The following is a 461373-nucleotide window of genomic DNA, read 5'->3' as shown; positions in this document are numbered from 1 at the left end:
ACCATCGGTCATAGGGCGGGTGGTGACCAGGTTTCGGGGCGCCTCGGCGCGTCCCGCACCGCTCGGGCGGAGCGAGGTGACAGATGAAGAAGGCGGACAGGCGACGCCGCTCCTCGGCGTCGGAAGCCGGGACGCATGATCCGGTCGCGCCACTGGGTACCCGCCGTACCGGTGGGGGGTTCGCGGTGTTGCCGTTCATCGGGGAACCGACGCCGAGGTTCCCGGCTACCGACGCGACCTGGGCATGGTCGATCCGTCGGCTGGCCCGCGCGGCGGTGTGGCTGCTACCCGCGTACGCGATTCTGTACGGGATCGTCGCGATGGCGAGCGACCGGGGCATCGGCAACGCGCCGTACCCGACGGATGGCCGCCCGCTCTTCCTGGTCAGCTGGCTGCTGGCGACCTGGTTGGGGCTGCTCGCGGTACTCGCGCTGACTGGTCTGCTGGCAGCGACCCGGAGTCGACGGGCCGCTGTTACCGGGCTCTTGTTCAGTATCGCGGGCCTGGTGTTGATGTTGCCGTTCGCCGGCTTGGCCGCGCAGACGCCGGTCTTCGGCACCACCGCCCGGGTCCTGGTTCTGGTCGGCTCCGGCTGCTACAGCCTGGGTTGGCTGGCTACCGGATGGGCGGTCGCCCGTTCCGGCATGTTCAGCATGGGCGACGGCGTGATGTTGATGATCGCGGCGCCGCTGCTCGGCCTGGCGGGTTCGTTGTTTGGTTCGTTGCAGACCTTCGGCGCGATCTTCGCACTGATCGCCGGCATCGGTATCGGCTACCGCTCCGGCCGCCTGCTGCCACGGGACATCATTCGCGACGTCACCAATGCCAGCCTTCCGACGACGGCGCCGGCGGCGCAGCCGGCGCCGTCCGCCGGTGGCCCGGCCGGGACCGGCGGACCGTTGGCCGCGGGCTGACCGGGCTCCGCCCGGATCACCGTGGGGCGGGCAGGTCCATCGTCGGGCTAGTTTCAGACACGTCGGTACCCTCCCCGGTTCTGCTCCCGCATGGTTGGTGACAGTCCCCTGGGTCCGAAGGGACCCACGTCACTGTTGACAGCGATGAGGGAGCACACCGATGGAAGCGCGCATGCCAAGTCTGACCGGTCCCGACGTGATGACAGCGGTCCAGCATCTCGGTAAGGCGATCCACGCCGGGGGCGTCGCCCCGGGCCTGCTGTCCCTGATTCACCTGCGGATCAGCCAAATCAATAGTTGCAGCCCGTGTGTCTTCGGCGCGGTTCGGTCGGCGAAGGAGGCGGGGGAGGCCGAGGAGCGGCTGCACAACCTGACCACCTGGCGGGACACGCCCTTCTACACCGAGGCGGAGCGGGCGGCCTTCGCCCTAGCGGAGGCGGCCACCCGTATCCAGGACGGGGCGCCGGGCGTGACCGACCAGATTTGGGACGACGCCGCCGAACACTTCACCGAGGAGCAACTGGGTGCGATAACCCTCCAGATCGCCCTGGCCAACTTCTTTAATCGCATTAACCACACTATTCGGGAGCAAGCCGGTAAAACGTGGTGAACAGGGTGAGGTATTGCCCGCCTGCCCGGTTTGTCCATCGGAGCGGCCTCGCGGGCGGTTAAATCGGGGAAATAGCTGGCAGTAGCCGGTGAATTGGCTGACAGTCGTCGTCCAGGCTGGCCGTTCTGCGCATTTCCTGGCAATCCTGGACGCCATGGCCCTGCCCCGTTCGCCGTTGTCTCGGCTGTTCACCGTGCTGCTCGCCGGCCTGCTCGCTGGCCTTGTCCTGGCGGTCGCCGTGCTGCCGGGCAACCTGGTGCTCGGGTTCGCGGCCCGGTCGGCGCTCGGGAGCTACTCGTCGCTGCCGGACGTGCTGCGGACCCCCGCCACCCCGCAGCGCTCCTACCTCTACGCCAACGACGGCACGACGCTGATCGCGAGCTTCTACGACGTCAACCGCACCGACGTGGGGCTGGACGAGATCGCGCCGTCGCTGCAGGCGGCGATCGTGGCGGCCGAGGACCGCCGCTTCTACGACCACGGTGGCGTGGACCTGCGAGGGATGCTCCGGGCCCTGGTCGCCAACGTGACCGGCGGCGAGACCTCGCAGGGCGGCTCGACCCTGACCATGCAGTACGTCCGCAACGTACTCAAGACCGATCCCGGGCTGACGGCCGAGGAGCGCGCCGCGGCCACCGAGCAGACCGTCGAGCGCAAGCTCCAGGAGATCCGGTACGCCAACGCGCTCGAGCAGCAGCTCAGCAAGGACGAGATCCTCAACCGCTACCTGAACATCGCCTACTTCGGCTCCGGCGCGTACGGCGTCTCGGCGGCCAGCCAGCGGTACTTCGCCAAGACCCCGGCGGAGCTGACCCTCAGCGAGTCGGCGTTGCTCGCCGGCCTGGTGCAGTCGCCCGAGGCGTACAACCCGATCGACGGCGACCAGGAGGCGGCGCTGGACCGGCGGTCGTACGTGCTCGACGCGATGGTCGCCACCGGCGAGATCACCGCTGCCGAGGCCGACACCGCGAAGGTGGAGCCGCTGACGTTGCGCCCCACCTCCCAGCCCAACGGCTGCACCGCCGCGTCCGGCGGCGAGGACGACTGGGGTTTCTTCTGCGACTACGTACGCCAGTGGTGGCTCACCCAGCCCGCCTTCGGGGAGACCGTCGAGGAGCGGGAGCAGGCGCTGCGCCGGGGCGGCTACACGGTGGTCACCTCGCTGGACCCGGAGCTGCAGGCGACGGCGCAGCAGCAGGTCACCAGCGTCTACGGGTACGACAACGAGCGCGCGCTGCCGCTCGCGGCGGTGGAGCCCGGCACCGGCCGGGTGCTCGCCATGGTGGTGAACCGGCACTACAGCCTGGCGGAGAACCCGGCCGGGCAGCCGAACTACCCGAACACGGTGAACCCGCTCATCTCCGGCGGTGACAGCATCGCCGGCTACCAGGCCGGTTCGACCTTCAAGCTGTTCACCATGCTCGCCGCCCTAGAGGCGGGGATGCCCCTCGCCACCGGCTTCGACGCGCCCAGCCAGCTGCCCACCCGGTACCCGGCCGAGGGCGACGCGAGCTGCGACGGGAGCTGGTGCCCGGGCAACGCCAACCCGGAGTGGATGGACGGCTACCGGACGATGTGGGACGGCTTCGGCCGTTCGGTGAACACGTACTTTGTCTGGCTCTCCGAGCAGGTCGGCCCGGAGAAGGTGGTGGAGATGGCGCAGCGCCTCGGCATCACCTTCCGGTCCGAGGCGGACGCGGCGTTCGCCGAGAACGACGCCGAGAACTGGGGTTCGTTCACCCTCGGTGTGGCCGCTACCACCCCGCTGGACCTGGCCAACGCGTACGCCACGGTCGCGGCCGAGGGGACGCACTGCGAGCCGCTGCCGGTGGTCTCGGTGACCGCGCCGGACGGCTCGGTGGTGCCGGTCGCACCCTCCTGCGAGCGGGTGCTCGACGCGGAGGTGGCGCGGGCCGCCACCGATGCCGCCCGCTGCCCGGTCGGCCAGCAGTCCTCGACCAACCAGTGCAACGGCGGCACCGCCACCGCGGTGGACCGGATCCTGGATGGCCGGCCGGTCGCCGGCAAGACCGGCAGCTCAGAGGGGAACGCCACGGAGAGCTTCGTCGGCTTCACCCCGCAGGTCGCGGTCGCCGGCATCGCCGCGAACCCCGACGACACCACCGACGCGGTCGGCAGTGCGGTGCAGGTGCAGGTGATCGACGCGGTCGCCGAGGTGATCTCCACCGCGGTGCAGGGGCAGCCGGAGCAGGCATTCGTCGCGCCCAGCCCGGAGCTGGTCGGCGATCCGCGCCGCCCGGTCGAACGGCCTGAGCCGGACCGTGGGCAGCCGGAGCCCGGCGATGACCGTGGTCCCTTCGCCGACCTGCGTCGTTGGCTTGAGAGTCGTGGCTGAGATAGCGCGCTCGGGAAGAAGTTCCGTGGTGATGACGGCTCGACGTAGCGGTTCTACCGGCCGACCGTGGCGTTGATCTCGGCGATGGCTTCGCGCCAATGCATCGACTGGCGTTCCTGGCCGAGATGGACGTGGTCGGCGCAGAACCAAAAGGCGTTGTGCGGATGTCCGACCCATCCTCGGTCTCGGGCTACCGCGCGTCCTACTTCTTCCTGTTCGCGGGGGCCGAAGTAGATGAGGGTGAAATGGTCAACTGGGCCGGTCTCTGAGCGACAGACGAAGCAGTCTGGGGGCTTCATGGGGCGAGTGTCCCACGCTTGATTCGGATGATCCACCCCGCGCGGAGGTCAAGCGCTCGTAACCCGTCATCTACGAAGCACGGCGTAGAACCAGGCTCCTTCAGAATTGTTGACGGTGAGGAGCTTCCAGCCGAACGCCTCGAGCACCTCCGCGGCTGCTAGGAGGCGCGTGATCTTGTCAGTACCCATCCCGCGTGTAGACGAGATGGATATTAGCCGGTAGGGGTATCCACGAAGATCGACTTGGCCATTCAAAATCGCCTCGGCAGCGACTATGCGCTTGCGTATTATGTGGTCAGGTGTCTGCCAGGTCATGCCCCACCCTAGCCGTTGACGTGTTAGGCCGTTCACGTTAGACCCCCTGTTGGGACGGCCCGTTCGGTGCGGTTGCGCGTGGTCGCACGAGCCGTCCTCCGAATGACGAGGTCGGCGGCGAGGCTACGCGACGATGTCGGTGTCAGCGGTCCCACCTGCGGTGGTGGCGGCCAGGTCGGTCGCCTCAGCGCTGGGGTTGAGAGCCGACGAAGCGGTCGTGCTGCAGGCTTCGAACCGGCTCACGCTGCGCCTGCTGCCCTGCGATGTCCTGGCCCGAGTGGGTCCTGGGGGGCACCAGGAGGCGCGGCGCGAAATCGAGCTCGCGCAACGGCTCGCGGATTTCGGGAGCCCGGTGGCTTTTCCTGACCCTCGGGTCGAGCCGCGCGTCTACCCGCAGAATGGCTACGCGGTGACGTTCTGGACCTACTACGAGCCGGTGGCATCCGCAGTGGTCTCCCCGGTGGACTATGCGAGTGCGCTGCACCGGCTGCACGCCGGCATGCGTACGCTCGAGGTCCCCACGCCGCACTTCACGGACCGCGTCCGGCAGGCCCAGGAACTCGTGGCGAGCCGCCATCGCACGCCGATGCTCACCGACGCGGACCGGGAACTTCTCGGCAGCGCATTACGCGGCTTGAGCCGGGCCGTCCGCGAGCATGGCAGCGCCGAGCAGTTACTGCACGGCGAGCCGCACCCGGGTAACGTGCTGGCGACAAAGGGTGGGGTGCTGTTTATTGACTTGGAGACGTGCTGCCGGGGGCCGGTCGAATTCGACCTCGCCCATGCGCCCGAGGAAGTCGGCAAGCATTATCCCGGTGTCGACAAAGGTTTGCTCCGCGAGTGCCGGATCCTGGTGCTGGCGATGATCACAGCATGGCGTTGGGATCGAGCGGATCGACTTCCCAATGGACGCCAGCTTGGCGCGAATTGGCTTCGCCAGCTGCGCGCAGCGCTCGACAGTCTCGACAGTCTCGGCTGACCGGCCGACGGTTCTGCTCTCATCGGTCATCCTCGCCTTCGCGTTCTAGATCGAACTGTCAACACTCATTCCCGGTACGGATGCCCCGCCCGTGCCTCCGCCGAAATTTAGGTCTTCCCCCAACGCGCCTCCATGACGCACACTCTGTCAACACCCCATGGGATGAAGACACAGCATTTGTGCACGTTGTTGGGACGTCCGAGAACATCCTTGAATGGAGGCAGGATGAACTATGCATTGCAGCGGGCCATGGTGGAGGCGGGGGAGACCGCGGAGAGCCTGGCTGCCCAGACCGGTGTCGACCCGAAAACTGCGGCGCGTTGGATTACGCCGGGGCGGATTCCGCGGCCCCGTCGCCGCCTGCAGGTGGCCACTATCCTCGGTCGGGAGGTTGAGGAGCTCTGGCCCGATGTCGTCAAACGTCGCGAGCCGGAGTGGTTGCGGGAATGGGTTGACTGGGAGCGTGAAGCGGTCGCACTACGTTGGTTCGAGCACACCTGGATTCCCGGCCTGCTCCAGACGGAGGACTACGCCCGCGCGACCCTCGCCGGCGAGGCGCTGACCCCGGGCGAGGTCGACGAGCTCGTCGCCTCCCGGATCAGTCGACAGGCCATCCTCCGCACCGACCGCCCCCCGCTGCTGACCGCCGTCATCTTCGAGGGGGTGCTCTACCAGTCGGCCTACGGCGACCGTCGGCTGATGCGCGAACAGCTTGAGTTTCTCGCCGAGCGCGCCACCGACGACACGGTGCAGGTCCACCTGGTGCCCAAGGACATCGGGATGTATCCGGGGCTCGGCGGCGGCTTCATCCTCGCCGAACTGCCCGAGGTCGAGCACGTCGCCCACGTCGACAGTCAGGCGCCCGCGCAGATCCTCCGACAGGCCGCCGACGTTGCTACCCTGAGCCGAAGGTGGGAGCGCATCAGGGGCGAATCCCTCCCCCGAGCTTCCTCCTTGGAGCTGATCAGAGAAGCGGCGGGATCATGGACTTGACCGGTGCGCGATGGCGCAAAAGCAGCAAGAGCGGCAACAACGGTGGCTCGTGCGTTGAGGTCGCCGACAATCTCCCCGGCGTCGTCGGCGTCCGGGACTCCAAGGACCCGGCCGGGCCGGCGCTGGCCTTCGGCCCGGCGGCGTGGCGGGCCTTCGTCACCCGACTCCCCGACGGCAGCTGACCAATCCGACGCCGACGCGCCCGCCCCTCGGGGCGGGCGCGTCGTTTCTGGAACCGGTGTCACCGGTCGATGGGGGTCACGGGTTGCGGGTCACCTCGAAGCCCGCACCGTAGATGTCAGCGGGGTCGGCGGCGTCTCGCGCGCGAAGGTCGGCGAGGATGTTGGCGGAGCTGGTGTATTGGTACGGCGGAAGTTGCAGACCAATCCCCTTGGTGATGCCAGCCCACGGCCCTTCGGCCTGGAATCCGTTCTCCTCGGACGGGTAGGCGCTGCCCGGCACGTGCCAGATCGTCGGACCCCCCGAGTCGCCTGGCCAGTGTTGGGCCCAGGACCGGTAGATACCATTCGTGTTGTGAGTTATGCCGGCATACCAGATGCCAAGCTGGCCCATGACGATGATTTCATTGCTGCTGAGCCACCCGGCGCCGAGGAGCCGTTCGTTATCCAGCGCGGGACTCAACGCGTTCGGGCTCGGCGTGCCGCCCGGGACCTCCACTTCACCGGTCTGTTTCAGGTACGGGCCCTGCGCGGAGAGGGTCACCTCCGGGATTAGTTCGATGATCATGTAGTCCTTGGTCAGGTGGCCCGTACCCGACCCCTCTGGGTCTTTGAAGTAGCGAATGTGGCCAATCGGGCCGAATTCCGGATCCTGTCGATGGTAGACGGGAGCGATGTTCTCGTGGATCTCCCGATCGGCGTAATCCGGGTCGTTAATGCAGTGACCGGCCGAGATTGCGATCTTTCGGCCGTAGTCGTCGGTGCCCACCGCGCCGATCGTGCAAAAGTCGTCGGGCGCAGTTGGGCTGAAGATGATCTGCATCGCATTGTGGACGCGCTTTTCTGGTACCGCACTGGCGGTGCCAACACCGAGAGTGCTGCCGAGTAGCAGTCCCACGGAAACTGCACCCAGCAATCGAACTCGCATTCGGTGGCGGAATGGTTTGGCTCTCATGTGGACCTCCTTGTGTCGAGTGCCATTCCACCGTACGACAAATGCTGTTTGTGGAAATTAATTGCAAGATTGCTGACGATTGGCTGGCCAGTTATGCCGGCGCGGTGTAGGGCGCGGGTGAATGTGGATGGTAGTGCCTACCGCTTGCGGTAGGAGTGGTTGAGGTGCTCCTGAAGCCGGAAATGGCGGAACTGATAGACCGCACCGCTCTGCCGGAGTACGCCTCGGTGGTAAGCGTGTTCCAGAAAGGCAATCGTGTTCCACGGCAGCCGGCCGGTCAGCGGCAGCCACACCCGGCACAGGATCACCCACTGCCCCCAGGCGGTGAAGCAGAACGCGTACGACAAAGCGCTGCCCAGGCCACCGGCGGCACCGATGAGCAGCGCGTCGGGCAGCTCCCAGTTCAGTGGCCCGAGAGGCCCCTGGAGCAGGTTGACGACCAGCCGTCCACCGAAGGCGATGGTCAGCGCGAGCGCGGGGGCGAGGATGAGAGCCTGTTGGCCCACGGTCGCCCGGTTCGCGGACAGGAAGTGGACCGGAGTGGCGACGAAGGACACGTCCACCGGCACCTCCAGCGCGGCCAGGAGCCCGAACACCAGCCCGACCGCCAAGCCGAAGATCAGCCCGAAGACGGCCATGTTGATGAGGGTGGCCCGGATCGCTTCGGGACTCGTGAGCGGGGTTTCCCAGTACCGCGCCCGTACGACGGCTACGGCGCAGGCACAGCCGACGCCCATCACGAATCCACCCAGCAGGACAACCGCGAACCGGAGTGTGAACGCCCGGGCTGGCGGGCGCGCGCTGCCGCTGCGGCCCCGACGCAACCGGAGCCGCACGTGGGCCGGTTGGAAGGTGCCGCCGAAGGCGATGATCGCCGCGTAGACAGTCCCGAACGCGAGGCCGGCCGACAGCCCCAGCATGGCCCCTTCCATCAGGATCTGCCCACGGCTGGCCTGGGCCGCGACCAGTCCGACAGTCCAGGTTGATCCGGCGACACACAGCGCGGAGACGACGGTGGCGACTCCGATCCGCGTCGAACGACGAAGGGAGTCACCGAGCTGCCACCACGCGAGGTCTCGCCGGAGTTGGTGGGGCCGCACCAACTGGTGGGCGAGGTAGCCGAGCCAGTGCGCGGCGCGCTGCGGGTCCCAGCTCTGTCGCCAGCGGCCACCGGCGTTGCGCCCAGGCAACGACGGTCGGTACACCGTCGAGACGAAGCCGGTCAGCAGGTGCTTCTCGACGGACTCCGCGCTGGGGAAACGGGCGCTGTCCAGCAGTTCGACCGGATCGCGGTGCGGTGCCTCGCTGTACATCGCCCGGGCCAGGGCGACCATCAGGGGGGTGGTCAGTACCGTCGTGAGGACGGTGGCCGCCGCGGACTGCCGGGTCTGCAGCTGTTCCAGTACGGGATCCCACCCCGCCCCGGTCTCGTCGCGGCCCGCCGGCCGAGCGGTTCGGGGTAGGTAGGCCGTGAGATCGTCGAGGGTGAGGTCAACAAGTTCGATGCCCGCTGCCCAGTTCAGCGGCGCCCCGGCTCCCCGCACCGCGTCGGCGTACTCGTCCCGGCGGCTGGTCAGCACCAGCGGCAGTGAGGTCGCGTTGAGGGCTTCCAGCGCGTCCCGCCGTAGGCCTTCGGCGATTTCGTCAAACCCGTCCAGGACGGGCAGGATGAGGTCCGCGTCGACCAGTGCGGCGGCCAGCGTCGGCCCGCCCGGAGTCCGGCGGGCCAGATGTGGGTGGTCCCGCAACAGCTGACCGATCAGCCAGTCCCGCAAGGTGGTGGCCGTCGCGTCCCAGGTGCCGATGTTGAAGATCAGCGGCACTCGATCGGGCAGGGTGAGGGTCGCAAGGGAATCCAGGACAAGCCGGATCAACAGGATCGACTTTCCCGAACCCGCCCGGCCCAGGATCACCAACCGTCCGGACCGGATCCTCCGGTAGACCTCGGCGATACTGCGCAGCTCACCATCGAGGTCCAGCCGTGCCGTAGCTCCCGGTGGCAGGCGCTGGACGTTCGCCGCGTAGTCCATCAGCGGTGCGGGGGCCGACCGCCAGCGCAACGGCAACGGAAACGGGTCGTGGACCTGGCGCTGCTCCTCCTCACGTTGCCACCCCCGCCGGGCTTCCCTCGCCAACGCGCCCGCAGCCGCCAGCACGGCGGCCGGCGGTGCCGACACGGGAACCCGATCCGACGGTGCCCGGGACGGCTCGCTCGCCGACCCGGTTGGGCCAAGAGCCGCGGGGGCGGCCTGAGTCATGGCCGCGGACGGGGTGCCGGCTCTCGCCAACATCGTCGCCAGGTGCTCGCGGTCCGCGGACCCGAGCTCAAGGGCGTCAGCCAACAGGTTCAGCGTTCCCAAGCGGTGATCAATGCTTGTCGCCGACTCCAGGCGGCGAATCGTGCGGACACTCACGCCGGACCGTTCCGCCACCGCCTCCTGCGTCAACCCGGCCTGATTCCGCAGTTGGCGCAAGAGCGGTCCGAGTTGATCCGTCACCTCGCAGCTCCTCCCCAGGCGCGGCTATCGATCAGCGTAACGGGAACTCCGGTCACCGATGGCCGGTGCGATGGCCTGTCGCGGAACCCAGGCGGATGTCACCATCCGCGACGCCCGATCCGCGCGACGCCCGATCCGCGCGACGGCATCCGGCGAGGTCGGCACCGCCGGGGCGGGTGGACGGGGCGTCGTCCGCGGCGTCCGGCAGAATCGTCCGGTGCCCGTCCACCAGATCACCGACCCCGACGACGACCGGATCGCCGACTACCGCGCCCTCACCGACGTAGAGCTGCGGACCCGCTGGGAACCACCGCACGGACTCTTCATCGCCGAGGGCGAGCTGGTGCTGCGGCGTGCGCTGCGCGCCGGATATCCGGCGCGGTCCTACCTGGTGGACGCCAAGCGGGTGGAGCAGATCGCCGACCTGGACAACGGGGACGCCCCGGTCTACGCCGCCACCCCGGACGTGCTGCGCCAGGTGACCGGCTTCCACGTACACCGGGGAGTGCTGGCGTCGTTTCGTCGCCGGCCGCAGCCGACGGCGGCCGACGTGCTCGCCACCGCCCGCCGGGTGGTGATCCTCGAAGACGTGAACAACCACACCAACCTCGGGTCGATCTTTCGGGCCGTCGCCGGGCTCGGCGTGGACGCGGTGCTGCTCTCCCCGACCTGCGCCGACCCCCTCTACCGCCGCAGCGTCCGGGTCAGCATGGGGGAGGTCTTCGCCGTGCCCTACGCGACGCTCGGCCCCTGGCCCGACGCGCTCGCCGAGGTCCGCGCCGCCGGCTTCTCCGTGCTCGCCCTGACCCCCGCCCCCGACGCGGTGCCGATCCAGCACCTCGAACCGGACCAGCGGGCCCGGGCGGCGCTGCTGCTCGGCGCGGAGGGCGCCGGCCTGACCCGGGAGGCGATGGACGGCAGCGACGTCCGCGTGGTGATCCCGATGCGCCGCGGTGTCGACTCCCTCAACGTCGCCGCAGCCACCGCCGTCGCCTGCTGGGAACTCGGCCGGGACGATCCGCTCTGACGGGAGCTGAGTGACCAACGTCATACGAGGTAGCGTGTCGCCCGTGTTCCCCACCATTCGGGAAGTGCTCGCGCTGGAGCCGGTGCGCTCCGGCGCGCCCCGCCTCGTCGCCGGCGAAGCCGCGTTGGACCGACGGGTCCGCTGGGTGCACGTGGCCGAGGTGCCCGACATCGCCTCCCTGCTCGGCGGCTCGGAACTGGTCCTCACCACCGGGATCGGGCTGCCCGCCGACAACGCCGGGCTGCGGGCGTTCATCGCCGACCTGGCGGCCGTCGGCGTCGCCGGCCTCGTCGTCGAGCTGGGCCGCCGCTACTTCGGCGGGGTGCCCCGGGCGATGGTCGCCGCCGCCGCCCGGCACGGGCTGCCCCTGGTCGAGCTGCGCCGGGCCACCCCGTTCGTGCGGGTCACCGAGGCGGTGCACGCGCTGATCGTGGACGCCCAGCTGACCGAGCTACGTGCCACCGAGGAGATCCATCAGCGCTTCACCGAGCTCTCGATGGAGGGCGCGGGACCGGGGGAGGTGGTCCAGCAGGCGGCCGAACTCTCCGGCTGCGCGGTGGTGCTGGAGAACCTGTCCCGGCAGGTGCTCGCGTACGACCCGGCGGGGGGCAGCGCCGCCCTGCTGCTCGACGGCTGGGAGCAGCTCTCCCGGCGGATAGCGCCAGCGGGCCGGACCGCGTACGACGGGGACAACGGCTGGCTGGTGACCATGGTCGGTGCCCGGGGGCAGGACTGGGGGCGGCTGCTGGTGCGGTGGCTCGGTGCCGGCGCGGCGCCCCCCGGGGACCGGCCGGACACCCCGCCCACCCGACTGACGATCCTGGTGGAACGGGCGGCGTCCAGCCTCGCCCTGGGCCGGCTGATCCGGCGCGACGCCGAGGGCCTGGAACGGCAGTTGCACCGCACCCTGCTGGCGGCCCTGCTCGACCACTCCCGGCCGGTGGACGAGGTGGCGCTACGGGCCCGCGCCCTCGGCGTGCCGCTGGCGGGGCGGCACCTGGTGGGCGTGATGGTCCGGTACCGCGCCGACGACCCGGCGCCGGCCCGGTCCGACGAGGGCGGTCACCGCACCGGGGGAGGCCCGCGGGCTGGCTCGGCCCGGCTGCGGGAGCTCGCCGAGGCGGTCGGCCACGCCGTACACGAGGCGCAGCTGACCGCGTTGACCAGCGCACTCGACGACCAGACGGTCGGCGTGCTGCTCGCGTTGCCGGACCGCTCCGGCGAGGAACGGGCGCTCACGGCCTTCGTCACCGCCCTGGCCCGGGCCCACCCGGACGTATTCCCCACCGACGTCAACGGGCGACGGGGCAGCGGGCGGAGCCCGGGCCGCCCCGACCCGGCCGGCACCGCCGTGATCGGCGCCGGCTCCGGCGTGGGCAGTCTGCGGGAGGCACGCCGCTCCCTGGTCGAGGCGCGGCAGGTGGCCGAGGCGGCCCGCCGGGACCGGCGGGACCTGCCGATCTACCGGCTGCCGCACGTCGGGCTCGCCGGCCTGCTCCACCTGCTGCGCGACGAGCCGTCCCTACAGACCTTCGTCGAGCGGGAGTTGGGCGCCCTGCTCTCCTACGACGCGCAGCACCCCCGGGAGCAGCTACTCGGCACCCTGCGCGCGTACCTGGAACAGGGCCGCAACAAGTCGGCCGGCGCCGTCGCCGCGCACCTGTCCCGCCCGGCGTTCTACGAACGCCTGGCCCGGATCGGTCGAATCCTCGACGTGGACCTCGACTCGGTTGACGCCTGCCTTGGGCTGCACGTGGCCCTGCTGGCGCTGGACGCGATCCGCCGGCCCGTGGCAGCCAACGTCACCCGGGCAGGTGCCGAACCCGTTCGGTAAGGGATTCGAGGGCCTCGGCGTACCGGGCGGGGATGAAGCTGGGACCCCCCGGGGTGAACACGGCCGAGCTGGCCGCCGTCTTCCAGGCCGACTCCGGGACCGCCTCGACCAGCGCGCGTACCACCGGTGCCTCGCGCCACTCCGGCTGCTCCGCGAGCAGGCTCAGCGCGACCACCGACTCCTCGACCTCGCCGACACACTCGAACGGCTTGTGCCCGTCCACGCCCAGCAGCTCCCGGTAGCCGGGTAGCTGCGCCGGGTCGGCCAGCAGGTCACCGCCGAAGACCCCGGTGATCCGCTCGCGCGGCATGAACGGCGCCAGGGCGAGGAAGACGAACCGGCACTTAGGGCAGTCCCGGCACCAGCGGTCACTCGCACCGCGCAGCTTGAACGCGGCGTTGCAGCTGGTCACCACGGCGTCGTAGCCGTCGATCTGGGCGAAGGTCCGGGCGATGTGCAGCTCCGAGAGCTGGCGCAGCAGGGAGAAGTACGGGTCGGTGAGACCGGCGTGCTCCGCCAGCGCCCCGCGCAGCAGCCCCTCCGCCTCGACGCCCTTGGACCACTGGTGATTGATCTGGTGCCCCTCCCAGACCAGGTTCGGGTCCGAGGCCGAGCGCTCATTGGACATCACCACCGGGCCCAGCCCGTTCAGCACCGAGGTGGCCACCGCGATCAGCGAGTTGATCGCGGTCACCGGGATGTGGCCGTTCAACGCGCCAGCGGCGTTCAGGTCGAACAGCACCGGGTCGATGCGCCGCCGGGCGGCCAGCGCCGGCAACCCGGAGGCGACGTTCACCGCCTCGATCACCCGGTTGGGGTTGACCGAGAACGGCAACGGGTCCAGCCCGTCCCGGCGCAGCGCCTCCAGGCTGACGATCGAGTCCTTGCCGCCCCCCACCGCCGACAGTGGTCGCCGGTCGCCGGTGTCGTACCCGACCGGTGGGGTGAGCTCACCGGCGGGCACCTCGGGGCGCAGCCGCAGCACGTGCGGCAGCGCGTTGCGGTACGCGTACTCCGCGAGGCCCTTGGTGTAGACGGCGGTGACCAGCGCGACGGCGGCCGGCCCCAGCGGAGCCGGCAGCACCAGCCGGTGCGGGGCAGCGGTCTTGTAGTAGCTGACCCCGGCGATCACGTGCAGCAGCTCCAGGACCCGTCCCAGGGTGGCTACCCGCTCATCCGAGGGAGGTGACGCGGGCAGCGGGAGGGTGATCACCTCCGTGAAACGTTGCTCGCCGTCCGGCCCGGTGAGGGCGTAGTCGAACAACGCCTCCCCGGTGGACAGGTCGAAGGAGTAGGACGGGAAGGTGAAGGCGTCCATCCGCCGCAGCTGCTCGTTGGGCACACGCCATACTAGGCCCTGGTTCGTCCGCCGTGCCCGAGTGCGCCCGGACCGCCCACCGACGTCGTCGATATTCCGAGGGAGAGCCAGTGCGCCTGTCTGACCTGCGCGGACGCAAAGTCGCGGTCTGGGGGACCGGCCGGGAGGGACGAGCGGCGGTGACCGCGATCGCCGCGCACGGCCCGGCGGACCTAGTCGCCGTGGACGACGGCGGCTCGACGGTCAGCCCGCCCTGGGACGGATTCCTGGCGACGGCGGCACCGTTGGTCACTGGCGACGCGGGGGCGCAACGGCTGGCCGCCGCCGACGTGGTGGTCCGCTCGCCGGGCGTGCCGAACACCCACCCGTGGCTGGCCGAGCTGCGGCGGCGCCAGGTGCCGGTCACCCAGGGCACCGCGCTCTGGATGGCCGACCACGCCGCCCGCACCGTCGGCGTCACCGGCAGCAAGGGCAAGAGCACCACCTCCAGCCTGATCAGCCACCTGCTCGCCGCGGTGGACCAGCCCAACGTCTTCGGCGGCAACATCGGGGTGCCGACGCTGGACCTGCCCGCGGCCGACCTCTACGTCCTGGAGCTCTCCAGCTACCAGTGCAGCGACCTGACCGACTCACCCCGCGTCGCCGTGGTGACCGCGCTCTTCCCCGAACACCTGGACGCCCACGGCGGCGAACGGGAGTACTACCGCGACAAGCTCAACCTGCTGGCCCACGGCCCGGAAACCGTCGTGGTCAACGGCGCCGACCCCCGGCTCGCCGCCGAACTCGGTGACCGGCCCGTGGTGCGAGCCGGCACCCCCGACACCACCCAGGTGGCGGGCGGCCCCGACGGTACGCCCTGGTTCCACCTCGGTGACCAGCCGCTCTTCCCCCGGGCGGTACTGCCGCTGGTCGGACGGCACAACGAGGGCAACCTCTGCGTGGCGCTGGCCGTACTCGACGTGCTCGGCGTCGACCTGCTCGCCCGCCGGGACACCCTGGCGGCGGCCGTCGCCGGGTTCCAGGGGCTCGCCCACCGGCTCACCGAGATCGTTGACCCGTCCGGTCTCACCTTCGTCGACGACACCCTCGCCACCAGCCCGTACGCGGCCATGCACGCGATCGACGCGTACGACGGGCGGGCGCTCACCGTGATCGTCGGCGGTGCCGACCGGGGCCTGGACTACACGCCGCTGCGCGATCACCTCGCCGAGCGGGAGATCACCGTGATCGGCGTACCGGACAGCGGGGCGCGGATCGTCGCCGCGCTGGACGGGTTGCCGAAGGTCCGGTGCGAGGTCACCGGCGATCTGGTCGAGGCGGTTCGGCGGGCCCGCCGGGTCACACCGGCCGGCGGGGTGGTGCTGCTGTCACCGGCGGCGCCGAGCTACGGGCGGTTCCGGAACTTCGAGCACCGCTCCGAGGTCTTCGCCCAGGCGGTCCGCGACACCGCCGACTGAGGCCGAGGAGCTCTACCGTCGTGGCTCGGCCCGGTGCTGCCGGACCACCCGCTGTCGAGGAACGGGGTCGAGTTCGACACCTCAGGTGATGTAGGGCTCCGATGTTGGCAGGGGTGGCTGTGCGTCTGGTGGGATCGAAAGGATCGGAATGGGTTTGCCGCTGGGCCAGCCCAGCCCTTCCGGGCTGAAGCTCAGGGTCCCGCCAGCCGCTGGAACCTCGCCGAGGATGTTGAGTTTCCACAGTGCCGACGCGACATGCTTGTGGGTGGGGACGGATTCCTTCCGTTCTCGAGCTGCCTGCCGGGTCGCGAGGACAGCCGTGGCGACCGCATCATGGTGCATCGCCGCGTAGCCGTCGACGAGCGCGTCGTCGGCCTCCTGGATGGAAAACAGTGCGTGCAGCTTCTGGTAGAAGCTCGGGTACCCGACCGGCATACCAGTAAGCACATCTGGTAACCCATCCTCCTGCTCGTTTCCCAACACTTCGTCGGCGCGTCCGTTCCAGCCGTCAGAGTCGATTGATGATGCGTAGACAACTCGAATTCGGTGCCGCTTGAGCAGGTCCACGGTCTCTTCGTCCCGGAGTGAGGACAGGCCGGTGCTGCCGAGCATGATGGTTAGTTGTTCATTATTTTCCTCACGGTCGGCGCAGTGTTTCCTGGCGAGGCTGGGAATAAAGTGATTCTTTAGTTCCTTCGCTCGACCGGCGTAGAAGATCCGGACTGCTTTCGCTGCACAGACCTGCGTGCTGACGTGGTCGAATAGTGGAACGGGCTCCTCCTCGTTCAGAATTCCGTTGAACTGCTGTGCGGGACCTTCGACCATGAAGTCTTCCAGGTGTTGCTCGTACGCCTCCCGGAGCGTCCGGGTGTACATGTCGGAGTTCTGGTCGTAGACCACGATTCCTCGGCGACGATCGCTGTGACCCTCGGGGTACTCCTGGTCGAGATAATTTCTCAACGCCAGTGCGTATTGGCCGTTAGGCGGCGAAACCTGAACAAAGCTGTCCGCCCGCAACGTGTCCGCGGTGAGTACCGCACCGACCGTGGCCACCTGATGTCTCGACAGCTCCTCGGCCGCGAGTTGCGTCGCGGGAACGCTCACTCCCAGACCGACCACCGCAACCAGCGGGTGCGCCCCCGTGGTCATGCTGATCAACCGGCTGACCGGCGGACGCCACTGTTGCTGGTTGCTGCCCTCGTTGGCTAGCAACAACTGGATCAGCGGTGTCGGGTCGCCGAACCCGTCGTCCGCCCCGCCGTTGGCCCGCCGCTGCGCCGCGTACGCCCCCTGCAGGCTGTACCGAATCCGGGCCATTGTCAGCGCGCTGCGGTCGTCCGACGTCATGGGCATCAGTACGGCAATTCGCACGTAGGGCAGATTGCCGTACCCGCCATTGCGTACCTTCTCGTTTTCCTTCCTGATTTTCTGTTGTATCTGTTCGATGTACGGATGGAAGACAAAGGATCCGTCGGTTACTCCGACGCACTGCCCGTCGACTCGGGAAATCCCATTACCGATTGGTCCGCAGGACAGATCCCGGTACGCGAGGGTTCCGCCCCACAGCAGACTCGGCGCGACGATCACCAGGGCCAGGACAGCGGCGATACGCCTGCGACTGCGCCGCCTTCTCTCCAGCGGCGTGGTGGGTGGCTCGAAGATGTCCGGCCGGACACGCGCGATGGGCGACCTGGTCACGGTGTCTCCTTCTGGTGCAGCCCGGCGCTCCAGACCCGAGCCAACTGCTGGTGGCAGTTTTTCTGCGCGTACAGCTCGTCGTCCCATTCCGGGTGATAGAGCGCTAACTCGTCATAGTCCCGGGCTATCTGCCGGTGTAATCCGCGGCGGCCGGTGTCGCGGAACGGGTCGGCGGCGATCCACAACCGGGCCACCAGCCCGGCGATGCAGGCCACCTGCCGTTCGTCGCCGGACCCGAGCCAGCTGGTCAAGCCACGCGCCTGCACGGTGTGCTCGACGTACGGGTCCAACCGACCGGGTACCGACGTCACGGCCTCCACCATTGCCAGCCAGGTCGTGGCACGACCCACCGCGTGTTGATCGAGTTTGCGAGTCACGAATTCGATGTCGCCGTCCGCGAGGGCGTAGGCGAGCTCGGCTGTGAGAGCGGTACGGGTGTCCCGCTCGTCCCGGTGCTCGAGCGGGCTTGCCTCTCGTAGCCAGCGGTGGACCACCGACCAGGTCGCTGCCCCATCCCGCCGCCCGGCCAGCCGGCGCAGCAGCAGCCGGCGCAGTACGGTGGGACCCCACTCGTCCCGAAGGAGCCACATCGGTGACTCCCGCAACTCGCCGATGACCAGATCCGGCGCGGTGAAAAGGTCCCGCCGTCTGACCGCCAGTTCGATGGCGTGGTGCCGGCTGCGCGCCGCCGAGCAGGTGATGAGATCCTCTCTCGCCTCGTCGGGGACCCCGTCCAGGAAGAGCTGTAGTAGCCGTTCCTCCACTGTTACCCCGCCGGAATCGCCGTCGAGTACCTCGGCCAGCGACCGCCACCGGGTAGTGATGGCGGTGATCGCCTCAAGCATGATCCGGGTCGCCCCTGGGTGACCCCCGGTGAACTGGTGGATCAGGGCCGCGAGTTGATGATCATCGTCGCGGTCCAGCGACAGATCCGTCACCATGAGGTTGACCTCGTCGACGGTGAGATCGTCTAGCCGGCACCGCAGCCACCACGGCTGTACCCGCCGGTCGAGGGCCTTGTAGCTATCGACCAATGGTATGGACAGCGCTACCTGGTCGGCGCGGTTGACCTTGGCGAGGAGGCGTCCCCTACTCGTGGCGACGACCGTGAGTGGGTCGGGAACGGCGTAGCCGTGATCGAGGTCGTCGCTGCGTACCCGAACCAGTGTTTCGAGAAGGTCGCGGGCCAGGTCAGAGTCGGCATTGTCCAGCAGGGCGACACAGTTGAGCGACCACCCCACACTTCGCCGGCTACTGGCGAACCCATGTCGAAGGTCGGCGAGAAAGGCCGCTGACATCAGGTTGTCGATGCGCTGTTGAGCACCCCCAATGGCGTGGGAGTGAGCCCAGCGATTCAGCCCAACCAGTGTGCTGATCGGGTCATCCTGGAGCCCACGGTCACGGTGGCCGTACCAGTCCTGGAAGCGGCCGAGGGTGAGCCGGGGGAGCCATCGGGTCATGCCGTCCACCAGCAGTGAAAGGGTTCCACGCACCATGCTGCTCGGTATTTGGGGCTGAATCGGTGTGAGGCCGGTTGCCGTGCCAGCCGCCTCCTCCAAAATATCGAGCATCTGGTCGAGGCGGCGGTGCGCCTTCAGCGCGTCGGTTGCCTGCTTACGGGCCAAGCCAGGATCGTCGCGGGACAGGTCGAGTCTCATCACGAGTTGACCGACAACGAACCGAGGAAAGCGAAGTGTTCCGTATTTGTTGCACCTGCGTGACAGTTCGAAGGCGAGCGCGGACAGGAGATTGGTGACAGTGGCGTCGCGGTCGGCTCGGGTGGTAACCGTGGCCAGATCAACAAAAGCGTAGGGTACGCGCTGATGAAGTAGTTCAGCCATCGCCTCCAGTAGGGCTGTTTTGCCGCCACCGGCCGGGGCTTCGAGGACAATTACCGGAGACCTTGTGGTGGTGGGGCGACCGCCTTCGTTGAGAGGTCGTTCCATCAGGGCCCGAACCAATGTCACAGCATCTAGGCGGCCGTAGACCTGCTTCGCAACCAAATCGCCTACACCCTTCTGAGGATGTAACGTCCGAATGCTCCGGCTAGCCACGTCTTTAGATGACAAAGACCAGCGAACTATCTCTGGTGGACGCCCGACGTCTTATGTCAGGCGTCACACTCTACTTGATAGTGTTACCCCCGGTTTCAGTTGTCAAAAATCTGACAAAGGAATCACGTAACCGGCTGCCCCGCCAGGCGGCGGACCTCTTGACCCAGCCTGGGTTCAGGTCGGGTCGACCAGTGCGTACGGCTGGACTGAGGAGGTTCATATGCCCGCCACGGCGACCGGAGCGGCGGCGATGCGGAAGCCCTCAGGGGGTTGGACGGGGTTGCGTGGCGAATTCGAGCTGAGTGCTGGTTGGTCAGACGGTGGGCCGGTCCGGTCGGGGTGTCCAGGTGATGCGGTCGGTCCACGCGCTGGCACCGACCTCGGTGGCCGGGAACGGCGTCGCATCGTGGCTGCGGGTGCCGAGGTTTGGGCGTTCCTTGCGTTCCTGCTCCTCAACCCGGATGAGGTTGGCCATGGCGTCTGCATGCCGGGCTTCCGCGTTGATTAGAAAGTCGGTGAAGCCCCGCACGACATTGAGAAATGCCTCCTCCGGGTTGGTGCAGGCGGAGAAGGGACTGTTGACGGCATCGAGGTAGCTGTCCAGGGCAGTGATGAGGGTGCTGATGTGTTCGTAGCCGAGGGCGGCGTAGGCGTTGCGGAGGCCCTCGAGCATGGTGGCGGCGCGTGTGCCTTCGTCGGCCAGCCAGCGGGCCTGCGCCTCGAGTTGGGTGAGGTAGGTCGTCGCGCGGCCGGCGTACTGGGTGAAGGCTTGGGAAGCGCTGCCTTCCCAGTAGAGCTTGAGGTTGGCCGCCTCGCCGGCCATCTCGGCGGACAGTTCGCTGTAGGTGTTGGCGACAGAGTGGATCAGGTCGGCACGGTTGTGAATGATCGGAGGCACCGATCGCCAGGCATGGATCATGAGATCGGTCAGCGGAAGTAGGTCACCGGTGCCCAGCCGGATCAGGAGACCCTCGAGTTGCAGCAGCGTGCTCCGATGTTCCTTGATGAAGGTGTCGAGTTGGTCGCCACTGCCGTTCTCGTAGTAGGTGGTGCGCCCGCCCTCGAAGCTGAAGTCGCTATAGATCGTCAGCGGTTCTTCGACGACCCGGGTGTGGGGCAGCGTCTCGGCGCGGGTGGCGGCAAGCCGTTCGTTGTCGTCGGGGATCGCCAGGATGGGGGTGTCGCCCGGCTGCGGCCGACTTGGTGGCGGTGCGATGATCCCGGCTCCGCCGGCGCGGACACGGATCGGGTTGCCGTAGCCGGCACCGAGGGGCAGGTAGGGCTGCAGGTCCCGGTTGACTACGTCGAAAGTGGTTGCCACCTGTAGGTCGGTGCCTTCGTAGTCCGCCGCGATCTGGAGTAGCCCGTCGGCCATTCGTTCCATCTCGTCACGGGCCTGATCAGCCTCGGCGGTCCGGTAGCTGAGTGCGTCAGCCCAGTCTCGGTGGAGCCGGTCGGAGATGCCCTCGAGAGTGCCCCACGCCGAGCGGGGCACGGATCCGATGTCGGTGAGATAGCGGCGGATGGCGCTGTAGGTGGTGCCATCCTCGTAGCGTTCCCGACCGAAGGCCACCAGGGCCTGCGTCTCAACGGTAAGGGCGGAGATGTCGGTATTCACCGCGTCTGCTCCTGGCTATCCGAGGGCTGGGGCGGCGTGAACTCCTCGACGCCCAGCGACGAGCCGAAGTAGTCGATCCGGAGTTGTTGGTACTGCCGTCGATGGTCGGCGACCGCAGCTATCAGCGCGGTGCGGATCTCGGCGGCGACCTCCTCTTCGGTGCAGCGGCGCAGCAGGCCGGGGCGGATGCGCACGTCAAGATCTCCATCGTGATGGCGGACAACTTCCACCCATTGGTTGGTGGAGAGACCGACGGCCCGGATGCGACCCACATCAGCGAAGTATCGGGTCAGACTGTTCACCGGGTTCCCTCGTCCGTAGTCGTCAGGGTCATCGTGAGGTTGGCGATCCGCTGCACGGTGGCGTTGGTGTAGGAGACGGTCTGTTCTTCCGGCCGGTCAGGGCCGGCAAACGAGGCGCTGACGTGGGTGTAGCGCCACTCCGAGACTGCGTAGACAGTGGCGAACACCTTGTCGTTAATCAGATCCAAGCAGGATCTCGCTATCCGGTACCGCTCGGCACCCGGAAAAGGGATCTCTCTGCCATAGCAGGGGCTGCCCATGACCATTTTTTGTAGCGTTGCGGCATCGCCACCATCAATAATGCTTATCCGAACCTCGCCGGTGTACGCCTGGTCGGCGGAGGCTAAGTCGAACTCGCAAACCAGGAGATGGCTCGGGTCCGGCTGGGTGTGCGTCACCGTCCACGATCCGGGTACCGTGTCCGGCAGCATCGCGGCCACTTCGTCGCAGGACGGCAACGCGGCTCGCTCGCTCCACGGTGCCCACTGCCACAATCCGATGACTCCCAGACCCAGGGCAGCGACCGTGGTAACTGCTATCAGCCGCTTTCTTCCCACCGGCTACTCACCTCCAGCCAGGGCGGCGCAGGTCCTGACCAGACTGGTCATCCTGGGCCGGCTGTTGCAGGTGGGCCAAGGCCAACCGGGCCGCTGCCCGTACCTGCCGGGCCAGCGACTCCTCGGTGTGGCGGTGCAGACTCCGTACCCGCACATCCACCTGCCCGTCGGGCGAGGCGATGATCCGAATTGTGTGATCCGGTGAGTGCACGTCTGTGCCAGGCTCGACGTGCACTCGGGAGTCGGTCGTCATCGGACCGATGTCTTTCCGGTAGTGCCTGCCGGCTGGTTTCCGGATCGGAACCTGGGGGTTTCGAGTCGTACGGGGCTCATCCAGATGATCATACCAAGGTTGATCAGCGTCTGCTCATTCCATAAAGGAGTAAGCGGTGAGCCATCCCTTTATCGCATCCGCCCGACGTCAGGGGTGCTGGGCCCAGGGCCAGTGGGCGGGCTCTCCGGTGCCACCGGCGGCGGCGAATCCGGCGGCGATGATGTCGTGGTCGGCGCCGGCGGCGAGCAGGGTGTGCAGCAGGATACGGGCCTTGTAGCTGTCGAGGAAGCCCGCGCCGATCAGTCCCCGCTGCCGCAGGTCGCTCTCCGAGCCGGGGAAGGCGTAGGTGGCTTCCAGGACCGGGCCGGCGCCGATGCGGGAGGTGAGCACGACCGGGATCGTCGCCGCGAGGGCGGTGAGCTGGTTGATGAGCAGTTGGGGTACGTGGCCGACACCGAAGCCGGCCACGACGAGACCGTCCAGGCGCTCGGCGCCGGCCAGCAGGGCTCCGTCGTCGCCGACGGTGACGGTGTGCAGCCCGACCCGGGGTGTTCGGGTGACCGCAGCCAGCGGCACGGTCAGCCGGTGGGGCGGGTAGGCGAGCAGCCGAACCGCGCCTTCGACGACGCGGCCGAGCGGGCCGGCGTTCGGCGAGCGGAAGGTGCCGCCGCTGGTGGAGTGCGTCTTGCGGACGTACCGCGCGGCGTGGATCTCGTCGACGAAGACCACCAGCGCGCCGAGGCCGCGGGCGGTGGGGCTGGCGGCGGTGTGGATCGCGGCGAGGACGTTGGCCGGCCCGTCGGCACCGGCCTGGGTCGGGTTGCGCATCGCCCCGGTCACCACGATGGGCGCGTCGCCACCGTGCAGCAGGTCGAGCAGGTAGGCGGTCTCCTCGATGGTGTCGGTGCCCTGGGTGACCACGACGCCGTCCACGTCGCCGGTGGTGGTGCGTTCGGCGATCAGGGCGGCGAGCGCGGTGAGTTCGTCGAGGCGCAGGGAGGCGCTCGGCAGCTGGCAGAAGGTCTGGACCTGTACGTCGATGTCGGTGTCGGCGGCACCGGGGACGGCGGCGATGAGGTCTTCGGCGGTGAGGGTCGGCACGACGCCGCCAGCGCCGCCGGTCATGGCGATCGTGCCGCCGAGGGAGAGCATCAGCACCGATCTCGGCTGCTTCGTCACCGCACCTCCTCGTCCGGGTGTGCCGGCGGCAGCCTGTCACAGTTTCCAGGTGAAGCCGAGGCGGCTCGACCGATCCGTTTGACCTTGACACCGTGACAAGGTCTTGACTGTGCCGGGAGGTGGTACTACCCATGAACCCGGTCCAGAACACCCGCCGCGCGGTGGCGGCCCTGAGCGCCGAGGCGTCGTCAACCCGGCTGCGGGCGGCCATGCTGCTCGGCAGGCACCCCGACCCGAGTGTTGTCACCGCGCTGGTGCGGCGGTGCGCGGTCGAGCCGGACTTCTATGTGCGGGACATGCTCACCTGGGCACTCACCCGCCTGCCGGAGGCGTTCACGCTACCCAGGCTCCGCGCCGAGCTGACGTCTGAGCAGGCCCAGGCTCGTAGTCAGGCCCTGCACTCACTATCCAAGATCAACAACTCGAGCGTGTACCCCTTGATCACCGGGACCCTGCTGCGCGACCCCGACGACGAGGTCGCGCGGACCGCCTGGCGGGCCGCTGTCGCTCTCGTCCCCGAAGAGCAGGAGGAGGCGTTGGCCGCGGAGCTGGTCAGCCAGCTTGGTCGCGGGGGCCGGGACGTGCGGCTGAGCCTCAGTCAGGCACTGGTCGGCCTCGGTACGGCGGCCCTGTCGGCCCTCGCCGCCAGCGTCGACAGCCCGGAGCCGACGACGCGGGAACACGCCCACGCCACGCTGCTGCTGCTACGCGACCCGGAGGCCGACTACGACGAACTCGCCGAGGAGGCGCGACGGCTCGCCGCCGACAAGCTGGACCCGGTGGGGAGGGAGAAGGCACCGCCATGCTGATCGGCGACGTGGCCCGCCGCTCCGGAGTGAGCACCCGCATGCTTCGGCACTACGACTCGCTGGGGCTGGTACGACCGACCGGTCGCACCTCGGGTGGCTACCGCGAATACTCCGACGAGGACGTACGGCGGCTGTTCCACGTGGAGGGCCTGCGATCACTGGGGCTGTCGCTGCGCCAGATCGCCCGGGCGCTCCAGGACCCCGCCTGCACGCCCGCCGGTCTGGTCCACGACCTCATCCGCCGGACCGAAGAACGGCTGGACCGGGAACGGGAGCTACTCGACCGGCTGCGTATGGTCGCCGACACGTCGCCCACCGGATGGGCGGACGTCCTGCGTATCACCGAACTCATCACCGGGCTCGACTCACCCAGCGCCGCTCTGCGCCAGCGGAGCGCGCTGGCCCCCGCCGCGGAGGTGCGGGTCCCCGCCGAGCTGCTGGCCGGCGCGGTCCTCGCCGAAGCCGACCCGAATGTGGCCGGCGCGCTGCGCTGGGCGCTCGGACGGGCGGACGGCGACGCCCTGGCAACCCTGACATCCGGCGCCCGCTCCGAGAACGTGGACATCCGCCGCCGCGCGATTCAGGCGATCGCCGAGTTGACCGGTGACGAGGCGACCGCGGTGCTCGTGGACGCCCTCGACGACCCGGACCCGACGGTCCGCCGACACGCGGCCCTGGCACTGGGCGCCCACGGCGAGGTGGCGGCCGTGCCCGCCCTCGTTGACCTGGTGGTCGAGGGCGGGCACGACGTCGAGGCGGCCGAGCACCTGGGTGCCCTGGCCACGGAACCAGCCCGCGCTGACCGGATCGTGAGTGCGCTCGTCGACCAACTCGCCGCCCCCACCGCGGACTCCGCCGCCCGCAGCCGCCTCACCCAGGCCATCTTGGAGCTGCCCCGCACCGTCGCGCAGCCCGTGCTACGACGGTTGTCCCGCGACGGCGACCCGGTGGTGGCATGGACCGCCGCGGCCTATCTGGAAGACGAAGACGCCACGTCGCGTTAAGGGGTGGTGCTCGGCACTTCTCGGCCGAAACGCGACGTCGGATTGCCGCCAGACTCCCTGCCCGCAGCATGTGAACCTAACTTTGTTCACGAACACGACAGGAGAGATGAGCGAACATGAGTGCGGTACTTGGCGGCAAGGTGGCATTCGTGACCGGCGGCAGCCGTGGCATCGGCGAGGCCGTGGCGCTGAGGCTGGCAGCGGATGGCGCCGACGTCGCGTTGACCTACCGGGACAGTGCGGAGCGCGCGGCGGATGTCGTCGACCGGATCAAGGCGCTGGGGCGCCGGGCCTGGGCGGTCCAGGCTGACAGTGCAGACCCGACTGCTGTGCGCACGGCCGTGGATCAGGCCGTCGCGGAGTTCGGGCGGCTCGACATCGTGGTCAACAACGCGGGGATTCTGGTGCGTGGTCTGGTCGAAGACATGTCACTGGAGGACATCGACCGCGTGTTGAGCGTCAATGTTCGGGCACCCTTCGTGGCGTCCCAGGCGGCGGTACGGCACATGACCGAAGGCGGAAGGATCATCAATATCGGCAGTTGCCTGGCCGAGCGGGTGCCGCTCCCCGGTGTCTCGCTTTATTCGACGAGTAAGACCGCGTTGATCGGCCTGACCAGGTCGTTGGCCCGCGAGCTGGGTGCCAGGGGGATAACCGCCAACCTGGTCCATCCCGGGCCGACGGAGACCGACATGAACCCCGCCGACGCCGAGGGCGCCGATGTGCAGCAGAGCTTCACCGCACTCGGTCGTTTCGGCCAGTCGTCGGACGTCGCCGCGACCGTCGCCCACCTCGCGGGTGACGCTGGTCGCTATGTCACTGGTGCCGCCATCGCTGTGGACGGTGGCTTCGCCGCTTGACCCTGGCGGCGACTCCGCCGCTGGATCCACGCGGATCGACTCAGGGCCGCTGTCCTCAGCGGCGTGGCCCGAGTCGATCCGCATGGCACCGCAGGTTACGCCCCGCCCCAGACGCCGGTGGCCGCGGTGCTCGTGGCGTAGTCGGTGAAGTCGCGGGGCGGCCGGCCGAGGGCCCGCGTAACACCGTCGCTCAGCCGGGCATTGCGCCCGTCCAGCAGGGTCGTGAAGAGGTACGTCAACAACTCGATCGTGCCGGCCGGGACGCCGGCGGCGGCGAGGCCGTCCGCGTACTCCTCCGGGGAGACCTGCACGAGGTTGATCGTCCGACCCGTGCTGGCGGCGATGTCGGCGACCGCCGCGCCGAAGGTGAGCAGCCGGGGCCCGGTCAGCTCGTAGAGCTGCCCGGCGTGCCCGTGGCCGGTGAGTGCCGCCACGGCCACCTCGGCGATGTCATCGGCGTCCACGAACGGCTCGGGTACGGCCCCGACCGGGAGAACGACCTCACCGCCGCGGACCGGCTCCAGGAGGTAGTCCTCGCTGAAGTTCTGGTTGAACCAGCTCGACCGCAGGACCGTCCACTCCACCCCGGCGGCCTGGACGTGCTCCTCGGCGGACCGGGCAATCTCCTCCCCGCGCCCGGAGAGCAGCACCAGCCGGGAGACCCCGGCCGACACCGCGAGATCGGTGAACGCGGCGACCGTCTTCAGCGCGCCCGGCTCGGCGAGGTCCGGGTGGTAGGAGAGGTAGACGGCGTTCACGTCCCGCAGGGTCGGTGCCCAGGTCGCCGGGTCGGTCCAGTCGAAGGGCTGTCGGGCGGTGCGGGAACCAACCCGCACCGGTACGCCCTGACCCCGCAGCCGGGCCACGATGCGTCGACCGGTCTTGCCGGTACCGCCGAGGACCAGGGTGCGCTGCTGCTTTCGTTGGTCTGTCATACGCCCAGTGAAGTGCGCCAGCCCGAGACGGGACATAGCTATTCCGCGCACGCTTGTGTTCAATCGTCTACGTGGATGCGGTGGTATCTCTCCTTGATGGGCCCCGAGCCCAGGGGGCCTTCCTGTTGCGCTCGGTCCTGACCCCGCCGTGGTCCCTGGCGATCCGGGACGAGGCGCCCCTCACCCTGGTGGCCCTGGTCCGAGGTGGCGCTTGGGTCGCGCCGGAGGAGGGTACGGCGGTCCGGCTGAACCCGGGGGACACCGCGATCGTCCGCGGCCCCGCCCCGTACCGGGTCGCCGACGACCTCTCCACGGCACCGCAGGCCGTCATCCATCCCGGTCAACGCTGCACCGGCCCGGATGGCGGGGAACTCTGCGGAATGAGCGAGTGGGGGGTGCGGACCTGGGGCAACAGCGCGGACGGCCCGACGATGCTGCTGACCGGTGCGTACCCGATGCGGGGTGAGGTCGGCCAACGGCTGCTGACCGCACTACCGCCGCTGCTCGTCGTGCCCGGCGACTCCTGGGACTCTCCATTGATCCCACTGCTGGCCGCCGAGATCGTCAAGGACGACCCCGGTCAGGAGGCGGTCCTGGACCGGCTGCTCGACCTGCTGCTCATCGCGGTGCTGCGGGAGTGGTTCACCCGTCCTGGTGCCGAGGCCCCCGGCTGGTACCAGGCGAACAGCGACCCGGTCGTCGGCCCCGCCCTGCGAATGCTGCACCACGACCCGGCCCGGCCGTGGACCGTGGCGTCCCTGGCCGCCGAAACCGGAGTCTCCCGGGCGGCGTTTGCCCGGCGGTTCACCGCACTGGTTGGTGAACCGCCCATGTCCTATCTGACCGGCTGGCGGTTGAGCCTCGCCGCCGACCTGCTTCGCGAGCCGAACGCCACCGTCGGCGCGGTCGCCCGTCGGGTCGGCTACGGCAGTTCCTTCGCGCTCAGCACCGCCTTCAAGCGTCGCCGTGGCGTGAGCCCCCGTGCACACCGCTCGGCATTGCCCCGGGTCTAAACTCCGCATACTTCTATTGAGGGTAGTCCGCACGACCGAAGAGGAGCGTGTAATGGGACGACTGAACCACGTTGCCAGGACCCTCGCATTGGCCGGGGGTGCCTTCGGGACCGTCCATCTGGTTTTAAATGGAGGTGGGATAACCTGGCTTTTCGTTGCTTCGAGTGGAGTAGTCGTAATCGGTGGGGTTCTCATGGTTGTCGATGGAGAACTGAAAAAGCGGCGGGAGCGATAAAAATCTCCCATCAGGAGGTCCCTACCTCCGGGTTGACCAGGCAGGTAGGGGCCTCCATCATTGCGGGGTTTACCTTGCGATTCGTGGTGCTCCGAGTAGGTCGTGGGTGAGCAGCCCGGCGTATGGCTGGTTGTGCAGCTGAGTAGGCGCCGGCCCGCGTCGCGTTACCGGGCAGCAGGACCGACGGCGTCCAACCGTGCGGGCCGGCGGCGGCGGAGTCGGCGGAATAGCCGGATCATGCGCGTGTTCCCTCACCCTCGACGGTGGGTGAGGCCTCCGCCCTTTCGGCTGCAACCGCCCCTACCCGATCTGCCGTGTCGGCGGTCGCGAGCTCACGGAGCTTGTCCGCTACAGTCCTGGCTGCTGCCTGGTCGTGGCTTGCGCGTGGCCTGTGGTCGGGATCGGCGAGGATTGCCTGCGCTAGAGCGGTGAGCTCGGACGCGGGTAACGATATGTGGCTATCCTGAATCAGGAGATCAAGGCTTTTGCTCGACTGTTGGTCGATGGCCACCAAAAAGAGCTGGTTTTGGTTCTCGGTCCTGGGGCGCAACTCCACCTTGGCGCTACGTAGATCGATACGGCGGCGTAACAGGATGCGTCGCTCGATGAGGATCGTGCCCCTGAGCCAGATCTTGTATCTGCCTACGCGGAGGAATAACCAGGTCATGGCACCCGTCATGTAGAGCAGGGCGCCCAGGATGATGATGTAAACGACGTGGAGGAGGATGTTTCCCAGGCTGAAGTCGCCATTGGTGAAAAACTCCCGTACCCCATTGACCATACCCACCATCACCATTGCGGTGATCGGTGCCATGACGATTCCTCCGGGTAGGGCGAGGCTGCATCCCGGTGACGTGCCCGCCGACAGGTGTACCCGCTTCCTGCTCACGGCATTTCGCTCCGCATGATCATCGGCACAGGCTAGCAGGTGCTCTAAAGGGGAGCGGTCGGAAGCGTGGGCCGGGCAGCGGCCAGGGCGGCGGGTGCCAATGCTGCTGGCCGCCAGTGGAACCAGGGTTAGTTTCGCTGTCGAGCTGCCCCGCCAGCGGGACCGGCACCAAGGCTCGACCCGGGCGGTCGCCCGCCCGGGTGCCCCGGCGAGCCCGTTCAACGCTGAGCGGGTCGGCCAGGTACCGCACGGCCTCTCTCGCGTACCCACGGCACCACGGTGTTTGTGGAACTAATGGTGACGCAGGTCCTCGATGAAGCTGCTTGATCAATCCATCGGAGCATCTCGTTGACGTGGTGTCAGGTGGACGGTGCGGTGACGCTACACGGTGCCAGTTGTTCGCGGTGCACGGTGGTGAGAGCGTGCCGTCATCACCCGCTTCGTTGAGAGGTGTCACTATGATCACCGACGATCTGCTGGCCCGGCACCGGGCGGTGCTCCCGTCCTGGATGCCGCTCTACTACGACGAACCGCTCGAACTCGTCGCCGGGCAGGGGCGCCGGGTCACCGACGCGCAGGGCCGCACGTACCTGGATTTCTTCGGCGGCGTGCTGACCAACAGCATCGGCTACGACATTCCGGAGATCCGCGCGGCGGTGGAGGGCCAGCTGGCTACCGGGATCGTGCACACCTCGACGCTCTACCTGATCCGGCAGCAGGTGGAGCTGGCCGAGAAGGTGGCCCGGCTGTCCGGCATCCCGGACGCGCGGGTCTTCTTCACCAACTCCGGCACCGAGGCCAACGAGGCCGCGCTGCTGATGGCCACCAACTATCGGCGCTCGCACCAGATCCTCGCCGTACGCAACAGCTATCACGGCCGGTCGTACGCGACCATCGGGGTCACCGGCAACCGGGGCTGGTCGGCGAGCCCGCTGAACCCGTTGCAGGTGGCCTGGCTGCACTCGGGGGAGCGGCTGCGGGGCCTGCTGGCCCGGCTGCCCGAGGCGGACCGGATCGACGCGGCGGTGGAGGATCTGCGGGAGGTGTTGGCTACCCAGACCTCGGGTGATGTCGCCTGCCTGATCGCCGAGCCGATTCAGGGCGTCGGCGGATTCGTGCACGGCCCGGACGGGCTGCTCGCCGGCTGGCGCAAGGTGCTCGACGAGCACGGCATCCTGCTCATCTCGGACGAGGTGCAGACCGGTTGGGGGCGGACCGGCACGCACTTCTGGGGCTACCAGGCCCACGGCGTGACCCCAGACATGATCACTTTTGCCAAGGGCGTCGGCAACGGGTTCGCGCTCGCCGGCGTGGTCGGGCGGGCCGAGGTGGTCGAGTCGGTGCCGGCGATCAGCTTCTCCACCTATGGCGGCAACCCGATCTCCGCCGCCGCCGGCAACGCCGTGCTCGACTACGTGCTCGACAACGATCTGCAGGCCAACGCGGACCGGGTCGGCACGATCCTCAACGAGGGGCTGCGCGCAGCGGTCGGCGGGCTCCCCGGGGTCGCCGAGGTACGCGGCAAGGGGCTGATGCTCGGTGTCGAGTTCGTCCTTCCGGGCACCGCCGACCCGGACCCCGGGCGCGCGATCCAGGTGTTCGAGGCGTGCCGGGCCGGTGGCCTGCTCGTCGGCAAGGGCGGCCTGTACGGGAACGTGGTGCGGATGGGCCCGCCGTTGACCCTGACCGAGGAGGAGGCCCGGGAGGGCCTGGCAATTCTGGTGGACGCGATCCGGGTCGGCGGGACCGCGGCGGAGGTGGCGGCATGAATCTCATCGGGCACTTCGTGGACGGCAAGCTGCTCACCGGCACGGCGGTGCGTCGCGGCGACGTCTTCGACCCGGCCACCGGCGCGCGTACCGCGGAGGTCGAGCTGGCCTCCGCCGCGGAGGTGGCGGCAGCGGTCGAGGCCGCCGACCGGGCCGCGCGGAGCTGGCGGGACGCCTCCCTGTCGCGGCGCACGGCGGTGCTCTTCGCCTTCCGGGAGCTGGTCCACGCCCGGCGCGAGCGGCTCGCCGAGGTGATCACCGCGGAGCACGGCAAGGTGCTCGCCGACGCCGCCGGTGAGGTGCAGCGCGGGCTGGAGGTGATCGAGTACGCCTGCGGCATCCCCGCGGCGATGCGCGGCGGGTTCAGCGAGAACGTCTCGACCGAGGTGGACTCCTACAACCTGCGCCAGCCCCTCGGGGTGGTGGCGGTGATCAGCCCGTTCAACTTCCCGGTGATGGTGCCGCTCTGGTTCGTGCCGGTCGCGGTGGCCACTGGCAACGCGGTGGTGCTCAAGCCCAGCGAGAAGGACCCGAGCGCGGCGCTGCTGCTGGCGGAGTGGTTCGCCGAGGCGGGCCTGCCGCCGGGGGTGCTCAACGTGGTTAACGGGGACAAGGAGGCCGTGGACGCCCTGTTGGATCATCCGGCGGTGCGGGCGGTGTCGTTCGTCGGCTCCACGCCGGTCGCCCGGCACGTGCACCAGCGGGCGTCGCTGGCAGGCAAGCGGGTGCAGGCCCTCGGCGGGGCGAAGAACCACATGGTGGTGCTCCCCGACGCGGATCTGGACCTGGCCGCCGACGCCGCCGTGAACGCGGGGTTCGGGTCGGCGGGGGAGCGCTGTATGGCGATCTCGGCCCTGGTCGCGGTGGAGCCGGTCGCGGACGCGCTGGTCGCGAAGATCGCCGAGCGGATGGCGGGGCTGCGCACCGGCGACGGCCGGCGCGGCTGCGACATGGGCCCGCTGGTCACCGCCGCGCACGCCGAGCGGGTGCGCTCGTACGTCGAGGCGGGCGTGGCGGCGGGCGCGGTGCCGGTGGTGGACGGGCGGGACGTGCGTCCGGACGGGGACCCGAACGGCTACTGGTTGGGGCCGACCCTGTTCGACCGGGTCACCCCGGAGATGTCGGTCTACACCGACGAGATCTTCGGCCCGGTGCTGTCGGTGGTCCGGGTCGGTTCGTACGAGGAGGCCGTCCACCTGGTCAACACCAACCCGTACGGCAACGGGACGGCCATCTTCACCAACGACGGCGGCGCCGCCCGGCGCTACCAGCACGAGGTGGAGGTGGGCATGGTGGGGATCAACGTGCCGATCCCGGTGCCGATGGCGTACTACTCCTTCGGCGGCTGGAAGGCCTCGCTCTTCGGCGACCTGCACGCGCACGGGGAGGACGGGGTGCGTTTCTTCACCCGGGGCAAGGTGGTCACCAGCCGTTGGCTGGACCCCCGACATGGTGGGGTCAACCTGGGGTTCCCCACCCAGACCTGAGTAGCCGCAGGGTGCCCGCCCCGGCCAGGTAGGCCACCAGCGCCGGGACGGGCAGCCCGAGCAGCAGCGGGGCGTCCCGTGGGGCGGTCGCGTTGATGACGAGCGCGGCGACGACGGCGACGAAGGCGGCGACGGCGAGCACGCCGCGGCCCGTGACCCGCCAGTGGTGCTCCGCCCGGTCGTCCGATGGCGCGGCGGGCCCCCGGGCGGCCGGGGGGCGGCCGGTGCGTGCCTCGATCGGACCGAAGATGGCGACTAGGACGGCCAGGAACACACCGAGGATCAGGACCCAGGGGATCCGCCAGGCCAGCCAGGCGGCCGTGCCGGCGGTCGGGGTCGGCAGCAGTCCCACCGCGTCCAGGGCGCCGATCGCCAGGATCGCCGCGCTCAGGTGCCACAGGAAGACCGTCAGGACGACGCTGTTCACCGCGATCACCGCCATCCAGGGGCGGTCGCGGCGTAGCCAGCGCTGCGCCGGCCGGTGCAGCAGCAGGAGGAGCCCGAGCTGTGCGGTGCTCACCGCCAGTAGCGCGAGGCTGGGCGGGGCGGCGTTGTTCAGCCGCTCACCCGGAATGTTGATCATGCTGACCGGGTACGGGCCGGGGCCGGTCAGCAGCACCGCCACCGCCAGCCCGCCGAGCAGCGCCGTCCAACCGGCCCGCCGGGACAGCGGTAGCCGCCGGGTGCGGAGCCCCGTCGAGCGACCGCGCGGTGCCGCGGTGTCAGCGTCTTTCTTGTCCGCGTCGTACCAGGCGAAGCCGAGCTGGTGGATGGCCAGCCAGCCGAAGAGGTAGTTCGGCAGGGCGGCGTCGTGCAGACCGAGCTCGCGGGTCAGGTCCCCCGCCGCGACCAGGGCGGCCAGCGCCACCGGTACGAGGAGCCCGTATCGCCGGTGCAGCGCGTACATCACCGGGGTCAGCGGCACCACGAGGAGGTACGCGGCGAGGAACCACAGCGGGATGGTGGCGAAGTAGACCACGGTCCGGACCAACGACGGGTCGGCCCCGGCGAGCCGGGCGGTGAGGCCGGCGGCGGCGAGGATGAGGATCAGCATGCTGGTGGGTCGGAGCAGGCGGGCGCTGCGGCCGAGCAGCCAGCCGGTGGCGTCCCCGCCGCGACGGCGGTGCGAGGCCAGGGACGCGGCGTTGGCGTACCCGCCGACCAGGAAGAAGATCGGCATGACCTGGACCGCCCAGGTCAGTGGGTAGGCCCAGGGCAGGTCGGGCAGCGCGGAGCGCGCGGTGGGCTGCCCGGAGGCGTCGTGCCCGATGTCCACGACGCTCCAGTGACCGAGAACGACCATGATGATGGCGAGGGCCCGGAGCAGGTCGAGGTAGCGGTTCCGGCTCGCCGGTGTCGCCTCGGCGAGTCGGCGCAGGCGGCCCATGAGCGCAAGCGTAGGGGACGGTGCTGGTCACCGGTCGCTGTTCGCCCAGAGACGGCTGTTGGCCGGCACCCTGGTTCGGGTGCCGGCCAACAGTTTCTTTCCCCCTTGGTGTGGATCAGGTCTTCGGGTGGGGGTTTGTGGTGTGCGGTGGGGTCAGCTGGTCCAGTGCTCGGCCACCAGGTCGGCGGCCTGGGTTTCCCACTGGGCGTAGTGGAACGGGTACGCCGACACCTGGACCTTCTGGGCGGCTTCGGTCAGGGGCAGTTCCTGCCAGCCCTCGACCTGCTTCAAACCCTTGAGGAAGGCGGTGGTGGAGTACTCGGGGTCGGTGATCTGCTCCACGCTGCCCCAACCGGAGGAGGGGCGCTGCTGGAACAGGCCCTGCGAGTCGTGGTCGTTACGGTCACCCAGGTGTCCCAGGTTCTCCAGCTTCGACTCCTGCAAGCTGGTACCGATGGCCACGACGGCGGCGCGCTCGTCCATGCCGGCCTTCTTGGTGGCCTCGATGATGGCCTTCACGTTGCCGGTCTGCTCGTCACCCAGGTCGATGCGCGACTGCTCACCCTGGGTGCCGTGCGGGATCAGCGTGTCCATGTCGGGCTTGTCGGCCCGCACCGCAGCGGCAGCCGCTGCGGGGGTGGTGTCGGTCAGGGTGGCCAGGGGGCCGGCGACGACACCGGTGGACAGGGCCAGACCAGCGATACCAAGGACACTACGACGCAGAATCGTGTTCATGGGGGTTGCTCCATTCGGGGGTCGACACCCCACACGCCCGAAAAAGGGGGGATCAGGCGGCAAAAGAGGGGTGCAAGCACCGTCCGGCGCTCAAAGAAAGAAAGAAGAGGGGGTCGGCGACCGCAGGGCCTCACAGGGGGCACACACGGCGCCGGGTCCAGATGTAACGACCGCCCGGCCACCACCATTCCCGGCGACCCGCACCCGGCGTCACCCGCCCGAGCGGGACACCTCCACGGCCGTACGCAAGGTGTAACGCCGCGACGCCCGCCGGGATTCCGCCACCACCGTGACCCCGGTCACCCCCCAAACGGGAATGAATCACGTGTACCGTCTGTCGGGCCCGGAACGGGTCGAATCCCCACGGAGGCCGGCCGAGTTGTCCGGAAGTGATCACGCCCGGTCGGTGCGGTCCGGGGAGAGTGCAGGCCGGTCTGCCGGGTCGGTGCCAAAGATAACGTTTTGAAAACTTCATCCATGGTCTTGACATGAAGCGGGCTCCAGTAAGAAATTTTACCAACAGTAAAGTTTCCTTGCGGAAAGAGTCTCGGATGGTTGATCACGAGGTGGGCACCAGCGCGGAGACCGCGGTGGCCGACGCCGACGGGTTCGACCGCCGTGGCGTCCGTGCTGATGCGGCCGACGGCGTGCTGGCCCGGGTCCGGGCCGGGGTGGGCGACCTGACCGGGGCCCTGCGCCGGGTCGCCGAACACGTGCTCAGCGACCCGGAGGCCGTCACCCGCGCCACCATCGTCGAGCTGGCCGAGGGCAGTGGCACCTCCCCGGCCACCATCACGCGCTTCTGTCGGGCAATGGGCTTCGAGGGCTACGCGGACCTTCGGCTCGGCATCGCCGCCGAGAGCGGTCGGGCCCGCCTGGCCGGTTGGGCCGTCGACATCGGCCGCGAGATTCAGCCCGGCGATCCGCCGCGCCGGGTGCTCGAACAGATCATCGCCGCGGACACCCGGGCGATGCACGACACCGCTGCCCTGCTCGACCTCGCCGAGGTGGAGCGGGCCGCCGCGGCGATCGCCGCGGCGGGCCGGGTGAACATCTTCGGCGCCAGCGGTAGCGGCCTAGTCGGCGAGGAGATGCAGTTCATGCTGCACCGCATCGGAATCGCCGCCTGGGCCTGGAACGACGTGCACGAAGGGCTGGCCTCGGCGGCCCTGTTGGGGGCCGGCGACGTCGCCCTCGGCGTCTCGCACGGCGGCCGGACCCGGGAAACCATCGAGATGCTGGCGGAGGCCGGCAGCCGGGGCGCGACCACCGTCGCGGTGACCGGCTTCGCCCGCTCGCCGCTCGCCGAGCTGGCGGAGATCGTGCTGCTCACCGCCAGCGGTGCCACCACCTTCCGCCCCGACGCGCTGTCCGCCCGGCACCCCCAACTGGTCGTGCTCGACCTGCTCTACATCGCCGTCGCCCAGCGCACCCACGACCGAGCCCACGCGGCCCTGCGGCGTACCGCCCAGGCCGTTGAGGGGCACAAGGCGGCGAAAGCGGCCAGCTCATGACCGTACCCCCGATCTACCGCTAAGGAGAGTCGCATGTCCGTTACCCCCGACCTCAACCGTCGGACCCTGCTGCGGCGCGCCGCCGCCGCGGGTCTGCTGACCGTCCCGGCTGCCGGCCTGCTCAGCGCCTGCGCCGGCAGCGAGCCGGCCCAGGACGACAACTCCGGTGCCGCGAAGAGCAAGGACAACCCGTTCGGCGTCCAGGACGGCAGCTCCGTGAAGGTGGTCATCTTCAACGGTGGGCTGGGCGACCAGTGGGCCAAGGAGGACGAGGCCGTCTTCAAGGCCAAGCGCCCGAACGTCACGGTCAACCTCTCTTCGACCCAAAAGATCAAGACCGAAGAGCAGCCGAAGATGGCGACCCAGCCCAGCGACGTCGTCATGAACTCCGGTGCCGACATTATGGACATCAGCACCCTGGTCAACGAGGGCGCGATCGAGCCGCTGGAGGATCTGCTCGCCGCCCCGGCGTGGGACAGCGAGGGCGCGGTGGCGGACACCCTGCTGCCGGGGACCATCGAGAAGGGCACCTTCCAGGGCAAGTTCTACGTGGTCCACGTCGCGTACACGGTCTGGGGCAACTGGTACAACGCCGCCCTCTTCGAGAAGGAGGGTTGGCAGCCGCCGAAGACCTTCGACGAGTTCTTCGCCCTCGCGCCGAAGATCAAGGCGAAGGGCATGGCCCCGTACGTCTACGACGCGGTGCACGGCTACTACCCGCGTTGGGCGCTGATGGCGACGATCTGGAAGTCCGCCGGCAAGCAGGCGGTGATCGACATCGACAACCTCAAGGAGAACGCCTGGAAGGCCGATGGGGTGCTGCCGGCCCTGGAGGCGTGGGAGAAGCTGGTCAAGGACAAGCTGCTGCTCCCCGGCCAGCTCGACCACACCCAGTCGCAGCAGGCGTGGCTCGACGGCAAGGCCGCCTTCGTCCAGGTCGGCACCTGGCTCAAGAACGAGATGGCGGAGACCATTCCCCCCGGCTTCGAGATGAAGCTGTCGGACTACTGGAGCCTGGGGGCGGGCGACAAGGCGCCGAACGACGTCTACGCCGGCGCGGGCGAGGGCATCGTCGTGCCGTCGAGGGCACCGAACAAGGCCGCCGCCAAGGAGTTCCTGCGGGCGGTGCTCTCCAAGGAGGGCTCGGCGAAGTTCGCCGAGTTGACCAAATCCCTCGCCTCCACCAAGGGCTCCGGGGACAACGTCCAGGACTCGGCGTTGACCAGCGCCAACGAGCTGATGAGCAACGCTCCGGAGGACCTCATTTTGGTCAAGTTCTGGGACTTCTACGCCGACCTGGACAAGGAGAGCCAGAACCTCTCCGCGGAGCTGATGGCCGGCCGGCTGACCGCCCAGCAGTTCGTTGACGGGATGCAGGGCGCCGCTGACAAGGTCGCCAGCGACTCGTCGATCAAGAAGCAGACCCGCTCCGCCTGAGCCGAACGGAAAGAGTGAGTCCCATGCGGCATGGTGTCGCGCGTTTCGTCATGGGCTTCCTGGCCCTGCCGGTCGCGCTCTACCTCTTCTACGTGGTCTGGCCCTTCGCCCAGGCGGCCGGCTATTCGCTGACCGACTGGGGTGGCTACTCCGACCGGCAGCAGTTCGTCGGGCTGGACAACTACGTCCGGCTCTTCTCCGACGAGCTGATCAGGAAGGCCTTCTGGCACAACGTCTTCTTCCTGATCACCGTGCCGCTGTTCACGATCGCGCTGGCCCTGTTCCTCGCGTTCCTGCTCAACGTGGGCGGGCGCGAGGACAGGGCGGGCATCCGGGGTGTCTTCGGTTCCGGCCTTTACAAGGTCATTTTCTTCTTCCCGCAGGTGCTGTCCCTGGTCGTCGTCGCCGTCATGTGGCAGCAGATCTACCGGGCCGACGGGCAGGGCCTGATCAACGGCGTGTTGATGAAGGTCGGGCTGGTCGACCCGGAGGACCCGATCCTGTTCACGTTCGACCCGGAGCCCTTTCTCGGCGTCCCCGCGGTGCTCTGGTGGCTGCTGCTGATCGCGGTCTGGAGCGGCGCCGGGTTCTACATGGTGCTCTTCTCGGCAGCGATGCAGTCGATTCCGAAGGACGTCTACGAGGCGGCCATCCTCGATGGTGCCGGTCGGTTCCACACCTTCTTCCGGATCACGCTGCCGCTGCTGCGGGACACCGTATCGGTCGCCTGGATCTATCTGGGCTTCATCGCCCTGGACATGTACGCCCTGGTCTTCGTGATGACACCCAGCCAGGGCGGCCCGAACCACGCCAGCGAGATTTTCGCGTCGGTGCTCAACTTCACCGCCTTCCAGAAGGGCCAGTTCGGCTACGCCTGCGCGATGGGTGTGGCTTTGGCGATCTTCACGATCCTGCTGGCCGCGGCGCAGCTGAAAATCACCCGCCGCGAGCGGATTGAGTACTGAGGAGAGTCGACGATGAGTACGGTGACCCACGACCCCGGTCCCGCCGGGCCGGATCTCGCTCCGCCGGCCCGCCCCACGTCGGCACGCCACTTCGGGTCCGGCGGCCGGCGGCCCGGCGCGCAGTTCTTCAACGGCTTCTCCCACCTGTTCCTGCTGGTCTGGGCGATCATGGTCGTCTACCCGCTGATCTGGGTAGTCATGTCGGCGCTGAAGAGCGACGCGGAGGTTATCCGGCAGCCGCTGTCGCTGATCCCGGAGACGCTGCGTTGGGAGAACTTCGGCCGAGCCTGGACTGAGGGGCAGCTCGGCGACTTCTTCCTCAACACCGTGCTCGTGCTGGCCGGCAGCGTCACGCTGACCATGCTGCTCGGCTCGATGGCCGCGTACGTGTTGGCGCGCTACGAGTTCCGCGGTAACCGACTGATCTACTACATGTTCCTGTCCGGCCTCACGCTGCCGATCTACCTCGCTGCCGTACCGCTGTTCAAGGGTGTCTACAACACCGGGGTGCTCTTCCCGCCGCTCGGGCCGAACAAGCACCTGATGCTGATCCTGGTGTACGCGGCATGGTCATTGGCCTTCACGGTCTTCTTCATGCACTCCTTCTTCCGGACGCTGCCGAACGCGATCGCCGAGGCGGGCCTGGTGGACGGGGCCTCACACACCCGGCTCTTCTTCAGCGTGATGCTGCCGATGGCGAAGCCCGGCCTGATCAGCATCGGTATCTTCAACGTGCTCGGGCAGTGGAACCAGTGGTATCTGCCGACGCTGCTGATGCAGTCCGCAGACGGTGAGCCGAAGAACCAGGTCATCGCCCAGGGCCTGATCGAGCTGTCCGTCAATCAGGGGTACCGGTCCGACTGGTCCGGCCTCTTCGCCGGGGTCACCATGGCGATGTTGCCGGTGTTGATCGTGTACATCGTCTTCCAGCGTCAGGTGCAGTCGGGCTTGACCGCGGGCATCAGCAAGTAGCCCGCCGCCGGGCGCTGTCGTACCGGGCGGGCAGAATCGCGATCGTGGCGGCGGTGGTGGCGGTGGTGGCGGGTGCGGACCATCGACTCCCCGCTGCTCCGGGGGTGGGCTCCGGGGTCGGCGGGGGAGTGCTGCAACCGCTCGACGCTGCCGGAGCGCCGATCGGGCCCCCGGAGCAGGTCGCCGACCTGGCTGTCGCGGTGGCCGACCGCGAGCGAAGGGAGCGCCCCCGCTGGGTCTGGGCGTCCGGCGCGGCGCTCTACCCCGTGTTGCTGCGGGCCGGGGTGCGGGTTGACCGTTGCCACGACATCGAGCTGACCGAGGCGTTGCTCCTCGGTCACGCGGGCCGGTGGGGTGAGCCACGCTCCTTCGCCGCCGCCTGGGCGCGCCTGACCGGCGCGCCGGTGCCGCCCGATCCGCCGCCGCGATTGGCCGAGCCCCCGGGCCACGGCCAGGGTGCGCTCTTCGAGTCGCCGCCGGCTCCGCCGGGCCCCGGCATCACGGCCCTGACCCGGGTCTACGCCGACCAGCTCGCCCGGATCGCCGCCACCGCGCACCCGGGCCGATTCCGGCTGCTGGTGGCGGCCGAGTCAGCGGGGGCGCTGATCGCCGTCGAGTTGGGGGCGACGGGGCTGCCATGGCGGGTGGATGTGCACGACGCCCTTCTCGACGAGCTGCTCGGTGCCCCCTCCCCGGTGGGTGGGCCGCCACGTCGGCTGGCGGAGCTGGCCGCCCGGATCGCGGCCGCCTTCAACGTGCCGCAGCTGCACGTCGATTCGCCGCTGGAGCTGGTGCGGGCGTTCGCTCGGGCGGGGGTGGAGGTGCCGAACACCCGGTCCTGGGTGCTGCGTGGCGTTGACCACCCGGCGGCGCCGCTGGTCCTGGCGTACAAGGAGCTTTATCGAATCTGGACGGCGCATGGTTGGGCCTGGCAGGACGCCTGGGTGCGGGAGGGTCGGTTCCGTCCGGAGTACGTACCCGGCGGCGTGGTCTCCGGCCGGTGGGCGACCCGGGGTGGTGGGGCGCTACAGATCCCGAAGGTGATCCGGCGGGCGGTGGTGGCGGAGCCGGGGTGGACGTTCGTGGTCGCCGACGCGGGGCAGCTCGAGCCGCGGATCCTGGCGGCGGTCTCCGGCGACGCGCGGCTCGCCGCCGCAGCCCGCGCGGGCGACCTGTACGCCGCTCTGGCCGCCGATGCATTCGGCGGGGACCGGGCGCGGGCCAAGGTGGCCCTGCTCGGCGCCATGTACGGGCAGACCGGCGGTTCGGCGGCACCCGCGTTGGAGGTGCTGCGGCGTAACTATCCGGCGGCCTTCGGCTATGTGGAGACGGCGGCGCGCAGCGGGGAGTCCGGCGAGTTGGTGCGCTCCTGGCTTGGCCGTACCTGCCCACCCGGCTCGGTCGAGCTTGCCGAGGTGGATCCGGCCTCGGCCGGGGGAGCGGGGGGCCGATCGGCGCGGGCGCGGGCACGGGGCCGGTTTACCCGGAACTTCGTCATCCAGGCCACCGCCGCCGAGTGGGCCGCAACGCTGCTGGCCACGCTCCGCGGGGAGCTGGCCGGCGGCGACGCCAGGCTGGCCGGTGACGACGTGGAGTTGACCGGCGGCGACGCCGAGCTGGTCTTCTTCCAGCACGACGAGGTGATCGTGCACTGTCGCGCCGAGAGGGCCGCGGCGGTGGCCGCGGCGGTGACCCGGTGCGGGGAGCGGGCGAGCGCGTTGCTCTTCGGGCGGACGCCGGTGCGTTTCCCGCTCGATCTCGCCACCGTTGCGTGCTACGCCGACGCCTACTGACACCGGTCCTCGCCGATGTGTGCGCGGGCTGGCGGCCGGAGCTGCTGTTTCGACCCGCACCCGGGGGACGGACGCCGTTAGTCCCGGGGGCGCCGTCAGTCCTGGCTACCCGTCTGACTATTTCCTTTTGTCGCTGATGGTCGGAATATCCGATTCGTGCCCGGAACCTGAACGCTGACTGCTCGTTGGGTCCGTTGTGCGTCCCGGACCGGGCAGGTGGCCTGCCCGGTCCGTAACCAAGACGGAGGTGGCACCGCTGAACCGGACCGCAGGAATGATCATCGCCGCGGGTGGCGGACGCCGGATCGGTGGCCCCGAGGCGCTGCTGTGCCAGGGCGAGAAGCCGCTGGTGAGCACGATGGTCGACACGATGACGGCGGCAGGCTGCGAGCAGATCGTGGTCGTCCTCGGCGCCGCCGCCGACCAGGTACAGGAAACCGCTGACCTCACCCAGGCCACCGTCGTGGTGAACCGGGCCTGGGGCACCGGGGTGGGCTCCTCAATCAAGGCCGGCCTCGCGGCTATCGACGACGACACCATAGAGGCGGTGGTCGTCGTTCCGGTGGACATGCCGGGCCTGACCGCCGCGGCGGTCCAGCGGGTCGCCGCACTGCCGTACCCGGACGTGCTGGTCTGCGCCACCTACGGCGGGCTGCGCGGCTACCCGATGTTGTTCGGCCGCCGGCACTGGTCCGGCATCGCCACGCTGGCCAGCGCGGACGTCGGCGCCCGTCCATACCTGCTGGCGCACAAGGACCAGATCGTCGACATCTCCTGTGACACCGTCGCCGACGGAAGTCGGGTCGACAGCCCGGAGTTGATGGCCCTGTACGGGTTGACCGTCCCACCGCAGCGGGTCGGCGCGTAGTCAGCCCGGCAGATCGAACAGGTCGGCGGCGTTGGTCCAGCACACCGCCCGCAACCAGGCGTCGCCGAGGTCGAGTCGGGCCAGCGCGGTGAGCTGCGCGGCGTACGCGTAGGGCAGGTTGGGAAAGTCACTGCCGTGCAGCACCTTGCCGGCCAGGCCCAGCTCGCGTAGCCGGGGCAGCTCCACGGCGGGGAAGGGCACGGCCTGGTCGAAGAACGGGGTGAAGGCCATGGTGGTGTCCAGCCGCACGTTCTCGTACCGGTCGGTGAGGTCGAGGAAGGCCGAATAGTCCGGTGCGCCGAGGTGCGCCACCACCGCGGCGAGTCGCGGGTGCCGGGCGAGTAGGGCGGCGAAGGGACCGGGGCCGGTGTGTGCGGTACCAGCCGGCGCGTGTCCGGCGTGCACCACCACCGGCACCCCGGCGTCGGCGAGCAGCCCCCACACCGGATCGAGCAGCGGATCGGTCGGGGCGAACCCGCCGACCTGCACGTGCACCTTGAACACCCGGGCACCGGCGGTGAGCGCCTCGGTGACGTACCGGGGCGCCGCCGGCTCGGGGAAGAACGTGGCCGAGGGGAGACAGTCCGGGTTCGCGCGGGCGAAGTCGAGGGTCCAGGAGTTCAGGTCGGCGGCCATCGCGGGGCGGTGCGCGTACGCCAGGGCACTGAATGCCCGTACGCCCATCCGGCGCAGGTGCGCCAGCCGCTCCGCGTCGCTCCACCGGTAGCGGATGGGCCAGGTGGTACCGAGGAGCGGACCGGCCGCGTCGAAGTACGCCCACACCCGACGCAGCAGCCGGGGCGGGAGGAAGTGCACGTGTACGTCGGCGAGGCCGGGTAGGCCAAGCCCCTGCCAGAACGCCGGGACGTCGGCGTCGTCGGCGTCGTCGGTGGCCACCGGCATGGCCGTCAGGCCCCGATGTTGAAGCGATCGAGTAGGTGCGGGGCGATCAGCCCGATCGCGGAGAGCACCGCGACGATGGTGAGCGCGGTCCGGACGAAGACCACCTCGGTCTTGCCGCCCGCCCGGAGTGCGATCGAGTCCGGCAGACTGATCATCCGCCACATTCGACGTTTGATCGGGATTGGCCAGAGGATGGGTACCCCGGCCCGGGTGATCATGTCGCCGAGGATATGGACGAAGCAGCCGACGCCGACAGCCAGCCCGATCATCGGATAGCCGCGGTCCCCGGGCAGGGTGACGAAGGTGAACCACGCCGCGGCGAGCGAGGCGAGGGTCACCACAAGCCAGCCGGCGCGTTCGGCCCAATCGTCGAAGAGGCCGCGCAGGGCGAGACCGAACATGAAGAAGAGGATGCCGATCACCGCCCACTTGCCGTACGCGGCGCAGAGCGCGGTGGTGCCCCAGCCGACCAGCACGGTGAAGGGGATGGTGTGGGTCAGGGTGCGGTGCCCGTTGGTGCGGCGCGGGTCCCGACTCAACTTCGTCGCATAGTAGACGCCGAGCGACACCTTCTCGGTCACCTCGGCGACGAAGAGGGAGAAGACGCCGAAGGTGCGGGCGACCGTGGCGCCGCCCTGGTTTCGGGTGACCTTGCCGGAGAGGTCGAGGTCGGGAAAGAGCGCACCCCCCGCGCAGACCGCGGTGCCGACGGCGAGTGCGAGCGGCGACTGCTCGTAGCCGGCGAAGTGGTCCAGCGCCAAGGAGCCGGCCAGCCACACCGTCGCGCCAGACAGCGCGTGCGACGGTCCCATCATGCCCGCTCACCCTCCCCGGATCCCGGACGCCCAGAAGCTACGTCACTGTAGTGCAGTGCGGGTACCACTCGGGAGCGCACCCGGCCTCCGAACGGGACGGTACGGCCCGGAGGAGCTCGGATCCGGCCGCTACCCGCCCGGCGCTGGGTGCGAAACCAGGTGACCAGGTCGGTGGGGGCCGTTACGGTGGCGCCAGCTGTTGACGGGAGGGCGACATGGCAGGTGCACGCCGACACGGGCAGGTGCTCATCTTTGATGCCGACGACACGCTCTGGGAGAACAACATCGTCTTCGAGCGGGTCATCGAGGACTTTCTGACCTGGGTGGCTCACCCGACCCTGGAGCGCACCGAGATCCGTACGATCCTCGACGACATCGAGCGGGCCAACGCGGTCGTGCACGGCTATGGCAGCAAGGTCTTCCTGCGCAGTCTCGGTGAGTGTTTCGAGCGGCTGCGGGAGCGGCCTTCCACGGCCGCCGAGCGGCGGGCAATCGAGGAGCTGGCCGTCGCCCTGGTCGAGCACCGGGTGGAGCTGATGCCGGGGGTGGCGGCGGCGCTGGATGAGTTGGCCGGCCGGCACGAGCTGTTTCTGCTGACCAAGGGAGACCAGGAGGAGCAGCAGCGGAAGCTGGACGCCTCGGACCTGCTGCACCACTTCCGGGCCGCGCACATCGTGCCGGAGAAGGACGTCACCACCTACCGGTGGCTGGCCAATGAGCACGACTTCGCACCGTCTCGTGCCTGGATGATCGGGAACTCGCCGAAGTCGGACATTCTGCCGGCCCGCGCGGCGGGGATGAACGCGGTTTACCTCCCGAACGAGAACACCTGGGTGTTGGAGCACGACGCCCTGGACCACGACGACGCGGCGGTGCTACACCTCGCCGCCTTCCCCGACCTGCTACACCACTTCTGACGCCTGAGCGCTCCGCCGCTTCTGGTCGGCGGAGCGCTCACACGTCCGTGCCGCGGACGATCGCCACCGCCACCCGACAGAACTCGTCCATGTCGGGCTGGAACCCGGCCGCGATGTCCGGGTGCAGACCGGAGCGGGTCTCGTCCAGCAGCCGTTGGCAGACCTGCTCGACCGGCTCGCCGGCGTAGCTTTCCCGGACCCCGTCGGTAGCGGCCTGCAGCGCCGAGGTCAGCTGCTCCTCCAGCGGGCCACGCAGTTTCTTCTGTACCGGGTCCCGGGGCTCCAGCGTGACGTGTGGCTCGGACATCGGCGCTCCCTTCCTCGGCGACCGGGTACCCCGCCGTCGGCGTCGGTTACACCGCGGTCGGCACGGCGGCGACCCGCACCTCGTACGAGTAGTCTTCCGCCGGCTCCTCCCGGTACGTCATCGTTCTGATCTGCCGGTCATCGTCGTAGAGTGCGACGTCCACCAGGACGCCGAGGTGGGCCAGACCGATGCTGGCCACCCGCTTCTTGTCCTGGAGCACCGCACATACCCCGCCGAGTAGCGTGCTGGCGTCGGATGTGCGGTGCCCCGGCGGGCAGCGCAGCACGAGGTCCACTTCGATCGGCCCGGACAACGGGGTCCAGCCGGTGCGCTGGGCCGCCGCACAGGTCGCTTGAAGTAGGGCGCGTACCCTCGTCGCCTGTCGATGCCCGGCGGCGAAGATGGACAGCGCTTCAGTTTTGACCGGTGGCAGGCCGTTCACCTTGACGGTCAGGGCGACAGCGCGGGTGTCCTGCACAACGGCACCTCCTTGTTGCGGATGATCCTGCCCAATCAGCGACGTAGCGGTGTGGGTTCGCTGGAAAACCGGCCGATCGGGCGGGCAGGGTTGGCCGAGGCGTGTCGACGTCGCTGGCGAACGCGCAGGTAAGGCTAGTCCACCTGGTGCGCTCTGGGTAACTGTTCGCTCACTCGATGAGATAGCGCCCGGCTAGGATTCGGTCGCGGCGGACCGAACGAACTCCGCGATCACCTGGCCGAGCTGCTCTCCCGCGTCCTCCTGGAGGAAGTGCCCGGCTCCCTTGATCACCGGGTGGTCGGGCCCGGCAGCACCCGGCACGGTGCGGCGCAGCACGGGCGCCATCCCCCCGGTGATCGGATCCTGGTCGCTGAACGCCACCAGGAACGGGCGCTCCCAACGGGAGAGTTCGGTCCAGGCGGCGCGGTTGGCGGTGCTGGCCGGATCGTCCGGTGCGGTCGGCACCAGGGTGGGCATGGTGCGGGCGCCGGCGAGGTAGGACTCGTCCGGGAACGGCGCGTCGTAGGCCGCCAGCTCCGCCTCGGTTAGCTCGCTCTGGCAGCCCGACTGCACCAACCGGGACACCGTCAGCTCAGGGGCCGTCTCGACCATTCGCCGGAACTGCCACCAGAGCTCCGGCATCGGCTGGTCACCGGTGGGCAGCCCGGTGTTGGCGGCCACCACCCGGGCGAAGCGGTCCGGGTGCTCGGCGACTAGGCGGAGCCCGATCAGGCCGCCCCAGTCCTGCCCGACCAGCGTCACCCCGGTCAGGTCCAACTTGTCGAAGGCGAAGCTGCGGATCCACTCGACGTGTCGGGCGTAGCTGTGCTCGCTGCGCTCGGCCGGCTTGTCGGACCGGCCGAATCCGATGAGATCCGGTGCGATGGCCCGCAATCCGGCCTCGGCGAGCACCGGGATGACCTTCCGGTACAGGAATGACCAGCTGGGTTCCCCGTGCAGCAGCAGCACCGGTTCCCCGTCGGCCGGGCCGGCCGTGACGTAGGCCATCCGTAGGCCGTCCAGGTCGACGTAGTGGGGCTCGTAGGGAAAATCGGGCAGGTTGGTGAACCGGCTGTCCGGAGTGCGCAGTGCAGACATGCCAGTCAATATCGCACAGTGCGCCGGTGTGCGGTTAGCGCGCTCAGCAGACCCGGGCCGACTGGGAGACGGCGTCCGCTCCCTCCCGCTCGATGGTGGTGAGGCTGTTGATCGTGGTGGCGGCGATGTTGCGCATCGCGTCCTCGGTAAAGAAGGCCTGGTGACCGGTGATCAGCACGTTGGGGAAGGTGTTGAGCCGGGAGAAGTCGTCGTCATCGAGGACCCGGTCGGAGAGGTCCTCAAAGAACAGGTCGGTCTCCTCCTCGTACACGTCGAGACCGAGATAGCCGATCTGGCCGTTCTTGAGCCCGTCGATCACCGCCCGGGTGTCCACCAGCGCCCCACGGCTGGTATTGATCAACATTGCCCCGCGGCGCATCTGGGCGATCCGTTCGGGGTTGATCAGGTGTTCGGTGTCCGGGGTCAACGGGCAGTGCAGGGTGATCACGTCCGAGTCGCTCAGCAGGCGCGGCAGCGGCACGTACTCGATCCCGGCCGCCGCCACCGCGTCGTCCGGGTACGGGTCGCTGGCGATGACCCGGCAGCCGAAGCCGGACAGGATGCGGGCCACGCAGAACCCGATCTTCCCGGTGCCGACGACGCCGACGGTCCGGCCGTGCAGGTCGAAGCCGAGCAGTCCGGTGAGCGCGAAGTTGTGCTCCCGGACCCGGTTGTAGGCCCGGTAGACCTTGCGATTGAGGGCGAGGATCAGGGCGACCGTGTGCTCGGCTACGGCGTACGGGGAGTACTCCGGCACCCGGACCACGGTGAGGCCGAGCCGGCGGGCGGTGGCCAGATCCACGTGGTTGAAGCCGGCGGAGCGGAGTGCGATCAGGCGGACGCCGTCCGCGGCCAGCCGCTCCAGTACCTCGGTGCCGAGGTCGTCGTTGACGAACGCGCAGACCGCTGCTGCGCCGCTGGCGAGCTTGGCGGTTTGCGGGGTCAGCCGGGGCTCGAGGAATTCCAGTTCGTGGTCGCCGGCCGGGTTAGCCGCCGACAGGAATTCCCGATCGTATGGTTTCGTGCTAAATACCGATACGCGCATGTGGAACCTCCGGTGACCACCGTACGACTTGCCTGGTTCGCCGCTTACAGCGGGTAGTCGACTGGGATTTGCGGCACTATACGGAATAAAGAAGACTTATTCGTACAAAGGTGGGTTGTCGGTAGCGTGACCTGCCGCTCCGGTGACCGCGTAGGCGGCAAGTCGGTCGGTAACTGGCAGGACAGGTGCTACAACGACTTACGTGACAGCCAGCGGCGAGCGAACACCCTCCGTCGAGCACGGTAACCACACCGGACCGGAGTCTGCTCACGGTGCGCCCGGTGCCGCTGGCTCGCTGCTGGTGCTCTGGGACATCGACGGCACCCTGATCGACAACGGTGGGGTGAGTAGGGAGGCGTACGCGTTGACCTTCACCCGGCTGACCGGCCGGCCCCCGGAGCACCCGATTGTTCCCGCGGGCAGGACCGATCCCGCGGTCCTGCGGCTCGTGCTGCGACAGCACGGCATCGACGCCACGCCGGACGTGATGGAACAGGCGGTTGACGTCATGAACAGGGTCTTCGAATCGTTCACGTCGCGGCTGGCCGAACGGGGACACGCCAAGATGGGGGCACAGGCGGCCATCGCGGCGTTGGCCGGGCGGGGTGACGTCGTCCAGTCCGTGCTGACGGGAAACACGCGGCACAACGCCCAGATCAAGGTTTCCGTATTCGGGTTGGCCGGCGCCCTCGACTACGAGGTGGGCGCGTACGGCTCGGACACCGAGGTGCGTGCCGACCTGGTGCCGGTCGCGCGAAGGAAGGCCACGGCGAAGTACGGGATCCCGTTCCCGCCGGCCCCCACGGTGCTGATCGGGGACACCCCACGTGACGTCAGGGCTGGCCGCTCCAGCGGCGCATTCACGGTGGCGGTGGCCACCGGCGAGTACGGTGTCGAAGCACTGGCCGCCAGCGGAGCCGACGCGGTTCTTCCCGACCTCCGAGATACCAGCGCCGTGGTCGATGCGGTGCTCGGGGCGTGGCGCGACCGGCCCGGGAGGCCCACCGATGAGACCGGTTGAGGGCGCCGAGGACCGCCCGGACGAGTACGAGTACATCCGGTCGGATTGGCACCGCTATCGACGGCTGGACCGGCTCGTCAACCACTGGGAGCGGCCCGGCTGGGAGGCGGGCCGCCGCTCCTACCACTGGATTGTTCGGTTTGACGAGCGCCCGGCGGTCCAGCGGCTCGCCGAGCGCTGTCAGGCCCGGCTGGGGCACCTGGAAACCCTGGATCTGGTTCCCGTCGCGAGTCTGCACCTGACCGTGCAACGGGTCTCCTTCACCGACGAGATCACCAGCTCGCAGGCGCTCGCGGTGGCCGCCGCGGCCAGCGAGCGGTGTGCGTCCATCCGGCCTTTCGCCGCGACTGTCGGCCCCCTCACCGGATCGGCGAACTCAGTCTTCCTGAGCGTGGGCCCGCACCGGCCCTTCCACCTCCTCCGGCACGCCGTGGTCGCCGCGACCGCGCACGTGCGAGGAGCCGAGGCCGTACCTGCCCAACCCACGAGCTTCGATCCACACGTCAGCATCGCCTACAACCGTCGACCCACCGTCGCGAAACCGGTCATCGAGCAGGTGGCGACCATGCGGTCGATCCCGCCGGTAACGGTCCAGGTCGAGACCGTCAGCCTGGTCGAGCTGCGGCGGGACGGGCACACCTACCTCTGGCGGCAGATCGCGGCCGTTCCGCTGGCGGCGCGGGGATAGCGCGCCGAGGCTACTGCGCGCAGCGGGCTTTACGTCGAGGCAGGGGATCGATGTAGTAACGCGCTGGCTTCGGTGCCGTCGCCGGTCCCGCCCGACAGGCGCCGGGCCGGCAGGGTCAGGACCAGCACGACCGCGAGCACCGGAATCGCCGCAGCGATGAGAAAGGCCGTGCCGGCGTTGGTGTGGCTGACCAGCACGCCGCCGAGAGCGTAGCCGCCGGCGCCGCCGAGACCGGTCGCGGAAGCGAGCCACGTGAACGCCTCGGTCCGGGAGCGCGCGGGCGCGAGAAGACCGCAGATCGTGGCCAGCGTGGTCGCTGCCGGGGAGATCGCGAGTCCGGCCAGGAACATCAGAGGATAGAGGACCGCGAGGTTCTGACCGGTCAACAGGGTGCAGAATCCGAGGCCGGTCAGGCCCAGTAGGACTGCGCACTGGCGCCGGATACCTCCGGGCCAGTCCCGCGCGCCGAACGCGAGCCCTCCCACCACGCTCCCGGCCGCCCAGACCGCCAACAGCACTCCCGCTGCGGACGCCGACCCGACTTCGGTTGCCCGGGCGATGACCCCGACCTCGATGAACCCGATCGCCGCCATCTGCATCGCCACGATGGGCAGGAGGGGAGCGAGTGCCAACAACCCGCGGTCCAACAACCCGTGGCTTCGGGTGGTCGCCCGATTGTGCTCACCCTTCGACCAACCCGCCTTGGCGGTGAAGAGCCCGGTGCCGACCAGACTCACGACGGCAGCGATAAGCAGCGCGGTCCCGGGCGAAGCCACTACCACCAGTGCGGCGACGAGCGCGGGACCCCCGATGAACATGACCTCCGCGCCGATCGTGTCCAGGCTCAGGGCGCTGGTCCGCTCGCTCGGCTTGCCGAAGCTGCGGATGAACACGGAGCGGATAGCCGCGCCCAGCGGCGGGGTCGACCCGCCAGCGACCGCTGCGAGCAGCCAGATGAACGGCGCGGGCAGCACGACGAGGGCGATGATGCCCGCCGCATTGATCGCCGCCGCGATGACCAGCACGGACGGCCCCCGGCGGTCGACCATCCGGCCGATGACGACGAAGCCGAAACTCGCGGCAACCGCATAGCTGGCCACCACCGCGCCCGCTGCCCCCAATCCGCCGAGGTGGTGTTGGGCGAACAGGAGCAACGCGAGCGGGACCATGGTCTGGGTGAGGCGTGCGATCAGCGAGCCGAGGAACGCCCACCGAACCGTGCGGTGCGAGACCACCACGAGGTACCGACGCATTCCGACGGGGCCGGCCACCGGCGGCGCGACGGTCTGGTCCGGCGCGCCGGTCTGGTCCGGGGCGGCGGTCTGGTCCGGGGCGGGACTCACGCCTGCCTTCCTCCGGGCATGGTTTGCGGGAACCCGTAGAGGATCAGTCGGACGGGCTCCTGCGCCTCCGAGGACGCGAGTTCGGCGCGGCGCACATGCTCCCGGGTGATCGACTCCACTGCCAGCCCCCAGGCGTGCAGTTCGGCGGGCGACATCAGCGCGGTGCGGCTGTGCATCGTCACCGACGAGTTCCACCCGGCGTGACGCTCGTCGTGCCCGGCCACGAACTCCTGTAACAGGGCCTGGTCCCGGTGCAGCCGGACGCGCATGAACTGCTCCTGCGCCGTCTCCATTTCCGGGTCATCCGTCGGCACGTCCGCCAAGGGCACGTCGGTCTCCCCGGTTGCCCGTCGCCAGGGGCGCTCCCGAAGGCTGGCGCCCTCCACCACGGCCGGCTCGACCAGGCCCTGCGCGGCGAGGATGCGCAGGTGGTAGGAGCAGGTCTTCGGGGTGAGGCCGAGCAGCGTGGCACTTTCACTCGCCGTCAGCGTGTCCCGTACCCGAAGCAGGTCGAGGAGAGCCAGACGGGTCGGATGTGCCAACGCCCGCAATCCCTCGAGCGTGGCCACCGATCGTGTTGTGGAAGACATGTTCCGGAACACTACTTCCGATCTCGAGAGGCGACAAGTTCGCTACGAAGAGTCGCCGCCGACCGGTCTGCAGCAGGTCCGGGACTACTCACCATTTCGTGGCGGGGCCTGGCCTAGCCCGGTCAACGGTCACGTGCTACGTGGCGTACCGCCCCGGCGACCCCTGGGGATGTCATGAGAGTCCGCCGTTCCCGACCATCTGGAGGACTGTTCCCAGGCCGTGAACCGGGCCTTTGGTCTGCGGCAGGATCAACGTGCGAATGTTCAGGGAAACTCCGCCGACGTCGTCCCTGGGGCTGTCGCCGACCATCAAGGTTTGGCTGCCTGGAACGTTGAGCAGTTCCAGCGCGCGGGCAAAGATCGCCGGGTCGGGCTTCACCAGGCCCACCTCGAAGGACAGCACCACGCCGTCGAGTAGGCCACTCACGCCAGCCCGGTCGAGGAACGAATGAATGTCCAGCCCAATGTTGGATAGCACCACGGTTCTGATGCCGCGCGACCTAAGTTCTTGAAGTACGGGGAGGGTGTCGGCGAACGGCACCCACTGATCCGTCATCACTGCGTACAGTGCGGCGATCAGATCGGGCTTAATGCCGGGATACAGCGAGACCGTCCGGTTGAAGACGTCCCAATGGCGCTCCCGGCTGAGATCGCGTTCGCTTCCCGGGTCGATCGTGTGGGCATGCTGCCAAAGCTGGTCAAGATGCGCACACAGGCCCGTGATCTGGCTGGCGCTCAGATCCGGCGCCGCGTTTCCCTCCTCCGCCAGATGGCGGAGAGCGGCCTCGACCCAACGACTGGCGTCGCCGCCCTGGACCAGCGTGGAGTGGAAGTCAAAGATGACCCCCTTGATCGGTTCGGGCGCCTTGTTGATAAGCATGCCGCAGCCTATCCGCCGCGCGCCCTCGGCTCCGCGTCAGACTTGGTCCATCTTGGCTGAGGTGTGACGGGCGGGCGAGGGGCGCGGCGAGCGGCGGGGCGGGAGCACATACCGCGCGGTCGGCGCACCGCAGGTTCGACAGCGGGACAGCCACGACGCAATCGCCCGCTGAACGTACTTGTTAAGGGCTGTCTGTTGCACTCCCTTGGCATTAGCGGCATTGTCGCATTCAACTTTCGCCGGTAATCTCCTCGGCGGCGGAAATTCCGGAAGGGGATCGATTAATCGTGCGTGCGCTGCTGGGTAATCGCGCCTATCGGAGGCTTTTCGCTGCCCAGATAGTCGCGCTCCTCGGCAGTGGTTTGGCGACAGTGGCGCTCGGGCTGCTCGCCTATGACCTTGCGGGCGCGCGGGCCGGAGCGGTCCTCGGGACCGCATTGACGATCAAGATGGTCGCGTACGTGTGCGTGTCGCCGCTGGTGGGAGCGGTTCTGGACCGGGTGCCGCGGGGCGTGGTGATGGTGGGCGCAGACCTGGTCCGGTGCGGAGCCGTCCTGCTGCTGCCGTGGGTCGACGCGGTCTGGCAGATCTATCTGATCATCGCGGTGCTGCAGGCCGCGTCGGCCACTTTCACGCCCACCTTCCAGTCCGTGCTCCCGGATATCATTCCGGATGAGGAGCACTACACGAAGGCGCTCGCCGCGTCGCAGCTTGCCGTCTCCCTGGAGAATATCGCCAGCCCGGTTGTCGCCGTCGCGTTGCTGCTCGTTCTGAAGTTCAATCTTCTGTTTGTGGGGACGGCCGTGGGATTCCTCGTCTCCGCGCTGTTTGTCGGCGCGGCAACGGTGCCCAGGGCGCAACGTAGCAGCCGGGTCCGGTTCTCCGAGCGCCTCTTCGCCGGGGTGCGGATGTTCGCGGCCGCGCCGCGATTGCGGGCGGTGCTGGCGCTGAACATGGTCGTCGCCGGCTCTGGTGCCATCACCCTGGTCAGTACGGTCAACGTGGTGCGCGACCTGCTGAACGCCACCGAGGCGCAGGTTCCACTCCTGCTCACCGTCTCCGGCCTCGGCAGCATCGCGGCGGCGCTCGGCGCGCCGCTGCTGTTGCGCCGACGCGAGGATCGAGGTGTGCTGCTCATCGGCACTGGCACGGCTCTGCTCGCCCTCTCCGGGGCGCTGCTGCTGCCGACGGTGCCGTCCTGGCCGTTGGCGATGGGTGTCTGGCTACTCATCGGTTTCGCCGGTGGCCTGATTGTCGTCACGGTCAACCGGGTGTTGCGTGCCTCCTCGGCTGCCGCCGACCGGCCAGCGTTGTTCGCCGCCCAGTTCTCCCTGTCTCACCTCTGCTGGCTGCTCACCTACCCGCTCGTCGGCTGGGTCGGCGCGGGGGCCGGCTTGCCCACGGCGTGGGCGCTCCTGGCGGGCTTGGTGCTAGTGGCGGGACTCGCCGCCGGCCGGCTCTGGCCCGCTGGCCTTCCCGACGTTCTCCGGCACCAGCATGGCGTGAACGCTGATCGCGCGCACCTGGTCGACGCCGAGTGGAATGGAGTGGCGTGGGTGCACACCCACCGGGTGACGATCGACGTCAATCACACACGCTGGCCGCAGCCGGTGTGAGTAGTTAATACGAGCATGGTGATCATCGCGATAGCTGGACATTAATCGAACGTTCGTTTAGTCTGGGTAGCGTGTCCGATGAATCGCCGCCGAGAGGCGACAAGTCCGCCACGAAGAGCCGTATCCTTGCTGCCGCAATCACGCTCTTCGCCGATCAGGGTGTAGCGGGCACCGGGGTCCGTGCCATTGCGGCGGCAGCCGACGTCCACCCCTCACTGATCATTCATTACTTTGGTACGAAGGACGGGCTGCGGGTGGCCTGCGACAAGCATGTCGCGGCCTTCGTGCGGGAGCACAAGCAGCAGGTGATGCGGGCCGGCAGAATCGACCCGGCGGAGCTGCGGGATCTGAGTGACGGGCCGCCGCTACTGCGATACCTGGCCCGGGCGCTGGCCGACGGCTCCCCGCACACGGCCGCGCTGGTAGACGAGATGGTCAAGGACGCGGTCGACTACCTCGCCGAAGGAGTCGCGTCGGGCTTGATCCGACCGACGGATTATCCCTACGAGCGGGCGGCGCTCCTCGCGATCTGGTCCCTGGGGGCACTCGCACTCCACGAACATGTGCAGCGGCTGCTCGGGGTCGACCTGACCAACCTCGATGGTGGGGCGGCGGTGGAGTCAGCCTACGGGCAGATGGCGTCGGAGCTACTCGGTAAAGGAATCTTTCGCACCTGATCAATCGATGCTCACACCCCTGAGGCGGCGAACATGGACCTGACCCAGACGCTCGGCAAAATCCTCTCGCTGTATCTGTTGACCTCCGGAGTCGCGTTTATCGTGGCCACCCAGTTCTATCTGCGACTCACCCAACGGGCCGACCGGTCGGATCTGATGGCGGTGAACATCTCCGGCATGATGCACCTCTTCGTCGGCTTCGGCGTACTGGTCACCCACTTCGAGTGGGGTGGCGTGCCGGAGGTGCTGGTGACCCTGCTGGGAGTCTTCTTCACCCTGCGCGGTATCAGCTACTACTGGATCCCTCAGCTGGTGCTGCGGTCGGCGGAACAAGGGCGCGGGTCAGCCCAGGGGCTTCGGGTGATGGGGGTCGGCTTCATCGGCTACGGCGCGCTCCTGGGCTACCTCAGTTTCTTCGGCTGAACCAGTACGGGAAGCGTGTTGGGTCGGTGCCGCCCAATCTGGCGGCACCACTCCGTACGTCAGGGCAGGGTGTCCAGGTGCGGGCCAACCGTCTGCGCGAAGCTGTCGCCGTTGGTCACGTCCCAGTTCACCGACCAGGTCATCGCGCCCCGCAGCCCCGGGTAGGTGCGGGGCGGCTGGAAGCTGCCGCAACTCGTACCCCTGGTCAGGCAATCCAACGCGGCGTTGACCACACTGGGTGCGACGATCCCCCCACCGGCCGCGCCCGGGCCGGCGGGCAGGCCCAGCCCGACCTGGTCCGGCCGCAGCCCCGCCTCCAACTGGATGCAGGCCAACGCGACGATGAAGTTCACCGTTCCCTGGCTGTAGGCGAACCGCTGGTCGCAGCCGAGCATTGCGCCGGAGTTGTAGAACTGGGTATTTACCACCGTCAGGATGTCCTGGATGTCGAGCGCCAGTTTGAAGTAGCTGCTGGCTGGGTTCTGCATGTCGATGGTTTGGGGCGCCATCGCGATGATCAACCCAGCCCCGACTTGGGCCCGCAGGGACCGGAGGGCCTGCGCCATGTAGGTGGGATTGAGGCCGTTCTCCAGATCGATGTCCACCCCGTCGAAGCCGTACTGCTGGATGAGGGCGTACACGGAGTCGGCGAAGGCGACCGCGGAGGCCGCGTCGTTGACGGTAACCCGTCCGGTCTCGCCGCCGACCGAGATGATGACCTTCCTGCCCTGGCTCCTGAGGTCTGTACGTCGGCCGAGAAGTCCGCGTCGGTGTAGCCGCCAAGGGCGGCGGAGAGGCCCGGATCAACGGCGAAGGTCACCTCGCCGGGGGTGGCGGTCGCCTCGGCGAAGGCGACGGCGACCACGTCGTACTCGGCGGGGACCTCCCGCAGGCGCAGCTCGACCGCCGGGTTGTCGAAGTTGTGCCAGTAGCCGGTGAGGATGTGCGCGGGCAGGTCGTCATCCGGGGGAGTGGTGGTGGGCGGCGGGCTGGTCGGTGGGCTGGTGGTGGGCGGCGCGGTCGTTGGTGGTGGTGGCGTGGTGGGCGGCGGTGCACCGCCGCACTCCGCGCCGTTGAGCTGGCAGTTGGTCGGCGAGCCGGGTCCGCTGCCGATGAAGCCGAAGGAGACCGAAGCGCCCGGCGCGATGGTGCCGTTCCAGGACCGGTTGCTGAAGGTGTACCGCTGGCCGGCGGAGTGCAGCAGCGCTTCCCAGTAGGTGCCGACCGTCGTGCCGGCGGGCAGGTCGAAGGCGACGCTCCAGCCGGTCACGCTGCTGCTGCCGCCGTTGGTGATCGTGTATCTGCCCTCCCACCCGGTGCCCCAGTCGGAGACCTTGGCGAAGGAAGCGGTGGGGCCGGCGGCGTACGCCGGTTTCGCCAGCCAGGCCGCGCCGAGCGCGACGGTCAGGACGGTGACCAGGATCAGGGAACTGGGACGCTTCATGGGAGCCTCCACGCCTGGACAGGCAGCTGCCGGTAGCTACGTCGTCACACCGTCCTATTATTAAGACTGTTAACTATTTATGTCTAGGGGTGGCCGTGTCGCGCTAGCTGCAGGTGAGGTGCGCCGCCGCGGAACAAGGAAGACATTTCGTATAAATGGTACGGTTCGGTGTGTCGTTCCGTCCGCGTCTGCCCTGGTCCCGCAGCCAGGGTGACGCATCGGCGGGGGAGGCGGACCGGCCGCGGCGCGAGCTGACCATGATCGCGGCCGCTGCCTGCATCTTCCTCGTGCAGCTGGACTTCTACGCGTTGAATCTCGCCCTGCCGACCATGGCGGCGGAGTTGGGGACGACCACCACCGATCTGCACTGGGTGGTCAGCGGCTACATCCTGGCCCAGGCGGCGTTCCTCCTCCCCGGTGGCAAGCTCGGCGACATCCTCGGGCGCCGCCGCATGCTGCTGGTCGGCCTGATGATCTTCGGGGCCGCTTCGCTCGGTGCCGGTCTGGGCTCCGACCCGGCGATCGTGATCGCTTTCCGGGCCGTGCAGGGGATGGGATCGGGCATCGTGTTCCCCCTCGCCTTCGCGGTGATCACCGAGGCATACCCGGGGAAGCGGGCGAAGCGGGCGATCGGCAACGCCTACGGCATCGGGGCGGTGGCGCTGGCGCTGGGGCCGCTGCTCGGCGGCGGGGTCACCGAGTGGCTCAGCTGGCGCAGCGTGCTCCTGGTTAACGTGCCGCTCTGCGTTGTCGCCATCGTCGCCAGCGTCGCCTGGCTGCCGGAGTCGCGGGACCCCACGGTGTCGCGGGCGATTGACCTGGCTGGTCTGGTCGTGGTGGTGCTCGGGATCCTCGCGGTCACCGTCGCGGCAGACCGGATGAACGCCTGGCGACCGGTGGTGGCCACCGCCCTCGCCGTCGGTGGGCTGGTGCTGCTGGCCGCGTTCGTGCTCCGGGAACGGGCCGCCAAAAGTCCACTGGTCCGGCTGGATCTCTTCCACGACGTCAGGTTCGTGGCCGTGACCCTGATGGGGCTGGTCGCCAACATCGCCTTCGTGGTCACGATCTTCGCCACCACGATCCATCTACAACAGGTCCAGGGCTACTCGCCGTTCGTCGCGGGCCTGGCGGTCCTCGCCGCCTCGATCAGCGGTGGCCTCGCCGGTCCGTTCGCGGGTCGGCTCAGCCAACGGGTCGCGGTGCGTCGGTTGATCGCCGCGGCCACCCTGGTCGGCGCGGTCGGCCTGGTCGTGGTGGCCTTCGGCGGTGAGATCGTGCCGTACCTGATCGGTCTGGCCATCGCCGGGTTCGGCTACCGGACCGGGCTCACCCTGACCAACCTGGGCACGCAGGCCATGGTCCCGGCCGAGCGGGCCGGCGAGGCATCCGGGACCACGCTCTCGATCCTCTCCGCCGGCTCGGGCATCGCGATCGCGACGGTCGGCACGCTGATCGAGCAGGGCGACCTCGCTGCCGGCATCATGCGAGTTCTCCTGGTAGTCGCGGCCGGTAGCGCCGTGGCCGCGCTGCTGCTGGTCCGGATCCCCTGACCCGCCCGACCGGGCTACGCCGCTGCCCGGGTGGCCAAGGGTGACTCCGCGGCTGCCCCGCCGACAGCACCCGAGCACTCTGAATCCAGACGCCAGCAGAACATCCCCACCCCCAAACCAGCAAGATCAACGCATTCGGGCCAAAGACGACGCCGATCACTCATTGACGGATTCAGGTTAAGGTCCTCTCGTGCCGCACCGGAGGGGAGATCCGATGATCGAGAAGACCGTTATCCGGCCCGTGCCCGAGGGCTACCACGCCGTCATGCCCTGGCTTATCTCAAGCGACACCGCCCGCCTCATCGACTTCCTCGTCGGGGCGTTCGACGGCCAGGAGCTGGCGCGGCTGCACAACGAGGACGGCAGCGTCTCGCACGCCGAGGTACGCGTCGAGGGCTCCGTCCTGCTCATGTTCGACGCCCGGCCGCACTGGCCCGAAACCCCCGCCTTTCTGCGGCTCTACGTTGCCGATGCGGACGCGGCTTTCGCCCGGGCGCTGCACGCCGGCGCCACTCCCGTCACGGACATCACCTACCTCGCGTTCGGGGACCGGATCGGGCGGGTCCGGGACCCCCTCGGCAACGTGTGGTGGATCCAGGAACGGATGGAGGAGCTGGACCTCGAGGAGATGAATCGGCGTGCTCAGCAGCCCGAGTACGCCGACGCGATGCGCTACGTGCAGAGCGCCGAACTGGTGCAGCCGCGCCCGTCCTGACCGCTCCGCCGCCGATCAGGTGAGGTTCGAGGCGGACTGACTCGCTGAAGGCGGGGTGCGCCTCGGGGCTAGCCGTTCCGGCTGACCAGCGGTTGTGGCAGCTGGTAGCCGCCACACGATCAACGGCCGGTGGCGCCGTCGATGAGTTCGCGAAGGACGTCGGCGTGCCCGGCGTGCCGGGTGGTTTCGCTGGTCATGTGAGCCATTACCCAGCGAAGCGTACGGGGCTCCTCGTTCACGGACTGGGCCGTACGGACGTCGAGGTCACCAGCCGCGCGGATGTGCACGTCGCTGTCGGCCACCGCGGCGCGGTAGTCGGCAATGACCTGTTCGGCAGGCTGATCATCCGCGACAACCATGTCCATGTTGGCTTCGGCGTACCGGGGGTCGCCGGCCACTGTGTATCCGAACCAGTACCGCTCGGCGCCGGTCAGGTGCTGGACCAGCCCGAGCAACGTCGTATCGGACACCACCAAGCGGCGTCGCAACTTCTCCTCGTCCAGCCCTTCCAGCTTTTTCAGGACGCAGGACCGGCTGAAGGACAGAAACGCCAGTGCCGTATCCGTTTCGCTGTCGTCGTTGAACGGCACAGGTTCGCGCTGTGACTCGAGCACGGGCACGACCCTACCGTCACCCGCGCCGGCAAGCACTCCCACATCGTCAGCGGCACCCGCTCATCGGCAGATCCGGACGCCGCCGGGTCGACCAACACGGCCCGCCGCGGGCAGCAGGTCGTCCAACAGGTCGGCGAGAACATCCACGCCGTCCGGGCTGAGCACCGACTCGGGGTGGAACTGCACCCCGGCCACGCTGGCGCCGCGCAGCGCGTGTACCGCACCGCTCGTGTCGTCCCGGGCCACCTCCACCGGGCCGTACGGGGTGGGCAGGCGATCGGTGTCCGCTCGGGCGGTGAAGGTCGAGTAGAAGCCGACCCGCCGCTGGACGCCGAAGATCTCCACCTCCCGCTGCAGCCCCTGGTACGGGGCGTCCCGGCGGTGCAGGGGCAGCCCGAGTAGCCCGCAGAGCAGCTGGTGGCCGAGGCAGACCGCGAGGGTCGGCTGGCCGGTGGCGAGGAGTTCGGTGAGCAGCCGGCGTAGCGCCGCCATCTTCGGCTGGGTCAGCGCTGCCGGGTCGCCGGGCCCCGGTCCGACCACCACCAGGTCGTATCCGTCCCGCGGGCCGGGCGCGTCCCACGGCCGCACGGTAACGCTGAGGCCGAGTGCCCGTAGCTGATGGGCAAGCATGCCGGTGAAGGTGTCCTCCCCGTCCACGATCAACGCCCGGCGGCCGGTGAGCCCGGGACGGCCGGGGGCGTCCGCCGGCCGCTGATCCAGCCAGAACCGGGCCAGCGGCGCGTTGCGGGCGGCCAATGCCGCGCGTACCTCCGGGTCGTCGGCGAGCCGGGGCACCGCCCCCGCGGCTGCCGCGGGCGCCTGCGGGCCGAGGCCCAGCGCGGCGAGCACCCCGGCGGCCTTGGCGTGGGTCTCCGCGACCTCGCCGGCGGCGACCGAGTGCCGGACCAGGGTCGCCCCGACCGACACCCGCAGCTCACCGGTGGGGGAGAGCTCGGCGGTACGGATCAGGATCGGGGCGTCGAGGGTCTGCCGGCCGCTCTCGTCCCGACCGAGCAGCGCCAGCACCCCCGCGTAGTAGCCGCGCCCGGTGCGCTCGTGCCGCGCGATGACCCGGCACGCGTTCTCCATCGGGCTGCCGGTCACCGTGGGGGCGAACATCGTCTCCCGCAGCACGTCGCGGACGTCCTTGGAGCCCCGCCCCGCCAGCAGGTACTCGGTGTGGGCGAGGTGGGACATCTCCTTCAGGTACGGGCCGACCACCTGGCCTCCCCGCTCGGCGACCGAGGCCATCATCTTCAGCTCCTCGTCGAGGACCATGTACAGCTCCTCGGTCTCCTTCGGGTCGGCGAGGAAGCGCAGCAGGTCAGCCCGGTCGGCAGCGGCGCCGGTGTGGCGGAAGGTGCCGCTGATCGGGTTCATCAGGACCAGCCCGTCGGTCACGCTGACGTGCCGCTCCGGGCTCGCCCCCACCAGCGTCCGGGTGCCGGTGTGCACGACGAACGTCCAGTAGGCGCCGCGTTCGCGCAGCAACAGCGAGCGCAGCGCCGCCAGCGCCGCCCGCAGCGGCGCACCCTGCACGGTGGCGTGCAGGGTGCGGTGGATGACGAAGTTGGCACCTGCTCCCTGGCCGATCTCGTCGGCCAGCACCCGGTCAACGGTGGCCGCGTACTCCTCGTCGGAGCTGTCGAAGCCCGCGTTCTGGGTGACCACCGCGCCGTCCGGCAGTGCCGCCAGCGCCGCCGGGAGGTCAATCTCCTCGTGCCGGTCGATCACCAGGCACTCCAGCGGGGCGCCGTCGTCAACGCAGTCGAAGCCCCGTTCGATCACCTGCCGGTAGGGCACCAGCGCGAGGGTGGCGGGCCCCGCTGCTCCGGTCGGCAGCGGGATGTCGGCGAGTCGTTCCACCACCCGTACCGACCCGGTGTAGAGGTCGAGGTGGTCGGCGCCTTCGCGGCGGACGAGCGCGAACGGGCCGGGGTCGGTGCCGGCTGCGACGGCGGCGAGTAGCGGGGGAAGGTGGGTCATCGGGTCTCCTCGGTCCGGTGCCACCCGATGGGCGGTCCGGTGCCGGTCCGAGACCGACGGCCGCCTCGACGGGCGGCCGCGTGAAGCTACGCGCGAAGAGTGGCCGCCGGGTCGGCGGGCCACCAGCGGTGCAGGTGCGCGAGCATGTGCACCACCCTACGCGGTCGTCGCCGAGGGCGGTAGCGAGAGCTCCACCGCGCCGGGCGGAGAAAGCGTGACCGACGATGACGACAGCGCGGAAGCGGGAGCCTCACCCCGCCCGGGCCGGATAGCGTGACCGACGATGACCACACTCGCGTTGGACCTGGGCACCTCATCGGTACGGGGCATGGTGCTCGACGAGGCCGTCCGGCTGCTGCCCGGGGCGTTGGCCCGGCGGCGGGTGAGCCCTGTCATCGGCGGGGACGGCGCCGGCACGCTGGACGCGCAGAGCTACCTGGCCTGCCTGGGGCAGTGCCTGGACGAGTTGGCCGCCGGCGGGCACCTGGACGGTGTCAACCTGGTGGCTACGTCCGCGCAGTGGCACTCGGTGGTCGCGCTCGACGCCGACGGCAATCCGATCGGCCCGGCGCTCACCTGGCTGGACACCCGACCGGTGCCGCCGCCCGGGCAACCCGGCCCGCGTGACCCGGAGGCTTTCCACCAGCGCACCGGCACCTGGTGGCATCGCTGTTACTGGTCGGTCCGGCTGCCCTGGCTGCGGGCAAGAGCCGGTGGTCCCGCCACCCGCTTCGCCGGGCTGGCCGAGTACGCCCTCGGCGTGCTGCTGGACCCGGTCCCGATGTCGGTGTCGCAGGCCTCCGGCACCGGCCTGCTCGACCTCGGCACGATGGACTGGGACCCGGAGGCGTGTGCGCTGGCCGGCACCGGCCCGGGGGAGTTGCCGGAGTTGGCGCCGGTGGACTGGCATGGTCGGCTGCGCGCGGAGTACGCGCGCCGCTGGCCGTCGTTGGCCGGGGCGCGGTGGACGGCCCCGATCGGGGACGGGGCCGCCTCGAATATCGGCTCGGGCTGCGTTGATCCGGGACGGGCGGCGGTGACGGTGGGCACCTCGGCGGCGGTCCGGGTGGTGCGGGCAGTCGCACCGGGGGAGCCGTTGCCCCGGCTGGCACCGAGCCTCTGGCGGTATCGGGTTGATCAGCGGCACATCGTGACCGGGAACGCGTACTCCGCGGGCGGCAACCTCTTCGCCTGGGCCAACCGGGAGCTGCGGCTCCCCGCCGGGGCCGCGCTGAGCGCGGCCCTGGCCCGGGTGCCGGTCGTCGGCGGTGGGCCGGCGGTGAACGTCCGTTTCGGGGGCGACCGGCCGCCCGGGCTGGCTCCGGCGGGTTCCGGGGTGTTGGCCGGGCTCGGCTTCGGCACCACTGCCGTGGAGATCCTGGCTGGCCTGATGCGGGGTCTGTGTGAGCTGGTCGCGGTGGACCTGGCCGCCCTGGAGTCGGAGCTGGGCCCGCGGCCGGTCGAGGTGGTCCTGGGCGGCGGAGCGATGGCGGCGTCCGAGTGGTGGCGTCGGGCCTTCGCCGTGGCCCTCGCTCCCCGGCCGGTCTGGCACCAGCGGAACCCGGAGATCGGCGCGGCCGGCGCGGCGCTGGTGGCACTCGGCCGGATCGGCGACGCGGCCGGGGTTGCCGATCTGGACCGGACCGGCGAGTTGACCGCTCCTTCCTGACCTCCGCGCCACCGGACTTCCGCGCCACCGTCGCTGTTGCACCGCTCCCGTGTGGGGTGTGGGTTGCGCTTCGCGGTCAGAACCCGCCCGCCGCGATCACCTCGCGGTACCAGTGTGCGCTGCGCTTGGGCACTCGGCGTTGGGTGGGGTAGTCCACGTAGACCAGCCCCCAGCGCTGGTCGTAGCCCTCGGCCCACTCGAAGTTGTCCAGCAGGGACCAGACGTGGAAGCTCTCCAGTGGTACGCCGGCGGCGATGGCGCGGTGTGCGGCGGCCAGGTGATCGTGGAGGAACTGGATCCGCCGGCCGTCGTCAACCGTCCCGTCAGCGCCGAGGGTGTCGGGGGTGGGTAGGCCGTTCTCGGTCACGGTCAGCGGGATCGGGCCGTAGTCCCGGGTGATCCGGGTGAGGATGTCGTACATGCCTTCGGGGTAGATCTGCTGCCAGGACGCCTCGGAGGTGGGCCAGCGTCGCACGGTGGTGCCGGCGGCCGTGACGTAGTACGGGGTGTAGTACTGCACGGCCAGTAGGTCCACGGGAGCGCAGATGATGCCGAGGTCGCCGTCGTGGATGCCGCGGATCATCCGGTGGCCCGGGCCGAGGTCGTCGAGCACGTCCTGGGGGTATTGGCCGGTGAGCGTCGAGTCGAGGTAGAGCCGGTTCTCGTAGCCGTCGTAGCGCCACGCCGCCTCGGTCGCGTCGGGGGAGGAGTCGGCCGGGTAGCACGGGTGCAGGTTGAACGCCGGGCCGATGCGCCCGATGCCATCGACGGCCCGGTACGCCCGGACGGCGAGTCCGTGCGCGAGCTGCAGGTGGTGCGCGACCAGATATGCGGCCTGCTGGTCCTGGTGACCGGGGGCGTGATGGCCGGAGAGGTAGCCGTTCTGCACCACGGTCTTCGGTTCGTTGATGGTGAGCCAGGTCGGCACCCGGTCTCCGAGGGCCTGGAAGACGTGTTCGGCGTAGTCGGCGAAGCGGTAGGCGACTTCCCGGGATTCCCAGCCGCCCCGGTCCTGGAGGGCCTGGGGGAGGTCCCAGTGGAACAACGTCGCCACCGGCTGGATGCCGCGGTCGTGTAGTCCGTCGAGCAGCCGCCGGTAGAAGTCCAGCCCGCGCTGGTTGGGCGCACCGGTGCCATCGGGCTGGATGCGGGGCCAGGCGATGGAGAACCGGTAGCTGCGCAGGCCCAGCTCGGCCATGAGGTCGAGGTCCGCGTCGTAGCGGTGGTAGTGGTTGGCGGCGATGTCACCGGTGTCGCCGTTCCGGATTCGTCCCGGGGTGTGGCTGAAGGTGTCCCAGATCGACTCGCCCCGGCCGTCCTCCTTGGCCGCGCCCTCGATCTGGTAGGCGGAGGTGGCGGCTCCCCAGCCAAAGTTCGGTGGGAAGCGCAGCGTGCCCGCCGGCCGGGACTCCGAGCTGTCGGGCTGCGCGGGGTGGGGGAGGGTAGACATCGGGGGAGTCTCCTCTGCTAGTTCTGAATCGGACCGGGAGCGCTCCCAAGGACAGAGTACGCCTTCGGTCCTCCCGGCGGGAGCCCGGAGGTGCGGGGATTCTAGGCAGGGCGGGGGGCGGTGCGCCCCGGTCGCACTGTCGCCGGGGTGCGAGATGGGGGCGGGGGAGGGCAGCCCCCGCCCCCATCGGTGCTGGACACGCCGGGTCGGACGGTGGCGTCTGGCCCGTGCGTGTCACCTGGGAGCCGGGTCACGCGAGTGGCTTGTGGATTCACCTCCTTCCACTATGGAAGTGGGAGGCGAGGTGGAAGCGCTCCCAATGTTCTGGTGCGACTGTAACGTCTCGTAACTGCTTTGTGAAAGCGTCGTAACAAAATTGAAACATCCAACTGCATTGATTCAATCTCTCCTTGTGGGAGCGTTTCCAGGCGTGGCAAGCTGATGGGTGAGCCGCCGTCGCGGGAGCGCGGGGCCGAGGGCAGCCGGGGACGTCCGGTGCGGCACCCGAGGTGGACGGGTGCCCGTCCACGCCACGTCACCGGCCCCGGCCTTGGCCGGAGGTCCTTCACCCCGGGTGCCTCGCCCGCCGCAGGAAGAACGGCCAGGCGCCCCGCCGGAGTCTCGGCTCCGGCCTGGCCCGAGGAGGCACCGCGCATGAGACCCATGAACCGACGCCGCGGCTGGGCGATAGTCACCGCGGCGGTACTGGTGGTAGCCGGCGGGGCGGCCCTACCCGCGCCGGCCGCGTCGGCCGCGCCGACGTGCGACGTCAGCTACACCACCAACGACTGGGGCAGCGGCTTCACCGCGAACATCACCCTCACCAATCTCGGCGACCCGATCACGGGCTGGACCCTGCGGTTTGCCTTCGCCGGCAACCAGACCATCACCCACGGCTGGTCGGCGCGGTGGAGCCAGAGCGGCAGCGACGTCACCGCCACCAACGAGTCGTGGAACGGCGGTCTCGGCACCGGCGGCACCGCGCAGATCGGCTTCAACGCCGCGTACAGCGGTACCAACGCCGACCCGACCTCGTTCTCCGTCAACGGCGTTCCCTGCGGCGGTGCGCAGCAGCCGCCGACGGTGACGCTGAACGTGCCGGCGGGGCCCTTCGAGGCGCCGGCCGACGTGCCGCTGACGGCCACCGCCAGCGACCCGGACGGGAGCATCAGCAAGGTCGAGTTCTACCGCAACGGTCTGCTGGTCAACACCGACACCACCGCGCCGTACGGGTACACCCTGCCGGGGCTGCCGGCCGGCTCCTACACCGTGCAGGCCCGGGCGTACGACGACACCGGGCTCAGCGCGATCGCGGAGCAGTCCTTCACCGTCGCGCCCGCCACCGGTCCGCAACTGGTCGCCACTCCTGCCACGGTGGGCGTACCGGAGGGCGGCAGCGCCACCGTGACCCTGACGTTGAGTGCGGCGCCGGCCGCGAACGTCCCGGTGAGCCTCGGCCGTACCGGTGACTCCGACCTCACCGTCGCCCCCACCTCGCTGACGCTGACCACCGGGAACTGGAACACCGGTGTCGACGTGACCGTGTCGGCGGCCGAGGACGCCGACACCGCCGGGGGGAGTGCGACGATCACCGCGTCCGCCGCCGGCCTCGCCACCCTGACGATTACCGCGACGGAGATTGACAACGACGTTCCCGGCGGCGACAACGAGTACATCGCACGGTTCCTCACCCAGTACGGCAAGATCAAGAATTCGGGGTACTTCAGCCCCGAGGGGGTGCCGTACCACTCCATCGAGACCCTGATCGTCGAGGCGCCGGACCACGGCCACGAGACCACGAGTGAGGCGTTCAGCTTCTGGCTCTGGTTGGAGGCGCAGTACGGCCGGGTGACCGAGGACTGGGCGCCGTTCAACAACGCCTGGACGGTGCTGGAGAACTACATCATCCCCTCCTCCGCCGATCAGCCGACCGCGGGCGCTCCCGGCACCGCGCAGTACGCCGCCGAGTACGACCTGCCCAGCCAGTACCCGGCGCAGCTGCAACCGAATGTCCCGGTCGGCCAGGACCCGTTGCGGGCCGAACTCCAGTCCACCTACGGCACCGGTGACATCTACGGCATGCACTGGTTGCTCGACGTGGACAACACCTACGGCTTCGGCCGGTGCGGCGACGGCACCACCCGGCCGGCGTACATCAACACGTTCCAGCGCGGGCAGCAGGAGTCGGTCTGGGAGACCGTCCCGCAGCCGTCCTGCGAGACCTTCACCCACGGCGGGCAGTACGGCTTCCTGGACATCGCCGTCCAGGAGCAGAACGCACCGGCGAAGCAGTGGAAGTACACGAACGCGCCGGACGCCGACGCGCGGGCGGTGCAGGCCGCCTACTGGGCGCTGACCTGGGCCACCCAGCAGGGCCGGGCCGCGGAGGTGGCGGACACGGTGGCCAAGGCCGCCAAAATGGGTGACTACCTGCGGTACGCGATGTTCGACAAGTACTTCAAGCAGATCGGCAACTGTGTCGGGGCGTCCACCTGCCCTGCCGGCAGTGGCCGGGAGTCCGCGCACTACCTCCTGTCCTGGTACTACGCCTGGGGTGGCGCGTACGAGCAGGGTCAGAACTGGTCGTGGCGGATCGGCTCCAGCCACAACCACTTCGGCTACCAGAACCCCTTCGCGGCCTGGGCCCTGACCACCGTGCCGGAGCTGGAGCCGAGGTCGCCGAGCGCGACCACCGACTGGGCCCAGAGTCTGGAGCGGCAGCTGGAGCTGTATACCTGGCTCCAGTCCGCCGAGGGTGCGATCGCCGGTGGTGCGACCAACAGCTGGGGCGGCCGGTACGGCCAGCCACCCGCGGGAACGCCGACCTTCTACGGCATGTTCTACGACGAGAAGCCGGTCTACCACGACCCGCCGTCGAACCAGTGGTTCGGCATGCAGGTCTGGTCGATGCACCGGATCGCCGAGTTGTACCTGGAGACCGGTGATGCCCGGGCCGAGGCGTTGCTGGACCGGTGGGTGCCCTGGGCGATCGCCAACACCACGCTGGGCGCCGACTGGTCGATCCCGGCCGAGCTCACCTGGACGGGCCAGCCGAACACCTGGAACCCGACCAACCCGGAGCCGAACACCGACCTGCACGTCGAGGTGACCGACACCGGCCAGGACGTCGGTGCCGCCGCGGCCTACGCCCGGACCCTGACCGCGTACGCGGCGCGGTCGGGGAACGTGGCCGCGAAGAACACGGCCAAGGGGCTGCTGGACGCGCTACACGCCGCCAGCGACGCCCTGGGTGTGTCGACGGTGGAGGCGCGGGGCGACTACGAGCGCTTCGACGATGTCTACGACGCCAGCACCGGGCAGGGTCTCTACCTGCCGCCGGGCTGGACGGGCGCGATGCCCAACGGCGACGTGATCGAGGAGGGTAGGAGCTTCGTCGAGATCCGGTCGTTCTATCTCAACGATCCGGACTGGCCGAAGGTCCAGGCTTATCTGGACGGCGGCGCGGAGCCGACGTTCCGCTACCACCGGTTCTGGGCCCAGGCCGATGTCGCGATGGCGTACGCCGACTTTGGGCGGCTCTTTCCGAACGACTGAGTCCCCGGCTTAGCGACGTAAATGGACATTTCCCCTAGGGTTGCTGGACGGTTACGAGCGGAGGCGGGGCGATTCGAGGCCCCGCCTCGGCCCGGTTCCGGTACGCCCGATTGGCCGGAGTGTGCGCAATATGCAAACTGGCCAAAAATCGTGTGCCCCGGGAGCGCGGAGCTGATCCCGACGGGGTAATGTACGTCACCGGAGAGGCCGCTCCCCCCGTGGCGGCCTCTCCCTTTCTATCTAGCCCGGGCTGCCCGCCGACTCGCGCTTTGGCGCCTGTTCGTCCTGCGTCGATGCCTCGCCCGGGAGTGTCGGATGCCGTAGCCCCGGATGACCGGCCGGCAGTGAGCGGCGCACCACCACCCAACTCACCCCGAGGACGGCAGCCACCAACGGCCAGCTCAGCGCTACTCGGGCCACGCTCAACGCGACCACCTGGCCGCCGAGCCACAACGGCAGGAAGACCGAAACCCGCAGCAGGAAGCTGGCGGTCCAGACCCAACTGCCGCGCCCGTAGGCGCGCAGGAGCGCCGGGTCCCGGCGCCAGCGGGTCCGCTGTCGCAACACACCGCCGACGACCACTCCCAGAAGTGGCCAGCGGATCACGATGCTGACCATCCAGGCGAGTGCGCTCGCCGCATTCGCGAGAAGCTGTATCAGGAAGAAGTCCTCGGCCCGTCCGGTCCGGAGCGCGACCAGCGCGCCGACGCAGACGGCGAGCAGACCCACCAGCACGGACCTGGGTCGATGCCCGCGGCGCCAGCGCCAGCCCGCCACGGCCGCGCCGGTCACCAGTGCCGCGCCGACCCCGATCTGCAGCGACTCGCCGCCGAGGAGCCAGCCGGCCGCGAACGCCACCGGCGGCACGGTGGCGTCGATCGCGCCACGTCGCCCGCCGAGTAGGTCGGTGAGGGACTCCGGCTCTGGCGTCGGCGTCTGGTGCTCCGCAGTGCTGCCCACTTACTTCCCTCCCGTCGCGGGACCAGCGCGGTCGACCGGGTTTCGGTGGCGAATCGGTGGACCGACCTCCAACTTAGTACGGCTCCAGCATTGGGCGACCAGGTGGTGACTGCTCTCTTGTCACCTATTACCCACACTGGGGTGGAGTTCCGTTTTCAGGCCACAAGCGGGTGTCGGTGCAACGGTGTGCATCGTGGTGATTTTGGCCACACGTCAGCTAGCAATCGGACAAAAAGGAGCTTTAGGTCGAGCAAGTCAAGCCCCGTGCGCCTTGCCAAACAATCGAAACATGTGAATACTTCGTTACACCCTGGCCGTTTCCCCCGTTCGGCCCGGGTGTGTTCCACCGGCCCCGCCGCCATCGGCGCGGGCCCTTCCTCCCAACCCCCAACGGAGGTGTCACATGCGACCCACGAGATTTACGTTACGTCGTGCCGCTGCGGTGGCCGCGGCCGGGACCCTGGTCGTCGGAGTACTCGTCGGCAGCCCGGCGCAGGCGGCAGCCCCCGACGCGTCTCCGGAAACCGCCGCCAACCTGGCCGAGCAGCTTGGCGACCGGGCCGCTGGCGTCTACGCCGAGGCCGACGGCACCGTCGTCGTCGCGGTGACCGACGCTGCTGCCGCCCGGCAGGTCAGCACCGCCGGCGCCACCCCGAAGATCGTCGAGCGTGGTGCCGCCGAGCTGCAGCGTGCCACCGCGGAGCTGGAACGCTCAGCCAACATCCCCGGCACCGCCTGGTGGACGGACCCCGCGACCAACCAGGTCGTCGTCTCCGTCGACAGCACGGTGACCGGTGCCAAGCTGGCGCAGGTCGAGGACGTGGTGGCCCGCAGCGGCGGCGCGGTGCGCATCGAGCAGGAGGCGGGTGTCTACAGCACCCAGATCACCGGAGGCGAGGCGATCTACGGCGGCGGCGGTGTGTGCTCGCTCGGCTTCAACGTCCGCAGCGGCAACAACTACTACTTCCTGACCGCCGGGCACTGCACCGACGTCATCTCGAACTGGTACTCCAACAGCTCGCAGACCAACTACCTCGGCTCCACCGCCGGGTCCAGCTTCCCCGGCAACGACTACGGCATCGTGAGCCTCAGCGGCTACGAGCCGGGCTACGTCTACCTCTACAACGGCAACTACCAGGACATCACCTCCGCCGGTAACGCCTTCGTCGGCCAGTCCGTGCAGCGTTCCGGCCGGACCACCGGTCTGCACAGCGGCTCGGTCACCGGCCTCAACGCCACCGTGAACTACGCCGAGGGCACGGTTCGTGGCCTGATCCGCACCAACGTCTGCGCGGAGCGGGGCGACAGCGGCGGCTCGTTGTTCAGCGGCTCGACCGCGCTGGGCCTCACCTCCGGCGGTAGCGGCAACTGCTTCTTCGGTGGCACGACCTTCTTCCAGCCGGTCGTTGAAGCCCTGAACGTCTACGGGGTCAACGTCTACTGATCCAACCGACTGCGGCGGGTCACCGGACGCCATCCGGTGAACCGCTGCAGCCGACGATCAGCAGCTCAGAACAGGTAATGCGGCAGAAGGCCCGGTTTCCCCAGGGGAGACCGGGCCTTCTCTTTGGCTGCTGGTCAGTGCTGTTTGGTGTAGGTGACGAACCGGCGCCATGCCGCCGGACCGAAGTTAGGTCCATTGATCCGCCGCTTCCTTGATCATTTTTAGGGGTCGTAGACGCCATCGGGGTCGGCCAGCAGTGCACCGGACAGCGAGCACAATTCGATCAACTGGTGCCAGTCGCGGCCGGTGCGGGCCAGCCGGGACATCTCCACCCCCAGCACCAGCCCGACCCGGCCCATGGTCACCTCGGTCACCAGGCCCGACCCCACGGCGGCAGGAGTGTCGCGGTCATCGTGGCTGCTCAGCTCAGGACGTGCTGGAGGTAGTGTGCTGTCTTGGTGTCGGCAGTGACCAGGTCTGCTGGTGTGCCGGTGGCGACCACTCGGCCACCGGCAGGGCCGGCTCCCGGGCCCAGGTCGATGATCCAATCGGCGCGTGCAGCGAGGTGGAGGTCGTGCTCCGCCACAACCACGGTGTTGCCGGCGTCGATGAGGACGTCGAGGGCTTCGACGAGGCGCTGGACATCGGCGGGGTGTAGGCCCGTCACCGGCTCGTCCAGGACGACCAGGCCGCGTTTGTGGCCCCGGTTGCCTCGTTGGATCGTGGTAGCTAGTTTGAGGCGCTGTGCTTCGCCGCCGGAGAGGTCGGTCGCGCTCTGGCCGAGGGTGACGTAGCCGAGGTCCACCTGGCGCAGGGCGTGGAGTGTGGCGACCAGGGAGTCGGGGTCGGTGAAGAACTCCGCGGCTTCGTCGACGGTCAGGTCGAGTACCGCGTCGATGGAGAGGCCTTGGTACTCGACGTCCAGGACCTGCTGGGTGAAGCGGCGGCCCGCGCAGGTGGTGCAGGTGACCCAGACGTCTGGCAGGAAGTGCATGTCGACGAGTTTGCGGCCGTGGCCGGAGCAGTCCACGCAGCGGCCACCGGCGGTGTTGAAGGAGAATGTGGAAGCATTCAGCTCGGCTTTGCGGGCGTGGTCTGTGGAGGCGAACAAGGTGCGGATCGCGTCGAAGGCCTTGCTGTAGGTGGCGGGGTTCGACCTCGGGGTGCGGCCGATGGGGTCCTGGTCGACGACGGCCACCCAGGCGACGGGTGCTGTGTCGTCGGCTTCGACGGCGGAGGCGAACGCGTGCAGCAGGCTGCTCTTGCCGCTGCCGCTCGGGCCTGTCAGGCAGGTGAGTCTGCCCTGGGGCACCCGTACTTCCGCGACGTCGACGTTGTGGTTGCTGATGTCGCGGACGGTGAGCCAACGGGCTGGATCGGCGTCTCGGGTCTTGCGTTCGACGCGTTGTTTGCGGCCGGAGAGGTAGGCCGCGGTCGGTGAGGTCTCGTGGTGGGCCGCTTCGGCCGGTGGTGCGGAGATGAGGAGGTGACCACCGTCGCGGCCGGCTCCCGGTCCGATGTCGACGACCCAGTCGCAGGCCTTGACGATCTCCGGGTCGTGTTCGACGAGCAGCACGCTATTGCCGTTGTCCCGCAGCGCCTTCAGCATGTCGAGGACATCTGCCTTGTCTGCGGGGTGCAGGCCGGAGGTGGGTTCGTCCAGGACGAACGTGATGCCTTCAAGCGGAGTGCTGAGCTGGGCTGCGAGGCGTGAGCGTTGCAGCTCGCCGCCGGAGAGGGTCGAGGCCTCGCGGCTCAGTTGCAGGTGGGACAGGCCGGTGCGGTGCAGGACGGTCAGGCGGGCGCCCAGTTCGCGCAGCAGCGGGAGGCCGACCGCGCGATCCTGGTCGCCGAGTTCGGCTTCGGCCTGGTGCACCCAGTCGATGAGGTCGGTGCCGGTGAGTGTGATCAGTTCCGGATAGGTGCGACCGCCGACGGTGACGGTGCGGGCCGCCTCGCCGAACCCACTGCCAGCGCATTCCTGGCAGGGCGTCATGCGCATGTACCGCTGGTAGCGCTGCTTGCTCGTTTCGCTGCCCGCGTTGGCGAACACGCGCTCCACCTCGGCGAGGGCGCCGCGCATCGGCTGGCTGCTGCTGTAGGTCCACTCGGTGCCGGTGGCCCGGCTCGGAATGGTGACGCTGGCGTCGATGGCCTGCTCACCGGTGCCGTGCAGGACCGCGTGCTGGAAAGTCGCTGGCAGGTCGCGCCAAGGCACGGACAGATCCACGCGGTGCAACTCGGCGAGGGCGGGAATGAACGAGTGCTCGCCGGAGCGCCACTTCGCGAACCAATGCGAACCCCCTGAGAACAGGGGAAGTTCAGGATTGTCGATGATCCGCTCCGCGTCGGCGCGCACGGTACCGCCCGCTCCGTGGCACCCCGGGCAGGCTCCCTCGGGGCTGAACCTGTCGAAGCTGGTCGTCGCGAGCTCGGCGCCGGTGCGGAGCGCGGGCAGGCGTGAGTAGATCAGGCCCAGGTACGCCTCCATGCCGGTGACGGTGGCCATGGTGGAACGAGGATTGTTGTTGAGTCGGCGCTGGTCCACCGCGAGCGTCGCGCCGAGGCCGGTGATGCGGTCGACCTCGGGCCGGTCGCGCTGGCCGAGGTAGCGCCGCACGAACGGCGAGATGCCCTCGAGGTAGCGCAGTTGTGCCTCGGCGTGCACTGTGTCGACCGCCAGCGAGGTCTTCCCGCTGCCGCTGACGCCGGTGAACGCCACCAACTTTCCGCGCGGGATTCGCACGCTGATGTCGCGCAGGTTGTGGGTCCGGGCACCGGTGACTTCGATCCAGCCGTGGTCGTCGTGACGCCGCACGTCGTTCGCTCTGTTCACTTCGCTACCAAGAAAGGGTTGAGCAGGAACGCGACATCGCGCCGCACCCACTCCGAGAGCTCGCCGTCACCGAGGATCGCCCACATGATCAGTGCGCCGTTGTACGTCGTCTGCACCGCCCTGGCAAGACCGTCCACATCGCACTCAACGAGCTCACCCTGCTCAACGGCCCGCTTCAGCAGCGATGCGATGCCCGTGCGCATCGATTGGGCGAACCTCACGGCGTGGTAGTGCAGTGCGTCGTCGCTGAGGTCTAGGTGCAGGAACGCCACGTGGTTGGCCATCTCCGCGGGGCTGTCCACGTCGCTGCTGAGCGCCGCGATGAATGCGTAGAGGGCTTCGAGCGGCGACTCGTACTTGGCGACGATCTCGGTGAAGAACTCGTCGACCTTGGACGCCTCGTACTCGTTGATCGCGACCAGCAGGTTGTGCTTGGACCCGAACCGCTTGACCAGCGTGGCCGCCGAGATTCCGAGGTCGGATGCCACGTCGTTGAGCGTGACGCGGAGCGGGCCGATGCGGGCCAGCGTGCGGGACGCGCTGACGAAGATCTGCTCGTTGGTGACGGACATCGGTCGCGGGCTCATGGCACGGATAGTACCCGATAAGTGAATTGGCGTTTACTAACGCCGCGTCGCGTGATCATCTGACCTCCCTCGGTGCGCGGCGGAGTGCTGCTCCGGCTCGCCGCGGTGACGTGGGCGGGCAGCTCGTTGCGATCGATCTTGCCGTTGACTGCGTGTGGCAAGTGGTCGAGGAACACGAGAAACCACGGCACGAACTGCCTGGGCAACGATGCCGACAGATGGGCCTGGATCTCCTCCTCGGCGAGCACCGGGTTCACGTGGGCCCCGAGGTCCTTGCCGCGCAACGTCACCGCCGCTTCGGCCACCTTGAGCCGATCCGATGTAGCTGCGCCGCGGTACGAGGAACGTGGCAAGGCCTGCCAGCACGTACATGAGCACCGCGGCGACGAAGGCGACATGGTAGTGGTCGAGCAGCCGCACGGGTGTGTCGTCGGCGGTCACCGGAACGATCGCCGCTGCCATGGTGACCGCCACCGTGAGACCCAGCACCGGGCCCACCTGTTCGGAGGTATTGATCAGGCCGGCCGCGAGGCCCTGCTTTCGTTCCGGCAGCCCGCGCGTCGCCACGATGATCGCGGGAGCCTCGATGAACGCCGCGCCGACGCCGATCAGCAGCAGGGGTGGGAAGATCCACGCCAGGTAGGACCCGTCGCTGGGCGCGAACACGAACCACAGCGAACCGGCCGCGCCACCTGCTGTGCCCATCAGAAGCAGTGCTCGCGTACCCACCTTCTCCATCAACCACGCCACCCTGGTCGCGATCACCGCCATCACCAGCGTGATCGGCAGGTAGGCCAGGCCGGCGTCCGTGGCTGAGTAGCCGAGCACACGCATCATGTAGAAGGTCACGTAGAACATGACGCCGAGGTTGGCGGCGGTGGACAGCAGGTTGATCACGTTGCCCGCCCGAACCCCAGGTTCGGCGAATACCGCCAACGGCACGAGCGGGTCGCTGTGCCTGCGCTCCACGGCCACGAAGGCTGCCAGCAACACCACCGTCGCGGCCGCGCTCATCGTCATCACCAGGGCGCTTGACCCGTGCTCGACCCTCGTCAGCGTGAACACGAGCATCCCGAGCCAGCCGGTGAGCGTGAGCGCACCGAGCACGTCCGGCGACACCCGCTGCTCCGGCCGGGTGCGCGGCAAAAGCGATGCCACGGCGAGTCCGGCCACGAGCCCGATCGGCAGGTTGAGTAAGAAGATCCAGCGCCACCCGAATGCATCGGTCACGAGTCCGCCCACGACCTGGCCGAGCGCCGCCCCCGCGAGACCGGTGAAGCTCCACCACGCGACCGCCCGGTTGCGCCCGGAGCCGGTGGTGCTGACGAGGTTGAGCAGGGCCAGGGCGGTGGGGGAGACCATCGCCGCGCCCACGCCCTGAACAGCCCTGGCCGCGAACAACTCGGTACCGCTCGTCGCAAAGCCGCACCACACCGACGCGGCCACGAACACCCCGAGGCCGACCAGCAGCAACCGCCGCGGTCCGAACAGGTCGCCGAGTCGCCCGGACAGGGCGAGCAGACTGCCGAATGTCAGCATGTAGGCGCTGGCCACCCACTGCGTGTCCGCAGCGTCTATCTTCAGGTCCACCTGGATGACGGGCACTGCGACGCCGAGCACCGTCATATCGAGGATCAGCAGCATCTGGACCAGGCACAACGTTGCGATGGCAGCGAAAGGTGGCTGGCTTGTCGCCTCTGGCTTCTGGTTCAGTTCGGTCACGTTCGGTCTACTCCATGGGGTGCGTCGCAGTCCCTACCGAGGGTAAATGAACGTGCATTTACTTATCAACCCCGCTCCACGTGCTCGACAGTCCGCTCCCTTCCGCCAGACCCACCGAACAGCGACATCATGTAGAGATCCATCGAAGCCGCAGCCCGAGCCGCGCGTCCGGTCTCACCGGGTGCGGGTGCGGGTGCGGTGAGGTCGAGCACTGCCAGTTCGGCCCCGCCCGCCAGTGCACGTCGGCCCGCCCGCAGGATCGCCACCGCCTGGTCGTCACTCCAGTCGTGCAGCACATGGCACAACACGTACAACGTTCCGCCGACAGGCCGCTCCGCGAAGAAGCCGCCCGCGACGACCTCTCCGCCTAGTCGGCGACGCCCGCCTTCTCCAGGTTGGCCAGTGCCCGATCCGCGGTGGCGGGCACGTCGAGCAGCACGCCGCGCCGCCCAGGTTGACGGGTGAGGAACTCCGCCAGGAGCGAGTCAATTCCTCGACCGACTGCCGCAGCGCGCCCGCCGAACCGCGCCGCCTGACTCGATCAGTGGCGATCAGCTCGCGGTCGTGACCAGAGTCAATTCGGAGCAGCGGCTACTCGCCGGCAGAGGTGTCGGCTGCGCTGGTGTCGGCTGTGTGCGTCTGGTCGACGACGTGCTTGCGGCCGTGCTGGCGGGGCTACGGAGGCTGTGATGGCCGACGACAACAAGCTGCCGAGGTGCGGGCCAACCATGATCCGCACGGGGCGCCGCCGTTGCCCGATGGTGATCGAGTACGGCGAGCCGCCCCAACGGTGCCCACCCTGCCACCGACGACCAGGCAGAAGGCGGTGGCGATCCTGATCGTGGTGATCGTCGTCGCCGCCATCGTGATCGGGGCGCTGCGGTGACCGCGCTGGCGCGGATTCGGGCCTCCTGTATCGCCGGTTCCTGGCGTGGGTGTAGCCGTGCGGGTGGCTCAGCGCGTCTCTTCCGACGGAGCGGCCTCGATCTTGGTGTGCAAGATCTCGCGTGCCTGTTCGGCGGCGCGGGTGATGCTCTCCGAGACGAAGTCGACGAAGCGGGCGATGTTCTCCAGCCGGACGGCGGCCGGGCTGCCCGGGCCCAGGATGCTCGCCCCCTGCCGGGCGATCTGGCCCAGGTGGGCGGTGGCCCTCGCGCTGGCCATCGTGGACTCGTACATCACGTCGTTGTCGACCACGTAGCGTTCCCGCCGCCGCTCGTCGCGCTCCCGCCGGACCAGCCCCTGGCTCTCCAGGAACGCGATTGCCTTGGAGACCGAAGCTGGGCTGACCTGCAGCCGTCCGGCGATCTCGGCGGCGGTGAGGCTGCCGGCATCGGTGGTGAAGAGGCAGGCCAGCGTCCGCGCGGTCATCGTCGGCAGCCCGGACGCTATGAACACGCCGGCGAAGGTCTCCTCGTACTCCCGTACCGCCTCGGTGTCGCGCCCGTGCGCTGCCGGCGGTGTGCCCGGGCGAATCGGTGCGGCCGTCCGGCGTCGGCGCGCGCGACGCTCGGTGGCGTGGTGGGCGAGGTCGCCTCGGTAGGCCGTCGCGCCGCCGTTACGCATGACCTCCCGGGTGATGGTCGAGGTCGGCCGGTCGAGACGCCGGGCGATCTCCGCGTAGGTGAGGCCGTCGGCCAAACCGGCGGCGATCTGCTGGCGGTCCTGCTGCGTGAGCCTGCCCCCCGGCATCGTGGCCCCCTTCGTCGTCGATGCCGCCACGATAGCGTTCACTCCACACTCATTGCAACGATGATCGCTCGGGTGTTGCGTTGCCTCCAGCCCTCATTGCAATCTTTTCATGGCTCTGACCTGTGGTTATTTCCTACTGTTGCAACTTTCTTGTTGCTACATCCGTAAAGGCAACGTAGCGTTTCTGGTGTCAGAAACAAGCGCTTAAGGAGCTGGTCATGCCGAAGTTCGACACCCCCACCCCCGTCTCGGCGACGTTCGCGATCCCCGCCGGACGCATTCAGATCATCGCCGCCGACCGGGCCGACACCACGGTCGAGGTTCGGCCCACGGACGCCGCCAAGAACCGCGACGTGACGGCGGCCGAACGGGTCCAGGTCAGCTACGTCGACGGCGTGCTGCGCATCGAGGCCGCGAAGCCCAGCAACCCGCTCCGCGGTTCGTCCGGCTCGGTGGAGGTGACCGTCCAGCTACCGGCCGGGTCGGACATCGAGGGCAAGACGGCCAGCGCCGACCTCCGCGGCGTCGGCCGCCTCGGCGACGTCACCTTCGAGGGCGCGGCCGGCTCGATCAAGGTCGACGAGACCGCGACCGCCCGGCTGACCCTCGCCAGCGGTGACATCACGGTTGGGCGGCTGAACGGCTCGGCGCAGATCAGCACCCACAAGGGTGACCTTCGGATCGCCGAGGCCACCGACGGCACCGTCACGCTGCGCACCGACCGGGGCGACATCACCGTCGCAGCCGCCCGCGACTCATCCGCGACCCTTGACGCCGGCACCAACTCAGGCCGAGTCCACAACGCGCTGCGCAACACCGACGGCGCTGCCGCCAGCCTCAAGATCCACGCCACCACCGCTCACGGCGACATCACCGCCACCAGCCGCTGAGGAGCATCCACCATGCCTAGCCCAACTACCACCGGGCCGTACCGGCCAGACCTGCGACCGGCGGGCTGACCACCGGAGTGCCGCGACCAACCCGGCCGAAGCCCTTTCCCCCGGCCCCTTGGACAACCTGGTCAGGACAGTTTCGCCGAACCCACCTGAAGCCCCCCGGGCGGCGCGCTCCGGCAACACGCCGGAGTGCGCCGCCCTTCCGCGTCTGACCTGCTCACGGCGCGCACGTGCTGCGGTCCCTATTTCTGCTGTCCCCGTCGACCTACCTCGTTTTGTCCACAAACGAGACGATCTCCGGGAGGGACGGTTGGTAGCCGTCCGTGGTGTCGACCTCCAGGAGTGGGGCGTCCAGCGCGACCCGATCAAAACTCGCGTGCCGAAGCGGGTGGTCAGTGGGGTTCTGCAGGTCGGCGTGGGCGCGGCGGAGCGGATTCGACTCCCATCGCCGTTGAATCCGGGTCCACGCCGTGTTCGCGTCAACAACGCAGTGCACGACCCGAAGCTCCGCAACCTCCCCCAACGGTTGCAGGCCCGGCCGCCAGAGCCGGTCCTGGAACGCGGCCTCCGCAACGGTCGTCACCCCGGCGCGAAGCAGCAACTCCAACACGCCGAAGAACGTCGGTAGGGTCCGCAAAGCCAACTCGTCGGCCGCTCCAGCCGTAAACAGGCCGGAGGTGGACGTCGACGCGTGCACCATTCCTTCCTTGATCTCGTCCCGGCAGATCGCCGGAGCGCCGATCGTGCGGGCAAGTGTGTGCGCGAGGGCGGTCTTCCCCGAGCCGGGAGGTCCGCTCACGACGACCAGGGTGGGGCGGGAAGTCACCGTACGGTTATAGCGGTCTCCTGGGCGGCGACAGCGGGTGGGCTTCCCAACGGGCCGGGTTCCTGCTAGACCTTCGTTCCGGGTGGAAGTTTGCGGGGAGGGGTGGTCGTGCGACGACTCAGCTACTGCCCGGAGACCAGCGCCGGTGACTGGTTCACGCACTCGGGTGCCTCCCCGGGGCAATTGATCACATTCGGCCCGGCCGGCTTTCCGGCATACGCCCGGCTTCGCTTCATCCGGGACCCCGTGGGCCCGGGCGAGTCGGAGGCGGGTGTTGCTGTTCCGGATGGCCACCCGTCGGAACTTGAGCAGACCCGGCGCGCCCTACGTCTCCTCGGGGCGTTCACGTCCACTCCGCAGGAGTGCTATTTCTGTCTGTGGGATGGATACTCGGACGCCCCGTTGCCGCCGCCGGCGCGGCACGGCCCACTGCTTGAGTTGCCCCACCGTGCTTACGCCCTGTTTCGCGGTTCCCTCGACGATATCGATGTCTGGGCAGCCGAGCTTGGGAGTGGGGGCAACATCGCACCGCCGGCGTTTGTCTGGCCCGCGGATCGCCGCTGGTGTCTAGCCAGTGATGTTGACCCGCATTGGGCGGGAATCGGGGCTGAGCAGGCCGCTGTCGAGGCGTTGGTCGGCGATCAGGGGCTCGATGTCGTACCGGCTCACCCCGCAGATGATCAACCTAATTACTATTGAGGACCAATCGGAGGAAAGTCTCATGGTCGATGGTTCCGTCGCTCCGACAATTGCTCCCTACCTCGCCTACGAGGATCCGGCGAAGGCCATCGAGTGGCTGATCAACACGTTCGGTTTTACCGAGTTGGCCGTCTTCGACGACGGGCAGGGCAACGTCTACCATGCCGAGCTCCAGGTCGGCCACCAGGCGCTGATCATGATTAACGGCGCCAATTCGGCCCTGCGGATCGGCGAGCCGTCGACGCTCGGTGCCGCTTCGGCCGGCACCTTCGTCCGTCGGGAGACTGACACGGAGGTGAACGAGCTGCACCGCAGGGCGGTGGCCGCCGGTGCGGAGATCCTGCTTGAACCGGAGGTGAAGCCGCACGATTCCTACGAGTTCACCTGTCGTGACCCGCAGGGGCAGGTGTGGACCTTCGCGACTTATCGCACCAGCCTCGGCTGAGTGGCCTGGGCCGGCAGCTACTGGGGAGACTGCCCGGTGTTGGCGAGTAGCGCCGCGAGCTGGCTGAGGACGGCCTTCCGGGCCCGGTAGTACACCCAGGTGCCCCGCCGTTCGGCGTCCACGAGCCCCGCTTCGCGCAGGGTCCGGAGGTGGTGCGAGATCGTCGGCCCGCTCAGATCGAACGCGGGGGTCAGGTCGCACACGCACGCCTCGCCGTTCTCCGCCGAAGCGATCATCGACATAAGCTGTAGCCGCACCGGATCCCCGAGTGCCTTGAACGCCGGAGCGAGTGCGGTGGCGACGTCCGCGGGAAGGCGCTGCTGCGCCAGGGGTGGGCAGCAGGGAGTGTCGCCGCCGAGGACGGTGTGGGGGAGTGGTGTCGCTTGCTTCGGCATCCGTCTAGTTTGACACTTTTCGAATCAGCCTGCAAGTGGGTCAGCTGGGACGATCCGTAATTCGAGGCGTGATCCGGGCCTTCGGGCGGACCAAACCGAGGAGTGTGCTGATGGACGATACCGCTGTCCGGCCCATGCGCCGCGATGACGCGGAGGCCATCCTGGCGATCTACCAGGCGGGCCTCGACTCCGGCGACGCCAGCTTCGAAACCACGGCCCCGGCCTGGACGGAATTTGATGCCGGCCGGCTGCCCGAGCACCGCTACGTCGCAGTTGACGACAGCGGCACGGTCCTCGGCTGGATCGCCGTCTCGGCGGTCTCCACCCGCCGCGTGTATGCCGGAGTGGTGGAACATTCCGTCTACGTCGACCCGGCGCGACAGGGGCGCGGTATCGCCCGGCTACTGCTCACCACGCTGATTGCCGCCACCGAGGCGGCCGGGATCTGGACCATCCAGTCCGGCGTCTTCCCGGAGAACGTCGCCAGCCTGGCCCTGCACACCGGAATGGGTTTCCGGGTCGTCGGCACCCGGGAGCGAGTCGGCCGTCAGCACGGCCGGTGGCGCGACGTGGTGCTGTTGGAGCGCCGCAGCCTGGCTATCATCTGACCAGCCGAGGGGGGTTATGGCCAGGCACATCGTCCTGCTGCGGGGCATCAATGTCGGTAGGCACAACCGGATCGTGATGGCCGAGTTCACGGCACTGTTGATCGACCTCGGCTACACGGAGGTGCGGACCTTGCTCAACAGCGGGAACGCCGTGGTTACGACGCCGGACGCGGACTCGGCCGCAGTGGCGCACCGGATCCAGAAGGCGATCAGCGACTCGTTCGGTCTGTCGATCGCCGTCATGGTGCGTAGTCGCGCTCAGGTCGAGTCGGTCATCGAGCGCAATCCCATGCCCGAGGAGGCGGAGCGCGCGCCGAGCTATTTCCACGTGGGATTCTGTGATCCCGCCCCACCGCAGGAACGCCTGGAATCGATCGACGCCACGAAGCTCGGCGCGGATCGCATCATGGTCCGCGGCGGTACGTGTTACCTGTGGTTCGCTGACGGGCCCCAGAACTCCCCCCTCGGCAAGGCGATCCGCGCCCACAAGCTCGGCGCGAACATGACGATGCGCAGTTGGAACACGGTGCGGAAGCTGGTCTCCCTCGCCGGCCCGGTCGGCGCCGCTCCCGATCCCGGTCAGCCGAGCTGCGCGACGGCGTTAAAGACCAGGTCGGTCCTGCCGTCCAGCGGGCCGTTGAGCTCCAGCACCGGCGTGTCCGGCCAGGCGTCGAGCGGGTCGGCATAGACGAGCTCCAGCAGCGCGTCGTTCATTCGTGCCCGGAGGCCCGGCCATTCCGTTCCGGGGAGCAGTCGTTCCGTCTCGGGTGTGATCACCGTGATGACCAGCAGGTCGAGGTGGGCGAAGGCGGCCCGGAGGGGCGTACGACCGGCCTCCTCCGACGGGTCCGCCCCGGTCGCCACCAGGTACGCCAGGTAGTCCAACGGGGTGCGGTCGAAGATCGTGGCGGACGGCGACGGCGGCGAGCAGAGACTTCGGGCCGAGCGTGCCATCAGCATCCGGTGGTCCGCTGGCGACGGTGGATTCTGGAACTCGTACCCCTCCTCCTCGAGCAGGTAGTACGGCTCGTCCACCGCCACATGGCCCGGCAACCGGGCGCACAGCGCCTCGACCAGTGTCGTCTTTCCGGTCCCGTGCGTCCCGGAGACCCCGATCCTCATGCGTACGTGCTCCTCGGTTCTGGGCCGGACGGTGGGCGAGGGGTGAAGCGGGCCGGTGTGGGGGGCGAGAGGTCAGGGGTTCGGTGCGTCGCTGAACAGGTCGATCAGTTCGCCGATGTGGTGGTCGGCCTCGGCCGGGTGCCGGAACCGTCCGGCCGGGTTGACGGTGTACGCATTGCGCCGGCCAACCCGCTGTCGGTGCAGGTAGCCGGCGGCTTCCAGGTCGGCGACGATGGCCTGGGCGGCGCGTTCGGTGATGCCGACAGCGGTGGCCACATCGCGCAGTCGCGTCGTCGGTTCTCGGGCGATGGCCAGCAGCACATGCGCGTGATTGGTCAGGAAGGTCCACCCCTTCACCCCGTCCGCCGCCCTGGGCTGGGCCACCTGCGCCATGATCACCATCCCGTCGTTGTCCGGTGCGTTGCTGGCCAATATAGGCACCGAAAGACACGAATGCAGCATCGTGTAGGGCCTGACGGGCGGAGCGGCGGTCTCAACCGATCGAGGCCAGGCTGGCGGTCCGGTCGTTCAGGGGTGGACGCGCAGCCCGGCGATGAGGAGCTCAATCAGGTGGCGTGCGTCGTAGCGGGGGTCCCGACCGGCGCCGATGCACAGGTTGCCCACGCCGCGCAGGAGTTCGTAGGCCGCCACGTCGGGGCGTACCTCACCCGCGGTGGCCGCGGCGTCGAGTAACCGGGTGCAGACGGGGACGAGGCGGTCGAGAAAGTAGGCGTGCAGCGCCTCGAAGGTGGTGTCGTCGGACTGGAGCGCTTCGGCGAGGCCGTGTTTGGTGACTAGGAAGTCGACGAAGAGGTCGATCCACTGCGCGAGGGCGGCGGATGGGGTGTCGCTCGACGCCAGCAGCGTCGGGCCGGCCTCGGCGGCGGCGTCGACCTGGTGTCGGTAGACGGCGATGACGAGGTCGGCGCGCGTCGGGAAGTGGCGGTAGATCGTGCCGACACCCACCCCCGCCCGGGCGGCGATGTCGCGTACCGGCGCGTCCACGCCGGCGGTGAGAAAGGCGGCGGCGGCCGCGTCGAGCAGGCTCTGCTCGTTGCGTCGGGCATCGGCCCGCTTCCGCGCGGGCGGCTGCGGCCCGTGGTCGGATGCGCCCACGATGCTGTTACCTCCATCACAATCAATGGCATGCGGAGCCACGTTCCGTATTGTGGGTCAAGCGGAACGGTGTTCCGCTTGTTTTGGCGTCGGACCGGCCGCTCAGGTCCACGTATGCGCCTCACCCAGCACTTTCAAGGAGCTTCCATCCATGTTCAACAGCGACGTAGCGGCAGGTGCGCCCACCCCGATCGTCTCGGTCAGCCCGGTGACCCTGCCGGCCGCGGACCGTGGCGAGGACCTGCGGATCCGGATCTCAGCCCCCGTGGCGGGACGCGAACTACCAATCCTCATCTTCTCGCACGGCTTCGGCAAGTCGATGCGGGCATACGCCCCGCTGGTCGACTACTGGGCAGCCCACGGTTTTGTGGTGGCCCAGCCCACCCATCTTGACTCCCGCACGCTGAACATCGCGCCCGACGACCCCCGGCACCCGGAGATCTGGCGCTTCCGCGTCGCCGACCTGAAGCGCACGCTCGACCACCTCGACCTCATCGAAGCCGCCGTTCCCGGTCTCGCCGGACGACTCGACCGCGGCAGGGTCGCCGCGGCTGGACACTCCTGGGGTGGCCAGACGGTGGGCATGCTGCTGGGCGCGCGGGTCCTCGGCGCTGATGGCCTTCCCGGCGAGAACATGTCCGACCCGCGAGTCACCGCCGGTGTGCTGCTCGCCACGACCGGCACCGGCGGGGCCGAGCTGACTCCTTTCGCGGCCGAGCACTTCCCCTTCATGAGCCCGAGCTTCGCGGAGATGACAACACCGGCGCTCGTGGTCGCGGGGGACAAGGACCAGTCGCCGCTCTCCGTACGCGGACCGGACTGGTTCACCGATCCGTACCACCTGAGCCCGGGCCCCAAGAGCCTGCTCACCCTGTACGGGGCGGAGCACTCCCTGGGTGGAATCGCCGGTTACACCGTCACGGAAACGACCGACGAAAGCCCTGAGCGAGTCGCCCTAGTCCAGCGGCTCACCACGGCCTACCTGCGCAGCGCGCTCTATCCCGGCGACGACACGTGGGCGACGGTACGTGCCGCGCTGCGGGGCGACATCGATCGACTGGGACAGATCTCGGCCAAGTAGCCGGGGCATCACCGTGGTGATTTCCCCATGCGGAACTGCGGTGAACGTGTCCGCGTTCACCGCAGTTCCGCGCTCCTATCGCCAACCGGTCGCCATCTCGGCGAGCCGGACTGCGGATTTGCTCACCCGAGGCGCCACCGTTGATTGGCGCCGCCATGGCACTGGTAGGTCTGCAGCCGCGCACCGTCGGCGCTGTTTCCGTTCTCGACATCAAGGCACTTGTTCGCCTGGGGGTTGACGAGCTCTCCCGCGCCGGTGAGCACCCACTGTTGGGCCGGGTTGCCGCTGCAGTAGGCCAGTTGCACCACTGCGCCGTTCTGGACCGACCCCCAGGCCACGTCCATGCAGAGGCCGAACGCCCGGATCGTGCCATCGCCCGGGAAGGTCCAGTCCTGGGCGTTGGTGCCGTTGCAGCGCCACAGGTTCAGGTACTGGCCGTCGGCCCCGTTGGCGCCCGGCACGTCAACGCACTTGTTGGCGAGCCCGATGATTCGGTGTGTTGATCCGCCGCCCGACGTTGTCAGTGACAGTCCGTAGCGGGACAGGATCTCGTTGACCGGCTGGTAGACGGTGCTGCCACCGGTGGTGCAGTTGCCCGAGCCACCCGAGGTAACGCCCTGTGCCTGCGAGCCGGCGACGAAGGACCCGCCGGAGTCGCCGGGTTGGGCGCAGGCGGTGCTGCGGACCATCCCGTAGACGGGCCCGGCGGCGTAGTTGACGGTGACGTTCTTGGCGGTGATGGTGCCGCACTGCCAACCGGTGGTCCGGCCGGACCGACAGACCGCGGCACCGACGGCGGCTTCCTGCGATCCGGTCACCGTGACCACATTGCCGTTGTAGGTGGACACCCACGGCCGGGGGGTCCAGTTGGCGTTGGTTTCGACCCAGCCGAGGTCGTCACCGGGGAACGAGGAGCCCCGGATGACCCCCTGCGCGGCCCCGGAGCCGGTGGTGGGCTCGCCGGCGTTGCCGCAGTGTCCGGCGGTGACGAACCCGCCAGCGACCGCGAAGCCGATCGAGCAGATGAGGCGGCTGTTGATGACGTACTGGTCGCCGCCGCGGATGTCGTAGAGCGGGCGGTACGCCTCGGTGCTGGCCACCACCGACAGCGCGTCGTCGGGCAGCCCGGCCGCGCGGGCGAACGTGGTGGCCGCCGCGGCGCTGCTGGCCTCGATCGACACCGTGTTGCTGGGCAGAGCGATGTGCCAGGCATGTACCGCGGAACCGGCGGCCGCCGCCCGCCGGTCCAGCTTGGTGGTGAGCCCTCGCAGCTCGGCGAGGCTGCGGGTGACGATCCGGGGCTCCGCCCCGGCCGCGCGTACCTTGTCGGCGAGCGCGGGGTCGGTCAACCCGACCACCGTGGTGCGCCCGTCGGGGGCGACCCAGGTTCCGGCGTACGCCTCGGACAACTCGGCCCGGATCCGCGGCTCGATCGAAGACGCGGTGGCATCAACGGCGAGTCGGGTGGCCAGTTCCTCGGCGGTCAGGCCGAGGTCTCGGCGCAGTGCGTCGAGTTGGCTGGCCGGCAGCATCGCCGGTGTGCCCGCGGCCGTCGTGGCGGGTGCCGTCGCGGTGGCGGACGCGACCGCGGGTGGGACGGCGGCCGGGCTGACAGCGGCCTGGCTGGCAGCGGCGGGGGTGGCAGTGACCGCGAGACAGGTGCCGAGGGTGAGACCCATCAGTGCGCTCAGCTTGTGGCTCATTCGCGTGACCTCCAGGGGGTGGTGGCGGTCGGATCACGAGAGCGCTCTCACAGTTAAGTTAACTTATTGTTAAGATACGTGTCAATTTTATTTATCTCCCCAAGGTTAGGGATCTTAATTGTCGGGTGCCGGACCTGGGCGGCGTCCAGGGCGGTTTCCGCACCCCCGGCCAGATCCAATTCCACGGCCCCACGGGCGCGGCCGGTCACTCCGTGGTCAGGCGAGACTTCTGCACTTTGCCCAGGGCGTTGCGGGGTAGGGCCTCGACCCGCCGTACCTGCCGCGGGCGCTTGTGTACCGACAACTGCCGGGCCACGAAGTCGATCAACTCCGACTCCGCTACCCCGTCGCTCACCACGAACGCCGTCACCTGCTGGCCGAGGTCAGAGTCGGGGGTGCCGACCACGGCAGCCTCCCGGACCCCCGGATGGGCCAGCAGCGCGTCCTCCACCTCGCCAGCGCCGATCCGATAGCCGCCACTCTTGATCAGGTCGGTGGCGGCCCGACCGACGATCCGATGCCAACCGTCCGGACCGATCGTGGCCACGTCGCCGGTGCGGAACCACCCGTCGGACGTGCGGCTGGCCGCATCGGCCTCCGGTCGGCGCAGGTACCCGTCGAAGAGGGTGGGACCGCGCACCTGCAACTCACCCATGGTCTCCCCATCGGCGGGCAACGGAGCGTCGCCGTCGCCAACCAGGCGGGTACGCACCCCCGGCAGCGGCAGCCCCACCGCGTCCGGCCGGTGCGGACCGTCGGCGCGGGCGCTGACCGTGATCAACGTTTCGGTCATGCCGTACCGCTGCACGACTCGGCGGCCGGTCAGCGCGGCGAGACCGGTGGCGACCGCCGTGGGCAGGGCGGCGCTGCCCGAAACCAGCAGCCGGGCCGAGCGCAGAGCCCGGGCGGCCGTCGGCGCGGCGGCGATCCGGGACCAGATGGTCGGCACCCCGAAGTAGAGCGAGCCGGCCGCGCCCGCGTACCGCTCCGGGGTGGGCCGGCCCACGTGATGCAGTCGGCTGCCCAGCCGCAGTGGACCGAGCACACCGAGGACCAGGCCGTGCACGTGGAACAGGGGCAGCCCGTGCACCAGCAGATCGTCCGGGGTCCAGCCCCAGGCGTCGGCGAGCCCGTCCAGGCAGGCGGCGACGGCTCGGCGGGAGAGCACCACCCCCTTCGGTGCCCCCGTGGTGCCGCTGGTGTAGAGGATCAGCGCCGGGCCGGCGGGGTCGGGCTCCGGACGGATGCTGTCCGCCCGGCGGGTGAGGTCGACCGGGATGAGGGGTCGCCCGGGTTGGTCGCCCCGACGTTTCCCGTGCGCCGGTACGAGTACCGCTTCGGCGCCCGAGTCGCGCAGGATGTGGTCCCGCTCCCGCGGCCCGGCATCGGGTGGCACCGGCACGACTGCCGTGCCGGCCAGCAGCGCCCCGGCGACACCGACGACCGTCGCCAGATCCGTGCTGGCCTCGACGGCCACCCGGTCCAGGCCGTGCAGGTCGTCGGCGACGGCCGTGGCGAGCCGCCGTAGCTCTCCCCAGGACACGCCCCGGTCGTTGATCTGGACCGCGTCCGACCGCTCGTCAACGGACTCGGACAACCAGCTGAGTAGCCGCACCGGCCCACCTCTCCGCGCGTCGGATTCTCCGACCGTAGCCGCGGCCCGCCGCTCCGGCCCACCCGGCCCTGCCCCCGGCCCACCCGGCCCTGCCCCCGGCCCACCCGGATCCGCCTCGCCCTACCCGGCTCCGGCCCACCGGGCCGACCCCACCCCGGTCCGGCCCGAACATCCCGGTGCGGCCGCCCTCGGCCAGGTCGGTGCAGCGCAGCGGGGGTGCGGTGGAATCCGAGGCGGATTCACCTCCGGGTTTTGACGGTGTTTGACGTTGTAACATTGTCAAGCGTGACAACCGTGAACATCGGGCCGACCGGGCAGTCCATCGACACCACCCGGCATCGGGCGCTCGGCACCCTCAGCCGGGCGTCAATCCTGGAACTGGCCCGCACTGCACAGGGTGGCCTCACCATCGCCGAGATCAGTGCGCAGACCGGCCTGCACCCCTCCACCGCCCGCAGCCATCTCGACCGGCTCGTAAACGCCGGGCTGCTGGTCAAGGCCCGCGCCAGCGGGGGCCAGCCGGGCCGGCCGGCCTGGCGCTACCGGACGGTGCCCGAGGAGGCCCCGGCGCCGGCGCCGTACCGTGCCCTCACCGCGGCTCTGCTCGATCACCTGGCCCGGCAGAGCCGGGGCGACGCGCGGGCCGAGGCCGCCCGCGCCGGCCACGACTGGGGGCGGCATCTCGCGGCGGCGACCCCCCGAGGGGAGAAACCGGTCGACACCGCGGTAGCGGTCCTGCGCGGCCTGGGCTTCGCCCCGGAGCTGAAACAGACGGCGGACGGGCACACCGAGATCCACCTGCACACCTGCCCCTTCCTCGAACTGGTGAGTCAGAATCCGGACGCCATCTGCGGGCTGCACGTCGGCGTCGTCCGGGGCGCGCTGGAGCAGGCGGGCGCCCCGGCGAGCGACGCCGTGCTGGAGCCGTTCGGCGCGCCCACCGCCTGTGTGGTGCGGATCTCTCTCCCGCCGGACGCCACCCGACCGGTATGAGCACCCGGTCGCCGGCGGTACCCAAGACCACCGGCCCCGAGACCGCCCGCCGGCCCGCCAACCGCCAGCGGCTGCTCCGCCGCTATCTGCCGCCGCAGCACGGCGCCTGGGCGATGCTGCTCCTGCCGTACCTGGTCGGGGTCGCCGTGGTCGGGCCGGGGTGGCCGCAGCTGCCACTGCTCGGTGCCTGGCTGGCCGGTTACCTGCTGTCCTACTACGTCTTCCAGGCCGTCAAGAGTCGTCGACCGCGCCGTTTCCTTGCCCAGCTCCGGCTCTACGCCCTGGTCGCGGCGCCGTTGGCGCTGGCGGTGGTGGTCGTCCGGCCGGCTGTGCTCTGGTACGCCCCGGCCTTTGCGGCACTGCTGGCGGTCAACGCCGGGTACGCCTGGCGCCGGCGCGAGCGGGCCCTGCTCAACGACCTCGCCTCGGTGGTGCAGAGCTGCCTACTGATCTTTGTCGTGGCCACGGTCGCGGGGGTGCCGCCGGAGCGGGTCGTCCCGGCCTTCGTGGTGCTGTTGCTCTACCTGACCGGCACCGTCTGCTACGTCAAGACCATGATCCGGGAGCGCGGCAGCACCTCCTACCGGCGCCTGTCCATCGGTTTCCACCTGGCGGCGCTGGTGGTGGCGACCCTGCTCGACGTCGGGCTCGCCCCGATCTTCCTGGTGCTGTTGGTCCGGGCGTGGCTGCTGCCCGGCCGGGCGCTGCGCCCCGCCCCGGTCGGCATGATCGAGATCGCCTGCTCGGTCCTGGTGCTCGGCACGCTGGTGCTGATCTCCTGACGGGCTGACCCCACGGCCACCCGGCCGTGGGGTCAGTCGAAGGACCCAACCATGGGGTCAGCCGAAGGATTCAGTCGCGCAGCATTCCCGGGCCGAACACGTCGTAGCCGATCCGGTCCTTCGACACGCCTCGGCGGAGGAGTTCGGCGCGGACCTGGTACATGAACGGCACCGGCCCGCAGAGGTGGAAGTCGGCTCCGGCCGGTAGCGGGATCCGGTTCGGGTCCAGCCGGCCGGCGTTGACCGCCGCCTTCATCCGGTCCAACTCCCCGTCGGCGGCGTCCTCGTACCACAGCAGCACCGACAGGTTCGGCAACTGCTCCGCCAGCTCCGGCAGTTCGTGGCGGCGGGCGTGCGCGGCGGCGCTGCGGTCGGCGTGCGCCAGCACCACCTCCCGGTCGCTCTTGGTAGCGGCCAGGTGGTGCAGGGCCGACATCGCCGGGGTGAGGCCGATCCCGGCGCTGACCAGCACCAGCGGACCCGTGTCCCCGACCGCGCTGACCTCGCCGAACGGCGGGCTGAGGCGGAGCGTGTCACCGGCGGTCACCCGCTCGTGCAGGAGGGTCGAGATCACGCCTTCGGGGGCGTCGCCGGTGGCGCGTACCCGCTTGACGGTGATCTGCCAGTGGGTTGCGCCGGGCCGGCCGGAGAGGCTGTACTGCCGGATCTGCTGCCCCCCGCCGTCCAGGTCGACCGCGACGGAGACGTACTGCCCGGGCGTGAAGGTGGGAAGCGGGCCGCCGTCGGCCGGGACAAGGCGGAAGGAGACGACATCCGCGGTCTCCTGGATGCACTCCACGACCTGCCAGTGCCGCCACACCGACCCGTCCTCGCCGACCCCGGCCTGGGTGTAGAGCCGCGCCTCCCGGGCGATCAGCTCGCAGGCGAGCAGCCAGTACACCTCGTCCCAGGCCGCTGCTACCTTGTCGGTCACGGCCTCGCCGAGCACCTCGCCGACCGCGGCGAGCAGGTGGCGGCCGACGATCGTGTACTGGGTGGCGGTGATGCCGAGCGAGGCGTGTTTGTGGGCGATCCGGCTCAGGATCAGCTCCCACGAATTCTCGTCACCGCCGTTGATCAGGTGCTCGGCGTAGGCGACCACGGAGGCGGCGAGCGCGGCCGGCTGCTCCCCGGTGGCCTGGTGGCCCTTGTTGAAGATGTTCAGTAGCTCCGGGTGGGCCTCGAACATTCGCTGGTAGAACCGGCTGGTGATCGCTTCGCCGTGCGCCTGCACAGCGGGCAGGGTCGCCGTTACCACTGCTGCTGAGGATTGCGATAGCAAGACCACTCCTTTGAGCATCGATCGGCGTGAAGGTCGTGGTTTCCGCGGCTCGCCCCCGAGTGAGTCTGTGGAAACGTAACCTGGTTCCATCGAACAGGCAGACAACAGCCCAGGTCAGGGCCGAAGGTCCCGGAAAGCCCGGCCCGGAGGAACGGCGGCCCGGCTCGGGGATCCGGCCGGCTTGGACATCCGGGCGGCACGGGCCGGGCCTCCGGCGGGATGTCCGTGCTGACCTACCGGGGCGGGGACCCGTCCTGTCTGGGCTGTCCACCCATCCGCACCGCGGTGTAGACGGCAGCGGCGAGGGCGATGTTGGACAGCAGCATCAGGCCGATGGCGTAGGAGCCCTCAAGGTCGAAGACCCATCCCATGATGAGTGGGGGGACGAAGCCGCCGAGTCCACCGGCGGCGCCGACGACGCCGGTGACGGTACCGACCTTGTCCCCGGGCGCCACCTTGCCCACCAGGGCGAAAACGCCACCACTGGCGGCGCCGAGCAGAGCCGCCATGCCGAGGAAGGTGATGGTGGCTACCGGCATCAGCGGCGGCTGGAACGCCTGCACGAGAGCGAACCCGGCGGTCCCGGCAAAACACCAGACCAGCACGGAGACCGGCTGGAAGCGGTCGGACAGCCAGCCCCCGACCGGTCGGGCGATGACGGCGAGTACGACGAAGCCGGCGGTGCGTAACGCGGCGTCGTGCTCGGGTAGTTCGTAGGCGATGCGCAGGTAGGCCGGCAGGTAGACGCTGAACGCCACGAAGCCGCCGAAGCTGACCGCGTAGAGGAAACACAGCTGCCAGGTCACGGCGAGCCGGCTGACATCGGCGGTACGCGTCCACGCGGAGACGGTGGCCCGCGGTCGATTCGGCTCGTCGCGGAGAAGTAGGAACGCCACGACCGCATAACCGGCGAGGACGGCGGCGACGAGCAGGAACGGGGTGGCCTCGCCGTAGGTGTCGCCTAGGCGGATGGTGGTGAAGTTGGCGATCGCGGTGCCGCCCATGCCGACGCCGAACACGCCGATGGCGAAACCCCGGCGGGCGGGCGGGTACCAGGCCGAGACGAGCGGTACGCCGACGGCGAAGGCGGTACCGCCGATGCCGAGGAAGAAGCCGGTGATGATCAGGGCGGGGTAGGACGACACCACCGACAAGGCCAGCACGGGCACCACGGTGGCCAGCGAGACCAGCGGGAACATGGTCCGTGCGCCGAACCGGTCGGTGAGCGCGCCGACCGGGATCCGGCCGATCGAGCCGACCACGACGGGCACCGCCACCAGCAGTGACTGGGCGGTGAAGCTCAACCCGAGGCGCTCCTTGATGCCCGGAGCGAGCGGGCCCAGCAGCGCCCAGGCCCAGAAGTTCAGCGCGAACCCGACCGTGGCCAGTACCAGGTTGCGCGTCGCGCCGGCAGCCGACGGGCTCGCCTGCGAGCCCGTCACTTCCTACCTCGGGACGAGGAACGGGTTGGCAGCGTCGGCGGTCCTTCCCAACCCGGCCGGGACGGGCGCGGTCGGGTCCCGTAGCTGCGGTAGACGACGTACGGCCGGGTGACGTAGCCGATCGGCGCGCTGAAGGCGTGCACCAGCCGGGTGAACGGCCAGAACGCGAAGAGGGCGAAGGCGGCCACGACGTGGAGTTGGAAACCGATCGGCACGCTGGTCATGAGCTCGGGATCGGGCCTGAAATAGAACAGCGACCGAAACCAGGGCGAGAGGTCCGCGCGGTAGTCGTAACCCCCTTCGGTGATGTTGCCCCGCACCGTGTTCCAGAGTCCCAGTACGATGACGGCCGCGAGAAACACGTACATCGCTTTGTCGTTGCGGGTGGTGGCGGCGAAGACGGGTCCGGTGAAGCGGCGGCGGGCGATCAGGATGACCATTCCGGCGAGGGTGCAAAAGCCGGCGACGGTGCCGATGAATACGGCCATGAAGTGGTAGTTGTGCTCGGTGATGCCGACCGCCTCGGTCCAGGACTTGGGGATGAGGAGGCCGACCACATGCCCGATCAACACCATGAGTACGCCGAAGTGGAACAGGGGGCTGCCCCAGCGCAACAGGGCGGTCTCGTACAGCTGGGTGGAGCGGGTGGTCCAGCCGAACTTGTCGTAGCGATAACGCCAGATCAGCCCTCCGATCAGGATCGTGATGGCCAGGTACGGGTAGACCACCCAGAGCAGCACGTGCACCGTGTTCATCTGCGCCCCCCGGTGGTGTCGACGAGTCCGTACGGTTCGAGGCCAACCTCTTCGGCCGGCGGGCCGGTGCGGGCCAGCCGGAGCGCGGCGGCGACGTCGGCGGGGCGCGGGGCGGGCAGCATGGCCCGGATCGCCTCGACCGCCTGCCGGTACGGGGACTCCTCCTTGCCCAGCGACTCGGCGAGTAGGTCGAGCCCGACCCGGTTGTCGTGCAGCAGCCGCCAGCCAATGTCGTCCTCGGCGGCGAGGTCGAGCAGCGCCGGCAGGTAGTCGGGCAACTCGCCGTCAACCACCACCAGGCCGGCGGCCTTGTACGCGGCGGCGAAGCCGACGAGCGCCTCGCCGCGGCGGCGGGTGTCGCCGCAGGTGTAGTAGCTCAGGTGCAGGCAGCACCGGCGGCGGAAGTCGAACAGCTGCACGTACGCGGCGCGCAGCTCGCCGGGGGCGGTTGCTTCCCGATGGGTCAGCACCTGCCGGAGCGGCTTCGCCACGGCGTCGGGGAGCGCCTCGAGGGCGGCCCGGATGATCGGCAGCGCGGCGAGAACCTCCTCGTCGGGGTAGCGCAGCAGCAGTGAGGCGGCGCGGGCGGCGACGGGCCGCCAGCTCGTCGTTTCGGTCGTCATGGCTGGTCCCGGTTGATGTCGAGGACGCCGGGGCCGGTCACGTCGCCGCCCTCGCCGGCCGGGTCCTTCTGCGGCCGGGCGCCGGTCCGGCTGCCCGCACCACCGGCGTCGATCAGGTTGGCCCGCTGGGCGGGGTCGCCGGCCTCGGTCAGGGAGTCGGCTCGCTGCCGGCTGCGTTGCGCGTCGAAGGTCTCCACCTGGATCGGTACGGGGGTGCCGGAGGCTTCCCCGAAGGGGCCCTGTCCGTAGGGTCCGCCGCCGCCCATCCCGGGGCCGCCCTCGTAGTCCAGGGAGCACTCGGTGGCGATCTTTTCCAGCCGGTGGGCGTCCTCGGCGTGGGCGGCGGGGATGACGTAGCGCTGTTCGTACTTGGCGACCGCCAGGAGGCGGTACATGTCGTCCATCTCGTCGCTGGTCATGCCGACGCTGGCCGGGATGTCGTCGTCCGGTGTCTCGCCGAGGTTGCCGCGGCGTTGGTAGGCGCGCATGGCGGCGAGCCGGTCGAGCGCCGCGCGTACGGGTGCGGGGTCGCCGGCGGTGAAGAGCTCCGCGAGGTAGTCGATGGGGATGCGGAGGGCGTCGATCGCGCCGAAGAGGTTGCCGGCCTCCTCCCCGTCGTGGCCGGTGTCGCGCAGCACGTCCACGACGGGGGACAGGGGTGGGATGTACCAGACCATCGGCATGGTCCGGTACTCCGGGTGCAGCGGCAGCGCCACCTCGTACTTCATGATCAGGTCCCAGATCGGGGACTGCTGGGCGGCCTCGATCCAGTCGTCGGGGATCCCACCCGCCCGCGCGGCGGCCACGACGGTGGGGTCATGGGGGTCGAGGAAGACCGAGCGTTGCGCCGCGTAGAGATCCTGTTCGGATTCGGTGGCGGCGGCCTCGGCCACCCGGTCGCTGTCGTAGAGCAGGAGGCCGAGGTACCGCAGCCGGCCGACGCAGGTCTCGGAGCAGATGGTCGGCTGGCCGATCTCGATGCGGGGAAAACAGAACGTGCACTTCTCCGCCTTGCCGGTGCGGTGGTTGAAGTACACCTTCTTGTACGGGCAGCCGGTGATGCACATCCGCCAGCCGCGGCAGCGGTCCTGATCGACCAGCACGATGCCGTCCTCGCTGCGCTTGTAGATCGCCCCGGAGGGGCAGGACGCGGCGCAGGACGGGTTGAGGCAGTGTTCGCAGATTCGGGGCAGGAAGAACATGAAGGTCTTCTCGTACTCCTGTCGTACCTGCTCGGACACCTTCGCCAGCACCGGGTCGCCCGCCGTGATCTCGTTCCCGCCGGCCAGGGAGTCGTCCCAGTTCGCACTCCAGGTGATCTTCATGTCCTCGCCGGTGAGCAGGGACTTCGGCCGGGCGACCGGGATGTCGTCGCTGGACGGCGCGGTGATCAGGTGCTCGTAGTCGTAGGTCCAGGGCTCGTAGTAGTCCTGCATGGAGGGCAGCTTCGGGTTAGCGAAGATGGTGAACATCCGCTTCAGCCGCCCGCCCGATCGGGGCTTGAGCCGCCCGGAGCGGGTCCGCACCCAGCCGCCCTGCCAACGCTGCTGGTTTTCGTAGGTGCGCGGGTAGCCCTGGCCGGGGCGGGTCTCCACGTTGTTGAACCAGACGTACTCCACCCCGGAGCGGTTGGTCCATGCCTGTTTGCAGGTCACCGAGCAGGTGTGACACCCGATGCACTTGTCCAGGTTCATCACCATCGCCATCTGCGCCATCACCCGCATCAGTACCGCACCTCCTGCGAACGGCGGCGGACCACCGTCACCTCGTCGCGCTGGTTGCCGGTCGGCCCGAGATAGTTGAACGCGAAGGCGAACTGCGCGTACCCGCCGATCAGGTGGGTGGGTTTGACCAGCAGCCGGGTCAGCGAGTTGTGTATCCCGCCACGGCGGCCGTTGAGCTCTGCCTTCGGCACGTCTATCACCCGTTCCTGCGCGTGATAGACGTAGACGGTGCCCTCGGGCATCTTGTAGCTGACCACCGCCCGGCAGACCAGCACACCGTTGCGGTTGACCGCCTCGATCCACTCGTTGTCCCGCACCCCGATCTTCGCCGCGTCCGCCTCACTCATCCACATCGTCGGCCCACCGCGGGACAGCGTCAGCATGAGCAGGTTGTCCTGGTACTCCGAGTGGATAGCCCACTTTGAGTGCGGGGTCAGATACCGTACGGTGATCTCCAACTCTCCGTTGGCGCCGAGCCGCGGCTCGCCGAAGAGCCGGTGGATGTCCAGCGGCGGTCGGAAGATCGGCAGCGCCTCGCCCGTCTCGTGGATCCAGTCGTGGTCCAGGAAGAAGTGCTGCCGCCCGGTCAACGTGTGCCACGGCTTCAGCCGCTCCGTGTTGATCGTGAACGCCGAGTACCGGCGACCACCGTGCTCACTGCCCGACCACTCCGGACTCGTGATCACCGGAACCGGGCGAGCCTGGGTGTCCGCGAAGGTGATCTGTTTCCCCTCCGCCTCGGCGGCGAGGTCCGCCAGGCGTTGACCGGTCCGTCGCTCCAGGAACCGGAAGCCCTCGGTGGCGATACGGCCGTTCGTGGTGCCCGAGAGCGCCAGGATGGCCTCACACGCCCGGATGTCGGTGTCCAGCCGGGGCCGGCCGTCGGCTGCGCCACCCCGCACCACGCCGTTGACCCCCCGCAGGTAGTCGATCTCGCGGTTCACATCGACGGTGACCGCCTTGTTCGTGGTGCCCAGCCGGTCCAGGAGGGGGCCGAGAGCGGCCATCTGGTCGGCGACCGCGCCGTAGTCCCGCTCCACGACCACGAACTTCGGCATCGTCCGGCCCGGCACCGCGGGCGCGTCGCCGGTTTTCCAGTCGCGCACCACCCCGCCCGGGGTAGCCATCGCATCCGGGGTGTCGTGCAGCAGGGACGTCGCCACCAGATCCCGGCGCACCCCGAGATGCCGGCGGGCCAGGGCGGAGAAGGCCTTGGCGATCCCGTGGAAGGCGGTGAAGTCGGTGCGGGTCTGCCACGGTGGGTTGATCGCCGGGGTGAAGGCGTTCACGAACGGGTGCATGTCGGTGGTGCTGAGATCATGCTTCTCGTACCAGGTGGCCGCCGGTAGCACCACGTCGGAGAAGAGCGTGGTCGAGGTCATCCGGAAGTCCAAGCTCAGCAGCAGGTCGAGCTTGCCCTCCGGGGCCTCGTCGCGCCACACGACATCGGCCGGGCGATTGTCGGCCGGAGCCTGTTCCGCCCGCAGGTTCGACTCGGTGCCGAGCAGGTGACGCAGGAAGTACTCGTTGCCCTTGCTGGAGGAGCCGAGCAGGTTCGCCCGCCACACCGTCAATACCCGGGGCCAGTTCTGCGGGGCGTCCGGGTCGGTGCCGGCGAAGCCGAGTCGGCCGTCGACCAGTGCGTCGGCGACGTAGCGCGCCGGGTCGTCCGGGTTCGCGGCCAGCGCCTCGTCGGCCAGATCAAGCGGGTTACGGTCGAAGGTGGGCATCGACGGCATCCAGCCCAGCCGGGTCGACTGCGCCAACAGGTCGATGGTGTGCTTGCCGGCGAAGGCGCCGGCGCCGGTGGGGGCGGCGAGGGCGTCGGCGGCGTACGTGTCGTAGCGCCACTGGTCGGTGTGGACGTACCAGAAGGCGGTGCCGATCATCTGCCGGGGCGGGCGGACCCAGTCCAGCGCGAACGCTAGCTGCTGCCAGCCGGTCACCGGTCGGCACTTCTCCTGCCCCACGTAGTGCGCCCACCCGCCGCCGTTGACCCCCTGGCAGCCGGTCAGCGTGGTCAGCGCCAGCATCGCCCGGTAGGTGGTGTCGGAGTGGAACCAGTGGTTCGTGCCGGCCCCCATCACGATCATCGAGCGGCCACCGGAGCGTTCGGCGTTGTCCGCGAACTCCCGGGCCACCCGGGCCACCTGCGCCGCCGGTACGCCCGTGATCGGCTCCTGCCACGCTGGCGTGTACGGCTCGGCCGCGTCGTCGAACCCGGTCGGCCAGCTACCGGGTAGGCCGGGACGGGCGACGCCGTACTGGGCGAGCATCAGGTCGAACACGGTGGTGACCAGCCGTTCGCCAACCCGGGCGGTGGGCACGCCGCGTCGCAGCACCGCCGGTTGGTCGGTGTCGAACCGGGGCAGCAGCACCTCCACCGCCTCGCCGCCGGCACAGCTCAGCCGGGGCACGATCTCGCCCAGCTCCAGGTTCCACCGGCCGACGCCGGCCTCGCGGTAGCGGTCCCCGAGCGACCCGTTCGGCACCGCCGGCCGGTCCGCGACGGAATCCCACAGCACCGGGCGGAAGGCCGCCTCCTTGTCGTCTTCCCCCAGGTCGGCGGCGGTGACGAACTTCCCCGGGCGGTAGCCGCCGTCGGCGGCCGGCTCCAGGCTGACCAGGTACGGCAGGTCGGTGAAGCGGCGCACGTAGTCGAAGAACCGGGGCGTGTTCCAGTCGACGAAGAACTCCTTGAGGATGACGTGCCCCATCGCCATGGCCAGCGCCCCGTCGGTGCCGGGCTGGGCGGGCATCCACTCGTCGGCGAACTTGACGTTGTCGGCGAAGTCCGGGCTGACCACCACGACCTTCTGGCCCCGGTACCGCGCCTCGGCCATCCAGTGCGCATCCGGGGTGCGGGTCACCGGCACGTTGGAGCCCCACATGATGAAGTAGGAGGCGTCCCACCAGTCCCCGGACTCCGGCACGTCGGTCTGGTCGCCGAACATCTGCGGGGACGCCACCGGCAGGTCCGCGTACCAGTCGTAGAACGACAGCATCGATCCGCCGATCAGCGACAGGAACCGCGCCCCCACCGCGTGCGACACCATCGACATCGCCGGGATGGGGGAGAAGCCGGCGACCCGATCCGGTCCGTACTCGGCGATGGTGTGCACATGGGCCGCGGCGACCAGCTCCAGCGCCTCGTCCCAGGAGACCCGGACCAGGCCGCCCTTGCCCCGTGCCTGCTGGTAGCGGCGTCGCCGCTGCGGGTCGGCCTGAATCTCGGCCCACGCGGCCAGTGGATCACCCAGCCGCTGCCGGGCCTCGCGGTACATCTCCATCAGCACACCCCGGGCGTACGGGTAGCGCACCCGGGTCGGCGAGTAGGTGTACCAGGAGAACGCCGCCCCTCGGGGGCAGCCCCGCGGCTCGTACTCCGGCCGATCCGGCCCGACACTCGGATAGTCGGTCTGCTGCTGTTCCCAGGTGATGATGCCGTCGCGGACGTACACCTTCCAGGAACAGGATCCGGTGCAGTTCACGCCGTGGGTGGAGCGCACCACCTTGTCGTAGGACCATCGGTCTCGGTAGAAGGCATCCGCTTGGCGCCCGCCGACCTGGTAGAGCGCCCGGCCGTCGGGGGCGACCTCGGCTCGGCGTACCAGGCCGCCCACGGCCAGCAACGCCCGGCTCGCGTGCTCCGTTGTGCCCGTCATACGCCTCATTCCTCACCGGTGACCGCGAGAACACCCGATGGGATGACTCGTCCCCCAGCTTGGCGCAGATAGCCGGACAAAGCAGGCTTAAATCGGCGCGGTCGCCTATCTCGGTGGCGCTGGTGGATTCGCCCGCCCGGTGTCACCGTGCTCCCGCCAGCTGATCGGGTAATCACCGAGTTGTTGCGCTTTGGGTGGTTTAGGGTTTGGGTGTGGTGCACGAGGCGCTGAGCTCCCCGGCGACGACCCGTCCGGGGTCGGAGATGGTCTGGATCCCGGGCGGCCGGTTCCGGATGGGATCAACTAATTTCTATCCCGAAGAGGGGCCCGTGCGATGGGCCGAGGTCGACGGGTTCTGGATCGATCAGTACCCGGTGACGGTCCGGGATTTCGAGCGATTCGTCCGGGAGACCGGCCACGTGACGATGGCCGAGGTGGCGCCGACCGCGGCGGACTACCCCGACGCCGACCCGGAGCTGCTCGTCCCCGGCTCCCTCGTGTTTCGCCAGGCCTCCGGGCCGGTCAGCCTCGCCGACTACCGCAACTGGTGGTCGTGGACCCCCGGCGCGACTTGGCGGCACCCCGAGGGACCGGGCAGCACCATCGACGGCAGAGACCTGCACCCGGTCACCCACGTCGCGTACGCCGACGCGGTGGCCTTCGCGACCTGGGCCGGCAAGGAACTCCCGACCGAGTCCGAGTGGGAGCTCGCCGCCCGTGGCGGGCTCGACGGTGCCGCCTTCACCTGGGGCAACGAGTTCGCCCCCGAGGGCGAGATGATGGCCAACACCTGGCAGGGGGAGTTTCCCTGGCAGAACCTCCTCCTGGACGGGTACGCGGGAACCTCGCCGGTGGGAGCCTTCCCGCCCAACGGTCACCGCCTCTACGACATGGCCGGCAACGTCTGGGAGTGGACCCGGGACGTCTTCACGTACCCCAGCGACCAGTCGGCGAAGCCCTGCTGTACGACGCCGGTCACCGCCGACGGGCCGGGCGCGGGCATTCCTCGCCACGTCATCAAGGGCGGATCCCACCTGTGCGCCCCCAACTACTGCATGCGGTACCGGCCGGCGGCCCGGCAGGGCGAAGCGATCGACACCTCCACCTGCCACCTCGGCTTCCGGTGCGTCACCCGGTAGGACCGGAGTCGCTGCCGGTCCGGCTGCGGCCGATCGGCACGAGCACCCAGAGCAGCAGCAGCCAGAGCAGGGTCAGGCCGGTCAGCCCGAGCGCGATCGGCCGCTCGAGGACGAAGTCCGTGACCAGGAGCACCGCGACGATCACGGCCAGGACCATCAGCAACAAGCCGGTGGTGGTCATCCAGTGGGTGAAGCGCGCCAGTTCCGGATCACGCCCCTGCCGGAACAGCGCCCGGTGGAACGCCACCGGGGCGATGGTCGCCACCGCCGCGGCGGCGGTGGCGAGGAACGAGATGATGTAGAGCGTCCGTTGGAAGGTGTTGGTCTCGCCGAACGCGGAGCTGAACGGGAGGGCGAGCAGGAACGCGAAGAGGATCTGCACCCCAGTCTGTGCGATCCGCAGCTCCTGCAACAGCTCGGCGTACCGGCGCCGCCAGCGGGTCTCCGTCTCCTCCGCCACCCTGCCTCCGCAATCGGTGTGGTCCGGGCCGGGAGGGAGGGACCCTCCTTCCCCTCCGTGCTTCACAGTCTGGCACCGATGCGTTACCTCGCCGCGGGAATCGCCCAACGCACCGACACCGGTGGTACGGGGCCCTACTCGGGGGGTGATCTCGGATGGGGCACGATCGTGACCATGAATGGCTCAGCATCGGCCGGCGGCGTCGCGATCCGGCCGGCCACCGCCGAGGACGCGGCGGCGATCGCGGCGGTCTACGTGCGGAGTTGGCGTGCCGCCTACGCGGAACTCCTGCCCACCGAGGTACTGGCGTCCCTGGACGAGGCGGACTGGGCTCGGCGCTTCCGCAGCCGGCGGGACCGGGCCCCGACCATGCTGCTGGCGTTCACCCCGGGCCGCGTCGTCGGCGTGGTGATGGCCGGACCGGACCGGCAGGATCCGCTACTCGCCGAGATCTACGCGATCTACGTGCTGCCGGACGTTCAGGGGCAGGGGATCGGCGCGGTCCTGCTGGACGCCGCCATCGCCCAACTCGACGCAGCGGTTGTCCGGCTCTGGTGCGCCGCGGCGAACCACGGCTCCCGAAGGTTCTACGAGCGCCGGGGATTCGTCCTAGACGGGTCGACCGGCAGCTACGAGATCAGCGGCCACCGGCTGGACACCGTCCGCTACGCCTGCGTGCGGTAGCGCGGGGACGAGCGGTCCGCCGCAGCCGAAATGCTGGTTCCACCCAAGCTCAGTCGATACGTGTGGAAGGCTCACAGTTAGCCGCTTGGCCCCAGGGCGGTGCCGGCCCGCTGCGGGCCGCCGTGGCTGCCCGGAGGCAACGCGGCGGCGGGTCGTCAGCACGCTCCGGTCGGGTCCCTACCCGAAGCGGTGAGGAGTTCGATGATGCTGTGGGCGAAGTTCTTCCGAATCCGCCAGAACCTGGTGGGGAGCATGTGGTTCTTCCCGCTGCTGGGGCTGGTGGTGGGAGGGCTGCTCGCCCTCGTGGTCCGCGAGGTCGACGCCGTCATCACCCTGCCGTCGGCGTGGGAGTTCGAGCCGTCCGCGGCGCAGGAACTCCTCACGATCGTGGTCGAGGTCGCCGGGGTGTTGGCCGGATTTGTGGTGGCCGTGAGCGTGGTCGTACTCGAACTCCACGCCGACAGTTTTCCGCGCTACCTGCGGTTGTTGTACCGGGACCGATTCCACCTAGCCGTCGTGACGTTTATCCTCGGGACCGTCTCCTTCGCTTTCACGCTCCTGGCTCTTGGTGGGTCAGCGGAGATTCCGCCGCTCGGTGTCGGCATTTCGGGGATTTTCCTCATCGTTAGCTTCGTGCTCTTCGTGGTCTTCCTCAACCATCTGGTGCATCAACTACGACCGGTGGCGGTCGCCGCCGACGTGACCAAAACCGCCCGGAAGCTGATGGCGGCGCGCGACCAGTCGGGCGGGTCGGTGGTGACCCAGGAGGAGTCGGCCGGGGAACCAACCGTGGTGCTCGGGGCCCAACGATCCGGGTCGGTGCAGGCGCTGAATGAGGCGGCCCTGGTTCGTTGGGCCAGCCAGCACGGCTGTCAGCTTCGGTCAAAGGTGGCGGCCGGGGACTACATCATCGCCGGACAACCCGTGATGGAGATATTCGGAGCGAAGCCGTCGGGCGACTCCACCAAGCAGATCCACGCCATGGTGGCCCTGGGGATCGAGCGGACCATCGAGCGTGATCCGGCCTTTCCGGTACGGATTCTGGTGGACAGCGCGGCGCGGGCGCTCTCCTCGGCCATCAACGATCCGACAACAGCGGTGCAGATGATGGACTACTTGGAGGAGCTGCTCCGGATGATCGGGGCGCAGCCCCTCGGCACGATGCGGTATTGCGACGAATCCGGCCAGCCACGGCTGACTGTGCCCGGCCGGACGTGGGAGGACTACCTCACTCTCGCGGTCACCGAGATCCGCGAGTACGGGGCCAGCTCCGTCCAGGTGATGCGGCGGCTCCGCGCCATGCTCGAAGACCTTCGCGAGGTGCTTCCGGCCGACCGGCGACCGGCGGTGGACGCCGAGCTTGACCGGCTTGATCAGACCCTGGCCGCGAGCTTCGGGGGCAAGGTCGACCACGACCGGGCCGTGGTGCCGGACCGGCAGGGAATCGGCGGTCCGGGTCGGGGCTGAGGCTGCGGTCCCGAGCCCAGCTCGGGGCCGGACGCATTCCGGCCACTGGGTGCCCCGTTCTCTGGTAGAACGAGAAAAGGAGGGGTGTGCATTCCATAGGACCGTTGAAACGGCTGGTGAAGGGTGTCGCCGATGGGCAAGAGTTCTGATCAAGAAACGTTTCGGGCGCTCCGAAATCCGCGCGGGGTCGCGATCGCGGGCATACTTTTCGCTGTGGTCTTCGCCATCAGTATCATCCTCCTTCGGTCGGCGCTCCCGAAGGAGCCTTTCGCCGATGTGGAGTGGGTGCGGCAAGAAGCTGGCCGGATGCGGGTGGCGTTGTTCCTGATCCCGTTCGCCGGAATCTTCTTTCTCTGGTTCATGGGCGTGGTGCGCGAGTACATGGGCAACTTGGGGGACTGGTTCTTCTCCACCCTGCTCATCGGTAGCGGGGTTCTCTTCCTGGCCATGATATTCGTCGCCGTCGTGGTAGCGGGCGCCATTGTGGATGGAGTTCCCGAAGGTGGGTCCCAGTCTTTGGGTGCCGAGACGGTCGGGTTTGGTCGCTCGATCATGCTCGAGGCGAGTGGGATCTACGCGGTACGCATGGCGGCGGTGTTCATGATCGCGCTCGGAACGGTGGGGATGAAGACCCGCCTGATGCCGAAGTGGCTCTGGATCCTGACCTACATTCTGGCCGTGCTGCTCTTGATCTTTACCAACCAGAACCTCTGGTTCACGCTCATCTTCCCGGCCTGGGTTCTCCTGGTGAGCATCCGAATGTTGGTCACCGGCCAGGTGGCGCCATCCGACACCGCGAAGAGTTGATCGGGAAAGTACGGACAGGTCGCGTTTCCCGCCCCTGACGCGGGAGAAGGAGAAGCCGTTCATGAGTAAAACGTTCAAGGGTGTTATCAACCTGGGCGCCAAAGACTCGACGCCGGACTGGGACCCCTACGCCCAACCCCAGGCCCCGAAAGGCGCGCCGAACGTGTTGTTCCTGGTCTGGGACGACACGGGCTTCGGCTCCTGGGACTTCTTCGGTGGGCCCATCGAGATGCCGAACATGAGCAAGCTCGCCAACAACGGACTGAAGTACACCCAGTTCCACACCACCGCGCTCTGCTCACCCACCCGGGCCGCGCTGCTGAGCGGACGCAACCACACCACCGTCGGCATGTCCTGCGTCGCAGAGGCGACCCAGGGATTCCCGGGGATGAACGGGCATATCCCCGGGGAGGCGGCGCTCATCGGGGAGATCCTCAGCGACCGGGGCTACAACACCTACGCGCTGGGCAAGTGGCACTGTGTCGCCGAGGATGAGACCAACATGGCCTCCTCCAAGCGGAACTGGCCCACCCACCGGGGCTTCGAACGCTTCTACGGCTTCCTCGGCGGAGAGGCCAACCAGTACTACCCGAACCTCGTTCAGGACCAGCAGTTCATCGACCAGCCCGCCGACCCGGTCAGCGTGGACGACTGGAAGGAGGGCAAGGACGGATACCTGCTCACCGCCGACCTCGTCGACCGGGCGATCGGCATGATCGGTGACGCCAAGCAGGTCGCACCGGAGCGCCCCTTCTTCATGTACTTCTGCCCCGGGGCGAACCACGCCCCGCACCACGTACCGAAGGCCTGGGCCGACAAGTACAAGGGCAAGTTCGACATGGGGTACGAGGCGATCCGCGAGAAGATCCTGGCGAAGCAGATCAAGCTGGGGATCCTCCCGAAGGGCACCGAGCTCTCACCGATCAACCCGCTCAGCGACGTACGCAGCGCGGATGGCAAACCCTCGCCCGCCCAGAGCGACGTACGGCCGTGGGATTCGCTCAGTGCCGACGAGAAGAAGCTGCAGATCCGGATGGCGGAGGTCTTCGCCGGCTTCTCCAGCTACGCCGACCACGAGATCGGCCGACTGATCGCCTACCTCGAGGAGACCGGAGAGCTGGACAACACCCTCATCTTCGTGATCTCCGACAACGGAGCGTCAGGTGAGGGAGGGGCAGACGGTGCCGTCAATGAGAACACGTTCTTCAACGGTGTCCCGAGCAATATCGACGAGAATATCAAGATGCTCGATATTCTTGGCTCGCCCGGCACCTACAACCACTATTCGACCGGTTGGGCCTTCGCGTTCAACACCCCGTTCAAGCTGTTCAAGCAGGACGCGTGGGAGGGTGGAATCTGCGACCCGATGATCGTGCACTGGCCGGCGGGGATCAAGGCAAAAGGCGAGCTCCGCGACCAGTACGCGCACGTCACCGACATCGTGCCCACGGTGTACGACTGCCTCGGCATCGAGTTGCCGGAGACGGTCAAGGGCTTCAACCAGTGGCCACTGGAGGGCTCCAGCTTCAAACACACCTTCGAAAAGCCGAAGGCCAAGACCGCGAAGCAAAGCCAGTTCTATCAGATGCTGGGTACCCGGGCGCTGTGGCGGGACGGCTGGAAGGTCGATGCCCTGCACCCGAGCTCACCGGCGGACTGGGGTCATTTCGGTCTGGACCAGTGGGCGCTCTACCACACCGATGTCGACCGTGCCGAGATCCATAACGTGGCCGACCAACACCCCGAGCTGGCCGCGGAGTTGGCGGCGCTCTGGTATCACCAGGCCGGCATGTTCTTTGGTCTCCCGGTGGACGACCGGCCCATCGCCGAGTTGCTCAGCACGCCGCGACCGCAGGTGGCGCCACCGCGAGATCACTACGTCTACTATCCGAACACGCTGGAGGTTCCCGAGGCGGTAGCGGTCAACATCCGGGGGCGGTCCTACATCCTGGCAGCCGACGTGGTCATCGATGGTCCCGACGCGGAAGGCGTTCTCTTCGCGCAGGGCTCCAACTTCGGCGGGCACGCCCTCTACCTCAAGGACGGCAGACTGAAGTACGTCTACAACTACCTGGGGGAGAAGGAGCAGGTCATCTCCTCGAACATCGATGTGCCGAAGGGAAAGGTGGTGCTCGGTGTCGCCTTCGAGAAGGAGAAGTTGATCTCTCCACCTGGCTCCGACCAGCCCAGTGCCTGCGTCGGCAACGCCTCGCTGTTCATCGGCAAGAAGAAGGTGGGTGAGTGCAAGGGAATGCAGACCCAACTCGGCAAGTTCGCACTCGCCGGGGAAGGCTTCAACGTCGGCCAGGACCGCGGCGCACCCGTCACCTATGACTACTCCGGCGCCCGTCCCTGGAAGCTGACCGGCGCCACGATCAAGCAGGTCATCGCGGATGTCTCCGGTGAGGCCTACGTTGACGTCGAGCGGGAGGCGGCCGCCATGATGGCCCGGGACTGAGCGTCGCCGCCAGCGCCGAGGGGCCGGGTGGGTAGCTGTGGCTCGGGCGTGGCGTCGACCCTGACCAGCGCGGCCCGTGGGGGCATCCGCCGTCCGGCGGATGCCCCCACGGGCCTATCCGAGGAGGTGGGCGAGTTCCGGCAACACGCTGACCGCGGCGAATCGAAACGTGCGGCCGACGAAACACGTGACCGCGAACATGCCCACCGACATCCGGGTCGAGCTGATGCAGAAGACGACCAGCAGGAGTGGGGGCAGGCCGACCGCCGCGCTCAGCAACACCACCGGTACCGCCACGAACGGCCGGTCGAGCAGGGTGATGAGGCGGCTGTTCCAGCGGCGGGTCACCGCGACGACGGCGGCGATCGACCGGCGGAGGACCGTCCGGACGGTCGCCCGGGGCGGCACGGCCGTCGGCGCCGCAGCGCCGGGACCCGGACCGTGCGATGCCGACCCGCTCGGCACTGCCCCGCTCGGCGCCGTCCCGCTCGGCGTTACCGCCACGGTTTCCACCGCCGGCTCCGGCGCGAAGCGGACGGTGTGCCGCTCCAACCAGCGGCGCAGCCGGGTGGAGCGGAGGGTGCCGCGTAGGCCCAGTAGCATCAGCGCCTTGCCGGCGGTCTGCCCGGCGCCAGCGGTGACCCCCAGCAGGAGGGCACCCTGCCCCGTTACGGTGGCCGCACCGATGAGGTACGGCTCCACCGGCACCACCGGGATGAAGGCCGAGGCGAACGCCATCAGGAAGGTCGCGATCCCCGCCTCGATCATGACGCGGCCCGGTTCATGCGGACGGGGGCCAGCCGCGCTCGGGCGCTTGGCCGCGCTGCGGTGGACTGCTGGGTAGTCGCCGTACCACCACCAGGGAGACCACCTTGATCACGGTCACCGCCAGGGCCAGCGCGAGCGCTGGCCAGGGGCTCGGCACGAAGAGTACGAGCAGCACCAGCGCGCTGGTGTTGGCAGCCTTGGCCGGCGGGGACCAGTTCCACCGGAAGACACCATGGTGCACGTGGAAGAAATAGTTTGGACTGAGCAGCCCGAAACGGAGAAACGACAGGCTGAGCACCAGATCGACGACGACGAACTGCAGCAGAAAGACCGCGATAGGCGCCACCATCTGTGGTCGTGCCTGAAGCAGCGGGATGATGCAGAGGACGCAGCAGAGTCGGTCGGCCAGGATGTCGAAGACCGCACCGAAGCGGGTCTCCTGGTTCAGCCGGCGGGCTGTCCAACCATCCAGGATGTCGCCGACCCAGTAGATTAGATAGGCGGTTACCGCCAGGATCGGATCCCGGGTGATGATCGCGCCGATCGCGACCGCGACCGCGCCGATCGTGCGTACCGCTGTCACGATATTCGCGGCCTGCACGATCTGCGGCGGCGCGGCGGTGGTCGTCGTACGCTCCTGAAGGGTCGTTCTCGGCATACCGCTTCCTCCAGGAGGTGAAGCCTACTGCCGAATGTGGCAGGTGGCGAAACCACATTACAACCCGAACAGCGAAAAAGATCCCGCCGAGAGGGCTTGACATCACCTGGAAGTGACCCGGATGCACTGGTGCAATGTCCCGCAGCTGGGTCCCGGAGTGTCTGGATTGTCGTTAGCGAATCTCCGTCATCGGGTGCCGGGGTTGACGTCGAGGTGGGTGGGGGCGAGGCGGCCGGGGAGGGGCGCGCCGGTCGGCTTGGCACTCTCGGTTCGCCGCCGCGCAGCCACCGGTCGGGCCGCTATGCTCAGGAGATCTTGATCTCGGCACGAGGCGAAAATGAACATTTTGATTCACACCTCCAAGGCGATGCGACCGGCGCCCCAGGGTGGCGCGACCCTCACCGTGCCCGCCCTTCGGGACCGGGCCGAGGAGTTGGCGGCGTACCTCAAGACCCTCTCGGTGGAGCAGCTCGGCACCGTCATGAAGCTCTCTCCGGAGCTGGCCGCCCGAACGCACGGGCTCTTCGCCGATTGGGGCACCGATCCGGAGCGGCAGTCACCGGCGATCGACAGCTTTGCCGGTGACATCTACAGCGGGCTCCGCGCCGGCGACCTCACCCCCGCCGACCGGGCGTACGCCGATGGTCGGTTGCGGATCCTCTCCGGGCTGTACGGCATTCTGCGTCCGGATGATGGCATCCAGCCGTACCGGCTGGAGCTGGGGTATCGCCTGCCGGACCCACCGTATGCCAACCTCTACCAGTTCTGGGGTGATGCCGTTGCCCGGTGCCTGCCGCCGACCGGCGTCATCATTGATCTGGCCGCCATCGAGTACAACCGGATCGTCACCCGGTTTCTGGCCCGCGACCGGTTCGTCAGCCCCCGCTTTCTGACGATCAATCCGAAGACGGGTGAGCCGCGGTTCGTTGTCGTACACGCCAAGATCGCCCGTGGTGCGTTCGCCCGATGGCTACTGACCGCTCAGGTCGAGGACCCGGCGGATATCGTCGACTTCGCCGAGATCGGCTACCGCTACGAGCCGGCTCTCAGCAAACCCCGCCAGCCCGCTTTCGTCTGTACGGAGTTCGGGGGCAAGGGGCTCAGCGTCCGACGACACGACCTGGGCTGACACACGACGACACGACCTGGGCTGGGCGGTCAGGTCTGCGGGGGTTGTTGCGGGCTACGGCCCTTTCGCTGGCGGGGCCAGATCCAGGCGGCCAGCACCGCGCCGACCACCGCGATTACCCCACCGAGCACGAGGGCTGTCGACACTCCGTCCGAGAATGCCTGATGATAGGCCGCCATCACGAGGCTCCGCTCGCCCGGCGGCAGCTTGTCGAGGACGGCGAGGGCCGTCTGGGAGTTGGTCAGCGCGTTGACGACCTGGTTGGATTCGGCTTCGGTGAGCCCGGCCGCGGTGCTCACCGGGGCGGCGTCGGCCCGACCGAAGCGGGTGGTCGCGGCGGTCAGCAGGACGACGCCGAGCGCGCCCCCCAGCATGCTGCTGGTCTTGTAGAGCCCGGACGCGGCGCCGGCGAGGGCGACCGGTGGGCCGCCGACGATGGTGTCGGCCACCGGCACGGAGAGCACGCCCAGCCCGACACCGATGATGAGCAGGCCCAGGATCACCGCGAGCACCGACAGGGAGGGCAGCAGGGCGCTGATGGCGAAGCAGCCGACGCCGACCAGGAACAGGCCCCAGACCGAGGGGGAGCGGGCGTCGTGTCGGGTGACGATCCGTGCGCCGACGGCGTTGAAAATCAGGATCGTTCCGGCGGCCGGAACCAGGAGTAGACCGGCCGCGAACGCGCTGTAGCCCCGGGCGTCCTGCAGGTAGAGGGAGAGTACGAAGAGGGTGCCGGCGAAGGACATGTTCATCGTCAGGTTGACGAGAAGAGCGCCGTCAAAGCCGCGGGCGCGGAACAGCCGTAGATCCACCAGTGGGTCGGTGACCCTCAACTCGACGAACACGAACGCCAGGGTGAGCACCACGGCGGCGACGAAGAGCGCGATGATCAGCGGATTGTTGAAGCCGACCTGTTGTCCCTCGGTCAGTGCGAAGAGCAGGCACAGTGCGGCCCCGGCCCCGGTCAACAGACCGATCAGGTCGACCCTGCCCCGGCCCTTCTGTGCGGCGGGTGCGTTTCTGGTGGTCAGGACGTACAAGACGAGTACCACCGGCGCGGTTAACCAGAAGAGTGACCGCCAGCCCAGCAGAGTGGTCAGGGTTCCGCCGATTGCTGGCCCGACCGCCTGGCCGGCCCAGGTCGCCGCCGCCCAAGCGGCGAAGGCCGGCGGCTGCTCGGTCCGTTTGAAGAGCGCCGGGATCATCGCCAGTGTGGCGGGCAGGATGAGTGCGCTACCGGCGCCCATTAAGGCGCGGCCGGCGATGAGGCCGGCTAGGTTGGGCGTGAAGGCGGTCGCCAGGGCGGCGACACCGAAGATCAGCAGGCCGAGTAGCAGCATCTTTCGATGGCCGTGCAGGTCGGTGAGCCGACCGCCGGCCAGCAGGAGGGTTCCGCAGGCGATGCTCAGGGCGTTGTTCGCCCACTGCATATCGGTCAGGTTGACGTTCAGCTCGTTGGCGATGGTCGGCAACGCCACCCCGAGGTTGGAGAACGCGAGCCACACCAGCATGGCTGCGGTGCAGAGGCTGATCAGGGCGACCCGTCGGGACGGAGGCGACCCGCGGGACCGGGAGTGCATGAACGGACGATATAGGAAATTTCGGCGATATGTGGTCTGAAGCTACGTAAGGCCGGATCGGTCCGGACGGGTGGGGGTCGCGTCGGTGGCCGGTGCGGATGGCGCTTCTGGACGCCGAACCGCTGCGCTCGGGATCCTGCGGCGGCGGCGCGGCCGGCGGGAATGCGAGCTCAGCCGCCTCGATGACAAGAGCGGTCGCGGCTCGCAATTGGGGCCGGAGGAACAGCCACGGCGGGTGTGGTAACCGCTACCCATGAGGGAGGTTTGGTGGTGGAGCGAAACCCGACTGTGGGTCCTTAAGCAACCACCCTGTCTAGATGCTAATGTCCTCCTCTTCGCACTCGTGAAATGGAGTTAACCCGAGCATGGCGCGACAGGTAATCACCCAACTGATTGATGACCTAACCGGTGGTGAGGCCGACCAGACGATTGAGTTCGGTCTCGACGGCAGGGCCTACACCATCGAACTCTCGGACGAGAACGCATCCACGCTCCGGCAGGCGCTCGCCCCCTATATCGCCGTCGGTCAGCGGGTTGGCAGGGCCAGCGGCCACGGTGGGATCACGAGGGCGGTGCGGGGGGCAGCCGCGACCGCGCAGCGTTCCACCCGCGCCCGCAACGAGGAGATCCGGGAGTGGGCGCGGGCCAACGGATATCAGGTGTCGGACCGCGGACGCATCCCGGTTGGCGTGATGGAGGCGTACGACAAGCGGTGAATGGCTGGCGGCCGGTCCGCCAGCAATGGCCACGGTCGAGCTAACCGACGCAGCACGAAGGGCCCCGGGCGGGGCCCTTCGCTGTGTCCCGCCCCGCCTTGGCCCGGGATGCGAAGCTGGTTCCCGCCGGGAGCGGCTCCCCCGGCGGTCGGCGTCTCCGGCTGGGACATGCTGGCCGTCGGTGCGGGAGGTGTGGTCCGAGCCCAGCCCTGGGCTTCCTTAGCGCAGAGAGGAAAAGGCCATGGGAAGTGAATTGGCCGAGCTCCTGGAAGCGGCGGCCGCCGGGCGCTTCCCGTCGCCGGATGGCGGGACGACCGTGCTGCCGCAGCCCGGCGACCGCGACGCCGGGGTGATCGCCTTCACCGCTCACTCCGTGGTCTTCACCGACGAGGATCCGCGTTGGGTCCGGGGAATTCTGGCCACTCTCGATTGTGACGGACTGGCAGCCACAATGCATCCACGCTTCCTGGGTGCGTTACTCGAGCGCACCGGACGTTCCATGGACACGATCGACCTACTGACGGTCGCGAGCCCGCTGGCTGGGGCACCCCCGTTGCGGCTCACCGAGCTCACCGACTTCGTCCATCCCCGGGAAGCCCGGGCGCGGCAGCGCCGCGACGACGTCCGGGTCTGGGCGGCCGATGGGGGAGTGGTCATCCTCGGCCGGGGCGTGGCCGGCCGGTGGGAAGCGGCGATCGAGGTTGACGAGGGGCGGCGCGAGGCGGGCCTCGGCCGGGCGTTGGCGAGGGCCGCTCGGCACCTGGTGCCGACCGGACAGCCGGTCTGGGCGCAGCAGGCCGCGGGCAACGCCCGCAGTGTGCGTGCATTCCAGGCGGCGGGGTTCCGGCCGGTCGGCGCCGAAGCGCTGCTCCTGAATCCGTAGCGGCTCCGGTCACAGGTCGGCAGCGTGGCCGGAGGGCTGTCAACCCCGACCGGACGGTGACGTAAACGACAGCGTCGCGGCCACGGATGCCGCGACACAGGTGTTGACAGGGACACCGAACGTGAGCGTAAGATCGACTCTGCGCTGAGAAACGTGTGTTTAGCGGCAGCACCGCACACCGAACGCACGTTTCCGAGGATTCAGGCGGCGGGTCGCTGACCCGGGCGGCGATTGCCAGCGGGATGGATCAGCTCCATTCGGAGCGCAACGGGGGGATGCATCCCGCGGCGACCGCCGCACCAACGACGACCAGCAGCGTTCCGGCGGCGATGATCGCCGTTGTCGGGTTCCAGGCCGCCCCGAGGCTCGCAGATCAGCCAGTAAATGCGAGCTCACCACACCCCTGCGGGCCAGGGGGTTTGGGTAGGGACGCCGACTGCAGGTCACCCACATTCACCGGGATCGGGGCAGATGGCTGACGACGCAGACCAACCGGAGCGACAGCATCGGGCCGGCCTCCTGTGGACGTACTGGACCTGCCACTTTCTTCGGTGGCTGCGGGTTGGCCTAGCCCTGCCCGTGCTGGCCCTGCTCCCCTTCGACCGCGGGCTCAGCCTCGGTCAGATCGGTGTGCCGGAGCGGGCTGGCGGAGCTGAAGTACCTTCCCGGGGTCGTCCGCGAGAGTGTGCTGCGCTTGGTGCGCCCCGGAAATCTCCGTCTGATCCTCGTCACCGGCCTTGCGATCGGCGTCGGAATCGGTGCTGTGGAGGCGTTCTGGCAGCCCGCCCTGGCCGCGCTCCTGCCCGATCCGTCGGCCGCCACCACCTTCGCAGTCGCCGTCGGGGGCTTTCTCTTCATCTACCTCTGCCTGGAGTTGCGCGCACCCCTGAGCCAGACTCTCTTGCACTCCGCAAGTCCCACCGGTCGCCGGGCCAGCATTCTCTCGACGTACTCGATGAGCACCAGCACCGGCGCGGTAATCGCCTCGGTCGGCCTCGGTGCGGTAGTTGACCGGATCGGCGTGACCGCCGTCTGGCTCTGCGCCGCCGCAGTGGTCGCCGGCGCAAGCGTGGCCTACCTGCGCCTGACCCCCACCCTCGGAAGACCAGACGATCGCGGCGCGTCCGCCGTCGAGCCCGCGGTTTCTCGGTGACGGTGACATCGGAGGGGTCCCGTCGATGCACCGAGGCCACGACGAGTTGGAGTCCAGGCGAACTCGGTTGCCTACCGACTCCGGGACGAGTACGGCGTTGGCGTGCTCACATCGCGGCTGTCTGCGGCTCCGGTCATGCTGAGGCCCGACCCCGAGTGGCTGCGCCCGCACCGGGAGCTGCACCCGCACCGGTGGCGCCGAGTGGGGCGAGGGAAACCGCGGCGCCGCTCACCGCGATCCCAGTTCCGGACTGGGCCGGGATGTCGAGGGTGAGCAGGCTCGGGCGGCCCATCTCCTGACCCTGGTGCACGGTAACCGTCGTGGGCGGCGCGACCAGGCCGAGCTCACGTAGGTAGCCACCGAGCGCCGCGGCGGCCGCACCAGTGGCGGGGTCCTCCACGACGCCGCCGGGGGGAAACGGGTTCCGGGCATGAAAGACCTGTGCGGACTCTCGGTACACCAGGTTGATGGTGGTCCAGTCGCGCTCGGCCATCAGGCTGGTCAGCGCGGCCATGTCGTAGTCCAGCTCAGCCAGGCGGGCTCGGCTTCCAGCGGCGATGATCGGGTGCCATGCCCCGGCGAAGGCGACCCGTGGTGGCAGTGCCGTCGCCAGATCCGCCGACTTCCAGCGCAACGCATCGAGTAGGCCCGCGAAGTCCTCCGCGGCGATCGGCTGGGTGCGTGGTTCGACGCTGACCAGCGTCGCGGTGATGGCGCCGTCCGCCCGTACGGTGGTGGAGACCTCGACCGGGCCGGCAGGGGTGCTCAGATACAACACCCCAGGGCCGTGTCGCTCGGCGTACGCCGCGGCCGACGCGATGGTCGCGTGGCCACAGAACGGGACCTCCGCTTTCGGACTGAAGTAGCGAACCGTGAAGTGCCCCGCGTCGCCGGGCACGAGAAACGCCGTTTCGGAATACCCGACCTCGGCCGCGACCCGCTGCATCTCCGCATCGTCCGCGCCGGTGGCGTCCAACACCACCCCAGCCGGATTGCCACCGGCGGGATCGGTGGTGAACGCGGCGAACCGTAGGATCTCCATGATCGTGATTCTAGGGTGGAGTCCGTCCATAGCCGAGTGCCAATTGACCAGCCGTGGTCACCGCCGGTGGGTGCATCGATGCCCGCTATCTGGACGGTGAGAGAGATAGCCCGGTCTTACCCCCACTTCGTCGGGCTGCAGTCAGATTTTGTTGAATCCGGGCGACTCGATGGCCCCGTTCGGAGTGCGGGATCAGGAGGAGGCAGTCCCGTTCGGCGGGTACGCCGACCGCTGCGACGAGGACACCCTCGTGGGTGTCGGTCAACCGGTGCCCGGCGGACTACCGTCGCTTCGCTCAAGCCGGCTCGGCCACCAGATTCGGCGACCAAGGTCGTGGGTGAGGGCCGGCACCAGCAGGGAGCGCACGACGATGGTGTCGATGAGAAGCCCGACGGGAAGGGCGATGCCCAGCTCCACCAGGATTCGAACCGGGAGCACGGTCAGTGCCGCGAAGGTCGCCGCGAGCACGACACCGGCAGAGGTGATCACCCCACCGGTTACGGTGAGTGCGGACAGCACGCCGCGTCGGGTGCCCAGCCGCTCTGACTCCTGCCGGACCCGGCTCATTAGAAAGACGTTGTAGTCCACCCCTAGAGCGACCAGAAAGACGAACGCGAACAGGAGGAACTCCGGATCCACCTTGGGGACGTTGAGCAGGTACCGGAAGATCAGCACGCAGATTCCGACGGTGGCGGTAAAGGAGAGCACCACGGTCAGGACCAGGAGTATCGGCGCCAGCAGGGCGCGCAACAACACCGCCAGGCAGAGCAGGATCACGGCCAGGACGACCGGAAAGATGACCTGCTGATCCCGGTCGGCGGCGTTGGCCGTGTCCACATTTGTTGCCGTGAAGCCACCGACCACGGAGTCGGAGCCGGGCACCGCGTGAACGGCGGTGCGGAGCCGCCGCAGGGTCTGCTCGGCGCTGTCACCGTCCGGTGCGTCGCTCATGGTCGCGTTCAGCTGCGCCCGCCCGTTCACGACCTTCGGTGCGGCCCCTGGTTGCTCAGCCGTGGTCGAGGCCCCACCCGCCGCGGTGACCGGTGCCACGGAGGCGACTCCCGACACCTGACGGGCCGCGGCGGCTACCTGGTCAACGGTCTCCGCGTTGGTCACGATGATGGCCGGACTGCCGGTGCCGCCGGGATAGTGCTGATCAAGCAGGCGCTGACCGCTGACCGATGACCGGTTCCCGGAGAAGAGCAGGTCATCCTGGTTGATTGCCTGCTTTCCGAGCTGGGTGACCCCGATCGCGGCCACGCCGAGGCAGACGGCGGCGATCACCCACACGAGTCGGTCTCGCCGGCCGACGAGGCGGGCGACCGGCGTCCAGAAGCGGTGCGAGGTGGTTGCGGCCCGCTGCTCCGGGCGCGGAGTCCGCGGCCAGAACACCCGCCGCCCACCCAGGACGAGCAGGGCGGGGAGGAAGGTGAGCATCACCAGCAGCGTGCAGGCGATGCCGATGGCGGAGACCGGTCCGAGGGAGCGGGTGGAGCTGAGCACCGACAACAGCAGCGCGAGTAAACCGAGGATCACCGTCGAGCCGGAGGCGATGATCGCCGGAGCGGCGCCGCGCCACGCCACCTTCATCGCGTCAACAGGGCGTTCCCTCCGGGTAAGCTCCTCCCGATAGCGCGCAATGAGCAGCAGCGCGTAGTCGGTGCCCGCACCGAAGACGAGCACGGTGAGGATCCCCCGCGACTCCCCACTCAGCTTGATCACATTCGCATCGGCCAGCCAGTACACGAAGACCGTGGCCAACACGTACGAGAGCCCGGCGGCGATCAGCGGAAGCGCCCACAAGACCGGACTACGGTAGATGATCAGCAGGACCACCAGCACCGCGCCCAGGGTGACGACCAGCAGCTCGCCGCCCACCCCGGCCAATACCGTGATCAGATCGCCCCGTAAGGCGGCCGGGCCGGTGACCTCGATGGTCAGTCCGCCCTGGTCGCCGCCGGTGATCGCGCGCAGCTGATCGATGACGTCGTTCTCCGCCTGCCCCACGGCGTTGTCGATCGGGACAACCACCAGCAGGGCCTGCCCGTCCTGGCTCTGGACGGGGGGCGCGACGGGCCCGACAACCCACCGCACCTGGCCGAAGCGGGTCAGGTCTGAGTCCGCCCGTTCCTGGTCGGCAACGGTTATCCCCGCCGAACGCTCGTAGACCACCAGGGCGGGCGTGGTGTCCGCACCGGTGATGTCCCGGCTGTCCTGCTGCGCCTGCTGCGACTCCGCATCAGCGGGAAGAAACGTTTGGAAGTTGTCGATCTCGACCTGGTCCAGGCGTCCTGGGAACGAGTGGGCCACCCCGCCGATCACGAGCCACCCGACGGTCACCACCACCGCGATCAGGGTGCCGACGTGGCGCGCACGCATCGCGGCCCCCGTCAACGTTCGGCTTGCTGGTACCGGTGGCCCGACCTGCCGTGCGGCCCCGCGACCAGCAGCGGGCCTGGCCCCGACAGCAGTGCCCTCCGTTCACTCGGGCGCGAGCGCACGGCCGGATCTGACATGGGTCAACTATCTGGGGTAGCGGCTGCTGACACTCCGACTTCCCGCCGTTCTCCGCTGAACAGGTGAAAGTCGGAACGGTGTGGTTCAAGCGGACAGTCGATGTCACCTGCCGTTAGGTTGTGCGGGTGCGTGACACGGCAAGGCGTGGGACGGCGGTCTGGCTGGCCGTGCTGGCGCTGGCACAGACCGTCGCCCTCATCGTGGTGTGGCGCACCGCGGTGCACACCGAGCTCGGCCAGTGGCTCGACACGGTCGCCCTCACCGGTAACCGGATCGGCCAGGACCGCATCGACGGACCGGTCAACCACATCCTCAACGCCATGTCACTGGTGGCGCTGCTGGCCGCCACCGCCGTCATCGGGTTCATCGCGCTGATCCGGGGCCGGGTCGCGCTCGCGGTCACCGCAACCCTGCTCGTCGTCGGCGCCAACCTCACCACCCAGGCGCTCAAGTACGGCCTCGCCCGGCCTGACCTCGGCATCGACCCGCAACGGATCTTCGCCGGCAACAGCCTGCCGAGTGGCCACGCCACCGTCGCCGCCTCGTTCGCGGTGGCGCTGGTCCTCGTCCTGCCACCGACGGTCCGAGTCCTGGGCGCGTTGCTCGGCACCGGCTACGCCGCCGCCGTCGGGGTGGCCACCCTCTCCGCCGGATGGCACCGACCCAGCGACGCCATCGCCGCGTACCTGGTGGTCGGGGTCTGGGCGGCGCTCGGCGGACTGGCGTTGTTGACCATGCAGCGCGAGCGGGCGAAGGTCGACCCCGGCGACGCGCACCGGCTCGCCGCCGTGCTACTCGGCACGGGCGGCCTGCTCGCGGTCGTCGCCGGCGGTCTCGCCCTGGCCTGGCTCGCCGACGGCCCCCGGATCGCCCCGAGCGCGTTGGGCCGTCGGCCTCTCCTCGCCGGCTACGCGGGCGGTGCCGCCGGAATCGCCGGTACGATGGCAATCGTGATGGCCCTGGTTCTGGTCAGTGCGCACCGCCTCATCCCCCGAAACGCGGGCTGAGCCATGCTGGAACCGGCCATGATGGAACCAGCCGTTGGTAGCCCACCGGAGCTCACACCGGTGCGGGGGGCGTTTCGGGACGAATGCGTCCGGCTCACTGCTGAGCTGCGGGACCTGACCGAGACCGACCTGGACCGGGCCACCAACTGCCCGCCGTGGACCGTCCGCGAGCTGCTTGCCCACGTGCACACCGGTGTCGGCCGGCTCGCCGGGATGCTCGCCGCCCCCGCCCCGCCCCGGGCGCAGGTGGACGCCGCCGGCTACTTCGGCGCCGCCAAATTCGCCCCGCCGGTGGACGCCGACCGCATCGAAGGTGGCCACCGAGCGGGACGGTTCCTGGACGCCGCGACGCTCGCCGCCGACCTGGAGCGGGTCCGGCGGGCCACCCTCGACGCGGTCGACGCGCAGCCCCCCGGCCGGCTGGTCCGCACCCGGCACGGCGATGCGATGACAATGCTGGAGTTCCTGCGTACCCGGGTGGTCGAGGTCGGGGTGCACGGCCTGGACCTAGCCGCGGCGCTCGACCGGAGGCCGTGGCTGACCCCGGCCGCCGCCACCGTGCTGGCCGACCTGCTCACCGGTGGCCATCCGGTGCCGGCCGCCCTGGGCTGGGACCGGCTGACCTTGATCCGTAAGACGACCGGCCGGTTGCCGCTGACCTCCGCCGAGCAGGCGACCGTTGCCGCCGTCGACTTCCGCTGGCTGAGCTTCGCGCCCTGAGCGCTTCCGGTGCGGCGCCGAGACCTCCCCCGGTGGAGCTGAACGCGGGCCCGCCCCGAGGCCGCCGTGCCGCCCGGCTCGGCGTCAGCTCGCTCAGGACGCGCGCCGGGCGCGGACAGCGCGGGGCGCGGGAACCTGCGGGGCGGTCCGGCGTAGCTGCTCCAGCACGACCGGGTCGATCCGGCCCGGCACCAGCCGCCGCTCCAGGTTCTCCAGCCCCGCCCAGGCGACCAGGGCCTCCTGCGGAGCCCCCGGATCGGCGGGGTGCCCGAGCGCGGTGAGCAGGCCGGCCACCTCGACCGCGAGCGCCCCGGTGAGATCCAGCAAGGTGCCCGGGTCCGGACGGCTGAACAGTCGAGTGTGCGCGGCGAGCAGCCGGCCCAGCTCGGCTACCGGATCCGGGTGGTCATCAACTCGCAGGTCGACCAGGACGTCGCCGGTGCCGGCGTACCCGGCGCCGCGCTCGACGACCAGCAGCCCGGCGCTCTGCCGCCCGCGCCGGTCCCCACCCGCCTCGTCCCCGGCGCGCAACGCGGCCAGCAGGCGCTGCGGGAACGGCAGCCCTCCGCCACCGAGCCAGCCGTCGCGGACCTCGTCGATCACCTGCGGACCGGCGAGGATGTTGCCCTGTGCAGCCCAGCCATCCCCGGACTGCCCGCCCGCCCAGGGGCGGCATGCCGGCCCGGTCCAACCGGCACCCGCGCCGGTCGCACCCACCACACCGAGCTGGCGGTGGTCGCGCTCGTCGTCGGCGGCGACCAGCCCGGCGACCACGCCCGCCGCCCCAACCCCGGTCCGCAGCAACGCCAGGCCCTGCGGCCGGTAGGCCAGGTTCACGTGCCCCTGGGTGGCGATCGCGCCCACCTCGGCCTCCGCGGCCGGCACCAGCGCCCCGGCGGCGAGGAACCTGCTGGCCACGACCACTCCGTGCAGCCGGCCGTCGGCGGAGCGGGCGACGAGGGAGAAAGTCACGAGCCGCAGCGTAGCGCGGTGACCCGGCCGGGCGGCCAGACCAGATCTTGCCGACCGCCCGCCGGCCCGACATCATCGACCGATGACGACGCGATGGGGCATGACGGTACCGTTGAGCGGCATCCCGCTGGCCGACCACGCCACGGTCTACCGCACACTCGACCAGGTCGGATTCACCGACGTCTGGTCGGCCGAGGTGACCGGGGCGGACGCCTTCACACCGCTGGCGCTGGCCGCCGCCTGGGCGCCGCGGCTGCGGCTGGGCACCGCGGTAACACCGGTCTTCACCCGCGGGCCGGGGCTACTCGCGATGAGCGCCGCCGCCCTCGCCGAGACCGCCCCCGATCGGTTCGCCCTCGGCATCGGCGCCTCGTCGCCGGTGATCGTCCGGGACTGGAACGCCGGCGAGTTCAGCGAGCCGTACCGGCGCACCCGCGATGTGCTCCGCTTCCTGCGCGCCGCCCTAGCCGGAGAGACAGTCGACGGAGCGTACGACACCTTCGCCGTCCGGCGCTTCACGCTGGAACGCCCGCCGGCCGTACCCCCGTCACTGCTGCTCGCCGCGCTGCGCCCCGGCATGCTGCGGCTCGCCGCCGCCGAAGCCGACGGCGTGATCCTCAACTGGCTCGCCGCCACCGACCTACCGCAGGTGCTGGGCGCGCTCGGCCGGGCTCGCCCCGGCTTCGAGGTCGTCGCGCGGATCTTCGTCTGCCCCACCACGGACGCCGGGTACGCCCGCGCGCTGGGCCGCCGGCTCATCACCAGCTACCTGACCGTCCCGGCGTACGCGGAGTTCCACCGCTGGCTGGGGCGCTCCGAGGTCTTCGACCCGATGTGGACGGCCTGGGCCGCGGGAGACCGCCGGGGCGCCGGGGCGGTGGTGCCGGACGAGGTGGTGGACGCGCTCGTCCTGCACGGCAGCCCCCAGGAGTGCCGGGCCCAGGTGCAGCGGTACGCCGCGGCTGGGGTGGACGTTCCGGTACTGGCGCTGCTGCCAACGCCCGAGCTGGCAGCCGGCGCCGCAGCGGCACTCCTCGACGTGCTCGCCGGGCTGGGCGGGGGTGAGCCCCGATGAACCTCACCGACCGGGTCGCGGTGATCACCGGCGGGGCCGGGGGGATCGGGTCCGCGCTGGCCCGGCGGTTCGCGGCGGAGGGAGCGGCGGCCGTGGTGGTCGCGGATCTGGACCCCACGGCCGCCCGCGCGGTCGCCGCCGCGGTCGGGCCCGTCGCCCGGCCCGTCGAGGTGGACGTCACCGACGAGGAGCAGGTCCACGCGCTGGTCACCGAGACCGAGCGACGCTACGGGCGGATCGACCTGTTCTGCGCCAACGCTGGCGTGGCTACCGGCGGGGGAGTGGCCGCCCCGGACGCCGACTGGGATCGGGCCTGGCGGGTCAACGTGCTCTCCCACGTCTACACCGCCCGGGCGGTGCTGCCGGCGATGCTCGCCCGCGGCGGTGGGCACCTGCTCATGACCTGTTCGGCCGCGGGTGTGCTGACCGCGGTGGGGGACGCGCCCTACGCGGCCACGAAGCATGCCGCGGTCGCCTTCGCCGAGTGGCTGGCCATCACCTACCGAGACCAGGGCATCCGGGTCAGTGCGCTGTGCCCGCAGGGCGTCGCCACCCCGATGCTCACCGAGGGACTGGCCGCGGGGCACCTGGCCGCGCGGGTCGTCGCCGCCTCCGGCACGGTACTCACCCCGGACCAGGTGGCCGACGTGGTGATCACCGGGCTCGCCGAGGAACGGTTCCTGATCCTGCCGCACCCTCAGGTCGCCGAGTACGCCCGCCGCCGCGCGGAGGATCCCGACGGCTGGCAGGCCGGGCTGCGTAAACTCGTTCGCCGGCTGACCGGGTCGACAATCAGGTCCGGTCGCTCCGCCGACGCCGATCCGCCCGGTCCCGAACCAGCGGACCAGGGTGGACCGGCCACAGCAGACGGCGCCACCAGGGACGGGCCACCCGCAGCGCCGTGACATACGCCCGGGCGATCACCGCGGCCCGCTCCGCCTGCTGCTCGGTGAGCGTGCCCGGGGCGAAGGCCACCCGGTTGAGCAGGTCCGCCAACTCGGTGACCCCCACCGCCGCGACCGGTGGCGGCTCACCGTCGGCCCCGCGGGCCTGCGCCAACACCTCGCGCGCCGCCACGGCGACCTCGGTGGCGGCCAGATCACCGGTTGCCGGCTGCCCGGCGAGTCGCAGCGCGTCGGTCACCTCCCGCCAGGCACCGCCCACCCGCTCGCCGGGAGAGCCGCGCTCCAGCCGGCCCCGGCTCAGCGCCCGGCGTAGCCACAGCAGCGTCAGCAGCAGCAGTGCCGCCAGGGCCAGCCCACCCCCGACCGCAACACCCCCGACCAGCAGCACCGACGGTGACCCGCGGGGGGCGTCTACCGGCCCCACCGGTGCGCCGGAGGCCTGCGGGGTGACCGGCGACTCCGTGCTCGGCTCCGGCGTCGGCGTCGGCGGCTCCTCCGGCGGGGGACGCAGCCCCTCCTCGACCGGCCGCGGCTCGGTGTCCGGCTGGGGCAGCGGGTCGAACGGTACCCAGCCCAGCCCGTCGAACAACACCTCCGGCCAGGCGTACGCGTCCCCGGCCCGCACCGGCCCGTCGCCCGACGGCCGGAACCCGACCACCACCCGGGTCGGCAGCCCCACCAGTCGGCCCAGCACCGCGAACGCCGCCGCGAACTGCTCCGACGTTCCCCGCTGCCCGCCCGCGTTGCTCGGGCCGAAGAGGAAGAACTCCAGATTCGGGTACGCGTGCCCACTCGGGGCGTCCGGAACCAGTCGGTAGTGCTCGGCGAGGAACTGCTCCACCGCGGCAGCCCGTTGGTACGGGGCGCCGGCCGACTCGCCGAGCTGCTCCGCCAGCTGGCGCAGCGACTCCGGCACCCCGTCGGCGACCCGCAGCACCCGCGCCACCTCCGCCCCGGCCGGCACCTCCGCCGTGGCCAGCAGGTTGACCTCCGGCCGTTCCCGGGCGGACGTCACGGTGTACCGCAGCCCGGGGGCCAGCCCTTCCGGGTGAATCAGGGTCCCGGTCGCCGGGTCGTACGCCACCCGCGCCCCGGTCACCTCCCGCGGGGTGGCGACCGCCGGCAACAACCGCCCGGTCAACCCGGCGACCGTGAGCTCCTGGCGGACCGTCTCGACGATGCTCCCCGGTGCGGTATCCGTCGCCGGGAGGACCCGGCCGGCGTTGCGGTACGTCGCGCCGACCTGCCAGGTAACCCCGTCGTAGTCACTGAGTACCGCCAGCCGGATCCGCGCCTTGACACCGTCCGGGTCTGCCCCGACACCGTCCGGGTCTGCCCCGACACCGTCCGGGTCGGCCTCGTCGGTGGCGAGGGTCGTCACGTCCAGCAGCTTCTGCTCCGGTTGCAGCGCCCAACCCGAGATGCGGATCAACGGATTCTCGTCCAGCGAGTCCACGCGGGGCGGCTCCACGTACCGGCGCGGGTCAACCGGCCGGCCGCCGATCACGCCGACGAGCGCGGGACCGAGCAGGACCGCCAGTGCCACCACGACCGCCGTACCGGCCGTGGACGCCCCGACGAGCCGGATCCGTGTCGCCGCGCGGGCCTTCGGCGGCAGCCCCGCCATCCGGTCCGCGGCGGCCGGCCGGCCCCGCCCCGGCAACGCGAGCCCGAGCACCGCCACCGCCACGAAGACCAGCGTCGGCCCGACCGCCGGCGCGGCGTTCGGCCCGACCAAGTAGACGGCGCCCGCGAAGAGCAGCACCGGCGGCAGGTACCCGAGCAGCACCCGACCCGCCCGCAACGTCACCTCACTGGCGGCCAGCCCGGCCAACCAGGCGGCCACCACCGGAACGAGGACCGTGTCCGGCGTCGGCTCCACCGGAATCATGGCGGTCAACAGTCGGGGAATGCCGTTGCGGGCGGCCTCACCGGCGATCTCCACGAGCGGGCCGGGCAGGTCGGCACGATCGGCGGTGAGCCGCAACGACCACAGTGTCCACGCCGCCAGCCCGAGAACCGACAGCGGCGCCACCAGCCACGAGGGCAGCCGCCGACACAGCACCCCCACCAGCACCGAGCCGACAGCGGCACCGGCAACCAGCAGCGGGAGCAGAGCACCGGAGTACATCCGCCCGAGGACGACCCCGGGCAGCGCCACCAGCACGACCAACACCACCGCCAACGGCAGCTCCGAGGTCAGGAGCGACCTCCTCCCCGCGGGGCGGCCGGTACCACGTTCGGTAGTCCTCACCACCGTCGCACCCGATCCCACTCGGCGGCGAAGGCAGCCCCGTCCACCGCGTCGATCACCACCAGGCCGGTCGTCGGCGACTGCGCCGGCTCCGCCGCCCCGAAAACCCCGACAACCACCGACGGGTACGCGCCGCGGAGCGCACCGAACCGGCCGAGCGTCTCCCGCCCGCCCGGGCCGGTGAGCGCGATCAGGGTGTCGCCGAGTCGATCCCCCCGCAGCCGCGTCAGCGTGGCGTCCAGGGTGTCGGCACCGAGTCCCGCCGCCGCCAGCCGATCCAGCGGGCCCAGCACCCCGGCATCCGGCGTACCCGCCGCGCCGACCTCCTGCTCCGGGCCGATTCCCCCGGCAGCCGGCGCGCTGACCTCCTCCGCCGGGGCCACCAGCACCAGCACCACCGGCAGGTCGGCCCGGTAGGCGGCGGTCAGCACCGACGCCGCCGCCTCACACGCCGACTCGAACGACTCCGCCACCCCAGCCGACCGCTGCGGATGAGCCACCGCCCGGTTGTCCAGCAACACCACCAGGCGAGGCAGGCTGGTGTCCACGTTCTCCCGGACCATCAGTTCACCCACCCGCGCGCTGGTCCGCCAGTGCACCCGACGCAGCTCGTCCCCGACCACGTACTCCCGCAACGAGTCGAAGGTAATCGAACCGTGCGGGACGGAATCCACCCGGCCGTCCAGGCTACGGCCCGCACCGGTGGGCATCACGTTCAGCGGATGGACCCGCGGGTGCACCCACACCGGCACCGTCTCGCCGTACGGGCGCGACAACGACACCAGACCCAGCGGGTCCCGCCGGGTCACCCGCAGCGGCCCCACCGGCACCACGCCCCGGCGGGTCGTCGGCACGTCGTACCGGGCCGTGGTGTCCTTCCCCGGCCGCAGCCGCAACACCGGCACCGGCACCGGCACCCCACCACAGCGGTCCTCGGCGACCAGGTTCGCCGACCGGAGCCGGCCGCTGTTCTGGACGGTCACCGTCATCGTCGCCGGCTCACCGCGCCCCACCCGGTCCGGCTCGGCCCGGCGGACCACCGCCAACCGGGGCCGCCACGCGGCCACGGCCAACGCGTAGCCGCCCGCGGTCGCCCCCGCCACGCCCAGCAACGCCAACTCCGGGTACGCGAACCGGAAGCCCGCCACCAGCAGGGCGGCGGCAGCGACAAACAACCCGATCCCCCGGGCAGTAACCCCCACAACTCAACCGCGGACCGTGGCGGCCTGCCCGGACGGCAGCGGCACCGGCACCGAGGCGATGGCCTGACGCAGCACCTCCGTCGGGGTCACTCCCCGCACCTGCGCCTCCGGGGTGAGGAGCAGTCGATGCGCGAACACGGGCTCAGCGAGCAGCTTCAGATCCTCCGGCATGATCCAACCCCGGCCGTCGATCAACGCGTACGCGCAGGCCGCCCGGGTCAACGCGATCACCCCACGCGGGCTCACCCCCACCCGGACCTGCCGATGGTTCCGGGTCGCCGCGGCGATCCGCACCGCGTACGCGTACAACGGCTCGGCGATGTGCACCCGGCGCGCCATCCGTACCATCTCCTCGACCGTCGCGGTGTCGGTGACCGGGGTCAGCGCCTCCGGAGAACGCGCCGTCGCACCCCGCAGCACCTCCACCTCAACCGCCTCGTCCGGATAGCCGACCGACAACTTCACCAGGAACCGGTCCAGCTGCGCCTCCGGCAGCCGGTACGTGCCATCCATCTCCACCGGGTTCTGCGTCGCCACCACCAGGAACGGCTGCGGAACCGGATGGCGCACCCCGTCCACCGTCACCGTGCGCTCCTCCATCACCTCCAGCAGCGCCGACTGGGTCTTCGGCGACGCCCGGTTGATCTCGTCGGCGATGACGATGTTGGCGAAGACCGGCCCCGGATGAAACTCGAACTCCCGGCTGGCCTGGTTGTAGATCGTCACCCCGGACACATCCGACGGCAGCAGGTCCGGGGTGAACTGGATCCGCCGCCACTGCCCCTGCACCGTGGCGGCGACCGCCCGGGCCAGCGTCGTCTTGCCGACCCCCGGCACATCCTCCAGCAGCACGTGACCCTGCGCGAAGAGCGCGGTCAGGGCCAACCGGACCACCCCCGGTTTGCCCAGGACGACCGCGTTGATGTTCTCGGCCAGCCGGGCGGCGAGGGCGGCGAAGCCCTGCACCTCCGACTGATTGAGTAACTCGGGGGAACTCACGCTGGTGCTCCTTGCGTGGCGTCGGTCAGCAGGTTGGCAGAGCGTTGATGTCGTCACCGCCGTCGAGGTTCAGCCAGGCCCACGGAATGTAGTTGCGCCCCTGGTAGTCGACCTGCACCCACCAGGTGCTCTTCTTGTGCCCGTTGTAGACGTAGGCATACACTTCCTCGCCCGCCTGCCGGCAGTACGCCTTCAACCGCGTGCCCGGCTTGGCCCACCCGACCTGCCGGGGGTCATCCTGCCGCGGCACCGAGAAGATCTCGTTACCGTTGCGGCCGTCCACGTCGGCGTCACAGTAGGTCGCCTGGTCCCCGGAGTCGCCGTTCTCGCAGGTCGCCGTCCCGTACAGCACCGCGGTCGACTGCGCCCGGGTCGCGCTGCCCGGGCCGGCCGCGTTCGTCGCCGTCACCGTGAACGTGTACGCCGTGCTGGCAGTTAGCCCGGACAACGTGATCCGGGAACACGGCCCGGACTTCGCCGGCTTGCCGCTGGTGCCCAACGTGCAGGTCGCCTTACCGCCGCCCGCGTCCACAGTAAAATTCACCGTCACCGACGTGGCCGTCGCCGAGGAACCGGTCACCGTCACCTTCGGCGCGGCCACGGTCCGCGCGGTCACCGTAGCCTCCGGCCCCGGCCCGGCCTCGTTGACCGCCCGCACCTTGACCGTGACCTGCTTCCCGTCGCCCAGCCCGCTGACCGTCGTCCGAGTGTCGGTCACCTGGCTCTGCTGACCACCCGCGTCCACCCGGTACGCCGTTACCGGCCGGCCGTTCGCCGCCGCCGGCCCCCACTGCACCGCGACCGTCCCCGGCTGCTCCGCCACCGTCGTGGCCTGTAGCTCCACCGGCTCCCCCGGCGGCGCGTACGGCACCACCGTGTTACTCACCGGCGAGGCCGCTGAACCCGCACCCTTGTCATTGACCGCGACGACCGAGAACGCGTACTGCCGGCCGAACTCCAACTCGCCCGCCGGCACCACCAGCTCCGTCCCGGTCGCCTCCCCGGCCAGGGAGTTTGTGCCGGCCGAGGTGGCCGTCACCACGTACCGGTCGATCGTGTTGCCCTGCCCGTTCGCCGCCGGCCAGCGCACCGCGACCGTCCCGTCCGGGCGCGCCTCGGCGGTCGCGCTCGCCGGCGGATCCGGCACCTCCGCCGTCGGCGTCACCGGGTTACTGGTCCGGGCCGGGCCGTCCCCCTTGGCGTTGACCGCGAACACCGAGAAGGCGTACGTCTCCCCGTTGGTCAGCCCCTTGATCTCCACCGCCCGCTGGTTGGTGCCGACCTCGACGCGCTGCCCACCGCCAGACACCACGTACTTGATGATCTCTGCGCCATTGGCGGCGGCGGCCCGCCAGCTCACCCGGGCCTGGGCGTCCCCGGCCGCCGCGGTGACCGCCTGCGGTGGACCCGGTCGGCTCTCCTTCGGCTTCGGCGGCGGGGGCGGCGGTGGGGGAGCGGGCGGCGGGTCCCCACCCAGCACGTCGTTGGCGTACTTGTCGACCTCCCGCATCCGGTGCCGGTCGTCCACCACCCGGGCGATCGACGCTTCCGGGGCGTTAATGAACAGGTGGTTCTCCCGAACCTCCAGTTCGAGCGGACCAGCCGGTGCCCCGGACATCGAATCAACCAGCCGGCCGGCCTCGTCGAGCACGTACACGGTGCCGGTGGCCTCGTCGGCGCAGTAGAAACGGCCCGCCCACGACACCGCCGGGCTGAGGTCGCCCCCGTCACCGGGCACCGTGAAGTTCGTGACCACCCCGTCGGCGACCACGTGCACCTGCCGCTGCGACGGCACCGTCACCGGCACCGCCGACCCGTTGGTCCGGGCGGGCAGCGCCGCCGGCGCGGTGGTCGCCAGGGGGGTCCGCGTGACATCCCCCGCACGCACCATGATCAGTGAGCCGGCCGTCCGGTCGAGCACCGCCACCCCCTCATCGAGAGTGGACACCATCAGCTCGTGATGGGGCTCGGTCACGTCGTACGTCTCAATCAGCTCCGGACTCAGACCCTCCTCGGTGCCGGCCGACGCTGACGGCAGCGGCGCGGCGCTGATCGCCGAGACGGTCCCCTCGCTCGGCACGGCGATCCACAATTGGCCCTTACCGTCAAAAGAACCACCGGTGATGCCCGGCGGAAAGCGGACCGACTCGCCGACCGGCGACAGCGAACGCGGATCGAGCTGCCGGACGATGCCCTGCACCGCGTCCACCACGAACGCCGCGTCCTCGTGCAGCACGACATTCACCCCGAGACCAGGCGTGGTGGGGGAGGTCGCGAGGATCCGCAACGTGGCCAGGTCCAGCGAGCTGACCTGGCCCGTGCTCAGATCCCGCAGGACGAGTAGCCGGTCGGTCTGAGTGACCTGCACCGGATGCTGCTGCGCACCCGGAACCTCCAGCCGGGTGTCCACCCGCGCCGTCACCCCGTTGACCCGAGCCAACTCACCCCGAGCACTGCTCCACAACCAGGAACTGGCGTCGAAGGTGGCCACCGCGTTGTCGGCGGCGCCCACCCCGAGCACAGTCAGCCCCATCGCGGCCAGTAGCGCCGTCACAGTGGCGATGGTGACCAGCCCACCACGAAATCGGCGACGCGGAGTCACGCCATCATCGACGGTGGCCACAACTAATTGCCTCCCCGTATCGTTTGAGCAGGTGGCGGGTCCGAAGACGGCGGCCCTCCCAGAAGTCGGCCGTCATCATATTTGGCTCTGCACCGGCAAGGGAACCCGTACCGTCCACCGACGTACACGCAGCGTACTGCCCGACAAGCTATCGCTCGCGATTGGTGCACACCTGCCCGGACGTGGTGAACGTCTCCGTCGAATACACCGCTAGCACCGTGAAACAGTAGTCCACCCCGGCACTCAAACCGTTGATCGTGTAGCTGGTCCGCCCCGGCTCCACCCGGCCGTTCATCCCCAGCTGCTGCCCCGCCTGGCCGGCCGCCACCACGAACGGAACGGTGCCATCGGACGGATCCGTCCACGTAAGCGTGACCGAGCTCCGATCGTCCCGCAAACTCAGGTCCGTCGGCGGCGGCGCACTCGGTACCCCGCTCGGCGTCTCCGCCGCCGACGCCCGCGGTGTCTCCGGCAGTGGAGCGGCCGTCGGATCGCTCCGAAGAAGCACCACCAGGCCCGTGCCGACGATCGCCACCGCGGCCACCCCCGCCGCGGCGAGCACCGTGGCCACCACGGTCCAGTTCCGGTCGCGCCGCTGCGGCTCCCGGGCCGGGTGCGCGGCCGGCACCAGACCGACAACGGTGTCGTCCACCATCCGGGATGGGCCCGGCGCGGGGTCAGTGGCTGGAACCCCAGGTGCGGGGCGGGCGCCGAAAGAGCCGTACGTGGACTGCGGCCCCCAGGACTGCTCTAGCCGTCGCCTGTCGCCGTCCCCGTCCGGTCTCGGTCCGACCGCTGGCGGATGTGGTGCCGGACGGTCGGCATGGCCGGGAGACGGATTCGATGGAGCCGGCGCGGCCTGCGGCGGAACCGGCGGCTGGGCCCGTCGAACGTTCGAGGACGGCGCCGCGACCGCCCCGGTCCCCGGGCGGCCCGGATTGGGCTGCTCTGGGCTCGGTGGGCTCGGCGTGCCGGACGAGCTGTCAGCCAGACCCTCGTTGAAGTAGGCCCGCGCCGCGCGGACCGACGAATGGTCGGCCCCGAGCGCGTCCGGACCGGCGTTCAGGATCCGATGGAAGTTGCGGCGGGCCTCGTGTCGGTTGCCGAGTTCGTCCGCCACGCTCGCCAGCTCGAAGACGAGCGCCAGTAACAGGGGATCGGCGTCCGACCGGAGGCGCTCACCCGCCGCGAGCGCCTCCTCCAACACCCGGCGGGCGGCGCTTGGGTCGCCAGCCTCCCGATGCAGCCGCGCCAGGAGGTGCGCGGTGTCCAGCACCTCGGGATGATCCGGGCCGTACGGTGGCGGATGGGCTGACTCCACGGCGTCGGTGAGGAGTTGGCGGGCGCCGGCCAGGTCGCCGGCGTGACGCAGAGCGAGAGCCCGATGCTGCACCGCGGCCAAGGGAGAGGGCGAGGGATACGACACGTGGTCATGCTGCCGGCCCGACGTGCCCCGACGCTACTGCAACAGCACTCCTGTCCGGTATTGCCACTCGCCGAGAGCCGATGTGCATGATCCATCCGGGCGGTGTACAGTAACTCCTCGTGCGGCCCGCCGGGTAGCCGACAGGTGAGAAGATCACTTCGGTCATCGCGGTAGGCTGAACAGAGCAAGTCCGGGTGGCGGAATGGCAGACGCGCTAGCTTGAGGTGCTAGTGCCCGTATAGGGCGTGGGGGTTCAAGTCCCCCCTCGGACACGTACAGTTACCCCACAGTAATCAGCGTCGGGCTTGGCCTCGACGCTGATTTTGTTTTGGCCGGGGTTGTAGGTGAGGGTGAGCCGTAGCTCGCGGTAGACCGTGCGTTTGTCCTCGCTGCGGGCGTCGCGCAGGGTGTTGCGGATGTTGTCGAAGCTGCCAACGAGGCGTCGGATGTCGTTCTCGGTGAGGCGGTCAGGCGCCTGTTTCTGTGCGGTTGCGGTGTCGCGTTGGGCGAGGGCAGCGGCGCGCTGGGCGTTGACCTCGGCGATCCAGGTGGCGATGGTGGTGGCGTCGCCTCCGGCGTCTGCGATGGCTCGGTACTGGAGGAGTTTGGCGTCGCACGCAGCGATGATCTTGTTGGCGGCGGTGATGTTCGGGGTGGCGGTGTTGGGTTCGGTGTGGGGTTGGGCGGCGTGGAGTCGGCGGATCGTGTCGGTGAGTCGGTGCGGGGCGAAGACGGTGAGGAGCCAGTTGTCGAGTGCGGGGACGATGTCTCGTTCTGCGACGTAGATGTTGCGGGGGTGCTGGATGTGGTTGGCCAGGGCGTACTCGTTGGGGTAGCGGCATCGGTAGTAGGCGGTCTCGTGTGCCTGGTGGCTCTGCATCTTGCGTCCGCACAGCCCGCAGAGCATGAGTCCGCGAAGGATGTAGGGGTAGCGCGCTTTACGCGGTTGGGCGCTGATGCGGCCGCTGCCGCTGGCGTTCATGATCGTTTGGGCTAGTTCGAAGTCGTTGACGGTGACGAGTGGTGGGTGGGCGATCGTGTCGGACCATACCCACGAGTTTTTGTCGTTCCAGCGCATGCGGGTTTCGTAGCCGAGGGCGACGTCGTTGACGTCGAGGAGTACCTCGTCCTTGCGTTGTTTGTTCCATACCTGGCGGCCGGTGTAGCGGGGGTTGGACAGGATGTTTTTGACGGCGCTTTTGGCCCAGCCTTCGCCGGTGCGGTGGGGGTTGCGGGCGGGGTCGGCGGCTGATGGTGAGGCGATGCCGTCGCGGGTGAGTGCCTCGGCGATGGCGAAGTAGCCGTTGTTGGCGAGGTACATGGCGAAGATTCGCCGTACGACGGGTGCGGTTGTCGGGTCGGGTTCGAGCTTGTGTAGGCGGCGGCCGTCGGCGGCTTTGCTTGGGTTGGGCTGTGGTCCGGCGTCGGCGAGGCGGTATCCGTAGGGTGGGCGTCCGCCGAGGAACCTGCCTTCGATTTTTGCCTGGGAGGTCATTGCGGTGCGGACGCGGACTTTCACCCGAGTTCGTTCGCCTTTGGACATACCGCCGAAGACGCTCATGATCAGGTAGTGGGCTTCGGACTCGGGGTCGATCGCGCCGCCGACTTCCGGCATCCAGAGGCCGACGCCGTAGTGCGAGAAGACGGGCATGGTCAGGCTGTACTGGTTGCCGTAGAAGGCGCGTTGGGGCTCAACAACGCGTACGAGTTCAAGGTGGTGGCGACCAATGCAGCTGGTGCAGGCCCTGCCAGTGCTGTGGTCAGGGCGACCGCCCGCTACAGCCCGCCGGCGGCGCCGAAGAACCTGCGCGGCAAGAGCGGCGGTGACGGCACCATCCACCTCGACTGGGACGCCCCGGGGCCGGGTAGTTTCCTCTACTGGATCTACTTCCGGGACGTCACGGCGGGGGAGACGAGCTTCACCAAGGGGTCGCTACCGACCGAGCGGACGGAGGCCGACCTTGGGTTCCTCCGGCACAACCACGTCTACGAGTACAAGGTCGCGGCGTCGAACCAGGGCGGGGAGGGCCCAGCATCGTCAGCAATTCAGGTGACGTCGAAGGGTGGGCTCCCAGCGGCGCCGACCGGCCTTACTGCGACCGCCGGCGACGGGCAGGCGACCCTGCGGTGTACCGCCAGCACGACGCCCAACGTGACCTACAACGTGTACCAGCGGAACGCGACCAGGGGCCAGTCGTGGCAGAAGCTGTCGCTACCGGTCTCGGGTACATCCATGACTGCGGCTTACCTCACCAACGGCGACACGTTCGAGTTCAAGGTGACCGCCTCTAACGCCTCCGGCGACAGCGCCGCGTCCAATGTCGCCTCGGCGCGGCCCATGCCTCCGTTCCCGCAGGCGGCGACGAACCTGACGGCCACTGCGGGCGATGGAAAGGTCACGCTGAAGTGGACCGCTAGTCCCACCAGCGGCGTGTCGTACTGGATTGAGAATCGCGCCAGCGGCGGAAGCTGGCAGCGTCTGCCCTATGCCGTCGGATGCTGCAGCTTCGAGGTGAAGCTGTTGAACAACGGCACCACCTACTACTTCCGGGTGTTGGCTACAAACCTGTCGGGCACGGCAACTGCTACCAATACGGCTAGCGCAAGGCCACTGCCGCCCAAGCCAGCGGCACCCACTAACCTGCAGGCCACAGCCGGCAATAGCCAGGTCACCCTGCGCTGGACGCCGAGTGCAACCCCAAACGTCTACTACTGGGTGTGGAAGCGAGAAGGGCTGGGTTCCTGGACGCGGTTCGCCTTTCCAGTATCTGGAACTTCAACCGTCCTTCGACTCCCCGCAGATCGCACATACTCGTTCAGAGTGCAAGCAAACAACCTGGCGGGTGACAGCGATTTCTCCAACATTGCCACGGCGACACCATGGGAGCCGACTTTCGAATGGGCTAGGTACTCACCGAGGAAAACGTTCCTATGGGAGCGGACGTCCAAATGGCTTATTATGCGACAGACGTACAACTGTGGCGGGCTGCCAGGTAACGACCTCTGCGTGGAAGAGATGCAATTCAGGTCGACGGGTGGCGAGTACTATTGGCAGGTAGGCACCGACGGCGCGAGGTACCAAACATTCGTAGCTGGCGCGAATTATTACAGAGCAAGAAAATGCGCTTCACCCGGACTCATTTGCACGCTACCCGGAAATTGGGAATGGAATTCCAGTCCAGCATGCCAGGGGCAGCCGTTGATCTACCGGATAGTTGTGATGTGTGATCCATCGACCGGCATCCGGATGCCAATGAACACACCGCCGCCTCCTGTCGCCCATCCTGTTTAAGAAGAAAACGGGTCTGCCGCTGCCGTGTTCGAGCAGCGGCAGAACCCTACATAGGCTTGTCACCTCGTTGGCCGGTTGTGCGTGGCATCTTTGGGAGGAAATACTGTGACGATGGCAAGTTCAGATCCGGACAAACCCAACAGGCCAGACACCGGACCACCCACCGACCCACTGAAGTTCAGGACCGCCGACAGTCCCAGCCCGTACCTGTTTGAGTCGAAGGTCGAGATGCTTGGCCGGCTAGCCGAGGCCCGTACACCTCGTGCACGACTCGCGACCAAAGCCTTGGTCTGGATGATTTTGCTGGCGATGCTTGTGAGCATTCTTTGGTCGATCATATCTGCACATTAGCCCGGGTTTTTACGAAGTGACGCGCCCCGGTTGGCTGCCTCGCCAGGGTTCCGGCAAGGTGACGATATGGCCGTTTCAGTCGAGTCCGAGTAGTTGGAGTGGCCGGTATGGGTTTCGGCTGTTGTGGCGTAGGGCTGCAGCGATGGTGGTGATGCCGGTTAGCCGGAGCAGGTTGATCGCCGTGTTGCGCAGAGTGGCCATGGCGCGGGGTGCGTTGCCGGTGCGTAGGCGGCTGGCGTCCTCGGCGTAGGTGGTGTCGCGGATGTGGTGCAGAGTTTCGATGGCCCAGTGCCCGCGCAGCCAGTCGGCCAGTTCGGCAGGGCCGGCCTGGGCTGCGCTCAGGTTGGTGATCGCGTAGACGGTGACGGTGGACCAGCGGCCAGTGGCCAGGTTCAGCCGTCGGCGGCGGATCCGTAGTGCTTGTACGGCGTGGGGAAAGTCCAGGGCGAGTGGCCCGGTGCAGGTGACTGCTTGCAGGCGGCGGATGTCGTAGCGGCCGTGCCCGCGGGTGCTGGTCTCGTCCTGGATCGGGATCTTCGTCCAGGGCAGGGTCTTGAGCTGCCGATACAGACGCGGCTGGTTCTTCTTCACGGTGAAGACGTAGGCGGCCTTCTTGGTGTCGACCAGCCAGCGGGCATGCTCGCGCTGGGTGTGTAACGCGTCGGAGGTGACGACCACCGCGGTCAGGTCGAGAGGGCCCAGCAGCGGCTGGAAGCGGGTCAGCTCGTTGGTCTTGCCGTCGACGTCGACCTGGCCCAGGACCGTCCCGGTGTGCTGGTCGAGCACTGCGAGGAGATGCACCTGTTCACCGGCCGGGCCGCTGCCCCGCAAGGTTTTGCCGTCCACGCTGTACACCCGTCGCCCGGTGGTCGCCGCCGGCTGGCACGCGAGGACCCACCGACCGACCGTGTCGTCCAGGGCGTCGGCGTCGACACCGGCCAGGATTCGCCGGAACGTGGACTCGTCTGGAGCTCGATGCACCCCGGTGAACGGATCCCGGAACACGCCCAGTTCAGCGAGGACCTGCTGCGGCGCATCAGCGGCCCATTCCGCGACCGCCGCCGCGGAGCGGGCACCGGTCAGCACCGTCGCGACGGCAGTGGCCAGGACCGCGGGCAGCGCATGGACGACACCGCGGGGGTCTCGCCGGTCCGGCACTGCCGCCAACGCCGTGACCAGGCTCGACCGGCGTTGGACCGGCAACGACTCATCCAGGTGGTCCGCGTGCACGGCCAACACATCAATCAGCGATGTTGATCCCAACGGGCGTGGTCCTCTTTGATCTTCCCAGACTCGACACTTGGATGATCATCGAAAGGCCGCGCCCGTCTCTATACCACCATGATCCGGAGCGTCCCCATCCAACCGGCCACAACGGTCATATCGCTACCTTGCCGGAGCCCTGGGTGTGGGGTGGTTGGTATACCAGGGGCATGGGCGCTTGCGCGTCCCCCTTCGCATGCTCCGGCTATAGGCGCATTACAGGGCCGGTGTCGTTGGAGCGGGGGTCGTGGCGCCAAGGCGATGAGGGTGCACGAATGTAGCGCAGGCTGTGTATGTTGATGGACATCAGGTCACCGGGCCCCTGCCTGAAGTGGATCCCACAAGTGGGTAGCGGGGTGCCTCCCCTTCGGCGATGAACGAAACCTGTCTCGGTGCGCCGAGGTGTCGGCAGGAATTAGACGATCACGATGAGGAAGTAGGAACACAAGTGTGCTCCGTTCCCGTCGGCCCGGATGGCAACCGATCGATGTCTCTCACCGTGACGGTCCAGTAGCTACCCCGGTACTCTGGCCGCGGCCTTGCCAGGGGCGGTGTCGTGTCGCAGCACTCGGCAAAGCTCGCTGTTGGCAGGCTGTTACCATCGACATTCAATTGTTATGTCATCGCCGACGCATCGCGATGGTGGGGTTGTGGTATCGATCCCCCCTCGGACACGAACCGAATCCCAACGGTGCGTGGCAAGATCGACATTTGCCCGCACCGTTTGTGATTCCGGGTCGTAGGTCAGGTGCAACCCGAGGCTGCGGTAGACCTCCAGCTTGTGTTCCGGCTCGGCGTCCCGCAGGGCGTCCACGAGGTCTCCGAGCTCCTCGACAATGGCGATGATCTGATCCTCGTTGAGGCGAGCGGGTATGCGGGGTTCTTCTTCGGCTGGCGCTTGGTGGCGTTGCTCGGCGCGTTGCCGTTCTGCCTGGGTTTCGGCGATCCAGCCGGCGACCACGGCCGGGTCAGCACCAGCGTCGAGTGCCGCGCGGTAGCGAGAGAGCTTTGCGTCGCATTCGGCAAGGGTGGGTCCTTCCGGTACGACTGCGGCCTGGGCTGGCATGTCGGTGTGGGCCTGGTCGAGGAGCGGACATTGACGGTGCGCGGAGAGCCGTGCCCGGTGAGGGCGTCGGTGATGACCAGGTCGTCGTTGGAGACGAAGTCGGCGCCTCCGTTGAGGAGGGCGCTCAGGATGCTCGAGGTCTTGCCGGACCGCTTGTGCCCGAGGAACGCGATCCCGGTGCCCTGCGCCCGGACCAGTCCGCCGTGCAGGAAGAGGTCTCCGCGTTCGTACGCCTGCCAGCGCAGCAGGTACCGCACCGAGCGGAGGAGCTGCTGGACGGCCCAGCTGTCGTCCTCGTTCACCAGCGCCAGTCGTCGCCGCGCGTCGTTGACCCACACGACGCGGTCCGGCTCGTACTCCGACTCCAGCACGACGCGTCGCCAGGCGTCCCCCGACGGCGGGGTAGCCCGGACCAGGACGTGCGGGGCGGTCCGTGGCGCCTCGGCGGACGTCACCTCGATGTACGGCGAGGCGAGCCCCGTGAGGCCGGCGAGGACGCCGGCGGGCGCACTCACGCGCACGGAGGCGCCGTAGGCGGAGGCAACCACCTGTCCGTCGCCGGCCATCGCGGAGTTCCCTTCCTGTGAACCGCGGTGCGAGGTGGTCATCCGACGGGAAACAGGGACTGCCAGAACGGATCCTGGGAGATCATCGACTTTCGCGGACCCCTGGAGCCCTGGTACTTCCCGCGGTACAGGACGATGTCGCCCTGCGGTTTCCAGAAGGTCATCTGGGCGAGCCGCATCCCCGGGAAGATCCTGAGTGGCAGCGTGGAGAAGAGCTGGAACGTCACGTTGCCGATCGACCTGATGTCGATGAGGTCGGCGGTGACGTGAACGAAGAGACCGGCGCGCGCCGTGCTGGACTTCGCGTGCACCACCGGCACGAACTGGGTGCTGCCGACGATCTCGCGCGAGGACCCGAGGCAGAAGCCGAGCGGTTCGAGCAGCAGGCCGGTGCGGGGAATGGTGATCTCTTCGACGTCCTGCTCCTGCCTCGGATCGATGATCTCGTCGCGGTAACGCAGGATGGTGTCACCGAGGGTGAGATCGATGCTGTTCGGGTTGAGGTGCTCGGGATCGAACGGGGTGACGGTGATGCCGTCTCGTTCGACCTGCCGTCTGATCTCTGGGCCGCTGAGGATCACTGGAACTCCTGCATCGCCGACGGGACCTCGTGGAGTTTGGACGGCATGGGGCGGTTGTGCCGCCCGTACCAGCCGAGGTAGGGGGCAGGAGTGCCCTGGGTGTTCCAGAACGACACCTGTCCGATGATCTGACCGGGGTAGACGTATATGTCGAGCGCCGCCAGCAGTTCCAACGTCCAGCGGTGGACCGCCCCCTGGTGGCCCAGATCCGCCGACAGTTGGACGAACAGGCCCAGCCGGCCCACGGAGCTGCGGCCGATCAACGAGGTGACGTAGCGGCCGCTGCCGATCCGCTCGACCGTGTGCCCCAGGTAGAGCTGGCCCTTGCGCAGCAGCACCCGACCGTCGACCGGCGCCACCAGATCGTGTCGGAACCCGTCGCGGCCGGGGGTCGCGCTGACTTGATAGATCTCTTCGCCCAGCCGGTAGTTGTAGCTGTTGGGGTTGATTCGCGCCTTGTCGAAGGGATCGATGACGATCTCGCCCCGGGAGACGGCTTCCGCGATGGCCTGTCCGGTAAGGATCATTACATGACCGCGGGCATGATCTCGGACTCGACCAGGTGCCTGAAGTCCGCGTCGAGCAGGACGTCCGACCCCCACTTCTCCCATCGGTCCTGCCGGTCGGGCTCGCGGACCGCGTAGAAGGAGAGGATGCCGAGGAGTCCCCACAGCTCGAAGTGCGGGACCATCTCGGCATCGCCCTCGCACAGCGTCGCGGACGCGGCGTCGAGGAACTTCTTGTGCAGCTCACCGCCGCGCAGGTGCAGGCTGACCGCACCGACCGCGTGGGCCGGGGTGGACATCCCGGCGATCGGCACATTCAGTACGCGGAGCCGGCCGTTCGGCTCCACGACCCAGTTCTTCAGGTTGGCGTCGGCGGAGATCACCCTGGCGGGTGCGGGGTTGCGCTCGGCCGCCGCCGCGAATCCACCGTCCAGCCAGCGGTCCACCGCAACCGCCACGTCGGTGTCCCGGTAGAACGGACGCGCCCGGTCCCAGTACCTACGACCGTAGTACTCGACGAACTCGCGGTGAGTGGGCCAGGGGGTGGCGGACCGCTTGTAGAGACCGAAGCCCTCGTACATCCGGGGCAGGTGGGCGCAGGCGCCGACGTAGCGACAGAGGTTGTCGACGATCTCGTCGTCGGGCGGCGCGTCGCCGGCTTTGATCAGGTCGGCCAGGTTCTGCCCCTCGACGAACTCGGAGAACGTCGCGTCGAACGGGTCTCCCCGCTCGGTCTCCAGGACCCTCAGGATCCGCTGCACCGGGACGTGGTCCACGAGCGCCCTGTTCGCCCGGGCCAGATAGCTCAGCGGGATGTCCGTGTCGGTCACGTACTTCGCGACGACACGGCCGGCCCCCGGGGAGGACACCTGGAAGACGACGTTGTTCGTGTCGCTGAGCTGCGTGATCTGCGCGTCAGGGTATGCGTTCCTGAGGAACGTCCGAAATGCAGTCACCTGAACCCCCGTTCTTGCCTCAATGTCTCGCTGCGGCCCTGACGGCGGAGCCCTCCGACCGACGACGCTCGGCGTCGGCACTCCACAAGGTAGTGGCGGAGGGTCAGGCCGCGCCGCCCGACGATCTCGCCTCCGGGTGGCGCCAGCGAACGGCCAGCACCTCACCGAGGGCGACCACCTGCCGGGTGAGGTCCGTCAGACTGCCCTCATTGACCAGTTCGAAATCGGGGACCACCGACTCGCCGCCGAGTTCGGTGGGGTGGTCGTCCCGGCCCGCCGACTGGTCGCCGCGCTGCGCCTTCCGCGAGCGGCGCAGCGCGTCGGGGGCGGAGACCTTCACCAGCCTGAACCCCGACGCGGCCAGCGGACCGAGATCCACCGGCCGGGCGTCGTCGCACAGCAGGACATCCGCTCCCGAACGAGCCGCGCTCTCGCACCTGCGGGCAAAATCCGCCACCAGGAAGTCGGGGGAGACGCGTCGGAAGTGGGAACCCAGGAAATTCAACAGGGCACCGTCCTGCTGACCGGGGGTGAGACTCTCGCCGAGCCGCTCGTAGAAGGCGTGCTGGACATCGTAGAGCGGCTGGGCGAGCTTCACGACCGAGACGCGCAGGCCGGCCGCCTCCAGTTCGGGAGTGAGGAGGGAGACGGTTGTCGACTTCCCCGCACCCGGCAGCCCGAACAGCGCGACCCGTGATGGGGCGCCCTCAATGAGTGTCACGGTCGTCTCGCTTACTTTTCGCAGACGAAGACCGAAACCTGCTTGCTGATCTCGAAGTATCCGACATTCGAGATCTGCTTCGCAACCGCCTCTTCCACGGCTGTGTAGAGATCGTCAATCATCGACTGGGAGATGGTGTCGCCGGCGTGGGCCTTCACGCCGAGCAGTCTGTGCCCATTGCCGTAGAAGTTCATGAACTGTTCCGACCTGTCGAACCGCAGCGAGTCGACGTACGGCTTCTCCTCGACGGAGCCGAAGGTCCGCCTCAGGATTTCCTCGGCATTGTCGAGCACCATCACGCCCCGCCGGCCGCGCGGCAGCCGGTCGATGAAGTCGCTCGGGAAACCGACGCGCTCCATCGTCTCGAAATGCAGGACCGCCCAGGCCGGTGATGACGACGGGATGTGCGACGTCCTGTCGCCGCGCGAGTTCACGTTTGAGGTGACCGAGTTGCTGATCGAGCGGGTGCCGACGTTGACCGCGGCACAGGTTTCCACGATCCGGCAGTCGCTGGTCGACCACGCCCGATCGCACGGCTGGGTCGAGAGCTGAGCCTGCGGCCGTTCTACGGGCCACCTCGTCGCGTCCTCCGGGCGCGATGAGGTGGCCCTTTCCGGCGATGGGCGCCGTGCCGTCGTCATCGGCGTTCAGGTGCGAACGGCACCCGCTTGGCGATGCCCTGGCGGGTCACGGCCAGGGCCTCGCCGATGAAGCTGATGCCGATGGAGAGTTGGATCGGGCGGGCGGCTGCCTGCATGCCGAACTTGTCGGCGAGCAGGCTGTAGCCGAACATCACGACCAGGGTGCCGACGATGGCCGCGAAGGTCCGACCGCGGTAGCGCTGCCACAGGAAGCCGCGCTTCTCGTAGACCACGACGAGCGAGCCGCGCAGATAGCCGAGGGCGAGACCCAGGGCGGAGCCGCCGACCAGCCAGGCGTAGTCGTCGGCGTGGAGGCCGTCGGTCTTGAGCAGGGTGTAGAGGCCGATGGCGGTGAGGATCACCGGTGGCGCCCACAGGTCGCGCCTGTTCAGTGGCTCGCCGATCAGCCGCTTTACCACGACGACGATCAGTGCGATGGCGATGATCGCCGCCAGGACCCAGCCGTTCACTGCGGTACCTCCCCCGTTTTGGCATTGCGGTGTCAAATTATCATGGCACCGTCGTGCTATAAAGGCGTGATGCCAAAGATCGTCGATCCCCAGCAACGCCGCCGTGCGGTGGCCGATGCCGTGTACGCCGTCGTCGCACGCTGCGGCCTGGAAGGGGCCACGCTGCGCAACGTGGCCAGCGAGGCGGGGCTGGCCGTCGGATCGGTTCGGCACTACTTCACCGACCACGACGAGCTGATGATCTTCGCGGTGCAGGAGTTGGGGCGCCGCGTCGGCGAGCGGGTCTGGGCGCACGCCGAGCGCCTGCTCAGCGGGTCCACCGGCAGCCGCGAGGACCGACGCCGCCGCACCGAGGAACTCCTCGCCGAGTTCCTGCCGCTCGACGACGTACGACGCGACGAGGTGGTCCTCCGGCTCACGTTCAGCACGGCGGCCCGGACTCGTCCTTCGCTGCTCAAACACACCGAGGCGATGCAGCAGACCCTGCACGAACTGGTTCTTCGCACACTGCAGGGTGCGCAGGCGTCCGGCGGCCTGCCTGCTGACCTCGGCGTGGAGGTGGAGACCATCCGCCTGCGGGCCCTGCTCGACGGACTGGGCCTGCAGGCCGCGTTGTTCCCGCGACGCTTCACGTCGGATCTGCTGCGTGAGGTCCTGCACCATCACCTGGACGAGCTGGTCGCGGCCTCGGAACGCGGTCCAGAGTAAAGATCTTGACGCAGGCCAGCCAGGTAAGTGGTGTCGCGGCGAGCCGCCGCGATGACCGCCGGATCGATCTCGCCGGTCAGCAACGTCTCCCGATCGGGCGCCGCAACCACCGAGGTGCCGTCCGGCGCGGCGATCGTGGTCATTCCGCAGAAGCGCAACGGCGACCGCTCGCCGGTCCAGTTGGTGTAGGCGATGTACAGCTGGCTCTCGAAGGCACGTGCTGGCACGAGCGTGCGGGCGACGATCTGCCAGGGTTCCATGAGCGCGGTGGGCACCACCAGCAACTCGGTCCCGGCCAACGCGTGTGCCCGGACGAGCTCGGGGAACTCGACGTCGTAGCAGACGAGCAGGCCCACGGTCAGACCGTCCAGGGACGTCTGCACGACCGGAACCGAACCGGCGGCGAACCAGACTCTGTCCATCTCGCCAAACAGGTGTGTCTTGCGGTAGACCGCCGCTGTGCGACCCTGAGCGGTGACGAGGGCGACGGAGTTGTAGACCGTCGTGCCGTCCCGCTCCGGCCAGCCGTAGACGATGGCGACGCCGGTTGTGCGGGCTATGGCGCGCACGGCCTCCCGCCACGGACCGTCGACCGGCTCTGCCGCCTCGGCGAGAGTGGCCGGCCGCAACGGATAGCCGGCGAGCGACATCTCCGGCGCCACCAGCAGCCGAGCCCTGTCGGCCGCTGCCTGCCGGGCCGCGACCTCAAGTCGGCGCAGGAAGTCCGCAACCCCGCCGGGCCTGCATCCGGCCTGCCAACAGGCGATTCTGGTCATGGTTCCGCGTCTGCCCGGGCGAGCTGAGCCATCTGCTGCTTGTCCGGCTTGCCATTGCGGTTGAGCGGGAACTCGCCGACGACCAGCACCCGGTTCGGGCGCTCGAACTGCGGCAGCGCTTCGGTCAGTCGACCCCACCAGTAGGACGGGTCACGCTTCTGCTCGTCCTCGACGACGAAGACCAGCCGGGCGTCGAGGCGTTCGTCCTCCAGCGCCACCACCCGCACCGAACACCCGACGGCGGCGGCCTTGCGCTCGATCAATTCGGGATACAGCGTGTAGCCCATCCGGTGGACGGCAAACTTGCGGCCGAGGACGGTGAGGTTGCCGTGCTGGTCGAGGTGACCGAGGTCGCCGGTCGACTGCCAGCCGCCCGGGAGCGGGACCAGGGCACCGTCCTCGCTCAGGTGCCCCTCCATCGCGTCCGGGGTGTCGACCTCGATCTCCCCGGCCTCGCCCGGAGCGACCTCCCGCCCATCGTCGTCGGTCACCCGCAGCCGAATGCCCTCCATCGCCTTACCGCAGGCCACCGGGTTGTTCAGGGTGGCAAACGAGATGTTGCCCAGCTCGGTGCTGCCGTAGCTGTCCAGCAGCGGCAGGTTGAACTCGGCCACGTATCGATCGACGAGGTTGCTGTCGAGCGGGGCGGCGCCGACGCAGAACATCCGCACCGAGTCGAGACAGGAGCGCAGCTTCGGGTTGCGGTGCACGATGTTCAGCATGCTGCGGTAGCTCGCCGGTGTGGCGTCGATGACGGTGCTGCCGGAGATGCCGGCCAACAGCAGAGAGCGATCCAGTCGCCGATACGGCGCCACCACCAGGGAACACCTGCGCAACCAGGCGATCAGGACCATGGACAGGCCGTACTGGTGGGAGAACGGCAGGAGGGGCAGCAGGACGTCGTCGGAGTGGTGACCCACCTGGTCGGCGTTACGCTCCAAGGGTGAGCGCCGCCGAGGTCCGGGCTACCGGGCCGTCGGCGGCTGACGGGTCCATCCCGAGCCGTGCACGTCGGTCGTACGCACCGACCAGCTGCTGTGGCGCGCCGCCGCGCCGCCTCCGTCCCTCGGCGAGCGGGGCGGTGGGCGCCTCCCCGGCCGCCACGGCCGCCTGGCTCGGCCGGCCCGAGCCGGGTCCCAGCTCGATGGCAGAAAGACCCTCCATGCCGATCCTCCGTGCCGCCCCGCCTCGACCCTCGCGGTCGTCGCCGCGCTGGCCGCCGTGACCGCGACCGGAACAGCCCTGCTCACCGGTCCGGCTGCGGCCGCCCAGGGCTGCCGGGTGACTACACGCCCCCCGGCCACGGTGAGCCGATGCCCGACATGTCGGCCAACCCGGGAATGAGCATGAGCCCGGCGTCGTGACCGGTCCCTCCGTCCGGCCGGTGAGCAGGCGCGGCCTGCTCACCGGCGGGGCCCTGGCCGCCGGGGGCGCGCTCGCCGGCGCCGCCGCCGTCACCGCCGCCCGTTCCGACACCCCGGCGGTACGCGCGGGCGACCCGGTGCCGGTGGCGCAGGTCGGCACCGCGATCGAACCGTTCCACGGGCACCGGCAGGCCGGCGTCACCACCGAACCGCAGGCCCACGCGTCCTTCGTCGCGTTCACCCTCAAGCCCGGCACCGACCGGGCCGCGCTCGGCCGGATGCTACGGCTGCTCTCCGACGACGCCGCCCGCCTCACCCAGGGCCGGCCCGCCCTGGCCGACACCGAACCCGAACTGGGTGTATTGCCCGCCCGGCTGACCGTCACCTTCGGCTTCGGCCCCGGCCTCTACCGCACCGCCGGACGCGACGACCGGCGACCGCCGTCGGTGGCCGACCTGCCGTCATTCCGCATCGACCGGCTGCAACCGCGCTGGTCGGGCGGGGACCTGCTGCTGCAGATCTGCGCCGACGACCCGCTCACCGTCGCCCACGCTCAACGCGTGCTGGTCAAGGACAGCCGCCCGTTCGCCACCATCGCCTGGGTGCAGCAGGGATTCCGCCGGGCCGCCGGCACCGAACCCGGACGCACCCAACGCAACCTGTTCGGCCAACTCGACGGCACCGCCAACCCCAAACCTGGCCGCCCGCTGGAGGCCGCCGTGTGGGTAACCGACGGCCCCGCCTGGCTGCGCGACAGCACCACCCTCGTCGTCCGGCGGATCAGCATGAACCTGGAGACCTGGGACCTGCTCGGCCGCACCGACCGGGAATTGTCCATCGGCCGCCGCCTCGACACCGGCGCCCCGCTGACCGGCACCGCCGAACACGACGAACCCGACTTCGCCGCCCTCGGCCCCGACGGACTCACCGTCATCCCCGACTTCAGCCACCTCACCCGCGCCCACGTCACCGACGACCGGCTCAAGATCCTCCGCCGCCCCTACAACTACGACGGCGTACCGGCCGCCGACGGCACCGCCGACAGCGGCCTGATCTTCGCCTCCTACCAGGCCGACACGGCCGCTGTCGATCCTGCTGACCCCGGGCCAGGCCGGCGACAACCCCCAGCTTCTCGCGCTGCTCGACGCGATCCGCGTCAACGGGCCCGGACCCGGACGACCCCGCAAGCGCCCCGACGTGCTGATCGCGGACAAGGGCTACGCCCACGACTCCACCAGACGCGCCCTACGGCAACGCGGGATCCGACACGTCATCCCCGAACGGTCGGACCAGATCGCCCGCCGTGCCGCCAAGGGCAGCGCCGGCGGGAGACCACCCGCCTTCGACAAGCAGGTCTACCGCAAGCGCAACGTCGTGGAACGCTGCTTCAACCGCCTCAAGCAATGGCGCGATCTGGCCACCCGCTACGCGAAACGGGCGTCGCTCTACCAGGCAAGCCTCGTCCTCATCGCCGCCATCATCTGGCTTCCATGATCGACAGGACAGGCCCTAGGCGGCTGCCACGGCGTGGACAGCGGGGACGCCGCTGACGCGGCGGGCGGTGACGAGGGTCGTGGTCGCGGTTGCCGCGGTGCAGAGGGCGACGACGCCGAGCCAGATCCACGGACCCTGCCCGGGGTCGGGATCGTCTGTGCGGACCGCGGCGAAGGCGACGACGCCGGCTGCCCCGGCGAGGGTGCCGAACACGACGCCGGTGACGGTGACGAGCACGGTCTCACAGCCGACCATGCTCAGCACCTGTGCGGGGGTGGCGCCGGCGAGTCGTTGCTGACCGAACTCGCGACGCCGGTAGGTGGTCGCGGAGTAGAGACTGTTGATGAGCATCAGGCAGGCGAAGCCGGCGATGATGCCGACCACGGTGAAATTCAGGGTCTCCAGGTTCGTGTCCTCGACAGAACGGCGGATCCCTGCGGCGCGGATGGCGTCGCTCTCCACGGCCTGCAGGTAGAGCGTGGCCGTCGCCAAACCGGTGAACAGCACCAGCGGCATCAGCACCGCGGACAGCTCGGCGGCGCGTTCGCGGGTGTTCAGGACGGCGAGGTGCCCGCCGCCCCCGAAGACGCGGATCAGCACCGGCCCCATCGGGCGCAGCAGGGCGCGTAACAGGTAGGGCGAGAAGACGGCCAAACCGGCAGCGAGCAGGATGGAGCCGTACGCGGGGGCCGCCATCAGGGCGCTGTCGGTGGCCTGCATACCGAACGTGGCACCCACCCCCGCGATGCCGGCGGCGAGCGAGAGAGCACCTGCGGCTAGCCGGCCGCGCTGACGGGGTCGGCGACCGGGGGCACGGCCGGCCCGGCGTACCGCCACGGCAGCGGCACCGGTGCAGGCGAGCAGCATGACGGCGGACCCTGCGCCGGCCACGATCGGCCCGAAGGTGTGGTCGACCCCGTCCGCGACCTGCCCGGTCTCTTGGAAGCGGTCGAGCAGGAGCCGACCGCCGAGGATGGCGGGCCAGACGGCGAGCAGCGTGCCGGCCAGCCCGATTAGGCTGGCCTCGCCGATCACCATGGTGCGGATTTGACCGGGGGTGGCCCCGATGTGCCGCAGCAGACTCAGCTCCTCGCCGCGCTGCCGGACGGTGACAGTCAGTGTGGAGGCGATCGCGAGGAACACCAGCAGGGTGCCGTAGCCGCCGACCACCCCGCCGGTCAGGTGCAGCGATTCGGCGCTGGCGGCATCCACCCCGGCGCTGGCGGCGGTGTCGTGCAGCGAGTTGAAGAGCATGATGATGACGGCGCCGAGCCAGGCGGCGAGCAGGGTGGCAGTGAACTGTCCGGGGCGCTGCCGTACCGAGCGCCAAGCCAGGATGAGCACCTCACACCTCCAGCGTGACGTCGTCGCGGGCGGCGTTCCCGAGGTGGGTGAGTCGTTCGGCGACGGCCTCCGGCGTCGGCCTCGCGAGGTGCCCGGCCAGCCGTCCGTCGGCCAGGAACAGCACCGTGTCGGCGGCGGCGGCGGCCACCGGGTCGTGGGTCACCATGACCACGGTACGGCCGTGCACCTGCACCACCTCCCGCACCAGTGCCAGGATCTCGCGGGCCGTCCGGGAGTCCAGGGCGCCGGTCGGCTCGTCGGCGAACACCACCCGCGGCTCGACCAGCAGCGCCCGGGCGATCGCCACGCGTTGCCGCTGCCCACCGGACAGCTCGTCCGGCCGGTGCCGGAGGCGGTCGGCGAGACCCATCTGTGCCAGGATCCGCCCAGCCCGTTCCGTGTCGACACGCCGGCCGGCGAGTTTGAGCGGCAGCACGACATTCTCCAGCACGGTCAGCGTGGGCAGGAGGTTGTACTGCTGGAACACGAACCCGATCCGTTCACGCCGGAACCGGGTCAGCTGCGCCTCTCCCCGCCCGACCAGCGGTTGGCCGTCCACCACAACCGTCCCGCTGTCGAGGGGCTCCAATCCCGCCGCGCACTGCAGCAGCGTCGACTTCCCTGAACCCGACGGTCCCATCACCGCGGTGAACGAACCGGTCGCGAGGCTCAGCGACACCCCGTCCAACGCCGTCACGACGTTGCCCGCCGTCCCGTACGTCTTCCGCACCTCCACCAGTCGCAACGCCTCCGCACTCAGCACGGCCTCACCGACACGCCGACGACCGAACATGGCACCCTCCGTCTTCTCGGGATCGGGTCTTGCTCCGATGCTCCGAGTCAAGGTCATGCGGGCGGGCGGGTCAGGAGTGCAGGGTCCCGAACCGGGGTGGTGCTACCACCACTGTCCGCGCGGCGGGGCCGGACAACCTGCCGGTCAGGCCCGCAGGTAGGCGAGGACCGCCATCACCCGGCGGTTGTCGTCGTCCGACGGCGGCAGGCCCAGCTTGGCGAAGACGCTGTTGATGTGCTTGCTGACCGCCTTCTCGGTGACGACGATGCGGCTCGCGATCGCGGCGTTGGACCGGCCCTCCGCCATGAGGCCGAGCACCTCGCGTTCCCGTGGGGTGAGCGCGGCGAGCGGCTGGTCGCTGCCGCGGCGGGCCAGCAGCTGCGCGATGACGTCGGGGTCCATCACAGTGCCGCCGCCGGCCACCTGGCGTACCGCGTCGACGAACTGCCCGACGTGCGCCACGCGGTCCTTGAGCAGGTAGCCGACGCCACCGCTGCGGTCGGACAGCAGCTCCCGCGCGTACATCTGCTCGACGTGTTGCGACAGCACCAGGATGGGCAGGCCGGGGATCTGGGCGCGGGCGGCGATGGCGGCCTGCAACCCCTCGTCGGTGAACGTGGGCGGGAGCCGGACGTCCGCGATGGCGACGTCCGGCTTGTGCTTCAGCAACGCAGGCAGCAGCGCGGGCCCGTTGTCGACCGCGTCCACGACCTCGAGGTCGAACGCGGTCAAGAGTCGGGTCAGGCCGTCCCGGAGGAGGGCGAGGTCCTCGGCGATGACAACACGCACGGCAGCTCCATGGTCACGATGGTTGGTCCGCCCACCGGGCTGGACAGCATCATTCTCCCATCGAACGCCGCCAACCTCCGCTCGATCCCGCGCAGTCCGCTGCCTCCGGTCGGGTCCGCACCGCCGACGCCGTCGTCGGTCACGCGCATCGTCAACAGGCCGGCGTGGTGCATGACATCGATCGCCGCCGACGTGGCGCGACTGTGCTTGACCACGTTGGCCAGTGCCTCGGCGATCGCGAAGTACGCCGCGGATTCCACGGGCGCTTCCACCTTCCCCGCAAGGGCCACCTCGGCGCGCACCGGGATGGGCAGGGTCAGCGCCAGTGCCACGACGGCCCCCTCGAGACCCCGCTCGGCGAGCACCGGCGGATGGATGCCACGCACGACCTCGCGGAGTTCGCCCAGCGCCTGGCCGCTCGCCTCGCGGGCTTCGACGAGCAGTTGCTGTGCCTTCTGCGGGTTGCGGTGCAGCAGTTCCTCCGCGAGGCCGATGTTGATGCCGAGCGACACGAGCCGCGCCTGGGTACCGTCGTGCAGGTCGCGCTCGATGCGGCGCAGCTCTGCGGCCTGTGCGTCAACGGTCGCCTCCCGGGTGGTGGTGAGCCGTTCGACCCGTTGCTGCAGCAGGGCGCTCGCGGTCGGGGCCAGCAGGAGCCGGGAGAACCGGAACGTGGTGCGTACCAGCGCCGGGGCGACCACCAGGCCGAGGACGAGGAGGAAGACGCCCTGCGGAGCCGTCAGCAGGGCCTCGGTCAGGTTGTCCAGCGGCCAGGTGACGCCGTAGCCGTACCAGTCTAGGACGTGGTAGAGGAGCACCGGAACGAACAGGGTGCCTTCCAGGCCGTACACGGTCAGGCTGATCGCCACGATGCCGAGCAACCCGCTGACGATCGCGCCGGGCAGCAGCCAGGCGAAGTCCCGCCACGTCGCCGGATCCGCCGCCACGTGACGGAAGCGCTGCCAGGAACCGAGCGGGGCGGCGGCCGGGACGGGCCGGTAGGGCGACGGGATGTCGACGCCGTACCAGCGGGCCAGCCGTCGCTCCAGATCGGCGCGCCAACGGACGGCCTCAGCGGCGAGGGGTACGAGAACGACGCCGATGCCGAGCACCGGCACGAGCGCGACCGCGGTGGCCATGAGAGCGAAGAGGGTCGTGTTGACGGTGAGCGAGAGCGCGGCCGTGGCCAGGCCGTGGCCCGCGGCGAGGAGCCGGGGTGCGACCTGCCGCGCTGCTGCCCGCAACCGGGACGTGGAGGCTCTGTTCACTCCTCCATTCTGGGGCCGCGACCCGCTCCGGTCGGTGGTGCTAGGACCCCGGTGCGGCGTCGTCCCACCCCTACCGGCGGTGGCTGGCCCTCGCGTCGGGCGGCCGGAGTCGCAGCCAGGGCAGGACCGGAGGACGGTTCAGTATGCTGCCGGTATCCGAGGATGATGGCCTTCTTGTCGCCGAGGGTGGTGGCCAGCCGGTTTCCCTCGTCGAGGTCGACCACGACGCCGGTGTAGTCGTCGAAGGACGCCTGGTCGTGGTAGAAGACCGCGGCGTCCTGCGTGAGCGGCTCGATGAACTGGTCCGTCGCGGAAAGCGCCTTGCCGTAGATGGAGTGCGCGTGCGCTGCCCCGACGACGTCCGGTCGGTGCTTGTGGATGCAGGCGTGGATGACGAAGGCGGCCCGGGCGATCGGGTACTTGCCCTTGAGCACGTTGCCGTCCTCGTCCATCAGCGAGAGGTCACTGACCTTGACGTGGGCGAACGGGATGAGAAAAGGGTTGACCCAGAACAGGTGCGGGAACTCCGGGTCGCGGGCGCTGATGTGGCCGGCCACCCCCTCGTCGAAGCCGTACTCGGCGAACAGGCGCAGGGCGCCGACGAGCCGTTCCTTGCGGTAGCGGCGCTCCTCGGCGGGATCCTCGTAGCCGGACGGCATCTCCGGCGAGTAGTTGGCGACCAAGACCTCGTCCGGGATGGGCTTGAGGTCGTCGATGGAGAGTTCTTCGCGGCGCGGGCTCATGAGCGCGACGCCTCGGTGACCTCGGCGGGCACCTCGTCGGCCTCGGCCGCCGAGGGCTGCGCCGGCACGCTGAGACCGGGGATGGAGATGTCGGGGATGCTCTTGACCGCCTCGAAGCCCGCCTCGATGGCCTCGGCGAGGGTCGGCGTGACGTCGTCCTCGAAGGTGACCCGGGTGACGGAGACGGTGGCATCGGTGGGGAGGGCGGCGCTGGCGAAGGAGACGTTCGCGGCGCTCTTCTCCTTCAGCGTGACGCTTTCCTGCTCGGTGATAACCCTTTGCAGGATCAGTGAGAAGTGGTGTCCCATGGCAGGCTGCTCTTTGTCGGGCCGACGACCGTTCCGTATAGATTGAGATCGTCGCGCCGGGGTGCCGGGTGAGGCACCCCCTACTCGCCCTACTCTTTCCAGTGCACCGGTAGCCGGGTGGAGATCGCTGTGCCGTAGCCGGGCTCGGATTCGACGGTGAGGGTGCCGGAGTTGCGCTCGGCGCGCGCCCGCATCCCGCCCAGCCCGAAGCCGCCGTTCCTGTCGCGCCGGGGCAGCCGGTGCGGGTCGAAACCCGGGCCGTCGTCCCGGATATCGAGGGTGACCTCGTCGTCCATGTAGCTCAGGGTGACTCCGACCCGGCAGGCACCGGCGTGCTTGGCCGCATTCGTCAACGCCTCCTCGGTGATCCGCAGAATGGCGGCGGCGGTCTCGTCGTGCAGGTCCACGACCGTGCCGGTAAGGGTGAACTCGGCGCGAGTGTGATGCCGCTCGGCCCACTGGACGACCGTGTTGCGCAGCGCCTGCGGGAGTGTGTCGTGGGCCAGGCTCAGCGGGGCCAGATTGTGCACCGACCGGCGGGCCTCGCCGAGGCTGTGCCGGGCCAGATCGGCGGCGCGGTCAAGGTGTTCCCGTGCCGCGGGCGGGTCGCTCGTCCCAGACACCGCCTGCAGCTGGGTGATGATGCCGATCAGGTCCTGGGCGATGGTGTCGTGGATCTCCGCCGCCAGCCGCCGGCGTTCCTCGACGACGCCCACCTCCCGGGCCTGCAGCAACAGTTGGGCGTGCAGGCTGGCGTTCTCCTCGATCGCCGCCTCCAGAGCGGTGTTGGTGCGTTCCAGCGCGGCGATGGTGGCGGCGCGGGCCTCGGAGCGCTCCTCCTCTTTGCGGACGAAGTGGCCGATCATTCCCAGCAGCACGTTGTTGGCCAGCAGCAACCCGAAGAAGATGATCCACTGCCCCGCGTCCTCGAAGGGCAGCCCGCCGGCTTGCGCCGCCGCCATCGGCAGCGAGTGCGCGAAGGTGCCGACCGCCTGCCAGCGCCGGCTGCGGATCAGCACGGTGTTGTCGACGTAGCCGGTGGCCACGTAGAACGCGAAGAACGGGTTCAGCCCGACGAGCACCGCGCTGACCAGCCAGCGCAGCGCGAAATACGTGGCCGAGGTGGCGTCCGGGCCCGTCCGCGAGCGACGGGCCCGGTCCCACCACAGTTGCAGGACGACGGCCGCGACGATCACCGCAACGGTGATTAGGCGCTGGTCCGTGCCGGGGGTCAGGTCAAGCTGTGACGACACCAGCAGGACGCTGGTGGCCAGCAGGTAGTAGGGGTGCCACCTGAGGACGAGCTCCCACCGGCGGTCGAGCGTGGTGCCTGCGATCGTCACGCCCTCAGTCTGCATCACGGTCGTCCTACTCCCATCGAAACCAGCGGATGGCGGCGGCCGAGGTGACCACGGCCCACGCTGCCAGCACGACCAGAAACCTCCAGTCCGGCCAGTCGCCCGCCGCGGCCTGACCGAGCGCGTTGGCCGCGGCACCGAACGGGGTGAACTCGACCACGTCGCCGAGCGCCTCCGGCATGGACCGGACCGGGATCCACAGGCCGGTGCAGAACAGAGCCGGGAAGTACACCGCCACGCCGATGCCGGTCGCGTGCCGGGCGGCCTTGGCCACGGCGGCTACCAGGGCACCGATGGCGAGACTGGCCGCGCCGGCCAGCAGCAGCGCCAGCACGTAGCCGAAGACCTGGCGGGGCAGGGCCACGTCGAACGCGAGCCAGCCCACGAACAGGCACAGCGCCGCGGAGACCAGGGCCATCACGCCATTCAGCCACATCTGCGTGAACAGCAGGGTGGACGGCCGGACCGGGGTGGTCGACATGCGTCGCAGGATGCCGAGCTCGCGGTAGCTGGTCAGGATCGGCGGAAAGATCAGCAGTGCCGCCGTGATCAGCGAGATCAGCACCACCACGGGCACGTACAGGTCGATCACTCGCAGGCCGTCGAGGTCCGGGTTGACCTCGCGGAACGACGGCACCAGGCCGAGGATCACCAGCAGCAGCGGCGGAAAGACGATGGACAGCAGCACATTGGAGATGTCCCGGCCGTAGAGGCGGATCTCCGAGCGCAGGACAGCGGAGCGGGCGGACGGGCCGCCGGCCGGGGCGGGCGGCGCGATGGTGGTCACCTGGTCAGTCATGTCATTCTCCAGCGGGTGGTCAGGACGCCTCGGTCAGATCCAGGAAGGCGTCGTCCAACGTGGCGTCGGTGACCCGGAACTGGTGGGTCAGGATGTGGGCCTGGGCGAGCAGCGAGATGACCGCGTTGACGGTCTCCTCGGTGCCGCGCAGCGTGATCCGGGCGTCCTGGCGTTCGATCGTCGCCAAGCCGGGCAGCGCGGCCAGGATCTCCTGGTCGATCGGCTGGGACGGCGTGAACGAGATGACCGTGGAGGTCGACGACTTGCCGATCAGGCCGGCCGGGGTGTCCAGCGCGCTGATCTTCCCCTTGTCGATCAGGGCGATCCGGTTGCACAGCCGTTGCGCCTCCTCCATGAAGTGGGTGACCAGGAGGACGGCGACGCCGCTGTCGCGGACGTCTTCGATCAGCGACCAGGTGTCGCGCCGGGCCCGCGGGTCGAGCCCGGTGGTCAGCTCGTCCAGCACCACGACGCGCGGCGAGCCGATCAGCGCGAGCGCGATGAACAGCCGCTGCTTCTGCCCGCCGGAGAGCTTGCCGAACCGGGTGGTGAGCTTGGCGGTGAGGCCGAGCCGCTCGGCCAGCGGCCGCCAGTCGAGCGGGCGGGTGTAGAAGGAGGAGTACAGCTCCAGCGCCTCGCGTACGGTGAGCTTGGCCTGCAGGGCACTCTCCTGCAGCTGGACGCCCAGCACGTGGGTGACCTCGGTCTGGTCGGCGACCGGGTCGAGCCCGGCGACCCGGATCCGGCCGGAGTCGGGGACCCGCAGGCCCTCGATGCACTCGACGGTGGTGGTCTTACCGGCGCCGTTGGGGCCGAGAATCCCGAAGACCTCGCCCTCCTCGACAGTGAAGGAGACGTCGTCGACCACGGTCCGGCCGCCGTACGCCTTGTGGAGCTCGCTGACTTCGATGACCGGCCCGCGGGTGGTTCGGGGGATTCTCGTTGTGGTCATGGGAGAAGCTTCCTGTTCGTACCACCCGTCCCGCATCGCCCATCGCGCTCGACGCAGAATCAATCAATCGGATGATCGCGGTACGACCCCTTACCCGTTGCGAGCGGCGTCGCCGGCCAGTTTGCGGCGGTCGATCTTGTGGTTCGCGTTCAGCGGGAACTCGGCCAGATGCCGGTACGCCTTCGGCAGCATCGCCTCCGGCAACCTGTGGGGTTTCATAACCCTGTCACCGACTCTGAGCAGGGCCGTCTACGCGGCTCGTTCGTACTCGTTGATTAGCCCGCCGAGGACTGGGCGACGTCTGACCCGCTCGTGGGTCAGGTCGACGACGGGCCGGTCGGGTCGTGGAGGCTGCCACTGCTGCGACCTGTGTGGTCGTCGGCCGTTGTAGTGACTGGCATATTCGGCGAGCGTCAGGCGTAGATGTCGTTCGTTGATGATGAGTATGCGGTCGGTGAGCTCGCTGCGGACGGTGAGGACGAGCCGTTGCGCGTGGGCATTTGCTCGCGGGCTTCGCGGCGGGATCTTGTATACGGTGACGCCGGCATGGGCCGGCACCGCGTCGAAGGCTGCGGTGGACTGCCCGGCCCGGTCCTGGATAAGGAATCTGAATTGGTCGGCGCGGTCACCGAGGTTCATGAGCAGGTTGCGGGCCTGCTGGGTGGTCCATGCTCCGTCCGGGTTGGCAGTGATGCCGAGGATGTGCATGTAGCGGCTGCCAACCTCGATCACGAAGAACACGTACCGGCGCTTGAGGGTGAGCGTGCAGTCCAGGTGGATGAAATCGCAGGCCAACATGGTCGATGACTGGGCGCGGAGGAACCGTCGCCAGGTGGTGTGGTCACGGTGCACGGGCGCCGGTGGGATGCCCAATCGTTTGAGGGTCCGCTGGATCGTGGACGCGCTGACACGGTGGCCGAGGCCGAGCAGTTCGCCGTGGATGCGTTGGTAGCCCCAGTCGGGGTTGTCCCGGGACGTCCGCTCGACCAGGGCGGTGATGGCTGGGTCGGTCGGCGGCCGGTCGGACCGGTTGGGATATGTCCAGTGGCGGGCGACCAGCCGCCGATGCCAGCGCATGACCGTGGTCGGAGTGACGAGCCGGTGCGCCGCCAATGCCCGGGGCAGGAATTTGATCAGGGCGGCGAGCACCGCTCGGTTTGCCCAGTCCAGGTGCGGTGTCGGATTCTGCCGGCGTAAGACCGCGTTCTCGTGACGGAGCACCAAGATCTCCACGTCTTTGGCCGTACCGGTGCTGGCCAGGAGGGCGAGCCATCCGGCGATGCGGCAGAACACGAGGTAGAGCAGGCGCAGCGACACAGGTCATGACGATGCCTAACAGCATGGCCGAGCGCTACATCTGCCCACGTCAACCACGGTTACCGGGCTTTGGAATCCCACAGGGTCGGCCGTAGCTGACTCCGGCCTGTCGGGCGGGACGTGGCGGAACGCATGCGGCGCGCGCGCCAGGTCAGGCCGCGAGTGCTACCTGCGGCACCACATCCGGCACGACCAGCCGGGCCGCGTCGGCGGCCTGGTCCTCGATCTGGTCGTGCGCCATCCGTTCGGCGTCCACCTGTGCGACGTAGTGCGCCACCTCGCGGTCCACACGCTCGGCGTCCCAGCCGAGCACCGACGCCATCAACTGCGCCGCCGGTCGGGCGGCTGCCAGGCCCCGGTCGAACGTCTCGATCGATATGTGTGTACGCCGGGTAAGCACGTCCTCCAGGTGCAGGGCACCCTCGGCTGACGCCGCGTGGACGACCTCCACACGCAGATAGTCGTCGGCGCCGTCGAGCGGCTCAACGAGGGTCGGATCCTCTCCCAGCAGGTCCAACACCTCGTCGACGGCGGCGCCGTAGCGGCGCAACAGATGCTCAACCCGCTCCACGGTCAGGTTGTACTGTCGCGCGATGCGACGGCGCTGGTTCCATCGGGCGACATAGCCCTCGGCGCCGAGCAGGGGAACCCGGTCGGTGCAGGACCGCGGCACCCCACCGCCGAGTCCCCGCACGGCCTCGTCGACAGCGTCGCGGGCCATCACCCGGTACGTTGTGTACTTCCCGCCGGCGACCATCACCAGACCCGGCGCCGGGTTCGCCACGGTGTGCTCACGGGACAGCTTGGCGGTCGCATCCGAATGCCCGGACAGCAGCGGCCGCAGGCCCGCGTATACGCCCTCGACGTCGTCGCGGGTCAGCGGACTGGCCAGTACCTCGTTGACCCGTTCCAGCAGGTAGTCGATGTCGCGGCTGGTCGCTGCCGGGTGCGCCTTGTCCAGATCCCAGTCGGTGTCGGTGGTGCCGATCAGCCAGTGCCGACCCCACGGGATCACGAACAGCACGCTGGATTCGGTTCGCAGGATCAGGCCGGTGGTGGAGCGGATCCGGTCGCGAGGCACGACGAGGTGGATACCTTTCGACGCGCGAACCTGCACCGGCCCACGCTCCCCAACGAGAGACTGGATTTCGTCGGTCCAGACGCCGGTGGCGTTGATGACCTGCCGGGCGCGGACCTCGAGGACCTGGTCGGTCTCCAGGTCGTGGACCCGCGCCCCGGTGATGCGGTCTCCGTCGCGCAGGAGGCCCACGACCCGGGCTCGGGAAACGGGGTACGCGCCGTGGGCTGCGGCGGTACGGACGAGACACGTCACCAGCCGGGCGTCATCGACCTGAGCGTCGTAGTACTGCAACGCGCCCACCAGCGACTCCGGACGCAGGGACGGGCAAGCGCGGACCGCGCCACGTCGGGTCAGGTGCCGGTGGGCCGGTACCCCGCGGGAGTTGCTGCCGGAAAGGCTCATCGTGTCGTAGAGCAGGACACCGGCGCCCGCGTACAGCCGTTCCCAGCCGCGGTGCCGCAGCGGGTAGAGAAACGGCACCGGCCGGACCAGGTGCGGGGCGAGTCGCTGCAGTAGTAGGCCCCGCTCGCGCAGCGCCTCGCGGACCAGCCCGAAGTCGAGCATCTCCAGGTAGCGCAGACCACCGTGGATGAGTTTACTGGAGCGGCTCGACGTGCCGCTGGCCCAGTCGCGGGCCTCGACGAGACCGACCGACAGGCCCCGGGTGACGACGTCCAGGGCGCAGCCGGCGCCGGTGACGCCGCCACCGACCACCAGGACGTCCAGTTCCGGGCCGCTGCTTAGCGCGGCCAGCGACCGCTCGCGGGCGGCCAGTGACAGTGTCGAGGAGTGCATGCGTTCTCTCTCCTGTGTCTGGGAGGCCAGCGGGGACGCCGGCCTCCCGGGTTTCTCGGATCCGGTGGTGGTCAGTCGACGTCGACCCAGTTGAGGGTGCGTTGGACGGCCTGCTTCCAGCGTTCGTACTCGGCTTGGCGTTGTTCTGGTGGCCAGGTGGGCTGCCAGCGGTGGCTTTCGTTCCAGTTCTCGCGTAGTTCGTCGGTGCTGCGCCAGAATCCGACGGCGAGGCCGGCGGCGTACGCGGCGCCGAGCGCGGTGGTCTCGGTGACCACGGGCCGGCTTACCGGTACGCCGAGGATGTCGGCTTGCAGTTGCATGCACAGGTCGTTGTCGGTGACGCCGCCGTCGACCTTGAGACATTCCAGCGGTACGCCGGAGTCTTTGGCCATGGCCTCGGCGACGTCTCGGCTCTGGTAGCAGATCGACTCGAGGGTGGCCCGGGCGATGTGGGCGTCGGTGTTGAACCGGGACAGGCCGACGATCGCGCCGCGGGCGTCGGAGCGCCAGTACGGGGCGAACAGGCCGGAGAAGGCGGGTACGAAGTACACTCCGCCGTTGTCGGGCACCTGGCGGGCCAGGATCTCGCTCTGCCCTGCGGTGTTGATGATTTTCAACTGGTCGCGTAGCCACTGCACGGCTGATCCGGTGACCGCGATGGAGCCTTCCAGGGCGTATACCGGCGCCTGGCCGCTGAACTGGTAGCAGACGGTGGTGAGTAGGCCGGCCTGGGAGCGGACGATCTCCGTGCCGGTGTTGAGGAGCATGAAGTTGCCCGTACCGTAGGTGTTCTTGGCCTCGCCCGGGGCGAAGCAGACCTGACCGACGGTGGCTGCCTGCTGGTCGCCGAGGTCCGCGGTGAGCGGGACTGATCCGGTGAACGGACCACGCGCCGTGGTGGCACCGTAGGAGTCCGGGTCGGACGATGGTCGGATCCGGGGCAACATGGCGCGCGGGATGTCGAAGAACGACAGTAGTTCGTCGTCCCAGTCCAGCGTGTCCAGGTTCATCAGCATGGTGCGGCTGGCGTTGGTCGGATCGGTGACGTGCACGCCGCCGTCGGTGCCGCCGGTCAGGTTCCACAGCAGCCAGGTGTCGGTGTTGCCGAAGACGGCCTCTCCACGCTCGGCTGCTTCCCGGACCCCATCGACGTTGTCGAGGATCCACTGGATCTTGCCGGCGGAGAAGTATGTGGCCGGTGGTAGGCCGGCCTTACGGCGGATGATGTCGCCCCGCCCCGAGCGCTCCAGTGCCGAGGCGATCCGGTCGGTGCGGGTGTCCTGCCACACGATGGCGTTGTGGTAGGGCCGACCGGTGCGCCTGTTCCATACCACGGTGGTCTCACGCTGGTTGGTGATCCCGAGCGCGGCGAGGTCGGTGACGGTCAGGCGGTGCTCGTAGAGCACGGTCTGGATGACGGTCTGGGTCCGCTCCCAGATCTCCACCGGATTGTGTTCGACCCAACCGGGCCGCGGCAGGATCTGCTGATGCTCGAGCTGGTGGCGACCGACGTCGTTACCACCGTGATCAAAAACCATGAAACGGGTACTGGTGGTGCCCTGGTCCACCGCACCAACGAAGTCAGCCATGCGGGATGTCACCTCTACGGGTCGTCGGGATATGTCGATCAGACGCGGGCGCGCTCGGACATCGCAGCCGTTTCGGTCGCAGTCTCGGCGCTGTTCGCGCCCGGCTGCGGCTCATCGCTCGGCAGGAATCGGCCGACGAACAATTGATAGAGGCCGGCGCCGATGACACCACCGACCAGCGGTCCGACGATGGGCACCCAAAAATACGGATATCCGCTCGGGTCCAGGAAGGCCGTCTCGTACCCGGTGAGGAAGGACGCGAGGCGGGGGCCGAAGTCACGGGCCGGGTTGATCGCGTAGCCGGCGTTGACGGCGAACGCCATGCCAATCGCGACCACGATCAGGCCGACGATCAGTGGGGCAAGGTTGGCACCGGGCAGAGAGTTGCGGGCGTCGGTTACGGCAAGGATCAGAAACAGCAGGATCGCCGTGCCGATGATCTGGTCACGCAGGGCGCCCCACTCGGTGATGCCAGCACCCGGCAGGGTCGAGAAGACGCCCTGGCTCTTGCTGGTCAAGCCCGGGTCAAACCGCTGCAGCACCTCGCTGTAGTTCCAGCGAATGATCAGGGCCGCGACGAACGCCCCGGCGGTCTGTGCGAGGGCATAGGGCATCACCTTGCGCCACGAGAAGCCCTTGAACACCGCGAGGGCGAGCGTTACCGCCGGATTGAGGTGGGCGCCACTGATCCGGCCAGCGACGTAGATGCCCAGCGCGACGCCAAGGCCCCAGGCCCAGGCAATGCTGTCGAACTCACCGGTGCCACCGGCAGTGACCTGGGCGACGACGCCCACGCCGAAGAGAATCAGGATCGCGGTGCCGGCGAACTCGGCGGCCAACTCGCCAAGGAGTCCGGGCGCTCTCACACGCTGTGTCATGGTGTCTCCAGGTGGGGGTGGCGGACCTCCGCGACCGGGGGACGGAGGGCCGTGCGATGTCGGCGAGGTGTCGGACGTCGCCGTGCGGTGAACCGTAGGAAACATGAGGAGGCAGGTCAACGAACCCCGGTCGACAATGCCGAACACTGTTGCGTTGGCCCCGAACGCTCTAGCATCCGCCCCATGCCGGGTCAGGTGCAGTCCATCGCGCGTGCCGCGGCGATCCTCCGCCTGCTGGCCAGCAGTTCCGGCCGGCTCGGCATCGGGGAGATCGCTCGTTCTCTCAATCTGCCCAAGGGCACGGCGCACGGCATCATACGTACCCTGCAAGACGTCGGATTCGTGGAACAAGACAAGACCTCCGGCAAGTACCAACTCGGTGCCACGCTGCTGCACCTCGGCACGAGCTACCTCGACGTCAACGAGCTCCGTTCCCGTTCCATCAACTGGGCGGACCCACTCGCCGCGCGCAGCGGCGAGGCGGTCCGTATCGGCACTCTGCTGGACGGCAAGGTACTTGTGGTCCACCACGTGTTCCGGCCCGACGACATCCTTCAGACGCTGGACGTCGGGTCCCTTCTTCCCCCGCACGCCACCGCGCTCGGCAAAGTCCTGCTCGCCTACGACGTGGGCGCCGCCAACGCGGTTACGCAACGCGAACCCGAGCCCTACACCCGACGCACCCTGGTCAAAGCACGAGCACTCACCCGGGCCCTCAGCGAAATCCGGGACAATGGCTGGGGGGCCGAAATCGGTGAGATGACCCCTGGCGAGGCCGGCATCGCCGCGCCGATCCGTGGCTATGGCGGCCTGGTCGTGGGCGCGATCGGGCTCTCCGGTCCGGTGGACCGCACCTGCGACGGGTCCGGCAACCCCCGCCCAGCCCTCGTCACGTACGTCCGCGACGCCGCCCGCGCGGTGTCCCGCGATCTCGGCGCCACGCGCTGGTGATCCGTCACCCACCACCCGGCTTCACGAAGGACGAGTAATGACCGAGCGCTTTGTCGTCGCCATCGATCAGGGAACCACGTCCACCCGATGCATCGTCTTCGACCGCCGTGGCAATCTCGTCTCAGTTGCCCAGCGGGAACACCGGCAGCACTTTCCCCGGCCGGGCTGGGTAGAGCACGACGCTATGGAGATCTGGCGCAACGTCGGCAAGGTCGTTCCCCGCGCCCTCAACCAGGCCGGCCTCAGCATCGACCAGATCGCCGCGATCGGGATCGCCAACCAGCGCGAAACCACGGTCGTCTGGGACCGGCGCACCGGTGTCCCGGTGGCTCCCGCGCTCATCTGGCAGGACACCCGCACCGACCTGGTGGTGGAAGCCCTTTCCCGCGCCAGCGGCGCCGAGCACATCCAGGAGCTGTGCGGGCTGCCGCTGACCACGTACTTCTCCGGCCCGAAGCTGCGCTGGCTGCTCGACCACATCCCCGGCCTCGCCGAACGCGCCGAACGCGGCGAGGTGCTCTTCGGGACCATGGATAGCTGGCTGATCTGGAACCTCACCGGCGGCCCGGACGGCGGCCTACACCTGACCGACGTCACCAACGCCAGCCGTACCATGTTGATGGATCTGCGCACTCTCGACTGGCATCCCAGACTGCTGAGCTTCTTCGGCGTGCCGGCGGCCATGCTGCCGCAGATCCGCTCCTCGTCGGAGGTGTACGGCACCGCCACAGCCGTCCTGCCCGGCGTCCGGATCGCGGCGGCCCTGGGTGACCAGCAGGCCGCCCTGTTCGGTCAGACCTGCTTCGACCCAGGCGACGCCAAGTGCACCTATGGCACCGGCAGCTTCCTGCTGCTGAACACCGGTACCGAGCCGGTGCCTTCGCGGCACGGCCTGCTCACCACCGTCGGCTACCGGATCGGCGACAAGCCCGCCCTGTACGCCCTGGAGGGGTCCATCGCGATCACAGGATCCCTGGTGCAGTGGTTCCGCGACCGGCTGGAGTTGATCAGCACCGCACCGGAAATCGAGACCCTCGCCCGAACGGTCGACGACAACGGCGGCTGCTACATTGTGCCCGCCTTCTCCGGGCTTTTCGCCCCACACTGGCGCAGCGAGGCGCGCGGCACGATCGTCGGACTCACCTCATACATCACCAAGGGGCACCTGGCCCGGGCCGTGCTGGAGGCGACCGGGTGGCAGACCCGTGAGGTGGTCGACGCCATGAACGCCGACTCCGGGCTGGAGCTGACCGCCTTGCGGGTGGACGGCGGGATGACCGCGAACAATTTGCTGATGCAGTTCGTCGCGGACGTACTTGCAGTGCCGGTGGTGCGCCCGATGGCGGCCGAGACGGTCTCCCTCGGGGCCGCATACGCAGCCGGGCTTGCGGTCGAGTACTGGCCAGACCTGGAGGGCCTGCGCAGCAACTGGCATCCGGCTGCCCGATGGGTGCCGGAGATGGATGCCGCAGTCCGGACACGGGAACGGGAAAACTGGCGACGGGCGGTGGAGCGCACCTTCGATTGGATCCGGCCCGAGGAGGACCCTGCTCGCCGCTGAGCCACAACCAAGATCAAGCGTTGAGGGAAGCCGAGCCCTGTCTGGCGCACATTCGTCGTCGCGGTGCAGGCAGCAGCAGACGCCAACCCGGTGCCGGGCAACGGCCTTCACCGTCACGAGACAGCCCTTAGCATCTGACCGGGCTGGCCTGTTCGACAAGAAGGTCGTCGAGAGTGTTGCCGATCGTGGCGAGGGCCTGCCGCTGGTCGAGGATCATGGATCCGTTCGGGATGGGGGCGAAGGTGGCGAGTTTGTCCCTGGCGTCGGCGACCATGGCCGCCCAGGCTGCGTTGTCGAGCGTGCCGGTGGTGTCGAGGAAGGCCAGGATCCGGGCCCCGTCGGCGAAGCGTGCCACTGCCGTCATCATCGCGACGAAGCTGATCATGACCACGCAGGCGGCGTGCATGTTGTCGGCCTCGAGCAGTTCTTCGACGTGGGCACGGAGGAGCTGATAGGCGGCTCTGCGGTCGCCGCGCCGGAACAACGCCTGGGCGCGCACCGACTGGTTCGGCGAGTGGGTGCGTGCCGGCAGCGGCACGTCGAGCGCCTGGTCGAACAGCTGGTCCGCGGCAGCCCGTCGCCCCTGGAAGGCGGCGGAGAATCCGAGCAGCATCAGCGTCCAGTGCAGCAGGGTCGGCGGGCCGTGGCTGCGGAACCGGTCGATGAGCGGGGTGAGCTGGGCTTCGCCGCGTGCGTACTGCCCCTGAAAAACCAACGCTACGCCGAGGTCGACCTCGACCTGCGCGGCGAGATCCTCGGCGCCGAGCCGGCGCAGCTCGGCCAGCGCCGGGGGCGCCGTGTGGATCTGCGCGGCGTAGTCGTCGTGGACGTTGGCCCGTAGGTGCCGGGCTACCGGGTCGTCCGGATCGCAGTGCTGCCGGACCAGGGTGTCGAACCCGGCCGGCTCCTGACGGACGTGATAGCGGGACGCGGCGGCGATCAGGCCGGCCACAACCCGCGGCCGGTCCTCGACCCGCAGCCGGTCCTCGGCCGGCGTCCGGTCCTCGGCCGGCGTCCGTTCCTCGGCCGGTGCCTGTTCGAGGAGGCGTTGCGCCCACTGCCCGATCTCGTGCCGGTGCCGCCGGGCGGCCTCGGTGCAGACCGGCCGGAACAGGTCATGGGCGAGGCGGTAGTCGCCGCAGGCAAAAGCCCGGTCAACCGCTACGCGCAGGTTGGGCCAGAGCTCGTCCAGCCGGGCGACCCCCTGGGCTTCCGCCAGGCCGGTGAGCTGGTCGTGCAGCGAGACCACCCGTTCCCGTACGTATCGGGTGTGTGCGGCCCGGGCGGATGCGGCCGTCGGTCCGGCGGCGAGGTGCTCGGCGGCGAACTGGCGTACTGGCTCCAGCAACCGGAACCGCTGGCCGAACGGGCCGGGTTCGGCGGCCACCATCGAGCGCTGTACGAGGCGGTGCAGCACATCGTTGACCTTCAGGCCGCTGCCGGCGGCAACGGCCGCGGCTCCGGCCCGGTCGACTGGGCCGGTGCACACCGACAGCCGTTGCAGCAGGTCCTGTTCGGCCGCGGTGAGCAGCCGGTAGGACCATTCGATCGTGGCGCGCATGGTGCGGTGCCGGTCCGCACCGGTCCGCCGCCCGCCGACCAGCAGCCCGAGCTGATCGTCGAGACGCTCCCGGATCTCCTGCGGGGTGTGACTGACGGTTTGGGCGGCGGCCAGCTCGATGGCGAGGGGAAGCCCGTCGAGGCAGCGGCAGATCTCCTCGATCACCTCCCGTACGGCGTCCGTCGTGCCCGCCGCGCCGGTCAGCGCGTTCGCACGTTCGGCGAACAGGTCGGCGCCGGCCCCGGCCGCGGGTAAGGGTGGCACGGCGACCAGCCGTTCGTGACCGTGGTTGAGGCCGAGCGGTTCCCGGGCGGTGGCCAGCACCCGCACCTGCGGGCAGCCGTCCGCGACGGCCTGGGCTAGGCGGGCTGCGCCGTCCACGACGTGTTCGCAGTTGTCGAGCACCAGCAGCGCCCGGAGGGAACTCAAGGCCAACACAATGGACTCACTCAGCGACCGGCCTGGGCCCTCCTCGACGCGTACCGCCGCGGCGACAGCTTGGGGAACGTCCTGGTCCGTCGTGATCTCGGTCAGGTCGACCAGCCAGGCGCCGTGCTCCAGCCGGGCCCGTTGGGCGGCCGCGACGGCGAGCGCGGTCTTGCCGATACCGCCCGGCCCGACCAGGGTGACCACCGGGCTCTCGACCAACGACCGGCCGACGAGGTCGAGGGCAGCGTCACGGCCAAGCAGTCGTACGGTGCGCCGGGGCAGCCGGTCGACCCGCTCGGGCCGCCGCGCGCCGCCGATACGGTGGTCCTGGCCGAGAATCGCCAACTCCAGGCGGCGCAGTCGCGGCCCGGGCTCCACACCCAAGGTGGTCCTGGCTACCCAGGGCCACCTCCGTACCGTGTGGTCGTGGCTGCGTCGGTTCCTCGCCGCGGTGCCGGTGGTAGAGGGTTGGGCCGTGGGCGGTTGCCCACCATCGGGTGAGTTGGCAGGCACTGGCGTCCACACGCCCTGCGCATCAGATCGTTACAGTTCGTGGATGATTGTGTGGGTCGCGTCGTTCCCCCGCTCGGGCAACACGTTCCTGCGGATCGTCCTGCGCCGCTTGTACGGCCTCCGTACGTCAACGATTTACCATGTTGATGGCGTGGCCGCCCGTCTGGGGCCGGATCTGATCGGCTTCACCGAGCGCTCTGCACCTCTCGACGAGCTGCGGGCGGCGCCCGATGCGTACTTCATCAAGACCCACCGGCAGCGTGACGCGGACGTTCATGACGATGACCGCGCCATCTGTCTGATCCGTGACGGTCGCGATGCTCTGGTCTCCTGGGCGCGCCAGGCTAGTGAAGACGATTCGAGCCGTTACGAGGTTGAACTCCGCGCAAAGATCCTTCGCCAGAGCCCGGCTGGTACCGGTAGTTGGGGCAGCAACGTCCTTAGCTGGCTCCAGCCACCGGTCGCGCACCGACGCGTTCTGCGCTACGAGGACCTGACCCGTGCACCAGCCGCGACCGTGCAAGCCGTCGTTGCCGCTATGGCCCCCGAACTCACACCGCTAGCGGGCGCTTCGATCCCGTCCCTCGCCGAACTGCGCCGAACCGACCACCAGTTCTTTCGCCGTGGCCATACCGGCAGCCACCGCGACGAACTGCCTGAGGACCTCCATGAGCTGTTCTGGTCCCGCGCCGACAACCGCGCTGCCATGCAACTGCTCGGCTACGCCGCCCCGACAGCATCGGGCGCCGACTAACCGCACAAACAAAGTGCAGAGAATCGTCGTACCCCGTCCGCACCCTTCTGCGGGAGTGTGGATCTCTAGATCCACACTCCCTGACGTGGTGCGAATCGCTCATGACCGGGAGCCTGGCGTCACGGTCGAGCAGATCGCCAAGGACTTCGGGGTCCACCCGATGACGTTGTTCACGTGGCTGCGCCAAGCCGACATCGACGCCGGGACCAAGCCTGGCGTCAGTGGCAGCGAGTCGGTCGAGTTGCGGGAGGCCCGCAAGCGGATCAGGCTGCTCGAGCAGGAGAACGAGGTCCTGCGCCGGGCCGCGGCGTATCTGTCGCAGGCGCATCTGCCGGGAAAGGGCTCTACCCGCTCGTGAGCGAGCTGTCCGCCGACGGGATCCCTGTGGCGGTGACGTGTCGGGTACTGAACATCGCTCGTCAGCCTTACTACCGGTGGCGTGTCCGCCGTGTTACTGACGCCGAACTGGCGTGGGCGTATCGGGCGGACGCGTTGTTCGACGCCCATCGCGACGACCCGGAGTTCGGCTACCGGTTCCTGGCCGATGAGGCCCGCGCTGCCGGCCAGTCGATGGTCGAGCGCACCGCCTGGAAGAAATGCTCCGGCATGGGCTGGTGGAGTGCGTTCAGCAAGCGCAAGCGTCGGGGCAAGGGCGGCAAGATCGGTCCGCCGGTGCACGACGATCTGGTGTGCCGCGACTTCACCGCGAACGGCCCGAATCGGTTGTGGCTGGCCGACATCACCGAACACCGCACCGGTGAGGGCAAGCTGTATCTGTGCGCGATCAAGGACGTGTGGTCCCACCGGATCGTCGGCTACTCCATCGACTCACACATGACATCGAGGCTGGCCGTCAACGCCCTGCACAACGCCGTAGCCCGCCGTGGTGAGGTGGCCGGCTGCGTGCTGCACACCGACCGCGGGTCGCAATTCCGCAGCCGGAAATTCGTCCGTGCCCTGCACCAGCACCACGTGACCGGGTCGATGGGCAGAGTCGGCGCCGCCGGCGACAACGCCGCCATGGAGTCCTTCTTCGGCCTGCTGCAGAACAACGTCCTCGACCGGCGGACCTGGACCACCCGCCAGCAGCTGAGGACCGCGATCGTGACCTGGATCGAACGGACCTACCACCGTCGCCGACGGCAACGATCCCTGTCCCGGTTGACCCCTATCGAGTACGAGACCATCATGACCCGACCGGCCAGTCAGGCCGCGTAACTGGAACTGTCACCCATCGGTGCAGCAGGCCCTTCGTCCTGCACGTTCATCGCGTGGTGCAGCGACATCCACGCGGTCACTTCCATGCTCATGCCGTACCTCCGGAAGCAGGCTAGAACCTCGCGTGAGGTTGAGGTCAAGCCAGCGCGCGGACGGCACAAGCGGCGCAGTACCGGGTAGCTGCCGTTTCTGGCGTCGAGGTGGCCTTCTACGACGGGGCCGCCGCGGCCGTTGCCGTCGACCACCGGTTCGTGCTGCTCGCGAAGCTCCCCGGCGCTGAACCGCCGGGGGCAGCTCACGTTTTCCTAAGCAGTCCGCGTTCGGCCAGGTAGGCGCGCAGCGTCTCGGCGTCCTCGGCAGACAGCAACCGACGGGGGATTACGGTCGCCGGCATCTGACCGACGTACAGGATCCAGAACTCGGGGGTGGCCTTAACCTGATCGACCCCGTCCCAGGCGATGCCGCTGGTCTGCGAGCCGCTGCGCATCAGAATGTTGTCGTCAGTGATCTCATAGGCGCCCTCGACAACGTAGTCACTGGACCGACGCCGGGCGCGCAGCCGGACCCATGGCCAGTACAGCATCGCCAGCAGGCCGCCCATGAGCATCGTCAGCCACAGCGGTTGGATCTGGTCGCCCCACCCGAGGCTGCGCGATACGGCGAGGCCGACCGTCCCCGCCGCTGCCAGCGCCGCGCCGAGGTATAAATATTTGCGTAGCTGATCAATGGTGAGCGCAGCGGCCACGCGGCTCGGGTAGGCGGGATCGGCCGGGACCTCAAACGGATGTGCACGCCAGAACGATAGTGCCTCATCGGCCCGCGACTGGTTCGTCCTCAGCAAGGGCGCGCGAACTCCGCCCTTGTACGCCGTCCTCGCGGAGTCCGGGTTCATCGCGCCCGAGGAGACCGCCGAGTACGGCAAGACGGGTTGAGGCCGAGCGGGGCGCTACCCTGCGGACTCGTCTGCCGACCGGCACCCGTGCCGAGAACTGACCCCATGGCCACGTAGGGCACCCCGCTCGGCTGAGCGAGCGCTATGACCGATCGGTGTGATGGCGCTTCGGCAAAGCCGTTGAGAAGCCGGTGCAGTACCGCCGCTGGCGTCGGGCCCAGGTCCACCTCGGGCAGTTCCCTGACCGGTGGCAGCCCAGAGCACCGACCGGATCTGTGGCGGCAGCGTGAGGGCTTCTCAACAACGGTAACCAGAAGTATGTTTACGCCCTTGGAACGCGTCTGGTGTGGGCCTGGGGCAAGGTGGATGAGTTACGACAAGCACAACCATCAGGGTTATTTCGGCGAGAGCTTCGTGCGTGTCCTGGCCAGCGCCGCCGGCCTGATCGCCGGTCAACAGGACGTCGACCACACCGGAGTGGACTTTTCCATCGACTTTCCCGGTACGCGGGGCACAGTCCGCTTTCCGAAGATCGAGGCGCAGGTCAAGTCCTGGTCCTGCCCCACAGGGACCGACCTTGACTGGCTCTACCCCATGAACGTGCGTCATTACAACAACCTCGCCGGTGAGGGGTTCGCGGTGTCGCGCTATCTCTTCTTGATCATCATTCCTCCGGACGCCGGTCAGTACGCGCAGGCGGACGAGACATCCCTGCGACTCAGTCACTGCGGATACTGGGCGTCGCTGCGGGAGCGGCCGTTGATCGACCAAGCCGCGCAGCGCAAAGTCACGGTTTCCGTGCCGAAGCGGAACCTGCTGACCGTCGATGGCCTGCGGGCGCTTCTCGAACCCCTTCCTACGCAACGGGTGTCGGCGTCGTGATGCCGTATGCCGCCATGAGTCCTGACGAGCTGAACACCGTGTCGGGACTGGCCCCCGAGACATTGAGCCGCTATCTGTCGTCGACCGGCTGGACACCGGAACAGCATCTCGAGCGGGCGACCCTCTGGTCACGGCACGAGGCCGACGGAGACTTCCAGGTGCTCGTTCCCGGCGATCGGGACCTGCGCGACTACGCGAGTCGCGTTTCCGACTTCCTCACCACCGTGGCCGCCGTCGAGGAGCGCCCGATCCGGCTGCTCCTCGATGATCTGGAGACCACCGGCGCGGACACGCTCTCCTTCCGGCTACTGCCCGGCGGCCCATCCGGGACGATTCCCCTGTTCAACGCGGTGGATGCGTTGGCGGGTGTGCGGGAGTTGGTCGTCTCCTCCACCTACTCCCTGCTGAGCGAGCAGCCGATGCTGGTGCAGGGGCGCAGGCCGGAGAGTGCGCTCGACTTCGCCCGCACCGTGCGGCTGGGAACGCCACGTGCCGGGAGCTGGGCGATCGCGGCGCAGCTCGCCGTTCCACGGGCCGACGCAACTTCCGATCCGCCGCTCGCCCGACGGGTGTCGTTGCAGATGCACCGCGCGGTAAGGGCGTGCTTCGCCGCCTCGGGTGAGGCGCAGCGTGACTTCGATCTCGGGCTCTTCCTGCGTCGTACCGGTGAGGGCGTGTCGGCGAACGTCTGCGACGCACTGGCCAAACTCGGCCGCGACGGTGTCCCCTACGACGTCAGGTTCAACTGGGCTGCTCAGCTCCCCTCCTCGGTGCCGGCTCGTTCGTTCCGCTTCAGTACCCGCCGGATCGAGGTGCTGCACACGGCGGCAGAGCAGCTCAAGGTGGCCGTTCCGGACGGCGAGGTCACGGTCGAGGGTCAGGTCAGCAAGCTCCGGCGGGACCTCGGCGAGGGCGGTCAGGCGACTGTGCGGGGCCCGATCCGCACCGTGTACGGCTCCTCGGAGCGGTCCGTCCGGGTACTTCTGCCGGATGTGCTCTATCAGCGGCTCGTCGAGGCGCACGGGCGCCGGCTACAGGTGCGAGTCACGGGGATCGCGATACGTGGGCGTATCGAGCGGGCTTCCCGGGTCGAGGTTCTCGGGGGTATCACCGTGCCTTGACCGGCTCAGCCTGCGGTGATTCCACCACTCGTACCACCGGGAGCGCTCTTGATCCGGTCAGCAGGCCCGGACGACGGGTCTCCAGTTGACCACTTTCTACATAGGATTACCGGCGCCGGCGGCTCGATGGGGGAGGAATTACTGTGGACGATGCCCGTTCCGGGGCGGCACTCGACGTGGCGCCGGGGTCGGTGGTGGTCATTCGCGACGAGGAATGGCTGGTGCGGACAGCGGAGGAAACGGCCGACGGGCTTCTCGTGCACGTCCGGGGACTGAGCGAACTGGTTCGGGACGTCACGGCCAGCTTCTATGCTTCCCTCGACCGGATCGCGCCACTCGACCCGGCAGCCGCGACCGTCGTGGCGGACGACAGCCCCCGTTACCGCAAGGCCCGTCTCTGGTTGGAATCCACCTACCGCAAGACCGCCGTTCCGCTCGCCGATCGTTCGCTCACCGTTGCCACGCAGGCCCTCGCCACTCCGTTGAGCTACCAGCAGACCGCCGTGCGCAAGGCGCTCGACCCGGACAACCTGCGCCCCCGGATCCTTTTGGCCGATGCGGTCGGGCTCGGTAAGACCCTGGAAATCGGCATGATCCTGTCGGAGCTGGTGCGCCGGGGCCGTGGTGAGCGGATCCTTGTCGTGACGCCCCGGCATGTACTCGAACAGATGCAGCAGGAGCTGTGGTCGCGTTTCGCGCTGCCGTTCGTCCGGCTGGACACGGCCGGCATTCAACGGGTTCGGCAGAAGCTTCCGGCCAACCGGAACCCGTTCACCTACTTCCGGCGCGCGATCATCTCGATCGACACGCTGAAGTCGGAGCGGTACGCGGCCAGCCTGAAGAAGCAGCGCTGGGATGCTGTCGTCATTGACGAGTCGCACAACCTCGCCAATTCGGCCACGCAGAACAACAGGCTGGCCCGCACGTTGTCCCGCAATGCCGAGACGCTGGTTTTGGCGTCGGCGACTCCGCACAACGGACGCAAGGAGTCTTTCGCCGAGTTGGTCCGGTTGCTCGACCCGTCCGCCACCCCGCCGGGCGGCGAGCTGGTGGCCGCCGAGATCGAGCGGTTGGTGATCCGTCGCCACCGGCACAGCGATGAGGTGGCCAGCGTCGTCGGCGCCGATTGGGCGGAACGCCAGGAGCCGGAGAACGTGCTGGTGACCGCGAGCCCGGCGGAGAACGCAGTCGCTCACGAGCTGGAGGACGTGTGGCTGTGGCCACCGGACCGGCGGACTCCGTACTCCGGGCAGAACGCGTCGCTGTTCCCGTGGACGCTGGCCAAGGCGTTCCTGTCGTCGCCGGCCGCGCTGGCGGAAACGATCCGGCAGCGGCTGGGTCGCCTCGGGCACGACGTCGCCGCAGACCGGGAGCGCACGGCCTTGGAGAGGCTGGCCGGCCTCAACACGGCGGCGCTGGTGGCGGGATCGGCCAAGTACGCCGAGCTGGTCCAGCGGCTTCGAGAGATCGGCGTCGCGCCGGGTTCGCCGGCGCGGGCGGTGGTGTTCGCCGAACGGGTAGCCACGCTCACCTGGCTGCACGAGCATCTGCCGGCCGAACTCGGCCTGCCCGCCGGGGCCGTCGGGATCATGCACGGTGGCCTGCCCGACGACGAGCAGCAGCAGATCGTGGACGCCTTCAAGCAGGAGCATGCCGCAGTGCGTGTCCTGGTCACCGGTGACGTCGCGTCCGAAGGAGTCAACCTGCACGCCCAGTGCCACGAGCTGATCCACTATGACATCCCGTGGAGCCTGATCCGCATCGAGCAGCGTAACGGCCGCATCGACCGATACGGGCAGCAACACTCACCCCGGATCACCGCTCTGCTGTTGGAGCCGGACGGCGGCCGGTTCGCCGGCGACGTCCGCATCCTGGCGAAGTTGGTCGACAAGGAGAACGAGGCACACCGGGCGCTCGGCGACGTCGCCTCGTTGATGGGCCAGTACGACGTGAAGGGCGAGGAGGACGCCATCCGTGCCGTTCTGGCCGGGCAGCGTGACTTAGACGACGTGGTACGCACGCCGGACGAGGTGCTTGGCGGTGACGACCTGTCGGCGGTGTTCTTCGGCATCGTGGACGCCGATGACGCCGATACGGTGCCGCTGCCCGAGACGACCGGGGCCACAGGCTCCGGGCTCTATCCCGACGAGGTCTCATACCTGGAAGAGGCCTTGCAAGCCGCCTTTGTCGACCCGGCCGGGCCGCCGAGCAACAACGGTGTCGCCTGGCGCCGCGATCCCGCCTTCGGCACCGCCGAGCTGACCCCGCCACCTGACCTGGTGCAACGCCTCGACGTCCTGCCGCAGAGCTACCTGGCCGACCGGCGGGTCACCGATCGGCTCGTCCTGGCCACCACCCTCGCCCGGGGCAAGGATCGGCTGGAACAGGCGCTTCGCGACGACACGGGTTCCAGCTGGCCAGACGCGCATTACCTGAGTCCGCTGCATCCGGTGCTGGACTGGGCTTCGGACCGCGCTCTGGCGGGATTGGGCCGCAACCAGGTGTTCGCCGTTCGTGGCGACGTCGACGACCCTACCGTGCTGCTGCTGGGCACGCTTACCAACCGCCGGGGGCAGGTCGTCTCGGCAGCCTGGCTGACCGTCGGGTTCCCGGCACCCGACACTCTGTCGTTCGCCCCGGTGACCCCGCATTCGTCAGCCGCTGTGGCACTGGCCGCGTTGGGCTTTGACACCGTACGAGTCAACCCCGGTCCGGTGCCGGGCGCGGAGGCCCTGGACCGGTTCATCGCCCCGGCCGTGCACCACGCCCGCGCGCAGATGCGCGACCTGTTCGCGGCGGCCGAAAAGGACGTCGCGCACCGGGTCGAACAGTGGTCCCACCGGCTCGCCCAGTGGCAGGACGAGGCGGATGCGTTGGTCCAGCGCCGCGATCTGAAGCAACGCCGGGTGAGTATCGCTCAGGAACAGAGGCTGGTCGCCGACATGAACCCGGACCGGCAACTGGTCCGCCCGCTGCTGGTCGTCGTGCCGCAGACGGGAGACACCGCATGAGCGAGCGGACCGAGGGCCGAGAAGGCAGGCGAAAGGTAGGCAACGCGTGAGCGGGTCGGACGCGATCCTGGTCGGTGAGGGCTGGATCTCCGAGCACTACTTCACCACCGACGCGACAAAGGAGTCGTTCCGCGCCCGGGTGCTGGAACGCCGTAAGGAATGGGATTCAGAGGCCGACGGGTGCCGGTCCACCCCGCGCAGCCGCTTTGTCGAGGCCCGGCCGGAGCTGGAAGCCGACCTCGCCAAGCTCGCCGAGCTGACCGACGTGGAGGCCGCCTTCGGGGCCACCGATCCGCAGACCGTTGCCGCCGCGGTCGCGTCGATCCAGCAACGCATCGTCGGAATCCTGGAGCTGCGTGGGCACGGCCTCGTGGTCGCCGGCGGGGCTGGGCCGATCCTTCGCATCTCGGCGCGGGGCATCACCGAGCGGGCGCCACTGGTCGTCGTGCTCGCCCAGCCGGCGGCCACGGTCGAGGACGTCCTCGCCAAGGATGGCCCGACGCTGGCCGCGCCGGTTCGCCTGCACGACGACGGTGACGAGCTCACCTCGGCCGCGCGGCTTACCTCCGCCCTGTTCGGCGAGGACGACGCCCCCGACCTGGTCCTCATCCTGGCCGGCCGCTGGGCGGTGTTGGCCGAACGGGACCGCTGGGCCGAGGGCCGCTACCTCGCCGTTGACCTGCAACTGATCTGCGAACGCAACGACACGAGGCGCGGTGGCGAGATCGACCGCGCCCTCACCTGCCTGTCTGCCGCGTCGATCGCTCCGGATGCGGACGGCAACCTGTGGTGGAGCGGTGTCCTCGACGAGTCGATCAAACACACCGCGGGCGTGTCCAAGGACCTCCGCGAGGGCGTACGTCTCTCCATCGAGATCATCGCCAACGAGGTGGTGGCCCGTCGCCGCGCCCGGGGCCTTGACCCGCTGCCCGCCGCCGAGGCACAACCGCTGGCCAAGCAGGCGCTGCGTTTTCTATACCGCATCCTCTTCCTGTTGTACGCGGAGGCCTCGCCCGAGGTGGGCGTCCTGCCGGTCGGCGCACCCGAGTACGACCGGGGCTACAGCCTGGACCGGTTGCGGGAACTCGTGCAGGTTGAGCTGGCCACCCCGCGTGCCCGTACGGGCACCCACCTCTACGAGTCGCTGGGCGTGTTGTTCCGCCTGGTTGACGGTGGTCACCCGGCCCCTGGACCGGACGACGACGAGGCGGTCTCCGCGCTCGGGCTCACCTTCAACCCGCTGCGCGCCGACCTGTTCCGGGCCAGCGCCACCGCGCACATCGACGCGGTCGGCCTCGGTAACGCCGCACTGCAGGAGGTCCTCACCCACCTGCTGCTGAGCAAGGAAAGGCGCGGTCGGGACCGTGGCTTCATCTCGTACGCCGAACTGGGTATCAATCAGCTCGGTGCGGTTTACGAGGGGCTGATGTCGTACACCGGTTTCTTCGCGGAGAAGGACCTGTACGAGGTCGCCAAGGGCGGCGATAGCAGCAAGGGCTCCTGGGTGGTGCCGGTGGACCGAGCCGCCGGCATCGCTGCCGGGGACTTCGTCAAGCAGGCTCACCAGACGACCGGCGAGCTGCAACCGATGGTGCACCGGCAGGGCTCGTTCGTGTTCCGGCTGGCTGGTCGGGAACGCCAACAGTCGGCGTCCTACTACACCCCCGAGGTGCTGACGAGGTTCACCGTCGGGCAGGCGCTGGAGGAACTGCTCGACCAGAACGGCGTACGCACCCCGGCGGTCGACATCCTCGGCATGACCATCTGCGAACCGGCGCTCGGCTCGGGTGCGTTCGCCATCGAGGCGGTGCGGCAGCTCGCCGAGCAGTATCTCAAGCGCCGAAAGGAGGAACTGGCCGACGAGGGCAAAACCATCGACCCGGATGACTATCCGAAACGCCTGCAAGAGGTGAAGGCGTACCTCGCCCTGCACAACGTCTACGGCGTCGACCTGAACGCCACCGCCGTCGAGCTCGCCGAGATCACCCTGTGGCTGGACACGATGGTCCCGGGCCTGCCGGCACCCTGGTTCGGCCTGCACCTGAAGCGCGGCAACTCGCTGATCGGCGCCCGCCGAGCCGTCTACCGCCGTAACCAGGTCGTCGACAAGTCGTGGTTAGGCGCCGTGCCTGAGGAGGTGCCGCTGACCTCGCTGGTTGACGACGTGGCCGCCGGACGGATCGGTGCCGACGGCATCCATCACTTTCTGCTGCCGGCCGACGGCTGGGGTTCGGCCGCCGACGCCAAGGAGGCCGCCGCGCTCGCCCCCACCGCCGCGAAGAAACTCAAGGCATGGCGGGGAAGCGCCAAGACCAAACCCACCAAACAAACCATCGACGCGTACGCCGAACTGGCGCACCGTGTCGAGTCGTTGTGGCAGATCGCCTACCGCCGGCTGGACCTCGCGGAGCAGCAGATCCGCCGACGCATTCCGGTGTGGGAGGCGGGCGACCTGCCGGCCGGCGGGGCGGTGCAGCGCGAGGAGATCGAGGCGGCGCTCGCCGACGAGGAGGGCGCCTACCGGCGGCTGCGTCGGGCGATGGACGCGTGGACGGCGCTCTGGTTCTGGCCGCTCACCGAGGAGTCCGTCACGGTCGACGGCGAGGTGATCGCCCCGCCGAGCGTCGCGCAGTGGGTGGCCGGGTTGCAGGCGCTGCTGGGCCGTAACCCGGAGCTGCGCAAGCGCAAGGCGTCCGGACCGACCCTGAGCGCCGGAATGAGCTGGGACGAACTCAATCAGGCCGAGCAAGTAGAAGTCGGCTTCGCCAACGCTAAGCCGATCGAGGAAGTACGCCGGGAGCACCCGTGGCTGGTGGTGTGCGAGCGCATCGCCGCGCGGCAGGGCTTCTTCCACTGGCAGCTGGACTTCGCCACGGTGTTCGCCCGCGGCGGCTTCGACCTCCAGATCGGCAACCCGCCGTGGGTGCGGCCCCGCTCGGACGTGGACGCCCTGCTGGCCGAGGGCGATCCGTGGTGGCAGTTGGCGCTTAAGCCGACCCAGGCGCAGGTCGCTGCCCGACGGGAGACGACCCTGGCGCTGCCAGGCATGACCGTCCTGGTCGTCGACGGCACGGCGGAGGTGTTGTCGATCGCGGCGTTCGTCGGCTCGGCGGGGCAGTACCCACACCTGCAAGGCCTCCAACCCGACCTCTACCGCTGCTTCATGCAGGTGATGTGGCGGCACGGATCAGCCCGCGGCACAATCGGCATGATCCACTCGAACTCGCACTTTACCGACGAGAAGGCCGGCCTTCTTCGTGCCGAATTGTATCTGCGCCTTCGGCGACACTGGCATTTTGTCAATGAGCTCGCGCTTTTCGAAATTCTCCACAAAATTCACTTCGGTGTGACGGTCCACGGGTCGCGGCGGTCTGAACCGACTTTTATGCAGGCGAGTTGGCTCTACCACCCTGACACTGCGGAGCGTTCCTCGGTGCACGATGACTCAGGCCCAGAACCCGGGCTCAAGGACGATGAGGGTCATTGGGACCTGCGCCCGCACGCCTCAAGGATCACGTTGGTGAACGAGGAGACGCTGCGCGCGTGGCACGCCACAATTGAGACCGACGAGATTCCGGTTCGGCAGACCCGCATGGTGTATGCGGTCAATCAGTCCAGCGCCGCGGTCCTGGAAAAGCTCTCCCATGCAGGACGAATCGGCGATCTCGGCCTGCGCTTCTCACCTGGTTGGCACGAGAAAAACGACCGCACCAAGGGGCATTTCGAGCTGGAGTGGGGTGTACCAGGCTCCTGGGATGACGTGATCCTGCAGGGGCCGCACCTGTTCGTCTCGACGCCGCTCTACAAGGTGCCGAACGAGTCGCTACGTAACAACCAGGACTGGTCGGTAACGGACTTCGAGGTGTTGGCGGCCGACGCCATACCGGCCACCGCCTACCAGCCCCGGGGCGACCGCTACGACTACGACTGCGCCTACACCGACTGGGGCGACGAGGACGCCCCCGACCCCGCCCGTGACCACTTCCGCATCGCCTGGCGACGCATGGCCGCCAACCAGGGAGAGCGCACTCTGGTCCCCGCGATCATCCCACCTGGCGCCGCCCACGTTGACGGAGTCTTCTCCGCCGCTGATCCTGGTGCACCCGCACTGACGTGTGCCGTTCTACAAGCTGCTCTCGGTTCGCTTCTGTGTGACTTCTTGACCAGGGTCGCGCCAAAGGGCGACATCCGAGCGCCCGCGATCATCCGGCTGCCCTGGGTTGCCGACGACGGGATGACTCACCATGCGCTGGCCCTTCGTGCTCTGAGGCTGAACTGCGTCACGGGTGCATACGCCACGTTGTGGTCGAACGCCTTTGCCTCCTCATTCAGCCATGACGAGTGGACAGGCGGGTTCAACCACAAGCGACGTACGCCACTTGGGCAGGTCGGGCCGGAGTGGACTCCGGAGACGCCGTTGCGGATCGCGGCCGACCGACGGCAGGCGCTTGTGGAGATCGACGCGCTGGTCGCGCTGGCCCTCGGGCTGACCGCCGATGAGCTCTGTTCGATCTACCGGACCCAGTTCGCGGTGCTGCGCGGCTACGACCGCAACGTCTACCGCTATGACGCGAACGGCCGGCTGGTGCCCAACTCGGTGCTCACCGCCTGGCGCAGGAAGGGTGATCGGATCACCGTCGAAGAGCGTACCGCCACCAACCAGGCCGGCAATACGTACACCTATGAGCTGCGGTTCGAAACCCTGGACCGGGAGGCGGACATGCGCCAGGCGTACCGGGTCTTCGCACAGCGCCTGCGGGAGCGTTCATGACCGAGCTGCTACCCACCGTCCAGGCGGCCAACGTCCGGGACAGTCTCGTCGACTATCTGACCACGACGTTCGCGTTGACCGACGCTGATGCCCGCGACGGCCTCGACACGTTCTTGTCCGACCCGGTAACCGGCGTGTTCAAGGGCCCGTACGTGCGCCTGCGGTTGCCGTTCCGAACGGCCGAGGAGGGCTGGCGGCAGCACCTCGACTGGTATGCGGGCCCCGAGCCGTACGGCCATCAGGCCGCCGCCTTCGCCCGGCTGACCTCCCTGGGCGGGCGATGTCCACAGCCGACTCTGGTCACCACCGGCACCGGTTCGGGCAAGACCGAGGCATTCCTGTACCCGATCCTGGATCATGTGCGCCGGGCTCGGTTGGAGGGCGTCGCCGGGACCAAGGCGCTGATCCTGTATCCGATGAACGCGCTCGCCAACGACCAGGCCGGCCGCCTCGCCGGGTTGCTGGCAGGTCACCCGGAGCTGGCGTCGATCACCGCGGCGCTCTACACCGGGGAGAAGAGCAGACCGCGCACGACGGTCACCGCCGACGGGCTGATCACCGATCGGGGAGTCATCCGGGACACCGCGCCCGACATCCTGCTCACCAACTACAAGATGCTTGACCAGTTGCTGTTGCGCCACGAGGACCAGAGCCTGTGGTGGCAGTCCGCGACCAGCCTGCGCTACCTGGTGCTCGACGAGTTCCACACCTACGACGGCGCGCAGGGTACCGACGTGGCCATGCTGCTGCGCCGTCTCGGCCTCGCGCTGAAGAGCCATTGGCGGGCCGACGACCCGGCCCTCACCGAGGTCGCCCGCGCCCGCCCGTTGGGGCTGATCACTCCGGTGGCGACGTCGGCGACCCTGGGGGACAAGGGCGATCCTGCCGCCATGCTCGGCTTCGCCGAGACCGTGTTCGGTGAGCCGTTCCCCGCCGACGCGGTGGTCACCGAGTCCCGCAAGGACCTCGCCGAATGGGTCGGTGACGCGGATACCGTCGTCGCCGAGGCCGGTTTCACCGTCGCCGACGGGTTCCGTGCCCATGAAGTACGCGCGGACGTCGAAGCGCTCGGCGCCGACCCGGATGGCGCGGCGCTCGCCCGTACCGTCCTCGGTCTGCTCTGGTCCGGTGACCGCGACCGGCTCGCGGCGGCCGGGCCGGACCTGCTGCTCGCCCTGGCGAAGGCGCACCCGTTGGTGCAGGAACTCACCTATGAGACCGTTGCCGCGGTCAGCGTGGACGACCTGGTACGCACCATCGCGGGCCAGGCCGACCGGCGTACCTCCCGCCTCGCGGCGGGCGGCTACGACACCGACTGGTCGCACGCGATATCGGCCGTAGTGGCCGCCCTCGGACACATTCGCGCGGTGGCCGGACGGGACGCGCTCGCCGTCGACGTGCACCTGTGGGTACGCGAACTCACCCGCATCGACCGAGCTGCCGACACGACCGCCCGGTTCCGCTGGGGCGACGACGGGCCGCCCGTGGCTGGCGGCGACACCGAGGACATCCGGCCGTCGTTCCCGGCCGTCTACTGCCGCTTCTGCGGCCGGTCCGGTTGGGGCGTCGCGCTCGCCCCGGTCGGCACCGGCCTCGCCGCGGACGACGAGACCATCCGACGGAACCACGCCACTCGGGAAGGGCGGTTCCGGGCCCTGCTGTACGCGCCGGCCGAAGCCAACGCCGCCTACGACGGGGCCGAACGGCCAGACGGGCTTGCCTGGTTCTCGGTACGCGGCCGGGAACTACTTGCCGTCACCCCGTCCGACGACGACCCCGAGCTACGCGACGGTTGGATCCTGCCGGTGCTCACCACCGCCGGCCGCGACGCCGACGAGCATGCGCGCGACGACACCTGCCCCTCCTGCTCCCAGCCGAACGGCATCCGGTTTCTCGGCAGCGCCATCGCCACCCTGCTGTCGGTGTCCCTGTCCACCCTGTTCGGCTCGGCGGCTCTGGACGTACGGGAGAAAAAGGCCCTGGTCTTCACCGACTCGGTGCAGGACGCCGCGCACCGGGCAGGCTTCGTGGAGGCACGCTCGCACACCTTGACCCTGCGCGGCGCGCTCAACGCGGCGATCATCCCCGGCGCCCTCACCCTGGACGCACTGGTCGAGGACATGATCCGGCGCACCGGCGAGGACCACTTCCAGCGTTACCGTCTGCTCGGTCCAGACTGTGTCGACCGAGAGTCGTTCGCCCCGTTCTGGAAGTCCAAGACGGTGCGGGGAGTGCCCAACCGGGTGATGTCCCGGGTCCGGAAGCGGCTCGCGCTCGACGTGGCCCTGGAGTTCGGACTCAACTCCCGCACCGGCCGGACCCTCGAGCTGACCGGCGCTGCCACCGTCGAGGTGGAGGCCGGGCCACCGACCCGGATGGCCGCCGCCGCCCGGACCGTGCTGACCGGGTTCGCGGTACAGAGCCCACTCGGTACGGGCGACGCCGAGCCGGCCGACGAGACACTCGTGCGGTGGGTGCGGGGCGTACTGGACCGGATGCGGGTGCAAGGCGCCATCGACCATCCCTGGTTCACAATCTTCCGCCAGGAGGACGGCAACCGCTGGTCCATCTGGGGCGGCCGGCCTCGGGGCCAGGGCATGCCCGCCTTTCCCAACACCCGACCGGCCCCCAGCTACCCGCGTGTCGGCGGCTCCGCCAATCCGGTCCGCGACAGCGACCTGGACGCCGTCACCTCGGCCCAGTCCTGGTACGCGCGCTGGACCTCGCGGGCGCTGTCGGTCAGCCCGGCCGACGGCGGGCGACTCACCCGCCTGCTGCTCGACCGGCTCGCCCGCGACGGTGTCCTCACTACCGTCACCAGCCAGAGTGGCGCCACTGTCTACGCGATTCCACCGTCTGGTGTCGTGGTCGCCCCGGCCCGACTCGACGACCTCACCGCCGGACGTCACCTGCTGGCCTGTGACACCTGCCGAGCACTCGTGCCGGGCAGCCGCACCATGGTCGACCAGCTCGAAGGGGCGCCGTGCATGCTGGTGCGCTGCCATGGCCGGTTGACCCGGGAAGCCCTGGCCGACAACTTCTATCGCCGGCTGTACGCATCCGCGGACATGCGCCGGATTGTCGCGCGCGAGCACACCAGCCTGCTGGACGACGCCATCCGACTGAGTTATGAGGACGGCTTCAAGCGGTCCTCAACCCAGCCGAACGCGCCCAACGTGCTGGTCGCCACGCCTACCCTGGAAATGGGCATCGACATCGGGGACCTGTCCGCGGTCCTGCTCTCGTCGCTGCCCCGTACTGTCGCGTCCTATCTGCAACGGGTCGGGCGGGCCGGGCGTCTCACCGGCAACGCCCTCAACCTGGCCTACCTGACCGGGCGTGGCGAGCAGCTCCCCAAGCTCGGTGATCCGTTGTCGGTCATCAACGGCGAAGTCCGTCCGCCCGCCACCTACCTCAGCGCCGAGGAGATCCTGCGCCGACAGTTCACCGCCTGCCTCGTCGACGACATGGCCCGCGCCGGCCGGCACACCCACCCGAGAAACGCACAGCAGGCCATCGGATCCAGCGATTCAGATTCGTTTCTCGGCCAACTCATCGCGGTGGCTGAGGCGGGCGGTGCCGACGCGGTGCGCCGATTCACCAACACTGTCGGGTCGTTGCGGAAGCCCACGATTGACGCGCTCGTCGCGTGGGTCGCCCCGGTAGCCGGAGCTGGCACCAGTCTGTTCGCCGGGCACGTCCACGCGGCCAGCCGGCGCTGGCAACAGACCGTCGAGACGCTCAAACGTCGCCAGACCGACATCAATAGGGTGCTGCCTGAGCTGGAGGAAGGGGCTGCCTCCCCGGCCGCCACCGACGACGACAAGCGAGCCCTACGGTCTGCCAGGACCACCCGCAAGCTGATCGGTGGGCAACTCGGGCGCCTGCGCGGCGAATACTGGATCAGTGTCCTGGAGGAACACGGTCTGCTGCCCAACTACACGCTGCTCGACGACACGGTCACCCTCGCCGTCGGCATCAGCTGGACCAACCCCGACTCCGGCGAGTTCGAGAGTGACAGCGCCCAGTTTCGGCGCGGATCGGCACAGGCCATTCGCGAGTTCGCACCCGGCGCCACCTTCTACGCCCGGGGCTGGGAGATCGCCGTTGACGCGATCGACCTCGGCATCGATGGAGAGTCCGTTCGCCCCTGGGTGTTCTGCCCCGCCTGTGGCTATGCCGTCGACATCGCCGTAAGCGGGCCGGAACAGCAGATCGCGAAGTGTCCGAGGTGTGGCAGCACCGGCATCGCCGACACCGGCCAACGCCTCGACGTGGTCGAACTGTCCCACGTCTCCGCCGAGGTACGCCGAGACGAAGTGAAGATCTCCGACCGGCGCGACCAGCGTGACCAGATTCCTTTTCAGCTCATCACGGCCGCCGACATCGACCCGGCCGGCATCGAGTCGAAGTGGTTCGCCGAGAACACCGGGCTGGGCTGCACCTACCTGCGCAGCATGGACCTGCGCTGGCTCAACGTCGGCGTGCCCGGCCACGGCAAGCCGCGGATCATCTCGGCCGACGAACGTACCGGGGCGTTGTTCCGGGTGTGCAGCGGATGCGGCAAGCTCGACACCGACTCCGGTCGCAACCGCCCGCACGAACACCGCGCCTGGTGCCCGTACCGGCGGTCGGCTGTGGAGAACACGGTCGCCGTCGCCCTTTCCCGTACTTTGCGTACCCAGGGGTTACTGCTGCGCCTGCCGTACGCGGTCACCCTCGGCGACGACTTCGCCGTGCCGAGCCTGGCCGCCGCGGTCCTGCTTGGGCTGCGTGAGCAGATCGGCGGGCACCCCGACCACCTACGGGTCGAGCATGTCATCGACCCCACCGCCAGCGACGGCACCGACAACCACGACGCGCTGCTGCTCCACGACGTGGTTCCCGGCGGCACCGGATACCTGGCCGACCTGGCCAAGGCGGAAGAGCTGCGCGACCTGCTGGCACTGGCCTGGCGGCGAGTGCACGACTGCGAATGCCGTCACGAGGAACGCCTCGCCTGCCACCGCTGTCTGTTGCCCTTCACCCCGCCCTCCGCGCTGCGTCGTACGTCCCGTGCCTCCGCCGAGCGGCACCTCGCCCACCTGTTGGGCCTGCCCGAGGATGCCGACATCGCCGACAGCCCACCATGGATTATCGTGCGGATTCCGCCGCAGGAGAGCCCCGAATCGCACCTGGAACAGCGCTTCCGCAAGCTGGTCACCCGGCGGTTGAGAGCGATCGGGGCGGCCATCGCCGAGGTGCCGAAGCCGTGGGGCAATGCCCTTCGTTTCACCTTGCCCGGTGGCCAGCGTCATTGGACTCTCACCCCGCAGGTCAACGTCGAGAACTCCCGCCCCGACTTCCTGCTGGAGTCCAACGATCCCTCCGTGCCGGCAGTCGCTGTCTTTACCGACGGCCATGCCTTCCATGCCGTAGCGTCCCACAACCGGCTCGCAGCGGACGCGGAGAAACGAAAGATCCTGCGCGATACCGGCCGCGTCGTCCTGGCCGTCACCGCAGCCGACCTGGCCGCAGCCGAGCAGGAGACCAGCGCCACCCCGGCCTGGTTCGCCGATGCGACGGTGGCGAAACTGATCAAGGAGGCCCCGTTCCAGGCCGCGCCGAGCGCGTACGAAGGGCTGCGCTCCGGCCCGATCTCCTGGCTGCTGGCCTGGGTGTCCGCGCCCAAGCCCGTCGACCTGGGGATCGTCGCGCGGGCCGTGCCGATGTTCCTCGTCGACGGCCGGTCCCGGCGTACCTGCGGCGACGGGGTCAGCCTCGCCTCGATCGGGCGGGCCGCACTACTCGCCGAGGACCTGCCACCCGGCGAGCGGACCGTCCTCGTGCGGCAGTTCGGCGCCCTGGCAGTCGTCGTCGAACCGATGAAGACGATGGTGCACGCCGCGTTGGTGCTCGACGACCGGGAAGAGGCCCTCGACGCGGCACACGCCGACGCGTGGCGGCTGTGGTTGCAGCTTTCCAACGCGATGTCGCTGCGTGACTGGCCCACCGTCATCACGACCTCCAGCCGTGTCGACAGCCCGGTCCGGGCACTTGGCACGCCGGCGCCGGCAGGTTCGGATGGGCTTCCCGACGGCGTGGACGGGAACTGGGCATCCGCCTACGAGTCAGCCGCACCGGGCGCCGAGCGCGACCTGATTCGGCAACTAGCCGTCCATGGTGGGCTCGAAGCGCCATTGATCGGCGTGGAGGGCCCACAGGGCATTCCGATCGACATCTGTTGGCCACAACTGCACATCGCCGTAGACCTCTACGACATGCCCGACGAGGACCGCGTCGACCTCAGTTCTGCCGGCTGGCGCGTGGTGCAGCCGGACCCGGAGGTCATCGTCGCGGCACTGACCGGCACCACCGACCGCGGGGAGCGCTAATGCCGACGATCATCATGACCAAGTGGCCCGTCAAGATTGACGGCTCGGTCAAGGCCAAAGCGATGACCTTCCTGCAGAAGCTCTCCGCTGACGACACCGTTCCCGGCCTGCACGTCGAACCGATTATTGGCGCTGCGGACTCCCGCGTACGCACCGGCCGCGTGGATCAGTTCTGGCGCGCCGTGATGTTCCGGCTCGACGGGGCGGGGGAGAGCCACTACGTCATCCACGGCGTATGGCCCCACGACGATGCCATCGCTGTGGCCGAGCGGGTCAGCCTCAAGGTCAACCCGATCAACGGACTGCCCCAGATCGAGGAGGCCGAACCCGTCGCGCCGCCACCCGCCGGCTCCCTCGCTCCGTCCCGGCCGGCGGAATCTCACGCTGCCCCAGTGGAGCCGCTCCTGGTGCAGCTCGGGCGCACCCGCGAGGACCTCGTAGACCGGCTCGGCGTCCCCTCCGACGTCGCCGACCGCGCGCTGGCCGCATCTCACGAGGACGCCATCCTGGAGCTCGCTCAACGCCATGAAGGTTGGCTGGGCATGCTCCTGGTGGACCTGGCCACCCAGGACTCGATCGACGCCATCGCCGAGCGGTTGCACCTCGAAGCACCCGACCAAACCGGTGACGACGACGCCGATTTGCTGCGCTCACTCCAGCAACCCGCCGCGAAGGCTCAATTCGCCTTCATCGACGGCCAGGAGGAACTCCGCCGGGTCATCGAGAACGGCGACTTCGGTTCGTGGCGAGTGTTCCTGCACCCCGAGCAGCGCCACTACGCCGTGCGTCGCTACCGGGGTCCCTTCCGGCTCTCCGGGGGCGCCGGCACCGGCAAGACGGTCGTTCTCCTCCATCGGGCCCGAGCGCTGGCCCGCGAACGGCCCGACGCGCGGATCGTGCTGACGACCTTCACCAAGAACCTGGCAGAAGCGCTGCGTGACGGTCTCGGGCAACTCGACCCGACGGTTCCGCAGGCTACCGCGCTCGAGGTGCCCGGTGTGTACGTCACGGGCGTCGACGCGCTGGCCGCCACGGTCATTCGCTCCGCCGGCGCCGGCATCGCCGACGCCGTCCAGGCCGTCCTGGGCGACGCCCGATCCACTCCGACCGGCCGGACCCCGACCGGCCGCTGGCGGGAAGTCATCGAAGCATCGGCGACCGCACTGCCACCGGAGATCGTCAACGAGACGTTCCTCAGCGCCGAGTATGCGCTCGTCGTCCTGCCCAACAAGGTCAAAAGCGGGAGCGAGTACCGCCGAGTACGCCGGCCCGGCCGCGGGGTAGCCCTCGACCGTGCCAAGCGGGACAGCGTGTGGGCGCTGATCGCCGCCTACCGGGCGCAGTGTCGCATCGACGGCACACTCGACTTCGCCGAGGCAGCCGCCATTGCCGCCGCCCACCTGACGGCCACTGGTGGCCAGGCCGACCACGTGCTCGTCGACGAAGGTCAGGACCTGTCGCCGACGCACTGGCAGATGCTGCGTGCCCTGGTCGCCGAGGGCGAGGACGACCTGTTCATCGCGGAGGACTCCCACCAACGCATCTACGGTAGCCGGACTGTTCTCGGTCGGTACGGCATCAGGATCGTCGGCCGGTCGCAGCGGCTCAGCCTCAACTACCGCACCACGGCCCAGAACCTGCGCTACGCGATGTCCATGCTCGACGGCGGCGACTACGTCGACCTCGAAGATCAGGAGGAGGTCACCGGCTATCGTTCGGCGCGATCGGGGCCGGCACCAGCGGTGGAGACGGTGGAATCCCTCGTCGCCGAACTCGACATGATCGCCGACCGGATCCGCTCCTGGCGTGACGCCGGGGCTTCTCTGGAGACAATCGCCGTCCTCGTACCCGACAAGTTTCAGCGGGAACGGGTCGTCAACGCACTCAACGAGCGCAGCGTGCCCGCACGGGCAGTCGACCGCGACCGTCTGGGTGCGGGCCGGGTGCTTGTGATGACCATGCACAGGGCGAAGGGCATGGAGTTCGCCAAGGTCGTACTCGCCGATATCGGGTTTCAGTCGGCTGCCGAGAAGGCCAGACTCGACGACCTGGATGCTATCGAGCGGCACGATGCTGAGCTGCGGGCTCGGTCATTGATGTACGTGGCTGCTACCCGTGCTCGCGATGAGCTTTTGGTGGTCCAGCGCCGATAGCTCCGCCCAGGCCCTTATCCTTCAGAGGAGTTGGACCTCAAGCGCGCCTCCGGCTGGACGGCGTGGCCGCCGCGGTTGCCCGACCAGCCGATTTTCTATCCGGTCCTTAACGAGCAGTACGTTTGGCGACCCGTGGGAGCCGTCGCTGTGCGTGTTCGGCGGCGACCTGCTGGACCTGGTAGAAGCCGATCTGCATGAGGTTCTCGGCCAAGTTATGCGCCGCGACGGTCGGCAGGTGCCCGCATGATCCAACTCCTCGCCCACGAGCTGGTGACGCTCGGTACCGTAGCCGGGGCGCACCAGCGCCTGCTTTAAGCGTTCGCCCGGACGGCACCGTCCTCGGCGTCGATGGCACCGGCGGCCGCCGATCCACCCGTAGACTGGACCGACTCGCCCGCCATGGGCCCACCCGGGAGGACGACTTGGCGCTTTCCTTCGGACTCGACGACGCGGTGCTGGCGGACTTTCCCGAGAGCCAGGTGCGACTGGTCCTAGCCGACGGCGTCCGTAACGACGGGTCGTGGCCGCTCACCGATCGACTGATTGACGAGTTGACGGCAGACCTGGCAGCGGGCAGGTGGCAGCCGCACGACGAGTCCCAGCCCACGATCGCCTCGTGGCACGAGGCGTACCGACGGTTCGGCACCAACCCCCGACGGACGCGGCCCAGCGTGGACGCGTTGAGCCGCCGCCTGGCCAAGGTGGGACGGCTACCCAGGGTGAATCCCGTGGTCGACGCGTACAACCTGGTGTCGGTGCGGCACGGGATTCCGGCCGGCGCCTTCGACGTCGCCAGCATCGACGAGCCGGTGGTCGTGCGCCCGGCCCAACCGGGCGATGGATTCACCCCGCTCAACGAGACGGACCGGCGGGAGGAGCCGGCCCCCGGTGAGGTGGTGTATACGGCCGGTTCGGAGGTGCTGACCCGGCACTGGAACCACCGCGACTGTGACCGCTGCAAGGTTACGCCCGCCACCCGACGGGTCGTCTTCATCCTGGAGCGGGTCAGCGCGTCGGCGGTCCCCGACGAGGCCATGACCGCCGCGCAGGACCTGCTTGTGGAACTGGTCAACCCACACGCGGAACGGATCACCGTGCTGGCCCTCTCCGCCGACCTACCCCGGACGGAGACCGTCTCGGTGTGAGCTGCCCGGGACGCCCGGCCCCGGATAGCTCAGCCCTGCGTCACCGCCCAGCCGAAGAAGGCCGCCACCGTGAGGATCAGCAGCCACTCCGCTGTGAGCAGGAAGCTTTCCGACGCAGGTTGATCGGCATGGAGACCTTCGCGGGCGGAACGTTGCTGAAGATGCGGTCCTCGAAGACGTACCGCACGTACTGCGGGGTCCGGAACCCGAGCACGGCCAGCAGGACGCTCTTGCCGAAAAAGCCGAGGTCGGACCCTGCACGAGGGCAGCCGCTGGCTGCTGCGCCGCAAGGCCGTGTGACTCCGGTGGCCGGTTGGCGCGGCCGCCGTCCCGATCTAACATCGCCGACGGCCCCGCCTGGCTCCTTTTCGGCGTGGTCCTGATCGGCGCGCTGGCCTCCGCCGTACTCACCGCGGAGTCCACCCACGGCGACGCCTCGAACTCGGCGATGTTGCGGCTATTCGGCGCCCTGGGCCGCCGGGCGACCGCTCAGCGGCTCGGGTCCCCACCGTTGCCGCCGGCGTGTGGCTCGTCATTACCCTGGTCGCGCTGCAGGCCACCGGCTCGCTCGCCGGACCGTGGTGGGCGCTTGGCTTGCTGGCGGGACTGGCCGGCGCGGAGGGCGCCCTCCAGCGGGCGAAGCCGAGCACCGCCTCGATCGGCACCATATCGACGTACGCTTCTGCCGTGATCCGGGTGGCGTCGGTTTGGTCACGGGAATGCGGCCGTTGTTGAAGGTGATCTCGCCGAAGCTGAAACCGTGCAGGCCCATGGCGGGTTGGTGTGGGATGAGGTGGACGCTGGATCGGTCGGTTCAACCAGGACGGCGGATAGTCCGCCGGAGCCGGAGCCGGAGCCGGAGCCGGTGTGTGCGAGGCCGCCGTGCAGGTCAGCGGGGTTCCTAGGCTTAGGTTGGCTTCAAGGTCTTGACGATTGTCATCGGTGGTGGGGTAACGGTTCGTGTGGCCCCTCGGACACAAACCATTTCCCCACGGTGCGCGCTGAGATCCACTTCAGCGCGCACCGTTTGCGTTTCGGGCTGGTAGTTCAGCCGGAGGCCGAGTTGCCGGTAGACCTTGGCCTTGTCGGCTGGGTCGGCGTCGCGGAGCACGGCGGTGATGTCCCCGAGTGCGGTCACCAGGGCGGTGATTTCTGCTCGGGTCAGCCGGTGTGGGGTGGTGCCCGCGAGTGCGTGTAGTTCTGCTTCGGCGCGGGCGCGGTCGGCCTGGGTCTGGGTGATCCAGGCGGTAACTACCGTCGGGTCTGCGCCAGCGTCGAGGGCGGCGCGGTAGCGCTCTAGCTTGGCGTCGCACTCGGTGATGATGGTCTGGGCTGGTGTGCCGGTTGCGGGCGTATGGGCTACTGGTTGGGCGTCGGCGAGCGTGGTGATGGTGTGTTCGAGGCGTTGGGGGGCGAAGGCGGAGGCGAGCCAGGTGTCGAGTGGGTCGGTGAGGGCGTCCTCGCGCAGGTACACGTGCATTCGCAGCGCCGCGCCGTCGGCCCGCTCCACCAGCTCCCGGTAGGTCAGCCGGACGTCGCCGCCGACCAGCGCCTCGGCGTCGGGCAGGGCATCGGCCACGGCCAGGATGCGCGCGCCCAGCGGCCGCCCCTCCCAGTATCCCGCGGCGACGTACCGGGCCACGGACTCCGGCGGCCAGGGCACCAGGCCCGTCCGGCTCGGCTCCGGTTCGCCCGTTCCACCTGTCACTGTGGCCTCCTCCCGCCGGCTGGCCGTCCCACCGCCGCGCCCGGGTCCGGGCGGGGGTGCGTGGCGGCGGGTGGCCCGGAGCCAGGAGGCCGGGCGTCGGGCCGCAGGCTGGTGGGACTCCCTTCGGTCATCCCGCCGCGGTCGACGAGGGTCAGTTCGCTTGCTCGGGCAGCTCCGAGTAGTGCTTCACGAGGTCGTCGAAGGACAGCGGCCCGCCGTGCGGCGCCGGGCGGCCGGCCTCCCGGTCGAGCAGCTCGCCCATCTTGTCTAGGGCCAGGTGGAAGCCGGCGGCGCTCTGCGGCAGGTGCCGCGGGTCGCCGACCACGTTCTCCAGCACCAGCCGGCAGCCGTCCCCGTGCGGGCTCAGCAGCCAGCGGTAGGCGTCGCCGTCGCCGGCGTACACGAACCGGAGCGGCTCGTCGACCTCGACGACCCGGGCCCGCTCCACCATCTCCGGGGAGAACGTCACGGTGACGTTCCCGCCCTCGACCGGCTCCACGACGACCGGGAAGCCGAACCAGGAGGAGTGCTCCTCGCTGTCGGTGATCGCCCGCCAGACGCGCTCGGGCGGGTCCGGGTAGTCGTGCGTGAAGCGCAGCAGCGGCTTTCCGCCGGGGCCGGGGTGCCGGGTGGTCCGCGTACGGAAGGTTTCGGGATCCATCAGATCCGGTCTCCTCTGGGTCGCTGACCCGGCCCACGGGACGTGGGCCGGTCGTAGCAGACTGTCAATATTGGACGGAACAGGTCAAGCGCACACGCCCGACGGCCACGCCGGTCGATCCGGCGTGGCCGTGGGCGGGAGCGACGGTCAGCCGTGGCAGGAGCCCGCCGTGGCGTCGCCGTAGCGGTCGTGGTGGCGGAACCACCCCATGGTGTCCGCCATGCCCTTCTCCTGCCGGCCCAGCGGGGTCAGGTCGAGGTAGTTGTAGGTGTTGTTCAGGATGTCGCTGCCGCGCCCGTGCGTGGAGTACGCGTAGAGCACCCGGCCGTCGTCGTCGCGCAGGAACGCGCTGACCCCGGGCAGCTCCGGCTCGTCCGTGCCGACGTCGAGGGTGAAGTCCTGGTAGAAGTCGTCGCCCCGGGTGGTGTACCAGGGGATGTCCCAGCCCATCCGGCGCTTGAACGGCACGATGTCCGACTGCGGCGCGGCGCAGACGATGGCCAGCGAGGTGTCCCGGGCGTGCAGGTGCGCCAGGTGACCGATGTTGTCGATGAACAGCGAGCAGACCGGGCACCAGTCGTGCCCCTCCAGCGGCCACATGAAGTGGTAGGTGAGCAGCTGCCGCCGGCCCTCGAACAGCTCCGGCAGTGTCCGCTCGCCGTCCGGGCCCTCGAAGACGTACCCCTTGTCCACTACCATCATTGGCAGCTCGCGCCGTTCCGCGTTGAGCGCGTCCCGCGCCCGGGTCACCTCCTTTTCGCGCTCCAGGAAGGCCCGCCGCGCCGCGTACCAGTCCGCCCGGTCGACGATCTTGGCGTCCGTCATTACTTTCTCCTCCCGTCGCGGCCTCGGCCGGTCACCGCAGGCTCTCGCCGTGGTCGGGCAGGGCGTCGACGAACTCGCCCCGGGCCAGCGCGGCCGCGATCGTCTCGATGTCGTCGCTCATATAGCGGTCCCGGTCCAGGGTGGGCACCAGGGACCGGATCCGGTCGTAGGTGGCCCGCCCGGCCGGCCCGAGCCGGTCCACGACGCCCCGCAGGTCCACTGCCTGGGCGGCGGACAGGTACTCCACGGCCTGTGGGGTTTCATAACCCTGTCACCGACTCTGAGCAGGGCCGTCTACGCGGCTCGTTCGTACTCGTTGATTAGCCCGCCGAGGACTGGGCGACGTCTGACCCGCTCGTGGGTCAGGTCGACGACGGGCCGGTCGGGTCGTGGAGGCTGCCACTGCTGCGACCTGTGTGGTCGTCGGCCGTTGTAGTGACTGGCATATTCGGCGAGCGTCAGGCGTAGATGTCGTTCGTTGATGATGAGTATGCGGTCGGTGAGCTCGCTGCGGACGGTGAGGACGAGCCGTTGCGCGTGGGCATTTGCTCGCGGGCTTCGCGGCGGGATCTTGTATACGGTGACGCCGGCATGGGCCGGCACCGCGTCGAAGGCTGCGGTGGACTGCCCGGCCCGGTCCTGGATAAGGAATCTGAATTGGTCGGCGCGGTCACCGAGGTTCATGAGCAGGTTGCGGGCCTGCTGGGTGGTCCATGCTCCGTCCGGGTTGGCAGTGATGCCGAGGATGTGCATGTAGCGGCTGCCAACCTCGATCACGAAGAACACGTACCGGCGCTTGAGGGTGAGCGTGCAGTCCAGGTGGATGAAATCGCAGGCCAACATGGTCGATGACTGGGCGCGGAGGAACCGTCGCCAGGTGGTGTGGTCACGGCGCACGGGCGCCGGTGGGATGCCCAATCGTTTGAGGGTCCGCTGGATCGTGGACGCGCTGACACGGTGGCCGAGGCCGAGCAGTTCGCCGTGGATGCGTTGGTAGCCCCAGTCGGGGTTGTCCCGGGACGTCCGCTCGACCAGGGCGGTGATGGCTGGGTCGGTCGGCGGCCGGTCGGACCGGTTGGGATATGTCCAGTGGCGGGCGACCAGCCGCCGATGCCAGCGCATGACCGTGGTCGGAGTGACGAGCCGGTGCGCCGCCAATGCCCGGGGCAGGAATTTGATCAGGGCGGCGAGCACCGCTCGGTCTGCCCAGTCCAGGTGCGGTGTCGGATTCTGCCGGCGTAAGACCGCGTTCTCGTGACGGAGCACCAAGATCTCCACGTCTTTGGCCGTACCGGTGCTGGCCAGGAGGGCGAGCCATCCGGCGATGCGGCAGAACACGAGGTAGAGCAGGCGCAGCGACACAGGTCATGACGATGCCTAACAGCATGGCCGAGCGCTACATCTGCCCACGTCAACCACGGTTACCGGGTTCTGGAATCCCACAGGGCCCGGGCGGCGCACCTGCGTGCCGAGGTGCTGCGGGTGGCGCCGGCCGGTCCCCGCTACGTGGTCAACACCCACTTCACGGCGACCACGTGTTCGGCAACGCCGACTTCGCCCCGGCGACGGTGGTGGCTCATCACCAGACCGGCAGCGACATGATGGAGGCGGGGCTGAGCCTGTGCCGGCTGTGGCCCGACGTGCAGTGGGGCGATATCCGGCTGGCCCCGCCGGAGGTGACCTTCACCGACCGGATGACGCTGACGGCGGGCCGGTTGACTGCGGAGCTGATCCACGTCGGCCCGGCGCACACGGCGAGCGACGTGGTGGTCTGGGTGCCCCAGCGGCGGGTGCTGTTCACCGGTGACGTCGCCTGGTCCGCAGTGACGCCCTATGTGCTGATGGGCTCGGTCGACGGATCGCTTCAGGCGCTGGAACTGATGCGACGGCTGCGCCCGGCAGTGGTCGTCGCCGGCCACGGCCGCGTCGGCGGCAGCGAGGTGCTCGACTTCACCGAGGCCTACTTGCGCCGGGTGCAGGATCTGGCACGAACAGGCCTGCGCGAGGGCCTCAGCGTGCCGCAGGTGGCTCAGGCCGCGGACCCGGGCCCGTTCGGCGCGCTGCCCGAGTGTGAGCGCCTGGTCAGCAACCTGCACCGGTCGTACGCCGAGCTGCAGGGCCTGCCGCCGGGCGGCCGCATCGACGTTGCCGGGTCCTTCCGCGAAATGGTGGCGTTCCACGGCGCCGCACCGCACTGCGCTGCCTGAGCCCGGTGCCGGACACCGACCGGCCGCCCCGGGAAACCCCGGGGCGGCCGGTTCGCTGCTACGATGCTCAGCCGCCGAAGGCTGCGGCGTTCTCGGTCACCCACTGCTTGAAGGTGCGCGCCGGCTTACCGGTGACCTCCTGGACGGTGGGCAGCACGGTGTAGCCCGCTTCCGGCGGGTTGGTCCGCATCGTCAGGAAGAACTCGACGTCTTCGTCGCCGAAGCCCTGCTCGCGCCACTGACTGACGATCTCGTCCCGGGACAGCTCGATGAACTTAATGTCGCGGCCCAGGACCTCGCTGATCACCTTGACCTTCTCCGGCGGGGTGAGCGCCTCGGGCCCGGTGATCCAGTACTCCTTGCCGTTGTGGCCGTCGGCGGTGAGCGCGGCCGCGGCGACAGCGGCGATGTCAGCGTCGTGGACCATCGCGCTCTTGGAGGTGGCGAAGCCCTCCCGGATCACGCCCTCGTCCTTGACCGAGTCGGCCCACTCCAGCACGTTGGACATGAACTCCACAGGGGACAGATAGGTCCAAGCCAGACCGCCGGCCTCGACAGCCTCCTCCAGCGGGCTCTTGGTGACATCACCCTTGAGGACGGTCACCTTCCGCACGCCGGCCTTCTTGGCCAACGCTACGATCTCCTCGGCGTTGGTCAGCGGCGCGAAATCGTCGCCGAAGGTGATTAGGTGGGCAGCGGTCACCCCCTCGAAGGCTTTGGCGAGACTGTCAGTGTCGGACAGATTGCCGGCGACAACCTCGGTGCCTTCCGGCAGATTCGCCTTAGCAGGATTACGCGTCAGTCCTCGGACCTGGTGCCCCGCGGCGAGCAGCTGAGCGACCAGGGGCCGGCCGACGTTGCCGGTGGCACCGGCAACAAGAATGGTCATGGGGTTCCCTTCCGTCATGAAACAACCGTATCGGCGATCGCGGCCAGGTTCTGTCCGCGATCGGTGGGAGAATGAGAACCGTGCTCGACACCTCCGCGCGTCTGCTCCGTCTGCTGGGACTCCTGCAGGCGCACCGGGAATGGTCCGGCACGGGACTGGCCGACGAACTCGGCTGTCAGCTGCCGCACCGTGCGCCGCGACGTGGACAAGCTCCGGCTGCTCGGCTACCCCATCACCGCCATCGGCGGGGTCGGCGGCGGCTATCAACTGGCCGCCGGCGCATCGTTACCGCCGCTGCTGCTGGACGACGACGAGGCGGTGGCGGTTGCGGTCGAATTGCGCACCGCGACCTCCGGAACAATCACCGGCATCGCCGAGACGTCCGTGCGCGCCCTGGCCAAACTCGACCAGGTCCTGCCCTCACGGCTGCGCTACCAGGTCAACACCATCAGCTCCGCGGTTCTGAGCATGCCCCACGCGGGGCCCACCCTGGACTCGAGCACCCTCACCGAGATAGCCACGGCGATCCGCGACAGCCGCCGGCTGCGCTTCGACTACGTCGCCGGCGACGGCCGCGACAGCGCACGGGAGGCCGAACCGTACCGGCTGGTCAACAACGGCCGCCGCTGGTACCTGTTCTGCTGGGACGTACACCGCGAGGACTGGCGCACCTTCCGGGTCGACCGGCTGAGGCTGCGGACCCCCGGCGGCCCGCGCTTCACCGCACGGGAGATGCCCGCCGACGATCTCGCCGCCTACCTGGTCCAGAACCTGAGCCGCAGCCCGTACCGCTATCAGGCCCGGCTGACCATGCACGGCTCCGCAGCGCAGGTCAGCGCCGAGGTGCCGCCCAGTATCGGCGTCGTGGAACCCGTCGACGAGCGCACCTGCACCCTGCGGATCGGCTCCGACGACCTCGATCACCTCGCGGTGTGGATCGCCGCCTTCGGCTTTGACTTCGACATCCATGAGCCACCCGAGCTGGCCGAGCACATGCGGACCCTCGCCGCCCGCATGCAGCGGGCGGCGGGGTCCGCGACGAACTCCTGATCAGGCCCGCACGAAGCTACCGGCCACCTCGCGGGCTCGGTCCCCGGCGGCCCGGACGGCCTGTTGCAGCGAGTCCGCCGCCTTGGCCAGCTCGGCCGGATCCTGCGAGGTGTACGGCATGACTGTGTGCTCGGCCACGATGAACCGTGTGTCATAGCCGAGCACCTTCTCCACCACCGTGCGTAGATACGGCGTGCAGTGGTTCATGTCCGCGTCCGGCGATTCGGTGCCGTACGCCACCAACATCGTCGAGAGCCTCAACGCCCGGTTCCGGCAGGCCGCCCGCCGGCGGGGGCACTTCCCGACCGAGCAGGCCGCGATGAAGGTGCTCTACCTCGTCGTCCAGCAGAAACGTAAGGGCGGCGGCAGTATCACCGGCCGGGTCTACGGTTGGGCCAAGGCCCTCAACGCCCTGATCCTCGCCTACGGCGACCGGATCACCATCTAACAACCTCGATCACACCCAATGGCCAAACACGGAAAACGCCACACTCCCTTCCAGTCCCGCAACTTGCGCCAGCAGGTCATCCCCGACCCGAACCTGAGTTCTTGGGGCAGGTACTCCCGCGGGATCGCGGTGTAGGGCGCGAAAAGGATCCCGCACCACACCTCGCTCAGCTCCAACGGAACAAACGCGTGCCGATGGCGCCGAAGACGGTCGTGTAGCCGACCATCAGCAGCAGGTGTATTGGCTCCGGGGCGCCCCCGCCCACGTGGCACGGATGGCCGCCAGGCCGGCACCCAGCGGGGTGGCCGCGCCGATGGTGGACAGGGTGCCGGGCAGCATATCCACCGGTGACCACACGCCGGCGAGGAACAGCAGCGGAAACAGCACAGCCAGTCCGATGGCGGTGGCTGACTTGCTGTTCGAGGCGAGCGAGCCGATGAGCGTACCGATGGCCAGCGCGGTCGACGTCGCCAGCAGGAATGCCAGGGCGAACCCGCCGGGGTTGCCCGGCGGCGACACGTCCAAGAAGAGCGCGGCGAACAGGGTCATCAGCGCCACTCCCGCGATCGCAAGCATGGCGTTGACCAGCAGTTGCGCCGCGAGCAGCAGCCACGGCGACGCGGGGCTGACCGCTAGACGGCGCAGCACGCCCCGCTCGCGGTAGGTCGCCAGGTAAACTGGCATTACGCTCAGGCCCAGCACGGACAGCACGACCACGGTAGTCACGCCGGGGATGAAGGTGTCCACCACGGACTCGCCGCCGAAGCCGTCGAAGGGCTCGTTGAACCCCGGCATCAGCGAGAAGATTGTCATCAGGAACAGCGGCAGTGCGACCACCATGATCGCGGTTGCCGGGTCGCGCAGCAGCAGCTTCGTCTCAATCTGTGTCATCTTCAGCAGTGCGCCCACGGGGCTGCCTCCTCGTCCTCGCTGCTTCGTCGTCGGGTGGCCGGTGTCCTCCTCAACGCTCACCGGCTCCGCTCCTCGCCGGTCAGCGCGAGAAAGGCTTCCTCAAGCCCGGTGTTCTCCACGCTCAAACCGACGGGAACGATTTCCCGCCGGGCCAAGCTCGTCGTCACGGCCTGCAACAGGTCACTCGAACCGTGCAAAGTCACCTGGTCGCCGTCGCGCACGACCGCCTCCACGCCCAGCAGCCCGTTCAGGTCCTCGTCGCTGATCGGTAGCGACGGCACGAACGACACTCGCTGCCTGGGACCGGCGCGGCCCATCAGCTCGTCGGGCGAGCCGACGGCGGCGACGGTGCCCTTGTCGAACACGGCGATCCGGTCGCAGAGCCGCTCGGCCTCGTCCATGAAATGCGTGATGAGCAGGACGGTGACCCCGCGGTCCCGGATCCGCTCCACCAGCGACCAGGTGTCGCGCCGCGCCTGCGGGTCGAGTCCCGTGGTCAGCTCGTCGAGGATCGCGACCCGCGGGTCGCCCACCAGTGCGAGCGCGATGAACAGCCGCTGCTTCTGGCCGCCCGACAGCTTGCCGAACCGCGCGTTCCGCTTCTCCGCCAGACCCCACTCCTCAAGGAGCTCGCGCCAGTTCAAAGGGGTGGGATACAGCGAGCTGTACAGGTCCAGCGCCTCCCAGACCTTCATGTTGTCCGGCAGCGCCCCGTCCTGCAGCTGCACTCCGAGGGTAGAACTCAGCTCGGCCGAGTGGCGGGTCGGGTCCAGCCCGTTTACTGAGATGCGGCCCGAGTCGGCCCGGCGCAGCCCTTCAATACACTCGACTGTGGTGGTTTTGCCCGCCCCGTTACGTCCCAGGACACCAAAGATCTGGCCTTCCTCCACGGAGAAGCTGACATCTCTCAGCGCTGTGTGGTCTCCGTAGCGCTTGGTTAGGCCCTCGACTTCGATGATCGGCATGTTTCCTCCCTTTTCGGCCGGCCGGTTGTTAGTCCACATCGAACCTAGGCTCGGCACTCACTGCGGAGATATTCCCCAAGGCCCCGTCTTTGGTGGGGCTTCCCCCACCTCTGACGCTCAGCTGAGTGCGGCCTGGAGCTTCGCAATCACGAACGCGGCATGATCGGTGAGGAAGAAGTGGCCCCCGGGCAGCACGTGGCACGCGAACGGGCCCGTCGTGTGCCGTTCCCATGCCCTCACCTCATCGGGAGTGACCTTCGGGTCTGCGGCGCCGGTGAGGGCCGTCACCGGGCAGCTGATCGGCTCGTCGGGTACCCACTTGTAGGTTTCCGCCGCCGTGTAGTCGCCCCGGATCGCGGGAAGGGCCATCCGCATGACTTCGTCGTCCTGCAGCAGCTTCTGATTCGTGCCGGCCAGGGCACGCACCTCAGCGAGCAGACCCGCGTCATCACGACGATGCACGGTCTCGTTTCGCGTCACCGAGGGGGCCCGCCGGCCAGAGACGAACAGGTGCGTCGCCGGGGCAACGGGCTCCATCAGTTGAGCAATCTCGAACGCGAGGCTGGCGCCCATGCTCCACTTACCAGGCCGCCAACTACCCCGAGACGATCACCCTTGCCGTGCTGATCGCCCGCCCCTGCTGGCGTGAACTCGCCGTTTCCGACGACGACACCGACCGAGACGGGTTCCACGCCGAGCTGTGGCGGCGCCTTCCGCCCGGCTACCCCCTCGACCAGCCCCGTCTGCACAACCTACGCAGCGTGCTTCGCCACACCGCGCAACAGGCCGGCTGGCTGCCACCAATCCTCAACACGGAGCCCGACCACCCATGACCATCAACACGAAGTCGGCAGATCCCACCATCACCGCACCGCCGCAGCCCGCCGGCACACGGCACCGCCGGCACGTCTTTCCCGGCCGCGTTACCCGGATCAGTGTCCGACAAACTGACGACGAGTACGCCGAAGTGGTCGCCGCCGCGCGGCGCTTCAAACCGCATCCTAGACAGATAACCCCCTGGGGGTTACACAAGGGTTATGCTCTTCCTGAGGGCGTGCGCGAGAGGGGTTCCAGTAATGCCGAAGATCAACGTTTACCTGCCCGACGAGCTGGCCGAAGCGGTGAAGGAAGCCGGGGTGCCCGTCTCCGCCGTCTGCCAACGGGCGCTGGAACAGGCCGTGCGACGGGTCACCGCGATTCGGGAAACGGCTCTGAGTGATCTGGACGACGCGGACCTGGCCGTGAGGCTGCCGCACTTCACGGCGCGGACCCGTGCGGCACTCAAACTCGGCATCGAGCAAGCGCAAGCGGCCGAGGCGCCGGCGGTGGGCAGTGGGCATCTGCTCGGTGGCCTGCTGACCGAAGGCGGCAACCTGGCCCTACACGTCCTACGGGCGGTGGAGATCGAACCCGACCGAGTCGGCCGCGAGCTTGCCCGCCAGCCGTTGACAGAAGCCGGCGTCGCCGCGGACGCATCGCAGCGCTTCAGCGGTCCGGCGTCCAACGCGCTGGAGTTGGCCGTCACGGAAGCGACCGCGTTCGGACACAACTACGTCGGTTGCGAACACCTGCTGCTGGGGCTGATCGCCGAGCCCGACGGCACCGCCGGGCAGGTCCTGCGCTCGTTGGGTGCGGAACTGCGATTGACCCGCCGCGCGGTGGCGGCAGCCCTCGCCGGCTACGTGCACCTGCGGGCCCAGACACCGCAAGCCGCCGACAGCGGGACGACGGAGACGGCGGCGGCGTTGGCCGCCGCGGTCCGTCAGGAACTGCAGCCCATCGTGCGCCGAATCGAACGGCTGGAGGAGCGGGCAGGTGTGGTCACCGAGAGCTGAAACCGGCCTCGACCACTCACCCGGCTCGTCGCAGCAGTGGCCCGGTAACCCGCCGGACGCCGGTCCGACCCGCACGCGGGGACCGCGCCCAAACGCGCGTGCTGTCCTGGCCGCAATCGCCGCGACGGCAATGTTCCTGCTGCTTCTGCTGCCATTGCTGGCCGAAACCCCGTAACGCCCCGACCGGACAGGTGAAGGAACCGTACGTGACCAAACGTGTGCTGCTCCTGGCGACCAAGGACACCATCGCCTACTCCCGCCGACCCGGTCACGAGGCCATCGCATCCGGTGCGGATCTCCTCAAGACCATCCCCGCGGACCTGCTGACCGCCGACGTGACCGTCGAGGACGTACTCGCCGAACCGAGCTGGGACATGTCACCAGCCACGATGCTGACACTGGCCCGCCGGGCCCGCGCCGCCATCCTTGACGACAGCTTCGACGGCGTCGTGATCATCCACGGCACCGACACTCTGGAGGACACGGCCTTCCTCATCGACCTACAAGCCGGACCGGCCGCCCTGCACGGCGGGATCGTTCTGACCGGGGCGATGCGCCACCTGGACGACCTGTCCACCGACGGCCCACGCAACCTCGCCTCAGCCATCACCGCCGCGGCAGACCCCGCCCTCGCCGGGGTCGGCGTCGTGGCCTGCCTCAACGACGAACTGCACGCCGCCCGCTGGGTCGCCAAGGTCGACGCCACCAGCGTGACCGCATTCTCCTCGGCGCCACACCCGCCGGTCGGCCGTGTGATCGGCACCGGGGTCGAGATGCTGGCACCCCCGCCACCGCGGCCACCCGAGCCGCGGGGCGAGCCAGAATCCGACGTCGCCCTCATCAAGACCTACCCCGGCATCGATCCAGTCCTACTCACCGCAGTAGTGGACGCGGGTGCGCGCGGGATCGTGCTGGAGGGCACCGGCATGTTCAACGTCCCGGTCAGTCTCCTCGCAGCCATCAGCGACCTGACCGAATGGGACGTCCCCGTGGTCATCGCCTCCCGATGCCGCACCCGCGACATCGACCTGGCGGAGCTGCCCCTGGGCAGCGGCCTTGCCGCCAAAGTCGGTGCGATCGGAGCCCGCAGCCTCGCCCCCGGAAAGGCACGCAGCGCCCTGATGGTCGCCCTCGGCCCAAACGGCGGAGTCAAAGCCGCACGTGACTGGTTCCAAAGACTCTGATCCGACAGGGACACTTCCGCAACTACTAGACCAGATTCAGCGAGACAACCTGGCGCAAACCGTTTTCACAGACCAGATTCGACGAGACCCAGCCGGATAGCAGCGTCTCACTGGATCTGGTCTCGCCCTGCTCAGCGGCCCGCAGGGGAGTGTGGATCTAACGGTGTTTCCGGCCTGACCTGCCAGGCGTTGTGCCTGGTGAGGAGGGTGCCGTGATGACCGCGACGCTGAACGATCAGACCGGACGTAAGAAGCGGCCCGAGTCGACAGCGGAGGCGAAAGCCGCCGTCGAGTTGGTCCGAGCCGCCAAGGAACAAGGGCTGTCGTTGACGGGCCCGGACGGGCTGCTCAAGCAGCTGACCAAGACGGTCCTGGAGACCGCGTTGAACGAGGAGATGACTGAGCACCTCGGCTACGAAAAGCACGACCAGGCCGGTGCCGGGTCGGGCAACATCCGTAACGGCACTCGGTCGAAGACCGTCTTGACCGACGGCAACGGCCCGGTGCAGATCGATGTGCCGCGGGACCGGGCGGGCACGTTCGAGCCGCAGATCGTCCGTAAGCGGCAGCGGCGCTTGTCGGGGGTCGACGAGGTCGTGTTGTCGCTGTATGCCAAAGGCCTCACAACCGGGGAGATCAGCGCGCACTTCGCCGAGATTTACGGGGCTTCGGTGTCGAAGGAGACGATCTCCCGGATCACCGACAAGGTGCTCGAGGAGATGGCGGATTGGTCGCACCGGCCCTTGGACGAGATGTACGCCGCGGTGTTCATCGACGCCATCGTGGTCAAGGTCCGTGACGGGCAGGTCGCCAACCGGCCGTTCTATGCCGCGATCGGCGTCACCCTCGACGGCGACAAGGACATCCTCGGTCTGTGGGCCGGCACAGGTGGTGAGGGCGCGAAGTTCTGGATGAGCGTGCTCACCGACCTACGCAACCGCGGCGTCAAGGACGTGTTCTTCCTCGTCTGCGACGGGTTGAAGGGCCTGCCCGAGGTCGTGACGAACGTGTGGCCCCGCACGGTGGTGCAGACCTGCGTGATCCATCTGATCCGCAACACCTTCCGGCTCACCTCCCGCAAGTACTGGGACGAGATCAAACGCGACATCAAGCCGATCTACACCGCCGTCAACGCCGACGCCGCCCGAGCGGCGTTCGACGACCTGGCCGACAAGTGGCGCGGCCGGTATCCGGCGGTGATCCGCTTGTGGGACAACGCCTGGGCGGAGTTCATCCCGTTCCTCGACTACGACCTGGAGATCCGCAAGGTCATCTGCTCGACCAACGCGATCGAGTCGCTCAACGCCCGCTACCGGCGGGCGGTCAAGGCCCGCGGCCACTTCCCCAACGAGCAGGCCGCGTTGAAGTGTCTGTACCTGGTGACTCGCTCCCTGGACCCCACCGGAGCAGGCAGAACCCGATGGACGATGCGCTGGAAACCCGCGTTGAACGCCTTCGCCATCACCTTCAGCGACCGCTTCCCAGCCGCTGAAACCTACTAACCAAGATCGCCGGAAACACCGCTAGCGAGACAGCCCCGCCCGCAGCCCCCGGACCACATTCATTGAGACAGGACAGGTAGGTCGTGAGGCGTTCATGCGGGTGAGTAGCGGGCGACGGAGTCGAGGATCTGGTCGGCGGCGGCCTTGGTGCCTACGTACGGCATGGGGCCGTCGTTCCAGGTCCTGATCCAGTCGCGGATGTCTTTGCTGCGTGCACGGACATTGCGACCTCGGCGGCCAGAGACTGGGTCGACAGTGGGTGGCGTTCTTCGACGTGGATTCCAGCTCATCCGAGTGGCGGGAGTCCGCTGGAGCGTGGAGGTGCGCCGCCGGTGGTGCACTCCACGTCGTGTTGGCCTTTCATCACGGGTATCTCCTTCCTCGTCGGTGGCTGTCGAGACGAGCGCCCGCCCGCACATGTATGTCATCGAGCAACCCCTATCCTTCCCGAATGGTCAAGATCGAGTGTGATCGAGTCTCGTCGCCACGAATAGGGGTTCGGTGACGGGCGGGGGAGCTGGCTAGCCTGAAGACGCGGGACGCCGTCGTCGCCCTGGCACTCCCCCCACTCGCTGCCGGAACTGCACAGCCAGAGAACCCGGATCGGCCGTTCGTCGCGGTCGAGTCGATCTTCATAGTCATTCGTGCAGTCCGTGAATCTCCCGGAGATTCCGTCTTTTCGACAAGCTCAATGGAGGTGGCTCATGGCCGAGACCAAGTCAACCACGGAAGAGCCCTCGGATTTCGTCGACGTCATCCTGGAAGGTGGCCCCGACCTTCCCGGCGAATGGCGAGAGCAGCGTGTGGCGCCCGGTGACTACAAGGTAAAAATCGCCCACAACGGTGGCTACGAACACTTCGAGCGGACAGAAGCCTACGGGCGGACGCCGGTAGTGTTCCGCTGGACCCAGCGCACCCGCATTGCGGAATGAGCGGCACCGCCGTGCGCCTCGGCCGCAACAGCGTGTACGGGTAGAGGCCCCGCTCTGCGGCGGCGACGGCTCGTCCGTGCGTTGCAGGTCTGTCTGTATCGCTGTGACGAGGCGGCACTTCCCATCTGCCCTTCTGGGAAGGAGGACCTGGTGGCGAACGCGGTCGAGAGCCGTCGCCGAGAGTTCATCACCGGGCGGCGCTGCACGCGTGATGCCCTGGCCAAGCTCGGCTGTCCACCCGCGCTGAGTCGACCCGGTCCCAAGCAGGAACCGCAGTGGCCGCCCGGCGTAGCCGGCGCGATCACCCACTGCGCCGGTCACCGTGCCGCCGCGGTCGTCCCGGCGACCGTGTTGGCCTCCGTGGGCATCGACGCCGAACCCAACGGTCCGCTCCCCGCCGGCGTGGAGGAATCGGTTACCGTCCCTGCCGAGCGTGAGATGCGCGCCTCACTTGCCCGAGCCCACCCGGGGGTCCACTGGGACCGCCTGCTGTTTCGCGCCAAGGAGTCGGTGTAGATGGCGTGGTTCCGCTGACCCGCCGGCGGCTCGACTTCGACGAAGCGCGGCTGGCGGTGAGCCCGTCAACCGGCAGCTTCAGGGCCACCGTGCTGCTACCGGACACGCCGATCCGCACGTTCGGCGGCCGGTTCACCACTGGGCACGGCTGATCGTCACCGCCGTGACGGTGAACCGTGACGGCTCACGGTAACGCTGGACTGTCGTCCTTTCGAGGAGATCGTCGGCGACGGCACGAGGATCTCGGCGGCGCCGGAAAGTACGGGTTCAGCCACCGGCCAGGCAATGCCGAGCTCCGGGTCGAGTGGACAGAACCCGTGTTCGTGCCCCGGCCGACAGGCGGAGGAACACAGATAGGCCACCGAAGCGCCAGCGGTGTCGGTGCACCGGATGACAGTGCTTCGGCGATCCGGCGATCCGGCGATCCGGCGATCCGCGATCCGGCGATCCGGCGATCAGGCGAAAGGCCGGTCGGAGCGCCTCAAGACCTTCGGGAATGGTCGAGGTAAGCAAGGACGGCCAGCACGCGGCGGTTGTCCTCCACCGACTCCGTGATGCCGAGCTTGGCGAAGATACTGGTGGTGTACTTGCTGATCGCGCCCTCACTCAAGTGAAGCCGCTGAGCGATCCCGCCGTTGGAACGACCCTCGGTCATCAGTTCCAGCACCTCGCGCTCCCGAGGCGTGAGGGAGGCGAGGGGACCTCGCCTCCTGCTTGCCGCGAACAACGACGAGATCACGTCCGGGTCGAGCGCCGTGCCGCCTTCGGACACCCGCCGCAGGGCATCGACGAACTGGTCGCCGCCCAGGACTCGGTCCTTCAACAGATAGCCGACACCACCCGCACCGTCAGCGAGCAGCTCCCGGGCGTAAAGCTGCTCGACGTGCTGGGAGAGCACAAGCACCGGAAACCCCGGGTGCTCCTGGCGCACCGCCAGGGCGGCGCGCACACCCTCGTCGGTGAACGTGGGGGGAAGCCGGACGTCGACGACGGCGAGGTCGGGACGGTGCTCCCGGACTGCTTCCTGCAGCAGCGGCCCGGTGTCCACGGCGGAGACGACTGTGATGCCGCGCGCGGCCAGCATGTGCGTGAGGCCCTCGCGGAGCAGGGCGAGATCCTCCGCCAAGACGATACGCACAAGCACTCCGGGGGTGAGGGGCCGGACACCAATCCTAGTGCCGCCGCCGATTACCCGTTCCGGCAGTACGGATCCTGCTCCCAGCTCTCGCACGGCACGCGCAGCGTCACCTCGGTGGGGCCGCCCAGAGGGCTGATCACGGTCAGCTCGCCGTCGAACGCCGCGAGCCTCCGGCGCAGCCCCTGCATGCCCGTACCGCGCGCCGGGTCGGCACCGCCCGCGCCATCGTCGCGAACCGAGCCCTCAAGATGTCCACCCTTGAACCGCAGCGTGAGCCGCACCTGGTCGGTTGCGGCGTGTTTGGCGACATTGGTCAGCAGCTCCCGCAGTGCGAAGTAGACCGCTGACTCCACCGCTGCCTCGGCGCGGCCCGGCACGTCGACGTCGACGTCGACATCGAGCGGGGTGTCCAGCGCCAGCGCTCGAACCGCCTCGCCGAGCCCGCGCTCGGCCAGTACCGGCGGCAGGATGTCGCGGACGACGGCACGGAGGTCCGACAGGGTTCGGCGCAGCCCGCGACGGGCGTCGCCGATCACCTCGCGAGCCCGAACGGGGTCGGTGTCGAGCAGCAGCTCGACGGTGTCGAGCTGCATGCCGATCGACACGAGGCCTGCCTGCACGCCGTCGTGCAGGTCCTGCTCGATGCGGCGCAGTTCGGCCACCTGCGAACGGTTGACGGTCGATCGGGAGTGGGAGAGCTCCTGCACCCGCCGAGCGAGGACCGCGGAGGCGGTGGGGGAGAGCAGCTTGACGCCGACCCACCCGATATTCCGCAGCACAGCGGGTGCAACCAGCAACCCGGCCGCGACCACGGCCAGCCCGACGACGAGACCGATGACCGCGGAAGTGCCCGCCGGCAGACCCACGGCCCTGAGGAGCCCGTTCCACGCTTCGGCGGGGTCGTAATCCAGCCACGGGCGGGTCGGGAGGTACCACACCCACGGCCACACCAGCGCCACTGCTGCGTAGCCGGTGGCGGCGACGATCGTGCCGGTGACCACGGCGGTGAGTGGTTGCACGGCGGTCCAGGCCAGGTCACGCCACGTCGCCGGATCCCGCATCACCCACGCGTAGCGTGCCAACCGCTCGACCGGGTGCGGCGAGTCATAGAGGGTACGACCGCCCTCGTAGAGCCCGTCGCGGCGTGGCGTCGGGGGGGCGGGCGCGGGGAGGTAGGGATCGACGACTGGGTGACCCGCCCACCGACTCAGCAGCCGCCTCTGCGCAGAGACCGCGGGCCGGGCGACCCGCTGGGCCGCCGGTAGCAGCCAGCCCCCGCCGAGCGGCAGAGTCGCCGTGACGAGCACGGCGAGAAGGAGGTTGGGACCGGCGAGCAGCGTCGCGACTGTGACCCCGCCCAGCGCCGTGAGTCCCCGCAGCACCGCGGTCATCGCCCGGTGCGCCCCCGACCGCGCCTGGGTCCGCCCCGTCGGCCCCAGCAGGCGAGCGGCGAAGTGCCCGTACGCCGCCGTCGCACCGGGGGCGATCGCGACGCCGAGCACGGCTAGCGTCGCTCCCGCCGAAACAGCCGCCCACCCGGACGACCCCGGGACGCGGACCGCGGCCAGCAGGGCGCCACCGCCGACGAGCGCGGTGGGGAGCAACGCGGTGACGGCGGCGACGACGGGAGCGAGCAGTAGGAAGGCGTTGTCGCGGTGGGTGGCGGAATCGGTCGCGAGCCACCGGCTCCGGTGTTGGTAGGAGGGCAGGGCGGGCGAGCGGAACAGCTGGTTGCCCAGCCGGTAGCGGCCGCGCGCATCCGGTTGTGGCGGCGGGGGAGCTGGCCGGTACGGACTTTCGATCGTGGGCCCGCACCAGCGTCGCACCAGCCGCCGTATCAGGCCGGTGAAGCGCCGAGCCGCCGTGGTCGCAGACAGCACGCCGAGCAGAGTCAGGGTCCAGGACAGGATCAACACGACGACACCCACGACCGCCAGCGCGGTGAGCGCAAGCCCGCGCACCAATGCCATCAGCCGTTGCCGCACGCTTACCTCCGCATCGCACCCTGCATCGGTGTCAGTTTCAGTGTCGCAGCATCCGCCATCGCTACATCCGCCATGACCGGACGGAGCGTGGGGCCCCTAGTGCCCCCTAGAGATCGGATTCGCTTCCCCAGAGCGGCTCGATGGGCCTTAGGCCGTGTCTTCAAAGGTTCATAACCATTGGAGTAGCGCGGCGATGGTGACGGTGGCCCGGTATGAGGTCGCTGTCTTGTCGTAGCGCGTCGCGAGGCTGCGGCACTGCTTGAGCCGGTTGAAGCAGCGTTCGACGACGTTGCGCCGTTTGTAAAGCTGCTTGTCGAACGCTGGTGGCCGGCCGCCTCGGCTGCCTCGTCGGCGGCGGTTGGCCTGCTGGTCAGCGCGTTCTGGGATGGTGTGCCCGATGCCGCGTCGGCGTAGGTCGACGCGGATGGCTTTGGAGCTGTAGCCCTAATGAGCATGCAAGGGCTGGTCTTGCCCGGGGCTCGTTCGGAGATCTCGCGTTGTAGCCCGCGCGGTGAGCGCTTCGACAAGACCGATCCGACACGGCGGGTCCTGGCAGGACCGGCCCTTGCGCAGTGGTAGTCACTGGCTTGAGCCGTTCGCGTGGGCCACCTCTGGACAGGCCTGGATCATCGAATCCTTCGACAACGATGGAGGGCCACGCGGGCGTCCACGGTTACTTCAACGCTGGTGGGATGGTGGACCGAGAGTCCTTTCATTAGGTCGCGGCGTGATCGTGGCAGGCCCGCCCGAATCTCAGATATCACCTACGAGGGGTTGATGCCTATGACTGTTTATTGCGGAATTGACTGGGCCGAGGAACACCACGACGTCGCGATCGTCAACGACAGCGGCGGGTTGATCGCACGGCTGAAAATCGGTGATGACGCGGCCGGTTACCGGCAGCTGATCGACCTGCTCGCCGACGCCGGTGACAACCCGCAACAGCCGATCCCCGTGGCGATCGAGACCTCCCGGGGTTTGCTGGTGGCTTGCCTGCGGGCAACCGGCCGGCAGATCTACGCGATCAACCCGGTCGCGGTCGCTCGTTACTGAGACCGATACACCGTCTCACGCACCAAGTCCGACCATGTCGACGCGGTGGTCCTGGCCAACATTCTGCGCACCGACATGGCCGTGCACCGGCCGCTGCCCAACGACTCCGAACTCGTCCAGGCGATCGCAGTTCTCGCCCGTGCGCAACAAGACGCCGTATGGGATCGAACCCAAGCCCACAACAAACTGCGCTCACTGCTGCGCGAGTACTACCCGACGTTCCTGCTGGCCTTCCGCGACGCCCGCGGCGGGATCACCCGCCCCGAAGCGCGCGCCGTACTCGCCGCAGCGCCCACCCCCACCCAGGCAGCGACACTGACCCCAGACGACCTCGCCGACGCCCTACGACGAGCCGGCCGGCAACGAGGCGTCACCGCCGAAGCTGACCGACTGCACCAAGCCCTGGCCACCGCAACCCTGCACCAGCCACCCCTGGTCGAACAGGCCATGGGACGACAAGCCCTAGCCCTACTGCGCGCGTTGGACACCGCCTGCCTCAACGCCGAAGACCTGGCCACGGCCGCAGAACAGTCTTTTGATCAACACCCGGACGCCGAGATCATCACCAGCTTCGCAGGCCTCGGTCGACTCATCGGCGCCCGGGTACTCGCCGAAATCGGAGACGACCGATCCCGCTTCGCTGATACACGAGCACTGAAATCGTATGCCGGTTCCGCCCCGATCACCCGCGCCTCCGGCAAGAGCCTGATCGTCATGCACCGACGAGTGAAAAACCAGCGCCTCGCCCACGCCAGCCATCTCTGGGCCTTCTCCGCCCTCACCGCCTCCCCCGGCGCCCACGCTCACTACCAACGCCGACGAACCGCCGGCGACGGCCACACCGCCGCCCTGCGCCACCTGTCCAACCGGCTCCTTGGCTGCCTTCACCACTGCCTGCAAACCCGACAGCTCTACCAGGAGACAACCGCCTTCACCCCACCCCAACCACAACAGCTACCCACCGCAGCTTGACACCAAATTGCGTGGGATGTCTTGTCGGCGATGACGTGGTCCGGGCGCACGCGAGGCCGGCCGGGACCCGACCGCTCGACACGGATGTCGGCGAGGACCTGAGTGAAGCGGGTGCAGTCGTTGACGTTGCCGCCGGAGAGCACGAACGCCAGGGTTCGGCCCAGGCCGTCGCAGGCGAGGTGAATCTTGGTGGTCAGTCCACCTCGAGATCGACCGAGGGCGTGATCTTGTGGTTCGTCCGTTTCTCGCCGCCCCCTTTAGCGCCGGCGGCGTGCTGGTGGGCTCGCACGATGGTCGAGTCGACCGAGACCAGCCAGTCGATGTCACCGGCAGCGTCCGCGTCGACCTGGACCCCGGACAGCATCCGCTCGAATGTCCCGTCCAGGGCCCACCTGCGGAAACGGGTGTAGATCGATTGCCAGGATCCGTAGCGGGCGGGCACGTCCCGCCACGCCGCCCCGGCTCGGATCTTCCACACGATCCCGTTGAGCACTCTCCGGTCATCGACCCGAGGCCGACCACCCGTCACCGCCGACGGCAGGTACCTCGACAGCGCTTCCCACTCGACGTCAGACAACTCGTAGCGACGACCCACGCGCTACATCATCCGACACCAAGATCCTTTGAAGACACCGCCTAGGCCAACCGCGTCGGCGCCCCAACCTGGGCGCGTGACCGAAGTCGTGACTGTCGATGAGCTGCGCAAACCAGATCGTGTGATCGGCGGTTGGCTTGGCGGGTGGCGCGGGCGATGTTGGTCGCGCCGGCGGTGCGGTGCCGGCCGATCGCGGTGTTACGCAGGATCGCGATGACGGCGGGTCCGGTGCCTGTCCGGGCTTGGGGGAGGTCTTAACGGAACGTCACGTCGCGGACGTGGTGGATCTTGTTCTCGATGTGCCAGTGGCGGCGGATCCAGCTCTGCAGGCCGCGGGGTAGGGCTTGGCCTGCGGGGAGTGACACGGTCAGGTAGGCGGTATCGCGGCTGGTCTTACCAGCGGCGATACGGGTGCGGGTGATCCGGACGGCCTGTTGGGCGTGTGGGAAGGTGATGCCGCCGGGGGTGGCGACGGTGACGGCTTTGACGGTGCGGGTCTCACGGCGGCCGTGACCGCGGTCGTGGGTGCGGTCACCGGCCGGGATCTGCGCCCAAGGCAGTCGTTTGAGCTGCTTGAACAGAGTCGGCTGGTTGGCCTTTACCTGCACGAGCAGGTGCGCTCGGCGGGCGGTGACCTCGTCGGCGTGTCCGGTCTGGGTGTGCAGGGCGTCGGCGATGAACAGCACCCCGGCCAGGGAGCCGAGAACCTGTTCGACGGCGTTGAGCAGCGGGGCGAACGACGTGATCTCATCGCTCTTCGTGTCCACGGTGACCTGGGCGAGCACGATCCCGGTGGTGGTGTCCAGGGCGGACAGCAGATGCACCTGACGGCCGCCGCCGGTGCGGGCGCCGCGTAGCGTCTTGCCGTCGATGGCGACCACCGTGCGGTACCGCCGCGGTGTGGTCACCTCGACGGGAGTGCGGGTACGCAGCCAGCTGACCAGGACGGTGCCGAGCAGCACGTCGTCCAGGCGCGTCAGCAGCCGCCAGACAGTGCTGCCGACCGGCACTCCTGCAGTGAACCCGAGCCGACGCTGGGCCTGTTCGTCCAGGTCGTGCAGCCAGTCCGTGACTGCGGCGAACGACGACGCCCCGGCCATGACGGCGCAGACCGCCACCGCCAACATCGCCCGCGCCACCCGCCAAGCCAACCGCCGATCACAGAACCGGATCACCGTCGTGACCAGCAGCTACCCGACAACGCAATGACCCTGGTCTGTCGCCTACCCGGCCCACCAATAGAATTTTCGGACGGCAACCGGGAGAAGGGGCGAGGGTGGCGTCCAAGGGCGGGGCGAAGAAGGCGGTTGCGGCGGCCAACCCAGAAGTTCTGTGTCGCGACCTCCCGTGCAGGCCTGACGCGGTGTCGGGGCTATGGATTCAGCGTCCGTTCCTTGCTGGGATCAGTTCAATGGCAGCTCGTGAATCACAATCGGTCTGGCCCGGGGCTCGAACCTTGACAACTTCACAAAACGCGCGCTCGCTTTCTGTAAGTACCTTGCAGTTGATCTAGGAACCTGAAGTGGGTGCTCCATGCGCCGTAGGTTCCGAGCTTCAGAATGGGGGCCAAAGTAGCAATTCGGGCAGGCGGTCAGTGTCTAGCCAATGATGGGTGGCTATCCTCGCTGCTCCCGAGCCCCTTCACCGGCCCGTAGCGGTCGGTCTCCATTGCGGCCGCTGTGACGCTCCCTGCCACGTGCACCACCACCGTTCCTTCACCGGCCCGTAGCGGTCGGTCTCCATTGCGGCCAGTCCAGGTCGATGGTGGTTTCGGCGTCGAACAGCCTTCACCGGCCCGTAGCGGTCGGTCTCCATTGCGGCCCGACCTCCGGCTCAACGGCCGGATCCGACCAGGTCGTCCTTCACCGGCCCGTAGCGGTCGGTCTCCATTGCGGCAGTTTCCGGCTCGCCGACAACCCGACGCTGCCGACCGCCCTTCACCGGCCCGTAGCGGTCGGTCTCCATTGCGGCTGCGGCAAGAGCTATGTGCACGACCTCGAAACGGGCCTTCACCGGCCCGTAGCGGTCGGTCTCCATTGCGGCGAGACGGTGTCCTGCCACGGGGTAGCCAGCCGTGGCACCTTCACCGGCCCGTAGCGGTCGGTTTCCATTGCGGCGTTACCGGCGCCACGGTTCCGGGCTCGCCGAGTACGCCTTCACCGCCCGTAGCGGTCGGTCTCCATTGCGGCTGCGAAGACCCCAACGGGGACGAGGATGCTGCCCTGCCCTTCACTGGCCCGTAGCGGTCGGTCTCCATTGCGGCAAGCCCAACGGTACGGCCTCCGTGACCGCGGTCGGCTTCGGCCTTCACTGGCTCGTAGCGGCCGGTCTCCATTGCGGCCTTGTGGTGTTCCAGCCGGTGGGTGTGGGCGTCCAGGTCTCTCCATCGGCCCATAGTGGTTGCTCTCCATTGCGGCGACGAGCGATGTGGTCTGCGTCCTCCCCGGCATGCCATGCCTTTACCGGTCGGTAGCGGTCGGTGTCCATTGCGGCTGGTCCTTTCGGGGAGTGGATGGGTAGCTGTTGGTCTGTGTGTCGCCGCCGCTCGTACTCGCGGGGGAGGTGTGGGCGAGTAGAGTCGCGCGTCAAGCGAAGGTCGGTCCAGTGCTGCTACCTTCTTCCGGTGTCGCTCAGTCCCGGCTCTGTTTGTGACGGTGCCGTGCTCCGTTGGGGCGATGCAGGTCGTGCGACCTCTTGTGGATCGGATGCATGTCCCTGGCCCTAGGTCAGGGCTCCGATCTTTCTGTCGGCAATCGGACGTAGATTAGATGCAGGTCGCGCGACAGGTATGCAGGAAATTCAGAGTAGATTGACCGTTCGTCAAGGTCCTCGGGTAAGTAGCGATGCGGGTGACCTCCACCGAACTCCGCCCCCTTGCAGGGAGTGTCGATGCCCTCTTTTGAGGCCTTTTTCGAGCAAGCGACCGGTGTGCCTCCGTACGGTTATCAGGCTCGGCTAGCGCGCGATGGTCTACCGGCGGTGGTTCAGGCGCCGACCGGTTCGGGTAAGACGGCTGTCATTTTGGCGTGGTTGTGGCGGCGGCTGCACGGCCCTGTGCGGGAAGGCACGCCGCGACGGCTGGTCTTCGCTCTGCCGCAGCGCACGTTGGTCGAGCAGGTGGCTGCTGAGGTTCGCAGATGGTTAACCAGTCTCGGCCTTTCCGATGAAGTTGCCCTGCATGTGGTGATGGGGGGTGAAGGGCGCACCCAGCGTCAGTGGCGGTTGGACATGCACCGTCCCGCGATTGTGGTGGGTACGGTCGACTCGTTGGTCAGTAAGGCGCTCAACCGGGGCTATGGCATCAGTCGGGCCGTGTATCCGATCGACTTCGCGTTGGTGACCAACGGTGCGCAGTGGATCATCGATGAGGTTCAGCTTTGCCGGGAGTCGACGACGACGTTGCGTCAGCTCGCTGGGTTTGTGGCGGCAGCGGGGAGTGGATGGCCGACGGCGGAGCCGTTGGCGTTGACGTGCATGTCGGCCACAGTTTCCGAATCGCTGTTGGACACGGTGGACAATCCGCTGCCCGGCATCGGCGATGTTTTGCGTATCGTTCCGGAGGAACGGGTTGGTGAGCTGGCGACGAGGCTGAACGCTAAGCGGACGATCCGCCGGTTGCCGGCCGAGCCAGGTGATCACAAGGCGATTGCTGGGGCGGTGCGGGATCGACACCGGCCGGGCACGTTGACCCTCGTCGTGGTCAACACGGTGGCCACCGCCAGAGGCGTTTACACCGCGCTTCGCGATAGCGCAGCGCCCCGTACGTTACTGCATTCCCGGTTCCGTGGTGTCGAGCGTGAGCGGCTGGTTGGGCAGGTAGTCGCCGAGCCTGGCGAGCTCGGCCGAATCGTCGTCTCCACGCAGGTTGTCGAAGCGGGTGTGGACATCAGCGCGGCGGTGCTGGTCACCGAGGCGGCGCCGTGGCCGTCTGTGGTGCAGCGCGCTGGGCGGTGTAACCGGACGGGGCGGGTGGCTTACGCCGAGCTGTGGTGGCTGCCGCCGGCGAAGCATAGCCCGTATGAACGGGCTGACATTGAGGCGGCGGTCGACGAGTTGGCCGGGCTGGAGGGGGTCGGTGTCACGGGGGAGGAGCTGCTGGCCCGACAGGTGGCGGTCACTGAACCGGAGATCTCGGTCATCCGCCGAGGGGACCTGCTCAGTTTATTCGACACGGCCCCCGACCTCGCCGGTGCCGATCTGGACGTCGCACCTTACGTGCGTGACGCCGACGACCTGGATGTGCAGCTCGCCTGGGGGGACTGGACGCCGACCGACACCACCGGCCGGCCGCCGGCTGAGGCGAAAGCGCCACCGGCCGAGTGGCGTTGCCGGGTGCCGCTCGGCGAGCTGAAGGCGCTGCGTAACCGGGGCGCGGTCGTGTGGCGCTTCGACCAGGCTGCCGGCCAGTGGGCGCAGGTCACCGAAGGCCAGCCGGCCAGGCCAGGCGAGGTGCTGGTCGTGTCGGCCAAGTACGGCGGGTACGACCCGCAGGTCGGCCTCGACTCGTCGGTCAAGAAGCCCGTGGCCGACTGCCCGTCGCTGGACGCCAGGCCGAATCCCGCCGCCGGCACCGATCCGGCCTCGGGCGGCGAGGATGCCTACCAGCAGGACGACGCGAGTGTCGCCCAGCGGGAGTGGCTGCCGCTGGATCAGCACAGCGACGACGTGCGTGGGCAGTGCGAGGCGCTGCTCGCCGCGCTCCAGCCGTCACTGCCGGCCGCGGTGAAGCGGGCGGTGGTAGCCGCCGGGTACGCGCACGATGCCGGCAAGTGCCACGATGCCTGGCAGGAGGCGTTGTGCGCGCTCGCGCCGAGGGAGGAGCGGGAACGGGTCGAGTTGGGCCGGCCGTGGGCGAAATCGGCCGTCAACGGACGGCTGAACTTTCCCCGGGACGGCAGTTTTCGACACGAACTGGTCTCCCTTCTCCTGCTGGACGGGCCGCTGCGCGCTCTGCTGGAGAGCGCCGACGTCCCGGACCTGGTTCGCTACCTCGTGCTTGCGCACCACGGCAAGCTGCGACTTCAGGTACGTGGACCCGATGACACCGACGCCGAGACGCTGCTCGGTCTCAAGAACGGCGAAACCGTACAGGTCCCCGACCTGCTCGGCCAGCCGGCCGGGGAGTTGACCGTCGACCTCGACCAGTTCAGCTTCGGCGGCGACAGTTCCTGGACCCGCACGGCCCTCGAGCTGCGCGACCGGTACGGCCCGTTCGTCCTCGCGTATTTGGAGACTCTGGTAAGGGTCGCTGACTGGCGGGCCAGCGCCGGTATGGGGGAGGCAGCTTGATGGCCCGCCATGTCCTACCCGGGTTGCGTCCGGCTCCGCTGGCCTCCTACCTCGCCGGGCTGGGCCTGATCCGCATGCTTGGTGAGCAGGCCGACCCGAATCTCACCGCCCGGTGGACCGACGGCGGGCTGGTCCTGACCACGACGGTGGAGGACACCGCGGCGTGGTTGGTTGACCAGTATGTGCCCACGCCGGTGCTCAGCCCTTGGAACGAGGGCAGCGGATTCGGTGCCAAAGACAGAACCCCGAAGCAGACCCTCGCCGCGTTAGCCGCGCATCCCTCTCCGCGGCTGGACGTGTTTCGCCGCGCGCTGCCGGCGGCCACCTCTGTCGGCGAGAAGTACCGATCGTCGGCGGGCTGGACGAAAGAACGGGCCGTCCGCGAGTTCCGCAACCGCTGCCCCGACGAGTTGCTGCCGTGGATCGATGCCGCCGTGGTACTCGCCGCTGACCAGGTGCACTTCCCGCCGCTGCTCGGCACGGGGGGCAACGACGGCCGGTTGGACTTCTCCACCACCTTCCACCAACGCCTGCTGGACGTGCTCGATCCGGCGATCAGGGATCGTGCGCGTTCCCTCGGCCAGGCCCGTGACCTTGTCGCCGGGACACAGACGCAACGGTTGCACCCCGCACCGGTGGGACAGTTCGACCCGGCGGCGGCGGGCGGCCGCAGCTCCTCGCCGTTCGGCGGAGCCGATTCGGTCGTGAACCCGTGGCAGTTCATCCTGCTGGTCGAGGGTGCCTTGCTCTTCGCCTCCAGCGCCACTCGTCGCCACCAGCACGCGGCCGGGCGGGCGGCGATGCCGTTCACGGTATTCGCGGCGCCGGACGGCTCGGCCAGCGGCGCCGCAGGGGAGACATCTCGCGGCGAGGTGTGGGCGCCGGTGTGGGAGGAACCATTCACCCTTGCGGAGGTCCGCCAGCTCTTCGCCGAGGCGAGGGCGTCCTGGCGCGGACGGCCAGCCCGGCAGGCCGTCGAGTTCTACGCGGCCACCCGAACCCTGGGCGTCGCCCGAGGGGTGACCGGCTTCGTCCGATACGGCCTGCACCAGCGCAACGGCCTGGCCTACGTGGCCGTACCGGTCGAGCATCTCACCGTGCGTAGCAGTCCCGAGGTGCGGCTCGCCGCGCGGCTGGAGGACTGGGCGTCCTGGTTACGCCGGGGTGCGGCATCCACGGCGGTCGGCCGGGCCGTGCGCGGCTTCGACGCTGCGCACCTGGCCTTCGCCCGCGACGGCGGTCCGCTGTCGCTGGCTCGCCTGCTGGCGGCAGTGACCAACCTGGAACTGGCCGTTGGGCGCAGCGGACGGGCACGGGACAACGCCAGGGTACGCAAGCCGCCGTGGGCACACGATTTCCTTCCTGTGCTCGGCGAGGCCGAATGCCCGGAACTGCGGGTCGCCGTCGGTATCGCCTCCTGCACCACCCGTCCCGGCCCGGACGCGGATCGCCAGCCGGCCCGGAGCATGCGACAGATCCTGTTGCCCATCGACCCGGATCTGCGGTGGCGGGACACCCCGGTCATCGCCGGCTACGGCCTGCGGCCGCTGCGCACGGTGTTGGCCGACGTGCTGACCTGGCGCAGCCGTACCGCCACCCAGGAGAGGCACCACAGTGACGCGTTTCGGGGCACGCCGACCTTCCGCACCGGGATCGCGGTCCCCGACGCGGATCTGCACGCCTTCGCCACGCCGGGTCAACTCAACGATGACCTGCTCGACCTGTGGCTGCGCGCCTGCCTCGCCCTGCGCTGGGACGGTGTCCGCCACGAATGGGCAGACCCCGGTCGGCCCCCGGTGCCCATGCCCACCCTCGGCCTGTTACACCCGTTCGCCGCCGGTCTCGCCCCCAAGCTGGACCGAGAACGGGACACACCTCGATTGGGGCTTGGCCCCGACTGGGCGGCGCGGCTGGCCGCCGGTCAGCTCACCACCGTGCACGACGACGCGGTCCGCCGGCTACGGCAGGCCGGTTGGCGGGCCGTACCCCGACCGGAGCAGATCCACGCCGACGGCGTCGCCATCGCCGCCGCGCTCGTACCCCGGTGCCGGCAGCCGCAACGGGTGCTGGCATGCCACCTCGCCACACCGATCCGCGCCGAAGAAGCCGCCGACACCCATATGCCCGACAACCCGGACGACAGCGTCCCGCAACTGGTAGAGGAGAGTTCGTGACCACCAACGCCCGTACGGTGCTCAAGGTCGAACTGCGCCCGCTGGTCGGCTCCCGATTCCAGCCGACCGGCTTTCCCGACCTCGGGGCCGCCGAGTTCGACTCGGGCGACGGCCGCGCGCTGCTCGTCGAGTCGGCCCAGTCAATGGCCAACCGGCTGGAAGCCGCCACCTGGGACGACGCCCGCGCGGACCAAGCCGAGGCGCTGGCCGGCCTGCCATACGTCAAGGTCGTCGACGGATCCGGCGCGTTTCTGTCGTCGAGTCGTCTGGAAGCCCACCGGCTCGCCTCCGCGTACGTCATGTCCGGCACGATCGACGGTGTCAAGGGCGAGGACTGGATGCGTGGCCGCCTGGGCCTGCAGGCCGGACGGCCACTGGACCACCGCGCGGTGGCGCGTGCCTGCTTCGCGCTCGACCCGGTATCGCTGGTGCACGGTGTCTTCTTCGCCCGCAAGGCGTGGCCCTGGCAGCCGAAGATCGCCCGCGCGGTGACCAGTTTCATCGAGGCGTACGACGTGCGCCCAGCCGTCAGCGGCGGCGTCAAACGCGACGTCGTCATCAACGAGGCCAAGGACGGTGCGACCGCCGAGGGCTACGGAACGGTGCCGCACCACCGGGTAGAGTACACCGCGGGCCGGATCACCGCCTACTTCGCCATCGACCACTCCCAGGTGCGCTCGTACGGGTTGTCGAAGGCGGGCACCGCCCTGCTGACGGCGTTGATCGACTACGAGATCGGCAGCCTGCTGGACGGCGGGTTGCGGCTGCGCACCGCCTGCGACCTTGACATCGTCGCGGTGTTGGGCGAGCGCCCGGACACCGCTGACGCCGCCGGTCGGGTCGCCAAGCTCCTCGGGGAGTGCGGTGACGAACTTGCCCCGGTCACCACGGTCACCTGGACCGGACGGGCCAAGGGATGAGCATCACCCTCGCGGTCCGCTTCCCGCTGGGCCGATACCACGCCACACCATGGGACCGGAGCGTCAACGAAGGTGCAGTGGAGTGGCCGCCGTCCCCGTGGCGGCTCATGCGCGCCCTGGTCGCGACCTGGTACACACGCTGGCCGGACCTACCGGCTCCGGTACTGGACGGGCTGCTCGAAGCCCTCGGTGACTCTCCGTCGTACTGGACGCCACCCACGCGCGCCGCACACACCCGCCACTACCTGCCTGACCTTGACCACAAGAAGGGCGAGACAGGCGGGACGGACCTGACACTCGATCCGTACCTGTCAGTGTCGCCAGACGAGGACCTGCTGGTGCACTGGGATACGGACCTGACCGGCGAGCAGCGCCAAGTGCTGGCCAAGCTGGCCGAACTGCTGCCATACCTCGGCCGGGCCGACTCGGTTTGCGAGGCCCGGCTGCTCGAAAGCGCCCCGACGCCAGACGACACGTGGTGGCGCCCGGCAGCCAACGGCCTGCAACGGATACGCCTGCTCGCCCCCGCTCGTCCGATCCGCCGGCCGATCCTCGAACTGACCACCGTAGGCATCCGCAAACAGCGGCGTACCATGCCACCGGAGACGACGTGGCTGAGCTACGCCCGTACCTCCACCCACACGGCAACGGCCCCACCACGACAGCCGATCGGCGGCGTGCACGCGCTTCGGTTCGCCGTACTGCCACGGGCCCCGTTCAAGGCCACCCACGCAGTGCTGCTCGCCGACGAAGTGCACCGTCAGGTCACACGCAGACTGGACGGTGGCCGTGAGGCCGTGCTCGGCCACGGCGGAGCCGCCACCGATCACCAGCATGCCCACTGGCTGCCCATCCCTGATGGCCATCACCGGGGCGCCACCGTCGGCGCCCTGCTCGTGTGGGTACCCGCGGGGCTGACACCGACCGAGGTAGCGACAATCCTCGGGGTGCGCAGCGTCTCCGGGCGGCGCAGCCGCCGCACCGAGAACGAGTACGAGGTCAAGGGCTTCCCCGCCACGGATCTGCTGCTGCAAGCCGCCGGACCGGTCGCCCAGGTCGCGCCAGAGCTGTGCGGGCCGGCGCGACGGTGGCGCAGCCTCACCCCATACCTGCCAGTGCGGTACCGCAAACGGGAGGCACTCGACACGTACCTCACCACCGATGTGCATCGTGAGCTGGGCTACCGAGGACTCGGCGCGGCCGAGGTCACCCAGACCGAACCGGACGAGGGACTGTCCAACCGATGGGCGCTGGAGTTCCGCCGCTACCGCATGACCGAGAATCTCGGCAAAGCACGCAGGGGGCTCGGCCTGCGGCTGGAGTTCCCCGACGAGGTCGCCGGGCCGCTGCTGCTCGGACAACTCAGCCACTTCGGATACGGAATCTTCGTCCCCGACGATCGCAACGACCAACCATGACAGTCCGCCCTGCCGCGTTCCGCGCCAGCGCACATCCTCAACGGCTACGGGCTACGGGCTACGGCGACTGCCCGCAGCTACTCGTCCGGACACCTGCCATTGGCTGTCCTACGAATTCCTGGGGAGCTGGCGGGGCCCAACCATATTCTGCGGTCAACCATCGGGACGAAGATCGGATACGTCAGGCCCACGAGCCAGGCGGGGCATAGTCTGTCGCCTACCCGGCCCACCAATAGAATTTTCGGACGGCAACCGGGGGAAGGGGCGAGGGTGGCGTCCAAGGGCGGGGCGAAGAAGGCGGTTGCGTCGGCCAACCCAGAAGTTCTGTGCCGCGACCTCCCGCGCAGGCCTGACGCGGTGTCGGGGCTATGGACTCAGCGTCCGTTCCTTGCTGAGATCAGTTCAATGGCAGCTCGTGAATCACAATCGGTCTGGCCCGGGGCTCGAACCTTGAGAACTTCACAAACGTGCGCTCGCTTTCTGTGAGCACCTTGCAGTTGATCTAGGAACCTGAAGTGGGTGCTCCATGCGCCGTAGGTTCCGAGCTTCAGAATGGGGGCCAAAGGAGCATTTCAGGCAGGCGGTCAGTGTTTAGCCAATGATGGGTGGCTATCCTCGCTGCTCGCGAGCCCCTTCACCGGCCCGTAGCGGTCGGTCTCCATTGCGGCGTTGACCGGCGCCAGGCCGACCAGGTCGCCGAGCTCGACCCTTCACCGGCCCGTAGCGGTCGGTCTCCATTGCGGCCCGGGTAGTGGCCGGGTCACTCACAGTAGATCGCCCCTTCACCGGCCCGTAGCGGTCGGTCTCCATTGCGGCATGGCCGCCCAGGGCGCACCACTAGGGCAGGGCACGTGCCTTCACCGGCCCGTAGCGGTCGGTCTCCATTGCGGCCGGTCTCGGTCGCGGATCCGTTCGGCGCTGCGGCACCTCCTTCACCGGCCCGTAGCGGTCGGTCTCCATTGCGGCCGCGACTTGCTGGAAGATCTCTGCCGCCTGCTGTCCCCTTCACCGGCCCGTAGCGGTCGGTCTCCATTGCGGCAGGCGCGAAGGCCCGGTAGGTGCGTGTATCCGCGGCGACCTTCACCGGCCCGTAGCGGTCGGTCTCCATTGCGGCGGCGGCAGTATCGGGCTGGTTGTCGCGAGCGTAGGCGCCTTCACCGGCCCGTAGCGGTCGGTCTCCATTGCGGCAGGCTGGCAACCCCACAACACGATGTCAAGCACTGCCCTTCACCGGCCCGTAGCGGTCGGTCTCCATTGCGGCGGTCCGTGCTGGACGGGCTGAGGAGGTTGTGATGGCACCTTCACCGGCCCGTAGCGGTCGGTCTCCATTGCGGCCGCGTAACCGGGAATGCCCTTCCCCTCGTAGCGTGGAGGCCAGAGCTTGAGGGATAGAGGTTCATGGCTGAGACGAGACGCCAGTTCGATCCGGAGTTCCGCGCGGGCGCGGTGCGCATCGTGCGGGAGACGGGTAAGTCGATCGCACAGGTCGCCCGTGATCTGGGGATTAACAGCGGGACCCTGGCCAACTGGGTGAAGAGGGACCGTGAGACGCGCGGTGAGGCCGCTGCCGGGCAGCTTACTGAGGACGAGCGGGCGGAGCTGGCCCGGTTGCGGCGGGAGAACGCCGAGCTGGCGATGGAGCGTGATGTTCTCAAGCGATCCGTGGTCCTGTGGGTCAAAGAGGCGACGGGCCGGTGAGCGTGGCCGCCTTCATCGCTTCCCAGAGGACCGAGCATTCCGTGCCGCACGTGATCGCCTGCCGAGCGTTGGGGGTGTCCGAGTCATGGTTCTACAAGTGGCGTGACCGGCCGTCAACGCGCCGCGATGGCCGGTGTGCTCGGTTGTCGGCTGCGGTCAGGAAGGTGTTCGACGACTCAGGCGGCACCTACGGCAGCCCTCGCGTCGGGATCGAGTTGCGCGAGCAGGGCTGGCAGGTGTCGGACAACACGATCGCGCAGCTTATGGCCGCCTCCGGCCTGACCGCCCGGGTCAGACGCCGCCGGCGGAACCTGACCCGCCAGGGCAAAGGTCCAGCCGCCCCAGACCTGGTAAGCGGGCGTTCAGCGCGCCGGCACCCGATGTCGCCTCGACGTCGTCCGAGACGGGCACAATGTACGCACCGGTGGTGTCGAGTGTGGCGGTGTGCGCGCCGGGCTGGATGGTGATGTCGTCGCCGGGGCCCTGTAGGGGGATGGCCCGGGTCAGCCGGATCGTGCCAGAAGCGGGGGCGCCGTCGGCGGTGAGGATGACACCGGTGATGGTGCGGATGCTGAGACTAGCCGGATACGTCACGACCGCCCCCTGTGCTGGTATGTGGTGTGCGGGCAGGCCGTCCCAGCCTGTGACCTGCCCGCCTCCACGTGCCGATGTCGTAGCGGCGTTACAACCACTGCTCGTCGATGTTGCCGGCGTACAGGTAGGCGGTGCGGTAGTCCGGCCTCGCGAACAGCGCTGACTCGCCCGAGTACACGGCAGCGAGCAGACCCGGCCGATACCACCAGCCGTTGGTGATGCCACCAACCTCTGCGACCGGTTGCATGGTGTTCAGGTCGAGCTGGTCGACGGCCGAACCGGTCAGCCTGGTGACCGTGTCCGCGATGTCCATGGCCGCCCATGCCAGAGCCAGGGCCTCAACCCACCCGTCGATGCTGTAATACAACGGGATCCACTGCCCATCGTCGCCACCGGCGATTCCGAATGTGCCGTCCGGTCCGATCAGGAATGAATACGGCACAGCGGTGCGTTGTGGACCGGCCTCGAAAAACCACCCCTTGGGAGCAAAGGTGTCTTCCCACTCCGGCGTGTCCACGCTGAGCATCCGTGGGCCCGCCGCATCTTCGGGCATGCCCGGCGCGGACGGCAGGACAAGACCACCCCACCGGGCCCGATACGCCTCGGCGCGGTCGATGACCTCGTCAGGAACCTGCGCCTTCTGCCATGCGCCTCGAAACTGGCTCACCGGCGGCGCATCGAGCCACACTCCGTGAACGCCGACGAACGAGCGAGCACGTCTACTCAAACCGGTCGGCGGCCGACGAAAGTTCCACACAAGTGCATGGTATCGGGGCTTTGGGCGCACTCCGCCTATGCGATGGATGTGTGAAAACACGATTGCTCGGTCAGGCGGCTGCCGTCAACTCGACACGCGCCCGGCCGCGGCCGGCGACGCGGGTGAGCATCTCCACGTGGGCGCCCTAGTCGTAGCGGTACCAGGTGGTGCCGCGCCCCTGCCCGGGTAGGTGGCGGGCGGGCAGGAGGCCGTGCAGCTTGTCGCCGGTGCGGCGGGAGCGGCGGGCCCAGTCACGGACGCGTGCGGCGGTGATGTCGGGGCCGAGGGCGTGGGCGATCTGCGCGGCGGTGCCGTAGCGGTGACCGACAAGAGTGACCATGATTCGAGCGTATGTCCCCGTGCATAGGGCGGCTCGGTGAGGACGGGTAGGAGCCTCTCCTCTAGCAGTGGAGGTGGCCCCGGGTTCAGCCGGCGAGTGCGGCGGGCTGAACCCGGGGCCGCTCTAGGTTGTCGTTGCCGTGGGCTGTGCTGGTCTGGTTGCGGCCCGTGGCCGCTAGGACGAGGATCGTGAGTCCGATGACCAGTGCTACGCCGACATATTCAGCGGCAGGACTAATCAATATCCATCGATATGCTGGAGCGAAGGGGTAGATGCCAGGGGGATCAGTGAATACGGGCTCGGCCAGCGTCCCGTACAGGCTGACGGTGGATGTGGCGGCGAAGTTGAGTGCGGTGATGCCGAGCGCGAAAGCGGCCAGCCGGCGCGGTAGCGACCGGCGTCGGAGGTGGTACATCGTCCAGCCGGTGAGGACCCAGCCGGTGCCCGCTCCGACGGACCAGCCCAGCAAGATAGCTCCCGGTTCCCACTTCGGCTGCGCTGGGAAGATCTCTCCGGTTGACAGGACCGTACCGGAAGGGGTGGTGTCCGTGGTGACGGTGAGCACAAGGCCGTCCCGGGTTGCCTGAAACCTTTGGACGATCTTTTCCAGTCGCGCGTCTCCTTGGCTCGAGGCGGAAATGGTTTCGGCGGGCCTGCTCGTCCAGCCGTCGGCCCGCAGCCGTGCCTGCGCTTCATCGACCGACCAACCCGGTACTGAGATCCCTTGCGCGGCAGACACGGTCACCTTGCGCCAGACCGTCCGTGGACGGTCATACCGGCGGACTTCCGGTGTGGTCAGTGGGGCTCCGCTGGCGATTTCGACGGTCTGCACGGCTGCCGTATCCGACGGGAGATCGGCGTTCATGTGCCACGCCAGCCAGGAGGCCGAGGCTGCCCCCACGGCGCCGAGGGTCATGGCCGTTAGTACGGCTGCTATGACGGCCGACTTGCCGGTTGGTAGTCGGAACCACTGCCGTAGTGCTCCGCGTAGCAGGTCCGCTACGTCGGCCCGGTGGGGCTTTCGTTGGCCCGGTTCGGCGGAGTCCATCAGCGTAGTGAGGATTTCCTGGCCGTGGGTCCGGCGGTAGCCGATCGGGTATGCCCACAAGAGTCGCCGGTGCCAGCGTTCTAATTCGATGTGTGCCCGCTGTTCTGGCATGACCTCCCCCGAGGCGGTCATGCGGGAGCACCGAAGGCGTTGGGGAGTCCGAGTGCCGAGTCGGGTCGGTTTTGTAGTCGGCTTTCGGCTGCCGCGGCGTGTGTGCGGAGTCGGCGGGCTTGTTCGGCGAGTCGGGCGGCGCCGGTGTCAGTGAGGCGGTAGTAGCGGCGTAGCCGCCCGTCGACGACCTCTTGCCGGTCGACTGCGACGAGTTCTTGTTCGACGAGACGGTCGAGGGCTCCGTAGAGGGTGCCGGCTCGTAGGGTGACTGTTCCTTCGGAGAGTTCGGTGACTTCCCGGGTGATTCCGTAGCCGTGTTTGGGTCCTGTCGCGAGTGCGGTGAGGATCAGGAACGTTGGTTCCTGCATTGATGCCATGTAGAGCAGATTACGTTGGACGGTATATAACGTCAAGCTGTGTCAGAGGGTAGTCGCCGCCTAGGCTGCGGTCACGGTGGTGCAGTGACGACAGCATGTCGGGGCCAGATGTGCCGTACACCGTCCACGCCGCCGGGGCACCGGCAGTCGGGGGTGTGTCGGCAGTCGGCGGGGCATACGACGGTGCGGGCGGCGGCGGGCCCGACGGTCACCTCGAGGGAACAGCGCTGGCATCCGGGGCAGTCGCCCGGTATCCGCGTGCGGTAGGGCGGCTGGTTGAGCCAGCCGCGGACCAGTTCGTCCTCATCAGCGAGATGCAGGACAAGAAGGGCGAGGGCGCGGGGCGGCAGGGTGAGGGCGGGTAGGGCGTGGAGGATGCGCCGGATCGGGTCGCGCCCGGCCGGGAGTCGGTACATGCCGGCGAGCCACGTCAGCCGGCCGTCTAGGCGTTGGATGCGCTCCGCCCACGTCTGGGTGCGCGGTGGGGGCCGGTCGGCGGTCAGCGTGGCCACCGGGTCGGCGTGTCCGCCGATGGTGTGGATGGTGCCGTGAATGGGGCTACGCAGGATCGCGGCGGCGGTGAGGGCGTCGCCTCGCCGCTCGGCCTCGGCGGAGGCGAGCACGTCTAGGCGCTGCCGGCGGTGTGGATGGACCAGGCGGCGGCGGTGGCGTGCAGGTGGTGCGATGGCCCGGCTGCGACCATCCAGTGTGGCTAGCATCGCCACGCCCACCCCGGTCAGCGGCCGGCCGGCGTTGGCGGTGCCGAAGGCGTTCTCCTCGCGCGGCACTACATCGCAGAGCAGCCAGTCGTAGGAGAACCCGAGGTCGGTGACGGAGGCGCCGATCGCCGTACGGACGAAGCTGTTGGCGCCGTCGCAGCCGATCAGCCGCGAGCCGGCCAGTGTCCGGGCGCCGCCGTCCGGTCTCTGCGCGGTCAGACTGACGGCGTCAGCGTTCTGTTCGATCCCGGCCGCCGTGTGCCCGCGCAGGACCGTGATGAGGTCGCGGATCCCGGGCTCGGCGGCCCGCTCGGCCAGCGCCGCTTCCAGGGCGGGCTGGTCGAACGCGGTGGCGTCCGGCCACCCGTACGCCCCGGGGGACGCAAAGGCCACCCGCATCAACGGCTTGCCGTCGGCGTTGCGCCAGTCGTACGCGTCCACCGCCACCCCGATCGCGTCGAACGCCGGGCCGAGGCCGAGCGCCGCCAGGGTCCGAGCCGTCTCGCCGTCGAAGACGGTGGCCCGGGGCATCGGGTACGGCTCGGCCCAGCGTTCGACCACCGTGACCGGATGCCCATGCCGGGCCAGCAGCAGCGCCCGCACCTGACCGACCGGCCCGTATCCGACGACGAGGACCGGCGGCGGTGGGGCGGTCATGCGGCCGTGGGGTTGTCCTCAGACATACATGATCACCAGGGCGGCTGCACCCACCTCACCCACCCCGCCCGCAGACGTCCCTCCTGGTTAGACAGTGACGAATCTGATTTCATCACTCGATTCGTATAGGTAACCGAGCGGAACCGACAACGGCGCGCTGCCACCGACGCCGGCAACCGTCAGCACACCGATGTGCACCGCGGCCAGGAACTGCTCCCGGTCCTCCTTGGTCATTTTGGTCATGTCAGCGATTCCTTTCTCCGCGTGGCGAGTCGGCGTGATCGGTCCGCTCGGACCCATTGCGCAGCAGCACCTTCACGGTGATCGCCGCGCCGACCGCCACCACCGCGCTGATGACACCTACGGCGTTGAATCCGGTTACGAACGCTTCCCTGGCCACGGTCAACAGCTCGCCACTGGCCGGATCGGGCAGCGCACCAGCGACGTTGCTCGCCCGGGCGAGGCTTTCGCGGGCCGCGGCGGCGTCTGCCTCCGGCACGCCCGCTGGCATGGGACTCAGCACTCTGGTGTACACGGCGGTGAGGACACTGCCGAGCGCGGCGACGCCGAGTGCGATACCGAACTCCGTGCTGGTAGTGGACATCGCGGCGGCGGCCCCGGCCCGCTCCGGCGGAGCGCTGGACACCGCCAGGTCGGTGACCAGGAGCACCAGCGGCGCCATCCCGGCGAGGACGACCACCATGCCGATCACCAGCCTCCAGTGGCCCGACCCGGGGCCCACCAGGGCGAGTTGGACGTATCCCGCGGCCGCGACGAACAGGGTGCCCGCGAGCAGCCGGTCGCGCCGAACCTTGGCCGCGATGGTGGGGATGAGCATGGCCGTCAGCGCGAAGACCACGGTGCCCGGAAGCAGCCACAAGCCCGCCCGCAGCGGGGTTTCGCCAAGCACCAGCTGGAAGTACTGGGGCAGTAGGAGCAGCATGCCGCCGATCGCGAACTGCCCGAGCAGCAGCGCGCCCAGTGACACGCTGAACGCGCGGTTGCGGAACAGGCGCAGGTCCAGCAGGGGGCTCTCGAGGCGGTACTGCCTCCGGAGGAACAGTACGGTGAAGCCGGTGCCGGCAACGGTGCCGACCACGACCGGCCACGACAGGCCGTCGCTGGCCAGTTCCTTGAAGCCGAAGGTGATCGGCAGAATGGAGACCAGGGAAAGGCCGACGCTGGGCAGGTCGAGCTTGCCGGGCAGGGTTGTCGTAGGGCCGTCGAGCAGCAGCGGCGTGACCAGCAGCACCAATGCCATCATCGGCACGGCGATGATGAATACCGCACCCCACCAGTAGTTCTCGAGCAAGGCGCCGCCCACGAGCGGCCCGATCGCGCCGCCGAGGGTGAAGCAGGTCATCAGCACCGCGATGGCCCGGGTGCGCTCCTTCGGATTGACGAAGAGGCCGCTTACCAGGCCCAGGATCGTCGGCACCAGCGCGGCGCCGGCGATGCCGAGGATGCCGCGGGCGGCGATCAGTATCTCGGCGCTTGTGGAGTACGCGGCCATCAATGACGCCGCGCCGAACGCCGCGGCACCGATCATCAGCAGCCGTTTGCGTCCGATCCGGTCGCCGACGGTACCCATGGTGATCAGCAGCCCAGCGACGAGGAAGCCGTAGATGTCCTGGATCCAGAGCATCTGTGGCCCACTGGCATTGAGGTCGGCGGTGATCTGCGGCAGGCTGAGGAACAACACGGTGTTGTCCATTGCGATCAGCATGCTGGCCGCGGTCATCACGGCGAGTCCGATCCACGCCCGCGGGTCGGCGCGTGCCTCATCCTCCGTCGCGGACGAGTCGCCCCGGCCGATTTCAGGCTCGGGCTTTGTCATGGTGTTCTCCTCGGCGGATTGTGCTCCTGGCGCTACCTGTCACGGGGTCCGCCACTGGTGTCGAACCCCCTCGGCCTGCATCCGTGAGGCTGGCAAGTTCCGCTCTCGCCTCGCTTTCGTCGCGCACTCGTGCCGTCTCGCGCGGTCTGGTGTCCAACTCGCGGATGTACCGCGCGGGGGCCCGGGTTCGGCATAGCAGAGGCGCCGCGACCGGCGGGGCAGGTCAGGTACGCAATAATTTGCGGGGAGAAAGTAACCCGGTTCTGGAGGACCGTGCCGGGCATGCCCAGGATGCTTGTCACTGGTGGTGCTTGATTCATCGGAGCAAATTTCACTGGATGTACGATCAGAAATCATCCGGAATGTGACGTCGTCGTTCTCAACGCATTGACCTATGCCGGCAACCGCGCAGGCCTCGCACCGGTCGCCGAGGCGGTCACGTTCCACCAGGGGGACATCTGTGACTCCGCCCTCGTCGACCGACTGGTGGCCGACGTCGACGTCCTCGTCGGCTTCGCAGCCGAGTCATATGTAGACAGTTTCCTACAGGACCCCTGGCCGTTCGTTCGTAGTAACGTGATCGGTACGTACACCCTGCTGGAGGCCGCTCGCCGGCACGACCGTCGGTTCCACCATCTCGACGGACGAGGTCTGCGGAGACCTGCCGATGGAGGCCGGGAAATTCACGGAGACCACACCGTATGGCCCCTCCAGCCCGTATTCGGCCACGAAGGCCGGCTCGGACCTGCTGGTGCGGGCCTGGGTGAGGTCGTACGGTCTGGCGGCCACCCAATCCAACTGCGCCAACAACTACGGGCCCTACCAACACGTCGAAAAGTTCATTTCCCGACAGGTCACCAACATTATCTGCGGCGATCGCCCGAAATCGTACGGCTCCGGCGGGCACGTGCGGGAGTGGACACACGTCGACGATCACAGCTCGGCGGTACACGCGATCTTACGGGCGGGGCGCATCGGCGAGACGTACCTGATCGGGTCGGGGGAGGGGAGCTGCGCTACGCCAATGACACCACCAAGCTCCGCACCGAGCTGGGCTGGCGGCCACGCTGCGACGACCTCCGCGCCGGGTTGGCTACGACCATCGAGTGGTATCGGGAGAACGAGTGGTGGTGGAAGCCGTTGAAGGGCGTTGCACCAACCCAATGATCTTCCCGCGCCGCCTCAATTCAGGACTCCAGCCGAGATCTTGAATGGCGGCTGCCGTACTACTGTTGGATCATGCGTTTCGGGGTCCTTGGTCCAGTGGCGGTCTGGTCGTCTGCGGGCGTTCCGGTGTCGGTGTCCGGGACGAAGCTGCGGGCCCTCCTGGTCGCGCTCCTGGTGCGGGAGGGCAGGATCGTGTCCACCGATCGACTGATCGAGGACCTGTGGGGTGGTGACCTGCCCGCCAAACCACTCGCGACGCTGCAGAATAAGATCTGGCAGCTCCGCCGGTCGCTTGAGGCCGCCGAACCGGGCGCCGGGAACGCTGTCGTGCACCAGCAGAGCGGCTACCTCCTGCGCACCGAGCCCGGCGCGGTGGACGCCGAGCGATTCACCAGGATAGTCGGGCAGGCGAGGGCCACCGAGGACCCGCGGGCACGTGCGGCCCTGTTCGCCGAGGCGATGACGTTGTGGCGGGGCGAGCCGTACGCCGATGTCGCCGACCTGGAGTTCGCCCGTCCGGCGATCGCGGTGCTGGACAACCAGCGCGTGCGGGTGATCGAGGACCACGCACGGGCCCGCCTGGAACTGGGCGAGCAAGCGCAGCTGGTGGCAGAGCTGGCCGAGGTCGTCGCCCAGTACCCGCTCCGGGAACGCCTGCAGGCCACCTACCTGCTCACGCTCTACCGGGCCGGACGGCAGGGAGAGGCACTGCACGGATACGCCGAACTGCGTGAACGGCTGCGCAGCGAACTGGGAACCGACCCGGGCCGCGAACTGGTCGAGCTGCACCGCGCGATGCTCGACCAGAGTCCCGCGCTCGACCCCGTCCCTGCGGATGTCGGTCCGCCGACCAACCTGCCCGCGCCGCTCACCGACCTGATCGGCCGGGACGGAGACCTCGAGACGGTCTGCTCGCTGTTGTTGACCGGGCGTGTCGTCACCCTCACCGGGATCGGTGGCGTGGGCAAGACAAGGCTCGCGCTCGCCACGGCCGAGCGCCTGCGGGACTCTTTTCCGGGCGGCACATTCCTCATTCCGTTGGTGAACCTGCCACCTGGCGCTGATACCGCCACCGTGGCTGCGCTCGTGGCCAGGATTCTGGACGTCCGGGACGGGATCGCCTCCAGTCGGTCGCGTGCCACGTGGTTCGCATCGCCTACCAACCGGCTGGTCGAGATGCTGCGCGCCAACCGCGCGCTGCTGGTCTTCGACAACTGTGAGCACGTCATCGATGCCACCGCCGAACTGATCGACGCACTGCTCCGCGCGGCCCCCGGCCTGCACGTGCTGCCGACCAGCCAGGAGCCCCTACGGCTCACCGGTGAGCAGGTGCACGTCGTAGCGCCGCTCGGGGTGCCCGACACTGATACCGACACCGATCCGGCCCGGTCGAGCGCGGTGAAACTCTTCGCCGCCCGTGCTGCGGCCGCCTCGCCGGGGTTCGCCATCACCCCCGATGACGCCGCCGCGGTGGTGAGCATCTGTCGTCGCCTGGAGGGCATCCCGCTGGCGCTGGAACTGGCTGCCACGCAGGTGCGTGGCATGGGGGTGCACGAGCAGGCCCGCGCGCTTGACAACCGGTTTCACCTGCTCGCCGCGGGTAAACGCGGTGAGCCGAAACGCCACCAGACCCTACGGGCAACGATCGACTGGAGCTGGGAGCTGTTGTCCGTCGCGGAGCGTGCGGTTCTACGCAGGCTGGCAGTGCATGTCAGTGGGTGCACCCTCGACGGCGCGGTGGCGACCTGCGCGGGCGAGGACGTGGCGCCCGCCGTGGTGGTCCACTTCCTGGCCAGCCTGGTCGACCGGTCGTTGGTGACCGTCACCGACGACCGCCGTTACCGGCTGCTCGCCCCCGTCATGGCCTACTGCGTCGAGCGGTTGCGCGAGGCGGGCGAGTTCGACGAGGTCCGCCGCAGGCACAGTCGGCACTATCTCGCGTTCGCGGAAGAGGCCGAGCCGCAGCTGCGCAGTCACGGGCAACGAAGCTGGCTGTCCATCCTCGACCGGGAGAACGCCAACCTCCGCGTCGCGCTGGATACCTTTCTGCGAGAAAATCGGCCTGAGGAGGCGTTACGACTGGTTACCGCGTTGGGGTGGTATTGGGTGCTCCGCGGCAGGCTGCGAGAGGGTCAGGACTGGCTGGCCGCCGCGCACGCGCACCCCGGCCCGGCTCCGGACAACCTGAGGGCTGCAGCGTTGGCCTGGTCGGCGGGCATCCGCCTGATGCTGGGCGAGCGGCCCGACGTCGGCGACGATGAGATCGTGGGAGCCGGCGCTGATGTGGGCCTGGCCAGAGCGCGGTGGTTCCGGGGGGCCGCGCTGTACAGCTTCGGTGACCTCGCTGCCAGCGAGGCCGAAGTGCGCTGGGCACTGACGACCTTCCGCGCGCTCGAGGACCAGTGGGGGATCGCCGCCGCGCTGTGGACGCGGGGGTTCTTCACCATGCTGCGCGACGACCTCACCACCCTGCGCCGGGACTGCGAGCGCAGCGTCGAGCTGTTCAACGAGCTCGGCGACCGCTGGGGCCAGTTGCAGGCCACCGGAAGCCTCGCCGAACTCGCCGAGTTGGCCGGCGACTACGCGCAGGCGGAGCGCTGGCACCGGGAGGGGCTTCGCACCGCAGAGGACCTCGGCCTCTGGGCCGACGTCCCGGTGAAGCTGGTCGGCCTGGGCCGGGTCGCCATGTTCACCGGGGACTACTCGGGCGCCAGGAAGCCCTTGGAACGAGCGGCGCGGCTCGCGGCCGAACAGTCGAACCGTTTCTGGGAGATCGTGGCGGACGCGAACCTCGGCGGCTGTTCGCGTCGCGCGGGCGACCTCGACACGGCGGAAGCCCACCTCCGCAACGCCCTGAAGTCCTATCAGCGGATCGGGCACGAGCCCGGTGTTGTCAACACGCTGGCCGAGTTGGGGTTCGTCGCGGAACTCCGGTGCGACGCCTCCGAGGCGTTCGCCTGTCACATCGCGAGCTACACGCGCGCCCGAAAGCTCGGCGATCAGCGGAGCGCGGCACTCGCGCTCGAAGGGCTCGCCGGCACGCAGGTCGTCGCGGGCCGCCCGGTCCGTGCGGCCCGGCTACTCGGGACGGCCGCCGCGCTGCGGGAACGGCTCGGCGCGCCGGTACCGGCACCGGCGCGTCCCGACGTCGAGCGGATCACCGCGGCGGTGCGTGACAGTCTCGGTACGGAAGAATTCGCCGCGCAACTCCAGACTGGCCGGGGACAGGAGCCGCAGGAGCACCTGCCCTGCCGGTGACACTGTGGCCGCCGCTCGTAGCCGGAGAAAGGCTCAGCTGGCTTCTGCGCCCTCGCGTGTGCCCTGCTCCTGTTGCCTGATCCACCCGGCGACCTGCACCCGGGGAGGAGCGACCCAACTTGCGCATGATCTTGCGTAGGTGGTTCACGGGAGTTGCCCCCTGGTCCTGGACACTTGAGCCTTGGATCGTGATGGTCCGGGGAGATCAGGCGTCCCTGACAGATTGTGATGAAGCACTACCCCGCCGAGTTCAAGGCCGACGCGGTGGCGTTGTAGCGGTCTCGGCCGGGGGCGACGATCGCGCAGATCGCTGACGATCTCGGGGGCAACCGGGAGACGTTGCGCAGTTGGGTCCGCGCCGATGATCAGCGTCGGGGAGCGTCGGGCGGGCCGGCGGCGCCGCCGGCGGCTGGCTCGGTGGAGGACGAGAACGCCGCGTTGCGACGCAGGGTCCGCGAACTGGAGGAAGAACGGGACATTCTGCGGAAGGCGGCCCGGTATTTCGCCGGGACGCGCTGGTGAACCGCTCCCCGGTTCGTCGCCGACCATCAGCAGCGCTACGGCGTGAAGCGGTTGTGCAAGGTTATCGGGGTGTCTCGCTCGAGCTTCTACTACTAGGGCTCGGCCGCCAAGACGCGGGCCGCGAGGGAACCTGTTGCTGTTCTCGTTCGTGCCGCGCTGCCAGGGCTGTGCGGGGTCACAGAAGTAGATAGCGAGGCGAGTGCCGTGACCACGAACGTTCACGGTGTTGGTTGACACGCCGTCTGGCCTGCCGGCCGGGCGGCGTCGTGGCGGTCAGGCTGTGGCGGTGGCAGATCATCGACTACGTCACCGTTGAGATCCTCGCCGACGGTGGACCGTCGGGGCTGGCGTCCGGCAGCGCGCACAAATCCAGGCGGGGGCCGACCAGTTGAGATCCTCGCCGACGGTGGACCGGTCGGGCAAGGCAGCTCGCGGTAGTCACCGGATCGTGTTCCTCGGCCACCAACACCTATCCGACCGAGGCTGGCCGCCTGAAGTGGCACTCAAATCGCCTTTTGCGCCGGGCAGCCGACGGCAAGTGCGCTGATCACAGAGGTTTGCCGAGTTGGTGACACGCCGGTCCGGCGCCGGACCGGGGTCCGATGCGGGTCGGCGAGCTGTGACCAGAACCCCGGCGGCTACTTGGCGCCCGTCATCGATTGAGTCGCGCGATGGCTGCCTCGACGCCGTCGAGGATCAGGTCGAGGCCGAAAACGAAGTCTTGGTCCTCTGGGTTTTCGCCTGGTTCCGTCTCGAAGGCGCCTGCTTTGAACAGCAGTGCGGCCTCCGGGAAGCGCTCGGGGTGGACGAGCGCGGCGAGGGCCCGGCCGTAGTTCTGTTCAGCATCCGCCTGGCTAAGCCCGGTGCCGCGGCGGCCCTCCGCCATCTGCCGGCCTTGCTGGATCGCGTTGCGCACGTATCCGCTGACGACGACGAGGACGCCTGCCTTCGTCCCCGGATCCAGGCCGGTGTCGCGCAGGACCCGCAGGAACGCGTCCATCCAGCCGATGGCGTTCGGCCCTCGGGGCGGGCCCACGACCGGAACCTCCACGAGCCACGGGTGCTCGGCGTACCGGGCGCGGATCGCCGCCGCCCACCAGTGCACGCCGTCGCGCCAGCTGTCCGCGTCGAGCCCGGGGGCGGACCCGGTGGCGTGGTCGGCCATCAGCTCGACGAGTTCTTCTTTCGAGCCCACGTGCCGGTACAGCGACATCTTGGTGAAGCCGAGCGCCTGCGCGACCTTCTGGAGGGTCACCCCGTCCAGGCCCTCCCGGTCGGCTAGGTCGACAGCGGCGCCGACGACCCGGTCGACGTCGAGTTCGGCGGGCCGGCCGCGTCGTGCGGACGCCGAGAGCCGCCAGAGCCGCGCCAAGTCGGCGGGCACCTCTCCGGCGGTGGACGGTTTATTGTGTCCCATGGATAGTATCTCCGGTACACTAACTGTGCGGTTGGGGCGAGTGGAAGAAGAAGCATATGGACGGATCAGCGAGCGCGTTAGGCGCCACGGCGAACCGGGCGCCCGCCGGGCAGCGCCTCCACGACGTCGATGCCGTGCGAGGCTTCGCGCTGCTCGGCATCTTCGTCGTGAACATCACCTTCATGGCCTCCGGTTACCCCGGCAACCTCGTTCCGGACCCGGCGTTCTCCTCGCTCTTCGACGACCTAGCGCGGGACGTGTCCGCGGTGTTCGTCGACATGAAGTTCTACATCCTCTTCTCGTTCCTGTTCGGGTACAGCTTCACCCTGCAGATGGAGTCGGCGGAGCGCGCGGGCGCGGCGTTCGGGCCGCGGATGCTGCGCCGGATCGCCGGCCTGTTCATCCTCGGCGCCCTGCACACGGTGCTCCTGTACGGCGGCGACATCCTGATGACCTACGCGGTGGTCTGCCTGATCCTCCTCGGGATGCGGCGGGTCCGCGACCGGACGGCGCTGCGCGTCGCCGGCTTGCTCTACGGGATCGTGCTGCTGAGCCTGCTGACCAGCGGGCTCCTCGTGGACTCCTCCGCGTTCCTGCCGACCGAAGCTGAGGCACTGGCCAACGCCGAGAACGCAACGGCCGCGATGCTCGGCGGATGGGGCGACGTCATCGGCCACAACCTCTCCGGGCTCCCCCTCCTGATGCTCCAGTCCGCGACGTTCCAGGGGCCAACGGCGCTGGCGATGTTCCTGCTCGGCATGGTCGCCGGCCGGCGACGGCTCCTCGCGGGCGTGCGCGGTCACGAGCCGGTGCTGCGGCGGATCCAGCGGATCGGCTTCCCCGTAGGGATCGCGGGCGGTGTGGTGTACACGCTGGGTGGCGGCAACGGCGAGACGCTGGCCGTGGCGGTGAGCGCGGTGACCGCGCCGCTGCTGACGGCCGCGTACGTGGCCACGCTGCTGCGGATGATGCACAGCCCGCGGCTGGCGTTCGTGCAGCCGGCCCTGGCACCGGCGGGGCGGATCGCGCTCACCAACTACCTGGGGCAATCGCTTCTTGGGCTGCTCATCTTCAGCGGTGTCGGGCTTGGCTTGGCCGGGAGTGTGTCGCCAATGGGGACGACCGGGCTGGCATTGCTGATCTTCGCGGTGCAACTCGCGGTGAGCGCGTGGTGGCTGCGACGGCAGCGGTACGGGCCGGCGGAGTGGGCGCTGCGGTGGGTGACCAACGGAGAACGGCCGGGGATGGCGCGCTGCGGTCGGCGTGCACGGCGAGTATGTCGAACCGGGTCGCGACGGCGCGGTGGCCTTTGAGTCGGTTGATGCCTTGGACGGGATTGTGGCCCGGATACCGCGTCGGCGTAGGTAGCGGCGGTTCGCCCGGGGACGTGTACGCCTTGTCGGCCAGGACCGCAGCGCTTGTTACCACCACACGAACGGCTTGCCAAGCCCGCGCCGCCGATCTTTTTGGAGACCTCAAGAGCCAGGTAACGGGCAGGCATCCCGCGGACCCCGGCAGGCCGTTCGGGACTCATTAGGTACGGGGTGGCCCCAGGTCAACGGGTCGCCCGCCGTCCCGCGGCTGCCTTCGGTCGGGGCGCGGTGCAGGTTCGTGCGACGTCGGCGGACTCCTGTCCGGCGCGACCGCGGTGCCGTTTCGTGCTCAGCAACGGCTCGCTCAGCAGGAGGGCCACGGTGGCGAGGGTCAGCAATGCGCCAACGAGGAACGCACCGCGGACCTCGAATGCCGACAGCACGGCACCGCCGACGAATGCGCCGGCTGCGACGCCGACGTTGAAGGCGGCCGAATTCGCGGCGAACCCGATCTCCGTACGCCCGGGACTCACGTGCAGGATGCGCGCCTGGGTGGCCGTGAAGATGGGTGCGGCGGAAAGCCCGAGCAGAGCGAGGGCGGCGATGACCACGGCCTGGTTGCCCGCGTACTGGAACAGCACCAGCATCGCGGCTGTCTGCACGCCGACCGCGATCACCAGGCAATTGCGCGGGTGTCGGTCGAGCAGGTGGCCCAATAGCGCGACGCCGATGATTCCCGCGCCGCCGTAGACGAACAGGAGTGGACCCACCATGCTTTCCGGGAAGCCGGCGTTCTGGGTGATGAACTCGCCGATGTAGGTGAAGCCGGTGTACAGACCGGTCATCGCCACCGCCGTGGTGAATAGCACCACGAAGAAGTGTCGGCGGTCCGGGGCCGAGCCGTACGCGGCGTGGCTCTCCTCCGGTCGGGTGGTCGGCAGCAGCGCGGCGATGAGGGCGGCGATGATGAGCGCGAGGACGCTGAGAATGATGAAGGGCAGCTGCCACCGGGTGTGCTGACCCAGCCAGGTGCCGGCGGGAACACCAAGCAGGGTGGCCAGTGAGCCGCACACTGATGTCACGGCGAGGACCCGGCCGCGTATCTCCGGCGAGAACAGTCCGACCGCGACCGAACCCATGACGGCCCAGAACACGGCCTGCGCCACGGCTACGACGATGCGAGTGCCCAACAGGACGCCGTACGAGGTGGTCAGCACCGATCCGATGGTCGCCACGGCCAGCACGACCATGACACCGGAGAGCACGAAACGGCGGGGCATGCGCCGGGTGAGCTGCGCCATCGGCAGCGACACGGCAGCGACGGCGAGGCCGTATCCGGTGACCAGGAAACCGGCGGCCGGCAGGGATACGCCAAGGTCGGACGACATCAGATTGAGCAGGCCGATCGGCAGATTCTCCGTGGTGTTGAAGATGAAGGCGGAGAGGGCGATGGCCAGCAGGACGCTCACGCGGCGTCCGACGTCAAACGACATCCGTCGGTCGTTCCCTTCGGGTTGGTCAGGTGTTCGCCAGAGTGTGCCGGACCGCGCGACTCAACGCCACCAGTCCGTCGCCCCTCCACATCGGATAATGGTCACCGGGTATGATCTCCTCCCGGACGTCGGTGGCGAGTCCCTCCCATGACATCAGGTGGGGATCGGAATCCCGAGCTCTCAGAACCGACACCGGACCGTCGTAACCACTGGCGGCGCTGGGCGACGACCCGACCCGGTGGCCGGCCGCCGACGAGCGCCCGCTGCCCGGAAACCCCTTGATGGGCCGCTCCTGATCCGCCGGCAGCGGGCCGTCAGGCGGCGCCGACGGTGGCCTTGAGCTTGAAGACGCCGTCGCGGTGCTCGGTGTGCAGCACGCCCCCGGTCTCCCGCAGTCGGTCCGCCAGGCCATCCAGTCCACCGCTGTGCGGATCGGCGGTGGCCGCTCCGGCGTCGCGTGCCCCGTCGTTGATCACGGTCAGTCGGGCGCCCGGCCCGGCGCGGGCGACGGTGATTGAGCAGGTCTGCGCTCGGCTGTGCCGCATCACGTTGGTGACCGCCTCGCGCAGCACCGGCAGCAGGGCGCCGGCCAGGGCGGGCGGCAGGTCGTCGGCAGGCTGGCGCACGTCGCACCGTACGCCGGACGAGGTCAGCACCTGGGCCACCGCGAGGACCTGCTCGCGCAGGTCGACCCGGCGATAGCCGTGCACGACCGCGCGCATCTCGGTGAGCGCGGCGGCGGCCAGCGCCCGGGCATCCTCGGCCTCCCGGCCGGCACGGTCCGGGTCGGTATGCACCAGGCGCGAGGCCAGCTCGGTCTTCAGCGCGATCACCGACAGGCTGTGCCCGAGCGAGTCGTGCACCTCGCGGGCGAGCCGCAGCCGCTCCTCTCCGGCGGCGACCCGGCTCGCCGCGTCACGGGCCTGCTGGGCCTGCACCAGGAAGGTCCAGAACCACTGGTGCACCAGGTTCCACACCGCGATCGAGAGACCGAGCACCCCGGTGATGGTGAGCGTGCCGCGCGGTGACGAGCCGGTCCAGGCCGCGGCCAGCGCCGCCGTCACCGGCGCGGCGACGGCCGCAGCCCAGGCGAACCGCCGGGGCAGCAGGGGCGCGGTGCCGCCGATGGTGGCACCGACGAACGCCCACGTCGGCCACTGCGGCGCGCCCAGCGGGGCGGACATCGGTACGGACAGCGCCGAGGTGACGGTGAATCCGGCCAGCAGCAGACGGGTCGTGCGGGCCGGCAGACCGGGCGTCACGGCGAGGTAGGCCACGCCGGCCACCCCGGCCGCGAACACCAGCAGGCCGACGGCACCGAGGGCGATGACAACCGGGTCGTCCTCCCAGCGGACGCCCGACATGGCGAGGACCACGCATGCCGCGCCGGCGCTGGCGATGCCGGCGAAGGTGACCCACCGGGCTCGGACGGTGCGCGGATCCGGGCGTGCGACGAGCATCGATCCGATCACCGATACAGATTACGCGACAGAATGCGGGCCGGGCTGCCAGGTTTGCGGGAACTGCCGCGAACTTGCTTTGCCAATAGACCGGTAATTGTGCGGAATGAATCGGTCGAATCGGCGCCGGGCGCGATTGCCCAAGTGTGCGCGGCCGGGCTAATTTCGCTGGAAGAAGTCTCCCTGGCTGGAGGGAATGGTGGCCGCACCCGTCGGAATCCCGCGGCGACGTGGATCCGGAGCAACGTGTGATGGGGGTGGTGCCGGCCTTCGAAGCCGACATGCTCGGCACCCTGGAGCGCACCTTCGCGCCGAGTACGGCGACTGCGTCGCTTACCGCTTTGGTCCGCGCCGGCCGCGGAGAGTCGGGTTCACCGCGGTCGGCGCCTTCCACCCCGACGACGTCGCCCGCACCATGCTGGACACCACGGTGTTCGCAACGGCCTGCTGCGCGATGTCCGCCGACGCCTGTTCGCCATCGCCGACCGGCCGGGCCGGTCCTGGCCCGAATGACCGCGTGGGAAAGGATCACGTCCGGGGCGGGTTCAGTGCAGGGGTCAACCGTGCAAACGACACGGTCGAGTCATGACAACACGGGGATTGGCATTGTGTTCCCGGATGGACAGGCTGATGTCATGAAGGACGTTGTCATTGAGGTGAACCAGCTGCGTCGCAGCTATGGGAAGTTCGAGGCGGTCCGGGGGGTGTCTTTGGCCATCCGTCGCGGCGAGCTGTTCACGCTGCTGGGCACCAACGGCGCCGGCAAGACGACCACGATCGAGGCGCTCGAGGGGTTGCAGCGGCCGACCTCCGGCGAGGTGCGGGTGCTCGGCCTGGACCCGATCGCCGACCGCTCCGCGGTGCGTCCGCGGACCGGCGTGCTGCTCCAGCACGGCGGTTTCACCGGCGCCCTGACCGTACGCGAGACCATCGAGTCCTGGCGTGCGCTCACCGTCCGTCCGCGCACCACCCGCGACATGCTCGAGACGATGGAGCTGGCCGACCGGGCCGACGTCGCCGTCGAGCAGCTCTCCGGCGGCGAGGGCCGGCGGCTGGAGCTGGCGCTGGCCGTGATGGGCCGTCCGGAGGTGCTCTTCCTCGACGAGCCGACCGCCGGCATGGACCCGGCCTCGCGGCGCCGCACGTGGGATGTCATCCGCGAGCTGCAGGCGGGCGGGACCACCATCCTGCTCACCACGCACTACCTCGAAGAGGCGGAGGTGCTCGCCGACCGAGTGGCGATCATGCAGGGCGGGCACATCGTGTCTCACGGAACGCCCGAGGAGGTGGTGCACACGCTGCCGGCGCGGATCACGTTCCGCTTACCGGAGCGGTCCGACCTGCCCGACCTGCCGCACGGCACGCTCTCGGTAGACGGCGACCGCGTCGCCTACGAGACCCGCGACCTGCAGGGCGACCTCTGTCGGCTGCTGGACTGGGCCAAAGCCGCCGGAGTGCGGCTGTACGGGCTCTCCGCGCGCCCGGCCACCCTCGAGGACGTCTTCCTGGACATCGCCGGCGAGCACGCTCACGCCGGTCACCGACTGGAACGTGAGGAAGTTCGATGACCACCGTCACGACAGATCGGGCGGCGCGGCCGTCCTGGCAGATGCTCGCCTTGCTGCGCATGGAGCTGCTGGCGCTGCGGCGCAACTGGACCGCCACTGCCCTCTCCGTGGTCACTCCGCTGCTCATCGGGCTGCTATTGACCAGCGGATACGGCGGCCAAGCGGTCTCCGGGGTGCGCCGGGTGGTCAGCGTGACCGCGCTGATCGTGGTCTTCGTGGTGCACCATCACTTGACCACCGTTTACGCCTCGCGCCGGCAGGAGAACGTGCTCAAGCGGATGCGTGTGGGTCTGCCGTCCGACAGCACCATCCTACTCGGCACCGCCAGCAGCACCGTGCTCACCTTCTTGGCGCAGACCGCCGTACTGGTGCTCTATGCCATCCTGGTGCTCGACCTGCCGGTGCCGCGGCACCCGCTGGTGATCCTGCTTGCACTGCTGCTGGGAGCCGCCGTGATGGCCGCCTTCGCCGCGGTACTGTCCGCGGTCACCCGCAGCTCCGAGGCCGCGATGCTGACCACCCTGCCGTCCATGGTGACTTTCCTGGCCGCCCCGGGTGCCCTGCTTCCGCTGGGCGCGCTGCCGGCGCCGATTGAGCGGGTGCTGTGGTTCCTGCCGACCGGCCCGTTCACCGAAATGCTGCGCGTCGGGTGGCTGGGACAGACCGACGGGGGCCGGGCGCTCGGCTTCTGGGACAGTCACCTGATCGCGCTGCCCTCGGCCGGTGTGCTGCTGGTGTGGCTGGTCATCAGCGCCTGGCTGACCCGCCGGTTCTTCCGGTGGGAGCCCCGGCAGGTCTGATCCGCCGCCGACCCATGGTGCACCATGGGAGTTCCAGACGAGGTGAAGGTGCGGATGGTCATGAGTGGCGACGGCGCCGGGCCGATGATCCGGGCGCTGCTGGCCGACGACGAGGATCTGATCCGGGCGGGGCTCGCCGCCCTGCTCGGTTTGGAGCCCGACATCGAGGTGGTGGCTGAGGCATTCGATGGGCGTGGCGCGCTGACCGCCGCCCGCGCCCACCGGCCCGACGTCGCCGTGATCGACCTGCAGATGCCGGCCCTGAACGGCATGGAGGTGTGCGCCGAGCTGGCCCGCGTCCTGCCGGGTTGCAAGGCGGTGATCCTCACCGGACACGGCCGTCCGCCGCATCTGCATCGGGCGCTGACCGCGGGTGCCAAGGGCTTCCTGCCCAAGGGTGCTCCGGGCGGCACACTGGCGGAGGTGATCCGCCGCGTGCACGGCGGTGGGCGCTACGTCGATCCGGCGCTCGCGGCCGACGCGCTGACCGCCCCCGAGTGCCCGCTGACCCCTCGCGAGCTGGACGTCCTGCGGCTGGCTGAGTTGGCCACGCCGGTCTCCGAGGTGTCGCGCCGCACCAATCTGTCGATCGGCTCAGTCCGCAACCACCTCTCCGCGGCAGTCAGCAAGCTCAAGGTGGCCAACCGGGCGGAGGCTTTCCGTACGGCGCGAGACAACGGGTGGCTTTGATCCTGGGCCGGCAACCCGGAGACCCGACCGCACCGCCACCAGGTCATACCGTCGACCGGCGGGGGAAAACCACACAGGTTAAAGATCAAGTTCGTAGTCCGCCCCCTCAAACTGTCGGGAGTGGCCGATATGATGGCGGGACTGTCACCCGAGAGGGGGCTCGTTGCGGGTAGCGGTCACTGGTGCCAGCGGTATGGTCGGCACGGCACTCGTTCAGCACCTCCGCGCCGAAGGCCACGAGGTCCGGCGCGTCTCGCGGCGGCTGCCGACGCATCCCAGCGACATCCAGTGGGATCCGGCCGAGGGACGGCTGGCCCGGGCCGACCTCGCCGACCTCGACGCGGTGGTGCATCTGGCCGGAGCGAATATCGGTACGCTGTGGACCGCCAAGAACCGGGACCGGATCTATCGCTCCCGCATCGACGGCACCAACCTGTTGGTGGCGGCTCTCGCCGGGGCGCGGTCGGCACCGGTCCTGGTCACCGCGTCGGCGATCGGCTACTACGGCGATCGCGGGGACGAAGAGTTGACCGAGGAGAGTCGGCCGGGGGACGGATTCCTGGCCCGGCTCTGCCAAGACTGGGAGGCCGCTGCGGCGCGGGCCACCGAGCACGGTTGTCGGGTGGTGCAGGCCCGGCTCGGGGTCATCCAGGCCCGCGACGCCGGCATGTTGGTGGCCATGCGGCGCTCCGCGCTCGTCGGACCGGTGGTCCGCTTCGGGCACGGGCGGCGTCACCAAAGCTGGGTGGCACTCGAGGACGTCACGCGCGCCATCACGTTCGCGCTCGCTACTCCAGCGCTGGCCGGCCCGCTCAACGTCACCAGCCCCAACCCGATCACGAATGCGGCGTACGCGGCGACGTTGGGGCGGATCATGCGGCGCCCGGTCATTCCCGTACCCCCGCTGTTGCCGCGGATCGCGCTGCCCGGTGTGGCCGACGAGCTGCTGCTGCAGAGCGCGAAGGTCCTGCCACGGCGATTGCTGTCGGCGGGGTTTCAATTCCGCTACCCGACCCTCGACGGCTGCCTGCGAGCGCTGCTGTGACTAGGCCACGACACCCCTTCCGGCTGAGAGGCTACCGGCGGTCGCGACCGTACGGGGACCGAGGTTAAGGACTTCGATACGCGAAACCCCAGCGCGGTGCTGACGCGCCGCGGCCCTTCGGCCGGCGGGTCCTTCACGGCGTGGCGCCGCGCGCCGTAGGTCGCAGCAGGTGATATCGGCCCGCGCGCGCCAGCGCTCAACGAGGTTGGTGAAGGGAAGAGTCCGATAGCGCCGACCTGATGGCTCAGGCGCGCTGTCGAATCGCACCAACCACCAACAAGATCGCGCTGGGCAGATAGAAAAGGCCCACCGAGGCCGCACCGAGGATGACGCTGATGCCGAGCACCGAGGCCGAGGCGATCGCCATCGGCCGCCGCGCGCGCCTTGGCGTGACCAGCGGGGCGGCGGCCACCGCCACCGGGATCAGGAGCAGGGCGGCCGCATCCCAATCGGCGACCTCTAGCAAGCTCTCTCGGTCCGTAGTTTCCACCGTCCCGGCCTGCTGGCCTGCCTCCATGGGCGTGCCGACGACGGTGCTCTCGGCGCTCGCGACCAGCGGTAGGAACAGCAGCGCGGCGCTCACCGTCATCGTGAGTAGGAAGGCTGCGAACAACCAGCGATTGTCCGAGACGGTGGGCGACCATCTGCGGTTGCGCGTAACGGCTTGCTGAGGCATCCCCGTTCCTCCGCTGTCGTTGTCGTCCTGGCTCCGACGGTGCCGTCGTGTAACGTGCTGCCGACTTCCCGATGCTATCGATGTTTGCTTCTCTTGGGCAGATTCCCGCTCACCGTCCGGTTCCTTCACGGCCGACGCCACCCCGGCCGCGGTGGGCGAGTCGGTCGATCAGTCGCCGCAACCGGGCCGCAAAATGTCCGATATTGATCGGAGAACGTGGATTTGCGGTAGGTACTCTTCCGGTAGCCGCCAGTCGCTGGACGCCGGCCGCCTGCGCGGCGTCGCGAGGGCCGCCGCGGCGACGGGTGTCGCGTTGTCCCGCAGATGTCGGACATCATATGCTGCCGATGGCTCGACGGCCGATGTGATACGCGCTGGCTGGTGCGGGGCTCGATATTCGCGGGAACTTCACGTAAGACCTGGAAGGTGGCGAGGATGAGAACGCTGGCCGCACTCGCTTACAGCAAGAGGAAGGCCATTCTCTACATATCGGCCGCTTTGTTCGTAGTTGCTGGTGCCGTCGGTGGCGGAGTAATTCCGATGCTTTCCGCCGGCGGCTTCACCGACTCCCGGACGGAGTCTGCGCGCGCGAGCGAGTTCATCCAGCGGGAGTTCGGCACCGGCGCACCCAACCTGATCCTGCTCGTTGTTGCCGACCAGGGCGTGGACGATTCCGCTGCGACGCGGGCCGGCACGGAGCTGACCAGCCGGTTGGCGGCTGAGCCGGGCGTCGCCGAGGCGACGTCCTACTGGACGCAGCAACGCCCCGCCGCCCTGCGCAGTAAGGACGGCGACCAAGCCCTCGTTCTGGCCCGGATCGAGGGCGACGAGGACGAGGTTGACAGTCGGATGGAGGCGCTGGGCGAGCGCTACAGCGGCGAGGTGGACGGGCTTCGGGTGCAACTCGGCGGCGCCGCCGAGGCGAACCGTGAGATCATCGAGAACACCGAGCGCGACCTGATCAAGATTGAAGCAATCACCTTCCCGATCGTCTTTGTCATTCTCATCTTCGTGTTCCGGGGCCTCGTGGCGGCTTTCCTTCCACTGCTGGTGAGTGGCCTGACCATCGTGTCGGTGCTTCTGGTGATCCGACTGTTGACCACGTTCACCGATGTCTCGGTGCTGGCCACCAACGTCGCGACCGGCCTGGGCCTGGGGCTAGCGATCGACTACAGCCTGTTCATCCTCACCCGCTACCGCGAGGAGCTACGTCAGGGTGCGGCGATGGACCGGGCCATTTCGGCGACGCTGGCCAGTGCGGGACGCACCGTGGTGTTCTCCGCCATCACCGTCGCCCTTTCGCTGAGCGCACTGCTGATCTTCCCGTTCGCCTTCCTACGCTCCTTCGCCTACGCCGGCATCCCGACGGCATTGATCGCAGCGCTGATCACCATCACGACTCTGCCGGCGTTGCTGGCCGTGCTGGGCCCCCGCGTGGACAAGTTCCAGATCTTCCCGCGTCGCAGCGAACCGGATCCCGAGCAGGGCTTCTGGCATCGACTGGCTACGTCGGTAATGCGGTTTCCCATCCCGGTGGCCGCCGTTGTCATCGTCGTGATGCTCTTCCTCGGTGCCCCGTTCCTCGGGCTGCGGATGGGATTGGCCGACGAGCGGGTTCTGCCCCAGGACGCCAGCGCGAGCCAGGTCGGGGCAACCCTGCGCGAGGACTTCTCGTCGATGGATTCACAGCCACTCAACGTGGTGCTGCCCGACGCCCCCGCGAGTGCCAATCGCGCCTCCGCAGTGACCAGCTATGCCACGAGCGTGTCGCAGCTGCCCGACGTGGCCCGTGTCGACACGGTGACCGGGAGCTTCGTGGACGGTACGCGGATGACCGAGGCGACCGTCCAGGCGACGCGCTTCGCGACCGACAGCAGCGTCTACCTGGCCGTCACGCCGTCGGTGGACAGCAGGTCGACCGAGGGTGAGCAACTGGTCAAACAAATCCGGTCACTGTCCGCGCCATACGACGCGCAAGTGAGCGGACCAGCGGCCGAACTGGTCGACTCGCTCGACTCCCTGTATTCCCGGATGCCGCTGGCACTGGCGCTCATCGCGGCCAGCTCGCTCGTGGTGCTTTACCTCTTCACCGGCAGCGTGTTGATTCCGCTCAAGGCCATTGTGCTCAACTGCCTGAGTCTCAGTGCTACCTTCGGCGCACTCGTCTGGGGTTTTCAGGACGGTCACCTCGAGGGGATCGTCGGCGAGTTCGAGGCCACGGGCGCCATCACCTGGACGGTGCCGATCCTGCTCTTCTGCATCGCGTTCGGTCTGTCCATGGACTACGAGGTATTCATTCTTTCCAGGATCAAGGAGGAGTACGACCGCACCGGCGACAACACTCTCGCGGTGGCCCGTGGACTGGAACGGACTGGCCGTCTGGTGACCGCAGCCGCGATCCTCATGGCCGTGGTCTTCCTCGGGTTCATTATCTCCGGCATCGTCTATCTGAAGGCTATCGGTGTCGGTCTGGCGTTGGCGATCCTCATGGATGCGTTCCTGGTCCGGGGGGCACTCGTGCCCGCCTTCATGCGACTGGCCGGTCGGTTCAACTGGTGGGCCCCCGGACCCTTGCGTGCTCTGCACCGCAGGATCGGCATCAGTGACTCCGATGGTGACGGCCACACACGGCAAGTCGCCCGCAGGGTCCAGCCAGGCAGGTCCGTCCCTGTTGCCGGTGAGTCCGAATAGCTGTCGTGGTCGATCGGGGTCGCGGCCGATCGGTCTCTAGGGCCTGGCGGTGGTGTCGGTCCGGTGCAGCACGCTGATCACGGTGTGAAGACCCCTGATTTGACCACTCAGGATCTGGGCTGATGACGTCGGAAACCGTGCTGGATGAACCACAGCGGGCGGTAATAATCGCTGCGTTGGACGAGTTTTACTGCCCCGTACAGGTGGACGATATCGGCGCCTTCGCTTCCAATTTACTGCCGCTTCCCAGTCCCGGTTCCGTCGTAGCGGCCGAGGCCTCTGCCTGGAATCTGGGCAGGTCAGGCCCGAACTGGATATGTCCTGCCCTTACGAACGGGAACGGCGCAGCGGATCACCGGTACTTGACTCGATCGGACTGGAGTCTCGAAAATCGACTAATAACTGAAAGCGACAGCAAGGCGCGGCACCTCTGGCTTGTCCGGGTCTTCTGTGACCAGTACATGATTGCCGAAGAGCAAGGGCTGGATGACTTAGAGTCAATCATCGCAAGGATTCGATTCCACAGTGAATTGTCGGCTTCTAGCCTGTCAACAGAATTGGTGTCCAACATTCTCGGTGGCGCGGATGAAGTTGAGGGTGAAATGATAGAGGAATTGCGTGAAGTCGCCGAAGACGCGCATGCATTTCTAGCGGTGCAAGATCGCTCCATGCAGCGTCAGCTAGCTCGGGACCTGGAGCGGCTCGGCGATTACTGTCGGCTATTTGGTAACACCTTGGCGGACTGAAATCCGATAGCGCGGCCCGGCTTCGGCCGGGCCGCTTTATTATGTAGAGCAAATTTGGACCAGCTCATTCCCGTGACCGCTGTCCGCGGTGCTCTGGCAGGGCCTCGGCAAAGTCGTGGACGTGTCCGGGATGAGGCATTCGGCTGAGGAGCGCCGGAGTTGCGGGGAGCAAGGCGGGCATGGCCGGTTCAGATGATCATCAGGGTGTCGAAGCCTCGATCGTCCGAAGGACCGCAGTGGTGGCGTCGGCTACCTGCTCAAGGACCGCGTGGCGCACGTCGGACAGTTCGTCGACGCGGTACGCCAGGTGGCCAGCGGCGGCACTGTGATGGACCCCGACGTCATCGCCCAGCTGCTGGCCCGCCGACGCGCCGACCAGCCGCTCGCCGCGCTCACCCCACGGGAACGCGAAGTGCTCGGCCTCATGGCGGAGGGCCGGTCCAACGCCGCGATCGCGAGCCGCATCGTCGTCACCGAGAAGGCGGTCAGCAAGCACATCAACAGCGTCTTCGCCAAGCTCGGCCTGCCGCCGTCGAACGACGACAACCGCCGGGTGATGGCGGTCCTCGCCTACCTGCGGGCCTGACCGGCAGGTTGTCCGGCCCCGCCGCGCGAACGTGGTGGTAGCACCACCCCGGTTCGGGCCCCTGCACTCCTGACCCGCCCGCCCGCATGACCTTGACTCGGAGCATCGGAGCAAGACCCGATCCCGAGAAGACGGAGGGTGCCATGTTCGGTCGTCGGCGTGCCGGTGAGGCCGTGCCGAGTGCGGAGGCTTTGCGACTGGTGGAGGAACGGATCGGGTTCGTGTTCCAGCAGTACAACCTCCTGCCCACGCTGACCGTGCTGGAGAACGTCGTGCTGCCGCTCAAACTCGCCGGCCGGCGGTTCGACACGGAACGAGCGGGGCGGATCCTGGAACAGATTCTTTTTTAAGATATCTTGAAAAGATGGCGGACATTCCCGATCACCTGGATCTGACCGATCCACGCGTCATGCGGGGGCTGGCGCATCCGCTGCGCCTGGCCCTGCTCCGCCTGCTGGCGCAGCAGGGCGCCGCCACCGCGACCGAACTCGCCGGGCAGCTCGGAGTCTCCGCACCCTCGGCCAGCTACCACCTGAGCCAGCTCGCCAAGTTCGGCTTCGTCGTCGACGCGCCCCGACCGGGCGGAGGACGCGACCGGCCCTGGCAGGCAGTCGCGCGTGGCTTCCGCTGGGCATCGGGTGCCAATTCCGCCCCTAAGACCGCCGCGGCGGCAGCGGCCCTGCGGCGCCAACTGACCGCGCACGGTCTGGCCGCGCTCTCCGAATACGAGACAGCGCAGGAGCGGTACCCCGGCTCCTGGCGGGAGGCGGCCTTCGTCATCACGGACACCGTTCTGCTCACCTCCGAGGAATTGACCGAGGTCGCGGAGGAAGTCAGGCAGGTGGTGGCCCGGGCACAGCGACGTCACGGCGGTGAGCGGGCGGGCGCCGCGGTCCGACCGGTGCGACTCTTCGCCTTCGGGGTGCCGGACGAGCCGCCACCCGTCGCCGACGAGGAGCAGCCGACCGTCACGCCCCGAGGCGAACCGTCCGATGACTGACCGTATCCCTCGCACCCGAGTTGGCGGCGACATCGCCGGCCTGCGATGGACGTACTGGACCTGCCATTTCCTCCGCTGGCTGCCCCTCGGTTTGGCCCTGCCCGTGCTGGCCCTGCTGCCGCTGGACCGGGGCCTGGGCCTCGGTCAGATCGGCGTGCTGTTCGGGGTCTACAACGCCACGTCGGCGCTCCTCGAGCTGCCGACCGGCACGTTGGCGGACGTGTTGGGCAACCGGCCGGTGCTGATCATCGCCGCGCTCCTCGAGACGGCCTTCTATCTGGGGTTCGCGCTGGCTCCGACGATGGTGGCCCTCACGGTCGCGATGATCCTGGGCGGCATCGGCCGTGCGCTCGCCTCCGGCGCGCTCGAGGCGTGGTACGTCGACCGTGTCTACGCCCGGGAGCCGGCCGCCGACGTCCGTCCCGCCATCGGTGGCGCCATGTTCCTCACCAACGTGGCCGTGCTCATCGGATCCGGTGCCGCCGTCGGCGTGTCCCTCCTGCCGAAGGAGCAACTCCCCGTCGACCTCCCGACCTCGGCGTTGCCGTTCGCCCTGGCGGTGCTCTGCGGTCTGCTCCAGATCGTCGCACTGCTCGCGCTGGTGCGCGGTGGCGAGGGCAGCAAGAGTGCCCGGGCCGGACTGGCCGAGCTGAGGAACGTTCCCGGCGTCATCCGCGAGAGCGTGACCTTCTCGGTCCAGCGGGGGAGCCTGCGCCTGATCCTCATCACGGGCCTCGCGGTCGGTGTCGGTATCGGTGCGGTGGAAGCGTTCTGGCAGCCAGCCCTTGCCGATCTCCTGGCCGATCCGTCGGCCACCACCACCATGGCCGGCCTGCTCGTCGCCGGCTCCACACTGGTCGGCGCCATCGGCTCGCTCATCGCCGCCCGGCTACCGGCCGCCGCCGCCCGCCACGCGCGGATCGTCTGCGGGGCGCTCTTCACGCTCCTCGCCGCCGCGATCGTCGCGCTGGCCGTCGCTCCCACCTTCGCCGTCGCCGCGACCGCCTTCCTGTTCGTGTACCTTCTGCTGGAGTTGCGCGCCCCCCTCAACCAGACACTGCTGCATCGCGCCAGTCCCGCCGGCCGGCGGGCCAGCGTCCTGTCGGCGTACTCGATGAGCACCAACGCCGGTGCGGTCATCGCCTCCTTCGGGTTCGGCGCGATCGTGGACAGCGTCGGCGTCGCCACGGTCTGGCTGTGCGCCGCCGCGGTCGTCGCGCTCGCGAGCGTGGCCTACCTACGGCTGACGCCCACTCCCCGGGTGCCCGACGCCCGGGGCGCGACCGTCGCCGAGTCCGCCCTTCCGCACTGACCAGGCGCGTCGGGCGTGCCCGACGAGCGCGGTATCGGCAGCACGATGTCGCCGTGAATGCGCCCCGATAGCGCACCGAGCGGAATTCTCACGGGCCGCACCGGGTCCGTGCGCCGGGCTTCGAGGACGAACCAGGGGCATCTCCACCTGGCGGTACGGACCCGCAACGCGTGGGTCCTTCTTTCGGACGTGATGGCGGGCGTTCCGCTGGGCGGAACCGGAGGAGTACGAGGCCCAGGAGGTCGACTGGGCCGCGGCAGAACGGGCGGCGCTCCAGGCGATGCTCTATGACACCGACCGTGCATGCGGCCAAGCCCTTGGCCGCCACATTCCTATCCACCACGAACGCTGCCAGTGAGCCGAGCGGATCAGCGAGCCGCTCACGCGGCGTCTGTTTACGGGCCGGGTCGGTGGCCGTCACACACCACTGGCGTACGTGAGTAGGCGCGGTGCCCACACGTCGAGACCGGGAACCTGATGCCCGACGATCTTGGCTGCTTCGTCGGCGCGACGCAACGTCACCGCGTCGGCCGCTGCCGGATGGGCGAGAGTCTGGGTCGCCGTGGGACGAGCGTCCAAGGTGCCGGCGATGACGGCGAAACCGGGTCGTGCGGCCTGCCTTACCCGGCCGGCTTCCAGGGTGGGCGGTGCGCCTCTGCGGGGTTAGGGTCAGCCGGTGTTTGTCGAGGCGGTTCGTGAGGGAGTGCCCGAGCATGGTCGGGTTCCCAAGTATTTCGTGGTCAAAAACCGACTGGTTGATCTCCTGGCCGAACTGGGGGAGGGTGCCCTGCTGCCGCCGGAACGCCAGCTCGCTGCGACATACGGGGTGGCTCGCTCCACGTTACGGCAGGCGATCTCCGAGCTGACCATGGAGGGACGCCTGCGCGCGTACCGTGGACGCGGCACGTTCGTCGCCGCTCCCAAGCTGTTCCAGCCGCTTGGCCTGCACAGCTACACCGAGGCGCTACACACGATGGGCCACCAGCCGAGCCGTCGTGTGGTCATGATCGACCGTCAGCCCGCCGGTGACTCGCTCGCGGCGGATCTGGGCGTAGCTGCCACTGACGAGGTGGTGCACCTGGAGCGGGTACTGCTTGCTGATGGCGAGCCGTTGGGGCTGGAGAGCACCTACCTGCCGGTGCGCCGGTTCGCCGACCTGATGACTGATTTCGACGGGACCGGCTCGCTCTACCAGCACATGATCGACCGGTACGGCATTCGCTATGCCGAGGCTACCGAGCGCATCGAGACCGTGCTGGCCAACCCGCGAGAGGCGATGCTGCTGGGCACGAACCCGGCCCAGCCGATGCTGCTCATGCAGCGGGTCTCGGCGGACCAGGACCGGGTGCCGATTGAGCGAGTTCGTTCCCTGTATCGCGGTGACCGGATCGGGTTCGCCACCCGACTTCTCGGCTGACCTGGGTTTCGTTCGACCGACCGGGCACGCGCATCGATTGCTGCTAAAGGTACGAACCTTTCGGGCTCATTCACCGGCGCGTCATCCTTCCTGCACCTGGAGGTCAAGGCTCTCCCCAAAGCTGCTCGCTGAGCAAGGGAGAGAACATGCGAATGATCATCGTGGGCGGCGGAGTGCTCGGCACCATGCACGCCTGGCAGGCCATCCGACGCGGCCACGAGGTGCTGCATCTGGAACGGGAACAGGAAGCGCGCGGCGCGACCGTCCGCAACTTCGGCCTGGTCTGGGTTTCTGGACGCGCCAGCGGTGCCGAGTTGGAGACCGCCCTGCGGGCTCGCGAACTCTGGGAGGAGATCGGCACCGAGGTGGCCGGCATTGGCTTCCGAGCCAACGGGTCACTCGCCGTCTGTCGAACCCCCGAGGAAGTCGCCGTCGCCGAAGCCGCCGCGGCGGCTCCCGACGCCCCGGCCCGTGGCTTCAAGCTGCTCGACCGGGACGAGACGCGGGTGGTCAACCCGGCCCTTGGCGGCGACTTCGCCGCCGCCCTCTGGTGCGAGCGCGACGCCGCCGTGGAATCCCGGGTGGCGTTGCCGGCACTGCGTGCGGCGCTCGCCGCCAGCCACCGCTACCAGTGGTTGCCGGGCCGGGAGGTGCGTGACCTCAACGATCGCGGAGTCCGGGACGACCACGGCGACGTGCACGTTGGTGACCAGGTCATCCTGGCCACCGGCGCGGTACTCACCGGCCTGGTCCGCGAACTCGCCCCCAACCTGCCGGTGCGCCGAGTCTGGTTGCAGATGGCCCAGACCGCGCCGCTCGATGTGCCGCTAACCACCTCGGTCGCCGACGGGGACACCTTCCGCTACTACCCCGGTTACCGGGGGCCGCAGCTCGACGAGATGAACTCCGTCCAGCCGCAACCGCCGGTCGCCGCCGAACATGCCATGCAGCTGTTGATGGTGCAACGCCTAGACGGTGGCCTGACCATCGGCGACACCCACGCCTACGCCGAGCCGTTCGCCTTCGACCAGGTCGAGGAGCCCTACGAACACCTCGTCGAGGTCGCCTCGGCATTGCTTGGCCGGCCGCTGCCGGCGATCCGGCGCCGTTGGCACGGCGTCTACGCCCAGTGCCTCGACCCGAACGAGATCGTGCAACGCCAGCGGGTCGGCGCCAACGGCGTCGTGGTCACCGGGCCGGGCGGACGGGGTATGACCTGCGCGCCGGCGATTGCCGAGCAGACCGCGGAAGAGCTGAACTGGTGAGCGCCCTGATGGGTACGACGCGACTCGTCTGTTTCGACATGGCCGGCACCACGGTCGCCGACGACGGCCTCGTCGAGCAGGCATTCACTCGTGCACTTGATGAGGTCGACTCGATCGCCATCGGCCGGGACACTGCGCTGCGCTACGTGCGCGACACCATGGGCGAATCAAAAATCACTGTATTCCGGCACCTCAGCGGGGGCGATGAGGCGGCGGCCCGGAGTCTCAATGGTGCGTTTGAGCGGGCATACGAGCTTCTCGTGGACGCCGGACTCTGCGCACCGATCGCCGGGGCCGAGCAATTGATCACCAAGCTCCGTGCTGCTGGGGTGCGTACCGCGCTCACCACCGGCTTCTCCCGGGCTACCGCCGACCGCATCCTCTCCGCCCTGGGCTGGCAGGACCTAACTGATCTGACCCTGGTGCCCGCCGAGGCCGGCCGAGGGCGTCCCTATCCCGACTTGGTGCTCACCGCTCTGTTGCGGCTGGGGGTCGACGACGTCCGACAGGTTGCCACCGTCGGTGACACCGCCTCGGACGTGCTCGCCGGCCGTCGCGCCGGTGCCGCCATCGTCGCCGGAGTACGCACCGGCGCGCACGATGCCGCCACACTGCGTGCTGCCGGAGCTACCCACGTTCTCCACTCCGTCGGCGATCTCGAGACCCTGCTTCTTCCCACCGACACCCCTGAGGAGTAATGGCCATGCGACGCCTCCCGCTAGCCCTCGCTACCGCCGCGGCGGCCTCACTCGCCCTCGCCGCATGTGGATCAGGCACCTCCGCCTCCGGTGGGGCCGACAGTGACACAACCGTAACCGTCTACTCCGCTGATGGCCTCGGCGACTGGTACAGCAAGCAGTTCGTCGAGTTCGAAAAGCAGACCGGCATCACGGTGCAGATGATCGAGGCCGGCTCCGGTGAGGTCGTCTCCCGGCTGCAGAAGGAGAAGGCGAACGTCCAGGCGGACCTCGTCGTCACGTTGCCGCCGTACATCCAGAAGGCCGACGCCGACGGTCTGCTGCAGCCCTACACGCCGGCCGGCGCCGACCAGGTGACCGGCGCGACCGACACCTACGTGCCGTTGGTAAACAACTACCTTTGCTTCATTTACAACCCGGACAAGCTTGACGCCGCCCCGAAGACGTTCGACGAGCTACTCAGCCCCACCTTCGCCCAAAAGTTGCAGTACTCGACGCCCGGCCAGGCCGGCGACGGTACCGCCGTGCTGCTGCACCTGCAGCACCTCCTCGGCAAGGACAAGGCCCTAGAGTTCCTGGCGAAGCTCGAGGCCAACAACGTCGGGCCGTCGTCGTCCACGGGCAAGTTGCAGCCCAAAGTCAGCAAGGGCGAGATCTACGTGGCCAACGGTGACGTCCAGATGAATCTCGCGTCGATCAACAACGACAGGTCCAACTTCGAGATCTTCTTTCCGACCGGTCCGGACGGCAAAGCCTCTACCTTGTCCATCCCCTACACCATGGGCCTAGCGGCCGATGCCCCACACGCCGATGCTGGTCGCGAGCTGGCCGACTTCCTGCTCTCCGCGTCCGCCCAGGAGCAGGTGTCCCAGCAGGCGTACGGGGTTCCGGTGCGCGCCGATGTCAAGCCCACCGACGCCCAATTCCAGCAGGTTGAGCAGGTGCTGCAGGGCGTGGAGGTTTGGCCAGCCGACTGGGCCAAGATCCTGACGGAAATGGACGCGGACATCGCTGCCTACAACACGGCCCTCGGTCTGGCCTGATCGACCGCACCCAGTCCCACCGCTGTCTCCGGTCCTCGCCAGTGCGGGCCGGAAAGCGGATCCAAGGAGGATCACGGTATGACCGAGTCGTCGGCGGTCCAGTTTGACCGCGTCAGCGTCCGCTACGGGCAGGTCACGGCGCTGCGGGATTTCTCGCTCGACGTAGCCACCGGCGAGACGGTGGCCTTGCTCGGCCCCTCCGGGTCGGGCAAGTCAACCGCCCTGAAAGCGCTGGCCGGATTCGTCCGGCCGACGTCCGGTCGGGTCCTGCTCGCCGGCCAAGACGTCACCGGGGTGCCACCACACAAGCGTGGCCTCGGCGTCGTGGTGCAGCAGTATGCCCTCTTTCCGCACCTCACCGTCGCCGACAACATCGGGTTCGGCTTGCGTGCTCGGCGGATGCGGCGCGCTGAGTCAGCCCGACGGGTCGAGGAGATGCTGGAGCTCGTCGGTATGGAGCGCTATGGCCGCCGCTACCCGCGAGAGCTTTCCGGCGGACAGCAGCAGCGGGTGGCGATCGCCCGCGCGTTGGCGATCCGGCCGCCGGTGCTACTGCTCGACGAACCGCTCTCCGCCCTCGACGCGCAGCTGCGCGCCGACATGCTCGACGAGCTGCGTCAGCTTCGGGACGAACTCCCGGACATCGCGATCCTCTATGTCACCCACGATCAGACCGAGGCGCTCACTCTGGCACACCGGATCGCCGTCATGCGCGAGGCCGAACTACTCGATCTGGATACCGCCCAGGGTCTCTACCGACAGCCACCCAGCGAGTTCACGGCTGCCTTCCTGGGCGGGGCTAACCTCTTGCCAGCCACGGTTCGCGATGCCAACGGCACAGTCGACGTGGGCGCGGTCACCGTCAACGCTATGGCGCCTGGACCGCTCGTTCCCGGTGCCCACGTGCGGCTTGCGGTAAGGCCACACACTATCGGGGTACGTCGTGATGGGCCTGGCCTGGCAGCTGTCCTCACCGGCTTGCAGTGGCGGGGTGCAAACTATCGCCTGACCTGTCTTATCGCCGGGCTCGACGAGCCGGGCGGAGTCAGCGTGCATGCCGATGTGCCCAGCGTCGACGGGCTACCGCGGGTCGGCTCCCCGGTACGGGTTCGGTTGCCGGAACATGGTGCCGCAGTGGTAGCCAGGGCGGGTGCCGCGTCAACCGCCGGAGACGCCGGCGAGAGCTCTCCGCAGAATTTGGCAGGTGTGGCGTGACCACCGCGGCCCTCGCCGTCGAAAGGCCCGCTCGCGCCACCCGGGTCTCGCCGCTGCTCTGGGCGCTTCCCCCATTGGTGGTGCTGGCCGGCTTCCTGATCTACCCGCTCGTGCTCGTCGGCGTCCAATCGGTGACCAACGAGGACGGTGTAAGAACATTGGAGACATGGCGCTCCGTGCTGGCTGCAGGTGAGTTTCACCGGGCGATCGGCAACACCGTGCTTATCGCGGGCGCCGCTACCGCTGGTTGCATCGTGCTCGGCACCTTCTTCGCTGTGGTACTGGCGCTGGTCCCGTTCCCTGGTTCCGGTGCGGCTGCCCGGGCGATCGACACCGTACTCGCTTTCCCCTCCTTCTTGATCGCGCTCAGTTTCACGTTTCTCTACGGTGCCGCCGGTGTGCTTCAACTCGGCGACTTCCTCTACTCACGGTGGTGCGTCATCCTCGCGGAGATCACCTTCTACACGCCGTTCGTGATGCGGCCGGCCCTCGCCGCCCTCACCCACCTGCCGGCGGAACGCCTCGCGGTCGCCGCCTCCCTCGGTGCTCGGCCAGGCCAGGTCCTGCGCCGCGTCGTGCTGCCGGAAATAGCCCCGGCGGTTGCCGCCGGTGGTGCGCTGACCCTGCTGTTGACCCTCAACGAGTTTGGCATTGTGCTTTTCATCGGCGCCAAGGACGTCATCACGTTGCCGATGTTGGTGCACTCCAAGGGGGTGGTCACGTTCGACTATCCGAGCGCCTGCGTGGTTGCCGTCGTCGAGGTCGCCCTGTCCGTCCTGCTCTACCTGCTCTATCGCCGGATCTTCAGACGTAAGGGGGCCCGTGGTGCTGATCTGGTCCCGTAGCGCCCGCTGGCCCATCTGGGCGCTGTTCGCCGCCGTCTTCCTGGTGATCGTGGCAGCGCCGCTGGCGGTGTTGGTGGCTGCCGCACTGGCTACGGAGTGGAACGACGTCCTGCCCGGCGGCTTTACCGTCGCCCACCTGGGTTCCGCCCTGACCGGCGAGAACCAGGCTAGCCTCCTCGTCAGCCTGCAGACCGCGGCCGTCGCCGGGCTGGCCGCGGTGGCCGTCGGCACCTGGGCGGCGCTCGCGCTCGCCGCGGCACCCCGCTGGCTGCGCAAAGGCGCCGACGGGCTCCTACACCTACCGGTTGCCATTCCATCGGTGGTGGTTGGGCTCGGGCTCCTGGTCGCGTACAGTCGACCGCCGCTGCTGCTCAACGGCACGCGCTGGATCGTGTTGATCGCCCACCTGGTGCTCGTCCTGTCCTTTTCCTACGCCACCGTGTCCAGCGCGCTGACCCGCATCGACGACTCGTACGCCCAGGTCGCCGCGTCGCTGGGGGCGCGGCCCGCGCTGGTGCTTTGGCGGGTCCGCCTGCCGATGCTGCTGCCGGCAATGTCGGCGGCTGCCGCACTCGCGGTCGCGTTGTCGATGGGCGAGGTCGGTGCCACGATCATGGTGTATCCGCCAGATTGGCGCACGTTGCCGGTCACCGTTTTTACATTGACAGACCGGGGTCGGACGTTCGACGCAGCGGCGGCCACGCTCATCCTGCTCGGCGCGACCCTGGTGGCGTTGCTGATTCTCGGCCGGGTGTCCCGCGGCCGGACGACCACCGGTGTCTCGCCGTGATCGTCCGCATTCGCTGAAACCTGGTCAAGGATCAACTGTCCGGGGGAGCAGGTTCCGGTGCTCCGGACGGGGTGGCAACAGCCGTTCGGTCTCGGATCTGAGGCGGTCCGGTTTCCGGCGCCAGCCATACGACTCGGCGCCTCGATGACGATGGCGTAATCGGCGAACTGTACCGACCGGGTGGAGAGAGTCGAGGTGGAGTGCTGCTGGTTGGGTGAGGCCGGCGACGACGGCGTCGCGGTCGCCGACAAGACCGGTGGCGAAGCCGCGGATCTCGGGGTTTCCGGTGTGGCGGGCGTGGTCGATCCAGGCGTCGAGGTGCTGCCCGATGCCTTGGTGGCGGACCAGGGCGGCGAACCCGCGGGTGAGGTCGGGCGGCGGTGTCGAGGTCCGGGCAGCGGCGGCGGGCGTCGGCGAGATCGGTGTGTTCGTCGTCGGTGGGTTTGTGGCCGGGTCCCGTCGCTCCGGGCGTGGCGATGAGGTTGGCGTACCAGTCGGGGTTGCGGGGTTTGGCGCCGTTCGAGGCGGGTTCCACGCCGTGCGACATGTGGGCCCGATCGCCATCTCGAACCGGTACTGAGTGATACCACGTACTGGTACTCGGTGTTACCATGTACCAGTACTAAGTGACATGAGGTAGCGGGGGGCGGGAGGTCGCGATGGAGGACCTGACGGAGATGTTGAAGGGAACGCTGGAGGGCTGTGTGCTCGAAGTTATCGGCGGCGAGGAGACCTACGGCTACGCCATCACGCGCCGGCTGAACGAGCTCGGCTTCGTCGACGTCATCGAGGGGACGGTCTACACCATTTTGTTGCGCCTGGAACGGAACGGGTTGGTCGAAGTGACGAAACGACCGTCCGAGGTGGGTCCGCCCCGCAAGTTCTACTCACTGAACAAAGCGGGTCGCGAGGAACTCGCGAGATTCTGGGCGAAATGGCAGTACATCTCAGCCCGCATCAACAAGCTCAAGGAGGAGGCGGCGTGAACTTCTGGGAGAGGATCACCGGCAGCGATCTCACCAGGGAGGCCAAGGAGTACGAGGCTCGGGCCGGGAGGTTGCCGGCGGACTACCGGGCCGCGTGGGAACAGATCAAGATCAATCTGTTTCCGTACGCGGGCTTCAGCGGCCGCAATCTGACGCCTATCCTCGACGCCGCCTTGGGGCTGCTCGAGGAGGCCTCGGCCGAGGGGCAGAACGTCCGGGAGGTGCTCGGCGACGACATTCCCGGTTTCTGCGCGGCGCTGGCCGGTGGTCAGGGTGCTTGGACGTACCGCGATCGGTGGCGTCAGCAACTGAACGAGAACGTGGCGAGGAAACTAAGCCAGCTGGGAGGCTGACGTGGGTATCCAGGACATCATTGAGGGTAAAAAGCAGTGGCGGGCACACGTGGCCCGGGTGAAGGCGCTCCCGCCGGACTACCGGATTGTCTACAAGGAGATGCAGAAGTACCTGTTCAAGGTCGGCCCGATCGGCCTGCCGGACGGGCTGCTGCTCCCCGGGATCGTCGACTTCTTCGAGCAGGGCGCGGCGTCCGGTAAGGGAGTGCTGGAACTCATCGGAACCGACGTCGCCGCGTTCTGCGACGGCCTGCTCCAGGACTCGCGTACCTATGCGGACGTCTTCCAGGCGTCCCTCGGCGACGGAGCTGGTTCTGCCCAGAAGTGACATCCGCTCGGCTGCGACCTCCCGTTAGACGCAGCCGGGTGCCCCCGATCCAGGTGGCGATGGCGGTGGCCTCGCCTCCGGCGTCTGCGATGGCGCGGTCCTGGAGGAGTTTCGCGTCGCACGCAGCGATGATCTTGTTGGGCGGCGGTGATGTTCGGGGTGGCGGAGTCGGGTTCGGTGTGGGGCTGGGCGGCGTGGAGCCGGCGGATCGTGTCGGAGAACCGTTGCGGGGCGAACACGGTGCGGAGCCAGTTGTCGAGTGCGGGGGACGATGTCTCGTTCTGCGACGTAGACGTTGCGGGGGCGCTGGATGTGATTGGCCAGGGCCGTACGCCGTCCTTGACGGCACGCTGATCCCGATCGACCGGGACGCCGATCAGCGGCCCTACTACTCTGGCAAGCACAAGCCGCGATCCTGAACGAGGAGACCCTGCTGAGCTGGTACGGCCGCGAGGTGACGCGCAGCCGCGGGGTGACGGGCGCGCGGGGTGCTCCAGGTGGCCGACGGTAGTGGTGCGGCCGGCGAGGCGCTGGCCGCCGGAACCGACCCGGTGTCGGCACTCTACGACGATCTACGGGACGCGGGCCTGCTGCCCGAGGGAGCGGTGCCGGAGTGGCTGCGGCACCGGTTCGACACCTTCCGCACCAACATCCGGGCCTCCGTCACGTACCGGCCGTGGCCGTAGTCCGGACCGGTGACGCTGTTGCTCGCCGCCGGCCACCACAGCCTGGTCACCGACCCGGCCGTGCGCCTCGTGGCCCGCCTCGCCAGCGAGCCCGCATGAGGTTCCCGATGCTGACCGTGCTGCGCCATCGGGAGTTCCGCCTCCTGATCTTGGCCCGGTTCGCCTCCCGGCTGGGCAACCAGGCGACCACCGTGGCGCTGGGTTTCGCGGTGCTCGCACTCACCGGGCGTGCCGGTGACGTCGGCCTCGTCCTGGCAGTGGAAGGGTTCGCGATCGGCGGCTTCCTGCTGCTCGGTGGCATGCTGGGTGACCGGTTCTCCCGCCGGCGATTGATGATCTCCGCTGACCTGGTCCGTTTGGTCTCGCAGGGCATCATGGCGGTGCTGCTGATCTCCGGCGTGGCTCGCCGATGGCGGTTCTCGGCCCGGTCATCGCCGAGAATTTCCTCGACGGGCCGCAGACCTGGGCCATCACGATGGGGGCTGTGGGTGTGCGCCCTCGTCGGCGGGCTGGCCGTCTCGTTGTTGCACCCGTCGCGGCCGCTGGTCTGGTCGTCGCCGGGGCGGCGTTGTTCGTGCCACTACTGCTCGCCCTCGCAGGCCGGGCCCCGTTGATCGTGCTGATCGTCACCGGCTTCCTCGTCGGCCCTGGAGCAGTCGGTGTACTGGACCTTCTGGCAGACCGCGGTGCAGGAGAACGTGCCGTCCTCGGTGCTCTCCCGGGTGTCGTCCTACGACTGGCTCGCCACCTATGCCGTGGGTCCCGTCGGATACCTGGTCGCCGGGTGGCTCGCCGTCCTGTTCGGCGCTCCGGCGGCCCTGGTCGCTTCCGCCACCGTCCTGCTGGCCGGCACCGCGGCCGTAGCTAGTACCGCGACCTCCCGCGCAGGCCCGACGCGGTGCCGGGGCTATGGACTCAGCGTCCGTTCCTTGCTGAGATTAGCTCAATGGCAGCTCGTGAATCACAATCGGCCTGGCCCGGGGCTCGAACCTTGACAACTTCACAAACGCGCGCTCGCTTTCTGTGAGCACCTCGCAGTTGATCGAGGAACCTGAAGTGAGCGCCCATGCGCCGTCGGTTCCGAGCTTCAGATGGGGGCCAAGTAGCAATTCAGGCAGGCCGTCAATGTCGGAGCAGCGCGGCAGTCATGGCCACCAGGCTCTTCACCTCATTTTAACAATTGGCTGGGCCGGAGGCCGAGGATCAGAGGGCTCAGCTTGCGGCACGCCCCCCGAGCAACACGCGATATCGGTAAGGTCGAGCGCCGGCGGAGCCGGACTGGCGGGCGGAAGGGAGCGAGGTCGTGGTGCAGGGGAGTGCCGAGGTCGTCGACGAGATTTTGAGGAACCTTGACCGAGAACTACCGGACATCGCAGCGCAGATCCGGGAGGAGATCGCCCGAGGGCGCATGGTGAAGGGATCGAAGCTGCCCGAGCGTGTCCGGCAGGATCGGCAAGGTGCCCTCACGGCGCAGCGCCTCGGGCGCATCGGCGAGAACGAGCTTGCAGAAGTGCCGTACACCGACGACGAGAGCCTTGCCATACTTTGCGACACACTCCTTACGCTGGCGCGCAGCTTGGCAGCGAACCGGCGGGCGTTGCTCAACTTGCTTGTCGATCACGGCATCCAGAGCGGTCACGTCACGTTCGCTCAACCGGATGAGACGCAAACTGCTGAACCAACCAGTCTGCAAGTCGAGGGGGAAACCGGACGAGCAGAGGTGATGTTCGGCCGAGTAAAGGGCCTCCTCGGACCGGCTCGTGAGGAGGTCGGTTCATGGCACTGACCAAAGGGGAGCTGATCGCCGCAATCGAGGAGGCGATAGGCGCGCTGCGTACGGTATACACGGACGCGGCGAGGGAAGCTGACCTGTATGAGGCAGCTCTGCTCACCGTCGCAACGGAGGCCGCTGAGGCTGCTGGAGGTGACTGCCTGATCACCAACGACGGCGTCTCGGCGGCCAGCAGCGCCGTCTTCCGTACGCAGCCCGGCAACCTGTATGTCGGAAATTTCACGTACGTCCTGGCGTCGTTCTTCGGAGGACGGCAGGTGGAAATTCACCTGGGCGTCTATGTCGCCGGGAAATCCGGCGTCCTGCATGAGTGCGACGTGGCGGTTCTGGATCAGAAAGAAGCTGAACGTAGCCGCGTCGGATCTGTGCACCCGCGAAGTAGTAACCTCGTTGCGGCGGTGGAGGCAAAACACTACTCGGCATCGCCGAGGCTGCGAGTTGGCAGGGAATTCATCGGCCTTGCCTCCGAGATGGGACCGAGTAAGTGCACACTCGCCTTCCCCGCACCCGGAGGTAGCAACATCATGCCGCTGCTCGCCAAGCACCCGGGCGAATGTTTCGACGAGCTGATTCCAGGTACTCCCCCAGCTGATCTGATGTGCGGCCATATCACCCAGAAGATCAAGAACTGGATCAATCGTACGTAGGACGGCGAATCACGGGAGCTCGTTACCGTAGTCGTCGCAACAACGAAGCCGCCGGAGATTAATCGACTCCGTGCCGTCGGTTCCATGTCGATGCTGCCCGCTGGCGAACGTCGTGCCTGCAGGGAACGAGGATGTCGCCGTAGACGTGGTCGGCCACGGCTGCTCGACCGTGACGGCCGCTACCTCGACGCCGACATCCGGCTGCTTGAAGACGCTGGCGCGCTACGGCTGGAGGCGCTGATGGAACGCGATCCCGCCGCGGCGGTCGGGCCGGCATGGATGGTCCTCAGGTCCGGTGTGTTGGTCGGCGTCGGTGGGTGGCAAGGGTCAGGGCCGCGCCGGTGAGGGTGAGCAGGATTCCGGCGGTGAGGATGGTGGGCAGACTGGTGCCGGTTACTGGGATGGTGGGCTCTGCGGCGGTGGGCGCTGGGACGGTGACTGTCGTGGAGTTGGATGTTGAGGCTGGGCAGTTGCTGTCGCCGTTGTAGCGCGCCTGGATGGGGTGGGTGCCGGCGGTCAGGTGGGTGACCGTGAGGGTTGCGGTGGCGGTGGGGTTGCCGGACAGGGGTTTCGTGTCCAGGGTCGTTGTGCCGTCGAGGAAGGTCACGGTCCCGGTGGGGGCGCTGCTGGTGCAGGTCACGGTAGCGGTGAGTGTGACGGGTTGATCCGGTGTCGGGTTCGGTGCGGACACCTGCAGGGTCGTGGTTGATTCCGACGGGACGATAGCCAGACTGTGGAAGCTGCCGCCGGTGATGGCGGTGATTGTGGTGTCGGCTGGCAGGTTCACCGCTATGGGGGTGTTGCTGTTGGTGGTGGTCCCGTCGCCCAGCTGGCCCGAGGCGTTGAAGCCCCAGGCCAGCATGGTGCCGGTGGAGGTCACCGCCAGGCTATGGCCGGCCCCGGCGGCGACGGCAGTGATCGTGGTGTCGGCCGGCAGGCTCACCGCAACAGGGGTGCTGCTGGTAGTGGTGCTCCCGTCGCCCAGCTGGCCGGAACCGTTGCCGCCCCAGGCCAGCATGGTGCCGGTGGAGGTCACCGCCAGACTGTGGCCGGCCCCGGCGGCGACGGCGGTGATCGTGGTGTTGGCCGGCAGGTCCACGGCAACAGGGATGCTGCTGTTGGTGGTGGTCCCGTCGCCCAATTGGCCGGTGAAATTAGCGCCCCAGGCCAGCATGGTGCCGGTGGAGGTCACTGCCAGACTGTGGCCGCTACTGCTGGCGGCGACGGCGGTGATCGTGGTGTTGGCCGGCAAGTCCACGGCAACAGGGGTGCTGCTGTTGGTGGTGGTCCCGTCGCCCAGCTGGCCGGTGAGATTGGCGCCCCAGGCCAGCATGGTGCCGGTGGAGGTCAGCGCCAGACTGTGGACGTTGCCGGCGGCGACGGCGGTGATTGTGGTGCTGGCCGGCAGGTTCACCGAAACGGGGGTGTTGCTGCTGGTGGTGGTCCCGTCGCCCAGCTGGCCGGTGAGGTTGAGGCCCCAGGCCAGTACGGTGCCGGTGGAGGTCAGCGCCAGACTGTGGCGGTCGCCGGCGGCGACCGCGGTGATTGTGGTGTCGGCCGGCAGGTCTACCGCCACGGGGGTGTTGCTGGTGGTGGTGGTGCCGTCGCCCAGCTGGCCGGAACTGTTGGCGCCCCAGGCCAGCATGGTGCCGGTGGAGGTCACTGCCAGACTGTGGCCCTGGCCGGCGGCGACGGCGGTGATCGTGGTGCCGGCTGGCAGGTCCACTGGCACGGGGGTGCTGCTGTTGGTGGTGGTCCCGTCGCCTAACTGGTCGTCGGCGTTGTCGCCCCAGGCCAGGCCGGTACCGGGAGGGCTTGCTGCCGCCGACGGTGCGCTCTGCGCGAGTACGGGTGCCGCGCCTACTGAGGTTATGCCCAGCACGATCGCCACCATCAGCGGCACCGCGAACAGCCCCCGCAGACTCGCGGGCCGGACCCAGCTTCCTCTCACGTCCGCGACCGCGCCGGTCCAGAAACTCTCCACCTACCCCTACCCCTCTGTCTCCCCCGCCACCGGCCGTGTCCGACCACGGCCTGTACAACGACTCCAGCCGGCCGCAGGTCTCGACTGCGTCGGTGAGGTCGGCGCGGGTGGGTTGGCACGGTAGAGGCCAGCGGCGTAGAGGCCGCTCAGAACGGGGCTGACACGGGCGTGCGGTCGGCGCTTCGGCGACGCGTATCGCACTGCATTCGGTCGATCTCGACCTGTACAGGCTGGAGTTCTACCGGTAACAACTTCCCCACGGTGCGCGTTGAGATCCACTTCAGCGCGCACCGTTTGCGTTCGGGCTGGTAGTTCAGCCGGAGGCCGAGTTGCCGGTAGACCTTGCTTGTCGGTTGGGTCGGCGTCGCGGAGCACGGCGGCGATATCCCGAGTGCGGTCACCAGGGCGGTGATTTCTGCTCGGGGGTGTGGGAGATGGTTGGCGAGGGCGTACTCCGGTGGGAATCGGCAGCGGTAGTAGGCGTCGCCGTGGTCGTACTGGCCCTGCATGCGTCGGTTGCAGGCGGCGCAGTAGATGATGCCGGTGACCTACGCCGGCAACACCGACGATCTCCCGCTGGAACATCCGCGGCTCACCTTCGTCCGCGGCGACGGCCGCAACGTGGGGGAGTGGATGTACGTCGATGGCCACTGCTGTGCGATCCAGCTCGTGTTGAGCCGGGGACAGGCCGGCGAGATCTACAACGTCGGTGCGCGCATGCGCTCGGCAATCGGGAGATAGTCGACCGGTTGCTCACCCTCTGCGACGCCGATTGGTCGCGGGTGCAGCACGTGACCGACCGTAAGGGCCACGACCTGAGGTAGGCGATCGACGACAGCAAGATCCGCGTGGAGCTCGGTCACGCCCCGCGCTGGGTGACTTGACGACGGACTTTGGCGAGGTGGTCGCTTGGTACCGGAACAACCCACAGTGGTGGAAGCTGCTGGTGGACCAGGGCCGATCCGGGCGTATCCGCGCCGGAGGTGGCCTTGACCTCAACCACGGTTGAGGTGGAACGGTGCATCTCATGGCAGGGGCGGAGGTCTGGGCAGACCTGAAGGGTCCGGGGAACCGCGTGGACGGGCGCTCGTCCGCGCAGCGGTTCCGCGTACTGGCGATCGGCATGGTCGCCTTGACGTCGTTGGTCGCGTTCGAGTCCTTCGCGGTCACGACCGCCATGCCCACGGTGGCGCAGGCACTCGATGGCCTTTCCCTGTACCCCCTGGCCTTCGGTGGCACGTTGGCCGCGGGCGTGGTGAGCATGGTTCTGTCCGGGCGGTGGTGCGACCTCGCGGGTCCATCCGCGCCACTGCGCGCGGGGGTGGCGGTGTTCGTCGCGGGGCTGCTCGTCGCCGGTGCGGCGCCCACCATGTGGCTCTTGGTGCTGGGCCGGATCACCCAGGGGCTCGGTGGTGGCCTGATGTCGGTGGCCCTCTACGTGGTCGTCGGCAGGGAGATTTCCGCGGCGCTCCGGCCGCGGGTGTTCGCCCTTCTCGCCGGCGCCTGGTTGGTGCCTTCCATCGTCGGCCCGGCATTCGCCGGCGGCATCGTGCAGCACGCCGGCTGGCGCTGGGTCTTCTTCGGCGTGGCACTGCTGGCGGTGCCGGCCGCCGCGCTGGTCCTGCCACGGGTACGGCGACGCGGCGAGCCAGCCCGGAACGACCGTCCGGTGCCCACGTGGAGCCGTTTGTGGTGGGCGATCGGCGTCGCCGCTGCCGCGGTCCTAGTGCAGTACGGCGGCCAGCGCGAGGGACTCGTCGCGGTGCTGCTGATCGTCACCGGGACGGTCTGCCTCGTCGGATTCACGCCGCGCCTGCTGCCGCCGGGTACCTTCGCCGCTCGACCCGGCCTGCCCAGCGTCATCGCCCTACGCGGAGTTGCCGGCGCGGCGATGGCCGCCACCGAGATCTTCGTGCCGTTGCTGTTGGTGCGTGAGCGCGGTTTGACCCCCTCGGTGGTGGGCCTCATCCTGGCCACCGGTGCGATCGGCTGGTTCACCGGGTCGTGGGTGCAGGGCCGCACCGCGGACCGATGGCCGCCCACCCGATGGCTGATCACCGGAATGACGATCATGGTGCTGGGGGTCGCGGCGACCACGACGACCGTAGCGTCCGCCACCCCGATCGCCGTCTGTGTGATGGGCCTGGTGCTGCTCGGTGTCGGTATGGGCGTGATCTACCCGGTTCTGCCGGTGGTGACCCTGTCCCTGTCGGCTCCGCACGAGCAGGGCACCAACACTTCGGCACTCCAGCTCAGCGAGTCGCTGTTCGTCACCGCGACACTCGCCTTCACCGGCGTGCTCTTCGCCGCCTGGCTGTCCCGTTCCGCGGGCACCGCCTATCTGGCTGGCTTCGTGCCGGCTCAGGCACTGGCGCTGCTCGGTGTGCTGGTTGCACGACGGACCCGGCTGCCGGCCGGCGTGCTTCGGCACGGCACCGGTGATCGGACTCGCCGTTCTCGGGGCATTGACCTCAACCGCACTTGAGGTTGAAGGATCGAGGATCGGCAGATTCGCCGGCCGTAACTCGCAGTCGGAGAAGGGACTCTCATGAAGACAGCGGCTTTCCACTCCTTCGGTGGGCCGGAGGTGCTGAAGATGGTGGAGGTGGCCACGCCCGAGGCGGGGCCCGGACAGGTGCGGGTGCGTGTCGCCGCCGCCGGTGTGCAGGCGTACGACTGCGCGGTGCGCGCCGGGTGGACGCCGCCCGGCGCGGCACTCACCTTCCCGCAGACCGTGGGAAATGACTTCGCCGGGGTCGTCGACCAGGTCGGCGCCGAAGTCACGGGCATCGCAGTGGGGGATGAGGTGTTGGGCTGGGCGCTGCTGTCCTGCTACGCCGAGCAGCTCGTGGTCGCCGTAGACCAGATCGTGGCCAAGCCCACGGCGATGTCGTGGGAAGCGGCCGGTGCGTTCTCGGCGTCCGCCCAGACCGCACACACGGCGTTGCAGGCGCTGAGGGTGGGTGCAGGCGACACGGTGCTGATCCACGCGGCGGCCGGCGGAGTCGGTACGGTGGCGGTCCAGCTCGCCCGGCTGTGGGGTGCCACGGTGGTCGGCACGGCCAGCCTGCGCAACCACGACTATCTGCGGTCCCTGGGCGCCGTACCCGCCGAGTATGGCGACGGGCTGGTCGAGCGGGTGCAGGCACTGGCTCCCGGCGGGGTCACGGCCGCTCTGGACGCCATCGGCGGTGCGGCCCTCGACGCCTCGGTGAAGCTGGTCGCCGACCCTGACCGGATCGGCACGCTCGTGGACTTCGACCGGGTGGAGCAGTTCGGCGTCCGGGCCATCTTCAGTCAACGCAGGCGTGACCGGCTCGCGGAGCTCGTGGAATTGTACGACCGGGGTGAGCTTCGCATCGAGGTCTCCGGCCGCTATCCGCTGCACCGGGCGGCCGACGCCCACCGCGAGATGGAGGGCGGCCATGTCCGCGGCAAGATCGTCATCAATCCGAACTGAACTCCCAACCGCGACCCGGAGGCCGCCCCGTGCAGCTGGAGATTTTCTTCGACATCCTGTGTCCTTGGTGCTACATCGGCAAGCGACGCCTCGATGCCGCCCTCGAGGGCTTCACGCATCGGGAGGGGACGCACATTGTCTGGCGGAGTCTGGAGCTGGCTCCCGACGAGGGGCGTGAACCCGGGCCCACCGCGGCGGAGGCGATGACCGAGTGGATGGACTCCGCCGCGGTGCAGGCTCGGATCGCGCTGATCCAGCGGGAAGGCGCCGCGGTCGGCCTCCCGCTGAACCTCACGAAGGTGCGCCCGGTGAACACCTTCGACGCGCACCGATTGATCCACCTCGCTGATCGCGGGGGCCGTGCAGACGCACTGCTGGAGCATTTGTACCGGGCCTACCACGTCGAGGGTCGTAACATCGCCGATCCTGGGACGCTCACCGAGTTGGCCGCTGCGGCCGGGCTGGAACAGACGGAGGTAGGCACAGCGCTGGAGACGGATGCGTACGCCGGCCGGGTGGCCGGTGACCGGCAGCGGGCCGCGGCACTGGGCGTCCGGGGCGTGCCGTCGTTGAGCATCGATGGCCGCCCCGCGTTCTCCGGGGTACGACCGGTCGCGGCGCTACGCGCGGAGCTCGACGGGGCCCACCCGCCGACGGCGGAAGGGACGCCCCGCGCGGTTGTGGAGGGCTGACCGTCCCGGCACCACGCCGGTTGGCCGCGGAGCTGCGCGGTCAGCGCGAGGTGTCGGTCCTCCGTGCGCTCGGCACCTCTCACGGCGACAGCCTGCCCACCTCGATGGAAGCCGCGGTTGAGGTGTTCGCCGACGGTGTGCTCGGTGCTGCGCAAGGACGCCCGGTCGCGCTCATCGGCCTGTCCTCCGGCGGCATTCTCGCCCACGCCACCGCGCGCAGGCTGGAGGAGCTCGGCTGCGGTCCGAGTGCGGTGATCATGCTGGACACCTACCTGGTCCGTCACGAGTCCAACAGGAAGATCTGGGACCAGATGCTCTACGGCCTGCTCGAGCGCGAGCCGGAGATCGGTCCGTTCACCACCGCTCGCCTGTCCTCCATGGGCCGCTACATCCGGCTGATCAGTGAGGGCGACCTGAAGGACGTCGAGGCGCCCGTCCTGTTCCTGCGGGCACAGGCGTCGATCGCCGAAGCCGAACCCGCGTCCGACGACTGGCGGGCGGTGTTTCCCACGGCGCACACGACAGCGGACGTGCCGGGTGACCACTTCACCATGATGGAGGAGCACATCGCCACGACGGCACGCGCCGTCGACGACTGGCTGCGTGCGACGGTGCCGGCGGCCGGCTGAAAGGCGGAGCCGCGGACAGCGGACGTGCGACGGCGGCGCCAGCGCTTGCTCATCTCGAGGGGGTGCTGGCGCTTCTGTCCATGCCCGCGAACGCAGCCAACCGGTCGGGTCAGGAAATCGCCGCGCGCCGGGCCCGTCGTCAGCCTGCGGCCGTCCGGCGCCTCGAACGCTGATCGCTACGCGCGCTGCCATCGGTGTCCGGCTGACCTTTGCGGATCATGCGCGGACCTCGGCAGGCAAAAGCCTTACTGACTTCGGCACCACATGGAGTACGCCGGCAGGCAGAGTGAAACAGAGGTAGGCAGGTGAGGGGCCGCCTGCCTACCTCTGCGCTCGGGGGTGTGCACAGCTCAGGGTCGGTGTTCCTTGACGATCTCCGCCGGACGGTCCTGAGGATGAACGCCGGCGTCAGCGCTGGTCGCAGTGCTGGTGTCAGCGCCGGTTGCGGTGCTCGTGTCCGCGTCGGTGTCCGTGCCGGTGTCCGGGCGCAGGTGCCGCAACATGATCGCGGCCAGCACGGCCATGATCACCATGATCACCGCTCCCGCCCCGGCGGCCAGGCGCATGCCCTCGGTGAACGCCTCCCGCGCTTCCTGCAGGAGCGGGCCGCTGAGCTGTGCCGGCAGGTGCATCGCCACTTCCATGGCGCCACCGAGGGTGTCCCGGGCGGCTTCCGCGGCGTCGGAGGGAAGGCCCGTGGGGACGGCTGTGTCCATGCGGGAGTGGTACACGGCCGCGCCGATGCTGCCCAGCACGGCGATGCCCATGGCGCCACCGAACTCGGAGCCAGTCTCCGACAACGCCGATGCCGCGCCCGCCGACTCGGGCGGGGCCGCTGCGACGATCATGTCCACGGCCAGCGCGCCGACCGCGCCCGACCCGCCCACCAGCAGGATGAAGCCCACGCCGAGGGCGAGGAGGGAGTCCTCCACGTACACCTGGGTCAGGACGGCGAAGCCCGCCGCCATCACCCCGATCGCGCCCGCGACCACGTACCCGGGGCGCACTCGGCGGACCAGCAGCGTGCCCGTCGTCACGGACAGGACCATCGCGGGGGCGATCAGCAACGTCCACAGCGCGGCAGTCAGCGGACGCATGCCCACCACCAGCTGCATGTACTGGGTGCCGAAGAAGCCGAAGCCCACCAGGGCGAAGATGCTGAACACGTTCGCCAGGACCGACATGCTGAACGCGCGCCCGGCGAACAGCCGTACGTCGATCAGCGGATCGGTCAGGCGGCGCTGGCGGCGTACGAAGATCGTGCCCACCACGAGGCCGAACAACGCCGTCAGCACCGGCAGCGGCGCGAAACCGTCCTCGGCGAGGATCTTCACGCCGTAGACGACCGGCAGGACGGCGGCGAGTGACAGCGCCGCGCTGAGCAGGTCGAACCGGCCCGGATTCGGCGCCTTGAACTCCGGCAGCAGCAGGGGGCCGAGGATCAGCAGCACCAGCATCACCGGCACGTTGATGAGGAAGACGGAGCCCCACCAGAAGTATTCCAGCAGCAGGCCGCCGAGCAGCGGGCCCAAGCCGGCGCCGCCCGAGAAACCGGCGGTCCACACGGCGATCGCCGTGCGACGCTGCCGGTCGTTGTGGAACATGTTGCGAATCAACGACAGAGTAGATGGTGCCAGCGTGGCGCCGGCGAGGCCGAGCACGGCGCGGCTCGCGATCAGCATCTCCGCGCTGTCCGAGTACGCCGCGAGCGCCGAGGCGACACCGAACGCCCCGGCACCGAAGAGGAGAATCTTTCGCCTGCCGAGCCGATCGCCCAGGCTACCCATCGTGATCATGGAGCCGGCCAGCAGGAAAGCGTAGATGTCCATGATCCACAGGAGCTGCGCACTGCTCGGTGCAAGGTCCGCGCTCAGGTTGGGCAGCGCGAAGAACAGCGCTGTCATGTCCATGGAGATCAGCAGCGTGGGTATGACCAGCACTGCGAGGCCGATCCATTCGCGCTTGCCTGCCATCGTCGTGTCAGCCATGGCGGCTACTATACATTTGTATTATATGTTTGTATAGATTCTCGAACCGTAAGATGGCGACCATGGGACACCGGGAAGCCCTGCTGGTAGGCGCCAAGATCTGCCTCTACGAGCGTGGCTACGGGCGCACGACCGCCCGCGACATCGTTGCCGCCTCCGGCGCCAACCTCGCCTCCATCGGGTACCACTTCGGCTCGAAGGAAGCGCTGCTCACGACGGCGATCATCGAGTCGTTCGCGGAGTGGGGTGTCGAGCTGGACGCCGTCATGCAGTCGCTGTCGTGGAACACCACGGCGGAACCGATCGAGAAGTTCGAGATGGCCTGGACCCGGCTGATCGACTCGTTCGTCACCCACCGTCCGCTGTGGGTGTCGAGTGTCGAGGCGTTCGCCCAGGCGGAGCACATCCCCGAGCTCCGCGAGCAACTCTCGGCGAGCTTCGAGGAGACCCGGGTCGGCATGGCCGCGATGATCATGAGCGTCGCCGAGAATATCGACGAGAGGTCCGCGCGCAACATCGGCTCGCTCGTGCTCGGACTCCTGCCCGGGCTCGCGCTGCAGTGGCTGCTGGACCCCGACCGTGCGCCGACCGGTGCGGACCTCGGCGATGCGATCCGGACCATTCTGCAAGGCCTCGACAGCGGCACCACGGACGTCGGGGTGGGCATCGCCGCTCAGGGGAGCTAGGGGGCCCGTAGGGGTTTTCGCTGCCGTCCCGGCCGCCATAGTGTCGCGGCACAAACGCTGTTGAAGACGCGGCGGGCCGATCGGGAATCGCGTGCATCTCGTCTTCCAACGCATTTCCGGTCTACTGTGCTGCGCAGATGTTGACTCTTCGCAATGTTTGTCGCCGGATGGTCGGGGCTGGACGCCGAATGGAGCGAGAATGCGATTCCTGCCGGAAAGCGAAGACGTCAGCGCGGCCGTAATCGGGCTCGGAAACGTGGGTTCGTGTGTCGCCGGGGCGCTCGCCGAGCGCGGCGTACGCGTGGTCGGTGTGGACACCGACGCGAGACTCACCCGCGAGCTCGCCGAGCGGCACTGCCGATTCAGTGAGCCGGGCATGAACCGCGAGCTGGTCGTTCCGCTGCTCGAACGCAGCGGCCTGACGTGCGGCGTCGACTTCGGGCTCGCGTTCTGCCCGGAGCGGTTGTCCGAGGGAGCGGCGCTGCGGGAACTGCGCAGTTTCCCCATTGTCGTCGGTGGCTGGTGCGCCGACAGCGCTGCCGCTGCCGAGGCGTTCTGGCGCCGCGGTGTCGGAGTCGACATCATCCAGTGCAGTTCGATGGAAGCCGCCGAGATGGTCAAGCTCGCCGACAACTGGTGGATCGATCACAACATCGCGCTCGCGAACGACCTGGCAAAGGTCTGCGGGGCGATCGGAGTGGACGTGCTGGACGTCATCTCCGCGGCGAACTCGATTCCCAAGGGCAACGGAAACGTGAACATCCTGACCCCCAGCGTCGGTGTCGGCGGTTCCTGCCTCACCAAGGACCCGTGGATGGTGTGGCGATCCGCCCGTAACCGTGGAATCGACCTGCCGACAATTCCGGCCGCGAGTGGCGTCAATGACGACATGCCCCGATACACCACCGACCTGATCCGCGCCGAGCTCGATGCGAGCGGCAAGCAGCTCGACGGTGCGCGGGTGGCGGTGCTCGGCTGGCCGTGCTGGCCAAGCATCGAGTGTTCGACGCGATCGACTTCGCAGCGCGGGAGTATGAGGCGATCTGGACGCCGATACGGGACTTCTACCTGGACGGTCGCGGCGATCGAATGATTCGGCTGTTCTGCAGTTACCTCACCCCGAGCGGACCGAGCTCGGGATCGGCAAGCTCGCGCGGTTCATCCGAAACGCCGCTGGTTGATCCACTTACGCCCCCGTTCGGGTCCTGCGCGGATCAGTCCTCGTTGTCGACCAACCCCGCCTCGTAGGCGAGAATCGCCACCTGCACGCGGTTCTTGACGTTCAGGCGGAGCAGGATCGTGCTGACGTAGGTCTTGACCGTGCCCTCGGCGAGCCGGATCCGGTCGGCAATCTCGCTGTTGGACAACCCCTTGACAAGCAGGGTGAGGATCTGAGCCTCGCGCTGGGTGAGGCTGCCGATCCGCTCGCGGGCGGCGATCCCGCGGGCCATCCGCCCGCCCGCGACCTCGCTGATCAGCCGTTCCACCACCTTCGGGGCGAGGTGCGTCTGACCCTTGGCCAGCGCGCGGACCCCGGCGATGAGGTCACGGGGGTCGGCGGCTTTGAGCAGGAAGCCCGGGACATCCTCGTCCAACGCCCGGGCGACGAGGTCGTCCTCGGAGAACGTGGTCAGCAGGCCCACCCTGGTCTCCGGCACTTCGTCACGCAGCAGGGCAGCCGCGGCCAGCCCGTCGAGATAGGGCATCTGGATGTCCGGCAGGGCCACTGTGGAGCGGTGGAGACGGGTGAGCTCGACGGCGTCCTGCCCGTTCTGCGCCTCGGCCACGACCTGGATGTCGTCCTGCGTGGACAGGATCGCCTTGACGCCGGACCGGAGCATCAACTCGTCGTCGGCCAGCAGGACGGTGATCACAGCGGCGCCTCGCTCGTCTCCCGAGGATCCACCACCGGAGTCACGGCCGGGTGAGCCGGTCCAGGGTCACCAGGGTGTCGCCCGCGTAGCAGAGCCGGAACATGTCAGTGGAGATGACTAGGGGATTGCGGTTGGTCAGATAGTACTCACAGTGCGCGTCGGCCGGCGCCGGTGGCTCGATCAGCACCGGTGGGGCGCTGCTGATGCTGCGCCGGGGGAGTGATCCGGCGAAATCGTCGCGGTGCTGCCCCACCCGTAGTCGGTCGAAGTCCGCTGGGTTGAGCGCGGTGTTGACGACCGTGAGCAGGTGGTAGCCGAGCAGGACGGCCCCGAGCGCACCGAACGCGGCGACGGGCAGCCCGGCGGTGGCCATCAGCCTCCGCCGCATCCGCCGCTCCGCCTGGGGCAGCCCGAGCGGGGGTCCGGCGGGCGGGTCCGCCTGGTCCGGAAGTATCCCGTCGCCGGTCGGCTCGGGTGCGATCCGGCGGGCCGGCGCGGGCCGCGCTCCGATCGGCAGCTGGGCGCTGACCTCGAAGACGCCGTCGCGGGGCCCGGCGCTCACCGTACCGCCAGCCAGGCGGAGCCGCTCGTGCAGGCCGAGCAGGCCCTGGCCGGACTGCGGACCGGCGACCCGCGCCGAGGTCGCCGGCAGTGGATTGGTAACCGTCACCGTCAACTCGTCGGCCGTGCGGTGGAGCCGGACGGACACCGGGAGCCCGGCTGCGTGGCGGGTAGCGTTCGTGACCGCCTCCTGCACGACGCGGTGCAGCGCGTGCGCAGCCATCGGCGTGAGGCCGGAGGCTCTCGGGTCGCTCGCGATGGGGGTGGTGGCATCGCCGACCGCCTCCGCGGTCTCGTCGAATTCGCTGAGCGAGATCGGGACTCCGAGGTCACGCGCTCGGCCGACGAGGTCCGCGACGGCGCCGTCGATGGCCACCCCGTCCCCGTCACGAAGCATGGTGGTGATCTCCTGCAGGTGCTCGGTGGCGGCCACGGCTGTTGCCCGCAGCTCGCTGGCGGCACGGCGTTGCCTCTCGTCCAAGCCGTCGTCGAGTTCGAACGCGCCCGCTCGCAGCGCGATGAGACTCAGCTCGTGGCCGAGCGAGTCGTGCATCTCCCGGGCGATCCGGGCCCGCTCGCGGTACGCGCCTCGGACGTGCGGATCCGCTGCTCACGGCGCAGCTGGCGGGCGCGTTCCCAACCGGCGTACCCGAGGTCGGCCCGCAACCGCCGGTAGCGCCCAGCCAGCCACGGCCCGGCGGCGGCGCCGAGCACGGTGAGCGCCATGCTCAGCCAGCGGCTGGGCGTCCCGGTCAGGAGAGCGATCAGCAGACCGACGGCCAGTGCGCCGCTCAGCCCGACCAGGGCGCTGCGATGGTCGGCCGACCGCCGTCCGGCCAAGTAGCCGATGATGATCATGAGGGCGATCGGCCACTCCGGCGAGCCGCCGACGTTCACGAGGTACGACGTACCGGACAGGGCGGCGAGGGTAAGCGAGCAGGCCGGCCGGACCCGGGAGAGGGTGACCGCACCGACGATGAGGACCGGCGCCGTCACGTACTCCCAGGGGCGGGAGGCCAGGCTCTCCGCGTCGGCGGCCAGCACACCGAGCAGGCAGACGTAGAGCACGGCGTCGACGAGCCGTGGACTGCTGCGGAGACGGTGCGCGACAGCGCGGATCCGGCTCGGCGCTTGGGTGCGGCGCGGGCGTGGCTCGTCCACGGCCGCGATGCTACAGAAGTCGATCGAACGTGGTCAAAGCGCACGTCCGGTTGCGATGGACAGATGCCGTCGTGACCTGCGGATTGAGCCGACCCGACGGGCGCATCCCCCGGCGGAACTCGGGGTTGACGATCGACGTTCGGCAGGCCCCTCGCGGTTGCGGGCGCCCCTATCCTCGCTGTGCCACAGCTGGGCGGACGTGCCAGGCGGGGAAGGGAACGCGTGATGATAGTCCTGCGTGAGGTGACGAAGAGATTCGGCGCGCGGGTCGCGGTCGAGCGGGTGTCGTTCGAGGCTCGGCTTCGGGTAGCGGGACGAGCAGGGTCGGGATGTGTTGGTGGTAGAGCAGCCCGGCGGTGCGGGCGGCGGCGATGACCGTCGAGCGGTGCCCGGAGGCGTTCGGTTCGGTTGTGACCAAGACGAGGAGCAAGCCCGCCGGGGCACAGCAGTCTTGCCAGGCGCCGATGGCCTGGCTTTCGTACGGGTCGCGGCTGTCGATGCTCAGGCGTGGCAGCGTTGCCAGGACGAGTCCGGCTCCGTGTCGGGCATTACGGGCCGGGTGTCCGTCGGGGCTTTCGGGCCGCACGTGCGGGTGCTCACCGTTGGTGACGGCGAGGGTCGGGTCGGCGGTGTAGGTGTTCGGCGGCGGCGGTAACGGTTGGGTGGCCGTCGGTGTCGAGGATGGTGTCGCCGTGGCGGGTGTAGCGGGCGAGCAGGTGGGCGACGTGGTCGGGGTGGATGCCGTACCAGTCGGGTAGCGGACGCCCGCCGGGTTTGGTGGGTCGGCTGGTGTGGGTGGGGGTGAGCAATAAGGCGACGGGTGCCGGAGGGCGGGTGTGGGGGGTGTGGTGTGTGTGGGTTGGGTTTGCGGCATGGGGCGTGTGGGCCGTGTCCGCCGATGAGCGCTGACATATAGAGATACAGATTCCGGGGTCGCTTTCGAGGTCGGCCCGGCCCGACACCGCCGCTGGGTCGGCGTGCTGGGCCCAGGCGACCTCCCGAGCTTGGGCCCGCGCGGCACGCAGCTCGGCCAGCAGCGTCTCGTCGAGTCGCGACAACAGTCGCCAGGCCGTGGGGTCGGAGGCGACCGTCCCGAACAGGGGGCCGTCTGGTCACGCAGCACGGACAAATCGGCGATGGCCTCACCGCCGTCGGCGAGCATCACCGCCAAATCAACCGCGACACGGACCGGATCATGGCGGGTCTGCGGCGCTGCCGCAGACCCGCCATGGCCTCACTGAACGCGTTGGTCGACCCGGTGGCAACGGCGAGATCAGCGAGCAGCCGGGCACCGGCATGACCGACCACGCTCCGCCCGTTCCCGGTCACGATGATCATCGGAGGTGTTGCGGTAACTTGCACCCTGCAAGTGCGTTCCGTGAACGGGACTAGGGGACCTTCGACAAGCCCTATTTTCCCTGATCAAAGGCACTTCTTCATTCTCGGTACGCTCTATGGATAGCTCGTAGCGAAGGCCCGAGGCTAACTGAAGCATGGGGCAGGAACCAAATCGAGTCACGCCAACGCTTCCATCTTTCTCTGACGTAACGTAGGGTGGCACGTGGCCAGTCGACTGGTTGTCAGAGTGTCCAGTTGGGTCTAGTTGGACCCCGTCCGGATGAAGGGGAAACGAGTGAAGGTATTCCGCGACATCGGTGACCGAATGCTGCAGCGTCTAGTGCCACAGGGTACGGCTGAAGCTGCCCCCTGCCCTTGTTCACCTCCATGTTGGTTCTGTTCGGGTGGCATGTGGTGCTACACGGCCAGCCCTTCCTGTACTTCTTGGACGTGCTATCGGGACTCTCCCTGCCCATAACATCCGGGACCTGGCCGAGGTCGCCTAGACCCTGCGCTCCAGGTCGCCCATCCTCGGTTTAGTAATTAAATGCTAGCCGACCAGTGGGGCGAAGTGGCCCGAGGTCCGAGGTGGCTGGGCCTAGGACCTCGGGTCCGGCCATTTAGCCGAGTGGGATGCTTCACCTGCGTTTTAGATAGATTGGAAACAAATGGCTCGCGTCATTTGGGCTCAGATTGTGAGGCGTTGGGCCAGGTCAGTCGCGCTGGGGGCAGGATTAGTGGTCGCGGTGACGAGCTTCATCGTACTCACCGGGACGGCTGAAACTTCCCGCCTTGACGTGACGAACACAGTGGCCGCAAATGCGCGTGCCGCCTTCGACATCCTTGTTCGGCCAGCGGATGCGGGTACTGATATCGAAAGTTCGGCCGGCCTCGTGCGTCCGAACTTCATTTCGGAAACCGAACCGGGTATAAGTCTGGCTGAGGTTGATGCTATACGACAGATTCCCGGTGTCGAAGTCGCCGCACCTGTCGCAGTGCTTGGGATCGGTATGCCTGATCTGCGAGTCCCCATCGACCTTAGTCAGGTGGTTCCTGATGATGAGCGGTCGGCTTATCGGATTACGCTGAACTGGCGTACCGACAGGGAGATGAGTCAATTCAGTCAGGGCGAACCGTCGTACGTCTACTTCACGCCTAATCCCGTGGCGCACAAGGACGTAATCACCTTCTCCAGGGGTGACGGTCCCAAAAGTGCTCTGGATGAGATTACGTCCTCGGGTGCGCGGATGGGGCTTTGTGGCCAACAGGTCGGGAAGGTCCCCCCGTTACCGCGGACGTCGCCAATGCAGTTGGTGGAACGGGCACAGTGCTATTCACTGACAGACGACAGCAGGGGCTACGTGGCCGGGAAGAAGGCGTTCTTTCTTGAATGGCGGGTTCCGTATGTCATGGCGGCAATCGACCCCCAGGCAGAAGCCGACCTCGTTGGACTGGACCAGGCGATGGTGTCCGGTGACTACCTGTCCTCGATTGATGTGGGAGATCAGGGCGAACAACTCGGTCACCCGGTCCCGGTGATTGCCGCAAATCAACCTTTTGTTGATCAAGAGGTCATGGCGACGGTCGAGCGACTACCGGACGCAACGGCCGAGCAGTTTCCCGGCAGCCTCGAGAATCCGGCCGCCCGCGGCAGCTTTGCGGACGCGGCGCCGGGAGAGACAGTTGCGACCGTGAACCTGACCAGCGCGGATGCCACGAACTATCTACTACGGGATTTGGGCAGTACCGGAGGCAATACTCAACTCCTCTCATACTGGACGGCAAGTCCGACCGAATACTCCATCTCATCGGGCGGTGCCCTCGTACCGCAGGAACAGGATGTACCACTCGACGTATGGCGGACCTCCCAAATCGGTGATCTCGGTAAGGCGCCCGCCACTGCGGGTGATGTGAGTTTCCGGTCCGTGGAAAGTCATCGCCTTCAACCAGGTAAGGGCCCATCTGACGCGGCGAATCTTGTCCTTATGGGACGATTCGATCCGACCAAAATCGACTCGTTCTCGGCTTTGTCGGAGGTGCCACTCGCCGCCTATCAGGTCCCGAGTCTCCTCGGGGCCGACGAACAAACACAACAGCTACTTCAGAATCAGGTGCTGCTTCCGTCCGGTAATCCGGCCGGCTATCTACAACAACCACCCCTACTGCTGACCACGCTTGATGCGGCTACCGCATTCCAGGGAGCTTACGGGAGTACGCCAGAAAACGGACCCGTCTCCGCTATCCGTATCAAAGTGGCAGGCGTCAACGGAATTGACGACGTCTCGCGTGAACGAGTAAGGGTCGTGGCGGAAAGAATTTTCGAGACTACCGGGTTGACAGTCGACGTGACCCTAGGCTCGTCACCGTCTGGACAAACAGTTCTTCTCCCCGCAGGCGAGCTTGGTCGCCCGGAGTTGAAGCTAAAGGAGTGGTGGACGAAGAAGGGTGTTGCTGTAGTCATCAAGGACGCCGTTGAACGGAAGTCGCTGATCATCTTTGTGCTCGTACTCGCGGTCTGTGGGCTGTTCATCTGGAATGCGTCGGCGGCGGCGGTCCGAGCGCGACGAGCCGAGTTGGGCGTACTCGCTTGCGTGGGGTGGAGCCGAAGGGCGCTCTTCGGGGTAGTACTGGGCGAACTCGCCGTCTTGGGACTTCTCGCAGGCTCGATTGGAGCAGTGGCATCTCGGCTCGCGGGTGTCGCGCTTGATCTCGATGTCTCTTGGTCTAGGGCGCTCTTGGCGGTCCCGGTCGCGGTGACTGTGTCAGTGCTCTCCGGCCTCATACCGGCTAGGGCCGCAGCCCGTGCCGACCCGTTGGCGGCGCTACGCCCCCCGGTGTCCGATGGCCCGCGTGGCCATCTCCGCTTTGGGATCCTCGGCCTTGTAGTTACCAACATTCGACGCGTTCCTGGGCGTACGTTCCTTGGTGCCGGCGCACTCGCTGTGGCGATCGCGTCTCTCGTTCTCCTGCTGTCCATAACCTGGGCTTTTGAGGGTGCACTGGTGGGTAGCTTGTTAGGGGAAGCTGTTGCTGTTCAGGTTCGAACGCCGGACATTGTCGCAGTCGCCGCCATGCTGACCCTCGCCGCGGTAGCAGTTATGGATGTCACATATTTAAATGTGCAGGACCGGGTGTCCGAGTTCGCGGTCCTAGAGGCGACGGGCTGGAGTAGACGTTCTCTGACTACGCTTGTTATTTCGGAAGGGGCAATACTAGGCCTCATTGGGGCAGTGGTAGGTGTTGTAGTCGGGATGACGCTTTCAATGGGCTTGGCCGGCGGCGAGGCTATCGGGCGCCTAGCTGGTGTAAGCGTTGCAGTCGGAGCAATCGGCATCGCTCTTTCTGCTGCGGCATCGCTTCTACCCGCCCAGGCTATCCGGAGGAATACGATTGCCACTTTCTTGAGCGGAGACTGAGGGTGCTCGGTGCTGTACGTTGAGCTGGCATGTCGACTTAGCCTCGCCGGCGTCTTGTTGCTGGCTAGCTTCGCGAAAGCGCGGACCCTGTCCGAGTCCAGGTACATGGTGGCAGTCGTCCTGAAGGATGTACTTCGCTTCCAGTCGCAATACTTGGCTCGTTCCGGCATATTCCTCGTGATTGTGGCTGAGGGGGGCTCTGGAATATTGCTCGTCATTCCCGGCCCGTTGATTCCGTTTGGATATCTAGCCGCTATAGTGATGCTAGGGATCTTCACTGGGCTGGCTGTCGTTTCAGTTCGGAAGGGCGACAAGATCCCGTGCGCATGCTTTGGTGGGAATGTAACGGCGCTTAGTCTACGCCACGTCTCCCGCAATACTTCACTACTGGCACTTGGCATTGCAGGGCTTCTGATGCATTTCCAACTGGCCTATCAGTCGCTAGCCCTGGCTGGTATTGTTATCAGTGTAGGTGTCGCTTGCTTAATTACGCTTCTTGCGGTTCACTTTGATGACATTGTAGAAATATTTGTGGACGGTTAGGCGAAGGATGTGCAGGCGTTGTCCAATCTAGTTAGGATAAATTGATGCCTTTTGTGGTGGCCGCATTGGTTCTCGTCGGTTCAGTAACCGTACTGAACCTGGCACTAACGATGGCTGTGATTCGTCGACTGCGGAAGCAGGGGTCGGTCCAGATTGTGCAAGGATTTGGTGACCTGCCTAGTGTTGGGTCGACCATCCCTTCCTTCGAAGCGGAGACTGTTGACAGCGATTGGGTAAGCAGGGACACAATGTCAGGTGCACCTGGCGTGTTAGCGTTCTTTTCGACGGACTGCTCGGCCTGTAAGCCATCAATACCCTATTTGCGGGACTATGTCGCCGAAGTCGGCCTGAATCGGGCGCAGGTGATAGCTGTCGTCAGCGGTGAAACCGGTAAGGCCCAGGACTTCCGCGCGGATCTTGGCGGGATCGCCATGGTTGTTTCCGAACCTAAGGATGGTCCGATCACCAAGGAATTCGGGATTCCCGCATTTCCAACCTTCGTTATGGTGGACCAGGACGGCAAGGTCGTGCGGACAAGTGCTGGAGCGCGGTCGTTGCTGGAGAACGTCTAATCGTGGACTCGACAGGTCCTATCACCCGTGTGGGTGGGATGTGGGGTGGTCTGAGACGATCCGCGCATGCTATCGCCATCGCATGGTGTGCCGGACGGCTACTCTTTTTTTTATGCTGCCTGTTTACGCTTATGCAGGGAACGATCCCAGTAGCGATTGCATGGCTCACCAAAATTTTAATCGATGGCTTCCAATTTCCTGAGGAGTCATTAAATGCATTCGTAGTGGTCGGTGCTATAACGGGTTTTGGAGTCGCTGCTGCTCTGCTTCCTTATGCAGTGGACTACGCCCGAGGCAAGCTTCGGCGAAGTATCGGTGTTCAGGTTCAAGAGCGACTATTTCTGGCAGTTAATCGTTTCAAAGGGCTTCAGCGGTTTGAAGACCCGGCGTTCCTTGATCGGCTCCGGCTTGCGGATCGGGCTGCATCGACTGCCCCCGACCAGGTGTTCACGCAGCTATTGGCAGGTGTACAAGCAGTCATAACCCTGGTAGGCTTCCTGGCTATTCTTTACGTGGTAAGCCCCATCGTCATGCTGATCACCTTAGTAGCGGCTATCCCGGCGCTCTTCGTGCAGATGTCGGTTAGCCGCAGGCAGGCTTCGATGATGTGGCGGCTCAGTCGACGTAATCGCCGTGAGATGTTTTATCATACCCTAATGCTTGATCTTGCCGCAGTCAAAGAGGTGCGGCTGTTCGGGCTGGGGCCGTTCCTGCTCGAACGAATGCAGCAGGAGACACGGTCAATCAACTTTGAGGAGAATTTGCATGACCGGCGAGTTTTGGTAGCGCAGGCACCTCTGGCCCTCTTGAGCGCAGTTACGGCTGGGGTGGGTTTGGTCTGGATGGTGGGGCTGGTTAGAGATGGTACTGCCAGGATCGGCGATCTGACGGCCTTCATTGCGGCAGTCGCAGGCACGCAAGCCGCTGTGACTGCACTGGTCTCCTCAATCTCCAGTGGATACGCATCGCTTCTTGCGTTTGGTCACTATCTGGGTGTTCTGAACCTAAAGTCGGACTTACCGTCACCGCAGACTCCTTCTCTTCTGCCGAAGCTGTCCAATGGAATTCGAGTCGAGGACGTTTGGTTTAGATACACGGCAGAGGGTCCGTGGATCCTACGCGGAGTTAATTTATATATCCCGCATGGGCAGTCGCTAGCCGTGGTAGGGCTTAATGGTGCTGGCAAAAGCACTTTGGTTAAACTGCTCTGTCGGTTGTACGATCCGACGAAGGGTCGCATCACCTGGGATGGTGTAGATATCGCGGATGTTGATATTTCAGTCCTGCGAGAACGAATTGGAGCAATTTTTCAAGACTACATGGCATATGATCTGTCGGCGTCGGAGAATATTGGAATTGGTGATGTCAAGGATCGCCATGATCGTTCCCGCGTTGTTTTAGCCTCAACTAGGGCTGGAGCCGACGAATTTATTAGTCAGCTGCCGGAGGGCTATGACTCGATGCTATCGAGAGTCTTTTTTCAGGGTGATGGCGAGGATTCTCAACATGGCAAAGCGCTATCTGGTGGTCAGTGGCAACGAGTGGCTCTAGCGCGAGGGCTGATGCGCTCGAGTAGGGATCTACTGATCCTGGACGAGCCAAGTGCTGGCTTGGACCCGGCAGCTGAACAAGCGGTTCACGAGAAGCTGCGGCATCACCGTTTAGGGTCGACCAGTATCCTTATCTCGCATCGGCTGGGTGCCGTGCGGCACGCGCAGCACATTGCTGTATTGCAGGATGGGCGCATCCTTGAGGAGGGCTCGCACGAGAAGCTGATAGCACACGCCGGTGAATACGCTAGACTTTTTGCGGCTCAAGCATCCGGCTATTTGCAAACTGATAGTGGTATTCCTCGAGTCGAAGGCGCCTCCTTCCATGGCTGATCTAGACGACAACATTCTCGACGGCGAGAACCCAAGGGGGGATGGCGAGCCGAGCTCCCGTCTCTTGGTGAAAAAAGACGGACCAATGGTTTCGGTCAAAGGGCTTTGCAAGAGTTTTCACTCCGGTAAGGCGAATTCGATCTCTGCATGTGATCACGTTGGCATTCGAGTAGATCGAGGTGAGATGGTTGCAATATCCGGACCGTCGGGATCCGGGAAATCGACGTTGCTTCACTTGATTGGGGCCCTGGATGTGGCCGACGCTGGCAGTATTGAGGTGAACGGGCTTTCCCTTTCTGGTTTAAGGCGACGAGAGCTTGTTTCTTACCGTCGCACGGTCGGCTTCGTGTTCCAACGTTTTCATTTGCTGCCGACGTTAACAGCGACGGACAACGTGATAGCGCCGGTCTTGCCATACAAGACGCCCTTTGATAAACGTGCTCGAGGTCGCGAGTTGTTGAAGTTGGTCGGGCTTGAGGGTAGAGAGGACGCGTTGCCCTCGAAGTTGTCCGGCGGGCAACAGCAGCGAGTAGCGATCGCGCGCGCCCTTATTAATGATCCAACGCTCATACTAGCTGATGAACCAACTGGGAATCTAGATACCCAAACTGGTCGAGAAATTGTCGACCTGCTGATTAGGTTACGGGAAGAGTCCGGGACGACGTTGCTCATCGCTACCCACGATTCCAGCCTTGCTAGTCGTTGTGACCGAATCATCTACATCCGAGACGGTAGGTTGGTCGAAAGGTCTCGCGAGGTGCCGGCCTGATGCCGGGGTTGCCGCCTTTGTATCGTCCTTGGCTTGATTCCTGCGGGCGCTGAGCTCCCGCACCTTCGTTGAACTTGAGTCGGAAGGCTGCCGATGTTCTGGATCGGTGCACCCGTAGCGATAGCATTGCTCTACTTCCTGCATCGTTGGATCGGCAGGACGTTCGTTCTGATCACAGTAAAAGGTGAAAGCATGAAGCCAGCTCTTCTTCCTGGTGATCGTGTTCTTGTGCGACGAGGAGCTCGTGGTATCCGACGTGGTTGTATCGTGGTGGTCGCTCGTCCCAATCCCGTCACTGGCTGGCGCGGCGCACCGCCTGTAAGCCCCGATGTCGGAGCATCTGATTGGTACATTAAGAGACTTGCGGCAATGGCAGGTGACCTGATGCCGCCACCGATGAGTGGACGTTCGGTCGTTCCGGCGAACCATGTGGTCGTCTTTGGAGACAACTTGCCCAGCGCGGACTCAAGGCAGTTCGGGGCATGCCCGATTGACCAAGTTCTTGGGGTTGTTGTTCACGAATTCTGACTAGTAGTGCCTCGTCATGCAGCCTTGAACGGGTAATCCGGGTGGCGATCTTGGAGCCGGTGGCGAATGAGGTTTTCGGTTTCGCGTGGTGGTTGCGCCAGCGGATGTAGGCGCCGATCGCGGTGTCCTGCTCGGTGTGGGTGCGGTGGTCGGTGCCGCGCAGGGCGAAGTAACGCACGGCGGCGAACTCGGCTTCGTCGGGTAGCCCCGGCGCATTGCTGTGCCGGGGCCCCCTCAGAACCGGCCGTGCCCGATTTCCAGGCAACCGGCTCAGCCTCGATCCACCGATGAAGGCCGGGTCGGCGGGAGTCCGAAGATAGAAGGTGCCCTCTGAGCTGGAAGGATAGGAGTTGCGACGCTTCTATCGTTCGGCTCGAAAGGGCACCTCGCAGGTGAGATTACGCCATGACGCGCCGGTGGTGCGCGCGACGTTTGACGACCCGAATCTGGTGTCGTGTGCCGGCTTGGTGCCGGTGATGCGCCTGGCCGAGCAGGCCGGTCTGCACGACGCGGTCACCGACCGGGTGCGGCTGCCCACGGACACGGGCGCGAACCCTGCCGGGAAGGTCGCCACGATCGTGGCGGGGATGCTCGCGGGCGCGGACAGTATCGACGACCTCGACGTGGCCCGCCACGGCGGCATGCGGTCGCTGTTCACCAGCGTGTATGCGCCGTCGACACTCGGCTCGTTCCTGCGCACCTTCACCCACGGACACGTGCGCCAGTTGCAGGCCGCCGCCCGCGACGCCCTGATCGGCCTGGCTCGGCGGACGCCGCTGCTGGCCGGCGCCGACACGCTGTGCTTTGTGGACATCGACTCGATGTTGCGTCGGGTCTACGGCAAGCAGAAGCAGGGTATTGGGTTCGGCCACGCCAAGGTCGGCGGCTACAACGTCTGGCTGCGCGGCTACAACCCCCTGGTTGCCACGTTGTCCACGCCGTTGTCGGCGCCGGTGATCGCCGCCACGAGGTTGCGCGCCGGCAACGCCGGCTCCGCCCGCGGCGCCGCGAGCATGATCACTGAAGCGATCACCACTGCCCGCACGTGCGGCGCGACGGGCGAGATCGTGGTGCGCGCGGACTCGGCGTTCTACGCCAAGACCGTCATCGCCGCGTGCCGCCGCCGCGGCGTGCGGTTCTCGCTCACCGCCCGGATCGACGCAAAGATCCGCGCCGCGTGCGAGGGCATCGGCGACGAGCAGTGGGTCGACATCAAGTACCCGCAGGCCGTGTGGGACGACGACGCCGGGCGGTGGATCTCCGACGCCCAGATCGCCGAAACCACCTACACCGCGTTCGCCGGCACCCGCCACCAGGTGACCGCCCGGCTGATCGTGCGCCGCATCCGCCGCGACGACCCCGCCCAGGCCCCCGGCCAGGAAGAACTCATGCCGGCCTACCGCTACCACGCGGTATTCACCGACAGCCCCTACACCCTGGTGCAGGCCGAGGCCCAACACCGCGGCCACGCGATCATCGAGCAGATCAACGCCGACCTGATCGCCGGACCCCTGGCGCACCTGCCCTCCGGACGGTTCGCCGCCAACGACGCCTGGCTCGCGTGCGCCGGCATCGCGCACAACCTCACCCGCGCCGCCGGACACCTGGCCGCCGGGGCCTGAAAGACCGCCCGGCCCGCCACCATCCGCACCCGGATCATCAACGTCGCCGCCCGCCTCGCGCACCGGGCCCGCACCATCCGCCTGCACCTACCCGAGCACTGGCCCTGGCAAGCGGCGTTCGACAACCTCTACACCGCCGTGCAGCCGGCACCCGGCTGACCACGGCCCACCAGCCGAAAACCAGGCGGCCCGACCACAGGCCACAACCCCGTTCCAGCCCGAACCACGCAACCGGAGCAAGCCGATCACGTAATCGGCCGCCCCACGCACCCGCCGAATCAGCAACAACCAAAACGATCAACTACCGTTCAGCGGCAACCGCGTCGGTGGATCGAGGCTAAGGAGCGACACATGAGCATCGTCAAAATTAATGCGATAGACATCGTGGAGGGTCACGGTGACGAATTCATCAAACGGTTCTCGGCACGCCCAGGCAAGATCGAAGATGCGGACGGTTTCGAGGGCTTTCAGGTGCTGCGTCCCACCGACGACCGCACGACCTGGTTGGTGGTCACCCAGTGGCGTGACACCGAGGCGTACGACGCCTGGTACGCCACCCGCCCGCATCGCGCCCCCGAATCGGTGACCTACGCCAACAAGTGGGAGCTGTGGTCCTTCGACGTCCTCACCGCGGCGAACCCCGCCTGAGGCCGCGCCTGCCTGGCCGGGGTCAGAACTACCCCGGCCAGGCGGGATCAGTCGGCGGATGTGCCCGAAACCGGTCCAGACCCGGTAGCACCGAGCAGCAGGAAGCCGCCGATCGCGAACCCTTCCACTGCCAGGACGAGGCCGACGTCACCGGCACGCCCGGTGAGTGCGAGCACCGCGAAACCCAGCGCCACGGTGGTCGCCTGGTTGCCCAGCTGGGAGGCGAACCGGGCCGAGATCAGGAGGCGGAGCTCCCGATGGCGCAGCACGGTCAGCATGGGGAACCTCATGCGGGCTCGCCGGCGAGGCGGGCCACGAGACGCACGGCCGGACCGGTGACCATGCGGTAGTGGTCGGCCTCGACGGTGTGCACCGTCAAGCCGTCGCCGGCCACCTGCTGCCAGGTCGCGGGGTCGAAGCCGCCCTCGTGCCCGAAGCCGGTGTCCAGCGCGAGGACCGGCCCGGTGGTGTCGCCACCCCGTAGCCGATACAGCTCGTCGTCGTGCTCGAGCCGGCCGCCGCGGACGATGCCGGCCAGCCGGTTCACCGTGGAGGTTGGGCAGAGGGCTGCGACCGGCTCCGAGCGGCCGAACTCCGACTCGATGCGGTTGACCAGTTGGACGGCGAGCAGCGAGTGACCGCCGAGCGCGAAGAAGTCGTCGTGCACACCGACGTCGGGCACGCCGAGGAGCAGGCGCCAGATCTCCAGCAGCCCCAGCTCGATCGCGTCCCGGGGCGCTTCACCGGCGCCGGGCGTGGCGGGCAGCGCCGGCTGGTACAACTGGCCCGCCACCCCGGGCCCCACCGGAGCGCCGGCCCCGTCCAGCACGTACACGCGGCGCTGGGACAAGGGGAGCGGGACGACGGTGCCCTCCGGTCGCGGAGCGAGTTCGCCGCTGCGCTGGCGACGCGTGGCCTTCAGCAGCAGTTCTGTCTCGAGGGCCCGGCGTTCGGCTGCGCTGAGCGCAGCGATTTTCGTTTCGGTGGTCATCGGTTACCGCGTGGCCTCGCTGTCGCGCATCGCCTCGCGCAGCGACCGTGGTCGCATGTCCATCCAGACCTCGGCGATGTGGGCCAGGCACTCCGTCTCGGCGCCGCGGAATCCGGCACTGCCCAGCCGGCTGGTGCAGTCCTGCCGATCGGCCAGATTGAATACTGTTCCTCGCCGTTGGCGACGGCGTCATGAATGTCGTCCACCGGACGCGGCTTGACCGGGGCACCATTTCTGCGCATCCTTGCCACCCTCCCCCGTAACTTGCTCCTGCTGGCCGGGAGGCCGGGCTGAGCGTATTCCCCGTGGTGCCACCCTCCACTGGCATGCTCGCTCGCATGGCAGCTGGAGAACCGGGGGCCTTCCTGCGCAGCCGACGGGAGGCCGTGACCCCGGCTCAGGTCGGGCTACCGTTCCGTTCCGGTCGGTGCACCCCCGGGCTACGCCGGGCCGAGCTTGCCACCCTCGCCGGGGTCAGTGTCGAGTATCTGGCCCGGCTGGAGCAGGGGCCGGACACCCACCCGTCGGCCAAGGTACTCAGCGCGCTGGCTCGATCCCTGCAACCACCACAGCCTGACGGCGACACCGTGGAGAGCCATACGCGGGGCAACTCGCACCTACGGTTCGGCGAGCGGCCTGGGGAACGGACCGGGAGCAATTCCGGCACCACGCCTCAGGCCGACTCGACCGGCATGGCTACGGCACCGCGTTGGTGCGGTGCCGTACTCATGCCCGGGTTCACCGCTAGGAGCGGCGCCGGAGCCAGAAGAATCCGAATGCGGTCAGCAGAAGAGACAGCCCGAAGAACATTGACAGTTCGATCCACTGGAACGTCCAGTATCGGTAGCCCGGCTGGTAGGTGTAGTCGAAGTGCAGGTTCTGCGCGGCCGTGCAGGCGTCGCTGGCTTCCCGGTCGTCCGGTATGAGGCAGGGCTTCGCGTCCTCGCCGCGGTACGGCGTACCGTCCGCCTTGTACAGCGGTGACGAGAACTGGAGAGCCCAACTCCCGTTGGCCGTGTATCCCTGGATGTCGAAGGTGTTGTCCTCCTTCAGATTCATCCCGACGCCGCTGTTGAGCACGTTGGTGTCGACGGCCACGGTGTCGGTGATCGGGGGCATCAAGTTCTGCCGGATGGCCGTCGGGATCAGCAGCTGGAGCCCGGCGAAGATGATCAGGGTGATCGCCATGGCCGGCAGCGTGCGCTTGACGATCATGCCGACCACGGTGCCGAGTACGAAGGCGAACAGCGCGTAGCCGATCGGTACGATGTTGCGGGAGCCGAAGCTCAGCGCCGCGAACCGTTCACCGATCACCTGGTCGTACCGGCTTGCGCTCCACGTCAGCAGTAGGCTGAACAGGCCGGCCACCGCCATGCTGGCCAGTCCGATGACGGTGAGCTTGACTGCCAACCACTTGGTGCGGGTAACGCTCTGATTCCACACCAGCCGATCGGTGCGCTGCTCCAGTTCCTGGGTCACCAGCGGGGCGCCCCAGAAGACCCCGATCAGGCCGGGTACGGCGATGAGCAGCACCACCATGATTGAGATCGCGTCGTCGTAGGTGGCCCGCAGGTCCAGCCGGGCGAGGTAGCACGCCTGCTCCGCGCAGTTGGCGATCCTCGTGTCGTAGAAGCTGCGGATCTCGCTGCCCAGGTAGATCAGGTAGATCGCGAGGAGCGCGAGCGCCCCCGCGGCCACCAGTGTCTGGGCGCGGAACTGCCTCCAGGTCAGCCAGATCATCGGTCTGCTTCCGTCATTGCTCGGGTCGGTCCGACCGGTCCGGTGGTGGTGGCCCGGGTCAGATAGGCGAGGGTCATGTCCTCGAGGTCCACGGCCTCCGCCCCGGGAACCGGCGAGGTGGACCGTACGATCACCGACGACTCGCCACGGCTGTTCTCGGCGTGAATCAGCTCGGCGTCGGCCGGCAGCCGGTTGGGGTCGCCCGCACGGCTGGTGATCCGGTGGTGGACGGCGAGCAGGTCCGACACGTCGCCGGAGATGAGTACCCGGCCGTTGGCCAGCACGATCAGGTGATCGCAGACCTGCTCTAGGTCGCCGAGCAGGTGCGATGAGAGAGTCACGCTCACCTCGAGTTCGTCGACGAAGTCGAGCAGGTCCCGCATGAACCCGCGCCGGGCCAGTGGGTCGAGCGCCGCCACCGGCTCGTCGAGGACGAGCAGTTGACCCCGCTTGGCCGCGGCGACGGTCAGCGCGAGCTGGGCCCGCTGACCGCCGGAGAGCGAACCGGCCTTCTGCTTGAGGTCGAGGCCACGCTCGCGGATTCGCCGCTCGGCGAACGCTTGATCCCACTTCGGGTTCAGCCGGGCGCCGAGCTTGAGGTGGTCGGCGACGGTCAGCCGGCTGTAGACCGGCGCGTCCTGAGCGACGAATCCGACCCGGGCCAACTGTTCCGGGCTGACTGCCGGCCGGTGACCGAGCACCTCGATGCTTCCGCTGGTCGGCGCGATCATGCCGGACACCAACCCGAGAAGGGTCGATTTGCCGGCGCCGTTGGGACCGACCAGACCGACGATCCGTCCGTCCGGGATCGCCAGCGTGCAGTCGTCGAGCGCGAGGTGCCGGCGGTAGCGCTTACTGAGAGAGTCAGTATGGATGGCCAGGGTCATCACGTCCTCCTGCCGTCTTTCCGGGATTCTTGCTGTCAGTAAGAATTTGTAGACAGCGGACGGTCACAGCACGGTCCGTGCCGTTGTGACCGGCTTGTGACAGGAGTCTTATTAGCGTCAGTCCGGAACCGTCGTCGACAGTTAAGTCACACAGACAGGAAGGCGTGTGATGCGGGTACTCGTGGTTGAAGATCAGCCGGACCTGGCCGACTCGGTCGCTCGGGTGCTGCGGCGCGAGGGCATGGCCGTCGATGTCGCATCCGACGGCGGGTCGGCGTTGGAGCGGGCGACGGTGGTCCCGTACGACGTGATCGTCCTCGACCGCGACCTGCCCGTGGTGCACGGCGACGACGTGTGCCGCACGCTGGTCAGCCAGGGATCGCTGAGCCGGGTGCTGATGCTGACCGCCTCGGGCACCATCGCGAACCGGGTGGAGGGGCTGGGCATCGGCGCCGACGACTATCTTCCCAAACCTTTCGCATACGCGGAACTGGTGGCCCGGATCCGGGCGGTGGCCCGGCGCTCGCAGCCCGCGACGCCGCCTGTGCTGGAGCACGGTGACCTGCGCCTCGACCCGGCGCAGCGCACCGCAACCCGGGCCGGGGCCCGGCTCAACTTGAGCCCCAAGGAGTTTGCTGTGCTGGAATATCTGCTGACCTGTGGCAGCCGGGTGGTGTCCGCCGAGGAACTGCTCGACCGCGTCTGGGACGAGGCGACCGACCCCTTCACCACCACGGTGAAGGCCACCGTGAACCGGCTGCGGTCCAAGCTCGGCGACCCGCCGCTGATCGAGACGGTGCCCTGCGCCGGATACCGGATCTGATCATGAGACTCGGACAACACCCTCTCCGCCTGCGGCTGACGCTGCTTTACGTCCTGGTCTCCGTGTTGTCGAGCACGGTCCTGCTGCTGATCATGTGGGCGCTGGCCAAGAGCCTCAATCCCGTGACGCCACCACCGCTTTCGTCCGGCCCGATGTCCGGCCCGCCGTCGCCCGGCCCCGCCGACGACGACACACTGCCTGCTATCGACGCCACCGACACGGCCGGAAGCGGGCTGCTCCAGCCGCTGATCGCGCTGGCCATCATGGCTTTGATCTCGCTGTTCCTCGGCTGGCTGATCGCCGGCCGCGTGCTGCGCCCGGTGCTGACGATGACCGAGCGCCTGCGCCAGATCTCCGATCGCAACGTGTACGAGCGGCTGGCCCTGCCCGGCCGCCGCAACGAGCTGAAGGATCTGGCCGACACCGTCGACGGCCTGCTCGGCCGGTTGGAGACCGCGCTCGACGCCCATCGGGGATTCGTCGCCAACGCCGCCCATGAGATGCGCACCCCGCTGACCGCGGAGCGGGCGCTGCTCGAGGAGCCGCTGATCGATCCGGGCGCCAGCCTGGAATCGTTCCGGCACAACTTCGAGCGGCTCCTGGTGATCAGCGAACAGCGCAGCCAGCTCCTGGAGTCGCTGCTCACCCTCTCCAGCAGCGAGCAGTGCCGGGCCGCGGACGAGATGGTCGACCTGACCGGGCTGGTCGAGCTGGCGCTGCGCGAGCGGGCGCCGGAGGCCGAACGGCGCGGGGTGCAGGTGGTGACCTCGCTGCGGCCGGCGTCGGTGCCGGGCGATCCGGTGCTGCTCGGCCGGTTGCTGGTCAACCTCTGCGACAACGCCATCCACCACAACGTGCCCGGCGGCACGGTCGAGGTCAGCGTGCACCGGAAGATCGGCCGGGTGGTGCTCACCGTGGCCAACACCGGCGAGGTCATTTCCGCGGATCAGGTGGACCGTCTCTTCGAGCCGTTCCAGCGGCTGCACCGCACGACTGACGACGGGCATCACGGCCTCGGGCTGTCCATCGTCCGTGCGATCGCCCGAGCGCACGGCGCGGAGCTCACCGCGCACCCGCAGCCGCACGGCGGCCTCGTCGTCGAGGTGGTGTTCTCGATGGTGGGCGACCGCGAGCTGGCGAAGGCCGAACAGCATGCCCTCGCTCCGCCGCTGGCGTGAATAGCGTAAACCTTGGGACCGGAGATGTTCGACCGGCAGCTCGTAGGTCAGGCCGGGCGCGTCGACCAGCTCGGGAAGGGTGTAATCCGGCATGTTCTGCGCCGCTTCCAGTTCGGCGCGCTGGGTGAAGATTGGGCGCCCCGGCAACGCGGGGTTTCCGCCGCAGTGGTCATAGTGAAGGTGGCAGTTGACGACATGTCAACGTCGTTGATGGACCGTCCGACGTCGGCAAGCGCGGCGCGGATGTCGCGCCGACGCGGCTGGTACCGCCGCTCGACCGACGGATGAACGCCCCATACCGGTGCCGAATAGAATCCGGCGGCCGGATAACGTAGCCAAATCAATTCGAATCACAGAGAAGTTGTGCATCGTTCGATCGTCACACGGCCGGCGCCTCGCCGTCGCACCGAGAACGCCAATGCTCGCTGATGGGAGAACGGGTAGCGATGAGGCAGGCAGCGCGAGCCCTTGTAGTTGACGCCACAGGTCGGATCCTGTTGCTGTGGACGCGAGACCCGGCTCGGCCCGGCACCGACCCCTGGTGGGAAATGCCTGGCGGCGGCCTCGAACCCGGCGAGGACGCCCCCACCGCACTCGTCCGCGAACTCGCCGAGGAAACGGGCATCGAGGTGTCCACCGACCGGGTCGGTCCGCCGCTGTGGCACCGGGAGACGCACTTCTCCTGGTGTGGCCGGGACTATCATCAGCGCGAGACGCTGCACGTCGTGCTCTGTGGCGAAGCCAGCGCGGGCGAGGGCTCACACCGGCGCACCGTGGCCGAATGGAACGCGATCCTCGGCATGCGATGGTGGACCGTCGACGACCTGGTGGCCAGCGGCGACCGGTTCTTCCCCGGTTCCCTCCCCGCTTCCGCGCCGGTGATGCTCGCCGGCCGGCTGGTCGACGACCCGTACGAGAACTGGGAGCCATTCACCGGCGGTCGCCTGCCCGAGCCGATGCCAGTCAGCGAGTCGCCGAACGCGGTCCGCCGAATCAGTCGGGCGCTGTTCGCGGATGGTGGTTCCGGGGCTATGCGAGTACAAGATCCAGGTCCACCACCGTTGGACATGGGGTAATAGTTCGTGTTGTCGGGTGTGACACGATCGGCCCGACGGCTTCGTCCCCGAAGGCGATCTCATCGGACCTGAAGCAGTCCGCGTTCGGCCAGGTAGGCGCGCAGCGTCTCGGCGTCCTCGGCAGACAGCAACCGACGGGGGATTACGGTCGCCGGCATCTGACCGACGTACAGGATCCAGAACTCGGGGGTGGCCTTAACCTGATCGACCCCGTCCCAGGCGATGCCGCTGGACTGTGAGCCGCTGCGCATCAGAATATTGTCGTCAGTAATCTCATAGGCGCCCTCGACAGCGTAGTCACTGGATCGACGCCGGGCTCGCAGCCGGACCCATGGCCAGTAAAGCATCGCCAGCAGACCACCCATGAGCATCGTCAGCCACAGCGGTTGGATCTGGTCGCCCCACCCGAGGCTCCGCGATACGGTGAGGCCCGCCGCCCCCGCCGCTGCCAGCGCCGCGCCGACGTATAAGTATTTGCGTAGCTGATCAGTGGTGAGCGCAGCGGCCACGCGGCTCGGGTAGGCGGGATCGGCCGGGACGTCAAAACGGATGTGCACGCCAGAACGATAGTGCCTCCAAAGGCCCGACGGGCAGCTGCTTGTCAGGTGCCGTCCTGCATGCCGCTGCGGTGGCACCAGCGCGCCGCGGGCGTTTGCCGGTGTCGTGTACGTGCCGAACGTCACCTCGGCGGTGCATCTTCCTAGGATGCTGTAGGAGTTGTGCTAAGCACGACGATCACCGCGCAGTGCGTGGTTGCCGCACCGCGAGCCCTGCCTCGCAACTGGCCGCTTGCGCAGGCGATCGGCTGCCACACTCCGGCCATGGAGGCGATTTCCACGACCGACGGGTTCTCCAAGACCGTCAGGGTTTGCGGCGCGAGAATGGGCGGATGGGGTACGAGGTCGAGCCGGGTGAGCGCCACCGGCGCAGGTCAGTCGCCCAGTCGCCGGTCGATCGTTCCGTCGCAGCCATCCTCGACGTTGAAGAGCAGGACGGTCGCGTAAGCCGATCCGCCATGGCGGTTGAACTCGGCTCCTACCTCATGGGTGCCGTCCCGACCGGTGCAGCAGACCCCAGCTGTTGAGATGGCTTTGACCAGCACGGATGTGGTCTCGGCACGCGTAGGCTAACGGCGGCTGCCGCACTAGTTTTCGACGGTAGCTCTCTGGCTTGAGGCGATGGTGGCGCCGCGGGTGGTGGCTTGGATCGCCGCGGCGGCGAGCGCGAGGGCGATGGCGAGGTGCAGGCGGTCAGCTGTGGTGGAGCGTGGGTCGGCGAGTGGCCACCAGGCGGACATCTGGTGACCCCAGTACTGTTGGGCGCCGATCGTCGCGAGGTAGAGGGCGAGTGGTGGTAGCCAGCTCGCGGTCGGGGACAGATGCACGCCAGCGAGTAGCCCGACCGCGGCGAGGATGAGGACGTTTTGCGTGTAGGCGGGCCAGTGTCCGAATTGTGGGTAGCGGGGTGCGGCGAGGAGTACGGCGAGAGTAGGGATCGCCATGAGGATGACCGCGACCCCGGCGGTCAGCCAGGAAAGGTGACGAACGGAGATCCGTTCGTGTTGCCATAGGGTGGGGCGGCATGCCCATCCGGCGAGGCTGGCTGATATGGCGGGAATGGCTTCGGCAGCGGGTACGGGGCGGGCTGGGCTGCCGGACACGATCTGGAGTGGAATTACTTGATCGGCGGCGAGCTGGGTCACCACGAGCACGGCCAGCGCGAGCGGTAGTGCGGCGTGTAGCTGTCTGGCGCGGGCGAATAGTAGAAGTTGCCTCACGGCACCTCGCTGATCGGGAGATCGCAATGTGCGACCCGTTCACGATTGGTTCGGAGCCAGTCGGTGACCGTAGCTTCGGGTAGTGAGTTGAGGCGTTCGAGTAGGGTGTGGGCTCGTTCGCCGACGATGTTGGCGTGGTCGTACTCGTAGCCGGTGTGGTGGTTGAGCCAGCCTGAGATTGCTTGTGCCAGGTCGGCTTGCTCGGACCGCAGTGGGTTGCCAAAATCGTCGACACGTTTTGGGAACTTCGCCTCGCATTCTGCCCAGCCGGCGAGCTGCTGGGTGAGGCTGATGGTTACGTAGAACCGCAGCGGTGCGCTCGGAGCCACGGTGATGTGAAGGTCACCTGGTTGCTGTAGGCGCCGGTCGCCGGTCGCGACGATGCGTTGTGTGCCGGTGGGAGGCTGGCCACCGTAGAGAGCGATAACGCGGCTGGCAGCCAGGGCGGCCTGTGGCAGGTCCCGGCGTAGCGCTGGGTGACTGCACACCGGCACTGACACATCGGGCGCCTGCGTGCAGACGGGCGCGGGAGACGAACTGCCCCGTTCGAACAACGGCGGTCGTGTCGCGAGTCCAACCGGAATGAGCAGTAGTGGCGCCACGAGGACCAGGGTGGGAACGCCTTGCCGCACGAGCAATGATCTGTGCGCCCAGTACCCGAGTAGCACGACGGCGGTGACTGCCGCGGCGGCGAGTAGTCCGTAGAGCAGGACCTGGAGCCCCATCGCTTCAAGGTTGTTGTGGCTGCCCAGCCGGTACTGACGAAAGCGCACGGGGGTGAGCATGTTCCAGCCGTCGCCGTCGGCGGCCGCGGCACCGCCGAGGATCCAGAAGGCGGCCACCGCGAGGATCGGCGGCAGCGCCGGTGACGGAACCAGCCGACACACGCCGTAGCCGATGCACAGGCAAGCGATCGAGCTGACCGCCGCATTGATCAAGGGCAGGACCAGTGGATGTCCTGAAGTGGCCGTGGCCATCGTCCAGACGAACAGGGGAGCCAGCCCCAACGCGTAGGCACCACCCAACGCGAGCACGCCCGCCGCGAGGTGCAGGCCGATCATGCCGCGTCCGTGCCGCACCGCCGACGACTGCCCCAGCAGGCCGGTGTTGCGGGTCAGCCGCAGTGCCGCGTATCCGCCCGCTCCGACCATGACCGGCCCGGCCAACTGTAGGGCGCTGTGCGCGACCTCCGAGGTGTGGATCCACAGCGCGTACCTGAAGCCGAGAAGGTCGACCTGGTAGGCGAGAGTGACCACCAGGACCACCAGCGCCGGCCACAGGTAGACCCTCCGCGCCAGGGTCCAGAGCAGGCGAGTCACGTGGACCTCCCGGCCGGTACGTCGTCCACCAGACTGGTGTAACCACGTTCCAAAGCTGTCCCCGGCGCGTGCCCGGCCGCCCCACGTTCAGCCAGCGCGGCCGGGGTTCCGTTGAACACCACCCGGCGGTCCAGGACAACAACCCGTCCGCATGCCTGCTCGACGTCATCCACCATGTGCGTACTCACCACGACCGACCGCGCCTGGCCGATCTGGCGCAGTAGCTCTCGCAGTCGCAGCCGTTGACCAGGGTCCAGGCCGACCGTTGGCTCGTCGAGCAACAACAGCTCAGGTTCGTGGGCCAGCGCCTGCGCGATCCCCAGTCGCTGACGCATCCCGCCGGAGAGCTTTCTCACCTTCCGGTCGGCCTGTGAGGTGAGGTCAACCTGCTCAATAACCTTCCGAGCGGCCGTGTCACACCGCGGGCTAGGCACCCCGTGCAGCCACGCGGCGTAGGAGACGCTCTCCAGGACCGTAAACGACCCAACAACGCCGAACCGTTGCGGCACGAACCCGATCCGGGCGCGTAACTGTCGCCGCTGCCCGCGGTCAGCGACATCCAGGCCCAACACGTTGATCCTGCCGACCCGAACGGGCGCGAGTGTCGCTAGCACCGACAACAGCGTTGTCTTACCCGCCCCGTTCGGGCCCAGCAGCCCGGTCACACCCGGAGGTATCCGTAAGTCGACGGAATCGAAGACGCAGTGTCGCCCGTAGGCGAAACCGAACCCTTCGACAGTAACAACGTTCATGATTTTTACCCCGAAATGCGGCTCTTGGCGTGACTCACGGCAGTCTACGAGCAGGCCATCGAAGATCTGCTCGACTTCGAGCTTGTGTCGTCGGTGGCGCTAGCCTGGGTGGAGGCGTCAAAGTTGGGGTCCCGAGATCTTCAACTCCGATCTACGCGCGTCTCACCGTCCCTGTTCCGTTACCTCGCTGCCAAGTAGAGTCCAACGCCAAAGTGGACTCACTCTTTCGGGGCGGGGTCGAGCGCATGGGGGTCGAGCAGGGTGCCAGTGTCTTCTGGAGATGGTGGGCCGCTGGCACGCTCAGCGCAGTCGGCTCGGCGGTCACAGCAGTAGCCCTGCCGCTGACCGCTCTGCTCGTGCTCGACGCGAGTGCTTTCGAGGTGAGCCTGATCGCCGCCGCCGGCTATGTCGCATGGCTGGTGATCGGCCTTCCCGCTGGGGTGATCGTGCAGCGGCTACCGCTTCGTGGCATGCAGGTGGGTACAGACCTCGCCCGGGCCCTCGCGGTGGCCTCCATCCCACTCGCCTGGTGGTGGGGGGTACTGAGCACCGCCCAGCTCGTGGTCGTCGCACTGGTGATCAGTTTCAGCAACGTGCTCTTCGACGTCGCGAATGCCACGTTCCTGCCCAGGATCGTTCCGCGCGAACGGTTACAGTCCCGCAACAGCCTCAATTCCGGCACTCACGCGGTCACCCAGGTCGGCGGGCCACCAATCGGCGGTCTGATCGTGCAGCTGCTCGGTGCGGTGCCGACCCTGCTGGTTGACGCGGCGAGCTACTTGATCTCGGCGTTGCTGCTCCGGTCCCTGCCGGCACGAGCCACGGAAGCACCCGACCGGTGGCCACCGGTTCGCGCCATGATCCAGGAAGGCTGGCATTTCGTCTCTCGGCATCCTGTGATGGCCCCTTGCACCTGGGCCGCCACAGCCTTGTGTGTCGCCTGCGGTGCCCAGATAGCGCTCTACCCGCTACACCTGGTTCGTACCCTGCACGCTCCGCCTGGCCTCGTAGGCTTGCTGCTCGCTGTCGAGGGCGTTGGTTCGCTGGTCGGCGCAGCTCTGACGCCCCGGCTCACGGCGTGGCTCGGTTCGGCCCGGGCGCTCCTGCTGTCCGGTGCGGTTTCGGTGGCCGGCGCGATCCTGGTTCCATTGGGCAGCGGTCTGACGGGCTATCTCTGCTTCGCCATCGGTAGCGCGGTCTTCGCTGCCGGGGTAGTGCTGCTCAGCGTTATCACCCGGACATACCGACAGATGGCCAGCCCGCCCGACCTGCTCTCCCGGGTAATGGCGACGGTTCGCTTCGTCACCTGGGGGGCCATCCCGGTCGGTGGCCTGGCGGCCGGCGCCCTCGCCGGGTTCTACGGCAGCCGGGTCGCCCTGCTGGTCTCGGTCGTCGCCGTGGTCTGCGCCCCACTGGTGTTGCTGCGCTCACCGATCCGCCACCTGCGTGACCTCACTGACCATCCGGCGTCCGACCAACAGGTCGGCCAAGAGGATGTCGCGAGCGTCGGCCGTTGACCCGTTGCACCTGCACGTCGTCCAGCTCCGGCTGGAAGATCACGTCTGGGAGTACATCTAGCTTTTTCAACCTGGCTGAGCACGACGGCTGGAGCTGCATGATCATAAATCGGACGTGTGGCGGGCTCAGCTCGACCCGCCGCTTTCTGGCGCTCAGCCTGTCGGCGGACCAGCGGGCCGTCGGCCCGGGAAGCGCCGTACCTGCCGGAAACTATCGTCGGTACCGGATGGCAGTCGATCGATGTCCCTTCACCGGGAGGGTCCAGTAGCTACTCCGGTACTCTGGCCGCGCCCGATCCCGACGACTCCGCGAGGTCGAGATGAAGATCGCTGTGGCCGGCTCCATCGCCACGGACCAGCTGATGACCTTCGACGGACACTTCGGCGAGCTGTTTCGTGAGGCACTGCCGCAGGTGTTCGTATCGTTCCTCGCGGACGAGTTGGTGATCCGGCGCGGCGGCGTCGCGGCCAACATCGCCTTTGGCCTGGCGCAGTTGGGCATGCGACCGGTGCTCCTGGGTGCGGTCGGGAAGGACTTCGAGGAGCACCGGGCCTCTCTGCGTGGACTCGGCGTCGAGTGCGACTTCATCCACGTCAGCGACAAGGCGCACACTGCGCGCTTCATCTGCGCCACCGATCGTGATGACAACCAGATAGCCAGCTTCTACGCTGGCGCGATGGCCGAGACCGGAGCCATCCGGCTGGTCCCGGTGGCCGAGCAGATCGGCGGTCTGGACCTGGTCGTCATCGGTGCCAGCGACCCCGGCGCGATGCTCGCGCAGGCCGCCGAGTGCCGGGCGAATGGCTACCCCTTCGCCGCTGACCCCTCGCAGCAGCTGCCGCGGATGAACGGCGAGCAGGTCCTGGAACTGATCACCGGAGCCGACTACCTGCTGACCAACGAGTACGAGAAGTCGCTGCTGCAGAGCAAGGCGGGCCTGACGGACGAGCAACTATTGGACCTGGTCCGAGTTCGCGTTACCACTCTGGGCAAGGACGGCGTGGAGATCGCCGAACGAGACGGTGCCACCTTTCATGTTGCGGTGCCGGCCACTTTCGAGACCCCGGATCCGACCGGTGGCGGTGACGCATTCCGTACGGGCTTCTTCGCCGCAATCTCCTGGGATCTGTCGTTGGTCCGGGCCGGCCAGCTGGGCTCGCTGGTCGCCGGCCTTTGCTTGGAGAGAATCGGCGCCCAGGAGTACCAGGTCGACCCGACCGTGCTTCTCGATCGCATGCGCCAGGGATACGGCGAGGAGGCTGCGCGGGACCTGGCTCGACACCTCTCCTGAGCCGTACGTGAAGCGGTCCACCCAACCGGGATGCTCCGGCGGGAGGCCGGCCACCGATCAGTCAAGAGCCACCCATGCCAACTCGCCGGGTCTTTCCCAAGCCTCGGGGTAGATCTCGGCCCGGTTCAACTCCTGCGGGTCGACGCCGCGGACAAGGTCGTCTTCCGTGAGCGCGGCCAGTCCCGCTGCCGCAGCCCCTACCTGGAACGGTGTCAGATAGGAAGGTGCCCCGTAGCCCCAGTCGTCCTCGCAGTTCTCCAGGAAAACGAACATCTCCTCGCTGTCGGGTTCTACGTCTGGCAACTCCACGAACGCCTCCGCCCCGAGGGCCAGTGGAACCTCGTGCCAAGGCATGGGAATCCGTTACAGCCGGTAGGGTGACTGGTCGGGAGCTTCACCGGGCTTCCGCTACTACCGCAGTCCAGGATTGGTTACGGGGACGGATGAGTCATCGTCCTGCAGGACAAGTTGGACGATTCTAGACTGGCGCATCGCGGTGGAGACTCGGACAAGCCACCGTGCTTCCATAGACATGTCGTCGGCCCCGCGGGGGAGTTCGCCCTGATTTACGGGGCGCCGATCGGCTGCCTTGTCCCGCAGGGCGCAGGCGACTGTGGTGGCTTCGATGGTCGCGTCGACATCGTCTCCGTGCAGTTGGGTTTGTTCGGCAGCGAGCCGGCGGGCCGCCTCTGCGACATCTGCGTCGACCCAGGGTCGCATTTCCAAATAGCCGTCTCGAATATCGATAACCATCCGGTGAACGGGCTCATCATTCTTCGCCGTGAGCCCGGCCATAATCGCTTGAGCGGTACTGTCGGGTCCATCTCGATCTACACTTCGCGGAGTCGGGAACCCATCGCGGACCGCGGACCATAGTGGTTGCAGCCGGGCGGTGAGTAGCGCCCGGCGGGACCTGGCAGCGGCGGCGCCAATGCCAGGGACTACTGCAGCAGCTGCGATGAACAGCAGGCAGAAATTCTGGGCGCCATTGACTAGTGTAAGGAATATTGCTGTTGGGATCGGCTTTTCGGTAGCGATGGCAATGACGTTTGCAATGTGAGTTGCCGAGTAGATCAAACCGATGAAGGCGCCGATGGAGAACAGCCGAAGGCTGAGCCGAACGCGAGGGCGGTCACGAATATGCGAGGAGTAGCGCCAAGACGCACGCCGCACGTCATGCAACATCCACCCGATGGCAATGTTAAACAAAACAATATAGGCGGCGATTTGGGGGATGTGACCGTGTCGTTCCTGCCATCGCTCTGTTTCCTGCCCGGTTTCGACACTGAAGAACAGAACGGTCATCGCAAGGGCAATGGTCGCCGAAACCGCTGTCCTACGCAGGGCCTGCTGGCGGGCCTGCGTAGTGGGGTAAACCCAGTAGGCGACCATGCACTGGGCCGCGTAGGCGGCCGCAACGCCCCCGAACAAGTGGTACATCAGCCGTGCGACGTTCGGGATTCCGGTGAGGCGAGTCAGCTCGTGGTAGTACAGGTCCCCGATCAACACACTGCCGCCTACGAGAACCAATGCGGTGGCCAGCCAAGCCCTCCCCGGTGTGCGGCCTTCACGGCGTGTAACCAAGCCGTAGAAGATGTAGAGGCCAGCGGCGGCCACAAGGAAGAGAACGATCCGCATCAGCATGAGTACCTCCGGGGTCGAGCGCGGTCAGGACACGATCCACCGCAGGGTCATAGGATGCGACGGGGTCATGCTTGAGGCGCAGCATCATCTCGACCGCGAACGCCTCAGCTTGTTGCTCATGCCAGTCGTTGGACGATGTACGCCCCTCCGCCCAGGAATCAACGAGGTCGCCGGTGTGGCCACAGAGGATGTGGCCAAGCTCGTGCAGCACAATGTGGTCTTGGTGCGCGGGGCTCGTCTGCCGCTCAAAGGCGATGTAATCCTTGGTGGCGGTGGTGACCCAGAGCCCACAGACGCCGGTAGCAGTGGTGTCGATGGGCAACAAGATGATCGGTCGCTGCCGAGACTCCGCAATGGTTGCCACATAGCGGCGTACATCCCACGGGACGGGCGGAGGGTGCGCGGCTATCAGGGACGCGATGTCACGTCGCAGACGCTCGATTGAGTTACCAACCGGTAGGGCGGCATCGACCGTCGACCTTTGGGTTTGTCGGCGTCGCCAAAAAGGGCGGGCGAGGCTCACCTACCATCACCTGCCTCGCGGTGCACCGTCGTCCACGATGGCACCATACGGCACCCTAACCAGGAAACGGCCTGTGCATTGCCGCGGGATAGCTGACTGTCGGAAACCTCCATGCCGGACAGTGATCTTGAACATTCAGGTAAGCAAGTCGAAAGCGCCGCTAGTTCTATCAACTTCCCTTTGCCCCTGGCGTCCGGATGGATTCCCGACAGGCTTCGACAGCCATCCCCATCCTCGATCGCGTCCACTCGAGTGGGCGCGATCGAGGATAAGGGGTGTGCACGCGGTGTTGTCAACCGATAACAACCAAGTATGTCCCATTGCATACCTCAAGGCCCTCATGGTCAACCGCGCCCCCAGGGTATTACGCGCCCCCGAACACTGTCTGGGCCGACAATTCGCCTACCCGTACCGCAACAACCTGACGACAGAGCGCGCTGGGTTATTTACCAAGGGTGAGGTGGTTAGGCTGTTCGGCGTGCTGGCGGAGACAGCTCCGTCAGCTAACTCCATGCGTTCCACCCGGAGAACGAACGAAACCGACCAACTAGTGTGTGGAGGCTCTCGCTGCCCTTCGAGGCACTAGAGAGTCCCATCCAGCCGGACGCGCTCCACGCACCCGTCCGCACATCGACAGCACGCCGGAGCACACACGAGAGCTGGAGCGTCGAAAGGCATCCGGCCACCCAAACCCCTGGCCCCGGCGCGGTCAACACCCTTACGGACACCGCCAGCGCGCCAATAACAACGCTGCCTTGGGAGCAAACCGAATGCCTGCCGCCGCCCCGACCATCCGACTCGCCAGGCTCATCACTGACGGGCTCTCCCCTGCCGTCCTCGTCGCCACCCTCACACTCGTGGTGGCCTGGCACTCGGCGGCAAACACTGCCCAAGCCCTTGCCGTCGGACTGGTCGCCGCCGCGGCCGGAAGCTTCATCCCGATCACCTACATCCTGCGCGGCGTGCGACACGGCAGATGGACAGACCACCACGTCGGTGTCCGCGAACAACGCAAACTCCCGATTCTTATCTGTGTACTCTCCACCGCTGTCGGTGCTGCTGTGCTCATCACCATCGGGGCGCCTCGACAACTCATCGCCCTGGTCGTCGCCATGGTTGCCGCTCTCCTGGTCGCCTGGCCAGTGACCCTGCTGCTGCGCTGGAAGATCTCCATCCACGCACTTGTCGCCGCTGGCACGACCGCCGCCCTCGCTGTGACCTTCGGCCCTCTCGCACTCGCCACCGCCCCCGTCGCCGCAGCGGTTTGCTGGTCCCGGGTCGTCCTTCGCGACCACACCCTCGGCCAAGTCATCGCCGGTGCCACCGTCGGCGCTGCCGCCATGGCGTTCCTTTTCCCCTGCCTGTTCTGAGCACCTTCCTCGTGGGTCTTGATCTCGTCGTTGAGATGCTGCCACCGGCGGGCGATCGAGCGCAGGGTGTCGGGTCGAGTTCCGATGCGAAACAGCCGAGGCGGAGATACCCGGTCAACAATCGCCCCACGTGCGTCTTTACGGTGGCCAGGCTGAGACCGAGGTGCCCGGCCAACTCCGCGTTGGACAGGCCCCGGCCGATCAGCGTGAGCACTTCCCGTTCCCGCTCGGTCACCCCCTCCAGCCGTCGCGGCAGTGGCGGGGTCGCCACAGATCCGTCGGGTCGCCTCGATACCGTCCAGCTCTGGCGTCCGTACGTCCATCAGCACCACGTCCGGCCGGTGCTCGGCGGTCAGCGCCTTAGCCTCCATCCCGGTGCCCGCCTCACCGACCCTGGTGAAGTCTGGGTCCGAATCGACCAGTAGCCGGAAACTGCCACGCAGCAGCGCCTGGTCGTCGGCGATCAGTACCCGGATCACGGGGCTACCCGGCAGGGCAGGCTGGCCGTCACCGCCTCATCGTGGTGAAGGCGGCCGTCGCCAATCACGTCGTCGCCGGAGCCGTCGTCGGTCACCTCGACCCTGACCCCGCGAGGCGGGGCCGCCCTGCGGGGTGATCGAGGAGACCGGCCGCAACGCCGAGCAGGCCGGCGTACCGGTCGACCTGGTGGTGCCGTGGTCGGTGGTCGGCGCGGTGGTGGGGTTCTGCCTGCTCCTGGCGGTGCTGGCGAGCGCACTGCCGACCTGGCGCTCTCTGCGCCACCGTGGCTGAGCTTCGGTGCCGCGGTTCTGAGGAGCGCAGCCGGTAGCCCAGCCTACGAGGACCGTGGGACGAGTCGATCTCTGGCAGGATCGCGGCGATGGAACCGAGGTTCTACTGACCGCAATGGACGACTTCGTCGGCGATGTCGGCAAGGACCCGGGCGCTCCCAGGCCCGGGCACCTCGAAGTTCATCGCTACCCTGACGGCATGACTGTCGAGGAGCGCCTGCGGCGAACTCGCGGCTGGTTGTGGGTCGTGGTGGTGGGACTCTTCCTGAGCGGGGTCACCGCGTTCCCGCTCGAGATTGAGGTGCGTTGGCTGCTGCGGGCGGTGGACCCGTTCGCCGACCAGTTGCCGGCCCTGGTCAGTTGGATTGAGCGGGTGCACGTCGGGCTGGTGGAAACCGGGGACCACCACCCGTTCATGCGGTACGGGACGGATTGGCTCGCGTTCGCCCATCTGGTGCTCGCGGTGGCGTTCTGGGGGCCGCTACGCGACCCGGTGCGAAACGTCTGGGTGGTCCAACTCGGCATGATCGCCTGCGCCGGGATTATTCCGCTGGCGCTGATCTGCGGCCCGCTCCGGCAGATCCCGTGGTTCTGGACCTTGGTGGACCTGTCCTTTGCTGTCGGAGCGTTCCCACCGTTGTGGTTCGCGTACCGGCACATCCGGGCGATCGAGGCACAGCAGGCCAGGTTGGCGGGCCCGACTCGCTCGTCGACGTCCGAGGTTTCCGGATCGACGCGGCCGTAGCGGCCGTTGACCGCGGGGGAGCTGTCCGGCTCGGTGATGGTTCGGGCAGCGGCACGAGTGGCCGGACCTGGGCGATGCCTGATGAGGGCAATGCCCGACCAGCTCAAAGAACACCAGCCGACGCGTACGCGGTAACGACGACTGTCTCCTCGCGTGGGTCGCCGCGGTCCAGGCCACGGACCTGCCCCACCTGCACACCGTCATTCCGCGGTAGATCGTTGGCACGTCTCTTCCTCGCTAGACCAGGTCTAGCGGGTGCTGGTTGCGATCTCGCGCCTGGTAAATGACGGCGGGAGCCGGCGCTGTTCAAGAACACGCTCCGCTCAACCGGGGCGGGCGGCTTGCCCGGCGGCGGCATCACTTGTGGAAGGGGTATTGGTGGACGAGGCAAGCCAAGGGCTGGCGATAGAGACGTCCGGCTTGGTAAAGACATTCGGCAACACTCGCGCCGTGGACGGGCTCGATCTCAGAATCCCGAAAGGGGCGGTGTACGGCATTCTCGGGCCCAATGGTGCGGGGAAGACGACAGCGGTACGCATGTTGGCGACGCTGCTTCGCCCGGACGCCGGCCAGGCAACGGTGCTGGGATACGACATCGTGCGCGAGGCACAGCAGGTCCGAGGCAAGTTGAGTCTGACCGGACAGTACGCCTCGGTCGACGAAACGCTGACCGGGATGGAGAATCTCGTCCTCCTCGGCCGGCTGTTGGGGCATCGGCGAGCGGAGGCCCGCAAGCGCGCCGACCAGCTTCTCGCGGCGTTCGGACTCACCGAAGCAGCAGGACGGCAGGTCAAAAAGTACTCCGGCGGGATGCGGCGGCGCCTCGACATTGCCGCGAGCATCCTCAACACCCCCGAGGTGCTGTTCCTCGACGAACCGACCACCGGACTCGACCCTCGCAGCCGCAGCCAGGTGTGGGAGATTGTGCGGGCGGTGGTCGCGTACGGCACCACGGTCCTGCTGACGACGCAGTACCTGGATGAAGCGGACAGGCTGGCGGCACGGATCGCGGTGATCGACCACGGTCGGGTCATTGCGGAAGGAACCCCGGGCGAACTGAAATCCGCTGTCGGCGGTGGCACCGTGCACCTGCGCCTGCGTGACCCCGGGCAGCGTGCACAGGCCGAGACCGTCGTCTCACGCGTCCTAGGCGACGTCATCGAAGACGACGGCGACAAGGCCGCGCTGAGGGCCCGGGTCGGTGCCGATGCCGACGTCGGTGCCGATGCCGGCTGCGACCCGGCCGCCGTCGAAGAGGCGGGCAGCCAGGCGGCTGCCGAGCGCGCCGCGCACACCCTCAGCGAGTTGGCCCGCGCCGGTATCGCCGTTGACGCCTTTTCGCTGGGACAGCCCAGCCTCGACGAGGTGTTCCTCGCGCTCACCGACCGACCGGTCACCCGCGCGACAGATGCGCGCAGCCACCAGGAGGTGCCAGCATGACCACCACCGTGTCGACCTCGTCGGACGTCTTGGCGGCTCCGTCCCGGGAAGCCATCGGGGCGGTGTTGGACCCGACGTCACGCCCACCCGCCCCCGGGGCGCTCGCGGCGTCCGTCGCCTTCGGCTGGCGTGCGCTACTCCGGTTCAAGCACATGCCCGAGCAACTGTTCGACGTGACAGCGTTTCCCCTGGTGATGACGCTGATGTTCACGTACCTGTTCGGCGGGGCGCTGGCGGGCTCACCGCGGGAGTACCTGCAGTTCCTGCTGCCCGGCATCCTGGTCACCAGTGTCGTTATGATCACGATGTACACCGGTGTGGGGCTTAACGCCGACATCGGGAAGGGCATCTTCGACCGGTTCCGCACGCTACCGATCTGGCGGCCTGCCGCCCTGGTGGGCGCACTGTACGGCGACATTCTGCGGTACCTCATGGCGAGCCTGGTGATCGTTGCGGCGGGACTCGCGCTGGGCTACCGGCCGGGTGGCGGCGTGGCGGGTGTCGTGGCCGGGATCGGGCTGCTGGTGCTCTTCGCTTTCGCGTTCTCCTGGGTGTGGAATCTGCTGGGGCTGGTGATGCGTGATGAGAAGGGCGTCACCAACGTCAGCATGCTGCTGCTGTTCCCGCTAACCTTCGTCAGCAACGTATATGTCAATCCCGATACTATGCCGGGTTGGCTACAAGCCGTCATTAACGTCAATCCGATAACGCATCTGGTCGCGGCGGTCCGGTCGGTGATGTCCGGCGAGTCGAACCCTGGGGAGATCTGGCGGGTCCTGATCGCAAGTGCGGTGTTGACGATCGTCTTCGGGTCCCTCACGATGCGGCGCTACGATCGCCGTTGATGCTGGCGTCGGCCCCCGTGCCGACGCCGGTTCCCGGTGCCCTGGTGGCTCACAGCCGCCAAGGCACCGGACTTCGAGGGCGGTAGCAGCAGGTCACGCCGGTCGAGACGGCGCCGCGGAAGTGCGCCGCCAGCGGCGGATGCTGGTGCTCCATCCGGCGAAGGGCGTCTCGAATACGGGCACCGACGGTCTTGCGGGCGCGTTCGGTGCCGACACCAAGCCGACGCGTACGCCCGGCCAGCCCTCCCGCGGTCCGAAGCTCCTCGAGCAACGCCGCGCGTTCCTTCTCCAACCCGGCCACCCGAGCGCGGTGGTCATCGAGTATCGCCTGGTCGATGAGGTCGTCGAGGTCGCCGAGGCGTTTGCGGTACGCCCGCGCGGCCGCGGCATCGAGGACCAGGTCGCCGCCCAGCTCGACCGCAGCGACCACCTCAGGCCCGCCAGCCGGGTTCAGCATGGTGGCAACCGGCACGGCCGTATGGGGCCGGCTGAGGAGTAGATGCAGGTCTCGTAGGCCCTTCGCGTCGGGAAGATGCACGGTGTGGGAATCGTAGGTCAGGCACCAGGTGGTGCCGTTCCACCGGAACTCGTACGGCGTCCGCTCGCCGCCGTCGATGCTGACGGTCGGTGCGGCCGGAAGCAATCGCTGAATGCGGCGCAGGACATGGATCATCCCCAGGCCGGTCGCATCGCGACGCACCTGCTCCACAACCGCGGCCGCATCCACCTCGGAGCCTCTGCCGAGGTGCGCCTTTACCAGGCCGACGCCCGCCAACGTCGACCATGGTCGCGCACGCAACCGCTGCGCCTGCTCACGGGCTTCGCGGAAACGATCGATGGCGTCGTCCCACCGCCGTTGGGCGAGATCGATCGTCGCGAGCCACAGGTCGGCCGGACCGCTGACGTCGCAGCCGAAGAGCGAAACGAGCCAGGAGCCCCGCAACGGAACAAGCGCAGCCCACGCCTGCTCCATCAACGACGCGTCGGTGCGAGCCGCGCCGGCCTGGGCCTGCAGCCGGAGAACCAAAGGTGCCAAGTACCGTGGGTGGGACTCGGGTCCGCCTGCCTGTGCGAGGTACTGCACCGCGTGATCGGGATCGCCCTGCTCCAAGGCGGTGACAGCCGCCAGAACCTGACGGTATGGGTCGTCACCGCCGCCAAGTTCCCGCAGCACCTTCTCCGCCTCGGGAAATCGGCCCTGCAGCAGACACGACGCCCAGCGGAGGTGATAACCCATCATGTCCCAGTCGGAGCGGACCGCCTTGCCGGTGGGTTCCAGATGCGCCACATGCTCTTCCGCCTCGCCGAAGTGTCCGGTCAAGGTAGCCACAATCGCCCGGTCGACATGGACGGTAAGACGGTCACGTGGCGTGTCGGAGCCCGCAGCCGCAGCCAGGTGCGCCTCGAAATGCGCCACGTAGTCGGCGTCACCCTGCTCGATCAACGCCACCCACCGCAGGGATGCCGCTGCCGATTGGCTGTCCGGGTCCGCAGAACGTTGCGACAAGGTGGTGATCTCTCGCATCAACGCCGCCCGCTCGTGGACGTTGCCGACACCGAGCCCACTCTCGTAACGGACCCAGAGGCAAAAGGTCAGCGACTCGTCGTCGTTCCGGGCCCGGGCGCGGGTCTCGAGGTAGTCAACCAGGACCGCTGCCTGCCGGTGTGGGTCCTGATCGGCGTCGTTCCCCGGCCCGCCGACCCGGCGGTAGGCCGCACGCAGCACCGTCGAGCGGGCCGCCGCGCCACCAGCGAACGGCTCGCCGGTGCGATATGCGGTCAACGCGACACGGGCCAGCGACTCAGCGTCGGCGGCGACCCGGGCGAGGGTGCAGGCGTTGTCGAAGGACCGCGCCGACGCCGACCGGTCACCGTCGTAGTACAGCGCCGTCGCTAGGTCGAGGGCGATGCAGACCTCGAGCCGGGGGTCGGCGGCGATCGTGAGCGCCTGCCGCTGACATTCGGCGGCCTCAGCGAAGGCCAGCCTGCTCGCGGCATCACGTGCCGCCGCGCGCAGGTAGCGGACGGTCGTGTCCGCCGCCAGGTGTGGCAGGCCCAGGAAGGCGTGTCGGGCCAGGTCACTCGGCGAGATCATTGCTGTCAGGGAGGGGTTCTGGTCAACGGTGCCAATGACCGCCGCGTGCCGCTCGGCGCGGGCGTCATCCTCCCACGCCAGGTACAGGGTCTCTCTGATCAGGTCGTGGACAAACCTCATCCGGCTCGGCCCGGCGCCGACGATCAGACGCGCGGAAACGGCCTGCTGCAGAGTGCCGTCCAGATCTGCTGTTGTCAGACCGCACACGGCCGCCAGCAACGTGCGGTTGAAGCTGGGTCCGAAGATGGCGGCGGTGGCCAGGGTTCGCTGCGTGGTGCTCGGAAGCTTGTCCAGCCGGGCACGGATGGCGTACCGGACACCGAGCGGCACCTCGAGGATGTCGTCGCCGCTCCACAGACGCGCGGCCTGTTCAATAAAGAACGGATTGCCGCCGGTCTGCCGGGATACTCGGTCGGCCACGTCCGCGGTTACGTCGACCCCGGTCAGGCGACTGATGAGCTCGCCGACCTGCGGCGGTGGTAATCCGGTGAGGGCGATCACCTTGGATCGGCCGGTCAACTGCCCGACGAGGTGCTGCGCCGGTGCCGTCCGAGCATCCACCTCGTCGTCACGGTAGGTGCCGATCGTCAGGATCCGCTCGTGCCAGGTGTGTCGAGCCACGAAATCGAGCAGCCGCAGGGATGCCACGTCACACCAGTGAAGATCGTCGATTACGATGATGACAGGACGCGTCTGGGCGGCGGCCACCAATGCGGTAGCGACCGCGTCGTAGACGGCGAAGTCGCCGTCGGCCGCCGGTCGCGCCCGCGTCTCACCGAGCAGGGCATTGATGGACGCGGTGCTCGGCTGGTCGATCGCAGCCCACACCTCGGCGGCGAGGCGGCGGCGCAGTTGGCGCAGAACCTGGGTCCAGGGCCAGTATCCCGGGGCGGTCTCGGATTCCCAGCAAGACGCGATCAGCACCAGCAGGTCGGTGTCTCGTGCCTCCTGCACGGCCTGGGTGACCAGCGCCGTCTTACCCACGCCCGGTTCGCCGGTCACCAGGATCAGGCCGCCGCGGCCACCGCAAACGCCGTCGATCATGCCGCGGAGCGAACGCAGCTGGCGCTCCCGCCCGATAAGGCCTGCGGTCATGTCCATCTCACGGCCCCCATTGTGCCTGCCGGCGCCGCATGCGACGCCCAGGTACCAGCAAGACCGGCGCGATCGGCCCGGTGTCTTTCCTAGCCGCGCAAGGTGCCCCGCTGGGCCGAGCGAGCGCTATGACCGATCGGTATTTGATGTCGCTTCGGCAAGGCACTTGAGAAGCCGGTGCAGTACGGCTGCTGCCGTCGGGCTCAGGTCCACGTCGGGCAACTCCCCGGTCGGTACGAACCGCGCTGCACGGCCCTCGCCGAGCCCAATCGTCGTCTCGGTGGTCGCGCCAGCGAAGGCATGCAGTTCAACCGCCGTAGCCGAGCCGGTCAGGTCCGGGCGCAGGCCCTGCCACACTGAGCGAAGGCTCGCTGTCCGGGCGGTTTCCTCGGCCAGCTCACGGATCGCGGCCTGCGCCGGACTTTCGCCGGCCTCGACGTGCCCGCCGGGGAGCGCCCACTGACCGGGCTCGGCCGCCGCGTGCGGGTCGCGGAGTTGAAGCAGTACCGCACCGGTCGGGTCAGTCAGCGCGACGACGGCGATCCGGGTCGGCGGTCCGTCCGGCCAAGTGGGCGAATCATCGGCGGGTGGGTGGCTGCGTGCCGGGCCTGCGAGATCGGGATGGTCGACACTCAGCCTCGGGTCTTTGTCGGCCAGGGTGCTGAGCACTCGGTGCCGGAGTAGCTCGTATTGGCCGCGGCAGCGCGTGAGCGGTGCTCCAGGTGGGCGGTGGCGGACCGTACCGCCGGTGACGATCTCACCGGGGTGGAACTGCTCGGCGGTCAGGTCGATGTCTGTGCCGTCGGGAAGCCTGTTCCACCAGTGGTAGCCGGTCTTCACACCCTCGACGTGGACCTCGCCGAGGATCAGCTCGCCACCCAGCAACTCCTGGGCTACCAGGGTGGTTGTTCCGCACTGGCCCCGGGCTGGGTTTCCGGGACACCACTCCGCCAGGTCATGCGGGTCGCATGTGTCGGGTCCCCAAGCAGTCTGGAACACGGGCCGCAGCAGCTCTACATTCACCACGCCGGGATCCTGACGCAGGGGTACGACAGTCGGTTTCCTCGCCGATCCGCCAAAGCCGCGCATCGTGCGGCCGCTCGGCAGGCAGCACACCCGTACACCGCTGGCAACGCTCCGGTTCTGGTAGAAACCGGATGCGGGCGTCGGCGAGAGGACTCAACAATCTTCGTGAATTCCGATACGGTCCGGTGTGACTTCTCTCCGGGCGCACAGCCCTGGCCATGCCGGCGGCCAGTGGCATTCTCTTGGCGATCACCTTCGTGGCACGGCGGAGTTGGCGCGGGAGTTCAGCGCTCCGTTCGGCGGGGGTGAGGTGGCGTACTGGCTGGGGGCGTTGCATGACGTGGGCAAGGCGTCCTGCACCTGGCAGGACAGACTCGCGGTCGTCGCCTCCACCGGTGGCCGGGTGGGCATCGATCACAAGTCGTTCGGCACCCGAATTGCGTACGAGCGCGGACTCGCTGGGTTCGCCAGTGCGATCTTCGGCCATCACGGGGGGCTGATCGACACGCCCAACTTGCGCGACAAATATCGGAGTCGACTCGCCGAAGCACCCGGCAACGCGGCGTCTGCTGAGCTCGAGTTGCCGGGCCTGCTGCCGGACCTGCCCGAGCGGCTCGATCATCTGGTGCCGGTTCCGTGGCGGGATCTGCTAGTCGGGGAGATGGCGTTGCGATTGTGCTACAGCGCGTTGGTTGACGCGGACAGCCTGGACACCAGCGCGCACTTTCAGGGATTGTCCGGTCCGCGGGTGCGTCCCGGTGCCGACTTCGAGCACCTCTACAAGGTGTTCGAGCAACGGAGGGGCGACGAGCTCGCGGGCCGCGGTGGTACTCCGGTCGGGAGTCTGCGGGAGCGGGTCTACGCCGACTGCCTGGCGGCAGCGGAGCGAGAGCGTGGTGTATTCCGTCTCGGTGCGCCGACCGGTGCTGGGAAGACGATCGCGAGCGGCGGGTTCGCACTGCGACACGCGGAGAAGCACGGCCTGCGTCGGGTGATCGTAGCGGTTCCGTTCCTCACCATCACCGAGCAGAACGCGGCTGTCTACCGTCGGCTGCTCGACCAGGACGGCGCCGACCCGGTCGTTCTCGAACATCACAGCCAGGTTGACCTCGATGCCCCGGGAGCCGGCCGGTGGGCGCGGCTGGCGGCCGAGAACTGGGACGCGCCGTTTGTGGTCACCACCTTCGTCCGGCTCTTCGAGTCGCTGTTTGCCCGCAAGGCGTCAGCCATGCGTCGAGTGCACCGGCTGGCCAACTCGGTGATCGTGCTGGACGAGGTGCAGGCACTACCGCACGCGATGCTCGCCCCGATCCTCGACGGACTTCGGCTGCTCGTGCGCCACTTCGGCGTGACAGTGTTGCTGTCCTCGGCGACCCAGCCGAGCTTCTGGGCGCTGGACGAGTTCAAGGACGTGCCCTGCACCGACCTGATCCACGACACGTCGAAGCTGGTCAGTGATCTGCGGAGAGTGCGGTACGAATGGCAGCTCGACCCGAAGCCCGCGCTGGCCGGTATCGCCGACCAGGCTGCGTCTGAGCAGGCCGCGCTGGTGGTGGTCAACACCACCGCGGACGCGAAGACGGTGCATGACCGGTGGCGTGAGGCCGGTGCGCACAGTGGGGCGTGGCACCTGTCCACCCGGATGTGCCCGGACCACCGGCGGCGAGTGCTGGAAACCGTACGGGCGCGCCTGTGCCGACGTGAGCGCGTGCTGCTTGTGGCCACCCAGCTGATCGAGGCCGGCGTGGACATCGACTTCCCGGTGGTATTCCGTGCGATGGCGCCGGCCGACTCGCTACTTCAGGCAGCCGGGCGGGCCAACCGTGAGGGGCGGATGACCGATGGCGGACGGGTGGTCGTGTTCGCTCCGGCGGACGGCGGGCAGCCGCCCACATACAAGACACTGGTCGGATGCACCGGACGCCAGTTCGGACCAGAAAAGGCCGACCCGGATGACCTGATGGCGCTGGAACGCTACTACCGCAACGTGTACGAACTGCTCAATCTTCAGGATGATCAGCACGTCGGGCAGCTCATTCAGCAGGCCCGGCGGCGGTGGGAGTTCGAGACCGTGTCCGATGGGCCGATCAACGCGAGCGACAAACGGCGGGATCGGACGCTGGCGTTCCGGATGATCAGCGACGACGGGATCAGCGTGGTCACGCCACAAGGGGCCGAAACACCCGAACTGCGGCGCGAGTTGCAGCAACTGATCGAGGAACTGCGCCAGGCGCCGGTCCCGGGCCTGACGAAGCTTCGCCGGTTGCAGGCGTACACGACGAACCTGCACCCCAGCGCCCTGCACCAGCCCGGCGTGACGGCGCTACTGCGGCCGATCCTGGGTGGAAACGAGGTGCGGAAGGGCGTTCTCGTCGAATGGGTCGGCGAGTACGACGACGCCACCGGCATCACCCTCGACCCACGTCTAGAGCAGTTTGTTCTCTGAAGCGTGGCCGAGAGACTAGGTGGACGAAAGGTGTAGTGCGTTCACCTGGTGGACCCGATCTCAGCTCATGATCTTGTGTAGCCCGCCGGCCGCAACGGCGGACTTTGTCATACCCATCATGGATCGTCGCACCTGTCATACGAGGGATTCGCTGATCCGCTGCTTCGGTGAGTCCTAGATCGTGTGTTCGACTAGATCTGATCTTGGGAGGGCTTGTGCTGTGACGAGGGATGTGGTCAATGGGCTGACGCTGCGGCGGAGCGCGGAGGGTGACCTTCCGGTGGTGGTGCAGGTCAGTGGTGAAGCGGCGTTGTTTTCGCGGCCGGAGTTAAAGGTGGAGCGGGTCAGCTATCCGGTGATGACCCCGTCGGCTGCGGTGGGAGTACTCGAATCGATCTTTTGGAAGCCGGAGATGCGGTACCGGATCGTGGCGATCGAGGTACTCAAGCCGGTGAAGCAGTTTTCGGTCCGGCGTAACGAGACGTCCGATGTTGCGCCGCTGTCCGAGGCGATCAAGGGCACCCGCAGGGTGGACACCGCGGCTCATCGCGATCAGCGCAACGCCGTCTGCCTGCGTGATGTGGCGTATCGGATTCATGCTCACGTCGAGGTGGCAGGGCATGCGGACAAGCCGGTCGCGGCGTACCGGGATCAGCTTCGGCGCCGTGTCCGTAAGGGAGCTTGTTTCCAGCGGCCGTACCTTGGCACCCGGGAGTTCAGCGCCGAGTTCGGTTGGCCGGATGACACCCCGCGGGCCGACGTCAACGAGGAGATCGGCATCATGCTGCACTCCATCCACCGTGACGGCAAGCCGGGTCAGCCTCGGATGGAATGGTTCGCCGCCCGGGTCGTCGCCGGTGTGCTCTACGTGCCCGAGTGTGGCATCGAGCTGGCGTTGCCGGTGGAAGGCCCGGTGACGTAGTGCTCCTGCAACGGCTGGTGGAGTACGCCGACACCAGCAAAGACGCCATCCCGGCGTTCTATGCCCGCAAGCCCGTCCGGTGGAGCCTGGCGATCGACGGCAGGGGCGTCCCCCTTGGGGACCTTGTCAGCACGGCCGACAAGGACGACCCGCATCGGCGCTTCGGCGTGCCCCGGTTGGTGCCGGCGGTGACCCGAACCGTCGGGATCTCGCCCGCGCTGGCGGTCGACAACGGCGAGTACGTCTTCGGCTGGCTGTCGGAGGGGGCCAAGCCGGAGCGGGTGGTGAAGCAGCACGACGCTTTCCGTGCTCTGATCACCGAGTGGGCCGCTGCTGAGCCGGAGGGTCTGGGGCCGGCCATCGTCGCCTTCTACCGGAACGGGCATGCTGGCAGGCTTCAGGCGCCCGTGGATTGGAGCAGGGGTGACCTGATCAGTTTCCAGGTCGACGGAGCCTATGCGGCGGACACCGACCCGGCGAAGCGGTTCTGGGCCGGGGTAGCCGGTGACCGGAAGGGATCGGGGCGGTCCGGCCTGTGTCTGGTCTGCGGGCAGGTGCAGCCGTTGCTCAAGACGGTGCCACAGCAGATCCCTCGGCGGTGGTTGCCCGGCGCTACCCAGAGTGCGTCGCTGGTCAGCATGAACGAGGCTGTGCACGGCTACGAGTTGCAGAAGTTTCTCACCAACACCCCGATCTGTGCCGACTGCGGCCTCAAGTTCATGACCGCGCTGACCGATCTGCTCTCCGACCCGCTGCACAGCACCGCCGTGTCCGGGCAGAACGCTCGGCTCGCCTGGTGGGTGCTGGGTGGGTCGACCTTCGACCCGTGGGCGACGGTTGAACAGCTGGACCCGACCCAGATTCGGAACCTGATCGCGGCTCCCGCCGACCGCAGGGAGGCGACGGTCGAGGACGTGTCTCGGTACTGCTCGGTGACGGTGGGTGGCAACGTCGCCCGGGTGGTCGTCCGGGACTGGGTGGACCAGCCCGTCCGCCAGGTGAAGAACAACATCCGGGCCTGGTTCGACGACCACCGGATCGTCGACGCCTGGACCGGTGAGGTGGTGACGGCCAAGGTTTCTCAGTTGGCGCGAGTGGCCGGACGGTTCGAGGCCGGGCGCAACGGCGGCCCCGGGACCTGGACGAAGTTCGGTGCGTCCGGCGAGCATCGACCGCCTGACGTGTTTCACCGCCTGCTCGGCGCCGCGCTGCTCAAGCGGCCGTTGCCGCCGAAGCTGCTCAACCATGTCATCCACCGGATCCGGATCGATGGCCGGCTCGACGCGGCTCGAGCAGCACTGATCCGGCTCGCCCTGCGCCGTCATCCGAGCTTGCCCGAGCATGACCGAGAGAGGCTGACCCCAACCTTGAATGTGGAGTACAAGCAGCCGGCGTACGTGTCTGGCCGCATCTTTGCTGTCATGGACGACCTGCAACGGACCGTGTTCCGGGTCGCCGACCAGAAGCTGAACACCACCTTCGCCGAGCGCTATTTCGGCCGGGCAATCGACAACCCGCAGGTCGTCATCGTCGCCGGCCGCCGCAGCGTGCAGGCGTGGCTCAAACGGCTCCGTGGCCCCCTGCACCGGCCGAACTGGTCCGAGGCGTACGAACGTCGATTCGACGACCTGTTCGTCCAGCTCGACGCGATCCCGCACGGTGCCGTGCTGACCGACAAGGCCCAGTTCATTCTCGGCTACCACCAGCAGCGCGCCGAGATGCGGGCCGAACGAATGGCGGCAGCGGCGAACAAGAAGAAGACCGACCTGCCCCCGGGCAGCAACGACGCGGCGCCGACCGCCGACGAAGGAGATGACGCATGACCGCCGCACACCTCGACCCGACCCGCCGCCACGACGCCGTCCTGCTGTTCGACGTCAGCGACGGCAACCCCAACGGTGACCCGGACGCCGGTAACCAGCCGCGTACCGACGACGAGAGCGGGCAGGGCCTGATCACCGACGTCGCGATCAAGCGCAAGATCCGTGACACGGTGTCGCTGGTACGGGGCGACGACCCGCGCTACGGCATCTTCGTCGAGGCCGGCTTCGCCCTGAACACCCGGATCGAGGCGGCGTTGAAGGCCAACCCGGGCAAGGCCAACGAGGCGCAACGGTGGATGTGCGACCACTACTTCGACATCCGGATGTTCGGTGGTGTGCTCAGCACCGGCAAGGGTGGCGGCGCCGGCCAGGTGCGCGGCCCGCTCCAGCTCACCTTCGCCCGCAGCATCGACCCGATCCTGCCCACCGACCACACCATCACCCGGGTTACCCAGACCCGACAGGAGGACATCGACAAGGGAGAACGCACTGAGATCGGCTCCAAGTGGACCGTCCCGTACGGCCTATATCGGGCGCACGCGTTCTACTCCGCGCCCCGCGCCGCGAAGACCGGCGTGACCAGTGACGACCTAGCCGCGTTGTGGCAGGCCATCACGGTCATGTTCGATCATGACCGGGCTGCCACCCGGGGCGAGATGAAGCTGTGCGGGCTCTACGTGTTCAGCCATCCAGACGGCCTTGGGGCCGCGCCCGCGGCGGCGCTCACCCAGCGCATCACGCTTGAGCGGCACAACGTTGACAAGGCACCGCGCGCCCACAGCGACTACACCCGAGTCGTTGACGGGTCGGGCCTACCTGACGGTGTTGAGCTGACCAAGCTGGTTGACCTCTGGCCGTGACCGGCGGCCACCAGGTGGACAGCGACACCGACCAGCGGGAGGTGCCGCTGTCCGCGCTGGAGCACTACGCCTACTGCCACCGGCAAACCGCGCTGATTCACGTCGAGGGCGTCTGGTCGGAAAACGTCGAGACGGTACGCGGCGACCTCAGCCACACCACCGTCGACCTGCCCGGCCTCCAACGCCGCCGGGGTCTCACCGTAATCCGTTCGCTACCCGTATGGAGCCACACCTACGGCCTGCGCGGCATATGCGACATCGTCGAGTTCGAGAAGGGCGCGGCCACCCCCGTCGAGTACAAGGTCGGACGATACAAGGCCGACGGGCCGGCCGAACTGCAGCTTGGGGGGCAGGCACTCTGCCTCCTCGAATCCGGCTTCGACGTGCCCACCGGCTACATCTATTCGGTCGCTGAACGGCGCCGACACGCCGTATCCATCGATGTCGACCTGCTCGACCGGGTCATGGCCGCGGCCGACGCGGTGCGCCGGCTGCTGGACACCCCGGCCTTGCCGATAGCGCGCAACGATGCCCGCTGCCGACGATGCTCGCTCCGGGAGGACTGTCTACCCGAGTTGACCGACGGCCGGCAGCAAACAACACCCGACTTGTTGGCCCCACGACCATTGGGACAGTGGCGTGACTGAGTTGCTCAATACCCTCTACGTGCAGACCCCTGGCACCAGCCTGCACCTCGACGGCGATACCGTCCGGGTGTACCACCCCGACCAGCCCGGACGTCGGCTGCTACCACTCGTCCGCCTCGACCACCTAGTCCTGTTCACCGGCGTCACACCCAGCGACGACCTGCTGCTGCGGTGCGCTGACGACGGCCGCCCCGTCAGCTGGCTCACCGGAAGCGGACGGTTTCGGGCCAGCCTCGTCGGCCCCACCCACGGCAACCCACTACTCCGCCAAGCCCAACACCGGGCTGCCGACACACCGGAACAACAACTGTCAATCGCAATCGCCACCGTCGTCGGCAAAATACACAACGCGCGACAAGTGCTGCTCCGCGCCGCCCGGGACACCAGCGGCCACCGCCAGACCGCGCTGCGGGCAAGCGCCGAACTGCTGGCCACACGACTCGCACTGCTCGCCACGGCAGCCAACACCAACGAGGTACTCGGCGTCGAAGGCATCGCCGCCCGTGACTACTTCGCCGCCATGCCCTACCTACTCACCGAAAGCAAGGACTGGAAAGCCTCCGGGCGAAACAAACGACCACCCACCGACCCGCTGAACTGCCTGCTCTCCTTCCTGTACGGCATGCTTCGCGTTGCCGTACAGGGCGCACTCGACCAAGTCGGACTCGACCCCTACATCGGCTTCCTACACGCCGTCCGGCCAGGCAAACCAGCTCTTGCCCTCGACCTGATGGAAGAGTTCCGGCCCCTCCTGGCAGACCGGCTCGCACTCACCATGCTCAACCGGCGAGAGCTGACCCCGAACGACTTCGAAGAGCTACCAAACAAGGCCTATCGTCTCACCGACCGCGGACGAAAAACCGTACTGACCGCGTGGCAGCAAAGCAGACAGCGCAACTGGCCCCACGCGCAACTCCGCCGGGAGGTGCCCGCCGCGCTGCTGCCACTCGTGCAGGCCCGACTGCTCGCACGCCACCTTCGTGGAGACCTGCCCTCGTACCAGCCATGGACGGTGAACTGACCCATGGACCTTCTCGTCACCTACGACGTCGAAACAGCCACCCCGAAGGGCAACGCCGACTACGCAAGGTCGCCAAAATCTGCGAAGCATACGGTCATCGCGTACAGAAATCTGTATTCGAGGTTGTCTGCCGCGAAACCGACAAAGTGCGCCTCGTTGGAGCCCTCCAGGAAGCCATCAACCCAGCCCAGGACAGCATCCGCATCTACCGGCTACCAGCCCACGCCCTCGACGACGTCGAACACCTCGGCAGGCCGCGCCAGACCGATCCACGGGGGGCGTTGGTGATCTAGGAACCCCAAGCTGACGCGAGAAGCCTAGGAGGTTCCGAACCCAAAAAAATGACGAATTGGACAAATCGGACTGCGGTCAATCAACTTTACATCACTAAACTTCTATTCTTGCTGCTCACGAACCGCTGCGCCCGGCCTCCGCGCTGGGCGAGGATCGCAACCTCGACCACTCCACGGCGGAGTGGCGGACCGCGCGCGCTGCGCCCGGCCTCCGCGCTGGGCGAGGATCGCAACCACACCGACGCCGGCACCACCGCAACCCGCGTCGTGCGCTGCGCCCGGCCTCCGCGCTGGGCGAGGATCGCAACTTGCGCAGCCAGTGACTGGGGGCGTCTGGGTTGGTGCTGCGCCCGGCCTCCGCGCTGGGCGAGGATCGCAACGACGAGGTCCGCGAAACCCGGCGCCTGCTCGCCGGGCTGCGCCCGGCCTCCGCGCTGGGCGAGGATCGCAACAACACCGCGCGCCGGGAGGACATGCCCGAAGAGGTTCGGGCTGCGCCCGGCCTCCGCGCTGGGCGAGGATCGCAACCGGATCGGGGCCCTGATCGGGTCACCCCGCGCCGACCCCAGCTGCGCCCGGCCTCCGCGCTGGGCGAGGATCGCAACTGCAGGTCGCCGGAGTGCTGCTCGGCGCCGGCCTGGCGCTGCGCCCGGCCTCCGCGCTGGGCGAGGATCGCAACAGCGCCATCTCCCAGATGACGCCCCCCTCGCCCTTGCTGCGCCCGGCCTCCGCGCTGGGCGAGGATCGCAACGGGTCATCTCGCTGAGAGGGTCGCCGAAACACCCCAACGTGCTGCGCCCGGCCTCCGCGCTGGGCGAGGATCGCAACAGCGCCATCTCCCAGATGACGCCCCCCTCGCCCTTGCTGCGCCCGGCCTCCGCGCTGGGCGAGGATCGCAACGGGTCATCTCGCTGAGAGGGTCGCCGAAACACCCCAACGTGCTGCGCCCGGCCTCCGCGCTGGGCGAGGATCGCAACTAGGAGAACCACTCCAACCCACTACAGGCTCACTCTCGCTGCGCCCGGCCTCCGCGCTGGGCGAGGATCGCAACTTATCCGCTGAGTTTTCGGCGGCCTATGGCACCGGGTGCTGCGCCCGGCCTCCGCGCTGGGCGAGGATCGCAACAAGTGGCTGGTCGCCGCGGACCTGGCGGTGCCGGCCGCTGCGCCCGGCCTCCGCGCTGGGCGAGGATCGCAACCGGAGGTCAGAGTCGATGTAGCCCAGCAGGGTCAGCAGCTGCGCCCGGCCTCCGCGCTGGGCGAGGATCGCAACCGTGTCGCCTGGCATCGGATTACTAGACGACTCCGCCGCTGCGCCCGGCCTCCGCGCTGGGCGAGGATCGCAACCCGGCGCGTTGCGGGGGTGCCCAGTTGCCCTGCCCGGCTGCGCCCGGCCTCCGCGCTGGGCGAGGATCGCAACGTCTTAGGCGGCCGGTGTGACAACCGGCGTTACGCAACAGCTGCGCCCGGCCTCCGCGCTGGGCGAGGATCGCAACGGGTAGGGCCCTGGGGCGAGTAGCCGGGCGAGGACGTGCTGCGCCCGGCCTCCGCGCTGGGCGAGGATCGCAACACATCGCCTGGGTGATGGAGAGAGACGGTACGGCGCGGCGCTGCGCCCGGCCTCCGCGCTGGGCGAGGATCGCAACGCGGACAAGCGCGGCGGCGCGGGCCTTGAGCGTGCCAGCTGCGCCCGGCCTCCGCGCTGGGCGAGGATCGCAACTGCGCCGGCGGTGTCCCGTCGGTGTCGTACAACGCAGGCTGCGCCCGGCCTCCGCGCTGGGCGAGGATCGCAACAATGTCGGCCGTGGGGGGTGGGACCGGGCTGCGCGGCGGCTGCGCCCGGCCTCCGCGCTGGGCGAGGATCGCAACCTGCGGGGCTTCGGCGTGGTTGCGGCGATGGTGCGGGCGCTGCGCCCGGCCTCCGCGCTGGGCGAGGATCGCAACGACAATGGAGCGGGCTTGGGCCAGGGTTTCCGCGAAGCTGCGCCCGGCCTCCGCGCTGGGCGAGGATCGCAACCCGGGGGACGAGAATCAGCGCGAAGGCGTCAAGAAACTGGGGCTGCGCCCGGCCTCCGCGCTGGGCGAGGATCGCAACCCTTCGAGGGGACGGAGGACACATGAGCAGGCGGGACTGGCTGCGCCCGGCCTCCGCGCTGGGCGAGGATCGCAACCTTGCGTCGGTGTGCATCCGGCCAAAGATCCAGTAGCTGCGCCCGGCCTCCGCGCTGGGCGAGGATCGCAACCACCCGGAGATCCCGGGTACCAGTGACGGGCTGATACCGGCTGCGCCCGGCCTCCGCGCTGGGCGAGGATCGCAACAGGCAGTCGATCGTGCGCCGGAGCGTGCCCTCCACGGCTGCGCCCGGCCTCCGCGCTGGGCGAGGATCGCAACACCTGCTCCAATGACGTGTGCAATCGGCCGCGACGGGCGCTGCGCCCGGCCTCCGCGCTGGGCGAGGATCGCAACAGTACAAAGCGGGCGGTGATTGCGCAGGCCAAGGCCCTGCTGTGCCCGGCCTCCGCGCTGGGCGAGGATCGCAACCTATGTCTCCCGGGGGCATGCCCCATCGCCGTTGAGCTGCGCCCGGCCTCCGCGCTGGGCGCGGATCGCAAACGGCTCGAGTGGGACGGAGATAGGGTGCTCCCTGCAGCTGCGCCCTCGGCGCCAGCGACTGACCACCCCCGACCAGTCCGCCGGAGCTTCGGCGCCGCCTTACCGTGAGGCCGTAGTTCCGGGGGAGGGGTCGGCTTGAGGGTGGGCCGGAGAGAATCCACTCGTTACCTTCTGTGCGTGGACGTTGACGACCTGTTCGCCGGCAGTGGCGGTCTCGCTTCCCTCCTTTCGCCGACCGACTGGGCCGCGATGTGCTCGCTCGGCTCCCGGTGCCGCATGGCTGCCGACTACCCGTTATTCCGACAGGGCGACGAGGGGGAGCACGTTTACGTGATCCTCAGCGGTGCGGTCAAGGTAGTTCGGGGCGAAGCAGCGGGCAAGAGCGCGATCCTGACGATTCGTGGGGCTGGCGACGTCGTCGGCGATCTGGCGGTGATGGATGGTGGCCGCCGCTCCGGCACGGTGTCGACGCTGACCCCCATGGTGGTCCGGGTGGTACCGGGGGCGAGCTTCAAACGGTTCATCGGACGCCCCTCCGTCACCGCCACCTACGCCCGGTATACCGTCAACCGGCTCCGACAGTCGGACGTCCAGCGGACCGAGATCGCTGTCCTTCCGGTACGGCAGCGCCTGGCCCGGGCACTGCTCCGGCTCTATGTGACGGCTGACACCGCCGGCGGCCAACGCGCCTTCGAGCTGCCGCAACAGGACCTGGCAGAGCTGATCGGCGCGTCCCGGAACGCCGTCGTACTCGCGCTCGGGGTTCTTCGCGCCGAAGGCGTGCTGGACACCCACCGCATGCGGGTATCGATCCTCGACGTCGATGCACTGCACCGGCTGGCCGGATGACACTCGTGATTGATAACCACGTCACCTCTGCTGTGCACAGTGGTGGGCAGCGCTACCCGAGTGGGCTGGACACGATTGCCTTCGTCCGACCGCCTGCGAAGGGAACGCGACATGGAGCAGTCATCCCCGTTCGAGCAGTCCCGCCCGCTACCGCCGTACCGCGCGGTGCTGGCGGTCGACGCGAAGGGCTTCACCGACCTGCCCGGCTGTACGCACGAAAACGTCTCCCGCACCATTCATCGGCTCGTCGGGGACGCGATGCGGGATGCGGGGCTGGACGCGGAGTGGTCGAGTCCCGACTTTTACGGCCCAACCGGGGACGGCCTGGCCGTGGGCTTGCCCACCCGGATACTCCCGTATCTCATCGATCCTTTCCCGGCCATGCTTCAGCGTCGTCTGGACGACCACCGGCGCCAACACCGGGGCGAGGAGCCGCTGCGGTTGCGGGTGAGCCTGCACGTAGGTCCCCTGCCGACTGACCCGGCGGCAGTGGGGCAGGGGGGAAACGGGACAGCACGTAACGAGACGCACCGACTGCTGGACTCCGGGGTGGTCAGGAGCGCGCTGGCGGACGCCAAACCGCGCATCACCCTGGTTGCCGTGATCGTCTCGGACCGGGTCTTCCATGACGTGGTCAGTGCCGGTTACTCCGGTCTGCACCCGGACCACTTCGTCGACGTGCAGGCCCGGGTGGAGGGCAAGGCGTTCGCGCAGCGGGCGTGGCTGCACCTACCCACGCCGTCGGGCGCCTGGCCGGCGGGCCGGACGAGCGAAGCGGAAACCGTTTCGGAGTCTCCGTCCCCGTCGGGGCCTGCCCACCAGCCGTCGCGGCAGCCGGTGGGCACCAACTACGGGCAGGTGGTCGGGGGTGGGACAGTGCACGGCGGAATGCACCAGTCCTTCGGCGGCAACCCCCTCGGGAGCCGGTCGTGAGCCCCGAGGAGACCGTGGCTCCCGCCGAGGACGACGGGCTCGAGGAGTACCTTTACCCGGAGGTGGTCAGCGGCAGCAACGTCGGTCAGTTGGTCACCGGCGGCACCGTGAACGGCGGAGTGCACCAGACCTTCGTCGAGAACAAGCTGATCAATGAGGCCATTCGCCGGCACCAGCTGTTGCGGGCTTATGTCGAGCAGGTCGTGCGGTCACTCGCGCCACGCCGCTACCGACTCACCAGCCAGGACCAGGATCTCACGCTCGACCGGGCCGCCGCAGCCCGCCTCGTCGCCGACCAGCCATGGGCGGTGATGCTGGGCCCGGTGAACTCCGGGCTGCGGACCGCCGCGGTCGCGCTGCTGTACGAGTCGAGCCAGGCGGGGCGGCGACTGGAGGAAATTCTGATCGACGAGGAGCGGGGGAGCCCGTTCGGTGCGGCGGAGCTTCCGGTGGAGCGGGGCGTGACGTACCTGTTGTGTCTGCCGTACCAGCGGGAACGGGTGAGTCCTGACCTGGGCCGCCGGTTGCAGGCCCACGCCGCGCACCTGGCGGCCGTGGACGCGAATCTGGTGGTCGTGGCGACCCCGGCCGTCTGGGCCGCCGCCGGCGGCGTCGGGACCGTCGCCATCTTTCAGGTCCCGCCCCCGGACCTGGCGGAGGTGGTCCGTCGCGAGTGCGCGGTGCACGCTGTCGACGCTTCCTCCATCGTCGGGAATCCCACCATAGGCGACTTGCTGACCCGAGCCACGGTGCGGGACGCCATGCGGCTGACCGGGATCATCGTGACCGCCCTCCGCAACTATCCCGAGCAGGACGTGACAAGGCTCGTCGAGGAGGTGTGCGGGGCCTACGGTGACTGGGACGACGTCCTGGCCGACTGGTTCGGCGCAGCCAGGAGTGTCCGGCATCGGCTGTTCCTCGTCGCAGCCGCCCTGCTCGAGGGAGAACCACCGGCAGAGGTACTGGACGCGGTCAACTCGCTCGGGCAGACGCTCGGTGATCTGCCCTCCGCCCGCTCGGACGGGCTCGCGGAAGTAGGACTTCGAGCACTGATGAGCGAGATCAAAGCTGGGGTGGTGGACGGTGGGCTCCGGTTCGAGCGGGCGAACTACGGCGCGGCGGTGCTGACCTTTGTGCATGGTGACCGTTCTGCCTGGTTTCACAGGAAGCTGTGGGAGTGGGCCATGGAACTGCCCCTACGACGGAACGACCATCGGCAGACCCGGTTGGCGGAACGGATAGTCGGGAATCTGGTGACTATCGTGTTGCGGAGCCGAGACACCCGCCCCCTGGTGTGGCTGAATCGCTGGGCCGGACGGCCGAATCTGCGGCCGCACGTGGTGCAGGCCCTGACGGCCACCGCCATCAGCGATGAGGTGGGGGCTGACGTGCGGAGCCTGCTCTATCGCTGGTCGCGTTTGGAGCGCGCGAGTGACCAGTCTCTCTGCACCGTCGCCGAGGTCTGCTCAGGTGAGCTCGCCCGGCTTTATCCCCGGGTGTCGCTGACTCGTCTGAGTCACATTGCCCACCGTGACTCTCTGGTGGTCCGGGAAGCCATCGTGACGGCGGTGGGTCGGCTCTGGGAGATACCCCGGCTCCGCCCTCGGATCGTCGAGGTGGTCACCAACTGGTGCGAAGGTGAACCGGGCGGTCGCACGGAAACGGCCTGGGCGGTGTTCGCGGCGCTCGCCCGTAGTGCCGCTCATCCCGTCTTGGTGACCTGGCATGACGAGTCGTCGCGCAGCGGGCTCGTCGGGGCCGTGGCCCGACTCTTCGACCAGGCCGAGGTCGATCAAGCCCGTACGGAGTTCGGCGAGAGTTTGCTCGATGCGGCGCTCCGGTCCGAGGCTGATCGGAACCGGATTGTTGAGTTACTCGGGGACGTGGTGCGTCGTGGGGACGGCGGAACCCGCCGTCTCGTGCGCCTGGCCAAGCTGACGTTCGCGTGGCAGCCAGTCGATCGCGACGGGACCAGCCCGGATCGGCGTGCCGTGCGTGACCACGTTGTCGAGAGCCTGCACCAGGTCGATCCACTCACCGTAGGAGCATGAGATGCGTAATCTGTTGCGGGGCGTCTCCCGGGAGTGGATGGCCGGGAACGACAAGCACTCTCCCATCCCGTACTTGTCACACGCGTTTCCGGCCACCCTGGCCAGCTCGCTGCCCGGCGCGAACTTTCAGGTGGAGGCGACCGTTGGGTGGCGGGGACGGGAGCCGGAGGCCGAGGCCAAGGTTCGTGCCTTTGCCTGGGACCACCTCGCCCGGTGGGCTGCCTCCCGGCGCGTCACTGATGCGGGCCACCTGGCTGACCTCATCAATGCCAGGGGCGCGGCCGAGATCGCCGTGCCGCAGACCAGTCTGGTCCTCACCCAGCTGCGGGTCCGGATCGCCGTGCCGGCCGAGGCGCTCGCTGTGACCGCCGCCTGGGAGGAGGCCGAACGACGTGCGACCCTGGAAAAGCAGCGTCGCGGAGACGAACTGCGTCAGCTTCGGTGGCTGCGGGACGAGATCTTCGGTAGGCCGGACATAGCGCGGATGTACTGGCATCTCCACCACCCGGCGGATCTTCGGAGCATGGCGGACCCGGTCTTCGATACGATCGCCGCCCAACTCGGCGGTGGTGAGCGGGTGCCTGAGTCCCCGCAGGTCGAGGACGACCCGATCAGTGTGCTTATCGGAAAGTTTGTCGCCGGTCTCAGTGCGGACGAGCGTCGGCACCTGATCGGCCAGCTCGATCGGGTATTCCGTAGCTTCGACCGCACCGACCTCGCCAGCCAGCTGGGGGACCCGAGCGACCGGGTCGGCTCGTGACGGGGGGACTCCGCTCCTCCGGCTTGCAGAGCGAAGCGGGATGGAACGCCCTCCAGCAGCTGCACGAGTCGATTCGGTTCGCCGATGTTAAGGCGGCTGCGGTCCTGGCCGCGGCCGGGCTCCTGGGTGGCAGCCTCTGGTCCGGCCAGGGCTTCCTGACCGGGACGGGTCCGTCCTGGTCGCCGATGCTCCCGGTGTTTTCCGCGGTTGCGGCCGCGACGAGTGCGCTCCTCGCGTTGCACACGCTGATGCCGAGACGACAGGCGGCGGCGTCGGAGCCGCTACACCACTTCGCGTACGTAGCCGAGCGCTACGGACGCAACAGCCAGGGATTCGTTGATGCTTGGTTGGCGACCACCGTGGATGATGAGGCCACCGCCCGGATGCTGGCGGGACACGTCTGGGCGGCGCACCTGGTGGCGAGTCGAAAGTTCGCCTACGTGACGTGGTCGATCCGACTTCTGGTCCTCGGAGTGTTGGCGTGGCTCGTGGCCGGGCTGGTCTGATGAGCCGGGCCGGTGTCGCCGAGATGGTGCCAGGAGGCGTAGGGCACCGGCTCCGACGGCGCCGGACTCACCTCCGTCGGCCGATGGGCGGGGCTCGGAGTCATCGAGGTGTCGCGCACCGACCGGCGGGGTCGAGAAAGTATTGGTCACGGCCAGCGCCGGGCTGCGGGATCCGTCGCAGCCGCCGCTGCTGCCCAACTGGAAAGCCCTGTCGAACATGGCCTATCCCCGCTCACCACCAGCCGGGGGCCCGCAGTCTACGCCGGTCTCGTCGCCGTGCGCGGGCACCGCGGACCGCCGAACGAGCGGGACGGTGGACGACGCCACCGCCGCAGCCCGCCGGCGCCGTTGCCGGAACACCACCAGCGCCAGGACCACCAGGACCACCAGGAGGGCTGTGCCGGTGTTGCCGATGACCGTTTCGATGCGTTCCACGGAGGCGCCGGCCAGCGCGCCGGCAAACACGTACAGCGCCGACCACAGGTAGGCCCCGGCGAGGGAGGCGGGAAGGAAGCGCTGGTACGGCACCTTCGCCATCCCGGCGGTGGCCGGGGTGAGGGTACGGACGATGGGCAGCAGCCGGGTCAGGAACACCGCCCACGCGCCGTAGCGTTGTAGTGCCCCCATCGCGCGGTCCCAGTTCGCGGCACTGATCTGGCGGCCGGGGTAGGTGTCGCGTAGGCGTTGGCCGTAGCGGCGGCCGAGGAGATAGCCGATGTGGTCGCCGGCGGAGTTCGCCACGCCCACGACCAGGAAGAGGCAGATGAGGGCGACCGGGCTGTCCATCGCGGCACCGAGTACCAGGACGACGGTCTCCCCGGGGACGACGATTCCGACGCCCAGCCCCGACTCGGCGGTGCTGAACGCGGCGGCGGCCAGCAGGACCACCGGCGTCGGAAGGCCGGACAGGGTGTCCAAGACGCCGGTGATCCACGACACGGACTTACCTCCAAAGTTGATCGATCCATCGGGTGTGGTCACGTCTCGTGTGCAAAGCGCGAGCGTATCGTTCCAGGTATTTTTTTGGGTGGTACTCGGTTGAAACGGGTGCTACACCCACTCTTTTCTGAGAGAGGACTGGCCGGGTACCGCGGGGCGGGCACGGGCGTAGCTTTCCGCCAGTTGCTCCCGCAACTCCGGAAGGCGCTCGGCCAGCTCGAATGCCTCGATTTCGGCGACCCAGAGCGGCCGTTGCGTGGCGAACGACTCGACCAGGCCGGTCCACATCGATTCCAGTCGGTCCATCAGGTCGGGCTGGGTGCCGTCGTGCAGCACCCGGTCAATCTCGTCGCCCCACTCCTCGAAGGCCTGCATCAGCGCTGCGGTTAGCAGCGCCTCCTTGGAGCCGAAGTGGTAGCCGATCGACGCCAGGTTGGTGTCCGAGGCGGCGACGATGTCGCGGGCGGTGGTGTGCGTGTAGCCGCGCTTGTAGAGGCAGTTCCTGGCCCTACCAGCAGGCGTTTCCGATGACGCCACGGGCGTCCACCCTACTCGGAACCACCCCCTTATTCACCCACCAGATCTATCCGCGTGGATAAAAATCGGGGTAGCTTTCGTTCATGGTTACAGGGCAGGCAAAGGCCGGCCGCCGCGAGTGGAGCGGTCTCGCGGTACTCGTCATGGTGACACTGATCATCAGCATGGATATGACCGTGCTGTCGTACGCGCTGCCGTTCATCACGGCGGACCTTGAGCCGACCAGTAGCCAACTCCTCTGGATCACCGACGTCTACGCTTTTGTGCTGGCCGGCCTGCTGATTCCGATGGGGACGCTGGGGGACCGGATCGGGCGCCGGCGACTGCTGATGATCGGCGCCGCGGTGTTTGGTGTGGCGTCCGTGGCGACGGCCCTCTCCACCAGCCCCGGCATGCTGATCGGCACCCGGGCGGTGATGGGCGCCGCCGGTGCGACGCTCATGCCGTCCACCATGTCGTTGATCCGCAACATGTTCCACGACGAGAACGAGCGACGGGCCGCGATCGGGGTGTGGGCGGCCGGCTTCTCCGCCGGTGGGGTCATCGGCCTGGTTGCCGGCGGCGCGCTGCTCCAGTACTTCTCCTGGGGCGCCGTCTTCGAGATCAACGTGCCGATCATGCTGCTCCTGCTGATCCTGGCGCCGTTGCTGCTGCCCGAGTTCCGCAACGCGGCCGCCGGGCGGCCCGACCTGCTGAGCACAGTACTGGCGTTCGTCGCGGTGCTACCCATGATCTGGGGTGTCAAACAGTTCGCCGAGGACGGCATCGGCTGGCCGCCGGTGGCCGGCGTGGTCGCCGGACTGACCTTCCTGGCCGTCTTCGTGTTGCGGCAGCGGCGCCTCGACGACCCGGTGATCGATGTCCGGCTGTTCCGGGCCCCGCCGTTCAGCGCGGCGGTGGTGATGAATGTGCTCGCCAACTTCGCGCTGGTCGGGTTCATGTTCTTCATCAGCCAGTACCTCCAGTTGGTGCTCGGGCTGCGCCCGTTCACCGCCGGCCTATGGTCACTGCCGGCCGCCGGTGCGGCGGGCATCGGCGCAGCCGTGCTGGCCCCGATGCTCGCCCAGCGCTTCAAGCGCGCCTACGTCGCCGCCGGTGGCCTGCTGGTGGCGACCGCCGGTTGCGTGGTGCTCGCCCAGGTCGGCGACGAGTCGGGCCTGGCCCCCGCGGTGCTCGGCCAGGCGTTGATGGCGGGTGGTGTCGCCATGGTGCTGACGCTGAGCGCGGAGCTGATCGTCTCTACCGCGCCCCCGGAGCGGGCCGGTGCCGCTGCCGGACTCTCCGAGACCGGCAGCCAGTTCGGTGCGGCGCTCGGCGTCGCGATCCTCGGCAGCATCGGCGCGTACGTCTACCGGCGGGAACTCTCCGGCGAAGCACCGGACGGGGTGCCATCGGAGGCATGGGCCGGCGCCCGGGAGACTCTGGGCGGCGCGCTGGTGCAGAGCCGGACGCTCTCCACCACCGCAGCGGACACCCTGGTGACGCTAGCGCGGGCGGCCTTCACCGACGAGTTGCGGGTCGCCGCGATCGTCTCGGCCGGCATCTTGCTGGTGACGGCGCTCCTGGCGGCCGTGCTGTTACGCAACGTGGGTGTGTCGGTGCCCGGGCAGAGCCCGCTCGACGGGTCGAGCGACCCGTGGCCGGAGGGCATCGGCCCGGTTGACCTCGCCTCGCGCCCGCCCACGGTACGCAGAGGCGCTCTGCTGGATGCCGACTCGGCGGTCGCGTCGGCACGGAAGTATCCCGCTCCAGACCTCCCGCTGCGGGGATATCCGCAGCGTCGATCCGTAAGGGGCCAGTGATGACGGCAACCCTCGAGAACGACCCCTGGGTGCGGCGGTTTCATCCGGCGCCGTCCAGCGCGATCCGGCTGGTGGCACTGCCGCATGCTGGTGGTTCGGCCAGTTACCTGTTTCCGGTCTCCAAGGCCCTGTCGCCCACCGTTGACGTGCTGGCGATCCAGTACCCGGGCCGGCAGGACCGCCGGCATGAGCCGGTGCTGGATTCGGTTACCGACCTGGCTGACGGGGTGTTCAACGCGCTGCGGCCGTGGCTGGACCGGCCGCTTGCGCTCTTTGGCCACAGCATGGGTGCGGTGCTCGCCTACGAGGTGGGACTGCGGCTGCAACTGCGGACGAGCCGACCGCCGCTGCGACTGTTCGTCTCCGGTCGTCGGGCCCCGTCCCGGGCTCGTGATGAGCGGTACGTGCACACCCGGGATGATGCCGGGGTGCTGCGGGAGCTGGGCAGGCTGAGCGGCTCGGATCCGCGGGTGTTGGGCGATCCGGACCTGCTGCCGATGATCCTGCCCGCGGTGCGGGGGGACTACAAGGCGGTGGAGACCTACCGGGCTGACCCGGACCAACGGCTGGACGCCCCGATCACCGTGCTCACCGGCGACGCCGACCCGATGACCACCCTGGACGAGGCGCACGACTGGTGTCGGCACACCACCGCTGAGTGCGATGTCCAGGTGTACCCCGGCGGGCACTTCTATCTCAACGACCATGCCAGCGAAGTGATCCGGCTGATCCGCGCCGAGCTGGAGCGGCTGTTGCCCAGCTAGCCGACCGGGTAGCCGGGACGACGGTGGCAGGGTGACGTCCGTAATCGGTGAGCACCGTCGAGCAGCACCTCAACCGGGTCTACCCAGGCGAGCTGGCCCGGTGCGGTCGGTCCGGAGGTGGGCCTAGGCCCACTAATTCGGGTCATTAGCTCCATAGAATGGCGCCTGCTCGATTCATACCGTGAATATGTACCCACGCCGTTCGGCGACTTCTTCTGCGGGGAGCATGAGGTGAACAGGAACAAGGACCGGCGTACCTCGGTTGACGACGCGAACGCTGTGTGGCTGGACGACGTGCGTAAGGCGTACGGGCGTGGCGGGAACCGGGTCGAGGCACTGCGGGGCGTGACGATGAGCTTTTCGCGGGGTAGCTTCACGGCGGTGATGGGGCCCTCGGGCTCTGGTAAGAGCACCTTCCTGCACTGTGCGGCGGGGCTTGACGTGCCCTCGTCCGGCTCGGTGGTGCTGGACGGCAAGGAACTCAACGGGATGGATGAGAACCAGCTCACTCGGCTGCGCCGGGACCGGGTTGGTTTCATTTTTCAGGCGTTCAACCTGATGCCGGCGCTGAACGTCGAGCAGAACGTGGGTTTGCCGTTTCGGCTGGCCGGCCGGCGGCCGGATCGCTCCTCCGTGGTGGAGGTGCTGGGTCGGGTGGGGCTGGCCGAGCGACGCAAGCACCTTCCGAGTGAGCTCTCCGGTGGTCAGCAGCAGCGGGTTGCGATCGCGCGTGCGCTCATCATGCGGCCGGCGGTTATCTTCGCCGACGAGCCGACCGGCGCGCTGGACACTCAGACCAGCAGTGAGGTGCTGCAGTTGCTCCGGGAGACGGCGGCGAGCGGTCAGACGATCATTATGGTGACCCACGATCCGGTCGCCGCCTCCGCTGCGGATCGGGTGTTGTTCCTTGCCGACGGGCAGTTCGTCGGTGAGCTGGAGGACCCGACCGCCGAGGTGGTGGCGGAGCGGATGACGCACCTGACCGCATGGCAGCAGGGCCGCGCGCCGCAGTCCACCGGCCGGGGCGGGTTCAGATGATGCACCTCGCGTGGCGCACCCTGCGCTACCGCAGGCTCGCGTTCATGGCGACCTTCCTCGCGGTCTTCTTCGGCGTGGCGCTGATTGTCGCCAGTGGCGGGTTGATGGAGACCGGCGTTCGGTTGGCGGTCCCGCCGCAGCGGCTCGCGGCGGCAGACGTGGTGGTCAGCGGCAAGCAGACCTATGGCGTGCCCAAGGAGGACCCACAGGACACCAAGAACCTCAAGTCGGTCCCGCTGGCCGAGCGGTACTGGATCGATCCGGCGTTGGTCAGCAAGATCCAGGAGGTGCCCGGGGTCGAACGGGCCATCGCTGAGGCGTCCTTCACCGCCACCGTTGTCCGCGATGGGGCACCGGTGATCGTCGGGTCCGGATCGCTGGGCCACACCTGGGAGTCGGCCGAGCTCGGGCCGTACACCCTGGACGGGAGGCCACCCACCCAGGCTGGTCAGGTTGTCCTGGACCGGAGGGTGGCGCGGCTGGCGCAGGTGGGAGTCGGTGACCGGGTTGACATCGTGGTCGGCGGCGCCACCTCCTCCTTCCAGGTGACCGGCATCGCCGCGCCGCCAGGCGAGCCGAGCCAGTCCGCGCTCTTCTTCTCCGGCGACGACGAGCGGCGGCTCAACCCGCACGCCGGTAGCGCCGACGCGATCGGTGTGCTGGCGAAGCCCGGCGCCGACATGGCGGATCTGCGCGACCGGATCGAACAGACCCTCGCCGACCGTAAGCTGGTGGTCCTCACCGGCGACGACCGCGGGGTGGCCGAGTTCCCCGAGGCGGTCGGCGGGCAGGCGCAGCTCATCCCGCTCGCCGGCGTCTTCGGCGGGATGACGGTCTTCGTGGCGATCTTCGTGATCGCCAGCACTCTGGGCCTGTCAGTGCAGCAGCGGCAGCAGGAAGTCGCCCTGCTGCGCTCCATCGGCGCGACGCCGCGGCAGATCCGCACAATGGTGCGTCGCGAGGCGCTCGTGGTCGCGGTCGGCGCGGCGATCCTCGGCTGCGTCCCGGGGGTGTTCCTGGGTCCGTTGCTCTACCGCCTGGTCTCGGCGGCCGGGGTCATCTCGCCGGTGGTCGAGTTCCACCAGGGCTTCATTCCCTACCTTGCCGCGCCCGCCATCGGGATCTTCGCCGCTCTGGTGGCCGCCTCCGTCGCCGGTCGACGCCCCTCCAAGATCCGCCCGACTGCTGGCATCGCTGAGGCGGCCCTGCAGCGCAAGTGGGTCAGTTGGCCCCGGGTGCTGTTCTCCCTCCTCTTCTTCGCCGGCGGATTCGCGTTGATCCTGGTGACGGCGATCGTGATGGAGGGGCCGGTGGCCTCGGCCACCGCCGGGCCGGCGGTGATGTGCTGGGCGATCTCAATCGCATTGATCAGCCCGGGGCTGACCCGGCTCCTCGCGGCCGTACTGAGCCTGCCGGTGCGGGCGTTCTTCGGGCTCGCCGGCTACCTCGGCACGATCAACGTGCGGACGCGGGCGGTCCGGGTGGCCGCTGCGGTCACCCCGATCATGCTGGCGGTGGCGCTGGCGGTGGCCAACTTCTACCTCCAGACCACCCAGAACGAGGCCGCCGAGCGTTACTACTCCGAGAATCTCCGTGCCGACGTGGTGCTCAGCTCCACCACCGGCGGGTTCCCCGCCGACGCCGTCGAGGCGATCCGCTCCGCGCCGGGCGTCGAGGCGGCGTCGGCGTACGTCACCAGCGCCGGCTGGATCAACAAGCCGTACGACGGGTCGCACGTCGAGTCACCCTGGCCGTTGCAGGGCGTGAGCGGGGCCAGCGCCGCCACCATCACCGGCGTACGGACCAGCGCCGGAAACCTGGGTGACCTCACCGGCGACGCGGTGGCGCTGCCCGAGGTCGCCGGGAAGAACCTCAACATCGGCGTCGGCGACCAGATCACCCTACGGCTCGGCGACCGGTCGGCGGTGGACCTGCGGGTGGTGGCGCTCTACCCGGCCAAGGAGGGCTACGAGACGATCCTGCTCCCCGCCGACCTGCTCGCCGCGCACAGCACCACCGGACTGTCCCGACAGATCCTCGTCACCGCCGAGCCCGGCACCGACCGGGACACGTTGGTGGCTAATCTGTGGGAGGAGGTCGCCGGCAACCCCGGCACCATGATCGAGGGACGCGAGGCGATCACCACCTTCGCCGAACGCACCAAGACCCTGGCGTGGGTCAACTACCTGCTCGTCGCGTTGGTCGCCGGCTACACCTTGATCTCGGTGGCGAACACCCTGATCGTGGCGACCGCCGGTCGCCGCCGGGAACTGGGCATGCAGCGACTCATCGGCGCCACCCGGCGGCAGTCCCTGCTGATGCTTGGCGTGGAGGCGGGCACGATCACCGTCATCGGGGTGGTGCTCGGCACTATCGCCTCCATCGCCACCCTGCTGCCGTTCAGCATCGTGGTGCTGGGGCGACCGGTACCCTCGGGGCCATTCTGGATCTACCTGGCCGTGGTGGCGGGCGCGGCGGTGCTCGCCTTCGCCGCCACCCTGCTGCCCGGACGCCGGGTGATGCTCGCCCGGCCCGCGGAAGCCGCCGTCGCCGTGGAGTAGCGAGCAGCACGACGACCAGTGGTGCCCCGATAGCCCGACCGGGCACCACTGCCTGCAGTTGTCGGCAAGGTCGCCCGAGGCTCGGTCCGGCGCGCCGTCAGGAGACGTCGACGCGGGTGTTGTTGAGGTAGGCCAGCACGGCCAGCACGCGGCGGTTGCTGTCGTCCGCCGGTGCCAGATCGAGCTTCGCGAAGAGGCTGGTCGTGTATTTGGCGACCGCGCCCTGACTGACGACGAGGCGCTGGGCGATGGCCGTGTTGGAGCATCCCTCGGCCATCAGCTCCAATACCTCCCGTTCGCGCGGGGTCAGCATCGACAGCGGTTCCCGGCGGGACCGTACGGCCAGCAGCTGCGAGATCACCTGCGGGTCCATCGCGGTGCCACCGTCGGCGACCCGTCGAATGGCGTCCACGAACTGGTCGCAGTTGAGTACCCGGTCCTTCAGCAGGTAGCCGATGCCGCCGCTGGCGTCGGCGAGTAGCTCCTTGGCGTACAGCTGCTCGACGTGCTGGGAGAGCACCAGGACGGGGAACCCGGGGCAGCGGCGCCGCGCCTCCAGCGCAGCCTGGAGACCCTCGTCGGTGAACGTCGGCGGTAGCCGCACGTCAACCACCGCCACCTCCGGGCGCAGGGTCACCAGCGCATCGAGCAGGGCCGGACCACTGTCAACCGCCGCGACAATTTCGAAGTCGTACGATTCGAGGAGCTGGACCATGCCCTGTCTCAGCAGGAAGAGATCCTCGGCGAGTACAACGCGCACGGCAACTCCAGGGTTGCGATGGTCGGCCCACCTTCGGGACTGCTGAGGACAAACGTTCCATCGAACGTAGCACAACGCCGTTCGATGCCTCGGATGCCGGTGCCGGCGCCGGCGTCCACGCCGCCCTGGCCGTTGTCGACCACCACCGCGCGCAGAGCGCCGTCCTGATGGCGCAGGTCGATACTTGCCCGGTCGGCGTTGGCGTGCTTGACAATATTGGTCAGCAGTTCGGAGATGGCGAAATAGGCGGCGGACTCCGCCGGTGCGGCCAACCGACCGGGCACGTCGGCGGTGACGTCGACATCGATCGGGCTCTCCAACGCGATCGCCTGGACGGCGTCCGCCAGGCCGCGTTCGGCGAGCACCGGCGGGTGGATGCCGCGAATCAGGCAGCGCAACTCCTCCAGCGCGCTGGCGGTAGCGTTGCGGGCATCGACCAGCAGTATCTCCGCGGCATCCGGATTGGTACGCAGCTGGCGGGTGGCCGCGCCGAGCTTCATGCCGATCGCCACCAGCCGTGCCTGCGCGCCGTCATGTAGGTCGCGCTCGATCCGGCGTAGCTCGGTGGCCTGGATGTTGATGACGTCGGACCGGGTCTCCGAGAGGTGCCGCATGCGGGAGGCGGTCAACGCCCGCTCGCTCGGCCCGAGCAGTGCCTTGGCGAAGTGTGCGTGCCCGGCGACCAGCCGCGGGGCCGCGGCCAGCCAGACGACGAACACCGTCAGGCTGACCAGGGCCCCGAGCGCCGCCCGTGGCCAGCTGTCCATCGGGGTGAAGCCGTACCAGAAGTCCACCCCGGACTCCCGTATCAGCATCCAGAACCCGGAGGAGAGCAACAACCCCTCCACCGCATACGCCAGCAGGGTGGCCGGCAGCAGCCCGAGGGCGAAGCCGACCACGACGTTGAGCAGCAGGAATAGTAGGTCACGCCAGCTTGCCGGGTCGGTGAGGATGAGTCGGCAGCGCTGCACCCAGCCGACCACCCCCGGCTCCGACGGCCGCCCGGGAAGGTACGGCGTGGCGATGGCTACCCCGGAGCGGGCGGCGAGTTCCCGGCACAGCCCGGTCAGCCGGCGAACCAGCGGAGTGAGCAGTGGCAGCAGCAGCATCCCGACGCCGAGCAGGATGAACGCCGTGGCGAGGGCGGTGGCGACGAAGAGAACCAGACTGAGTACGGCGGTGGCCACGATCAGCACGCCCCGGCCGGTAGCCCGCAGGGCTCGCGACAGGACCGGCCGGAGGTGCGCGATGGTGATGGCGTCCAAGCCGAGCAAGCGGCGCAGCCAGCGGGGCCCGACGCGTTCCGGATCGCCTGGGCGGAGTTCTGACCCCGGCTCGGCTACCGCGTCGCTGGTCAACTCGCCCATGTAGACGAGTGTCCCACGTGGGGGTGAGACCTGGGCCTGAGTAGTCCGCGCTGGACAGGCCGAGTTCGCCTACCACAGGCCCCGCAGCCCGTCCGGCACGATGGCAGCGGGTTCGTTCGATGACGTCGCGGCCGTCGGCGTCCTGCCGGCGCGGCGCGTAGCCGGCTCTGTGTAGGGCGGCCATCGTGTCGGCCGTGGTGGCTTGGCTGGCCAGCACGGTCGGGGCGAGGAGACGCAGGTTGAGCTCGTCCAGCCGTTTGTCGGCGCAGATCTGCGCCAGCAGCACGGCGTCCTCACTGATCAGCGTGGCGGCCACCGGCGCCACATAACGAGTCAGAAGGACAGGACTGTTTCACGTCTATTCCTCAGGCCACCTGTCGGGGGCGAGGCGGCAGCTACTCCGACGGGGCCCCGATGTCCGCACCAGGCCCTCCTCGTACGCGAGGATGACGAGGTGCACTCGGTTGCGGGCGTCGAGCTTGGCCAGCAGCCGCGTCACGTAGGTCTTGACCGTGGCGGTGCTGATCGACATGTCGGCGGCGATTTCGGCATTGGACAATCCGCGACCGACCAGCGTGAGCAGCTCCCGCTCGCGGTCGGTGATGCCTTCGAGCGACCGCCGCGGCCGGGCGGGCTCCGCGTGCGGGGGTCGCGGGCGCGCGGATTCCCGAAGCGGAGGTCCCCGCCGCGTGGATTCCGGGCGCGTGGATCCCGGGTGCGCGGTATCCGGGCACGCGGGTTCCGGGTGCGCGGTGAAGTCCGCGATCAGACGCCGGGTCACGCTCGGCGCGATCAGGGCGTCACCAGCCGCGACCACCCGTACCGCGGCCAGGATGTCGTCGAGGGCCATGTCCTTGACCAGGAAGCCCGAGGCGCCGGCCCGCAGCGCGCCGTAGACGTAGGCGTCGTCGTCGAACGTGGTCAGCACGACCACGTTTGACCCGCACGGACCCGTGGTGACCAGGCGGGTGGCTTCAATGCCGTCCATGCCGGGCATCCGGATGTCCATCACGACAACGTCGGGGCGCAACTCCTCGGCCAACCGTACGGCCTCCTCGCCGGTGCCCGCCTCGCCCACGACCTCGACGTCGTCGGTCTCGGCGATGACCATCTCGAGCGCGGCCCGGACCAGCGGCTGGTCGTCGGCCAGGACGACCCGGACGCTCACCGGGCCGCCGCCGGAACCGGCAGGCGCGCGACTACCTGGAACCCGCCGTCCGCACGCGGACCGGCCCAGAACTCGCCATGTAGCAACGCCACGCGCTCGCGCAGCCCGGTCAGCCCGAACCCGCTGTCCGCGCCCCGGTGGTGGCCGCGGCCGGCGTCGGTGATCTCGACCGTGACCTCGTCGTCCTTGCGATAGTCGATGATCACCTCGCACGAGGTGGCGTCGGCATGGCGCACCACGTTGGCGATCGATTCTTGCGCGATGCGTAGCGCGGCCAGATCGACCTCGGTCGGCAACCGGCGGCGCTCGCCCTCCCATCGGATGTCCACCTGCACCCCGGCTGCCGTGGTGGCGGCGGCCAGCCGGTCGAGGTCGACCAGTCCGGGGAGCGGGTGCGCCGGGGTGCCTGGCCGGTCCACCTCCTCGTCGGCCTCCCGCAGCGCGCCGAGCACTCGGCGCAGGCTGGACAGGGTCTGCCGTCCGGCGGTTTCGATCTCGGTCAGTGCCTCGCGGGCACGATCCGGCCGGTTGTCGATGACCCGCCGCGCCGCGCCCGCCTGCAGGGCGATGATGCCGATGCTGTGCGCGACCGTGTCGTGCATCTCGCGTGCGATCCGCAGTCGCTCCGCGACGACCTCGCGCCGGACCACTTGGACGCTCATGGCGTCGGCGTGCTCCCGGGAACGCCGCAGCGAGAGGCCGGCCAGCCAGGCGATCACCACCAGCAGCAGGCCCTTGTCGGGGGCTCCGACCTGCGGCAGGGTCGTCGTGACGTGATAGCGCCCGATCTCGAACAGGGTGCGAGCCGGCCAGCCGTCATAGGTCGCCGTGGTCAGACCCAGCGCGCTGTATGAGCGCTGGCCCAGGTAGACGACCAGCACGACCAGTACGCCCAGTACGAAGGCCAGCGCGAACCGGGAGGTGCGGGCCGGACGGGTGACCGTGACGAAGAAGAGCGCGACGCAGACCGGAAGAAGGGCCGACAGGGGTAGTTGGACGCGGGGATCCGTCACATCGGTCGTCGCGAACGAGGCGAGTGTCAGCGCGGCAATCGAGATCAACGGCCGCCGCCGCTCCAGCAGAATGCCGGCCAGGGCGATCGCGGAGCACGCCCCGATGAGCGCCCAATCCGGACCGAAGCCCGACTGCCCGGCCCCGAACCCCAGATCGGCGACCAGAAGGCACCAGGCCAGGCCGATCCACGCGGCCGGGGGTACGCGTTTGGATAACGACAGGGCCGGAATCACGGACATGGGGCGATGCTATCGAGGGGACAGATGCGTCGCGTCCACCCGCGGTCGTACAACCAGAGAGGACACGGAGCCGCTCCCGGGCCTTACTGGTGGGCAATGGTGGTTTCCTCCGCCAGCCGGTTGTACAACTCTGGGTGGCAGCCGGCCACCAGAAACTGTCACCCGTGGACCGATTTGCGGGACACCCCGCGGCGGCACGATCAACACATGATCGAAGTGTGCGAGCTGACGAAGCAGTACGGTAAAAAGCGAGCGGTCAACAATCTCAGCTTCACTGTTCACCCCGGCCAGGTGACCGGCTTCCTCGGCCCCAACGGGGCCGGCAAGACGACCACCCTGCGCATCATCCTGGGCCTGCACCGGGCCACCAGCGGGCAGGCCACCATCGGTGGCCGCGCCTACCGTGACCTGCCGCGCGGCCTGCGCCACGTGGGCGCCCTGATCGACGCCGGGGACGTGCACGGCGGCCGGACGGCCGAGGCCCACCTACGGGCGCTGGCTCGCAGCAACGCGATCCCACGGTCCCGTGTCAACGACGTGCTCGACATCGTCGGCCTTGGGCAGGCGGCGGGCCGGCGGATCGGCGGCTACTCGCTCGGCATGCGCCAGCGGCTTGGCATCGCCACCGCGCTGCTGGGAGACCCGCCGGTGCTGCTGTTCGACGAGCCGCTCAACGGGCTCGACCCGGAGGGCGTGTTGTGGGTGCGGGGCCTGTTCCAGCGGCTGGCCGCCGAGGGGCGCACAGTCCTTGTGTCGAGCCACCTGATGAGTGAGATGGAGCTCACCGCCACCCATTTGATCGTCGTCGGGCGGGGCGAGCTGCTGGCCGCTGAGAGCGTGGACGAGTTCGCAGCGCGTGGCGCTGGCCGGCGGGTCACGGTGCGCACCCCGGACAACGCGCGGCTCACGTCGCTGCTGAGCGCCGAGGGTGCTTCGGTTGAGACCGCGGAGGGTGCGTCGGTTGAGACCGCGGGCGCCTCGTTCACGGTGACGGGGCTTGGCGCGGATCGGATCGCCGAGATCGCCTTCGCGCATCGCATCATGCTCTACGAGCTGGCCGAGCACCCAGCCACGCTCGAGGAGGCGTTTATGGAGTTGACTTCCGGAAGTGTCGAGTATCAGGCCGGGGGAGACCGGTGACCGTGTCACGCGAGGACGCCCTGAAGCCGGAGCTACGGGCGCCGGAACGCAAAGAGCGATTCACCGACCTGCTCGCCTCAGAATGGATCAGGTTGTGGTCGCTGCGGTCCACTCTATGGGCCCTGGCGGCGGTTGTCGTTCCCCATGGGTGCGGCCACGGTCCTGGCGCTCGGTGCCGGTGCGATCGGTGCGATCGCCCTCCTCGGTGAATACACCACCGGCATGATCCGGACGACGTTCACCGCCGTTCCAGCCCGCCGGGCGGTGCTGGCGGCCAAGGCCGTGGTGATCGCGGGGAGCACCGCTGCGTTCGGCGCGGTCGTGGCCGTTGCCTCGTTCGGGCTGACCCAGGGAATCCTGTCCGGCCGGGACTCCGCGGTTGGGTTCGGTGATCCCGCAGCGTTGCGGCTGCTGGCCGCGACGGCCCTCCTGGCCCCGTTGTCCGCCCTGGTCGGAATGGGCATGGCCGCGGTCTTCCGGAACAGCGCGCTGACCATCGTGGCCACCATCACGCTGCTGTTCATGCTGCCGTCGCTGCTCAGCGGCCGGCAGCACTTGGGGGCCACCATCTTGCACATGATGGTGCTTCCGGCCTGGCAGCGCCTGACCTTTGTCGACACCGAGGGCACGCCCTGGCCGTGGACGACCACCGGTGCCTGGTCGGTGCTCGCCACCTGGGCTGCCGTCGCCACCGGGTTGGTCGTGCTGCCCTGGAACCGGCGTGACCTGTAAGCGCGAGAACCGTTTGCTCGTTTATCGAGGCGGTACGCCGGGTGGCGCTCGGTGGTACCACCATGAGTCAAAGGTGATGCCCCGGCGCCTCACCCGGCGCAGGCTGGCGCCTGGCCGGCTCCGATTGGCGCTCTCGACGAATTCCCGGTCCGGTCCGAGGCGGCCCGGACCGGGAGTATCCGCACGTCGTTGCCAGGTCTGGCCAGATCAACGCCGCCCAGCGGTCAGGACTGCTGCGGGCGCGGCCGCTTGATGAACTCGATGACCTCGCCGTTGGGGCCGTAAACGAAGCTGACCTCGAGGGTCATGGCGGTGGCCCCCTTGGTCTCGATCCGCGCGGGCGCCATCAGCGGACGGGCGCCGGCCGCGACGGCTCGCTCGAAGAGTACGGCCGGCTCCTCGGTGCGGATCGCGAAGTGCACCAGGGTGGCGGCGTGCGCCCGCTCCTCGTCGTTCGGACGGGGCTCGGCGTCGAATTCCCGCGCGGAGCCGCCGGGCGGGGTGGAGGCGGCATCGAAGAGCTCGATAACTCGGTCGTCGCCGGCGTCGAGGAAGACGCAGCGGTTGACACCGGCCTCGGGCGCGCTCCACTCGTGCGCGATCCGGAAGCCCAGTGCCTCGGTGTAGAAGCGGACGCTGGCGTCGATGTCGTAGGTACGCAGGGCGATGTGGTCCAGGCCCAGGTTGGAAACGGGGGCGGTCATGCTGGTTCTCTCCTTGGGGATTCGTGCGTTGGTGCGGGATGGAACAAGGGGCGGGGTCAGCCAGTGGCGGCGGCCCCGCGGCCCAGGTAGCGGTCGGCGGCGTCCGGCGGTGCCAGGCCGTCGACGTTGATGAGCTTGTCGATCGCCTCCACCCCCTCGTTGCCGAGGTGGAGGCCGGCTAGACGGTCCAGCGCCTCGGGGGCGATGACGTCCATGGCGCGGTTGGTGATGACCGGGCTCGCCGAGTCCACTCCGCCCAGCAGGCCCTTGGGCTCGGACAGCGGCCGCAGGCCGTGGAGCAGATTCAGATACTGTGGCCGCCAGAGCGGAATCACGAACCATTCGCGCTCGGCGATTCCGCGCTCCACCCGGCTGATGAAGGAAGCTTCGGTTCCCGGCCGGAATGCGTAGCCGTGCCGGTCGAGACCGTATTCACGGACCATCTGGGCGGAGAAGCGGCTGATGCCGGCTCCGGGGTTGATTCCGTCGATGGTCCCGGACATCCGGTCGACCACGTCGGGGCGGGCCAGGTCGGCGACCTCGCCGACGACTTCGGCCGGCACGTACGGGGGTACCGCCCAGACGCAGTACGGCTCGTAGTGCGCGGGCAGGACCTGCACTTGGTCGCGGTACGGGGACAGGTACTTCCCGTGGCTGGAAGGCAGCCAGGCGGAGACGAGCACATCGACCTCTCCCGCGGCCTGCAACTCGAAGAGCCGCTGGTGCGGTGACTCGATGGTCCGTACTTCGTGCCCGGAGTCCTCCAGGACGCGGCGGGTGACCGCGGCCGCGGCGCGGTGGAACGACAGCGAGATGTTCCCTACCGTGAGCGCCGGCCGGCGAATACCCGTGTCCATGAGCAATTCCCTGCCTTTCGCGTCGGGTGTCATGAGAACCGGGAGGACCGGTGTTCCTCGCGGTGGAACCCAGCCTGCACCCACCACACCCCATGCGTCCAATGACAGGATATTCTTGACTCGATAAGCTGAGCGCATGGCTACGTCCCGTGTCGCCTGGAGTACTTCGTGACGATCGGCGGTGAACCGGGCGACGAGGTTGCTGCCCCGCCGTCCTGGCCAGGCTCCGTCGGCCAGATGGGCATACTTCGGCGACGTAGCGAGATTCCTCCGAACCTGACCCGTGAATAGCCGCGCGACCTCGGACGTGCCCTCCATCCCTCGGCGTGTCCGGTGGCGGGGGCGCCTTGGCGGGCCCTCCGTCCTTGGACCTGGATCTGAATCCAGCCACCAAGGTCACGCCGACATCGAGTGCCTTTCTGTTCGGAGCGAGAGCGGGTGTCGGTTTCCAGGCCGCTGGGTTGGTTCGCTGACGCTCGTACGGCGGCCTGCCGGAGATGTCGCTGCCGGATGCTACGTTCCACGCCGTGGACCGCACCTCGATGGCCCGGCACGCTGCGCACAGTTACGTTGATCATTTGGAGCGCCGTGACTGGCCGGGGCTGGCCGGTCTGCTTTCCGACCGTTTGGTGTACGAGATGCCGCAGACCCGTGAGCGTATCCACGGTACGGATGCGTTTCTGCGGTTCAACATTGAGTATCCGGGCGATTGGCATTTGCGCATCCGACGGCTTGTCGCCGATGGCGGCTTTGCTGCTCTGTGGCTGGACGTTCGGGCCGGGGTCGAGCGGCAGGACGCCTGCGTCTGGCTCGAGGTGTCCGCGGATGGCCTAATCGATAAGATTATCGATTACTGGCCTGAACCATACGATCCGCCGCTGGGCCGGGAGCACCTCGTGGAGCGTTGGTGACTCTGGACAAGATACGCTCCGCTGATCGGCGCGCTCGCGGCGGAACTCGACTGGACAGACAGCGGTCCGGGGTCGGCCGTACCCACCGGCCGGACCGACCCTCCCGATCATGCTCTACGCAGTACGAGCAGGTCCAGGGCGTCGATCACCGGTCCGGTGTCGGTGAGCGCTGCCTGACGCAGGCGACGTACGCCGGTGTCGTACTCCTCGTCGGTGATCAGTTGCAGCGGGGTGTGTGCCGCTCGGCGCAGGGTGCTTGCCGCTTCGTGCAGCGATGCGGCGGTGATCTGCGGGACCTGCTCCAGGCTGACGGTGGAGAAGCGTTCACCGGCGAAGGCAGCTTCGACCTGGGCGATGCTCGGGTAGGTGTCGAGGACCCGGAGCGCCTCGGGAAAGTAGCGGAACAACGTGATCGCCTCGTGCCGGCCGGCGAACGCGGACCGGATCAAAACGAGTGCACCGGGGCGTAGGACGCGGTGTAGCTCGCGAGCTGCGGCATTCAGGTCGGGCACGTGGTGGATGACAGTGGAGATCCAAGCGGCGTCGGCACTCGCGTCAGTGAGCGGGATGTTGGCGGCGTCGCCAGTGAGGACGGGTTGGTACACCGACCGTTCGCGCATCGCCGCTGACGGCTCGACTGCGGTCACCTGGATGCCGGGGAACCAGGAGGAGAACGCCTGCGCCCAGCTGCCTGTGCCGGCGCCCAGGTCCACCAGCCGCAGGCCCGGTCGCGGGTCCAGGTGCCGGGCCACAGCTGCCCGCCAGTCACCGGCCTCCTGGTCGCCGAGGTGCCGGGTCGAGGCGAATGCACCCGCCTCCGTGTGGTCGTATGCGATGCGAGTCATATCGATGAGCAAACCGCGGCAATGGTGCCTGTGACAAGGAGACCGACTGTGACAGTTCACATACGTCAGCTCCGATGGAGTGAGTACGACGCTGTCGTCAGGGTGTGGACAGCCGCGGGTCGTGACGCCCCTGCCCCGCGCTGAGCTGGAATCCAAACTGACCCGCTACCCGGAGCTGTTGCTGGTTGCCGAACTTCGCCGCATTTTCGACCGCGGAGGCCGGCGGACGCGCTCGCCACCGGCGTAGGCGAATCGAATTCCTCCATGGTCGGCCCGGCGCCAGCCAACCGGGCTGCGGTGCGCCGAAGGGCAGCCGGCTACCCTGACAGAAGTCAGGGTTGACTGGTGTCCTTCGTGGATGGCGCCAGCGGACGGCCCTCGGTTAGCGTCGGCGCGATGCGCAGCACAGGCGCGTCCTTGTCGGTCGTCGGGGGAGTAGCAACGTGGAGAACGTCGGTGCGGTGCAGCGGACGCCGGTCGCAGAGGAGGCGGAGGCACCCTCCACGCCGGCCGTCGCGCCCGTCACCACCGAGCGTGCCCGGTCCGGCCTTTCGGTGGCCGAGGTGGCCGAACGGGTAGCAGCCGGCCAGGTCAATGACTTACCCTCCAGCACCAGCCGCAGCGTCTGGCAGATCGTCCGGGCGAACCTTTTCACCCGGATCAACGCCATCATCGGCGTGCTGTTCGCCATCATCGTGGTGGTGGGGCCGATCCAGGACGGCCTCTTCGGCGGCGTCATCCTCGCGAACACCCTGATCGGGATCATCCAGGAGGTGCGCGCGAAGCGTACGCTCGACCGCTTGGCGATCGTCGGCGACGCCCGCCCGCGGGTGCGCCGCGGTGGCGACACCGTCGAGTTGGCCTCCGCGGAGCTTGTGCTGGATGACGTCATCGAGTTGGGCCCCGGTGACAAGGTCGTGGTGGACGGCCGGCTCGTCACCGCCGACGGGCTGGAGATCGACGAGTCTTTGTTGACCGGCGAGGCCGACCCGGTGGTCAAGGCGCCCGGTGACAATGTGCTCTCCGGCAGTTTCGTGGTGGCCGGCAGCGGGGTCTGCACCGCCACCCGGGTCGGCCGGGACGCGTACGCGGCTCAACTCGCCGAGGAGGCGAAACGCTTCACCCTGGTCAACTCCGAGCTGCGCAACGGCATCGACTGGATCCTGCGGTTCGTGACGTGGGCGATCGTTCCGGCCGGCATCGCTCTGATCATCAGTCAGCTGCTGGTCAACCGCGATGACCTGCCCGAGGCGGCGCGTCGGATGGTCGCCGGTCTCGTGCCGATGGTGCCCGAGGGTCTGGTCCTGCTGACCTCGGTCGCCTTCGCGATCGGCGTGATCCGGTTGGGGCAGCGGCAGTGCCTGGTCCAGGAGCTACCCGCCATCGAGGGTCTGGCCCGGGTCGACGTGGTGTGCCTGGACAAGACGGGCACGCTCACCGAGGCGACGATGGACGTTACGGAGGTCCGGTCGCTGGCACCCGGCGTGCCGGTGGACGCGGTGCTGGGCGCCCTCGGCGCCAGCGACGAGCGGCCGAACGCCAGCATGCAGGCCATTGTTGACCGCTACCCCGGTCCAGCGGGGTGGCGGGTCCAGCAGACCGCGCCGTTCTCCTCGGCGCGCAAGTGGAGCGGTGCGACGCTCGTGGCACCGTCCGGTCAAGCCGCGACCTGGCTGCTGGGCGCCCCCGAACTGCTGCTCACGGACCATCCGGCGCTGGCGGAGGCGGACGCGTACGGTCGCCAGGGCCGGCGCGTGTTGCTGCTCGCCGAGTTCTCCCGTCCGCTGGCGGAGGCGCTGGCGAACCCCTCGGCGGTGTCGGCTTCCACCACGCCGGTCGCCCTCGTCGTGCTCGAACAGCGGGTCCGCCCGGAGGCGCCCGACACCCTGCGTTACTTCGCCGACCAGGGCGTCGGGGCGAAGGTGATCTCGGGCGACAACGCCGTCTCCGTCGGTGCGGTGGCCCGCGGCGTTGGTCTGCCCGGCGCCGCTGAAGCAGTGGATGCCCGAACCCTGCCCGCCGACCCCGAGGCGCTGGCGGACCCGGTCGAGCGGCACTCCGTCTTCGGCCGGGTCGGTCCGCAACAGAAACGGGCGATGGTGGGTGCCCTGCAGTCACGCGGGCACACGGTGGCGATGACGGGCGACGGTGTCAACGACGTACTCGCGTTGAAGGACGCCGACATCGGGATCTCCATGGGCTCCGGAAGCGCCGCAGCGCGCGGCGTGTCCCAGATCGTGCTGCTGAACAACAACTTCTCGGCGCTGCCCTCGGTGGTCGCCGAGGGGCGGCGGGTGATCGGCAACATCGAACGGGTCGCCAATCTCTTCCTGACCAAGACGGTCTACTCGGTGCTGCTCGCGATCATCGTGGTGAGCTGGCAGGTGCCGTACCCGTTCCTGCCCCGGCACCTGACGCTGATCGGATCCCTCACCATCGGGATCCCGGCGTTCGTCCTGGCATTGGCGCCCAACGCCGAGCGGGCCCGGCCGGACTTCGTCGGTCGGGTGCTGCGCTTCGCGATCCCGGGCGGGGTGCTGGCAGCGGCCGCCACGACCGCGTCGTACGCGTTTGCGCGGTCGCACTACGGGGGCGACCTGCCAGCGGAGACGTCGGTTGCCACGCTGACCCTGTTCCTCGTCGCGCTGTGGGCGCTGGCCATCATCGCCCGTCCGTACACGTGGTGGCGGATCCTGCTGGTGCTGGGGATGGGCCTGTCGTTCGCGACGGTGTTGGTGCTGCCGTTCCTGCAGACGTTCTTCCAGCTGCGGCTGGTCGGCCTCGAGGCGCCGCTGGCCGGTGCCGCGATCGCGGTCGCCGCCGGCCTGCTGATGGAGGTCGTCTGGGCGTTCCGGCGCCGTCGGTGAGCCGACGGGGTGGTTGACGGCTGCCCTGGTGCAGGTGCGGCCCAGACCGCGGCTCTGGCCGGTCGCCCTTCGGCAGTAACCGCGCCCGCTGGACTGCGGCCGTCGCCCAGTAGATCAACTAGGACAAAAGATTTACACAAAATCCTTTGAGCTACTACAGTCGATGCATGGCACCTGGATCGAGCCGACGACTCAAGAACGTAGCCGAGCTACGGATGCTCACCCATCCGTTGCGGCTGCGGTTGTTCTACGCGCTGACCGCAGCGGAGGAGGCGACCGCCTCCCGGCTCGCCGAGTTGGTTGACGAGTCGCTCTCACTGGTCAGCTATCACCTGCGGGAATTGGCCGCGCACGGATTCATCGAGGAGGTGCCGCGTCGCTCCGGTGATCGGCGGGAGCGTTGGTGGCGCAAGACCCACGAGGGCTTCAGCTTCGCGGGGTCGGAGTTCGCCGGGGATCCACAGGCCCGCGGCGTGGCGGTCGCCGCCAAACGCCAGCTGCTGGCCCACCAGATCAGCCGGCTCGAACGCTGGATCGACGAGGATCACGCCTGGGGGGAGGAGTGGACCGACGCCTCGCTCGCCAGCGAATCGTTGCTCCGGCTCACGGCGCCAGAGCTGGCCGAGCTGAGCGCGGAGCTGACGGCGGTGGCGCAGAAGTGGGCTGAGCGCGGTCGGGTCGGTGCCGAGGACCGACCCGACGCGCCCGCCCGGGAGCACGTTCTGATGTTCATGCACGCCTTCCCGTTCCAGCCGTGACGCCGCAGGCGGTCGCGGTCCGACAACCGCCTCCCTACCGGGACGGGAACGTCCTGCGCTGGCTCGCTGGTTTCGGCGTGTCGCTGGTGGGTGATCAGGTCTATTTCGTGGCGCTGGCCTGGACCGCTGCCCAGGTTGCCGGCGCCGGTGGGGCCGGATTGGTCCTGGCCACCGCGTCGGTGTCCCGGCTGGTGCTACTCCTGCTGGGTGGGGCGGTGGTGGACCGATGGGGTGCGCGGCGGCTGATGCTCGGCAGCGACGCGCTGCGCTGCGCTGTGATGGCCGCTGCGGCGGTGGCCACGGCCGCCACCGAACCGGCCCTCGCGGTGCTGATCGTGGTGGCGCTGGTGTTCGGGGCGGTGGACGCGGTGTTCCTGCCCGCCGTCGGGGCGCTGCCGCCGTACCTGGTGGCAGCGGAGCACCTCGCCCGCCTGCAAGGCATGCGGATGGCGCTGGCACGGGGCGCGATCGTGGCTGGGGCGCCGCTCGGCGGGGCGGTCGTGGCCGCAGCCGGGATCGCGGCGGCGTTCGCGCTCAACGCGTTCACTTTCGCCGTTTCGGTGCTCGCCCTCGCCGCGGTCCGGCTCCGCCCGGGGGCAGAAACCAGGCCCACCGAGGGAGCCGGCCGAGCAGAGGGGATGGGGAGGGAGGTCCGGGCCGGGCTGGCTGTGGCCGCGCGGTCACCGCTGCTGCGTACGATTCTGCTCGTCTCGGCAGTCGCCGAGTTGGGCTTCACCGGCCCGTTCAATGTGGGCATCGCGCTGCTGGCCCAGGAACGCGGTTGGGGCGCCGCGGGGGTCGGTCTGATCGTCGGCGGTTTCGGTATCGGTGCCGCAACGGCAGCGGTGGTGGTTTCGGTGCTCGGCCACCTTCCCCGAGCTGGCCTGCTCGTTGGCCCGCTCGCCGTGCTGACCGGTGGTGCGCTGGTCGCTGTCGGTTCTGCCCCCACCCGGCTGTGGGCGGTCGCCGCGTCGTCACTGCTCGGCGTCAGCGTCGGTCTGGCCGGCACGCTCGGGACAGCCCTGCTGCAGGCGCACACACCGCCGCATTATCTGGGCCGAGTGATGAGTCTGAGCAGCCTGGCCGGCTTCGGTGGCATTCCGGTCAGCTATGCGCTCACCGGCCTGGTCGCCGGGTTATGGGGGCCGGAGGCGGCGTTCCTGGGCGGGGCTGCGCTCGCGGGAACTGCCGGGCTCGTTGCTCTCTCGAGCCCGGCACTGCGCCGGGCCGCGCTCGCCGCCGGGCAACGTCGTACCGATGCGTTTAGCCGAAAAGAAACAGGCCGGCTGGAGAGTCGCTGCCACGGTTTCGCCAGACATCGGAAGAACTGCAGGTCAAAGGCGTGATGCGGCGGCTGCGATCGGCATTGGTTCTACGGCCTAGCGGGTGGTCCGTGTGTGCGGTGGGGGCAGCCCAACGGTTGTTGGTAGCGCCGTCGAGGATCGTTGCTCATCCGGCGATACGCCACCACAGGGCGTGGGAAAGTGTTGCTGCGTGGCCGCCGTGTTGGCTAGACCGCGGCGAGGATCCGGGCCAGCTGGGTCGGACGAGTCAGCATCGGCCAATGTCCAGAATCGATGTCGATCAGATCGACGTGCTTGGCCCGGGCCAGCTCGGGTACGTCTCCCGCAGCAATTGACTCCCGCGCTGCGTCGGGCGTGAACTCGGGGCACACCACCACGACCGGGACCTCGAATCGTCGCTCGTCCGTTAGCCGCACGACGCCCTTGGCCACATCCTCGGGAACCGGGATCGCCGCCGCCAAGAAGTCCTGCCGGGCCTGCGCATCCAGGTCGGCCGCGTCTGCCCCGTCGAACGGTTCCCAACCCGGGAACGGCATGGCACCGTCGCTGAATTCGAAGAAGTCGGCGTACGGCTGCCTACCAGTGCAGGGGAACCCGCCGATCAACACAACCGTAGCCACGCGTTCGGGCCGGGCGTCAGCCGCCATCCAAGCCAGGGTGCAGGCGGCGGAGTGTCCCACCACTACGGACCTGCCAGGACCACTGTCGACGACGGCCAGCACCGCAGCCAACTGGTCGGCCAGCGTCGCCGAGCTGTTCCCGTCGCCCTGTCCCGGCAGGGTCACCGGTACGGCGCGGCGGCCTGCCTTCTCTAACTCGCACTCGACGGTGTTCCACACCGACCCGTCGAGCCATAGGCCCCCCAGGAGCACGATCTGTTCTGCAGTCATGGAAGCAACCTAGCGGTGATTCCGGACGTTCTACTTCCGGTAATGTTCCCGCAGTGCGAACCGGTCCGAGCCCTACCGCCCGGGCCCTGCGCACGCTCGAGATCCTGCAGGCACGTCCCGGCGTTACTGCCGATCAGCTCGCCTCCCGGCTAGGGGTGACGGAGCGGGCCGCACGACGCTACGTCGGGATCCTTCGGGAGGCCGGGATCCTGGTCGAGTCGGTCCGCGGGCCGCATGGCGGCTACCGACTGGGCCGCGGCACCCGGCTACCGCCGGTCGTCTTCACCCAGGAACAAGCACTCAGCCTGGTCATGGCCGTGCTCGACGGGCAGCCTGCGGCGATCGACGCCGACGACCCGATCGGCTCGGCGCTAAGCAAGGTCATCCGGGCTCTTCCCGAGAGTGTGGGACGGCAGGCGGCGGCGCTGCGGGCGTACGTCTCGGCCACCCCGGACCGGCGAGTGGCCCGCCCGGATCCCGCCACCACAAGCGCCCTGGTCACCGCCGTCGCCGACCGGCGCCGCGTCCTGGTAACCCACAGCGGCGAGAGCGGCGAGGAACGGCACGCCGAGGTCGACCCGTGGGCAGTCGTCGTGCGGTACGGACGCTGGTACCTGCTGTGCCACTCGCACCGCGCGGACGCGATCCGCACGTACCGTATCGATCGGATTCGGGCGGTGCGGCAGTTGCCGCACAGCTTTATGCCGCCCGATGATCTGGATCCGGTTGCCGCGCTTGCGGAGAAGCTCGGCGCAGGCTGGGGGTACCCCACCCGCGTGGTGTTCCACGCGTCACGGGAGAAGGTGGCACCGTGGATCTGGCCGCCGATGGGCCGCCTCGAGCCGGACGGCGACCGCTGTGTCCTGGTCGGCAGCACCCGAAACCCCACGATGTACGTCCAGGAGTGGCTGGCTGCTGTCCCCTTTGACTTTTCGGTGGCGGCAGGCCCCGAACTACGTGCTGCTGTGGCCGCAGTCGCGGCCCGCTTCAGCAACGCACTTTCGCCGGCGCGGCCCGAAACCCGGCCCGGCGACTAGCGCTAACGGCAACGGAACGGACCAGTGCATTGGATCATGAGGCCGCCGATTGCGGCGAGGCCGGCGGCTCGGCCTTCTGTGGGTAGATCGTCTCGTGGCGGGCCAGCATGGCGACGAACTCGCCGATCTTGCGCTCGCGGTTCTGTATCCGTTTGACGGCAGCAAGGCGTTGGATGAGAGCGAACCGGTTGGTCCTGGTGAGTACGTCGAACATGGCCTGGGCGGCCGGGTTAGCGGTGATGGCGGCGATGATGACGTGCGAGAGTGGCGGACGGGCGCAGAGTCGGTTCGAGGCCCACTGTCGCGAGAGCAGGGCGGAGCACACTATGGAGCGTGGCACCCGGGACGAGTTACTTGGCCGTCTGGCTGAGGCGGTCGGGTCCGTCGCACTCGGGCACCCCACGCGGGTAGCTGTCGACGGACCGCCGGCTGCCGGCAAGACCACTCTCGCCGATGAGCTGGCCGTCGTCTTGCGCGACCAGGGTCGGTTTGTCATTCGCGCGTCGATCGACGACTTCGTCGTTCCTCGGGCGCAGCGCTATCGACGGGGCGAGTACTCGGCCGAGGGCTGCTACTTCGACGCCCATGACCGCGACGCGCTGACCCGGGTCCTGCTCGATCCGCTCGGTCCGGACGGAGACCGACGTTTCCAACCCGCGGTCTACGACCGCATCGCCGATACTGTGCTGTCCCCGCCGGTCATGACCGCCCCCGTCGACGCCGTGCTGCTCTTCGACGGCGTCTTCCTCCTGCGCCCAGAATTGATCGACCGGTGGGACCTGCGCGTCTTCGTGTCGACAGCCCCCGACAAAACCCTGGATCGTGCCGTGATCCGAGAAGGCCGGGTGTCGTCCCGGGCCGATGTCGAACGACGCTGGCGGGAGCGTTACATCCCCTCGCAACAGCTCTACTTCGCCGCGGTTCGTCCGACTGACCACGCCGATGTCGTTGTACACAATGACGAGCCTGGGTTGCCGGCCTGGGCGACTCGACCACGCTGGCCATACTCGATGCGGCTAGAGCACGAACCGTGCTGCTTCAAATCTCAGGCGGAATCTCCGTAAGCGACGGGCTGGGCACCGCCCTACCGCAGCAACCCAGTGGCCTACTCCCCGGATCGGCTCCGCACGGTGATAAGGGGCGATGTGACGGTGGTGCTGCTCTGCCCGAAGGCGGCAAACATTTAGACGAAGGTAAACAGGCCGGCTGGGGGCGCGGCCCGGTTCGCCGGTTCTCGGAAAACTGCAGGTCAAAGGCTTGATCCGGTAGTTGTCGATGGTCTTGACGAGCAGACGCGATCTCAACCATCGGCTACTGGTGCGGCCCGCCGATCGCCGATTAGCGTGAAGGTCGAGCCGGGTCGTATCTGAGGTGCCCGATGAGTCGGAAGGCGTGCGAAATGGCCATCAACGAGTTCCGTGACGGTCCTCGTGCCAGTCCCGGTAGTGGCGGTGGACAGACGGTTCTGATGGCTCCCCTGTCCGACCGGCTTGCCCTGTTCCTGGGCCTGCCCGGGTTGGTGCTCCTGGTCGGCCTCTCACTTCCGCCGCTGGCTCGGTGGATGTTGAGCTGGGAGAGGGCACTGCCGCTCAAGCCGATCTTTTGGCTCGTTGGCGGGATCGACAAGCCGTGGAAGGTTGCCGTGAACCTCGCCATCTGGCTCGTGCTCGCGTTGGTGACGGCGTTTGTCGCGATGAGTGAGTCGCTGCGGGTGACGATCAACGATGCCGAGCTGCGGGTTACGAAGGGCGACCACACCCGTACCTTCGCCCGCGACCGGGTGTCGGCGGTGTTCCTGGACGGCAAGAAGCTCGTGGTCCTCGACCAGCGGTCGTGCCAGCTGGTCCGGGACCGACACCAGGCGCCGCAGGCGGCAATCGCCGCTGGGTTCCGCCGGCACGGCTACCCCTGGCACGACAACGATCCGTACGCCGACCTCTTCCGATCCTGGACGGCCGCCACCCCGGAACTGCCGGCCGTCGCCAACGACGTGCTCGCGGCCCGGCAGTCGGCGCTGAAGAGCAAGGCGCACCGCGAGATCCACGCCCTCAGCGCGGCGCTGGAAAAGATGGGTTACGTCATTCGGGACGAGGGTGTGCATCAGTTCTGGCGCCCGCTCGTCCAGTCGTGACCGTTCCCCGTCCGGCCACTCCGGTCCGGGACCGCCTCACCGACCTCGCTCTGATGGCGGTCTCGGCGTTGGGCGCGCTGGCCATCGCCGGTTCGGCCGAGCAAGGTGGCCAGCTCACCGGGGATGCGTTGAACGCGGCATTTGGCCTGGCGGTGCTCGGCACCGTCGCACTGTGGTTCCGGCGGCGGTATCCGGTCGCCGTCACGGTGCTGCTCGCCCTGCTGCTCACCGTCACCGATCTGGTGATCGTCGCGGTGTTGATCGCCGTCTACACGGTCAGCGCGCTCCGCAGCTGGTCCACTAGGGCGGCGACGTTCGGGGCCAGCCTGTTGATCTACGTCCCCTACTCGGTACTGCTTCCGGCTCCCGCGCTGAGCGCCTTCAACACCAATATCCTCTACGTGGCGTTGATGTCGCTCGTGCTGGCGGCGGGCAGCATCACCCGGGCCCGGTACGAGGCGATCGCGGGGTTGTACGAGCGGGCCGAGCGGGCCGAAGACGAGGCGCAGGAGCGGGCCGAGCGGTTGCGCGGGCAGGAACGGCAGCGGATCGCCGGGGAGATGCACGACGTACTGGCGCACCGCATCTCGCTGGTGAGCCTGCAGGCCGGCGCGCTGGAGGTCCGTTCCGATCTGCCGCCCGGCGTCGCGGAGTCCGTGACGGGCATTCGGCTGCAGTCGCATCGAGCGCTCGAGGATCTCCGGGAGATCCTCGGCGTGCTGCGTGCCGGCACCGACACCGACGGACTGCGCCCGCAGCCGGGAATTGCCGATCTCGCCCGGCTCGTCGCCGAGGCGCGGGCCACCGGCACCGAGATCCGGGTCGATTTTCGAGCTACCGGCGATCCATCCGAACTTGTCGGCAGGACGATCTATCGGTTGGTTCAGGAGGGCTTGACGAATGCGCGCAAGCACGCGCCGGGTCGGCCCGTTGAGATTCTGCTGGAGCGCGCCGGCGCGCGGGAGGTCCGGGTACGGCTGCGCAACGCCCTGGCCAGCCGGGGTGGCGCACCAGTTCCCGGCAGCCACACCGGTCTTCTCGGGCTGGCGGAGCGGGTCGCGCTGGCCGGTGGCCGATTGTCGTACGGCATGCGGCGTGTTCCGGAAGGGCGAGTCGTGTTCCAGCTGGAGGCGTGGCTACCGTGGCCGGCGTGATCAAGGTGCTGGTGGTGGACGACGACGCGCTGGTTCGGGTCGGACTGTCGGCGGTGCTCAGCGCGGCCGAGGACATCGAGGTGGTGGCCGAGGCGGCGGACGGCACCGATGCGGTCGCTGTCGCCCAGCGGCTACGCCCGGACGTGGTGCTGATGGACATTCGGATGCCGGGTCTGGACGGTCTGTCCGCCACCGCGGCGGTGCGATCGTTCGACGAGCCGCCAGCGGTGATCGTGCTGACCACTTTTAACACCGACGAACACATCCTGCGGGCGCTGCGGGCTGGTGCCAATGGGTTCCTGCTCAAGGACATGCCACCGCGGCAGATCCAGGATTCGGTGCGTGCTGTGGCGGCGGGGGAGTCGATGCTCGCTCCGGCCGTGGTCGAGCGACTGATCGACTACGTGGTTCAGGGGGTGGGCAACGACGAGCGCTGTGATCAGTTGATTATCGCCCGGGCCGCGTTGGCGCACCTGACCGAGCGGGAACGGGAGGTCGCCGAGGGGGTGGCCGCGGGCAAGTCGAACGCTGAGATCAGTGGCGACCTGTTCTTGAGCGTGGCAACGGTCAAGGTGTACGTCTCCCGGATCATGGCGAAGCTGGATTGCGCGAATCGCGTGCAGGTGGCGATCCTGGTTCACCAGGCTCGCGAAGAATGGCGACACGAACGAAAGGGCATGGAGTGAGCAGGACAGTGCCGGTTGGATTTGGGGGCCGATGGTTCTGGGCCTACGACGTCAGCCTTGCGATTTTGCTCTTGGAAGCCACTCTGGTGCATGGGGAGCTCGCGCCCGGACAGCGCCCAGCACGGGCCGATGCGGCGGTGGAAGACCTCCGCATCCAGGTACGGGTCGGCTCCAACCAGTTCTTCGCCTTAGATTTTGAGGAGTGGGACACCGAGCAGCGGGACCACGTTCGTTCGATTGTCGCGACGGCAGGACGCCGGCTTCGCGGGTGTGGGGTCGTCACCGCTGCGGAGGCCGCTCAGCGCTATCTGATCGACGGTGAGCCCTACTTCCTGCGGGGGCATGAGCAGATAGCCGGCGAGGTGGTCGCCGATCTCGCCGAGGCGATCGAGAGTTTGATCCAGGATCAGCTACCAGCGGTGCCCTCGACCGATCAGCATTGGTTCTATGGCGTAACGGGTGGTCCACGTCTGCGGTGACGGCAGCCCATCGAGTGGCGTGGACCGTGCTGGTGCAGCCACCGACCTACGTGGCGTACCGGTGGGCGAGTGCGTTCCCCGGCGCGGATCTACGCGAGGACAACAGCACCCTGGTCGAGTTCACCCTGTCCGCCGAGGGTGACAAGACCCGACTCCGTGTGGTGGCGAGCGGCTTCGCCGCGCTGGCCGCCGCCGAGGAGCAGCGCAGTGAGGCCCTGAAGAACAAAGACAATGGTTGGCCTCAGGTCTTCGACGCGTTCAAGAAGCGCGCTGAGGCATCTGTGTGACGACAGAACGTCGTGGCGAACCCGATGTCGTCGACAGCGTTCTCTTCGCACTAGCTGATCCGACCCGGCGACATCTACTCGACCTGTGGTGCTGTCCCCGCCGGTCATGACCGCCCCCGTCGACGCCGTGCTGCTCTTCGACGGCATCTTCCTCCTGCGCCCAGAATTGATCGACCGGTGGGACCTGCGCGTCTTCGTGTCGACAGCCCGCGACAAGACCATGGATCGTGCCGTGATCCGCGCGGGCGGGGTGTCATCCCGGGCTGATATCGAACGACGCTGGCGGGAACGTTACCTTCCTTCTCAGGAGCTCTACTTCGCCACGGTTCATCCGATCGATCATGTCGATATCATTGTGTACAACGATGAGCCTCGGCTACCGGCCTGGGAGATCCGGGCGCACTGACCGAGGGGGTGTTCTCCTAATGCGGCAGGATGGTTTCCGCGATCGCTGACATGATCGGGGACGTGTTGGAGACCTCGGCCCGCCTGCTCGAACTGCTGTCCCTGCTTCAGCTCAAGCGTGACTGGACGAGCGCCGAGCTCGCCGGCCGGTTGAAAGTGAGTACGAGGACGGTCCGCGCCGACGTCGCCAAACTGCGGTCGCTCGGCTATCCCGTGGTCGCGCGCCCGGGCATCGCGGGTGGGTACCGACTGGCCGCCGGTACGGCGATGCCCCCACTGCTGCTTGACGACGACGAGGCGGTGGCGGTCGCGGTCGGGCTGGGTGCGGTCGCGACCCAACGGCTCGGTGTCGAGGAGACATCGCTTACCGCGCTCGCGAAGCTGGAGCAGGTGCTGCCCGCGCGCCTCCGTCGGCGCGTTGCGGCGGTGCGGGAGGCGACGAGCGTTGTTCCGGGGGCACGGCCGCCGCTGGATCTGTCGGTTCTCGGCGCGGTCGCTGCCGCGATCCGCGGCCAGGAACGGCTTCGCTTCGGCTACACCAAGCCGGGCGGCAACGAAGGGGTTCGCCATGCCGAGCCGCAACGGCTGGTGAGCTGGGGGTCGCTCTGGTACCTACTCGCCTGGGATCTCGACCGGGACGACTGGCGGGTCTTCCGGGTTGACCGCATGACTGTGCACACACCGACGGGGGTACGGTTTCGACCGCGTGTGATCCCGACGGACAACGTCGTCGAGTACGTCGTCGGGCGGGTCAGCAAGGCGGCCTGGACGTACCGCGCCCGAGTGCTCGTACATGCTCCCGCCGCCACCGTCGCCGCGAAGCTCCGCATCCCGGTCGGCATCGAGGTGGTTGACGACTTCACCTGCCAGGTCGAGCTGGGTGCCGACCGTCCCGATCGGCTCGCGCTGTGGCTGACACAGCTCGACCTCGACCTCGAGGTGATCGACGGAGCCGAACTCGCGGCGGCGTTCGAGCGCCTCGCGACGCGGTTCCGCCGCGCGGCGGTTGGCGCAGCCCCACCTGAAGCTTGACTCCCGACGAGCCCCAGCGTGGTGACCTGGCGGGGCCTACCCGCGGGGGAGGCCGAGGTACCCGCTGATGTCCAGTTCGTAGTGGCAGCGTTCGACGAGCCGGTTCAGCCGGTCGGTAATTTCCTCCGGGTCGAGGTCGAGGCTGTCGCACAGGTCGCGGTGGGCACATAGGAGCGGATCGGTGATCTCCTCCGGTTCGGTCCGGGCGATGTGGTAGGCGTCGCGGAGGTGTCCGGAGAGGTCATCCCAGACGAGGATGGCCTCCTCGACCAGGTCGAGGATGGCAAGACTGGCAGGCCGAGCGCACAAGATCTCGACCTCGGCGGCCAGGCGGTGACCAGCGGCCTCCACGTCGGAGATCTCCCACCTGCCGGTGGTTGCGTTCGAGGCGTCACGGAGGACGGCCTGGAAGTCCTGCAGCCCCGTGTGATCCGCGCCGTGCAGCATGTTGGCCTCGGTCAGCAGCCGGGTGGCGAAGAGGCGGTCGCGGACCGCGTGCCCCGCGACGAGGTTGGCCAGCTGGCGGGGCGCCAGCCGTTGCGCCGCCCGCAGGTAGTCCTCGTGGTCGGGTGGCACCGGGACGGCGCTGGGTGGGGTGGCAGCACCGGAGAAGGCGACGTCGTTGTCGAAGGCGGTTAACGCGACTGCGACCGCATGCGCGCAGAGGTGTTCGCCGGCTATGCCGCAGTCGCACTCACCGGTGAAGTTGCCGGCAACGATGCCCACCCATGGTTGCACGGCGTTACCGCGGTCATGGACCACGGCCTGGATGCCGCCACCGGTCAGTTCCAGGTCTCCGACACCATCGGTGGAGAGTAGTCGGGCCGACGCCTCGCGTACGGCGGAGGGAACGGAGTCATGGAACGCCTGAACATCAATTCGGACCGCCACGGGGCTGCACTCTACCCTCGGGCTGGCGGCGGGCGGCGTTGAGCTTGGCCCGGAACTTCGTCCAGCATCGATGTTCAATCGCGCAGCGTACGGGTCGCAACGGCGATCCCGTCGGTCCACTAGGGCGATCGACCCTGGCGAGTTGGGCGGTCGTCGGGTCAGGCTTCCTAGGGCCACCGACGTGGGAGCCGAGAGGCGCGGGAGCGGAGAGGCGCGGGAGCCAGCGTCGATGAGTGTGATCGTGGCGGAGATGGCCTGGCTGCGGCGCTCGTCCGGGGCAGGCCGGCCGTCGAGTCCGGGTGTCCGGGACCTGTCTCCGGCGGGACAGGTCAAACGGCCCTAGGCGCTCCGGGTTTATCCGGGCAAGATAGATGTATTCCCCACATCACGGTCGGGAGGTCGGATCATGTGTAACTACTGCGGTTGTCGGGAGTTCCCGCTGATCGGGCAACTGACCGCCGAACACGAGGCGATCGCCAACGCCGCCGGACGGCTGCGTACGGCGATCACGGCGGGCGCGGACAACCGGGTTGACCTCCTCGACGACCTGCTTACGTTGCTGATGCCGCACACCGAGACCGAGGAACGCGGCCTCTTTCTCGAGCTGCGCGCCGAGGGCAGCCTCACCGAAGCGGTGGAGCAGCTCTGCGACGAGCACGACGACATCCACGGGGTCCTCAGTACCGTCGACCGTGCGGCACCGGACTGGCCAGCGGTGCTGGGTGCCCTGGATCGGCTGCACCGGCACATCGACAACGAGGAACACGGGCTGTTCCCAGCCGCGGTCATCGCGCTGCCGATGTCTGCCTGGGACCGGCTGACCCCACCACAGTCGGACACCGCGGGCCAACAGGCATGATGCCACCGCGGACCGAGCGGCAGCGCCCGATCGGGACGAACCGGCAGCAGGTAGCGCGCCGGAGACCGGGGGCGCCGGTGCGAGCCCCGAAGCAGAACGTGGGGGAACGTCCCTTCATCGTGATCTGGGAGGCCACCCAGGCGTGCCCGCTCGCCTGCCTGCACTGCCGGGCCTCCGCCCGCCCCGACCGGGACCGAGCCGAGCTGAACACCGAACAGGCCACCGCACTGATGATGCAGGTGGCCGAGTTCGGACGTCCCGCGCCGCTGTTCGTGGTTACGGGTGGGGACCCGTTCCAGCGCCCCGACCTGGAGCTGTTGGTCCGGCGCGGCACCGAGCTCGGCCTGCCGGTGTCCGTCTCACCGTCCGGCACACCCACCCTCACCCGCCCGGCGCTGGCCGCCCTGCACGCTGCCGGGGCACGAGCGGTTTCGCTGAGCCTAGACGCGGCCACCGCCGCCGGACACGACGGCTTCCGGGGTGTCCCCGGAGTGTGGGACTTGACCATGCGGGCCTGGCGGGACGCCGCCGACCTTGGCCTCAAGGTGCAGATCAACAGCACCGTGACCCGGGATAACGTGCACGATCTGGCGGAGCTGGCCGCCCAGGTGCGCGACTCCGGCGCCCAGCTCTGGAGCGTCTTCTTCCTCGTCCCGACCGGACGGGGTCAGGCACTGCGGAGCCTGGACGCTGCCCAGACCGAGGACGTGCTCAACGTGCTGTACGACCTCGGTGAAACCATCGCGGTCAAGACCACCGAGGCGCACCACTTCCGTCGGGTCTGCCTACAACGCGAGGTGCTGGCCCGGCGGGGCGACGACCACGTCCGCCTCCTCGGCCTCGGGCCGCTGTACCGGCGCCTGCGCGACGACCTCGAATCGCGCGGCTTGATCGGTACCGCCGGCCGGGTCCGGCGTGCGCCGCTACGGGTGAGTGCCGGCAACGGGTTCGCCTTCGTGTCCCACCGCGGCGACGTGCACCCCAGCGGCTTCCTGCCGGTAGCGGCGGGCAACGTGCGGCAGCGATCGCTCCGCGACATCTACCGGGATTCGACGCTGCTCACCGCGCTGCGTGATCCAGAGCGGTTGAAGGGTCGCTGCGGTGTCTGCGAGTTTCGCTCCGTCTGCGGCGGATCACGGGCCCGGGCGTACGCGGTGACCGGCGACATCTGGGCCGAGGAACCATCGTGCGGCTATCAGCCCGGCTCATTTCCATATCAGACGGAACTAGCGCTTTGCGGGAGCTTGTGACCGGCCTCGGCTCAAATTGAGCAATACACGTACGAACGGGTCATTGCCAAACCGGACGGCATCTCGGTTCGCCTCGTGCCGACTCTGTCGTTCGGTCGTCAAAGCCTGGAAGGAGCCGGCCTGAGTCACCCCACGTCCACCGATGGCCGAGTTGCACCGGCCCCATGCACAGCATGAGCTCCGTGCGTCCCGGAGAGGTCATACGCCTGTTCGGGGCGCAGCCCCGTACCCCGGTCGAACTCCGTGGCGAAATTCGGGGCACCCAGCGCGGCGCGGGCGGCGGCGGTGATTCGGTCCACGTCTCCCCGCTCCCCGGCCGGCAGTGGCGCGCCCACCGAGTCGCGCGCCATCGCCGCTGCGCCGAGCAGGCGGGCCGCCTGCTCGGCGCGGCCGTCGATAACCGCCGCGCCGGCCAGCCCCTCCAGCGCCAGCGCCTGCGCCCGCGGGTCGCCGACGGCACTCGCCAGGGCGAACGACTCGGCGTGCAGGGTGTCCGCGTCGGTGGCGGCTCCCTGTAGCTCGGCGATGAAACCCAGCTCCGCCAGGAGCAGGGCCCGCACCACGTCGGCGTCCAGGCCTGGCTGCCGGGTCCAGTCCAGGACGCCGCGCAGCAGCCGCTCCGCATCGGCGAGGCGGCCCTCGCGGCGGGCACCGAGCCCCAGCCCGATCTGCGCGTACAGCTCCGCCGGTTTGCAGCTCTGCTCGGCGGCCAGCCGCAGCGCGCGCTCGTGGAACTCGCGGGCCCGGTCGTAGTCGCCGGCGAGGAGCGCGATGCGGCCCAGGCCGGAGAGCCGGTCCGCGGCCTCCAGCCACAGCCCCAGACCCTCGGCCAGCTCCAAGCCTTCCCGGTGCAGCCGGGCCGCTTCCGGATAGTCCCCGGTGGCCTCAGCCCGGTTGGTGAGCGGGAAGGACGCCTGCAACTGGCCCCACCGGTCGCCCAGTTCGCGGAAGAGGACGACGGCACGTTCGCCGTCCCGGCGTACCGCCGCCAGGTCGCCCTGAGCCAGTGCCTGACTCGCACGCAGGCTCAGCGCGGCGGCGACGCCCCATCGGTCGCCGAGCCGCTCGAACTCCGGCAACACCTCCTGGACGAGGGCCGTGCTGCCGGCCACATCGCCGGTGTTGAGCAGGGCGAGCCCGAGGAAGGCCACGGCCCGCGCCCGCGCCACCAACCCCTCCCCGGCCGGCCAGCCGTTCAGCGCGGGGGCAACCAGCGGCGCGTGTTCCCCACCGCGCTCCAGCAACGCGAAGCCGGCGCGCCAGCAGGCGGCGGCGGCCCGTGGCGTCGCCGGCGCGGGACCGGCGACAGCGAGCGCGGCCTCGATTGAGCGGCGCGTCTCCCGCAGCCGGCCCCGCAGGTAGCCGTACCAGGCCAGCGCGGTGCTCAGGTCGAGTGCCCCCGCCGCATCGCCGTCGGCGACCGCGTCGTCCAGCGCCTGCCGCAGGTTGGCGGTCTCCTGGTCGAGCCGGGCCAGCCACTGCCGCTGCTTCGGGCCGCGCAGCTCCTCGTCGGCCCGCCGGGCCAGCGCGGTGTAGTACCGCCGGTGACGGCGGCGGACCGTTGCCGCCTCGTTCGCCTCCCGCAACCGCTCGGCGCAGTAGGCCGCCACGGATTCCAGCAGCCGGTGCCGCGGCCCGACCGGCGTCTCGGCCAGGACCACCAGCGAGCGGTCGACCAGGCGGGCCACCAGGTCGAGAATCTGGTCGGCAGGGAGATCATCATCGGCACACACCACCTCGGCGGCCTCCAGCGTGCAACCGTCCGCGTGCACCGCGAGCCGCCGCAGGACGAGCTGTTCGGGCTCGCCGAGCAGCTCCCAGCTCCAGTCGATCATCGCGCGGAGGGTCTGCTGGCGGGGTGGTGCGCCCCGGTGCCCGCGGGTCAGTACCCGGAATCGATCGTCGATCCGGGTCAGCAGACCGCGGACTCCCAGTGCGCGGACCCGGGTGGCGGCCAGCTCCAGCGCCAGCGGGATGCCGTCGAGCCGATGGCACAGCTCGGCGACCTCCCGGGCGTTCGTCTCGTCGAGCGTGAACGCGGGCGCGGCGGCTCTCGCCCGGGTGACGAAGAGCCGGACCGCGCTCGCCCGGGCGAGCAGCACCGGGTCGCCGACCGTGGGATCCGGCAGGGCCAGTGGGGGTACGGCGCAGACCTGCTCGCCGGCGACGCCCAGCGGCTCCTGGCTGCTGGCCAACAGACGGACGCCCGGCGCGTGTCGCAGTATCCGGTCGGCCAGCTCGGCGACGGGATCGACGACGTGTTCGCAGTTGTCCAAGAGCAGCAGGAGCCGGCGACCGCGCAGCGCCGCCAGCAGCCGTTCGGCCGGCGTGGCGGGCGGTGCGGCGGGTGGGCGCTCCGCGTGTTCGCGGACGCCGAGCACCGCGAGGATCGCCCCGGCCAGGACCGCCGGGTCAGCTTCCAGGGCCGCGAGCTCCACCAGCCACACCCCGTCCGGGTACGCCCCGGCTGCCTGGTGGGCCGCCTCGACCGCCATGCGGGTCTTGCCCACCCCACCGGAGCCCACCAGGGTTACCAGCCGGCCGGCGTCGAGGAGGCGGTGGAGGTCGCGTACCGCCTCCTCCCGGCCGATCAGCTCGGTCAGTGCTACGGGAAGGTTTCCCGGTACCCGTGCCGGCGGCACCGCGCCCGACGGAGGTGGCGCGATGGTGGCCGGGCTGCTCGTCGCCGGTGGGGCGAGCAGCGCCGGGTCCTGGGCCAGGATCGCCCGGTGGAGGGCGACCAGCTCGGGACCCGGGTCCACGCCCAGCTCGTCGGCGAGCTGCCGGCGGAACCGGTCGTAGCAGTCCAGCGCCTCACCCTGTCGGCCCGCGCGGTACAGCACCCGCAGGTGCAGGGCACGCAGGCGCTCCCGGTACGGGTGGCGGGTCATCAGGTCGGCGAGCTCCCCGCTGTGCGGGTGGTGCTCGCCGAGGGCGAGCCGGGCCTCGGCCCGATCCTCGATGGCGGTCAACCGCTGCTCCGCCAGCCGCGCCGCCAGTGCCGTGGCGAACGGGGCCTCGGGGAAATCGGCCAGCACCGGGCCACGCCACAGCCCGAGCGCCTCGTCGAGGAGCGCGGCCCGGTTGGGTGCGGCGGTGGTGTTGGCGGCCTGTGCCAGCAAGGCCGTGAACCGTTCGGCGTCGGTCGGTTCCGGGCCGGTGCGGAGCAGGTACCCCGGTGGGTGGGAGACCACGTGGTCGCGGGCGCCGGGAGTCGCGGAGTTCAGGGCACGGCGTAGTCGCCAGACCTTCGTCTGCAGTGCCCCGGTCGGGTTGCCCGGTGGAAGGTCCGCCCAGAGGTGTTCGAGGAGCCGGTCGATCGACACCGGCTGCCCTTCGTGGGCCAGCAGAACGGCGAGCAGGAGACGGACCTTCGCATCGGGCACGGTGACCGGGGTGCCGTCCGCCGTCCAGACGCCCAGCGGACCGAGGAGCCCGAAACGCATGGGGGCACCGTAGCCCAGGGCCCCGACAACGGGCGTGATTTCGCCGGGAGCGGACTGGGAGTGGACCGAGAGCGCGGCCGGACAGGGTGGACCAGGAAGCTGGAACCCACCGGCCGTATCCAGGAACGGAGAAAGATCGTGAATCTGCCACCGGTTGTGTCCGCGCAGGAGTGGCAGTCCGCGCGGGAGCGGCTGCTGGTCAAGGAGAAGGAGGCGACCCGAGCCCGGGACGCGCTCGCCGCCGAGCGCCGCCGGCTGCCGATGACCCGCATCGAGCAGAAGTACGTCTTCGACGGGCCCGCCGGCCGGGTCGGCCTGGCCGACCTGTTCGAGGGGCGGCGGCAGCTGATCGTCTACCACTTCATGTTCACCCCCGGCTCGTCGCACGTGTGCGAGGGCTGCTCCATGTTCGTGGACAACCTCGGGCACTCGGCCCACCTGAACGCGCGGGACACCACACTCGCGTTGATCTCGCGGGCGCCCCGGGCTGAGATCACCCCGTTCCAGGAGCGGATGGGCTGGACGTTGCCCTGGTACTCCTCCTACGGCACCGACTTCAACCCCGACTTCGGGCTGACGTCGGAGGCGGGGGAGTCCTTTGGCCTGAGTGTCTTCCTGCGCGACGGCGACGAGGTGTACCGCACGTACTTCACCACCGGGCGTGGCGTTGAGGCCCTCGGCAGTAACTGGACCCTGCTCGACCTGACCCCGCTGGGCCGGCAGGAGAACTGGGAGGACACTCCGGGCGGGCGGCCACAGGGTACGCCGTACAGCTGGTGGCGGCTGCACGACGACTACGACAGGTAGATCCGGAACCGTGCGCGTACCCGACGGAGAACTCTTCATGGACATCGACGAGAGTCGGGCCGGCCGGCGGGACTGGGTGGGGCTCGCGGTGCTCGCCCTGCCCACGCTGCTGCTGGCACTTGACCTAAACGTGCTCTACCTGGCGTTACCGCAGTTGAGCGCCGACCTGGCGCCGGATGCCGCGCAACTGCTGTGGATTATGGACAGCTACGGGTTCATGATCGCCGGATTCCTGGTCACGATGGGTACCCTCGGTGACCGGATCGGCCGACGGCGCCTCCTGATGATCGGCGCCGCTGCCTTCGGCGTGGCCTCGATCGTCGCCGCGTACTCGAACAGCGCCGAGATGCTGATCGGCACGCGGGCACTGCTGGGGGTCGCCGGCGCGACGCTGATGCCGTCAACCCTGTCGCTGATCAGCAACATGTTCCGCGATCCGCAGCAGCGTACCGTGGCCATCGGCATCTGGATGAGCTGTTTCATGATCGGCTCGATCCTCGGCCCACTGATCGGTGGGGCCCTGCTCGAGTCCTTCTGGTGGGGCTCGGTGTTCCTGCTCGCCGTACCCGTGATGGCCGTACTGCTGATCGCCGCTCCGGTCCTGTTGCCGGAGTACCGAAATCCCGACGCCGGTCGACTGGACCTGGTGAGCGTCGCGCTCTCCCTGGTCACCGTCCTACCGGTCGTCTGGGGCCTCAAGGAGTTGGCCAAGGACGGCCTCGGCGTGGTGCCGCTGTTGGCCATGATCGTCGGCCTCGTGGTCGGTGCGGTCTTCGTCCGCCGGCAGCGCCGGCTCGCCCACCCGCTGCTGGAGATCCGCCTCTTCGCCAACCGCACCTTCAGCGCGGCGCTGCTCATCATGCTGGTCGGTGGGACCACCATCGGCGGCATCGCGCTGCTCTTCGCGCAGTACGCCCAACTCGTCGCGGGTCTCTCCCCGCTGCGGGCCGGCCTGTGGATGGTGCCGTACGCGATCGCCATGCTGCTCGGGTCGATGCTGGCGCCGCTGCTCGCGCGGCGCGTCACCCCGGGTTACGTGGTGGCCGGGGGCATGGCGGTCGCGGCGGTCGGCTACTCGCTGATCGGCCTAGTGGGCAGTGCCGGGGGGCTCGGCCTGGCAGTGCTCGGCCTGGTGCTCGTCTACCTCGGTTTCGGCCCCGGAGCCGTGTTGGGTACCGACCTGATCATCGGGGCCGCTCCACCACAGCGGGCCGGGTCCGCATCGTCGATCTCCGAGACCAGCACCGAACTCGGTGTCGCGCTCGGCGTCGCGCTGCTGGGCAGCATCGGCACCGCGGTCTACCGCAGTGCGGTCACCCCCGCCGTCCCGGTGGGCCTGCCGGGAGATGCCGCCGAGGCGGCTGCGGAATCCCTCACTGGCGCCACCGTCGTCGCCGAGCAGCTGCCCGAACCGGCCGGCGCGGCACTGCTGGAGGCGGCGCGGGCCGCGTTCACCAGTGGCTTCAACACCGCTGGCGGGGTGAGCGCCGGGCTGGCAGTGCTCCTCGCCGTGCTGTCGGCGTCGCTGCTGCGCCGGGTTCGCCCGACGGCGGAGCGGCCGGCTTCCGCCGGCTCGTCCCCACCGCACCTCGGTCGGGAGGCCGTCGGCCCTACTGGCCGACCCAGCCCCGGGTCTCCCCGAGGACGGCCGAACCATTGAGGTCCGACAGCGACCGGCCCACAAAGTCCCGAGCCTCGTTCGAGGTCTGCGTCCGGAAGGGTAGCTCCGGCGCGGTCAGCACCTCCATGACCACAGCTGCGACCTCGTCGGACGTCTGGGGCTTGCCGGTGTCCGCCTCGTACATCGACTGGACCCGCTGCACGTACGCGGTCAGCGCCGGCGCGTACGGCCCGGCCTGCGCCACCATTGCTGGGATGTCCACGTTGGCGTTGGCCACGAACTCGCTGGTCACTGCGGCCGGCTCGACGACACCGACCTGCACGCCGACCGTGCGGGCGACCGGCGCCAGCGATTGCATGAAGCCCTCGACGGCGAATTTCGCGGCACAATACGCCTCGTTGAAGGGCTGCCCGACGCTGCCACCGACGCTGCTGATGGTCAGGAGGCGGCCGCCGTTGGCCCGCAGGTGCGGCATCGCCGCCTGGGACACCTGGATCACGCCGAAGAAGTTCACCTCTACGCAGGCACGGATGTCGGCGAGGTCGTCGTTCTCGACGGTGCCGAGGAACGCGGCGCCAGCGTTGTTGATCACGGCGTCGAGCCGGCCGTGCTCAGCCGCCACCGAGTCGATACTCTCCCGGACCGACTCGCCGGTGACGTCGAGGGCCCGGATGTCCAGGGACACCCCGGCGGCCGCCGCGGCGGCGTTCAGCGCCTCCGCCTTTGTGGTGTCCCGCATCGTGGCCACGGTCGTCCAGCCCGCTCGGGCGCAGGCGATGGCGGTGGCCAGTCCGATGCCGGAGGACGTTCCAGTGATCAGGACGCAGCGATTCGTACCCGTACTCAATGTCGTACTCCCAGTCGGAATGGGGCTTCCGGTTGCTCGACAAACGCTCCGCGCCTGCCATGCGCGTCTGTTCAGGAAGACAGTACGCGGTGGGCCTAGCCGAGGCCGCCGGGTTGCGGGATCCGACGGGAGAGCGTGCGGTGCCTGGCCGACCTGCTCAGCCTGGAACGGGGACGCCGGGGCGACCGGGCGTCGTCCTGCCGTGACCAGGCGGTGCTGTGCCGTCCGCTGTCGAGCTGCCCTCATAGCTGGGGTGTAGAGCCGCCTGATCACCCAACGTCCCGACCCGCTACGCGGAAAGGCTCAGTGGACGACGCCGTTGCGGTATGCCCAGATCACGATGTTGACGCGGTCCCGTACGCCGAGCTTCGCCAGCACCCGGCCGACGTGGGTCTTCACCGTGACCTCGGCGAGGTGTAGCCGTTGGGCGATCTCGGCGTTGCTCGCTCCCGCCACGATCAGGTGGAAGACGTCACGTTCCCGGTCGGTGAAGTCATCGATGACTGTGCCCCGCTGAGCCGGGCTCGGCCGGTCCTGACCGGCGGCTAGGCGCCGGGTGGTTGCGGGTGCGAGGACGACCTCTCCCCGGTGCACGGTGCGAATGGCCGCGGTGAGCGCCTCGGCGGTCGAGTCCTTGAGTAGGTAGCCGCTGGCGCCGGCGTTGAGGATCCGGGTCGCGTAGTCGTCGCTGTCGTACGTGGTCAGCGCGATGATCTTCGGGCGGGGCCCGGGGGCGGCGAGGATGGTTCGGGTGGCGGTAATACCGTCGGTGTGGGGCATCCGAATGTCCATCAGAATGACGTCCGGCTGGTGCGCAGCGGCGAGGTCTACCGCCTCCGCGCCGGTGGCGGCGGTGGCGACCACCCGCAGGTCGGTGGCGGAGTTGACGACGAGCGTGAATCCCGTGCGGACGAGGTCCTGGTCGTCGGCGATGAGCACCGTGATGGGCGGCTCGGTCACGACAGCGTTCCCTCCTGGACCAGCGGCCACCGGGTGGTGACCGTGAACTCTGCCCCGGTGGTCACCGTGCAGCCTCCGTCGAACAGCGCGCAACGCTGCCGAATGCCGGCCAGGCCCTGCCCCGGAACCGGCGCACTGCCATCGTGCCCCAACAGTGGGCTGGTCACGGCGACGGTGAGTAGCCCAGGCTGCCAGTGCATCCGCAGCTGCGCCTGTTGCCGGGGTGCGTGCTTGATGACGTTGGTGAGCGATTCCTGGATCACCCGGTAGACGGCGAGATCCATCCCGGGCCCGAGGGGCTGCTCGACTCCCTCCGTTGTCAGGGTCACCGGGAGACCAGCGGCGGCGACGCTGGTCAGGAGCGTGGGTAGCGCGGGTAGCCCCTTGGCGTCCAGCTCGTCGTCCGCTTCGGCGACGGTGGTGAGCAGGCGTTTGACGTCGGTGAGTGCTTCCCGGCCGGTGCTCGCGATCTGGTCGAACAGTGGACCGGCGACGACGGCGTCGGCCCGGGCGGCGACCCGCCCACCCTCGGCCTGAGCGATGATCGAGGCCAGCGAGTGCGCGATGATGTCGTGCATCTCGCGGTTGATCCGGGTCCGCTCCTCGTGCACCGCGAGTTGGGAGCGGACGGCGCTCTCCGCTTCGGCGAGCCGCCGGCGATGCTCGGCATGCGCCACGGCATTGCGCTGCTGGCGGTGCCGCAACCCGGTTGACCAGGCGGCGAGCGACGTAGCCACGATCACGCTGCCGAGCAGCCCGGCGCCGCCCGGCCAACTCGGCACGGTGTGCAGGGCGTAGCCGGTCACCGCCAGGGCGCCGGTCAGGCCAAGCAGGAGGCCGGCGTGCCGCATCCGCTCGGTGGCGTATGCGGCGACTGCGTGCATGGCGACCAAGCCGACGAGGTCGCCGGGGAAGACGACGCTCTGCGTCACCAGCACCTGCGTGCCCGAGCTGAGCGCCGCGAGCCCGAGCATGGTTAGCGGTGCGACCCGGCGGATCGCCAGCAACGAGGCCAGCGCCGCCGACCAGTACCAGGCCGGTAGTCCGATGAGGCCGAGCCCCAAACAGCCGGCCACGGCGGCGAGTGCGATGCCGGCGTCCACCACCAGCACCCGCTTCGTTTCGACCCGCACTCGTTCAGGGTATTCAGGGAACTGCTGCTGGGGAATTGCCGCTGCCCCGGACGATACCGAAGCCTCGATACCAGGGTATCGGGCCAGGGGCGAAAGGCGATGCCCCGGACGGATGTGCCCGGCCGGGAGCCTGCCTACCGTCGGTGAGATGGTGATGCAGACGGCGAGTGCCGACATGGTTAGCTGCCGAGACGTCTACAAGACGTACGGTGCCGGAGAGTCCGCGATTCGGGCGGTGGACGGGGTCTCCGCCGATTTCGCCGTCGGCGAGTTCACCGCCATCATGGGTCCCTCCGGCTCCGGAAAGACCACGTTGATGCAGCTGCTGGCGGGATTGGACACTCCCACCGCGGGCTCGGTCCGGGTGGCTGGCACGCTGGTGGCGGGGCTGGACGACCGCGCGCTGACCGATCTGCGGCGAGATCGGATCGGCTTCATCTTCCAGGCGTTCAACCTGCTGCCCACGCTGACCGCTCGGCAGAACATCACGCTTCCGCTGCGGCTCGCCGGCCGGCCGGTTGACCCGGCGCGGCTGCGGATCATCGTGGACCGGCTGCGGATCGGCGACCGGATGGAGCACCACCCGACCGAGCTGTCCGGGGGCGAGCAGCAACGCGTCGCGGTAGCCCGGGCCCTGTTGGCCCAGCCCAGTGTCGTGTTCGCCGACGAACCGACCGGTGCGCTGGATATCGCCACCGGGCGGGCCCTGCTGGCCGACCTGCGGGACGCGGCGCGGCGGTACGGGCAGACGATCATCATGGTGACCCACGACCCCGGCGCCGCGGCGCACGCCGACCGGGCCCTGGTGATGGCCGACGGCCGGATCCGTGCCGAACTGCGGCAGCCCACTCGGGACACCATCCTCGCCTCGCTGGCCGCGGTGACGGGATGAGGGTGATCGTCGCACTGGCCTGGGCGCAGGTCCGTACCTATCCGACCCGGTTCCTGGCAATCATCGTCGCGGTTCTGCTGGCGACGGGGTTCCTCGTCGCCACCGCCACCTTCGTCGCCACCGCCGGCGAGGGGCTACGCCGCACCGCGGCGGCGCCGCTCACCACGGCCGACATCGTCGTCGCCGCGGCGGACTCGACCTCCGACCCGGGTTGGTACCGGACGGTGGCGGAGGTCCCGCACGTCCGAACGGTCGACCCGGAGTTCGTGCGGACCGTCGGTGTCGTCAGTGGCGAGCGGCGCGGTTCCGCAACCGTGCAGAGCATTGCCGCCACCACCGCGGTCCGCTGGTTCGACCTGGACCGTGGCACGTGGCCCACCGGCCCGGAGCAGGTCGTCGCGGACCAGCGGACCCTAGACGAGCTGGGGGTGGGCGTCGGCGAGCGGTTGACCTTCCGGCCGGGCGACGGGAGGCCGGAAACCGTCACCGTGACCGGCTCGACCGACCTGGGGTTCCGTCCGTTGGCCGGTGCGTCGTTCCGCTTCTACGCCGACCCGGCCTACTTCGCCGACGATGTGCCGCACGCCGCCCTGGTCACGATTGACGACCCGAATCGGCTCGAGGCCACCGTCGACCGGATCGATCGCCTACTGCCGGCGGGCGCGTCGGCGGTGCGTGCTTCCGTCGCAGCGGACGAGGCCGCCGCACGCCTCGTCGGGGGGAGTACCCAGCTGATCGTGTTGACGCTGGCCCTCGTCGCGGTGGCCCTGCTGGCTGCGATCCTGGTCATCGCCAACACCTTCCAGGTGGTGGTCGCCCAACGGGTTCGTCAGACCGCGCTGCTGCGGCTCGTCGGCGGGCACCGAAGTCAGGTCAGCGGGATCCTGCTGGCTGAGGCCGCCATCGTGGGCACGGCCGGCGCTGTCGTGGGTGCGGCGGCGGGGCTCGTGGTCGGCTTCCTCGGCGCCGACCTGCTCGGCATCAGCGGTGGTGGCCTGCGGGTGAACCCGTTAGCCCTGACCGGCAGCGTGTTGGTCGGGATCCTGGCCACACTGTTCGCCGTCGGGTTGCCAACCCGACGCGCCGCGGGCGTCGCACCGGTCCGGGCACTCGGGGAGCTTCCCGAGGTGCCGCTCGCCGCGGCCCGCGTTTCGCGCCGCCTGGTCGCCGGCGCGGTGGTCACGCTCGGTGCGGTCGCGGTGCTGGCCGTGGCGGGGGTCGGTGGCTCGCTGCCGCTGGCCCTCGCCGGTGGCCTGTTGCTGGCGGCCGGCCTGCTGCTCGTCCTGCCCCGGCTGATTGCGATGCTGCTGCCGCCGATCGCCCGGGTGTCGGAGCGACTCGGCGTCGCCGCTGGCCTGGCCGGGAGCAGCCTGAGTCAGAACGCCCGGCGGACCGCCACGGCGGCGATGGCCGTGGTGGTCGGCTCGGCCCTGATCGCCTGCCTGACCGTGGCGGCCAGAACTGGGCAGGCCACGGTGGAGGCGGACCTGGCGGCCCGCTATCCGGTCGCCGTCAGCGCCCACACTGAAGGTAGCCCCGTCGACGGTGCCACGGTTCGGGCTCTCGCCGCTGTACCCGAGCTGGCTGCCGCGGCCACCGTGGGTACGGTGAACGCCCGGTTCTCCGACGCCGGCAAGGCCACGCCGACTCGAATCGCGGCCCTGCCCGTCAGCCTGGTCGACCGGCTGGCACCCGAGCTCGCCACCCCCACTGAAGTGCCGGTCGTCCTCGTGCCCGAGGCGTACCTGGCCGCTCGCGGCCTGCCGGAGGGGAGCCCGGTGCGCGTCGGTGTCGGTGACCGGAGCCTGAGCTTTGTCGCCCGCACCTCCCGGCTGGCCGACACCACGGGGCAACTCCTCGGGGTGGCCTCCGCCGACGCGCTCGCAGCCCAGGGCGTCCCGACGACTCCCACCACGATCTGGGCGGTGGCGAATCCCGACTTCGACCGGGCTGCCCTGGCCGAACAGGTGCATGCGGTGACCGCCGGTGATCTGGCGGTGGAGCTGGGCGGCGGCATCACCGAGGGGGGCGACCTCGCCGAGGTGCTCGCCATCCTGCTCGGGCTGGCACTCGCGATGCTCGGCGTAACCGTGATCATCTCGTTGCTCGGCGTGGCGAACCTGCTGGGCCTGTCGGTCATCGAGCGTACGCCGGAGCTGGCGTTGTTGCGGGCGCTCGGCACTCGGCGCGGGCGACTACGGGCGATGCTCGCCATCGAGGCGGTGACCATCACCGTGATCGGCGCCGGCACCGGCCTGCTGATCGGCGTGCCGGTGGGCCTGGTCGGCGCGACCGCCGCCGTGGGCGCGACGGCCACCCCGGTCATCGCACTGCCCTGGTGGCAGTTGGCTCTGCTGCTGGTCGCAGCGGTGGCGACCGGGGTGCTGGCCAGCGTCGTACCGGCGCGGCGGGCGACGCGGATCTCCCCGGCGCTGAGCTGGACGCGTTAGGTTGTCTCGCGGATCTTGGTGGTGCGTCTTCGGAAGCCGGCCCGGCACTGTGCTGTGTCGCCCGGTCACGCTCCGCTGGGTCGTTCCGTGGGCTCGGGCGGCAGTCCATGGCTTGGAGCGATCGACGCGATCGCCGCCACGCCGAGGACGAGCGCCGGGATCATCAGGTATATCCCGTTTTCGAAACCGGGCAGCAGGCCCCAGGACAGCATCACCAGCGCGCCCAGCGCCGTCGTGGCCCGGACGGCGCGGCGCGTCAGGTCAGCGACGAGGGGCAGTCCAGCCGCGACCACCGGTACGCCCAACAGGTAGCCGACGGCGGCACCACCGTCCGACGCGGTGTCGGGCAGCAGGGGGACGGCGACTCCCAGTGCGCCGCCGAAGGCGAGTAGCCGCAACGACCGGCCGAAAGTCTGCCCAGCATCATGGTGACGGCTCAGATTGAGAATTATCGCCACGGTGGCGCACAGTGCTATCGCTACACCGATGACGGTGTTGACACTCATGATGGCTCCCCGGTTGTGATGGCGGTGTCGCCCTGCCAATCGGTGAACTCAACGGCACTGGGAGACTACCGGAAATCGATGCCGTCCCTGTTACCGTCAGGCCGTCGCCTTCGTACTAGGTCCAGGCGGTTTCGCCCTGGGCGACACCTGAGCGAGAGGAGTTTCGCGTGCCGGATGTGCAGCGGTCAGAGCTGGTTGCGCTGCTTGACCTCGCGCCCCACCCCGAGGGCGGCTGGTTCCGCGAGACGTGGCGCTCCACGCAGACGCTGCACCCCACCGGGTACGACGGCAGCCGTAGCGCGGCCACGGCCATCTACTTCCTGCTGCATCCCGGTGAGCGCTCCCGTTGGCATGTGGTGCGCTCGGACGAGCTGTGGTTGTGGCACTCGGGCGGTCCGCTGACGCTCCGGTTCGGCGGTTCTGGCCAGCAGCCGGCGGGCGAATCCAGCGACGTAACTCTCGGTTCGGATGTCTCCGTCGGTCAGCGTCCGCAGGTGCTGATTCCGGGTGGGGTGTGGCAGGCCGCGATCCCCGCCGGTGACCAACCGGTCCTGGTCAGCTGTGTGGTGGCGCCCGGGTTCGACTTCGCTGACTTCCGGCTGGAATAGGGTTGTTGCCGGGGGAGCGGAGGCCGCCGCGTCGGGTCGGTACCCCTCCGGAGGAGGATCGTGGGCGGGTACGAAGAATGGGCTTCGCCGCTGCCGTACGTCGTCGCGTGGCGTAGCGTCACGGCACCGGATGGCGCTTCGGCGCGGGTGCTGCCCGACGGCTGCCTCGACCTGATCTGGCGGGACGGTGCGGTCTTTGTCGCCGGGCCGGACACCTCCGCTCGGGTGGCGCCCTCCGCGCCGGGCAGTCGCTACGCCGCGCTGCGGTTCGGCGCCGGGACCGGGCCCGGCGTGCTCGGCATACCCGCCAGTGAGGTGGTCGATCGGCAGGTGCCGTTGGAAGCGGTGTGGCCGGCGGCGTCCGTCCGCGCCATCACCGAGGCGGCGGATCCGCTCGCCGCCTTGACGGCCGCGGCGCGCCGTCGCTGGCGCGGCACCGACTGTGCGATGGTCGCCCTGGCCGGTGCCGCGCGGGCCGGACTGTCCGTTGGCCTGGTCGCGGCGCGCTGCGGACTCAGCTCCCGGCAGCTGCAGCGACGTAGCAACGCCGCGTTCGGTTACGGGCCGAAGACCCTGCACCGGATCCTGCGGATGCAGCGGGCCGTCGCGCTGGCGCGGACCGGTCAGCCCTTCGCGTCGGTAGCGATTGCGGCGGGCTACGCCGACCAGGCCCACCTCGCCCGCGAGGTGCGGGCGTTGGCCGGGGTGCCGCTCACCGCGCTACTGCGGTGACGTGAGCTGGGCGAAGAGGTCCACGACGTTGCCGTCCGGGTCACGCACCTGTGCATAGCGTTGTCCCCACGGTGCGTCCCAGGGCTCCTGGACCGACGGGTAGCCGGCGGCGACGAGGTCGGCGTGGAGCTTCTCCACCTCGGCCGCGTCCGTGCAGCGAAAGGCCCAACCGCCGGAGGGCGGCCCGGGTTCGTAGTCGGGATCGAACGACCGCAATGAGGCGTGGGTGTCCCACATGAGACGGATGCCGCCGGAGACGGTCACCTCGACGTGCGGTTCATCCTCCGCGCCGGCCGGAAACGGCAGGCCGAGTCGGCGGTAGAAGGAGAGAGATGCTGCCATGTCGGCCACCGCGAGGCCGATCGCGTTGAAGGTGGGTGCCATGACCTCGACGGTAGGGGCGGCCCGCGTCTCCGTCTTGAACGAATCGGACAGGCGGCAACCCGTGAGCCGTACGCACGGGCCCGCCCCTCGCAGGGCCGAGTCTCTCGCCGGCCCGCCGTTAGGCGAGCAGCGGCTCCAGGATGCTGGGGGTGGTCGCCTCGGTATTGCTGAGCACCACGAACCGGCGGTCCAGTTCCGGAATGTGCCCGACGAACGTCTTGTAGCCCGCGTTGTGGCCGCTGTGGTGCCACCACCGCCGGTTGTTGAGCTCGCCCAGGAAGACGCCGTAGCCGTAGCCGCTCTCCTCCGGACCCTTGCCGGTCCGGGCCTGCTCGGTCAGCATCAGCGTGCGGTAGGGCTCGCTCAACAGCCGGCCACCCTGGAGGGCGTCGAGCCAGGTCAGCATGTCGTTGGCGGTCGACCACACGTCGCCGGTTCCCATGCCGACCACGTCCAGCTCCCAGGTCCGCAACGGCTGGCCGTCCGCGTCGTGGCCGAGTGCCAGGTTCGGCCGTGCGGTGGGCATTCCGGCGAAGGTCTGGGTCAATCCGAGGCGGTCGAAGATGCGGTCTGCCAGGAAGGCCCGGTAGGGCGTGTCGGCGGATCGTTGGACGATCTGCGCCACCAGCACGTACCCCGGGCTGCTGTAGCTCCAGCCCGCGCCGGGTGGGAATTGCAGCGGTACGGAGTGAAAGGTTTTCAGTAGTTCGCTCGGCTCGACCCACTGCCCCAAATCGATCATGGGGTAGTCGTCCCAGTGGCCGAGGCCGGAGGTGTGGCTGAGCAGGTGGTGCAGGGTGATGTCCCGCCACTGTTCCGGGCAGCCGTCGATCCAGCGGCTGAGGGAATCCTCGAGGAGGAGCGTGCCCTCTTCCACCAGCAGGAGCGCGGCAGCGGCAGTGAACTGCTTGCTGACCGAGGCCAGCTGGAAGCGCGACTCGGTGGAGTCGGCGACGACGACCTCGTCGCCCTGTCGCACCACTATGTCCACTTGGGTCATGCCGCCCACCCTAGCGTGCCGCCGGTGCGTGGCTCTGGTGGTCGAGTGACGGCGAGCAGTGAAGTTTCGAGAATGTTTCCGAAAACTCTTGCAACTTCTTTCATAGATGCCGCATCGTGTTCGCAACCGGATGGCCGTCCGCCCTTGCCGAGCGCCCCTTCGCACGAGAGGTCCCCGTCATGGAAACCGCGAGACCACATCCAGTTGGCCGCGCCGGCCGTCTGGTGCTCGCCGCCGCGCTGGTCGCGGTGGGCGGCACCGCGGTCGTCGCCGCCGCGACCACCGCCAGCTCCGCCCGCGCCGCCGTCGTCCTCAACGACAGCGAGGTGACCGCCAACCTGTGGCAGTGGAACTGGAACTCGGTCGCCACCGCCTGCACCGACCACCTCGGCCCCGCCGGCTACGGCGCGGTGCAGGTGGCCCCGCCACAGGAGTCGGTGTACCTACCGAACAGTGCCGACGGGGTGCACCCCTGGTACGAGGTCTACCAGCCCGTCTCGTACCAGCTGGAGAGCCGGTTCGGTAACCGGGAGCAGTTCGCCAGCATGGTCACCACCTGCCACGATGCGGGCGTACGCGTCTATGTGGACGCGATCGTCAACCACATGGCGGGTACCAACAACCCGCCCGGCACCCGCGGCTACGCCGGCACCGAGTTCTCCGGCTACGACTACCCCGCGGTGCCCTACGGCGGGGGCGACTTCCACCGTCCGGGCGACAACTGCCCGACCGACGGCTCCATCAACGACTGGGACAACGTAGCTCAGGTGACCAGCTGCGAGCTGCTCTCCCTGGCCGATCTCTACACCGAGAAGGAGTACGTCCGAGACACGATCGCGGGGTACCTGAACGACCTGATCGGCCTCGGCGTCGACGGTTTCCGGGTGGATGCGGTCAAGCACATCCGCAAGGACGACTTCGCGGCGATCCTCAGCCGGCTGGACGACACCGTCGCGGAGGGGCGGCGCCCCTACGTCGCCCAGGAGATCTTCGACGGCGCCAACAACCCTGAGCTCCAGGCCCGGGCGTTCATCGGCAACGGCGACGTGCTCGACTTCGCGTACGCCAAGGGTATTCGCTCCGCCTTCCAGGGCTCGATCGCGACGTTGGGCGACATTCCGAACTGGAACCTCGACGCACCGAGTGCCAACGTCTTTTCGATGGTCACCAATCACGACCTGGAGCGCGACGGGGTGGTGCTGTCGTACAAGGACGGCACCGACTACGTGCTCGCCAACTACTTCGCGCTGGCCTACCCGCACGGCAAGCCGTCGGTCTTCGACAGCTTTACCTGGTCGAATCGGAATCAGTCCCCACCACACGACGGTGGCGGGTACGTCACCGACACGGTCTGCGGTGGCGCCTGGAACTGCCTGAGCCAGAGCACCGGCATCAAGGGGATGGTGGGCTGGGCCAACGCGGCGCGTTCGGTCCAGAGCGTCACCGACTTCACCGCGGTCAACGACAACGTGATCGGCTTCCACCGGGGCGACCGGGCCTGGATCGGCATCAACGACTCCGGTGGCACCACCACCGCCACCTTCACCACCGGCCTCGCCGACGGTGACTACTGCGACGTCATCTCCGGCGCGGCCGACGGTAGCGGTTGCACCGGCGCTACGGTGACCGTCACCGGCGGTCAGGCCACTGTGAGTATCCCGGCGAACAACGCTGTCGCCATCCACGTCAACGCCCGCCCCGGTGCGACGCCGTCGCCGACGGTCAGCCCCACCGGTGACCCCACCGACGAGGTCGCCACGACCTTCACGGTCAGCGCTACCCCCAGCGCCGACCAGGACGTCTACGCCGTCGGTAACATCTCCGAGCTCGGCTCCTGGTCCCCGACCGCTGCGGTGCGGCTGACCCCGCAGGGTGGGAACACCTACCGCGGCACGATCGACCTGCCCCCGTCCACCGCGGTCGAGTACAAGTTCATCAAGGTGACCAGCGGGGGAGACGTGACCTGGGAGTCCGGCGAGAACCGGAGCTTCACCACCCCCGCCTCGGGGACGTACGCGCTGACCGAGACCTTCCGAGGCGACTCGATCCCCGCCCCGGCGATCGCCAGCTCGTTCCACGCCACCGTCTACACCTACTTCGGGCAGAACGTCTTTGTGGTCGGTAATGTCGCGGAACTGGGCAGCTGGAATCCGGACAACGCCATCGCGCTCTCCGCGGCCGACTACCCGGTCTGGCGGGCGACGGTCGACCTGCCGCCGAACACCCACATCGAGTACAAGTACGTGAAGAAGAATCCGGATGGTTCGGTGACCTGGGAGTCCCAGTCGAACCGGAGCTTCACCACCCCGGCCACCGGGACCCGCACCAACACCGACACCTGGCGCTAGCCGCTCCCCGGGCCCACCCTCGGGATTACCTCCGCGGGTGGGCCCTAGTGGTGGGCGCAGCCGCGGTATGCGGTGGTGTCTCGCCGCGCCGACCCGGCCACCTGCGGTGGGTGCCCTACCGGCGCGCGAGTTCCGCCTCGATTCGGCGGACCAGCGTTTTTCGGCTCTTGCCGGCGCGTTCGCGCCGTAGCGCCGACCGGAGTTGGGGGGTGTCGAGCCGGGTCAGCCGTTTCGCCGCGTCGGGGACCCGCAGGTCGAGTAGCCGGTCGACCGACGTGGTGTCGCGGCGGGTGCGGCTGGCTGGCCCGGTGTTGGCCACGTACTGCCGGCCGCTCCTCGACGCCTTACGTTTCTTGGTGTCGGTGGCGCGGCGTTCCTTTTCGGGGAGTTCCTTCCACACGCGTTCGGGCAGGTAGCGCTTCGTCTCGCCGTCCTGGCGCGCCCGGGTGTCGCCCTCTCGGGTTTGCCACTTCTCCCGGCCCCACTGTCGCAGGGATCGCTGCCGTTCGTCTCGTGGTCCCTGGTAGCCCCCGCCCTGCTTCTCGTACTCCTTGACCAGTAGCTGCGACTTTCGGGCCGACCACTGTCCGGGCCGGGCACCCTTGTCGGAGGCCTTGATCTCGTCTTTGATTTTTCTTCGTAGCTTCGGATCGGTGTACCGCGCCATGCCCTCGGCTACCCGGTGCCGGCGTGCCCTACGCCCCGCATCCCGGTCTGGCGATCGGGCCGATAGGCCTTAAGCCGTTAAGCGGCGATTACGGAAAGTTTGCTCTTCCGTTACGTCGACAGTCAGCTTAATCTATGGCTGGAAACGCTCCCAAGCGTCCACCACCACCATCGCCACCAGGAGCTTCCCGTGTCTGTGATGTCAAGATTGCCGGCTGCCGCATTGGCGGCCTGCGTAGCTCTCGGGCTGACGGCCGCCGCCCCGGCCGCGTTCGCCACCACCGCACCCCAGTCGGAGGTGCAGCTCGTCTCGGCTCCGGCGGCCGACTGGCTGCACACCGACGGCAACAAGATCGTGGACGAGGCGGGCAACCAGGTGTGGTTGACCGGCGCGAACTGGTTCGGCTACAACGCCACCGAACGGGTCTTCCACGGGCTCTGGGCCGGCAACATCGAGACGATCACGCGGCAGATGGCCGAGCGCGGAATCAATATTGTCCGGGTGCCGATCTCCACGGAGCTGCTGCTGGAGTGGAAGGCCGGCCAGACGGTGCTGCCGAACGTGAACCTGTCGGTCAACCCGGAGTTGACCGGCTTGGACAACCTGCAGATCTTCGACTACTGGCTGGCCCTCTGCGAGGAGTACGGGCTGAAGGTCATGCTCGATGTGCACAGTGCTGAGGCGGATAACTCCGGCCACTTCTACCCGATGTGGTACAAGGGGGAGATTACCCCGGAGCTGTTCTACCAGGGCTGGGAGTGGGTCGCCACTCGGTACCAGCACAACGACACCGTCGTCGCGATGGACATCCAGAACGAGCCGCACGGCACCCCGGACAGCCCGCCCCGGGCCAAGTGGGACGACACCAGCGACACCGACAACTTCAAACACGCCTGCGAGACGGCGGGCAATCGAATCCTCGCGATCAATCCGAACGTGCTGATTCTCTGCGAGGGCATCGAGGTCTACCCACGCCCGGGGGAGAGCTGGGACTCACCCAACACCGACCCGGACCAGAGCCCCAACTACCACTACAACTGGTGGGGCGGCAACCTTCGGGGGGCGAAGGACCACCCGATCAATCTGGGTGCCCACCAGGACCAGTTGGTCTATTCGCCGCACGACTACGGGCCGTTGGTGCACGAGCAGCCGTGGTTCCAGAAGGACTTCGACAAGACCACGTTGACCAACGACGTGTGGCGACCGAACTGGCTCTACCTCCACGAGGAGGACACCGCGCCGCTGCTGGTCGGTGAGTGGGGTGGCCGGTTCGGGCAGGACGAACGGCAAGACAGGTGGCTGAAGGCCCTGCGGGACCTGATGGCCGAGGAGGGGATCCACCACACCTTCTGGTGCCTGAACCCGAACTCCGGCGACACCGGCGGCCTGCTGCAACACGACTGGCAGACCTGGGACGAGGTCAAATACGAAGAGGTGCTCAAGCCGGCGCTCTGGCAGTACAACGGCAAGTTCGTCAGCCTGGACCATCAGGTACGCCTCGGTGGCGAAGCCTCGACCACCGGCATCAGCCTCACTGAGCGCTACGCCGGCGGCGGGAACGACACCGTCGCGCCGACCGCACCGGGGCGTCCCATGGCCAGTGACCTGACCTCCACCACGGTCACGCTGAACTGGGATGGATCCACGGACAACGTCGGCGTCGTCGGCTATGAGGTACGGAGCGCGACCGCCGGTGGTCCGCCGAGCACAGTCGCCACGGTCGCCGGCACCACTTATCAGGTGACCGACCTCGCGGCCGAAACCGAGTACACCTTCACCGTGCGGGCCAGGGATGCGGCGGGAAACGTCTCCGCCGACTCCCCGGCCCGTACCGTCACCACCCCACCCGGCGGTGGTGGTGGAGAGAGCGGCTGTACCGCCACGTACCTGCTGACGAGTACCTGGCCGGGAGGCTTCCAGGGTGAGATCACCGTGGAAAACACCGACACCGTAGCCATCCCCGGCTGGCAGGTCACCTGGACCGACCCGGGCGGGACCGCGATCACCTCGCTGTGGAACGGCGGGTGGACGGTCACCGATGGCGTGAATGTGGTGCTCAACGAGTCGTACAACGGTCAGCTGGCGGCTGGGAGCAGCACCACGTTTGGCTTCACCGGCACTGGTCCGGGCACCGCGCCGACCGCGCCGACCTGTTCCGCCCGCTGACTCCCGGGTGAACCGGGTGGCCAGAAGGAGGTTGCGCGCGGCTATCGGGGGTGCACCGTGTAGGTCAGGTGGGTCACCCGTGCCGACGACTTCGAATGGGCTGGCTTCAGCGCGATCCGGGACGCGTCCACGCCCTCGAAGAGGCGGGTGCCGGCGCCGAAGAGCACCGGTGCGACCGAGATCGACAATTCGTCGACTAGGCCCGCGTTGAGGTACGCCAGGGCCGTCTCGCTGCCGCCGGAGATGCGGATATCCCGCTCGCCGGCGGCCTCGCGGGCCTGATCCAGTGCGTGCTGAATGCCGTCGTTGACGAAGTAGAATGTGGTCCCGCCGGGCCGCTCCCAGGGGGAGCGCCGCTCGTGGGTGAGGACGTACACGGGGACGTGGAAAGGCGGCTCCTCCGGCCACGCGTGCTCGCCGAGTTCGAACATGCGCTTGCCCATGATGTTGGCGCCGGTACGTTCGAACGTCTCTCGGACGAAGTCGTTGTCGCTCCCCTCCTCGCCGCCCTCCCCCAGGTGGAGCCGTTCCCGGAAGTACCGCTGGGGGAAGAGCCACCCCTGAAGCTCCATCCACTGGGCCATCCAGTAGTCGAGCCGCGGGTCCCGCTCTCGCTGCTCGGGCGTGGCGTGCAGACCTTCCATCGACTCGGGCGCGCTGAAGCCGTCGAGCGACATGGATAGGCTGATGAACACCTTGCTTGGCATCAGCGGGCCCCCTTCCGGGCGACCTCGGCGACGTAGGAGGCCAGCTTGCCCAGCGTTTGCTCGCCGCGCTCGATCGCGTGGTACTCCAGCACAACGCGGTCTCTTAGCTGTCGGGTGGGGAAGATGCTGCGCATGACGATCCGGGTCGTGGCGCCGTGGGGCGTGAAGTCCAGGATTGATTCGAAGGTGTCCGGGTCGTCGCGGTACGCACCGTGCAGCAGCGTGATCCGCTTCGGTGTGACGATCTCGGTCCACTTAATCCACTGTGGGTAGTCGGTCCCGTCCGGTCCGTGCATCACGAAGTCCCAGGCTCCACCCTCGTGGAACTCGAAGGCGTACGTGGTGGTGGTGAACCCCTCCGGGCCCCACCACCGGGACAGGTGCTCAACCTCGGTGAACGCCTCAAATACCAGCTCCTGCCGGGCGTCGACGAGCCGGGAGACGACAATCTCCCGGTCCGTCGCCGGCTGCGCGTCTTGCCTTGTTCCTGTCACTGGCTGTTTCTCCTGTCGTGCTTGAGGTCTTGGACGTAGCTGTTCAGTCGGTCGAAACTCTCGTTCCAGAACTGTTCGAATCCGCCGATCCACTCGTGGACCGGCCGCAGCCCTTCCGCGTCCAGGCTGTAGCGGCGCTGCCTGCCCACCCCACGGACCCGCACCAACCCCACCTCCCGGAGCACCCGCAGATGCTTGGAGGCCTGCGGCTGGCTCATCCCCAGTTCCTGGGCCAGATCGGTCACTGGCCATTCACCGGCCCGCAGCAGCCCGAGGATGTCTCGACGCTGCGGCTCCGCGATCGCGTTGAACGCATCCGATGTCGTCGCTGCTCGCGCCATGACGGCCATAGTATTCCTATAACGGCATGCGTCAAGTTGGCGGGAGGGTGTGTCCTGGTCGGGCGGCTCCCAATCGCGGCGATGGTCGGCGGCGGCGGTGGTGGTGGTGGCGGTGGTGGTGGTGACGGTGGCCGGTGGTGGTCGGTGGTGGTGACGGCGGCCGGTAACGGAGTCGGCGCACTCGGTTTTGGGTGCCGCCATGATCAAAGCTGGTGGAATCAATTTCCCTGTTATAACCTGTTCTAGATTTATCTCGAAGAGGAGGTCACGATGGCTGCAGTGACGGTCGAGGCCGACGCGAAGGCGGATCCGACGCAGGTCTGGAAGCTCGTGGTGGCCCTGCCGAGGGTTCCCGAGTGGAACACGATGCACGAGGGCTTCGCCGGCGAGGTGCCGGAAACCCTCGGCGAGGGGACCACGTATCAGCAGCGGGTAAAGCTGATGGGCATGCCGGCCGAGATGGCCTGGCGGGTGACGAAGGCAGAGGCGCCGGGGCGCCTGGAGCAGGCGGGCGACGGCCCGATGGGCGTCAAGGCGAAGATGGTGATCGCGGTCGAGTCGAGCGGCGGGGGCTCGCACATCACCTACGGGATGGAGTTTGCCGGCCCGGCGTTGAAAGGCGCGATGGACGGCATGTTGCAGAAGCAGGCCACCACGGCGTGTCAACAGGCGTTGGCGAAGCTCGTCGCGCTGCTGGACTGAGGTCGATTCCGGGGTCAGCCACGCCGTCGTTTCCGTGATTTCTGGGTAATGGTTCGCGGCGTGGCTGGTTTTGGTGTTCACGGCCAGCCCCTGGTGATCGATAAAGGGCGGGTGTCGACCTGAACTGGAACGTGTTCTAATAGCAAAATGGGACCGAACTTCGAGCTCGACGATGCCCAGCAGTCGATCGTTCATCTCGCCGACGAGGTGCTGAGCGACAGCGAGGGCACGCCGGAGCGCCTGTGGAAGGCCCTCGGTCAGTCCGGCCTGCTCGGCCTCGCTGTGCCGGAGCGGTTGGGCGGCGCTGGACTGGGCGCGATGGCGATTGGCGTGCTGCTCACCGAGATCGGGCGGCGCGCTGCCCGGGTTCCCGCCTGGTCCACGCTGTCGCTCGGTGTCCTCCCGGTGGCCCGAGCGGGCACTCCCGAGCAGCAACGCGAGCTGCTGTCGGGCGTGCTCGAGGGACGGGTTCTGACGGCTGCCCTGGGGACGCCGCTGCCGGTGACCGACGGCTGGCGGATCACCGGGTCCTGCGGTCCGGTTCCGGATGCTGACGCGGCCTACCGGGTTCTGGTCCCGGTGCGAGTACGCGGGGGCGGGCCGACAGTCGCCTTGATCGATCCCACCGCACCGGGGGTGACGCTGCTGCGCACCCCGACCTCGGCCGGGGCGGACGAGTTCATGTTGCGGCTCGAGGGCGCCGCGGCGGAGCCACTGGGCGACGCCGAGGTCGAGCTGCGCCGGTTCGCAGTTGCCGGAGCCTGCGCGCTGGGCGACGGCGCGCTGGCCGGTGCCTTACAGCTGACCGCCGACCACGTGCGAGACCGGCAGCAGTTCGGCCGCCCGCTGGCCACGTTCCAGGCGGTCTCCCAGCAGATCGCCGATGTGTACGTCGCCGCTCGCACGATGCATCTGGCCGCGCTCGCCGCCAGTTGGAGTGCCGAGGCGGGCCAGGACGCCGACGGGTGGACCGGAGCGTACTGGCTGAGCAGCGTTGCCCAGCCGGCGCTACGCACCTGCCATCACCTGCACGGGGGGATGGGGCTGGTCGCCGACTACCCGCTACACCGACATACCGCCCTGGTCCGGGACCTGGTCCGGCACCTTGGCGGCACCGAGTACTGCCTGCACCAACTGGGAGCCCAAGGTGTTCATCGACTTGACTGAGGAACAGCACGCCCTGCGGGCGCGGCTGCGCACCTACCTCGCCGAGGTGTTGCCACCAGCGGAGCGCGCCGTCCTGCTGCGCGAGCGGCACGGCGTGGTCTACCGCGAACTGATCCGTCGACTCGGCCGGGACGGCTGGCTGGGCCTGGGTTTCCCGACCCGATTCGGCGGCGGTGGGCTTGGCCCGGTGGAGCAGCAGATTCTCGTCAACGAAGCAGCCCGCGCCGACGTTCCGCTGCCCGCGGTCACCCTGCAGACCGTGGCGCCGACGCTGCTCGCCCACGGCTCGTCCGAACAGCAGGAGTTCTTCCTGCCCCGCATTCTGGCCGGGGAGCTGCACTTCGCGATCGGCTACACCGAGCCCGAGGCCGGCACCGACCTCGCCGCGCTGCGCACCCGGGCGGTACGCGACGGGGACACGTACGTCGTGAACGGTCAGAAGACCTTCACCACCGGGGCGCACGAGGCGGACTACCTCTGGCTCGCCTGTCGCACCGACCCGGGCGCGTCCCGGCACCACGGCCTCTCCATCCTCATCGTGGATACGACACATCCCGGCTATTCGTGGACGCCGATTATGACGTGCGATGGGGCGCACCACGTCAACGCGGTCTATCTGACTGACGTCCGGGTGCCGGTGGCCCGGCGAGTGGGTACCGAGAACGACGGCTGGCGACTGCTGACCACGCAGCTCAATCACGAGCGGGTGATGCTGGGACCGGCCGGGCGGCTCGGTGCCCTCGGCGAACGGGTACACGACTGGGCGTACGCGAGGGGCCTGCTCGAAGCCCCGGATGTGCGACGCGTCCTCGCTCGCGTCGCCGCCTGCCAGCGCATCAACGAACTGCTCAACTGGTCGGCGACCGGGGACGAACCCAATGCGGCGGACGCCTCGGTCACCAAGGTCTTCTCGTCGGAGTGGCTGCTTCGGCTCAGCCAGGAGCTGGAGGAGGCCGTGTGGCGCCGCGGCGACCCCGCCGACCCGGCGACGGCAGAGCTGTTGACCTGGCTTGACGTTCAGACCAAGCGGAACCTCGTGCTCACCTTCGGCGGTGGGGTCAACGAGATTCAGCGGGAACTGATCGCGTCCGCGGGGCTCGGGTTGCCTCGCGTGCCGCGTTAGTACTCAGCGGAGGGTGATGCTCACGTCGGAGAGGGCCGGGGCGTTGTCCCGGTCGGCAACCGAGGCGCGCAGCACCAGCTGACCGTCTTCCCGCCAGATTTCGGTGCGCAGGGTTTCACCAGGAAAGACGACCCCAGCGAAGCGGGCCTGGTAGCCGGCCACCCGTTCCGGGTCGCCGTCGAGCAGGGTGTCGACCGCCGCCTTCGCCACGATTCCGTACGTGCAGAGCCCGTGCAGGATCGGCCGGGGGAAACCGGCGTGGGCGGCGAAGGTCGGGTCGACGTGCAGCGGGTTGCGATCGCCGCAGAGTCGGTACCAGAGGGCCTGCCGCGCATCGGTGGGGGAGAGCACCACCGCGTCGGGTGCCCGGTCCGGCACTGGCACCCGTGTGGTCGGCCCCCGTTCCCCGCCGAATCCGCCCGCACCCTTGACGAAGATGCTGATCCGACTGGTGAACAGCTCGGTGCTGGTCTCGGTGACGATGACCGCCGCACTGCCCTTGTCATACACGGCGGCGACCCGCGAGCGGGCCGCACAGCTGCCCTTCGCCGGGATCGGCTGGTGTAGTTCGAGCTCCTGCCGACCGTGGACGACCTGGGCTAGATCGATGTCGATGCCGGGCATGGTCAGTGTGGGTGGCTCGGTGTCCCGCAGGGTGGCGGCCACCGTGGCGAAGGTGGGCAGGACCCCACGCAGCGCGCCCTCGTAGACGTAGGACAGCTCGTCGGGGCCAGCGCCGACGGCCAGGTGGTACAGCAGCACGTCGGTGCTGTCCCAGCTCAGGTCCCGACCGGGAAGTTCGGCGCCGACGGCGACGGCGGGGTCGATGGGCATCAGTCCTCCAGGAGGGTAGTGGGGGTGGTGGCCGTCGCGGCCAAGTCGAGTGCGGCCAGGTAGCCGAAGACGAGGGCCGGGCCGAGGGTCGCACCGGCGCCGGCGTAGCTGCGCCCCATCACCGAGGCGCTGACGTTGCCCGCCGCGTACAGCGCGGGTACGACCGTGCCATCCGGGCGCAGCACCCGGGCCCGTTCATCGGTCCGGAGGCCGCCCTTGGTGCCCAGGTCACCGGGGACCATGCGGAACGCGTAGAACGGGGGCCGGGCCACGGCGCCCAGGCACGGGTTGGGCCGGTGCCGCGGGTCGCCGTAGTAGCGGTCGTAGGCCGAGTCCCCGCGGTGGAAGTCGTCGTCCCGACCGCGCTGCGCGAACTCGTTGAACCGGCGCACGGTACCGGTCAACGCAGTGGCGGGCACTCCGATCTGGTTGGCCAGGTCGTCCAGGGTGTCGGCGCGGTACGCCGCCCCCGAGGTGAACCAGCGCCGTGGTAGCGCGGAGCGTGGGGCCCGGCCGCCGAAGAGGTAGCGGTCCCGGTAGGTTTGGTCGGCCACCAGCCACGCCGGTTGGTCGACCCCCGGGCTGAGCATGGCGTGCACCGCGTCAACGTAGGGGGCCGCTTCGTTGACGAAGCGCCGGCCGTTGGCATCAACCATGAGGCAGCCGGGCTGGTTGCGCTCGGCGAGGCAGAAAAAGGGCCCGCCGGGGAGCGGAATCGACGGCCCCCACCAGGCCTCGTCCATCAGGTCGAGGGCGGCCCCGAGCCGTCCGCCCGCCTCGATGCCGTCACCCGTGTTGCCGGCCGCGCCAGTGGTCCACTCCGTGCCGATCCCCGCCTGGTACTTCTGGCGCATCGACTGGTTGCGCTCAAACCCGCCGCTTGCCAGCACCACACCTCGTCGGGCGTGGAACAGCACCGGGGCGCCGGCCTGCTGGGCGGTAACCCCGGTGACCCGGCCCCGTTCAAGGAGCAGGTCGGTCATCGGCGTGTTGAGCCGGACCGGGACGCCGGCGTTGCGCAGGCCGGCGCGGAGCCCGGCGGCGAGCGCCTGGCCCATGGTGAGCAGCTGCCGGCGCCGGATCCGGGCGGCCAGGCCGCGGGCGGCGAGCCGAACCCCGGTCCGGATCGCCCGCGGATGTCGGAGGCCCAGCGACAGCCATCGGTAGTCGACCTGGGTGACCGCCACCCCCTCCGGCACTGCCTGGTAAGGCGCGGCCAGTGTCGCGAGATCAGCTCGGACCAACCGGGTGTCGAGCAGGAGCGGCTCGATGCTGCGCCCGCCCGGAAGCCCACCGGGAGCCTCGGGGTAGTAGTCCGGATAGCCGGGCACCCAGGCGAAGTCGAGTGGGGTGTGGTCGCGGACGAAGCTGACCACCTCCGGTGCGGCGGCGAGGAACGCGTCCTGCCGGGCCGCGGTGGCGTCGGCGCCGGCGACGTACGCCAGGTAGGTGCGCGCATCTTCGGCTCGGTCGGCGACCCCGGCCCGGGCCAGCACCTCGTTGCCGGGAAGCCAGAGCCCGCCGCCGGAGCGGGCGGTGGAACCGCCGTATGTCTCGGCCTTTTCCAGCACGACCGCGCTCAGTCCCCGGTGCGCCGCGGTGAGTGCCGTGACCATGCCGGCACCGCCGCTGCCGACGACGACAACATCGAATTCTTGCTCCGGTATCGACACGAGAACAGGTTATAGTTTTATCCGGCTCGCCACCACCGGTCGGGGACGCTGTCTGCCTCGTGGTCGGCGCTGCCGACCACATTGACCTGCGGAACACTACGGAGGCGCGGTGACCGAGGAGTGGGACCAGACAGCCGACGTCGTGGTGGTCGGCTTCGGCGCGGCCGGGGCCTGTGCCGCGGTCGAGGCGGCCGACGCGGGAGCGCACGTCCTGGTGCTCGACCGTTTCTCCGGCGGCGGCACCACCGCGATGTCCGGTGGGGTGATCTATGCGGGCGGCGGGACCCGGCAGCAGCGTGCGGCCGGGGTTACCGACACCCCCCAGGCGATGCTGGACTACCTGCGCGAGGAGGTCGGCGACACCGTCTCGCCCGCGACCCTGCGCCGGTTCTGCGAGCAGAGCGCTGACGCGATCGACTGGTTGGCCGGCCTCGGCGTGCCCTTCGAGGGCAGTCTCTGTCCATACAAGACCTCGTACCCGACCGATCGCCACTACCTGTACTACTCCGGAAGTGAGCCCTCCTTCGCCCATCGGGCGCCACCGGCGCCACGCGGTCACCGGGTGCACGCCCGCGGCACCTCCGGCCGGGTGCTCGCGGCCCGGCTCGCCGCTGCCACCCGTGCCCGCGGTGTCGAGTTGCTCGCGCAGACCCGCGCCGAGCGGCTCGTCACCGGCCCCGACGGCCGAATCACCGGAGTCGAGTGCCGGACCCTGCACGGTGCCCCCCGCTGGGTCCGGCTCGCCCACCGCCTTCTGCACCGTTGTGCGGTCCGGCCCGGTGTCTACCTGCCGGCCCTGGGGAGCGCGCTGCGCCGGCCAGTCGCCTGGCTGGAGCGGCGGTACGGCCGTCGGCTGCGGGTCCGGGCGGGCGGCGGTGTCGTGCTCTCCGCCGGCGGCTTCGTCTTCGACCGTGAACTGCTTCGTACCCACGCGCCGGAGTACCGCGGTGGGATGCGCCTGGGCACGCCCGGCGACGACGGCTCCGGGATCCGGCTCGGCGTGGCGGCCGGCGCAACCACCGCCCACCTCGACCGGGTGAGCATCTGGCGATTCCTGGCCCCGCCCGCGGCGATGCTCGGCGGCCTGCTCGTTGACCGGGATGGCCGACGGATCTGCGACGAGTCCCGCTATGGCGCGGCCGTCGGCGAGGCGATCGTGCGCGCGCCGGGTGCGCGGGCCTGGCTGCTGCTCGACGGCGCCCTGCGCGCTGAGTGCCGCCGGCAGCTGCGGGCCCAGACGCTGTGGTTCCAGCGCGTGCAGGCACGGTGGCTGCTGACGTTCGGCCGGGTCACCGCGGCGACACCAGCGGCGGTCGCCCGCCGGGCCGGAGTGAATCCCGAGCAGCTGGTCGACACCCTCACGGCCTATCAGTCGGCTGGCCCCGATCCGGCCGGCAAACCCGCCGACCAGGTTCGGCCCCTGGCCGTTCCGCCGTACTCGCTGGTCGATTTCTCGGTGCGGGCCCGGCTCTTCGCGCCCGCACCCATGCTCACCCTCGGTGGCCTCCGGGTGGACGAGGAGACCGGGCAGGCCCTCGGCGCCGACGGCGCCGGTGTACCCGGCCTGTACGCCGCCGGCCGTACCGCGGTCGGTATCTGCTCCCGTAGCTACGTCAGTGGGCTGTCGTTGGCCGACTGTGTCTTCTCGGGCCGGCGGGCGGGCCGAAGCGCCGCGATCCGCGGCCAGGAGAGCGGCGGCTGACGGCCGGGCACGCCAACCGCCGCTCGGGAGCACGGCGGCGGTTGGCCGCCGGTCAGTAGTAGGTCACCGACACCTCGTCGCTCCGGGCGAAGGCCTGGCAGGTGAGGATGTAGCCCGCGGCGAAGTCTTCCTCATCCAGGATCTCGTTGTGCGCGAGGTCGACCTGACCGTCCAGCAGTCGGCAGGCGCAGGCGCCGCATTGGCCCTGGCGGCAGGAGAACGGTGCGTTCAGCCCGGCCGCGATCAGCACGTCCAGCAGGCGGGCTCCGGCCGGCCAGGGTAGTCGGTGGGTCTGGCCGTCGATTTCAACTTCGAGGGTGGCGTCGCGGTCGTCAGCCGTACGCTGCGCGACTTCGAAGCGTTCGACCTGGATGCGGTCTGCCGGCACGCCGGCGCGCTGTAGCGTGTCCTGGGCAACCACGACGAAGGGCACCGGACCGCAGACGTAGGTCTCCCATCCGGCGTACGGGCTGATCAGGGTTGCCAACGTGGCGGGATCCGGGGTGCCGCGTTCGCTGTCCAGCCAGTGGGTCACGCTCAGTCGGTCGCCGTGTAGCTCGCTCAGCGTGGCCAGCTCGGTGGCAAAGATGATCGAGTGCTGGTCGCGGTTCGCGTACACCAGGGCAAGGCGACCGCGACCGGCCGCGAGTACGGACTTGATGATGGACATCGCCGGGGTGATGCCGCTGCCGCCAGCGAGCAGAAGTAGGTCGCCGTCGAGCGAGTCGGGGGTGAACGAACCGGCCGGCGGTATGAGCTCCAGGCTGGCTCCGACGCGGATGTCGTCGCAGATCCAGTTCGACGCCGGTCCGTCGGGTACGCGTTTGACGGTTATTTTCAGATCCGTCTCGGTGTACGGAGAGCTGGACAGCGAGTAGCAGCGGGCCAGGATTCCCTGGCCGTGCGGCACGCGGACGGTGAGGTACTGGCCGGGGCGGTAGGCGAACTCGGTGGCCAGCTCCGGTGGCACGCGCAGGACCAGGGAGTGCGCATCGGGCGTCTCTTCGATCACGTCGGTGACGCGCAGCCGGTGGTACATCAGGCCACCCCCAGGCTTCCGGTACGCACCGCGTACTGAATGCTCGTGCGCAGGTCGGGGCAGGTGGGCACCGGTGCGTGCCGCTGTTCGCCGGTGGTCAACGCGGGGCATCGGCGGGCGGCCTGGGTGCTCCACTGCACGCTGGTCTGCTGCGGGCTCGACTTGCGTACCCGGACCTGGGCGGCGCAGCGGGAGCAGGACAGCTCCACATAGCCGCCGATCAGATACTCCTGCCGCTCGGTGGGCGGGTCCGTGCGGTTCATGATGCGGAATCGCCTTGTCGATCGAGGTTAGCTGCCACTTCGGCGGTCCAGGTTTCGACAGCTCTGCTGGTGTCGACCTCGAACTCGTAGCGGGCCACCATGTCCTCGGTGACCTCTTCGACGTCCACGTAGAACTGTTCGTACCAGCGGCGGAGCTGGTACACCGGGCCGTCCTCGGCGCACAGAAGCGGATTGTCGACCCGGCTCTTGTGCTTCCAGATCTCGACGTCCTGCTGGAAGCCGACCCCGATTCCGGCCGCGAACTTCGCCGCCGCCTTGTCGGCCTGCGCGGCGGTGAGGCCGGGTAGTTGTTTGACGATGATGCCCCACTGCAGCATGAACGAGTTGGCCGAGATGGGGTAGTGGCAGTTGATCAGTACGGACTCCACCTCGATGCCGTGGTAGTCGTTGAAGAGGTAGTCGATCATGTAGGAGGGGCCGTAGTAGGCGGCTTCCGAGCGGAGCGTCGCATCCCCGGACTGTCGCGTGGCGGTCGGTACGTCCGGCCGCGGCCGGGTCTGCAAGTACTGTGCGGCCACCTGGCCCTCGAACACGTTCTTGAAGAACGTCGGGAACGCGAAGTGGATGTAGAAAAAGTGCGCCATGTCGACCACATTGTCGATAACCTCGCGGCAGTTGGCGCCGTCGATCCGGATGGAGTCCCAGGTCCAGCTGGTCCACTCGGAGGAGAAGGCGGCGTCGATGCGGGGGATCGCCGCGGACGACGGTGGCGGAGCGCCCTGTGGGTCGTTCCAGATGAACAGCTGGCGGTTCTCCTCGCAGGTGGGCCAGGAGCGGGTCCGGGCGCGGGGCGGAACCCGATGGGCGTACGGCACCGCGGTGCAGCGACCGTCCCCGCGCCAGCGCCAGTCGTGGAACGGGCAGGCGATCTCGTCGCCCTTGATGGTGCCCATCGTCAGATCGCCGCCCATGTGGCGGCAGTACCCGTCGAGCACGTGCAGGGTGCCGGTCGAGTCGGCGAAAACCACGAGTTTGGTACCGAACGCCTCGACGGCGTGCGGTTTGCCGTCGCGGAACGAGTCGGCGAGTCCCAGGCAGTGCCAGCCGCGGGCAAATCTGGTGGGCAGAACCCCGCTGTCGATAGTGCGTACTGCCTCGACGTTGGTCATGTCGCTCCTCAGTTGTGATGGAACGTGTTACAGGTCCTGCTGTTCGTATAGTAGCCGAGAAGTAGAACGTGTTCTATTATAGGGATCGTCACGTTCCTCAGCCAAGCCACCGGAGGGGATCTCATGGAGGGCGCCGAACTGGTCGCACGGGGGGTGCGGGAGCTGTTACCCGTTCTGCGGGAGGCGGCCCAGGAGACAGAGGACCGCCGATCGCTCTCCACCGAGCACCTCAAATCACTGGCCTCCACCGGCTTCTTCCGGCTGCTGCAGCCGGCCTGGTGTGGCGGGCTTGAGGCCGACCCGACGGCCTTCTTCAGCTGCGTTCGCGACATCGCCAGCGCCTGCGGATCGACCGGCTGGGTCGCATCGGTGATCGGGGTGCACAACTGGCAGCTGGCCCTCTTCCCCGAACGGGCCCAGCAGGACGTCTGGGGTGCTGACCCCAGCACCCTGATGTCCTCCTCCTACGCCCCGACCGGGAAGATCCAAGAAGTCGACGGGGGATACCGGGTGAGTGGACGGTGGAGCTTCTCGTCCGGATGCGACCACGCCACCTGGGTCCTGCTCGGTGGCATTGTGCCCGGTCAGGACGACAACCCCGCCGACTTCCGCACGTTCCTGCTCCCCGCGGCCGACTACCGGATCGAGGATGTCTGGCACACGATCGGTCTGCGGGGCACCGGTAGTAACGACATCGTCGTCTCCGACGCGTTCGTCCCGGCGTATCGGTCGCTCAGCTTCGGCGACACGGCTCGGTGCGTCTGCCCCGGCCAGGAGCGCAACTCCGGGCCGCTCTACCGCATCCCGTACGGCTCGATCTTCCCGTACACGATCACCGCCCCGATCATCGGGATGGCGACCGGGATGTACGAGGCGCACGTGAACCACATGCGGGAGCGGGTCCGCGCCGCCTACGCCGGGGTACGGGCCGCCGAGGACCCGTACTCGCAGGTGCGGGTCGCCCGGGCCGCTGCCGACGTGGATACGGCCTGGCTCACCCTCACCGCCGACATGAGCGAGCTGATGGGGCTGGTCACGGCGGGGGAGAAGCTGCCGATGCGGCTGCGCCTCCGGGCGCGTCGCAACCAGGTCCGGGGCACCGAACTGGCGATCCAGGCCGCGGACCGGCTCTTCGAGAACTCCGGTGGTCGGGCGATCTACACGAGCCACCCGATCCAGCGCTTCTGGCGCGACGCACATGCCGGCCGGGTACACGCCATCAACGATCCCGAACGCGCCCTGTCCATGTACGGCAGCGGCGAGTTCGGCCTTTCCGTCGCGGACGCGATGGTGTGAGGACGCCATGACGACCAGCACAATCATCGAAGCCACCGCCGCCGGGCTGCACTATCACCGGGCCGGGCCGGCGGGCGTACACCCGGTCGTGCTGCTGCACGGCGGCGGGCCCGGCGCCTCGGCCTGGAGCAACTTCGGGCGGACCGTCCCGGTCTTCGCCGAGCGGTTCGACACCCTCGCCGTTGACCAACCGGGATACGGCGGGTCCGAGAGTTGCCCGAGTGGCCGCCAGTACTTCACGCACTCGGCCGACCGGCTCGCGGCCCTGCTCGACGAGGTGGGCCTGGACCGGGTCGACTTCATCGGCAACTCGCTCGGCGGTGGCACCGCGGTCCGGTTCGCCCTGCGCTATCCGGAGCGGGCTGGCCGGCTGCTGCTGATGGGCCCCGGCGGGCTCAGCCTCAACGTCTTCGCCTCCGACCCGACCGAGGGGGTCAAGCGGCTGACCGCGTTCGGCGCCCCACCCGGCCCCAGCCGGGAGAAGCTGGCGGAGTTCCTGCGCACGCTCGTCTTCGACCAGTCCTTCGTCACCGACGAGCTGATCGATGAACGGATGCGTGCCGCGACCGACCGGGACACCATGCGCGGCATGCGTGCGCTGGGCGCCTCGTTCGCCGACCCGGACCTCTACGAGGAGGGTCTGCTCTGGCGCGACGCGCACCGGCTGCGCAACGAGGTCCTGTTGGTCTGGGGTCGGGAAGACCGGGTCAACCCCCTCGATGGAGCGCTGGTCGCGCTCAAGCTGATCCGCCGCTGCCGGCTGCACGTCTTCGGTGGCTGCGGACACTGGGCACACCTGGAGAAGTTCGACGAGTTCAATCGCCTCGCCTTCGATTTCCTGGAAGGAAACCGCCCGTGAGTCTCATTCGATCCCTCGGCTACCTCCGGGTCGAAGCCACCGACGTCCCCGCCTGGCGGGAGTTCGGCGTCAAGGTGCTCGGCATGACCGAGGGCCGCGGCCCCGAGCCGGAAGCCGCCTATCTCCGCATGGACGACCTGCCCGCGCGGATCGTGGTGGTACCCGGCGAGCGGGACCGGTTGGCCGCCAGTGGTTGGGAGCTGGCTGACCCCGCCGCGCTCGACCAGTTGACCGGCGTCCTCGAGGGGGCCGGCACCGTGATCAAGACGGCGGAGGCGGACGAGCTGGCCAACCGCCGGGTGGCGCAGATGATCAGCGTTGACGACCCCTCCGGGAACCGCCTGGAGTTCTACTGCGGGGCCGAGCTCGACAGCCGCCCGGCGCACAGCCCGTACGGCACCCGCTTCGTCACCGGCGCGCAGGGCATGGGGCACGTGGTGCTGCCGACCTTCGACGACGCCGCCGGGTTACGCTTCTGGACCGAGGTGCTCGGCTTCCGGCTGCGCGACTCGATGCGACTGCATCCGGAGGCCATCGGCCTGCCGCCCAGCGACACCCCACTCTGGATGCGTTTCCTCGGCTGCAACCCGCGACACCACAGCGTCGCCCTGGCTCCGCTACCAGCCCCCAGTGGCCTGATCCACCTGATGATCGAGACCGAGACCATCGATGACGTCGGCCGGGCCCTGGACCGTGGCACCCGAAACAAGACCCCGATGGTCGCGACCCTGGGTCGGCACGCCAACGACGGCATGATCTCGTTCTACCTGCGCACACCGAGTGGGTTCGACATCGAGTACGGCACCGACGGTGACACCGTGGACGACCGCACCTGGATCGCTCGGCAGACGACCGCGCACAGTGTGTGGGGCCACCAGTTCCGGCGGGTCGGGTGACTACTGCAGCGGTGGTGGACACCCAGCAGTTCCGGCGGGTGTTCGGCCACTTCTGCACCGGCGTGACCGTCATCACGACGCTCGACGACGAAGGCCCGGCGGGGTTCGCCTGCCAGGCCTTCGCCCCCCTGTCGCTGGACCCACCACTCCTGCTGTTCTGCCCCCAGGCAAGCTCCGCCACCTGGCGTCGGATCCACAACGCCGGGGTGTTCGGTGTCAACGTGTTGGCGGAGGCGCACGGGCCGCTGTCCCGGGTCTTCGGCGCATCGGGCGCGGACAAGTTCGCCGAGGTCGGCTGGGCTCCCTCCCCGACCGGTATGCCGATCCTTACCGGAGCGTTGACCTGGGCCGACTGCCGGATCGAGGCCGTGCACCCCGGCGGCGACCACGCGATTGTGGTGGGCCGGGTGACCGCGCTCGGCGAGTGCCGCGACGACAGTCCGCTGCTGTTTTTCAAGGGCCGCTACCGCGCCGTCGCGCCGATGCCGACTGGTGAGCCGCCGGAGGTGGTCGACACGCTGCTGGCGTGGCCCCGGCACACCGACTGGATCTAGCGCACCTCGGCAGCTGTCAACTCTCCGCGCGGAGCAGATACTTGAGGACCTTGCCGGAGGCGTTGTGCGGTAGTTCGGACCGGACCTCCACCGACCGCGGCACCTTGTAGTTGGCGAGTCGGCTCCGGCAGAACTCGATCACCTCAGCTGCGCTGAGTGAGTGACCCGGGTGGCAGGTCAGGTAGACCTTCCCGACCTCGCCGAGCCGTGGGTCGGGCACGCCGATCACCGCGGACTCGGCCACTCCCGGAAGCTGCGCGAGCGCCCGTTCGACCTCAGCCGGGTACACGTTGAAGCCGCCACAGACGTACATGTCCTTGAGTCGGTCGGTGATGGTCAGGTAGCCGCGCTCGTCAAGGTGCCCGATGTCGCCGGTGTGCAGCCACCCCTCGCCGTCGATCGCGGCCGCGGTGGCGGCCGGGTCGTCAAGGTAGCCGAGCATCGTGTTCGGTCCCCGCAGCAGCACCTCGCCACCCGGGTCAGCGATGCGGATCTCAAATCCGGCCGCTGCCCGTCCGGAGGTCTGCGCCACGGTCTGCGCGTCGTCGCCCGGCCGGCACATCGTGGCGACCACCGCCTCGGTCAGCCCGTACGCGGTGAGCACGTCCGCACCGAGCTCCGTGCGGATCTGATCGACGAGCGCCGGTGGCACGGTGGCCGCTCCGGTCACGGCCAGGCGCAGGCTCGACAAGTCGAATCGCCGGGCGTCGGGATGACCGATCAGGCTGGTGTAGAGGGTGGGTGGCCCGGGTAGGACGGTGATCCGCTGGTCTGCGATCAGGGCCATCGCCTGGGGTACGTCGAAGACCGCCTGCGGCACGATGGCGGTCCCGCTGGCCAGACAGGCGAGGATGCCGGCCTTCAGGCCGAAGCTGTGGAAGAACGGGTTGATCACGAGGTAGCGGTCGTCGGGGGTCAGCCGGGCGATGTCGGCCCAGGCGGTAGCCACGGCCATCGACTGCCGGTGCGCGCTCATCACTCCCTTGCTGCGCCCGGTGGTGCCCGAGGTGAACAGGATGTCGCTCAGGTCGTCGGGGTTGACCGCGGCGGCGCGGGCGTCGGCCTCCAGTTCGGGAACCGACGGGCTCCGGGACACGAACTCCTCCCAACCGGAGGGCACCCGCACGACCAGGCGGGGGAGCTGTTTGCCCTCCGCCGTCGCGGCGGCTCGCAGCGTGGCGAGTCGGTCGGCGCCGAGGAACGGGTCCACCACGACGAGTCCGCTGGCACCGCTTCGATGGATCACGTCGAGCGCCTCGATCCCGGTGAACCGGGTGTTGACCGGCACCAGGGTGAGGCCCGCGTAGCTCGCGCCGAGGGCGGCCAGCACCCACTGCGTCGAGTTTGGTGCCCAGAGCGCGAGCCGGTCGCCCGGGCGTAGCCCCGCGGCGATCAGGGCCTGTGCCACGCGGCGCACCTCGGCGAGGAGCTCCGCGTAGCTCAGCTGCGCTACGCCCGGCTCCACCAGGGCCGGCGCCGAGCCGAACTCACGCGCCGCCCGGTGTAGGGCCGCTGGGATCGACGGCATCATCGGGACCTCCCGGCACGATGTGGCCAAGCAAGTGCTTGGTCAGCCTACGCGGGGGTGGGCATTGGCGCCAGTGGATGACGGTACGGCGAAAGACGTGTTGCCAAGGGGTTTCCTTGCTGGGTAAGTGGCAGTAGATTTAGAACAAGTTTCACCTAGGGAGGGTGTGCTGATGCGACAGAAAATCGGCGCGGCTCTTTTCGGTCTGGGGCTACTCTGTGTTGTCGCAGCCGTGGGCCTGGTATGGCTGATCGTGCCGGCGCTCAAGCAGGTGCCATACGATGTGACGCCACCAGACATCGTGGTGGTCGCGCCATCAGCCACCTTCGTCAGCGCCCGGACGCTGTCCAACGGTGACCCCGCGGTGACCGTCGAGACCGGCACTCTGCGTTCGGCCACCGGCATCAAACCAGATAACGAGACCGCTGCAGAGCTCACCGGAAGCCTCGCGGGCGAAACCCTAATCTGGAACGTGTATCAAGCGACCGACTGGGTCGATCGTGACCTACCGGTCGAGCGGTCCGAGAGCCGTATCGCCCTCGACCGGGTGTCCGGCGCCGCCGCCGAGTGGAAGGGCCAGTGCTACAACGACGTAGCGGCCGAGGAACTGGGTGCCACCGGGTGTAAAGCGGGGAACATCGCGTACACCGGGCAGCTGTACCTGTTCCCCTTCGATACGAAGAAGCAGACCTACCAGTACTTCGACAGCACCCTGCAGCAGTCGTTGCCGATGCTGTACCAGGGTGCGGAGGAGGTTGCTGGCCTGGAGACGTACCGCTTCGAGCAGACCATCCCGCAGCGGGGCCTCGACATGGACGAGGAGACGGTCGCCCAGCTGCTTGGCTTCCTGGCACCGGAGGCGACAACCGCAACGATGAGCTACCGCGCCTCTCGCACGCTCTGGGTGGAGCCGATGACCGGTGGCATTCTGGGCTACCGCGACCAGCAGCACCACGAGCTGGTCCCAGACGTCGGGCCGCCGGTGGTCATCTTCAGCGCCACCTTCCAGTACGACGACGCCACCGCCGACGCGGTGATCGAACAGTCCAGAGATGGTCGGGCGCAGTTGCTGCTGTTCGGTCGCTACCTGCCGATCGGCATCCTGGTGGTGGGGTTCCTCGCCGCCGGGGCCGGGTTCGTGCTCGTGCGTCTGGGGCGGTCCCGGGGGCCGGGACCCGCAACCGCCGCCCAGGCGGACTCCTGAGGTCGCGACGGCAGCAACCGAACAAGCTCCACGTTCTGCGCCACCGGTTGGTCTAGGCTGCGCGCTTCCGTTCGTCGCGGCGGTCGCCGACGATGTCGACGAGGCAGATGAGGAGGGCGGCGACGATGATGCCGATCTCCACGGCGAGCGCGTACCGAAGCGCGGTCGACCAGCGTCCGTCGTTGGCGTCCACGGCCGCGAGCAGGGTCGCGGTGATCATCGCCAGCCCCACCGCGGCCCCCATTTGTCGCGTCGTGCGATACATGCCGGCGGCGCTGCCGGCGTCGGGCTTGGGTACCTGGGCCAGCGCCAGGGTGTTGTTCGGTGTGATGACGAGGCCGCTGCCGACTCCGGCGAGGAAGAGCGGGAACACCGTCGCGGCCGAGAAGGCGCCCCCCTGCAAGCCGGTGAGAGCGGTCATGATGGCGAGGCTCGCCAGGACGATGATGAGTCCGAGGACCAGCAGGGCGCGGCCAAGCCGGCCGACGTAGCGTCCGCCGAGCACGGCGCCGAGGGTGGAGCCCACCGCGAGCGGTGCGAGCGTCAGGCCGGTGTTCAGTGGACTGGTGCCGAGCCCGTACTGCAGGTGGAAGCTGAAGATCAGGGGTAGGGAGATGAAACCGGCGTAGAAGAGGAATCCGAGCAGCAGCCCCAGGCGGTACGGCCGGTGGGTGAACAGGCGAAAGTCAAAGACCGGCGGGTGGCGCCGGATGGTGGAGGTTTCCCAGGATCGGAAGACGACGAGGACACCGATCCCGGCTGGCACCAACAGCCACGGTAACCACCCCATCCACTGTTGCCACTGCAGCGCGGGCAGGATCACCAACATGATCCCGAGGGCGAGCAGCAGCGTCCCGACCAGGTCGTGGCGATGATCGGCCTGACGACGAAGCGGTTTCTTCGGAAAGAAGCGCCAGATGAGTATCGCCGCCAGGATCCCGATCGGGACGTTGATCAGAAAGACGAGCCGCCAGCCGTGGTCCGCTCCGCCCTCGGCGATGACCAGGCCGCCAATCAGTGGTCCGATGGCGGTGGCCGCGTTGGAGGTGGCACCGACCGCGCCGAAGGGGCGTCCGCGCTCTCTGGGGCGGAACAGTCGCTCCACGAGGGCGGTGATCTGGGGTGCGAGGACGCCCGCCGCCGCGCCCTGGAGGAGCCGGGCGATCACCAGCACCGTGCCGGAGTTGGCCAGTCCTGCCAACGTGCTGGCTCCGACGAACATGGCCAGGCCGATGAGCATGGCCTGACGGCGGCCTTTGGCGTCGCCGAGTCTCCCAGCGGGGACGAGGGCGAGCGCGAACATCAGTGAGTAGCCGGAGACGACCCACTGGAGAACGTTGTCGTCGGTGTCGAGCGCCTCGTCGATGGAGGGCAACATCACGGTGATGGCGCCGATGTCGATCCAGCTGATGAACGAGACGACCAGCGCGATGTTGAGGACTCGCCAGGGTCGGGTGTGCGCGATCCCTACCGGCGCTTCCCACCGTGACATCCTTACCGCCTGGTTTCGTGGCAGCAGCTTGTCCGAGCATGCCGGCGGACTCCAGTCACCGGTTTCAAGATCGACCGGGCCGACCGGGGTTACCGGATAGCGGTGTCCCGCTGCACGGCCGACACGGACGCAGAGTTCGCCAGCCGGCGAGGTCGGTGGGCAGATTGGCAGTCGTGGTTGTCGGCGGTGGTGGGGGCGGCGGCACAGGCGGATTCGCTACTGAGGCACTGCCGCCCCCTTCCGCCCCACTCAGACCGGCTGGGCAGTCAACGTGCCGCGCAGGTCGGCGGCCAGGGACCCTTCCTCGGTTCGGGCGCAGTGGGTGCCGCAGTAGAAGCGGCCAGAGACCTCGATGCCATGGCCCACGATCCGGACCTGGCAGTGCTCGCAGTTCATGGCGAGCTTGTGGTTCGCGCACTCGAGGCTGTCGAAGGTGTGCACGTCGCCGTTCGCCATGTGCACCTGAAATGGCATCTTGTAGTCGTTACCGCAGACATCACACCTAGCCATGTCAAACCCCTCAAATCGGATACGTGAGGAAAGTGTCGAACACCGCTTGCGGGCCGGCAACCGGAATCGGCAAACCGCCGGGGGCCACGCCCGGAGCGTCACCTGTTCGGGCGGCGGTGGCGACGGCGGCGGTGGTGGTGGCGTGCTGCTGACTGTCGAGCTGCCCCACCGGGGAGACCGACGCCGGGGTTCGCCTCTACGACGAGGTCTACCCAGCCTCTGCTGTGGGATTGGCGCGGGGGAGTTGGCAGCACGCAGCACGCACCGTGCTCCGGCAGCCATTACCAGGGCAGTCGTACTTCGTGACTTGATCATGTGAGTCGGGCTCGGTGGTGGTACCAGCGGGCGCGGGCTTGGTGCTGGCGGCGCTACCTTGACCAGTGCAGGTAGTGGCTGGTGGATCGCCAGACTCGGTGGCCAGATTGAAGAGCTTCTTGATCTCGACCGCGGTGAGTGGGATCAGCCTGAGGTCGGCCGGTGGCGCCGTCCAGGTGCTGCGCGACGAAGTCCCGGACCGTGCCCATCGCAGCCATGGTGTCCCACGGTGCGTGGGAGACCGCGTTGGACTCAACCCCGGCATACATCGGCGAACAGCCGCCCGGCCCGCCAGCTGACGAGTCGTCGGGCCGTCGCCGAGCGCCTGCGCGACGCGCTCAGCGAGGGTTTGGCCGGCTATGGGTACGGCAGCGCCGGTATTGGTGGTGGCGGTCATGAGGGTGAGAAGCCGCATGGCCTGGCGGTAGGGTTACGCGACAGCCGGTCCGCTCCCAATTTCGTGATGCTTGTCGCATGCTTCGATCATTTCCGGGTCGTGTGTGGACGCGACGACTGTGCAGCCGTTGGTGGCAAAATCCGTTAACAAATCGATGACCTTCCGTCGGTTTATGGCGTCCAGCGAGGCAGTGGGTTCATCGACGAATACTACTGCGGCTCGTTTGTAGATGGCCCGAGCTATGGCGAGTCGTTGCTTTTCGCCGCCACTAAGGTGGCTGGCCGCCTCCTCCGGCCGGTCGGCCAGCCCAATCCGATCGAGAATCTGCGCCAGCCGCTCGGAGGTTCGCTTGCCCAGCGGGCTCGACTGCATCGTTACGTTGAAGGCAACAGATTCTGATTCCATGATGCCGTAGTCTTGCAGTACGAATGCTGCGTGGTCCCGCCAGAATCGACGCCGCGCCGCCGAACCGCACTTTGTGACCTCTTTGCCATTGATTAAAATTTGGCCCTGGCTGACCGGGAGTAGCAGCCCGAGGCAGTGCAGCAGAGTAGTTTTTCCTGACCCGCTCGGACCCACGAGGGCGGTCATCGTCGCGGGCGTGCAGCGCACGGACTCATTATTGAGTACCGAACGTCCACCTATCACCACGGAGACACCTTGGGTTTCAATTTGCATCGGAGTTCCCATCAGATTCGCCGCCTGCTGACGCCGGAGAAGCACCAACTCGCGGCCCACACGTGCCCCAGCGGCACAACAAGCATCCCGCACAGCGCGGCTACCAGCAGTGCCGCGATGTTGTCCGGCCTCTGAGACAGCGCGACGAGACCGATGAGTGCCGATCCGGCCAGCGACTCCCTCATCACCCGGCTTTGTAGGATCTGCGCCCACGAGCGGCCGGACAGCCGCAAGGGAAAGTCGCGCTTTGCGTGTAGTAGGGCGGTGATCAGCGCGCTGATCAGGGTCGCAACCGTGAAGGCGATGGCCAGGGCGGCGAGCGCGAGGTTCATCAGCCAGGCCACATATCCCATGAACTGTGCTCGGAGGATCCCTTGCTCCGCGGCGTAGACGATACTCAGGTCGCCCTCGACCCCTTGGCCGACCAGTGCCCCGGCAGAGAGGCGGTTGCGCTCCAGCAAATCCTGGGTTGCCGCCACGCCGGTGAACAGAACGTTTCTCGTCGAGAGCATGGAAGTTAGATTTCGGTCGTTGAAGGTTTGGTGCAGGGAGGGCACGATGGCGACGAGAACATTGCCCAAGAAGTGGATACCTCCACCTCCGCCTTGGGCGACTGGTAACCGGAATCCGCTGGCGGGCTGTAGATATTCGAATCCCGACAGGACCTCCGTGCCAGGTCGTTTCCCTCTCGACAGCAGGGAGAACGTATCGGTGAACTCCCGGGAGAGCATGCCGCTCACGTCCTGGTACGGCACCGGCGTCAGCGCCCCTGTCGGTGTGTTGATGGTCATCAGGTCGAGCCATTGCTGGTTTACGAAGGAAACTGCTGAGTAGTCACCGAAACCGCTGCCCCATGTCTCGTTGTGGAAGGTGTATGAGGAGGAGATCATTCCGGCCTTTTCGCCGTCTTCAACAAGGTTGCCGATCAACGGTTCGAGGCTGGACATTTCGTCGTCGCTCATCCCGAGCTGTATCGTGACCTGGTTCGCGAGGTTCTTCCACTGCGCCATCTCCGCGGCTTGAGCGGAGGAGTTGCGATATGCCGACCAGGCCGGGTCGGCGGTGCCCACCACCAGTAGGAAGGTCAGTGCCTGGAGGACCACGGCCGCAAAACGAAGGCTCTTCACCGCGGGCTGCCGGGTCGCCAGCATTGCCGTGCTCGGCCAGGCGGAGGCCGACATGACTAGGGCAACGAACAGCGCTACCGCGATGACCGTGCCCTCCACGGCCGCCAGCACCTTGACGAAGACGTCGATGTAGAGCCAACCACGAGCGAGGCCAACGTAGCTGGTGGCAGCGATGGTGACAGCGGCTGCTGGGAGGAGGAGTGCGACCGCAAACCCGCCCAGATCCTGTGCCTGAATGCGCAGTGTGGGGCATCCAGCGAGCACCCTGAGTGCGCGGCTGTGCGCCTTCATCGACAACCAGAACAGCGCCAGCGCCGCGATTAGGGCGAAGGCGGCCAGGACGGGTACGGCGAAGCCGCCCTCCTGCATGACGAATCCGAGGCTGCCGACCACGGAGGCGTCGTTGCGCGTCACCCGTACGCCTTTGCCGGCCAGCCCGCTCTCTAACTCTGTCAGCCCCGAGAGAGAACCGGTGACCAGGTACGAACCGTCCGGTGAAGAGTTAGCCAGCCGGTCCCGGTCGACAATCCGTGCCGTGCCGGCGCCGCTGAACGAGTGAAACGTCGCGGGCAGATTTCCGTCGTTGAGTGCTACGAAGATCTGCTTGTCACCGTCACCGTCACCGTCACCGATCAGGTCCGGTGCGATCCGTAGCAGGCCCAGGCTCAAGTCGGCGTCCAACTGCGTCAGTACCGAAAACGCCTCCCTGTCGCTGAACTGCGACTCTCCGAAGTCCAGGCCCAGCCTGCTCTGGGCAGTTATGGCTTGTGGAAAGTCGCGGTCGTGTAGATCGGTGACTATCACCGCCACCACAGCCATCAGGGAGAACAGCGCACCCGAGACCGCGACTACCACGCGCTTGTACAACGACCCTCCCGAGCGATCCATGGACATTACGGCGAGCACGGTGACGCTCGCCGAATCCACTGAATCAAGGTGTTCGCCGGCGCGCATCGGGCCGTGGTCGGCCTGGAGGGACGCAATTCGGCCCTGAGTCCGTCGGACCATGGTCCGACATCCGCTACCCGGAAGGCTCGCATTCGCCCGTCGAGCACGGGCGGGGACCGGGCCCGGAACGGTAGGCTGCGCCGCATGACCGAGAGTTGGTATCGCCTCCGACGGTCATGGCTGCTGCTGCCGCCCGGCACGCTGCTTGTCGTGCTGGCGGCCGTTCTCGTGCTCGGACTTACCTGGCCGTTCGTGGCTGTCCTGCTGTCAATATTTGCGGCGATCTCCGCCTGGGCGATAGTCCGCCTGCTGGTCGAGCGGCGTGAGCATGAATCGGCGATGGCGCGTCGGGATGTCGCGGAGGCAGTACTCGCCGAGCGTCTGCACCTGGCCCGGGACCTGCACGATATCGTTTCCCACGGCCTGGGCATGATCACTGTACGAGTAGCCGCCGCCGCTCACCTGCATAGGCGCAAGCCGGACGATCAGGTGTTGCTGACGGCCATTGCGGATGTGGAGGCCATCAGTAGGACGGCGACGGTGGAGCTTCGTCGAATGATGGATGCGCTTCGGGAGGTTGACAGCCTGCCCGTCCGTCAACCGACTGAGACACTGGCGTCCCTACCCGCGATCATTGAGGGCGGCCGGCGGGCTGGTCTAGATGTCACCTTGGCCCAGGAGGATCTCGGCGTGGTGTCGCCGGGCATCCAGGTGGCGATCTGTCGGGTCGTTCGCGAAGGATTGGCCAACAGCGCACGATACGGCGGATCAACTACTGTAGAAATCGGTTTGAAGCGGACTCCAGCCGCGGTGTGCGTGACGGTTGACGACGGAGGGCCGAGCCGAGCCTGGGTCGTCCGACCCGGCGCCGGCCTTGGTCTCGTCGGTCTGCGGGAGAGGGTCAGCAGCCTGGGGGGAACCCTGACGGCAGGGCCGCGCGCGAAGGAGCGTGGGGAAGTCGCGGGGTTTCGCTTGGCGGTCACCCTGCCCGAGGGGATGGTATGACTGCGTCAGCGCCACCGCTACGGGTCGTTGTCGTTGATGACGAGCTCTTACTCAGACGGAGCCTCGCAATGATCATCGATGCCGAACCCGATCTCACTGTGGTTGGAGAAGCCGGCGACGGGATGGAGGCGATCGCCGCCGCCGAGACCTTGGCCCCCGACATCGTGTTGATGGACGTCAGGATGCCGCGGCTCGACGGCATTGACGCAACGCGAGATATCTGCCGACTACCCGAGCTCGGGCACACCCGGGTGTTGGTCCTGAGCATGTTCGACCTTGACGAGTACGTCTTTCATGCGCTCCGCGCCGGAGCAGCTGGCTTCTTGCTGAAGGACAGCCGGCCCGAGGATCTACTGGATGCAATCAGGCGTACGCGTGACGGCGAATCGCTCTTTGCTCCATCGATCCTGGCGCGTCTGGTCGAGCACTACGTTGGCGTTCGGCCCACGGCCCCGCCGGCCAAGTGCGGTCCCGGCTCGAACAGCTGACGTCCCGGGAGGTGGAGGTGCTGGGCCTCATCGGGCAGGGGCTGTCTAACGACGAGATTGCCCGGCATCTCACCATCGCCGTCAAGACTGTCAAGTCGCACGTGTCGCATCTGCTGAGCAAACTTGGCGCTCGGGACCGGGTGCAACTTGTGATTACCGCGTATGACTGCGGCCTCGTGAGTCCGGCGCCCCGTAGTGGCCACCGGTTCCGTCGGGGTATGTGGTCATAGCGTTCGTCGAGGTGCTGGACGCGTTTCGGCGGGTAGGCCACAGTGGCTGGGTTGACGGTGGCGGGCAGTTGTCAGCGGGTGCCGTAGAAGGCGGGTGGGGCGGCGGGGTCGGAGTCTTCCTCGCTGGCCATCTCCCTCGCGACCTCGGCGGCGGTTGGGCTGAGGGCTGCCATGGTGGCCGCGATGCCGAGGGCGGCGATCGCCACGCCGATCGCCGCACTGAGGAACAGGATCTTGAAGGTGTTCATCTGGACCTCCCCATCGGGGTTGTCTCCCGTGAAGCGCCGGGATTCGGCGATGGTTGACCGTCTCCCGCCACCCGGGCGTCCTCTGTTCGTGCCGGGCGATCGGTACCGGCTTCGTTCAAAGTAGAACCTGTTACATCTATTGAAGCACACAATGCATGCTGTGGAGAATCATGGAAGTAGTAAAAACTAGAACCTGTTCCTGTCGTTAGGAGTCCGGGGTCTCGCTGACGACCCACATCGAGAAGAACTGCGACCCGCCGCCGTACGCGTGACCCAGCGCCGTTTTCGCTCCGGCCACCTGGTGCTCGCCGGCCCGTCCCATCACCTGCTTAGCCGCTTCGGCGAAGCGGAGCATGCCGGAGGCGCCGATCGGGTTGGAACAGAGCACCCCACCGGACGGGTTGACGGGCAGGCGCCCACCGATCCGGGTCTCGCCCGACTCGGTGAGCTTCCAGCCGTGTCCGGCTTCGGCAAAGCCCAGGTTTTCCAGCCACATCGGCTCGAACCAGGAGAACGGTACGTAGATCTCCGCCACGTCGACCTCGGCGAGGGGGTCAGTGATCCCGGCCGCCTGCCACAGCGCCTGGGCGGCCTCGGCACCGGCCCTCGGGTTCACGTGGTCCTTGCCGGCGAAGTAGGTCGGCTCGGTGCGCATCGCCGTCGCCCGGATCCAGGCCACCGGCCGCTCGCTCGCCTCGGCTGCCGCCTGGTCGCCGATCACGATCGCGCAGGCGCCGTCGGAGGAGGGGCAGGTCTCGTCGTACCGGATCGGGTCCCACAACATCGGCGAGGCCTGCACCGACTCCAGCGTGATCTCCGGCTGGCGCAGGTGCGCGTTGGGGTTGAGCGCACCGTTGCGCCGGTCCTTCACCGCGACCATCGCCCCGACGTGCTCGGGTGCGTTCGAGCGTCGAATGTAGGCGCGGACGTGCGGCGCGAAGTAGCCACCGGCCCCGGCCCCGATGGGCGCGGTGAAGGGCGGTTGGATGGAGAGCGCCCACATCGCGTTGGACTCCGACTGCTTCTCGAACGCGACCGCGAGTACGCGTTGGTGCACACCGGCCCGGACCAGGCTGGTCGCCACGACCCCGGTGGCACCGCCGACCGAACCCGCCGTGTGCACCCGCAGCAGCGGGCGCCCGGCGGCTCCCAGCGCGTCGGCGAGGAACAGCTCCGGCATCATCACGCCCTCGAACAGGTCCGGCGCCTTGCCGAGCACGACCGCGTCGATCTGCGGCCAGTCGACGCCCGCGTCGGCCAGTGCGCGGTCGATCGCCTCCCGGCACAGCCCGGCCATCGACACGTCGGTACGGCGCGTCTGGTGCTGCGTCTGCCCGGTACCCAGCACGGCTGCTCGTCTCATGACCTTGCCTCCAGCACACAGATGAGGTTTTGCTGCAACGCCGGCCCGCTGGTGGCGTGTCCGGCGGCCCGCCGGGCCTGGCCGGTCATGACCTGTTCGGCTGCGGCGCCGATGCGCGCCAGCCCGGCCGAGAACATGGGGTTGCCGCAGAGCGCACCCCCGGACGGGTTGATCCGGACCCGGTCGCCGAGGCCGAGCGCCGTGCGTAGCAGTAGCTCCTGGTGGGTGAAGGGGGCGTGCAACTCGGCCACGTCGAGGTCCGCCGGTAGGGCCACCGCCTCGGCCGCGGCGGTCGCGGACGGCACCGTGGTCAGGTCCCGCTCGCCGAGGCCCTGCGGGTCGACCCGGTGCGCCACGCCGCTGATCCAGGCCGGCTGCTCCCGGTGCCGGCGGGCGCGCTCGCCGGCGGCCAGCACCAGCGCGGCGGCGCCGTCGGAGACGGGAGCGCAGTCATGCGCCCGGAGTGGATCGGCGAGGTAGGGGGTGGCGACCAGCTCGTCCACGGTGGGCTGCCCGGACACCTGGGCGTAGGGGTTGGTGGTGGCGTCGGCCCGGCTGCGGGCCGCCACCTCGGCCATGGCCTGCTCGGTGACGACCCCGGCGTCGATGGCGAGCCGGGCCTGGAGCGCGGCGACACTCACCGAGTCGGGCCAGAGCGGCGCGGTCACGTACGGGTCAAGTTGGAGCGCCAGCACCCGGCGCAGCAGGCCAGCCGAGGACTTGCCGAAGCCGTAGACCAGCGCGGTCTCCGCCTCACCGGCCAGAATCTTGACGTAGGCCTCGTAGAACGCCCAGGCCGCGTCCATCTCCACGTGCGACTCGCAGATCGGTGGGTACGCCCCGATCGCGTCGATCGCGTTGACGAAGGAGAACGCCCGGCCGGCGAGGTAGTCCGAGGAGCCGGAGCACCAGAAGTCCACCTCGCGGCGGTCGAGGTGGGCCGCCGACAGGGCCTGGTGGAAGAGCGGGACGAGGGTTTCGACGCCACTGGTGGTCCCCGCGGAGGGTCGGCAGGGTGCCTGGGCGAAGCCGATGACGGCGACGGCAGGATTCACAGGTGCTCCTGGTAGGACTCGTACGGCGCATCCGGTTCGCCGGTGGGGCGGAAATGCGCGATGTTCTCCGGAGTGGTGGTCCAGGTCGCACGGTCCCGCCAGACCGCGGCCACCCGCATGCCCATCCGGACGTCACCAGCCTGGCCGATGATCAGGTGGGGGATCGGGATGTCGGCACCGTCGAGGAGGACCTGGGCGACCACGTACGGCGGTTCCAGTCGCTGCCCGGCGAAGGGAACGTTGACCACGCAGAAAGTGGTGACCGTGCCGTGATCGCGGACCGGCACCTCCTCCTCGGTCGGCACCCCGTCGGCCGGGCAGACCCGGGGCGGTACGTAGACCTTGCGGCAGGCCGGGCAGCGCTGGCCGAGCAGCCGCCCTTCGGAGAGTGCGTGCAGGTATCGACTCTCCTCGGCGGAGGCGGTGTGCGTGTAGGAGAGCCGAATCGGAGTCACAATGCCGATCACGGGATCAACGCTGGTGGCGGGGTCGGCGCCGGCAGCGGGCGCGCCGTTGGTGCCGGGTGCACCGCTGGTGGTGCCGTCGGGCGAGTGGGGCGGGCCCGAGTCGGGCTCGAAGCAGGCGATGTCGCGGATGTCTCCGGATCGCTCCGCGGCCCAGCGGACGCGGACCCGCATGCCGGTCCGCATCGACTCCCGGGCGCCGGCATCGACGGCGTGCAGTAGCGCCGTGTCGGCTCCGTCGAGCCGGATCAGTGCCCAGCCGAACGGTCGGTCGAGGGGCTGCCCGTCGAGCGGTCGGTCGGTCCAGGTCCAGCTGGTCACGGTGCCGGTTGGTGAGACGGGAACGAGCTCGGTGATCGGGGTGTGGGTCGCCGGATCGTATTCGAGGGGGGGAACGTGGACGCGGCCGTCGGCGGTGCGGGCGCCGAGCACTCGACGGTCGCGGAGGCCGGTCATGAATCGCCCCAGGACCGGACCGAGGGAGCGGGTGTAGTCGAAGGCGATGTCCAGCGGGGCGGCGAGCGGGGGCGCCGAAGCGGTATCCACGAGGGTCAGTGAAACATGTTCTAGCGAGATGAATCAAGGTTGCTCCCTGTCCGCTGTTCAGGAAGTGGAACACGTTATAGAGTCTGGTCCATGACTGGCATCGGGCTGTGGAACATCGCGAGTCAGGATCCGGATGGGATCGCCGTCGTTGACCCGGATGGCCGGGTCGTCACCTATGGCGAGTTGGCCGCCGAGGCCGACCGAATCGGGCGCGGCCTCCAGGCGCTCGGGCTGGCACCCGGGGACACCGTGGCGATGCTGCTGCCCAACAGCGCCGACCTGCTCGCGGCCGAGTTCGCCACCCTGGAGACGGGGCTGTACTCGGTGCCGCTGAACTGGCATCTGACCGCCGCCGAGATCGCCTACATTCTGCGCGACAGCGGTGCCCGCGCGTTCGTCGCGCACGGCCGGTTCGCCGAGGTGGCCGCGGCCGCCGCCGCCGAGGCCGGCGTCCCCGCCGACGGATGCTTCGCGGTGGCGGGTGGGGTTCCCGGATTCCGGCCGCTCGCCGACCTCGGCGCCGGCACCTCCGACCGTCCCACGCCGCGCACCCTCGGTGCGCTGATGGTCTACACCTCCGGAACGTCCGGCCGGCCCAAGGGCGTACGTCGTCCGCTGACCGGCGCCGACCCGGACATCGTTCCGCCGGTGTCACAATGGTTCTTCGGGCTGTTCGGCCTCGAACCCTTCGACTCCCACGTGCACCTGTGCTGTTCGCCGCTCTACCACACCGCGGTGATGAACTTCGCGGTCATCTCGCTGCAACTCGGCCATCCGGTGGTGCTGATGGACCGGTGGGACCCGCACGAGATGCTGCGGCTGATCGAACGGCACCGGGTCACCCACAGTCACATGGTGCCGACCCAGTTCCGTCGCCTGCTCGCTCTGCCGGAGAAGGTTCGGACGGCGTACGACCTGTCGTCGATGCGGGTGATGATCCACGGCGCGGCGCCGTGTCCACACGAGGTGAAGCGGCGGATGCTCGACTGGTGGGGGCCGGTGGTGGTGGAGTACTACGCCGCCAGTGAGGGCGGTGGCACCCTGATCACCGCCGAGGACTGGCTGGCCCGGCCCGGCTCGGTCGGGCAGGCCTGGCCGGGCTCGCAGGTGCGGGTGCTAGGCCCGGACGGCAACGACGCGCCAACCGGCGAGCCCGGGACGGTGTATCTGCAGATGGGCGAGACGACCTTCGAATACCTCGGCGACGCCGAGAAGACCCGGCAGTCCTGGCGCGGCCGCATGTTCACCGTCGGCGACATCGGTTACCTCGACGACGATGGCTACCTCTACCTGTGTGACCGGAAGAGCGACATGATCATTACCGGTGGTGTGAACGTCTATCCGGCGGAGATCGAGGGGGAGCTCGCCGCTCATCCGGCGGTGGCGGACGTGGCGGTCTTCGGCATCCCGCACGACGAGTGGGGTGAGGAGATCAAGGCCGTGGTGCAGCCGGAGCTGGGGGTGACGGCGGGCCCGGAGTTGACCGGCGAGCTGCTGGAGTTCCTGACCGGCCGGCTGGCCCGCTTCAAGCTGCCCCGAAGCGTGGACTACGTCGAGGAGTTGCCCCGCGACCCGAACGGCAAGCTCTACAAGCGAATACTGCGCGACCCGTACTGGGCCGCGCAGCAACGCTCGATCTGACCTGGCTACTTCCCGTGGAACTGGGGGGTGCGCTTCTCGATGAAGGCGCGCGGGCCCTCCTTGGCGTCGGTGCTGCGGAACACCGCCGTGCCGATCGGAGCCTCCAGAGCAAACGCCTCGTTCTCGGCTAGGCCCTCAGTCTCCCGCATCGTGCGCAGGATCGCCCGCACCGCCAGCGGGCCGTTCGCCGCGATCATCCCGGCCAGCTCGAGGGCCTTGTTCAGGGCCTGCCCGTCCGGCACCACATGTCCGATCAGGCCGACGTCCCGGGCCTCGTCGGCACCCAACTGGCGTCCGGTCAGCAGTAGCTCCGCCGCGACGGCGTACGGGATCTGTCGGACCAGCCGGACGGCGGAGCCGCCGAGGGGGAACAGGCCCCAGCAAACCTCGGAGACCGCGAAGCGGGCACTCGCCCCGGCCACGCGGAGATCCGTTGCCTGAAGGATCTCGGTGCCGCCCGCCACCGCCGGCCCCTCCACCGCGGCGATCAGCGGTTTGGTCAGCCGCCGACCTTTGAGTAGCGCGTCGATCCGGGAGAGGTCAGCGCCGTTGAACCGGTCACCGGGGTGGGACTGGTTCATCGCGCGGAGGTCGGCGCCGGCGCAGAAGGCGCCCCCGGCCCCGGTGAGGATGCAGGCCCGGATCTCCGGATCGTTGTCCGCGCGGTCCCACGCGTCCCGCATGATCGCGAGCATCTCGGGGGAGAGGGCGTTGCGGACCCGTGGCCGGTTCATCGTCACGATCAGGATTTGTCCACGTTGCTCCACGAGTGCGTGCGGCTGGTCGGCTGCCGATTCCACGGGCGCCTCCTTCGATGATTTCCAAGGCTTGTCAGCGACGATAACAGGTTCTACTTTTAAGCGATGGTGGCAAATATCGCAGACCTGTTTGAGCATGCGGTTGACGCCTTCGGTGACCGTCCCGCCGTGTTCCTCGGCGACCAGGCGATCAGCTACCCGGAGCTGGAGGAGCGCGCCAACCGGCTGGCCCACTTCCTACGTGACCGCGGCGTGCGCCCCGGTGACCACGTCGGCCTCTACGCCGGTAACTCGATCGAGGCCGTGGTGGCCATGATCGCCGTCTTCAAGGTGCGCGCCGCGGTCGTCAACATCAACTACCGGTACGTCGAGAACGAACTGCGCTTCCTCTTCGCCGACGCGGAGTTGTCGGCGTTGATCCACGACCGTCGCTTCGCGCCCCGCGTCGCTACCGTGCTGGCCGGCGCCGCCGGTCCGCACACCGTGGTGGCTCTACCCGACGGCTCGGCGGAGGAGATCGGCGGGTACGGCGGCGTGCCGTACGCGGACGCGCTCGCCGCCGGCGACTCGGCTCGGGATTTCGGCGAGCGCTCGGCGGACGACCTCTATCTGCTGTACACCGGTGGCACCACCGGCTACCCGAAGGGGGTGCTCTGGCGGCAGGAGGACGTGTGGCGCGCGCTCGGCGGTGGCGTCGACTTCATGACCGGCATTCCGCTCGAGGACGAGTGGGCCCAGTCAGCCCGCGGCGCCAGCGGGACCGCGATGGTACGCCTCTGCGTGGCCCCCCTGATTCACGGCAACGCGCAGTGGGCGGTGCTCGCCGCGCTCTTCGCCGGTGACACCGTGGTGCTGCTGTCGCGCTTCGACCCGGAGGAGGTCTGGCGGACGATCGAGCGACGCCAGGTGAACGTGCTGGTGCTGGTCGGCGACGCGATGGCCCGTCCGATCATCGAGGCTTACGCCGCGGGTGGCTACGACGGCTCGTCGGTGGCCGCGGTCTCGTCCAGCGGTGCTCTCTTCTCCCCGGGGGTCAAGCGGCAGTACCTGGAGTTGCTGCCCGACGTGCTGGTCACCGACGCGATCGGGGCGTCGGAGACCGGTCTCATCGGGCTGGGCGTAGTCGCCGAGGTGCCCGGCGGCGCGCTGCAGGACCCGCGGGTCACCCCCGGGCCGACCACGGTGGTGCTCGGCCCGGACGGGCGGCCGGTGTCGCCGGGCGGGGAGGGGCGCCTGGCGAAGAGCGGCTTCCTCCCCCTCGGCTACTTCAAGGATCCGGTCAAGACCGCCGCCCTGCTGATCGAGGTGGAGGGCGTGCGGTACGCGCTCCCCGGTGACCTCGCCCGGCTTGAGGTCGACGGCACCATCACGTTGCTCGGTCGGGGTAGCACCTGTGTCAACACCGGCGGTGAGAAGGTCTTCCCGGAGGAGGTCGAGGGGGCGTTGAAGACGCACCCCGACATCTTCGACGCACTGGTCGTCGGGGTGCCCGACGAGCGGCTCGGGCAGCGGGTGGCGGCGGTGATCCAGCCCCGGGCCGGCGTCGCGCTCGACCTGGCGGCGGTGCGAACGCACCTACGGGAGCGGATTGCCGGCTACAAGGTGCCGCGGTCGATCTGGCTGGTGCCCGAGATCTCCCGCACGATCAGCGGCAAGGCTGACTACAAGTGGGCGCAGCGGCACGCGGAACAACACCCGCCCGAGGAGGTCAGCCATGCGGACTGAGCTGTGTGACCGGCTCGGCATCGCGCATCCGATCGTCGGCTTCAGCCCTTCCGAGCAGGTGGTAGCGGCGATCAGCCGAGCCGGCGGCCTGGGCGTGTTGGGCTGCGTGCGATTCAACGACCCGGAGGAGCTCGACGCGGTCCTCACCTGGCTCGATGAGGAGACCGAAGGCCGGCCGTACGGGGTGGACGTGGTGATGCCCAGCACCGAGCCGACCGAGGGTGCTGCGGCTGATCTGGACCAGCTGATTCCGGCGGGGCATCGCGACTTTGTGGAGCGAACCCTGCTGCGCCTCGGGGTGCCGCCGCTCGGCGGCAACGGCGAGCACCAGGCCGGCGTGCTCGGTTGGCTGCACTCGGTGGCCCGCAGTCACGTCGAGGTGGCGTTGACGCACCCGGTCCGACTGATCGCCAACGCTCTCGGTTCGCCGCCGTCCGACGTGATCGCCCAGGCGCACGGGCGGGGGGTGCTGGTGGCCGCGTTGGCCGGCCGGGCCGACCATGCCCGCGCGCATGTGGCGAGCGGGGTCGATCTGGTGGTCGCGCAGGGGTACGAGGCCGGCGGCCACACCGGTGAGATCGCCAGCATGGTGCTGGTGCCGGAGGTGGTGGACGCGGTCGGTGAGCAGGTGCCGGTGTTGGCGGCCGGCGGCATCGGGAGTGGCCGCCAGATCGCGGCGGCGCTCGCGCTCGGCGCGGGCGGTGTCTGGATGGGCTCGGTCTGGCTCGGCACGGCCGAATACCAGAGCAGCTCCGCGCTGCGTACGGCGCTGCTCCAGGCCGGGTCGGCGGACACGGTCCGCAGCCGGATCTACACCGGCAAGCCGGCCCGGCTGCTGCGCAATCGGTGGACCGAGGCGTGGAGCGATGAGGGGGCGCCCCGGCCGCTGCCGATGCCACTCCAGAACCTGCTGGTGGCGTCGGCGCACAGCCGGCTGATGGATTCGGATGACCCGACTGTCGTTCCGATGCCGGTGGGGCAGATTGTGGGCCGGATGAATGAGGTGCGCCCGGTCGCCGATGTGGTGGCGGATCTGGTCGCCGAGGCGGAGGAGAGGTTGGTCCACCTCGGAGGGCTGCGCTAGGGGTGGTCCTTACGGGCTTGGTCAAGCGGGGGATGGGCAAGTGGTCGTGGAAACTGCACCGTGTGGTGCCGAGGACGTTCCGTTTTCGGCACCACATTGACCCCAAAGTAGAACGCGTTCTATTATTGGTCTCGTGCTTACTCAGCCGTTTTCCCACGCCATCGCGGAAGCCGAGCGGGTCATCACCGAGGCGGCTCACGTCCGCGGCCAACAGGATCTGCTCGAGGGCTACGACTACCTGGCTGGTGGCATCCGGAGCTCGATCCAGATGGCCTGGTCCTACGACCGCGAATTCCCCTACTTCGTCCGCTCCACCGGCCCGTACACGAAGATGGGCCTCGACAATCCGGACACCCTCTACTTTCACGCGTGGCTCCACGACGACGCGGAGTACGTGGTGACCGGCCGCCGGGGCAGCACCGCCGATCTGAGCTTCCAGATCCTCGACGGCTCCTACTCCCCGGTCAACGTCCCGGGCAGCCTCACCGCCTTCGACGACCGCGAGATCGAAATCGCTGCCGACGGCACCTTTGAGATTCGGTTCGGGCCGGGGCTCTCCGGCCCGAACGCGTTCCCGCTCGCCCCCGGCTCGGCCATGCTCGTGGTGCGCGAGGTGTTCAGCGACTGGGCGGCCGAACGCCCCGGGATGCTGCGCATTCACCGCCCCGACACCATCGGCGGGACACCGCCGCCGCCGACCGAGGAGACCCTGGCCAAACGCTACGCGGTGGCCGGCAAGATCCTCACCGGTCGGATTCACACCTTCCTCGCGTTCGCCGAGCGCTTTTACCTGAACCTGCCGGTGAACACCCTGACCCCGCCCCGGCTCACCCCCGGCGGGCTGGCCACCCAATACTCCTCGGTGGGGCACTACCAACTCGCCGAGGACCAGGCCATGGTGATCACCGTGCCGGTCTCCGACGCGCCCTACCAGGGCATCCAGCTAGGCAGCATGTGGTACATCTCGATGGACTACAGCAACCACCAGACGAGCCTCACCGTGCCCCAAGCCCGGATCGATCCGGACGGCATGATCCGATACGTGATCAGCGAACGCGACCCGGGGGTGGCGAACTGGCTGGAGTGCACCGGCCACGATCGCGGCTACGTGCAGCTGCGTTGGCAGCGGCTCTCACACGCGTTGACCGCCGCGGACGGGCCGCAGGTGGAGGTGGTCGCGGTGGACGACCTACCCAAACAGGTGCCGTACTACCAACCGATCGGGCAGGCGGCATGGCAGGAACGCATCGCCGCCCGGCAGGCCGCGACCGCGGCCCGGATGCTGGGCTGAGCCGTGTTGCTCGCGGAGAAGATCGTTGTGGTGGCCGGGGTCGGCCCCGGGCTGGGTCAGGCCATCGCGGTGCGTGCCGCGCAGGCCGGCGCCGACGTGGTGCTCGCCGCCCGCACCGAGTCCTTCCTCACCGAGGTCGCCGGCAAGGTACGGGCGGCGGGTCAGCGGGCCCTGACGGTACCCACCGACCTCACCGACGGTGAGTCGAGCGCCGCGCTCGTGCGGGCCGCCCTCGCCGAGTTCGGCCGCGTTGACGTGTTGGTCAGTAACGCCTTCGAGATGCCGCCGATGCGCGGTCTCGGGAAGGTCGAGTTGGCCGACCTGCGGTCGAGCTTCGAGGTCAACGTGCTGGCAGCGCTGCGCCTGACTCGGCTGCTGGCGCCCGCGTTGGTGGAGTCCGGCGGCGCTGTGGTCATGATCAATTCTGCCGTGCTGCGCCACTCCCGGCGGGCGTTCGGCCCCTACAAGCTGGCCAAGGCCGCGCTCCTCGCCGCCGCGCAGAACCTCGCCAGTGAGCTCGGGCCGAAGGGCGTGCGGGTCAACTCGGTGGCACCCGGCTGGATCTGGGCCGACAGCCTGCGCCTCTGGTTCGACTACCAGGCGAACCAGCGGGGCGTGCCGCCCCAGCAGCTCTACGACGAGGTCGCCGCCACCACCGACCTCCGCCGGCTGCCGGTGCCGGACGAGGTCGCCGACGCCGTACTGTTCCTCGGCTCCGGCCTGGCGCGGGGCATCACCGGCCAGTGCCTCGATGTCAACTGTGGCGAGTTCCATCACTGACCCCGGGAGCGAGCATGAGCAGCACCCGTACGGACGTCGGCACGATCGAGGACCTCCACGCCTCGGCGACCCGGCTCACCGGGCTCGACGACTTCGGCGACGACGACTACCGCGAGGGGATGGGCGAGCTGCTCGCCGCGTACCGAAATGAGGCGGCCCTCACGCCCACCGGCAGCAAGGTCTCCCGGGCGCTTCTCCGCGCGGCACTGGTGTCCCGACTGCTCAGCGAGGCCGCGTGGCGGCAGTTCCCGGAGTACGCCGAGGTCCCGGTCGCCCGGCCGATCTTCGTGACCGGCCTGCCCCGCACCGGCACCACCGCCCTGCACCGGTTGCTCACCGCCGACCCCGCACACCAGGGGCTCGAGCTGTGGCTGACCGAGGTCCCCCAACCCCGTCCGCCGCGGGCCACCTGGGAGTCGAACCCCGGCTACGCGAGTCTGCAGGCCGGCTACGAGGAGTACCACGAGACCAACCCGGGCCTGCGGGGTGCGCACTACACCGCGGCCGACCAGGTGGAGGAGTGCTGGCGGTTGCTGCGGCAGTCCATGATGTCGGTGTCCTTCGAATGCCTGGCCTACCTGCCGAGCTACTCGCGGTGGCTGAGTGAGCAGGACTGGACCGCTGCCTATCGGCGGCACCGGCGTAACCTCCAGCTCATCGGCCTGCACGACCGAGATCGTCGCTGGGTGTTGAAGAACCCGAGCCACCTGTTCGCCCTCGATGCGCTGCTCGCCGTCTACCCCGACGCCGTGGTGATCCAGACGCACCGCGCGCCGCGGGAGGTGGTCGCCTCGGTCTGCAGCCTCAACGGGCAGGCGTGCGAGGGCTGGTCGGAGCTGTTCCGCGGGGAGGTGCTCGGTGGGGCGCAGGCGCAGCTCTGGTCGCGTGGGCTGCGGCGGTTCATGGCCGACCGCGAGCGACACGACCCGGCGCACTTCATCGACGTCTCCTACGACGACTTTGTAGCCGACCCGCTCCGGGTGGTTGAGGTGATCTACGACCGGTTGGGGGCCCGGTTGACCACTGCCGCGCGAGCCGCGATGAGCTCGCTGCACCAGCGGCGCACGCGCCCCGCACACCGCTACGATCTCGCTGATTTCGGCCTGACCCCGGCTGCGGTGGACGCCATCTTCGCCTAGTCGATCTTGCTGATCACCTCGTCGGCGAAGCGGCGGATGCCGTCCCGCTTGGCGGCGAGGTCGCCGTCGAAGCCGACGCCGTAGTAGCGCCAGGGCACCACGATCGCGTCGGTGACGCCGGCCTCGGCCTGTTGTTGGAAGCCCGCTAGGCCGAATCGGTCAATGCAGACCGCCTGGATCTCGAACGGCTGGTCGGCCCGGTCGTACTCGACGCGCAGCCGGGCAAGCCGGTCGATCGTCGCGCGCAGCTCGTCGAAGCGCATCATGGCGGAGGACCAGCCGTCGCCCAGCCGGGCCGCACGGCGCAACGCAGCGTCGGTGTGACCGCCCACGTAGATCGGGACCTGCTCGGTCGGGGCCGGGCTCATCTGTAGCCGGCCGAAGTCGAAGTGCTTGCCGTGGTGCTCCACCATGCCACCGCCCAGGATTAGCCGCAGCACCTCAATCGCCTCGTCGCCCCGGGCGCCCCGGGCGGCGAACGGTGAGCCGCACCAGAGTGACTCCTCCGGCGACCAGCCCAGCCCGACGCCGAGCCCGAACCGGTTACCGGTCAGGTTCGCCACCGACCCGACCTGCCGTGCCAACAGGACCGGGTTGCGGGGCCCGAGTTTGAGCACCTGGGTGTAGAACCGGATCCGGGTGGTGGCGGCGCCGAGCGCGGCGGCGGTCACCAGTGGGTCGGCCCAGGGCGTCTGGGCATCCCAGAACCGGCTGCCGTCCGGCGTGTACGGGTACTTGGCGCTGACCTCTTCGGAGTAGAAGAGCGAGTCGGGGAGGGCGATGGCCGAGAAGCCGCACTCCTCAGCGGTTTGCGCCAGGTCGGTGAGTTGGTCAAGCGGGCTGAACACGATTCCGAGGCTGAACTTCATCTATGAACTGTAACGTGTTCTACACCATCGTGGGAGGGCCCTGGGTGGTCTGGTCGCGTCGCATCCTCGGGTCGACCGGTGAATGCTTGAGGGTTAATATCCATCAATGGAACCTCTCGATTTCACCGGTCGCGGTGTGGTCGTCACCGGGGGGACGCGGGGGATCGGTGCCGCGATCGCCGCGGCCTTCCTCGAGGCGGGCGCCCGGGTGCTGGTCTGTGGCCGGACCCCGCCGTCCTCGGTGGTGCCCGACTTCGTGCCTGCTGACGTCCGTGACCCCGCGCAGGCCGCCGCCGTGGTGGCGGCGGCGACCGACCGGTTCGGTCGCCTCGACGTGGTGGTGAACAACGCCGGTGGGGCGCCCCCGGCGGCGGCGGCCAGCGCCTCACCCCGGCTGCACGCCAAGATTGTGGAGCTCAACCTGGTTGCGCCGTTGCATGTCGCGCAGGCGGCCAATGCGGTCATGCAACAGCAGCCCGGTGGCGGGGTCATCATCATGGTGGGGAGTGTCAGCGGCACGCGTCCATCCCCTGGCTCCGCCGCGTACGGCGCCGCCAAGGCCGGACTACACCACTTGGCGACGAGTCTGGCCGCCGAGTGGGCGCCGACGGTGCGGGTGAACAGTGTCGTCCCCGGTCCGGTGGCCGGCGAAGGGAGCCTCCGGCTGGATTCGGCGGCGGTGGCGCGCACGGTGCCCCTGGGGCGACCCGCGACGCCGGCCGAGGTCGCCGGCGTCTGTCTGCTGTTGGCCTCCCCGCTGGCCTCCTATGTGACCGGGGCGGCGGTGGCGGTGCACGGCGGTGGCGAGTGGCCGGGTTATCTCGAGGACCTGCGCGGCCCTACTGCTGATCAGTCTTCGTAGGTAGCGAGCTTTCTCGGCGGCCTCCGGGATGAGGGGGGCCTGGACGATCGGGATGGCCGTTCGCGGATCAGCTCGGTCTGGGCGGGTCGGGCTGCGGGTGGGCGGCGGTGTCATGAGTTCAGCACGACCAGTTCAGAAACTTGGGTAACGATCAGTTTCGACTACGTTGTATCTCCGATCCCCAGCAAGATGCGATTGCGGATCCTGGACTCGGCGATCAAAGACTTGGTTGAATGCCTGAGAGGCTCCGGACGCGCCAGCTCGGGCCGGTATGAAGTGGAGACGCAGAACCTCGGTAGGAGGCGGTCCTTCCGCAGATCCTTCACCGAGGTTCTGCGTCGACATGAGTTGTCACCACGCCGCCGTGCCGACGATACGCGAGGAGGCGGGTGAACCGGCTGGCCGGGCAACTTTGGCACCGGGGGATAACCGGTGCCGGGGCGGCCCTCAGGTCGCCAGGCGGCGGTGGTCCCAGCTGACCACCCGTCGCGGCTCCACCAGATAGGCCGCCCGCTTGGCCGCCGCGTGCGCGACATAGCCGTCGAGCGCCGCTGCCACCTCATCGGGCGGCAGATCGCCTGCCGCCAGCGGGCTGGGCATCCGCGCGGCGATCAGGCGGCCGACCGCGGTGACCCCCGCCAGATCGTCGATCCGGGTGACCTCGCCGGTCACCTGGACGCCGCGCAGCTCGAAGTAGCCGTCGCCCTCCTCGACCAGGCAGGTCACCCGTGGGTCGCGGGCCAGGTTCTGGGCCTTCTGTGAAACGCGGTAGGTCCAGAAGGCGATGCGCCCGCCGTGCATCGCGTAGAACATGCTGACCAGGTGCGGTGTGCCGTCCCGGTTGACGGTCGCGAGCTGGAGCTTCCGGCCCTGGGCCAAGTGTTCCTCGACGTCCGCGGGTGGCATCGCCACCGTGGCACGCTGGTTCACGACTCCTCGCCCTCCGCGTCGCTACCCGGGCCGGGTGCGGCCGGCGCTCGATCCAGCGATGTCATCTCAGTATCCCGGTCCGGACAGTAGCCCGCCGTCGGCCACGAACTCGGCGCCCGTGGTGTATGACGATTCATCGGAAGCGAGGAACGCCACCAGCCGGGAGATCTCCACCGGCTCGGCGAGTCGGGCGATCGGCAGCGACGTGAGGAAGGCGCCCGGGTCGCTGGCGGGCATGGTCTCGGCGGCGGCCAGCGCCATCGGGGTCAGCACGCCGCCGGGGTGGACCGAGTTGACCCGGATGCCGGCCGACCCGAGCTCCTGGGCCGCAGACCGGGTGATGCCGCGGATCCCGAACTTGCTGGCGCTATAGGCCGAGAGGCCGGCCGCGCCGACGAAGCCCTCGATCGACGACACGTTCACAATCGATCCGCCGCCGGCCCTCGTCATTGCCGGCGCCACGGTGTGGATGCCGAGCCAGCAGCCGGTGAGGTTGACGTCGATCACGTGGCGGAACTCGGCCGGGTCCATCGTGGCGATCGGTGCGTGTCGGAAGACGCCGGCGTTGTTGATTAGCACGTCGAGTCGGTCGAATGCCGCCAGCGCGGTGGCGACCGCGGCAGCCCACTCGTCTTCGCTGGTGACGTCGTGGTGCACGTAGCGGCAACGATCAGCACCGAGGCTGTCGGCGAGGGCTGTGCCGCGGTCGTCGAGGATGTCGCCGATGACCACCCGGGCCCCCTCGGCGACGAACTGCCGGGCATGTGCCTTGCCCATGCCGCGCGCGCCGCCGGTAATGAGCGCCACCTTGCCGTCCAGTCGCCCCATCAGCCCTCCTGCCAAGCGCTTGCTTGGGAGCATAGCATCGGCAAGTCACCAGCGCCGCCACAAAATCGGCCGCCGCGGCTGCAGCCGCGGCGGCCCTGGACAATCGAGTTGTCGCCCGATCTGGTGAGACTCGTCAGGGGACGAGGACCACCTTGCCGATGTTGCGACGCTCGCCGATCCGGCGGTGCGCCGCCGCGGCCTCCTCGAACGAAAACACCTGGTCGATCCGGGGCTTGATCGCACCCTCGCGCCACAGGTCCAGCAGCGCGCTCAGCTCCTCACGCAGCAGGTCGGTTCGCTCCCACAGATGCCCCAGATTGACGCCACTGACAGTGTGGTTGCGGTCCATCATCCCGTACGGCGTCAGCAGCGGCACGCCGGTGAGCTGGCCGAGGAGCCGGCGATAGCTGCGTCGCTCACCGGTGGACAGGTTGGCGAAGCCGTACGCGATGAGCTGCCCAACCGGCCGGAGCAGGCTTATCCCGCGCTTCCAGTCGCGACCACCCAGGGAGTCCAGCACCAGGTCGAGGCCCTCGCCGCCGGTGAGCTCCCGTACCCGGGCGACGTAGTCCTCGGTGCGGTAGTCGATGGGATGGGTGCAGCCCTCCTCGCGGAGCACGGCGTGCTTGGCCGCCGAGGCGGTACCGAAGGTGACAACTCCCGGTACGGTGCGGCACAGCTGCAGCACCGCGGTGCCGACCCCGCCTGCGGCCATGTGTATCAGGACGCGGGCGTCGGGGCGGAGGTTCGCCACCCGAAAGAGCATGTGGTAGGCGGTCAGGTAGTTGACCGGGATCGCGGCTCCCTCGATGAAGTCGAGGCCGTCGGGCATCGGCAGGACCCGCACGGCGGGCACGCAAACGGTGTCGGCGTGGCCGCCGAAGCGCACCAGGGCCAGCACCCGTTGCCCCACCTCGAGGCCGGTGACCTCGGCGTCAACGGCGTCCACGACCCCGGCCACCTCGTAGCCCACCACGGACGGCGGCTTCGGAGCGTCCGGATACAGCCCCTGCCGGGCCATGACCTCGGCGAAGTTCAACCCGCAGGCGCGGACCGCGATACGCACCTCACCGCGACCCGGTTGCGGATCTGGGGTTTCCCGTACTGCAAGAACCTCGGGCCCACCCGCCTTGGTGATCCAGACAGCGCGCATCGATTCCTCGACCTCCAACGTTTTATGCCGACTACTCCGCCGGCGGTCATCCGCTCGCCCGGGTGTTGGCCGCATGGGCTACCCGGGCGAGGCGGTGACCGCTAACGGCCAGCGTAAGGGGTGTTGGTGGGCCCGAGACGGTTGCCGTCAGCCGTGGGACGCCTCGGCGATATCCAGGGCGGCCAGGTAGCCGAAGGTCATCGCTGGACCGAGCGTCGACCCTGCTCCGGCGTAGCCCTTTCCCATGACGGCCGCGCTCGCGTTGCCGGCGGCGTAGAGACCGGGAATGGCCGTGCCGTCCTCCCGCAACGCCCGGCCCCGCTCGTCGGTTCGGATGCCGCCGTTGGTGCCGAGGTCGCCGGGAACGATCCGCATCGCGTAGAACGGCGGCAGCACCAGCGCTGCCAGGCAGGGGTTCGGATCGTTGGTGGGGTCGGCGTAGTAGTGGTCGTAGCTACTCTCGCCCCGATGGAAATCGGTGTCGCGACCGGCCTTCGCGAGGGTGTTGAAGCGGTTGACGGTGGCGCTCAGGGTCGCCGAGGGGACGCCGATCTTGTCGGCTAGGCCCTTGATGCTCCAGTCCCGGACCAGGGCGCCGGAGTCATACCACTCGCTGGGATAGGGCAGCAGCGGTGGGAGGTCACGGAACAGGTAGCGGTTGCGGTACCGCTGATCCGTGATCATCCAGGCCGGGAAGGCGTCCTGCGCGTACATGGTGCGGACCACATCGCCGTAGGGGGCGGCCTCGTTGACGAACCGTTCGCCGGCCGGGTTGACGAAGATGTTTCCCGGCAGCGTGCGTTCGGAGAGGCAGAAGTAGGGTCCGGTTGGCAACGGGATCATCGGCCCCCACCAGGCGCTGTCCATGAGGTCCAGAGCGGCGCCGGCCTCGGCGCAGGCCCGGATGCCATCCCCGGTGTTCGATGAGGCGCCGACAGTCCAGTCAGTGCCGGTGGGAGCCTCCTGGTACTGGTTGCGCATCGCCTCGTTGTGCTCGAAGCCGCCGGACCCGACGATGACTCCGCGCCGGGCGGTGAGGAGGATCTCCTCGCCGTCCCGAACCACCCGTACCCCGGTGACTCGCCCCTCGCTGACGACCAACTCGGTCAGGGGGGTGTTCAACCAGACCGGTACGTCGGCGGCGAGCAGGCCGGCGCGCAGCCCGCCCGCGAGCGCCTGGCCCATGGTGATTGGCTTTTCTCCCTTGGCCCATGCCGCCAGGTAGCGCTGGACAATCTCGGTGGCCGTCGTCAGCCCGCGGGGGTGGCGGGCGATGAGGGCCAGCCACTTGTAGTCGACGTCCATGACCACCGTGCCGGGCGGAATGTCCATGTAGGGCGCGTTCAGGGCAGCGTACTCGGCGCCGAGGACATTGGCGTCGAGCGGTTGCGGCTCGATCGACCGACCACCGACCAAGCCACCGGGCAACTCGGGGTAGTAGTCGGGGTAGCCCTCCATCCAGGCGAACCGCAGCGGTGTGTGTTCCAACAGGAAGGAGATCATGGCTGGCCCGGCCGACAGGTACGCCTGCAGGCGGGCGGCGGGGACCTCGTCCCCGACGACCGCGGCCAGGTACTCGGCGGCCTTGGTCGGAGTGTCGGGCACTCCGGCATCGAGGAGCACCTCGTTGTTGGGTATCCAGATTCCCGCCCCGGAGCGGGCGGTGGTGCCGCCGTAGACATTGGCTTTCTCCACCACAACGGTCTGCAGGCCGCGTTTCGCCGCGGTAAGCGCACCCACCATGCCGGCCGCGCCGGCACCCACCACCACTACGTCGTACTCGACCACCGTCGTCATCGGACCCCCAGTCCAGCGGAAACAGATGGTAGAACACGTTACTGTATTTAGATGGGCGCCGGGAGGTGCCGCATGCACATACTTCAATCTGAAGGTGATCTTGCTTTGCGTCAACCGTCGATCGCGGTGCTGCCCGGCCCGGAGCGCCGCGAGCGACGGGGACGCGATCGAGCCGGCACCGCAACGGTGTCATGATGGCCGTTAACCGGTCGAGAACGAGGTGCACGACGGTGACGATGAGTAGGTCGAACCACGAGCGTTGGCGCAGCCACCACCCCATGCGGGAGCAGCGGGACGCTAGTCCCGCCCTGCTGGACCGGCGGGAGGCGATTGCAGAGTTGGGAGATGCCTTACGCGACCTGGTCGAGCAGGCGGTTACCACGGAGGTTCCGGCAGAGCAGCTCCGTCAGGTCACCGCCGACCTGCGCCGAGCGGCTCGTCCGTTGGCCACCCGTGAGCGGGAGGTGACGCGGATACCGAGCGCCGACGACCTGTTGGGCGGAGTCCGGATGTACAACCCGGTGACCGGGGTCGGCAGTGCCCTGGCTCCGCCGCTGCGCATCGACCTGGTTGATGGGGTCGCGGTCGGCGCGTGCACCCTTGGGCCGGCCTTCGAGGGCCCGCCCCGGTACGCCCATGGTGGAGTCAGTGCCCAACTGCTGGACCAGCTACTCGGCTATGTGGCGAGTGCCACCGGCAACGCGGGGATGACCGTCCGGCTCGACACCCGGTACCGGGCACCCATCCCGTTGTGTACGCCGCTGCACCTGACGGCCCGGGTTACCGCCGTGAACGGCCGGAAGACCACCGCCCACGGCGGCATCGCGACCGCCGCCCACCCCGACGACCTCTTGGTCGAGGCGACCGGGGTGTTCGTCGCGCCCCGACCGGAACAGTCCTGGCAGCTTTTCGGCGCGGCACCGTACTGGGAGGCCGGCAACCCCTCCGCCGAGTACGACTGAGCCGCCGTGGCCCGCGGAGCCGCCGTGGCCCGCGGAGTCGCCGTGGCCCGCGGAGTCGCCGTGGCCCGCGGAGCCGCTGACGGAGGCAGCCGTGGAGTGCTGGCTAGGCCACGACGCCGGTGCGGCAGAGGAGCATGAGCTGCTGGAGGGTGAGCTCCTGCGTGTGGGCGGCAGCGTGGCTGCTGGCCCAGCCGAACACGGTCTCGGCCGGTTGTTGGTTGGGCGTGCCCGGGGTCACGTCGTAGCCGTCGGAGGCGACGATCTTCTCGATCATCCTGGCGAGTTCTGCCGGCCCACTGCCCGGGTAGCCGGTGCTGTAGCCGGCGGTCTGCTTCTCGGGCAGGATGTGCAGGGTGCCGCGGTCGGTGCGGGCCCAGACCATGTCGGCCTCGCGGTCGATGATCAAAGCGGTCAGCTGCTCCCCGTCGGGAAGCGCGAGGGGAGCGTAGGTGTGATGGTCCCAGTGCTCGTGGTTGCCGGAGACTGTCCGATAGTGGTGCACGGCGACGGGCAGCCAGGTGATCGGATCACGAAAGGCGCGCCAGCAGAGGCAGCCGTCACCGGCGACCGCGGAGGGGGAGTCGGGGTCGTCGTAGACGCAGGGATGCCAGAGCTGGGGCGCCTCGTCCGGGGCGACGAGGGTGACGTGCAGGGCATCTGGAGTGCAGGGCGTGAGTCGGTCCCGCCACTCGGCCGCATATCGGCTGGCATAGGTATCGAGCTGCCGGCCGGCGTTGATGGCGCCGCCGGTGTACGCCGGTGGTTCGATGTAGAGCATGAAGTGCCAGTAGCCCCGCTCCGGGCTGTGGGTGAGATGCAGGTCCCGGTCGTGCTGGTAGGTCATCGTGGCTGCTCTCCTGTCCTTCCCGACGGATAGCCCTGCATCGGCAACGCTGGACCGGCTTCCGGTCAGCGGATCCGACGCGGCAGGCCCACCAGCGGAGAGCTCAGCCCGCCCGGCGCTCCGTGGCCAACGGCAGCGTCGTGGACGAGAGCAACGGGCTCACCCTCGTGGGCAACGATCGCGCCATCGGGTAGTCCCCTCCCAGGCCACATCGATGACCCAGCCGGGATCAGGGCCCGCGTGGAGCCCTTGGTGCGCCGCCGACCTTCGCCCCCAGCACCGTAGGACAAGCTGCGTGACTGCGCCACCACCTAAGGTGAGTATCTATCGAATACCGGGAACTGGCCCCCGGTCATCTCTGTGGACCGGGGCCGGTGTCGTTCGGGGCCCGGTGGCGGCGGGCTACCCGGCTATGCGCCCTATCCGTCAACGCAGCAACAGGCGGGCGGCGAGTTCGAGGTGCTCGTGCACGTCGTTGGCCGAGGCGCGGCGGGTGACCCAGGCGACCAGGCTGGAGAGCCAGACATCGCCGATGACGCGGGCCTTGGCCCGGTCGTCCGCCGATGGCTTGCCGTCCTGCATGGCCAGGATGAACATGTCTTCCATGAGTCGGGCGACGGCGTTGACCTCGGTGGCGGCGGTTGGGTCGGCGAACATGAACGCCCGGGTCATCGCTTCGGTGAGCATGGGGTCGCGCTGCATGGCGCGGGTGACCCGGCCGAGGACGAACGCGGTCCGCTCGTGTGCCGTCTCGCCCGGAATGGCGGTGCGACGGAGCCGGTCCTGCGTCCGCTCGAACTCTCGAGCCAGGGCGGAAACCAATAGGTGGATTTTGGAGGGGAAGTAGCGGTACAGCGTGCCGAGGGCGACATTGGCGTGTTCGGCGACGGTGCGCATCTGCACCGCGTCGTATCCACCCCTGGAGGCCAGGACGAGGGTGGCGTCCAGGATGCGCCGTCGGCGTTCCCGCTGCGCCGCCGACCCCTGCTCGGTGTCGGTCAGGCTGCCCGCACCCGGGCTTCTGGTATGTGTTCTCGACGCCACCATCTTGCCTTCCGTGATCTTGGTCGAATTGGCAGCGGCCATGCCATCCCAAGTCTAGCAACGGGCGAGCATCGTGCGCGTAGGGTGGCTGGCGGGTGTCAGTAGAACATGTTCTACTGGCTTGAGGTGTTTGAGTGGGGAGGGTCGATGCCGATCGCGATGACCACCGACCAGTTGGCGCTCCAGGACGCGATCCGGCAGTGGGCTGCCGGCGCTGATGTCCTGGCCACCGTACGCGCGCTGGAGAACGGGCCACCCGCAGCGGCCGACCGGCACTGGGCCGGCCTCACCGGCCTTGGCTGTTTCGCCCTGGCCGTGCCGGAGCAACTCGGTGGTGACGGTGGCCGGGCCGGCGAGCTGGCCGCGGTGCTGGAACAGCTCACCACCACCCTGGTCCCCGGCCCGGTCATGCCCACCCTGCTCGCGGCCCTGACCCTCGCGTCCACCGGGCCGACGCCCGTCGCGAAAAGCCTGCTGCCAGACCTTGCGGCCGGCAAGATCTCGGTCGGGGTGGCGCTCGCTCCAGGAGCGTTGACGGCCGTGCCGGCCGCCGGGGGAGCCTACCGGGTGACCGGGCAGGTCAACGCCGTACTCGGTGCGGGGAGCACCACCCACCTGATGTTGACCGCTGGCACCGAAACCGAAACGTTGTCGTTCGTGCTCGATCCGGAGCATGCGGGGGTTCACCTCACCCCACGTACGCCGGTGGACTTCTCCCGGCCCTTGGCCGACGTGCGGTTGACGGAAGTGCTCGTCGAGCCCGATCAGCTCCTGCCAACACCCGGGCCGGACCGGCTCCGCGACTGCGCGGCGCTGCTGGCCGCGGTGGAGGCGGCAGCGGTGGCCTCCTGGTGCCTGCACACCGCCACCGAGCATGCCAAGGTGCGGCGCCAGTTCGATCAGGCGATCGGGTCGTTCCAGGCGGTCGGACACCTCTGCGCCGGGATGCTCTGCCGAGCGGAGCGGGCCAACGCGGTGGCTTGGGACGCGGCCCGCGCCTACGACCAGGCGCCGGAGGAGCTTCCCCTGGCCGCCGCCACCGCCGCCGCGATCGCTCTGGACGCCGCGGTCGACAACGCCAAGGACTGCATTCAGGTACTCGGCGGGATCGGGTTCACCTGGGAGCACGACGCCCACCTCTACCTGCGTCGAGCACTTGCCCTACGGCAGTTGCTCGGCGGTGGTACCCGATGGCGGCAGCGCTGCGCGGAGTTGACGTTGGCCGGGGCACGTCGGCAGGTGTGGGCGGTTGGTGAGGAGTCCCGGGCCGCGACGGAATCGGCACCGGCGTCCGGAGCGGAGCGGGACGCCGACTCCGCGGACCGGTTGGCGGTGCGAGCCCAGCTCCGGGCGATCGCGCAGCTTCCGGAGGCCGAGCGGCGGGCCCGGCTGGCGGCCGTGGGATACCTCACGCCACACTGGCCCGCGCCGTACGGGCTCGACGCCGCACCCGCCCGGCAACTCCTCATCGACGAGGAGCTGGACCGGGCCGGCGTCATCCGCCCGGACCTGGCGATCGCCGGCTGGGCCGTCCCGACGATTCTGCGCTACGGCAGTGCCGCCCAGCGAGATCGGTTCGCCGGCCCGTCCCTGCGTGGGGAGCTCACCTGGTGTCAGCTCTTCAGCGAGCCGGAGGCCGGGTCGGACCTGGCCTCGCTGCGCACCCGGGCGGACCGGGTGCCGGGTGGTTGGCGGTTGTCCGGCCAGAAGGTCTGGACGTCGCTGGCGGCCGAGGCGGACTGGGCGATCTGCCTGGCTCGCACCGATCCCACGGCGAGCAAGCATCGTGGTCTGACCTACTTCCTGGTTGATATGCGCAGCACCGGCATCGAGATCCGCCCGCTGCGTGAGATCACCGGGCGGTCGGTCTTCAACGAGGTCTTCCTGGACGACGTCTTCGTCCCCGACGAGGATGTGGTGGGCGAACCAGGGCAGGGCTGGCGGCTGGCCCGGGCGACGCTCTCCTACGAGCGGGTCGCGATGGGGCGCGGCCCCGGATTCGGTGCCGACGTGGACCGACTGGTCCGGATGGTGGGAGCGGGTGGAGTCGCCAGTGAGCCGGGCATGCGGGAACGGCTGGGTGGCCACATCGCGGACGGTCTCGCGGTCTCCCTGGTGGAGTGCCGGGCCACGCTACGGCAGCTCGGTGCTGGTGGAGGTGGGCCAGAGTCCGCGGTCGCCAAGTTGATCGGTGTCAGCCATCGACAAGCGGTGGCCGAGACCGCGCTGACGCTCTGCGGTCCGGACGGTGCGGCAGCCGACGGCGCGAGTGTGGATCCGGTCCACCACTTCCTCCTCACCCGATGCCTCAGTATCGCCGGCGGAACCACCCAGATCCTGCTTTCCCTGGTGGCCGAACGGGTTCTCGGCCTGCCCCGGGCAACCGCGGGCTGACTGTGGAACAGGCCAGTCAACGGGGGACGAGGGAGGAACCGATGGAGGGCACTATCCACGCCGCCGTGGAGCGGATCCGGGCCGCCGGTGCGGGGCCGGCCCGGCCGGCACGCGATCCGGTCAATCTACCGATGATCCGGAACTGGCTGGAGGCGATCGGCGACCGCAATCCCCGCTACGAGCAGGAGGGTCTGGCACCACCAGCGATGACGCAGGTGTGGACGATGCGCGGCCTGCATCCGGCCGCGGATCCCGCCGATCCGCTGTCGGCCATGTCCGCCGTACTCGATCAGGCCGGGTTCACCTCCGTGGTGGCGACGAACTGCGAGCAGACGTACCACCGGTATCTGCGCGACGGCGAACGGGTTGAGGTGCGCAGCCGGCTGGTAGACGTGAGCGGACCAAAACGCACGGCGCTCGGCGAGGGCTGGTTTGTCACCACCGACAGCACCTGGTACGTCGGTACGGAGGCCGTGGCGTCGATGACCTTCCGGGTGCTCAAGTTCCGGCCGCCAGGCTCCACCCCGGCCCCTCCGGCATCCGAGCCGGCTCCGGCAGCGGCATCCGAGCGGGCACCGGCTCCGGCACCGGCGGCGGCACCGGCTCCGGCACCGGCGGCTACCTCCGAGCGGGCCCCGGCTCCGGAAGCGGCACCGGCGGCAGCTGACGTGCTCCGGCCGGTCGTCACCCGGGACACCGCCTTCTTCTGGGCCGGCACCGCCGCTGGCGAGCTGCGCATCCAGCGGTGCGGCGGTTGTGGTCAGCTGCGACATCCACCGGGGCCGGTCTGCCGACAGTGCGGCGCCGACCGCCAGGACCACCTGGTCGCCCGCGGTACGGGTGAGGTCTTCAGTTTCGTGGTGCACCGGCACCCGCCGGTGCCGGGGCGGCGGTTGCCGATCGTGATCGCGTTGGTGGAGCTGACCGAGGGGGTACGGATGGTAGGCGAGTTGCTCGGAGCGGAACCGGCGCAGGTGCGGATCGGTGCCGCGGTCCAGGTCGACTTCGTACCGGTGGACGCCGAGCTGACCCTGCCGGCATGGCGGTTGTTGCCATGAAGGTGGCGGTCGGCGTCGTCCTGCCGGAACTGCGGATCCCGGTCACCCCGACCTTCGTGGTCAGTACCGCAGTGGCCACCCGGGACTTCCAGGATGTGCACCACGATCGGGACCAGGCCGTTCGGCGGGGCTCGAAGGACATCTTCCTCAACATTCTGACCACGACCGGACTGGTGCAGCGGTACGTGACCGACTGGGCGGGAGCGGAAGCGATGGTGCACCGCGTCGCTATCCGGCTCGGGGCGCCCTGCTACGCGTACGACACGCTCGTCCTGACGGGTCAGGTGACGCAGGTGTCGTCCACCGGATGCGTGGTGGCCGTGGTGGGGCGGGTTCCCGGGGGCGATCACGTCACCGGGCAGGTTGAGGTCGGGAGGCTTCCGTGATCTCGGGAAGAGCGGCGATCGTCGGGGTCGGTGAGACGGAGTTCTCCAAGGACTCCGGCCGCAGCGAGCTCCGACTGGCGGTGGAGGCGGTCCGTGCCGCACTCGCCGACGCCGGGCTGGCACCGACCGATGTCGACGGGCTGGTGACCTTCTCCATGGACAGCACCGCCGAGGTCGCCCTGGCTCGGGAGATCGGTGCCGGGGAGCTACGCTTTTTCAGTCAGGTCGGCTACGGCGGCGGCGCGGCCTGTGCCACGGTGCAGCAGGCGGCCCTGGCGATCAGCGCCGGGATGGCGCGGGTCGTGGTGTGTTACCGCGCGCTCAACGAGCGCTCCGGCCGCCGCTTCGGCCGAGTGTCTCGGGACGTCTCGAGCGCACCGACCAGCTCCGGCGTCGACAATGGCTGGCACTACCCGATGGGGTTGGGTACCCCGGCCGCCACCGTGGCTATGGTCGCCCGGCGCTACCAGCACGCTTTCGGGGCCACCGGGGAGGACTTCGGCCGGGTGGCGGTTGCTGCTCGCCGGCATGCCGCGACCAATCCGCGAGCCTGGTTCTTCGAACGACCGATCACCCTCGCCGACCACCAGGCGTCCCGGTGGATCGCCGAACCGCTCCGGCTCCTGGACTGCTGCCAGGAAAGTGATGGAGCGGTCGCCGTGGTGGTGGCCGGCGTCGAGCAGGCGGCAGACCTGCGGCAGCCCCCCGCGGTGATTACCGCTGCCGCACAGGGCAGCGGAGCGGACCAGTACATCATGACCAGCTACTACCGCGACAACCTGACCGGGCTACCGGAGCTCGGCGTGGTCGGGCGGCAACTCTGGGAGCAGTCCGGTCTCGGCCCCGACGAGGTGCGGGTCGCGGTGCTGTATGACCACTTCACGCCGTACGTCCTGATGCAGTTGGAGGAGTTGGGGTTCTGCCCGCCGGGCGAGGCACGGCACTTCATCGCCGACGGCGCGATCGAACTGGGCGGTCGGCTCCCGGTCAACCCGCACGGTGGACAGCTCGGCGAGGCCTATATCCATGGGATGAACGGCATCGTGGAGGCGGTCCGGCAGGTCCGGGGAAGCTCGGTCAACCAGGTCGCCGGAGCCGGCCCGGTGCTGGTCACCGCCGGCACCGGCGTACCCACCAGTGGCCTGCTGCTCGGGCCTCCGGACCTTGGCGACGTCGGGCCCTGAGCCCTCCGGTGCCGGCTGTGGTTGGCCCTGAGCCCTCCGCCGGCAGCGGTTGCCCCGCGCGGGGTCGGCGCTCAACTGGTTGAATCACGCGGATGACGCGTGTGTATCCCGAGATCGAACCCTTCGCGACTGGCCTGCTCGATGCCGGAGACGGTCACCTCGTCTATTGGGAGAGCTGCGGCAACCCACTCGGCAAGCCGGCGCTGGTGTTGCACGGTGGCCCCGGTTCCGGCGCCAGCGCCGGCTGGCGGCGGTTCTTCGATCCGGCCGTCTACCGGATAGTCCTGTTCGACCAGCGGGGGTGCGGGCGCAGCACACCGGACGCGGGCGACGTGCGAACCGACCTGTCGACCAACACCATGCCGCACCTGCTGGCCGACATCGAGAAGCTGCGGACCCACCTGAACATCGACCGGTGGCTGCTGCTCGGCGGATCGTGGGGCAGCGCGCTCGGCCTTGGCTATGCCCAGCGGCACCCCGACCGGGTCACCGAGATGGTGTTGTTCAGCGTCGTCACCAGCACCCCGGCCGAGCATCGGTGGCTCACCCGCGACCTCGGACGGATCTTCCCCGAACAGTGGGACAGGTTCTTGGATGCGGTACCGGCCGCCGAACGCGACGGCAACCTTCCCGCCGCCTACGCCCGGTTGTTGGCCGATCCGGACGAGGCGGTACGGGACCGGGCCGCCCGCGCCTGGTGCGCCTGGGAGGACGCACTCGTCTCGAACCTACCCGGCAGTGAACCCGACCCCCGGTTCGAGGACCCGGCGTTCCGGATGACCTTCGCCCGCCTCGTCACCCACTACTGGGCACACGACGGTTGGTTCGCCGACGGCGAGTTGCTGGCCGGTGCGCACCGGCTCGCCGGAATTCCCGGTGTGCTGGTTCACGGCCGGCTCGACCTGGGCAGCCCGGTGGACGTCCCGTGGCACCTGTCCAAGGCCTGGCCCGCGGCGCGGTTGGAGTTGGTTGACGAGGCCGGTCACGGCGCCGGACACGGTGTCGGAGACGCGGTCCTCAGCGCCTTGGACCGCTTCGGCGCTTCCTACCGCTGAGTGCCGATAACCGCCTCCGCTAGCCGGGCGAGATGTGCCCGCGGGCCCGAAGACCCTTCCATTCGTTGGGTAGTCCAGCGCCGTAGACCACCAGGCGACTACGGGGCTGACGGAACGTACATGATCCGGTACCGTCTCCGCTAACGCTATTGACACCGGGCAGGATCGGCCCCGGTGGGCTACGGAATCGAGGGCTGGCGTCAACTGGTTCGGCAAGGCAGCGCGGCTGTGCATACCTCAACTCTGGGCCGAGCACGCTGGAGGGTAGTCGAATGGGGAGACCAGCTCCTGGCCACGTGCAACGGCACACACGGGGTCGAGGCGGGCGACATTGGGTAGTCGCGGCAGTCGGTATGCCTATCTTGCTCGGATGGGGATTGCTGGTTATCCGGCTGAATAGCCAATACGAAACTTGCGTTACCGAACGTGGGCTGGCCTCCGCCGATCGGGTCGACGGCGTCTCTGGGCCGTGCTACTCCGTTACGATGTGGGCGGGATTCCTCAGCCTCGGCTACTTGGCCGCACTCGTGGTGACCCTCATCGTGGGCTTCGTCCTAGGAGTAATCGATGGACGGCGGAGGCGCCGCTTTGCATACGGCCGTTGGGTGTGCGTTGTGGTCGTCGGTCTGACCGGAACGCATGCGTTGGCTGCCTACGCGCTCGCCTATGGGCTGGGTCGGCTGCTTCCCCGCCACCAACTGCCCGAATTCCGGCCAGATCCCGCCTCAATAGTGCTACAGCAGGGCTGGGTCGAGGCGGTTCACCTCTATCAGCGACTCGCCCGAGGTGAGTCACCGCCTACTGTGGTTGCACCTGGCTTCATCGGACCTGGTGTGGTTTACCTCGATGCCGTGTTTAGCTACGCCCGCTTCTACGGCACCACAGTCACCTACGGACAGAGCAGCGCCGTAGCTGTCGGCTCGCCCGTAGTCGTCGCCGGCGCGCTCGTCGGCAACATGATCGGCAATAGCGTTGCCCGGTCGCGGGCTGCCCAGCTGGCGCAGCCACAGTGGCGGGAGTTCACCTATGCGAGGATCATCGTCACGCCAACGACCACCTGGTGCTCTCTCGGTGGTCGATGGCTGCCGTTCGACCACCACGGGGTAATGGAGTACACCCTCGATGGCCCGAACTGTGTCCTGACCTTCGCCGAGGTGGAACCGCTTCGGCTCGCCGGCCCATCGGTCTGGCACCACGCCATAATGTTTGCCTATGCCCGTTACGGCCCAGCTTATTGGCAGGAGGCCCCGTTCCTGCAGCCGCTGCGTGAGGTAGCCCACATCTCCCTTTAAGTGACATGCCGTGCGCGCCATTGGCTCATCATTGTCAATGATCAATGTCACTACATCGGATTTTGGTGGGAACTACGCGACATTAGCATCAAGGGCTGGCGGCAAGGCGATGCTGGGACCTTCGTTGATGACCGCCTCCGCGAGACGGGCGAGATGTGCCCGCGGGTGACCGAAGAGGTGAGCTGCCCCGTGGGCCCGTTTGAAGTAGCGGTGCGCGTCGTGCTCCCAGGTGATGCCGATGCCGCCGTGTAGCTGGATCATCTGCGACGCGGCCTGCTCCAGCGCCTCGGCGCAGTGGACCGCGGCCCCGGCGGCGAGCAGGCGGGCGTCGGGTGCGGCGGAGTCGAGGCTCGACACCGCCGCGTACGACAGGGAGCGGGCGCTCTCCACCACGACGTGCAGGTCGGCTAGCCGGTGTGCGATCACCTGGAAGGCGCCGATCGGCCGGCCGAACTGCACCCGGCTCAGCGCGTACGCCACGGTCAGCTCCACCGCCCGCGTAGCCGCACCGACCTGCTCGGCGCTGAGCGCGACGCAGGCGATGTCCCGGACCCGCTCCAGCGGGTTCACCTCGCCCAGCTGACGACCGGGTGCCCCGTCGAGCACGACCACCCCCAGTCGGCGGGTCAGGTCCACGGTGGTGACCGGGCGTCGTCGGACGCCGACAGCGTGCGGGTCCACCTCGAAGAGTCGGACCCCCGCGGGGGTGCTCGCGGCGACCAGCAGCACGTCGGCCAAGGAGGCGTCGAGCACGTGGTGCGCCTCGCCGGTGAGCCGGCCGTCCCTCGTCGCGATGAACGCGGGTCGGTGTGGATCCCAGTCACCGTGCTGATCGGTCCAGGCGAGCGCGGCCAGCCGTTCTCCACCGACCAGGTCGGGCAGGATCCGGCGACAGGCCGCCTCGTCCCCGCTGTGCAGCAGGGCCTGGCCGGCGAGGACCGCGCAGCCGAGCATCGGCGCGGGGGTCAGGGTGCGGCCCAACTCGTCCAACACGACATGGGCCTCGCCCAGGCCGGCGCCGAGCCCACCGAACCGTTCGGGTACGGCGAGTCCCGCCACTCCGATCTGGCCACACAGCACCTGCCAGAGCTTGGCGTCGTCGCCCGCCGTCGACTCGGTCATCTCGGCGATGGACCGGTCGGCGGTGTGCCGGGACAGCACACCGCGGACGCTCATCCGAAGGGCTTCCTGCTCCGCGGTCATGTCAGAGCTCCAGTGGCTAGTGCGGTCCGGATCCGTTCGCGGTGCCAGGACTGGGTGCCCCAGGTCCGGGCCAGCGCCCAGATTCTGGTCAGCCAGGAGCCGAGGCCGGACTCCCGGGCGTACCCGATCGCCCCGTGTACCTGTAGTGCGGTGCGGGCCGCTCGCTGAGCGGCGTCGGCACAGGCCACCTTCGCGGCGGAGACGTCGCGGGCAGTCGTGGTCGGGTGGTCGGCGAGGGCGACGGCGGCGGCGTACAGCAGCGGCCGGGCGAATTCGAGGCCGATCGCCACGTCGGCGAGCTGGTGCTTGACCGCCTGGAACTGCCCGATCGGTTGGCCGAACTGGGTGCGTTGGCCGGCGTACCGGAGGGTCGTCTCCAGCAGTGCGTGGCCCGCTCCGAGGAGCTGCGCCGCGCAGGCCAGCGCGCCGGCGTTGAGGGCGTGGCCGACGGCCGGGCCGACGGCCGGGCCGGTCGCCAGCAGCGCTCCGTCGGCCACCTCGACCAGTCGTCGGGTGTCGTCCACCGAGCGCCGTCGTGGCCCCGGCACCCCGAGGCGTAGCGTCTGCTCGTCCGCCCGGAGAACCAGGGACACGACATCGGCGTCCGTCGCATACGGCACGTGCGGCGGCACGGCGAGCGTACCGATCACCTCCCCGTTGGCGAGCCGGGGCAGCCAGGTCTCGCAGAGTGCGTCGTCGCCGAGCGTCGTGAGCAACATGGGCAGGGCGGCGATGGACTCGGCGGCCGGACCGGGCAGGGCGTGGTGCCCGAGTTCCTCGCACGCGACGACGAGGTCCGCCGGGTGCGCGGCCAGGCCGCCCCACCGCGCCGGCACCGCCAGACCCGTCACGCCGAGCTCGGCCAGCCGGCGCCAGAGCACCTGCCCTGGCGCCGGGTCGTCGGCGGCCCACTGGCGGGCTACGGTGGGAATGTCCGCCTCGGTCAACATCGCGTGGAGGGCGGCGGCGAACTGCTCCTGCTCCGCGGAGGGGGTCAGCTTCATCGTCGACCTCGGGGGAGGCCGAGTACCCGTTCGGCGATCACCGTGCGCTGGATCTCGTTGGTGCCGGCATAGATCGGACCGGCCAGGGAGAACAGGTAGCCGTCCAGCCAGGCGTCCGCGCCGCCGGCATCGCCGGCCCGGCCCGCCGAATCCGCCCGGAGCCCGCCCGTCTCGGCGTGCGGCCCGAGCAGGTCGAGCGCCACCTCGTGTAGGGCGACGTCCAGTTCGGACCAGAAAACCTTGGTCATGCTGGCGGCGTGGCCGCTGCCCCGCAATGCCGTCGCACCGGCTTGCGCTGGTCGATCGGCCCGGCCGGGCGGTGGCGGCGGCTCGGGCGTCCGGTCGGCGGCCTCCTGGGTGGCCGTACCGTAGCTGTGCAGCTGGTACGCCCGGGCGGCGATCCAGCCGGCAACGACGCGGTCGGACAGCGCCGGGTCGGTGTGCGTACCGGCCTGACACCACAGCCGTACGAGTCGCTGGGCGGCGGCGGTGAAGCGTCCCGGGCTGCGCAGCGACAGCCCGCGCTCGTGGCCCGCGGTGCTCATCGCGACGGTCCAACCCTGGTCTACGGCACCGAGTACGTCGGCGTCGGGCACGAACACCTGGTCGAGGAAGATCTCGGCGAAGCCGGTCGCACCGCCTACCTGTTGGATCGGCCGGACCGTGACGCCCGCGGCGCGGAGGTCGAACATCAGGTACGTCAGGCCACGGTGGCGGTCCACCCCGGTGCGGAAGAGCCCGAACGCGTGATCGGCCTGTGCCGCCCGGGTGCTCCAGGTCTTCTGCCCGGACAGGAGCCAGCCGCCGTCGGTGCGTACCGCACGGGAGCGGATTCCGGCCAGGTCGCTGCCGGCCTCCGGCTCCGACCAGGCCTGCGCCCACACGTCGTCGGCCCGCGCCATCCGTGGCAGCAGGCGGGCCCGCTGCTCGGCCGTACCGTGGGTGAACAGGGTTGGTGCCAGGAGGAAGAGGCCGTTCTGGTTGATCCGGACTGGAGCCCGGGCGCGGTGGTACTCCTCCTCGAAGATCAGCCACTGCAGGGGCGATACGTCGCGTCCACCGTAGGCGGTGGGCCAGGACACCACCGACAGCCCGGCCGCGGCGAGGCGCCGTTCCCACGCCCGGTGGGCCCGGTCCCCCTCGGGGGTGTCCACGGGCGGCAACGGCGCGGTGGGCACGTTTGCGGCCAGCCACGACCGGACCTCCGCCCGGAACGCGCGGGTCTCGTGGTCGAGGTCGAGGTTCATCGTGCCGACCGGGCTCACGAACTGGACCTCGCCTTCATGCTTGCGGCGTCCATTCCGGCCAGCGCGTCGCCGGCCACCTCCGCGTTGTGCGCGTGCGCGAGGTGGTGCAGACCGAAGGCGGCGTCCATCGCCGAACGCATCCCCATCAGATCCTCGGCCTGGTTGACGGCCCGCTTGGTCAGGGCCAGTCCAAAGCGGGGCATCTCGGCGATCCGCTGCGCGAGACCGAGGGTGTGGGAGTGCAGTTCCGCACGGGGGACTACCCGGTTGACCATGCCGACCTCGTACGCGCGCCGGGCATCGAACCGGTCTCCGGTGAAGAGGATCTCCTTGGCGAAGCGGGGGCCCAACGTCCACGGGTGGGCGAAGTACTCCACACCGGGGATGCCCATCCGGACCACGGGGTCGGCGAAGTACGCGTCCTCGGCCGCGACGATCAGGTCGCAGACCCAGGCGAGCATGAGCCCACCAGCGAGGCAGGCCCCCTGCACCATCGCGATGGTCGGCTTCGGAAGCTCCCGCCAACGGCGGCACATGCCAAGGTAGACCTCCATCTCCCGGGCGTACCGCTGATCGGCGCCGGACCGGCCGACGTGGTCCCACCAGAGCACCGCCCGGCGCTCGAAGCTCTTCTCGACGTCCCGGCCGGGTGAGCCGATGTCGTGGCCGGCGGAGAAGTGCTCACCGGCGCCGGCGAGCACGATGACCGCGACTGAGTCGTCATTCACGGCCGTGGCGAAGGCGGAGTCGAGGGCGTAGGTCATCGCCGAGTTCTGGGCGTTTCGGTAGCGGGGCCGGTTCATCGTGAGCACCGCGGTGGCGCCCTGGCGTTCGAGTCGTACCAGCTCGTCCTCGGTCACTGTGCTACCTCCTGCCGAAGCACCTGCTCCAGTGGTTTGTCGGTCGGGCTGGGTGGCGTGGTTTCCGCTCTGCTCGGCGTTCCATCGACACCTCCAAACACAAGCAAGTGCTTGGTAGGGTGAGCCTACGCGCGTTTCGGGAGGTGACACCAGTGCACGACGACGAGTTCCGGCGGGCGGTGCGCGCCTGGCTGGCGGAGAATGTCAGCGCTGAGCTGCGGGGGGCGGGTGGACCGGGCCGGGAGCACGAGGCGTACCCAGAACGGCTGGCTTTCGACCGCCGGCTCGCCGCCGCCGGCTGGACCTGCCTCGGCTGGCCGGTCGAGCACGGCGGTCGGGGCGCGACGCTCGCCCAACAGGTCGCCTTCCACGAGGAGTACGCCCGGGCCGGTGCCCCGGCGCGCGTCAGCCACCTGGGTGAGGAGCTACTCGGCCCGACGTTGATCGCCTACGGCACGCCGGAGCAACGCCGGCGCTTCCTACCCGGGATTCGCGCTGTCGAACAGCTGTGGTGCCAGGGGTACTCCGAACCGGGGGCGGGGTCTGATCTCGCCGCCGTCGCGACCCGAGCCCGACTCGTCGGCGACGAGTGGATTATCGATGGGCAGAAGGTGTGGACCTCGCTGGCGCACGTGGCGCACTGGTGCTTCCTCCTGGCCCGGACCGAGCCCGCCGGCACCGGGCCGCGCCAGGCCGGGCTCTCCTATCTGCTGGTGCCGATGCGGCAACCCGGCATTACGGTGCGGCCCATCCGTCAGCTGACCGGTACCTCGGAGTTCAACGAGGTCTTCTTCGACGGCGCCCGCACCTCGCGGGACATGGTTGTCGGCGAGGTGGGCCAGGGGTGGCGGGTGGCGATGGGCACCCTAGCGTTCGAGCGGGGGGCGGCGACGCTCGGCCAGCAGGTTGGGTTCCAGCGGGAGCTGGACCGCCTGGTGGCGCTTGCCCGGGAAACCGGTGTCGCCGGTGAGCCGGCGCTGCGCGACGGGCTTGCCCGCGCCGCTGTCGGACTCTGGGCGCTGCGCGCGCACACCCTACGGACGATGGCTGAGGCTGACCAGTCGGGTCCGGGGCGGGGAGCGTCCGCGGTGAAGCTGCTCTGGTCGCGGTGGCATCAGCAGCTCGGCGAGTTGGCGATGCAGGTGCGCGGTGCCGCCGGAACGGTTGCCCAGGATGCCCCCTACGACCTGGATGACTGGCAGCGCCTCTTCCTGTTCGGTCGCGCGGAAACGATCTACGGCGGGTCGGACGAGATCCAACGGGGCATCATCGCCGAGCGGGTTCTCGGTCTACCGCGACAGGCCCGCGGATGAGGCCCCCGGGCCCGACGCCGCCGCTCCGCCCCGCCGGTCGGGAACTGCTCGCGGAGAAGGTGGTGGTGGTGACTGCGGCGGCGGGATCCGGGATCGGGACGGCAGTGGTGGAGCGCTGCCTGGACGAGGGGGCGCTCGTGGTGCTCAGCGACCGGCATGTCCGGCGGCTCGCCGAGAGCCACGAACGGCTCTCGGCGGCACACCCGGGCCGGGTCCGGTCGGTGCCCTGCGACGTGACCGACGAGCAGGCAGTCGAGGAGTTGGTCAACGCCGCCGTGGCAGGTTTCGGACGGCTGGACGTGATGATTAACAATGCCGGGCTCGGCGGCACCGCGTCGGTCATGGAGATGACCGACGACGAGTGGTCGAGGGTGCTGGACGTGACTCTGACCGGCACCTTTCGCTGTACGCGGGCGGCGGTACGGCAGATGCTGGCGCAGGGCCACGGTGGTGTGGTGGTCAACAATGCGTCGGTGCTGGGTTGGCGGGCCCAGGCCGGTCAGGCGCACTATGCGGCGGCTAAGGCGGGGGTGATGGCGTTCACCCGGTGCGCGGCGCTGGACGTGGCGCCCCACGGCATCCGCGTCAACGCCGTGGCGCCCAGCCTCGCCATGCACCCCAACCTGTCGAAGGTGACCAGTGCGGACCTGCTCGCCGAGCTTACCGGCCAGGAGGCGTTCGGCCGGGCGGCGCAGCCCTGGGAGGTAGCGGCCGTCATGGCCTTCCTCGCCAGTGACTACGCCTCCTATCTCACCGGTGAGGTGGTGTCGGTCAGTAGCCAGCATCCCTGACTGCCGCCGTACCCAACGGCGGGCAGCGCCGCCGGCGGGTCAGAGGCGCTCGAGAATGGTCGCGGTGGACATGGCGCCGCCCGCGCACATCGTGATCAATGCTGTGCGGGTGGCGGTTCGCTCCAACTCGTGTAGGGCGGTGGTGAGCAGTCGGGCCCCGGTGCTGCCCACCGGATGCCCGAGGGCGATGGCGCCACCGTTGACGTTCACCTTCTCCGGGTCGGCGCGGTGGGCCGACAGCCAGGACAGCACCACGGCGGCGAACGCCTCGTTAACCTCGAACCGATCGATATCCTCGATCTTCATGCCGGCGCGGGCCAGTACGCGTTCGGTCGCCTGCACGGGGCCGTCTAGGTGGTAGTAGGGCTCGGCGCCGACCAGGCACTGGGCGACGATCCTGGCCCGGGGGCGGAGGCCGAGCGCGCGGGCCCGGTCCGCCTCCATCAGCAGTACCGACGCGGCGCCGTCGGAGATCTGCGACGAGGTGCCGGCAGTGTGCAGCCCGCCCTCGACCACCGGTCGCAGTCGGTTCAGCGCCGCCAGCGTGGTGTCCCGCAGGCCCTGGTCCCGCTCCACCGTGTGGGTTTCTCCGGTCGGCTGTCCCTCGCTGTCGAGGACCGGCGCGGTCACCGGAACGACCTCGCGGTCGTAATGCCGCTGCGCCCAGGCCCGTGCGGCGTTGGCCTGCGAGCGGACGCCGAACTCGTCCACCGCCGTGCGGGACAGTCCTCGCCGGACGGCGATTCGTTCGGCGGCGACGTACTGGTTGGGTAGGTCGATCTCCCACGAGGCCGGCCGGGGTGTGCCGGCGTCAACGCCGAGATTCGCGCGTAGCGGTACCCGGCTCATCGCCTCGACACCACAGGCGATGCCGACCTCGATGGCGTCAGTGGCGATGAGACCGGCGACCAGATGGGCGGCGTGCTGGGATGAACCGCACTGGGCGTCGATGGTGAGACAGCCCGTCTGGTACGGCAGGCCGGCGTGTAGCCAGGCGGTGCGGGTGATGTTGTTGGACTGCTCGCCGCCCTGGGTGACGCACCCGCCGATGACCTGCTCGACGGTGCCCGGGTCGAGGTCTGCATGGGTGACGAGGGCGCGTTGTGCCGCGCCGAGCAACTCGGCGGCGTGTAGCCCCGCCAGCCAGCCGCCCCGCTTGCCGATCGGCGTGCGAACCGCGTCAACGATCACCGGAGTGCCCATGGCACCTTCCCTTCGGAGAGCGAACGTGCTCCGTGCCGGAGCTCACGCTACGTTGTCGAAACAACATTTGATCTGTTTGAATATTAGAACAGGTTACAGTAGGAGGTTCGATGACTGAGCCGCGTATTCCAAAGGGATTTGACTTCACCGACCCGGCCGTCCTGGAGCGCCGTGTGCCTCGGGAGGAGTTCGCCGAGTTGCGCCGGACGGCCCCGGTCTGGTGGAACGCCCAACCGAAGGGATCGGCCGGTTTCGACGACGACGGGTACTGGGTGGTCACCCGGTACGCCGATGTCATGGCGGTTTCCCGGGACAGCGAAACCTACTCGACCCGGGAGAACACGGCGATCGCCCGTTTCCAGCCGGGCACCACCCAGGCGGATCGAGAGATGCAGCGGGTCATCATGATCAACGTCGACCCGCCGGAGCACACCAAGCTACGGGCCATCGTGTCCCGCGGCTTCACTCCCAGAGCGATCAACGCGTTGCGTGGGTCGCTGGCGGAGCGGGCCGAGCGCATCGTGCGGGACGCGGCCGCGCGTGACACGGGTGACTTCGTCACCGATGTCGCCTGCGAACTGCCGCTGCAGGCGATCGCAGAGCTCATCGGGGTGCCGCAGCATCACCGTCGCAAGGTCTTCGACTGGTCGAACCAGCTGATCGGCTACGACGATCCGGCGTACGGCGTGGATCCGATGGCCGCCTCAGCCGAGCTGCTCGCGTACGCGATGGAGATGGCCCACGAGCGACAGCGCAACCCGAGCGACGATCTGGTGACCCAGCTGGTCAACGCGCAGATCGACGGGGAGCACCTGACCGCCGACGAGTTCGGCTTCTTCGTGATGCTCTTGGCGGTGGCGGGCAACGAGACGACCCGGAACGCGATCACCCACGGCATGCTGGCCTTCCTCGAGAACCCAGAACAGTGGGAACTGTTCAAGGCCGAGCGCCCCCGGAGTGCGGTCGAAGAGATCATCCGCTGGGCGACCCCGGTGAACGTCTTCCAACGCACCGCGTTGGTCGACACCACCCTGGCCGGACAAGCGATTTCCGCCGGCCAACGGGTAGCGCTCTTCTACGGGTCGGCCAACTTCGACGAGTCGGTGTTCGAGGAGCCGGAACGGTTCGACATCACCCGTAGCCCCAATCCCCACCTGGGGTTCGGCGGTAGTGGGGTGCACTTCTGTCTGGGCGCGAACCTCGCCCGCCTGGAGATCGAACTGATCTTCAATTCGATCGCCGACCATATGCCGGACATCCGCCAGCTGGCCGATCCGCAGCGACTGCGGTCGGGCTGGATCAACGGGATCCGAGAGCTGCCGGTGCAGTACCACTGAACGTGGGGCCCGGCTCGCGGCCGGGCCCCCGTACGGGTTAGGAGTGCTCAGCGAGGAACCGGTCCATGCAGCGTTCGGCGTTCGCGGTGATGGTCAGGGAAGGATTGGCCAGGCAGGCCGTACCCGGCAGGATTGAGCCATCGATGCAGAAGAGGTTGGGGTAGTCGAGGCAACGACCGCCGAAGTCGGTCGCCTTGCCCATGACCATGCCGCCCAACGGGTGCCAGGTGTTCGCCGCGCCGAGCCCGGTGCCGACGCCCCGGGCGTAGGTCGGCAGCCCGTTCAGGAGGTATCCCTTGCGGCCCTCGGTCTCCCACCACAACCGGGTAACCAGGTCAACCGCCGCCTTCTCGGAGGTGGTCTCCAGCACGCCGTACGGCCAGTGCACCTTGCCGGTCCCGGTATCCGGGTCGTAGCGAATCTCGCCTCGCTCCGGAGCCATGCTGGTCACCAGGTGCGCCGTGGTACGCGGCATCCAACGGGGAACCGGTGCCGCCTCCCACGCCATCGAGGTGGGTGCGTACGGGTTGTCCTCGTCGATGTACTTGACGTTACCCGGACCGCCCTGGGCGTGGCCGACGTCCTTTCGTAGATTGATCCGGGTCACCAGGAAGTCGCCGTTGTTGCCCCAGCCCTTACCCACCTCCTGGTTGACCAGGCGGGGAAGCCCGCCCTTGGCCCGGGAGGTGAGCAGCAGCGAGGTGGTGTAGACGGAGCCGGCCGCCATGAACAGGTAGTCACAGACGAAGGTCTTGGTGGAGAGGACGGTGCCGTGCTCGTCGATCTGTCGGCACCTGATCTCGAACTTGTCCTGACCGGACACCTCATGGATTTCGGTGACCTCGTGCAACGCCAGGGTTGTCACGTTACCGGTCGCAGCGGCCCAGGCGAGGTAGTTGCGGTCGACGCTGTTCTTCGCCCCGGAGTTGCTGCCGTACGGGCCCTCGCCGATCGTGTGGCAGGGCACGGTGTCACCGGCGAGTTCGGCGCGGACCACGTCCCAGTCCACGGCGAACGGGATGGGGAGAGGGGTCTGCTTGAACTCCGACAGGTAGTCGAGCCAGGCGCGGGCTCCCCGGTAGGGGCCGCTGTTCTGCACGTCCTCGGGGATCGGCGCGGCGCCGAGGCGTTGCCGAGCCCGGGGCCAGTAGACATCGTTCATCTCGTCGAAGCCGATCTCGGCCGGGTACGCCTGCTCCCACTCGCTGCGCCGCGGCTGCGGTAGGAACATCCCGATGGCGAGGGAGCCGCCGCCTACTCCGGTTCCGCTCAGCACCGAGATTCCATCGCCGTCGTGGCGGGCGATCAACCCAGCCCGTTTCTCGATCGCCGAGCCGAGGTTGATACCCAGTGGTGGGCGGTCCAGGAACCAGCCACACCGCCAGTCCGGCTCATTGATGCTGCAGAACGTGGTGCCGGAGCCGTCCACGTCCCAGCGGCGACCCCGCTCCAGCACGGTGGTGACCACTCCGGCCTGGCCGAGTCGGTAGGCGGCGACCGCCCCGCCGAAGCCACTACCAATGACCACGGCGGTCTTTCCGGCCAGCGCGGGTACCGGACCACCCGCCTGGGCCGCCTGGTGCCCTAAAGCGGCTCCGGCGACGGCGGCGCCGGCGCCGAGCGTGGTGGCCCGGAGTAGGCCACGTCGGGAAAGGCTCGTACCTGTCATGCTCGGCCCCTTCAATCGTTGGTCGTGATCGGTGTCCGATGCCCGTTGGTTGCCTCGGGCGCGCGCCGACCGTCCTTCGGCTCAGGTCTCCCGCCTGGTGGTGGCTGGTTCGCAGTATCAATCGAAACTGACCACTGGATAGGTGACAGAATCGCCGGTGGCTGGCGGCCGACCGGATCCGTGGCGAACGCTGCCGGGGTTGACCCGGTCGCGGCGGTCACCACCAATCAGGTCGGAGGGGGAGTGGTTCTCGGGGTTGCGTCGAAGGCCCCGTGCGCCAACTCCCATTAAATACATGCATGTCAATCTATGGTGTACTCTCCGCGCCGTCAACGTCTCGGGGTCGGACCCGCGAGGCGGTTGGTTGCGGCCCGCCGCGCTGCCCTCCCGGTTCAGGCGGCGGAGGTTGACTCACCGGCCGAGCCATCGTGGTCTCCCAGGTCGGTCGAGGTGAGGGCGGTGCCGATCGCCCGTAGTTGGGCGGTGGCGCCGCCCAACCGGAACTCCTGGTGCTTCGCGGCAAGAAAGTAGCGGTGGAGTTGGTGGTCAAGGTCGATTCCTACGCCGCCGTGTAGGTGAACGGCGGTGTGCGCGACCCGGTGTCCGGCGTCGGCGGCCCAGAACTTGGCCGTCGCCACCTCGGTGGGGCAAGGTAACCCTTCGGCGAGCCGCCAAGCCGCCTGCCAGAGCGTGAGCCGGATCGCCTCGACATCGATGTAGGCGTCGGCGAGCCGCTGCGCCACCGCCTGGAAGGTGCCGATCGGGCGACCGAACTGGATCCGGTTACGGACGTACTCCGCGGTCAACTCCAGCGCCCGCTCGGTCACCCCGAGTTGGAGGGCGCAGGATCCGATGGTGGCCCGGGTGGTGAGCCAGGCGGCGATGGCGCTGCCGTCCGCAACGGTGCCGAGCAGTCGGTCGTCGGGAAGAGCCACCCGGGCCAGGTCCAGCCAGCCAGCCCCCTCGCCCCCCGCCAGCTGCTGCGGCTCCACGGTAACCCCCGGGTCATCGGGGCAGACGAGGAAGACCACGGTCGTACGGCCGAACTTGGCCGGGACCAGCACCAGATCAGCGTCCGGTGCGGCCGGCACGGTCGTCTTCGTCCCGGTCAGCACCCAACGGCCGGCGACGCGTTCGGCGCCTACCTCACCCTCCGTGAGGGCGGCGGTCAGGACCATGGCCCCCTCCCGGGCTGGAGTGACCCACCGAGTGATCTGCTGGTCGTCACCGAAGGTGGCCAGCCCGGCCGCCGCCGTCACGATGCTGGACAGGTAGGGCACGGGGGCGACGCTCCGGCCCACCTCGACCAGAACGCCGCACTGCTCCATCAGGCCGAGGCCGTCACCGCCCGCCCGGTGGGGCAGTGCGGCGGCGAGTACCCCCGCCGTGGCGAGCTCACGCCAGAGTGATCGGTCCAGGTAGGTGTCCTTCGCCTCGAGGTCCCGGAGCCGGTCCGTGGTGACCTGGTCGGTGAGGATCTGCCGGGTCAGCCGGGCGAGGTCGCGGTGGCTCTCGCTTGGGGCGAATCTCATGACTACTCCTGCCGTTGGGTGCGCCGACGGGCCGCTGGCAGACCCAGGCCGACGGTGGCGATGATGTCTCGCTGCACCTCGTTCGTGCCGCCGCCGAAGGTGAGGATCAGGGCGGAGCGATGCAACCCCTCCACCCGCCCACGCAGCAAGGCACCGCGGGACCCCTGCCGAACCGCCGCGTTCGTGCCGAGCACCTCCATGAGCAGCCGGTACGCTTCGATGGCGAATTCGGTCCCGTAGACCTTGGTAGCCGAGGCGGCGGCCGGATCGAGGCCGCTGGCTGACTCGGCGGCGAGTCGCCAGTTGTAGACCTTGAGGAACTCCGCCTTGGCGTGCACCCGGGCCAGGTGCAGCTGGACCCACTCCTGGTCGATGACCCGTTTCCCGCCCGGCAGGGTGGTGGCGAGAGCCCAGTCCCGCACCTCACGTAACGCGTGTCGGATCGGGGCGGCCGAGGTGAGCGCGACCCGCTCGTGGTTGAGCTGGTTGGTGATCAGCGGCCAGCCCTGGTTCTCCGCCCCCACCAGTGCGGAGCGCGGTACCCGGACGTCGGTGTAGTAGGTGGCGCTGGTGGTCGGCCCGGCGACGGTGCGCACCGGAGTCCACGAGAAGCCCGGAGAGTCGGTCGGCACGATAAGGATCGACAGACCCTTGTGCTGGGGGGCCTCCGGTGCCGTGCGGCAGGCCATCCAGATGTAGTCCGCGTACTGGATGAGGCTGGTCCACATCTTCTGGCCGTTGACCAGATAGGTCTCACCGTCGCGGACCGCGGTGGTGCGCAGGGCGGCCAGGTCGGTGCCCGCCTCCGGCTCGGAGTAGCCGATCGAGAAGTGCAGCTCGCCAGCGGCGATCCGGGGCAGGTACTCGGCGCGTTGCTGATCGGTGCCGAAGCGCATCAGCGTCGGTCCGATGGTGTTGATGGTCAGGAACGGAACCGGCACGCCTGCGACCGCGGCTTCGTCGGTGAAGATGAGTTGATCCAGCATGGACCGGTCACCACCGCCGTACTCCCGGGGCCAGCCGAGCGTCAGCCAGCCATCCTGGCCCAGGCGTCGCACGATGTCGCGGTAGACCTTGCCGTCTCCGTACTCGCCATCGGTCATGGCGAGTGCCTCGCGGACTTCGGGGCTCATCAGCTCGGCGAAGTACGCGCGCAGGCGGGAACGGAGTTGTTGTTGTTCGACCGAGTAGGAGAGGTGCATAGCGCTGCCCCATTCGGCTAGATTTAGAACGCGTTCTAGCATAACGGAGGAGGCTCGGATGAGCGAGGCATACCTTGTCGACGCGGTGCGTAGCCCGGTGGGGCGGCGCGGTGGTGGGCTGGCCGGCGTGCACCCCGCGGACCTCGGTGGTCAGGTCATCGCGTCCCTACTGGACCGGGTGGGAGTTGACCCGGCCGCGATTGATGACGTCGTGTTCGGCTGCGTGGACACCCTTGGGCCCCAGTCCGGTGACATTGCCCGGACGGCTTGGCTGGCGGCCGGCCTACCGGATGAGGTACCGGGGGTGACCGTCGACCGACAGTGCGGCTCGTCCCAACAGGCGGTGCACTTCGCCGCCCAGGCCGTTCAGGCCGGCAGCGCGGACTTGGTGGTCGCCGGTGGGGTGCAGAGCATGAGTCAGGTGCCGATCGCGAGTGCGATGGCCCCGCACGGCCCGTACGCCGGCTCCGTCGGGTGGGCGGCTCGCTATGGGGAGGAAGAGATCTCCCAGTTCCGCAGCGCAGACCTCATCGCCGCCCGGTGGGGGATCACCCGTCCCGAGCTGGAACAGTACGCGTTGCTCAGTCACCAGCGGGCGGTCCGCGCCCGGGAGTCGGGACGATTCGCCGCTGAGATCGTGCCCTGCGCCGGCTGTACGGTCGACGAGTGCCCGCGACCGGATACCTCCCTGGCGGCGATGGCCACCCTTGCCCCGCTACGTCCCGACGGGACGACGACCGCGGCTCTGGCCAGCCAACTCGCCGACGCGGCCAGCGTCGTGCTGGTCGCCTCCGAGCGGGGACTTCGGGTGCACGGGCTGTCGCCTCGGGCCCGCGTCCACCATCTCAGCGCCCGGGGCGACGACCCGGTGCTGATGCTGACCGCGCCGATCCGGGCAACCGAGGTCGCGTTGCGGCGGGCCGGGATGACGCTCGACCAGATTGACCTGATCGAGATCAACGAGGCGTTCGCCAGCGTGGTGCTCGCCTGGCTGCGCGAAACCGGTGCGGAGCTGGATCGGGTTAATGTCAACGGTGGCGCGATCGCCCTTGGGCATCCGCTCGGTGCGACCGGCGCGCGGCTGATGACCACTCTGCTGCACGAGCTGGACCGCTCCGGCGGCCGGTATGGGTTGCAGACGATGTGCGAGGGGGGTGGCCAGGCGAACGTCACCGTCATTGAGCGGTTGTAAGCCGGGACAGGCAGCCATCGGCCTCGGTCATGATCCGGTCGATGAGCTCCGCGCACGAGGGCAGGTCGTCGATGAGCCCCACCACCTGCCCGGCGGACATCACCCCGAGGTCGGCTCGGCCGTCCACCATTGCCGCGCGAAGTAGCACCGGGGTGTTGGCGGCCATCAGCGTCTGGGACCAGGAGAGTTCACGGCTTCGTCGGGCGGCGAAGCCGTCCCGAATCAGCGTCGACCACGGCATCGCGGTGCGTCGGCGCAGCGCGAGGGCCCGCCCGAGCGCGCTGGCCAGCGTGCTGATCCGTCCCGATCGTTCGAGCCGGTCCACGAACCGGGTCCGCAGGACCCGGTGTGGTACCCCGTCGACCTGCGTGGTGACCACCGTGTCAGTAGGGCCGCTGTCGAGATAGGTCTGTTTCACCGCTGAGCCGACCGGGCTGTCTGTGGTCAACAGGAACCGGGTACCCATGGCGATTCCCGCCGCGCCGTAGGCGAGGGCGGAGACCAGGCCGCGGCCGTCGAAGAAGCCGCCCGCCGCGACCACCGGGATGTCGACCGCGTCCACCACCTGGGGTAGGAGCAGGCTGGTGGGCACCGGCCCCGTGTGCCCACCACCCTCGCCCCCCTGGACCAGGACGGCGTCCGCCCCCCAACCGGCCACCTTCTCCGCGTGCCGGAGGGCGCCGACGGACGGGATCGTGATCACCCCGGCGTCGCGGAGCCGGCTGATGAGGTCGCGGCGCGGCGCGAGCGCGAACGAGACGACCCGGACCGACTCCGCGATGACCAACTCGACCCGCTCCCGCACGTCCGTTGCGTCTGCGCGCAGGTTGACCCCGAATGGCGCGGAGGTACACCGACGTACCTCGTGGATCGCGGAGCGCAACTCGCCGAGGTTCATTGTGGCCGAAGCGATGATGCCGAGGCCGCCAGCCTGGGCTGTCGCCGCGGTTAACCGGGCACCGGAGACATAGCCCATCCCGGTCTGCACGATGGGGTACCGGACGCCGACCAACTCGGTCAACTGGGTGCGCAGTGCCGGGTGCATGGTGGTCTCCCTGTCGTCACTGGGCAGGAACAGCCGGACGGGCGTCGGGGATTCACCGACCCAACTCGTGATCTCGTAACCCGGCCGGATCCAGTTGATCGCGGATGAGTCGCAGCTCGCGATCGCTGGGGCTCCTGGTCTCCGGTACGTGATCCGGCAGCTGCAACGGGAAGCCGGTCGCGGCCACGACCTCGTCCACGCTGACGCCGGGGTGTACCGAGCGCAACCGCATCCCCCGATCTGGTGACTGGAAGTCGAGGACCGCCTTGTCCGTCACCACCATCCGGATCTCGTGGAACCGGTTGCCCGGGGGACCGAGGGCGGCGGCCCGGTCGTAGCCGATGCCGCAGACCACGTCGACCCGCTCCACGAAGACCCGGCGGGTGTGGCGGGGCACCCAGTAGCTGGTGGGATGGTTGATGGTGTTCCCCGGGGCGCCGCGCACCCCGAGCAGCTGGGTGGTGGGCTGTGCCCAGGAGCCGATGCAGGAGATGTTCTGGTTGCCATATCGGTCCAGCTGGCTGGCCCCCATCATCATGTGGCGACGACCGGTAGCGGCGATGCCGAGCACCGCACGGTAGGGCAGCCACCCCTCGGCCCCGTCGTCACCGACCAGCCCGGCCTCGCCGTCGCTGAGCACCAGGTCGGGAGCGAAGGTCCGGCGGGCCAGCTGGGCGGCCAGACGGGGGATCAGTCCGATGGAGCTGGCCAGGATCTCGCCATCGCCCCGCCACGCCTCGGCGCAGGCGACGATGCAGACCTCGACCCGGCTGGCCCCGGTCACGACACGGCTCGCTGGTAGTGGGCCTCATCCGCCTCGAGATAACGAGCCCGGAATCGGTCCCATGCCTGCGGGCTGGCAGCGGATTCCGCGTACTCACGCTGGAACGCCTCGTCGCGGTCGTAGTCCGGCACGCAGCTGGTGAAGTGCGCGCCGTGCGGGGTCTCGAGGACGCCGTTGACCATCATGCGGCTGATTAGGAGGCTCTGCGCTGGGCCGCCGGAGCGCAGCTCGGCCGGGTCGACCAACCGCTCGCAGGAGATGAAGCTCCGGGCAGCGGCGAGGCAGAAGAGATCGTCGAAGTACGGGTCCGGGCCCAGGTACTGCCCATTGCCCTGGCGGTCGGCCCGGTTCAGGTGTACGAACGCGACATCCAGGGTGAGGGCCGGCATCGCCACCAGCTCCTCGCCGTCGGAGTAGGGGGACCGCACCGTACGGAGTTCGGGGTTTATCCGCAGGACATCGGAGCCCAGCCCGGCGCGGATCGGCAGGTAGGGAAGTCGCCGTGCGGCGGCGAGCAGCCCCCAGTGCAGCATCCCCTCGTCCAGCTCGGTCAGCTCGACGGCACCCAGCTGCCGGGCTCGTCGAAAGTGGGGCTCGAGGGGAATGCTGTCGAGAGAGACGAACCCGGTCACCACTCGCCGCACCCGCCCCGCCGCCACTAACAGGCCGATGTCGGGTCCGCCGTAGGACACGACGGTGAGATCGGTGAGGGCGGACCGGGCGATGGCGCGGACCAGCGCCATCGGCTTCCGTCGTGACCCCCAACCCCCGATGCCGATCGTCATGCCGGAGCGCAGCTCGCCGACTGCCTCCGCGATGCTCATTACCTTGTCGGCCATGGGTCAGGCCACCCTCCCTCGTCGATCGGTCAGTGCTTGCCTCGGTCGAAGAAGCTCTGTCGCGCCCGGTCGGAAACGCCCGCGAGGTTCAGCTCGTAGGTAAAGCCCTGCTCGTAGCGGTAGGACCGGCGGAGGTCGATGGGGTCGATCCCGTTGAGTGACTCCTTTGCCCGACGAATGATGACTGGGTCCTTGGCCGCGATCTCCTCGGCCACCCGGCGAGCCGTGGCCGCCAGTTGCTCCCGTGGCACCACGTCGAGCACCGACCCGAAGTCCCGCAGCTCCGGTGCGGTGATCTGTCGGCAGGTGTAGACCATCGCCCGCATGAGTTGCTGCGGCACCAGCCGGGACAGGTGCGTCGCTGCGCCCAACGCACCCCGGTCCACCTCTGGTAGACCGAAGGTGGCATCATCGGCGGCCACCACGATGTCGGCGGTGCCGGCGAGGCCGACACCACCACCGAGGCAGAAGCCGTGGACGGCTGCCACGACCGGCACCGGACACTCGTAGACGGCGGCGAAGGCGGCATAGCAGCCCCGGTTGACGCCGATCAGCGCCGCGTGGTCGGTGCTGTGCTGGAGCTCCTTGAGGTCCACGCCGGCACAGAATCCTCGCCCCTCGGCGCTGAGGATCACGGCCGCCACAGTGGGGCTGGCCGCAGCGGTGTGGATGGCGTCGGCCAGTGCGAACCAGTCGTCGCTCGCCAGGGCGTTGACCGGGGGGATGGCGATGATCACCTCGCTGATCCGTTCGTCGCCGCGAATGTCGATGCCCATCGTTGATGCCTCCAGCTCCACCGGCTGCTCCGGAACGGAATCCACCCGTCTGCTCCGAACGGATAGCGACACACATGGCCAGCCCCGAACGCCGCCCAGACAGCTGCGACGAACCTAGCGCTTGCTTGGCGGAAATCTATCACGAAGCCGAGCTGTGCATCGATGCCTAACCCGGAGCCTGGCAGCGCCCGCGGGTTCGGCGTATCCTGCCGAGAAATAGAACAGGTTACACCTGGCTGCTGTGGAGGGTGGGCATGGTTCTCTCGATTAAGTCACGACGGGACGCGGTGGGGCTGACCCGGGGGGAACTGCTCCTCGCCGGTGACTGGCGGCCGTCGCGGGACGACCGGACGTGGGTGCACCTGCATCCGGCGACGGGTGAGGAGGTGGGGAAGTTCGCGGTCGCGGACGCCGCCGACGTGGACATTGCCGTCCGAGCCGCCCGAACTGCGTTCGACGAGGGGCCCTGGCCCCACAGTCGGGCGAAGGAGCGCATCCGGGTGCTGCGGCGGACCGCTGACCTCATCCGGGAGCACGCCGATGAACTGCTTGCGCTCCAGGCGCTCGACAACAGTGTTCCGTTGAGCTTTGGTGACGCCTATGCGGTGTCGGCCGAGTGTGCGGCCGACATTTTTGATCATCACGCTGGCTGGGTCGACAAGCTCGCTGGCGAGACGCTGTCGCCCTACCAGGGGGGTGACCACATGGTTTTCACCCTGCGCGAGCCGATCGGGGTGGTGGCGGCGGTCATCCCGTGGAATGCGCCCCTCCTGCTGGCGGCGCAGAAGCTCGCGCCGGCGTTGGCCACCGGATGCACCGTGGTGCTGAAGCCGTCGGAGTACGCCACCTTCGCCGTACTGCGACTGGTGCGGATTCTCGAGGAGGCCGGCGTTCCGCCGGGCGTGCTCAACGTGGTGACCGGGCCCGGGGAGACCACCGGCGAGGCGCTGGTCACCCACCCGCTGGTAGACAAGATCACCTTCACCGGCAGCCGTGGTGTGGGCCGGCGCATTCTGCATGCCGCGGCGGACAGAATCACCAGGGTGAGTTTGGAGCTCGGGGGAAAAAGCCCATCGATCGTCTTCGCCGATGCCGACATCTACGCCGCGGCGGCACTGACGATGGGAACAGTCACGGTGGGACTGTCGGGCCAGGTCTGTGTGGCCCACACCCGAGCGCTGGTCCAGCGGGAGGTCTACGACGACTTCCTCTCAATCGCCGCTGGTGCGACCGCCCTGGTGAATTACGGAGATCCCTTCGACGCCGAGACCACCGCCTCTCCGCTGATCAACACACGGCAGCTGGACCGCGTGCTCGGCTATGTCGGGAAGGGGCAGGAGGAGGGGGCCCGGCTGGTCTGTGGTGGTGAACGGGTTGGTGGAGAGCTGGCTGCCGGCAACTTCGTGACGCCGGCGCTCTTCGCCGACGTGGCCAGCGACATGACCATCGCCCGGGAGGAGATCTTCGGCCCGGTGCTCGGGGTGACGCCGTTCACCGACGAGCAGGAGGCGGTACGCCTGGCGAACGACACCGAGTACGGACTCGCCGCCACGGTGTGGACCAGCGATGTGAAGCGGGCCATGCGGCTTACCCGAGCCGTGCGGGCCGGAACCGTCGGCGTCAATGGCTACCAGGTAGAGCCCCATGCGGCCTTTGGTGGGTTCGGCCAGTCCGGCCTCGGGCGGGAGGGCGGGCGCGGCTCGGCGGAGTCATTCACCGAGGTGAAGGCCGTCCTCCTGCCCACCACGGATGAGCTCATGTAGGTGGCGGGCGTCGTCGCCGACCCGAGGTGGTGTCTGGTCGGCCACCGGCGACCGGCGACCGGCGACCGGCGGCAGAGCGGCAGAGCGCCAGGTGGCGGCGATCGATGATCGCCGCCACCTGGCGCCCCCGCGGTTGGCTACCGGCTCTCGCCGAACGTGGTCGCCGCCAGCGGCAGGGTGGCCTCGCAGGCGTAGCCCGTTCCGGCTGCCTGCTCGCCGAAGAGGGGCCCCAGGGCGTCGTGGAGGGCGATGGGCGACCAGGACTCGCCATCGGTGTGGAAACTTGCGCGCACGGTGGGTGGGGCCAGCACCGCGGCCACGCCCCCGTGGATCACGAAGACCTCGCCGTTGATCGGAGCTCCGGCCGGGCTCGCGAGGTACCGCACGAGCGGTGCGACGTGCGTTGGGGACAACGGATCGGTCGCATCCTCGGGGGAGGGTCCCATGAGCTCGCTGGTCATCGCCGTGCGCGCTCGTGGGCAGATGGCGTTGGCCCGGACGCCGTACCGGGCGCAGCTCCGCGCTGTCGCGACGGTGAGCGCCACCACACCGGCTTTCGCCGCGGCGTAGTTCGGCTGGCCGGGCGAGCCGAGCAGAAACGCCTCCGAGGAGGTGTTGATGATCCGGCCGTACACCGGGGTGCCGAGTGCCTTGCTGCGTTCGCGCCAGTAGGCGGTGGCGAAGCGGGTGGTGACGAAGTGGCCCCGCAGGTGCACCCGCAGGACAAGGTCCCACTCCTGCGCCGACATCGTGAAGACCATCCGATCGCGGAGGACGCCGGCGTTGTTGACCAGGATGTCCAGCCGGCCGTACGTGTCTAGGGCGGCTTTCAGGAGGGACTCACCGGTGGACCAGTCGCCGATGTCACCGGTGCACACCGTCGCCTCGCCGCCCGCCGCGGTGATCTCGGCGGCCACCGCCGTGACGGCGTCGCCGGGGAGGTCGTTGAGGATGAGCCGGGCTCCGCCTGCCGCCAGCTCGAGGGCTTCTGCGCGCCCCAAACCGTTACCGGCCCCGGTCACGATCGCGACCGTGCCGTCCAGTGTGAACTGCTGATCTGTCATTGGTGCTCCCTCGTCCGCGGGCAGTCGTAGCTCCGCCGGGCACATTGGTTGACCAATCGCTTGCTTGGGAGCGTATCAGCTTCGCGTAGGCTTCGCCCGGGGAGAGCGATCCGTCGGTGACCCCCCGGTCAACCTGCTCTCCGGAGCGAGAATTCCGTCGAATATCAGGCGCAGGACCGCGTCGGCAATCTGGTCGGCATTCCAGCCGTTGCTGCCGTTCTGCCCCCACCGCGTCGGTATCCACAACACGTCCCGCAGCAGCCGGTAGGTCAGCTTGGTGTCCAGATCGGAGCGGAAAAGTCCACTCTGCTTCCCCCGTTCCAACTGGTCTACCCAGAGGCGTTCGATCTCCCGGGTGGCGTCGCGCAGATAGTCGAAGCGGGGTACGGCGCGGAAGTGGTTCCAGTCGTTCTGCAGCATGGTCAGGGCGGCTCGATGTCGGGCCAGCGTCGCCGTGCTGGAGCGCACGAACTGCTCGATCGTGCGGCGTGGGTCGTCCGTGTCGGCGACCGCCTCGCGGTAGCCGGTGAGCACCTCGTTGAGGAAACCCGAGAGGAGCTCGTCCCCGATCGATTCCTTGGAGTCGAAGTGGTGGTAGAGGCTGCCGGAGAGGATTCCGGCCGCGTCGGCGATCTCCCGCACGGTGGTGGCTCGGAAGCCCTTCTCGGCGAACAGTTCCCCGGCCAGGCGTACGAGATGGGTGCGACGCTCTGACGGCAGGCCCGCGCTGCTGGCTTTCTTTGTGTTCACGGGTCGAATTATGCCGGTCACCCCGGCTGTGCCCCAGCCGCTTGCCCGGGCCCCTGTCAACCCCTAGGCTAGAACAGGTTTCACTTTTGGAGGTGATTTCGTGCGGGCGGCGATCTTTCACACGGTGGGTGACGACAAGGTCGAGATTCGCGATGACGTGACGGTGCTCGGGCCGGGCGCGGGGGAGGTCCGGATCCGGGTTCGAGCGGCCGGGGTGTGTCACTCCGATCGCTCAACGCGCGAGGGGGTGCTGCCACACCCGATGCCCGTGGTGCTGGGGCACGAGGCATCCGGCGATGTCATCGCGGTCGGCGATGGCGTGGAGGACCTGGCCGAGGGGGACCGGGTCGTGGTCAACTGGCTGCCCGCGTGTGGGTCCTGCGCCTCCTGCGCGCGCGGGGAGCCGTACCTGTGTTTGACCAGTGTGCTGGCCGGCTACGCCCAGCCGCGGTTCCTGGCTGGCGAGACCCCGGTCTTCGCGATGGCCGGGTGTGGTGCCTTCGCCGAGGAGATCGTTATTCCCCGTGCCGGCGCGGTGAAGGTGGCCCCCGACGTGCCGTACGAGGTGGCCGCGCTGGTCGGCTGTGGCGTGATGACCGGCGTCGGGGCCGTGATCAACACCGCCCAGGTCGAGCCCGGTGCCGCCGTCGCGGTGATCGGTTGCGGCGGCGTGGGTATTGCGGCGATCCAGGGCGCGCGGCTCGCCGGTGCCGCCGTCATCGTCGCGGTCGACACGGTCGAGGCCAAGCAGCAGACCGCGCTGCGGTTCGGTGCAACCCACGGGTGTGGCCCGGAGGCTTTGGGTGAGCTGTCAGCTCAGCTCACCGACGGCGAGGGCTTCGACACCGTCTTCGACGTGGTGGCTGCGCCGCAGACGCTGCGTACGGCGTGGACTGCGGCACGTCGGGGTGGGGCGGTGGTGGTCGTGGGTGCCGGTCGCTCCGATCAGCAGGTCACGTTCAGTCCCTTCGAGCTGTTGTTCGAGGGGAAGAGCATCACTTCCTCGCTCTACGGTGCGTCGCAGGCGCCGCGAGACTTTGACCGGATGTTCAACCTCTGGCGGGCTGGCCGACTCGACCTGAGTGCGATGATTACGCACCGGCTGCGGCTGGAGGAGGTCGGGGACGCCCTCGCCGCTCTCGGTCGCGGCGACGTGATCCGGCAGGTCATCTGTTACGACGGCGATTGACCCGCCGGTGTGATTGACTCGGCGACTCCGGTGGCCCACCGCCGCGGCAGCGCGGGCCGCAGTCAGGTGGGCCAACCGGGGTCGGGCGATCGGCTGGACGGGTGCTCAGCCCACCACTTCAGCGACCTGGCGTAGCTGCTGGGCGTTGCCCTGAACCAGCAGCGTCGTGACCACGGTCTCGCGCCACCGCTGCAGCTCGTCGCGGACCTTGGCGACCGGGCCGATCAGGGCGATGTCCTCCACCAGCGCCGTCGGCACGGCGGCGGTGGCTCGCTTCTTGTCGCCCGCCAGGTACGCCTCGGTGATCACGTCGCACTCCTTCTCGTAGCCGAGGCGGGCGAAGACGTCCCGGTGGAAGTTGACTGACTTGGCTCCCATGCCGCCCACGTATAGCGCGACGAAGGGTCGGAGCCGATCCGCCGCCCGCTCGATGTCGTCGTGGACGACGATCGGTACGGTCGCGGCGACCTCGAAACTGTCCAGGTCGCGGCGGGCGCCGGGGCGGGCGAAGCCCTCGGCCAGCGCGGCCCGGTAGAAGCTGTCCGCCTTGGGGGAGAAGAAGATCGGTAGCCAGCCATCGGCGATCTCCGCGGCTAGGGCGACGTTCTTCGGCCCCTCAGCGCCGAGGAAGATCGGGATGTCGGCGCGCAGCGGGTGGACGGTGGACTTCAGCGGCTTACCCAGCCCGGTGCCGCCGCGATGCGGTAGTTGGAAGAAGTCGCCGTCGTAGGTGACCGGCTCGGAGCGGGCGAGGACGGCGCGGATGATTTCGATGTACTCCCGGGTCCGGGCCAGCGGTCGCGGATAGGGCTGGCCGTACCACCCCTCCACGACCTGCGGGCCGGACACGCCGAGCCCGAGGACGAACCGGCCGCCGGAGAGGTGGTCGAGGGTGAGCGCGGCCATCGCCGCAGCGGTCGGAGTGCGGGCCGACATCTGCATGATGTTGGTGCCCAGCCGGACGGTGGAGGTGCTCGCTCCCCACCACGCGAGTGGGGTGAGGCAGTCCGATCCGTACGCCTCGGCGGCCCAGACGGAGTCGAAGCCGAGTCGGTCGGCCTCGGCGATGGCCGCCGTGACGCCCTCGGGTGGCCCGGAGGACCAGTAGCCGGTCGTGTAGCCAAGCTTCATGGGGGTGTCCTTCCAGGTCCCCGGGAGTCCCGGGTGCGGGGGAAGCCGGTGGGGGCCGGCTCGCTCCGCGTGGTGACGGTGGGCAGGGTGCCGGTGGGCAGGTTCGACGGTCGGGAGAACTGCCGCCGGTATTCCACAACAGGGATAGTCATATCATTGAGTATGGTTCGGGGGAAGGGTCGGCGACGCGGTGCCGGCCCACCGAACTCCGTCCTCACCCGGAGCGGGAGGTGTGGCCATGGCACTGCGGCACGCGGTGTTGGCGGCGCTGCTCGATGGGGAGTACAGCGGCTACCAGCTGGCCAAAATCTTCGATGTTTCCTGCTCCAACTTCTGGTACGCGGTACCCCAGCAGCTCTACGCAGAGTTGACCAAGCTGGAGCGGGCGGGGTTGATCACCGGTCGCCAGGTCATCCAGCACGACCGTCCCAACAAGCGGCTGTTCACGGTCACCCCCGCCGGCCTCGCCGAACTGGCCGCCTTCGCCGCCGTGCCGTCGAAGCCGTCGTCGACCCGGGAGGACCTGCTCGTCATGGTCCAGGCCGTGGACCGACTCGACCCGGCGCCGGTCATCGCCCAGCTCGAGGAGCGGGCGGTCATCGCCGCCGCCAAGGTGGAACTCTTCGACCGGATGCTTCGGCAGTTGCGCGGTGACCTGACCGAGGAGACGTTCCTGCACGAGAGTAACCGGGTCGGGCCGTACCTCACCTGCCTGCGGGGGCGTCGCTTCGAGCAGGAGAATCGCGAGTGGTGTGTGCAGGTCGCTGCCCTGCTCCGCGCTCGTGCTCCGGTGTCACGCTGACCCTGCCGGTGCCGGGCTGACCTGCGCTCGGCAGCCAGCACGGGCGGGGGCACCGCCGGTCGGTCAGCCACGCCGGGCGGTATTCGACCAAGCCGGCGTGCCGGGGCAGTGCGGCGTGGAATGGTGAGAGCCATGAAGCGGGACCGGGATGAGGTGTTCGTCGAGTACACAAAGTCGATCTGCCCGGTCTGCAAGGTCGTTGTCGACGGACAGGTCAACCTCCGCGACGACAAGGTCTACCTGCGGAAGCGCTGTCCGGAGCACGGCCAGTTCGAGGCGTTGGTGTACGGCGACGCGCGGATGTATCTCGATAGCGCCCGATTCAACAAGCCCGGCACGATCCCGCTGACCTTCCAGACCGAGGTGCGCGACGGCTGCCCGTCGGACTGTGGGCTGTGTCCGGAGCACAAACAGCACGCCTGTCTGGGCATAATCGAGGTCAACACCGGCTGTAACCTCGACTGCCCGATCTGCTTCGCCGACTCCGGTCACCAGCCCGACGGGTACGCCATCAGCCTCGCGCAGTGTGAGCGGATGCTCGACGTCTTCGTGGCGAGTGAGGGCGAGGCCGAGGTGGTGATGTTCTCCGGCGGGGAGCCCACCATCCATCGGCAGATCCTGGACTTCGTGGACGCCGCCCAGGCCCGCCCGATTCGGGCCGTCAACCTGAACACCAACGGAATCCGGCTCGCCAGCGACCGGGGGTTCGTCGCAGCGCTCGGCGAGCGGAACCGTCCCGGCCGGGCGGTCAACATCTACCTGCAGTTCGACGGGTTCGACGAGCGGACACACCGGGAGATCCGGGGTCGGGACCTGCGTGAGATCAAGCAGCGCGCGTTGGACAACTGCGCCGAGGTCGGCCTCACCGTCACCCTGGTGGCCGCGGTCGAACGGGGGCTCAACGAGCATGAACTCGGCGCCATCATCAGCCACGGCCTAGCGCACCCTGCCGTGCGCAGTGTCTCGTTCCAGCCGGTCACCCACTCCGGCCGACACACGCCCTTCGACCCGCTGACCCGGCTGACCAACTCCGACATCATTCACCTTGTCGCGCGGCAGCGGCCCGACTGGTTCCGGGCCGAGGACTTCTTCCCGGTGCCGTGCTGCTTCCCGACCTGCCGGTCGATCACCTATCTACTCACCTCGGGCACGCCCGGCGCCGAGGACTTCGCGGTGGTGCCGATTCCCCGGCTGCTCGACGTGGCGGACCACCTCGACTACGTCACCAACCGGGTGGTGCCGGACCCCGCTGTTCGGGAAGCGCTGGAGAAGCTGTGGTCGGCGTCGGCATTCATGGGCACCGACACGACCAACGTGCGCCTCGCCCAGACCGCCGCGGCGCTGGACTGTGCCGACGCCTGCGGCGTCAACCTACCCGAGGCGGTGGCGAACCTGACCGACCGGGCCTTCATGATCGTGATCCAGGACTTCCAGGACCCGTACACCCTCAACGTGCGGCAGCTGATGAAGTGTTGCGTCGAGGAGATCACCCCGGACGGCAGACTGATCCCGTTCTGCGCCTACAACTCGGTCGGCTACCGGGAACAGGTCCGCGAGCAGATGTCCGGGGTGCCGGTCGCCGACGTGGTGCCCAACGCACTCGCGCTGCGCTCGATGATCACCGATAGCCCGTACGGGTCGAAGGTCGCCCAGCGTTCCGACGGCGTCGCCGCCGAGCGGCGGGTGGCATCGGACGCCACCAACGTCGGGCGGCGGATCCGGTGACGAGGAGCAAGCCCGCAGCGGACCCGAAGGGCTGCTGCGCCGCGGTCTACGGTTCGGACCTGGTCGCCCTGCTACTCGGGGATGCATACCATCCCGGTGGTTCGTCGCTGACCCGCCGGCTCGCCGCCCGACTGGCGTTGACCGGCGGGGAACGCGTGCTCGATGTGGCGAGCGGACGGGGTACCAGCGCGCTGCTGCTGGCGTCCGAGTACGGCTGCACGGTGACCGGTGTGGACCTCGCCGGTCCCAACGTCGAGGCGGCCACCCGGGTGGCCCGGTCCGTTGGGCTCGCCGACCAGGTGCGGTTCCGGCGGGGAGACGCCGAGCGGCTGGCTGTCGACTCGCACTCGGTGGAGGTGGTGGTCTGCGAATGCGCCTTCTGCACCTTCCCTGACAAGCCCACCGCAGCGGGGGAGCTGGCCCGGGTGCTGGTCCCGGGCGGTCAGCTCGGGCTGGCCGATGTGGTCGCCGTCCCCGACCGGCTGCCCCCCGAACTGACCGGGTTGGGAGCGTGGATCGCCTGCGTTGCCGATGCGCGTCCCCTCGATGAGTACGTCGCCCTGCTGGCCGGTGCGGGGTTGACGACAACCCACACCGAACGGAATGACTCCGCGGTCACCGAGATGATCGACCGGATCGAGGCGCGCCTGACCGTGCTGCGGATGACTGCCGCGGATCAGGCGGTGGCGCTCGGCCTGGACTTCGACCGGGCCCCGGCGGTCTTGGCCGCGGCCCGGGCCGCAGTCGCCGACGGTGTGCTCGGCTACGCCATCCTGACGGCCAGGAAGCCGGGAACTAGCCCGGGCTGAAGCTCTCGGCCCGTGGCGCAGCGTGGCGTTCGGTTCGCCGCAGCCGACGGAGGCGGGTAGCGATTGGCGTGAATCGACCGCTTGCCGTCCGGGCGGGCGCCCGATAGCCTCTCGCCGTCAAGGTGCACGGGAAGCCGGTGGAAGACCGGCGCGGCCCTCGCCACTGTGACCGGGTAGTGATCTCTGACTGTGCCACTGGGCCTAACCAGGCCTGGGAAGGCTGGAGTGAACGTCGATCCGGAAGCCAGGAGACCGGCCTTGACACGGATCTCATCCACGAGGTGCTGGAAGGGAAGGTCATTCGATGCATATCGCCGAGGGGTATCTCCCTCCGGAACAGGCGGCGGCGTGGTTCGTCGTGTCCGCGCCCTTCGTCGTCCACGGGAGCCGGGCCCTGGTCCGGCAGGTCCGTGCAGATCCAGACTCGAAACTGCTGCTCGGTGCGGCCGGTGCCTTCACCTTCGCGCTGTCCGCATTGAAGATCCCGTCGGTGACCGGGTCGAGTTCCCACCCGACCGGCACCGGGCTGGGGGCGGTGCTGTTCCGACCGCCGGTGATGAGCGTCCTCGGCGGCATCGTGCTGCTGTTTCAGGCGCTGCTGCTGGCCCACGGCGGGCTGAGCACGCTGGGCGCGAACATCTTCTCGATGGCGATCGTCGGCCCATGGGTGGCGTATGGGAGCTACACCATGGTCCGTCGTGCTGGCGGTGGACTGGGCCCGGCGGTCTTCGCCGCCGCGGCCCTGGGCAGCCTGGCGACGTACGGTGTCACCGTTGCCCAGCTGGCCCTGGCGTTCCCCGACCCGGTCTCCGGCGTCGGCGGTGCGCTGGCGAAGTTTGGCGGGATCTTCGCCGTGACCCAGATTCCGTTGGCGATCAGCGAGGGACTGCTGACCGTGCTGGTGGTCCGCCTGCTGAGTCGGACCAGCGGGGACGACCTGCGTCGGCTCGGCCTGCTGCGCCCGGCGGCGGAGGTACGGGCATGAGGCGCTTCTCCTGGGTCAACCTGCTGTTGCTGCTCGCGGTGCTGCTCCTGGCGGTGGTGCCGCTGGCGTTCGGCCTCGGGTCGGGGGAGGAACCCTTCTCCGGCGCGGACGCCCTCGCCGAACAGGCCATCGTCGACGATCACCCGGACTACCAGCCGTGGTTCTCGCCGATCTACGAGCCGCCGTCGGCCGAACTGGAGTCGGCGTTCTTCGCCCTTCAGGCCGCGCTCGGCGCCGGCCTGCTCGGCTACTACTTCGGTGTTGCCCGGACCCGGCAGCGGCAGCGCGACGCTGTCGATCGACAGCGCGGTTAGCGTGTTCGCCCTCGACATCGCCGCGCACACCGGTCCCTGGCGAGATCGGCACCCCGCCGAGAAGGCGCTGCTCGCGCTCGGGCTGCTGGTCTGCGCGGTGGCCCTGCCCACCTGGCCCGCCGCGCTCCTGTCCGGTGGCGCGGCGGCAGTGCTGCTGGCCGCCGCACGGGTGCCACTGGTCGTGGTGCTGCGGGCGGCCCGGGTGCCGTTGCTCTTCGTGGCCACGTCAACTATTCCGTTGCTGGTGTCGATGCCGGCTCCGGCCCGACTGGCGATCGACCCCGCCGGCCTGCCGCTGGCGGCACAGACCGCGGGCCGGTCCGTGGCGGCGTTGACCTGCCTGCTGCTGTTCACCGCCACCACACCGTTGTCGGATGTCCTGCCACGACTGCACCGGCTGGGGATCCCCCCGGCGGTCACCGAGGTTGCCGCGCTGACGTACCGGATGCTCTTTCTCCTGGTGGAGAGCGTGCGTGCGGTCCGACAGGCGCAGGCGGCCCGGCTTGGCTTCCGTACCTGGCGGACCGCCTACCGGTCGCTGGCCGGACAAGCGGGGGCGGTGTTCGTCCGGGCGTTGCACCGGGCGCGGCGGCTGGAGGAAGGACTGGCGGTGCGGGGCTACACCGGTTCACTCGCCGTACAGGTGGCGGCACACCGGGTGTCGGTGCCGTTCGTCGCGGCGACCACGGTGTTGCTCGGCGCGATTGTCACGGTCAGCACCGGGTTGGTGTCCCCTTGGTGAACGCCTCGCTGCTGGAGTTCGACGAGGTGGGCTTCGCCTACCAGCCCGGTCGGCCGATCCTGGCCGGGGTCAACCTTCGGATCGACTCGGGTCAGCGGCTGGCCGTGCTGGGCCCGAACGGTGGCGGCAAGACCACGCTGTTCCGGCTGGCGGCCGGCGCGCTGCGGCCCGCCACGGGCCAGATCGCCGTCGCCGGCACCCGGGCGCGGTACACGCGGGCCGGCCTACGGGAGCTGCGGCAGCAGGTGCAGCTGGTGGTGCAGGACCCGGACGACCAGCTCTTCTCCGCCAATGTCCGGCAGGATGTCTCCTTCGGGCCGGTCAACCTGGGGCTCCCGGCCGAGCAGGTGCGGCGGCGCTGTGACGCGGCGCTGGCGGCGCTCGGTGTGGCGGAGATCGCCGAGCGACCCACCCATCTGCTCTCCTACGGCCAGCGCAAGCGGGTGGCCATCGCCGGCGCGGTCGCGATGCACCCGCGGCTGCTGATTCTCGACGAACCGACCGCCGGGCTCGACCCGTCCGGGGTGGAAGCACTGCTGCGCACCCTGGACGACCTGCACACCGCGGGTACGACGGTGGTGCTCTCCACCCATGACGTCGACCTCGCCTTCCGCTGGGCGGACGCGGTTGCGTTGGTCTCCGGCGGTGGCGTGCGGACCGTAGCCATGGCGGACGGCCTTGCCGATGGGGGCCTGCTCGCGGCGGCACACCTGGTGCCGGCGTGGGCACCGCTGGTGCACCGACTCCTGGACCGGATTCCGGAGCTGGCGGGGGCCCGTCCGCGAGCGGTGAGCGAACTCGCCGAGCTGCTCAACGATGCCGAGCTGCTCAACGAGGCTGCGTTGTTCAACGAGGTTGTGCCGGACGACCGGTGATCGCCGCAACCGGCTGCGTGGCGTGGCCGGGGCGGCGGTCACGCCATGCAGCCGCG

General features: G+C 68.8%; 398 protein-coding genes, 1 tRNA gene, 35 pseudogenes, 2 CRISPR repeat arrays and 1 riboswitch. Of the genes and pseudogenes, 226 read left to right on the top strand and 208 right to left on the bottom strand.

The genetic code is table 11. From position 1 onward, the window contains the following. Positions 1-83: 83 nt before the first annotated feature. From SALPAC2_RS0108255 to SALPAC2_RS0108245, 3 genes are all read left to right on the top strand, one after another. Positions 84-914 (top strand): hypothetical protein, encoded by an 831-nt coding sequence (locus SALPAC2_RS0108255; protein ID WP_018216186.1) that lies wholly within the window; start codon positions 84-86, stop codon positions 912-914. A 172-nt stretch (positions 915-1086) separates the two neighbouring features. After that, positions 1087-1524: a carboxymuconolactone decarboxylase family protein gene (locus SALPAC2_RS0108250; protein WP_018216185.1), complete on the top strand. Its 438-nt coding sequence runs from the start codon at positions 1087-1089 to the stop codon at positions 1522-1524. An 88-nt stretch (positions 1525-1612) separates the two neighbouring features. Then, on the top strand, positions 1613-3880 hold the full coding sequence (locus SALPAC2_RS0108245; protein ID WP_026184533.1) for a transglycosylase domain-containing protein: 2268 nt from the start codon (positions 1613-1615) through the stop codon (positions 3878-3880). 53 nt (positions 3881-3933) lie between these two features. On the opposite strand, the gene SALPAC2_RS27280 is transcribed toward SALPAC2_RS0108245, so the two are convergent. Both SALPAC2_RS27280 and SALPAC2_RS28185 read right to left on the bottom strand, forming a co-directional pair. Then, the gene (locus tag SALPAC2_RS27280) at positions 3934-4179 is read right to left on the bottom strand and encodes a hypothetical protein (RefSeq protein ID WP_162561319.1); all 246 of its coding nucleotides are present in this window, start codon (positions 4177-4179) and stop codon (positions 3934-3936) included. 66 nt (positions 4180-4245) lie between these two features. Then, the gene (locus SALPAC2_RS28185) at positions 4246-4368 is read right to left on the bottom strand and encodes a hypothetical protein (RefSeq protein WP_263404676.1); all 123 of its coding nucleotides are present in this window, start codon (positions 4366-4368) and stop codon (positions 4246-4248) included. 343 nt (positions 4369-4711) lie between these two features. Here SALPAC2_RS28185 and SALPAC2_RS0108230 point away from each other — a divergent pair, with 343 nt between their 5' ends. The 3 genes from SALPAC2_RS0108230 (at position 4712) to SALPAC2_RS0108220 (ending at position 6648) form a co-directional block, all read left to right on the top strand. Next, on the top strand, positions 4712-5473 hold the full coding sequence (locus SALPAC2_RS0108230) for a phosphotransferase family protein (protein WP_223874133.1): 762 nt from the start codon (positions 4712-4714) through the stop codon (positions 5471-5473). Between the two features lie 225 nt (positions 5474-5698). Then, positions 5699-6466, top strand: a complete 768-nt coding sequence (locus SALPAC2_RS0108225; RefSeq protein WP_018216181.1) for a DUF5753 domain-containing protein — start codon at positions 5699-5701, stop codon at positions 6464-6466. Further along, positions 6457-6648 carry a DUF397 domain-containing protein gene (locus SALPAC2_RS0108220; RefSeq protein WP_018216180.1) on the top strand — a complete coding sequence of 64 codons (192 nt, stop codon included), beginning with the start codon at positions 6457-6459 and terminating at the stop codon, positions 6646-6648. Before SALPAC2_RS0108225 ends, SALPAC2_RS0108220 begins: the two co-directional genes overlap by 10 nt. Before the next feature lie 76 nt (positions 6649-6724). Here the strand turns inward: SALPAC2_RS0108220 and SALPAC2_RS0108215 are convergent, their stop codons facing one another. Together SALPAC2_RS0108215 and SALPAC2_RS0108210 are read right to left on the bottom strand one after the other, a co-directional pair. After that, positions 6725-7600: a hypothetical protein gene (locus tag SALPAC2_RS0108215; protein WP_026184531.1), complete on the bottom strand. Its 876-nt coding sequence runs from the start codon at positions 7598-7600 to the stop codon at positions 6725-6727. A gap of 137 nt (positions 7601-7737) precedes the next feature. After that, positions 7738-10098, bottom strand: a complete 2361-nt coding sequence (locus SALPAC2_RS0108210) for a helix-turn-helix domain-containing protein (RefSeq protein WP_018216178.1) — start codon at positions 10096-10098, stop codon at positions 7738-7740. Positions 10099-10315: 217 nt separating this feature from the next. Between SALPAC2_RS0108210 and SALPAC2_RS0108205 the strand changes: the two genes are divergently transcribed. Then, positions 10316-11125: a TrmH family RNA methyltransferase gene (locus tag SALPAC2_RS0108205; RefSeq protein WP_026184530.1), complete on the top strand. Its 810-nt coding sequence runs from the start codon at positions 10316-10318 to the stop codon at positions 11123-11125. Between the two features lie 43 nt (positions 11126-11168). Further along, positions 11169-12959 carry a PucR family transcriptional regulator gene (locus SALPAC2_RS0108200; protein ID WP_018216176.1) on the top strand — a complete coding sequence of 597 codons (1791 nt, stop codon included), beginning with the start codon at positions 11169-11171 and terminating at the stop codon, positions 12957-12959. Here SALPAC2_RS0108200 and SALPAC2_RS0108195 read toward each other — a convergent pair. Next, positions 12928-14301, bottom strand: coding sequence for a hypothetical protein (locus SALPAC2_RS0108195; protein ID WP_018216175.1), 1374 nt, complete (start codon positions 14299-14301; stop codon positions 12928-12930). The genes SALPAC2_RS0108200 and SALPAC2_RS0108195 overlap by 32 nt on opposite strands. A gap of 86 nt (positions 14302-14387) precedes the next feature. Here SALPAC2_RS0108195 and murD point away from each other — a divergent pair, with 86 nt between their 5' ends. Next, positions 14388-15734: a UDP-N-acetylmuramoyl-L-alanine--D-glutamate ligase gene (gene murD / locus SALPAC2_RS0108190; protein ID WP_018216174.1), complete on the top strand. Its 1347-nt coding sequence runs from the start codon at positions 14388-14390 to the stop codon at positions 15732-15734. 81 nt (positions 15735-15815) lie between these two features. On the opposite strand, the gene SALPAC2_RS0108185 is transcribed toward murD, so the two are convergent. From SALPAC2_RS0108185 to SALPAC2_RS0108155, 7 genes are all read right to left on the bottom strand, one after another. Beyond that, positions 15816-17432 (bottom strand): hypothetical protein, encoded by a 1617-nt coding sequence (locus tag SALPAC2_RS0108185; RefSeq protein ID WP_018216173.1) that lies wholly within the window; start codon positions 17430-17432, stop codon positions 15816-15818. Further along, a complete protein-coding gene (locus SALPAC2_RS0108180; protein WP_018216172.1) occupies positions 17429-19090 on the bottom strand; it encodes a hypothetical protein in 1662 nt (553 codons plus the stop codon). Before SALPAC2_RS0108180 ends, SALPAC2_RS0108185 begins: the two co-directional genes overlap by 4 nt. Positions 19091-19799: 709 nt before the next feature. Beyond that, positions 19800-21104 carry a hypothetical protein gene (locus tag SALPAC2_RS0108175; protein WP_018216171.1) on the bottom strand — a complete coding sequence of 435 codons (1305 nt, stop codon included), beginning with the start codon at positions 21102-21104 and terminating at the stop codon, positions 19800-19802. Then, complete coding sequence (locus tag SALPAC2_RS0108170; RefSeq protein WP_018216170.1) at positions 21101-21406, bottom strand: hypothetical protein; 306 nt, start codon at positions 21404-21406, stop codon at positions 21101-21103. The genes SALPAC2_RS0108175 and SALPAC2_RS0108170 overlap by 4 nt, the downstream gene beginning before the upstream one ends. After that, positions 21403-21963: a hypothetical protein gene (locus tag SALPAC2_RS0108165; protein WP_026184529.1), complete on the bottom strand. Its 561-nt coding sequence runs from the start codon at positions 21961-21963 to the stop codon at positions 21403-21405. Before SALPAC2_RS0108165 ends, SALPAC2_RS0108170 begins: the two co-directional genes overlap by 4 nt. Before the next feature lie 7 nt (positions 21964-21970). Beyond that, entirely contained in the window at positions 21971-22216 is a 246-nt protein-coding gene (locus SALPAC2_RS0108160; RefSeq protein ID WP_018216168.1) for a hypothetical protein, read from the bottom strand. Between the two features lie 168 nt (positions 22217-22384). Continuing rightward, complete coding sequence (locus SALPAC2_RS0108155; RefSeq protein ID WP_018216167.1) at positions 22385-23416, bottom strand: asparaginase; 1032 nt, start codon at positions 23414-23416, stop codon at positions 22385-22387. A gap of 131 nt (positions 23417-23547) precedes the next feature. Here SALPAC2_RS0108155 and SALPAC2_RS0108150 point away from each other — a divergent pair, with 131 nt between their 5' ends. From SALPAC2_RS0108150 to SALPAC2_RS0108140, 3 genes are all read left to right on the top strand, one after another. Beyond that, a complete protein-coding gene (locus SALPAC2_RS0108150) occupies positions 23548-24225 on the top strand; it encodes a HEAT repeat domain-containing protein (protein WP_018216166.1) in 678 nt (225 codons plus the stop codon). Beyond that, complete coding sequence (locus SALPAC2_RS0108145; protein ID WP_018216165.1) at positions 24219-25229, top strand: MerR family transcriptional regulator; 1011 nt, start codon at positions 24219-24221, stop codon at positions 25227-25229. Before SALPAC2_RS0108150 ends, SALPAC2_RS0108145 begins: the two co-directional genes overlap by 7 nt. Before the next feature lie 116 nt (positions 25230-25345). After that, positions 25346-26089, top strand: a complete 744-nt coding sequence (locus tag SALPAC2_RS0108140) for a 3-oxoacyl-ACP reductase family protein (RefSeq protein WP_018216164.1) — start codon at positions 25346-25348, stop codon at positions 26087-26089. Positions 26090-26184: 95 nt separating this feature from the next. Here SALPAC2_RS0108140 and SALPAC2_RS0108135 read toward each other — a convergent pair whose 3' ends face one another. Beyond that, positions 26185-27024 carry an NAD(P)H-binding protein gene (locus SALPAC2_RS0108135; RefSeq protein WP_026184528.1) on the bottom strand — a complete coding sequence of 280 codons (840 nt, stop codon included), beginning with the start codon at positions 27022-27024 and terminating at the stop codon, positions 26185-26187. A gap of 71 nt (positions 27025-27095) precedes the next feature. Here SALPAC2_RS0108135 and SALPAC2_RS0108130 point away from each other — a divergent pair, with 71 nt between their 5' ends. Continuing rightward, entirely contained in the window at positions 27096-28037 is a 942-nt protein-coding gene (locus SALPAC2_RS0108130) for an AraC family transcriptional regulator (protein ID WP_026184527.1), read from the top strand. A 470-nt stretch (positions 28038-28507) separates the two neighbouring features. On the opposite strand, the gene SALPAC2_RS0108120 is transcribed toward SALPAC2_RS0108130, so the two are convergent. Continuing rightward, positions 28508-29086 (bottom strand): hypothetical protein, encoded by a 579-nt coding sequence (locus SALPAC2_RS0108120; protein WP_018216161.1) that lies wholly within the window; start codon positions 29084-29086, stop codon positions 28508-28510. A gap of 533 nt (positions 29087-29619) precedes the next feature. Here SALPAC2_RS0108120 and SALPAC2_RS0108115 point away from each other — a divergent pair. After that, positions 29620-30930, top strand: coding sequence for an aspartate aminotransferase family protein (locus tag SALPAC2_RS0108115; protein ID WP_018216160.1), 1311 nt, complete (start codon positions 29620-29622; stop codon positions 30928-30930). Next, entirely contained in the window at positions 30927-32417 is a 1491-nt protein-coding gene (locus SALPAC2_RS0108110) for a CoA-acylating methylmalonate-semialdehyde dehydrogenase (protein ID WP_018216159.1), read from the top strand. The genes SALPAC2_RS0108115 and SALPAC2_RS0108110 overlap by 4 nt, the downstream gene beginning before the upstream one ends. Here the strand turns inward: SALPAC2_RS0108110 and SALPAC2_RS0108105 are convergent. Both SALPAC2_RS0108105 and SALPAC2_RS0108100 read right to left on the bottom strand, forming a co-directional pair. Further along, a complete protein-coding gene (locus SALPAC2_RS0108105) occupies positions 32389-33804 on the bottom strand; it encodes an acyltransferase family protein (protein ID WP_018216158.1) in 1416 nt (471 codons plus the stop codon). The genes SALPAC2_RS0108110 and SALPAC2_RS0108105 overlap by 29 nt on opposite strands. Positions 33805-33957: 153 nt before the next feature. Next, complete coding sequence (locus SALPAC2_RS0108100; RefSeq protein WP_018216157.1) at positions 33958-34539, bottom strand: hypothetical protein; 582 nt, start codon at positions 34537-34539, stop codon at positions 33958-33960. A 551-nt stretch (positions 34540-35090) separates the two neighbouring features. On the opposite strand from SALPAC2_RS0108100, the gene SALPAC2_RS0108095 reads away from it, so the two are divergent. The 6 genes from SALPAC2_RS0108095 to SALPAC2_RS0108070 all read left to right on the top strand — a co-directional run bounded on the left by SALPAC2_RS0108095 (position 35091) and on the right by SALPAC2_RS0108070 (position 42088). Further along, on the top strand, positions 35091-36053 hold the full coding sequence (locus SALPAC2_RS0108095; RefSeq protein WP_018216156.1) for a MurR/RpiR family transcriptional regulator: 963 nt from the start codon (positions 35091-35093) through the stop codon (positions 36051-36053). A 33-nt stretch (positions 36054-36086) separates the two neighbouring features. Continuing rightward, positions 36087-37490 (top strand): N-acetylglucosamine/diacetylchitobiose ABC transporter substrate-binding protein, encoded by a 1404-nt coding sequence (gene ngcE / locus SALPAC2_RS0108090; protein WP_018216155.1) that lies wholly within the window; start codon positions 36087-36089, stop codon positions 37488-37490. Positions 37491-37513: 23 nt separating this feature from the next. Next, the gene (locus SALPAC2_RS0108085) at positions 37514-38455 is read left to right on the top strand and encodes a carbohydrate ABC transporter permease (protein WP_018216154.1); all 942 of its coding nucleotides are present in this window, start codon (positions 37514-37516) and stop codon (positions 38453-38455) included. 12 nt (positions 38456-38467) lie between these two features. Continuing rightward, entirely contained in the window at positions 38468-39427 is a 960-nt protein-coding gene (locus SALPAC2_RS0108080; protein ID WP_018216153.1) for a carbohydrate ABC transporter permease, read from the top strand. Between the two features lie 14 nt (positions 39428-39441). Further along, a complete protein-coding gene (locus tag SALPAC2_RS0108075; protein WP_026184526.1) occupies positions 39442-41220 on the top strand; it encodes a bifunctional 3'-5' exonuclease/DNA polymerase in 1779 nt (592 codons plus the stop codon). Positions 41221-41494: 274 nt separating this feature from the next. After that, a complete protein-coding gene (locus tag SALPAC2_RS0108070; RefSeq protein WP_018216151.1) occupies positions 41495-42088 on the top strand; it encodes a nucleotidyltransferase family protein in 594 nt (197 codons plus the stop codon). On the opposite strand, the gene SALPAC2_RS0108065 is transcribed toward SALPAC2_RS0108070, so the two are convergent. Further along, entirely contained in the window at positions 42089-42991 is a 903-nt protein-coding gene (locus SALPAC2_RS0108065; protein WP_018216150.1) for an amidohydrolase family protein, read from the bottom strand. Between the two features lie 5 nt (positions 42992-42996). Continuing rightward, entirely contained in the window at positions 42997-43806 is an 810-nt protein-coding gene (locus tag SALPAC2_RS0108060) for a metal-dependent hydrolase (RefSeq protein WP_018216149.1), read from the bottom strand. 215 nt (positions 43807-44021) lie between these two features. Between SALPAC2_RS0108060 and SALPAC2_RS0108055 the strand changes: the two genes are divergently transcribed. Then, complete coding sequence (locus SALPAC2_RS0108055) at positions 44022-44723, top strand: HAD family hydrolase (RefSeq protein WP_018216148.1); 702 nt, start codon at positions 44022-44024, stop codon at positions 44721-44723. A gap of 37 nt (positions 44724-44760) precedes the next feature. Here the strand turns inward: SALPAC2_RS0108055 and SALPAC2_RS0108050 are convergent, their stop codons facing one another. The 4 genes from SALPAC2_RS0108050 to SALPAC2_RS0108035 all read right to left on the bottom strand — a co-directional run bounded on the left by SALPAC2_RS0108050 (position 44761) and on the right by SALPAC2_RS0108035 (position 47651). Continuing rightward, a complete protein-coding gene (locus tag SALPAC2_RS0108050) occupies positions 44761-45030 on the bottom strand; it encodes a hypothetical protein (protein WP_018216147.1) in 270 nt (89 codons plus the stop codon). Between the two features lie 46 nt (positions 45031-45076). Next, the gene (locus tag SALPAC2_RS0108045) at positions 45077-45508 is read right to left on the bottom strand and encodes a RusA family crossover junction endodeoxyribonuclease (RefSeq protein ID WP_018216146.1); all 432 of its coding nucleotides are present in this window, start codon (positions 45506-45508) and stop codon (positions 45077-45079) included. A gap of 192 nt (positions 45509-45700) precedes the next feature. Continuing rightward, complete coding sequence (locus SALPAC2_RS0108040) at positions 45701-46606, bottom strand: haloalkane dehalogenase (protein ID WP_018216145.1); 906 nt, start codon at positions 46604-46606, stop codon at positions 45701-45703. A gap of 43 nt (positions 46607-46649) precedes the next feature. Beyond that, positions 46650-47651 carry a 2-hydroxyacid dehydrogenase gene (locus SALPAC2_RS0108035; RefSeq protein WP_018216144.1) on the bottom strand — a complete coding sequence of 334 codons (1002 nt, stop codon included), beginning with the start codon at positions 47649-47651 and terminating at the stop codon, positions 46650-46652. A gap of 202 nt (positions 47652-47853) precedes the next feature. Between SALPAC2_RS0108035 and SALPAC2_RS0108030 the strand changes: the two genes are divergently transcribed. Both SALPAC2_RS0108030 and SALPAC2_RS0108025 read left to right on the top strand, forming a co-directional pair. Beyond that, positions 47854-48672, top strand: coding sequence for an HAD family hydrolase (locus SALPAC2_RS0108030; RefSeq protein ID WP_018216143.1), 819 nt, complete (start codon positions 47854-47856; stop codon positions 48670-48672). Continuing rightward, positions 48659-49360, top strand: coding sequence for a 2'-5' RNA ligase family protein (locus SALPAC2_RS0108025; RefSeq protein WP_018216142.1), 702 nt, complete (start codon positions 48659-48661; stop codon positions 49358-49360). The genes SALPAC2_RS0108030 and SALPAC2_RS0108025 overlap by 14 nt, the downstream gene beginning before the upstream one ends. A 29-nt stretch (positions 49361-49389) precedes the next feature. Here SALPAC2_RS0108025 and SALPAC2_RS0108020 read toward each other — a convergent pair whose 3' ends face one another. From SALPAC2_RS0108020 to SALPAC2_RS0108010, 3 genes are all read right to left on the bottom strand, one after another. Beyond that, positions 49390-50613, bottom strand: coding sequence for an MFS transporter (locus tag SALPAC2_RS0108020; RefSeq protein WP_050563176.1), 1224 nt, complete (start codon positions 50611-50613; stop codon positions 49390-49392). Positions 50614-50699: 86 nt separating this feature from the next. Then, on the bottom strand, positions 50700-51272 hold the full coding sequence (locus SALPAC2_RS0108015; RefSeq protein ID WP_018216140.1) for an ArsR/SmtB family transcription factor: 573 nt from the start codon (positions 51270-51272) through the stop codon (positions 50700-50702). A 193-nt stretch (positions 51273-51465) separates the two neighbouring features. After that, the gene (locus SALPAC2_RS0108010; RefSeq protein WP_018216139.1) at positions 51466-52173 is read right to left on the bottom strand and encodes an HAD family hydrolase; all 708 of its coding nucleotides are present in this window, start codon (positions 52171-52173) and stop codon (positions 51466-51468) included. A gap of 287 nt (positions 52174-52460) precedes the next feature. Here SALPAC2_RS0108010 and SALPAC2_RS0108005 point away from each other — a divergent pair, with 287 nt between their 5' ends. The 3 genes from SALPAC2_RS0108005 to SALPAC2_RS0107995 all read left to right on the top strand — a co-directional run bounded on the left by SALPAC2_RS0108005 (position 52461) and on the right by SALPAC2_RS0107995 (position 54889). Beyond that, the gene (locus SALPAC2_RS0108005) at positions 52461-53789 is read left to right on the top strand and encodes an MFS transporter (RefSeq protein WP_026184525.1); all 1329 of its coding nucleotides are present in this window, start codon (positions 52461-52463) and stop codon (positions 53787-53789) included. Positions 53790-53860: 71 nt separating this feature from the next. Continuing rightward, positions 53861-54466, top strand: coding sequence for a TetR family transcriptional regulator (locus tag SALPAC2_RS0108000; protein WP_018216137.1), 606 nt, complete (start codon positions 53861-53863; stop codon positions 54464-54466). A gap of 33 nt (positions 54467-54499) precedes the next feature. Next, the gene (locus SALPAC2_RS0107995) at positions 54500-54889 is read left to right on the top strand and encodes a hypothetical protein (RefSeq protein ID WP_018216136.1); all 390 of its coding nucleotides are present in this window, start codon (positions 54500-54502) and stop codon (positions 54887-54889) included. A gap of 59 nt (positions 54890-54948) precedes the next feature. Here the strand turns inward: SALPAC2_RS0107995 and SALPAC2_RS24650 are convergent. Beyond that, a pseudogene (locus SALPAC2_RS24650) lies at positions 54949-56333 on the bottom strand (chitinase). Between the two features lie 155 nt (positions 56334-56488). On the opposite strand from SALPAC2_RS24650, the gene SALPAC2_RS0107985 reads away from it, so the two are divergent. Both SALPAC2_RS0107985 and SALPAC2_RS0107980 read left to right on the top strand, forming a co-directional pair. Continuing rightward, complete coding sequence (locus SALPAC2_RS0107985) at positions 56489-57883, top strand: MFS transporter (RefSeq protein ID WP_018216132.1); 1395 nt, start codon at positions 56489-56491, stop codon at positions 57881-57883. A gap of 214 nt (positions 57884-58097) precedes the next feature. Next, positions 58098-58598, top strand: a complete 501-nt coding sequence (locus tag SALPAC2_RS0107980; protein WP_018216131.1) for a VOC family protein — start codon at positions 58098-58100, stop codon at positions 58596-58598. Positions 58599-58717: 119 nt separating this feature from the next. Here SALPAC2_RS0107980 and SALPAC2_RS0107975 read toward each other — a convergent pair whose 3' ends face one another. Both SALPAC2_RS0107975 and SALPAC2_RS0107970 read right to left on the bottom strand, forming a co-directional pair. After that, positions 58718-59212, bottom strand: a complete 495-nt coding sequence (locus tag SALPAC2_RS0107975; RefSeq protein WP_026184523.1) for a DinB family protein — start codon at positions 59210-59212, stop codon at positions 58718-58720. 60 nt (positions 59213-59272) lie between these two features. Continuing rightward, positions 59273-61198, bottom strand: coding sequence for a chorismate-binding protein (locus SALPAC2_RS0107970; RefSeq protein ID WP_018216129.1), 1926 nt, complete (start codon positions 61196-61198; stop codon positions 59273-59275). Between the two features lie 283 nt (positions 61199-61481). Here SALPAC2_RS0107970 and SALPAC2_RS0107965 point away from each other — a divergent pair, with 283 nt between their 5' ends. Further along, positions 61482-62867 (top strand): FGGY family carbohydrate kinase, encoded by a 1386-nt coding sequence (locus SALPAC2_RS0107965; RefSeq protein ID WP_018216128.1) that lies wholly within the window; start codon positions 61482-61484, stop codon positions 62865-62867. A 76-nt stretch (positions 62868-62943) separates the two neighbouring features. Here the strand turns inward: SALPAC2_RS0107965 and SALPAC2_RS0107960 are convergent, their stop codons facing one another. Next, a complete protein-coding gene (locus SALPAC2_RS0107960) occupies positions 62944-64317 on the bottom strand; it encodes a GH1 family beta-glucosidase (RefSeq protein ID WP_018216127.1) in 1374 nt (457 codons plus the stop codon). A 663-nt stretch (positions 64318-64980) separates the two neighbouring features. On the opposite strand from SALPAC2_RS0107960, the gene SALPAC2_RS0107955 reads away from it, so the two are divergent. Then, positions 64981-67872 (top strand): glycoside hydrolase family 48 protein, encoded by a 2892-nt coding sequence (locus SALPAC2_RS0107955; RefSeq protein WP_018216126.1) that lies wholly within the window; start codon positions 64981-64983, stop codon positions 67870-67872. A 240-nt stretch (positions 67873-68112) separates the two neighbouring features. On the opposite strand, the gene SALPAC2_RS0107950 is transcribed toward SALPAC2_RS0107955, so the two are convergent. After that, a complete protein-coding gene (locus SALPAC2_RS0107950; RefSeq protein ID WP_018216125.1) occupies positions 68113-68832 on the bottom strand; it encodes a DUF3159 domain-containing protein in 720 nt (239 codons plus the stop codon). 403 nt (positions 68833-69235) lie between these two features. Between SALPAC2_RS0107950 and SALPAC2_RS0107945 the strand changes: the two genes are divergently transcribed. Beyond that, positions 69236-70276 (top strand): S1 family peptidase, encoded by a 1041-nt coding sequence (locus SALPAC2_RS0107945; RefSeq protein WP_026184522.1) that lies wholly within the window; start codon positions 69236-69238, stop codon positions 70274-70276. A gap of 221 nt (positions 70277-70497) precedes the next feature. On the opposite strand, the gene SALPAC2_RS27275 is transcribed toward SALPAC2_RS0107945, so the two are convergent. From SALPAC2_RS27275 to SALPAC2_RS0107920, 5 genes and pseudogenes are all read right to left on the bottom strand, one after another. Further along, on the bottom strand, positions 70498-70650 hold the full coding sequence (locus SALPAC2_RS27275) for a recombinase family protein (protein ID WP_162561263.1): 153 nt from the start codon (positions 70648-70650) through the stop codon (positions 70498-70500). Positions 70651-70697: 47 nt separating this feature from the next. Beyond that, complete coding sequence (locus tag SALPAC2_RS0107935; protein ID WP_018216122.1) at positions 70698-73112, bottom strand: excinuclease ABC subunit UvrA; 2415 nt, start codon at positions 73110-73112, stop codon at positions 70698-70700. Continuing rightward, positions 73109-73684 (bottom strand): TetR/AcrR family transcriptional regulator, encoded by a 576-nt coding sequence (locus tag SALPAC2_RS0107930; RefSeq protein WP_018216121.1) that lies wholly within the window; start codon positions 73682-73684, stop codon positions 73109-73111. The genes SALPAC2_RS0107935 and SALPAC2_RS0107930 overlap by 4 nt, the downstream gene beginning before the upstream one ends. A gap of 324 nt (positions 73685-74008) precedes the next feature. Next, a pseudogene (locus SALPAC2_RS0107925) lies at positions 74009-75421 on the bottom strand (MFS transporter); the annotation flags it as partial. A gap of 65 nt (positions 75422-75486) precedes the next feature. Beyond that, positions 75487-75771: pseudogene (locus SALPAC2_RS0107920) on the bottom strand (methyltransferase); the annotation flags it as partial. Between the two features lie 151 nt (positions 75772-75922). Here SALPAC2_RS0107920 and SALPAC2_RS28180 point away from each other — a divergent pair. Then, positions 75923-76111 carry a hypothetical protein gene (locus SALPAC2_RS28180; RefSeq protein WP_080636896.1) on the top strand — a complete coding sequence of 63 codons (189 nt, stop codon included), beginning with the start codon at positions 75923-75925 and terminating at the stop codon, positions 76109-76111. Continuing rightward, positions 76111-76307: pseudogene (locus tag SALPAC2_RS26890) on the top strand (hypothetical protein). Before SALPAC2_RS28180 ends, SALPAC2_RS26890 begins: the two are co-directional and overlap by 1 nt. Before the next feature lie 68 nt (positions 76308-76375). Here the strand turns inward: SALPAC2_RS26890 and SALPAC2_RS0107910 are convergent. Next, positions 76376-77113, bottom strand: a complete 738-nt coding sequence (locus SALPAC2_RS0107910; RefSeq protein ID WP_018216117.1) for a helix-turn-helix domain-containing protein — start codon at positions 77111-77113, stop codon at positions 76376-76378. Positions 77114-77331: 218 nt separating this feature from the next. On the opposite strand from SALPAC2_RS0107910, the gene SALPAC2_RS0107905 reads away from it, so the two are divergent. Then, the gene (locus SALPAC2_RS0107905; protein WP_018216116.1) at positions 77332-78003 is read left to right on the top strand and encodes a DUF4097 family beta strand repeat-containing protein; all 672 of its coding nucleotides are present in this window, start codon (positions 77332-77334) and stop codon (positions 78001-78003) included. 271 nt (positions 78004-78274) lie between these two features. Here the strand turns inward: SALPAC2_RS0107905 and SALPAC2_RS0107900 are convergent, their stop codons facing one another. Then, positions 78275-78997 (bottom strand): AAA family ATPase, encoded by a 723-nt coding sequence (locus SALPAC2_RS0107900; RefSeq protein ID WP_397540880.1) that lies wholly within the window; start codon positions 78995-78997, stop codon positions 78275-78277. 559 nt (positions 78998-79556) lie between these two features. Between SALPAC2_RS0107900 and SALPAC2_RS0107890 the strand changes: the two genes are divergently transcribed. Next, positions 79557-79979 (top strand): VOC family protein, encoded by a 423-nt coding sequence (locus tag SALPAC2_RS0107890; RefSeq protein ID WP_018216113.1) that lies wholly within the window; start codon positions 79557-79559, stop codon positions 79977-79979. Positions 79980-79996: 17 nt separating this feature from the next. Here SALPAC2_RS0107890 and SALPAC2_RS0107885 read toward each other — a convergent pair whose 3' ends face one another. Next, on the bottom strand, positions 79997-80374 hold the full coding sequence (locus SALPAC2_RS0107885) for an ArsR/SmtB family transcription factor (protein ID WP_018216112.1): 378 nt from the start codon (positions 80372-80374) through the stop codon (positions 79997-79999). A gap of 110 nt (positions 80375-80484) precedes the next feature. Between SALPAC2_RS0107885 and SALPAC2_RS0107880 the strand changes: the two genes are divergently transcribed. Together SALPAC2_RS0107880 and SALPAC2_RS25985 are read left to right on the top strand one after the other, a co-directional pair. Then, positions 80485-80982, top strand: coding sequence for a GNAT family N-acetyltransferase (locus SALPAC2_RS0107880; protein WP_018216111.1), 498 nt, complete (start codon positions 80485-80487; stop codon positions 80980-80982). Positions 80983-80998: 16 nt separating this feature from the next. Continuing rightward, positions 80999-81538, top strand: a pseudogene (locus SALPAC2_RS25985) (DUF1697 domain-containing protein); the annotation flags it as partial. Positions 81539-81561: 23 nt separating this feature from the next. On the opposite strand, the gene SALPAC2_RS0107870 reads toward SALPAC2_RS25985, so the two are convergent. The 3 genes from SALPAC2_RS0107870 to SALPAC2_RS0107860 all read right to left on the bottom strand — a co-directional run bounded on the left by SALPAC2_RS0107870 (position 81562) and on the right by SALPAC2_RS0107860 (position 83220). Next, positions 81562-82104 carry an AAA family ATPase gene (locus SALPAC2_RS0107870; protein ID WP_018216108.1) on the bottom strand — a complete coding sequence of 181 codons (543 nt, stop codon included), beginning with the start codon at positions 82102-82104 and terminating at the stop codon, positions 81562-81564. A 72-nt stretch (positions 82105-82176) separates the two neighbouring features. Then, positions 82177-82506, bottom strand: a complete 330-nt coding sequence (locus SALPAC2_RS0107865; RefSeq protein WP_018216107.1) for a helix-turn-helix transcriptional regulator — start codon at positions 82504-82506, stop codon at positions 82177-82179. Between the two features lie 126 nt (positions 82507-82632). Beyond that, a complete protein-coding gene (locus tag SALPAC2_RS0107860; RefSeq protein WP_018216106.1) occupies positions 82633-83220 on the bottom strand; it encodes a TetR/AcrR family transcriptional regulator in 588 nt (195 codons plus the stop codon). Positions 83221-83371: 151 nt separating this feature from the next. On the opposite strand from SALPAC2_RS0107860, the gene SALPAC2_RS0107855 reads away from it, so the two are divergent. Beyond that, positions 83372-84301, top strand: a complete 930-nt coding sequence (locus tag SALPAC2_RS0107855; protein WP_018216105.1) for an alpha/beta hydrolase family protein — start codon at positions 83372-83374, stop codon at positions 84299-84301. A 122-nt stretch (positions 84302-84423) separates the two neighbouring features. Here SALPAC2_RS0107855 and SALPAC2_RS0107850 read toward each other — a convergent pair whose 3' ends face one another. After that, on the bottom strand, positions 84424-86004 hold the full coding sequence (locus SALPAC2_RS0107850) for a ricin-type beta-trefoil lectin domain protein (RefSeq protein WP_018216104.1): 1581 nt from the start codon (positions 86002-86004) through the stop codon (positions 84424-84426). 205 nt (positions 86005-86209) lie between these two features. Continuing rightward, positions 86210-87619 (bottom strand): acyl-CoA synthetase, encoded by a 1410-nt coding sequence (locus tag SALPAC2_RS0107845; RefSeq protein WP_018216103.1) that lies wholly within the window; start codon positions 87617-87619, stop codon positions 86210-86212. Between the two features lie 294 nt (positions 87620-87913). Between SALPAC2_RS0107845 and SALPAC2_RS0107840 the strand changes: the two genes are divergently transcribed. Both SALPAC2_RS0107840 and SALPAC2_RS0107835 read left to right on the top strand, forming a co-directional pair. Then, positions 87914-88612, top strand: a complete 699-nt coding sequence (locus SALPAC2_RS0107840) for a helix-turn-helix transcriptional regulator (protein WP_018216102.1) — start codon at positions 87914-87916, stop codon at positions 88610-88612. Continuing rightward, on the top strand, positions 88609-89394 hold the full coding sequence (locus tag SALPAC2_RS0107835) for a YwiC-like family protein (protein ID WP_018216101.1): 786 nt from the start codon (positions 88609-88611) through the stop codon (positions 89392-89394). The genes SALPAC2_RS0107840 and SALPAC2_RS0107835 overlap by 4 nt, the downstream gene beginning before the upstream one ends. A gap of 70 nt (positions 89395-89464) precedes the next feature. Here the strand turns inward: SALPAC2_RS0107835 and SALPAC2_RS0107830 are convergent, their stop codons facing one another. The 6 genes from SALPAC2_RS0107830 to SALPAC2_RS0107805 all read right to left on the bottom strand — a co-directional run bounded on the left by SALPAC2_RS0107830 (position 89465) and on the right by SALPAC2_RS0107805 (position 98885). Beyond that, positions 89465-90682: a globin domain-containing protein gene (locus SALPAC2_RS0107830; RefSeq protein ID WP_033661990.1), complete on the bottom strand. Its 1218-nt coding sequence runs from the start codon at positions 90680-90682 to the stop codon at positions 89465-89467. 227 nt (positions 90683-90909) lie between these two features. Then, complete coding sequence (locus tag SALPAC2_RS0107825) at positions 90910-92118, bottom strand: MFS transporter (protein WP_018216099.1); 1209 nt, start codon at positions 92116-92118, stop codon at positions 90910-90912. Next, positions 92115-92873, bottom strand: coding sequence for a respiratory nitrate reductase subunit gamma (gene narI, locus SALPAC2_RS0107820; RefSeq protein WP_018216098.1), 759 nt, complete (start codon positions 92871-92873; stop codon positions 92115-92117). Before narI ends, SALPAC2_RS0107825 begins: the two co-directional genes overlap by 4 nt. Continuing rightward, complete coding sequence (narJ, locus tag SALPAC2_RS0107815) at positions 92870-93496, bottom strand: nitrate reductase molybdenum cofactor assembly chaperone (RefSeq protein WP_018216097.1); 627 nt, start codon at positions 93494-93496, stop codon at positions 92870-92872. The genes narI and narJ overlap by 4 nt, the downstream gene beginning before the upstream one ends. Beyond that, positions 93493-95220, bottom strand: a complete 1728-nt coding sequence (gene narH / locus SALPAC2_RS0107810; protein WP_018216096.1) for a nitrate reductase subunit beta — start codon at positions 95218-95220, stop codon at positions 93493-93495. Before narH ends, narJ begins: the two co-directional genes overlap by 4 nt. Continuing rightward, the gene (locus tag SALPAC2_RS0107805) at positions 95220-98885 is read right to left on the bottom strand and encodes a nitrate reductase subunit alpha (RefSeq protein ID WP_018216095.1); all 3666 of its coding nucleotides are present in this window, start codon (positions 98883-98885) and stop codon (positions 95220-95222) included. The genes narH and SALPAC2_RS0107805 overlap by 1 nt, the downstream gene beginning before the upstream one ends. A 263-nt stretch (positions 98886-99148) precedes the next feature. On the opposite strand from SALPAC2_RS0107805, the gene SALPAC2_RS0107800 reads away from it, so the two are divergent. After that, positions 99149-100024: a formylglycine-generating enzyme family protein gene (locus SALPAC2_RS0107800; RefSeq protein ID WP_188115904.1), complete on the top strand. Its 876-nt coding sequence runs from the start codon at positions 99149-99151 to the stop codon at positions 100022-100024. Here SALPAC2_RS0107800 and SALPAC2_RS0107795 read toward each other — a convergent pair. Beyond that, positions 100014-100484 carry a DUF6328 family protein gene (locus tag SALPAC2_RS0107795; protein ID WP_018216093.1) on the bottom strand — a complete coding sequence of 157 codons (471 nt, stop codon included), beginning with the start codon at positions 100482-100484 and terminating at the stop codon, positions 100014-100016. The genes SALPAC2_RS0107800 and SALPAC2_RS0107795 overlap by 11 nt on opposite strands. A gap of 174 nt (positions 100485-100658) precedes the next feature. Between SALPAC2_RS0107795 and SALPAC2_RS0107790 the strand changes: the two genes are divergently transcribed. The 4 genes from SALPAC2_RS0107790 to SALPAC2_RS0107775 all read left to right on the top strand — a co-directional run bounded on the left by SALPAC2_RS0107790 (position 100659) and on the right by SALPAC2_RS0107775 (position 105900). After that, on the top strand, positions 100659-101168 hold the full coding sequence (locus tag SALPAC2_RS0107790) for a GNAT family N-acetyltransferase (protein WP_026184520.1): 510 nt from the start codon (positions 100659-100661) through the stop codon (positions 101166-101168). Positions 101169-101369: 201 nt separating this feature from the next. Beyond that, complete coding sequence (locus SALPAC2_RS0107785; protein WP_018216091.1) at positions 101370-102635, top strand: DUF2254 domain-containing protein; 1266 nt, start codon at positions 101370-101372, stop codon at positions 102633-102635. A gap of 132 nt (positions 102636-102767) precedes the next feature. Then, complete coding sequence (locus tag SALPAC2_RS0107780) at positions 102768-103442, top strand: hypothetical protein (protein WP_018216090.1); 675 nt, start codon at positions 102768-102770, stop codon at positions 103440-103442. Between the two features lie 61 nt (positions 103443-103503). After that, positions 103504-105900: an arylsulfatase gene (locus SALPAC2_RS0107775; RefSeq protein ID WP_018216089.1), complete on the top strand. Its 2397-nt coding sequence runs from the start codon at positions 103504-103506 to the stop codon at positions 105898-105900. Between the two features lie 114 nt (positions 105901-106014). Here SALPAC2_RS0107775 and SALPAC2_RS0107770 read toward each other — a convergent pair whose 3' ends face one another. Together SALPAC2_RS0107770 and SALPAC2_RS0107765 are read right to left on the bottom strand one after the other, a co-directional pair. After that, positions 106015-106668 carry a hypothetical protein gene (locus SALPAC2_RS0107770; protein ID WP_018216088.1) on the bottom strand — a complete coding sequence of 218 codons (654 nt, stop codon included), beginning with the start codon at positions 106666-106668 and terminating at the stop codon, positions 106015-106017. A gap of 13 nt (positions 106669-106681) precedes the next feature. After that, positions 106682-107326: a CDP-alcohol phosphatidyltransferase family protein gene (locus SALPAC2_RS0107765; protein WP_018216087.1), complete on the bottom strand. Its 645-nt coding sequence runs from the start codon at positions 107324-107326 to the stop codon at positions 106682-106684. A 337-nt stretch (positions 107327-107663) separates the two neighbouring features. On the opposite strand from SALPAC2_RS0107765, the gene SALPAC2_RS0107760 reads away from it, so the two are divergent. Then, on the top strand, positions 107664-108455 hold the full coding sequence (locus tag SALPAC2_RS0107760; protein WP_018216086.1) for a YaaA family protein: 792 nt from the start codon (positions 107664-107666) through the stop codon (positions 108453-108455). A 29-nt stretch (positions 108456-108484) separates the two neighbouring features. Here the strand turns inward: SALPAC2_RS0107760 and SALPAC2_RS0107755 are convergent, their stop codons facing one another. Beyond that, entirely contained in the window at positions 108485-110035 is a 1551-nt protein-coding gene (locus SALPAC2_RS0107755) for an MFS transporter (protein ID WP_026184519.1), read from the bottom strand. 365 nt (positions 110036-110400) lie between these two features. Here SALPAC2_RS0107755 and SALPAC2_RS0107750 point away from each other — a divergent pair, with 365 nt between their 5' ends. The 3 genes from SALPAC2_RS0107750 (at position 110401) to SALPAC2_RS0107740 (ending at position 112787) form a co-directional block, all read left to right on the top strand. Continuing rightward, positions 110401-110751 (top strand): histone-like nucleoid-structuring protein Lsr2, encoded by a 351-nt coding sequence (locus SALPAC2_RS0107750; RefSeq protein WP_018216084.1) that lies wholly within the window; start codon positions 110401-110403, stop codon positions 110749-110751. A gap of 241 nt (positions 110752-110992) precedes the next feature. Then, a complete protein-coding gene (locus SALPAC2_RS0107745) occupies positions 110993-111634 on the top strand; it encodes an N-acetyltransferase GCN5 (protein ID WP_018216083.1) in 642 nt (213 codons plus the stop codon). Positions 111635-112262: 628 nt separating this feature from the next. Continuing rightward, positions 112263-112787 (top strand): MFS transporter, encoded by a 525-nt coding sequence (locus tag SALPAC2_RS0107740; protein WP_018216082.1) that lies wholly within the window; start codon positions 112263-112265, stop codon positions 112785-112787. A gap of 133 nt (positions 112788-112920) precedes the next feature. Here the strand turns inward: SALPAC2_RS0107740 and SALPAC2_RS0107735 are convergent, their stop codons facing one another. Next, on the bottom strand, positions 112921-113829 hold the full coding sequence (locus SALPAC2_RS0107735) for a PhzF family phenazine biosynthesis protein (protein ID WP_018216081.1): 909 nt from the start codon (positions 113827-113829) through the stop codon (positions 112921-112923). A 261-nt stretch (positions 113830-114090) separates the two neighbouring features. After that, entirely contained in the window at positions 114091-116208 is a 2118-nt protein-coding gene (locus tag SALPAC2_RS0107730) for an MMPL family transporter (protein WP_018216080.1), read from the bottom strand. Between the two features lie 257 nt (positions 116209-116465). Between SALPAC2_RS0107730 and SALPAC2_RS0107725 the strand changes: the two genes are divergently transcribed. Beyond that, entirely contained in the window at positions 116466-117353 is an 888-nt protein-coding gene (locus SALPAC2_RS0107725) for a phosphatase PAP2 family protein (RefSeq protein WP_026184518.1), read from the top strand. A gap of 3 nt (positions 117354-117356) precedes the next feature. Continuing rightward, on the top strand, positions 117357-118073 hold the full coding sequence (locus SALPAC2_RS0107720; RefSeq protein ID WP_018216078.1) for a maleylpyruvate isomerase N-terminal domain-containing protein: 717 nt from the start codon (positions 117357-117359) through the stop codon (positions 118071-118073). 93 nt (positions 118074-118166) lie between these two features. Here SALPAC2_RS0107720 and SALPAC2_RS0107715 read toward each other — a convergent pair whose 3' ends face one another. Continuing rightward, positions 118167-119045, bottom strand: coding sequence for a DUF1028 domain-containing protein (locus SALPAC2_RS0107715; protein ID WP_018216077.1), 879 nt, complete (start codon positions 119043-119045; stop codon positions 118167-118169). Positions 119046-119145: 100 nt separating this feature from the next. On the opposite strand from SALPAC2_RS0107715, the gene SALPAC2_RS0107710 reads away from it, so the two are divergent. Continuing rightward, positions 119146-120120, top strand: a complete 975-nt coding sequence (locus tag SALPAC2_RS0107710) for an LLM class F420-dependent oxidoreductase (protein ID WP_018216076.1) — start codon at positions 119146-119148, stop codon at positions 120118-120120. Continuing rightward, on the top strand, positions 120117-121025 hold the full coding sequence (locus tag SALPAC2_RS0107705) for an SDR family oxidoreductase (RefSeq protein ID WP_018216075.1): 909 nt from the start codon (positions 120117-120119) through the stop codon (positions 121023-121025). Before SALPAC2_RS0107710 ends, SALPAC2_RS0107705 begins: the two co-directional genes overlap by 4 nt. Here the strand turns inward: SALPAC2_RS0107705 and SALPAC2_RS0107700 are convergent. From SALPAC2_RS0107700 to SALPAC2_RS0107680, 5 genes are all read right to left on the bottom strand, one after another. Then, positions 120913-123300 carry a transglutaminase domain-containing protein gene (locus SALPAC2_RS0107700; RefSeq protein ID WP_080636895.1) on the bottom strand — a complete coding sequence of 796 codons (2388 nt, stop codon included), beginning with the start codon at positions 123298-123300 and terminating at the stop codon, positions 120913-120915. The genes SALPAC2_RS0107705 and SALPAC2_RS0107700 overlap by 113 nt on opposite strands. Then, on the bottom strand, positions 123276-124481 hold the full coding sequence (locus tag SALPAC2_RS0107695) for a DUF58 domain-containing protein (protein ID WP_018216073.1): 1206 nt from the start codon (positions 124479-124481) through the stop codon (positions 123276-123278). Before SALPAC2_RS0107695 ends, SALPAC2_RS0107700 begins: the two co-directional genes overlap by 25 nt. A gap of 3 nt (positions 124482-124484) precedes the next feature. After that, positions 124485-125480, bottom strand: a complete 996-nt coding sequence (locus SALPAC2_RS0107690) for an AAA family ATPase (protein ID WP_018216072.1) — start codon at positions 125478-125480, stop codon at positions 124485-124487. 25 nt (positions 125481-125505) lie between these two features. Beyond that, complete coding sequence (locus tag SALPAC2_RS0107685) at positions 125506-128103, bottom strand: fibronectin type III domain-containing protein (RefSeq protein WP_018216071.1); 2598 nt, start codon at positions 128101-128103, stop codon at positions 125506-125508. Positions 128104-128251: 148 nt separating this feature from the next. Further along, complete coding sequence (locus SALPAC2_RS0107680; RefSeq protein WP_018216070.1) at positions 128252-129505, bottom strand: fibronectin type III domain-containing protein; 1254 nt, start codon at positions 129503-129505, stop codon at positions 128252-128254. 212 nt (positions 129506-129717) lie between these two features. Between SALPAC2_RS0107680 and SALPAC2_RS0107675 the strand changes: the two genes are divergently transcribed. Continuing rightward, positions 129718-129801: transfer RNA gene (locus SALPAC2_RS0107675), tRNA-Leu, on the top strand. Here SALPAC2_RS0107675 and SALPAC2_RS25980 read toward each other — a convergent pair. Continuing rightward, positions 129783-131180: a recombinase family protein gene (locus SALPAC2_RS25980; RefSeq protein ID WP_026184516.1), complete on the bottom strand. Its 1398-nt coding sequence runs from the start codon at positions 131178-131180 to the stop codon at positions 129783-129785. The genes SALPAC2_RS0107675 and SALPAC2_RS25980 overlap by 19 nt on opposite strands. Positions 131181-131213: 33 nt before the next feature. Between SALPAC2_RS25980 and SALPAC2_RS25975 the strand changes: the two genes are divergently transcribed. Continuing rightward, positions 131214-132821 carry a fibronectin type III domain-containing protein gene (locus SALPAC2_RS25975; RefSeq protein ID WP_162561317.1) on the top strand — a complete coding sequence of 536 codons (1608 nt, stop codon included), beginning with the start codon at positions 131214-131216 and terminating at the stop codon, positions 132819-132821. Positions 132822-133247: 426 nt separating this feature from the next. Here SALPAC2_RS25975 and SALPAC2_RS0107660 read toward each other — a convergent pair whose 3' ends face one another. The 8 genes from SALPAC2_RS0107660 to SALPAC2_RS0107620 all read right to left on the bottom strand — a co-directional run bounded on the left by SALPAC2_RS0107660 (position 133248) and on the right by SALPAC2_RS0107620 (position 139942). Beyond that, complete coding sequence (locus SALPAC2_RS0107660) at positions 133248-134435, bottom strand: ISAs1 family transposase (RefSeq protein WP_223874127.1); 1188 nt, start codon at positions 134433-134435, stop codon at positions 133248-133250. 744 nt (positions 134436-135179) lie between these two features. Beyond that, positions 135180-136067, bottom strand: coding sequence for a phosphoenolpyruvate carboxykinase (ATP) (locus SALPAC2_RS27270; RefSeq protein WP_162561315.1), 888 nt, complete (start codon positions 136065-136067; stop codon positions 135180-135182). 38 nt (positions 136068-136105) lie between these two features. Further along, positions 136106-136648: a dCTP deaminase gene (locus SALPAC2_RS0107650; protein WP_018216066.1), complete on the bottom strand. Its 543-nt coding sequence runs from the start codon at positions 136646-136648 to the stop codon at positions 136106-136108. Next, positions 136645-137175, bottom strand: a complete 531-nt coding sequence (locus SALPAC2_RS24640; protein WP_018216065.1) for a dCTP deaminase — start codon at positions 137173-137175, stop codon at positions 136645-136647. Before SALPAC2_RS24640 ends, SALPAC2_RS0107650 begins: the two co-directional genes overlap by 4 nt. After that, complete coding sequence (locus tag SALPAC2_RS0107640) at positions 137175-138110, bottom strand: hypothetical protein (RefSeq protein WP_018216064.1); 936 nt, start codon at positions 138108-138110, stop codon at positions 137175-137177. The genes SALPAC2_RS24640 and SALPAC2_RS0107640 overlap by 1 nt, the downstream gene beginning before the upstream one ends. A gap of 103 nt (positions 138111-138213) precedes the next feature. After that, a complete protein-coding gene (locus tag SALPAC2_RS0107635) occupies positions 138214-138831 on the bottom strand; it encodes a hypothetical protein (RefSeq protein WP_018216063.1) in 618 nt (205 codons plus the stop codon). A gap of 11 nt (positions 138832-138842) precedes the next feature. Beyond that, on the bottom strand, positions 138843-139472 hold the full coding sequence (locus SALPAC2_RS27265; RefSeq protein ID WP_162561312.1) for a hypothetical protein: 630 nt from the start codon (positions 139470-139472) through the stop codon (positions 138843-138845). Continuing rightward, the gene (locus SALPAC2_RS0107620; protein WP_018216060.1) at positions 139469-139942 is read right to left on the bottom strand and encodes a hypothetical protein; all 474 of its coding nucleotides are present in this window, start codon (positions 139940-139942) and stop codon (positions 139469-139471) included. Before SALPAC2_RS0107620 ends, SALPAC2_RS27265 begins: the two co-directional genes overlap by 4 nt. A 69-nt stretch (positions 139943-140011) precedes the next feature. Here SALPAC2_RS0107620 and SALPAC2_RS0107615 point away from each other — a divergent pair, with 69 nt between their 5' ends. After that, positions 140012-140650, top strand: a complete 639-nt coding sequence (locus SALPAC2_RS0107615) for a TetR/AcrR family transcriptional regulator (RefSeq protein WP_033661985.1) — start codon at positions 140012-140014, stop codon at positions 140648-140650. Here the strand turns inward: SALPAC2_RS0107615 and SALPAC2_RS0107610 are convergent. From SALPAC2_RS0107610 to SALPAC2_RS27260, 3 genes are read right to left on the bottom strand one after another with little or no spacing between them, the layout of a single operon-like run. Beyond that, the gene (locus tag SALPAC2_RS0107610; RefSeq protein WP_018216058.1) at positions 140605-141426 is read right to left on the bottom strand and encodes a carbon-nitrogen hydrolase family protein; all 822 of its coding nucleotides are present in this window, start codon (positions 141424-141426) and stop codon (positions 140605-140607) included. The two genes, SALPAC2_RS0107615 and SALPAC2_RS0107610, sit on opposite strands and share 46 nt — an antisense overlap. Then, complete coding sequence (locus SALPAC2_RS24635; protein ID WP_018216057.1) at positions 141423-142367, bottom strand: class I adenylate-forming enzyme family protein; 945 nt, start codon at positions 142365-142367, stop codon at positions 141423-141425. Before SALPAC2_RS24635 ends, SALPAC2_RS0107610 begins: the two co-directional genes overlap by 4 nt. Continuing rightward, entirely contained in the window at positions 142357-142590 is a 234-nt protein-coding gene (locus tag SALPAC2_RS27260) for a hypothetical protein (protein WP_018216056.1), read from the bottom strand. Before SALPAC2_RS27260 ends, SALPAC2_RS24635 begins: the two co-directional genes overlap by 11 nt. 196 nt (positions 142591-142786) lie before the next feature. Here SALPAC2_RS27260 and SALPAC2_RS24630 point away from each other — a divergent pair. Together SALPAC2_RS24630 and SALPAC2_RS25965 are read left to right on the top strand one after the other, a co-directional pair. Then, positions 142787-143866 (top strand): annotated as a pseudogene (locus SALPAC2_RS24630) (Dyp-type peroxidase); the annotation flags it as partial. 1 nt (position 143867) lies between these two features. Then, positions 143868-144284: pseudogene (locus SALPAC2_RS25965) on the top strand (IS5 family transposase); the annotation flags it as partial. A gap of 15 nt (positions 144285-144299) precedes the next feature. On the opposite strand, the gene SALPAC2_RS0107590 reads toward SALPAC2_RS25965, so the two are convergent. The 14 genes from SALPAC2_RS0107590 to SALPAC2_RS0107525 form a co-directional block, all read right to left on the bottom strand. Then, on the bottom strand, positions 144300-145628 hold the full coding sequence (locus SALPAC2_RS0107590) for an FtsX-like permease family protein (RefSeq protein ID WP_018216054.1): 1329 nt from the start codon (positions 145626-145628) through the stop codon (positions 144300-144302). A 1-nt stretch (position 145629) separates the two neighbouring features. Continuing rightward, the gene (locus SALPAC2_RS0107585) at positions 145630-146421 is read right to left on the bottom strand and encodes an ABC transporter ATP-binding protein (RefSeq protein ID WP_018216053.1); all 792 of its coding nucleotides are present in this window, start codon (positions 146419-146421) and stop codon (positions 145630-145632) included. A gap of 144 nt (positions 146422-146565) precedes the next feature. Beyond that, positions 146566-147210, bottom strand: a complete 645-nt coding sequence (locus tag SALPAC2_RS0107580) for a response regulator (protein WP_018216052.1) — start codon at positions 147208-147210, stop codon at positions 146566-146568. Continuing rightward, positions 147162-148478 (bottom strand): sensor histidine kinase, encoded by a 1317-nt coding sequence (locus tag SALPAC2_RS0107575; protein WP_018216051.1) that lies wholly within the window; start codon positions 148476-148478, stop codon positions 147162-147164. The genes SALPAC2_RS0107580 and SALPAC2_RS0107575 overlap by 49 nt, the downstream gene beginning before the upstream one ends. Beyond that, entirely contained in the window at positions 148475-149221 is a 747-nt protein-coding gene (locus SALPAC2_RS24625; RefSeq protein WP_018216050.1) for a class II aldolase/adducin family protein, read from the bottom strand. Before SALPAC2_RS24625 ends, SALPAC2_RS0107575 begins: the two co-directional genes overlap by 4 nt. After that, positions 149218-149529 carry a hypothetical protein gene (locus tag SALPAC2_RS0107565; RefSeq protein WP_018216049.1) on the bottom strand — a complete coding sequence of 104 codons (312 nt, stop codon included), beginning with the start codon at positions 149527-149529 and terminating at the stop codon, positions 149218-149220. The genes SALPAC2_RS24625 and SALPAC2_RS0107565 overlap by 4 nt, the downstream gene beginning before the upstream one ends. Before the next feature lie 89 nt (positions 149530-149618). After that, complete coding sequence (locus tag SALPAC2_RS0107560; RefSeq protein ID WP_109745441.1) at positions 149619-150872, bottom strand: sensor histidine kinase; 1254 nt, start codon at positions 150870-150872, stop codon at positions 149619-149621. Between the two features lie 25 nt (positions 150873-150897). Then, entirely contained in the window at positions 150898-151686 is a 789-nt protein-coding gene (locus SALPAC2_RS0107555) for an ABC transporter permease (RefSeq protein WP_018216047.1), read from the bottom strand. 19 nt (positions 151687-151705) lie between these two features. Next, positions 151706-152638 (bottom strand): ABC transporter ATP-binding protein, encoded by a 933-nt coding sequence (locus SALPAC2_RS0107550; protein ID WP_018216046.1) that lies wholly within the window; start codon positions 152636-152638, stop codon positions 151706-151708. A 90-nt stretch (positions 152639-152728) separates the two neighbouring features. Continuing rightward, a complete protein-coding gene (locus tag SALPAC2_RS28175; RefSeq protein WP_018216045.1) occupies positions 152729-152857 on the bottom strand; it encodes a hypothetical protein in 129 nt (42 codons plus the stop codon). 30 nt (positions 152858-152887) lie between these two features. Beyond that, complete coding sequence (locus SALPAC2_RS0107540) at positions 152888-153955, bottom strand: integrase core domain-containing protein (protein WP_018216044.1); 1068 nt, start codon at positions 153953-153955, stop codon at positions 152888-152890. Between the two features lie 151 nt (positions 153956-154106). After that, positions 154107-155831, bottom strand: coding sequence for a glycerol-3-phosphate dehydrogenase/oxidase (locus SALPAC2_RS0107535; RefSeq protein ID WP_018216043.1), 1725 nt, complete (start codon positions 155829-155831; stop codon positions 154107-154109). A gap of 71 nt (positions 155832-155902) precedes the next feature. Next, positions 155903-157420: a glycerol kinase GlpK gene (glpK, locus tag SALPAC2_RS0107530; RefSeq protein ID WP_018216042.1), complete on the bottom strand. Its 1518-nt coding sequence runs from the start codon at positions 157418-157420 to the stop codon at positions 155903-155905. 38 nt (positions 157421-157458) lie between these two features. Then, on the bottom strand, positions 157459-158298 hold the full coding sequence (locus SALPAC2_RS0107525) for an MIP/aquaporin family protein (protein ID WP_012184592.1): 840 nt from the start codon (positions 158296-158298) through the stop codon (positions 157459-157461). 183 nt (positions 158299-158481) lie between these two features. Between SALPAC2_RS0107525 and SALPAC2_RS0107520 the strand changes: the two genes are divergently transcribed. Continuing rightward, the gene (locus SALPAC2_RS0107520) at positions 158482-159249 is read left to right on the top strand and encodes an IclR family transcriptional regulator (protein WP_018216040.1); all 768 of its coding nucleotides are present in this window, start codon (positions 158482-158484) and stop codon (positions 159247-159249) included. Between the two features lie 37 nt (positions 159250-159286). Next, positions 159287-160810 (top strand): glycerol kinase GlpK, encoded by a 1524-nt coding sequence (gene glpK, locus SALPAC2_RS0107515; RefSeq protein WP_018216039.1) that lies wholly within the window; start codon positions 159287-159289, stop codon positions 160808-160810. A gap of 127 nt (positions 160811-160937) precedes the next feature. Here the strand turns inward: glpK (SALPAC2_RS0107515) and SALPAC2_RS24620 are convergent. Continuing rightward, a pseudogene (locus tag SALPAC2_RS24620) lies at positions 160938-163184 on the bottom strand (ATP-binding protein); the annotation flags it as partial. 172 nt (positions 163185-163356) lie between these two features. Between SALPAC2_RS24620 and SALPAC2_RS0107505 the strand changes: the two are divergent. Beyond that, positions 163357-164067 (top strand): sulfotransferase domain-containing protein, encoded by a 711-nt coding sequence (locus tag SALPAC2_RS0107505; protein ID WP_018216037.1) that lies wholly within the window; start codon positions 163357-163359, stop codon positions 164065-164067. Positions 164068-164128: 61 nt separating this feature from the next. Then, a protein-coding gene (locus tag SALPAC2_RS0107495; protein WP_085981294.1) for an IS3 family transposase occupies positions 164129-165285 on the top strand; the annotation gives its coding sequence in 2 pieces (ribosomal slippage) (positions 164129-164401 and positions 164404-165285; 1155 coding nt in all). Positions 165286-165580: 295 nt separating this feature from the next. Here SALPAC2_RS0107495 and SALPAC2_RS24615 read toward each other — a convergent pair. Continuing rightward, positions 165581-166030 (bottom strand): YcxB family protein, encoded by a 450-nt coding sequence (locus tag SALPAC2_RS24615; RefSeq protein ID WP_033662075.1) that lies wholly within the window; start codon positions 166028-166030, stop codon positions 165581-165583. Between the two features lie 513 nt (positions 166031-166543). Between SALPAC2_RS24615 and SALPAC2_RS0107480 the strand changes: the two genes are divergently transcribed. The 8 genes and pseudogenes from SALPAC2_RS0107480 to SALPAC2_RS0107440 all read left to right on the top strand — a co-directional run bounded on the left by SALPAC2_RS0107480 (position 166544) and on the right by SALPAC2_RS0107440 (position 185634). Beyond that, positions 166544-167059, top strand: coding sequence for a DUF4365 domain-containing protein (locus SALPAC2_RS0107480; protein WP_018216032.1), 516 nt, complete (start codon positions 166544-166546; stop codon positions 167057-167059). Next, entirely contained in the window at positions 167059-168180 is a 1122-nt protein-coding gene (locus tag SALPAC2_RS0107475; protein ID WP_018216031.1) for a hypothetical protein, read from the top strand. The genes SALPAC2_RS0107480 and SALPAC2_RS0107475 overlap by 1 nt, the downstream gene beginning before the upstream one ends. 143 nt (positions 168181-168323) lie before the next feature. Further along, the gene (locus tag SALPAC2_RS0107470; protein ID WP_018216030.1) at positions 168324-171191 is read left to right on the top strand and encodes an SNF2-related protein; all 2868 of its coding nucleotides are present in this window, start codon (positions 168324-168326) and stop codon (positions 171189-171191) included. 46 nt (positions 171192-171237) lie between these two features. Further along, positions 171238-175962, top strand: a complete 4725-nt coding sequence (locus SALPAC2_RS0107465; RefSeq protein ID WP_018216029.1) for an Eco57I restriction-modification methylase domain-containing protein — start codon at positions 171238-171240, stop codon at positions 175960-175962. Further along, entirely contained in the window at positions 175959-182336 is a 6378-nt protein-coding gene (locus SALPAC2_RS0107460) for a DEAD/DEAH box helicase (protein WP_018216028.1), read from the top strand. Before SALPAC2_RS0107465 ends, SALPAC2_RS0107460 begins: the two co-directional genes overlap by 4 nt. After that, positions 182336-184489: a UvrD-helicase domain-containing protein gene (locus tag SALPAC2_RS0107455; RefSeq protein ID WP_018216027.1), complete on the top strand. Its 2154-nt coding sequence runs from the start codon at positions 182336-182338 to the stop codon at positions 184487-184489. The genes SALPAC2_RS0107460 and SALPAC2_RS0107455 overlap by 1 nt, the downstream gene beginning before the upstream one ends. A 30-nt stretch (positions 184490-184519) precedes the next feature. Beyond that, positions 184520-184609: pseudogene (locus SALPAC2_RS25960) on the top strand (ADP-ribosylation/crystallin J1); the annotation flags it as partial. Positions 184610-184911: 302 nt separating this feature from the next. Further along, positions 184912-185634 carry a B3/B4 domain-containing protein gene (locus SALPAC2_RS0107440; protein ID WP_018216024.1) on the top strand — a complete coding sequence of 241 codons (723 nt, stop codon included), beginning with the start codon at positions 184912-184914 and terminating at the stop codon, positions 185632-185634. A 76-nt stretch (positions 185635-185710) separates the two neighbouring features. Here SALPAC2_RS0107440 and SALPAC2_RS27490 read toward each other — a convergent pair whose 3' ends face one another. Further along, positions 185711-185848, bottom strand: a complete 138-nt coding sequence (locus tag SALPAC2_RS27490) for a hypothetical protein (RefSeq protein ID WP_018216023.1) — start codon at positions 185846-185848, stop codon at positions 185711-185713. 86 nt (positions 185849-185934) lie between these two features. Between SALPAC2_RS27490 and SALPAC2_RS28310 the strand changes: the two are divergent. Then, a pseudogene (locus SALPAC2_RS28310) lies at positions 185935-186303 on the top strand (DUF6297 family protein); the annotation flags it as partial. Positions 186304-186541: 238 nt separating this feature from the next. Here the strand turns inward: SALPAC2_RS28310 and SALPAC2_RS24610 are convergent. From SALPAC2_RS24610 to SALPAC2_RS0107405, 5 genes are all read right to left on the bottom strand, one after another. Beyond that, positions 186542-187342 carry a hypothetical protein gene (locus tag SALPAC2_RS24610; RefSeq protein WP_050563085.1) on the bottom strand — a complete coding sequence of 267 codons (801 nt, stop codon included), beginning with the start codon at positions 187340-187342 and terminating at the stop codon, positions 186542-186544. Positions 187343-187493: 151 nt separating this feature from the next. Further along, complete coding sequence (locus tag SALPAC2_RS0107420) at positions 187494-188003, bottom strand: SRPBCC domain-containing protein (RefSeq protein ID WP_018216021.1); 510 nt, start codon at positions 188001-188003, stop codon at positions 187494-187496. Positions 188004-188150: 147 nt separating this feature from the next. After that, positions 188151-188828, bottom strand: coding sequence for a DUF899 domain-containing protein (locus SALPAC2_RS0107415; RefSeq protein ID WP_018216020.1), 678 nt, complete (start codon positions 188826-188828; stop codon positions 188151-188153). A gap of 31 nt (positions 188829-188859) precedes the next feature. Then, positions 188860-189075 (bottom strand): hypothetical protein, encoded by a 216-nt coding sequence (locus SALPAC2_RS0107410; RefSeq protein ID WP_018216019.1) that lies wholly within the window; start codon positions 189073-189075, stop codon positions 188860-188862. Positions 189076-189122: 47 nt separating this feature from the next. Next, positions 189123-190190 (bottom strand): integrase core domain-containing protein, encoded by a 1068-nt coding sequence (locus tag SALPAC2_RS0107405; protein WP_018216018.1) that lies wholly within the window; start codon positions 190188-190190, stop codon positions 189123-189125. 173 nt (positions 190191-190363) lie between these two features. Here SALPAC2_RS0107405 and SALPAC2_RS27485 point away from each other — a divergent pair, with 173 nt between their 5' ends. After that, a complete protein-coding gene (locus tag SALPAC2_RS27485) occupies positions 190364-191035 on the top strand; it encodes an MBL fold metallo-hydrolase (protein WP_018216017.1) in 672 nt (223 codons plus the stop codon). 67 nt (positions 191036-191102) lie between these two features. Here SALPAC2_RS27485 and SALPAC2_RS0107395 read toward each other — a convergent pair whose 3' ends face one another. Then, positions 191103-191924: an NAD(P)H-binding protein gene (locus tag SALPAC2_RS0107395; RefSeq protein WP_018216016.1), complete on the bottom strand. Its 822-nt coding sequence runs from the start codon at positions 191922-191924 to the stop codon at positions 191103-191105. 80 nt (positions 191925-192004) lie between these two features. Between SALPAC2_RS0107395 and SALPAC2_RS24600 the strand changes: the two are divergent. Next, positions 192005-192974: pseudogene (locus SALPAC2_RS24600) on the top strand (helix-turn-helix transcriptional regulator). Here SALPAC2_RS24600 and SALPAC2_RS0107385 read toward each other — a convergent pair. Continuing rightward, positions 192975-193181, bottom strand: a complete 207-nt coding sequence (locus SALPAC2_RS0107385) for a hypothetical protein (RefSeq protein ID WP_018216014.1) — start codon at positions 193179-193181, stop codon at positions 192975-192977. It abuts the pseudogene before it with no gap. Between SALPAC2_RS0107385 and SALPAC2_RS24595 the strand changes: the two genes are divergently transcribed. Beyond that, positions 193180-193422: a transposase gene (locus SALPAC2_RS24595; protein WP_018216013.1), complete on the top strand. Its 243-nt coding sequence runs from the start codon at positions 193180-193182 to the stop codon at positions 193420-193422. The genes SALPAC2_RS0107385 and SALPAC2_RS24595 overlap by 2 nt on opposite strands. A gap of 38 nt (positions 193423-193460) precedes the next feature. Here SALPAC2_RS24595 and SALPAC2_RS26870 read toward each other — a convergent pair. The 4 genes and pseudogenes from SALPAC2_RS26870 to SALPAC2_RS24585 form a co-directional block, all read right to left on the bottom strand. Beyond that, positions 193461-193574 (bottom strand): annotated as a pseudogene (locus SALPAC2_RS26870) (IS5/IS1182 family transposase); the annotation flags it as partial. 73 nt (positions 193575-193647) lie between these two features. Further along, positions 193648-194331, bottom strand: a complete 684-nt coding sequence (locus SALPAC2_RS24590) for an ABC transporter permease (RefSeq protein WP_018216012.1) — start codon at positions 194329-194331, stop codon at positions 193648-193650. Between the two features lie 59 nt (positions 194332-194390). Beyond that, entirely contained in the window at positions 194391-195299 is a 909-nt protein-coding gene (locus SALPAC2_RS0107370) for an ABC transporter ATP-binding protein (RefSeq protein ID WP_018216011.1), read from the bottom strand. Between the two features lie 117 nt (positions 195300-195416). Next, positions 195417-195872 (bottom strand): thioesterase II family protein, encoded by a 456-nt coding sequence (locus SALPAC2_RS24585; RefSeq protein ID WP_018216010.1) that lies wholly within the window; start codon positions 195870-195872, stop codon positions 195417-195419. Between the two features lie 47 nt (positions 195873-195919). Here SALPAC2_RS24585 and SALPAC2_RS0107360 point away from each other — a divergent pair, with 47 nt between their 5' ends. The 7 genes from SALPAC2_RS0107360 to SALPAC2_RS27240 all read left to right on the top strand — a co-directional run bounded on the left by SALPAC2_RS0107360 (position 195920) and on the right by SALPAC2_RS27240 (position 201420). After that, positions 195920-196132, top strand: coding sequence for a hypothetical protein (locus SALPAC2_RS0107360; RefSeq protein ID WP_018216009.1), 213 nt, complete (start codon positions 195920-195922; stop codon positions 196130-196132). Positions 196133-196375: 243 nt separating this feature from the next. After that, positions 196376-197134, top strand: coding sequence for a Clp protease N-terminal domain-containing protein (locus SALPAC2_RS0107355; RefSeq protein ID WP_018216008.1), 759 nt, complete (start codon positions 196376-196378; stop codon positions 197132-197134). Positions 197135-197340: 206 nt separating this feature from the next. Continuing rightward, on the top strand, positions 197341-198318 hold the full coding sequence (locus SALPAC2_RS0107350) for an asparaginase (RefSeq protein WP_223874178.1): 978 nt from the start codon (positions 197341-197343) through the stop codon (positions 198316-198318). Positions 198319-198533: 215 nt separating this feature from the next. Further along, entirely contained in the window at positions 198534-199820 is a 1287-nt protein-coding gene (locus SALPAC2_RS0107345; protein ID WP_018215116.1) for an IS256 family transposase, read from the top strand. Between the two features lie 704 nt (positions 199821-200524). Continuing rightward, positions 200525-200752, top strand: a complete 228-nt coding sequence (locus SALPAC2_RS0107340) for a DUF5988 family protein (RefSeq protein ID WP_018216006.1) — start codon at positions 200525-200527, stop codon at positions 200750-200752. A 150-nt stretch (positions 200753-200902) separates the two neighbouring features. Then, positions 200903-201268 (top strand): 4'-phosphopantetheinyl transferase family protein, encoded by a 366-nt coding sequence (locus tag SALPAC2_RS26670; protein ID WP_018216005.1) that lies wholly within the window; start codon positions 200903-200905, stop codon positions 201266-201268. Positions 201269-201273: 5 nt separating this feature from the next. Beyond that, on the top strand, positions 201274-201420 hold the full coding sequence (locus tag SALPAC2_RS27240; RefSeq protein ID WP_018216004.1) for a hypothetical protein: 147 nt from the start codon (positions 201274-201276) through the stop codon (positions 201418-201420). Positions 201421-201749: 329 nt separating this feature from the next. Here SALPAC2_RS27240 and SALPAC2_RS0107330 read toward each other — a convergent pair whose 3' ends face one another. The 3 genes and pseudogenes from SALPAC2_RS0107330 to SALPAC2_RS25935 all read right to left on the bottom strand — a co-directional run. Further along, the gene (locus tag SALPAC2_RS0107330; protein ID WP_018216003.1) at positions 201750-202406 is read right to left on the bottom strand and encodes a response regulator transcription factor; all 657 of its coding nucleotides are present in this window, start codon (positions 202404-202406) and stop codon (positions 201750-201752) included. 50 nt (positions 202407-202456) lie between these two features. After that, on the bottom strand, positions 202457-204391 hold the full coding sequence (locus tag SALPAC2_RS0107325; protein ID WP_018216002.1) for a sensor histidine kinase: 1935 nt from the start codon (positions 204389-204391) through the stop codon (positions 202457-202459). Positions 204392-204559: 168 nt separating this feature from the next. Continuing rightward, positions 204560-204832, bottom strand: a pseudogene (locus SALPAC2_RS25935) (IS5/IS1182 family transposase); the annotation flags it as partial. A gap of 342 nt (positions 204833-205174) precedes the next feature. Here SALPAC2_RS25935 and SALPAC2_RS24575 point away from each other — a divergent pair. After that, positions 205175-206416 (top strand): annotated as a pseudogene (locus SALPAC2_RS24575) (IS110 family transposase). A 20-nt stretch (positions 206417-206436) separates the two neighbouring features. Here SALPAC2_RS24575 and SALPAC2_RS0107310 read toward each other — a convergent pair. The 3 genes and pseudogenes from SALPAC2_RS0107310 to SALPAC2_RS28600 form a co-directional block, all read right to left on the bottom strand. Further along, positions 206437-207011, bottom strand: a pseudogene (locus SALPAC2_RS0107310) (IS5 family transposase); the annotation flags it as partial. Positions 207012-207265: 254 nt separating this feature from the next. Then, positions 207266-208150 carry an ISAs1 family transposase gene (locus tag SALPAC2_RS0107305; RefSeq protein WP_223874173.1) on the bottom strand — a complete coding sequence of 295 codons (885 nt, stop codon included), beginning with the start codon at positions 208148-208150 and terminating at the stop codon, positions 207266-207268. A gap of 694 nt (positions 208151-208844) precedes the next feature. Further along, on the bottom strand, positions 208845-209072 hold the full coding sequence (locus tag SALPAC2_RS28600; protein WP_449619022.1) for a hypothetical protein: 228 nt from the start codon (positions 209070-209072) through the stop codon (positions 208845-208847). 828 nt (positions 209073-209900) lie between these two features. On the opposite strand from SALPAC2_RS28600, the gene SALPAC2_RS0107300 reads away from it, so the two are divergent. The 6 genes and pseudogenes from SALPAC2_RS0107300 to SALPAC2_RS28470 all read left to right on the top strand — a co-directional run. Continuing rightward, positions 209901-212300, top strand: a complete 2400-nt coding sequence (locus SALPAC2_RS0107300; RefSeq protein WP_026184512.1) for a CRISPR-associated helicase/endonuclease Cas3 — start codon at positions 209901-209903, stop codon at positions 212298-212300. Further along, on the top strand, positions 212300-214474 hold the full coding sequence (gene cas8g1, locus SALPAC2_RS0107295; RefSeq protein ID WP_018215996.1) for a type I-G CRISPR-associated protein Cas8g1/Csx17: 2175 nt from the start codon (positions 212300-212302) through the stop codon (positions 214472-214474). Before SALPAC2_RS0107300 ends, cas8g1 begins: the two co-directional genes overlap by 1 nt. Next, positions 214471-215394, top strand: coding sequence for a type I-G CRISPR-associated RAMP protein Csb1/Cas7g (gene cas7g / locus SALPAC2_RS0107290; protein ID WP_018215995.1), 924 nt, complete (start codon positions 214471-214473; stop codon positions 215392-215394). The genes cas8g1 and cas7g overlap by 4 nt, the downstream gene beginning before the upstream one ends. Then, positions 215391-216812 carry a type I-G CRISPR-associated protein Csb2 gene (gene csb2 / locus SALPAC2_RS0107285; RefSeq protein WP_018215994.1) on the top strand — a complete coding sequence of 474 codons (1422 nt, stop codon included), beginning with the start codon at positions 215391-215393 and terminating at the stop codon, positions 216810-216812. Before cas7g ends, csb2 begins: the two co-directional genes overlap by 4 nt. A 631-nt stretch (positions 216813-217443) precedes the next feature. After that, positions 217444-218147: direct repeats of the CRISPR family, unit length 37 nt; unit sequence CCTTCACCGGCCCGTAGCGGTCGGTCTCCATTGCGGC. 63 nt (positions 218148-218210) lie between these two features. Further along, positions 218211-218510, top strand: a complete 300-nt coding sequence (locus SALPAC2_RS0107280) for a transposase (protein ID WP_018215993.1) — start codon at positions 218211-218213, stop codon at positions 218508-218510. Continuing rightward, positions 218483-218755: pseudogene (locus SALPAC2_RS28470) on the top strand (IS3 family transposase); the annotation flags it as partial. The gene SALPAC2_RS0107280 and the pseudogene SALPAC2_RS28470, both read left to right, overlap by 28 nt. Positions 218756-218801: 46 nt before the next feature. On the opposite strand, the gene SALPAC2_RS0107275 reads toward SALPAC2_RS28470, so the two are convergent. From SALPAC2_RS0107275 to SALPAC2_RS24555, 9 genes and pseudogenes are all read right to left on the bottom strand, one after another. Beyond that, positions 218802-219104, bottom strand: a complete 303-nt coding sequence (locus tag SALPAC2_RS0107275) for a hypothetical protein (RefSeq protein WP_018215992.1) — start codon at positions 219102-219104, stop codon at positions 218802-218804. Positions 219105-219192: 88 nt separating this feature from the next. Beyond that, positions 219193-219621: a hypothetical protein gene (locus SALPAC2_RS0107270; protein ID WP_223874207.1), complete on the bottom strand. Its 429-nt coding sequence runs from the start codon at positions 219619-219621 to the stop codon at positions 219193-219195. A gap of 310 nt (positions 219622-219931) precedes the next feature. Next, positions 219932-220201 (bottom strand): annotated as a pseudogene (locus tag SALPAC2_RS24570) (hypothetical protein). A 123-nt stretch (positions 220202-220324) separates the two neighbouring features. After that, positions 220325-221381, bottom strand: a pseudogene (locus tag SALPAC2_RS24565) (hypothetical protein). Continuing rightward, positions 221378-221728, bottom strand: a complete 351-nt coding sequence (locus SALPAC2_RS0107255; RefSeq protein ID WP_018215988.1) for a PadR family transcriptional regulator — start codon at positions 221726-221728, stop codon at positions 221378-221380. The pseudogene SALPAC2_RS24565 and the gene SALPAC2_RS0107255 overlap by 4 nt, the downstream one beginning before the upstream one ends. Before the next feature lie 80 nt (positions 221729-221808). Beyond that, positions 221809-222440, bottom strand: a pseudogene (locus SALPAC2_RS24560) (hypothetical protein). A gap of 85 nt (positions 222441-222525) precedes the next feature. Next, positions 222526-223113: pseudogene (locus tag SALPAC2_RS25915) on the bottom strand (FAD-dependent monooxygenase); the annotation flags it as partial. A gap of 87 nt (positions 223114-223200) precedes the next feature. Then, positions 223201-223356 carry a hypothetical protein gene (locus SALPAC2_RS27235; protein ID WP_018215986.1) on the bottom strand — a complete coding sequence of 52 codons (156 nt, stop codon included), beginning with the start codon at positions 223354-223356 and terminating at the stop codon, positions 223201-223203. A 1-nt stretch (position 223357) separates the two neighbouring features. Further along, the gene (locus tag SALPAC2_RS24555; protein ID WP_018215985.1) at positions 223358-224950 is read right to left on the bottom strand and encodes an MFS transporter; all 1593 of its coding nucleotides are present in this window, start codon (positions 224948-224950) and stop codon (positions 223358-223360) included. Between the two features lie 318 nt (positions 224951-225268). Here SALPAC2_RS24555 and SALPAC2_RS25910 point away from each other — a divergent pair. From SALPAC2_RS25910 to SALPAC2_RS25905, 3 genes and pseudogenes are all read left to right on the top strand, one after another. Further along, positions 225269-226117 (top strand): annotated as a pseudogene (locus SALPAC2_RS25910) (dTDP-glucose 4,6-dehydratase). Between the two features lie 72 nt (positions 226118-226189). Beyond that, positions 226190-229375 (top strand): ATP-binding protein, encoded by a 3186-nt coding sequence (locus tag SALPAC2_RS0107230; RefSeq protein ID WP_026184509.1) that lies wholly within the window; start codon positions 226190-226192, stop codon positions 229373-229375. Between the two features lie 294 nt (positions 229376-229669). Next, positions 229670-229897 (top strand): annotated as a pseudogene (locus SALPAC2_RS25905) (transposase); the annotation flags it as partial. Between the two features lie 652 nt (positions 229898-230549). Here SALPAC2_RS25905 and SALPAC2_RS0107220 read toward each other — a convergent pair. Continuing rightward, positions 230550-231281, bottom strand: a complete 732-nt coding sequence (locus tag SALPAC2_RS0107220; RefSeq protein WP_026184508.1) for a TetR/AcrR family transcriptional regulator — start codon at positions 231279-231281, stop codon at positions 230550-230552. A gap of 89 nt (positions 231282-231370) precedes the next feature. On the opposite strand from SALPAC2_RS0107220, the gene SALPAC2_RS0107215 reads away from it, so the two are divergent. Further along, positions 231371-232627 carry a DUF418 domain-containing protein gene (locus SALPAC2_RS0107215; protein ID WP_018215980.1) on the top strand — a complete coding sequence of 419 codons (1257 nt, stop codon included), beginning with the start codon at positions 231371-231373 and terminating at the stop codon, positions 232625-232627. Between the two features lie 242 nt (positions 232628-232869). Here SALPAC2_RS0107215 and SALPAC2_RS24550 read toward each other — a convergent pair whose 3' ends face one another. The 3 genes from SALPAC2_RS24550 to SALPAC2_RS0107200 all read right to left on the bottom strand — a co-directional run bounded on the left by SALPAC2_RS24550 (position 232870) and on the right by SALPAC2_RS0107200 (position 235592). Further along, positions 232870-234120 (bottom strand): MFS transporter, encoded by a 1251-nt coding sequence (locus tag SALPAC2_RS24550; RefSeq protein ID WP_018215979.1) that lies wholly within the window; start codon positions 234118-234120, stop codon positions 232870-232872. Positions 234121-234145: 25 nt separating this feature from the next. Beyond that, positions 234146-234274, bottom strand: coding sequence for a hypothetical protein (locus SALPAC2_RS28170; RefSeq protein ID WP_263404689.1), 129 nt, complete (start codon positions 234272-234274; stop codon positions 234146-234148). Positions 234275-234434: 160 nt separating this feature from the next. After that, entirely contained in the window at positions 234435-235592 is a 1158-nt protein-coding gene (locus SALPAC2_RS0107200; RefSeq protein ID WP_162561305.1) for a sensor histidine kinase, read from the bottom strand. A gap of 623 nt (positions 235593-236215) precedes the next feature. Here SALPAC2_RS0107200 and SALPAC2_RS0107195 point away from each other — a divergent pair. The 4 genes from SALPAC2_RS0107195 to SALPAC2_RS0107180 all read left to right on the top strand — a co-directional run bounded on the left by SALPAC2_RS0107195 (position 236216) and on the right by SALPAC2_RS0107180 (position 239683). Then, a complete protein-coding gene (locus SALPAC2_RS0107195; RefSeq protein WP_018215977.1) occupies positions 236216-237148 on the top strand; it encodes an ABC transporter ATP-binding protein in 933 nt (310 codons plus the stop codon). After that, on the top strand, positions 237145-237948 hold the full coding sequence (locus SALPAC2_RS0107190) for an ABC transporter permease (RefSeq protein ID WP_018215976.1): 804 nt from the start codon (positions 237145-237147) through the stop codon (positions 237946-237948). The genes SALPAC2_RS0107195 and SALPAC2_RS0107190 overlap by 4 nt, the downstream gene beginning before the upstream one ends. A gap of 60 nt (positions 237949-238008) precedes the next feature. Then, a complete protein-coding gene (locus SALPAC2_RS0107185; RefSeq protein WP_223874210.1) occupies positions 238009-238638 on the top strand; it encodes a response regulator transcription factor in 630 nt (209 codons plus the stop codon). Between the two features lie 163 nt (positions 238639-238801). After that, the gene (locus tag SALPAC2_RS0107180; RefSeq protein WP_026184506.1) at positions 238802-239683 is read left to right on the top strand and encodes a TIGR01777 family oxidoreductase; all 882 of its coding nucleotides are present in this window, start codon (positions 238802-238804) and stop codon (positions 239681-239683) included. 244 nt (positions 239684-239927) lie between these two features. Here SALPAC2_RS0107180 and SALPAC2_RS0107175 read toward each other — a convergent pair whose 3' ends face one another. Beyond that, positions 239928-240359, bottom strand: a complete 432-nt coding sequence (locus SALPAC2_RS0107175) for a hypothetical protein (protein WP_018215973.1) — start codon at positions 240357-240359, stop codon at positions 239928-239930. A gap of 540 nt (positions 240360-240899) precedes the next feature. On the opposite strand from SALPAC2_RS0107175, the gene SALPAC2_RS0107170 reads away from it, so the two are divergent. The 6 genes and pseudogenes from SALPAC2_RS0107170 (at position 240900) to SALPAC2_RS0107150 (ending at position 246694) form a co-directional block, all read left to right on the top strand. Then, positions 240900-243050 (top strand): MMPL family transporter, encoded by a 2151-nt coding sequence (locus SALPAC2_RS0107170; RefSeq protein ID WP_018215972.1) that lies wholly within the window; start codon positions 240900-240902, stop codon positions 243048-243050. 122 nt (positions 243051-243172) lie between these two features. Continuing rightward, on the top strand, positions 243173-243796 hold the full coding sequence (locus SALPAC2_RS27230) for a hypothetical protein (RefSeq protein ID WP_162561303.1): 624 nt from the start codon (positions 243173-243175) through the stop codon (positions 243794-243796). Between the two features lie 241 nt (positions 243797-244037). Further along, positions 244038-244382 (top strand): annotated as a pseudogene (locus SALPAC2_RS24545) (response regulator transcription factor); the annotation flags it as partial. Between the two features lie 143 nt (positions 244383-244525). Beyond that, positions 244526-244732, top strand: a complete 207-nt coding sequence (locus tag SALPAC2_RS0107160) for a hypothetical protein (protein ID WP_018215970.1) — start codon at positions 244526-244528, stop codon at positions 244730-244732. Positions 244733-244746: 14 nt separating this feature from the next. Then, a complete protein-coding gene (locus SALPAC2_RS25435; RefSeq protein ID WP_018215969.1) occupies positions 244747-245382 on the top strand; it encodes a winged helix-turn-helix domain-containing protein in 636 nt (211 codons plus the stop codon). Beyond that, positions 245375-246694: an MFS transporter gene (locus SALPAC2_RS0107150; protein ID WP_018215968.1), complete on the top strand. Its 1320-nt coding sequence runs from the start codon at positions 245375-245377 to the stop codon at positions 246692-246694. The genes SALPAC2_RS25435 and SALPAC2_RS0107150 overlap by 8 nt, the downstream gene beginning before the upstream one ends. A 417-nt stretch (positions 246695-247111) precedes the next feature. Here the strand turns inward: SALPAC2_RS0107150 and SALPAC2_RS28465 are convergent. Further along, positions 247112-247243: pseudogene (locus SALPAC2_RS28465) on the bottom strand (HD domain-containing protein); the annotation flags it as partial. Positions 247244-247370: 127 nt separating this feature from the next. Between SALPAC2_RS28465 and SALPAC2_RS0107145 the strand changes: the two are divergent. The 17 genes and pseudogenes from SALPAC2_RS0107145 to SALPAC2_RS0107060 all read left to right on the top strand — a co-directional run bounded on the left by SALPAC2_RS0107145 (position 247371) and on the right by SALPAC2_RS0107060 (position 258759). Then, on the top strand, positions 247371-248111 hold the full coding sequence (locus SALPAC2_RS0107145) for a GntR family transcriptional regulator (protein WP_018215967.1): 741 nt from the start codon (positions 247371-247373) through the stop codon (positions 248109-248111). A 146-nt stretch (positions 248112-248257) separates the two neighbouring features. Beyond that, positions 248258-249376 carry a TIGR03364 family FAD-dependent oxidoreductase gene (locus tag SALPAC2_RS0107140; RefSeq protein WP_026184505.1) on the top strand — a complete coding sequence of 373 codons (1119 nt, stop codon included), beginning with the start codon at positions 248258-248260 and terminating at the stop codon, positions 249374-249376. Continuing rightward, positions 249373-250074, top strand: a complete 702-nt coding sequence (locus SALPAC2_RS0107135; protein WP_018215965.1) for a phosphonatase-like hydrolase — start codon at positions 249373-249375, stop codon at positions 250072-250074. The genes SALPAC2_RS0107140 and SALPAC2_RS0107135 overlap by 4 nt, the downstream gene beginning before the upstream one ends. Then, positions 250074-251117 (top strand): 2-aminoethylphosphonate ABC transporter substrate-binding protein, encoded by a 1044-nt coding sequence (locus SALPAC2_RS0107130; RefSeq protein ID WP_018215964.1) that lies wholly within the window; start codon positions 250074-250076, stop codon positions 251115-251117. The genes SALPAC2_RS0107135 and SALPAC2_RS0107130 overlap by 1 nt, the downstream gene beginning before the upstream one ends. Before the next feature lie 78 nt (positions 251118-251195). Then, the gene (locus SALPAC2_RS0107125) at positions 251196-252332 is read left to right on the top strand and encodes an ABC transporter ATP-binding protein (RefSeq protein ID WP_018215963.1); all 1137 of its coding nucleotides are present in this window, start codon (positions 251196-251198) and stop codon (positions 252330-252332) included. Further along, on the top strand, positions 252329-253177 hold the full coding sequence (locus tag SALPAC2_RS0107120) for a 2-aminoethylphosphonate ABC transporter permease subunit (protein ID WP_018215962.1): 849 nt from the start codon (positions 252329-252331) through the stop codon (positions 253175-253177). Before SALPAC2_RS0107125 ends, SALPAC2_RS0107120 begins: the two co-directional genes overlap by 4 nt. Next, complete coding sequence (locus tag SALPAC2_RS0107115; protein WP_018215961.1) at positions 253155-253967, top strand: ABC transporter permease; 813 nt, start codon at positions 253155-253157, stop codon at positions 253965-253967. Before SALPAC2_RS0107120 ends, SALPAC2_RS0107115 begins: the two co-directional genes overlap by 23 nt. A 180-nt stretch (positions 253968-254147) precedes the next feature. Continuing rightward, positions 254148-254447 carry a hypothetical protein gene (locus SALPAC2_RS27225; protein WP_026184504.1) on the top strand — a complete coding sequence of 100 codons (300 nt, stop codon included), beginning with the start codon at positions 254148-254150 and terminating at the stop codon, positions 254445-254447. Between the two features lie 179 nt (positions 254448-254626). Beyond that, positions 254627-254953, top strand: coding sequence for a PadR family transcriptional regulator (locus SALPAC2_RS0107105; RefSeq protein ID WP_018215959.1), 327 nt, complete (start codon positions 254627-254629; stop codon positions 254951-254953). Beyond that, positions 254950-255306, top strand: coding sequence for a DUF1048 domain-containing protein (locus SALPAC2_RS0107100; protein WP_018215958.1), 357 nt, complete (start codon positions 254950-254952; stop codon positions 255304-255306). Before SALPAC2_RS0107105 ends, SALPAC2_RS0107100 begins: the two co-directional genes overlap by 4 nt. 1 nt (position 255307) lies before the next feature. Then, positions 255308-255634, top strand: a complete 327-nt coding sequence (locus SALPAC2_RS0107095; RefSeq protein WP_018215957.1) for a DUF1048 domain-containing protein — start codon at positions 255308-255310, stop codon at positions 255632-255634. Positions 255635-255963: 329 nt separating this feature from the next. Continuing rightward, a pseudogene (locus SALPAC2_RS26845) lies at positions 255964-256041 on the top strand (IS5/IS1182 family transposase); the annotation flags it as partial. A 90-nt stretch (positions 256042-256131) separates the two neighbouring features. After that, on the top strand, positions 256132-256320 hold the full coding sequence (locus SALPAC2_RS26840; protein WP_162561301.1) for a hypothetical protein: 189 nt from the start codon (positions 256132-256134) through the stop codon (positions 256318-256320). A gap of 95 nt (positions 256321-256415) precedes the next feature. Next, the gene (locus SALPAC2_RS27815) at positions 256416-256934 is read left to right on the top strand and encodes an MFS transporter (RefSeq protein ID WP_223874205.1); all 519 of its coding nucleotides are present in this window, start codon (positions 256416-256418) and stop codon (positions 256932-256934) included. A 45-nt stretch (positions 256935-256979) separates the two neighbouring features. After that, positions 256980-257315 (top strand): hypothetical protein, encoded by a 336-nt coding sequence (locus SALPAC2_RS27810; protein ID WP_018215953.1) that lies wholly within the window; start codon positions 256980-256982, stop codon positions 257313-257315. 308 nt (positions 257316-257623) lie between these two features. Further along, entirely contained in the window at positions 257624-258106 is a 483-nt protein-coding gene (locus tag SALPAC2_RS0107065) for a hypothetical protein (RefSeq protein ID WP_018215952.1), read from the top strand. Continuing rightward, positions 258097-258759, top strand: a complete 663-nt coding sequence (locus SALPAC2_RS0107060) for a hypothetical protein (protein WP_018215951.1) — start codon at positions 258097-258099, stop codon at positions 258757-258759. The genes SALPAC2_RS0107065 and SALPAC2_RS0107060 overlap by 10 nt, the downstream gene beginning before the upstream one ends. A gap of 286 nt (positions 258760-259045) precedes the next feature. Here the strand turns inward: SALPAC2_RS0107060 and SALPAC2_RS0107055 are convergent, their stop codons facing one another. Both SALPAC2_RS0107055 and SALPAC2_RS28460 read right to left on the bottom strand, forming a co-directional pair. Then, positions 259046-260743 (bottom strand): RCC1 domain-containing protein, encoded by a 1698-nt coding sequence (locus SALPAC2_RS0107055; RefSeq protein ID WP_018215950.1) that lies wholly within the window; start codon positions 260741-260743, stop codon positions 259046-259048. A 146-nt stretch (positions 260744-260889) separates the two neighbouring features. Then, a complete protein-coding gene (locus tag SALPAC2_RS28460; protein ID WP_018215949.1) occupies positions 260890-261252 on the bottom strand; it encodes a hypothetical protein in 363 nt (120 codons plus the stop codon). A 25-nt stretch (positions 261253-261277) separates the two neighbouring features. Here SALPAC2_RS28460 and SALPAC2_RS0107045 point away from each other — a divergent pair, with 25 nt between their 5' ends. From SALPAC2_RS0107045 to SALPAC2_RS25880, 5 genes are all read left to right on the top strand, one after another. Beyond that, positions 261278-261484, top strand: a complete 207-nt coding sequence (locus SALPAC2_RS0107045) for a hypothetical protein (RefSeq protein ID WP_018215948.1) — start codon at positions 261278-261280, stop codon at positions 261482-261484. 286 nt (positions 261485-261770) lie between these two features. Further along, on the top strand, positions 261771-263228 hold the full coding sequence (locus SALPAC2_RS0107040) for an MFS transporter (protein WP_018215947.1): 1458 nt from the start codon (positions 261771-261773) through the stop codon (positions 263226-263228). 63 nt (positions 263229-263291) lie between these two features. Next, positions 263292-264203, top strand: a complete 912-nt coding sequence (locus tag SALPAC2_RS0107035; RefSeq protein ID WP_018215946.1) for an NADP-dependent oxidoreductase — start codon at positions 263292-263294, stop codon at positions 264201-264203. Between the two features lie 29 nt (positions 264204-264232). After that, positions 264233-264895: a DsbA family oxidoreductase gene (locus SALPAC2_RS0107030; protein ID WP_018215945.1), complete on the top strand. Its 663-nt coding sequence runs from the start codon at positions 264233-264235 to the stop codon at positions 264893-264895. A gap of 20 nt (positions 264896-264915) precedes the next feature. Next, positions 264916-265524 carry an alpha/beta fold hydrolase gene (locus tag SALPAC2_RS25880; RefSeq protein WP_018215944.1) on the top strand — a complete coding sequence of 203 codons (609 nt, stop codon included), beginning with the start codon at positions 264916-264918 and terminating at the stop codon, positions 265522-265524. Between the two features lie 350 nt (positions 265525-265874). On the opposite strand, the gene SALPAC2_RS0107020 is transcribed toward SALPAC2_RS25880, so the two are convergent. Continuing rightward, positions 265875-267512 carry an MFS transporter gene (locus tag SALPAC2_RS0107020; protein ID WP_018215943.1) on the bottom strand — a complete coding sequence of 546 codons (1638 nt, stop codon included), beginning with the start codon at positions 267510-267512 and terminating at the stop codon, positions 265875-265877. Positions 267513-267574: 62 nt separating this feature from the next. On the opposite strand from SALPAC2_RS0107020, the gene SALPAC2_RS0107015 reads away from it, so the two are divergent. Together SALPAC2_RS0107015 and SALPAC2_RS24525 are read left to right on the top strand one after the other, a co-directional pair. Further along, positions 267575-268198, top strand: coding sequence for a TetR/AcrR family transcriptional regulator (locus tag SALPAC2_RS0107015; protein WP_018215942.1), 624 nt, complete (start codon positions 267575-267577; stop codon positions 268196-268198). Between the two features lie 199 nt (positions 268199-268397). Next, entirely contained in the window at positions 268398-269291 is an 894-nt protein-coding gene (locus SALPAC2_RS24525) for a nucleotide sugar dehydrogenase (RefSeq protein WP_018215941.1), read from the top strand. Between the two features lie 121 nt (positions 269292-269412). Here SALPAC2_RS24525 and SALPAC2_RS0107005 read toward each other — a convergent pair whose 3' ends face one another. The 5 genes and pseudogenes from SALPAC2_RS0107005 to SALPAC2_RS25875 all read right to left on the bottom strand — a co-directional run. After that, positions 269413-270072, bottom strand: coding sequence for a response regulator (locus tag SALPAC2_RS0107005; protein ID WP_018215940.1), 660 nt, complete (start codon positions 270070-270072; stop codon positions 269413-269415). Positions 270073-270112: 40 nt separating this feature from the next. Continuing rightward, positions 270113-271186, bottom strand: coding sequence for a sensor histidine kinase (locus SALPAC2_RS27800; protein WP_263404688.1), 1074 nt, complete (start codon positions 271184-271186; stop codon positions 270113-270115). Beyond that, positions 271159-271794, bottom strand: coding sequence for a hypothetical protein (locus SALPAC2_RS27795; protein WP_223874204.1), 636 nt, complete (start codon positions 271792-271794; stop codon positions 271159-271161). Before SALPAC2_RS27795 ends, SALPAC2_RS27800 begins: the two co-directional genes overlap by 28 nt. A gap of 265 nt (positions 271795-272059) precedes the next feature. Beyond that, positions 272060-272603, bottom strand: a pseudogene (locus tag SALPAC2_RS25430) (hypothetical protein); the annotation flags it as partial. A gap of 162 nt (positions 272604-272765) precedes the next feature. Next, positions 272766-273132, bottom strand: a pseudogene (locus SALPAC2_RS25875) (transposase); the annotation flags it as partial. 746 nt (positions 273133-273878) lie between these two features. On the opposite strand from SALPAC2_RS25875, the gene SALPAC2_RS27790 reads away from it, so the two are divergent. From SALPAC2_RS27790 to SALPAC2_RS28455, 6 genes are all read left to right on the top strand, one after another. After that, positions 273879-276548 (top strand): FtsX-like permease family protein, encoded by a 2670-nt coding sequence (locus tag SALPAC2_RS27790; RefSeq protein WP_223874203.1) that lies wholly within the window; start codon positions 273879-273881, stop codon positions 276546-276548. A 9-nt stretch (positions 276549-276557) separates the two neighbouring features. Further along, positions 276558-277091, top strand: a complete 534-nt coding sequence (locus SALPAC2_RS27220; protein WP_397540887.1) for a MauE/DoxX family redox-associated membrane protein — start codon at positions 276558-276560, stop codon at positions 277089-277091. A 44-nt stretch (positions 277092-277135) separates the two neighbouring features. Continuing rightward, positions 277136-277663 carry a TlpA family protein disulfide reductase gene (locus SALPAC2_RS25870; protein WP_080636887.1) on the top strand — a complete coding sequence of 176 codons (528 nt, stop codon included), beginning with the start codon at positions 277136-277138 and terminating at the stop codon, positions 277661-277663. Between the two features lie 131 nt (positions 277664-277794). Continuing rightward, on the top strand, positions 277795-279546 hold the full coding sequence (locus SALPAC2_RS25865; protein ID WP_162561297.1) for an ABC transporter ATP-binding protein: 1752 nt from the start codon (positions 277795-277797) through the stop codon (positions 279544-279546). An 85-nt stretch (positions 279547-279631) separates the two neighbouring features. Next, the gene (locus tag SALPAC2_RS25860) at positions 279632-280315 is read left to right on the top strand and encodes an ABC transporter ATP-binding protein (RefSeq protein WP_080636885.1); all 684 of its coding nucleotides are present in this window, start codon (positions 279632-279634) and stop codon (positions 280313-280315) included. 93 nt (positions 280316-280408) lie between these two features. After that, entirely contained in the window at positions 280409-280843 is a 435-nt protein-coding gene (locus tag SALPAC2_RS28455; protein WP_080636884.1) for a S26 family signal peptidase, read from the top strand. Between the two features lie 14 nt (positions 280844-280857). Here SALPAC2_RS28455 and SALPAC2_RS28305 read toward each other — a convergent pair. Beyond that, positions 280858-281081 (bottom strand): annotated as a pseudogene (locus SALPAC2_RS28305) (transposase). A gap of 154 nt (positions 281082-281235) precedes the next feature. On the opposite strand from SALPAC2_RS28305, the pseudogene SALPAC2_RS24510 reads away from it, so the two are divergent. Further along, positions 281236-282624: pseudogene (locus SALPAC2_RS24510) on the top strand (IS1380 family transposase). A 192-nt stretch (positions 282625-282816) separates the two neighbouring features. Further along, positions 282817-283113 carry an antibiotic biosynthesis monooxygenase family protein gene (locus tag SALPAC2_RS0106960; RefSeq protein WP_018215931.1) on the top strand — a complete coding sequence of 99 codons (297 nt, stop codon included), beginning with the start codon at positions 282817-282819 and terminating at the stop codon, positions 283111-283113. A gap of 47 nt (positions 283114-283160) precedes the next feature. Here the strand turns inward: SALPAC2_RS0106960 and SALPAC2_RS0106955 are convergent, their stop codons facing one another. From SALPAC2_RS0106955 to SALPAC2_RS25845, 3 genes are read right to left on the bottom strand one after another with little or no spacing between them, the layout of a single operon-like run. Then, positions 283161-283403 (bottom strand): hypothetical protein, encoded by a 243-nt coding sequence (locus SALPAC2_RS0106955; protein WP_223874202.1) that lies wholly within the window; start codon positions 283401-283403, stop codon positions 283161-283163. Further along, positions 283400-284104 (bottom strand): phosphopantetheine-binding protein, encoded by a 705-nt coding sequence (locus SALPAC2_RS0106950; RefSeq protein WP_018215929.1) that lies wholly within the window; start codon positions 284102-284104, stop codon positions 283400-283402. The genes SALPAC2_RS0106955 and SALPAC2_RS0106950 overlap by 4 nt, the downstream gene beginning before the upstream one ends. Continuing rightward, positions 284101-284346 carry an MbtH family NRPS accessory protein gene (locus tag SALPAC2_RS25845; protein ID WP_397540886.1) on the bottom strand — a complete coding sequence of 82 codons (246 nt, stop codon included), beginning with the start codon at positions 284344-284346 and terminating at the stop codon, positions 284101-284103. The genes SALPAC2_RS0106950 and SALPAC2_RS25845 overlap by 4 nt, the downstream gene beginning before the upstream one ends. 84 nt (positions 284347-284430) lie before the next feature. Between SALPAC2_RS25845 and SALPAC2_RS27785 the strand changes: the two are divergent. Next, positions 284431-284607, top strand: a pseudogene (locus SALPAC2_RS27785) (transcriptional regulator); the annotation flags it as partial. Between the two features lie 241 nt (positions 284608-284848). Here the strand turns inward: SALPAC2_RS27785 and SALPAC2_RS27780 are convergent. Together SALPAC2_RS27780 and SALPAC2_RS0106930 are read right to left on the bottom strand one after the other, a co-directional pair. Then, a complete protein-coding gene (locus SALPAC2_RS27780) occupies positions 284849-285844 on the bottom strand; it encodes an ABC transporter permease subunit (RefSeq protein ID WP_018215927.1) in 996 nt (331 codons plus the stop codon). Beyond that, positions 285841-286731 carry an ABC transporter ATP-binding protein gene (locus SALPAC2_RS0106930; RefSeq protein WP_018215926.1) on the bottom strand — a complete coding sequence of 297 codons (891 nt, stop codon included), beginning with the start codon at positions 286729-286731 and terminating at the stop codon, positions 285841-285843. The genes SALPAC2_RS27780 and SALPAC2_RS0106930 overlap by 4 nt, the downstream gene beginning before the upstream one ends. 169 nt (positions 286732-286900) lie before the next feature. On the opposite strand from SALPAC2_RS0106930, the gene SALPAC2_RS0106925 reads away from it, so the two are divergent. The 4 genes from SALPAC2_RS0106925 to SALPAC2_RS0106910 all read left to right on the top strand — a co-directional run bounded on the left by SALPAC2_RS0106925 (position 286901) and on the right by SALPAC2_RS0106910 (position 289808). Further along, positions 286901-287554 (top strand): response regulator transcription factor, encoded by a 654-nt coding sequence (locus tag SALPAC2_RS0106925; RefSeq protein WP_018215925.1) that lies wholly within the window; start codon positions 286901-286903, stop codon positions 287552-287554. A 2-nt stretch (positions 287555-287556) separates the two neighbouring features. Beyond that, entirely contained in the window at positions 287557-288732 is a 1176-nt protein-coding gene (locus SALPAC2_RS0106920) for a sensor histidine kinase (RefSeq protein ID WP_018215924.1), read from the top strand. 24 nt (positions 288733-288756) lie between these two features. Continuing rightward, positions 288757-289020, top strand: coding sequence for a hypothetical protein (locus SALPAC2_RS27215; RefSeq protein WP_018215923.1), 264 nt, complete (start codon positions 288757-288759; stop codon positions 289018-289020). 158 nt (positions 289021-289178) lie between these two features. Continuing rightward, positions 289179-289808 carry an NUDIX hydrolase gene (locus tag SALPAC2_RS0106910; protein WP_080636882.1) on the top strand — a complete coding sequence of 210 codons (630 nt, stop codon included), beginning with the start codon at positions 289179-289181 and terminating at the stop codon, positions 289806-289808. Positions 289809-289867: 59 nt separating this feature from the next. On the opposite strand, the gene SALPAC2_RS0106905 is transcribed toward SALPAC2_RS0106910, so the two are convergent. From SALPAC2_RS0106905 to SALPAC2_RS0106885, 4 genes are all read right to left on the bottom strand, one after another. Then, positions 289868-290365, bottom strand: a complete 498-nt coding sequence (locus SALPAC2_RS0106905) for a YcxB family protein (protein WP_018215921.1) — start codon at positions 290363-290365, stop codon at positions 289868-289870. Positions 290366-290952: 587 nt separating this feature from the next. Then, positions 290953-291585 carry a hypothetical protein gene (locus SALPAC2_RS27775; protein ID WP_223874201.1) on the bottom strand — a complete coding sequence of 211 codons (633 nt, stop codon included), beginning with the start codon at positions 291583-291585 and terminating at the stop codon, positions 290953-290955. Beyond that, positions 291582-292904, bottom strand: a complete 1323-nt coding sequence (locus SALPAC2_RS0106890) for a hypothetical protein (RefSeq protein WP_018215918.1) — start codon at positions 292902-292904, stop codon at positions 291582-291584. The genes SALPAC2_RS27775 and SALPAC2_RS0106890 overlap by 4 nt, the downstream gene beginning before the upstream one ends. Next, entirely contained in the window at positions 292901-293656 is a 756-nt protein-coding gene (locus SALPAC2_RS0106885; RefSeq protein WP_080636881.1) for an ATP-binding cassette domain-containing protein, read from the bottom strand. The genes SALPAC2_RS0106890 and SALPAC2_RS0106885 overlap by 4 nt, the downstream gene beginning before the upstream one ends. A 245-nt stretch (positions 293657-293901) precedes the next feature. Here SALPAC2_RS0106885 and SALPAC2_RS0106880 point away from each other — a divergent pair, with 245 nt between their 5' ends. After that, positions 293902-295173 carry an MFS transporter gene (locus SALPAC2_RS0106880; RefSeq protein ID WP_018215916.1) on the top strand — a complete coding sequence of 424 codons (1272 nt, stop codon included), beginning with the start codon at positions 293902-293904 and terminating at the stop codon, positions 295171-295173. A gap of 320 nt (positions 295174-295493) precedes the next feature. After that, positions 295494-296465 carry a carbohydrate kinase family protein gene (locus SALPAC2_RS0106875; protein ID WP_018215915.1) on the top strand — a complete coding sequence of 324 codons (972 nt, stop codon included), beginning with the start codon at positions 295494-295496 and terminating at the stop codon, positions 296463-296465. 57 nt (positions 296466-296522) lie between these two features. On the opposite strand, the gene SALPAC2_RS24505 is transcribed toward SALPAC2_RS0106875, so the two are convergent. From SALPAC2_RS24505 to SALPAC2_RS25825, 3 genes are read right to left on the bottom strand one after another with little or no spacing between them, the layout of a single operon-like run. Next, positions 296523-296819, bottom strand: a complete 297-nt coding sequence (locus tag SALPAC2_RS24505; protein WP_018215914.1) for a DUF1877 family protein — start codon at positions 296817-296819, stop codon at positions 296523-296525. 57 nt (positions 296820-296876) lie between these two features. Continuing rightward, the gene (locus SALPAC2_RS0106865; protein ID WP_018215913.1) at positions 296877-298109 is read right to left on the bottom strand and encodes an MAB_1171c family putative transporter; all 1233 of its coding nucleotides are present in this window, start codon (positions 298107-298109) and stop codon (positions 296877-296879) included. Further along, entirely contained in the window at positions 298033-298473 is a 441-nt protein-coding gene (locus SALPAC2_RS25825) for an ImmA/IrrE family metallo-endopeptidase (protein WP_162561295.1), read from the bottom strand. Before SALPAC2_RS25825 ends, SALPAC2_RS0106865 begins: the two co-directional genes overlap by 77 nt. Before the next feature lie 929 nt (positions 298474-299402). Between SALPAC2_RS25825 and SALPAC2_RS0106860 the strand changes: the two genes are divergently transcribed. After that, a complete protein-coding gene (locus SALPAC2_RS0106860; RefSeq protein ID WP_018215912.1) occupies positions 299403-300002 on the top strand; it encodes a hypothetical protein in 600 nt (199 codons plus the stop codon). Between the two features lie 112 nt (positions 300003-300114). Here SALPAC2_RS0106860 and SALPAC2_RS25820 read toward each other — a convergent pair. Continuing rightward, a pseudogene (locus SALPAC2_RS25820) lies at positions 300115-300481 on the bottom strand (response regulator transcription factor); the annotation flags it as partial. Positions 300482-300614: 133 nt separating this feature from the next. Here SALPAC2_RS25820 and SALPAC2_RS27210 point away from each other — a divergent pair. From SALPAC2_RS27210 to SALPAC2_RS0106835, 4 genes are all read left to right on the top strand, one after another. Next, complete coding sequence (locus SALPAC2_RS27210) at positions 300615-300773, top strand: hypothetical protein (protein WP_018215910.1); 159 nt, start codon at positions 300615-300617, stop codon at positions 300771-300773. Between the two features lie 198 nt (positions 300774-300971). Next, entirely contained in the window at positions 300972-301517 is a 546-nt protein-coding gene (locus SALPAC2_RS0106845) for a hypothetical protein (protein ID WP_026184501.1), read from the top strand. A 378-nt stretch (positions 301518-301895) separates the two neighbouring features. Further along, on the top strand, positions 301896-302957 hold the full coding sequence (locus SALPAC2_RS0106840) for a daunorubicin resistance protein DrrA family ABC transporter ATP-binding protein (RefSeq protein ID WP_026184500.1): 1062 nt from the start codon (positions 301896-301898) through the stop codon (positions 302955-302957). After that, positions 302954-303802, top strand: coding sequence for an ABC transporter permease (locus SALPAC2_RS0106835; protein ID WP_018215907.1), 849 nt, complete (start codon positions 302954-302956; stop codon positions 303800-303802). Before SALPAC2_RS0106840 ends, SALPAC2_RS0106835 begins: the two co-directional genes overlap by 4 nt. Positions 303803-303851: 49 nt before the next feature. Here the strand turns inward: SALPAC2_RS0106835 and SALPAC2_RS0106830 are convergent, their stop codons facing one another. After that, entirely contained in the window at positions 303852-306992 is a 3141-nt protein-coding gene (locus SALPAC2_RS0106830; protein ID WP_026184499.1) for an ATP-binding protein, read from the bottom strand. 126 nt (positions 306993-307118) lie between these two features. Then, positions 307119-308018: a YunG family protein gene (locus SALPAC2_RS0106825; RefSeq protein WP_026184498.1), complete on the bottom strand. Its 900-nt coding sequence runs from the start codon at positions 308016-308018 to the stop codon at positions 307119-307121. Positions 308019-308205: 187 nt separating this feature from the next. Here SALPAC2_RS0106825 and SALPAC2_RS0106820 point away from each other — a divergent pair, with 187 nt between their 5' ends. The 12 genes from SALPAC2_RS0106820 (at position 308206) to SALPAC2_RS0106765 (ending at position 323742) form a co-directional block, all read left to right on the top strand. Next, positions 308206-310464: a CRISPR-associated helicase/endonuclease Cas3 gene (locus tag SALPAC2_RS0106820; RefSeq protein WP_080636879.1), complete on the top strand. Its 2259-nt coding sequence runs from the start codon at positions 308206-308208 to the stop codon at positions 310462-310464. A 232-nt stretch (positions 310465-310696) separates the two neighbouring features. Continuing rightward, the gene (gene cas5c, locus SALPAC2_RS0106815) at positions 310697-311386 is read left to right on the top strand and encodes a type I-C CRISPR-associated protein Cas5c (RefSeq protein ID WP_018215903.1); all 690 of its coding nucleotides are present in this window, start codon (positions 310697-310699) and stop codon (positions 311384-311386) included. Then, a complete protein-coding gene (cas8c, locus tag SALPAC2_RS0106810) occupies positions 311386-313209 on the top strand; it encodes a type I-C CRISPR-associated protein Cas8c/Csd1 (RefSeq protein ID WP_018215902.1) in 1824 nt (607 codons plus the stop codon). Before cas5c ends, cas8c begins: the two co-directional genes overlap by 1 nt. Continuing rightward, positions 313206-314069 (top strand): type I-C CRISPR-associated protein Cas7/Csd2, encoded by an 864-nt coding sequence (gene cas7c / locus SALPAC2_RS0106805; protein WP_018215901.1) that lies wholly within the window; start codon positions 313206-313208, stop codon positions 314067-314069. The genes cas8c and cas7c overlap by 4 nt, the downstream gene beginning before the upstream one ends. Continuing rightward, positions 314066-314716 carry a CRISPR-associated protein Cas4 gene (gene cas4 / locus SALPAC2_RS0106800; RefSeq protein WP_018215900.1) on the top strand — a complete coding sequence of 217 codons (651 nt, stop codon included), beginning with the start codon at positions 314066-314068 and terminating at the stop codon, positions 314714-314716. The genes cas7c and cas4 overlap by 4 nt, the downstream gene beginning before the upstream one ends. Continuing rightward, positions 314709-315737, top strand: coding sequence for a type I-C CRISPR-associated endonuclease Cas1c (cas1c, locus tag SALPAC2_RS0106795; protein WP_018215899.1), 1029 nt, complete (start codon positions 314709-314711; stop codon positions 315735-315737). Before cas4 ends, cas1c begins: the two co-directional genes overlap by 8 nt. After that, the gene (gene cas2, locus SALPAC2_RS24500) at positions 315722-316030 is read left to right on the top strand and encodes a CRISPR-associated endonuclease Cas2 (protein WP_223874199.1); all 309 of its coding nucleotides are present in this window, start codon (positions 315722-315724) and stop codon (positions 316028-316030) included. The genes cas1c and cas2 overlap by 16 nt, the downstream gene beginning before the upstream one ends. Positions 316031-316154: 124 nt before the next feature. After that, positions 316155-318643: a CRISPR direct-repeat array (repeat unit 37 nt; unit sequence GCTGCGCCCGGCCTCCGCGCTGGGCGAGGATCGCAAC). 177 nt (positions 318644-318820) lie between these two features. Next, entirely contained in the window at positions 318821-319492 is a 672-nt protein-coding gene (locus tag SALPAC2_RS0106785; protein ID WP_018215897.1) for a Crp/Fnr family transcriptional regulator, read from the top strand. 111 nt (positions 319493-319603) lie between these two features. Continuing rightward, positions 319604-320425: a hypothetical protein gene (locus SALPAC2_RS0106780; RefSeq protein WP_018215896.1), complete on the top strand. Its 822-nt coding sequence runs from the start codon at positions 319604-319606 to the stop codon at positions 320423-320425. Then, positions 320422-322476 carry a hypothetical protein gene (locus tag SALPAC2_RS0106775; RefSeq protein ID WP_018215895.1) on the top strand — a complete coding sequence of 685 codons (2055 nt, stop codon included), beginning with the start codon at positions 320422-320424 and terminating at the stop codon, positions 322474-322476. Before SALPAC2_RS0106780 ends, SALPAC2_RS0106775 begins: the two co-directional genes overlap by 4 nt. 1 nt (position 322477) lies before the next feature. Next, positions 322478-323236, top strand: a complete 759-nt coding sequence (locus SALPAC2_RS0106770) for a hypothetical protein (RefSeq protein ID WP_018215894.1) — start codon at positions 322478-322480, stop codon at positions 323234-323236. Then, positions 323233-323742 (top strand): Pycsar system effector family protein, encoded by a 510-nt coding sequence (locus SALPAC2_RS0106765; protein ID WP_018215893.1) that lies wholly within the window; start codon positions 323233-323235, stop codon positions 323740-323742. The genes SALPAC2_RS0106770 and SALPAC2_RS0106765 overlap by 4 nt, the downstream gene beginning before the upstream one ends. A 222-nt stretch (positions 323743-323964) precedes the next feature. Here the strand turns inward: SALPAC2_RS0106765 and SALPAC2_RS0106760 are convergent, their stop codons facing one another. Together SALPAC2_RS0106760 and SALPAC2_RS24495 are read right to left on the bottom strand one after the other, a co-directional pair. Further along, the gene (locus tag SALPAC2_RS0106760; protein ID WP_018215892.1) at positions 323965-324681 is read right to left on the bottom strand and encodes a DedA family protein; all 717 of its coding nucleotides are present in this window, start codon (positions 324679-324681) and stop codon (positions 323965-323967) included. Positions 324682-324828: 147 nt separating this feature from the next. Further along, positions 324829-325199 (bottom strand): annotated as a pseudogene (locus tag SALPAC2_RS24495) (TetR/AcrR family transcriptional regulator); the annotation flags it as partial. A gap of 102 nt (positions 325200-325301) precedes the next feature. Between SALPAC2_RS24495 and SALPAC2_RS0106750 the strand changes: the two are divergent. From SALPAC2_RS0106750 to SALPAC2_RS0106735, 4 genes are all read left to right on the top strand, one after another. Beyond that, the gene (locus SALPAC2_RS0106750; RefSeq protein WP_018215890.1) at positions 325302-327020 is read left to right on the top strand and encodes an MFS transporter; all 1719 of its coding nucleotides are present in this window, start codon (positions 325302-325304) and stop codon (positions 327018-327020) included. Further along, complete coding sequence (locus SALPAC2_RS0106745) at positions 327020-327784, top strand: thioesterase II family protein (protein WP_018215889.1); 765 nt, start codon at positions 327020-327022, stop codon at positions 327782-327784. Before SALPAC2_RS0106750 ends, SALPAC2_RS0106745 begins: the two co-directional genes overlap by 1 nt. Positions 327785-328015: 231 nt before the next feature. Then, on the top strand, positions 328016-328822 hold the full coding sequence (locus tag SALPAC2_RS0106740; protein WP_018215888.1) for an ABC transporter ATP-binding protein: 807 nt from the start codon (positions 328016-328018) through the stop codon (positions 328820-328822). Continuing rightward, positions 328819-331383, top strand: coding sequence for an FtsX-like permease family protein (locus tag SALPAC2_RS0106735; protein WP_026184496.1), 2565 nt, complete (start codon positions 328819-328821; stop codon positions 331381-331383). The genes SALPAC2_RS0106740 and SALPAC2_RS0106735 overlap by 4 nt, the downstream gene beginning before the upstream one ends. A 97-nt stretch (positions 331384-331480) precedes the next feature. Here the strand turns inward: SALPAC2_RS0106735 and SALPAC2_RS0106730 are convergent, their stop codons facing one another. From SALPAC2_RS0106730 to SALPAC2_RS0106715, 4 genes are all read right to left on the bottom strand, one after another. Beyond that, positions 331481-332143 (bottom strand): response regulator, encoded by a 663-nt coding sequence (locus SALPAC2_RS0106730; protein ID WP_018215886.1) that lies wholly within the window; start codon positions 332141-332143, stop codon positions 331481-331483. Then, entirely contained in the window at positions 332107-333510 is a 1404-nt protein-coding gene (locus SALPAC2_RS0106725) for a sensor histidine kinase (protein ID WP_018215885.1), read from the bottom strand. Before SALPAC2_RS0106725 ends, SALPAC2_RS0106730 begins: the two co-directional genes overlap by 37 nt. Positions 333511-333868: 358 nt before the next feature. Further along, positions 333869-334678 (bottom strand): response regulator, encoded by an 810-nt coding sequence (locus SALPAC2_RS24490; protein WP_018215884.1) that lies wholly within the window; start codon positions 334676-334678, stop codon positions 333869-333871. Then, positions 334675-335931, bottom strand: a complete 1257-nt coding sequence (locus SALPAC2_RS0106715; RefSeq protein WP_018215883.1) for a sensor histidine kinase — start codon at positions 335929-335931, stop codon at positions 334675-334677. The genes SALPAC2_RS24490 and SALPAC2_RS0106715 overlap by 4 nt, the downstream gene beginning before the upstream one ends. A 96-nt stretch (positions 335932-336027) precedes the next feature. Between SALPAC2_RS0106715 and SALPAC2_RS0106710 the strand changes: the two genes are divergently transcribed. Further along, the gene (locus SALPAC2_RS0106710) at positions 336028-337071 is read left to right on the top strand and encodes an ABC transporter ATP-binding protein (protein WP_018215882.1); all 1044 of its coding nucleotides are present in this window, start codon (positions 336028-336030) and stop codon (positions 337069-337071) included. Positions 337072-337215: 144 nt separating this feature from the next. Beyond that, positions 337216-337803 (top strand): ABC transporter permease, encoded by a 588-nt coding sequence (locus SALPAC2_RS24485; RefSeq protein ID WP_018215881.1) that lies wholly within the window; start codon positions 337216-337218, stop codon positions 337801-337803. Positions 337804-338027: 224 nt separating this feature from the next. Here SALPAC2_RS24485 and SALPAC2_RS0106700 read toward each other — a convergent pair whose 3' ends face one another. Both SALPAC2_RS0106700 and SALPAC2_RS0106695 read right to left on the bottom strand, forming a co-directional pair. Next, complete coding sequence (locus SALPAC2_RS0106700) at positions 338028-338507, bottom strand: VOC family protein (protein WP_018215880.1); 480 nt, start codon at positions 338505-338507, stop codon at positions 338028-338030. 56 nt (positions 338508-338563) lie between these two features. Next, complete coding sequence (locus tag SALPAC2_RS0106695; protein ID WP_018215879.1) at positions 338564-339364, bottom strand: glycine betaine ABC transporter substrate-binding protein; 801 nt, start codon at positions 339362-339364, stop codon at positions 338564-338566. A 497-nt stretch (positions 339365-339861) separates the two neighbouring features. Here SALPAC2_RS0106695 and SALPAC2_RS0106690 point away from each other — a divergent pair, with 497 nt between their 5' ends. Then, positions 339862-340275 carry a nuclear transport factor 2 family protein gene (locus tag SALPAC2_RS0106690; RefSeq protein ID WP_018215878.1) on the top strand — a complete coding sequence of 138 codons (414 nt, stop codon included), beginning with the start codon at positions 339862-339864 and terminating at the stop codon, positions 340273-340275. A 107-nt stretch (positions 340276-340382) separates the two neighbouring features. On the opposite strand, the gene SALPAC2_RS0106685 is transcribed toward SALPAC2_RS0106690, so the two are convergent. Continuing rightward, a complete protein-coding gene (locus SALPAC2_RS0106685) occupies positions 340383-341120 on the bottom strand; it encodes a class I SAM-dependent methyltransferase (RefSeq protein ID WP_018215877.1) in 738 nt (245 codons plus the stop codon). Between the two features lie 443 nt (positions 341121-341563). Between SALPAC2_RS0106685 and SALPAC2_RS0106680 the strand changes: the two genes are divergently transcribed. The 3 genes from SALPAC2_RS0106680 to SALPAC2_RS0106670 all read left to right on the top strand — a co-directional run bounded on the left by SALPAC2_RS0106680 (position 341564) and on the right by SALPAC2_RS0106670 (position 346091). Further along, a complete protein-coding gene (locus tag SALPAC2_RS0106680) occupies positions 341564-343987 on the top strand; it encodes an HAD-IC family P-type ATPase (RefSeq protein ID WP_018215876.1) in 2424 nt (807 codons plus the stop codon). 167 nt (positions 343988-344154) lie between these two features. Next, positions 344155-344745 (top strand): winged helix-turn-helix domain-containing protein, encoded by a 591-nt coding sequence (locus tag SALPAC2_RS0106675; protein WP_026184494.1) that lies wholly within the window; start codon positions 344155-344157, stop codon positions 344743-344745. Next, positions 344742-346091 carry an MFS transporter gene (locus SALPAC2_RS0106670; RefSeq protein ID WP_018215874.1) on the top strand — a complete coding sequence of 450 codons (1350 nt, stop codon included), beginning with the start codon at positions 344742-344744 and terminating at the stop codon, positions 346089-346091. Before SALPAC2_RS0106675 ends, SALPAC2_RS0106670 begins: the two co-directional genes overlap by 4 nt. Positions 346092-346255: 164 nt before the next feature. On the opposite strand, the gene SALPAC2_RS0106665 is transcribed toward SALPAC2_RS0106670, so the two are convergent. Continuing rightward, the gene (locus SALPAC2_RS0106665; RefSeq protein WP_018215873.1) at positions 346256-346939 is read right to left on the bottom strand and encodes an alpha/beta fold hydrolase; all 684 of its coding nucleotides are present in this window, start codon (positions 346937-346939) and stop codon (positions 346256-346258) included. Positions 346940-346992: 53 nt separating this feature from the next. Here SALPAC2_RS0106665 and SALPAC2_RS0106660 point away from each other — a divergent pair, with 53 nt between their 5' ends. Then, a complete protein-coding gene (locus SALPAC2_RS0106660) occupies positions 346993-347976 on the top strand; it encodes a helix-turn-helix transcriptional regulator (RefSeq protein WP_018215872.1) in 984 nt (327 codons plus the stop codon). Positions 347977-348010: 34 nt separating this feature from the next. On the opposite strand, the pseudogene SALPAC2_RS0106655 reads toward SALPAC2_RS0106660, so the two are convergent. Continuing rightward, positions 348011-348310 (bottom strand): annotated as a pseudogene (locus tag SALPAC2_RS0106655) (YdeI/OmpD-associated family protein); the annotation flags it as partial. Here SALPAC2_RS0106655 and SALPAC2_RS0106650 point away from each other — a divergent pair. The 8 genes and pseudogenes from SALPAC2_RS0106650 (at position 348303) to SALPAC2_RS0106615 (ending at position 354150) form a co-directional block, all read left to right on the top strand. After that, entirely contained in the window at positions 348303-349040 is a 738-nt protein-coding gene (locus SALPAC2_RS0106650; RefSeq protein ID WP_018215870.1) for an AAA family ATPase, read from the top strand. The pseudogene SALPAC2_RS0106655 and the gene SALPAC2_RS0106650 overlap by 8 nt on opposite strands. 335 nt (positions 349041-349375) lie before the next feature. Next, the gene (locus SALPAC2_RS0106645) at positions 349376-350107 is read left to right on the top strand and encodes a YqeB family protein (RefSeq protein WP_018215869.1); all 732 of its coding nucleotides are present in this window, start codon (positions 349376-349378) and stop codon (positions 350105-350107) included. Then, entirely contained in the window at positions 350104-351261 is a 1158-nt protein-coding gene (locus SALPAC2_RS0106640) for a sensor histidine kinase (RefSeq protein WP_018215868.1), read from the top strand. Before SALPAC2_RS0106645 ends, SALPAC2_RS0106640 begins: the two co-directional genes overlap by 4 nt. Next, positions 351249-351947: a response regulator gene (locus SALPAC2_RS0106635; RefSeq protein ID WP_018215867.1), complete on the top strand. Its 699-nt coding sequence runs from the start codon at positions 351249-351251 to the stop codon at positions 351945-351947. The genes SALPAC2_RS0106640 and SALPAC2_RS0106635 overlap by 13 nt, the downstream gene beginning before the upstream one ends. A gap of 8 nt (positions 351948-351955) precedes the next feature. Further along, positions 351956-352426: a hypothetical protein gene (locus tag SALPAC2_RS0106630; protein ID WP_018215866.1), complete on the top strand. Its 471-nt coding sequence runs from the start codon at positions 351956-351958 to the stop codon at positions 352424-352426. Next, the gene (locus SALPAC2_RS24480; protein WP_223874196.1) at positions 352423-352713 is read left to right on the top strand and encodes an SRPBCC domain-containing protein; all 291 of its coding nucleotides are present in this window, start codon (positions 352423-352425) and stop codon (positions 352711-352713) included. Before SALPAC2_RS0106630 ends, SALPAC2_RS24480 begins: the two co-directional genes overlap by 4 nt. An 88-nt stretch (positions 352714-352801) precedes the next feature. Next, positions 352802-353119, top strand: a pseudogene (locus SALPAC2_RS24475) (hypothetical protein); the annotation flags it as partial. Between the two features lie 62 nt (positions 353120-353181). Then, positions 353182-354150 carry a helix-turn-helix transcriptional regulator gene (locus SALPAC2_RS0106615; protein WP_026184492.1) on the top strand — a complete coding sequence of 323 codons (969 nt, stop codon included), beginning with the start codon at positions 353182-353184 and terminating at the stop codon, positions 354148-354150. Between the two features lie 36 nt (positions 354151-354186). Here the strand turns inward: SALPAC2_RS0106615 and SALPAC2_RS24470 are convergent, their stop codons facing one another. Beyond that, positions 354187-355041, bottom strand: a complete 855-nt coding sequence (locus SALPAC2_RS24470) for a hypothetical protein (RefSeq protein WP_018215862.1) — start codon at positions 355039-355041, stop codon at positions 354187-354189. Between the two features lie 406 nt (positions 355042-355447). Here SALPAC2_RS24470 and SALPAC2_RS0106605 point away from each other — a divergent pair, with 406 nt between their 5' ends. Both SALPAC2_RS0106605 and SALPAC2_RS0106600 read left to right on the top strand, forming a co-directional pair. Beyond that, entirely contained in the window at positions 355448-355900 is a 453-nt protein-coding gene (locus SALPAC2_RS0106605; protein WP_018215861.1) for a hemerythrin domain-containing protein, read from the top strand. Then, a complete protein-coding gene (locus SALPAC2_RS0106600; protein ID WP_188115915.1) occupies positions 355897-357150 on the top strand; it encodes a TIGR04053 family radical SAM/SPASM domain-containing protein in 1254 nt (417 codons plus the stop codon). Before SALPAC2_RS0106605 ends, SALPAC2_RS0106600 begins: the two co-directional genes overlap by 4 nt. A gap of 125 nt (positions 357151-357275) precedes the next feature. Here SALPAC2_RS0106600 and SALPAC2_RS0106595 read toward each other — a convergent pair whose 3' ends face one another. Further along, the gene (locus tag SALPAC2_RS0106595) at positions 357276-360596 is read right to left on the bottom strand and encodes a BTAD domain-containing putative transcriptional regulator (RefSeq protein WP_018215859.1); all 3321 of its coding nucleotides are present in this window, start codon (positions 360594-360596) and stop codon (positions 357276-357278) included. 138 nt (positions 360597-360734) lie between these two features. On the opposite strand from SALPAC2_RS0106595, the gene SALPAC2_RS0106590 reads away from it, so the two are divergent. Continuing rightward, a complete protein-coding gene (locus tag SALPAC2_RS0106590; RefSeq protein ID WP_018215858.1) occupies positions 360735-361403 on the top strand; it encodes a DUF899 domain-containing protein in 669 nt (222 codons plus the stop codon). 37 nt (positions 361404-361440) lie between these two features. Further along, positions 361441-363063: an MFS transporter gene (locus SALPAC2_RS0106585; protein WP_018215857.1), complete on the top strand. Its 1623-nt coding sequence runs from the start codon at positions 361441-361443 to the stop codon at positions 363061-363063. Here SALPAC2_RS0106585 and SALPAC2_RS0106580 read toward each other — a convergent pair. From SALPAC2_RS0106580 to SALPAC2_RS0106570, 3 genes are all read right to left on the bottom strand, one after another. Then, entirely contained in the window at positions 363014-363871 is an 858-nt protein-coding gene (locus SALPAC2_RS0106580; RefSeq protein WP_018215856.1) for an SDR family NAD(P)-dependent oxidoreductase, read from the bottom strand. The genes SALPAC2_RS0106585 and SALPAC2_RS0106580 overlap by 50 nt on opposite strands. A 303-nt stretch (positions 363872-364174) precedes the next feature. Beyond that, a complete protein-coding gene (locus SALPAC2_RS0106575) occupies positions 364175-364831 on the bottom strand; it encodes a response regulator (protein WP_018215855.1) in 657 nt (218 codons plus the stop codon). Then, a complete protein-coding gene (locus SALPAC2_RS0106570; protein ID WP_018215854.1) occupies positions 364828-365964 on the bottom strand; it encodes a sensor histidine kinase in 1137 nt (378 codons plus the stop codon). The genes SALPAC2_RS0106575 and SALPAC2_RS0106570 overlap by 4 nt, the downstream gene beginning before the upstream one ends. 148 nt (positions 365965-366112) lie before the next feature. On the opposite strand from SALPAC2_RS0106570, the gene SALPAC2_RS0106565 reads away from it, so the two are divergent. Together SALPAC2_RS0106565 and SALPAC2_RS0106560 are read left to right on the top strand one after the other, a co-directional pair. Continuing rightward, positions 366113-366856: an ABC transporter ATP-binding protein gene (locus SALPAC2_RS0106565; protein WP_018215853.1), complete on the top strand. Its 744-nt coding sequence runs from the start codon at positions 366113-366115 to the stop codon at positions 366854-366856. Further along, positions 366853-369306 carry an ABC transporter permease gene (locus SALPAC2_RS0106560; protein WP_018215852.1) on the top strand — a complete coding sequence of 818 codons (2454 nt, stop codon included), beginning with the start codon at positions 366853-366855 and terminating at the stop codon, positions 369304-369306. Before SALPAC2_RS0106565 ends, SALPAC2_RS0106560 begins: the two co-directional genes overlap by 4 nt. Before the next feature lie 65 nt (positions 369307-369371). Here SALPAC2_RS0106560 and SALPAC2_RS0106555 read toward each other — a convergent pair whose 3' ends face one another. Further along, positions 369372-369812: a hypothetical protein gene (locus SALPAC2_RS0106555; protein WP_018215851.1), complete on the bottom strand. Its 441-nt coding sequence runs from the start codon at positions 369810-369812 to the stop codon at positions 369372-369374. Positions 369813-369979: 167 nt separating this feature from the next. Between SALPAC2_RS0106555 and SALPAC2_RS0106550 the strand changes: the two genes are divergently transcribed. Together SALPAC2_RS0106550 and SALPAC2_RS0106545 are read left to right on the top strand one after the other, a co-directional pair. Continuing rightward, positions 369980-370420 (top strand): cupin domain-containing protein, encoded by a 441-nt coding sequence (locus SALPAC2_RS0106550; protein WP_018215850.1) that lies wholly within the window; start codon positions 369980-369982, stop codon positions 370418-370420. A gap of 60 nt (positions 370421-370480) precedes the next feature. Continuing rightward, positions 370481-371152 carry a helix-turn-helix domain-containing protein gene (locus SALPAC2_RS0106545; protein WP_018215849.1) on the top strand — a complete coding sequence of 224 codons (672 nt, stop codon included), beginning with the start codon at positions 370481-370483 and terminating at the stop codon, positions 371150-371152. Here the strand turns inward: SALPAC2_RS0106545 and SALPAC2_RS0106540 are convergent. Next, the gene (locus SALPAC2_RS0106540; RefSeq protein ID WP_018215848.1) at positions 371141-371536 is read right to left on the bottom strand and encodes a VOC family protein; all 396 of its coding nucleotides are present in this window, start codon (positions 371534-371536) and stop codon (positions 371141-371143) included. The two genes, SALPAC2_RS0106545 and SALPAC2_RS0106540, sit on opposite strands and share 12 nt — an antisense overlap. A gap of 118 nt (positions 371537-371654) precedes the next feature. Next, positions 371655-372536, bottom strand: a complete 882-nt coding sequence (locus SALPAC2_RS0106535; RefSeq protein ID WP_018215847.1) for a serine hydrolase domain-containing protein — start codon at positions 372534-372536, stop codon at positions 371655-371657. 179 nt (positions 372537-372715) lie between these two features. Here SALPAC2_RS0106535 and SALPAC2_RS0106530 point away from each other — a divergent pair, with 179 nt between their 5' ends. Further along, positions 372716-374884: a carbohydrate-binding module family 20 domain-containing protein gene (locus SALPAC2_RS0106530; protein WP_018215846.1), complete on the top strand. Its 2169-nt coding sequence runs from the start codon at positions 372716-372718 to the stop codon at positions 374882-374884. A 115-nt stretch (positions 374885-374999) separates the two neighbouring features. On the opposite strand, the gene SALPAC2_RS0106525 is transcribed toward SALPAC2_RS0106530, so the two are convergent. Further along, positions 375000-375551 carry a DUF5872 domain-containing protein gene (locus tag SALPAC2_RS0106525; protein ID WP_018215845.1) on the bottom strand — a complete coding sequence of 184 codons (552 nt, stop codon included), beginning with the start codon at positions 375549-375551 and terminating at the stop codon, positions 375000-375002. A 222-nt stretch (positions 375552-375773) separates the two neighbouring features. Between SALPAC2_RS0106525 and SALPAC2_RS0106520 the strand changes: the two genes are divergently transcribed. Continuing rightward, the gene (locus SALPAC2_RS0106520) at positions 375774-377717 is read left to right on the top strand and encodes a cellulase family glycosylhydrolase (protein ID WP_018215844.1); all 1944 of its coding nucleotides are present in this window, start codon (positions 375774-375776) and stop codon (positions 377715-377717) included. A gap of 41 nt (positions 377718-377758) precedes the next feature. Here SALPAC2_RS0106520 and SALPAC2_RS0106515 read toward each other — a convergent pair whose 3' ends face one another. The 3 genes from SALPAC2_RS0106515 to SALPAC2_RS0106505 are packed head-to-tail and all read right to left on the bottom strand — an operon-like array spanning position 377759 to position 379259. Then, on the bottom strand, positions 377759-378424 hold the full coding sequence (locus SALPAC2_RS0106515) for a dihydrofolate reductase family protein (protein ID WP_018215843.1): 666 nt from the start codon (positions 378422-378424) through the stop codon (positions 377759-377761). Then, the gene (locus tag SALPAC2_RS0106510) at positions 378424-378918 is read right to left on the bottom strand and encodes an SRPBCC family protein (RefSeq protein ID WP_018215842.1); all 495 of its coding nucleotides are present in this window, start codon (positions 378916-378918) and stop codon (positions 378424-378426) included. The genes SALPAC2_RS0106515 and SALPAC2_RS0106510 overlap by 1 nt, the downstream gene beginning before the upstream one ends. Continuing rightward, positions 378915-379259 (bottom strand): ArsR/SmtB family transcription factor, encoded by a 345-nt coding sequence (locus SALPAC2_RS0106505; RefSeq protein WP_026184490.1) that lies wholly within the window; start codon positions 379257-379259, stop codon positions 378915-378917. The genes SALPAC2_RS0106510 and SALPAC2_RS0106505 overlap by 4 nt, the downstream gene beginning before the upstream one ends. A 270-nt stretch (positions 379260-379529) precedes the next feature. On the opposite strand from SALPAC2_RS0106505, the gene SALPAC2_RS0106495 reads away from it, so the two are divergent. The 3 genes from SALPAC2_RS0106495 to SALPAC2_RS0106485 all read left to right on the top strand — a co-directional run bounded on the left by SALPAC2_RS0106495 (position 379530) and on the right by SALPAC2_RS0106485 (position 382251). Continuing rightward, positions 379530-379961 carry a type II toxin-antitoxin system Rv0910 family toxin gene (locus SALPAC2_RS0106495; RefSeq protein ID WP_018215839.1) on the top strand — a complete coding sequence of 144 codons (432 nt, stop codon included), beginning with the start codon at positions 379530-379532 and terminating at the stop codon, positions 379959-379961. A 147-nt stretch (positions 379962-380108) separates the two neighbouring features. Further along, positions 380109-381128, top strand: a complete 1020-nt coding sequence (locus tag SALPAC2_RS0106490; protein WP_018215838.1) for an acyl-CoA dehydrogenase family protein — start codon at positions 380109-380111, stop codon at positions 381126-381128. Further along, positions 381109-382251, top strand: a complete 1143-nt coding sequence (locus SALPAC2_RS0106485) for an acyl-CoA dehydrogenase family protein (RefSeq protein WP_018215837.1) — start codon at positions 381109-381111, stop codon at positions 382249-382251. Before SALPAC2_RS0106490 ends, SALPAC2_RS0106485 begins: the two co-directional genes overlap by 20 nt. A 3-nt stretch (positions 382252-382254) precedes the next feature. Here the strand turns inward: SALPAC2_RS0106485 and SALPAC2_RS0106480 are convergent, their stop codons facing one another. Together SALPAC2_RS0106480 and kstD (SALPAC2_RS0106475) are read right to left on the bottom strand one after the other, a co-directional pair. Next, positions 382255-383085: a MaoC/PaaZ C-terminal domain-containing protein gene (locus SALPAC2_RS0106480; RefSeq protein ID WP_018215836.1), complete on the bottom strand. Its 831-nt coding sequence runs from the start codon at positions 383083-383085 to the stop codon at positions 382255-382257. Then, positions 383085-384758: a 3-oxosteroid 1-dehydrogenase gene (kstD, locus tag SALPAC2_RS0106475; RefSeq protein WP_018215835.1), complete on the bottom strand. Its 1674-nt coding sequence runs from the start codon at positions 384756-384758 to the stop codon at positions 383085-383087. The genes SALPAC2_RS0106480 and kstD (SALPAC2_RS0106475) overlap by 1 nt, the downstream gene beginning before the upstream one ends. 109 nt (positions 384759-384867) lie before the next feature. Here kstD (SALPAC2_RS0106475) and SALPAC2_RS0106470 point away from each other — a divergent pair, with 109 nt between their 5' ends. Continuing rightward, complete coding sequence (locus SALPAC2_RS0106470; RefSeq protein WP_018215834.1) at positions 384868-386460, top strand: FAD-binding protein; 1593 nt, start codon at positions 384868-384870, stop codon at positions 386458-386460. Positions 386461-386512: 52 nt separating this feature from the next. On the opposite strand, the gene SALPAC2_RS0106465 is transcribed toward SALPAC2_RS0106470, so the two are convergent. From SALPAC2_RS0106465 to SALPAC2_RS0106455, 3 genes are read right to left on the bottom strand one after another with little or no spacing between them, the layout of a single operon-like run. Next, positions 386513-387499: a ferredoxin--NADP reductase gene (locus SALPAC2_RS0106465; protein WP_018215833.1), complete on the bottom strand. Its 987-nt coding sequence runs from the start codon at positions 387497-387499 to the stop codon at positions 386513-386515. Beyond that, a complete protein-coding gene (locus SALPAC2_RS0106460) occupies positions 387499-387762 on the bottom strand; it encodes a hypothetical protein (protein WP_018215832.1) in 264 nt (87 codons plus the stop codon). The genes SALPAC2_RS0106465 and SALPAC2_RS0106460 overlap by 1 nt, the downstream gene beginning before the upstream one ends. Further along, complete coding sequence (locus SALPAC2_RS0106455) at positions 387759-388892, bottom strand: Rieske 2Fe-2S domain-containing protein (protein WP_018215831.1); 1134 nt, start codon at positions 388890-388892, stop codon at positions 387759-387761. The genes SALPAC2_RS0106460 and SALPAC2_RS0106455 overlap by 4 nt, the downstream gene beginning before the upstream one ends. A 123-nt stretch (positions 388893-389015) precedes the next feature. Between SALPAC2_RS0106455 and hsaA the strand changes: the two genes are divergently transcribed. The 4 genes from hsaA to hsaB are packed head-to-tail and all read left to right on the top strand — an operon-like array spanning position 389016 to position 392497. Beyond that, complete coding sequence (hsaA, locus tag SALPAC2_RS0106450; protein WP_018215830.1) at positions 389016-390188, top strand: 3-hydroxy-9,10-secoandrosta-1,3,5(10)-triene-9,17-dione monooxygenase oxygenase subunit; 1173 nt, start codon at positions 389016-389018, stop codon at positions 390186-390188. Positions 390189-390195: 7 nt separating this feature from the next. Beyond that, positions 390196-391047, top strand: a complete 852-nt coding sequence (gene hsaD, locus SALPAC2_RS0106445; RefSeq protein WP_018215829.1) for a 4,5:9,10-diseco-3-hydroxy-5,9,17-trioxoandrosta-1(10),2-diene-4-oate hydrolase — start codon at positions 390196-390198, stop codon at positions 391045-391047. Beyond that, positions 391044-391943 (top strand): iron-dependent extradiol dioxygenase HsaC, encoded by a 900-nt coding sequence (hsaC, locus tag SALPAC2_RS0106440; protein ID WP_018215828.1) that lies wholly within the window; start codon positions 391044-391046, stop codon positions 391941-391943. Before hsaD ends, hsaC begins: the two co-directional genes overlap by 4 nt. Further along, on the top strand, positions 391940-392497 hold the full coding sequence (gene hsaB, locus SALPAC2_RS0106435) for a 3-hydroxy-9,10-secoandrosta-1,3,5(10)-triene-9,17-dione monooxygenase reductase subunit (protein WP_026184489.1): 558 nt from the start codon (positions 391940-391942) through the stop codon (positions 392495-392497). Before hsaC ends, hsaB begins: the two co-directional genes overlap by 4 nt. A 16-nt stretch (positions 392498-392513) precedes the next feature. Here hsaB and SALPAC2_RS0106430 read toward each other — a convergent pair whose 3' ends face one another. Beyond that, positions 392514-394028: a FadD3 family acyl-CoA ligase gene (locus SALPAC2_RS0106430; protein ID WP_018215826.1), complete on the bottom strand. Its 1515-nt coding sequence runs from the start codon at positions 394026-394028 to the stop codon at positions 392514-392516. Between the two features lie 169 nt (positions 394029-394197). Here SALPAC2_RS0106430 and SALPAC2_RS0106425 point away from each other — a divergent pair, with 169 nt between their 5' ends. Continuing rightward, positions 394198-395229: a DUF3068 domain-containing protein gene (locus tag SALPAC2_RS0106425; RefSeq protein ID WP_018215825.1), complete on the top strand. Its 1032-nt coding sequence runs from the start codon at positions 394198-394200 to the stop codon at positions 395227-395229. 52 nt (positions 395230-395281) lie between these two features. Here the strand turns inward: SALPAC2_RS0106425 and SALPAC2_RS0106420 are convergent, their stop codons facing one another. The 5 genes from SALPAC2_RS0106420 to SALPAC2_RS0106405 all read right to left on the bottom strand — a co-directional run bounded on the left by SALPAC2_RS0106420 (position 395282) and on the right by SALPAC2_RS0106405 (position 400702). After that, positions 395282-396721, bottom strand: coding sequence for an MFS transporter (locus tag SALPAC2_RS0106420; RefSeq protein WP_018215824.1), 1440 nt, complete (start codon positions 396719-396721; stop codon positions 395282-395284). A gap of 249 nt (positions 396722-396970) precedes the next feature. Continuing rightward, a complete protein-coding gene (locus SALPAC2_RS0106415) occupies positions 396971-397231 on the bottom strand; it encodes a hypothetical protein (RefSeq protein ID WP_026184488.1) in 261 nt (86 codons plus the stop codon). A gap of 10 nt (positions 397232-397241) precedes the next feature. Beyond that, on the bottom strand, positions 397242-397400 hold the full coding sequence (locus tag SALPAC2_RS27475) for a hypothetical protein (protein WP_018215822.1): 159 nt from the start codon (positions 397398-397400) through the stop codon (positions 397242-397244). A gap of 576 nt (positions 397401-397976) precedes the next feature. Continuing rightward, positions 397977-398621 carry an ABC transporter ATP-binding protein gene (locus SALPAC2_RS24465; RefSeq protein ID WP_033775330.1) on the bottom strand — a complete coding sequence of 215 codons (645 nt, stop codon included), beginning with the start codon at positions 398619-398621 and terminating at the stop codon, positions 397977-397979. An 11-nt stretch (positions 398622-398632) separates the two neighbouring features. Then, complete coding sequence (locus SALPAC2_RS0106405; RefSeq protein ID WP_080636995.1) at positions 398633-400702, bottom strand: hypothetical protein; 2070 nt, start codon at positions 400700-400702, stop codon at positions 398633-398635. Between the two features lie 138 nt (positions 400703-400840). Between SALPAC2_RS0106405 and SALPAC2_RS0106395 the strand changes: the two genes are divergently transcribed. Together SALPAC2_RS0106395 and SALPAC2_RS24455 are read left to right on the top strand one after the other, a co-directional pair. Next, entirely contained in the window at positions 400841-401701 is an 861-nt protein-coding gene (locus SALPAC2_RS0106395) for a sensor histidine kinase (protein ID WP_018215820.1), read from the top strand. Positions 401702-401769: 68 nt separating this feature from the next. Next, positions 401770-402419, top strand: a pseudogene (locus SALPAC2_RS24455) (response regulator). Between the two features lie 71 nt (positions 402420-402490). On the opposite strand, the gene SALPAC2_RS27470 reads toward SALPAC2_RS24455, so the two are convergent. The 4 genes from SALPAC2_RS27470 to SALPAC2_RS0106370 form a co-directional block, all read right to left on the bottom strand. Beyond that, complete coding sequence (locus tag SALPAC2_RS27470) at positions 402491-402667, bottom strand: hypothetical protein (RefSeq protein ID WP_018215817.1); 177 nt, start codon at positions 402665-402667, stop codon at positions 402491-402493. A gap of 205 nt (positions 402668-402872) precedes the next feature. Continuing rightward, on the bottom strand, positions 402873-404030 hold the full coding sequence (locus SALPAC2_RS0106380) for a thiolase domain-containing protein (protein WP_026184486.1): 1158 nt from the start codon (positions 404028-404030) through the stop codon (positions 402873-402875). After that, positions 404027-405085, bottom strand: coding sequence for a thiolase domain-containing protein (locus SALPAC2_RS0106375; RefSeq protein WP_018215815.1), 1059 nt, complete (start codon positions 405083-405085; stop codon positions 404027-404029). Before SALPAC2_RS0106375 ends, SALPAC2_RS0106380 begins: the two co-directional genes overlap by 4 nt. Next, complete coding sequence (locus SALPAC2_RS0106370; RefSeq protein ID WP_018215814.1) at positions 405082-406095, bottom strand: Zn-ribbon domain-containing OB-fold protein; 1014 nt, start codon at positions 406093-406095, stop codon at positions 405082-405084. The genes SALPAC2_RS0106375 and SALPAC2_RS0106370 overlap by 4 nt, the downstream gene beginning before the upstream one ends. Positions 406096-406185: 90 nt before the next feature. Here SALPAC2_RS0106370 and SALPAC2_RS0106365 point away from each other — a divergent pair, with 90 nt between their 5' ends. After that, entirely contained in the window at positions 406186-407736 is a 1551-nt protein-coding gene (locus SALPAC2_RS0106365; protein ID WP_018215813.1) for an acyl-CoA synthetase, read from the top strand. A gap of 5 nt (positions 407737-407741) precedes the next feature. Here SALPAC2_RS0106365 and SALPAC2_RS0106360 read toward each other — a convergent pair whose 3' ends face one another. Further along, positions 407742-408536 (bottom strand): crotonase/enoyl-CoA hydratase family protein, encoded by a 795-nt coding sequence (locus SALPAC2_RS0106360; protein ID WP_018215812.1) that lies wholly within the window; start codon positions 408534-408536, stop codon positions 407742-407744. A gap of 63 nt (positions 408537-408599) precedes the next feature. On the opposite strand from SALPAC2_RS0106360, the gene SALPAC2_RS0106355 reads away from it, so the two are divergent. The 5 genes from SALPAC2_RS0106355 to SALPAC2_RS0106335 all read left to right on the top strand — a co-directional run bounded on the left by SALPAC2_RS0106355 (position 408600) and on the right by SALPAC2_RS0106335 (position 414513). Next, complete coding sequence (locus SALPAC2_RS0106355) at positions 408600-410219, top strand: acyl-CoA synthetase (RefSeq protein ID WP_018215811.1); 1620 nt, start codon at positions 408600-408602, stop codon at positions 410217-410219. Beyond that, positions 410209-411303, top strand: coding sequence for an NAD(P)H-dependent flavin oxidoreductase (locus SALPAC2_RS0106350; RefSeq protein WP_018215810.1), 1095 nt, complete (start codon positions 410209-410211; stop codon positions 411301-411303). The genes SALPAC2_RS0106355 and SALPAC2_RS0106350 overlap by 11 nt, the downstream gene beginning before the upstream one ends. 133 nt (positions 411304-411436) lie before the next feature. Continuing rightward, complete coding sequence (locus SALPAC2_RS0106345) at positions 411437-412594, top strand: hypothetical protein (RefSeq protein WP_018215809.1); 1158 nt, start codon at positions 411437-411439, stop codon at positions 412592-412594. A gap of 3 nt (positions 412595-412597) precedes the next feature. Further along, entirely contained in the window at positions 412598-413374 is a 777-nt protein-coding gene (locus SALPAC2_RS0106340) for an SDR family oxidoreductase (protein ID WP_018215808.1), read from the top strand. 14 nt (positions 413375-413388) lie between these two features. After that, positions 413389-414513 carry a sulfotransferase family protein gene (locus tag SALPAC2_RS0106335; RefSeq protein ID WP_018215807.1) on the top strand — a complete coding sequence of 375 codons (1125 nt, stop codon included), beginning with the start codon at positions 413389-413391 and terminating at the stop codon, positions 414511-414513. Here the strand turns inward: SALPAC2_RS0106335 and SALPAC2_RS0106330 are convergent. Next, the gene (locus tag SALPAC2_RS0106330; RefSeq protein ID WP_018215806.1) at positions 414510-415382 is read right to left on the bottom strand and encodes a TIGR03619 family F420-dependent LLM class oxidoreductase; all 873 of its coding nucleotides are present in this window, start codon (positions 415380-415382) and stop codon (positions 414510-414512) included. The genes SALPAC2_RS0106335 and SALPAC2_RS0106330 overlap by 4 nt on opposite strands. Before the next feature lie 106 nt (positions 415383-415488). Here SALPAC2_RS0106330 and SALPAC2_RS0106325 point away from each other — a divergent pair, with 106 nt between their 5' ends. Continuing rightward, a complete protein-coding gene (locus SALPAC2_RS0106325; RefSeq protein WP_018215805.1) occupies positions 415489-416244 on the top strand; it encodes an SDR family oxidoreductase in 756 nt (251 codons plus the stop codon). Positions 416245-416691: 447 nt separating this feature from the next. Here SALPAC2_RS0106325 and SALPAC2_RS0106320 read toward each other — a convergent pair whose 3' ends face one another. From SALPAC2_RS0106320 to kstD (SALPAC2_RS0106305), 4 genes are all read right to left on the bottom strand, one after another. Next, complete coding sequence (locus SALPAC2_RS0106320) at positions 416692-417174, bottom strand: pyridoxamine 5'-phosphate oxidase family protein (protein WP_018215804.1); 483 nt, start codon at positions 417172-417174, stop codon at positions 416692-416694. Between the two features lie 66 nt (positions 417175-417240). Beyond that, complete coding sequence (locus SALPAC2_RS0106315) at positions 417241-418002, bottom strand: glucose 1-dehydrogenase (RefSeq protein ID WP_018215803.1); 762 nt, start codon at positions 418000-418002, stop codon at positions 417241-417243. 133 nt (positions 418003-418135) lie between these two features. Further along, positions 418136-419155: a synaptic vesicle VAT-1 family membrane protein gene (locus SALPAC2_RS0106310; protein WP_018215802.1), complete on the bottom strand. Its 1020-nt coding sequence runs from the start codon at positions 419153-419155 to the stop codon at positions 418136-418138. Between the two features lie 147 nt (positions 419156-419302). Further along, the gene (kstD, locus tag SALPAC2_RS0106305) at positions 419303-420952 is read right to left on the bottom strand and encodes a 3-oxosteroid 1-dehydrogenase (protein ID WP_018215801.1); all 1650 of its coding nucleotides are present in this window, start codon (positions 420950-420952) and stop codon (positions 419303-419305) included. A 278-nt stretch (positions 420953-421230) separates the two neighbouring features. Between kstD (SALPAC2_RS0106305) and SALPAC2_RS0106300 the strand changes: the two genes are divergently transcribed. Then, positions 421231-421914, top strand: a complete 684-nt coding sequence (locus SALPAC2_RS0106300; protein WP_018215800.1) for a PaaI family thioesterase — start codon at positions 421231-421233, stop codon at positions 421912-421914. Between the two features lie 103 nt (positions 421915-422017). Here SALPAC2_RS0106300 and SALPAC2_RS0106295 read toward each other — a convergent pair whose 3' ends face one another. Both SALPAC2_RS0106295 and kstR read right to left on the bottom strand, forming a co-directional pair. Continuing rightward, positions 422018-422758 carry a hypothetical protein gene (locus SALPAC2_RS0106295; RefSeq protein WP_018215799.1) on the bottom strand — a complete coding sequence of 247 codons (741 nt, stop codon included), beginning with the start codon at positions 422756-422758 and terminating at the stop codon, positions 422018-422020. A gap of 426 nt (positions 422759-423184) precedes the next feature. Further along, positions 423185-423805 carry a cholesterol catabolism transcriptional regulator KstR gene (gene kstR, locus SALPAC2_RS0106290; protein WP_033662125.1) on the bottom strand — a complete coding sequence of 207 codons (621 nt, stop codon included), beginning with the start codon at positions 423803-423805 and terminating at the stop codon, positions 423185-423187. A gap of 144 nt (positions 423806-423949) precedes the next feature. On the opposite strand from kstR, the gene SALPAC2_RS0106285 reads away from it, so the two are divergent. From SALPAC2_RS0106285 to SALPAC2_RS24450, 6 genes are all read left to right on the top strand, one after another. Continuing rightward, positions 423950-426196, top strand: coding sequence for an acyl-CoA dehydrogenase (locus tag SALPAC2_RS0106285; protein ID WP_026184484.1), 2247 nt, complete (start codon positions 423950-423952; stop codon positions 426194-426196). Between the two features lie 41 nt (positions 426197-426237). Continuing rightward, entirely contained in the window at positions 426238-427254 is a 1017-nt protein-coding gene (locus tag SALPAC2_RS0106280) for a bifunctional MaoC family dehydratase N-terminal/OB-fold nucleic acid binding domain-containing protein (protein ID WP_018215796.1), read from the top strand. Next, the gene (locus SALPAC2_RS0106275; RefSeq protein ID WP_018215795.1) at positions 427251-427640 is read left to right on the top strand and encodes a hotdog family protein; all 390 of its coding nucleotides are present in this window, start codon (positions 427251-427253) and stop codon (positions 427638-427640) included. The genes SALPAC2_RS0106280 and SALPAC2_RS0106275 overlap by 4 nt, the downstream gene beginning before the upstream one ends. After that, positions 427637-428824, top strand: coding sequence for a lipid-transfer protein (locus tag SALPAC2_RS0106270; protein ID WP_018215794.1), 1188 nt, complete (start codon positions 427637-427639; stop codon positions 428822-428824). The genes SALPAC2_RS0106275 and SALPAC2_RS0106270 overlap by 4 nt, the downstream gene beginning before the upstream one ends. 92 nt (positions 428825-428916) lie before the next feature. Further along, positions 428917-429879: a prolyl aminopeptidase gene (pip, locus tag SALPAC2_RS0106265; protein WP_026184483.1), complete on the top strand. Its 963-nt coding sequence runs from the start codon at positions 428917-428919 to the stop codon at positions 429877-429879. Between the two features lie 614 nt (positions 429880-430493). Beyond that, a complete protein-coding gene (locus SALPAC2_RS24450; RefSeq protein ID WP_162561293.1) occupies positions 430494-431171 on the top strand; it encodes a hypothetical protein in 678 nt (225 codons plus the stop codon). 72 nt (positions 431172-431243) lie between these two features. On the opposite strand, the gene SALPAC2_RS0106255 is transcribed toward SALPAC2_RS24450, so the two are convergent. The 4 genes from SALPAC2_RS0106255 to SALPAC2_RS0106240 are packed head-to-tail and all read right to left on the bottom strand — an operon-like array spanning position 431244 to position 435485. Then, entirely contained in the window at positions 431244-432374 is a 1131-nt protein-coding gene (locus SALPAC2_RS0106255; RefSeq protein ID WP_018215791.1) for an acyl-CoA dehydrogenase family protein, read from the bottom strand. Then, complete coding sequence (locus SALPAC2_RS0106250) at positions 432371-433378, bottom strand: acyl-CoA dehydrogenase family protein (protein ID WP_018215790.1); 1008 nt, start codon at positions 433376-433378, stop codon at positions 432371-432373. The genes SALPAC2_RS0106255 and SALPAC2_RS0106250 overlap by 4 nt, the downstream gene beginning before the upstream one ends. Beyond that, positions 433375-434643 (bottom strand): acyl-CoA dehydrogenase family protein, encoded by a 1269-nt coding sequence (locus SALPAC2_RS0106245; RefSeq protein ID WP_018215789.1) that lies wholly within the window; start codon positions 434641-434643, stop codon positions 433375-433377. Before SALPAC2_RS0106245 ends, SALPAC2_RS0106250 begins: the two co-directional genes overlap by 4 nt. Beyond that, positions 434640-435485: an enoyl-CoA hydratase gene (locus tag SALPAC2_RS0106240; RefSeq protein ID WP_018215788.1), complete on the bottom strand. Its 846-nt coding sequence runs from the start codon at positions 435483-435485 to the stop codon at positions 434640-434642. Before SALPAC2_RS0106240 ends, SALPAC2_RS0106245 begins: the two co-directional genes overlap by 4 nt. A 152-nt stretch (positions 435486-435637) precedes the next feature. Between SALPAC2_RS0106240 and SALPAC2_RS0106235 the strand changes: the two genes are divergently transcribed. Both SALPAC2_RS0106235 and SALPAC2_RS0106230 read left to right on the top strand, forming a co-directional pair. Then, positions 435638-436798, top strand: coding sequence for an acyl-CoA dehydrogenase family protein (locus SALPAC2_RS0106235; protein ID WP_018215787.1), 1161 nt, complete (start codon positions 435638-435640; stop codon positions 436796-436798). Further along, positions 436795-437589 carry an SDR family oxidoreductase gene (locus SALPAC2_RS0106230; protein ID WP_026184482.1) on the top strand — a complete coding sequence of 265 codons (795 nt, stop codon included), beginning with the start codon at positions 436795-436797 and terminating at the stop codon, positions 437587-437589. The genes SALPAC2_RS0106235 and SALPAC2_RS0106230 overlap by 4 nt, the downstream gene beginning before the upstream one ends. A gap of 39 nt (positions 437590-437628) precedes the next feature. Here the strand turns inward: SALPAC2_RS0106230 and SALPAC2_RS0106225 are convergent, their stop codons facing one another. Continuing rightward, positions 437629-438792: a steroid 3-ketoacyl-CoA thiolase gene (locus SALPAC2_RS0106225; protein WP_018215785.1), complete on the bottom strand. Its 1164-nt coding sequence runs from the start codon at positions 438790-438792 to the stop codon at positions 437629-437631. A 110-nt stretch (positions 438793-438902) separates the two neighbouring features. Between SALPAC2_RS0106225 and SALPAC2_RS0106220 the strand changes: the two genes are divergently transcribed. Beyond that, positions 438903-440129, top strand: a complete 1227-nt coding sequence (locus SALPAC2_RS0106220) for a cytochrome P450 (protein ID WP_018215784.1) — start codon at positions 438903-438905, stop codon at positions 440127-440129. Between the two features lie 37 nt (positions 440130-440166). Here the strand turns inward: SALPAC2_RS0106220 and SALPAC2_RS0106215 are convergent, their stop codons facing one another. The 3 genes from SALPAC2_RS0106215 to SALPAC2_RS0106205 form a co-directional block, all read right to left on the bottom strand. After that, a complete protein-coding gene (locus tag SALPAC2_RS0106215; protein ID WP_018215783.1) occupies positions 440167-441798 on the bottom strand; it encodes a GMC oxidoreductase in 1632 nt (543 codons plus the stop codon). A gap of 392 nt (positions 441799-442190) precedes the next feature. Beyond that, positions 442191-443330, bottom strand: coding sequence for an acyl-CoA dehydrogenase family protein (locus SALPAC2_RS0106210; protein WP_018215782.1), 1140 nt, complete (start codon positions 443328-443330; stop codon positions 442191-442193). 2 nt (positions 443331-443332) lie between these two features. Next, complete coding sequence (locus SALPAC2_RS0106205) at positions 443333-444532, bottom strand: acyl-CoA dehydrogenase family protein (protein ID WP_018215781.1); 1200 nt, start codon at positions 444530-444532, stop codon at positions 443333-443335. 58 nt (positions 444533-444590) lie between these two features. Between SALPAC2_RS0106205 and SALPAC2_RS0106200 the strand changes: the two genes are divergently transcribed. Then, positions 444591-445724, top strand: a complete 1134-nt coding sequence (locus SALPAC2_RS0106200; protein ID WP_018215780.1) for an acetyl-CoA C-acetyltransferase — start codon at positions 444591-444593, stop codon at positions 445722-445724. Here SALPAC2_RS0106200 and SALPAC2_RS0106195 read toward each other — a convergent pair. Genes SALPAC2_RS0106195 through SALPAC2_RS0106180 form a run of 4 tightly spaced genes read right to left on the bottom strand, consistent with a single transcriptional unit; the run spans position 445708 to position 449168 of the window. Further along, positions 445708-446796, bottom strand: coding sequence for an NAD(P)H-dependent flavin oxidoreductase (locus tag SALPAC2_RS0106195; RefSeq protein ID WP_223874208.1), 1089 nt, complete (start codon positions 446794-446796; stop codon positions 445708-445710). The genes SALPAC2_RS0106200 and SALPAC2_RS0106195 overlap by 17 nt on opposite strands. Before the next feature lie 25 nt (positions 446797-446821). Then, positions 446822-447553 carry a CoA-transferase subunit beta gene (locus SALPAC2_RS0106190; RefSeq protein WP_018215778.1) on the bottom strand — a complete coding sequence of 244 codons (732 nt, stop codon included), beginning with the start codon at positions 447551-447553 and terminating at the stop codon, positions 446822-446824. Beyond that, the gene (locus tag SALPAC2_RS0106185) at positions 447550-448392 is read right to left on the bottom strand and encodes a CoA transferase subunit A (protein ID WP_018215777.1); all 843 of its coding nucleotides are present in this window, start codon (positions 448390-448392) and stop codon (positions 447550-447552) included. The genes SALPAC2_RS0106190 and SALPAC2_RS0106185 overlap by 4 nt, the downstream gene beginning before the upstream one ends. A 29-nt stretch (positions 448393-448421) precedes the next feature. Continuing rightward, positions 448422-449168 (bottom strand): enoyl-CoA hydratase family protein, encoded by a 747-nt coding sequence (locus SALPAC2_RS0106180; protein WP_026184481.1) that lies wholly within the window; start codon positions 449166-449168, stop codon positions 448422-448424. Positions 449169-449422: 254 nt separating this feature from the next. On the opposite strand from SALPAC2_RS0106180, the gene SALPAC2_RS0106175 reads away from it, so the two are divergent. Beyond that, entirely contained in the window at positions 449423-450931 is a 1509-nt protein-coding gene (locus SALPAC2_RS0106175; protein ID WP_018215775.1) for an aldehyde dehydrogenase family protein, read from the top strand. Positions 450932-451068: 137 nt separating this feature from the next. Here SALPAC2_RS0106175 and SALPAC2_RS0106170 read toward each other — a convergent pair whose 3' ends face one another. Beyond that, positions 451069-451995: an SDR family NAD(P)-dependent oxidoreductase gene (locus SALPAC2_RS0106170; protein ID WP_018215774.1), complete on the bottom strand. Its 927-nt coding sequence runs from the start codon at positions 451993-451995 to the stop codon at positions 451069-451071. A 75-nt stretch (positions 451996-452070) separates the two neighbouring features. After that, entirely contained in the window at positions 452071-452745 is a 675-nt protein-coding gene (locus SALPAC2_RS0106165) for a TetR/AcrR family transcriptional regulator (RefSeq protein ID WP_018215773.1), read from the bottom strand. Between the two features lie 100 nt (positions 452746-452845). Between SALPAC2_RS0106165 and SALPAC2_RS0106160 the strand changes: the two genes are divergently transcribed. Beyond that, the gene (locus SALPAC2_RS0106160) at positions 452846-453934 is read left to right on the top strand and encodes a Zn-dependent alcohol dehydrogenase (RefSeq protein WP_018215772.1); all 1089 of its coding nucleotides are present in this window, start codon (positions 452846-452848) and stop codon (positions 453932-453934) included. Positions 453935-454039: 105 nt separating this feature from the next. Here the strand turns inward: SALPAC2_RS0106160 and SALPAC2_RS0106155 are convergent, their stop codons facing one another. Beyond that, complete coding sequence (locus tag SALPAC2_RS0106155; RefSeq protein ID WP_018215771.1) at positions 454040-455065, bottom strand: LLM class F420-dependent oxidoreductase; 1026 nt, start codon at positions 455063-455065, stop codon at positions 454040-454042. Further along, positions 455062-455217 (bottom strand): hypothetical protein, encoded by a 156-nt coding sequence (locus tag SALPAC2_RS27205; RefSeq protein WP_162561291.1) that lies wholly within the window; start codon positions 455215-455217, stop codon positions 455062-455064. Before SALPAC2_RS27205 ends, SALPAC2_RS0106155 begins: the two co-directional genes overlap by 4 nt. Before the next feature lie 86 nt (positions 455218-455303). On the opposite strand from SALPAC2_RS27205, the gene SALPAC2_RS0106150 reads away from it, so the two are divergent. From SALPAC2_RS0106150 to SALPAC2_RS0106120, 7 genes are all read left to right on the top strand, one after another. Then, complete coding sequence (locus SALPAC2_RS0106150; protein ID WP_018215770.1) at positions 455304-455867, top strand: PadR family transcriptional regulator; 564 nt, start codon at positions 455304-455306, stop codon at positions 455865-455867. Between the two features lie 132 nt (positions 455868-455999). Beyond that, complete coding sequence (locus SALPAC2_RS0106145; protein ID WP_018215769.1) at positions 456000-457592, top strand: radical SAM protein; 1593 nt, start codon at positions 456000-456002, stop codon at positions 457590-457592. Continuing rightward, positions 457589-458401 carry a class I SAM-dependent methyltransferase gene (locus SALPAC2_RS0106140; RefSeq protein WP_018215768.1) on the top strand — a complete coding sequence of 271 codons (813 nt, stop codon included), beginning with the start codon at positions 457589-457591 and terminating at the stop codon, positions 458399-458401. The genes SALPAC2_RS0106145 and SALPAC2_RS0106140 overlap by 4 nt, the downstream gene beginning before the upstream one ends. Before the next feature lie 103 nt (positions 458402-458504). After that, positions 458505-458676, top strand: a riboswitch (cobalamin riboswitch). 29 nt (positions 458677-458705) lie between these two features. Then, the gene (locus tag SALPAC2_RS0106135; protein ID WP_018215767.1) at positions 458706-459386 is read left to right on the top strand and encodes an energy-coupling factor ABC transporter permease; all 681 of its coding nucleotides are present in this window, start codon (positions 458706-458708) and stop codon (positions 459384-459386) included. After that, positions 459383-459700, top strand: coding sequence for an energy-coupling factor ABC transporter substrate-binding protein (locus SALPAC2_RS0106130; RefSeq protein WP_018215766.1), 318 nt, complete (start codon positions 459383-459385; stop codon positions 459698-459700). Before SALPAC2_RS0106135 ends, SALPAC2_RS0106130 begins: the two co-directional genes overlap by 4 nt. A gap of 1 nt (position 459701) precedes the next feature. Continuing rightward, positions 459702-460442, top strand: coding sequence for a cobalt ECF transporter T component CbiQ (cbiQ, locus tag SALPAC2_RS0106125; RefSeq protein WP_018215765.1), 741 nt, complete (start codon positions 459702-459704; stop codon positions 460440-460442). Further along, entirely contained in the window at positions 460439-461317 is an 879-nt protein-coding gene (locus SALPAC2_RS0106120) for an energy-coupling factor ABC transporter ATP-binding protein (RefSeq protein WP_018215764.1), read from the top strand. Before cbiQ ends, SALPAC2_RS0106120 begins: the two co-directional genes overlap by 4 nt. Positions 461318-461373 lie beyond the last annotated feature (56 nt).

The sequence above is a fragment of the Salinispora vitiensis genome, from assembly GCF_000378825.1.
Lineage (GTDB): Bacteria > Actinomycetota > Actinomycetes > Mycobacteriales > Micromonosporaceae > Micromonospora > Micromonospora vitiensis.
Note: the sequence above shows the minus strand (reverse complement) of the source record. Positions and strands in the feature narration are given on the sequence as shown.

Bases quoted from the DNA above. Each gene is read 5' to 3' on its own strand.
- SALPAC2_RS0108255 (WP_018216186.1), top strand. From the start codon at position 84: ATGAAGAAGGCGGACAGGCGACGCCGCTCCTCGGCGTCGGAAGCCGGG.
- SALPAC2_RS0108250 (WP_018216185.1), top strand. From the start codon at position 1,087: ATGCCAAGTCTGACCGGTCCCGACGTGATGACAGCGGTCCAGCATCTC.
- SALPAC2_RS27280 (WP_162561319.1), bottom strand. From the start codon at position 4,179: ATGAAGCCCCCAGACTGCTTCGTCTGTCGCTCAGAGACCGGCCCAGTT.
- SALPAC2_RS28185 (WP_263404676.1), bottom strand. From the start codon at position 4,368: ATGGGTACTGACAAGATCACGCGCCTCCTAGCAGCCGCGGAGGTGCTC.
- SALPAC2_RS0108225 (WP_018216181.1), top strand. From the start codon at position 5,699: ATGAACTATGCATTGCAGCGGGCCATGGTGGAGGCGGGGGAGACCGCG.
- SALPAC2_RS0108220 (WP_018216180.1), top strand. From the start codon at position 6,457: ATGGACTTGACCGGTGCGCGATGGCGCAAAAGCAGCAAGAGCGGCAAC.
- SALPAC2_RS0108215 (WP_026184531.1), bottom strand. From the start codon at position 7,600: ATGAGAGCCAAACCATTCCGCCACCGAATGCGAGTTCGATTGCTGGGT.
- SALPAC2_RS0108180 (WP_018216172.1), bottom strand. From the start codon at position 19,090: ATGAGACTCGACCTGTCCCGCGACGATCCTGGCTTGGCCCGTAAGCAG.
- SALPAC2_RS0108160 (WP_018216168.1), bottom strand. From the start codon at position 22,216: ATGACGACCGACTCCCGAGTGCACGTCGAGCCTGGCACAGACGTGCAC.
- SALPAC2_RS0108150 (WP_018216166.1), top strand. From the start codon at position 23,548: ATGAACCCGGTCCAGAACACCCGCCGCGCGGTGGCGGCCCTGAGCGCC.
- SALPAC2_RS0108145 (WP_018216165.1), top strand. From the start codon at position 24,219: ATGCTGATCGGCGACGTGGCCCGCCGCTCCGGAGTGAGCACCCGCATG.
- SALPAC2_RS0108140 (WP_018216164.1), top strand. From the start codon at position 25,346: ATGAGTGCGGTACTTGGCGGCAAGGTGGCATTCGTGACCGGCGGCAGC.
- SALPAC2_RS0108135 (WP_026184528.1), bottom strand. From the start codon at position 27,024: ATGACAGACCAACGAAAGCAGCAGCGCACCCTGGTCCTCGGCGGTACC.
- SALPAC2_RS0108120 (WP_018216161.1), bottom strand. From the start codon at position 29,086: ATGGCACCGATCACCGCAATGGTGATGGTGGGTATGGTCAATGGGGTA.
- SALPAC2_RS0108115 (WP_018216160.1), top strand. From the start codon at position 29,620: ATGATCACCGACGATCTGCTGGCCCGGCACCGGGCGGTGCTCCCGTCC.
- SALPAC2_RS0108110 (WP_018216159.1), top strand. From the start codon at position 30,927: ATGAATCTCATCGGGCACTTCGTGGACGGCAAGCTGCTCACCGGCACG.
- SALPAC2_RS0108105 (WP_018216158.1), bottom strand. From the start codon at position 33,804: ATGGGCCGCCTGCGCCGACTCGCCGAGGCGACACCGGCGAGCCGGAAC.
- SALPAC2_RS0108100 (WP_018216157.1), bottom strand. From the start codon at position 34,539: ATGAACACGATTCTGCGTCGTAGTGTCCTTGGTATCGCTGGTCTGGCC.
- SALPAC2_RS0108095 (WP_018216156.1), top strand. From the start codon at position 35,091: ATGGTTGATCACGAGGTGGGCACCAGCGCGGAGACCGCGGTGGCCGAC.
- ngcE (WP_018216155.1), top strand. From the start codon at position 36,087: ATGTCCGTTACCCCCGACCTCAACCGTCGGACCCTGCTGCGGCGCGCC.
- SALPAC2_RS0108085 (WP_018216154.1), top strand. From the start codon at position 37,514: ATGCGGCATGGTGTCGCGCGTTTCGTCATGGGCTTCCTGGCCCTGCCG.
- SALPAC2_RS0108080 (WP_018216153.1), top strand. From the start codon at position 38,468: ATGAGTACGGTGACCCACGACCCCGGTCCCGCCGGGCCGGATCTCGCT.
- SALPAC2_RS0108070 (WP_018216151.1), top strand. From the start codon at position 41,495: ATGATCATCGCCGCGGGTGGCGGACGCCGGATCGGTGGCCCCGAGGCG.
- SALPAC2_RS0108065 (WP_018216150.1), bottom strand. From the start codon at position 42,991: ATGCCGGTGGCCACCGACGACGCCGACGACGCCGACGTCCCGGCGTTC.
- SALPAC2_RS0108060 (WP_018216149.1), bottom strand. From the start codon at position 43,806: ATGATGGGACCGTCGCACGCGCTGTCTGGCGCGACGGTGTGGCTGGCC.
- SALPAC2_RS0108055 (WP_018216148.1), top strand. From the start codon at position 44,022: ATGGCAGGTGCACGCCGACACGGGCAGGTGCTCATCTTTGATGCCGAC.
- SALPAC2_RS0108050 (WP_018216147.1), bottom strand. From the start codon at position 45,030: ATGTCCGAGCCACACGTCACGCTGGAGCCCCGGGACCCGGTACAGAAG.
- SALPAC2_RS0108040 (WP_018216145.1), bottom strand. From the start codon at position 46,606: ATGTCTGCACTGCGCACTCCGGACAGCCGGTTCACCAACCTGCCCGAT.
- SALPAC2_RS0108035 (WP_018216144.1), bottom strand. From the start codon at position 47,651: ATGCGCGTATCGGTATTTAGCACGAAACCATACGATCGGGAATTCCTG.
- SALPAC2_RS0108025 (WP_018216142.1), top strand. From the start codon at position 48,659: ATGAGACCGGTTGAGGGCGCCGAGGACCGCCCGGACGAGTACGAGTAC.
- SALPAC2_RS0108020 (WP_050563176.1), bottom strand. From the start codon at position 50,613: ATGCGTCGGTACCTCGTGGTGGTCTCGCACCGCACGGTTCGGTGGGCG.
- SALPAC2_RS0108010 (WP_018216139.1), bottom strand. From the start codon at position 52,173: ATGCTTATCAACAAGGCGCCCGAACCGATCAAGGGGGTCATCTTTGAC.
- SALPAC2_RS0107995 (WP_018216136.1), top strand. From the start codon at position 54,500: ATGGACCTGACCCAGACGCTCGGCAAAATCCTCTCGCTGTATCTGTTG.
- SALPAC2_RS0107985 (WP_018216132.1), top strand. From the start codon at position 56,489: ATGGTACGGTTCGGTGTGTCGTTCCGTCCGCGTCTGCCCTGGTCCCGC.
- SALPAC2_RS0107980 (WP_018216131.1), top strand. From the start codon at position 58,098: ATGATCGAGAAGACCGTTATCCGGCCCGTGCCCGAGGGCTACCACGCC.
- SALPAC2_RS0107970 (WP_018216129.1), bottom strand. From the start codon at position 61,198: ATGACCCACCTTCCCCCGCTACTCGCCGCCGTCGCAGCCGGCACCGAC.
- SALPAC2_RS0107965 (WP_018216128.1), top strand. From the start codon at position 61,482: ATGACCACACTCGCGTTGGACCTGGGCACCTCATCGGTACGGGGCATG.
- SALPAC2_RS0107960 (WP_018216127.1), bottom strand. From the start codon at position 64,317: ATGTCTACCCTCCCCCACCCCGCGCAGCCCGACAGCTCGGAGTCCCGG.
- SALPAC2_RS0107955 (WP_018216126.1), top strand. From the start codon at position 64,981: ATGAACCGACGCCGCGGCTGGGCGATAGTCACCGCGGCGGTACTGGTG.
- SALPAC2_RS0107945 (WP_026184522.1), top strand. From the start codon at position 69,236: ATGCGACCCACGAGATTTACGTTACGTCGTGCCGCTGCGGTGGCCGCG.
- SALPAC2_RS0107930 (WP_018216121.1), bottom strand. From the start codon at position 73,684: ATGTCCGTCACCAACGAGCAGATCTTCGTCAGCGCGTCCCGCACGCTG.
- SALPAC2_RS0107910 (WP_018216117.1), bottom strand. From the start codon at position 77,113: ATGCCGGGGGGCAGGCTCACGCAGCAGGACCGCCAGCAGATCGCCGCC.
- SALPAC2_RS0107905 (WP_018216116.1), top strand. From the start codon at position 77,332: ATGCCGAAGTTCGACACCCCCACCCCCGTCTCGGCGACGTTCGCGATC.
- SALPAC2_RS0107890 (WP_018216113.1), top strand. From the start codon at position 79,557: ATGGTCGATGGTTCCGTCGCTCCGACAATTGCTCCCTACCTCGCCTAC.
- SALPAC2_RS0107885 (WP_018216112.1), bottom strand. From the start codon at position 80,374: ATGCCGAAGCAAGCGACACCACTCCCCCACACCGTCCTCGGCGGCGAC.
- SALPAC2_RS0107880 (WP_018216111.1), top strand. From the start codon at position 80,485: ATGGACGATACCGCTGTCCGGCCCATGCGCCGCGATGACGCGGAGGCC.
- SALPAC2_RS0107870 (WP_018216108.1), bottom strand. From the start codon at position 82,104: ATGAGGATCGGGGTCTCCGGGACGCACGGGACCGGAAAGACGACACTG.
- SALPAC2_RS0107865 (WP_018216107.1), bottom strand. From the start codon at position 82,506: ATGGTGATCATGGCGCAGGTGGCCCAGCCCAGGGCGGCGGACGGGGTG.
- SALPAC2_RS0107855 (WP_018216105.1), top strand. From the start codon at position 83,372: ATGTTCAACAGCGACGTAGCGGCAGGTGCGCCCACCCCGATCGTCTCG.
- SALPAC2_RS0107850 (WP_018216104.1), bottom strand. From the start codon at position 86,004: ATGAGCCACAAGCTGAGCGCACTGATGGGTCTCACCCTCGGCACCTGT.
- SALPAC2_RS0107835 (WP_018216101.1), top strand. From the start codon at position 88,609: ATGAGCACCCGGTCGCCGGCGGTACCCAAGACCACCGGCCCCGAGACC.
- narI (WP_018216098.1), bottom strand. From the start codon at position 92,873: ATGAACACGGTGCACGTGCTGCTCTGGGTGGTCTACCCGTACCTGGCC.
- narJ (WP_018216097.1), bottom strand. From the start codon at position 93,496: ATGACGACCGAAACGACGAGCTGGCGGCCCGTCGCCGCCCGCGCCGCC.
- narH (WP_018216096.1), bottom strand. From the start codon at position 95,220: ATGCGGGTGATGGCGCAGATGGCGATGGTGATGAACCTGGACAAGTGC.
- SALPAC2_RS0107805 (WP_018216095.1), bottom strand. From the start codon at position 98,885: ATGACGGGCACAACGGAGCACGCGAGCCGGGCGTTGCTGGCCGTGGGC.
- SALPAC2_RS0107800 (WP_188115904.1), top strand. From the start codon at position 99,149: ATGGTCTGGATCCCGGGCGGCCGGTTCCGGATGGGATCAACTAATTTC.
- SALPAC2_RS0107790 (WP_026184520.1), top strand. From the start codon at position 100,659: ATGAATGGCTCAGCATCGGCCGGCGGCGTCGCGATCCGGCCGGCCACC.
- SALPAC2_RS0107785 (WP_018216091.1), top strand. From the start codon at position 101,370: ATGATGCTGTGGGCGAAGTTCTTCCGAATCCGCCAGAACCTGGTGGGG.
- SALPAC2_RS0107780 (WP_018216090.1), top strand. From the start codon at position 102,768: ATGGGCAAGAGTTCTGATCAAGAAACGTTTCGGGCGCTCCGAAATCCG.
- SALPAC2_RS0107775 (WP_018216089.1), top strand. From the start codon at position 103,504: ATGAGTAAAACGTTCAAGGGTGTTATCAACCTGGGCGCCAAAGACTCG.
- SALPAC2_RS0107770 (WP_018216088.1), bottom strand. From the start codon at position 106,668: ATGATCGAGGCGGGGATCGCGACCTTCCTGATGGCGTTCGCCTCGGCC.
- SALPAC2_RS0107765 (WP_018216087.1), bottom strand. From the start codon at position 107,326: ATGCCGAGAACGACCCTTCAGGAGCGTACGACGACCACCGCCGCGCCG.
- SALPAC2_RS0107760 (WP_018216086.1), top strand. From the start codon at position 107,664: ATGAACATTTTGATTCACACCTCCAAGGCGATGCGACCGGCGCCCCAG.
- SALPAC2_RS0107755 (WP_026184519.1), bottom strand. From the start codon at position 110,035: ATGCACTCCCGGTCCCGCGGGTCGCCTCCGTCCCGACGGGTCGCCCTG.
- SALPAC2_RS0107750 (WP_018216084.1), top strand. From the start codon at position 110,401: ATGGCGCGACAGGTAATCACCCAACTGATTGATGACCTAACCGGTGGT.
- SALPAC2_RS0107745 (WP_018216083.1), top strand. From the start codon at position 110,993: ATGGGAAGTGAATTGGCCGAGCTCCTGGAAGCGGCGGCCGCCGGGCGC.
- SALPAC2_RS0107735 (WP_018216081.1), bottom strand. From the start codon at position 113,829: ATGGAGATCCTACGGTTCGCCGCGTTCACCACCGATCCCGCCGGTGGC.
- SALPAC2_RS0107730 (WP_018216080.1), bottom strand. From the start codon at position 116,208: ATGCGTGCGCGCCACGTCGGCACCCTGATCGCGGTGGTGGTGACCGTC.
- SALPAC2_RS0107720 (WP_018216078.1), top strand. From the start codon at position 117,357: ATGCTGGAACCGGCCATGATGGAACCAGCCGTTGGTAGCCCACCGGAG.
- SALPAC2_RS0107710 (WP_018216076.1), top strand. From the start codon at position 119,146: ATGACGGTACCGTTGAGCGGCATCCCGCTGGCCGACCACGCCACGGTC.
- SALPAC2_RS0107705 (WP_018216075.1), top strand. From the start codon at position 120,117: ATGAACCTCACCGACCGGGTCGCGGTGATCACCGGCGGGGCCGGGGGG.
- SALPAC2_RS25980 (WP_026184516.1), bottom strand. From the start codon at position 131,180: ATGCCCGTCTTCTCGCACTACGGCGTCGGCCTCTGGATGCCGGAAGTC.
- SALPAC2_RS27270 (WP_162561315.1), bottom strand. From the start codon at position 136,067: ATGGCCGGCGACGGACAGGTGGTTGCCTCCGCCTACGGCGCCTCCGTG.
- SALPAC2_RS24640 (WP_018216065.1), bottom strand. From the start codon at position 137,175: ATGATCCTTACCGGACAGGCCATCGCGGAAGCCGTCTCCCGGGGCGAG.
- SALPAC2_RS27265 (WP_162561312.1), bottom strand. From the start codon at position 139,472: ATGACGACGGCACGGCGCCCATCGCCGGAAAGGGCCACCTCATCGCGC.
- SALPAC2_RS0107615 (WP_033661985.1), top strand. From the start codon at position 140,012: ATGCCAAAGATCGTCGATCCCCAGCAACGCCGCCGTGCGGTGGCCGAT.
- SALPAC2_RS0107610 (WP_018216058.1), bottom strand. From the start codon at position 141,426: ATGACCAGAATCGCCTGTTGGCAGGCCGGATGCAGGCCCGGCGGGGTT.
- SALPAC2_RS27260 (WP_018216056.1), bottom strand. From the start codon at position 142,590: ATGGAGGGTCTTTCTGCCATCGAGCTGGGACCCGGCTCGGGCCGGCCG.
- SALPAC2_RS0107585 (WP_018216053.1), bottom strand. From the start codon at position 146,421: ATGTTCGGTCGTCGGCGTGTCGGTGAGGCCGTGCTGAGTGCGGAGGCG.
- SALPAC2_RS24625 (WP_018216050.1), bottom strand. From the start codon at position 149,221: ATGAGCCCGCGCCGCGAAGAACTCTCCATCGACGACCTCAAGCCCATC.
- SALPAC2_RS0107565 (WP_018216049.1), bottom strand. From the start codon at position 149,529: ATGGGACACCACTTCTCACTGATCCTGCAAAGGGTTATCACCGAGCAG.
- SALPAC2_RS0107555 (WP_018216047.1), bottom strand. From the start codon at position 151,686: ATGACTGACCAGGTGACCACCATCGCGCCGCCCGCCCCGGCCGGCGGC.
- SALPAC2_RS0107550 (WP_018216046.1), bottom strand. From the start codon at position 152,638: ATGACCACAACGAGAATCCCCCGAACCACCCGCGGGCCGGTCATCGAA.
- SALPAC2_RS28175 (WP_018216045.1), bottom strand. From the start codon at position 152,857: ATGAAACCCCACAGGTTGCCGGAGGCGATGCTGCCGAAGGCGTACCGG.
- SALPAC2_RS0107535 (WP_018216043.1), bottom strand. From the start codon at position 155,831: ATGCACTCCTCGACACTGTCACTGGCCGCCCGCGAGCGGTCGCTGGCC.
- glpK (WP_018216042.1), bottom strand. From the start codon at position 157,420: ATGGCTGACTTCGTTGGTGCGGTGGACCAGGGCACCACCAGTACCCGT.
- SALPAC2_RS0107525 (WP_012184592.1), bottom strand. From the start codon at position 158,298: ATGACACAGCGTGTGAGAGCGCCCGGACTCCTTGGCGAGTTGGCCGCC.
- SALPAC2_RS0107520 (WP_018216040.1), top strand. From the start codon at position 158,482: ATGCCGGGTCAGGTGCAGTCCATCGCGCGTGCCGCGGCGATCCTCCGC.
- glpK (WP_018216039.1), top strand. From the start codon at position 159,287: ATGACCGAGCGCTTTGTCGTCGCCATCGATCAGGGAACCACGTCCACC.
- SALPAC2_RS0107505 (WP_018216037.1), top strand. From the start codon at position 163,357: ATGATTGTGTGGGTCGCGTCGTTCCCCCGCTCGGGCAACACGTTCCTG.
- SALPAC2_RS0107480 (WP_018216032.1), top strand. From the start codon at position 166,544: ATGAGTTACGACAAGCACAACCATCAGGGTTATTTCGGCGAGAGCTTC.
- SALPAC2_RS0107475 (WP_018216031.1), top strand. From the start codon at position 167,059: ATGCCGTATGCCGCCATGAGTCCTGACGAGCTGAACACCGTGTCGGGA.
- SALPAC2_RS0107460 (WP_018216028.1), top strand. From the start codon at position 175,959: ATGACCGAGCTGCTACCCACCGTCCAGGCGGCCAACGTCCGGGACAGT.
- SALPAC2_RS0107455 (WP_018216027.1), top strand. From the start codon at position 182,336: ATGCCGACGATCATCATGACCAAGTGGCCCGTCAAGATTGACGGCTCG.
- SALPAC2_RS0107420 (WP_018216021.1), bottom strand. From the start codon at position 188,003: ATGGATCCCGAAACCTTCCGTACGCGGACCACCCGGCACCCCGGCCCC.
- SALPAC2_RS0107415 (WP_018216020.1), bottom strand. From the start codon at position 188,828: ATGACGGACGCCAAGATCGTCGACCGGGCGGACTGGTACGCGGCGCGG.
- SALPAC2_RS0107395 (WP_018216016.1), bottom strand. From the start codon at position 191,924: ATGACCATTCTTGTTGCCGGTGCCACCGGCAACGTCGGCCGGCCCCTG.
- SALPAC2_RS24595 (WP_018216013.1), top strand. From the start codon at position 193,180: ATGTCCGCGTCCGGCGATTCGGTGCCGTACGCCACCAACATCGTCGAG.
- SALPAC2_RS0107385 (WP_018216014.1), bottom strand. From the start codon at position 193,181: ATGAACCACTGCACGCCGTATCTACGCACGGTGGTGGAGAAGGTGCTC.
- SALPAC2_RS0107370 (WP_018216011.1), bottom strand. From the start codon at position 195,299: ATGCCGATCATCGAAGTCGAGGGCCTAACCAAGCGCTACGGAGACCAC.
- SALPAC2_RS24585 (WP_018216010.1), bottom strand. From the start codon at position 195,872: ATGGGCGCCAGCCTCGCGTTCGAGATTGCTCAACTGATGGAGCCCGTT.
- SALPAC2_RS0107355 (WP_018216008.1), top strand. From the start codon at position 196,376: ATGCCGAAGATCAACGTTTACCTGCCCGACGAGCTGGCCGAAGCGGTG.
- SALPAC2_RS0107345 (WP_018215116.1), top strand. From the start codon at position 198,534: ATGACCGCGACGCTGAACGATCAGACCGGACGTAAGAAGCGGCCCGAG.
- SALPAC2_RS0107340 (WP_018216006.1), top strand. From the start codon at position 200,525: ATGGCCGAGACCAAGTCAACCACGGAAGAGCCCTCGGATTTCGTCGAC.
- SALPAC2_RS0107300 (WP_026184512.1), top strand. From the start codon at position 209,901: ATGCCCTCTTTTGAGGCCTTTTTCGAGCAAGCGACCGGTGTGCCTCCG.
- cas8g1 (WP_018215996.1), top strand. From the start codon at position 212,300: ATGGCCCGCCATGTCCTACCCGGGTTGCGTCCGGCTCCGCTGGCCTCC.
- csb2 (WP_018215994.1), top strand. From the start codon at position 215,391: ATGAGCATCACCCTCGCGGTCCGCTTCCCGCTGGGCCGATACCACGCC.
- SALPAC2_RS0107280 (WP_018215993.1), top strand. From the start codon at position 218,211: ATGGCTGAGACGAGACGCCAGTTCGATCCGGAGTTCCGCGCGGGCGCG.
- SALPAC2_RS0107255 (WP_018215988.1), bottom strand. From the start codon at position 221,728: ATGCAGGAACCAACGTTCCTGATCCTCACCGCACTCGCGACAGGACCC.
- SALPAC2_RS27235 (WP_018215986.1), bottom strand. From the start codon at position 223,356: ATGACCAAAATGACCAAGGAGGACCGGGAGCAGTTCCTGGCCGCGGTG.
- SALPAC2_RS24555 (WP_018215985.1), bottom strand. From the start codon at position 224,950: ATGACAAAGCCCGAGCCTGAAATCGGCCGGGGCGACTCGTCCGCGACG.
- SALPAC2_RS0107230 (WP_026184509.1), top strand. From the start codon at position 226,190: ATGCGTTTCGGGGTCCTTGGTCCAGTGGCGGTCTGGTCGTCTGCGGGC.
- SALPAC2_RS0107215 (WP_018215980.1), top strand. From the start codon at position 231,371: ATGGACGGATCAGCGAGCGCGTTAGGCGCCACGGCGAACCGGGCGCCC.
- SALPAC2_RS24550 (WP_018215979.1), bottom strand. From the start codon at position 234,120: ATGTCGTTTGACGTCGGACGCCGCGTGAGCGTCCTGCTGGCCATCGCC.
- SALPAC2_RS28170 (WP_263404689.1), bottom strand. From the start codon at position 234,274: ATGTCATGGGAGGGACTCGCCACCGACGTCCGGGAGGAGATCATACCC.
- SALPAC2_RS0107195 (WP_018215977.1), top strand. From the start codon at position 236,216: ATGAAGGACGTTGTCATTGAGGTGAACCAGCTGCGTCGCAGCTATGGG.
- SALPAC2_RS0107190 (WP_018215976.1), top strand. From the start codon at position 237,145: ATGACCACCGTCACGACAGATCGGGCGGCGCGGCCGTCCTGGCAGATG.
- SALPAC2_RS0107185 (WP_223874210.1), top strand. From the start codon at position 238,009: ATGAGTGGCGACGGCGCCGGGCCGATGATCCGGGCGCTGCTGGCCGAC.
- SALPAC2_RS0107175 (WP_018215973.1), bottom strand. From the start codon at position 240,359: ATGCCTCAGCAAGCCGTTACGCGCAACCGCAGATGGTCGCCCACCGTC.
- SALPAC2_RS0107170 (WP_018215972.1), top strand. From the start codon at position 240,900: ATGCTTTCCGCCGGCGGCTTCACCGACTCCCGGACGGAGTCTGCGCGC.
- SALPAC2_RS27230 (WP_162561303.1), top strand. From the start codon at position 243,173: ATGACGTCGGAAACCGTGCTGGATGAACCACAGCGGGCGGTAATAATC.
- SALPAC2_RS0107160 (WP_018215970.1), top strand. From the start codon at position 244,526: ATGTTCGGTCGTCGGCGTGCCGGTGAGGCCGTGCCGAGTGCGGAGGCT.
- SALPAC2_RS25435 (WP_018215969.1), top strand. From the start codon at position 244,747: ATGGCGGACATTCCCGATCACCTGGATCTGACCGATCCACGCGTCATG.
- SALPAC2_RS0107150 (WP_018215968.1), top strand. From the start codon at position 245,375: ATGACTGACCGTATCCCTCGCACCCGAGTTGGCGGCGACATCGCCGGC.
- SALPAC2_RS0107140 (WP_026184505.1), top strand. From the start codon at position 248,258: ATGCGAATGATCATCGTGGGCGGCGGAGTGCTCGGCACCATGCACGCC.
- SALPAC2_RS0107130 (WP_018215964.1), top strand. From the start codon at position 250,074: ATGGCCATGCGACGCCTCCCGCTAGCCCTCGCTACCGCCGCGGCGGCC.
- SALPAC2_RS0107125 (WP_018215963.1), top strand. From the start codon at position 251,196: ATGACCGAGTCGTCGGCGGTCCAGTTTGACCGCGTCAGCGTCCGCTAC.
- SALPAC2_RS0107105 (WP_018215959.1), top strand. From the start codon at position 254,627: ATGGAGGACCTGACGGAGATGTTGAAGGGAACGCTGGAGGGCTGTGTG.
- SALPAC2_RS27815 (WP_223874205.1), top strand. From the start codon at position 256,416: ATGAGGTTCCCGATGCTGACCGTGCTGCGCCATCGGGAGTTCCGCCTC.
- SALPAC2_RS0107060 (WP_018215951.1), top strand. From the start codon at position 258,097: ATGGCACTGACCAAAGGGGAGCTGATCGCCGCAATCGAGGAGGCGATA.
- SALPAC2_RS28460 (WP_018215949.1), bottom strand. From the start codon at position 261,252: ATGCAGGGCCAGTACGACCACGGCGACGCCTACTACCGCTGCCGATTC.
- SALPAC2_RS0107045 (WP_018215948.1), top strand. From the start codon at position 261,278: ATGATGCCGGTGACCTACGCCGGCAACACCGACGATCTCCCGCTGGAA.
- SALPAC2_RS0107040 (WP_018215947.1), top strand. From the start codon at position 261,771: ATGGCAGGGGCGGAGGTCTGGGCAGACCTGAAGGGTCCGGGGAACCGC.
- SALPAC2_RS0107035 (WP_018215946.1), top strand. From the start codon at position 263,292: ATGAAGACAGCGGCTTTCCACTCCTTCGGTGGGCCGGAGGTGCTGAAG.
- SALPAC2_RS0107020 (WP_018215943.1), bottom strand. From the start codon at position 267,512: ATGGCTGACACGACGATGGCAGGCAAGCGCGAATGGATCGGCCTCGCA.
- SALPAC2_RS0107015 (WP_018215942.1), top strand. From the start codon at position 267,575: ATGGGACACCGGGAAGCCCTGCTGGTAGGCGCCAAGATCTGCCTCTAC.
- SALPAC2_RS24525 (WP_018215941.1), top strand. From the start codon at position 268,398: ATGCGATTCCTGCCGGAAAGCGAAGACGTCAGCGCGGCCGTAATCGGG.
- SALPAC2_RS27800 (WP_263404688.1), bottom strand. From the start codon at position 271,186: ATGCACGACTCGCTCGGCCACGAGCTGAGTCTCATCGCGCTGCGAGCG.
- SALPAC2_RS25870 (WP_080636887.1), top strand. From the start codon at position 277,136: ATGCCTTTTGTGGTGGCCGCATTGGTTCTCGTCGGTTCAGTAACCGTA.
- SALPAC2_RS25865 (WP_162561297.1), top strand. From the start codon at position 277,795: ATGCAGGGAACGATCCCAGTAGCGATTGCATGGCTCACCAAAATTTTA.
- SALPAC2_RS25860 (WP_080636885.1), top strand. From the start codon at position 279,632: ATGGTTTCGGTCAAAGGGCTTTGCAAGAGTTTTCACTCCGGTAAGGCG.
- SALPAC2_RS28455 (WP_080636884.1), top strand. From the start codon at position 280,409: ATGTTCTGGATCGGTGCACCCGTAGCGATAGCATTGCTCTACTTCCTG.
- SALPAC2_RS0106960 (WP_018215931.1), top strand. From the start codon at position 282,817: ATGAGCATCGTCAAAATTAATGCGATAGACATCGTGGAGGGTCACGGT.
- SALPAC2_RS0106955 (WP_223874202.1), bottom strand. From the start codon at position 283,403: ATGAGGTTCCCCATGCTGACCGTGCTGCGCCATCGGGAGCTCCGCCTC.
- SALPAC2_RS0106950 (WP_018215929.1), bottom strand. From the start codon at position 284,104: ATGACCACCGAAACGAAAATCGCTGCGCTCAGCGCAGCCGAACGCCGG.
- SALPAC2_RS25845 (WP_397540886.1), bottom strand. From the start codon at position 284,346: ATGCGCAGAAATGGTGCCCCGGTCAAGCCGCGTCCGGTGGACGACATT.
- SALPAC2_RS27780 (WP_018215927.1), bottom strand. From the start codon at position 285,844: ATGATCTGGCTGACCTGGAGGCAGTTCCGCGCCCAGACACTGGTGGCC.
- SALPAC2_RS0106930 (WP_018215926.1), bottom strand. From the start codon at position 286,731: ATGACCCTGGCCATCCATACTGACTCTCTCAGTAAGCGCTACCGCCGG.
- SALPAC2_RS0106925 (WP_018215925.1), top strand. From the start codon at position 286,901: ATGCGGGTACTCGTGGTTGAAGATCAGCCGGACCTGGCCGACTCGGTC.
- SALPAC2_RS0106920 (WP_018215924.1), top strand. From the start codon at position 287,557: ATGAGACTCGGACAACACCCTCTCCGCCTGCGGCTGACGCTGCTTTAC.
- SALPAC2_RS27215 (WP_018215923.1), top strand. From the start codon at position 288,757: ATGTTCGACCGGCAGCTCGTAGGTCAGGCCGGGCGCGTCGACCAGCTC.
- SALPAC2_RS0106910 (WP_080636882.1), top strand. From the start codon at position 289,179: ATGAGGCAGGCAGCGCGAGCCCTTGTAGTTGACGCCACAGGTCGGATC.
- SALPAC2_RS0106885 (WP_080636881.1), bottom strand. From the start codon at position 293,656: ATGAACGTTGTTACTGTCGAAGGGTTCGGTTTCGCCTACGGGCGACAC.
- SALPAC2_RS0106880 (WP_018215916.1), top strand. From the start codon at position 293,902: ATGGGGGTCGAGCAGGGTGCCAGTGTCTTCTGGAGATGGTGGGCCGCT.
- SALPAC2_RS0106875 (WP_018215915.1), top strand. From the start codon at position 295,494: ATGAAGATCGCTGTGGCCGGCTCCATCGCCACGGACCAGCTGATGACC.
- SALPAC2_RS24505 (WP_018215914.1), bottom strand. From the start codon at position 296,819: ATGCCTTGGCACGAGGTTCCACTGGCCCTCGGGGCGGAGGCGTTCGTG.
- SALPAC2_RS0106865 (WP_018215913.1), bottom strand. From the start codon at position 298,109: ATGCTGATGCGGATCGTTCTCTTCCTTGTGGCCGCCGCTGGCCTCTAC.
- SALPAC2_RS0106860 (WP_018215912.1), top strand. From the start codon at position 299,403: ATGCCTGCCGCCGCCCCGACCATCCGACTCGCCAGGCTCATCACTGAC.
- SALPAC2_RS0106845 (WP_026184501.1), top strand. From the start codon at position 300,972: ATGACTGTCGAGGAGCGCCTGCGGCGAACTCGCGGCTGGTTGTGGGTC.
- SALPAC2_RS0106835 (WP_018215907.1), top strand. From the start codon at position 302,954: ATGACCACCACCGTGTCGACCTCGTCGGACGTCTTGGCGGCTCCGTCC.
- SALPAC2_RS0106830 (WP_026184499.1), bottom strand. From the start codon at position 306,992: ATGACCGCAGGCCTTATCGGGCGGGAGCGCCAGCTGCGTTCGCTCCGC.
- cas7c (WP_018215901.1), top strand. From the start codon at position 313,206: ATGACCGCCGCACACCTCGACCCGACCCGCCGCCACGACGCCGTCCTG.
- cas2 (WP_223874199.1), top strand. From the start codon at position 315,722: ATGGACGGTGAACTGACCCATGGACCTTCTCGTCACCTACGACGTCGA.
- SALPAC2_RS0106780 (WP_018215896.1), top strand. From the start codon at position 319,604: ATGGAGCAGTCATCCCCGTTCGAGCAGTCCCGCCCGCTACCGCCGTAC.
- SALPAC2_RS0106770 (WP_018215894.1), top strand. From the start codon at position 322,478: ATGCGTAATCTGTTGCGGGGCGTCTCCCGGGAGTGGATGGCCGGGAAC.
- SALPAC2_RS0106750 (WP_018215890.1), top strand. From the start codon at position 325,302: ATGGTTACAGGGCAGGCAAAGGCCGGCCGCCGCGAGTGGAGCGGTCTC.
- SALPAC2_RS0106745 (WP_018215889.1), top strand. From the start codon at position 327,020: ATGACGGCAACCCTCGAGAACGACCCCTGGGTGCGGCGGTTTCATCCG.
- SALPAC2_RS0106735 (WP_026184496.1), top strand. From the start codon at position 328,819: ATGATGCACCTCGCGTGGCGCACCCTGCGCTACCGCAGGCTCGCGTTC.
- SALPAC2_RS0106725 (WP_018215885.1), bottom strand. From the start codon at position 333,510: ATGGGCGAGTTGACCAGCGACGCGGTAGCCGAGCCGGGGTCAGAACTC.
- SALPAC2_RS0106715 (WP_018215883.1), bottom strand. From the start codon at position 335,931: ATGTCCGTGATTCCGGCCCTGTCGTTATCCAAACGCGTACCCCCGGCC.
- SALPAC2_RS0106710 (WP_018215882.1), top strand. From the start codon at position 336,028: ATGGTGGTTTCCTCCGCCAGCCGGTTGTACAACTCTGGGTGGCAGCCG.
- SALPAC2_RS24485 (WP_018215881.1), top strand. From the start codon at position 337,216: ATGGGTGCGGCCACGGTCCTGGCGCTCGGTGCCGGTGCGATCGGTGCG.
- SALPAC2_RS0106700 (WP_018215880.1), bottom strand. From the start codon at position 338,507: ATGACCGCCCCCGTTTCCAACCTGGGCCTGGACCACATCGCCCTGCGT.
- SALPAC2_RS0106695 (WP_018215879.1), bottom strand. From the start codon at position 339,364: ATGGACACGGGTATTCGCCGGCCGGCGCTCACGGTAGGGAACATCTCG.
- SALPAC2_RS0106690 (WP_018215878.1), top strand. From the start codon at position 339,862: ATGTCGCTGCCGGATGCTACGTTCCACGCCGTGGACCGCACCTCGATG.
- SALPAC2_RS0106685 (WP_018215877.1), bottom strand. From the start codon at position 341,120: ATGACTCGCATCGCATACGACCACACGGAGGCGGGTGCATTCGCCTCG.
- SALPAC2_RS0106675 (WP_026184494.1), top strand. From the start codon at position 344,155: ATGGCACCTGGATCGAGCCGACGACTCAAGAACGTAGCCGAGCTACGG.
- SALPAC2_RS0106665 (WP_018215873.1), bottom strand. From the start codon at position 346,939: ATGACTGCAGAACAGATCGTGCTCCTGGGGGGCCTATGGCTCGACGGG.
- SALPAC2_RS0106650 (WP_018215870.1), top strand. From the start codon at position 348,303: ATGGAGCGTGGCACCCGGGACGAGTTACTTGGCCGTCTGGCTGAGGCG.
- SALPAC2_RS0106645 (WP_018215869.1), top strand. From the start codon at position 349,376: ATGGCCATCAACGAGTTCCGTGACGGTCCTCGTGCCAGTCCCGGTAGT.
- SALPAC2_RS0106605 (WP_018215861.1), top strand. From the start codon at position 355,448: ATGTGTAACTACTGCGGTTGTCGGGAGTTCCCGCTGATCGGGCAACTG.
- SALPAC2_RS0106600 (WP_188115915.1), top strand. From the start codon at position 355,897: ATGATGCCACCGCGGACCGAGCGGCAGCGCCCGATCGGGACGAACCGG.
- SALPAC2_RS0106595 (WP_018215859.1), bottom strand. From the start codon at position 360,596: ATGCGTTTCGGGCTCCTCGGTCCGCTGGGCGTCTGGACGGCGGACGGC.
- SALPAC2_RS0106585 (WP_018215857.1), top strand. From the start codon at position 361,441: ATGGACATCGACGAGAGTCGGGCCGGCCGGCGGGACTGGGTGGGGCTC.
- SALPAC2_RS0106565 (WP_018215853.1), top strand. From the start codon at position 366,113: ATGGTGATGCAGACGGCGAGTGCCGACATGGTTAGCTGCCGAGACGTC.
- SALPAC2_RS0106560 (WP_018215852.1), top strand. From the start codon at position 366,853: ATGAGGGTGATCGTCGCACTGGCCTGGGCGCAGGTCCGTACCTATCCG.
- SALPAC2_RS0106555 (WP_018215851.1), bottom strand. From the start codon at position 369,812: ATGAGTGTCAACACCGTCATCGGTGTAGCGATAGCACTGTGCGCCACC.
- SALPAC2_RS0106540 (WP_018215848.1), bottom strand. From the start codon at position 371,536: ATGGCACCCACCTTCAACGCGATCGGCCTCGCGGTGGCCGACATGGCA.
- SALPAC2_RS0106535 (WP_018215847.1), bottom strand. From the start codon at position 372,536: ATGACCCAAGTGGACATAGTGGTGCGACAGGGCGACGAGGTCGTCGTC.
- SALPAC2_RS0106530 (WP_018215846.1), top strand. From the start codon at position 372,716: ATGGAAACCGCGAGACCACATCCAGTTGGCCGCGCCGGCCGTCTGGTG.
- SALPAC2_RS0106525 (WP_018215845.1), bottom strand. From the start codon at position 375,551: ATGGCGCGGTACACCGATCCGAAGCTACGAAGAAAAATCAAAGACGAG.
- SALPAC2_RS0106515 (WP_018215843.1), bottom strand. From the start codon at position 378,424: ATGCCAAGCAAGGTGTTCATCAGCCTATCCATGTCGCTCGACGGCTTC.
- SALPAC2_RS0106505 (WP_026184490.1), bottom strand. From the start codon at position 379,259: ATGGCGCGAGCAGCGACGACATCGGATGCGTTCAACGCGATCGCGGAG.
- SALPAC2_RS0106495 (WP_018215839.1), top strand. From the start codon at position 379,530: ATGGCTGCAGTGACGGTCGAGGCCGACGCGAAGGCGGATCCGACGCAG.
- SALPAC2_RS0106490 (WP_018215838.1), top strand. From the start codon at position 380,109: ATGGGACCGAACTTCGAGCTCGACGATGCCCAGCAGTCGATCGTTCAT.
- SALPAC2_RS0106480 (WP_018215836.1), bottom strand. From the start codon at position 383,085: ATGCCCATCGACCCCGCCGTCGCCGTCGGCGCCGAACTTCCCGGTCGG.
- SALPAC2_RS0106465 (WP_018215833.1), bottom strand. From the start codon at position 387,499: ATGTACCACCGGCTGCGCGTCACCGACGTGATCGAAGAGACGCCCGAT.
- SALPAC2_RS0106460 (WP_018215832.1), bottom strand. From the start codon at position 387,762: ATGAACCGCACGGACCCGCCCACCGAGCGGCAGGAGTATCTGATCGGC.
- SALPAC2_RS0106455 (WP_018215831.1), bottom strand. From the start codon at position 388,892: ATGACCAACGTCGAGGCAGTACGCACTATCGACAGCGGGGTTCTGCCC.
- hsaA (WP_018215830.1), top strand. From the start codon at position 389,016: ATGGAGGGCGCCGAACTGGTCGCACGGGGGGTGCGGGAGCTGTTACCC.
- hsaD (WP_018215829.1), top strand. From the start codon at position 390,196: ATGACGACCAGCACAATCATCGAAGCCACCGCCGCCGGGCTGCACTAT.
- SALPAC2_RS0106430 (WP_018215826.1), bottom strand. From the start codon at position 394,028: ATGATGCCGTCGATCCCAGCGGCCCTACACCGGGCGGCGCGTGAGTTC.
- SALPAC2_RS0106425 (WP_018215825.1), top strand. From the start codon at position 394,198: ATGCGACAGAAAATCGGCGCGGCTCTTTTCGGTCTGGGGCTACTCTGT.
- SALPAC2_RS0106420 (WP_018215824.1), bottom strand. From the start codon at position 396,721: ATGTCACGGTGGGAAGCGCCGGTAGGGATCGCGCACACCCGACCCTGG.
- SALPAC2_RS0106415 (WP_026184488.1), bottom strand. From the start codon at position 397,231: ATGGCTAGGTGTGATGTCTGCGGTAACGACTACAAGATGCCATTTCAG.
- SALPAC2_RS24465 (WP_033775330.1), bottom strand. From the start codon at position 398,621: ATGCAAATTGAAACCCAAGGTGTCTCCGTGGTGATAGGTGGACGTTCG.
- SALPAC2_RS0106405 (WP_080636995.1), bottom strand. From the start codon at position 400,702: ATGCGCGCCGGCGAACACCTTGATTCAGTGGATTCGGCGAGCGTCACC.
- SALPAC2_RS0106395 (WP_018215820.1), top strand. From the start codon at position 400,841: ATGACCGAGAGTTGGTATCGCCTCCGACGGTCATGGCTGCTGCTGCCG.
- SALPAC2_RS27470 (WP_018215817.1), bottom strand. From the start codon at position 402,667: ATGAACACCTTCAAGATCCTGTTCCTCAGTGCGGCGATCGGCGTGGCG.
- SALPAC2_RS0106380 (WP_026184486.1), bottom strand. From the start codon at position 404,030: ATGAGACGAGCAGCCGTGCTGGGTACCGGGCAGACGCAGCACCAGACG.
- SALPAC2_RS0106365 (WP_018215813.1), top strand. From the start codon at position 406,186: ATGACTGGCATCGGGCTGTGGAACATCGCGAGTCAGGATCCGGATGGG.
- SALPAC2_RS0106355 (WP_018215811.1), top strand. From the start codon at position 408,600: ATGGTGGCAAATATCGCAGACCTGTTTGAGCATGCGGTTGACGCCTTC.
- SALPAC2_RS0106350 (WP_018215810.1), top strand. From the start codon at position 410,209: ATGCGGACTGAGCTGTGTGACCGGCTCGGCATCGCGCATCCGATCGTC.
- SALPAC2_RS0106335 (WP_018215807.1), top strand. From the start codon at position 413,389: ATGAGCAGCACCCGTACGGACGTCGGCACGATCGAGGACCTCCACGCC.
- SALPAC2_RS0106330 (WP_018215806.1), bottom strand. From the start codon at position 415,382: ATGAAGTTCAGCCTCGGAATCGTGTTCAGCCCGCTTGACCAACTCACC.
- SALPAC2_RS0106325 (WP_018215805.1), top strand. From the start codon at position 415,489: ATGGAACCTCTCGATTTCACCGGTCGCGGTGTGGTCGTCACCGGGGGG.
- SALPAC2_RS0106315 (WP_018215803.1), bottom strand. From the start codon at position 418,002: ATGGGGCGACTGGACGGCAAGGTGGCGCTCATTACCGGCGGCGCGCGC.
- SALPAC2_RS0106310 (WP_018215802.1), bottom strand. From the start codon at position 419,155: ATGCGCGCTGTCTGGATCACCAAGGCGGGTGGGCCCGAGGTTCTTGCA.
- kstD (WP_018215801.1), bottom strand. From the start codon at position 420,952: ATGACGACGGTGGTCGAGTACGACGTAGTGGTGGTGGGTGCCGGCGCG.
- SALPAC2_RS0106300 (WP_018215800.1), top strand. From the start codon at position 421,231: ATGCGGGAGCAGCGGGACGCTAGTCCCGCCCTGCTGGACCGGCGGGAG.
- SALPAC2_RS0106295 (WP_018215799.1), bottom strand. From the start codon at position 422,758: ATGACCTACCAGCACGACCGGGACCTGCATCTCACCCACAGCCCGGAG.
- kstR (WP_033662125.1), bottom strand. From the start codon at position 423,805: ATGGTGGCGTCGAGAACACATACCAGAAGCCCGGGTGCGGGCAGCCTG.
- SALPAC2_RS0106285 (WP_026184484.1), top strand. From the start codon at position 423,950: ATGCCGATCGCGATGACCACCGACCAGTTGGCGCTCCAGGACGCGATC.
- SALPAC2_RS0106280 (WP_018215796.1), top strand. From the start codon at position 426,238: ATGGAGGGCACTATCCACGCCGCCGTGGAGCGGATCCGGGCCGCCGGT.
- SALPAC2_RS0106275 (WP_018215795.1), top strand. From the start codon at position 427,251: ATGAAGGTGGCGGTCGGCGTCGTCCTGCCGGAACTGCGGATCCCGGTC.
- pip (WP_026184483.1), top strand. From the start codon at position 428,917: ATGACGCGTGTGTATCCCGAGATCGAACCCTTCGCGACTGGCCTGCTC.
- SALPAC2_RS0106255 (WP_018215791.1), bottom strand. From the start codon at position 432,374: ATGACCGCGGAGCAGGAAGCCCTTCGGATGAGCGTCCGCGGTGTGCTG.
- SALPAC2_RS0106250 (WP_018215790.1), bottom strand. From the start codon at position 433,378: ATGAAGCTGACCCCCTCCGCGGAGCAGGAGCAGTTCGCCGCCGCCCTC.
- SALPAC2_RS0106230 (WP_026184482.1), top strand. From the start codon at position 436,795: ATGAGGCCCCCGGGCCCGACGCCGCCGCTCCGCCCCGCCGGTCGGGAA.
- SALPAC2_RS0106225 (WP_018215785.1), bottom strand. From the start codon at position 438,792: ATGGGCACTCCGGTGATCGTTGACGCGGTTCGCACGCCGATCGGCAAG.
- SALPAC2_RS0106220 (WP_018215784.1), top strand. From the start codon at position 438,903: ATGACTGAGCCGCGTATTCCAAAGGGATTTGACTTCACCGACCCGGCC.
- SALPAC2_RS0106215 (WP_018215783.1), bottom strand. From the start codon at position 441,798: ATGACAGGTACGAGCCTTTCCCGACGTGGCCTACTCCGGGCCACCACG.
- SALPAC2_RS0106210 (WP_018215782.1), bottom strand. From the start codon at position 443,330: ATGAGATTCGCCCCAAGCGAGAGCCACCGCGACCTCGCCCGGCTGACC.
- SALPAC2_RS0106205 (WP_018215781.1), bottom strand. From the start codon at position 444,532: ATGCACCTCTCCTACTCGGTCGAACAACAACAACTCCGTTCCCGCCTG.
- SALPAC2_RS0106200 (WP_018215780.1), top strand. From the start codon at position 444,591: ATGAGCGAGGCATACCTTGTCGACGCGGTGCGTAGCCCGGTGGGGCGG.
- SALPAC2_RS0106185 (WP_018215777.1), bottom strand. From the start codon at position 448,392: ATGGCCGACAAGGTAATGAGCATCGCGGAGGCAGTCGGCGAGCTGCGC.
- SALPAC2_RS0106180 (WP_026184481.1), bottom strand. From the start codon at position 449,168: ATGGGCATCGACATTCGCGGCGACGAACGGATCAGCGAGGTGATCATC.
- SALPAC2_RS0106175 (WP_018215775.1), top strand. From the start codon at position 449,423: ATGGTTCTCTCGATTAAGTCACGACGGGACGCGGTGGGGCTGACCCGG.
- SALPAC2_RS0106170 (WP_018215774.1), bottom strand. From the start codon at position 451,995: ATGACAGATCAGCAGTTCACACTGGACGGCACGGTCGCGATCGTGACC.
- SALPAC2_RS0106155 (WP_018215771.1), bottom strand. From the start codon at position 455,065: ATGAAGCTTGGCTACACGACCGGCTACTGGTCCTCCGGGCCACCCGAG.
- SALPAC2_RS27205 (WP_162561291.1), bottom strand. From the start codon at position 455,217: ATGACTATCCCTGTTGTGGAATACCGGCGGCAGTTCTCCCGACCGTCG.
- SALPAC2_RS0106150 (WP_018215770.1), top strand. From the start codon at position 455,304: ATGGCACTGCGGCACGCGGTGTTGGCGGCGCTGCTCGATGGGGAGTAC.
- SALPAC2_RS0106145 (WP_018215769.1), top strand. From the start codon at position 456,000: ATGAAGCGGGACCGGGATGAGGTGTTCGTCGAGTACACAAAGTCGATC.
- SALPAC2_RS0106135 (WP_018215767.1), top strand. From the start codon at position 458,706: ATGCATATCGCCGAGGGGTATCTCCCTCCGGAACAGGCGGCGGCGTGG.
- SALPAC2_RS0106130 (WP_018215766.1), top strand. From the start codon at position 459,383: ATGAGGCGCTTCTCCTGGGTCAACCTGCTGTTGCTGCTCGCGGTGCTG.